The sequence below is a fragment of the Paenibacillus sp. LjRoot56 genome, assembly GCF_964253335.1.
In the GTDB taxonomy this organism is placed as follows: domain Bacteria; phylum Bacillota; class Bacilli; order Paenibacillales; family NBRC-103111; genus Paenibacillus_E; species Paenibacillus_E allorhizoplanae.
This window is the reverse complement of record NZ_CAXURV020000003.1, coordinates 115,344-480,000: the sequence shown is the minus strand read 5'-3', so window position 1 is coordinate 480,000 and position 364,657 is coordinate 115,344. Positions and strand designations below refer to the sequence as shown.

Genomic DNA, 364,657 nt, shown 5'->3' with positions numbered 1-364,657 from the left:
AGCCGCAGCGAAAGCGAGTCTGAATAGGGCGCTTTAGTACGTGGACGTAGACCCGAAACCGTGTGATCTACCCCTGTCCAGGGTGAAGGTGAGGTAACACTCACTGGAGGCCCGAACCCACGAATGTTGAAAAATTCGGGGATGAGGTGGGGGTAGCGGAGAAATTCCAATCGAACTCGGAGATAGCTGGTTCTCCCCGAAATAGCTTTAGGGCTAGCCTCGGATGTTGAGTTGTGGAGGTAAAGCACTGATTGGGTGCGGGGCCCGCCAAGGGTTACCAAGTCCAGTCAAACTCTGAATGCCACAAACTTAAGTCCGGGAGTCAGACAGTGAGTGCTAAGATCCATTGTCAAAAGGGAAACAGCCCAGACCATCAGCTAAGGTCCCCAAGTGTGTGTTAAGTGGGAAAGGATGTGGAGTTGCACAGACAACCAGGATGTTGGCTTAGAAGCAGCCACCATTGAAAGAGTGCGTAATAGCTCACTGGTCGAGTGACTCTGCGCCGAAAATGTAACGGGGCTAAACACGCCACCGAAGCTATGGCTTGCATCACCTTGGTGCATGGGTAGGGGAGCGTTGTATGTACGTTGAATTCTGACCGTAAGGACAGGTGGAGCGCATACAAGTGAGAATGCCGGTATAAGTAACGAAAAGATCAGTGAGAATCTGATCCGCCGAAAACCTAAGGGTTCCTGAGGAAGGCTCGTCCGCTCAGGGTAAGTCGGGACCTAAGGCGAGGCCGAAAGGCGTAGTCGATGGACAACAGGTGGAAATTCCTGTACCACCGTAGCCGTTATGAGCAATGGAGTGACGCAGAAGGATAGTGACGCGAGCTGATGGATGCTCGTCCAAGCAGTGAGGCTGGTGTGTAGGCAAATCCGCACATCGTAAGGCTGGGCTGTGATGGGGAGGGAAATTTAAGTACCGAAGGTCATGAGTTCACACTGCCAAGAAAAGCTTCTAGCCAGGCGAAGGTGCCCGTACCGCAAACCGACACAGGTGGGTGAGAAGAGAATTCTAAGGCGCGCGGAAGAACTCTCGTTAAGGAACTCGGCAAAATGACCCCGTAACTTCGGGAGAAGGGGTGCCTCGGTAGGGTGAATAGCCCGAGGGGGCCGCAGTGAAAAGGCCCAAGCGACTGTTTAGCAAAAACACAGGTCTGTGCGAAGCCGCAAGGCGAAGTATACGGGCTGACGCCTGCCCGGTGCTGGAAGGTTAAGAGGAGTGGTTAGGGGCAACCCGAAGCTATGAATTGAAGCCCCAGTAAACGGCGGCCGTAACTATAACGGTCCTAAGGTAGCGAAATTCCTTGTCAGGTAAATTCTGACCCGCACGAATGGCGTAACGACTTGGGCGCTGTCTCAACGAGAGATCCGGTGAAATTTTAATACCTGTGAAGATGCAGGTTACCCGCGACAAGACGGAAAGACCCCATGGAGCTTTACTGCAGCTTGATATTGGACTTTGGTACGATCTGTACAGGATAGGTGGGAGCCTTTGAAGCCTGAGCGCCAGCTTGGGTGGAGGCATCGTTGGGATACCACCCTGATCGTATCGGAGTTCTAACCTGGTACCGTGATCCGGTATGGGGACAGTGTCAGGTGGGCAGTTTGACTGGGGCGGTCGCCTCCTAAAATGTAACGGAGGCGTTTAAAGGTTCCCTCAGAATGGTTGGAAATCATTCGCAGAGTGCAAAGGCATAAGGGAGCTTGACTGCGAGACCTACAAGTCGAGCAGGGACGAAAGTCGGACTTAGTGATCCGGTGGTACCGAATGGAAGGGCCATCGCTCAACGGATAAAAGCTACCCTGGGGATAACAGGCTTATCTCCCCCAAGAGTCCACATCGACGGGGAGGTTTGGCACCTCGATGTCGGCTCATCGCATCCTGGGGCTGAAGTAGGTCCCAAGGGTTGGGCTGTTCGCCCATTAAAGCGGTACGCGAGCTGGGTTCAGAACGTCGTGAGACAGTTCGGTCCCTATCTGTCGCGGGCGTAGGAAATTTGAGAGGAGCTGTCCTTAGTACGAGAGGACCGGGATGGACGTACCGCTGGTGTACCAGTTGTCTCGCCAGAGGCATCGCTGGGTAGCTATGTACGGAGGGGATAAGCGCTGAAAGCATCTAAGCGCGAAGCCCCCCTCAAGATGAGATTTCCCAGTATGTAAGACCCCTTGTAGACGACGAGGTTGATAGGTTCGAGGTGGAAGTGCGGCAACGTATGCAGCTGACGAATACTAATCGGTCGAGGGCTTAACCTAATCCCAACCAAGTGAAGATAAGCTTTGAAGCGAATTCCGTCCGCATCGAGTTGTAAACTCGATCGGCGTCTAAACTTACCTTATAACGCGGTCTTGCTCCTTAGCATTACTTCGATAATAAGTTTAGACACTACTTGATTGGGGCCAAGAAAATCCTAAGAACGTCTAACTTTACGTTGAAGTTTCGTATCTAGTTTTAAGGGAATAATATTCCTACTGTGGCGATCGTGGCGAAGGGGTTAACGCACCGGTTTGTGGATCCGGCATTCGTGGGTTCAAGTCCCATCGGTCGCCCTTTTCCCTTTATAATGGGGATTAGCCAAGCGGTAAGGCAACGGACTTTGACTCCGTCATGCCTAGGTTCAAATCCTAGATCCCCAGTATACTTTCATAAGCGGTCGTGGTGGAACGGCAGACACACCATCTTGAGGGGGTGGCGCTCACAAGGCGTGAGGGTTCAAATCCCTCCGACCGCATCCTAGCTTTACAAGTCTGAAACCCTTGATATATAAGGGTTTTTTCTGTTTTATAACAGATGGAAAGAATGAAGTATTACAGTTTTATTATCTTGAAACCCTTACCTAGTAAGGGTTTTTATCTATTTTAGTACAGATGGAAGAATGCAGTAATAATGGATTGCCCGTTACTTGGGGCTTCGCTTAGGTAATAATACTACCTATTTATAGGAGAAGTCAGCAAATACACAAGCCATAATTAAATATAGGAATATGAATGTATGAAATTCAACAGTAGAGGAGGGGAAACCTATTCTTGGCTCGAATGAGATCATTTCAAAAGTAGAAACACAAGTTCGCCCCAAAATTTCAGTTATCGTCACTGTATTCAATACTGGGGAATTCCTCAGTAAGTGTTTGCAATCAATAATTGACCAAACCATATGGAATGTCATGGAGTTAGTTATTATCAATGATGGTTCATCAGACCATTCTTCCGAAATTATTAATGGGTTCGTGAAACAGGAACCTGAACGTATAATAAGTATTCACTTTGCTGAAAACCAAGGTGTAGGTAACTCTCGGAATGTAGGGATTGCTCAGTCTAGAGGCGACTATATCGGTTTCGTTGACTCGGACGATTGGATTGCTAACAATATGTTTGAGTTGTTGTATACGAAAGCTTTAGACGGGCATGACATGGTAATTTGTGATTATTTTAGTAGGTATGAAGATGAAGATCTGACAATTCCAGAGAAGGGATTTTCACAAGACGTCTTTACACAAAAGCAGGCTATTCTTTATGCTCAAGTGGTTCCTTGGAATAAACTCTACAAAAAGGAATTATTACAAAAAATTGAATATTTAAATATTTGGTATGAGGATGTTGCATCAACTCCAATTCTGATCAGTCTAGCGAATATACCAGCTTATTTGAATATTCCTTTATATTATTACAAAAGGTCTAGACCAGGTTCTATCGCAAATAGCAGCGGACCCAAAGTGTTAGATATTTTACGAGCCTGGGACCGTTTAATCGAACATGCACAGTTGAATAATAGTTTTAAAGAAGAAATTCTCTTTTTTGTAACCAAATGCATTAATTATTATATTGATTTCAAACCGGAGTATGCTGATCATTTCTGGGAATATGCAAGGAAGCATCGAGAACTATTAAGCGGTGGAGAGTACAATCGCAAAGCAGTTGAAACTAAAGAGATTCGTGACTTATATGGTTTATTTAATATGAGCACGCCAATGGATGCAACAAAGTATGAAACAAAATATGCAGCAAAAAATGAAACAAAATATGCAACTAAAAATAAGCGAGCCTTAAGAATCATACAAGTCATTTCACCAATCTGTAGCCCTGTATCAGCTGTTGACACAGCTGGAACAGAGAAAATGGTTTACGAAATTACACAGGAATTGGTAAAACGTGGACATAAGGTTGTTTTATACGCTCCTAAGGGAAGTAAAGTTTCAGCAAAGGTAGTACCCTTCCCCAAATATTTCGAAGATCGACACTTACCCGCATTTATCCGTAAAACAAGACCTTCGAAAGTAGATCTGATTCATGACCACACTTTTTCTTCTATTGTCAGATTAAGAAAAATGGGAATTCCCGTGTTACCCACTCATCATTTACCTACCAATATTGAATTCCATGATTCCGTTTATGTCAGTCACGCTGCTCGGATGAATGCAGGCGTCAAAGGCCTAGTTGTTCACAACGGAATTAATCCAGATGAATACGAGTACAGTGAAGAAAAAGATGACTATTTATTGTTTATTGGGAGGATACTCCCCGACAAAGGCGTCATTCATGCAATTGAAGTTGCTGAACGCAATCACCAAAAGCTAATTATAGCCGGACCTATTAAAGATGAAGAATATTTCCGAAACATTTTACAGCCCCGTATTGATAATAATGAAAACATTCACTATATAGGTGCTGTTGCAAGTAAACAAAAGCAGGAGCTCCTTAAGAGAGCTCGATGTGTCCTCTTTCCGTCTATTTGGAAGGAGCCTTTTGGACTTGTATTGATTGAGGCTATGATTTCAGGCACCCCCGTGCTAGCCTTGAACAATGGTGCAGCCTTAGAGGTACTTGAAGGCTTTCCTCAGTTAGTATGTAATAGCATAGATGAACTTGCGCACAAAGCTTTACATGAGCCATTCCCGCCACCACATGTCCTAAGAGAATATGTGCTTACCAAGTTCACGACTGCTATAATGGTGGATCAATATATCACGTTGTATGAACAGAAAATTAATGAATTTATGAAAAGACGAGTAAAGTTAAAACGGCTAAGAGGAAGAAAATTTAAATTGCTAAGAGGAAGAAAATTAAAACGGCTAAGAGGAAGAAAATTAAAACTGCTAAGAGGAAGAAAATTAAAACTGCTAAGAGGAAGAAAAAAATTAAAACTGCTTAGAAGAAGAACAAATTTAAAATTGCTAAGAAGAAGAAAAAATATAAAATTGCAAAGAAGAACAAATTTAAAAGGAAGAAAAAAATACTTCATAAAGAAAAAGATAAAAGCTAAACGAAGTGTAACAAAGCGAATAAAAGCAAGAAGTAACAGGTGACAGCAGAGCTGCTGGTCCTACTATTCAAATCCCTCTTACCGCATCCCATTTGTATAAGAAAAACCCTTTGGAATAAGGGTTTTTCTTATTTTTTCAGAAGTCTTGAGCAATCAGGGTTATTTCTCGATATGACGAAACATGATTGGAGAGGTATCCTGATATTGTCACTGTGGCGATTGGGATGGTAAACTTATAGGATTACGTAATTGTTTAATGTTGATATTTGTAAACGTTTTCATTAATGACTGTGAATGCACAACCAGAATATAAATATTCGAAAGAAGGAGATTCGCATGACGATAAGCCAATTAATGGATCAACAAAAGAAGTACTATCTCTCCGGTTCGACACGAGGACTCGCTTTTCGACTTACACAGCTCAAAAAGCTGAAACAAGCGATTGTCGATCGGGAATTAGAGATTATTCAGGCGCTGCGCACCGATTTGAATAAAGGAGAGAAGGAAGCGTACGCTTTTGAAATAGGCATCGTTTATCAAGAAATAGCTCATGTCATCAAGCATCTGAAACGTTGGATGAAGCCGAAGAAAGTGAAATCGCCGATGACGCATTCGGGGAGTCGCAGCTACATAATCCCTGAGCCACTGGGGGCGGCATTAATCATTGCTCCATGGAATTATCCGTTTATGCTGGCATTTGATCCGTTAGTAGGGGCAATTGCGGCTGGCAATACGGTTGTGTTAAAGCCGTCAGAGCTAGCGCCAGCGGTATCTGCTGTGATGACCTCGATCGTACGCGCTACCTTCGAACCGCAATATATTGCGGTTGTGGAAGGTGGTGTGGAAGAAAGTCGAGCGCTCCTGGAGCAGCCGTTTGACAAAATCTTTTTTACAGGCAGCGTAGCCGTTGGGAAAATCGTGATGGAGGCAGCAGCGAAGCATCTTACACGAGTCACGCTAGAGCTCGGCGGAAAGAGCCCATGCATCGTACATCATGACGCACATATAAAGCTGGCGGCGCAGCGTATCGCCTTTGGGAAGTTCTCTAATGCGGGACAGACTTGCGTGGCTCCAGACTATTTGCTTGTGCATCGGAGTGTGAAAGATAAGCTGCTGGCCTATTTGCAAGAGGCTATCAAATCTTTCTATGGCGACAAGCCGCTGCAAAGCCCTGATTACGGCAAAATTATCTCTCGCCGTCATTACGAACGGTTGCGTCACTTTTTGAATGATGGAAAGGTCGCTATTGGTGGGTTAGCTGACGATCAGACGCTGCAAATCGAACCGACGGTACTTGAAAATATCACATGGGATATGCCAGTCATGCAGGAGGAGATTTTCGGCCCTATACTTCCTGTTCTAACCTATGACAATCTGGATGAAGTAGTAAGCTTAATCCAAGCTAGGCCGAAGCCGCTGGCACTGTATGTATTTTCGGAGGATAAAAAAGTCCAAGATGTCATGCTCGAGCAAATTTCATTCGGCGGCGGTTGTGTCAATGATACACTGATGCATTTTGGTTCTACACATTTGCCTGTTGGCGGCGTCGGCGAGAGCGGAATGGGTAGCTATCATGGCGAAATGAGTTTTCACATATTTTCACATATGAAAAGTATATTAAAGCAGACGACGAGGTTCGATATCCCTTTTCGATATCCCTCTAGTCGTATCGGGTTGAAAATCATTCGCAGGCTGACGAAGCCTTAATTACGGCTCATTAGGAAGAGGTAATTCTCATGATTGGATCCTACGAGTACTATAAACAGATTTTCAAGGATGTACCGAAGCCATTCGCATTCGTAGATTTGGATCTACTGGATGCTAACATCAAGGCCATTGCGCAGGAAGCTGAGGGAAAGAAGATTCGGGTGGCGAGTAAGTCCATTCGCTGTCCGGATGTGATTCGCCGTATTTTGGCAGCTGATCCTACGTACCAAGGAATTATGTGTTATACGGCGGAGGAGGCTGCTTTTCTAGCCCGACAAGGGTTTGATGATCTTTTACTAGGCTATCCGCAGTGGCACGCTGAGGGGCTTACCGATGTGATTTCGTTAATAGGTGAAGGCAAGACGATTACGTTCATGGTCGATTGTATCGAGCATGTTGAACGCATAGGGCGGCTGGCGAGGGCTAAACAGGTTATTGTGCCCGTTTGTATCGACATCGACATGTCGACGGATTTTCCTGGATTGCATTTTGGGGTATGGCGATCGCCGTTGACCCGATGGGAGCAGGTTCGCCCTGTGGCAGAGCGGATACTCGGAGCGAGTTGGCTGCGGCTTGATGGCATTATGGGGTACGAGGCGCAGATTGCCGGTGTAGGCGATAATGTGCCTGGGCAAGTAGTGAAAAACGCGCTAATCCGCAGGTTGAAAAAATCCTCCATTCGCAAAGCTGCACAGTGGAGAGAGGAAGTGGCGCGTGGGCTTGAAGCGATGGGAGCTAAGCTTCGTTTCGTCAATGCGGGAGGTACGGGCAGCATGGATAGTTCACGGGCAGAGGTATCAGTGACAGAGATCACTGCAGGATCTGGGTTTTACTCCCCTGGCTTGTTCGACAACTACAAGTCGTTTCGCTATAAGCCTGCCGCTGGGTATGCGGTAGAGGTGGTACGACGCCCACAACCGAATATCGTGACCTGTATGGGCGGCGGTTATACGGCTTCGGGACCAACGGGTATAGACAAACGGCCTAAGCCTTATTTACCGGAAGGGTTGGCGTTATTTCCCTTGGAGGGTGCAGGTGAAGTACAAACGCCGCTTCGCGTGCGGAGTGAAGTCCAGTTGGAGCTGGGCGATCCGGTGTTTTTCCGTCATGCCAAAGCAGGAGAGTTATGCGAGCGATTCCTTACGCTATATGCGGTTTCGCAGGGCAGTATTGTAAGTACATATCCAACGTATCGCGGTATGGGAGCGTGTTTTCTATGATCGGCAAATCAGGGACATGGACGAATTGGTCAGGTATCGTGCAGGCAACGCCGCAGAAGGTGCTTTATCCGGACTCCATAGAAGCCGTGGTCGATGCAGTGCTGCTATGCCGACGAGAAGGACGCAGGCTGCGTGTTGTCGGAACGGGGCATTCTTTTACGCCTATTGCGGCATCGGATGATGTGCTTATCACCCTGGACCGCATGCAAGGCTTAATTGAGGTAGACGCTGAGCAGCAGACCGCAACGGTATGGGCAGGCACAAAGCTCAAGTTGCTTGGAGAGCTGCTGTTCGCTCAAGGGTTAGCACAGGAAAATCTCGGCGACATCGATGTACAGTCAATCGCTGGGGCAATCAGCACGGGGACGCATGGCACAGGTCAGCAGTTCGGCAACATCGCTACGCAAGTGGTGGGACTGACGATGGTGACTGGCGCTGGAGAGGTAATTACATGTACACCAATGACTAACCCTGATTTGTTTAAAGCTATGCAGGTATCACTTGGCGCTTTAGGGGTTATTGTGCAAGTGACGCTCAGGCTTCAACCCGCTTACATAATGAAGTACGAAAGCAAACGCATGCCGCTGAAACAATGCTTGCAGGAGCTGCCAGATATCGCGAGCGGACATCGGCATTTTGAATTTTATTGGTTTCCTTACGCTGAACCGTGTCAGCTGAAATTCATGAATCCCACGGATCACGCAGTGACGAGCCGCAAGGTACGCGATTATATCGGGGATGTCCTACTCGAAAATACAGTTTTCGGTCTGCTGTCCGAATTATGCCGTAAGGTTCCTAAACTCAGTCGAACGGTGAGTCGGATATCCGCATCGCAAGTGCCCGTGGGCAGCAAAGTGGATTACAGTCATCGCCTGTTCGCGACGCAAAGACTCGTTCGTTTTAATGAGATGGAATACAATCTTCCAGCGGAAGCCATGCCCACCGTCATTGAAGAAATGCGCGAGAAGATGACGAAGGACAAATACAACGTTCATTTTCCGATAGAGTGCCGCTTTGCTAAGGGGGACGATATCTGGTTGAGTCCAGCATTCGGGAGGGATTCTTCGTACATTGCGATTCATATGTATAAAGGAATGCCGCATGAGGACTATTTTGCGGGGATGGAGGACATTTTCCTGAAACACGGCGGCAGGCCGCACTGGGGCAAAATGCATTCACTTAACGCAGATAAGCTAAACGATAGGTATCCGATGTGGCAGCCATTTTGTCATATACGAGAGGTGTTGGATCCGGACGGTATTATGCTGAACGGGTATCTGGAAAAGATTTTCGGCGTGACCTGTTAAGGTTGACAAGAAAATGGGGAGGTGTCTGGATGATGGAGCTAAGTGCAGGTGTGACTCGGTCACGCTGGACGGTCGTTACTGCTTACGCTTTATTGGCGGCGGTGACTCAGCTGCTATGGGTCACATTTACGCCGATTACGACGGCGGCTTCCAGTGAGTGGCATGTTTCTGTCGATGCCGTAGGCTGGTTATCACTCGTATTTCCTCTTGTCTATGTATTGCTTTCAATTCCTTTTGGCATGGCTGCTGACCGTTGGTTTCGCGGATCGCTGCTCATTGGCGCTGCGTTGACTGCGGTTGGAGCACTTATTCGCATACTACCTGGCTACGAATATGCGCTCATCGGACAGATGGTGATCTCCGTAGGTCAGCCTCTCGTACTCAATGCTGTGAACAAATTAGCTGTGCTCTATGTACGTCCAGAGCAACGAGCTAACGCGATTGCGGCTGGTACGGCCAGTTTGTTCGTCGGTATCCTTATCTCAACCGTCACCGTTCCTTTTTTACTGACATGGCAAGGGATGTCAGCTGTCCTGTGGACACAAGGCGCCATTAGCGTCATTGCCGCCGTTGCTATGCTTGTGGCGCTAAGACGAGCGCCAGTGTTTGGGGTCGATGCGGCTGCTGAAACGAGCAGCACGTTAGGGTTCAGCGCGATTGCGACTCTATGGTCGCAGCGTTGGGTAAGGCTGTTCAGCCTGCTCCTGTTCGCTGGCTTCGGCATTTTTATTACACTGGCGACATGGCTTGAAGTGTTGGCCAGCGCTATTGGTTACAATGCCCAGCAAGTCGGCATTGGCATCGGTGTTATGACGGCCGCAGGTATTGTCGGCGCTTCGATTGTGCCACGATGGGCGCTGCGCGGTCAGCGCGCGCGAGTGGTTGTACGCTTTTCACTCGTGGCGAGCGTGTTACTTCTGATCGGTCTTGCAGTCGGTATGCCCCAGTGGATGTTCATCAGCTTGCTGGTGGTGTGCGGTTTTCTTTTACTGGCTGATTTACCCGTGATGCTTTCGCTGGCAGAGGCCAAATCCGATCCGCAGTCAGTCGGCGCGATCACAGGCTTGTTGCTGCTATTTGGCAACTTAGGGGGGATTGTGCTTTCCTTGATTGTTCAACTTTTGTTAGGGAATAGGATTGTAGCGATCGGGGTTTTAGCTGTTGTAGCCATACTCATTTTGCCAGCAGTTGGGCGACTGCAGACGGCACCTTCGAGGATCCAACGTGAAAGAAACGAACAGATGTAAGATCAACTTCGATCTTGTTTGATTGGGATAGAGGGGCAGGGAGCGCCAATAGGCGACAGGGTAGGGAACCTTCCATGCCTTTTCGCTGGGTTGATTGTGTGTAACTATACTGTAATGCTGGAAAAGGTATAGTGGCTTATAAATAGAAATAATAGGAAAGTATTTACTGGGGGGCCTATGAATATCATACATCGGGATGCAGATTTTACGAATGCGATGTTGTTTGGAACTTACATCCTGGTGTTGATGGATGGAAAAATGATTGGCGGCGGGCTTGTCGCGGAGTTTGATGAAACTGAGGTCAAGGTAGGGCAGGGGCGATATGTACGCAGCAGTTCAACCTTTGTAGTAGCTCCACCTCCGCAATGTTCGACGGGTATGGGATGACAGTTACATCTAATTGAAGAGGCTAGAAGATAATCTGAACATGAATTGTTGTATATAACTTCCATTTGGAGTGGGAAGACATTCACCATACGGACTTCTTCTAAGTCCATTAGTTTGTAAAAAAAGAGGGTCCCCGCCACATTCATGGCTACTGGGACACCTCTTTTTACGTTGTCTGCCTATTTGCTTGCGGCAACTGTCTCTATTTCTTTAACACTTTGATAGATGATATTGAATAGCTCTTCCAAATTGCCTTCCTCGATGCAAGAGAATGCTACACGAAGATCAGTCTCGCCAAGCGCGATTGTGCCTACACCATGCTGATTCAATAAATGTACGCGCAACGCTTCAGCGTCAACGGTTTTGAGCTTCAAGCACATGAAATAGCCGGAGTTGAAAGGGTAGTAGCCCCATGCATCGTCGAACTTGCCGCTGTCCAAAATGGACTTCGTACGGTTCGCGCGGCCTTTCATGATTTCGTATTTCTCTTGTTTCTGAGCATTGAATTCTGGTGAGTTCAAGGCGTGAAGCACGAACGTTTGGGACGGATGCGGTCCACTGGAAATTGTCGCACGGATAATCCCCATTGTTTTTTGTTCGAGCGCACTAAGAAGTGCATCACTTTGACCCGCATACGTAATGAAGCCTACACGGAAGCCCCAAACGTATTCTTCTTTGGTTGCTCCGTCAATTTTGACTGCAAGCACACGCGGATGCAGGTCAGCCAATTGACCGAACAAGGATTCATGCAAGGAATTTTCAAAGAAAAGACCGAAATAAGCATCGTCTGTCAGAACAACTACGTTAATCCCAGCTTCAGCAGCTTCTTTGATCGCGGCCGTAATGGCATTGCCATCTTCCACATCAGGCGTATAGCCTGTTGGATTGTTCGGGAAGTTCAGCACGACGATCGCTTTGCCTTTGGATTTCTGAGCGAGAAGTGCGTCGCGTAGTCCTTCGGAATTAAATCTCTCTTGTTCGTTATAGAGCGGATAGTTCACGATTTGAGCACCGCGGCGAATCTCGAAAGTAAGCTCGTAATTTTCCCAATTTTTATCAGGAATAATAACCGCATCACCAACGTCTGCAAAAAGATCAGCAGCGATACTTAGACCATGTGTCAAAGCATTCGTTACAATCGGGTTACCGATAAGCTTGCTGCCAATGCCCGGGTTTTCTTCGAGCATCTTTTTGCGCCAAGCTGTACGAAGCTCAGGCTTACCAGCCGGTGGAGCGTATTCATATATATCTTTAGGATTGTAAGTGGAGAGTGTATCTTGAATGACCTTCAGATGCATTGGTTGACCATTTTCGATCGCAATACCGATGGTAGCATTGAATTTCTTGGCTTTGGCCTTCGCTTCAGCCGATTGGCTGAGAATGCCTTCTTTCGGGAAGTAAATCGATTTACCTAATGCGGAAAGCATGTCATGTACGTGAGAATTTTCACGTTGCAGGGTCTCGTTTAACTGACTTGCCAAAGGATTCATAAGATTGGGTCATTCCTTCCAATGAGCGATTCATTTTTTCCCAGTTATTATATCACTTTCACACCTGCACGTCACTGCGCTAAACAAATTTTCTGCGAATTGATATGAAAAGAAGCAAGTGCCATGGATGAACGCTTTCCAGTCACTTGCCCATAGGTTTATTTGATTAAAAAGCCTTCTAGTCGTTGCTTGACTTGCGGCCACTCGTTGTCAAGGATACTAAACATAACTGTATCTCGTACATAACCGTCGTGAAGCACACGATGTTGACGAAGAATACCTTCTTTCTGGGCTCCTATACGGGCAATTGCTGCTTGGGAGCGTTCGTTGCGAAGATCTGTTTTGAGCTGAACACGCAGAAGATCTAGAGATTCAAAGCAGTATTGAAGCAATAAATACTTACATTCTGTATTCACACGAGTTCTCCAAACACTTGAATTGTACCAGGTGTGCCCAATCTCCAAATTCCGATGAGGGATGGAAATATCGAAGAGTCGTGTACTGCCGACGATGGTATCTGTAGCTCTATCGTAGACGCTGAAAGGGATTCCTTGTCCCGCTTCCTGGTCGTTAAGTGCTTGGTATACAAATTTGTGAACTTCGGCAGGATTAAGCAAGGGTGTCATAAAGGAGAAAATGGCAGGGTCGTTAGCAGCCTCGATCAGTCCAGGAATATGTGACTCATGCAAAGGAAGCAAGGTGACGCGAGTTCCTTCTAGGGTTGGCGGCAGTAGATTCATAGTTTGATTTCTCCTTACTCGTGAATGATTTTAATGTAATTATAGTAAGCATACTGTATGATTGGATTCATAATAAGTACCAATATGACTCAATTTATATGTACCATTTTAAAAAGAAAAGAAGTGGTTGTATGGCATTTTATTTGCCGTTTCAAACGTACTGCACACAATATCCTAGTAAATACGCCGCCTTGTATCATGCGCTTCGCGATGAAATTGTGGGAAATAAGCTGAAGCAGAATACGAAATTGCCATCTAGCCGGGACTTGGCTGATCGATTGGGCATTTCTCGGGGTACGGTAAATCAGGTGTACGATATGCTGATCGCAGAGGGATATTTGCAGGCAGATGTTGGCAGAGGTACTTTCGTCGTCTATGCGGACGGTCATGTGATGTATGAGGCTAAGGTGGGAAAGAATATAGAATTGTCGGCTTGGGGTGTCCGAGTGAGCGAAGGAGTAGATGCTGGGGGGAGTGGGAGAGAGCGAGAGGGAAAAATTGACGGTGACAAAGAGCAAGGGGAAAAGCTAGAAGGTAAGCTAGCTGGAAGAGAAATTGCGTTCGTGGTGGCGCGTCCGCAGATGGACCAGTTCCCGCGGGAGCAATGGAACCGCGGAATGTATGAACAGGTGCGGCGGATGACGGAGTCGCCGCAAGAGGACGCTCACATCGCCGAGGGGCACTATGCGCTTCGCGAAGCGATTGCGGTGCACCTGAGGCGGATGCGAGGCATCGATGCGACGCCGGAGCGCATCGTGATCGTCAATGGGTCGATGCAGGCGATAGCCCTGCTGACCCAGCTGCTCGTAAACCCGGGCGATCCCGTGGTGCTGGAGCGGCCCGGGTATCAAGGCGCCAGCCGTGCTGTGCTGGCGGCTGGCGGAGTACCCGTCCACGCGCCAGTGGACGGGCAAGGGCTTATCCCGCAGCCGTGGAACGCGCGGCTGCTGTTCGTAACGCCCAGCCGCCAATTCCCTACGGGGGCGGTGCTGGGGCTGGAGCGTCGCCAGCAGCTGCTGCGCTGGGCGGCGGAGCAAGGCGCTGTCATCGTCGAAGACGATTATGACAGCGAGTTCAGGCACCGCGGGCGGCCGATTGAGCCGCTCAAGGTGCTGGACCAAGAGGGCCGAGTGGTCTACATCGGCACCTTTTCCAAAACGATGCTGCAGGACCTGCGCATCGGCTATGTCGTGCTGCCGGAGGCGCTGCACGATGCTTTTGTAGCCGCGAAGCGGCTATACGAGCCGCACCCAACGGGGCTGCTCGAACAACGCTCGCTCGCCGCCTTCATGGCGAGCGGCGGCTACGAGCGACACCTGCGCCGCATGCGGCGGGTGTACGCGAGCAAGTTCTTGCTCCTGCAGGCGCTGCTGCAGGAGCAGCTGTCCACCCTCTTCGAGTGGGTGGACAGCGATAGCGGGCTGCATCTGTTCGGGTGGTGGCGCGGGGACCTACGCACCTATACCGCGTATGCAGCCGCATGTCGGGCAGTCGGCGTGACCTGGACGGACGCTGGCAACTACGCGCTCCCGGACGGCAGAGCGGGAGTCTGCTTCGGTTTCGCCCATCTAACAGAGGCTGAGATCAGGCAAGGCATCACCTTGCTCCGCTCAGTCTCTGTAGGATTTATCTGATTCTTTCGCTCTGGACTTTACAGCTATCTGATTCTTTCGCTCTGGACTTTACAGACTATCTTGATTTTTCCGCTCTGCCTTTTATAGGCTTTCTTGACCCTTTCGCTCTGCCCTTACCATGCTTCCTGCTCAATCTGTACCATACTTTTCCTAATCCCTGCTTGCCTACCATAAAAAGTCTCTATCACTGTGCAAGATAAGTCTTTTGGGCAATAACTTTGTTTGCAATAGGTTGTATGTTATCATCTAACATGTGTTCAATTAAATTACAAATCGTAGGAGTGATCCTTTCATGGCTGGATTAAATGGTGGGGGCACAAGTGTCATCGTGCGACTGGAAATACATAAAGAACTCGTAACCTTTGGTAGAATTGCAACGGCCATTGGTGATGCAGGCGGCGATATTGTGGCGATTGACGTCACGCGAGCTAGCAAAACGACGACTACACGTGATATTACAGTCAAAGTAAGTGATCCCGAGCATACGGAAACAATAACGAAAGCATTACAGGTTATTCCAGGTGTCCGCATCATTAACGTGTCAGATCAGACCTTCCTGCTTCATTTGGGTGGGAAAATTGAAGTCACCCCCAAAGTACCAATTAAAAACAGGGACGATTTGTCCCGCGTATATACACCCGGAGTTGCCAGGGTTTGTATGGCGATTCATGAAGACCCGAGCAAGGCACATTCGTTGACGATTAAAAGGAATACCGTTGCTGTCGTGTCAGATGGTACGGCTGTTCTAGGGCTTGGGAATATTGGGCCTGAAGCGGCAATGCCCGTGATGGAAGGGAAAGCGATGCTATTTAAACAAATGGCTGGCGTAGATGCGTTCCCCATTTGTTTGGATACCCAAGATACCGAAGAAATTATTCGTACCGTGAAGGCGATTGCGCCAGGGTTTGGCGGCATTAATTTGGAGGATATTTCTTCTCCGCGTTGTTTTGAAATCGAAGAACGCTTAATTAATGAGCTTGATATTCCCGTATTCCATGATGATCAGCACGGTACAGCGGTTGTTATTCTAGCTGGGCTGCTAAATGCGGTTAAGCTGGTTGGAAAGCAATTAGAGTCGTGTAAGGTAGTTATCACGGGGATCGGGGCTGCAGGTATTGCGTGTACCAAAATGCTGATCTCAGCAGGTGTCACCAATGTCATTGGTGTGGATCGTCAAGGGGCTATCGTGCGAGGAGACGAGTTCACGAACAAGGCTTGGGAGTGGTACGCAGAAAATACGAATCCTGGGCTAGAACGTGGTACATTATCTGATGTCATCTCAGGTGCAGATATTTTCATCGGTCTTTCAGGACCAGGCGTGCTGAAGCAAGATGATGTGAAACGTATGGCGGCAGACCCGATTGTTTTCGCAATGGCGAATCCCACACCGGAAATCACGCCAGAGGAAGCTGAGCCTTATGTTCGTGTTATGGCGACAGGACGCTCCGATTATCCGAATCAAATTAACAATGTACTTTGTTTCCCTGGTATTTTCCGCGGCGTGTTAGACTGCCGAGCTTCTAAGATCACACAAGAGATGAAGCTTGCTGCAGCCAAAGCGATTGCTGCTGTCGTAAATGAGGACGAGCTGAACGAATACTACATTATCCCGAGCGTGTTCAACCACGCTGTTGTTGAGAAAGTTAGAGAAGCCGTTATGGAAGCGGCGTTTGAATCAGGTGTTGCACGTCGTCGCAGTCAACGCGAAGTAAACGAGTCACATCACGATTAATTGAAAAAAGCAGTTCGGTACAACGCTGATCCAGCGTGCCGAACTGCTTTTTGTATTTTAGGCTTGTTCTTCTGTCCATTCTTTCAACTTACGATCGGTAGGAAGCAAGAAAGTAAGTATGCCTAGAAGCGGGAGAAATGCACATAGTTCCATAACTCGGCCTGTTCCAATGGCATCACAAAGGTTGCCTAACACGACACTCCCGATACCGCCAAGACCAAAGGCTAATCCCGTGATAAGGCCAGATACGGTCCCTACTTTGCCAGGGAAAAGCATTTGTGCATACACGACGGTAACAGAGAAGCTGGATAACAGAATAACACCGATAATAACGAGCAACACGTAGGCCCAACCGACAGACACATGCGGGAGTAATAAGGCGAATGGTGCCGATCCTAGCATGGAAAAGAAAATGACATTTCGCTTACCGAAGCGATCCGCAATCGGTCCGCCAAAGAAGGTACCAACGGCCCCTGCCGCTAGGAATAAGAAAATGAAATTCTGTGCACGATCAATGGAGATACCGTACGTATCTTGAAGGAAGAAGGCGAAATAGCCGCTCATCGCTGCGCCGTACCACGAACGAACAAACACAAGGAAAATCAATACACTGATAGCGAACATGACTTGCTTGCGACGCTGCGGACTAACAACTCGTTTTACGACGGTTTTGGCCTTCACTGGTGCGTCTTGCAGGACAACCTTGTACCAACGTGCTATGTACATTTGTACAGCGATCGCGATAGCCGCGACACCGGTAAACCAGATCGATCCGAACAATCCTAACGGAATGAAGATCCATTTGGTCATAATGGGAGCCAATGACTGACCAGCGTTGCCGCCGACTTGGAAGATCGATTGGGCGAGGCCTTTTCGATTACCAGCTGCCATATGCGAAACGCGTGAGCCTTCTGGATGGAAGGCGGCCGACCCAAGTCCGACAAAACAAACAGACAAAAGGACTACCCAATACGAATGAGCAAATGCTAGCAGCAGCATACCGATCAAGGTTGATGTCATCCCAATTGGCAGCATGTAGGGCGATGGCTTCCGGTCCGTATAGAGTCCAACTACAGGCTGCATAATGGATGCTGTAAAGTTAATCGCGAATTGCACCCAGCCGACTTGTGCGTAGCTAAGTCCCATTTCATCTTTCAGAATGGGGAAAATAGCTGGAATTACGGATTGAATGGAATCGTTGAGCAAATGAACAAGCCCAATAGCAAATAAAATCCGATAAACAGTTGGTTTGACATCTCCCGTTCCTTGCAAGCTTTTCGAGCTATGATTAGGAGATGGTGTTGAAATGGATGCCATGGTTTTCTCCTCTCAGGTTCTGATTCCCGACTAGGCTAGTTGTCCAAGAAACGCCCGAGATCTTCACCCATTTTCACTTTTGATCCAAGCTTTAGATCAGGACGTGCTTCGAACATCCCATCTTCAAATAACAGAACGACCGTGGAGCCGAACTCGAAATAGGCGAGCTCTTGACCGCGTTCAAGCGTTTTTGGAAGGGGTGTTACATATTGGATGGAGCTCACATTCAGTGCACCGACTTTGACAACGGCTACTTCTCCAGTTGCATGTTGAATAAATGTAATTAATCGCTCGTTGCGGCTAAGTACACGTTTCATATGACGCAGTCCGAATTCATTAACGGGATATACTTTCCCAAGGACGTGCTCTTTCTCCAAGATATCCCCCGAGATTGGTGAATGAATTCGGTGATAATCAGTTGGACTCAGATATAGAACGAAATAAAAGCCGTTATTATAATTCACTGTGCGCGGTGAGCGGTTAAGCAACTCGTCGATTGTATAATCTTGACCTTTGACATTGACGATCAAGCCTTCTTTGATATCGCCAATACCTGTAATCATGGCATCAACCGGACTTACAACACGTGTTGTGTCTTCGTGAATCGGGCGCAAGCCTGGCTTCAATCGGCGAGTGAAGAAATCATTCAGGGATTTATACTCCTTGATATGCTTTTCAGCATCTTCAATGCGAATGCCATAGGTTTGGGCAAAACGAGGGATAAAGAGTCGGCTTATTTTGGAACGAGCAAGGGCACCTGTCAGTTGTGAGACCCATTTGCGTGAAGACAACTCGGTCAGTAATCGGAAAAAAGGCTTAGACATAGATCATAAACTCCTGTTCATTCGTTGGTTAGGAAGGACTCTGGCCTCAGCACATCGTTTCCTATTATCGGTTCTTCGCTAATCTTGCCACAGAAAAGTAAAAGAATCAATTGCCTATTGTTCAATTCCTTGTGACTAGCCAAGTAGTTTTCTGTATTTTCGACAGCAAATTCGTCAATGCTGTTGAAGAGGTGAACGCGACAATGTCGATAATAATCGTTATTTTTGTTATTCTGATTCCGCTAGTCATGCTTGCTAGTGCTTGGTTACTACAATCCTTTAAACATGTATTCGCAGGAGCAGCGGTTCTATGTGCGTATATATTTGGTGCAATCAGTTCCATGAACGTGTATCAGATCCTTCGGGATGATACGGTTTTCATGACGAACATCCATGTTGTTTTTACGAACAAGCTGTTTCTGTTCACTGGTGGTTATTTAGGGGCATATGGGATTTATATGTTGCTGCATTGTTTTTTGAAAGGAATTCGCAGCGAGTGAAGCGGCAATTCAACGATTTCGATGCATGGTGCGTCTACTCTATGTAGTAACTGTGAAGTAAAGGCAGGTGGCAAGATGAAACGAAATTATTCCCAAATCATGCGTAGAATTGGAACCGTTGGAGGGTTAATGCTCCTAATTACGGGTTGTGCGACACGTCATGAAGCTCAGCCAAGTGGAACTCCTATCCCGAGTTCACCGTCAGCAACTGTTTCGCCAACAGTGGTGCCTACCTCTACACCTATCCCGTCGGTTGCTCCTACGCCTTCGCCAACCCCAGTAGCATCGGTTAATTTTCCTAAAATGACACTGGATGAGAAGCTAGGTCAGATGATAATCGCGGGAATCGATGATTATAGTATGAATGAAGAAGCACGTAAATTGATTGCAACCTATCATGTAGGTGGCATTATTCTGTATAAGCCGAATGTGAAAGATACAAATCAATTAGTGAGCCTAGTCAATGATTTGAAAAAGACGAATACAGTGAACAAGCTTCCACTATGGCTTGGTGTCGATGAAGAAGGCGGCAGGGTAACGCGATTACCCGATGAAATCTCGAAAACACCGACAAGTCAGACGATTGGAAAATCGGGTAAAACCGAGTTGGCTCACAGCATTGGTCAGTTGCTGGGGAAAGAACTAAATGCCTATGGGCTTAATATGGATTTTGCACCTGATTTGGACATCAACAGTAACCCCAAGAACCCGGTCATTGGCGATCGTTCTTTTGGGGCGAATGCAACGCTCGTAAGCAGCTTTGGGATTCCGATGATGAATGGCCTACAAGAGATGAAGGTCGTTCCGGTTGTGAAGCATTTTCCGGGACACGGGGATACGGCTGTTGATTCACATATTGGCTTACCCGTTGTTCAAAATGACCTCGCTCGCTTGCGGAAGCTTGAGCTGATTCCTTTTGCAGATGCTATTAAGCATCAGGCGGATGCGATTATGGTCGCTCATATTTTGCTGCCAAAAATAGATACGAAATACCCGGCTTCGATGTCGAAGACAATCATGACGGATCTTCTACGCAAGGAGCTTGGCTTCAAGGGGCTCATCATGACAGATGATATGACGATGGGAGCCATTGCGGAAAATTATGAAATGGGCGAAGCTGCCGTGAAGTCTGTGCTCGCGGGTTCCAATGTCGTGATGGTCGGGCACGATCCTCAGAAAGCGATAGCAGTTATAAACACCTTGCGTACCGCTGTTCAATCGGGGCGGATTCCCTTAGACACGATTGACCAAAGTGTGCAACAGGTCTATAAGCTGAAAATGAAGTATAAGCTTCAGGATCAACCGGTAACTGTACCGGATCCGAAGCTGCTGAATGCTGAAGTTCAGCGGGTCCTTGCTCCGCTTAGTGCGAAGTAGGGGGCGTCGTCGTGGTGGTGCTGAGATGCCATGATCTCAGTCGACCGCTGCACGGAAGAGTGCGGGGGACACACAACAAACTAGCTACTTTATAAACCTCGCCCCATCAACACAGCGTTACAATGCACCTCATTCTGCCTATGGTAAACTAGCTAGCTATTTGGGTCGGAATAACGTACATCTTTGAGATCTCGAGTAAATGATATACGAAGTAGGACCTTGGCGAGGCAGAGATGGGTCTATATGCTGTAGTTGAATTGGAATAACTGGAAAATATACAGCTATATTGAAAGATTTCAATTGATTTTTTGATTTAAATGGAAAATATGTAGCTAAATTCTCGTTTTTCTCCTTATTGAGAGGATATTGCTTGAATTAGATGTATTTTTTCCAGTTATTCCTCGCAGAGAGGAATTATCGCCGAAAATAGATGTACTTTATACAGTTACATTTCAATTCAAGTGGGTTGAGAGCGCCTCGGACATAGGTGGAGCTGCGTCTTATACACTATCACTCAACCGCGCCCCACCCCCAAAAAACCGTCCCCCCGAGTAAACTCGGAATGACGGTTTTTTGCTTCGTTCTGCTGCTTCGTTCTGCTGCTTCGCTCTTATCCTTCGCTCTTATGCTTCGCTCTTATGCTTTCGCTCTTATGCTTCGCTCTTATGCTCCAGCTCCAGCTTCTAGCACGGTGGCGTGCCACCGTCTAAGATGAATTTGGCATAGGCTATAGGATTGAAATAGGTGGCTTTCCAACATTCTTGCATATTTGCCTCGCGGAAACTGTAACGTTGGTCCTTCCCATTGCATTCGATAAACAAGGGGAAACCATCATTCGTCATAGCAATGTCGAGTCCTAAATCAGCCAAGTTCGGCAATTCTGTGCTGAGATGCTTGGCGACCAAGAGCGCGAAATTCGTCATCTGGAGACATACGGTCTCCGGGTCAAGCTGCGGATAGTGGTTATTCAAAATATCGGATAAGGAACTGACACGCCCGCCTTGCGCGACATTCGTTAAGAAATGCTTACGGGAGGCTACCTTGGCAATGATGCCAGTAACGCCCCATGATCCATCATTCCCACGCTGAACGGAAACGCGCAGGTCAAAGGGAGAACCATCTACCGTGGCAAGAGGCAGGCATTGTTGAACCATATAGCTGCTCCTTACAATCCGCCGGCGGAGAAGCAGGGGCAAGTTTTGCCGGAACTTGAGTGTTCGCCAAGTACGATTCGTAAGCTTCATGTTAACTGGATAGAGGAGTTTCCATAGGTTCCCTTGACGCTCTAATTTCATCACACCGCGTCCGATGCTAGAATTGGTTGGTTTGATAATTAATGTGTCAAACGAATCCATCATGGCCTTAACATTTTCAATTGTAGCTGGAAATGTACAGGGGAGATGCGGGCGAATGCTCTCATTTTTCATTAAGATTTCATGAATACGCATCTTGCTATAACGGTTCCAACGATTAAACAGCGTAACGCCTTGCTGAGTCCATGCTTCCAAAATGCGTGCTGATGAAGAGTCCAAATAAATGGCACGATTATGAATGACTTTAGGGAGATCAGACCATTTTCTTTTAAAATGTTGGCCATCCTTTACATAGGCATATACCTTCATTGTTTTCATATGAACATCATGAATTCGGAAATAACAAGGCGTAAGGCCATAGAGTTTGCCAGCATCCTCGTAAAAACGAATGGCTTCGTATTGTGTGTTCCCTAGAGGAATACCTGCAAACAAGGAATCGTTAACTAAAATACCCACATAGGGATTACTCATTGACTTCACTCCCTCTTTAATTGGGGCTTGAATATTTGCCGAAAACGGAATCACACTTAGTTTATGGAAAAAGAACAAGACTTGTTTGTACAAATGCCGATACTTTCTTCTAAAACAAGGACAGATGCCCATGCTTTGCCACTTTATCCGCATATGTATAGAAGAAGTAGCAAAATGGGGGGAGCTCAGCCTCATTTTATCCAGGAGGTTTAGAAGTTGAGGACTAAACGGAAGCCGCAATCGAACCGTCTTGTCATTGTCACTCCAGGCTCTTTTCCTATACCCTCAGGGACTAGTAGCTCGGTTGAGCAAGTGGTTCAGAAGACAGCGGAGCAATTGGTAAAGAGCATGCCTGTAGTCGTAATTGGACGGAAAACATCCTATCAACCTTGGAATGAAATTCGGCAGGATGTGACGTACCAGCGAGTACCTTATCAGACACAAACCACCTATATGAAACATGTAGCTAAACAGATATCCTCGTTGAGTCCTGGTATTATTCAGGTGGATAATCGGCCACGCTTCCTTCCCTATCTTCGTAAACGATACCCTCATTCCATGTTAAGTCTCGTCCTCCACTCTACGTCTTTTATTACTAGACCCTATATTTCTAATGCATCTCTAACCCTGTGTTTGCGTGCTGCTGATGTCATTATCGTGAATAGCGACTTTCTAAAGCGGTTTCTGCAAAAAAAAGTGCCTAGTGCTGCCCATAAAATAGTTACACACTATTTAGGTGTTGATGTTGCTCAATTTACTTCCAAATGGTCGGATGAAGGCATCAAATCTCGTATAGAAATGCGCAAAGGATTAGATTGTGAGCATCGCAAAATTATTTTATATGTAGGTAGATTGATTCCTAAGAAAGGTGTTCATCATCTGCTGAAAGCGATGAAAAGTGTCATAAAGAGTGAACCAAGCGCCAAGCTTGTTATCATTGGGAGTGCTTATTATGGATCTAAGAAAGAAACCAAGTATGTCAGGCAATTAGTTAAAGCAGCGAGGATGATACCCAAACATGTCCAATTTATTCCCTATGTGAAGCATCAAGAAATGCCCAAATGGGTCCGAATCGCCGATGTTTTTGTTGTCCCCTCAATTGGGAAGGAAGCTTTTGGTCTTGTCAATGTGGAGGCCATGGCTTCTGGTGTTCCCGTTGTTGCAACTAGAGTAGGCGGGATTCAAGAGGTAGTGGAAGATGGCAAAACTGGCTATTTAATAGAGCCGGGCGCCATTGATAATGAGCTCCCCGACCGTGTCATACGGTTACTGAAAGATGAAAGCCTACAACGTAAGCTGGGGGATAATGGCATCAAGCGGGTTGAAAACCTGTTCACTTGGGAGCGAGCTGCTGAGGTGAGGTCAGTATTGTACAGTCAATTGTTGAAGGAAACGGCTCTTGTCTAGGTGAGTGCACATTTTTTGGGGCTAATGTACTTATTAAGGTGAGAATGAATATGTTACCAAAGATAAATCCTGGTGAATGGAGAGGAGTCATATGAATAAGCGTAAGAGCAGCACTACCCAGAAAGCGAACGTGCACAAAGTGAACGCTAACTTGAATGAATTAAAATGGCTTGATGAAGCACCAATAAAGCAAGACAAAGTGGTAGAACAACCCAAACTAATCGCGAAAACGAATCCATCGGTGTCAGAGAAGACAGAGCCAAACAAAGTTTTGCATGTCTCCAAGGTTACAGAGCAAATCACACCTGAGTTGTTATTAACGGAGCGGAAAACAGGGAAACTCGTTGACCCTGTTGTCTATACGGACGACATTGTGGATGAAGCGGTGACTTGGGACAAAATTGCAAGCCGGGCAATCGATGATACGAAAATAAAACCTTTTAGCATTGGTGTCAAATCAATTAAGGATGGGGCCATTGAGCCTTCCAAATTAGCTCAGGGGAGCGTAACTCGTCCCAAAATTGCCAATCAAGCCATCCATGATGAACATGTTGCTCCAAACAGTATCGTGGGAGATAAAATTCAAGATAATACATTGTCTGGTGGAAAGCTGTTTGATAACTCCATCACAACTGCTAAAATCGCAGATAAGTCGGTGGATGCCACCAAATTGGCAGACGGTTCCATTTTGCCACAACATTTATCGGAACTGATCATTACAAGTGAATTGATTGATAAACAAGCGATCACATCAGATAAGATTCTTAGCGGTGCTGTTCAGACGAAGCATTTGGCTAATTATATTATTGACACGGCTAAGCTCATGGACGCTTCCATCACCTCTGCCAAAATTAGAGAAGGTGCTGTCACGGAAGATAAATTGGGGAGCGGCAGTATTAGTTCTACTCATATCCAGGGCGAGAGTATTCAGACGGAACATCTAAAAAATCATTCTATTATAAGTGACAAGCTTGCTGATCAGGTTGTAACAGGTGCTAAGATTGCTCCGCATGCCGTAGATTCGATGCATATCACGCAATCCGCGGTGAGGGGTATTCATATTGAAGGTGCTGAGGTAACTAGTTACCACATAGCCGATCAAGCTATACGAACTAAACATATCGGAGAGGGCGCCATAGAAACGAAGCTCATTCAAGATGGAGCGATTACTGTCGCAAAATTGGGCGAGAAGATCATAGCGAGCAAGCATATAACGCCGCAAGCGATTGATTCTGGCCACTTAAACGATGGCGTCATATCTAGCAGTAAATTGCAAGACGGCTCGGTCACGACAGATAAAATTGCACAAGGTGCCATCATCGCCAAACATATTGGTGCCCATATGATTAAGACTGAGCATCTGGAGGAGAATGTGGTATCTACTTCCAAAATTGCTGCTGGATCCATCATTACAGAAAAATTGGCAGAGGGAAGTGTAAGTAACACCAAACTAAAGGATGAGAGTGTCACCTCGAACAAAATTGCTTACCGTACCATCAATGCTGCCCATTTGCAGGAAGAGATTATTTCTACGAGTCACATCGCTAAAGGAGCGATTGGTGAGAAACAAATTGATCTGCATGCGATTCATCGCAACCATATTACAGACGAAGCGATCACAACTAGACATATCCAGGAAGAAAGCATTACGACGAGTAAGCTTGCAGAGGAAACCGTAACAACGGCGAAGATCGCGCCATTGTCGATTGAATCACGCCATTTGCAAGATGAAATTATCGATGGTTCTCATATTAAACCGGGGGCAATTACTTCTGAGCATTTGGCACAAGGATCCATTACGCTGGAAGTATTCGCAGATCGCAGTCTAATGGGCAGTAAACTACAGGAAAGTGCAATCTCGACTGAAATCTTAGCCGACGGCGCAGTCACGGAAGAGAAGCTCGCGAATGGAGCAGTAGGCACACAGCATCTTCAAGTGGGATCGCTGACGACGAGACTCATTGCAGATCAAGCCATTACGAACGCGAAGCTAGAGGATGGCGTGGTGACGTCCGACAAGCTGGCTGATGGCAGTGTAAATAGTGCCAAAGTCGCGAACAAAGCAGTGAATGCAGAACATATTACGGACGGTGCTATCACGGCCTCTAAATTGGCGAATGAAAGCGTACATGGCAGTAAGCTGGCACCAGCAGCGGTAGTTTCCAGGCATTTAGCTGATGGATCCGTCATTAGCTCGAAAGTGACATTTCGTGCGATCAATAGCGAGCATCTGGCAGAGGGCGCGGTCGTGAGCACCAAGCTGGCGAATCACAGTGTAGACGGCTCGAAAATCATGCCTGGCACAATCACAGACGAACATCTGTCATTAGGCGTGGTGAATGGTACGAAATTGGCGCATGGTTCCGTAAGTAATCAGCACCTCCTTGCAGGAGCTATTGACTCTGAAAAGTTAGCTGTGAACTCTGTAGATGGCAGTAAACTGATGTCGGGCGCAGTGAACAATTATCATCTTGCTGATCATGCCGTATATGGTGTGAAATTGGCACCGGAAAGCGTGGATGGAAGTAAGCTGGCTTCAGGTGCTGTAAATAGTGACCATCTGGCTGATCATGTTGTGGATGCTTCTAAGCTGGCGTCGGGAAGTGTAGATAGCAGTAAAATTATCTACGGTGCGATACAACGAGAACATTTATCGGACTTTATCATTGATGGATTGAAGCTCTCCTTGGGCTCAGTGACTAGCAGCCATCTTGCTCCTGGCTCTATTGACGGGGGGAAACTTCAAAATGCCAGCATAGATAGTTCCAAGCTAATCGAGGGAACGATCGGAAGTGAGCACCTGCAAGACGAAACCGTCACAGGTGAAAAGCTAGCTCCTAGTAGTGTGGACAGCACTAAACTCGTAATCGGTGCGGTGAATACGGAGCACCTGTCTGATGATGCTGTTACAGGAGCGAAGCTATCCGTCAACAGTATTGATGGCAGCAAAGTTATTGACGGGGCGATCGATACCGCTAAACTCGCTGATGGCAGTGTAGACAGCTATAAGCTGGCACAGGGAGCGGTAACGGATTTCCACTTAGCAACGGGCAGTATTGATGGAAGTAAGCTGCAAGCTGGGGTTATCACGAATCAACATGTTGCAGATGCCTCAATTACGGTGACGAAATTAGCAGATAGTGTTGTGCGCAGCTCCTCCGGGCAAAGAAATGTGTTGCAACAGTTCGGTCTTGAGCCATTTGTTATGAAGATTCAGGATGAGACCATAGAGCTGGTACTTCATTTTGAAGAGGAATATGCGAATACGAATTATGTGTTAACAGCGATCACGAATCATCCAGCTTGTTATGTCATTGTGAGTCAAAAGTCTACAGGCAGCGCGGTGTTGTCCATTATCCGAGCCAAGTTTTCACCCGATCAACATGGCATTGTGAATTGGATGGCCATCGGTAAGAGTCATTAATCGATGTAAGATGCGAGTCCTTCCTTCAGAAAACAAAAAAACAGTGTTTCGCACTTAAGCGAGACTACTGTTTTTTTTTTTTTGGCTATTCGATAGATAGATTGATGACCAATTTTCAATTAAGGGGTAATCGTCCAATTTCCGTCTATCACGAAAGCATATGATAGTAGAAATGGATGTGACTATGCACCATAAGAAATCATACGAACGTTCGTGAAGGGGGATGACTTGTGAAAGGTGTCGTACTTGCAGGAGGAACTGGAAGTCGTTTACGCCCTTTAACGCATATTATTAACAAACATTTACTTCCAGTTGGTGAGCTGCCCATGATTCAATATGCCATTGATAAACTAAGTCAGGCAGGCATTCAGGATGTTCTTGTCATTACTGGGAAACAATCTGCGAGCTTATATGTAGATTACTTGGGTAGTGGTGACCTGTTCGGAGTGAATCTAACCTACAAGATTCAAGAGAAAGCAGGAGGTATTGCACAAGCCTTAGCATTGGCGGAGGATTTTGTGGGGGAGGGTGAGAAATTCGTGGTCATATTGGGAGATAATTTATTCCTAGATCCACTTCAGCCCATGATTGAAACCTTTTACCAGCAGGATGAAGGGGCTATGGTCATTTTAAAAGAGGTGGAAGATCCTCGTAGATATGGCGTAGCAACGATGAAGCACAATCAAATTGAACGCATTATAGAGAAACCGGAGCATCCAGCCTCTCCATTTGCTGTGACGGGGATCTATTTATATGACTCTTCTGTCTTTGAGATTATTAAATCACAATCACCTTCAGCAAGAGGCGAGATGGAAATCACAGATGTCAATAATGTGTATGCAGCCACAGGCACGCTCGCTCATATGTTCTTGACAGGTTGGTGGATTGACGCGGGCACGCATGAATCGCTCTTTCAAGCCACGCTGTTAGTTAGAAAGGGGTACAGCTAATGCAGTCATTGCTTGTGACAGGAGGTATGGGTTTTATAGGAAGTAATTTTATTCATTACTGGAAAAAACATCATCCAGATGATCAAATAATTAATGTTGATTTACTTACGTATGCAGGGAATAGGGAAAATGCTAGGCTGTTTGATGGTCAAGTTGGCTATCAATTTGTGCAAAGTGATATTGGTGATGAGGCGCTCATGATGAAACTGATGCAAGGCATTGATGTGGTTGTTCACTTTGCCGCTGAATCCCATGTAGATCGAAGTATTCATGACCCTGGCAGTTTTGTAAGAACGAATGTGGTTGGCACTCAAATCTTGCTTGAGGCCGCACGTCAAGGTCAGGTTAAGAAGTTTATTCATATATCCACAGACGAAGTGTATGGATCACTAGGGGCTGAAGGAGCTTTCAGTGAAGTAACACCAATTGCGCCGAATTCGCCATATTCAGCTAGTAAAGCAGGCTCTGATTTGCTAGTAAGAGCTTACTATGAGACGTATGGATTTCCTGCTGTGATTACACGTTGCTCCAACAATTATGGTCCCCGCCAATTTCCAGAGAAGCTAATCCCACTTTTGATTACACGTGCACTGCGCGATGAAACGATACCCCTATATGGTGATGGGCTGAATGTACGAGACTGGTTATATGTAGACGATCATTGCTCTGCCATTGAACGTGTGATTGAAGCTGGTGTGCCGGGAGAGGTCTACAACGTTGGTGGTCAGAATGAGCGAACGAATTTGGAAGTTGTCCAGAGCATTTTGAAGCTGCTGGGCAAACCTGAATCTTTAATACGATATGTGGCGGATCGGCTTGGACATGATCGGCGATACGCCATCGATAGCTCGAAGATACGTCGCGAGTTAGGGTGGACACCGGCTTACTCATTTGAGAAGGGCCTGCAAAAGACACTAGAGTGGTATGTAAGTGAAAACGAGTGGTGCGCCCGTATTGCAGACGGTTCGTACCGTGTAGATAAAGAAGCTGATCACAGGTGAAAATCGTTATTACAGGTGCCGGGGGGCAGTTAGGATATGACCTTAAGCGAGTGCTGAGCCCGATGCATGAAGTTATCTCTTGGGGGAAATCGGAATTGGATGTTAGACAAGAACAAGAGGTTATGGAGAAGCTGTTGAACGAACGACCGGATGTTGTTGTTCATGCTGCTGCCTATACCAATGTAGATAGAGCTGAATTCGAGAAGGAGTCTGCCTATCAAGTGAACGCTTTGGGTGCTCTTCATCTTGCGCAGGCTTGTGCGATCGTTGGGGCCAAGCTCGTCTATGTCAGTACGGATTATGTATTCGATGGCACGAAGCGAAGTCCCTATAAAGAGACGGATGTACCCAATCCGCTCAATAGCTATGGACAATCCAAGCTTCTTGGGGAGAAATTCGTTGCCATGACTTGCATGAAGCATTTTATTGTACGAACCTCTTGGTTATATGGTCAGAAAGGAATGAATTTTGTAACTAAAGTACTGGAGAAGGCGCGCGAGAATCTGACTCTATCCATCGTGGATGATCAATTTGGCTCGCCGACCTATTGCTTGGATCTGGCCATTTTCATTCGTGAGATTATTGAAACGGACCGATATGGTCTCTATCATGCCTCGAATCAAGGCGTATGCTCCAGATATGAATTCGCATTGCATATCCTCCAAGCGGCTGGCATGGCGCATATTTCCCTGAATCCTGTGCCTACGCACGCTTTCCCGCCAGCACCAGCTGCAAGACCTATGTATACCGCATTTGCACACAATGCTATGCAAAGCAATGGGTTTGAGCCTTTGCGAGATTGGCGAACGGCACTGGATTTCTTTCTACAGGTAGATTATTACGATACAGCAGTTAGGGCTAAGAGGGTGAAAGATACATGGTAATTCGTAACCGCATAGCGGAAGGGCGCATTCAGGGATTTCAAGCTGGAAGAGAAAGTGGCTTTCGAATGGGGAGATGCCAATATGCTCTCGACACCTGCTATCCAGCACCCACACCGCTGAGAGATGCTAGTGTTTTATTTATTGTTCAGGGTATCTTCGATGCCATTGACAAAGGAATAATTCATGGTCTCCAACAAACAGTCCGAGTTGTATACACAGCCACGGCTGCGGATATGCTCCGATTAGCGAATGAGCTTAAACCAAATCTGGTGCTTGTCATGAATGGGCTTCATGTTTTCCCTAATGATCATGCTAATCATGTGGATCAAGTAAGACAGATGGGGATTCGAACCGCCATTTGGTTTGCGGACGATCCCTATTTTACTGATCAGACAGACGCATTAGCCCCTCACTATGATTATGTATTCACGCATGAAATGTCTTGTGTACCGTTCTATCAGGGGATAGGCTGCAGGCAAGTTCACTACTTGCCTTTGGCGGCTAACCCAACTGTGTTTAAACCTCAGCATATTAGCCCTAACTACCGAAGCGATATCTGCTTTATAGGTACGGGCTTCCCTAACCGAATTGCTCTCTTCAATGAGTTAACTCCCTTCTTGATAGGGAGAAAAGTGGTTATTGCTGGGGGATTATGGGATCGTTTAGATCGCTTCGCCTTGCTTCAACGAGGGATTAAGTTAGAGGGCGTTCCGGTCGAAGAGTCAGTGAAGTATTACAATGGTGCCAAAATCGTCCTGAATATTCACCGACTTACGTATGATGCAACCTACAATAAAAATAGCAGAAATTTACCGGGATATTCCATTAATCCGAGAACCTATGAGATCGCGGGATGTGGAACCTTGCAAATAACGGATTATCGCCATGATCTGGAGCAGCACTATCGACCTGGACATGAAATCGAAACCTTCCAACATACGGGAGAGCTTCTTCATAAACTAAGTCATTATTTAATTCATGAGGAAGATCGATTGCGTATTGCGATTAATGGGATGAGAAGAACACGGATGGAACATTCGTTCGCAAATCGTTTAGTTAAGTTGTTGGACATTGTATTTGCCTAGAAGGGAGTGAGGGGTGTGAGTTTTATCAATAGTGCGCATGCTCGGGAGCGCGGACTTGCTGATGGGAATCAATTAGGTCGCGCTAATGGAGTCAGGATGGGACAATGTGAAGCGATCATGCAAAAAGCGGCTCGTGACCGTGCGCCAAGTCCTGTCTGGGACGTACGTGTGCTGTTTGTTACATCGGGCAAAGGGTACCCTTACGAGCCATTGGATCTCGCTGTTATTAACTGCCTTCGGCCTATAGTTCGCGAGTTGATTATAGGAAACTGTGACAAGGATCTGATCCGTATCGGGAATCCAAAAGCCAATGTCGAAACGCTTGCAGCGAGGTACCGACCTGATGTGATGATTGTTTTAGAGGGGATGAATCTCTCCTTGGATGTTGTTGATCGGGTTCGCCATATGGGGATTCGGACTGCTATATGGCTAACTGATGATCCCTATTACACGGATATTACCGCTTCCTATGCGAGGCACTATGATTATTTATTTACCTTAGAAGTGAATTGTGTACAGTTATATCGGGAGATGGGATGTCAGCAGGTTCATTATTTACCTCTAGCCTTTCAACCGGAAATGTTTCGACCAAGACCAGTGCCAAAAGGTGTCCACCGCGATATTTGTTTTATTGGCTCGGCTTACTGGAACCGCGTTGGCGTGTTCAATCAGATTACACCATTTTTAGCGAGCAAACGTATCATTATCTCAGGAATTTGGTGGGAACGGTTGAAGAAATATCGCCTTCTTGCACCTCAAATTCAATTGAATACGTGGATGTCGCCAGATCAAACCGCCACGTTCTACAATGGGGCGAATATCGTTATTAATATGCATAGAGCTTTCGATGACCAATCGTATAACCACAACTCTCGTCGAATTACCGGCGCCTCTCCTAATCCGCGAACATTTGAAATTTCCGGTTGTGGGGCTTTTCAATTGACGGACATTCGGGATGATTTAGTCAATTTCTATACGCCAGACTATGATATCGTGACGTATGCCTCCACAGAAGAAATGCTTCACAAAATGAATCATTATTTAACTCATGAAGAGGAACGTAAGCAAATAGCCATGCGTGGGCTCTACCGTACGATGCGAGATCATACCTATACCAATCGACTAATTACGATGCTTTCCATCATATTTGGGCCTAGATAAAGGCTGAACAATGAAGTTAATGAAATTGACTTGAAGAGAATCATTTTAGAAAGATGAGGTGTAGAAATTGATCACGAAAAGGAAGGTTCACAAGCTGACCATAAGCAGAAAGATTCGAAAGAAGCGAGTGGGATCGCCAAGAAAGGTAGGTCTAAAAAAGCGTAACCTTATTAGAAAAAAGGGACGTGCCATTCGTCGGTTGAGGCCACTCGCAAGGCGAAAGGGAAACCGCAGATTAGTTCGTCGTCTGATCCGATTTCCTAGACGTAAGGGGAGTCGAATCATAGCTCGTCGCCGCAAAGTCCCGCGCCGTATTATCCAAAGTCCAAGAGCCAGGAGAGCCCAACTGGCCTATGACCGAGCCTTCAATGAAGCTTACAATGCGAGCTACGGTGTTGGCTTCGCAGAAGGATATACATGGGAGCTTACGAATCCAACGATTGCTTAAAGTGAAGTCATGAGGTGAGCCCAGTTGCTTAAACTTAATAGAAACAAGCGGATGAGGGGGCAGGTTTTCTTAAGGAAGGGAAGCAAACGAAAACTCCTAAAGAAACCAAAACGCCGATTCATTCCTAAGCGTAAAAGTTCTTTTGCTCGAGTAAATAGGACAAGTGTCCACCCTGTCGGTGCGATCATCCTAGCTTCCAACGCAGAAGGAACGATCGAGCATGTGTTGGAGCCATTGGGACGTTTACCATTTATGGAGATTATCGTCATTGTACATGGCTCTGTAGACCGTACGTTAGATATGGTTAGAAGTCATTCCCGTGCCATTATTATTCATAATCCTCAAAGAATCGAACCAGAGGCCGCAAGAGCTTTGGCTGCGAGGGTATCGCGGTCAGATTTCTTGCTTTTCATAGAAGGGGACAAGGTTGTAAATGCGGATGAGCTGCTTCCGTGTATTCAAAATGTAGCATTAGGAATTGAAAATGGCACCTTAGTAAGGAGGCATGAACTTGCAATTAACGAGCATCATAATTCCAACGTTTAACGGTCTACCTTTGCTGAAAGCCTGTGTCACATCTATCCGCCAGCATACATCCGTGCCTTATGAAATTATAGTTGTGGATAATGGCTCTGGGGACGGAACATCGACTTACTGCCGCAATGAAAATATCAAGTTTGTGGCACTGCCAGCCAATCTCGGTTTTCCAGCTGCATGCAATTACGGTTTGCTTTTTGCGGAAGGTGACTCGTTAATGCTCTTGAATAACGATACAATCGTCACCCCTAATTGGCTGCCCATGTTACTGAACTGCTTATACAGTCGAGAAGAGGTAGGGATGGTAGGTCCCGTCTCTAACTATGTCAATGGCAAACAAAAAATTCGTGTCCCTTTCACTGGTATTTCGAACATGGCCCACATCTATAATCATGTAAATCCTAGGAAATGGCGGGAAACGAAACGCTTGGTTGGCTTCTGTTTACTATTTAAGCGGAAGCTAGTTGAGCAGGTAGGCGTGTTGGATGAACGATTTGCACCCGGATATTATGAGGATGATGACTTCTCCTACCGTGCGCGATTAGCGGGCTTTCAGCTGCTCATAGCAGGCGATTGCTTCGTTTATCATCGTGGAAGTGTTAGTTTTCGAAAAAATAGCCGTCGATCTAAGCTCTTGCTGCTGCGACGCAATCGTAAGAAATTTATCCATAAATGGGGCGTCGATCCCTTTCAGTTTATTTAGGCACCGTTTCACTATCAGCGGCATAACGTAGAGTGAAAAAGGTTGTAGGAGGAGTAAGTGTGGAGGAGCGGGTGACGCAAATTATTTCTCATATTGCAGCTTCACATAGCCAAATGGGACGAATATTGGAAACACATCGGCATGTGTCTACGCAAATGGCGGCAATTGCAGGAGATCTGCCGGATTCTCATCCTGAGTTTGCTGGATTGGATATGCTGCAGAAGCGGGCTTTACAACTAACCAAAAATGTAACTACTTATTTAAACAGCCTCGCTGAATTGGAAGAAGCTATGGCGATGCAAACGGAATTAGTTATGAAGGAAATCCATGTAACTGATGAGGAATAGAGGGAATGACATTGGATAGAACGGATCTTTATATGCAAATGTTAGATGCGACAGCCAAGCTGCAATATGAAATAAGTCTGATGCTGGAAGCAAGAGTCGTTGAAGCGTCGAAGTCGCAAAACTGGATTTGTCAGCATATCAATACGACAAATCTGGAGGGCCATGACCATAAAATGAAAGTAACTGGCCAAATACATGAGAGTGTCATTGAACTGATAGATGGTTTAACGAAGATGGAAAATGCGCTAAATCACCAGATGAAGGCGTTACTTGGGAAACATCCTTCAGGTTCCGCATTAGGCTTAGGGTCCGACGACGCTATGGAATTCGGCAGCCTGCTTCCGTTTGGCGAGGATGGGAAGCTGTGAAGGAATGGAATCGGGAACGCGTGGAGTTGCATATGTTGATCTCGCTGGCCAGAAGCCAGCGAGCGTTATGCAGAATAATTGAATCTGTAGCGGACCACGTAGAGGGTTCTGAACAGCTCGCTGGTCATGTCGCGGATAATCTGAAGTCGATAAGTGATTATCAGCATGCGTTGATGTTGAAATTAACGAAGCAGCCTACTCGAAAGCGTGTCAATGGCAAGCCGGCTAAGCCATGGTTGAATAAAAATGTGTAGTCACACACACACACAAGTACGAACAAAGCGAATGCAAATTTACTTAACCCCAACGTACGATTAAACCTGCGTGCGTCAAACCCCCGCCAAATCCATAGAGTAACAAGTTGTCGCCAACCTTAACTTTTCCTTCTCTTATCCCCAAATCCAGCGCAAGTGGGATCGAAGCTGCGGAAGTGTTTCCGAAGTATTCAAGGCTGTACAACGCTTTGTTGATCGAGATCCCACTCTTTTCACAGATGGAGTCTATCATGCGCAGGTTTGCGCTATGAGGGATGAACCAATCAATCGCCGCGAGCGGCAAGCCGCTTTTTTGCAGCAGCACCTCGATGCCCTGTGGTACGGTAGAAACAGCGAATCGGTATACTTCACGCCCGTTCTGTACAAGCTTCCCTTCCCCTAGCAACGGATCGCCATTCAGCTCTGTCGCCAGTCCCGTCCGGTACACATGTTTAGCGCCTGTGCCATCAGATCCCATATGATAAGCGAGGAATGCCGGCTTAGCTTCTTCGCGTTCAACAACTATGGCGCCAGCGCCATCGCCGAATAGGATGCAGGTGGATCGGTCTGAGTAATCTGTGATCTTGGATAAGGCGTCGCCACCGATCACGAGTATTTTGTGATGTACGCCGGCAGCCACAAGCGCACTTGCGGTGTGAAGTGCATAAGCGAATCCAGCACACGTCGCATTGAGATCATAGGCTCCTGCAGCCTGGATACCGAAGTGGGCTTGAACCTGACACGCAACTGGTGTTGATGGTAAATCTGGTGTATGTGTGGACACGATGATAAGGTCTACATCGTCAAGGGAATTTGGGTATCGATCGACCAAATTTTGCACGGCTGCTATACATAAATGGCTGGAGAACTCATGTGCTCCAGCTATTCGGCGCGCTCGAATTCCTGTCCGCTGCACGATCCATTCATCGTTCGTATCGACCATGCGGGAAAGCTCATCGTTCGTCAAAATATGCTCAGGCACATAGGTGCCAATGGCTGAAATTCGGGCTTGCAAGGGGGTGGAGGAAGACATGCGGAACACTCCTTTGGGATTTAGTTTGAAAAAAAATTAGCACTAGATATTAGTACTTGGTACTAAGTTTAGTTTATGATATGGCTGTGTGCTTTGTCAATGGGAGGATGAAGAAGAATGTACTGAAAAATTCTCACATTTGTTAAGGTTGCGTCGTATTATTTACATGAATTGGTTTTTTAATTTAGACAAATTGTTTAATTTTTTGGAAAAAGTTAAAAATTCATAATATGGTTAATTAAAAAACATTTCTAAGTTGAGCGGCATGTGCTATTCTAAATAATAAAAATTCTTCTGGGGTGAAGAGAAATGCAAGTTACTGATGTCGAAAAAGTACCATCCTTGTTTTCCAGAACCAATCCGTTTCAAGCGAAAGTGTTGAAAAATATTAATTTAAACGGTGAAGGCTCCACAAAAGAAACACGCCATATTGAGCTTTCGCTTGAAGGCTCTGGCTTGTCCTATGTGCCTGGCGATTGCTTAGGTGTAGTACCTGACAACGATCCGGAGTTGGTCGCTGGTATCCTTGAGGTTATGAAATGGGATGCGGACACAGCGGTTGTCATTAATAAACAGAACGAAACGCTCCCTTTGAAAGAAGCGCTTTTGAAGCATTTCGAGCTTACGCTGTTGTCTAAGAAAATCGTTCAGCAAGCCGCTGAATTTTCCGATAATGAAGCGTTGAAGCAGCTTGTGGCAGATACAGAGCAGCTGAAGGCTTATACAGACGGCCGCGATTTGCTTGACTTACTAAGTGAATTTGGACCTTGGAAAGCTTCCGTACACGAAATTGTCGCTTTATTAAGAAAAATGCCGCCACGCCTATATTCCATTGCAAGCAGTTTTGCAGCCAATCCGGGGGAAGTTCACCTCACGATCGGTGCTGTTCGCTACATGGCGCACGGCCGCGAGCGCAAAGGTGTATGTTCCGTGATGTGTGCAGAGCGCCTGAACGAAGGAGCTACCGTTCCTGTCTTTGTTCAACTGAATAAACATTTTAACCTGCCGGAGTCGTCGGAGCAGGATATCATCATGGTAGGTCCTGGTACAGGAATTGCGCCATTCCGTTCCTTTATCCAAGAGCGTGCGGTGAGCAAAGCGGCAGGCAAAGCATGGCTGTTCTTTGGTGACCAGCGTTCAGCGACAGATTATCTGTATCAGAAAGAGCTGGAGCAATATCAACAGGCGGGCGCGTTGACCAAAATCGATGTAGCCTTCTCCCGTGATACGGCGCAGAAAGTGTATGTGCAGAATAAAATGCAGGAGAATAGCCACGAGCTATTCGCTTGGTTAGAAGGCGGAGCTTACTTCTATGTGTGTGGCGATAAACAAAACATGGCGAAGGATGTTCACAACACCTTAATTGACATCATTGAAAAAGAAGGTAAGTTGAGCCGCGAAGAGGCTGAAGCCTATTTGAATGGCTTGCAAGAGCAAGGGCGTTACCAACGTGACGTTTATTAATTGAAAATAGGTAAGGCGAGTAAGCTGAATATCAGCTTGCTCGCCTTTTTTGTTGACGTTAGCGCGATTATCGAACCGTTCCAAGATATCTTCTTTGACGTTTTGCTTTTCTAGCATGCAGAAGTTCATATACCGTTGGGACCATGATCAACGTGAAGATCGTTGCTGAAGTCAGACCGCCGATAACCACTACTGCTAAGCCTCGGGAAACGATGCTGCCTTCTTCGGCTTTGGCAAGAACAAGCGGCACCATCGCACAAATGGTAGCTACGGCTGTCATCAAGATCGGACGCATCCGTGTAGCCGCGGCTTCAAGCAAGGATTCACGAATAGTCATGTGTTCTTCGTTTTGCTTCACACGATCAATCAAGACGATGGCATTCGTGACGACGATACCGATCAGCATCAAGAATCCGAAGATCGACGTAACGTCGAAGGATGTTTTGGTGATCATCATCCCGACAATCGCACCGACGGCCGCAAAAGGAAGGGATACCATGCTCGCGATTGGTGCGCGGAAGGATTTAAACGTGATGACCATGATCAGCAGTACGATTCCAATGGAGATTCCCATGGTCATGAACAAGTCGGCAAAATCACTGGATTGCTCAGCAGATGCTCCGCCAACGCTCAAAGCAATATGGGCTGGAAGCTTGAGATCTTTGGTGTTTTTCGTGATCTCTGTGTTGATTTTGGATAGTTTAGTTGAGTCTACGAGTGCCGTCACACGCAAGAATTGTTGACTATCCTTATGAAGGATCGTGTTGGACTCATTTGTTTTTTCGATCTTCGCAACGGAGGTCAAGGCGGCTGGACCCGTTGCTGTCATGATTTGAATATTCGATAGGTCGGAAACCGTTGAAGGATTAATTAAAGCATCTAACACAACAGGTATTTCTTTGTTCTCCAGCTTCATCGAACCAATGGGTGTTGGGTTCATCAGAGAGCGAATTGTACCTGCAATTTCCTCAGGTTTAGCCAGAGCGGGATCAATTGTAATCGAATAGCCAGGTTTGGTTACATTTTGATTACTCGTAACTTTCTCAACACCTTCAATACCTTTAATTGCCGCAATGACATCCGCTGCAGCTTGATCTAAGCTCTTGGCGGAATCTCCCGTTAAATCAACGGTAATCGCGGAACCGCTGCTACCATCGAAGCCACCGCCGCCTGCTTGCAAGTCAGCGTCCGGATATTTGGATTTTTGAGTGAGAACCTGGTCGATAAAGTGCTGTGTATCCACATCTTTCTTCATAAATACTTGGAAGGTTGCGATTGTTGGAGGCGCGACGCTGCCCCATTTGGCATTATCTTCGGTATTTCCTTGTTGCAGAATAAGATGATCAAGCTCACTTTGTTCGAGCATGAATTTTTCTAATTCCATTGCTTTTTCGCGCACGGTAGAAATCGGAGTTTCAGGTGCGTAGGAAAGCGTGACACTCAACTGGCTTGCTGTGGAACCTGCAACTGCACCTTTTGGCATGACGAAGTATAGAGCAATCGAACCGCCAAACAGAATAAGCGAAACAAGAATGGAGATGAACTTATGATTCAAGCTCCAGGATAAGATCCTTTTCAGACCCTGCGACTCTTTATGTTCCTTTAATTTCGTATTGCGAAGTAACCAAGCGCTCATCAGAGGAACGACGGTTAATGCAACCAGCAAGGAGGAAAGCAGGGAATACGTTACGGTTAAGGCAAAAGGGAGCAGGAAGGCTTGCAAGGAGCCTTTCAAAAGTCCCAGTGGTAGGAACACTGCAACGGTTGTTAAGGTAGAAGCAGTAATCGCTCTAGCGACCTCACGCGTTGCATCAAGGATTAATTCCTTGGAGAACTCCGACTTCTGGGTTCTTCGGAAGATATTTTCGATAACAACAATACTATCATCCACGAGCCGCCCTACGGCTACTGCGACCCCGCCAAGGGTCAAGATATTCAGTGTTACACCAGATTGGGAAAGCAAGAACAAGGTTAATCCAAGTGAAAGAGGGATAGACACAATTGTAATGAACGTAGAACGAATATTTCTAAGGAAAATCAGAATTACGATGGTGGCAAATAAGGCGCCAAGCAACACTTCTCGCATCATACTATTCACGGAAGTGACGACGGATTCTGCTGTAGAGTAAATTACTTCTGCCGTTGCATTCGGGTATTTCGTTGCGATTTCTTCTGAGATTTTATCTACTTCCTTACTGATATCAACCGCATTGGAGCTAGCATCCTTGGTTACTACCAAGGTAAGGGAATCTTTGCCGTTAATACGGGTCAGTGTATCTTTGTTTGCAGCAACTTCAACAGTCGCAACATCTTTTAACTTGACGCCAGGTGCTACGGTTAAATTAGTAAGCGTATCGAGATCGTCTAGGTTCCCCACGACCTTAATGGCACTTGTTTTGCCATCGATGGGCCTTTCACCGACATTGACAGTTACGTTCTGCCCTTGAAGGACACCCATCAGCACCTGAGCAGGCAATTTGGCACTAGCCAGCTTATCTTTATCAGGGTGAATAATCACCTGGGATACGGACGTGCCGCCAAGCGCTACGCTAGCAAGTCCTCTGATTTTCTGAAACTCAGGTAATATTTTCTCTTGTGCTAGCTCAACATTTTGCTTGGTGATGCCATCTTTGAAGTTAAGGGATACCCAGGAGAGTGGAATCATTGAGGTATTTAATCGAATAACGAAAGGCTTCGACATCCCCGCAGGGAGAACAATCGAGGAGATCGCTTCTTGCACGCTAGCTTGGGCATCCTTCATTTTAATATCCGAATCAAATGTCATATCAATTTTCATGAAGCCGTCGGATGATGTGGAGAATATTTCTTTCTTACCCGGCACACTGGAGACAGCTTTCTCTATAGGTGTAGTTGCACTATCTAGCATGGATTTGGCATCGTAGCCTTGGCCGACGACCGTAACACTAATCTGTGGGAAATCTGCACTTGGGAGAAATTCCATCGGCAATTTAAAATAACTACCGATTCCCGTGCCTAAAATTAATATCACCAAAAAAATGACTGCTGCTTTGTTACTAAAAGCCCATTTCGTAAACCATGTCACACGACTCGCTCCCCTTTCATGATCTATCTCTTTATTTCTCTAGGCACAAGTATAACGGTATCAATCTTAATGCGAATATGGCTGTGGGATGGTTTCAACTCAGACTACAGTCGGAGAAATACCTAAAGTGTAGAATTCCATCTTCTGATTGATATATGTAAATAAGGGATTAGGTAGATAGAATTTTCATGATTTGGATAAAAGATCAACTTGAAGGAAATGCTACCCTTATCGTCCATCTTGTGACGAAGATACTGAAGACGACGGGAAGTGAACGTAACGCATGTTACAAGGCAAAAAGAGGTTGATCTGGATAGTCCTCATCTGTGTGGTCTTGTTCAGTGCTTCCACAACGACTGTTTTTGCGTATGGCAAAGGTGCAAAAGGCCCAGATGTATACGCGGTTCAAGGGATGTTGAAGTCTCTTGGTTACTACTCGGGACCGATTACAGGCTATTATGGCAATCAAACACAAGCTGGGGTTAAAGCGTTTCAAAGTAGATATGGTTTGCCAGTAACGGGAAATGTTGATGATCAAACCTTACAATCCATCCTGTGGGCTTATGGTAATTTGAAGATTCCCAAGAAGGCGACGCCAACGCCAACGCCAGTACCAACACCGGCGCCGGATATACCGAGTCCAACACCTGCACCACAGGTTCCCTCAACGTCAGGATTAACGGTAGAAGAGCAGCAAATGCTGGATCTTGTGAATAAAGAGCGAACGGCTATTGGTCTCGCTGCTCTTACAGCTGATCTAGAGTTGACCAAAACAGCCCGTCTAAAAAGCCAAGATATGGTGGATAACAAATATTTCTCCCATGACTCACCAACGTATGGTTCACCATTCGATATGATGGAGAAATTCGGAATTACGTATAATGCAGCAGGGGAGAACATTGCTTGTAACCAAGGCGTTCAAGCAGCTCATGAAGCTTTAATGAACTCTCCAGGACATAAAGCGAATATACTTAGCAAAGATTACACGCATATTGGTATCGGCATTGTAGATGGCGGGCCGTGCGGTAAAATGTTCACCCAACAGTTTATTGGTAAATAGACAACATAGGAAAAAGGACGTAACGAATGCGTGAGCATTCATTACGTCCTTTTTGTTTCAACGATGCTTATGTGGCAGATACAGGTTTAATTGCTTCGGTCCATTCTGTGTACTTCTGGAGTGCTGCACCTTGCTCAATCGCATGACGGGCCATATAGATGCCTTCTTCAATGGAGCCAGCTTTCTGGGAAATCCACAAACGGACAGCACTGTTGAGCAGTACCATATTTAAGTAGGGGAGTGGAGCATCGCCGCGAAGGACAGAAAGTGTAGTCTCTGCTTGCAATTCAGCCGTCCATTCCTGGGCTGGCACTTCAACCATCAGCTCATAAATTTCAGGATCTACAATGAATAACTCACTTGCCCCGTCTTGGATAAGGTAGGTTCTTGTACGTTTATCGACACCTAAGTCCTCTGAGCCCTCCATACCCTGCACCACAATACCGCGAGAAACACCTAATTCAATGAGCAAATTCGTGATTTTCTCAAAAACAGTGCCGTGAAACACACCAACAGCCATATAGGGAGCTTCTGTAAAACGCAACAGCTTCTCCGCCGTATTGAACACGGTTCTCAAACCGAGTTCTTTACGAATTTCGCGCAGCTGGCCAAGCGGTTCACACCAGCTTTCGGTCGGTGTGAATAAGAAGCCTGTTCGCGCCGCAGCAGAAACTAATGCTTCACGTGATGCTTCAAGTGCATTTACCCCCATTGCTGTAAGCACATCGGACAAGGTGATGCCCCATTTAGGAGGCATGCTAGGGCTGCCATGCAAAGTTGTTGGCAATCCGCAGGCTGCGAGTACGAATGCAGTTGGTAATGTTGCGATAAATGTGCGAGTGCGACCATCATAGGGACCGGCACAGTCGATACTTCCTGCCATGGGATAAGTGCTGATACGTTGTCGTAAGGCATGAATAAAGGCTTTGATTTCATCAGGTGATTCCATTTTAATTCGCTCAGCTACAAGAAAAGCGCCGATCTGAGCTTGGGTGGCTGCACCGGTTAGGATGAGTTCGGCTGCTTGAGCCGCTTCTTCATAGGTAAGGTCTCTGGCTCCGCGTTTACCGCGGCCTACTTCTTTTAATAAGGATATCATCGTTTGCGGCCCCCTTTGTTCTGATCCTGTAGTATCTGATATACCTTGACGATGGAGGTTGCGACGTCGACCATACGCTTACGTTCATTCATAGCTTGTTTACGGAGGAAATCATAAGCTTCAGCTTCCGAGATGCCTTTGATTTCGCATAAAATTCGCTTCGCCTGATCAACCCACTTACGTTCTTCAAGCTTGGACAGCAGTTGTTCGCGCTCCTGATGCCACTCGGTTCGTTGGAAATAATGGTTCACACCCAGTATCAACGCACAATGAATTTCTAGTGGGCTCATCGTGGGACCGATCAAGCCATCTATTCCCGCATCCATCTTACATTCATTAGAAGGAAAAGTTTGCGTATCACACCACCAGAATATGGGAAGACTCCGCTGTGCAAGCAAGCGTATACGCCAATCTGTGACTTGTTCGGGACCTACTGATAATAATACAGCATCGACCTTAGGGATGATAAAGGAAATTTCTTTCATATTAGATGAAGTATAAATGCGGAACCCCAAATCCTTCATGATTTCATCAGGTAAAAATTCTTTTCCTTGCATGTCTTCCGTTCGAACAGCATGTGAGGGCTCAGAGGAGGTAGCTGAGCGAGTTGTCATGAACTCGTCGACCAGAATGAATGATTGCAACATGGGAATACCTCCATCTTGAATAACTTTAACTCATGACAAGTACATGTTAGGTTTAGATCTTATTTGGTATTATTATACGGCAATACTATAGCATATGCACCTGAAATTTGTCGATATGCTACTCAAATTCTCTGAAATAATTTTTTGTGTTAAGTTTATTGACATAGAATTAAGTGCATCGTATAATCAAGTTAAGAAATCGGCACAATGATGTGCCACTTAACGAAGGCAACGGCGCCTATCCCCTTACAAATACGTAACTGGATAGGCTTTTTATGTTCAATGTAATGAAAAAACTACATCTATCATGCTGTTCACGAGGAAGTGGCAGCAGTGGCAATGAGGCCGATAAACATCCCGTGACTGATAGGGTATGTTTGTCGGCCTTTTCTGTCAACGTGCAGTCAAGAAAATGGATAGGACAAAAAGAAGGCGAAAAGCCTCACAAAAGGAGAGGGATTGCATGGTAGATCGGAAAAGTTTTATGCAAGTGGGGCACAAAGGGTCTTTGTTCAGTTCATTCTTGTATTTTGACATGAGCTTCATGGTCTGGGTGCTTCTTGGACCGCTAGCTGTCATCCTAGCCAAAGATTTTGGGTTGGATGCCGCACAGAAAGCCAATTTGGTTGCTTTACCAACTTTAGGGGGGGCGGTCCTACGACTAGTACTTGGCGTACTAACGGATAAAATTGGTCCTAAACTAACAGGACAGATTGGTCTTTCTCTTACCTTAATTCCATTATTCTGGGGATGGCAGTTCGCTAACACGATGGGAGATATGTATTTTGTAGCTCTAATGCTAGGTATCGCAGGAGCAAGCTTTGCTGCAGCACTACCGCTCGCTAGCAGCTGGTACCCGCCACAGTATCAAGGATTAGCAATGGGGATTGCAGGTGCAGGAAATAGCGGGACGATTTTCGCTACCTTGTTTGCAAATCGTTTAGCACAACATTATGGAGATTGGCACGTTGTTTTCGGAATTGCCATGATTCCAATTGCAATAACGCTTGTCATATTTAGTATTTTGGCAAAGGATAGTCCCAATAAACCAGCACCAAAAACGATTGCAGAGTACGGTAAAGTATTGAAACAGAAAGATTCGTGGTTGTTCTGTATTTTCTATAGTGTAACTTTCGGTGGTTTTGTAGGAATGGCATCTTATCTTACGATTTTCTTTAATACACAATATGGGCTTTCTCCTGTGCGTGCTGCAGACTTTACAACTTTATGCGTCATCGGCGGCAGCTTCTTCCGTCCCGTTGGTGGATGGCTTGCAGATAAGATTGGCGGAATTCGAATGTTAATGGTTCTATATGGCGTTGTTGGTTTAATGATGGCAGGTATCTCGACGCTTCCAGCACTTTCATTGACGACAGTCATGCTCTTCGTTGCTATGATGGCCTTCGGAATGGGAAATGGTTCGGTATTCCAACTCGTGCCACAGCGTTTCAAAGCGGAAATTGGTGTGATGACAGGAATTGTTGGAGCAGCAGGGGGATTAGGTGGTTACTTCTTGCCTAAAATCCTTGGAAACCTGAAATTATCCACGGGTTCTTTCACACCAGGCTTCCTGATTCTCAGTGGAATTGCACTTAGTTGTATCGTCATTATTGCGGTTGTTCAAGGGCAATGGAAACGTACATGGATTGGCGAAGGCGGCAAGGTGAAAGTAGCGTCTTCGAGCATGGATACGATTCAGGCTTAACATAAGCAGGGAACGCCGCTGATTCTACGTGGTCAGCGGCACATCCAGTAAGGTTTTTGCTCATGCAGCCTGCTCATCAGGCTGTATGGGCAAAGACGTTACGACTAGCGTCTTTGCAGTTCTTTCGAACAATCGAACTGCTCAAGCTCCATATCCCAAATTTGTCATTTGGGGGCCCTGCTCCTAAATGACCCTTTTTTCTCACAACTACTCAAATTCATTTGAATGCCATAGTAAATGGATGGAAGGATGATCACAATGACAGTCAAAAAAGAGAAGCTAGTCCTGGTCGGAAATGGAATGGCGGGTGTTAATGCCGTTGAACATTTACTAAAACTGGCACCCGATAAATATGAGGTTACGATTTTCGGTAGTGAACCGCATCCGAACTACAATAGAATCTTGTTGTCCTATGTGCTCTCCGGCGATTCAAAGGTTGAGGATATCGTTATCCACCCTTATGAATGGTATACGAACAATAACATTACATTATATACGAATCAAACCATCACGGGCATCGACACACTGGCTCAAACCGTCACGAGCGATAAAGGCTTGACCGTTTCTTATGATAAATTAATTTTGGCAACGGGTTCTAATCCATTCATGATTCCTATGCCAGGTGCAGACAAAGAAGGCGTTATGGCCTATAGAACGATACGCGACTGTGAAATCATGATTGAGTCGGCTAAAAAGTACAAGAAAGCGATCGTCATCGGCGGCGGTTTGCTGGGTTTAGAAGCAGCGCGTGGCTTCCTCAATCTCGGTATGAAAGTCGATGTCGTTCATATCGTCGATACGATTATGGAGCGTCAACTGGATCGGACAGCATCCAAAATGCTGCAAGCTGCTTTGGAAGAGCAAGGAATCAACTTCCTATTGGAGAAACAATCGGCAGAAATTGTGGGAGACAAACGGGTAACCGGCCTCAAGTTTAAGGATGGCACGATAGCTGAAGCGGATCTAATCGTCATGGCGGTAGGTATTCGTCCTAATGTAGCCCTTGCGAAAGAAGCTGGCGTTGAGTGTAATCCAGGCATTATTGTGAATGATTACTTGCAAACTAGCGTTCCGAATGTGTATGCCGTTGGTGAATGTGCGATGCACAGAGGCATCGCCTATGGTCTAGTTGCACCGCTCTATGAGCAAGGTGCCGTTCTGGCAAAGCATTTGGCAGGCGTAGAAACAGGCCCGTATGAAGGCTCTATTTTGTACACGAAGCTCAAAGTATCCGGTGTTGATGTATTCTCAGGCGGTCAATTCGTTGAGGCGGAAGGAACCAAAGCGATTCGAATTCACGATGAATTCTCTGGTGTCTATAAGAAAGTCGTTATTAAAGATAATAAAATTATCGGTGCCGTACTCTTTGGTGATACAGCTGATGGTACGCGACTTATGCAAATGATTCGAGAAGAAACAGATATTAGCGGTATGGGAAAAACGGCGATTCTAACGGACGGTTCGAGTGGCGGTGGTGGTGCGGCTTCCGGGGTTGCAGAGATGAAGGATGACGCGATTATCTGCGGTTGTAACGGTGTAACGAAAGGGACGATTTGTTCCGCCATTAAGGATCAGGGCTTAACGACTGTAGATGAAGTGAAGAACTGTACAACGGCATCACGTTCCTGTGGAGGCTGTAAGCCATTAGTCAGTGATCTGTTAGCTTTCACCCTTGGGGCTTCTTATGATAAAAACGCTGCGAAAGAAACAATTTGTGGCTGTACAACACACACGCGGGATGAAGTTGTGACGGCTATTCGGGAAAAAGGTTTATCCCATGTACGCGAAGTGATGAACGTTCTTGAATGGAAAAATGAAGAGGGCTGCTCCAAATGCCGTCCAGCACTCAATTATTACTTGGGTATGATTAGCCCTGAAACGTATAAAGATGACAGCACGTCCCGATTCGTCAATGAGCGTATGCATGCCAATATTCAAAAGGACGGTACGTACTCCGTTGTTCCACGTATTTATGGCGGTGTTACGAATCCGACGGAGCTTAAGCGTATCGCAGAGGTTGCTGAACAATTCAACGTACCTACAGTGAAATTTACGGGAGGACAACGACTCGACTTGCTAGGTGTGAAAAAAGAAGACTTGACCGCCATGTGGGAAGCATTGGATATGCCATCAGGATATGCTTACGGGAAAGCCTTACGGACAGTGAAAACATGTGTCGGCGAAACCTTCTGCCGTTTCGGTACAGGGGATGCGATGGGTGTTGGTATCGAGTTGGAGAAACGTTTTGAACGCTTGAATACACCAGCCAAAGTGAAACTTGCCGTATCGGGTTGCCCACGAAATTGTGCGGAATCCGGAATTAAAGATCTAGGAGTCGTATCTGTCGATGGTGGCTGGGAGCTGTATGCGGGAGGTAACGGTGGCGTAAAAGTCCGCGTAGGTGATTTGATGAGCACGGTGAAGACCGAAGAAGAGATCATCGAATATACAGAAGCTTATCTGCAATACTACCGCGAAACGGGTAAATATGGCGAGCGTACGAGTGAGTGGGTACACCGTCTAGGAATCGATCATATTCGTGATGTTGTCCAAAATGACCAAGAGCGTAAGCAATTGTGTGAACGCATGGATTTGGCGCTATCCGTGACACAAGATCCATGGAAGCAAGCCATTGATAGCAAGAAAATCCAACGCGATCTATATGAAGTTGTTGAACTGAAATAGAAATAGAGAGATATACCAGGGAGGAGCAGAGAAGATGATAACACAAAATGAGCAAATGATTTGGGTGCAAGCCGTTTCTTATGAGGATTTAGCCTTTAATACAGGGAGGACGATCCGATATCAAGGAGAAGAGGTTGCCCTATTCAAATTAAAAAGCGGTAAGCTTCAAGCGATTCAGAACCGTTGTCCGCATAAAGAGGGCGTTCTTGCCGAAGGCATCGTCTGTGATGACCACGTGTTCTGCCCTATGCATGATCGCAAGATCCATTTGCCTTCCGGACTCGTGCAAGCGCCAGATACAGGCTGCGTGAAAACGTACCTGACTAAAGTGGATGATGCCGGAAATGTTTATATCGGATTTCCAATCAATAATGAAATGGCTAGTTAGCCCTTATATAACCCTTATGTACTTATAAAGAGAGCTTAATCTGCGGGGGTGGGAGCGTTGAAAACAGCACTGGTCACATTATCGGATGAACAGCCCTCCTCCCATTGTTGCTTTTGCAGTATGCAGTGTGGATTGGAGATACTACCCAGTGATAAGACAGAAGGTTTAACGATTAAGCCGAGCGCGAATTTCCCAGTTGCAACAGGCCGATTATGTCAAAAAGGTCTGAATGCTTTGGAGCATGTCGTTCATTCGGAACGAATTCTGGAGCCGCTTCATAGGGAAGCCGCAAGAGTAGGCCAATGGCAACCGGTTTCCTGGGCTCATGCGTATTCAGATATTGCGAAGAGGATTACATCGTTGCAGGCTGAACATGGGCGTGATGCGATTGGCGTCTATGGCGGCGGATCGTTGACGAATGAAGTGAGTTACTTACTTGGTAAGTTTACGCGTGTGGCGCTTAGGTCCAAATACATCGATTATAACGGTCGTTATTGTATGTCATCAGCTGCGGCTGCTAGTAATAAAGCTTTCGGTATTGATCGTGGGATGACGATGCCTTTATCGGAAATTCCTAATGCGAAATATATCATTCTAGCGGGCACGAATATTGCGGAGTGCCAGCCTACGATGATGCCTTATCTATTAGAAGCAAAGAAAAAAGGCGCCGTGATTGTGACCATTGATCCGCGCAATACGATGACCTCCAAGACGGCAGATATCCATGTGAGACTTCAACCTGGTTTTGACTCCGTCTTCATTAATGGGCTACTTCATGTCATGATTGCCGAGAACCTCATAGATCAGAAGTTCGTTCAATCACGTACATCTGGTTTTGAACAAGTGAAAGAAGCAGTCAAATCTTTCACACCAGCTCGCGTTGAATATTTAACTGGCGTACTTGAAGCGGTGATTCGTACAATTGCACGCGGCTTTGCGAAGGCAGAGACGGGGATCGTGCTAACAGCAAGAGGTTTGGAGCAACAAGTGAATGGGGTTGAGAATACACTCAATTACATTAACCTGACACTGCTCACGGGTAAAATAGGGCGTTCTGGCTGCGGCTATGGCGCTGTGACTGGTCAAGCAAACGGCCAAGGTGGACGTGAGCATGGGCAAAAAGCCGACCAGCTGCCAGGCTACCGCTTGATCGAAGATCCTGCTGCGCGTGAACATGTGGCGAAAGTATGGGGCATCGATCCAAGTGAGCTGCCAGGCAAAGGTGTTTCCGCCTATGAATTGCTGCAGAAAATCGATGAAGGTGAAATTAAAGCATTAATCGTACTGGGCTCTAATCCACTAGTTTCTAGCCCGAATAATAAGATGGTAGAGCGTGCCTTACAAAAGCTAGAATTACTCGTGGTCGTAGATATGTTCGAGACCGAAACGGCACGGTATGCGCATTATTTGTTGCCTGGTTCATCCTTTGCTGAAGCGGAGGGGACCATGACCAACCTGGAGGGGCGAGTGTTCCATCGCAGGAAAGCCATGGAGCTTCCGGGAAATTGTAAACTCGACTATCACATTATCAGCGAACTAGCTGATGCGCTAGGACGAGGCGCCTACTTTCAATATGCGGGTATTGAAGACGTGTTTCGTGAACTAGCCGCAGCTACCGCAGGTGGCAAAGCCGATTATAGCGGCATCACCTATGAACGTTTGCAAAAAGAGAAAGGGATCTTCTGGCCATGTGGCTCAGCCGACCATCCGGGAACACCGCAATTATTCCAAGATCGTTTTCATCATGCGGATGGGAAAGCCATATTATTCGGTATACAGCCGAAAATGCCTGCAGAGCCTATTGACAGCGACTTTCCGTTCGTGCTCACAACGGGCCGTCTGGCCAACCATTATTTAAGCGGTGCGCAAACGCGCCGAACCGAAGCTCTTAATAAGAAGACACCCGTTCCGGTTGCCGAAATTCATCCGTCTTTGGCCAAGCGAATCGGCCTAAGCGTGGAACAAAAAATCCGGATCACAAGCCGGCGTGGCTCCCTTGTTTTTCAAGTCAAGGTCACCGAGGGAATTCAACCTCGCACCGTCTTCGTTCCTTTCCATTGGGGCGACGAGCATTCGATCAACGTGTTGACGAATGATGCCTTGGATCCAACGAGTCGGATGCCGGAGTTTAAGATATGCGCAGTGAAGATTGAGCGAGTGGATTGAAATAGAGTGCCCCAGTTGGATTTCAACTGGGGTGTTTGTTTGGGGTAACGACCCGCAACCCGCAACCCGTAACCCGAACCCCGAACCCCGAACCCCGAACCCCGAACCCCGAACCCCGCAACCCACTATCCACCAACCAGTTCCCAGCAACTAGCACTCAGCCACCCTCAACTTGTGATCCTGACTTACAACCTCCCACCACAAGCTTCATCTTTTACTTTAAATGGATTTTCTACAGCTATTTTGAAGGGAAATCAACGGAAATTCTAATTAGATGGAAAAGGTACTGTTAATTTATCCCATTTACCTCGATATTGCTAAAGTGAGCAAATATAACTACATAAAATCCATCTAAACTCAATTTCAGCGCGTTTTGAGTTAATTTAGATGTACAAAATCCAGTTAATTTGTATGTGGGGTCTGTGGTTGGATAATTACTTGGTAAGTTGATTGCTACATCGGCCAATATGGTTGTGGTAAGTAGAGTGCTTGAAACTCAAAACAAACATAAAAGCCCCCGTTTCCCTCCGAAGGAGGGTGGGTGGCTTGCATGGATCCCTTTGCTGACGGAATCAGATCTTTAATTCCCCAAGCTTAATCAGTTCTACAACCGCTTGTGAACGACCCTTTACGTTCAGCTTTTGCATGACGTTCGATATATGATTCCTCACAGTCTTTTCACTTATGAAAAGCTGCTGTGCGATATCCTTTGTCGTTTTGTCCTGCACTAAGAGTTCGAATACTTCGCGTTCGCGGTTCGTAAGTAAAAATTTGTTTTTGTGGTCGCTGCCCATGGATGTGTGTCACCCCTCCTTGCTCGGGTATTGGGAATTACAAGGTTAAGGGATACAGTCAAAATTAGTTTATGAAGGGCTGATGTCAATGGTGCGGTATATGTGAAAAATAGGCGGAATGTATTTTTGAGTTTCAGCGCGAGGCGTGGTAAGCTGAATTGAGGTGTATTTGAAACCGAGAGGAGCTGCTTCGGATGTTCAGGCGTGATTATTTGATGCGACAGATTGAACAATTGACGGTGGTGCTGCATCGGATTCTTTTTAACAAGGAACATATCCCGATTGAAGATGCGCAGAGACAGTTAGATGAAGCAAGTCGTCATTTATTGGGTTTGAATATCCGTTCCCTCCAGTCTTTGTCCAGTAAGGATATTCTGGAATTGCTATCCTACCAAGGGAGCATAGATACAGCGAAGGCGTTAGTCATTAGCGATATGTTTGTGGGGCAAGGTGAGCTGTTGAAGCAGCATGAGGAAGATGGGGAGTCCTATTGGGCCCACCTGAAGTCCTTAGATTTACTTCTGCATTTGTCTTTGTCGGAAGAAGTTGAGCCCGAGGATGAGGTTAATGATGAGATTGCCTCTCGGATGGTTACGAGCTTGAATCATCTCCAAGGCTGGGAGATCCCAGAGGGGATGAAGAGGCAACTTTTTTTACATTATGAGAAACAAAGCAATTATGCGAAGGTTGAAGATGTTTTGTTTCATTATATGGAGGATCACCCGGAGAAGTCAGAACTGCCAAAGCAAGGTCTGATTTTTTACGAAAAGCTGCTTCAGGTTGAGGACGAGCAGTTGAAGGCTGGGAATTTTAGCAAGGAAGAAGCGCTAGAGGGTTTGCGGATTATGAAAAAACGGCTGCTCTTATAACATTTTATCGTAGAAATTTAATCACAAAGCTGAAGGTGTTGAAAAAATGGCGTGGTACCAAGAGAGTTTTGGCGATGATTATTTACTTGTGTATAAACATAGAGATATGCAGGGTGCTTACCATGAAGTGAAGAAAATGGTGAATTGGTTGGACTTGGAGCAAGGGGCTCGTCTTTTGGATCTCTGTTGTGGAATGGGACGGCATTCGTTGGCGCTTTCGGAGCTTGGTTATACCGTAACTGGCGTTGATTTGTCGAAAGTACTGTTACAGGAAGCCGTCAAGCAGGGTGGAGAAGAGCAAGTGACATGGGTTCACGGTGATATGCGGGAGGTGCCGCTAAGTGAGCCGTTCGATGCGGTAGTGAATTTGTTTACATCTTTTGGCTATTTTGATGAAGATGAGCAGAATGAGAAAGTGCTTCATGAGATGTATCGGCTTTTAAAAAAAGAAGGTCGATTCATTATCGATTTTCTGAATCCGGTTTATGTGAAAGCGAACTTGGTCGCGCAGTCCGAACGGAAGGAAGAGGATTTGACCATTCGTGAGTCGAGAACAATCGAAGACGGTTGTGTGCGCAAACGGATTATGATTTCGCAAGCGGGTGCACCAGATCGGCATTATTTGGAGCAGGTGAAATTGTACGAGCGTCCGGTGTTTGAGGCGATGTTGGTCAAAGCTGGATTACATATTGATCATGTCTATGGTGACTATGAAGGCCAGGCTTATTCGCCAGAAACTTCGAGTCGGATGATTTTTGTTGGACATAAGGAAGGATGACTACCGGGATATGAACGTCGTGACCGTACATACAGATGAAATAACACAAGTGAAGGTGCCGTTGCCATTTCCTTTACGTTGGGTGAATGCTTACTTGATTCGTGGCAGCAAAGGTTACACTGTGATTGATCCGGGACTGCATACTCCGGAAGCAGAGGCGCTGTGGGAACAAGTGCTCAAAGAGCAAGGGATCGGGTATGAGCACGTGGAACAAATCGTGCTCACCCACCACCATCCCGACCACTACGGGATGGCTGGTTGGTTCCAGGAGCGCACGGGCGCCCCGGTTCTCCTATCGGAGACCGGATACGCGCAGGTGCAGCTCCTGTGGGGCCCGGAGCAGCCGATGTCTCCGCTGCTCCTTGAGCTGTTCGCCCGGCATGGCTTCCCTGAAGCCGGGCTGGAAGAGATGACGAAGCACATGGTGAGCTTCGTCGATCTGGTCTCCCCGCAGCCGCAGGTTACCCTGCTGCGTGAAGGGCCTGTGCACCTCGGCGACCGCGTCTATGAAGCCATCGAGACCCCCGGCCATGCCGCGGGGCATCTCGTCTTCTATGACGCTGAGGCGCAGGTGATGTTTTGCGGCGACCACGTCCTGCCGCAAATATCGCCGAACGTTTCCTTCCTCCCGCAGGTGGAAGAAAACCCGCTCGGCGCGTACCTGAGCAGCCTGCAGGAGATCAGCAGGCTGCCGGTTGTGATGGCTTACCCGGGGCACCGGGAGCCATGGCAGGGCTTTGGCGCGCGCGCAGAGGAGCTCGTGCGCCATCACCATGAGCGGCTTGCGCTCATGGAAGGGCAGCTGAGCGCGCCGCAGAGCGCTTATGAGGTGTGCCGGGCGACGTTCGGCGACCGACTGAGCGTGCACCAGCTGCGATTCGCGCTGTCGGAGACGATCGCGCACTTGATCCTGCTGGAGGCCGAGGGCCGCATCCAGCAGGTGGATCCGCAAGCAGATCGCGTGTCCTACGTCGCCATATCTAAATAAAGAAAACCCTCCAACCATGTCATAGTTGGAGGGTTTTTCTATGCTTCTATAACGTAAGTCCCAGCTTACCTTTACATAGCCTTGAAGTAAGGGAAACAAGATCCTCTATTTTGCTCCTAAACAGCCGATTTCACCCAGAAGGGGAACGTAGATCCCTTATTTCTTCCGAAATGGTGCCGAAAACCCACTCTCTTCAATTTAGCGTCCCTACGTTCCCTAACACCTGCACTTACCCCGATTTTCATCCGAATAGCGCCCGTACGTTCCCTTTTGCACTTTCAACAACCAGTCAATTGTTCCAAAGACCACACTATCGTTTCAGACTCTTACTTCAACGGCTTACTATACGTCGGCGTATGGTTATGCGCTAACCGACCACATGCTGCTGCAACAATTCCACAGACCATATCATCGATAAACGTATTGCATTTACCATCTGCGTGATCACTATCGAGCTCTTCGATAATGCCGATTTTGGCTTTATCGAGATAGCCAAAATTCGTGAGCGCAATGGTTCCGTACATGAGAGGAACGGCAGTTGCGATGCTTTCGTCGACGCCAAAAAGTCCTTCGTCCATCCCCACAATATGATTGTATTGAGGGTTGAATTCTTTGGCTTCGACAGCGGTATCAATCTTGATCGCGAGTTGGAGCGCATGAAAGGTTTGCTGTTTGCGAAGTACCGCCAGAATATGCTCTTCACAGAGACTGCGTGGCATATCAGGATTGTAAGGACGTTGCAACTGGTCAAGGATCTCGACCATATCATCCAGAAGAACACCTCGTGCCTCAAGCATTTGCAGATTGCGTTTGGAGTAATCCATCTTCACGCTATCCGAAATAATGACACTTGCGGTTGATGCGACAATTGCACAAATCCCCTTGGAGATGAAGGATTTAGGTCTTTTCGTCGGGAAAAAGAAGCGGAATTTGCAGTCGATGAAACCGAATAGTGAGATCGCACCGCTCCCGTATAATCCGCAAATGGACATCGCAATTGTGCGATGAACGTTATAGGCAGGGTCTTTCATGCTAGCTAGCAGTTCTGCATCATGTTTCACCTTTTTTTGAAGCTCCATGAGTGTAGACATGACGTTGAATGTTTCTGTTTTACTTAATACCCCGAGCAGTGTGGTTGTGATCAAATCGGTGGGGATTTTCTTGATGCCTTTTATTTCAACAAGCAATCTAGCAACAGCTTCCTCAATGACAGCTTGTGGATAATGGCTGAAAACCTCTTCTCGAAATTCATTGAAAATGAGGGTCTTTTCCTTCAAAAATGTTCTCATTACAAGACCTCCTTCATCCAATATCAGAAAGTAGTTATTGCAACTGATAGTGGTTTTTTATTTCAGTTTTTCGCTGGTATTCAGTATAGCATATGAGTTCGAATTGACGAAGATTGGTAATAATTCACTTCGTCATTGTGTTTTTTTTGTGATTCATAAAAAGGTGGACAAAAAGTAGTTATAAATCGGACAAAGCCCCGTATACATAGTAATACGAAAAAGCATCGTACAGGCCATGCGAATAGCAAAAATCGAAGGAGGAAATAAGCAAATGAAACATCAACATTGGATTCGTTCAGCCGCTTTAGCGGGGGTGATTGTTCTACTGACCACGGGATGTTCGATTTTGGGCAGTGGAAAGAAGAGTGACATCGATGCACCTCCTGGGGCGGGTACAGACGTAGATGTGAAGACGACTTCAGCAGCGGTTACAGTCGACATGTCTGAAGATATTACGTCACAAATGACGGTGTATGTCAAAGATGCCAAAGGCTTCGTGACACCGTTAAGTCTAGCGTTGCCGAAGACAGTTTCTGTTGCTAAGACGACATTAGAGTACATGGTGGACGGGGGACCAGAAACGAGTCAGCTGCCTTCAGGTTTCCAAGCGCTTCTACCGAAGGGGACTAAGGTTATTAGTTTAAATGTAAAATCAGACAAAAGTGCTACGGTTGATTTCTCCAAAGAATTCCTCAACTATGATGTGAAGGACGAGCGCAAGCTCCTTGAGGCTATCACGTGGAACTTGACGAACTTCCCTACGATCGATAAGGTTCAACTGCGTGTAGATGGCAAGGACCTGAAAGAGATGCCAAAGGGCCGAACACCACTTGATGCACCATTGGCGCGCACGATGGGGATCAATCTGGAGAAAGCAGAGGATACCGAATTTGGTCAAGCTACTCCGGTTACACTCTATTTCCTAAATCAAAATGATCAAAATTACAAATATTATGTCCCTGTGACTCGACTTATAAAGAGAACGGACGATGTTGCGAAGGCTGTTGTCGAGCAGTTAATTAAAGGGCCAGATCAGAAGAAAGGACTTGCTGCTGTCCTCAATGCAACGACAGAGTTGAAGAGCATTAAGCCAGGCGAGGGTCTCATCACCGTGGACTTCTCCAACAAGCTGCTGGGAACGGATCAGAAAGCTTCAGCGGATGCGTTGCAATCCGTCATCTTGTCTTTAACTGAGAACACAACATTTAAACAGGTACAAATTAAGGTGGATGGCGCTGTGAAAATTACGTCTACAGATAATCAAAACTACAGTAAGCCTGTCCTGAGACCCGCGCATATTAATCCTGCGATCAAGCTTTAATCGTATTGATAATCAACGTTCCACCAGGTGATTCCAACGTTCTTAACGGTGGAATCCCTGGTGGTTTTTCGGTTTTTTCCATATTGACTAGTGTTAGGATGCTTTTCCTTGATGAGTTTGTTACAATGGGGCGTAAGGATTAGAGCTTTAGATGTAGCTACAGGAGGAGAAAGACATTTATGAGAATTGGTGGAAGAACGGATCAAGAACTGCGACCTATGCAAATAACCCCTCATTATATAAAACACGCAGAAGGCTCGGTCCTCATTGAGGTCGGGGATACGAAAGTCATTTGTACAGCAACGGTTGAAGAGCGTGTTCCTCCTTTTATGAAAGGGCAAGGGAAAGGCTGGGTTACAGCGGAGTATTCGATGCTGCCGCGGGCAACACAAGTTCGTAATCAGCGTGAAGCGGCAAAAGGTAAGCTCGGTGGACGCACGATGGAAATTCAACGTCTAATCGGTCGAGCATTACGTTCGGTTGTCAGTTTGGAAGCGCTAGGCGAAAGATCCATTACGCTGGATTGCGATGTGATTCAAGCAGATGGCGGTACGCGTACAGCGTCCATTACGGGGGCTTTCGTAGCGATGGCTTTTGCAATCAACAAGCTTGCTAATGATAAAAATCTTGCCAAGTTCCCAATCAACGACTTCCTCGCTGCTGTCAGTGTTGGCGTTATTGGAGATATTCCGAAGCTCGATCTTAATTACGAAGAGGATTCCAAAGCGAAAGTGGATATGAACGTCGTGATGACAGGGCGAGGTCAATTCGTTGAGGTTCAAGGAACGGGCGAGGATGCTCCTTTTTCCCGTAAAGAGCTTGATGAATTGCTGGCGCTAGCGGAATCGGGGATTAACACCATGATCGAAGTACAATCCGGTGTGCTAGGGCCGATCGCAGATCGTATTCGAGGTGCTGGGCATGCGGCTACAAAGTAATTTTGTTGTCATTGCAACGCGGAACGAAGGTAAAGTGAAAGAGTTCGCCAAGCTTTTCGGAGCTAAAGGGTATAAGGTTCGAAGCTTAGCGGATTACTCGGATTTACCAGAAATCGTTGAGAGTGGGAAGACCTTTGCAGAGAATGCGCGGATCAAGGCTCAAATCATCTCTGCGCATCTTCATGTACCTGTACTTGCTGATGATTCCGGTTTATGCGTTACGGCTCTTGGTGGTGATCCAGGTGTATATTCGGCTCGCTACGCGGGAGAAAACGCAACGGATGCTGACAATAATGCCAGACTACTTCAAGCTTTGCATGAATTGGAAGGTCGGATCGAGCTGAGCGCAGGGGATGGCCACCCTCCATTACTTAGTGAGGCTTCCTTCGTTTGTGCACTCACTTTAATTGATCCCGTTGCGAATGAAGTGATCGAAGCGGAGGATGTCTGCCAAGGCTTTATTATTCATGAGGAGCGCGGTGAAAGCGGATTTGGTTACGATCCTTTATTCTATATTCCATCACTGGGCCGAACGATGGCTGAGTTGACGATGGAAGAGAAGAATGAAATGAGTCATCGCGCCAAAGCCTTGCGTATGTTTTTGGATCAGCTTCCTGATCAAACGAACTAAAACACAGAAAGACCTGCAACCACGTGAATGCGTGGACGCAGGTCTTTTCTATTTTCACTGCAATTTCATTTATCGGATCGAGATTTTATAAGTTCTTAGCCACATATCCACTTGAGCTAAATAAGCGAATAGCTGAGGACCTGTCATCAACTGACCGAACCAAGGGAGGTCGAAATCGTTGGACTCGGAGCTGGCGAGTGCGCGAATCTTTTTGACATCAATAAAAGGCAAGATAGGGGATGAGGGATCATCCAGAATTTCCAAAACCCATTTTCTTACCGCGGTTAAATAATTCGGGTTGTGTGTTTTCGGATATGGACTTTTCTTCCTAGTCAGCACATCTTCAGGCAATACACCTCTTAATGCTTGACGTAATATGCCTTTTTCTCTGTCTCCGGATGTTTTAATTTCCCACGGAATGTTCCAGACGTATTCAACTAGACGGTGATCACAGAAGGGGACGCGTACCTCGAGGCCAACGGCCATACTCATACGGTCTTTACGATCAAGCAACGTAGGCATGAAACGCGTGATATTCAAATAGGACATTTCTCGCATCCGATTCTGCTGCTTGGTTTCCCCAGCTAAACGAGGTACCTCGCTTAAGGCTTGCTGGTATCGATTGCTGACATATTCGACAGGTTTAATCCAGTCGACGAAGTCTGAGGCGAGCAGGTCGACCCGATTCGCTAGCTTGAGTGACCAGGGGAACGTGTTCGCTTCTAGTGCTTCTGTATTGTGGAACCAAGGGTATCCACCGAATATTTCGTCAGCCGCTTCTCCAGAGATTGCAACCGTAGCTTCTTTTTTGATTTCTCGGCAAAATAAATAGAGGGACCCGTCGACATCGGCCATGCCCGGTGTATCGCGGGCGATCACGGCTGTCTTCAGAGATTCCACAAGCTCCGGGGTATCGAACTCAATGTAATGATGCTCCGTTCCTAAATGCTCAGTCATCCTTTTTATCCAAGGTGCGTCTGAGTTCGGTTGGAACAGGTTCGCTTTGAAATGCTTATCGTTATCCTTGTAGTCCACGGAGAAGGTATGAAGCGGTCCTTGCCCGCTATTTTTGTAATGCGTCGCAGCCAGTGCGGTGAGGGCGCTAGAATCAAGTCCTCCAGAGAGGAGTGTACAGATGGGGACGTCTGAAACTAATTGGCGCTCTGCTGTATCATTAAGCAATTGCCCAACCTGCGCAGCTGTACCAGCGATATCATCAGGATGCTGATGGCTTTCGAGCTTCCAGTACGTACGAATGGATAAGCCATTCCGATCAAAAATGGCAAATTGACCTGGCTTCAGCTCTGACATGTTGCGATAAATCCCATGTCCAGGCGTTCTAGCCGGTCCGACAGCGAATATTTCTGCAAAGCCTTCGGCGCCAACCTCAGCTTTAAAATCAGGGTGAGCTAGAATGGCTTTTGGTTCTGAGCCGAATAATAATACACTATCCTGATGGGAATAAAAAAGAGGCTTAACACCGAGTCTGTCCCGTACCAGGGTCAGTGACTGCTCTTGGTCATTCCAAGCTGCGAAAGCAAAGATGCCGTTCAGACGATCTACGCAAGCTTTCCCCCATTCCATAAAAGCAACGAGTAGCACTTCGGTATCACACGTTGTTCGAAATTGATGGCCGCGAAGCTCGAGCTCTTTTTTTAACTCTGGGGCATTATAGAGTTCGCCATTATATACGATGGTATACGTATAGTCGCCTTGTTTACGGACCATGGGCTGAGCGCCATTCTCAGGATCCATAACACTTAGACGTCGATGTCCGAGGGCACAATGCTGTGAGATCCAGGTACCAGAGGCATCAGGTCCGCGCAGTTGGAGCGTTTCCGTCATATTTTCTAGAATGGACGGGTACCCGGTCAAGTCTTTCCGCCAATCTATCCAACCCGTTATTCCGCACATAGACGTTCCTTCCTTTCTTTTGAAGAGAGCATAATGATAAAGGGTATGCGAATGGAAGGTATTAAATGTCTGTCCAGAACATGACAAAAGGAAGATGAGCCCGTGCTTTTTGTGTTTTGTTGACAAGACTGTTACAATCAATCCAAGTACTGCCATTATATAAACGAAGGTGATGACAATGGGAATAAAATACTCAAGAGCTCAAGTTGATTATTTAGCATCGAAAGAGCACTTTTTGCAAATTAGCGCGCAAGCGGATATTCGAATTGAAAATGCAAAACAAGATGGCGTAGAACTGGGTCAAGCTGAAATGGAAGAAATTATTGAAAAGGTTGGCTTGCATCGCGCTTATAACGAACTCATACAAGCTGAGAATGTATTGATTAACTGGACGCAAACAGCCATTAAATCCGAGCCTGAATTTATCCAAAATCGAGCAACTTTTGAATCTTTGTACGAGAAAGCATTAACCGATGTTGAATTCAGAGGCGCAATAATAAATTTGGCAATGCGATTAAATACGGACCTTGCGTGACATTCTATTAGGGTAATGCCATTCTTTATTCAGGAGGCGAGTGCTCATGGATAGTCATTTCATTAGCAAGCTGCATGAGAAGCAGAGGAAAGCCGAGAAGAATAAAAGGACACAAGGTGACGGTCATACAGGCAAGAATTTGCCTCACAAGATGCACTAACGTCGTTTGGCATGAGCAAGCGCCTGTAGGGATATCCCTACAGGCTCTTTGTTATTCTCCAGTATATGCTTTCCTGACTTGATGCTAGAGAGAAGGAAACGATAACCAGCATAGTCTGTACAGAAACCCTCCATACTAAGGTGGCGTTCATTCTATGAATAGAAGGAGTTGCTTACCATGGGTAAAAAGAAAAGTATGATGCAGAGAACACAAAGCACGATCGATCACTCAAAGCAATCATCTCGTGTTCAGTCGAATCTCGATTCAACGGAGCCAGGTCATCATCAGCCAAATAGGCCATCCGTGTAAGCGAAGGAAACTATCAGTTATATCAGCACCTTGCTTGCACATGCAGCGGGGTGCTTTTCCATTAATTGAAGCGGTTATTGGCAAAGCTGGGTTGTGGAATGTAAATCATTTTAAATAGAGGATGCCAAATGTTCCGTGGTCGAAGCGATATGATCATATGCTTTCTTTAATTGTTCAATAGAATTGGAGTTGACGGAAATTTGCTTTGTAATATCCTCAATGCTTTGAATCATCGTGGATACCGAAGTCGATATATTAGCTAACTGATCGGATATTTCTTCAGCAGATTGTTTGCTAGAACCTGCCATTTTCCTGATTTCATTTGCAACCACCTCAAAACCTCGTCCAAGCTCGCCTGCACGAGCAGCTTCAAGTGCGGCATTCAGGCCCAATAGATGGGACTGAGAAGCAATTTCTTTAACAATCGTGGTTACGGTTTGGATACTCTTGATTTGCTTCTCAACTGTAGAAGATTCTCTGCTCATCTCTGACATATGCGTAACGATCACTTTCGAAGCTTCTAATACTTCTTCTGTGTTGGCGGTAATCTTCTCTACCATCGCTTTCAAATCGGCAGTACTCTGTTGTAGGACAGTTTCACGACTCGTAACATCTGTAGCGATCTTGATGATGGCATCCACGTGGCCTTCACTATAGACCGGCATGTAAGTTGCTTCTAAAGTAAGCCTTCCTCCACCATTTGCAACCCGGATAATTTTATCTTGAAAGGCCTTGCCCTTACGTAGTTCTCTCCAAAGATTATCATAGGCTGAACTGGACACAAACTCAGGCAAACAAAACTTGCTATGATGGAAGCCAATAATTTCTTCCACCGTATATCCCATGGCAGAAGTGAAGAGTGAATTTGCCCATGTTACATAGCCGCTCGTGTCAAACATAATCATAGCTAAATGGCTTTGTATAGATGATAAAATTTCGATTTGTTGTTTCGTTGTGGTTTGCATGCGTTTCTCTCCTCTAGATATAGAGTAACTTAGCTAAAATATGTCGTTGTTTAATACTGCTATTTCATATTTTATCCTAAAAAAAGGAGAGGATTCGACAAAATTTGCGTCGGAATTACAACATATTCCTTGCAACCCCTAGGGAGATAAAATTCTAAAGGAAAATCTAATTTGGGGAACAGAGCTAGGACAAGCGATGTGGAAGCAACAATGTGGATTCAGCAACATAAACGAAATGATAAGGATTGCATCTGATTAAAAGAAGCCGCGGGTAATATCGATGTTAGAAATTCTTTCTATAAGTCTATAACAAACAAAAGACCGCGCAATTGCGCGGTCTTTTGTTTTAAAATTGACGTCCCAGGAGGGATTCGAACCCCCGACCGCACGCTTAGAAGGCGTGTGCTCTATCCAGCTGAGCTACTGAGACCTATGACACTTCTTACCGCCTGGACGAGATCCGTTTGGCGAAGCAAGAGTTAATATATCATAACGTATAATGCGAGTCAACTTCATTTTTAAATATTTTTGCAATCATTTGGATGATGGAGTAAACTGGCACAAGCGAGACCACGAACAGAGGTGATCCCTATATCAGATCCTACGCCCAATAATGTCATCCTTTTTCCTAAAACAGAGAAGTTCTATGAAGACGAGCTAATGAAGCTGTTGCGCTCGGAGCAGTATAAAGAAGCATTGGAGATACTTACTTTTTTGCTGCAGTTTCCTAATGTAGATGCGAGTAAGTCTGATCAATGGGAAGCCCTGCGCCACTGGCTGCTCACTATGTTTCCGGAAACGATGTTCTCATCATCCGTGACAGAAGAAGAGGATTCGGAAGAAGAATCCGCCTTATTGCGCCAGTATATCCAGGATAAATCAGCTTCGGATGATGGTGCTTTTGTGTTGAAGCTTCAAACCATGCTGCAAGAAGGTTCGCTAGAGGAACAAGTAAGCGCATTGGAGCAGCTTGCTTTTATCGAGCAACCTGAGGTGAGCCAATATGTGAAGACATGGCTTTGTGAAAGGCCTAGACATCCGCATCTTCAATTCAAAGCGTTACAGACACTTAAGCAAATGGGAGAGCACGGCTTAATTGAGTTTCCTAAGAATGGCCGAACAGTTCTCGTCGAAATCGATGAGACGCCGCTTACAGCGGAGGATTTTCCATTGCGAATTCGTGATATGATTCGCAGAGTCGGGGACATTAGTGAAATAAGCCAACCTGACTTTGTTTACTTTGCGACTCAGACTTGGCAGGAGTTTCTTGCCTATGCATATGGCACCTCGATTTACACGGAGCTGCTAAGGGCAGAAGAAAGCGCGGTAGATGTATGGGCCTCAGCGCTGCATGCGATTTTGCAAGACAAATTGTTTGGTACGGTTGATCGAGATGAGTTGTTAGAGACTTATGGAATCGTGGATGCGATGACACTGCAATGGAAGCGCGCGCACAACGTGCTGACCGCTTTTGTAAAGCAATTTAGCCCGGATCCTGGCTAAGAACAAAGCTCGCTTGAAATGAAAATGTTATATGGTATAATAGAATGGTTATAATGAGCTTAACGTGAAAAATATATGTCATGGTACATTTTTGGAGGGGAAGGCATAAAATGAAAGCAAGTTGGGAAAAAATAGAGAAGAACGTTGGCGTTCTTGAAGTTGAAGTTGGGGCAGAACGTGTAGCAGATGCTTTGGATAAAGCATTTAAAAAGGTATCAGCGAAAGTAAATGTTCCAGGATTCCGTAAAGGGAAAGTGCCACGTTCAATCTTTGAAGCTAAATTCGGTGTTGAAAGCTTGTATCAAGATGCTTTAGATATCATTTTGCCAGAAGTTTACGTTGAAGCGATTGAAGAGGTTAAAATCGAGCCTGTAGATCGTCCAGAAGTAGATGTTGAGCAATTTGGTAAAGGTCAAGTCTTGAAATTCAAAGCTAAAGTAACAGTTAAGCCTGAAGTAGCGCTTGGTGACTACAAAGGTATCGAAGTAGAAGCGGTTAACGCTACTGTGTCTGAAGAAGAATTGAATGAAGAGCTTGCACGTTTGCAACAACGTCATGCTGAATTGGTTGTTCTTGAAGAAGGACAAGCTGCTAACGGCGATGTCGTTATCATTGATTTCGAAGGATTCGTTGATGAAGTAGCATTCGAAGGCGGTAAAGCGGAAAAGTATTCGCTTGAGCTTGGATCCAACTCCTTCATCCCAGGTTTCGAAGAGCAACTTGTTGGTCTTGGTAAGGACGAAGAGAAAGAAGTTAACGTTAGCTTCCCTGAAAACTACCATTCCGAAGATCTGAAAGGCAAAGCAGCTGTGTTTAAAGTGAAACTTCACGATATCAAACGCAAAAACCTGCCTGAGCTTGATGATGAGTTCGCAAAAGACGTAAGTGAGTTCGATACACTTGTTGAGTACAAAGAAGAGCTTCAAAAACGTATGCAAGAGCGCAAAGAGAAAGATTCCGAAGCTGCACTTGAAACTGCAGTTGTTGAGAAAGCTGCTGCTAACGCAGATGTTGAAATCCCAGGTTCGATGGTTGAAGCTGAGCTTGATATCATGGTAAAAGAATTCGAAAGACGTCTTCGCTCCCAAGGCATGACACTTGAGATTTACTACCAGTTCTCCGGTCAAAACGAGAGCGCATTGAAAGAACAAATGAAAGAAGATGCTGAGAAGCGTGTTCGTAACAACCTTGTTCTTGAAGCTATCGCAGCTGCAGAAAAAATCACAGTTTCCGACGAAGAAGTTGACGCGGAACTTGAGAAATATGCACCGTCTTACCAAAAATCAACAGCTGAACTTCGTGAGCTGTTTGCTTCCAACGGGTCTCTTGAAGGTCTTAGCAATGATCTAGTAATCAGAAAAACGGTTGATTTCTTGCTTCAAAATAGCAAGCATGTTTCCGCAGCCGTGTAAATAAGGTAAGTAAAGGCACGTACGCAAGCAACGTGCCTTTCTTTTACCCTAATTTACGTCTAAACGCCTTAGTACATACGCATTACCGCTTACATAGGTGATTTCAGAAAAATGACATTGTTGCCCAATCGTGTTAAACTGTAATTGAATCTCAAGTGAGAGAACATGGCGCTTGCCGCAAAAGGAGTTGGTACAATGAGTCTTATTCCTATGGTTGTAGAACAAGAGGCTCGTGGGGAGCGTTCCTACGATATCTACTCGCGTTTACTTAAGGACCGCATAATCTTCATCGGGACCGCTATTGATGACGATGTGGCTAATTTGGTCATTGCCCAGCTGCTCTTTTTATCCGCCCAGGACCCTGAAAAAGATATTCACTTATATATCAACTCACCTGGTGGGTCTGTTACGGCTGGAATGGGTATCTTTGATACCATGCAGTTTATTAAACCGGATGTATCTACGATTTGTGTAGGTATGGCCGCAAGTATGGGGTCTTTGCTGTTAACAGCAGGAGCCAAAGGTAAGCGATACGCGCTGCCGAATGCAGAAGTAATGATTCACCAACCGCTCGGCGGTGTTAGAGGTCAAGCAACCGATATCAAAATCCATGCGGATTGGATTATCAAGACCAAGCATAAACTCAACCAGATTTACGTGGACCGAACGGGACAGCCGCTTGAAAAGATCGAAAGAGACACCGACCGGGATAACTTTATGAGCGCTGAAGAAGCGAAGGCATACGGGTTAATCGACGAGGTTATCACTCGAAACGACTTGAAATAAAGGAGTGATCCCATGTTTAAATTTAACGATGAAAAAGGCCAACTCAAATGTTCCTTTTGTGGAAAATCCCAGGACCAAGTTCGTAAACTTGTTGCCGGACCGGGAGTTTACATTTGTGATGAATGTATAGAGCTTTGTACGGAGATTGTGGAAGAAGAATTAGGGCATGAAGAAGAACTGGATCTGAAAGATGTTCCGAAACCAAAGGAAATTCGTAATATCTTGGATCAATACGTTATTGGTCAAGAACAAGCGAAGAAATCCTTGGCTGTTGCCGTGTATAACCACTACAAACGGATCAACTCGCAGAACAAGCTTGAAGATGTTGAGCTTCAAAAAAGTAATATCGTCCTTCTAGGGCCTACAGGAAGTGGTAAAACACTTCTTGCGCAAACACTTGCGAAAATTTTGAATGTGCCATTTGCAATTGCGGATGCAACTTCATTGACAGAAGCTGGTTATGTAGGGGAAGATGTCGAAAACATCTTGCTCAAACTGATCCAAGCAGCTGATTACGATGTTGAAAAAGCAGAGCGCGGCATTATCTATATCGATGAGATTGATAAAGTTGCACGTAAATCCGAGAACCCATCCATTACACGCGATGTTTCCGGTGAAGGTGTACAACAAGCTCTTCTCAAAATTCTTGAAGGCACAGTAGCTTCCGTACCTCCACAAGGTGGGCGTAAGCATCCGCATCAAGAATTCATTCAAATCGACACGACGAATATTCTCTTTATTTGTGGTGGAGCATTTGATGGTTTAGAGCAAATTATCAAACGCAGAATAGGTAAAAAAGTGATTGGATTTAGCACAGATGGCATGAAAGTTGACTTGAAACCAGGTGAATACCTATCGATGGTCCTTCCTGAGGATCTGTTGAGATTCGGTTTGATTCCGGAGTTCGTAGGTCGTTTACCGGTTATCTCAACACTAGAGCCGCTTGATGAAGCAGCGCTTGTGCGTATTCTTTCCGAGCCTAAGAACGCGCTTGTGAAGCAGTACCAGAAGATGCTCGAGATGGATAATGTTTCGCTTGAATTTGATGCAGAAGCACTTGATGCGATTGCCAAAGAAGCGATTAAACGGAACACCGGTGCTCGTGGTCTAAGGGCTATCATTGAAAGCATTATGCTTGATGTGATGTTTGAAGTTCCTTCAAGAACGGATGTATCTTCTTGTGTCGTTTCCAAAGAAACGGTTCAAAACAAGATTACGCCTGTTCTGACTACCAAAGAAGGCGCACAGCCATCTGGTAAGAAGAAGGAAGAAAGTGCTTAACCTATAATTTTATAAATGAACACACAGCCTCCAATCCGATTTCCATTTCTGGGAATTGGAGCGGAGGATGTTTGGTGTCATGGGGAGAGAAACCAAAATGTTCCATAGACGAGATACCAGAGCCGTTCGGGTAGGTGATTTAACGATCGGTGGCAGCAACGAAGTAATCATGCAAAGCATGTGCACAACCAAAACCGCTGATGTCAAAGCGACAGTTGCAGAGATTCTTCGCTTAGAAGAAGCAGGTTGTCAGCTTGTGCGCGTGACGGTCAACAATAAGGAAGCCGCAGAAGCTATCAAGGAAATTAAGAAACAAATTCATATTCCGTTGGTCTCTGATATTCACTTCGATCATCGTTTGGCTCTTGCAGCGATTGAGAACGGCATTGACAAAGTCCGCATTAATCCAGGTAATATCGGTCGCCGTGAGAAGGTTGAGGCGGTTGTGAAGGCATGTAAAGAGCGTGGCATCCCGATTCGTATCGGCGTTAATGCGGGCTCCCTTGAGAATCATCTTCTTGAAAAGTACGGCTATCCAACGCCTGAAGCGATGGTAGAAAGCGCCCTGTTCCATATCAACATTTTGGAAGAACTCGATTTCCATGATATCATCGTATCCTTGAAGGCTTCTGATGTCCCTATGGCCATTGCGGCGTATTCGCAGGCTGCGAAGGCGTTTAATTATCCGCTTCATCTTGGTATTACAGAGGCAGGGACTCTCTTTACTGGTGCTGTAAAAAGCGCCGCGGGGATTGGAACTTTGCTTAATATGGGTATCGGTAACACGCTTCGTATTTCTCTGAGTGCTGACCCTGTTGAAGAGATTAAAGTTGCAAGAGAACTTCTCAAAACATTCGGTTTAATTACTAACGCCGCTACATTAGTTTCTTGTCCGACATGTGGTCGTCTGGATATTGACTTATTCTCGATCGCTAATGAAGTGGAAGATTATATTGCCAAAATCAAAGTGCCGATTAAGGTTTCTGTATTGGGTTGTGCCGTGAACGGACCTGGTGAAGCGAGAGAAGCGGATATTGGCATCGCAGGGGCTCGTGGAGAAGGTATGTTGTTCCGGTACGGAGAAATGATTCGTAAAGTGCCTGAGGCTGAACTGCTTGCTGAATTGAAAAAAGAAATTGATATTATTGTGGCTTCCTACGAACAGACTGGGGTCATCCCTGGGCGCAAGCAGCACTAAGTAGATAGTAGAACGAAATAACAAACCGTTAAAGAACTCAACGATGAGTCTTTAACGGTTTTTTTGCATACCTATGTCCAAGCGCATATTTGCCTAGGAAGTGAAGCATAATGAGTAAAACTGGAAAGCATGCTCAATTGGTAGTAAGACTTTCTGAGGAAACTTTAAGGAGGAGAAGAGGATGAAGTTATTTCCAACGTTTGCATCATATCGACAGGTAGCGCTTACCCTAATCATGGGGACTGTCTTGATCGCGAATCCAAGTTTTACACATGCCGAACCTGATGTAATCCCGCAACAGCCGGCGGGAGCGATTACGAAGAAAGTAGCCATCGTCATTGACGATTTTGGCAATAACATGGAGGGGACAGCGGAAATGCTGAAGCTGCCCATTCCATTTACAGTGGCTGTTATGCCTTTCTTGCCCTCAACGAAGCAGGACGCACAGTTAGCTCATGACAGAGGACTCGAGGTCATACTGCACCTTCCAATGGAGCCTGTGAGAGGGAAGAAGAGCTGGCTAGGTCCAGGCGCAATAACCACGGACTTGTCCAGCGAAGAAATACATAAACGAATCGTTGCGGCAATCGACGATGTTCCTTATGCCATAGGAATTAATAATCATATGGGTTCCAAAGCGACCGCGGACGAAAGAGTCATGAAGATCCTTATCGAGATTTGCAAAGAACGAAATCTAATCTTACTGGACAGCCGGACCACACCAAAGAGCTTAATTGGCAAGATTGCAGATTCACGCGGCGTACCGCATGCGGACAATCAACTTTTCTTCGACGATTTGTATACATATAGTCATATTAATAAGCAAATGGTCAGACTGAAGAAACTCATCCATGAAAAAGATGAAGTTATTGCTATTGGTCATGTTGGGCCTCCTGGGAAGAAAACAGCTCATGTCATCCATGAAGCTATTCCAAGTATTCAGAAGGAAGCAACCTTTGTTCCTATTTCACAAATGGTCAAATAATGGTCAGATTTACGATTTCGGTTGCGTCATAGAGAAATATTGATCGACAGCTTGTGTAATCGCTTTGGCAAGCTTTGCTTGATGATGACTATCGTTTAACAGCTTGCGATCCGTTTTATTGGATAAAAACCCAAGTTCAACAATGACGGAAGGGCATTTTGTAAACCGGAGTACAAAATACTTTTTGCCGAGCACAGGGAGCTCTTCCATCCCATAAACGTTATTTAATGTGTCTTGCAGCAAGCTTGCCAATAAAATACTGTCAGATTGATTTTGATAAATGACAAGGGGACCGCGTGTGTTTGATTTTTTGGACCAATTAATATGCAAGCTTAGCATGATTTTCGGTTTAATGGTATTGGCTAGACCAGAGCGTTGTGCGAGATCTTTTCTGTGTCTGCCTCCAAATGACCATCTATTATCATCACTTAATGCGTAATCTTCGGTGCGATTTATGATAACACGATAGCCTCTTTTAACTAGTGCTTTATACGTCTTTTTAGCGATAGCTAGATTCATATCTTTTTCTTCATATTTGCCTACCATGGTTCCGCTATCGATTCCGCCATGTCCTACGTCGAGAATAATGTCCGCGGATGGAAGAAGGGGATCATTACGAGCAGCTGAAACTAACTGCCAATTAGGCACGCAAAGAAATAGCGTAAGTAGGATAATCAACAAGTATTTCTTCAAATCCCGCCACATCCTTTTGCAAGAATAACTACCCTTATCCTTCTACAGCAAGGGGGCTATCATACGTGATGCAAAAGTTTGCTTGAATTGGATTAACCTTCTTTTACACGGGAATAATGGAAATTAACAAAGGCAGATAGGCAACACATTTAAACGTAACTAATCGAAGATGACGTGTTTAAGGAGGTTCAACACATGAGTTTAAGTATCATTCTAATGGTCATTCAAGTGTTTTTTGCAGTTGTAATCGGGTTGTATTTCTGGAATTTACTGCGAAATCAACAGACGAACAAGTCTGCAGTAGATAGAGAGTCTAGGAAAGAACTGGAGAAATTGCGCAAGTTGCGATCCATTTCGCTTACCAAGCCTCTGTCTGAGAAGACGAGACCTTCTTCTGTGCAGGATATCGTTGGCCAAATCGAAGGATTGAAGGCTCTGAAAGCAGCACTATGTGGTCCGAATCCTCAACATGTGCTTATTTACGGCCCTCCCGGCGTTGGGAAAACTGCTGCAGCGCGCGTCATATTAGAGGAAGCGAAGAAAAATCAAGAATCTCCTTTTCGACCTGACTCTAAGTTTACAGAGATAGATGCTACGACTGCTCGTTTTGACGAGCGTGGTATTGCTGATCCGCTGATTGGATCCGTGCATGATCCTATTTATCAAGGAGCAGGTGCAATGGGTGTTGCTGGAATACCGCAACCGAAACCAGGTGCTGTAACAAAGGCGCATGGGGGAATTTTGTTCATTGACGAAATTGGTGAATTACACCCGACGCAAATGAACAAATTATTAAAGGTGCTTGAAGATCGTAAAGTGTTCTTAGAGAGTGCTTATTACAGCTCTGAGGATGCGAATATTCCAGGCTATATTCATGATATATTTCAAAATGGGCTACCGGCAGATTTTCGTTTGGTTGGTGCGACGACCCGCACACCGAGTGAAATTCCTCCTGCCATCCGTTCACGCTGTTTGGAAATTTTCTTCCGACCACTTTTGCCTGGTGAAGTAGGAGAAATTGCAAGAAAAGCGCTTGATAAAATTGGTTTCAAGAAATGTGAAGATGCTATTGAAGTTGTAACGAAATATGCAACAAATGGCCGCGAGGCAGTCAATGTGATTCAATTAGCCGCGGGGATTGCTCTAACCGATAAGCGGGATTCGATCACAGCAGCTGACATTGAGTGGGTCGTGAATTCGTCACAAATCCCACCTAGACCAGAGCGGAAGGTGCCTGCACAGCCTCAAATAGGGTTTGTTAATGGCTTAGCTGTTTATGGACCCAATTTGGGCACTCTATTGGAGATTGAAGTTACAGCGATCCCAATTGCGGTTGCAGGTACAGGGAAATTCAATATCACAGGTGTTGTTGATGAAGAAGAAATGGGCGGGGGTTCCCGAACCATTCGTCGTAAAAGCATGGCCAGAGGCTCTGTGGAAAATGTTTTAACTGTTCTTCGTAAACTAGGTTTTAATACGTCAGATTATGATCTGCATATTAATTTCCCTGGCGGGGTGCCAATTGATGGACCATCCGCAGGTATTTCGATGGCTACAGCGATCGCTTCAGCCATACATAAAATACCTGTAGATAACAAATTAGCCATGACGGGAGAAATGAGCATTCATGGGAAAGTGAAGCCTGTTGGCGGAGTAGTAGCCAAAGTAGAGGCGGCATTCCAAGCAGGAGCTACCCGTGTTATTATTCCAAAGGAAAATTGGCAAGCTTTGTTTGCTGATTTACCTGGTGTTGAAGTTGTCGCAGCAGAAACAATTGAAGAAGTACTTGCAGCTGCACTCGGCATTGAGCTTCATGATAATGTGATTCCATTACCTTTCTCTATGGAAAGAACGATTCCAGCTACAACTTTACCCATTCTACATGCCAATTCACAGCATACAATTGACTCTTAAAGAGAGGTTTTCGCGACCTTACATGGCGCGTCAGCCCTCAATTGGTGTTTTGTTTAGAGTTTTGTTAAAATGTAAAGGGCAACGTAGGGAGATAATCCCACATAGTTAAAATAAACGGCTACACCGTCCTCTGGACGTATCACAGTGTTTATCTAAAAATAAAGCCGATTTATCATGTGAAACCTATTATTACTTTATTTCAAGGTGAGACTTTGAACGAAGGTTCAAGGATCCCTATTATTGGAGGTGCAGAGGATGGGGCCTGGAAAAATGAAGGTGCGCAGATTGCCGTTATTGCCACTTAGGGGACTGCTGGTCTATCCGAGCATGGTTCTACACCTGGATGTAGGGCGAGAGAAATCGGTGAAAGCACTCGAGCGGGCGATGGTGGATGACAGCATGATTCTCCTCTGCTCTCAATCAGAGATCAACATAGAAGAACCTACCAAAGAGGATATTTATCGCATCGGAACCATCGCGAAAGTGCGGCAAATGCTCAAATTACCGAATGGTACGATTCGCGTTTTAGTAGAGGGTGTTTTACGTGCTGAAATCGTAGAGTACTTGACGAATGACGAGTATTACGAAGTAACCGTAAAAGAATTGCCAGAGCAAGAAATTTCAGATCCTGAGATTGATGCTTTGATGAGAAGTGTGCTAAGTCAATTCGAGCATTACATCAATCTTTCCAAGAAAGTCACGCCTGAAACGCTTGCCGCGGTATCTGATATTGATGAGCCAGGCCGTTTAGCAGATGTGATTTGTAGTCATTTATCGCTTAAAATTAAAGATAAACAGGATATTCTCGAGACCGTTGACGTACGTGAACGGCTCGAGAAAATGCTTAATATTTTGAACAATGAGCGGGAAGTGCTTGAACTCGAACGCAAAATCAGCCAGCGTGTCAAGAAGCAAATGGAGAAAACACAGAAGGAATACTACCTCCGTGAGCAGATGAAGGCGATTCAGAAAGAGCTTGGGGATAAAGAAGGTCGTGCAGGTGAAGTTGATGAGTTACGTAACCAGCTAGCTGAAGCCGAGCTTCCTGATAAGGTTCGTGAGAAGGTTGAGAAAGAGATTGATCGATTGGAGAAAATGCCTGCTACTTCAGCAGAAGGCGGCATCATTCGCAATTATATTGATTGGTTGCTAGGCCTTCCCTGGCACAAATCGACCGATGACGATTTGGACCTAGATAAAGCAGAAGAGATATTGAATGAGGATCATTTTGGTCTCGAGAAGCCAAAAGAGCGAGTGTTGGAGTACTTAGCCGTACAGAAGCTAGTCAAGAAGCTCAAAGGTCCGATTCTTTGTTTAGTTGGCCCTCCTGGGGTTGGTAAAACGTCAATTGCTCGTTCAATTGCTAGATCCATGGGAAGACAGTTCATCCGTATTTCGCTAGGCGGCGTGAGGGATGAAGCTGAAATTCGCGGTCATCGTCGTACGTACGTTGGCGCCATGCCTGGACGAATTATTCAAGGTATGAAGAATGCAGGCGCGAATAATCCCGTTTTCTTATTAGATGAAATTGACAAGATGGCGATGGATTTCCGTGGAGATCCTGCCTCAGCCTTGCTTGAAGTATTGGATCCTGAACAAAACAGCACTTTTAGTGATCATTTCATTGAAGTTCCTTTTGATTTATCTAACGTGATGTTTGTGACTACGGCGAATGCTGTGCATAATATTCCTCGTCCTCTGCTAGATCGGATGGAGGTTCTATATATTCCAGGTTATACGGAGATAGAGAAGCTCCAAATTGCCAAGAAATATTTACTTCCTAAGCAGAAACGTGATCATGGTCTTGAAGAAGAGCAACTAGTCGTTGATGAGGCTGCTTTGATGAAGATTGTGCGCGAATATACGCGAGAAGCAGGCGTGCGTAATCTAGAGCAGCAAGTTGCAGGTATGAATCGCAAAGCAGCTAAGAAGATCGTTTCAGACCCGGAGACACCTGTTCATGTAACTGTAGATAACTTAAGTGACTATTTAGGTCCTGTTAAGTTCAAATATAATGTTGCAGAAGAGAAGGATCAGATCGGTGCTGTTACAGGTCTAGCATGGACGGAAGTTGGGGGAGATACACTCGTCATTGAGGTATCTGTGCTGCCTGGTACTGGCAAGTTAACCTTGACGGGTAAACTAGGTGATGTCATGAAGGAATCTGCCCAAGCAGCTTTCAGTTACACACGTTCGCGAGCAGATGTCCTGGGCATTGCCCCAGATTTCCATGAGAAGAATGATGTACACATTCATATTCCTGAAGGTGCTATTCCGAAGGATGGTCCATCAGCGGGGATTACAATGGCTACCGCATTAATCTCTGCTTTGACGAACATTCCCGTTTCACGCTTAGTGGCGATGACTGGAGAGGTCACGCTTCGCGGTCGGGTACTTCCAATCGGGGGCTTGAAGGAAAAGGCACTAGCGGCACATCGCGCGGGGATACGTACAATTCTTTTACCGCAAGACAACGAGAAAGACATTATTGAAATTCCAGAGAGTGTCCGCACAGAGATGACGTTCATCCCTGTCAGCCACATGGATCAAGTGCTGGAACACGCGCTTATCAAAAATAAACCGACGGCGAACGTCGGATCGACTTAGAAAGTAGTTGAATATTCATGAAAGTCAATCAAGCTGAATTTATTATCAGCGCGGTTGGACCTAGCCAATATCCAGAGGATGCCTTGCCAGAGATAGCGCTGGCAGGGCGTTCTAATGTTGGGAAATCGTCACTCATTAACTGTTTGATTTCTCGTAAAAACTTAGCTAGAACCAGTTCACAACCGGGCAAGACGCAAACTCTTAACTATTATAAAATTAATCAGGACTTATATTTCGTTGATCTCCCCGGCTATGGCTACGCAAAGGTATCCAAAACCAAGCGCGAGCAATGGGGCAAATTCATTGAAAGCTATTTATTGAATCGTGAGCCTTTGCGCCTTGTGATGCAGTTAGTTGACCTGAGACATCCGCCTTCCAAAGATGATCAGGCGATGTACGAATGGCTTCGCCACATGGACGTACCTGTTCTTGTTGTTGCGACCAAAGCGGACAAAATTCCTAAGAGCAGATGGGCTAAACATTTGAAGATTGTACGTGAAACATTAGGGATGGATAAAGGGGTTCAACCGCTGATGTTCTCTTCTGAGCTTGGGCTTGGCAAAGATGAACTGTGGGGAATTCTAGAGCAAGCGATTGCTTATGGCGAACCGGAGCCTCAAACCGAAGAAGTGCTAACTAGCGCCGTAAACGATCCGCAACCGTCCTAATCACAGGGCGGTTTTTTGCGTATTGTAAAGGATAACGATCAAAGATAGAGGAAATCAAAAAGAAGCATACGGGAAAGCGAGGTAATCTGGGGGAAATTTGATGGCATTCCAGTTTATCAAGCATTTTTCAGAATATTTGGCTGATTATCATGATTTGCCGGCAGGAATATTCGTGTCTCTTGTAGTATAATAATAAGCAAGGTAATAGTTAATGGCTTGAAAACAAAGAATCGAGGGATTTTTATGGCACAAAGGTTAGCGACTGAATATGTCAAAACCTGCCTCCAGTTAACAGAAGCCGATATGTTGAAGTTTTTTCAAATGTTTGTGGACCATCAAGTGACATTGCAAGTCAAAGTTTTGGAAAACGGGAATCAAGAAGTTGTTTTTCAAGATGGCGAAGGTCAAGAAATCGTCCTCTCATTTGAAAAGAAATCGGGCCTATATGAATGCACAGGATCCTGCAGATTAAGTAATACCTTATTAGCAAATTTAATGCGTAAAGCAGTATCGGAATTCAAAGGCAGCGCTAAAGTGAATCGGATTTACCCAAGCTACACGATGGTTTATTATTATGAACGCGGAACCGTTGTGAAGATCGAGGAAATCAAAGGTCAACTGTTAACAATTGTCTATGAGCACAAAGATACCATTGGCCTTATGCAGATGATGTTCCAGAAGAGAGAAGTTGAGCAAGAAATTGAAATGATTTACGATCAAATCAATCACCTTCTTGATATGCGTAACATGCTGCAGGCTAGGGATGAACACCAACAGATCGACATTCGCCTCAATGAGCTTACACATCGTTTGTTTGTTTTGGAGGCATAATCACCCATACATGCTATATTTATTGAGACCCATTTTTGGGTCTCTCTTTGTTTTCAGGCACATGCAAAGGCATTACGACATAATTTAGATATGGCGCCGATGTGACAGTTAGCCTTTAACAAAAAAAACTATTGCATTTATCGTCGATAGATGTTATTTTTATTCTCGTTGAAACAATATAGGAACCAGGATTCACTCAGGACATTGAATGTTGCGAGAGATTATACCCTCGGGAAGTGAATGACGTAGGTCCTAGCGGATGAAATTTTTTTCACACATTTTATTCCTAGGAAGGGGGAACCGAAAGATGGAAACAGAATACTCAACTTTCGGAAGACACGTTGCTGTTGATACTTGGGGGGTAGATTTTGAACTTCTGAACAATGCAGAATGGCTGCAAGCTCAGATGGTTGAAGCTGCCGAGGTATGTGGAGCAACTGTTTTATCTGTACAATCCAAGCAATTCGAACCACAAGGAGCAACAGTTCTTGTCATGTTGTCCGAGAGTCATCTCTCCATTCATACTTATCCTGAGAGAGGTTTTGCCGCACTTGATTGTTATACATGCGGTGAGACAGTCGACCCTCAATTAGCCATCGACTTTATGGTGTCCGTACTAAAACCAGAAACGTTCTATGCGAAGAAGCTTGTTCGCGGAATGGGTGAACTACAAGTAGAAACTCCTGAAATAAAGCAAGCAGAGCTTGTTAAATAAAATTCTGCAAAAGATAACGGTAACCACGGAGAAATCCGTGGTTATTTGTTTGTTCAGATACCCATACAATGATATTGGCGATACATGTCCAGTTCACTTGAGGTGGGGGAAGAAGCTTGAAGCATAAAATCATTAGGAAATTGGTGCTGTATGTCGTTGTTCTCTTTCTCATCATTTGGCCTATTTATCAACTCGTCCAAATGTTAGGTCATCAAAAGGAAGATCACGATGCTACACATTTACTGTTCCAAGTATCCTTATTTCAAATGGAAATATTGAAGAGCAGTCTAGAAGAAGCCTCTCAGAGTAAAAGTACGAATGAGCTCGATCCAGTGAGACGAGCACTGTACTCAGCGGAATACACGCATGAGCGATTAATTTTGGCAGCAGGGGGAAAAGAGGAGTTAAGCTCACTTAGCTTCATGAACCAACTAAGCCAGTACATACAGAGGTTGCAGCTCGGTGGCGTGAGAGCACTGAAAGCGGATGAGACATTAACATTGAAGGAAGCTCAAAAGCAATTTGGGCACATGTATGAGGTCTATGAGAAAATGATGGCCTCGAACGGCGATATCATTTCATCGCAGAATACTGAGTTATCGAAACTAGATCGCGAAATGACGTCCTTTTTAAGAAAAAAAGGCCTGCAATAGGGGATTCTGCTTGTATGAGGTATAGAGGAGCACGGAGCTGTTAAAACTAACGAACAGTACCAAAGCATTCATAATTTATTCAAATATTTTGTCGGAATGTCTGAAATGCTGTGCTATAATGATTCTAAATAGACGGAAAGGCAGGTGGTAACAATGCATATTATCGCAGTTGGTTTGAATTATCGGACAGCCCCGGTAGAAATTCGTGAGAAGTTTGCGTTCTCAGATCAAGACCTACCGAAGGCAATCGCCGAATTGAAAGAGACGAAAAGCATCTTGGAATGTGTCATTGTTGCCACTTGCAATCGCACCGAAATTTATGCTGTCGTGGATCGACCTCAATTGTGCAGTCATTACTTGACGCACTTCCTTGAGCGTTGGTTTCATGTGAAGAAGGATGAGTTCCAGAAGCATTTATATATGTATGAGAATGACAAGGCAAATGAGCATTTGTTCCGTGTAACAACGGGGCTTGATTCGATGGTCATTGGGGAAACTCAGATTCTCGGTCAAGTGAGGGATGCTTTTTTAGCATCTCAACAATTGAAAGCAACGGGCTCTTATTTCAACACGCTGTTTAAACAAGCGATAACACTTGCGAAGAAAGCACATTCAGAGACGGGTATCAGTAATAATCCAGTCTCCATCAGTTATGCGGCTGTAGAACTCGGTAAGCGGATCTTCGGAAGCTACATGAACAAAACCATTATGATTATTGGTGCGGGTAAGATGAGCGAGTTGACCGTGAAGCATTTGTATGCAAATGGTGCAAACAAAGTTATCGTTGTGAATCGCACGTTGGAAAGAGCTATGGATTTAGCCGGCAAATTTAGCGGTGTGGCTTGCACACTAGAGGAAATGCCGAAATATTTACCTGAGGTTGATATTATCATTAGCTCGACTGGAGCACCTGGATACGTTCTGACGAAGAAGGATATTCAAACTTATGTGCAAAAAAGAAAATCACGTCCGCTTTTCATGATGGATATCGCGGTTCCGCGGGATCTGGATCCTGAGATTAGTGGCTTGCCTAATGTGTTCCTCTACGATATTGATGATTTGGAGCATATTGTGGATAAGCATTTGCAGGAGAGAAAGAAAGAAGCGGCTAAGATTGAGGTCATGATCACGTCCGAAATCGCTGCCTTTGACCAATGGACGAAGACACTTGGCGTCAGTCCGCTGATTAGTGCTTTGCAAACGAAAGCGAATCAGATTCACGAAGAAACCATGGAGAACATGCTGAATAAGTTGACTGATTTGGATGAGCGTGAAATTAAGGTGATTCGCAAATTAACGAAGAGTATCGTGAATCAAGTGTTGCGTGATCCGATCTTACGAATCAAAGAGATGGCAGGAGAGCGCCATGGCGACGATGCTCTTGAAATTTTCACCAAGCTTTTCGCATTAGAAGATACGCTTAAACAACAAGAACAGGCAGATCAAATAGCACAAGAGCTGGAGTTAGGCTTTAACAAAGTGGAAAGTAAACAAACGTTGGATGAGAAGCTGTCCGTTCGTAGTTTGCAAAACGCGGATATTCTAGCCCCATCTTGATAAAAAGGCGCTAACCGCCTAGGAGAGGTGCCATGGTTACACGTAGCTGGTTGTTTGATGCGATGATTTATATGTATGCCCTGAGCCTACTGTTTTACTTTTCGGATTTCGCCAATGCGAGCCGGAGCGCGAAACGGATGGGGACGGGGCTGCTTTTGTTTGTATGGGTTTTGCAAACTGCTTACTTGGCTATCAGTTTATACGGTCATTTGACGGAATGGGCTTTCGTACGATCTGATGTACTTTTTATGTTTTCGTGGCTGATTGTAACGATTTCATTGATCGTCAACCGTTTTTTTCGAATTGAATTGTTCGTTTTTTTTGTGAATGTACTTGGCTTTGCGATTCTTGCACTGAATATATTTGGAAATCCGCATGTCGTGCCGATCAAATCCGATTGGGACATCAATGATGAGCTATTATTCATTCATATTTCGTTAGCGATTGGCAGCTATGCCGCCTTTTCAGTAGCCGCAATTTTTTCAGGGATGTACATATTTTTACATGCAAGGTTGAAGAGTAAAAATTTCTCTCAGGCTGTTATGAGACTGCCATCTCTTGAGAAAATTGAACATTATACGTATTTGTCGGTCATTATCGGGGGGCCGTTGCTTCTAATGGCTTTAAGTCTTGGTGTGGTGTGGGTCGTGCTTGAAGGAAATCGCAATCTTCTCTATGACCCCAAAGTAATCAATTCTTTCTTCGTTTTGGCAGCCTATGCCTTTTACTTATTTCAACATAAATCCATGCGGATTTCGGGGAATAAGCTAGCTGTTTGGAATTTGGCAGCTTTCTGTATCGTCGTATTGAATTTCGTTGTTTCGAACCTTGTTTCTGATTTTCACGGGTGGATATGGAGCTAAATGGTTGGCAGCATCCTTTTCCCGTTATGATGAATTTAGCAAGACGCCGGTGCTTGATTGTTGGCGGAGGTCCAATAGCAGAACGAAAATTACGATCGTTACTTGCGGCTGGTGCCGAGGTGACGATTGTCAGTCCAGCGTTCACGGTTGGAATTCTAGAGCTGGGGCATCAACCGAATTTGATCGTGAAGAAACAGCCCTATGATGAAGCGATATGGTTAGCCCATGGTGAGGCACAATTCGCATTAGTCATTGCGGCGACGAACGATGCACAAGTCAATAGACAGATCGCACAGGATGCGAATGTGCATGATGTGCTCGTCAATATTGTAGATAAACCAGAACTAAGCTCGTTTATCCTACCTTCCGTTGTTCGTCGTGGCAAGTTGGTCATTACAGTCTCCACTGGTGGAGCTAGTCCATCAGCAGCGCGTAAGATTGCCAAAGAGATCGACAAGACCTATGGTGATGAGTATGAAATTTATTTGGATTTTCTCAGTGAAACTCGCTTGTTCATCCAAGAACGCGTGAAGGATAAAAAAGCAAGGCAGGGTCTATTTAAAGACATGCTGGCGTGGGATCTCATGCCTTTGATCCGAGAAGGCAAGTTTGAAGACTGGAAAGAGAAGTTCAACCTAGCCTTACATGGCGAAGCTTGGATGCAATCACAAGAGCAACAGGAAGTAGAGAGTGGACGGCCTTCTTGGTCTTTCATCAATGAGATTGGGCAGCACGTATAGGAGGCGGAGACGAATGAAAACGATAATTGTAGGGACAAGACAAAGTGCTTTAGCGCTGACTCAAACAGGACAAGCTGTTGAACTTTTGAAGCAGCTTGCTGCCGAACATGGTATCGAATGTCAATTTGAAATTAAGAAAATTGTTACGAAGGGCGATCGGATTCTGGACGTCACGTTATCCAAGGTTGGAGGTAAGGGCCTGTTCGTGAAGGAAATCGAACAAGCACTGACGGACGGCGAGATTGATATCGCCGTTCATAGCATGAAGGACATGCCTTTCGAGCTGCCCGAAGGTCTCGTTGTAGGCGCGATTCCCAAGCGCGAAGATCCGCGCGATGCATTGATCACGCGCGGCGGCAAATCCCTTGACGAGCTGCCGCAGGGCGCGCTCGTCGGCACAAGCTCGCTGCGCCGTGCAAGCCAGCTGCAGCATCACCGCCCGGACCTCCGGATCGAGTCGATCCGGGGCAATATTGATTCGAGGCTGCGCAAGCTCGAAGAAGAGAATTTCGATGCGATTATGCTTGCTGCCGCCGGTCTTCACCGAATCGGCTGGCAAGATCGCATCAGTGCCTACTTGCCGCCCGAGCTCTGCCTCCCTGCCGTAGGGCAGGGAGCGCTGTGCATCGAGTGCCGCGGCAACGACGCTTTCGTGCTGGACTTGCTGGGCAAGTTCCAGCACGAGCCAACGGCGCTCGCGGTGCGAGCGGAGCGGGCTTTCCTCGGCAGACTCAACGGAGGCTGCCAGGTGCCGCTCGGCGCATACGCGAGCGTTGAGCGCAGCAGCGGAGACGACATTCCGCTGCTGACCCTAACCGGGATGGTCGGGACGCCGGACGGCGTGACCATGCTCAAGGAGACGGCTTCCGGGAACGATCCGGAAGCGTTGGGCGCGTTAGTCGCAGAGAAGCTCATCGCACGAGGAGCCGAGAAGATTCTAGCTGAGGTGAGGGAGTGATGGCTGTGAACAAAGGAAGAGTTTTTCTTGTTGGAGCGGGTCCTGGAGATCCTAAGCTCATCTCGGTACGCGGGATGGAAGCGATCCAAAGAGCTGATGTCATCGTATATGATCGACTGGCGAATCCACGCTTATTGAAGCATCGTAGACCAGAAGCAGAACTCATCTTTGTTGGCAAGCTGCCGGATAAACATATTTTAAAGCAAGAAGAAATCAATCAGTTGCTTGTGGATTTGGCTTTGCAAGGGAAGATCGTAACACGTCTTAAAGGTGGAGATCCGAGTGTATTCGGTCGCGTTGGTGAAGAAGCCGAGCTGTTGGCAGATAACGGGATAACGTATGATATTATCCCAGGAATCACCTCCTCGATTGCTGTTCCAGCTTATGCGGGTATTCCTGTCACACATCGCGATTTCACGTCGTCCGTTGCGATTGTAACGGGCCATGAGTATCCGAATAAAACGTATTCCAGCTTAAACTGGGAGCATCTGGCCAAAGCGATTGGGACGATGGTGTTCCTGATGGGCGTTGCCAATTTAGAGCAAATATGCCGTGAGTTAATTCGTTGTGGGAAGCCGCCAGAAATGCCTGTTGCCTTAGTGCGATGGGGAACATGGGCGGATCAAGCGACGATTACAGGTACACTTGCAGATATCACAGAAAAAGTAAGAGAAGCGAACTTCAAATCTCCAGCCGTCATCATCGTGGGTGAGGTAGTTAAACTTCGTGAGAAGCTGGCTTGGATGGAGAAGAAGCCGCTGTTTGGCAAGAGAGTACTTGTCACGAGAGCTCGGAGTCAAGCGAGTGAACTTGTGGATCTGATCGATGATTTGGGTGGAGAACCCGTCGAATTCCCAGTCATTCGTTTACAGCCGCCAAGTCGCCAAGAAGCTAGGCAAGCATTGGATCTCGCATTAGAGAGACTTCAGGAGTTTGACTGGATTGTGCTAACGAGTGCAAATGGTGTTGAATTCTTTTTCCGCAGACTGCGTGAATTAGGTATTGATGTTCGCAGAATGGGGAACGCACGAATTGCTGCAGTAGGTCCTAAGACCGCTGAGGCGCTCGCTGAGCGTGGTATCATCGCAGACGTCCTACCGGCTAAGTATCATGGGGAAGGTATCCTAGATGCCATTCAAGGGGATTTGAACGCAGGTCAGAAAGTGTTGCTGCCGACAGCAGATTTAGCACGTGAATATTTACCGTCTAAATTAAAGGAGCTCGGCCTCGAAGTTACTGAAGTGGATGTGTACGAGAATGTACTGACCACCGATGACGGAGAAGAGATTATTCATCTTTTGCAGAATCAAAGCATTCATATCATTACTTTTACAAGTTCATCGACCGTTACGAATTTACTTGAAGCGCTAAAGCAACTCGGTATGGAAGATCCGTTATCGTTGTTGCAAGGCGTGGAAATCGCAGTTATTGGTCCCAAAACGGCAGAGACTGTCTTACAAGCAGGACTGTCGATCACATATACGGCTGAAGAAGCAACAGTGGCTTCTTTGGTACAAAGCATGATTCAAGGAGGCGGAAATCCATCATGAGTTTTCCAATCGTTCGTAACCGCCGCTTACGCGGAAATGCAGCCATTCGTAATCTTGTTCGTGAGAATCAAGTGACAGTGAACGATGTCGTTCAACCGATCTTTGTTACTCATGGTACAAATGTAAAGTCAGAAATTGCCTCGATGCCTGGTGTGTATCATTTCTCACTCGATCGTGTGAAAGAGGAAATCGATGAAATCACGCAATTGGGTATCCAAGCGATTCTCTTGTTCGGTGTACCTGATTATAAAGATGCAACCGGAACATCCGCATTCATGGATGACGGTATCGTACAGCAAGCAACGCGCTTTATTAAAGAGCTCAACCCTAACTTGCTGATTATCGCAGATACGTGTTTATGTCAATTTACCGATACAGGTCATTGCGGCGTCATTCATCACCATCCGATTACAGGGCAAGCAGATGTCGCGAATGATCCTTCTCTGGAACTACTCGTTCGTACAGCTGTCTCCCAGGCCAAAGCAGGTGCGGATATTATCGCTCCGTCCAATATGATGGATGGTTATGTGCAAGCCATTCGTGCTGGACTTGATGAAGCTGGTTATGAGAACACGCCGATCATGGCATATTCCGTCAAATATGCTTCGGCCTACTACGGGCCGTTCCGTGATGCTGCGCATTCCACACCGCAATTCGGTGATCGGAAAACGTATCAAATGGATCCGGCTAACGGTCGTGAGGCCCTTCGTGAAGCGTCAAGCGACGTCATCGAGGGAGCAGATTTCTTAATGGTGAAGCCAGCGCTCGCTTACATGGACATTATCCGCATGCTGAAGGATAACTTCGACTTGCCAGTTGTCGCTTATAATGTGAGTGCAGAGTACGCCATGGTGAAGGCTGCTGCTCAGCAAGGTTGGGTGAATGAAGAAGCGATTGTGATGGAAACGATGACAAGCTTCAAACGTGCAGGAGCAGATATTATCCTGACCTATTTCGCTAAAGATATCGCTCGCTACTTGCAAAAGTAAGGAGATCATGAACCATTTGTCCTCTGTGATGTACAACGGAGTCCGGGTGGTTCTTTTGTCATACTTTTGTCGCAATAGGTAAGCTTACCTTGGTTGTGAGAGGGGTATAATTAGGGCATAATGGATGAGAATAGATGGAAACAAGAGGAAGGTGCCTCATGAGTTATAACGATAATTTTATTAAAGCATGCCGGAAAGAAAAGGTTGATACGCTGCCTGTGTGGTATATGCGTCAAGCGGGTCGCTACGACCCGGACTACCGTAAGATCAAGGAAAAGTACTCCTTGTTAGAAATTTGTCAGCAACCAGAACTTGCTGCTGAAGTAACGATGATGCCGATCAAAAAGCTTGGCGTAGATGCCGCGATTTTGTATTCGGATATTATGAACCCAGTGGCTTCGTTGGGTGTTGATTTTGATATTGTGAAAGATATCGGTCCTGTGATACATACGCCGGTTCGTACGGCACAAGATGTTGAACGACTTCGTCCAATTGATGTGGAGAAGGACTTGTCCCACATTCTTCAAACGATTCGTATTTTAGATAAAGAATTAGAGGTTCCGTTGATTTCGTTTGCAGGTGCGCCATTTACGATCGCCAGCTATTTGATTGAGGGCAGACCCTCCAAGAGCTATATTCGTACGAAGCAAATGATGTATTCTGAACCAGCAGTCTGGTTCGCCTTAATGGATAAGCTTGGGGATATGGTTATCACGTATCTGCGTGCACATATCGCTAATGGGGCGAAAGCTGTTCAAGTATTCGATAGCTGGGTGGGGGCACTCTCTCCAGCTGATTTCGACGTCTACGTACGTCCAACGATGATGCGGATTTTCAAAGAGTTATCGGATTTGAAAGAACCGAAGATTTATTTTCCTGGTGTAAGTTCAGGTGAATTGCTGCCGTATCTGACAACGATTCAAGCGGATGTGGTTGGTTTGGATTGGCGTGTACCGATTTCTGTTGGTCGTGAAAGATTACAGAACCGATATGCGGTGCAAGGGAACTTAGATCCCTATATTCTAACAGCGCCGATGAGTGTGATTGAAGCGCAAGCGAAAGCGATTATGGATGAAGGGATGAAGCAGCCAGGTTTTATTTTCAACCTAGGACATGGATTATTCCCAGAAGCATCGTTGGAGAAATTGAAAGAATTAACAACGTTTGTTCATTCCTATTCGCATTCCGTTTTAACCCAGCAAGCTGGAAAGAGTGGTGTTTAACATGACCAAAACACGCATTGGTGTCTTAGTGATGTCGTACGGTACGCCGGAAAGTCTAGATCAAGTTGAAGCGTACTATACGCATATCCGTCGTGGTCATCCGCCGACCCCTGAGCAATTGCATGAATTAACGACGCGTTATGAGGCTATTGTCGGTGGCTTCTTCCCGCTGCGTGAAAATACGAATAAACAAGTGAAAGGGCTCGAAGCTACGCTTCGTCAAGAGCATCCTGAGCTTGAATTTGTCTGCTACCAAGGCCTAAAGCACGCTCAGCCATACGTAGAAGATGGTGTTGAGCAAATGGTTAAAGACGGCATCACAGAGGCTGTAGGGGTCGTTCTAGCGCCTCATTACTCGACGATGAGTGTTGGTGGTTATGTGAAGAGAGCGAAGGATAAGGCGGAAGCGTTAGGTCTTAAGATGACTTTCGTTCTGGATTATCACCTCCATGGAAAGCTGCTGGATGCTCTGCAAACACGTGTAGAGAAAGCTTTGGGGAAATTTGCTGAGGCGGATCGGGATAACGTGAGAGTCATCTTTACAGCGCATAGCTTGCCTGAGAAAATTCTGGAAATGAAGGATCCGTACCCAGATCAATTGCTAGCTACCTCCAAAGCGCTTGCTGAGCGGGTTGGTCTTACGAATTGGCAGTTTGGTTGGCAAAGTGCGGGCCAGACAGCAATGACATGGTTAGGTCCAGACATTATGGATGTCATGCGTACGATTAAACAAGAAGAAGGCGTGGATAAGATACTCCTCTGTCCAATCGGTTTCGTTTCCGATCATTTAGAAGTCCTTTATGATATCGATATTGAAGCGCAAGGGCTGGCGAAAGAGCTAGGCGTTCATTTGGAACGTACAGAGTCGCTCAACACGGATCCTCTATATATGGAAACCTTAAGTGATGTTGTCTACAAGAAATGGCAAGAGGCAGCTGGTTCACAATGAGTAACAACGTGCCTCATTATATGATTATTGGCGGGGGTATTACGGGGTTAAGTGCTGCTTTTTATTTGAAAAAACTGATGACGGAAGCTGATGGTGGAGGTGCCCCCTTTCGTATTTCTGTTGTCGAGAAATCACCGTCATTTGGCGGGAAAATTCATACGATTGAGCGTGACGGCTTTGTAATTGAAAAGGGGCCAGATTCCTTCCTAGCTCGTAAACGTCCGATTATTGATTTGGCTTATGATTTAGGAATGGAAAATGAGCTGACAGGTACGAATCCGAAAGCGAAGAAAACTTACATCGTTCGCGGGAGAAAGCTGCATCGTATGCCTCCAGGCTTGGTTCTGGGAATTCCGACTCAAATGACACCATTTATGAAGACAGGCCTTATTTCACCACTCGGCAAGCTTCGCGCTGCGATGGACTTGATTAAACCGAAGCGGGATGTCACAGATGACGAGTCGCTTGGACATTTTCTGGAGCGCCGACTTGGTAAGGAAGTGCTTGAGCGTATTGTTGAGCCTCTGCTTGCAGGGATCTACGCCGGGGATACGTATAAATTGAGCTTGAAATCCACTTTCCCGCAGTTTCGGGCCATGGAGCAGAAGAACCGAAGTTTAATTCTTGGGATGATGGCAAGCCGCAAAAATGTGACCGAGGAAAGCGCGCATTTACCTGCGGCTGTTCGCAATTCAGTCTTTGTAACGTTTAAGCGAGGGCTCGAATCCTTAGTGACAGGTTTGGTTGATGCCATGCGTACTACCGTTGATTTACGTACAGGAGTTAGCGTTGTTTCGGTGTGTAGTGTGGATGGGGGACAAACAGAAGTAGTCTTTGAGGATGGTCAGCGTGAGCTCGTTGACGGGGTCATCTTGACGACGCCAACGTATCAAGTGGCGAAGCTGCTTTCGGAGCTGCCAGCTGCAAGCAAGCTAGCAAAGATTGATTATATATCGGTAGCTAATGTGATTATGGCCTTCGATCGTAAAGATATTCCATTTGAACTGGATGCCTCTGGTTTCCTCGTTCCTAAGCATGAGGGCTATACCATTACAGCGTGTACGTTAACCTCAGCGAAGTGGCTGCATGCTGCTCCAGAAGGCAAGGTGCTGCTTCGTTGTTATATTGGTCGTTCTGGTGAGCAGGAATGGCCAGCATGGTCCGATGAGCAATTAATCAGTAAAGCACGGCATGATATAGCTGATCTGCTTGATATTACAGCTGAACCTGGTTTTGTTGAAGTGACGAGGTTGATGCATTCCATGCCGCAATACCCTGTTGGCCATTTAGAGGCGATCGCGAATTTCAAAAAAGAACTAACTGCAGCCATGCCGCGAGTACTGGTCACGGGGGCAGGGTTTCATGGCGTAGGACTACCTGATTGCATACGGCAAGGAAAAGAAGCGGCAAATCAGCTTGCTGATCTTGTTCTAACACGATAATATTATCGGAGCTTAGTCAACTCCAAAGTGAATTCACTGGCTGAGATGGTCAAGATTTTCTTCTCTTCGAGATCACGTATGACTTGCATGAGCGTTGATTTCTGAACCCCAGCTAGCTGGGAGATTTCATCAAAGTTAAGGACAAGCTTAATGACGATAGTGGTGCCTTTACGCAGACCGTGCGAGTTCGCCATTTTGATCAAACTTTTAATGACGCGTGTTCTTGCATCTACGAAGGTTAAATCATAGACTTGTTGATTCGTATCGCGTAGACGATTACTAAGTTCTTGCATGATACCTAGGCTAATGTCAAAATGATTACGAAGCAGTTCAAGGAAGCTTTGGCCGGTTATTGTTAGGAGTGTGCATTCTTCTAAGGTTTGAGCTGAGGCAGAACGTGGTTTGCCATCAATGAGAGACAGCTCGCCGAAGCTTTCGCTGGTTTTGCAGATCGACAGTATTTTTTCCTCACCTGCTTGGCTTGTTGTATAAATTTTAACGGAACCGCTAAGTACCATATAGAAGACAGAACCGATTTCTTTTTCTTGAAAAAGGATCGTGCCTGCTTTATAAGTACGTCTTGTACAAATCTCAATAAGGGCGTTCAATTGATGCTCGCTAAGTTGGGCAAATAAAGGAACTTTCTTGATATGCTCTAGCATAGGTTGTACCGCCTTTATAGGTAGTTAATGGTAGGATATGACCTTATTTTATCACAAGATCACGTCATCGGGGGCTAAATAATGGTAAATTCGAGCAGAATCGACAAACTGTCAGCGGCTGCTTTCCAAGAATCAAGAAAGTTGATTCCTGGAGGAGTCAACAGTCCAGTTCGTGCTTTTAAATCGGTGGGCTTAACACCGTTATTCATGGAGAGTGGATCTGGCGCGCGAGTAACGGATATTGATGGAAATACGTTTATTGATTATGTGGGTTCATGGGGACCACTCATCGTAGGTCATGCTCATCCAAAGGTTTTGGAAGCGATCCACGCTACAGCAATTAAGGGGACAAGCTTCGGAGCACCGACGTTGCTCGAAACTGAGATGGCAAAGCTTGTTATTGAACGCGTACCGTCCATTGATATGGTTCGCATGGTCAATTCGGGGACAGAAGCTACCATGAGTGCGTTGCGCCTAGCTCGTGGATTCACGAAGCGCGACAAGATCGTGAAATTCGAAGGAAGCTATCATGGGCATGCGGATGCTTTGTTGATTAAGGCTGGGTCTGGGGTTGCTACACTTGGATTACCAGATAGTCCTGGTGTACCAAACAGCGTAGCGTCTAACACCATTACTGTGCCTTATAATGATTTGGATTCCGTGAAGCTTGTTTTTGAAAAGTTTGGAGAAGAAATTGCCGCGCTTATCGTTGAACCCATTGCAGGGAATATGGGGGTTGTTCCTCCAGCAGATGGCTTCTTGCAAGGTCTGCGTGACATTACTAAGCAGTATGGCTCCTTGTTGATTTTTGATGAGGTTATGACCGGTTTCCGCGTGCATAAGAACTGTGCACAAGGTTTATACGGCGTAACCCCTGATTTAACATGTCTAGGTAAAGTTATCGGCGGCGGGCTTCCTGTAGGTGCTTATGGCGGCCGTTTAGACATCATGGAGCAGATTGCTCCTGCGGGTCCGATTTACCAAGCAGGTACGTTATCGGGTAACCCACTTGCCATGGCAGCTGGTTTCGCAACGTTGTCCTTACTAGGCGAGCCGAATGTTTATGAGGAACTGGAACGCAAGTCAGCTAGACTAGAAGCAGGCTTTGCTGCGAATGCTGCTGAATTCGGTATTGCCAGCACGATCAATCGTGTAGGCTCCATGGTTTGTCCGTTTTTCACGGAGATGGCAGTCACCAACTACGACACAGCCAAAACATCCGACCTTGGCCGATTTAATGCCTATTTCGGTAACCTATTGGATTTAGGTGTTTCCGTTGCACCTTCGCAGTTTGAGGGGATGTTTGTGTCTACGGTGCATTCCGATGCGGATATTGAAACAACGATTGAGGCTCATCGCGAAGCCTTAAAACGTTTATAAAATTAAGAAAGAGGCAGCCCTCCGTAGAATGTTCTACGTGAGGGCTGCCCTTTTATTAAAGGTCATGTGCTCCAGGCAAATAGATGGATACTATACATTTAAATTTTGGGATTATCCGCTCAAACGCAGAATAGATGGATTTCTTCCAGTTAATTTTATCCATTTTACCCAATCGGAACAAAAGAGGCATTTTTAACTGCATATTTTACAGTTATATCGAGTTTTCGAGGAAATATATCGTAATTAGCTGTATATTTTCCAGTTAGCACAATTGTGCGACCGGTATGGATGCAGGGATGAGGGTCGCGGAAATAGGAGCGTACATGGGACGCAGAAAAGGGATGCGAACACTGAAATGCCGCTCAGACGATGTTTATCGCTTCTTGGTGGTGCTAGTGCTATGCTCCTCCTTCTCCAAGCTTTGAACGATATGTTAGCCATAACAATTCGTGTGGCAACTAGATGTACCCGCAAAAAAAACCAACTAACATCCGAAAAAATAAGATGCTAACTGGTTTTTTAACTAGGATAGAACGTTCTAGTTCGGTTTAGCTGTTGGAGAAGTAGATGTAGATGTGTTAGGTGAAGTCTCTGTTCCATTCGTTGCAGGTTTCGGTGTGGGACTCGGTGTAGGCGACGTTGTTGTGGTCGTCGTTGGCTTCGTAGTACCCGTGTTATTTCCACCTGTATTATTCCCACTACTTGGTGTTGGTGTAGGCGTTGGAGTCGGTGTAGGGTTGCCTGTATTTGTTGGTGTTGGGCTAGTTGTATTCGTCGGTGTTCCAGTTGACGGCTTATCCGTCGAGTTCGGCTTCGTCGAGTCGGTAGTTGAAGACGACCCGCCAGCTTTGCCAGATTCTGCTGTGTTTTCTGGTTTAACAGATGGTGTTGGTGTTGCTTTCGGCGTTGGTGTAGGTAATTTACCTTGCGCCTTCAGTTCTGCTTGTTCTTTCAAGAATTCGGGGTGAGTTGAAGCACCGCCTGCATCAATCGTCGTTAAGCCAGCCCAAATGTTCTTCACTTCGACTTTCTCAGGATGATCGAATACTAAGAAAGCTGAAGGTAAGCGACGCTCGCCATAACGGCTAGATGGTTTTGTAATGAGTGCATTATTATAAACCATTTCAGAAGATGCTCCGCCATCAAGGAATCCAGCGTTGATGACATCGTCTTCTAAGAAAAGATCCTGAACTTCTTTCAGTGTAGCACCAACACTTGATGTTTGACGGCCATCAATGACGATAAAGATAACCGTACCGTCAGCTTTTTGTCCAACTGCTGTACGCGGTGCACGTCCCCAGCCGCCATCACCGCTTGTAATAAGCGGTTTACCGTTCGCGATAACTCGTGGATAGAAGGAAACTGCTTCAGAGACGCCAAGTTTCAGTAATTCGTTAATCGTATATTTTCCGATAATGAGTGTTCCTTCGTTCGTGAAACCAACAATTTGTTGCGGGTTGCTTCCCTCTTGGTCGGTATAAAGAATTTCTCCACCGGACATAATAGCACCGATTGGGGCAAATCCGTTTCCAAGGCCGTCAGGATCATTGAAGCCACCGCCATTGACACCGGCAACAGCACCTGTGCGTTGAACCATGGCTGTAATTCGTTCACCCTCACCTTGTTTGGAAGGAACAACAACACGGATTGATCGTGGATCATATACATACATTCGTTTACCCTTCCACAGGGTGCCTGAAATATCTTCTACTTTGACGAGACTCTCAATGGGGCGGTTTGTATTAAACTGAACAGCCTCAATATCTTGTTTCTCGATCGAGTTAACTTCCGTTAAATTCTGCATTTCGAGAACCATTTGATCTCGACGCTGTGCACCTACAAAGATCCAGGCCCAGTCGCGGTGCTGCGTTGTTATGACGGTTTTGGCCAAATACTCACGAATGAATGTCCCTGGCGGGGTTAGAAATAGAAAGCTAGAACTTAAAAATGTACATACTGCTATAACGAGTAAAGTCCGCTTCAGCCAACTATAATTCCGAAAATGATTTGCAATTGAACTACCCAAGGTAAACCTCTCCTGCTCTATTAATAAAATGATAGAAAATGTCGAAAAAAAACAATACAAGAATAATAGTATCATATTTTTGCATGCAAATGGTAATGGTAATTGTTAAAATAAAGTGTACTTCATCCCTCTTTCTTAAGGAGCTCGTTCTAACTATGAAACGTTATTACTTTTTTGATTTCCCAATCGACCTTATGGCGATTGTTTTTGTATTTCTACTCATTCTGCTAGCAATCTTTCTATCATTTCGTAAAGGCTTGAAATCATGATTACTTGGTCGCGCAATGGAGAATGGTTGGAGTTACCGCTTCCGAATGAGCAATGGAAACCGCTTAAACCTGGCGCTGTTGAAGAATTAGCGGCTTATCTGCCGGTGCCTCGCAAATTTTTCTTGCGATTAGCTTCCCAGGGATTTATTCGCATAGACAATAATACGATTCAGCTTAAGGTTTTTCCTCAGGAAAAGGCGGCGTTTAAACCTGAATCTTACCCATTAGACGTTTTATTTGAAGATGAGTTCACTCTAGTCGTGAATAAACCAGCTGGTAAGTCTGTCCATCCATCTGAAGCTGGTCAAGGAGGGACACTTGCCAATGCGGTAGCTCACTATTATGAAGCGACAGGACAAGCATGCGGCGTTCGGCATATACATCGTCTAGATCAAGATACGACGGGCGTTGTACTTTATGCCAAAAATGAATGGGCGCATGTCCTATTAGATGAGGCCATGCGAGAAAAACAAATCGATAGACGCTATATTGCGCTAGCTCATGGAATTTTCAAAGAAAAAGAAGGATGGATTGATGAACCGATCGGCAAGGATCGTCATCAGCCAGGGAAGCGAAGAGTGGCTCCCAATGGGGATCAAGCAGTTACACATTACCGTGTCGTTCAACAAATGAAAGCAGGGGCACTCGTGGAAGTGGAGCTAGAGACGGGCAGAACACATCAAATTCGAGTCCATCTCAGCCATTTAGGGCATCCACTCGTAGGTGATACTTTATATGGAGGTTCTTCACGTTTGTTTCAACGACAAGCCCTGCATGGAGAACGACTTCTATTTAAGCATCCGATCACGCAAAATGAGGTCGTTGTACAAGCACCGTATCCACTAGATTTCAAGATGTTGTTGGATCAAATGTCAATGAATTAAAAATGTAGTCATGCCTGGCCTCATCCACCCATATACTTTTAGAGACAATCAAGTATATCACCCAACAATTCGGAGCTGCTTTATGTTTCGAATTAACGGAAGGGAGGATTCATTCGGTGTCTGAACAACAACCAGGGTTACGCTTTGATATTTATGAACGTGTGCATTTGCAGGAGAATTTGGCAGCTATACAAGAATTGAATGAGGTAGAATTGCTTCCGCATATTCAAGTAATAACGCTGGATGATCAAGCGATCTTAAAGGGGAATCTACTACTTACAGGTAACTACTTTAGTGAAGAAGGCGGCAGCCCTCGCACGCTTGAGCATTTAATTCCTGTTGAAATTACGCTACCCTTGAATCGCATTCATCGTGTAGAAGATATTCAGGTGGAGATCGAGAATTTTGATATCGACCTTTTATCGGCACGAAGTCTAAATGTAACTGGTGTACTATCCTTGCAAGGTGTAGAAATGGTTTCTGTGCCGCAAGAAAGCTGGCGAGAGGAAGAAGAGGTTACTTTTGTCCATCAAATTGAGTACCCGCGCTCCGAGCCCATCATGCCTTACGCATCAGAATCTACACCAGCACCTACACCAGAACCTACACCAGCACCGTTTGTTCAAGAACCACAGGTTCAACCAGTTCAACAAGTTCAACAAGTGATTCAACCACCACCAGCACCAACACCAACACCTGTTCTTCCTACACCTTTACCTACGCCAACACCAACGTTGATTGCAGCTGCACCAGAACCAACCGTCGTTGCGTCTCAGCCTGAATCCTTTTCGGGAGACGACACGGTAGGTGTGGAATTTGAACAAATCGAGCTGAAAGTGACTCCGCATGCTGATAGTACCGTCGTTACGGAGGAAAAAAAGGAACTGAAAGTTGCCTTTGGCAAGAAGGCAACGGACGCCGTGGAGGTTAACCCGTATGGCATCAAATCGCTATTATCTAAGGCAGGCACGTATCTTTCCGACAAGCGGCTTGCGGAAGCTGAGGCGCAAGCGGCTCTTGAGGCGGAATCGCGGATAGATGCAGTAGAGTGGCGGCGATTATTCCTTCAGAGCAGATCGGAGTCACAAGAGTTCAGGAAGCTCAAACTATGTATCGTTCAGAAGGACGACACCTTAGAATCCATCGCGAAGCGCTATCAGCTGACAACGCGTGAGCTTCAATTGATGAATCGTCTAGGCGATCAGGATATTGTTGTGGGGCAAGTTATTTATTTACCCAAATAAATAATGATACATAGGCAAGAGCTTCTGGCTGCTGATAGCGGCTGGGGGCTCTTTATGTTTGATCTCGTATAAATTCCACCGTTTCATCCAATACTAGAAAATAATCCTTATAATAGGCGTCGAAATTATTGACTATGTGTCGATAATTCGATATCATATAGTGTAACTCATTTTCAAACCAACATATGGAATTGCAAAGATAGGGAGTAGTAGTCGGAACGCCCTTCAGAGAGTGGAACTGCAGCGCTGAGAGGTTCCTCAGGATACATCCGATCGAAGTCGCCCTGGAGCAGTAAATGTGAGTGCAATCGCCGAGTTTCATTTCTCGCCTGCATTAGCATTTTCCGGTCGCAGCCGTTATCTGTTTAAGTGTCATGTTATTTGCTATTGGGGCAAGTCGCATGAAATGAAGGTGGTACCACGGAAGCTATACCTTTCGTCCTTTTTGGGGCGAAAGGTTTTTTTGTGTTTATAACAACTAACCAGATATGGAGGTACTTTTATGACCGAAACGAAGTTACAAACGGAAATGCCTACCACGTACGACCCGAAAGAAGCGGAGCGTAAATGGTACGACTACTGGATTAAGAATGAATTTTTCAAGGCAGGTAACCGTCCTGATGCGGAAACCTATACCATTGTAATACCGCCACCGAACGTAACAGGGATGCTGCACATCGGGCATGCACTAGATTTTACACTGCAAGATATTCTTATTCGTACGAAGCGGATGCAGGGCTTTGACACGCTGTGGCTGCCTGGTTCTGACCATGCTGGTATTGCTACACAAACACGTGTAGAGCAGAAGCTGCGCGAACAAGGACAAACACGTTATGATCTCGGGCGTGAGAAATTCTTAGAGAAGGTCTGGGAGTGGAAAGAATTATACGCGGATACGATTCGTGAGCAATGGGCCAAAATGGGCTTCTCGCTTGATTATTCACGTGAACGCTTCACATTGGATGAAGGGCTTTCGCAAGCGGTTCGTGAAGTTTTCGTAAGCTTGTTTGAAAAGGGTCTCATTTATCGCGGCAACTATATTATTAACTGGGATCCAGCGGCACGCACAGCACTTTCGGATATTGAAGTAGAATACAAGGAAGTTCAAGGTGCGCTGTACCATTTGAAATATGAAACAACAGACGGATCAGGTTCAATCGTTGTCGCTACAACGCGTCCTGAGACGATGCTGGGGGACACAGCGGTAGCTGTTCATCCGAAGGATGAGCGCTATAAGCATCTCATAGGGAAGTCTTTGCTGCTACCGATTGTTAACCGTGAAATTCCGATTATTGCAGACGATTATGTTGAAAAAGAATTCGGAAGCGGCGCGGTAAAAATTACGCCTGCGCATGATCCGAACGATTTCGAAGTAGGAAAGCGTCACAATCTGCCGCAAATTCTAGTTATGGACGAAACGGGAACGATGAACGCGAATGCCGGCCCATATCAGGGGCAAGACCGTTTCGAGTGCCGTAAGCAAATCGTTGCTGATTTGAAAGAGCAAGGTGTTCTAATCAAAATCGAAGAGCACGTTCATCAAGTTGGACATAGTGAGCGCAGCGGTGCTGTAATTGAGCCTTACTTGTCTACCCAATGGTTCGTGAAAATGCAGCCGCTCGCTGATCAAGCGATTGAAGCACAAAAATCAGGCAAGGGTGTTAATTTTGTACCCGATCGCTTCGAGAAAACGTATTTGAACTGGATTGAAAATGTGCGTGACTGGTGTATTTCCCGTCAACTATGGTGGGGTCACCGAATTCCTGCTTGGCACTGTGCGGATTGTGGTCAAATCACTGTAGCTCGCGAGGATGCTACTGCTTGCTCCCATTGTCAAAGTGCGAATCTTAACCAAGATAACGATGTACTGGATACATGGTTCAGCTCGGCGCTATGGCCTTTCTCCACTTTAGGGTGGCCGAATGATTCTGAGGATATGAAGCGTTTCTATCCGACGAGTGTCCTCGTTACTGGTTACGATATCATTTACTTCTGGGTCGCTCGGATGATTTTCCAAGGACTCGAATTTACGGATCAAATTCCATTTAAAGATGTGCTCATGCATGGACTTGTTCGTGATTCAGAAGGACGCAAAATGTCCAAATCGCTCGGAAACGGCGTTGATCCGTTGGAAGTGATCGAGAAATACGGCGCGGATGCGATGCGCTATATGATTTCTACGAGCAGCACGCCGGGTCAAGATTTGCGCTTCCGTTGGGAGCGAGTTGAGCAAGCTCGTAATTTTGCCAATAAGATTTGGAACGCATCTCGATTTGCTCTGATGAATTTGGAAGGCGTAAACGCAGCAGATATTGATTTGACAGGCTCATTAGGGACAGCGGATCGGTGGATATTGCATCGTTTGAATGAAACCGTTCGTGATGTGACTCGTCTAATTGATAGCTATGAGTTCGGCGAAACCGGCCGTCTACTTTATAACTTCATCTGGGATGATCTCTGTGACTGGTACATTGAGTTCAGTAAACTGAGCTTATATGGTACGGATGCAGCGGCGAAAAAGCAGACACAATCGGTTCTAGCTTATGTATTAGATCAAACGCAACGTTTGATTCATCCGTTCATGCCATTCATTTCTGAGGAAATTTGGCAGCACTTGCCGCATGTTGGGGACACGATTACACTCGCGGCTTGGCCGACTGAGAATGTCGCTTTCGAAGCGCCGGATGCGATTCGGGAGATGGAGCTTTTGATGGAAGCGATTCGTTCCGTTCGTAATATCCGTGCTGAAGTGAATGTGCCGATGAGTAAGAAAGTTGAGCTCTTGATCAAACCAGCTAGTGCAGAGACACAGGACATTCTCAGCAAAAATGAAGAATATCTGAAACGTTTCTGTAACACGTCTCTTCTTGAAATTGACCTTACAATGACAGCACCTGACAAAGCAATGACATCGATTATCACGGGGGCAGAGCTTTACTTGCCATTAGCGGGCTTGATCGATATCACGCAAGAGCTTGCACGCTTGGACAAAGAGCTGCAATCCTTACATGGTGAAGTTGAGCGCATCGAGAAGAAACTGGGTAATGAAGGTTTTGTAGCTAAGGCGCCAGCCAAAGTCATCGAAGAAGAGAAAGCCAAGCTTGCTGATTATGCAGACAAACGGGATAAAGTTATCGCTCGATTAGCGGAGTTAAAGGCATAAGGAACGTAAATTATACGATTGCCTAGGTTCGTCTACTTGGCGATTCATATAGTAAAAGAGGATGAGAACAATGAATGAAATCAAGAACACTGCGGGTGAATTCCAATCCGCACAGGAAGCCATTGATTGGATCGTTGGACGGATGGAGAAGCTCGGCATGAAGCCGGGCCTCCAACGTATGCATCTACTTATGGAGAAGTTGGGTAACCCCGAACGTAGGCTGAAGTTCATTCATGTGGCCGGAACGAATGGAAAGGGCTCAACATGCGCTTACCTTGCTTCCGTGCTTCAAGCGTGCGGTTATGATGTGGGCACGTTTACGTCACCTTACTTGGTGAGGTATACGAACCGTATACAAGTCAATGGCGCCGATATTGAGGATGATGTACTGCTTCGTTTAGTGAATGAGATGAAGCCAATTGTGGATGAGATTGCAGTCACAGAGGTAGGCCCGCCAACCATGTTTGAAATTTCAACAGCATTGGCGATACTATACTTTGGTAAAGTGGCTTATCCCGATTATGTCGTATGGGAAACCGGACTCGGGGGAAGGCTGGATAGCACGAATATCGTGAATCCAATTGTTACCGTGATTACGAATGTCGGTCATGATCACATGGATATTCTGGGGGATACCCTAGAACTTGTTGCAGCTGAAAAAGCGGGTATTATTAAGGCAGGCGTGCCCGTCATTACAGCTGTGGAGCCTGCGGCGATTTGGAGCGTTATCGAACAAACGGCAAAGGGGAAGAAAGCGACACTATATTCACTTGGCGATCAATTTAACTTGACCGAAGTGAACAGTGAGCTAGATCATCAAAGTTTTCAGTTTAACGGACCATTTCGACCTATTCCGAATCTGTCGATTACATTGAATGGTGAACATCAATTGAAGAATGCTGCCGTAGCGGTCATGACACTTGAGGTTCTTCGTCAATATTACGCCACCATCGTGGAGGACGTAGATTTGCAGAAGGGGCTTGTGGGAACCAAATGGCCAGGTAGATTGGAAATGGTTTCACAGGAGCCGCGCATCCTTATAGACGGGGCTCATAACCCTGAGGGGGCTGCGACGCTAGCTGCAGCACTTCAGAATGTGTATACCTACAAGAAGCTTCACATGATGATTGGAATGCTAGCTACGAAGAATCATACAGGCTACTTAAGGCATATACTACCATTGGTGGATACGCTCATTATTACAGAGGCAAATTTTCATAAAAAAGGGGATGCTTACCTTCTCGCTGAAATTGCAAATGGTCTGCTTCGAGAGATGAATCTCGAGATAGATGTTGTTGTAGAACGCGATTGGAAGCAAGCTCTAACCTTATTAACAAATAGAACTGAGCAGGATGATCTGGCGGTCGTATCCGGCACGCTGTATTTAATCTCTGATGTTCGTTCTTGGATAACCTATCAAACCGATTCTGAAAAAGGATGGTGAGAACGGCGTGAGTCAAGCAGAACACGTACATTTTATAGGAATCGGCGGATACGGCATGAGTGCCATTGCCAAAGTCATGCTCGAAATGGGATACCGTATTTCGGGGTCAGATCTTGCACAACAAGAGCTTACAGATAAACTGAAAGCTAAAGGTGCTAGAGTCTTTATCGGCCATGAGGCAACGAACGTATCGGGAGCCGATTTGGTTGTATACTCGACAGCATTAGCCAAAGATAATGTGGAAATGCAAGCGGCAGAGCAAATGAACATTCCGATTATTCATCGCTCACAAATGCTGGGAAGGCTGATGAATGAACGCAAAGGGATTGCCGTAGCAGGCGCCCACGGGAAGACAACAACGTCCTCCATGATTGCTTTGGTCATGGAGATTTGCGGCACGGATCCAACGTATATTATCGGTGGAGAAATTATGAATGTAGGCAGCAATGCCAAAGCTGGCAAAGGAGAGTATGTTGTTGCGGAGGCCGATGAAAGCGATGGCACCTTCTTGCAATATCACCCAACTCTTGCGTTAGTGAACAATATCGAAGCTGACCATTTGGAGAATTACAATGGCGATTTCGAAAACTTGAAGAAAGCATACAAACAATTCTTGAGCCAAGTTAGACCTGGCGGAAAAGCGATTGTATGTCAGGATGATGAATTCCTACGTGAAATGATTCCGGAAATTCAAAGTCAAGTGATTACGTACGGGATTGAGACGAAAGCGGATTATATCGCACGTGACATCTCACTAGGTGATCGCAAGGTAACCTTTACGGTTGAGTTTAATGGTTCAACACTTGGCCAAGTCAGCCTGTCAGTGCCTGGTAAACATAACGTATACAATGCACTTGCGACACTGATTACTTGCTTGGAAGCAGGACTATCTTTCGAGAACATTGCGGAAGCAATTCAGGAGTTTCGTGGTGCAAAGCGTAGATTCCAAGTACTCGGAGAAGTTGAGAACATCTTGGTCATTGATGATTACGCGCATCACCCGACAGAAATTCAAGCAACGATTTCTGCTGCGAAAGCAACAAGAAAGCGGATCATCGCTGTGTTCCAGCCGCAACGCTATACGCGAACCTACTATTTGTTCGAGCAGTTTAGCCGCTCCTTCTTAGAAGCGGATGAAGTGATCATTACGGATATTTATTCACCGGCAGGCGAACAACGGATTGAAGGTGTTGACTCTGTTAAGCTAGTTGAGTTGATACGCAGCAACAGCAACCCGAATGTTCAGCACATTGCCACACGCGAAGAAGTACTAACGTATTTGGTAGACCATGTTCAACCTGGTGACCTCGTTCTCACAATGGGCGCAGGAGACATCTGGAAAGCAGCGGATGGGTTGGCTAAATCGCTGCGCATGAAATACGAATCACATACCTAGAGAGAAGATCGCTTGAGCCGAAGGGCTGGAGGCGGTCTTTTTTTCTTGAATAAATCATAATATGGTTCTCTCTCTCATACTCTAGTAACAGAAGATTGGGACAAGATAATACGGCATTGTACCCGTTTCGGGATATATATGATGAGGAGTGAGGGAAGAGAATGAACAAAGGTAGAATCACATATCGCTTCGACCCTAAGGCAGGGGCAGAGTCCACACGCAGAGCAGCCAGGGTGCATGAACAAGAAGAGAACGTCATTCCGCTCTATCAAGAAGAGTATAAAGTTATAGAACCGAAGATAGATCGCAGCCCGAAAGAAGTAACCCCATATGATCAAGCAGAAAGAGAGCAAGTAGAGTCATTATTTGAACCGCATGCGTTGAATACGTTCACTACTGATTTTGGTAGCTGGCATAGCCAGATTGAATCAGAAGGTGAGCGTGTAGAACGCATCATTCGGGAAACCCAAATATCTCGTGAACAGCAGAATTCTCCAATTCCAACAACGGTTATTCGACAAGAGAGGGAGCCTGAGCCTGCACCTGCGGACAATCGAGAGGAATGGTCCAATTGGACTTCCAAAGAGCCTTACCGGGATCCGGGGACTGGAACTCGGTATGCGAAGTCGACCGGTGCGCCGTGGATTCGCATAGCAACATCTGTAGCGGGGGCAGTGGTAACGGGAATCGCATTCGGTTTCTTCGTGCTTTCCATGTTCTCTTCGGATCGAGATACGAGCACGAGTATAGTGACATCGAATCCTACCAAAATTACGGTGCCATCACCTAATACGCAATCCGCTGCCTCCACGACCAAAACACAAACGGGTACAGGGGATGTAGCTCTCCCAGCTACAACAGCAGCTGTTACTGCTGTGCAGATTCCCGCTAAATCATATACATTTTTGCAAAATGGAGTGTTCAGTTCGCTTCAAGGCGCTCAGGCAGTTCAGGATTCACTCAATAAAAAGGGTCTTGCTTCCGCGATGGATAATTCCGATAAGCTTACTGTGTTTGTAGGCTTTGCAAAGACGAGAGACGATGCCATTGCCTTGAGACAAGGTGTGGAGGCTACGGATAAAACGATTGAGGTTTTTATGAAAAATGTGGATTTCCCAGCGGTAACGGGCATTCGTTGGTCTGGCTCAAAGGCCGAATCCCTGCCCAATTATATTGCTGAGGGCGACAAGCTTGTGACCACAATGAGTGGATTGACGCTTGTCCATTTGGCTGAGACGAAGCCGACAGCACTTACGGATGTCTCTTTACAGTCGATTCGTACTTCGCATCAGGCACTAATCACGCTCGGTACGGGACTGACTAACGGGGCGGGTGATGATGTTAAGCCGTTGCTGACGAAGATGACAAGTGCGATCAATAGTGCCGTTCAATCGATGGAAGAATACAAGAAAACACCATCTCAGGCCTTGATGTGGCAAGCGCAGTCAGCCTTGATGCAGTACATTATTGCTCAGAAAAATCTTCTTAAGACGATTAGCGTAGCATAAGGAAAAAGCCGTGTACCCTGAACTCTACGGAGCCCGGGATACACGGCTTTCTTGTTACTTCGTGATGTAACGATCGAGCAGGGCGGCAATCTCAGCCCTTGTCATCGTTTGATCAGGCTTAAAGGAAGTGTCCGTTATGCCATTAATGATACCTTTATCCTTCAAAGTTAGGATGGCTGAAGCGCTCCACATGGACTTCGGTACATCATCGAATGCGGCTGTATACGTGGGTTGTGCAGTTGGTGATGTCATTTGTAGAAGCTGATTGAATAAATAAGCAACTTCCCCGCGCGTAATCGCCTGATTAGGTCGAATCGTCCCATCAGCATACCCTTGTAGTAAGTTTAATTTGGCCGCTTTGGCAAAAACGCCGCTTGCCCAATGGGAAGCAGATAAATCCGAATAGCTTTTCGAGGTACCAGTCCCACAGCCATACACACTGGAAGTTACACTTCCGGTCGTGCTGCAGACAGCCGGCAGCTGGCTGAAGGTAAATACGCGATCCATCAGTATAAGGAACTCTGCTCTCGTAAGCGCACGGTCTGGTTCGTAATTGTTGCCGACGCCTTCGACAATACCTTTATTCTTCATGCGAAGTACAGATGATCTGGACCAATGTACAAGCACGTCAGTAAAAAGAGGTGGTTCATAGCTGCTAATCCCATTGGCGATGCCGATGGCCATCTTTGAGCGCATAGCGCTACTAGCAAGCAAGGCAGCATCACTAGCATTCGTGAGAAAAGCTGTTTCTACTAGAATACTCGGAATGGTTCCCATTCGGGCCACGTAGACAGCGCTTGGTGTCAGCCCTAAGTCTTTGGTACCGGATTGCGCGAGTAATGCATCCTGCACACGCTGTGCCAAATCTTTACTGTAAGGCGTTAATTGCGTCATCGCACTGCTTGCTGGGTAATCTTCTTGTGGGGATGCATTGTCATAGTAGAGTACCATGGTTCCATTAGCTTTACTGCTCGAATGTGCGTTGGCATGAATGGATACGAATAAGTCAGCCTGCTGTTCATTCGTGAAGGCAACCCTTTCAGCGAGTGATAAGAAAGTGTCGTTGGTGCGTGTCATGACCACCTCGTAACCGCGTTCAAGAAGGGCTTGTCGAACCTTTAACGTGATGTCCAGATTGACATCTGTTTCACGGAGCCCACCAACACCAATTGCGCCAGGGTCACTTCCCCCATGCCCGGGATCGAGCACAACCTTGTAAGCGAATGCCTGGTAAGGGAATGAAATTGTAAGGAATAAAGTGAACAGAATAAGTCGTTTAAGTAGAGTCATAGTTGAAATTACCTCCGGTGACTATCTTACCACATTAGAATCTATCAATTTATGGTTTCCATAAACTGCTTTCTAATTGGCGATAAAACTTACCTCTAAACGCGGTCGCTCATCTTCGAATGACATCGATAGAAGTTTTCTCACTAGGATTGATCTAGGCTGTAAGCAGGTAAGAATCACCATCGGTTTATTTAACTGCCAGCCGCTTATTTTGCATGGAAAAAAGAGGGGATTCCCCGTATAATAGTGCTTGTACATACTTGGAGAGGATGACAGGAATGAAAAAAAGCACATTTACACTGATCATTTTTTTAATCGTCGGGTTAATTACTGGGATTATTATCGGCCAGCTGCTGGCGCCCGTTCCTGCTCTCGCATTTTTAACCAAATCAGTTCAAATTTCTTGGGAACCTAAAGCGGATTTACAAGTTGTGAAATATGAATTCCACCTTTTGGTAAAGCTAAACCTATGCAGTATTATTGGACTAGTAGGAGCTTATCTCCTATATCGGAAACTCTAGTGAGTTTTTGAACGTTAAAGCAGAGGGATTATTATTTTAGGAGTTGTTGAGCATGCAAACCAAAGAACATCAAAGACTAATTCTTGCTTCATCGTCGCCGCGGAGGCAGGAGCTAATCCAATCTTTCGGACTACCCTATATTATTCGTGTGAGTGACGCGGATGAGACCGTCGAACAAAAAATAACACCATCTGAGCTCGTTGAGTTACTTTCTTTACGCAAGGCTTCAACAGTCAGAGAAATGCTAGAGGTTCAAGAGCAACATGGTATTATCATTGGATCTGATACAGTTGTTGTGTATAACGAGGAAATTCTAGGTAAACCAGTCGATGAGCAAGATGCTTTCCGCATGCTCAAGGGTCTGCAAGGGAATGTGCATCAGGTTTACAGTGGTGTTGCCTGTGTGGATGCAGCAACAGGTCAACAAGTAGTCTCGCATAGCGTGACGCACGTACGGATGAAGCCGATGACAGATGAACAAATTTTGCGCTATATTGCTACTGGGGAGCCCAAAGATAAAGCCGGGTCTTACGCAATTCAAGGTATAGGCGCAACGATTATCAGCGGGATCGAGGGGGATTATTTCACCGTTGTGGGACTTCCACTTTCCTTGTTGAGTGACTTGCTGCTGACGTTCGATATTCAAGTTCTGTAGTGCCATTTCCAACTCTATCCATTCTAGTCCAAAATAGGGTAATAAGATTGACTGAGCAATCTGTAACGGTTACAATGACAGTAAGCGACATGACTTCGCATTCTTCTGGGAGGTATCTGCCATGAACAGCGAATTTACAATTGCCGTCCACAGCCTTGTTCTGTTAGCTCACTTACCTGATCATATGGCAACTAGTGAAGAAATTGCTGCTAATGTATCAACGCATTCTGCCCGTATTCGTAAAGTTATGGGCTTTCTTCGAAAAGCAGGGTACGTGTCAACGAAGGAAGGTATCGGTGGCGGTTTTATACTGAGTTGCAAGCCTGAGGAAGTCACACTCGGGGAGATTTACAGATTGACATGTCAAGGTACTTTGAAGCCGAGCTGGTGCTCTGGTGATGAGTCCAAGCCTTGTATGATATCATCCAAAATGGATAGATTGATGGGTAAAGTTTTCAACGATGCTGAGAAGCAAATGGAAAATTACTTTGAAGGTCATACAATTGGCAGTATGTTAGAACAAATAAGGGCATTTGAATGTCCGAAATCGAATACAGAATCTCTATCCTAGAAGCCCTCGGATCTCACAATCCGGGGGTTTTATGTTGTTTTTAGGGCTTGTACCCGCATGCATGGGATAGCAATAAGTAACATATCCTACATTACGGAAGAGGGGAAAACATGGAAAGCTCAAGCTTGATGCTGCGAGAAGTTCCGATCGAAGAAAGACCGCGGGAGCGAATGCTTCAACTGGGGGCAGGCGCGTTAAGTCATGCCGAACTGCTTGCTATATTATTACGGACAGGAACGGTAGCGGAATCAGCCATTCATTTGGCAAGCCGGATTCTAAGTGAAAGCGGGGGGCTGCGCAGTCTTGTAGATATGAGCAAGGATCAATTAACGCAGATCAAGGGGATTGGTGATGCCAAGGCTCTTCAAATTCTTGCGGGTATTGAGCTAGGACGCAGGCTAGCCAAAAGCTCATTTGAGGAGCGGATAACGATTCGTTCGCCCAAAGATATCGCCAATTTAATGAGCGAGGATCTTCGCTATTTACAGAAAGAGCACTTTGTTTGCTTGTTCCTTAATACTAAAAATCATGTCATTGCGCAAGAGACTTTATCTATGGGCAGCTTGAACGCCTCGATTGTCCATCCTAGGGAAGTTTTTCGTGCAGCGATTAAACGAAGCAGTGCCTCGATCATTTGTGTACATAACCATCCTAGTGGAGATCCTACCCCAAGTCCGGAAGATATTAGTCTGACAGGTCGATTAGTAGAAGCTGGAGCAATAATTGGTATTGAAGTGTTGGATCATGTTATCATTGGAGATCAGAGATTTATAAGTTTGAAGGAACAAGGCTTTATGTAATATAATAGAACACGCTAGAGGAAAGGAGCCGTTTGTATGTTTGGTGGTTTTACGAAAGATCTAGGGATTGATTTGGGTACCGCGAATACATTGGTTTATGTGAAAGGCAGAGGAATTATCGTTAGGGAGCCTTCGGTGGTCGCCCTTCGTACAGATACAAAAACAATTGAAGCAGTCGGTGAATCAGCCAAAAAGATGATTGGTCGTACACCTGGGAATATCCGTGCAGTACGTCCGATGAAGGATGGTGTTATTGCCGATTTCGACACGACCGCAACGATGATTCGATATTTTATTCGACAAGCTCAGAAGCAACGTTGGTTGTTTCCGCGTCATCCGAATGTCATGGTGTGTGTGCCATCGGGGATTACCGCTGTAGAAAAGCGTGCTGTTGAAGATGCTACGAAGCAAGCGGGAGCAAGAGAAGCTTACACGATCGAGGAGCCTTTCGCTGCTGCGATTGGAGCGGATCTTCCAGTATGGGAGCCGACAGGGAGTATGGTTGTTGATATTGGCGGAGGTACGACAGAAGTTGCTGTTATCTCACTTGGCGGTATTGTAACCAGTCGATCGATTCGTATCGCTGGTGATGAAATGGATGAGGCCATTATTCAATATATTAAACGTACCTACAACCTCATGATTGGGGAACGTACCGCGGAAACACTGAAGATTGAAATTGGCTCAGCGCTTAACACAGATAAAGCCGATTCGTTGGAAATTCGTGGTCGTGATCTTGTAAGCGGGTTACCTAAAACAATTAGTGTAACGTCCGTAGAAATTACGGAATCGTTGTCTGACACGGTAAGTGCTATTGTGGAGGCTGTAAAGGTCACGCTTGAGAAATGTCCACCAGAGCTGTCGGCGGATATTATGGATCGCGGTATTGTATTGACTGGCGGAGGCGGATTGCTTCGTAATTTGGACCGACTCCTGGCAAGAGAAACGGGTATGCCCGTTATGGTTGCCGAAAATCCGCTCGATTGCGTTGCGATTGGAACGGGACGTGCATTAGAGAATATTCACTTATTCAAAAACAAATCAGGATCTGGTTCAAGGTATAAGGGTTAATTTTCGTTAGAAGGTGCTAATTTGTTTAAATTCATGGGAAATAAACGACTTATTTTTCTTATGTCCGGTTTAGTCTGTTTCTTTATTTTAATGGGACTAACACTTGGGAATCGAGGGCCGATGACATGGCCTGAGAAATTCGTCAAAGACTCGATATCATGGACGCAAGGACTCTTGTACAAGCCCGCTGCGCAGGTAGCGGGTTTCTTCGAAGACATCAGACAACTGCGTGTCATATATGAAGAAAACAAGACGTTGAAGCTGACGCTCACACAATACGCTCGAGATACGCAAAGGTTGAATGAACTTGAATCGCAGAACAAACGACTCATGGAATCACTTGGTTTCACAGAACGTCAGCGTGAAGCTAACAATTATACGTACAGAATCGCTGAGGTCGTCACGATTGATCCCGACCCCTACAACAGCACCGTAACGATTAATTTGGGTGATAAAGATGGGATTAAGGAAAATATGGCGGTTATGTCTGTCGATGGCTTAGTGGGAAGAGTGAGTAAAGTATTTGGGTTTCACTCCAACGTGCAGCTCTTGTCGGAGACCAATGATACCGACAACAACTCCAAAGCCATTGCTGTCACAGTCAAAGGGAATGAGTCACAGCCATTCGGGATGATTGAATCTTATGATCCCAAGCTTGGGGAGCTAGTGATGAATAAGGTTGAACATGCTGACGATATGAAAATCGGCGATACGATTATTACATCAGGCTTAGGGCAGGTATTTCCAAAGGGGATTGAAGTTGGGACGATCTCTTCCATTGGACCTGGGGAATTCGGCATTACCTATAAGGTAATGGTGAAGCCCAAAGCATCCTTTAACCGAATCCGTGAAGTGTTCGTCGTTGAAGTTCCGGAAGTGAAATGAGGTGAGCCAACAAATGAATAGACATGTGTTATGGCTCATCCTGTTCGGTCTGTTTATCCTTCAAGGCAGTTTAGTCGTATGGTTACTGCCAGCCTCTTGGCAATCGATCGTCTATGTAACACCTCACTTACCTTTGGTATTCATTATGTTTATTGGACTATTTCATCATCGTCATGCGGCTCTGCTTTACGGGCTTCTGTTCGGATTATTACACGATTTCACTTACTATGGAGCGATGTTGGGCGTTTACTCTTTCAGCATGGGACTCGTAGGCTATTTGGCAGGTCTTGCGCAGCGCAAGCAGCCCAATCTAATTTTTTACAACTTGCTTATTACAAGCTTAGGATTATTAATATTTGAGTTTCTCAACTATGGGATCAACCGCTTATTCAAAGTGATTGCCATTGATTTGAATTTTGCTCTCACCCATTACATGCTCCCAAGTGTTCTATTCAATTTACTTGTGGCCTTGATTTGCTACGTCCCCATCCGCAAACTGCTTGAAGGCAAACGACTTGCAGCTTCAGCGAAGGAAGATTAATTTTCCAGGCGATAAGCAGGAGAATTTAGAACAAGGGCCGAAATGTATAGGTTGGGAGGTCGTCATGCCATTATGTCTGTAGCGAAGCACCATGTTATGATTAAAGGGGTCAAAGATGGCCTAGTTTTTTTACTAAATGACGCATGCGATTGGCAAGAGCTGTTGCAAGAGCTGCAACATAAGCTTGAGAAAACGCATCAACAAATATTAACGGGTCCGATTATTCATGTGAATGTCAAATTGGGCAACCGTGTGGCCACCGATGAGCAGAAAGAAGAGATTCGAGCTGTGATTAAGCAGAAGGGGAATCTCTTGATTCAATCCATCGAGAGTGAACCGCCTAAGGTGGAGGCTCCACCGGAGCCCAAGGTATCCATGACAACGCTAAGAGGAATGATTCGTTCAGGACAAACCCTTCACAACGAAGGCGATTTACTTTATTTAGGTGATGTTAACCCAGGCGGAATCATTACCTCCACAGGGAACATTTACATAATGGGTTCACTTCGCGGTATGGCTCACGCAGGGTCAGATGGAGACGAAAAAGCAATCATTGCTGCGTCTCATATGCGGCCTACTCAATTACGAATTGCCGGGGTCATCAGTCGTTCTCCAGATGAGTGGGGGATCGAGGAGGCTTTCATGGAATTTGCTTATGTCAAAGAAGGCAAAATGGAAATCGATAAGCTACATCAGCTTCATCGGATTTGGCCGGAAGCTCCAATTTAATAAATATTTTTAACATATAAACTGTGTCTGGGGTGAGGAATATGGGAGAGGCTATCGTTGTCACCTCAGGTAAAGGTGGCGTTGGTAAAACGACGACTTCCGCTAATCTGGGGACTGCACTTGCACTTCTGGGGAAGAAAGTATGCATGGTTGATACGGATATTGGTTTACGTAATCTGGATGTTGTGATGGGATTGGAAAATCGGATTATCTATGATCTTGTGGACGTTGCGGAAGGGCGTTGCCGATTGCCGCAAGCACTAATTAAGGATAAACGATTTGATGAGCTGTATTTATTACCAGCTGCTCAAACGAAGGACAAGCACGCCGTAACTCCGGAACAGGTGCGGACGATTATTTTGGAACTCAAAAATGATTTCGAATATGTCATTATCGACTGTCCAGCGGGGATTGAGCAGGGCTTCAAGAACGCGGTTGCAGGCGCAGATAAAGCGATTGTTGTGACGACTCCGGAAAATGCCGCTGTGCGTGATGCGGATCGGATTATTGGCCTTTTGGAAAATGAGAAAATATCTTCACCGAAGCTTGTCATTAACCGTATTCGCCCTCAAATGGTGAAAAAAGGTGAAATGCTGGATATCGATGAAATTTGCTCTGTACTTGCAATAGATTTGTTAGGAATTGTACCGGATGATGAGCACGTAATTAAGGCGGCTAATCTAGGAGAACCAACGGTGATGAACCCATCATCACGCGCAGCCATTGCATATCGGAATATTGCTAGGCGTATTGTTGGCGATACCGTGCCACTTATGCAGCTAGAGGACAAAACCGGTTGGGTAAAACGAATGAAAAAGTTTATTGGAATAGGATGATTGTTCTGTGTTTGCCAAACTGAAAAACATTGATATTCCAATTGTTGTCATTCTGTTTGCCTTCATGGTGATAAGTACAATGATGGTCTACAGCTCATCTGTCGATCACCCGACCATTAACATCAGCATTTCGAAAATTCTGATTTTATATGCGGTAGGACTCGTCGCATTTCTAGCATGTAGTTTATTCGATTATCGTGTACTTATACGAATTGCTCCATATTTGTATGGGATTGGAATTGTCTCATTGATTGCCGTCTATTTTTTTGGTAAAAAAATTCACGGTGCCCGCGGCTGGTTTGAACTTCCTGGAGGATTGACATTTCAACCAGCAGAGCTCGTCAAATTAATCTTGATTATTTGCATTACAGCTCTCCTTGCCAGACGCGGCGGGGACTTGCTTCAGGTGAAGAATGATATTATTCCTGTAGGGGTAGCTGTGTTTCTCCCATTTGCGCTTGTTCTCATACAGCCGGATCTAGGGAATGCGATTATTTTTGTTATTATTTTGATAGGGATGCTATGGATTGGGAATATCAAATACTCACAAGTGTTAATAAGTATCCTTCTCGTGGTCGGAGTAGGCTTCCTGACACTGACGTTATATAAACATTTTCATGATAGTTTGTTTGAAATGCTTAAGGGATACGGCTTCAGTCACTGGATGGATCGGATAGATACGTTCCTTTATCCGCAGGATGTGTCGGATGATGATAATTATCAGGTACGCAACGCGGTAAGGGCGATTGGTTCTGGTGGTTTGGAAGGTGAGGGTTTCTTGAAGGGGACCTCTGTGCACAGTAATTTCATTCCTTTCGCCTATTCCGATTCGATCTTCGTTGTTGTAGGGGAAGAGTTTGGATTCCGTGGTTCTGCCGTACTTTTGCTTATTTATTTCTTACTTATCTATCGTATGATTCTGATCTCTATTCAAAGTTCTCAGCTTGCTGGCGCATATATCGTTGTTGGTGTTGTATCTATGTTCGTATTCCAAATTTTTGAGAACGTTGGAATGATGATTGGCATTATGCCATTAACCGGTATTACACTCCCTTTCGTCAGTTATGGAGGGACCTCACTTCTCATCAATATGCTTTCACTAGGCCTTGTCATGAGTGTGAAGCTGCATCAAGAGCGTGCACCTGAATTGTTTTAATGGCTAAATCTATGTTAAGTCCGTGACCTTATCGAGGCCGCGGGCTTTTTCTATTTCTGCAAGCAGAACGAAGGCTGGACTTTTCACATAATCTTGTCCATCTGCTCATAGGCTGTACTAATGAAAGTCTATGAGGAGGGGATTCTATGGTTATAAAAGATAAAGTAAAGCAACGCCGGCTAGAGCGACTTCGCCATTTGCGAGAATCGTCAGAAGCAACACTTGGGAATGGAAGCTCACACAGATCCTCTCCGTCGGTTGATTTCCTAATGCCAACACGACAAAAAGAGGAAATGCCGTTATATGTTGATCCTGACTGGAGAAGACGCATGGAGGACCCTGAATTTGCCTGGAGACAGAAGCTTATGATGGATACGGCGAATGATGATGCAGAAAGAGGAATTCTTACTCCGCCATCTGCGCGGAGAATTGCCTTGAAGCTGCTCATCAGTGGTGCCCTATTTGCATCTGTTTACGGAATGTTTCACATAGACAAGCCATGGGCTAATCAAGGAAAGCTATATATAACAGCAGCACTAACGCAGTCCTATGACTTTACGGCTTTGTCCGCTTGGTATGCTGATAAGTTCGGAGGGGCTCCTTCCTTTATTCCAAGCTTTAACCGAGCAGGCAATGAAGCTGTGATTGTAAGTACCTCGAAGCGTACGCTCTTCGCACCAGCCAAAGGAAGCGTGTTAAGCAGCTACGATGGAACAATCCATAAGGGAGTCAAATTGAACACGGCTGAGTTTGCCCCGGTGTATGCGATGGACACAGGGCAGGTTATTTTCGCAGGTAAAACTACGGATACGGGATTAACGATTATGATTCGACATCCTGGAGGATTGGAATCTTTATACGGTGGACTAAGTGAGGTTACTGTAGCTGTTGGCGATTGGATGAAGGTAGGGGAGCCCATAGGTAAAGCTTCTGCCAAAGATCCAACAAAGGGGAATTTGTATTTCTCAGTCATGAAAGAAGGCGTAACGATCAATCCGGTGGATGTGATCACCTTTGATTAAATGGGCAGGGACGAAATATCGATTTCATCCATTATTCACTTTAATTATGATTGGCTGTGCGATAACGGGGTATTTCTTGGAGGCAATCACGTTATTCGGCATCGTACTCATCCATGAACTAGGGCATTTAACCGCGGCGAAAGGGTTCGGTTGGAGGGTCCAAGAAGTGCAGCTACTTCCCTTTGGTGGTGTCTTAATTGTTGATGAGCTAGGGAGTACGTCTACTCGTGAGGAGTTGATCGTTGCCATAGCGGGACCACTTCAACACGTATGGATGATACTACTGGCGTTGATATTGAAGTCACTGGATATTGGAAGTGGTAACTGGTGGGATTACTTCATTGAAGCAAATCTCATGATCGGATTATTCAATCTGATACCAGTGATGCCGCTCGATGGCGGGAAAATCATGCAAGGCTTGTTAGGCTATATCATGTCGTTTCATAATACGATTGTTTATTCGGTTTGGATCAGTATGATCATAAGCTCCTCAATCATTGTTATGGCGATTATTCAGCTCGTACAAGGGCAACTGCCAATTAATATTCTAGTGATAGGACTATTTCTACTTGTATCCAATTGGTATGCTTACCGACAGATTCCCTATCATTTTCTACGTTTCCTAATGGGGCGCGGGTTGCGAGTAGGGCAGTTGCTGGGCCGAGGTACTAGAGCGCAGCCGATTGTAATTACGAAGCAGCTAACGATGGCGGAGACATTGAAGCTTTTTATGCGCGAACGATACCACTTAATTTATGTCGTGAATGAAGCAGGGCGCATCCAAGCTGTGCTGCCCGAACAGCAAATCGTCGGCGGTTATTTAGATGGGAAAAAACCGGGGAGTGCAGTTTCCGATCTTTTCATGTAAAATAACTGGTGAGGTGAACATGTATGAAGCAACTGATAATTCACTGCGCACCAGAGCTTACACAAGCGGCATTGCTAGAGGATGGACGTCTTGTGGAGTATGATACGCAGTATCCGCTTGAATCTCAACGGGCAGGCAGCATCTACATGGGCCGCATCGTTAACGTACTTCCCGGCATGCAAGCGGCATTCGTCGATATTGGACTTGCGAAGAATGCCTTTCTTTATATAGACGATCTCCTCCCCGTTCATGTGGACAAGCAACCTAAGATTAAGCCTTCCATTACGGATATTGCTGAAGTGGGGCAAATGCTAATGGTTCAAGTGAGCAAGGATCCACAGGGGACCAAAGGGGCAAGAGTGACTACGCACGTTTCCATTCCGGGCCGTTGGATTGTTTATATGCCAGATGCGGATTATATTGCCATATCTCGTAAAATTGACCTAGAGGCTGAGCGACAGCGACTAAAGCAGCTAGCAGAGGGTAATCTTATGCCTGGTGAAGGCGTGATTATTCGAACAGGTGCAATAGGTCAAAGTGAAGAAGCTATTCGAGACGATTTGCAAAATTTACGCGATGTGTGGAGTACAATTCTAGCGAAGCGAGAAGAAACACATGTTCCCGCACAGCTTTATCAAGATCTGGATTTATTGCCCAAACTAGCGCGAGATGTGATATCGGATGAAGTTCAAGAAGTGTGGATGAGCAATAATAAGGTTTTTGAGGAAATGAGAATCTTATTACGCAAGCAGCAACCGGGTTGGCGTGGCCGCATCGCTTTCTACGACCGTAGAACACCTATGTTCGATCATTTCGGCGTCACGGAAGAGCTGAACCAGAGCTTTCGTCGTAAAATCTGGCTCCCTAGCGGAGGGTATTTAATCATCGATCAAACTGAGGCGCTGACAGTAATTGATGTCAATACGGGACGATATACGGGTTCTATTGATTTAGAGCAAACGGTTACAGATATTAATCGGGAAGCAGCTATCGAGATCCCTAGGCTTTTGCGGCTTCGAAATCTGAGGGGCATTATTATTGTCGATTTTATTGACATGCATGCAGAAGACAATCGTGCGAAGGTCATGGCGAATATGGCGGAAGCTGTACGCAAGGATCGTTCTAAGACGACAATTGTAGGTTGGACCAAGTTAGGATTGTTGGAAATGACTCGGAAACGCAAATAAAAGGTTTGCATATGAAAATATAACTGTGATATAATACTCGGAGTGTGTTGTTTAGGCATGCTGTAACCGCACGAAACAGGTCGAAGTACGCGAATGGAATTAATTCTGTTCCGTCACCTGCACAAGGCGAGTCTGAGACATGAGGAGGTAATGAAAATGTACGCAATTATTGAAACAGGTGGTAAACAGTACAAAGTTCAAGAGGGCGATGTTCTTTACATCGAAAAATTGAACGCTGCTGAGGGTGAGGTTGTTTCTTTTGATCGTGTGTTCTTGGTTTCCAAAGAGGATGGCCTAGTAGTAGGTGCTCCATTGGTTGCAGGTGCTTCAGTTTCCGCGAAAGTGGAGAAACACGGCAAAGGCGCAAAAGTCATCGTTTATAAGTACAAACCGAAAAAGAACTATCACAAAAAGCAAGGTCATCGTCAACCGTACACAAGAGTAGTAGTTGAGAAAATCCAAGCGTAAGAGACAAGCCCTATGATCTACGTGACCATAGAACGTCTTGCACCGGATTCACCTCAAATTCTTTCTTTTATAGTGGAAGGCCATGCTGAATATGACGTGCCTGGCAAAGACTTGGTCTGCGCCGCGGTATCAGCGATTTCCGTTGGTACATGTAACTCGATAGAATCCTTAACCGGTGTGATTCCCATTCACGAAATGGAGCCTGGACTGCTGGATGTAACCATCCCAGATAGTGCGCGTGCCATGCCTGAAACTTGGGGTCAAGTGCAGTTAATCATAGAATCGATGGTCGTTATGTTACAAACGATTGAACAAACTTACGGTGACTATATAACGATTGAAACAATCTATCACAAAGGAGGATAACACCATGTTTTTGAAATTGGATCTCCAATTATTCGCTTCCAAAAAAGGGGTAGGTTCCACAAAGAACGGTCGTGACTCACACTCTAAGCGCCTTGGCGCTAAACGTGCTGACGGTCAAACTGTTACTGCTGGAAGCATTCTCTACCGTCAACGCGGTACGAAAATTCACCCAGGAACGAACGTAGGCATCGGTTCGGATGATACACTTTTCGCTTTGGTACAAGGCGTAGTGAAATTCGAGCGTTTGGGCCGCGATCGCAAAAAAGTGAGCGTATACCCAGTTGATGTAGCTCCAGTAGCTGCAGCTCTAGAAGCGTAATTAGAATCCCTGGTGAGCGAGAGTTCATCCAGGGATTTTTTCTCAATATGTATGGAAAAACCTCTAACCGTGATCACTCATTTCGGATGGCCCGGGGCGGGGGTTTTCTCGTTTGTTTGGTGAAGTTTTCCAGGCAGCATGATATACTGGATGAACGGTTACAAAGCAGAGAACGGGGCGAGCGGATAATGAAGCAATTGGGCAGCGCACAGGTCTATGTATTAGCACTTGTGCTCATAGGATTGACTGGCTTGTTGGTTACAGAACCGTGGATTATTCGAGTGGCATTTCTACTAATCATTCTCATAAGTGGGTATACAGCTTGGAGATTAGAAGTAAGTAGAATGGAAGAAAAGTGGCGTTCTACGCTGAAGCAGCAAGAGCAAGAGGATCATCTGAAGCTGATTGCCGTTGTAAATCGCTTGCGGCATGATTGGATGAATGATACCCAGATTTTATTTGGTTACATTCAAATGAAGAAGTTTGATAATTTGCGGCCCTATATGGAAAAAATAAAAATGACTATGCAGCAGGAAAGCAATCTCTCCAAGCTGGGAATCCCCTCTTTTATTGCTTATTTGCTTCAATTCCGTGTGCAGTCAAAGACGTTAGAGCTGAATGTGGAAGTTGAGCAAGAAATTAATCTTGGACAACTCCCGATCCAGCACGGACTGATTGAACGATTGGTTCGGCAAATGGTGGCATGCATTCAGGAACATACGGCATTCGAAGATGGGGAAAGTGGCACTCTCAGCTTGGAGTTTGATGTTCAAGAAGATGGCTTACTGCTTGATTTTGTATATCAAGGCCCCTATAATCGGGAACAACTTGAGCAATTGGTTTTAGCGCGTTTTTCATCGAAAGGTTCACAGTATTTGCTTGAGAATGATGATTGGCATGAAGAAGAAGCAAGTGTCACGCTACGATTGCCGTTTCATATATAAAGTTGAGGTGTAGAAATGTTTGTTGATAAGGCGAAGATTTTTGTAAAAGGCGGCGACGGTGGTGACGGTTTAGTTGCTTTCCGTCGGGAGAAGTATGTACCGGAAGGTGGTCCTGCCGGTGGTGACGGTGGCAACGGTGGTGATGTTGTTTTCCGTGTGGACGAAGGCTTACGGACATTGATGGATTTCCGTTATCAGAAGCACTTTAAAGCAGAGCGCGGCGAGAAAGGCCGCAACAAATCGATGCATGGAGCTAACTCAGAGGATATGATCGTTCGTATTCCCCCTGGGACGACCATTATTGATGATGACACGCAAGAAGTGATCGCTGACTTAACGCGTCATGGGCAAGAAGTCGTCGTTGCGAAGGGTGGTAGAGGCGGAAGAGGTAATACGCGCTTTGCAACTGCTCGCGTGACAGCTCCTGAGATTGCGGAGAACGGTGAAGAAGGCGTAGAACGTTGGGTTATCTTAGAAATGAAAGTAATGGCTGACGTAGGGCTTGTAGGTTTCCCGAGCGTGGGTAAATCAACTTTATTGTCTGTCGTTTCTGCCGCGAAGCCTAAGATTGCAGCGTATCACTTCACAACGTTAACCCCCAACCTAGGCGTAGTTGATGTTGGGGATGGCAGAAGCTTCGTGATGGCAGATTTGCCAGGCTTAATCGAAGGTGCTCACGAAGGTGTAGGTTTGGGTCATGAGTTCCTACGTCACGTAGAGCGGACGCGGGTAATTGTACATGTCGTGGATATGTCGGCTGCGGACGGACGTGATCCTTATGAGGATTTCATCAAAATCAATGAAGAAATCAAGCTCTATAATGCGAAGTTAGAGCAACGTCCTCAAATCGTTGTAGCCAACAAAATGGACATGCCAGAGTCGGAAGATAACTTGGCCTTGTTCAAAGAGCAGTTGGCTGCTGATGGTAAGGATTATGCCGTTTATCCGATTTCGGCATTGACACGCGGTGGCGTTCAAGAGTTGCTGTATAAGATTTCTGACATCGTGGAAAGCATCCCGAATGCCCCTGAGGTCGAAGGAGTTGCTGGGACAGAAGAGCGTAAAGTATATCGCTTTGAGAAGCGCGAAGAGAATGACTTCACGATTCGTCGTGATAATGATGTATTCGTTATCGAGAGCCCATCGATTGAGAAATTGATCAAGCGGACGAATTTTACGACCCAAGATGGAATCGCGCGTTTTGCTCGTATTTTACGTAACATGGGCATTGATGATGAGTTGCGTAAACGTGGCGCTGTACATGGACAAACGATTCAAATTGGTGACTTTGACTTCGAGTTTGATGAAAATAATTTATAATACAAGAGCACTTATCCCAACGGGATAGGTGTTTTTTTCATTTCGACTCATTTAATGTCATAATACTTGACATGTATTAATAAAAGCATTACCATTTTAGATATAATACAAAAATTATGTAAGTTAATATAACACGAAATGAACTTAAGAAAGGAGGAGTATGATGAAGAGATGGATTCAAGCGATGGGGTCGGATCAGACGCGAATGCGAAATTTAACCTACGATGAAGCTGTAGAAGCTGCAGGTGAAATGGCGAAAGGAGATTCAACAGATGCGCAATGCGCAGCCTTTTTAATGGCGTTATGTATGAAAGGGGAAGCGGATGACGAGTTGATGGCCTTTATTGATGTCTATCGCGGCTATTCTTTGAATTATCATACTCAGCCTAACTCGCTTAATTCAATCGGGCCTACGGAAGGGAGAAAGCGATTTCCTGTTACGTTGCCCGTCAGCTTGCTGCTTGCGTCAGTGGGGTTCACTCAAGTGATGCAAGGTGGTGATGCGCTTCCGGCCCGCCAAGGGACAGCACTGAAAGAGATGGTAGAAAGCTTAGGTGTTTCCTTGCATCTTTCTGTGAAGGCTTGGCAATCCATGTTATTTCATTTGCATATCGGATTTCTACCTACAGAGCAGCTGTGTCCGCCAATTGGACGGTTGAAGCAGGTCAGGGAGCAATTAGGTATACGAACTGTCATCGATACGATAGAGAAAGTATTGAATCCTGTGCTTTCGACGAACTTAATTATTGGTGTACAACAGCGCAAAGCAATGGAATCCCTGATTCCGATTTCAATGCGTTCGGGGTTTCAACAAGCGTATATTATCAGCGGCATTGATGGCTCTGAGGATTTACCACTCTATGAGAACAGCATGATCCGGATCGTGACCCCTTGGGGGGATGAGTCTCGTAGTGTGGAACCGCAGAAATTTGGCTTTACGAGTACACCTTTACCAAATTTGGCGAAAGAAGATCAGATTACGATGGTGAAACGCATTATTGCAGGCGAGGATGGGACAGAAGTCAAACGTGAACGTGATCACGTCATTTTCAATACGGGGCTAAGATTGAAATGGTTTGATAAGGTAGATAGCTACGAAGAGGGCTTTCAGCTTGCCGAAGCTTTACTACAGCGGAAAGAAGCGCAGAAAATCATGCAGCGCTGGATTGATCAGAGTCAGTATTTGAAACTGCAAGATCTTGCCGACAGTGACGATTCCTCATCGAAAATAGGTTAAGGCCTTCCAAAAAGCTGTGAGTAGACAGCAAAATGGGGGGCTTTTTTTGAAATATAGAATATATAGTTTCACACGATAATTTGTCTATATTTTTAGATAAACGCACCTGTCCAAGTAGGATGGAGTAGCCGTTTATTTTATGGGGGTAGGAAAATTGGTAGATGTTACAGCTAAAACTTAATCAATGGATATGTTACCATTTACTAGTGTCATTAGGATTCGTAAGTACAAAACGCTAGGAGGCTTACTTCATGAAGAAACAACTACTTGCTTTTGCCCTTATCCCATCATTACTATTTGGTGCTGTCACAGTCCCATTCCCTAAAGCAGCTTCTGCTGCAACTACTGGTGAAGTCGTTAGCAGTGTGAGCTTCCGCCAAAGCCCAGACGAGAATTCACCGCGTATTCGCTATTTAAAAGCCGGAGAGCCAGTTTCTATTATCGAGAAAGTGAATGCCTACTGGTATAGAGTTCAAGTGACGAACGGTCAAATCGGTTATGTCTCAACAAGTTCGAAGTACATAAAAGCAAACGGTCAAACTACATCACCTGCAACGGGTACAGGACGTATCGTCGCAAGCGTGAGCTTCCGCACAGCGGCTAATGAGAATGCAACGCGAATCCGTTATCTGAAGGCAGGAGAAACGGTTCAAATCCTCCAGAAAGTAAATGCTTACTGGTATAAAGTCAAAGCATCAGATGGTCGTGAAGGATACATAAGCACAAGTCCTACCTACATATCAACCTCAGGTGGAAGCACATCTCCTGGTACGAACACAGGTGGGACAACAAGCGAAAAGATTCAAAAGGTGATAGCAGCAGGCAAGAAATACATGGGAACGCCATATGAATATGGGTCCAGTCGTGATAACACCTCAACGTTTGATTGTTCTGATTTTGTACGTCAATCATTCTTGGACGGAATTGGACTGAAATTACCATCTGATTCAAGAGGTCAAGGTGCGTATGTGAAGTCGCTCGGACACAATGTAACGGACTGGCATAACCTCAAGGTTGGCGATCTGATGTTCTTTATGTCTTATAAAGGGACGGCGCAATCCAACTATGCAGGAATTAATAAGTCTGCACAAACGATTACCCATGTGGCTATTTATTTAGGCAATGGTCAAATACTTTCAACGTATTCCAAAGAAAGTGGCGGTGTGCGAATTGATTCCATTGCAAATCGGCATTGGGAATATCGCTTTCTATTCGGAGGCAGTGCGTTATAAGAATGCTACAAAAAGAGCAGGCAACGAGAAATCGTTGTCTGCTCTTTTCCAAGTCAGGGGTTGGATTAAATTTGCATCGGGTCCAATAAGGGATTCCAATGTATTGTAGGTGTGTCTGTCCCTGATTGAATCCCTGCAGAGCCTATCCATGGATGAGAAGTAGGGCCCACGCTGAAATAATGTTCGAGTAAGCAGCGAAAAATATAGGGCATCGGGCGATCTAGGACGTCTGCTTTGTGAATCCAATGCAATTCACCTTCCGATGTAACGATTCGTGGATTCACATCCGTTTTACCGACATAGAAAAACTGTTGGCGTATTTCTTGGCCATTGAGCCGAAGTAAGACATATTGTAGATGTAAATCTTGAATCTCGTCTTGCTCGATACCGGTTTCTTCCCAAACCTCACGAAAGCAAGCCGTTCTTGGTTGGCTAATTTCATGCGGTTCGAGATGACCGCCAATTGCTGCCCATAAGCCGGGAGAGAGCGTGCGGTTTAATGCGCGTTTCATCATGAGGAGCTCGTCATGCTTGTTCCATAAAAGTGCGGTAGACATCATTCGTAATGTAATCATGGAGAGATCCCCACCCTTCGTTAGTTCCGTTTCAGCTTATCATAGAAAAGGAAGGGGCTGCAAAGGCGAATGCTTGGACGCATTTTGCCTATTGCTTCACGAGGCATGTTTCGATATAATGTCCTCTATAGGGAAACATTAGTCTTTTTGGAGAGGACGGTAGTTAGGTGCCGGAGAGCAAAGAGTTTCTTCCAACCATGAAGCACATCGGACCTGAGAGGTACTACTTAGTCCGCGAGGACATTCTTCCAGAAGGTGTTCTGAAGACAGCACAGGCCAAGGAGTTACTTGCACGGGGTGAAGTGAAGACGATTCACGATGCTGTCGAACAAGTTGGGCTGAGCAGAAGCGCCTTCTATAAGTATAAAGATGGCATTCATCCACTTAGCAAGCTAGAGCGCGAACGCATAATTACAATTTCAATGGATTTGGAGCATAGATCCGGGATATTGTCCCGCGTACTCGCACTCATCGCCAATTTGGATGGCAATGTGTTGACCATCCACCAAACGATTCCATTACAAGGTATGGCGAATGTCGTTATATCTTTAGAAATTTCATCCATGGGCGAGGAGATCCGGGAAATTGTGGATCGCTTAGGAGCGCAAGACGGAGTCAAGCGTGCCATGGTCATCGGTCAAGGCAGTTAAGATTAGCATACAATTCAGGAGGTAATGAAATGAAACCCATCAAGGTTGGTTTACTAGGATTAGGAACTGTAGGGACAGGTGTCGTACGTATTGTTGAAGGCCATCAAGAAGATTTGCAACGTCAAACAGGTTCAGCTATTGAAATTGCAAAAATTCTTGTACAAGATAAGTCCAAACATCGCAACATTTCTGTTGATGCAGATAAGCTTACAGAGAACGTCTGGGACGTCATTGGCGATAGCGACATCGATATCGTTGTTGAAGTGATGGGTGGCGTTGAAGCAACGAAAGCCCACATTCTAACAGCACTTGGGAACGGCAAACACATCATTACAGCGAATAAGGATCTAATGGCGATGCATGGGGCTGAAATTTTGGCCAAAGCCGCTGAAAATAATTGCGATGTCTTTTATGAAGCGAGTGTTGCAGGCGGAATTCCGATTATTCGTGCACTTGTTGAAGGTTTCTCCTCCGATCGCATCACGAAGATTATGGGGATTGTGAACGGCACGACGAACTACATTTTAACTAAAATGAGTCAAGAAGGCGCTGCTTATGCCGATGTGTTGAAAGAAGCACAGGAATTAGGCTATGCAGAAGCGGACCCTACTTCGGATGTTGAGGGCTTAGATGCGGCTCGCAAAATGACGATCTTATCGACGCTTGGTTTTCATGCCAATGTCGCTTTGAGCGATGTGGAAGCGAAAGGTATTTCCAAAGTAACGAAGGAAGATATCCAGTACGGTAAAAAGTTAGGCTATGAAGTAAAATTGCTTGGTATTGCCGAGAATCATGATGGCCATATCTCTGTCAGCGTTCAACCGACTATGGTCAAAAACTCGCATCCACTAGCTTCCGTAAATGGTGTATTCAATGCCGTTTATGTGACTGGTGAAGCGGTTGGTGAAACGATGTTCTACGGTGCGGGTGCAGGTGAGCTTCCTACAGCAACATCCGTTGTAGCTGATCTAGTGGCTGTTGTACGCAACTTGAAATTAGGTATTAATGGACGTACTGTACAAGCTCCTTACAAAGAGAAGAAACTTAAAACGGACGAACAAATTGCTTCCAAAAACTTCATCTTACTTCATGTTGAAGACAAAGCAGGCGTGCTTGCCCAAATTACACAAATTTTCGCAGAGCATGAGGTTAGCTTGGAATCAGTCTTCCAACATCCGAATAAATCGAACCCGAAAGCTGAAATCATCATTATTACACATGACGCTAATCAAGCGAGCATGAAAAATGTATTGAATCAATTCGAATCCATGGATGTTATCCATGCGATTAAGAGCGTGTATCGTGTAGAAGGCTAGCAATCGGCAGCGCACTCGTCCTAGGAGGAGTGCGTTAGACGTTTATTTTAAAATATAGGAATTCATATGTTTCACATAATTATTCGGGCTATATTTCTCCATAAAACGCTCCCGTCCCCAAAGGACGGCGTAGCCGTTTATTTTGAGTGAAGAGAGGCGCAATTTCGAAATGAGCTACAAGACAGAACAAAAGGTAAGGGTGAAAGTACCGGCAAGCACAGCGAATCTAGGTCCCGGCTTTGACTCCTTGGGGATGGCCTTGAACTTATATGCTTGGATTGATATGGCGATCTCTGATCAGACAAGAATTCAATTGATCGGCGATCAGATGAGTGGAATTCCTACGGATAAATCGAATTTAATTTATAAAGTAGCTCAAATGGTGTTTGATAAAGCTGATGTTTCGCATCCAGAACTTGAGATTTCTATGTATAGTGAAATTCCACTTACGCGTGGTTTAGGAAGCAGTGCTTCGGCAATCGTAGGGGCGCTTGCAGGTGCGAACGCGCTTATTGGGAATCGATTCTCAACCTATGAGCTGTTTCAAATCGCTTCGCGGCTAGAGAAGCACCCTGATAATGTGGGTGCAAGTCTATATGGCGGCATTGTCGTTGCGTTCTGGGACGAAGTGAGAGCAGAGTCCATTCGGATTGAGCCCCATCACAATTTGGAGGTGTTGGTGGCGATACCAGCCTTCCAGCTATCGACCGAAAAGGCGAGAGGCGTTATGCCGCAGCATGTAACGATGAAGGATGCGGTGTTCAATCTTAGTCACTCCTCGTTACTTGTTGCTGCCTTGAGCACGGGGAACCTTGAGATGATTCGTCTTGCGATGAAGGACAGATTGCATCAGCCTTATCGCGCGGCACTTATCCCTGGCATGAAGACACTATTGAATGAATGTGAAGACCATGGTGCGCTTGGTGTTGCTTTGAGCGGGGCGGGACCAACCATGTTAGCACTGGTCGATGCACGCAGTAAGAAGAAGACGGAGCTAGAGATGTTCCTTCAAGATACGTTGGCGAAGGAAGGCATTGAAGCCCAGCTTCTATGGCTGAAACCGAGCCAAGAAGGTGTGACGACGACAGTCCTTCATAGCGGAGATGAGAGTCTTCTATCCTTGGTGGAAAATGAGGTGCTGGCATGAAGAAAGTTGCGATTCTTGGACCCAGTACGTTCTCGGAAGAAGCTACACGTCACTTTCTAGGTGAGAATTTTACGTATGTCTCGTACAAGCTGATCTCTGAGGTTTTCAACGCAACGGCATCGGGTGAAACCGATTTAAGTGTGATACCGATTGAGAATACGCTAGAAGGCTCTGTCCATCTCCACGTGGATTGGCTCGTTCATGAAGTTGATCTTCCGATTCGAGCAGAATGGGTATTTCCGATCGATATGAATCTGATTGGTTACCCCAATCCCGATACAGAAGTTGACGCATTGAATCCCTATCGTCATATTCGCAAGGTACTCTCTCATCAAGTTGTACCTGCACAATGCAATCAATTTATGAAGCAATATTTACGTGAGGCCGAGTTTGAACAAGTAAGCTCTACGGCTGAAGGAGTACGCATCGTGTCTACGCTTCAGGACCCGACAATTGCTGCGATTGGGACGGCCATTGCCTCGGCGAACTATGGTGTGCCGATGTTGCAACGTGAGATTCAAGATCACAAGGATAACATGACTCGCTTCTTGCTTGTAGGTAAAGAAGCGTCGGAGTTGATGCCGTCGGAGGATATGAAGACGACGATTTTGGTTACTCTTCCAGAGGATTATCCAGGTGCATTGCACCAAGTTCTATCGGCTTTTGCTTGGCGGAGAATTAATCTTTCCAAGATTGAATCGAAACCGACGAAGAAGAAGCTTGGCAATTATTATTTCTATATCGATATTGCGGGTACGATGGACTCTGTTCTTCTGCCTTCAGCTATACAAGAGATCGAAGCAATTGGGTGTCAGGTTCGAATTTTGGGCTGTTATCCAAGCTATCCGTATATAGGATCCTAAGGAAAATCCCTTGCGTTTATGACGTGAGGGATTTTTTTTGTGCGACAGGGGCAAAAGCCTAGGAACGTGCATAAACTGTAATATCATTATTGTGAATAAGCGATGCTGACGCGGCCAAGTTTATGGCGATTGGAAGAGAAACGCGAAGGAGATGCTTACAAGCCAGTTTTCTGTAGAAAACTTTAAGGAGGTAGGGTTTTGAAAATCCATATTGTCAAAAAAGGCGATACCCTGTACGAGCTCGCAAAAAAATACAACACCACCCTAGACCAGATTATTGCACTCAATCCGCAAATAGCTGATCCAAATCAGATTGAGATTGGGATGAAAGTGAAAATTCCATCTACAGTTAAACCTGTTGAACCACCTGCATCTGATTATGTTTATAAGCATGTTGTACAACAAGGTGACAGTTTATGGAAGCTAGGAAAAGCGTGGGATGTGCCACTGCAAGCAATGATTAAAGCGAATGCACACCTTAAGAATCCAAATGTACTTATGACGGGGGATGTGGTTTTTGTCCCCAAAATGCAGCATGGACATACGCATAGTAATCAGCATGGCATGCACCACACGCACCACAATCCATCAAAGCTTAGCACAGAGCCGTTTGCTCCCGTGCCAATGACTGAGCCAATGCCACCAACAGATGCTTATCAGCAGCCAATTATTGCTAGCCCACAACAACAACCTGTCGTAGAAGCACCTCCGTTATCTACGGGGGAAACGGTTCCAGCCGTACCACAAATAACGCAGCCGGCGCCGTTTATTCCAGCTCCAGTCATGGAAGATCATGAACTCCATCAACCCTATGGGCAAGCGGTACATCCGTTCCAGCAATTTCATATTACTGCCACAGAAGTCTTTGCTTACCCTGAGCAGCAGCATGAGGCAATGACGCTTCCGGCGTATCCTCCGTATCAGGAAGAGCCGTGTGTGCAGCTTCCGTCGATGGTAGCCCCAGTCACTGTAGTCGATGAGGGATGCGGGTGTGGCGGACCTTCTATGAATGAGCACCCTTGGATGAATTATCCAGCCCATTACGGGAATGTTCCTATGGGGAACCCTTGGGACAATGCGTCACAGGAGATGCAGGTAATGCCTGCCTTTTATCCACCTCCAATGCCGTATGATCATCTTATGGCGCAACAATATGCGTTCCAACATGATCCTTATGGTATTCCTTATGCGGGTGCAGGCCAGCACGCTCCTTATGAAGAAACATCTTTGTTGCCGCAAGTTCATACCCATGAACTAAAGCAGGTTACAGATACGCAAGCGGAAATTGACATTGACATTCGCGACAAGCAAAAATCAGTTAAACCCAAAACAAGCGGAAGCCGCACAACACGAAAAGTAAAATTATCAGGAGCCTCAGCCTTGAGTGCGTTCTTACAGCAACAAGAACGGGGCATAGAGAAGCGGGAACCGAGCAAATCGAACGGACCGTGGATGAATTTTTAAGATTCAAAAAAATAAGCCACAAATCACGATGGATATCGTGGTTTGTGGCTTATTCCTATTCTGCAGGGAAATCAAGCGATCATGCCTAATGTGAAGAAGGTCATTAAACCAATAACGAAATTCATTCCCCATTTTTTGCGAAGAAGCTCACGCCCCCGGTGCAAACGAGTTTTCACCGTCGTAATCGGCAGGTTCAGACGCTCGCTAATTTCTTGAAGAGAAAGCTCCTCAAGATAGTACAGCGTAATAATACCTTTATATTTGTCTGCTAATTTGTTGATGGATGCGTGCATATGCTCTTGAATTTCGGTTTGAAGTACCGCATGCTCTGGCGATTGATCTTGACTGGCAAGCTTACTGTAATAGCTGTAATCATCATCAAAATCATTTAGCTCCGCGTCGAGGGATTGAACAGGCCTTTTTTTACGCAGCAAATCGATGGCAACGTTTTTTCCGATCCGATAAATCCAGGTTGAGAAATTCTGGCTTTCATCAAAGTGGTTTAAATTCAAATAGACGCGGATAAAGGTTTCTTGCACAATATCCTCAGAATCAGGACGGTTATGCAGCATCTTAAACGCAAGCTTTTGTATTTTGCTACGATAGAGCTCGACTAACTCCACGAAAGCGTTGCGATCGCCTCGTCTGGATAATTGAATTAATTGAAGTTCTGCCACATTCATGATGTTTCCCTCCTTAGAGTTGTCGTTTAGAAAAAGGTTTAGACCAGTCTCATTTGCTTATATCATATATATCGTCATTCCTGTATGCCTATGAGAGTTTTTATCTATCTTTGACTATATCATTTCTGTGGCTACAGTCAAATTCAAATGAGTGCGAGAGTACGATTATAACCAATTGTTACCGAAATCATGTAAGTTTCGTGACATTAGCTACGAGGACTTGGATTGGAATGGGAGACAGAGGTTGTGTTCGTATTCGAGTTGCCTGTTCCAATTTTATGGATTTCGTTCCATAAAGCTACACTTCCCCACAATATAACGACGCCGATAATGAGGAGAGTTGTGCGTTTAATTGGCTTTCTTCCGTTCATGGTAAATTCACCATCCGTCTTGATTGGTTTCATTCACTTCTATGGTAAATGATGTATAGTGCTTCTTGCAAATGGAAACAATACGAAAAAACAAGAAGAAGGGGATAACGTGATTGTACATCGGTTCTTGAAGCAATTGAAAAAGAGATTACGCTGGAAGCGAAGTTGGTTGACCTTAGGGGTATTCGTTCTGGTTGCTATGGTTACCTGGTCCGTATTTGGTGATGATGCCCCGTATAGCACGAAAGTTGCCAGTCGCGCGACCATTGCTGGTTTAACACCAGAAGAAGACGTACGTCTTCAGGAAGCAACGAAATTGTTGCAAGCCATTTCCGATCGCAGAGAAAGCTATTTGCTCAAGTCCTATGTTTGTGGAGAAGAACGCAGTCAATTGGGTTCGCATACGTCACAAGAACTACTCTCACTGCAGAAACAACACCCTAGTTGGCAGTTAAGCATTCAAGAGACAGGCGAGGTTGTTTTTACGGAAAACATTGAAGATTTATCTCCAGACTGCAAAGAAAAAGCAGTATTCGGAATAGACGGCAGCAGCAATTTGTCGTTATTCAATGGGACTCCTGCAAACAATCACATTATTCGCACCTTTTTCCAACTCAATATTCAGCAGTTAGAAAGCAGTTTACCAAGAGATACAGTGGCACAACTCCACGAAGGAATTCGAGTAACGGATATAGAGGAGTATAATAGCGTATTATCAACGTTCAGCGATTATGCCATAGAAGTTAGTGAAGGTGCAATGTCACGTCCTTAGTTCACACAATACCATAGATAAAGCCCAAGAGATAGTTTCGGGAACTCCCGAGTCTATCTCTTTTTTTTGTTATCTGCTATAATGGAAATGACTACATATGTTCGCTTTTTTTAAAAAGATGGGAGAGAAATACTTTGCGTATTCTAGGGATTGATCCAGGGATCGCGATCGTAGGCTTTGGCTTTATTGATAAAATCGGCAGTAAACTAGTTCCGGTACAATATGGTTCGATTCAAACGGAAGCACACACGGATCCAGGTATCCGATTGAAGGATGTCTATGACGCTACAGTACAATTGATAGAGAAATATAAACCAGATGTGATGTCCATTGAGAAACTATTTTTTAATCGAAATGTAACAACGGCATTCACCGTAGGCCAGGCGCGAGGTGTAATGATTCTTGCGGGCGTGCAGGCTGGGCTGCCGATTGCTGAATATACACCACTTCAAGTCAAACAAGCCGTGGTAGGTTATGGGAATGCAGAGAAGAAGCAAGTGCAGGAGATGGTTAAGATTTTGTTGAAGTTGTCCCAAATACCGAAGCCGGATGACGTCGCTGATGCGCTCGCTATCGCTATTTGTCATGCACATTCCTCCGCACTTCAATCTAGAATAAACGAGGTCAAACGATGATAGATTTCTTACGAGGTAAAGTAGCTCTGCGTGAAAGTGACTATGCGGTTCTCGATGTGAATGGCGTGGGCTATCGTGTTTTTTGCCCGAACCCTTATGCGCTTTCGCATAAAGAGAATGAAGATGTCACGATGTTCATCCATTATCATGTAAGGGAAGATGCTCATCTCCTGTTTGGCTTTATTACGCGCGATGAACAGTCTTTATTCCGCTTATTGCTGGATGTTAGTGGAATTGGTCCCAAAGTAGCGCTCGGCATTCTAGCAGCAGGTGGAAGACCTGAAGCGGTCATACTAGCGATAAGTCAAGAAAATTTGGCGTTTCTAACCAAGCTTCCTGGGATCGGGAAGAAAACAGCCCAACGGATTATTCTAGACTTGAAAGATAAGCTAGGTTCTGTGAGCTTCTCTAGTCCAGAGGCTGCTGTCGCATTAAGTGTTGTCGGATCGGCACAATTAACGGAAGGCGGACTGCCTTGGAGTGAAGCGAAGGAAGCCTTGATGACACTTGGTTATACGGAAGCAGAAGTTGATCGTGCATGGCTGCAAGTGAAGCCTAAAGCTGGGCCATCGGATTCTGTTGATGTGCTGGTAAAGCTTGCTTTGCAAGCTTTATTCACCATGTAAGCAACTGAATGTGCAAAGGAAGGAGGGGCACCATGGACAATGAGCGGATCATATCGGCTAATTTTATGATGGAAGACAATGTGGTCGAATATAGTCTGCGTCCACGTTTTTTGGCTGAATATATCGGCCAGAAACAGGCGAAGGAGAACCTCAAGATCTATATTGAAGCTGCAAAAATGAGGAAAGAAGCCCTGGATCATGTACTTCTGTACGGGCCGCCTGGACTCGGTAAAACAACGCTCTCCAACATTATCGCCAATGAACTTGGCGTGAATATTCGTACAACCTCCGGGCCTGCCATCGAGCGGCCTGGAGATCTTGCTGCCATCCTGACGAATTTACAGGAGGGGGATGTGCTCTTCATCGATGAGATCCACCGACTCCACCGGACGGTGGAAGAGGTGCTGTACCCAGCGATGGAGGATTTTGCCCTTGACATTATCATCGGCAAGGGGCCAAGCGCACGCTCTGTGCGTCTCGACCTGCCGCCATTTACCTTGATCGGCGCCACGACACGCGTTGGGCTGCTCTCTGCGCCTCTACGCGACAGATTTGGGGTCGTCAGTCGGTTAGAGTTCTACACGGTCGATGAGCTCAGCTACATCGTCAGCCGGACAGCCGACATCTTGCAGGTCGGCATCGTTGGTGATGCTGCACGCGAGATCGGCATGCGTTCGCGCGGGACTCCGCGTATCGCGAACCGATTGCTGAAGCGGGTGCGCGATTTTGCACAGGTGAGGGGCGACGGCATCATCACCATGGAGCTTGCGAAGGAGTCGCTAAGACTCCTGCAAGTGGATGATCTGGGATTGGATGAAATTGACCATAAGATGCTGCGGGCGATTATTCAGAGCTTCCAAGGGGGCCCTGTCGGGCTTGAAACGATCGCTGCAACCATCGGTGAAGAAAGCCAAACCATTGAAGACGTCTATGAGCCGTATTTGCTTCAAATTGGTTTTATGCAGCGTACGCCTAGAGGGCGGACTGTGACGCCGCAAGCTTACCACCACCTCGGGTTACCTGTACCGGAGCAACGTTAAATTAGTTAAAGATCAGCCATCATGAAATGACAATTGTAAGCTTTTGCCGCTGCTAGAAGGGCGGGCAAGAGCTTTTTTTGTCTTTTTTCAGCGAATAAACAAAACTTCTGTCTCTTGCTAGAGTCTACATTACTAGATGATAGCGTAAGAAAGGATACGATACCTTTATGTTTGGAAGACATCAGCTAGTTAACCCAAAGCGAATTGCCATCATAACGGCAGCAGCACTAACGTTTACAGCCACTTTATACGGAGGATCCGAAGCGAATGCCGATGGGATTAAGCATTTGGATCAGATTCGTGTTGCCCTTGTCATTAATGCTGCCAAATATAAAAAGATTGAACCGCTAGTTTCACTTTCATCCCCAGGTGGATTTGATATTGGCGTGCGGAGCTCAGCGAATACGGAGGCGAAGCCATGGGCTTCCATTCCGGATACAACGATTCGAATGTCATTAGATCAGTATAGTATGATGATGCTGGAAACGTCAGACTTCACTACGGCCAGGACCTTGAACGGCAAACTGGCAATAATGGCAGAGGAAAGCTTCGTGTTAAGTCGTACAAAGCTTGGTAAAATGGTGTATCAAGTGTATTACGGGAATTTGCCCACGCAGGCTGAAGCCGAAAATGCAGCAGCTGGGGCATTGAAGGACCCTACAGTTGCTGCTTTAACGAAATCGGTTGCACCTGTGGTCAGTGGTCCGCTTCATTGGAGTGCGGGGATGTATGCATCAGAAGCCGCAGCACAGCAGCAAATCGCCGTGTACTCGGGGGCTGGTGTCCAAGCTGATTTGGTTTTACAGGCGGATGTGGCCGGCAATGTGGCCTATAGTGTTTGGTTAGGAAGCGAGGCAACGGATGCCAAGCTTGAGTTAGTGAAGCAAGCTGCACTGAAAGCTGCACCCAATACGCCTCTCCAACCAGCGAATACGAAGGCAGCCTACTTGATCCGCAGGTCGGATGTAACCACCTCAAGCAATCCCGCAGCTGCTGTGGCGCATTATGTGACTGCTGTTGGTGAGCAGAAAACAGTGATTCATCCTAAGAAGCAAGGCATCGCTGTGAAAGAACGCATGGACCGCAGTTTCCGTGGCGACATGGAAATAAGCACGTATCACGATCGATTGGCATTAGTCAATGAAGTTCCTATGGAGCAATATTTATATGGCGTTATTGGTGCAGAGCTTAATTCGCAATGGCCAGCAGAAGCGCTGAAGGCTCAAGCTGTAGCTGCGCGTACTTATGCGATCGTTCAAGGAAATAAGTATGAGATTGCTCAAGTTACGGATACAACGCTTGAACAGGCTTACTATGGCTTGGATAAAGAATTTACTGCTGGCAACCTAGCGGTTGATGCAACGAAGGATGAAGTGATCTCGAATAAGCGAGGCTTGATTTCACCTGTATTTGCTTCTAATGCGGGTGGAATGACAGCAGATTCTACGGAGGCTTGGGGCAATTCGGTTGATTATTTGCGAAGCGTTGCTAGCCCGGATGAAGGCGCTGAGCAGGGCAAAGCCATTTGGTATCAGATTCAACTGACAGACGGCAGAATCGGTTTTGTACATAGCATGTATGTGAAGGATAGTGGACAGAAGGACAAGGCAGGAAAAGCTATTTACGAAGCTACAGAGGCAGATGTTAACGTACGGTTAGCACCTTATGTGGATAATGTTGCGAATCCTGCCATTGCTAAACTGGCAACCAAGGAAAAAGTTGTCATTCTTGGTCAAGAAAGAGAATCGAATGCTTACTCTTGGATAAGAGGTCCTTATAGCTTAAGTGAAATCAAGAGTAAACTTGAAGCTGCTAAGATTCCCATCAACGGTGAGTTGACTTCACTGGAAGTTTCCAAGAGAGGCCCGTCAGGCCGAGCAATCGAGTTGAAGGCTAACGGTGTTGTCGTGAAGGTGGACAATCCGGATGCTATTCGAGGTGTACTGGGTGGTTTACCGAGTACGCTGTTTGAAATAGAAGGAGCAGGCAGTTATACTGATACTAGCTCATCTGTTTCAAGCGGAACCAGCATTGCGATTTTGAGCGGCTCAGGTGTGGTTTCGAGCAGTTCACCATCAGACAGCGTCTATGTGCTATCCGGGAAACAAACACAGCCAACAGCTGTGAAGAAAACGGATTTAATGACACTAAGCAGTACGGGCATAAGTAAGCCCGTGTTGACAGGCACAGTGTCATCTAGCATCCCACCTAAGGGCTCAACTGCCCTACAAGGAAATCAAATTATTTTCCGTGGAAAAGGTTTTGGCCATGGCGTGGGCATGTCGCAGTGGGGGGCAAAAGGCTTTGCAGAGAAGGGCTACGATTACAAAAAAATACTTCAGACGTACTTTACTGGAGTCAACATAACGAAGGAATGAATAACTAACATGGAAGTACAAGCATTCGATTTTGAATTACCTGAATCTTTGATTGCCCAGACGCCGCTGCTCGAACGCACGGCGTCTAGACTGCTTACACTGAATAAAGAAACTGGCGAAACCGCTCATCGCACTTTTGAAGATTTGATATCCTATTTAGAAGCCGGGGATTTACTCGTGATGAATGATACTCGAGTCATTCCAGCACGGCTTTTTGGTATGAAGAAAGACACGGGCGCTAAAGTGGAGTTATTGCTGCTTAAGCCGCTCGGCGAGGATCGTTGGGAGGCACTGGTCAAGCCTGGGAAACGCATGCAGCTCGGCTCTGTTGCGGTATTCGGCACTGCGGCTGACGAAGGTGGCGAGCCACTACTAACTGCAGAAGTCGTTGAAGTTGGCGACATGGGAGCTCGTATTCTGCAATTCCGGTACACCGGGATTTTCAATGAAATCTTGGATCGATTAGGCGAGATGCCGCTTCCTCCTTATATCAAGGAGCAGCTATCAGAGCGGGAACGATATCAAACCGTTTATGCGAAGCATGAAGGGTCATCTGCCGCGCCAACGGCAGGCTTGCACTTTACGGCAGATTATTTGGAGAGACTGAAGGACAAAGGTGTCCGACTAGCCTTCGTGACACTGCACGTAGGTCTAGGTACTTTCCGCCCTGTGTCCGTGGATAAGATTGAAGATCACCAGATGCATGCTGAATATTACATTTTATCCGAAGAAACAGCTGCATTAATTAATCAGACTAAATCAGCGGGGAAACGTGTTGTTGCGGTAGGGACAACATCTGCACGAACGTTGGAGACAGCCGCTGGATTAAGCCGCGAGCAGTCAGGCTACCAAGAAGGCCAACCTTTACTTATTCAGGCTTCCCAAGGCTGGACGTCCATTTTCATTTATCCTGGCTACACGTTTGGTGTCGTTGATGTGTTGTTAACGAATTTTCATCTGCCGAAGTCAACATTGCTTATGCTCATTAGTGCACTGGCTGGTAAGGCCAATGTTATGCGAGCCTACGAAGAAGCTGTGAAGGAAGAGTACCGATTTTTCAGCTTCGGCGATGCCATGTTGATTTATTAATTCATCCGATTGAACAAGAAAAGCAAGCTTAGAATAGGAAGTGGATATCATGACAGCAGCAGTAACGTATGAATCGATTAAAACATGTAAACAATCTGGCGCTCGTTTAGGCCGCGTTCACACCCCGCATGGCGTTATCGAAACGCCAGCGTTCATGCCGGTAGGTACACAGGCAACTGTGAAAACAATGAGTCCGGAAGAATTGAAAACGATGGACGCTCAAATTATTTTAAGCAACACGTACCACTTATTCATTCGCCCTGGACATGAGATAGTTAAAGAAGCTGGCGGGTTGCACAAGTTCATGAATTGGGATCGACCGATTCTGACGGACAGTGGTGGGTTTCAAGTTTTTAGCTTGAGCAATATGCGTAAAATTACGGAGGAAGGCGTCACATTCAAATCCCATTTGAATGGTGATAAGTTATTCCTATCTCCAGAGAAGGCGATGGAAATTCAGAACGCTCTTGGTTCTGACATTATGATGGCCTTCGACGAGTGTCCGCCGTTTCCAGCGGAATACGAATACGTGAAGAAATCACTGGAGCGTACGACGCGGTGGGCGGAGCGCTGTCTGCAAAGTCATGCAAGACCTCAGGATCAAGGCTTGTTTGCAATCATCCAAGGTGGTATGCATGAGGATCTACGCAAGCTGAGCGCAGAGCAGTTGACTTCCATGGATTTCCCGGGGTATGCTATTGGTGGACTGAGTGTAGGTGAGCCTAAGCACTTGATGTATGAAGTGCTAGATTACACAACACCACTTATGCCTGCGAATAAGCCTCGTTACTTGATGGGTGTTGGCTCGCCGGACGCATTGATTGAAGGCGCTATCCGAGGCATTGATATGTTTGATTGTGTATTACCGACGCGGATTGCTAGAAACGGGACTTGTATGACAAGCTCAGGTCGTCTAGTTATTCGTAATGCGAAATATGCAACGGACTTCGGCCCGCTGGATGCCAAATGTTCTTGTTATACATGTACGAATTACAGTCGCGCCTATATTCGACATCTCATCAAAGCAGATGAAACATTCGGGATTCGCTTGACGACGATTCATAACCTTCACTTTCTACTACAGCTTATGCGTGAAGTAAGAGAAGCCATTAAGGAAGATCGATTACTTGATTTCCGCGATACCTTCTTTGCCGCTTACGGGCTGAATGATAATGAAAGAGGATTCTAAGAGAGGAGGATACCTATGTTTCTAGCTGAAGAAGGTACCACTGGTGCAGTAGGATATTTGTATACATACGGGCCTTTAGTGCTTATGTTCGTAGTTCTGTACTTCTTACTTATTCGTCCACAGCAAAAAAGACAGAAAACACGTAGTCAAATGCTCGGAGGATTGAAAAAAGGGGATAAGGTTGTTACGATTGGCGGTCTTCATGGCACGATTGTAGAAATCACAGATGACATTTGCGTACTTCGTGTCAACGATGCAACGAAAATGACTTTTGATCGCTCTGCCGTTAATGCGGTTGCACAAACGCCTGCTACTAAGGAATAAGTTAACAAAAAGCGAGGTCCTATAATAGGCTCTCGCTTTTTATTTGCATATATTTAATATTCGTTATTCTTTACAGGGCGTTTAAGGAGTGCGCGCTCACCAAGGATAAGACGACCTTCGGCAATGCGCAGACCCATTCGAGCAGCAACGACACCGAGTACGACACCAGCACACATATCGGACAACCAGTGAATGCCTAGATAGAAGATAGTGAAAATAATAAAGGCTGCTGAACAGGGGACGAAAATTTTCCAAAATGTGTTTCGGCTTTTTACCGCTATGACGGCCATTGAAATGGATATGGATGTATGCAAACTTGGGAAGCAATTATCGAGTCCAGATAATGGTCTGTAATCTTGCTCGAAAGTTGGGAACACATCTAAGATTAGAAGATCTACTTTAGGGTGGAAAAACCATACTTCGTTAACCGGGAAAAAAAGATAAAAAGGGATGGCAATCATATAATTGAACATGAGTGCATAACAGACCGCATAGAAAAGTTTATGATTCTTCTGATACGTGTAAATAGCAATGGAAGTAATCATAATCGATGGGAATATAATGACATAGAAATAACTACATACGATCGTAAGGATATCATTATGAAAAAGGTTCTGGATCGTTGCTACAAAGTCACCCTCAATGCCATAGATGGACTTCGTGAAATCGGCTTTGTATTGCATGCCTTTCTCGATTGCCATCTCCATCTTGTTAAACATGAGGATCATCAGCAACGCGATGAAATGAAAAAGGAACTTGCGTGAAGTAAATATTTCATGAACTAAACTACTGGCAATCGTGTATGGGCTCTTTCGCGTTGCGATAATTACAAAAGCGAAAATTGTTAGTACAATATAAACTGTCGCATGCGTCATAGATTGAAAAGGGCTCAAGTTGTATCCCCCTATATATTGGAAGTTTTGTGCGGCAATAACTATGACATTATACCACATTCAACGGGGGGGAAGTGCAATCTTCACGGAAAAGACTTATTTCTGAGTATTTACACCAAGTATGCCACCGAGCGCCCCAGATGCGAATAAAATGCCAAGTAATTGGAGGGACTGAAGATTCAACCCTGCATCGAATGCCAGAAAACCGACTAAGAAAATGAGAATGAAATAGAAGACGCCGACCATGCCCCCGTGATACCAGCCGCGGTTACCGGCACGTTTACCTGAAACCCATCCTCCAATAAATAAGGAGACCGCGTGGATGATGGTTGTTAATGTGTGTAAGGAGCTTTCTTGTGTGCTGGTTAAAAGCAAAAACAAGGAGGTCACAATGGTTCCAATGGTCATCATACTAAATGAGTAGACAAGTCCTGAAAATAATGGCGATGTTATTCGAACCTGACTGACCGTTTTCATAGGGTTCACAGGCATCATTCCTTTCCTATATTCGAGCGCTTCATTATCATCATTGTATGGCCAAGCACATAGAATTAGTACAAACTATAGATCAAAGGAGTGTGATTATTTATGACTGAATTCTCTCATGGACCGGTGATGTGGCAAGCTGTAGCGGCGCTGCTTATTTTTGCAGCTGCTTACATTTGTATATTGATTGAAAAATGGGATCGTATGTATACCGCGCTTGGTGGGGCTTGTTTGATGCTGATATTAGGCATTGTACCGCTCCAAAAAGCACTAACAACCTACGCGAGTTGGCCGATCTTAATCTATCTCGTGAGTCTTTTCATCATTTCGAGCCTTTTTCAGAAAACTGGCATTATTTCGTATGTTGTAAGTTCAATTGTTCGAAAATATCGCATGCGGGCACTTACCGTTATCATTAGTCTCTCACTGCTAGCGGCGCTGATCTCTGCGCTCTTGGATAGTTTAATGGCTGTTGTTGTTATCGTTCCTTTCATCATAATTGCGTCCAGAAAAATGAGGTTACTGCCGGCCCCATTTCTAATCTCGATGTTATTATCCGTACATATTGGCGGTGCAGCAACGATTATGGGGAATATACCTAGCCGTATGCTAGGGGCGTCAGGGCATATTTCGGCGGGGGAAATGTTCATTCAATTATTTCCTCTGATTTGCTTGCTGTTAGCCGTCGTTTATCTCATAATGTGGTTGATCTATCGAAAGCGCTTAGTAGCGGCTGAAGCACACATGCGTGAGCTGTTAAGCATTAAGCCAAGCTCCTATTTATCTCCCCATAGAGAATTCGTCTTGGGAAGCAGTATAATCACAGGGTTGACCCTAGTTGTACTAAGTCTTCATGGTTTACTAGCATGGAGTCCAGCCTACATTGCAGCCTCCGGGGCTATTGCTTTACTAGCTATGAATTACAAAGATATTTTTGAGGTAATTAGAAATAAGGATTTTGGTGCGGTATGGCATCACGTGAGAGAAACACAATGGCTCTTTTTCTTGGGACTTTTCATCATGGTTGGGGGCTTGACGTATGCAGGTTTTTCAGGATTTATTGCTAATCGAGGGCTAGAGCTAAGCCAAGGGAGCATCCCGTTCCTATCCATTCTATTGTTATGGTTGAATAGTTTTGGTACAGCGATGATGGATAATATTCCATTCATTGCTGCGATGATTCCGATTGTTGATCAAATGGAGCAGCTTGTAGAGACGTCAACTCAGCCGATGTGGTGGGCATTGATCGTCGGAAGCGGGATAGGAAGCGGTGTGACACTAGTGAGCTCAATCGCCAGCTTATACGCGGCATCTTTTACCTATCATGATGGTGTAAAGTTAAAACAAAGTGAGTATGTGGTAGTTGCTGCTCCGATTTGTTTCGTGCTGCTCTTGATTTCTACGTTATATTTCAAATTATTCTTGTTGTAATTGCCAACAATTGAATACGTAATATCTGCATGATGAGGTGCGTACGCGGTCAGAATACCAGTGAACTCCGAGAACGAGCTAGAGCTTAGATCAGGGAGGTTGCGATGGAGATTCTGACCATTTTTTTGCGTACGGTGCTTATCTATTTTGTTGTTTTTCTCATGCTTCGTATTATGGGGAAACGTGAAATTGGTAAGCTTTCGCTTTTCGATCTAGTCATTTCGATCATGATTGCGGAAATTGCTGTGTTCGTGCTTGAGGACGTGAAGAAGCCTCTTGTGTCTGGTATTTTACCGATGGGGACTCTGGTGCTTATTCAAGTTGTCATTGCCTATATTACGCTGAAAAGTCGCACCATTCGTGTGCTTTTCGACGGGAAACCGAGTGTGCTCATCAATAAAGGGATGATTAATCGAAACGAAATGAAGAAGCATCGTTATAATTTAGATGATCTGATGCTGCAATTGAGACAAAATAAAATTATGAACGTGGCCGATGTGGAATTTGCGATCTTGGAACCTTCGGGGAAGTTAAGTGTAGTTGAGAAAGATAAAAATGAAAAAGAGACAGGGCCGGAGGTAACGAAATTAAATAACAACATTCGTTACGAAGGCTTGCCGCTGCCTCTTATTATGGATGGTAAAGTACAAGACGAAAACTTAGAGAAAATTGGTCAAACGAGATTTTGGTTGAAAAATCAGCTGCAAGAACAAGGAGCTAGGGATTTTAAAGAAATCTTCTACTGTTCAATTGATCATCGCGGCAGAATGTTTCTTGATCGCAAGAGGTGAGTCGCTGGAATTCAACGTATTATTTTTTTGCCCATATTCAGAAGTCGACCGATATCTTTAAGACTGATGAGTCGAAATGCCGTGATGAGAAAGATATAGGAAAAGAGCCCTAACAATAAGGAGGACACAAATCGTATCCAGGTCGCTGACACCCATGGCGTGTACATGACGAAATAACAAACAACACCTGAGAGAAGCATGGCCGCGCCAATTTTCCCGAAACTGCTGCCTTCCATACGGAATTTGAGCAGACGAACGACACTATACCAGTGTAGCAGTGTAACCAAAACGATATTCACATTAATGGCGAATACAGCGCCGTGTATGCCCATTTCGGGCTTGCTGGCCAACCAATAGATTAAGAATAACTTGACTGTCGATCCAATTAACGTGTTGATTAGAGCAGCTCCAGGCTTGTTTAATGCTTGTAAGGCAGATTGCAGCGGAGCTTGAAAATAAATGAATATCGCGATCGGTGCCATCATCTTAAGCATGACACTGACATCTGGCTGATTGTATAGATACTTGCAAATGGGTTCAGCGAGTACAAACATCAATACAGAGAAAGGGGCACCTGTCACTAAAGCGAGTTTTAACGATTGATGCAAACGCATGTGGATAGTCTTGAGGTCTTTGCGGGCGGCAGCTTCACTTAATGAGGGAATCAGAGAAACGGATAGTGACATGGTCAGTGCACTCGGTAAAAGGATGATAGGAATGATCATACCTTGTAAGGCTCCGTACTGCGCGGTTGCAAGTGATGTGGTAATGCCGGCGATCGCTAAGCTTTGAGCAATTAAGATCGACTCCAATAAGTAGGAGCCAGCACCGATGAGTTTGCTTCCTGTGATCGGGATTGAGATACGTAAGATTCTACGCAGATTGGAGAGTCGACCTGTTGTTTTCTTCGTTCCTATTTGAGCAATTGGAGGCTTAGCTAAAGCTTTTTTATCCCATCTAAAATGAATAGCCAATACGGCTAGTCCGCCAATTTCGCCTGCCAAAACGCCAATCATCGCACCTGCTGCCGCATATTCGATGCCATAAGGGACCATCATATAGGAGCAGACGAGAACCATGACAATCCGAATCAACGTTTCCATAATTTGCGAGGTCGCGGTAGGAATCATATTTTGTCTGCCTTGAAAGTAGCCGCGATAAACAGCAGAGACGCCAATAATGGGTATCATGGGGCTCATACATAGGAAAGTATAGTAAACACGGGAATCCGTCAATAAATGAGACGTGATCCATGAAGCTCCTAGCAGGCAGACAACTGTAAAAATGAAGCTAAGTGATATCGTGATCGCTAGAGATATGCGCAAAATGCTGCGAATCCGGGTCTCATTCTTCTCAGCTTCCGCTTCTGCGATCAGCTTGGCAATGGCAATGGGAATACCTCCGGTAATGATAGTTAAAATAACGGACAGGAATGGCCAGCCCATTTGATAAATACCAATGCCTTCAGCCCCGATCACGCGCGGTAAAGTCATTCGGGGTATGAAGCCAAGTATGCGATTCAAAATGCCTGCGGCGAGCAGGATCATTGTACCTCTAATAAACGACTGCTTGGTCACTGCCATACCCTCTTCCGATAATGTCATACCTATGACTATGCGCGAGCTGTCCAAGCTCATGCTAAGATTTTATGGACAAGTGCGCATTTGGCAGGAAATTCCGAGGTGGCTATCGAACTATATAACATACAGGTAAAACGAATGCCTTAGCTTATGCTTACGTAGATAGTTTTGCTAAAGCAAAACTTTTAGGAGGATCCCCCATGAATGACGCACAGGATAACGGAAGTGAAGAAGAGCATCCAGGTATGTCGGATCAAGAACTGAATGAAATCATCGAGAGTTTGTGTTTGAGCAAGGTTGAAGAGTTTATTCTGCTAGGATACGAGCACGTTACTGGCAAGGATATATGGGATTGTGTAAGTGATAAATACCGTAAAACAGGGTTGCCCTCTCTCCATCAAATCGTAAATGACATTTTGTCCCTCAAATCTACAGCGTTTATGAACTGGATGACGATTAGTATGTATAGAGGAGCCCAATTCTAAGAATGGGCTTATTTTTTGCGTGAATCGACTTAAATTGACTCGTTTTTCAGACCTGAGTATAATAGGCATATTGAGTATTGAAGGGAGACTAGCAACAGATGCTGGATTGGAAAAGAATTTCGTTCTTTTTTCTAACGGTTGTCATTGTTCTTGGCGCAGTTGGAATAACGAGCCCTGGGCTTGTAGATCGTATTAAGCTTGGATTGGATTTAAAAGGCGGTTTTGAAATATTGTACACCGCAGAGCCATTAACGGCTGGACAACCCCTCACGAAGGAAACGCTTACGGAAGCTGCACAAAGCCTTGCTAAACGTGCGGATTCACTTGGCGTTGCTGAGCCTGAGGTGTACCCAGAAGGATCAGATCGCATCCGTGTTCGTCTTGCAGGTGTTGAGAACGAAGAAGAAGTTCGTACTTTGATGTCCAAACCGTCTGTACTTACTTTCAGAGGTCCTGATGGAACGGTATACATGAATGGAACAGACTTCGTCGAGAATGCAGCGAAATTAAGCTATGATCCGAATACGAAGCAACCGATCGTTGAGATCAAAATGAAGAGCAGAGAGAAATTCAAAGAAGTAACAACGAAGCTGGTTGGCAGTACCTTGTCTATTTACTTGGATGATGTTGTACAGTCTACGGCATCGGTTAATTTCCCAATTGACAGCGACTCCGCAATCATTACACAAACGAACGTTGCAGAAGCAACCAAAGTAGCGAAGATGATTAACCTGGGTGCAATGCCTCTTAAATTAACGGAAAAATACATACAACGTGTCGATGCGACATTAGGAAAAGCTTCCTTGCATGAAACAGCAAGAGCAGGGTTAATCGCTTCGATCTTAATCTTCTTGTTCATGGTGATTTACTACCGTGTTCCAGGTTTAGTTGCGGCTTTCACTTTAATTACGTATGTATGGGTTTTATTAGCGATCTTTGACTTTATGAATGCCACGTTGACGTTGCCTGGTATTGCCGCCCTTGTATTAGGTGCAGGGATGGCCGTTGATGCGAACATTATCACATACGAAAGAATTCGCGAAGAAATCCGTGCAGGCAAGAGTATCCTTTCTTCCTTGAAAGCAGGGACGAAGCATTCCTTCCGTACGATTATGGATGCGAACGTTACGAATTTAATCGCGGGTATCGTGCTGTATTATGTAGGTAACGGTGCTATTCGCGGATTCGCAGTTATTACGATGATGAGTATTATTATCAGTATCTTAACGAACGTTTTGTTCTCCAGATGGCTGCTACATCTTATTATCCGGGGTAATTTGCTGAAAAAGCCAAGTTATTTCGGTGTGAAGGAGGCAGACATCCGTGGACTCTAAGCAAAAGTATGATTTTGTAAAAAATCGCAATAAATTTTTCATCTTATCGGCTGCAATTCTTATCATTGGGTTAGTTGTTATGTTAACCTCAGGTATGAATTTCGGTGTCGATTTCAAAGCGGGAACGAATATCGACCTCGTTGTGGGTAAACAGCTGGACAGTGCGAAGGTTGAGGAAATCTTGCATGGCTTGAACACCAGCGGTGATGTGAAGTCGAAATATGCGGATCCTACAATTGGTGGTAACAATAGTGATCGCGTGTCTATTCGTTTCGATGACGTGCTTGACGATGCGACGGTAAACAAAATCCAAACTGCTTTTGCAACAGCTTATAGCGCAGAAGTTTCCAAGGAAATTAATACCGTGGATCCACAGCTAGCGAAAGAATTATTGATGAAAGCTGTCTATGCAGTTGCAATTTCAAGCGTACTAATTTGTTTGTACGTAAGTATCCGTTTTGAATGGCGTTTTGCTTTGGCTGCGATTATCGCTATTCTGCACGATGCGTTCATCGTTATCGCGATGTTTGCCATTTTCCGCTTCGAAGTGAATCTTCCGTTCCTTGCGGCTGTATTAACCACAATCGGTTATTCCATTAATGATAAGATCGTTATTTTTGACCGGATTCGTGAGAACCTGCGTTTTGCTAAACTGAAGACAGATGCAGATTTAGTTGCACTCGTTAACGACAGTATCTGGCAAACGATGGCACGTAACATCAACACAGTACTCGTCGTGTTAATCGCTGCAGGTTGTTTGTATCTGTTCGGAAGCGAGTCCATTAAGTTGTTCGCTTTGGCCAAGTTAATTGGTTTAACGAGCGGTGCTTACTCTTCCATCTTCATTGCATGTTCCTTATGGTACTTGTTCAAAAGAAATTCCTTATCACGTTCTAAAAAGAAAGCTGCAGCGTAATAACCATAATAACCGGCCGCGTGATTGTTGCGCGGCCTTTGTATCCGTTCAGGGGGAATGTCCACGTGAATGATGAGGGATTTCGTAAGACAGAATACGCGCTTTGGTCAGCAATACTTGTACTTACCGTGTTAACTTGTCTGATAGGGATTGTTGGCTTTCAAGTACATAGTAATTCTCTGGTCGCAGCTGCCGCGCAGTCGGGAGCAGGAATTTGTGTTGTTGCTGCTGCCATCAACCGAGTAAGGATGATGAGAGTGCAACTTGCTGGAGCTTCTTTTCGTGGATTGGATCCACAAATTTCAGTAAGTTCTATCCTATTCATTGTCTTGATCTTATTAATTGGTGCTGAATTAGGCGTTATTACGGTTAAATCCTTGATCAACCAGGTCGAATATGATGCCACCATAATGACCTTCGCTGTTCTTGTTATTTCGCTGCTTGCGAAGGAAGCGATGTTCCAATTCTTAAGTAAGCTTGGTAAACAGTTAGGGACTGAGGAATTTATTGCCAATGCACGAAGACGCCGTTCCGATATATACTCTTCTTTTGTGGTCACTGTAAGTGTTCTCTACACGATGCTGACTCAAGCAATTGGATTTACAGCATTTTCTTATGTAGACACCTTTGCAGGACTTATCGTTGCACTTTTTATAGGTAAAATGGGTTTCTCGTTAGTCAGCAAAACCATATCTACACCAACAGCAAAAGTTCTTCACCAAGAAGAGGCAGCTGATTTTGTTAAAGCTGTTCAAAAGATTCATGGTGTGATTACGGTTGATGATTTGAACGCGAGAGAACATGGGCATTATGTTGTCATCGACATGACGATCAGTGTGAACCCTAGGCTTTCAGTTTGGGAAGGACATGAGGTGTCAAAGAAGATTAAACACCAGCTGATGAAGCAATACCATCATGTATCACATGTATACATACATGTAAATCCTTACGATGCAGGTTACCCTTATAAGCAGGCAGATGTGGAAGCAAGTGAACTGCCGTCTGTTTTACACTAAATCATTGTTTTCGAAGATTACGTACCCTGAAATTTTCATAGGAAAACACCAAGGAGGAGCCACCAAGTGCTAGCACCGAAAGCAAGATGGAACATTGGAAATGCGGATGAGGCGCTTGTTGAAGAATTTGTTCGTGAGCTGCAGTTGGATCCCTTGGTAGCCCGTATTCTAGTTCTTCGAGATATTCGCAGCGTGTCTGAGGCCAAACAATTTATGCAAGGTGGCGTCGGTGATTACCATGATCCCTATTTGTTAGATGGGATGCTTCCAGCTGTGGAGCGTATTCGCAAAGCCTTACACAATAAGGAATTCATTCGTATTTACGGCGATTATGATGCAGATGGAGTAAGCAGTACATCCTTAATGGCGCATTTGTTAAAAGGGTTAGGGGCACATTTCGATACTTACATTCCACATCGGATTCGTGAAGGCTATGGATTGAATCGTGCTGCAATGGACTTGGCCAAGGAACATGGTGTCCAGTTGCTTATCACTGTAGATACGGGAATAAGTGCTGTTGAAGAAATAGCGTATTGCCATGAAATTGGTTTAGATGTGATTGTGACTGATCATCATGAACCACCAGAAGTACTGCCTGATGCCTTAGCTGTGATTAATCCTAAGAAGCCTGGTTGTCCGTATCCCTACAAGCTTTTAGCAGGTGTTGGTGTGGCATTTAAACTTGCACATGCGCTGCTAGAGCGGTTTCCAGAGGAACTTCTTGAGTTCGCAGCGCTTGGAACCGTTGCCGACCTTATGCCGCTCACAGGTGAGAATCGGTTGCTAGTGAAGATGGGCCTCGCACGTATGCAGGATTCCAGCTATGTTGGATTTCGTTCGCTGATCGGTGTGTCGGGCATTGAACGGAAAGAGATTACTGCTGGACACATCGGTTTCTCGCTCGCTCCGAAAATTAATGCGAGTGGTCGCTTAGAAGCGGCTGACATTGCCGTCAAGCTGTTGACCACAACAGATGAAAAAGAAGCGGAGCAAATTGCCTTCGAATTGGATATGCTGAATAAAGAGCGTCAACAAATTGTTGAGGATATGGTCCAAGAAGCATTTGCGATGGCTGAGGAGCAGCGAGCGAAGGGCTTGGATAAAGTCATTGTCGTAGCGAAAGAGAACTGGAATGTTGGTGTCGTTGGGATTGTAGCCTCCAAGATTGTGGAGAAATTCTATCGACCTACGCTTGTGCTAAGCATCGATCCCCATAAAGGTATGGCCAAAGGCTCTGCACGTTCGATTGCAGGCTTTGATTTGCACAAAGCGTTGACAGCTTGTAAGGACCTGTTGGACCACTACGGTGGTCATCAAGCAGCCGCAGGGATGAGCTTGGATAGCAGCCATCTGGAAGCTTTCGCAATTCGACTAAATGAGCTTGCAGCGGCAACGTTAACGGATCAGGACTTCGTACCTGTATTACGGGTAGATAATGCGTGCAACCTAGCTGATGTCCCGATTGCAAGCATTGAGGGGCTAGAATTACTGGCACCATTCGGAATGGGGAATCCATCGCCTAAGTTCATGTTCACGGATTTAGGTCTTGAAGATATTCGGACCATGGGCAAAGAAAAACAGCATTTGAAGCTGGGACTATCTCAAGCTAAGGATGAAGTTAGCTGTTCGGTAGAAGCCGTGGGCTTTGGCAAAGGTAGCTTAGCAGCATTAATTGCCCCCTCGGCCAAGATAGATATCTTAGGAGAACTTTCGATTAATGAGTGGAATGGTGTTAGAAAGCCACAGATCATCATGCAGGATCTGCGAATCCCGCACACGCAGGTATTTGATTGGCGTGGCACGGGACAATTACACCTGAAGCTTGCAGCGCTTGCGAGCAATCTCTCAGCAGGACCAGCGGCGCCACTGCGCTCACCTGGAATCGTGCTATTTGATGAAGCGGATGCACCGTTGTATCAAACAGTAGCTGCACAAGTCGGGCATGAAGTGCCGTATTGGATCGTGCAGGATACTGGCCAAGTAAGGCCAGCCAATGAGGCAGCAAACGGGGTAGCGTTCGATGAGCTGCAAGATGTCATTTTGTACACGTTGCCTCGTCGTATTGACAGCTTGAAATCAGTACTTCAGCAGGCGACAGGGATGATGCGGTGCTACCCTGTATTTGCCGAGCTAGGGCAGGACAGCGGCAATACTTTGCCTTCAAGGGATATGTTCAAGATGCTGTATGGTACCTTGCAGAAGGAGAAATCACTTCAACTGCAAGATACCAGGATGATGACATCTTTCAGTAAACGGTCAGGATTATCACTCGGAATGATTCATTTTATTTTATCTGTTTTTGAGGAATTAGAATTTGTCGTAAAACATGATAATATGGTTACATTAAGTGCCACACCTGCCAAAAGAGATTTAACAACATCACGATTGTACCAGCATCGATTGCATCGTCAAGAAGTTGAAGCCATTGTTATGTATTCTTCAGCGAAAGAGCTGGAGCAATGGATCGCTGATCACATAAAATAAACAGAGTTTACATTGGAGGAAATCATATGAATTTCAAAGATTATATCCGCGTTATCCCGGATTTTCCACAGCCAGGCATTCGTTTTAAAGATATTACGACGCTGCTGCAGAATGGCCCTGTGTATAAAGAAGCCATCGAGCAATTAAAACAACTCATTCAAGACAAGGAAATTGACGTAATTGCAGGTCCGGAAGCGCGTGGATTTGTCATTGGTGCCCCTCTGGCTACAGCACTCGGCGTGGGCTTTATTCCAATTCGCAAAAGTGGCAAATTGCCCGGCGAAACGATCGAAGCGGATTATGCGCTAGAGTACGGCAAAGATAAGTTGGCTATGCACAAGGATGCCATTAAGCCTGGACAGAAAGTGCTTATTGCGGATGACTTGCTTGCAACAGGCGGAACGATTCAAACGTCCGTTGATTTGATCAAACAGCTTGGTGGAGAAATCGTCGGAGCTGCTTTCTTAATCGAGCTTACGTACTTGGATGGCCGCAGCAAATTCGAAGGTTTTGATGTCGTTTCACTTGTTCAATATTAAGACAGGGTTGGAGAATCGAATGTTCGTTATTCGATTCTCTTTTTCATAGCATTCTAAGGAGTAAATGTGATGTGTTTGCGGCAGCTATGATGCTTTTTGTCGAAGCCTGTACGTGAATAGTTGACGAGGGGCCTGACTAGCAGGCATAATGAATAAAAATCGACTAAAGGGAATGGGTAATGCATGGGTATAGAGCAGCTGCTGGAAAAGGCCGCCACCTATCTGAAAGAGAATGATTTGCAGAGGATTCGGGAGGCCTATGAATTCGCGGATGAAGCCCATCATGGCCAAGTACGCAAATCGGGTGAGCCCTATATTCTGCATCCACTCGCTGTTGCAGATATATTGGTGAACATGCAGATGGATGTCACTTCGGTGATCGCCGCACTTCTGCATGATGTGGTTGAAGACACGACAGTTTCACTCGAAACTGTTCTAGATAAATTCGGGAAAACCTGTGCGATGCTCGTTGATGGTTTGACGAAGCTGGAGCGCATTAAGTTCAAATCCAAAGAAGAGCAGCAAAATGAGAATTACCGCAAAATGTTCGTTGCGATGGCGCAGGATATTCGGGTAATTCTGATTAAGCTCGCGGATCGTCTGCATAACATGCGGACACTCAAGTATCAATCGGAAGAAAGCCAGCGCCGCATTGCGGAAGAAACGCTGGAGATTTTCTGCCCGATTGCCCATCGACTCGGTATTTCCACAATCAAATGGGAGATGGAGGACATTGCCCTCCGTTATTTGAATCCGCAGCAATACTATCGGATTGTGAATCTCATGCAGAAGAAACGGACTGAGCGTGAGCAATACATTGAAGATGTCATTCACAGCATCAAAGAGAAGTTAGATGAGATGGGGATTCAGGGGGATATTTCGGGAAGACCGAAGCATCTCTACAGCATTTACAAAAAAATGAGCTCCCGCGGCAAGCAATTTAACGAGATCTACGATCTCATGGCTTTACGCGTCATTGTTGACGGCATTAAAGATTGCTATGCTTCTTTGGGTATCATTCATACGTTATGGAAACCGATGCCTGGCCGTTTCAAGGATTATATTGCGATGCCGAAGCCGAATATGTATCAATCCTTGCACACGACCGTTATTGGGCCGAAGGGTGAGCCGTTAGAGGTTCAGATCCGTACTTGGGAAATGCATCGTACCTCCGAGTTCGGGATCGCCGCACATTGGGCTTACAAAGAAGGCGGCACTGTTGTCCCATCGGGTACCTTCGAGGATAAAATGAGCTGGTTCCGTGAAATTCTGGAGCTTCAGCATGAAACGAACGATGCGTCTGAATTCATGGAATCCATGAAGATGGATTTCTTCTCGGATCTTGTTTTCGTATTTACGCCAAAAGGGGAAGTCATCGAGCTTCCAGCTGGCGCAGTTCCGTTGGATTTTGCTTATCGGATTCATACAGAAATCGGCAACCGTACCATTGGTGCCAAAGTCAATTCACGGATCGTCCCGCTCGATCATAAGCTCAAAACCGGTGATATTATTGAAATCCTAACTTCTAAGCATTCCTATGGGCCAAGTCAAGATTGGATCAAAATCGCTCAATCCTCCCACGCACGCAGTAAAATTAAGCAGTGGTTTAAGAAAGAAAAGCGTGAAGAGAACGTTGAAAAAGGTAAGGATATGATTGAACGAGAGCTTAAACGCTTAGCCATCGATCCTCCAACCTTAATGAGCGATGATAAAATGCTAGAAGCGGCGAAGAAGTTTAATTTTAGCGATATTGAAGACATGCTCTCAGCGGTTGGCTTTGGTGGCATAACGGCAGCACAAATATGTACCAAGCTAACAGAGAAGCTGCGTAAGGAAGCGGAAGAAGCCCAGATTATTAAGCTAAGCAGTGAAGTGAAAGAGGTCAAAGCACCTGTATCCTCGGAGCGCAAAAGCCGTCCTACAAACGGTGTACGCGTCAAAGGTGTAGATAACTTGCTTGTCCGATTTGCTCGTTGCTGCAATCCAGTTCCTGGGGATTTCATTATTGGCTATATTACTCGCGGGCGCGGCGTTTCTGTCCATCGCTCGGATTGCACGAACATTCCAACGAGTATGGGCGAGGAAGAACGGGTTATTGAAGTGGATTGGGCAGAGGCCGTTGAGTCTAATTTCAATGTGGAAATTGAGATAACAGGCCATGATCGCCGCGGTTTCTTAAACGAAGTGCTGCAAGCTGTTTCGGAGAGCAAGACGATGATTTCAGCTGTTTCTGGGCGTTCCGATAAGAACAAAATGGCGACGATTCACATGACGATTTTGATTAAAAATATCGACCACCTACAGTCCGTTGTAGAAAAAATAAAACGCGTCAAAGATATTTATTCGGTTCAACGGATTATGCAGACCTAGTTACTAAGGGGATTTAGGAACGATGAGAGTTGTTGTTCAACGTTGTAAGAATGCGGAAGTCACCGTCAATAATCAAACTATCGGTCGCATTGAGCAGGGGCTCATGCTATTGGTTGGCATAACCCATGAAGATACCGAACACGATGCGAAGTATCTTGCAGATAAAGTGGCCGGGCTTCGAATTTTTGAAGATAAAACAGGTAAAATGAATTTGTCTGTCCTTGAGACTGGCGGGGCTATCTTGTCTGTGTCACAATTTACGCTATATGGAGATTGTCGTAAAGGCAAACGGCCAAATTTCATGTCAGCAGCAAGGCCTGAACAAGCGGAACCGTTGTATCAGGAATTCAACAGATTGCTCAGAGAGCAGGGGTTACAAGTTGAAACGGGTGCATTTGGTGAAATGATGGATGTTTCCCTAACGAATTGGGGACCTGTTACCTTGATGATCGATAGTAAATAAGCTATTTGGGAGAAGGATTCAGGATAGGCAGCCTAGTCATTGGTTATACTATACATGTATAAACTAGCGGTTAGGAGCCTACAGATGCGTCAATCCATAAAAGAAAAGATGATGACTGCCCCTATACAGCAACTTTTCCATTCCTCTATGGCTGAGCGGATGAGTCAAGGAAATGCTTTTGCGGATGTTGAAATTAGTGCAGAATTCACTTCTGATCAGGAAAAAATGAAAAGTATCCCAAAGAAATCGTTCCGGTAATTCATAAAACCACGTGTGCGCTGTTCGTCAGCCTTGCGTGGTTTTATTTGTGCCGAAGGCAGAATTTCTCTCCTCCATCAAATTGTGGTAAACTAGCCTATGGAATTATTGTAAGACATGCAGGAGATAAGGTGGGTGCTTAAAGTCGTAATGGCAAATTCGAATCGCAACAAATCCACATCCAGAGGTTGGCTATGGTTAATGGTAGTATTGATTGTACTTACGCTGGTTGCTGCAACGGCCGCCATGTACTATCAATATAATCACCATAAGAACGCCAAAGGACATAGTGATCAGCAACAAGCCCTTGAAGAAGTGAAATCGGTAAAAAAGGCGAAAGAAGCCTATGATGTCATTGTAATTGGAACAGACCCGGAGGGCGTAGCAGCTGCGGTTTCATCAGCTCGAAATGGATTGAGCACACTGTTAGTCGATGGCCGGGATCGTGAGATTTTTGGCGGATTAATGACACTCGGCTGGATTAATTCCTTGGATATGAATTATTCCACAAGCAAAACCTTGCTCGGCAAGGATGATGTCTGGAATAAAGGGTATTTCTCGGAATGGTATGCCAAAACGGAAGGCGATTCCTTCGATGTGAATACAGCGGCCAATGCCTTCTACGATGCCGTAAAGAATGAAAAGAATATTGATGTCTTGATGAAAACCAAGAAGATAGACCCACTGCTTTCGCAAAATAAAAATGCGGTGCAGGGTGCGACGATAACACTTGAAAATGGCAGCACGCAAGTTGTCAAAGCTGCTTCAGTCATTGATGCGACACAAGATGGTGACTTCGCAGCAGCAGCAGGGGTTCCTTTTACAATGGGACATGAAGATATCGGAGATCCAAAATCGAAAATGGCCGTCACGCTGGCTTTTCGTTTGAAGAATGTCACACCTGAAGTATGGAAATTGATGGCCAATCGATTGAATGGGGATGACAATTCAGGTACGGGTGTTACCGATGTGAGTGTATTTGGATACAGTGAAATGAGCAATTATCCTGCACTTAACAAGGAAAGAGCCAAAATGAGAGGCCTCAATATGGGGAGGCAAAATAACAATACGGTGCTTATTAATGCCTTGCAGATTTTTGGCGTAGATACCTTTGATCCGAAATCGGTTCAAGAAGCATTCGATATTGGGAAGAAGGAACTGCCGAATATTGTTGCTTATATGCAGAAAACGTTCCCGGAATTCTCATCCGTTGAGCTCGATGGTTCAGCACCAGAGCTTTATGTGAGGGAGACTCGACATATGCAGGGCGAATACCGATTGAGTATCGTCGATGTTTGTACAAATGCAGATCAGTGGGATCGCATCGGCTTCGGGTCTTACCCCGTGGATATCCAGCGTATAGCGCCTACAGACTCAGGTAATGTCGTGTGTAAGCCGAAACAATATGCGATTCCGTTCCGCAGCATCGTTCCACAGAAGATTGATGGCTTGCTCGTTGTAGGTAGAGCGGCAAGTTACGATACACTTCCACATGGAAGTGCTCGCGTTATGCCGACGGGCATGGCAGAGGGTGAGGCGGCTGGAGCTGCGGTGAGTTTGGCAAAAGCGGAGAATATGACGTTCCGTCAGATTTCAGCATCCAAGGACATGATAGCAAAGCTGCAGGCTCAGCTTAATAAGCAAGGCATGGAAGTTCAGCCGATGACCATTAAGCCGCAGCCATTTATGGAACATAAGTCATTCGAGGGCTTGAAAACGGCGATGATGCTCGGACTAGCATCTGGTGCTTACGATAATAACTTCCGCCTTGACGACGCGGCTAATCCTAAACGAATGGTCAATGTGGTTGGTGGCGCAAGGAAGATGAAGCCGGATGCATTTGCAGGAGACGTTAACCAAGCCATAGCTAAGGTGGACAATGCGGATAAAATTCCTTTGACTCTTGAGCAAGCAAGCTATACCTTCACGCAAGCTCTTGGTATTAAGGGCACGGCTGCTGAAGCGCAAGCGAAGCTCGTAGAGGGGAAACTGCTAACAGAAGCTACGATTAATGGCATTGCAGATAAGCAAAAACTGACCAATGCAGACACGTACATGATGATTCGTGACGTTAAGATTGGTTTGACAGGTAAGCCTTAGCATACATCAATAAAGAGCCTTATTGCCGCAGTAGATGTGGCTGTAAGGCTCTTAGTTTGTAGTTGGCTATGACAGATAGGATGGTTGCGGTTACATTTCTCAGTCTTCTTCGGCAGCTTCTTCGTCCGCTTCTGCTTCAGCGGATTCCTCTGCTTCTTCGTCGTCGGCAGCTTCTGCCTCCTCGTCTGCGGATTCTTCACTTTCAGCTTCCTCTGATTCCTCAGCTTCTGCTTCTTCCTCATCAGCCGCTTCTTCTTCCGATTCTTCAGCATCCGTATCTGACTCTTCAATGGCCTCTTCTTCGGCTGCTTCTTCGTCAGCAGTTTGATCGTCAGCAGTTTCGGCTTCGGTTTCGGATTCCTCAGAGAAAAGCACCACGAGATCTTGACGTTCCTCTTGAAACTCGTTTTGTAGTGTCATTGTTACAGCCTCCAGATGTTATATTCAAGGCCATCCGCCTTGTTGTACATGTATATGTGAAAATAGGATGAATATACGGATGAAACGAAATGAAAATGCTTGAAAGTTAACGGGATTTTGGTGTAATCAAATTGTAATAAGAGCTTCATGTTCCTTTAATCTAGGAGGGATATACTAATAGTCGACCCCCTTTAAAATATAAACTTTTGAAAGCCTGCTGCCTCGTGCTGCAGGCTATTTTCTTTGTATACAAAGAAAAACCGCCACAGCCTAAGCTGGACGGTTTGCGAACTCATTTATTACATAATTGCATCTATGGAATAGTCACCAGCACCGATTAATGCAACGCCAAGCGCAATGACTAGTAAGGCTAGATTATATTCAAATCCATTTGAGGTTACCCAGTATCCGTTTTTGCCATGAACTTTAATAATAGCCATAATCATTGTAATAATAATAAGAGCCGCGCCAACTTCTGTCCATAAACCAGCGGCGAAGAGCAGACCGCCACCTAACTCTATTAAACCAGCAACGACCGCCATCATGACACCTGGTTTGATACCGATGGATTCGAAGAATCCGCCTGTACCTCTAGGTCCGTAACCACCAAACCAACCAAACAATTTCTGTGTACCATGTGCCGCCATCGTTAACCCAATCACCAAACGAATAATCAATAGTCCTAATGCCATACTAACATCTCCTCTTTAAATATATTTTGTTTAACAACTTACTTTATGTTAGTATATTATTACGAAGCACTTACTTTTGTCAAGCGACTATGATAAAATAGTTCTTACAGAAGTGTTTGATGCCGTAATCGGCAAGAACTCGAAGGAGATGATTAAGATGGAAAACGATCAACTATGTCCCAAATTCGAGCATGCATTCGAACTTCTGGGAAAACGTTGGACAGGACTTATCGTGAATGTGTTGCTATCTGGGCCTAAGCGGTTTAAAGATATCTCTGTATTAATTCCAAGTATGAGTGATCGCATGCTATCGGAAAGATTCAAGGAGCTCGAAGCTGCGGAGATTATTATTCGACATGTTTATCCAGAGACGCCAGTACGGATTGAGTATGAATTAACGCCTAAAGGGAAAGGACTTCAGCCTGTTATGGATGAGGTACAGAAATGGGCGGACTCTTTTAACTAAATATAAGTTGAGAATGCATAGTAAGTATGGTTGTCTCTTGACTTTGCCCTTACCAATGTTTACAATAACCATAATGTAATTCCATAAGAATGCGATCCATTGAAGGGACACAGTAATTCGACCCCACATGTACAGAGAAGGAAGCCTAGGCTGCAAGCTTCCCATGATGAGCGAATGAACAGACCTCCCCGAGGACCAACTGGGAACAGCCATGAGCTCATGTGCTAAGTAGTAGTTGTGCGAATAGCGGGCGTTAACCGCAAAGAGCAAAATGTGTTTGATTGCGTAAGCAGAAAACATAGCATGCTGAATGTGGGTGGTACCACGGGTGAATTTGTTAATCAAATCTCTCGTCCCTGACGTATAGTCGGGGATGGGAGATTTTTTGCTTTTAGAAAGGCGCGTAAGTAGAGAAAAAGGGAGGTTACTTCGATGAGTATTCAGAAGCCGAAAGGTACACAAGATCTGCTTCCAGGCGAGGTGGAGAAATGGCAGTACCTAGAATCCAAAGCGAGAGACTTGTGTCAACGTTTTAATTACAAAGAAATCCGTTCACCAATTTTCGAGAGTACTGAGCTTTTTTCGCGCGGGGTTGGAGAAACGACAGATATCGTCGAAAAAGAAATGTATACCTTTCTTGATAAAGGTGATCGCAGCATGACGCTTCGCCCTGAAGGTACGGCGGGGGTCGTTAGAGCGTATGTGGAAAACAAACTGTATGGTATCCCTGATCTGACAAAGTTGTTTTATGTGGGACCTATGTTCCGCTATGAACAGCCGCAAGCGGGGAGATACCGCCAGTTTCATCAGTTCGGTATTGAAGCATTCGGATCCGTGGATCCAAGTATTGATGCCGAGGTGATCGCGCTTGGCTACACGTTCTATAAAGAGATTGGACTCAAAGAGGTAACCGTGGAGGTTAACTCCGTGGGTACACCTGCGGTTAGAACGGCTTATCGTGAGCAGCTGCAGGCTTTCTTTGCCCGAGTGAAGGATCAGCTATGTAAGGATTGTCAGTCGCGCTACGACCGTAATCCAATGCGTATTCTCGATTGCAAAATCGATCAAAAGTATGGTGTAGGCGCACCTGATATCCTTGAGTTCTTGGATGAAGAGTGCAGCACTCACTTTGCACAAGTGCAAGAGCACTTAACAGCGATGGAGATTCCGTACCGTATTAACCCTCGTCTTGTGCGCGGTCTGGATTACTACACGCACACTGCGTTTGAATATAAAGCAGCAGGTATCGGTGCAATAGACACGATTGGCGGGGGCGGACGCTACAATGGTCTAGTCGAACAAATCGGTGGCCATGGTACAGATCAACCAGGTGTAGGCTTAGGTCTTGGTCTAGAGCGTATTCTGCTTGTACTGCAAGCGCAAGGGGTTGAAATTCCGAAACCCGAGCCGCTGGATGTGTACTTGATTGGTCTAGGCGAAGCCGCGGAGAAAGAAGTTACAAAACTTCTGCACCAGCTTAGAGTTCAAGGGTTAAAAGCAGAGAAGGACTATCAGGGCCGCAAAATGAAGGCTCAAATGAAGTCCGCTGATCGTTTCCAAGCAACCTATGTGGCGATTCTTGGTGACGATGAGTTGGCACGCGGCGAAATTACGCTGAAGAAGATGGAAACAGGAAATCAAATCACGCTAAGTTTAGTGGATCTTGCTTCAAACGCTGCAAAGACACTATTCGAATAGACAACTACACCAATATGGACACTACGAGGAGGAAATAACAATCATGATGCTCAAAACACATCATTGTGGGCAGCTAACAAAAGCCCATGTAGGCGAAACAGTAATACTTAATGGGTGGGTGCAAGTAAGACGCGACTTTGGCGGCCTTCTTTTCATCGATCTACGTGACCGCAGTGGCTTAATACAAACGGTGTTTAGCCCGAATTTCTCTGGCGACGCATTGGCGATTGCAGACCGTGCACGTAATGAATACGTGCTTGCAGTTAAAGGGAAAGTCGTAGAACGTGATGCTGAAACAGTGAACAATAACATCCCGACAGGTGAAATCGAAATTCAAGTTACAGAAATCGAAATCATGAACGCAGCGAAAACACCTCCGTTCTTCATTGAAGATGGCGTAGAAGTGGATGAAGCTGTTCGTTTGAAATATCGTTACCTAGACCTGCGTCGTCCAGAAATGCAACGTACCTTGATGCTGCGCTCCAAAGCATCCAACGTGTTCCGTAATTTCTTGGATTCCCAAGGCTTCATTGATGTAGAAACACCGATCTTGACGAAAAGTACACCAGAAGGCGCACGTGATTACTTGGTACCAAGCCGCGTGCATCCTGGTGAGTTCTTTGCACTTCCACAATCCCCACAAATCTTTAAACAGTTGTTGATGGTTAGTGGTCTTGAGCGTTACTACCAAATCGCTCGTTGCTTCCGCGACGAAGATCTTCGTGCAGACCGTCAACCTGAGTTTACACAAGTCGACATCGAGACGTCCTTCTTATCCCAGGATCAGCTTCTTGAGATTCTCGAAGAGCTTGTTGTGAAACTGATGAAAGAAACAGCGAATGTTGACATTCCTCGTCCGTTCCAACGGATTACACATGCGGACGCGATGGCGAAATATGGCTCAGATAAGCCTGATCTTCGTTTTGACCTTGAACTGAAGGATGTATCCGATATCGTTTCCACTTCTGGCGTTCAAGTATTTGCTAGCGTTGTAAACGGTGGTGGCCAAGTAAAAGCTCTTAACGCCAAAGGTTGTGGTACTTGGAGTCGTAAAGAAATCGACGATCTTCTTCCATTCGCAGCACGTTATGGCGCGAAAGGTCTAGCTTGGATTCAAGTGAAAGACGGCGAATTCAAAGGGCCTATCGTGAAATTCTTCAACGAAGCTGAAATCGCTGCATTGACCGAGCGTTTAGGCGCGGAAGAGGGAGATCTTCTATTATTCTCTGCCGACAAGAAGAAAGTCGTTGCTGATGTATTGGGTAACCTTCGTCTGAAAATCGGTCGTCAACTAGGACTTATCGATGATTCGGTATTCAAATATGCATGGGTTGTAGACTTCCCACTTCTTGGATATGACGAAGAAGCGAAACGTTATGTAGCGGAACACCATCCGTTCACACGTCCGAACGAAGACGACATTCATTTCTTCGATACAGATCCAGGTCAAATTCGCGCGCAAGCATACGATCTAGTCTTGAACGGCTATGAAGTAGGCGGCGGATCCATGCGGATTTACCAACGTGATGTGCAAGAGAAAATGTTCGCAGCGCTAGGCTTCTCCAAAGAAGAAGCGTATGAACAATTCGGCTTCTTGCTGGAAGCATTTGAATACGGTACGCCTCCACATGGTGGCTTTGCCTTCGGATTTGACCGTTTGGTGATGTTAATCACAGGTCGTACGAACCTAAGAGAAACGATCGCATTCCCGAAAACAGCTAGCGCAACAGACTTGTTGATGGACGCTCCGGGAACTGTTGATGATAAACAACTAGAACAACTATCGATTCGCTTAGCGCTTAAGCAGCCTGCTGCGAAAGCCTAAGAACTTTGAAGAGGAAGTGTTCCCATGCTTCACCAATTTTCGAGAACTGAACTCGCGATAGGCCCTGAGGGTCTTGAAATCATGAAAAATAGTACCGTTGTTGTACTTGGTATTGGCGGTGTCGGCTCCATCGCGGCTGAAGCTTTAGCACGATCTGGCGTTGGACGCTTAATTCTGATCGACAAGGATGTTGTCGATATCACGAATATCAACCGTCAGATCCATGCGCTTACGACAACAGTAGGTCAGCCTAAGGCTGATCTGATGCGGGACCGTATCCTTTTGATAAACCCCGAGTGTGAAGTTATTTCTCTCCGGATGTTTTACACAGAAGAAACGTATGAGCAAGTATTCGCTTATCCGATTGACTATGTGCTCGACGCAAGTGATACGATTTCCTACAAGATTCATCTGATCAAGCAATGTCTTGAGCGCAAAATCCCAATGATCTCCTGTATGGGTGCTGCGAACAAAATGGATCCAACTCAATTTAGAATTGCTGATATTTCGAAGACAAGTATGGATCCAATCGCACGCGTAATTCGCCAAAGATTACGTAAAGAGGGCATTAAGAAGGGCGTGAAGGTCGTATTCTCGATGGAAGAACCGATGAAGCCACGGGAAGACGTTACGGAACAAATCGTGCCTGCGGATGCACCAGATAGACGTAAGGCGCAGCAACCGCCTGCGAGTAATTCTTTTGTACCTCCTGTAGCGGGACTTATCATGGTGAGTGCGGCTGTGAAGGATTTGCTGGAGATTGGTGCGAAGAAGAAATCATAGAATTGAGGGATACCCGTGAAAATGGGTGTCCCTTTTTTTATCAATTAACATATATCAATAAAGTATATATTGACTCGATATATGTGATCTGATAAATTGTAAGGAGATCGAGACAGTTACCACCTAAATGGAGGATTCACAGCATGAATAGTCAAGATGTGATTTTGGGTTTATTAATGCACCATAGCTTATCCGGATATGACATCAAGCACAAGATGGAGACGGTTCTATCCTACTTTAATAACGCGAGCTTCGGCACGATTTATCCCACGCTTAGCAAAATGGAGAAGGATGGCTTGATTACCAAGGAAAGCGTGATTCAAGAAGGCAGGCCGAATAAGAATCTCTATTCCATCACGGAGGAGGGGCAGCATCAATTTAAAAAGTACATGTATAGTCCAGTGGAAGACAATGAATTCAAATCGGATGCGATGACACGATTGTTTTTTGGCGAGTTTGTAGAGGCGGATATTATGGTTGGCGTGTTAGAAGAGTACCTTAAGCGAACAAAAGTAAATTTGGAACAGTTACGCAAGCTGTACGTGGATTGCCAACCTGAGATGTCGCCAACACAGGAAATTTGCATTCAAATTGGCATCAACAATTCAGAAAGTCAGATTCACACCCTGACACAAGGAATAACACGGTTGAAAAATGTAGAACAAAAGTGAGGTAAATTCGAAATGGCGAATAAGAAAACAGGTTTGATAATTTTGGCGATGGCTCTAGGCCTTCTCATGTCCGCACTGGATAACACTGTGACATCTGCGGCAATTTCCCACATCATTAGTGATATTAATGGGTTTGATAAAATAAGCTGGGTATTCACCGCCTATATGCTTGCCTCCACGAGCACGATGCTAGTATTCGGAAAGCTGTCAGATATGTTCGGTAGAAAATTGTTTTACATGATTGGGATTTCAATCTTCCTGATTGGATCAGCATTATGTGGAATGGCACAGGATATGACTCAACTTATTGTGTTTCGGGCCATTCAAGGTATCGGATCTGGAGCGATTTTCCCGATTTCGTTTACGATCATTTACACGATATTTGCCGACCCTAAGCAGGCGGCTAAGCTTTCGGGCGTCTTTGCAGGGATATTTGGACTTTCTTCCGTTGCCGGGCCGCAAATCGGTACGCTCTTGGCTGAATCATGGGGCTGGCGCTGGTGTTTCTATGTGAATTTACCGCTAGGCGTATTGTCGTTCCTTGTCTTGTTTTTTGCTTTAAAAGAATCTCGCTCCGATCGTCGTCCGAAAATCGATTATCTGGGCACGCTGTTTCTCATTGTAACAACCGTTTCACTTATGCTGGCCCTTGAGTTCGGAGGGAAGGATTACGCATGGAGCTCATGGCAAATCATTAGTTTGTTAGCTGTCGCAGTTGTCATTGGCTTCTTGTTTATTCAAGTGGAGCGCCGAGCGCATGAACCCATTCTTCCGTTACCTTTATTCAAAAATCGGATGGTTCTGGCCACCGTCTTAGCTTGTCTATGTCAAGGTGCGATTATGTTTTCGGCTATTGCGTATTTGCCTATTTTTTCAACAGCGGTTCTGGGAAATGCGAATTCGAATAGTTTGCTGACTCCTATGATGTTTTCTTTAATGGTTGGTGCTGTTGGCTTCGGGTTCCTGCAGCGTTATTTCAGCTTCCGTGCTGTGTTCGCTTTCAGTATGACAGCGGGTATTGTTGTAAGTTACCTGCTTAGCGTAGTTAGTCATGATGCAAGTATGTTCTACATGATCGTGCTTATGGTCCTTCTTGGCGTTGGTGCGATCGGACCCTTAATGAGTGTGGCTCAAAATGCCGTTGCGCAAAGTGTAGACCGCAAATATATCGGTGTCAGCTCCTCGATCGTTGGGTTTTGGCGGAATATTGGCGGGGTTCTAGGTGCGTCAATTATGGCGACCATCGTGAACAATAACTACAGCAGTCTCATCCAGGATGGTGCTGCTGCGCATCAAATGCCGCTTGATAAACTTGCTACGTTGGGGAACCCAGAGCAATTGATACGTGCAGGTTCGGAGCTGTCTCCAGCGACATTGAACTTCCTGCGCGACTCGCTAGGAACAGCGATCAATCATGGCTTTATTCTAAGCATTGCCTTTGGTGTTGTGGGGTTAGGTGCTGCCTTTATTGCAGGCCCCTTGCGTTTCGCAGCCCCAGCACCTCGTCAGGATGCAAAAAGCGAGCCTGTTGTTTCGCATTAAATATAGCTCCTCCATGCGTAATCCAAGCGCATTGGAGGAGCTTTTGTTTGACTAGACATGACAGGCCAATCGAGGCAAGGTATAATGGACAGACCAACTTTTAGCACCAAGTAAAGGAAACTAATCATGGATTTGTTTACATATGCGTCATCCCAAGATCCAGTGGGCAAGCTGCTTGCCGACCGGATGCGACCAACGACATTGGATGAATATATCGGCCAAGAACAAATTGTTGGCAAAGGCAAGCTCCTCAGACGGGCGATTGAGGCTGATCAAGTGACGTCGATTCTTCTCTACGGACCTCCAGGGACAGGGAAGACGACGTTAGCGAATATTATTGCGAACCGAACCCAAGGCGAATTTATGAAGCTCAACGCGGTTGATGCTTCCGTGAAGGACGTCCGTGAAATCATTGAGCTGGCCAAAAGCACCAAAGCGATGTATGGTCGTAAAACGACCCTGTTTCTGGACGAAGTCCATCGCTTTAACACGTCGAGGCAGGATGCGCTGCTTCCTGCTGTGGAGCAGGGCATCCTCATCTTCATCGGGGCGACAACAGAGAACCCCTTTCACCATGTGAACGGGGCCCTCTTGTCGCGCTCGACGCTGTTTCAGCTCGAGCCGCTCACGGCGGAGCATGCGCTCATCGCCATGCGAAGAGCCATCGCCGATCCCGTGAAGGGGCTCGGCTTCATGCGCCTCCAAGTGGACGAGGAGGCGCTGCAGCACATCGGGCAGATGGCCAATGGCGACATCCGCCGATCCCTGAACGCGCTGGAGCTCGCAGCGCTGACGACTTCTCCTGAACCGGACGGCACGGTTCATATCACACGCGAGGTGGCGGAGGAGTCGATCCGCCGCCCGATCGTGAAAGCGGACGAGTCGACGCAGTATGACGTCTTGTCCGCCTTTCACAAGAGCGTGCGCGGCTCTAGCGACGCCGCGCTGTTCTGGTTCCTCTATGCCGTCGAGAAGCTCGGCATGGATCCTATGACCTTCCTGCGGCGTCTGATCGTCGCTTGCAGCGAAGATATCGGACTCGCCAATCCGCAGGCGATGGTCCAGTCAGTTACGGCGATGGATGCGTACCATAAGATCGGCTGGCCGGAATCGAAGTACATCATTTCCCAGGCAATTTTATTCGCGGTGGAAAGTCCGAAGTCCAACTCGATTCCACTTGCCATCATGCGTGCACAGGAGTTGATGGAGCGGGTGAAATCAGCCGAAGTTCCGTTGCACCTTCGCGATACACATTACAAAGGTGCGGAGAAGCTTGGTCATAAAGGCTATATGTATCCGCATAATTACCCGGGGCATTATGTGCGCCAGCAGTACTTGCCGGATGAAATTCAGCATGAAGTGATTTTCGCGGCAACGAATCAAGGCACAGAAGAGAAGATGAAGTTAAATCAGCACAAAAGAAGAGGGACGCCTACAGATTCATAGAATCCGTAGAGTCCCTCTATTTTCTTGCTCCATTAGAATGGTAAATACCTTTTCTGTAACGGGATCATAACGAATGGAGACGATGAGTGGGAATTCAGCGCCATCCTTTTTGACCCAGAAGCGGAACTGCTGTTGTACGACACCCGGTGCTACGTTGGACTTTCCAATGTATTTGTAATCAAGCAACGTATACACCTTACCGGCTTCTTGAAAAGCAAGATGGCTCCACTTGGCATAAGAGGGGTCCTGTATGGGCGCTCTTACGGTATGACCGCTTTTGCCATGTTGGTTGGTGTCTACTGCAAGTGCAGGTGAAGATCCAACCCAGCTCAAGCCAAACATGAGTAAAATAGCTATGATTTTGCTCAGTATCGCTCACACCTTTCGAGCTTAGCGTGTGCGACAGTGGGAGCTTGCATGCGTCTTGGTGCACGGTAAATAACAGTAAAAAGCATGGTTGTAAAGTAAGATCCCTCGTGGTTAACTCGTAGCTTAAGGCTGTAGCGAGGTTCACCAGTATGAAACTTCCTTTGATGAATCGCTGCATGGTGTTAAATGAGGCTACTTTGAGTTACTTGGCGCTCTTTGCAGCGATTAGATGCATTTTGTACAGCTAATTCTTGGGAATGTACTTTCAAAATCCAATTAGCTGGATTTCTTCCAGTTAATTTCGACCATTTATGCAAATATAGCCAAATGGGGCAGAATTAACTACAGATAATCCATCTAAACAAATTTTTCAGGTAGATTTCTTCGAAATAGCTGTAGATTTTACATTTAATCTATATTTCTTGTTTCTAGCCTAATCCCACCACGCCATATCCAACTCCATCCCAACAAAAAAAGGAGCACCTAAGTGCTCCTCCCCCATTACAGCTTAAAAATTTTCGTTAAATACTTGCCAGCAGCCTCGCTGTACTTTTCCTGCAGCAGCGTTCGCAGCTGAGCTTTAGCTTCAGGTGTTGGCAGTATATTCTTCTCTATGCCATGCAGCTCCATCCAATGCGAAGCGGTCATATAACAGGTGCTGTTCCAGCCGTTTTTCGTACCATTGGCGTTCAGACGCTCACTAATCCCCGCAATTACGATATCAGCTTTGCTCTGCAAGTCAATCAAGGCACGATCAAATTCATTTTTGGATTCTTTCGATTTCAAATCGGTCGCAGCGCGCAGAGCTTTCACATCAATGCCTTCATTCCCAGCAATGGCGTGATACACATCTACAGCGGCTTTGGAGAGCTCGCCATCCGAATAACGCTCGTCCACCGTGTAGGGATCTTCCAGTAAGTTTTTGATCAACGGAAATAACTCAGAAGAAATTAATAAGGGTTTCTTGGCGAAAAAACGTCCATAAGCCGCAAGACCATCACCAGGAAGGCGATCGCGCCATAACCAAGGATCTGTTTCGAGTCCAGTATGCCATTGCTCATGGACCGTTAAGGATTCAAGAGAGGGATGCTCAGGGATAAACGAAGAGAGGGGCAGAATGCCAATTTCCTTAACGAGCCTTTTCACATCTTCATACGTATCAGCTTTTATCGTTACCTCATTCATAGCCATACACATTCTCCTCCACACTAATCTTTGCATAAATTTCTTGCCCTTATGCTTGCCGTGCTCTTACTTATGAACCTTATCAATCACACCGCCGCCTAGACATATCTCACCATCATAAAAGACAACAGATTGGCCTGGCGTAACTGCTTTTTGCGGCTTATCGAAAACAACTTCGCAGCTGCCGTCGGGTTGCAAGGTAATTACGACACCTTGATCCGCTTGGCGATAGCGGAATTTCGCTGTACAGGTGTAGGGACCTTCTGGTTTTTTCGAAGATATCCAGTTCACATCAGTTGCCGTCAGACCCTTGGAGTAAAGTCCTGGATGCTGTTCACCTTGCACAACGAGCAATTCATTTTTCTCTAAATTTTTGTCCACAACGAACCATGGCTCACCAGAGCCGGATCCACCAATCCCAAGGCCTTGTCTTTGGCCTAATGTGTAATACATTAACCCGTCATGACGCCCTTTGATTTCACCATTGCGAATATCGACCATATTGCCAGGGCGAGCAGGGAGGTATTGGCTGAGGAACGTCTTGAAGTCGCGCTCGCCAATGAAACAAATCCCGGTACTATCTTTCTTCTTCGCCGTTGCAAGACCAGCTGCTTCAGCAATTTCACGTACCTTGGACTTGGGCAAGTGACCGATTGGGAACATCGCTTTGGCAAGCTGACTTTGATTAAGGACGTTAAGGAAATAAGTCTGATCCTTATTCGAATCATTTCCACGCATCAACACGAATTCGCCGTCTTGTTCCTTCACTTGTGCGTAATGTCCAGTCGCGATGTAGTCGCCGCCTAAATCGAGTACCTTTTGCAGCAATTCCCCGAATTTAATTTCACGGTTACACATGACATCTGGGTTTGGCGTGCGACCCTTGGTGTACTCGTCCAAAAAGTAGGCGAAAACTTTGTCGTAATACTGCTTCTCAAAATTTACTGTATAGAAAGGAATGTCGAGCTGGTCACAGACCCGTCTGACATCCTCTGCATCTTCTTCTGCCGTACAATGACCAAATTCGTCAGTATCATCCCAGTTTTTCATGAAAATGCCAATGACTTCATAACCTTGCTCTTTGAGCAGCAGCGCGGCGACCGAAGAATCGACACCTCCAGACATTCCTAAGATGACACGTTTTTTTGTTTCCATAGCGTAAACCTCTTTTCCATCTTGAAATAGTAGCAGGCATATGTTTCACATATACTTGGGTTCTATTTTTTGATAATCGCTCTCGTCCTTGGAGGACGGCGTAGTCGTTTATTTAACTTGACTTTGGTAGAGCTGTTCATTTTCAACACTACTATTATACATGCCAATTGCTCAAAATTAAAATATTTCATGAGAATGTCATTGTTTTTCCCCCACATTACAAGGGTTTTGTGATAACATAGATACGATATACGGATGTTTTGGAATGTTTTTGCGAAAAATGGAAACGCTGTTTACCTAGATAGGGACGACCCTGGTGTTAAAGCGTGGGTAGCAGATTTGGTAAGCATCTCAAGTTTTAGCGATATATACAGACTCCTTGATGGCATATCATGTTGAATGAGGTGTTAATTTTGAAGATTTCCACAAAAGGTCGTTATGGACTAACGATCATGATGGAATTGGCCAACCGAGTGGGTGAAGGACCGACTTCACTGAAGAGCATTGCTGAGAGACATCAGCTTTCTGAACATTATCTTGAGCAGCTTGTAGCTCCTTTACGGAATGCGGGTTTAGTCAAAAGTATCCGCGGAGCTTACGGCGGTTATATTCTTTCTAAATCTGCCGAACAGGTAACTGCAGGTGAAGTAATTCGCGTACTTGAAGGACCGATCAGCCCCGTAGATTTTACGGAAGAAGATGATCCCGCCAAACGGGACTTGTGGATTCGTATTCGTGATAGCATTGCAGATGTGCTGGACTCCACAACATTGGCGAATCTGATTTCTTTTGAGGATAAAGGTAAAAACGATAATTACATGTTTTACATTTAAGGTGACATATGGAACCTATTTATCTTGATCATGCTGCAACAACGCCCGTACATGCTGATGTATGGGAGGCCATGTTGCCTTTCTATACAACAAATTATGGTAATCCTTCCAGTACGCATAGCTTCGGCCGTGCGGCAAGAACTGCGTTGAATCGCTTCCGTGATGGTATGGCGAAATCCTTAGGCTGTTTGCCTGGTGAGCTTATCTTTACAAGCGGCGGAACAGAGAGCAATAATATGGCGATCTTTGGGATCATGCATGGGGATCAAGCTGGCAGAAAGCATATCATAACGAGTGCGATCGAGCATCACGCCGTGCTTCATCCCTGTGAACGATTGGAAAGTCTTGGATTTGAAGTTACATACGTCCCAGTAGGTTCAGATGGACTTATTCAAATAGAAGATGTGGAAGCAGCTATTCGTCCCGATACAGCTTTAATTTCTATGATGTATGTGAACAATGAAGTAGGGACTATCCAACCCATTGAGCAAATTGGTCGGCTAGCACAAAAACTTGGCATTACCTTTCATGTCGATGCGGTGCAAGCTTTAGGGAAGATTTCCCTGAATCTTGCCGAACTGCCGGTCGATCTCGTGAGCCTGTCTGCCCACAAAATTTATGGCCCCAAAGGCGCAGGTGCCCTCTACGTTTCCAAGCATACGAAGCTGCTTCCTCACGTATTCGGTGGTTCACAAGAACGCAAGCGAAGGGCTGGAACTGAAAATATCCCCGCCATTGCCGGCTTCGCCAAAGCAGTTGAAACCATTCTTCCGCTCCAAGAACGCAACTACACACAAGCAAGTAGGCTACGCGAACACATGATTTCCATCTTAGAACAGCAATTGGGCTGTGAGGGGTTTGTGATTAACGGGCATAAGGCTTGGCATGTCCCGCACATTCTGAACATTTCTTTTCCAGGTGTTTCTACAGAAACACTTTTAATGAATCTTGATTTAGAACAGGTAGCTGCTGCAAGCGGCTCCGCATGCACGTCTGGCTCACTTGAAGTTTCGCATGTCTTACAAGCCATGAAGCTTCCAGAAAATGTGACACACTCCGCTGTGCGATTTAGCTTTGGAATGGGGAATTCTAAAGAACAAATCGAAACGGCTGCCCAGAAAGTTGCAACCATTATAGAGCGGTTGCGTAATAAGTAGTACTGGGTGGTTCTAGGAGGCGTTACGCTTTGCGCAGAGCGCATGAATTAATAGGACTTCCCGTGTTAACCGTTGAGTCGGGTAAGCAAGTTGGTGAAGTAAAGGATTTATTGATTGACCCAACGTGGAACATAAGCGGCATTATACTCGAAGCGAAGACGTGGTTCTCGTCCTTACGATACATTTCATGGGAGGGAATCGTTGCTGCCGGAGAGGATGCTATAACCATACCGAACGATAGTGTCATTTGCGAATTTGGGCAGAAGAATGAGTGCCATGCTTTTCTTGAGGGAAGCGACAAGATTAAGGGACTCCCGGTCATCACAGTGGGAGGGCACGAATTAGGCGTGGTAGAAGATGTTTATTTAAACCAGAATTGGGGTAAACAAATAGTAGGTTATGAATTGTCCGAAGGGTTTATTTCTGATTTAAAAGAAGGGCGAAAGTGGCTTCCCATGCCAGAATCGGCAACCATGGGGGAAGATGCAATCATCGTGCCTGGACATTGCGCTCAGGAAGTAGAAGAACTCTTCGTATCCAAAGAAGAATAGGGTGAGCATGATGCGTTGTCCAAACTGTAATTCCAAAGATATTGGAAAGATCGGTTCCCATCAATTTTACTGTTGGGGTTGTTTCATTGAACTCAGCGTAAACGGAGATAAGATGTCCGTTTATCAAGTTGAGGAAGATGGAACGTTAAGTTCTCTGGATGATTTGTTTTTTGAGGAAGAAGTTTCTCATATCCACGAGCACGTGAACTAAAGTTAACAGTTGAAGCGTTATTGGTCAGGCGAGGAATCGCTTGAACAATAACGCTTTTTTTGTCATAAGGTGCCAAGTCAGGATTAAATTGGACAGCTAGTACACATACTGTATGAACGTTACATTGAATTCAAATGACAGAGGTGGAGGCAGCATGGAACGATTTTGGAGTAATAAATGGTTTGTGGGGTTGATATATGCCTTATTAATCTTAGTCGGGTTATATTTGCTTTTGCTGATTAAACCTATCTTGTTCCACTTTTTCACATTCATTAAAGCCATCGTGATGCCGTTTTTTATAGCGATAATCATCTCGTATATTTTAAATCCTGTTGTCACGATTCTGAACAAACGCAAAATGCCGAGAACAATTGCCGTATTGTTGATTTATAGTGTGTTTATCACATCAGTGACGGTCATTATTATGAATATGACACCAATGTTTGTGGAGCAAGCTGCTGAATTAAATGAACATATGCCACAAATGGCGATGAAAGCACAGTCCCTTGTTGATGGCTTTAATCAAAATCAACTGCTGCCTGACAGTGTTCGAAATGGCTTTAATCATTCCATAGGGAAACTGGAGACGAAGATTTCCATGGCGGTTGCGAATTACATGAATCAAATTGGGACGACGATCAATATGCTGTTTATAGCTTTCATTGTGCCGTTCCTGGCTTTCTACATCTTGAAGGATTTTCAGATTATCGAGAAAACCGCGCTAGCCATTGTACCGACGAAGCATCGCAAAAAAACCGTCTCCCTGCTCATGGACATTGATACGGCGCTTGGCAACTATATACGCGGGCAGCTCCTCGTGTGCTTGATTATTGGTGTGCTAGCGTATGTGGGCTACTGGCTAATAGGAATGCCGTACCCGTTATTGCTCGCCAGCGTTGTCGCGATCTTCAATATTATCCCGTATATGGGGCCTTTTTTGGGTGCAGCACCGGCTATTATTATGGCTTCAACTGTCTCGTTGAAAATGGTGCTGTTCGTCGCACTTGTCAATTTGACGGTGCAAATTCTCGAGGGGAATGTGATTTCGCCACAAATCGTAGGTAAAACGCTGCACATGCATCCGCTATTTATCATTTTCGCCTTGCTTGTTGGTGGAGAAGTAGCTGGCGTTGTGGGATTGATCTTGGCGGTACCCTTCTTCGCCGTAATGAAAGTCATCATCCAGCATGTGTTCATCCACTTCGTTCATAAGCAAACAACCTAGACAAATTGATCTGGAAACAAGCAAAAGACGCACAAAACCCCTTGAGCCATGACTTGCGGGATCATGGTTCAAAGGGTTTTGCACGAGGGTTGAGGAGTTAGAAAAGGTTGTGGCCCATACGTAAACCATGAAATGGACTACGGAATAAGTGAGTAATAAACAAGCTGTTAATTGTGTGTTCGATGAGAAAATTTCTATCGAAGTCATTCATTGATGAGCGACCGCGTTAAGCGGTAAATTTTATCGCCATTCAGAAAGCTGTTTTCAGGAACTGAAAACTTATACTTCCTTAAGTGGTAATGAAAATCATTATCAATAAAATTAGTATACTTCTATTGAGAATCATTGTCAACGGTGATTTTCTGATAAAATTAAACGGGATAAATGACTATTTCAGATGCTTGTCTTTATCATCCTTCCTTCTTATTATTATATTTTTTTATTATTATTTTTTTTAGAATAGCTTATTAGACGTTTTGTTTCGGAAATACTTAAAAAAACATTTTTATATAATTTAATGAATAAAGATACAAAAAGAAGCAGGCATCTGATGAGTCTCAGTTGTTGTCTGCTTCTTTTTTTGCAGCTTGAACTGGAATCTCCGCTATCAAAATATGCCGCGGCTCTGCTTATACCTTCACTAATAACCCAATCTCATTTCCATATCTCAAAAAAATGTTTACAAAAACAAAAGAGGAAACGTTGCATTGATGGCGAATGATATTTATCGATAATTAATAAATCTAAATGATTTATTAATTAAATAAACGAATGAAGCTATTTCCTGTACTTCGAAATCATTGTGAAAATTGAAAACAAGGAGATGACTAACAAGTGAACAAGAAACTGTTAACCCGCTGCTTCACCTGCCTAATGGTCACACAGCTTGTCGCCGGCTCTCTGCTGACGCTTAGCAGCTCTGCAGCTGCAGAAAGCGCAGCCGCCATCGAAGCGGGCACTGGAAGCCCCCGCATGCTCATTACTGAAATGGTCCCTGACTCCGGTGGAGACGATGCACTGGGAGAGGATCCCTACGAGTACCTAGAGGTTTATAACAACAGCGACCAGCCGATCGACTTCAAGGACTATTCTATTTTATACAGGTACCCAGGGGAGCCCGGCCAAGATTTATTCTGGCGGCCTTACACCGATAAACAGATTATCATCCAGCCTAAGCAGGCCATGGTTTTCTGGGCGGTTACGGCGTCAGGGGAGCCCAAGACGGTGGCTGACTTTAATCAGCATTTTCAAACCTCGCTCGTTGAAAATAAAGACATTGTCCGGATTCCCGGCGGTCTTAACAACCTGAGGGAAAGAACCCTCGTAGTAGCTACTAATACAGGAACCGACATTGTACGTGCGAGCTTTAATCCAGGCGTGATCGATACAGCTGCGGATATGAGTATCGAGTACGGCGTTCCAGACGCCGGCAGTCTCGATATGAAGAAGCTCAGCTCCAAGACGTTGCCGGCCTCCCCGGGAACCTTCAACCCGGCTAATGTACCCGCGGAGCCTGTCCTCACTGTGAACGACCCTGTCCCGCCGTCGGTAAAGGATCTTTCAGATCACTCCGCCATTGACCTGATCAAGCCAATTGAGCTGATGGCCGAAGCGGCAGATGATCGTCTTCTTGCGTCCGTTAATCTATACTATAAATCCAACAAGACGACGAATTATAAAATGTTAACCTCGCCTCGCGGCGCCGACGGACGCTTCCGCTACTCGTTGGAGATGATGGAATGGTTCGGGAGCCCGACACTCGACTACTATTTCCAAGCATCCGATACCTTCAACACAACGTCAACGGCTCCGAAAACGATCAGCTTGGCTGGGAATGAGAAAAGCCCTGCGCTGAATGTTCTTGATGGCGATGTTCTGTCTGGTGAGCGGGTTCTGATCGGTTCGTCTACCACCGCAGGGTCCATGTCGCTGTCGATCGACGGCCAGCCGGTCAGTCCAACGGAACGAGCCATGGAGAAAACGGCTTATTTTGTATTTGAAGCGGACGACATAAATGTAGGGCAGAACGTGACCACCATGGGCAGCGAGACGCTGTACTTGATTCCGTTCCAAACCAATGATTACAAAACCATGGTGGTGCCGGTACGGCCCGATTTGTTCAAGTACGGTCAGGCGAATCCAATTGCACTGCGAGCGGGTTCATCAACCCGACCTTATTATGAGAACCAGCCGGAGCCCGGCCTGGATGATTTCAATATCCGCAATGTCCGGCTTGTTTTGGCGGACGGTACGGTCATCCGCGACCCGAAATATGCGAATCCGGCCACCATATTGGACATGGGAGATAACGGACGCTTCCTTCCGGTTGTGTACTTCAACTTCACGATTCCCGAGCGCTATTGGGACGGGATCTCCTACCGATGGAACACCGCAGCAGCCGTTGACGGACCTCATCGGGTCGAGGTGACTCTGCCTGACGGCAGCAAGGACACAGCGAGCGTGATGGTAGACAATCAAGGTCCGGTTGTAACTGCGAATATTACGGAAGGCAGCACTTACAAAGGGGCTTTTGAGATACAAGCTTCCGCATCGGATGCGGCTTCCTCCGTCAAATCCTTCGAGGTGAGACTGGATGGCAAGCTCATTGAGGTTCCGTATTCCACCTCCTCTGCGGCTCTCACTCCGGGGGAGCATAATCTTGTGCTTAAGGCTGTAGACGCCGGGGGCAAATCGACGGAGAAAACGACCAAGTTCACAACGCCTGCAGAGCTTCCGGGTATGCCGCTCCTAGCGGCGCCGGCGGACGGTGCACAGGATACGGACACGAACGTGAGCCTGCAGGTATCGGTTTCCGATCCGACAGGCGACCCGCTGAACGTGAAGTTCTTTAAAGGGCAAAAGATCACCGCCGCGGACGCGGGAGTGACCGCTTACAAGCATGCGGCTGATGTAGAGCCTCCTTTGACCTTGACGAGTCCGGGAGAAACGCAGCTGACCGCCGAAGAACAAACAGCCGCCGGAGCCTCCGATGACCGTTACGTCACTAATGACTCTACTGAACAGTTTCCTTATCAGCGCTTTGAAGTGGAAGTGATGGCGGAAACCGGCGCCGGCGATCGTCTCGAGCTAAGTTGGGAAGGGCATTCGCTCAAGGGTCGTAAAGTAGGTTTGTACGCATGGAATCATACTGCGGCAAAGTGGGATTCCCTAGCGTCCACAGTGGCCATTTCCGAGGAAGACTTTAACCTCTCAGCGGCGGTGGACGGCGGCAATTATGCAAGAAACGGCAAAGTCCAAGTCCTGATTCAGGACGAGATTCCGCGCCGTGAGCAGTACGATTTTACCATTGCCTCTATCCCGGACACACAGATCTACGCGGAAATTCAGCCGGAGTATTTTGAGTCCCAAGTCAATTTCCTGCGCGACGCCAAAGAATCGATGAATATTCAATATGTGATGCAAGTGGGGGACATTGTAAACTCCGCAGGCATCAAAGGACAGTGGGAACGTGCGGATAAGTTTATGAAGGTGGTGGAAGACGCCCAAATTCCTTGGGGTTTAGTCGCGGGCAACCATGACGTGTTCGACGGAGGAGCGACGTCAGTGCCGGATTACTCGGAATTCTCGAAGTATTTCGGAGAGAACCGCTTTAAGGATAAGCCTTACTACGGAGAGTCGTACAAAGATAACAAAGGTCACTATGACCTGATATCGGCAAGCGGCAACGATTTTATTTTCGTCTACATGGGCTGGGGCATGAATGATGAGGATATGGACTGGATGAACAGCGTTCTGAAGCAGTATCCGGATCGTAAAGCGGTCATTGTGGTTCATGAATATTTGCAAAATAACGCAACTAGATCCGCAACCGGCAACCAGATCTATCAGAAGGTCGTAGTACCGAATCCGAACGTATGGATGGTCATGAGCGGTCATTTCACCGGAAGTTCGCTGCGTACCGACCAGCTAGACGATAATAAGGACGGACAGCCGGATCGCAAAGTGTACCAGATTCTTAATGATTACCAGGGCATTCCAAATGGCGGAAACGGATATTTGAAGCTTCTGCATTTTGATACGAAGACGGATACCGTCTATGTTAATACGTATTCGCCGTATTTGGACGATTACAATCATTACGATCCGAGCAAGGACGAGTTTAAGCTTTCGGTGGACCTGAAGCCGATGGTGAAAAGAGTGGCGACCGACGCGATGACGGTAAAAGTGTACGCTAACGATGCAATTGGATCGGCGCAGGCGGCCAGCGGTTCCACAGCCACGGTCAACTGGAACGGCCTGAAAGGCAGCACGAATTATGAATGGTACGCACTGGCGGAGGACAGCTTCGGTGGACGGACGTACTCGGATATTTGGTCCTTCCGCACCCGCCTTACCGTTGAAGCGCCGCAAGGCGTGAAGGCGGCAGACGTGACCGCGGGTTCGGCGCAGCTGAGCTGGTCCCCGATAACGGCATCCGACGGAAGCAACGTGACCTACCAGGTGTATGGTAGTCATGGGACCGTCTCCACGGTGACCGGCACGGTGTACAATTTGACGGGACTGGAGCCGGATACGGTGTATACGTTCCAGGTCAAGGCCGTACACTCGTCGGGAGCAGAATCTGTGCTCAGCGAGCCGGTAAGTTTTAAGACATCGATCGACCTGCCTGCTCTGCAGACCGGACTGCAGCGCTTTATTGCCTCCGGTAAGGTTACCCATCCTCTGGCCAAACAGCTGGAGAATACGCTGAGCCAGGCGGAGAGCCATGTGCAGAATGGACAGCAGGATCAGGCAGCCAAGAAGATCGAGGACTTTATTAAGCATCTCAACAATAAAGCACTTGAAGAACTGGCGACAGCCGACGCCAGGCAGTGGATGAATGATAAAGCTGCGGCCCTGCTTCGAGTCTGGAACCAATAACCTGCTTGGAAGACGCAAATAAACAAAAGCCCCTGGAAGATTGCTCATCTCTTCCAGGGGTTTTTCGTTGTGAAAATATCTTTCTATAACCCTGTATTTCCAGTTTACTGATGTACAACCGAGCAGTGACTGCCAGTCACAGCGACAAGCTGTCGAGCGGGATCTTGAACACGCTCTGCAGGACAAGCCCGACGGCCAGTGCAGTCTCGTCCTCGACGTCGGTGAGATGTAGGAACTCTACATTCCGGCACGTTTCCGGCACTTGGGCCATCACTCGCGCTTTGAGTTCGTCGACGAATGAGTCCCCCCATACCGGTAGCATAAACCCGGTGAGCAGAACCCGGTCCGGATTGAGCAGGGTGACGATATTGGCAACGGAGTAAACGATCGCCGTTCTCACCACCTCGCTCAGCCGAACGGTTTCGGGGTCTCCGGCGCGGACAGCTTCGTTGAACTGCTCCCAACTCCGACCGAGCGTCCGCAGCAAGCCCCTGGAGGAAGCCAATGTGGTTAGGCACCCTCTGCCGCCGCAGTAGCACTCATAATCGTAGGGCGGCATAAACGCCTTATAGTGGCCAACCTCGCCTGCTACGAAGGAGGAGCCGGTGACCAGCAGCTTCTCTACGACGATGGCGCCACCGATGCCTCTGGCTAATCTAAGCGTCACATTGTTTTTGGAGGAAATCAGACTTCCGCCCATATTTTCGTTGAGTGCAAGCAGATTGGTGTCATTCTCCAGAAAGACGGGCAGCCCGTACTCATCCTCGAGCAGCTTTGCCAGCGGTATCCGCTTCCAGCCGAGCCCCGGCGAGCGAAGCAGAATGCCTTCGGAGGAGTCAACGAGTCCATGGACGCTGAAGCCGATTCCTTTCAGGGAGGTAGGGTCAGGGATCTGGCCCATGAGTTTGTCGATCACGCTGCGGATCACCCGGAGCAAGTCCTCTTCGGTCTCGTAACGGTCTGCCTTCACTTCAGCTTCCGCCAAGCGGACGTGCTGAAAATTATATACCGCTCCCCGTGCCGATGTGCCTGACAATTCAATGCCGATCGCACTGAATCGGGAACCGTTAAGCAGCAGGGGAACGCGCTTACGGCCGCTGCCGCTCTCAAGGGATTGCGGTTCGCCTTCAACGATCACTTGATCCTCGAGAAGCCGGTTGACGATGTTGGTGACGGTTTGCTGACTAAGTCCGGTTTTTATAGCTAACTCTACACGGGAGATCGGACATTCCGAATAGATCAGATGCAGCACTTTCTGCTGATTGATGGATTTAAGCAGCGTGTGGCTTGCATGTTTCAATGTGGACATAAGTCGACCTCTTCCTTGAACTGAACACGTTTATACTCTTAGTAGAAATTAGTTTACCACGCAGGTCATTACTGGGTAAAGTCAGGGATTTTGTCGAAAGATTTCTATTGTATCAAAAAGAAAAAAGAGGTAGGATAATAATAAATAAAATTGATTTATTAATCGAGTGTAAATTGTAAGCGCGTTCAAACCTTATTAATCAGCAATTTTTAACAGATCCCTTACAAAACGATAATCATCGCCAAACAATTACACTGTATTATTGGATTTAATAAATCAATTTTCTTTATTAATTCGAGGGGGGTTTAAGTATGAGAAACAAATTTGGAAAGCTTACGGCTTTAAGCTTGGCAGTTGCTATGTCAGGTTCTCTGCTTGCAGGGTGTACAGGAAAAACGGAAAATCCTTCCGCTACTCAGCCTCAGAATCAGACTAAAGAAGATGTCTACGAAAACGGGCTGTCGAAGACGGAAAAAGTGACGCTGAAGATCGGCTTCTTCATGGGAGGCTATGGAAGGGAATGGTTCGATTATGCCGTAAAATCCTTCCAGGCCAAATACCCGAACGTTTCCTTCGACGTTACAGCATCTGCGGACATGAAGAACATGATTCAAACGAAAGTTTCCGCAGGCAACGATAACGACATGTTCGACATTTTCAACACTACGCCGCCGTCCGGAGCACAGGGAATCATTTCCCTGGCAGAAGCCGGTAAGCTCGAGCCTTTCGATGACATGTTCGACAAAAAGCTTCCGGACGTACCGGGCAAAGCAATGAAGGAACTCATGATGCCGGGCCTCGCCGAATCGTTCACCAAGGTGAACGGAAAGGTATACGAGTTTGCCACCTCGAGCTCTTACGGAGGATTGTTCTTCAATAAGACGCTGTTCGAGCAGAAGGGCTGGAACCAGAATCCGAAGACATGGGCCGAGTTTAACGACCTGCTTGCCAAAATTAAGGCGGACGGCCTTGCTCCGATTACTTTCCCGGGAGTTTACCCTAATTACTATGACTGGGCCTTTGGACCTGCAAAGCAGTTTGAGCTGGCCGATATCAAAGGAAACGCAGATAAGGTAATCGAGAACTATAAAACGTACAATGTCCCTCAATTTACCAGCGAGGAAAGCTTGGAACACTGGAACCGCCTGTATGAGCTTGGCAAGAAGGGATACTTCCCGGAAGGATTGCCGGCGTTAAACCATACCCAGTCCCAGATGCAGGTGATTCAAGGACAGGCCGCGATGGTTTCCACAGGAAGCCATGTGGAGAACGAAATGAAGAAGACCACTCCGGAAGACTTCAAATGGGGCTTTATGGCGGTGCCGTTCAGGGATAAGGTGGAACAAAAGCTTTGGATCCGAAGTGGAATCACCAACTTCCAATACATGTGGGCCGGCAAGCCTGATCTGAACAAGAAGTGGTCCAAGGAGTTCATTCTGTGGCTGATGACGCTGGATAACCAGCAGTTTGCCGCAGAAAAAGCGGGCGCCCTCCCGATGAGAAAAGACTTGATTGACGATTCAAGTAAAGTCGTTAAGCTTTCCACCTCTGCGCAGGCGATTCTGAAGTATATTAAGGATAACGATGCCCGGTCGTATAAGCCGCACAGAACCGTTAGCATCTCCGATCCGAACCTGGCCAAAGCCAATAAGATGATGGAGGAAGCCACGGTGAAGATCGTATTAGGCAAGCAGGATCCGAAGCCGATTCTCGAAGAAGCAGACGCTTTGCTCAAGAAAGCCGTAGAAGCTCAGAAGAAATAAGTTTATAGGCGGGGAGGGGATCCTCTCCGCTTTTCCATTTCCCTTGATAGGAGTTGACTTCCTTTGTCCGAACCTACTGTAGTGAAAGTTAAACCCTCTTATTCCGGCCGCATGGGACTGGATAAAGCGCGGACTCAGAAGTGGATTTTTCTCATCCTGGCTGTCGTGCCGCCGTTCGGGGGCTATCTGCTGTTCACGCTGTTTCCGAATGTTTTATCCGTTTACTATGCGTTATTGGATTGGGACGGGCTTACGGATTCCAAGTTTGTAGGGCTCAGCAACTTTGTTACCGCGATTCAGGACGAGTATGTATGGCGGGCGCTTAAACACAATCTTATTTTTATGGCGACGGTACCGGCGCTGGTCGTGCTCATTTCCTTACTGCTTGCTTATCTGGTCACATACAAGAGTTATGTGGAAAATGAGTTCCTGAAAATCCTGTTCTTTTTTCCGAACGTTTTATCGATTGTCGTCGTTGCTTTATTATGGGCGTTCATATATGACGGCACATACGGCCTGCTTAACAGCGGCCTGAAGCTGCTCGGGATCGATATGAACCATTTTTATTGGCTGGGCAACGATAGTACTGCACTGTGGGCGCTGATCCCACCATGGGTTTGGGGAGGCGTCGGGCTCTATGTCATCATTTTTGTAAATGCAATGTCGGGCATTCCCAAGTCGCTGTATGAATCGGCTATTATCGAAGGCGCAGGACATATGACGAGGTTATTCAAGATTACGCTGCCGCTCATTCTGCCCGTCGTCCGGGTCAGCGCACTGTTCCTCGTGATCAGTACGCTCAAGACTTTCGAGCTTATTCTGATTATGACTAATGGCGGCCCATCCGGCTCCACGGATGTAATCGGTCTCTATATGTTCAACCTTGCTTTCGGTAAAGAGTACATCAACTACGGTTACGCATCGGCTGTCGGTATGATTCTGTTTGTCATCTTGATCACGGCCAAACTGCTGATGGATAAGTTTCTGCCGAACCGGGGCGTAGAGTATTAGGAACATATTTTTTAAAGAGGGGAGAAGATGAAATTGAAGGAAAAAATGACGTTTATGGACGTTGTGTGGCGTTTGGTACTGTATGTGTGGGCTTTATCAATCCTGTTTCCGCTGGTGTGGGTGTTCTATGAGTCTCTGAAGTCCAATCCGGAATTTTTCAAGGACATCTGGAGCCTTCCCAAACAAGCGCAATGGTCGAATTATGTCATTGCCTGGACCGAATATGGCTTCGGTCAATCCTTGTTAAATACACTTTATTATGTGGGCGGAAGCCTTGTAGTAAGTCTCTTTTTTACTACACTTAATGCTTATGCCTTGACCCGGATGGAGTTTAAGGGACGGCAGCTGATCTGGGGCCTTATTATGCTTTCCTTGTTCCTGCCTGGGATTAACGCCCTGGTGCCGCAGTACGTGATCATGAGGGAGCTGCATTTGACGAACAGCTTAACGGGGTTAATCTTATTGTCCTCCCTGGGGGAGAGCGTGTTCTATCTAATGTTGCTCGGAGGCTTTATGAAGTCGCTGCCCAAGGACATGGAGGAAAGTGCTCATATCGACGGCGCTTCGATCTTCCAGGTGCTCTGGCGGGTGATCGTTCCCTTGTCCACTCCGGGCATTGTTACGGTTGCGATTTTTAAATTCCTTGGCTACTATAACAACTTTATGGGTCCGTTCATCTATTTGAGCGATCCGGAGAAATACACGATTGCGGTGCAGATGTACCAAGCCAATAAAATGATGGAGTTTACGGCGGATTGGGTTACGTTGTTTGCAGGGGTGATGATTGCGATGGTGCCTTCGATCATTGTGTTCATGCTGTTCCAGCGGATGATTATGCAGGGCGCCACTTTAGGTGCGGTTAAGGGCTAGGTAGAGAGAAAAGGGATAGCGATAGGAAGGAGCTGTCTTGTGCACAAATGAACGAGAACACAAGCAGTAAATGGCTGAAGTCTGTGAATCAGCAGAAGGTGCTTCGATTGATTTACGCAGAAGGGCCGATCTCCCGGGTAAATCTAGCGGAGAAAACGGGACTGACCCCGCAGACGATTACGAACATTGTAAACAGGCTGCTTAGAGAAGATATTTTGCAGGAAAATGTTCCGTTGGAAAACGGGGTGGGCCGCAAGCCCGTTCCACTTGTCGTCAAAAGCGGAAATTTATTCGCCATCGGGATCGAGGTTGCGGTCAAATACGTGCGTGGTACACTGGTGGATTTCCGGAATGTACCCATCTGCGAAGTCACGGAAACGATGTTTTCCGGTAGTAATGAAGACCATGATGAGAATAAGGTCGAGTGCATCGTTAAGGTGATCGACCATTTGCTAAAACGGGTGCCGAAGATGAACCAGCTCAAAGGCATCGGATGTAGTATCCAGGGGCTGGTCGATTCCACGGACGGCGTCGTGCTGCTTTCTTCAGGTCTGCATTGGCGGAATTTCCCGCTAAGGGAAAGGCTTGAGCAGCATTACAACCTGCCGGTCTATCTGGAGAATGACGCGAACCTGCTTGCGCTTGTGGAAAATTTGAACGGAAGCCTGGCTGCATCGAATCATAACCTGACAGTAAAATTGGATTACGGCATCGGCGGAGCTCATGTGATGAACAAGCAACTGAATTCGGGGGCCGGACATGTGGCGGGCGAGCTGGGGCATTGTAAAACGTTCTTCGGCATCGAAGCCCTGCCGTGCCACTGCGGAGCCAAGGGCTGCCTGACTACGCTGGTCTCTGGAAGCGGAATGAAGCGCAACCTGGGATTTACGCTGGAGGAGTTCGGGAATCGGATTCGGGAAGGGGATCCGGTTGCGCGGGAGTGGCTTTCAAAGATGGCAGAGGCGGTAAGCTCCGCCCTCAGTAACTTGATCACCTTCTTGAACCCAGATCATGTACTGTTTACCGGCAAGGTGCTGGACCATACGGGAAATTATCTGATGGACCCGCTTAGAAAGCATATTCTGGAGAACATTCCGGAATCCTGCCGTAAGGTCCGACTTCTTCGGCTGGAGCAGACACCGGACGATTCGGTTCTGGCGGCTGGGCTGGTCATGAACCGGTTCTTCGACGTTCCGCCGATACATTTATCAGTCATTTAACGGGGGTTAAGGCTGTTTTGCGAAAAGGAGAATCCTGTATGAAGATTGCTGTAATCGGCTGTGGTACAATGGGCCGTACCCATGGGGCTGAATGGATTAGAATGCCCGGTATTAAGCTTGTCGGTGTGTGTGATATGCAGGAAGAAGCAGCTCGGGCGCTTGCCGGGAGGTTGGAGACAAAGGCTTTTTCGGATTTCGATCAAATGGTGTCGGAGGCGTGTCCGGAGGTTTTAGATATCTGCTTACCAACGCATATGCATAAGGAATTTGTTCTCAGGGCCGCCCGTCTCGGGAAGCATATCATTTGCGAGAAGCCATTCGCCTTGTCGCTCGAGGAAGCGGATGAGATGGCTGCTGTCTGCGAGCAGCAGGGAGTAAGGCTGTTCATCGGTCATGTGGTTCGCTTCTTCCCAAGCTATACCGATATACGCCGCAAGGCTGCAGATGGAGTAGTCGGGAAGCCCGGAGTGCTGCATACAAGACGGATGGGCGGTAATCCGGGTGTTGCGAAGACTTGGTACACCAATAGTGAGATCAGCGGCGGAGTGATACTCGACCTAATGATTCACGATATTGATTTTGCTCAAAGCATCTTCGGGAAGGCCGTATCCGTGTATGCAATGAACCGTAGGCACGAGGGTCTCGACTATGCCCTGGCTACCCTGCGTTTTGAGAATGGCGGGATTGCGCATCTCGAGGGCTATTGGGGATTTCCGGGCCCTTTCACGACGAGCGTGGAACTGGCCGGCAGTGGAGGTGTCATCCGCTTTAACAGTGAGGAAGCCGTTTCGCTCAAGATGTTCAAAGTAAATAACGATTTGCCTGAGACCCCTGCTCTCCCGCTTCCCAAAAGCCCTTCTATGTATAATCCGTATTACTTGGAGCTCGCTCATTTCGTGGAATGTCTGCAGACCCGCGCCGAGCCGGACATAACGATCGCTGACGCCCGAAGTGCGCTGCAGACGGGCCTTGCCGCGATTGAATCCGCCGCCACAGGTCGTCCGGTACGTATACAGTGATGAAGTTGGACAGGAAGGGGAGAGACGTATTGACTGAGTTAACGAATGTTTTAAAGATAGGTATGATCAGTTTCGCCCATGGCCATGCTGCCGTCTTCTATCGCCAGCTCCGGATGCTACCAGGTGTGAAGGTAGCGGGCATAGCGGATGAGAACCGTGCTCGGGTGGAGCCATATTTGCAGGAGGATGCCGAAATCCGTTATTTTGCGGATTACCGTGAGCTGCTGAGCAGCGGCTGTGATGCGGTGGTCATCTGCTCGGAGAACGTTCATCATGCCGAGGTCACGATTTCCGCAGCGGAAGCGGGAAAGCATGTGCTGTGTGAGAAGCCGCTAGGCTTGAACGTGGAGGAAATGGAACAGATGGTGGCTGCCTGCGAGAAGAACGGAGTCCGGCTGATGACAGCGTTTCCCTGCCGCTTCCTTCCTGCAGTTGTGCAGGCCAAGGCAGCGATCGACAGGGGCGAGATCGGCGAGGTCGTTGCAGTGAAAGGCTCGAACCGAGGCACCATGCCAGGAGGTTGGTTCATTGATCCTGCGCTGTCGGGTGGAGGCGCCCTACTGGACCATTCCGTTCATGTCATGGATCTGCTCAACTGGATGTTGGACAGTCCTGTAACGGAGGTGTACGCTGAAGCTGCGACCCTGTTTCATGAGATTCCAGTGGATGACGCCGGGATACTGCACGTGAAGTTCGCGAACGGAGCTTTTGCTTCGATCGATACCAGCTGGTCGCGCACGAAGTCCTTCCCTTACTGGGGCGATGTTACGATGGAGATTGTAGGAACGAACGGTCTGCTTACCGTCGATGCCTTTGGCCAGAAGAGCGAGGTCTACAGCGACGAGAGAATGAAAGCCCAGTGGAGCCACTGGGGAGACGATATGAACCGCAGTCTGGTGAAGGCTTTCATCGATGCGATAAGAAACAACAGGGAAGTGCCGATTACCGGCAAGGAGGGCCTTCGGTCGGCTGCTGTCGCTGCAGCGGCTTACGAGTCGGTTCGCCGGGGTGAGCCGGTAACTTTGGATGAAAGTGGACGCGTGAAGGCTTAGCAGGAAATAAGCTGTCGCAGGAATCATTTTAGCAGAAATTATTGGATTTAGTGGGCAAGCGGGTTAAGTAGGCTTGGTGTTGAAGCGCATATTAAAGTGCCTGTCGACTGTCTGTCGTTGTAATCGGAAAGAGAGCGTGGAGGAGATCAAGGGAATGCCTGAATATAAATTGCTGGCTTTGGATATGGACGGCACGCTGCTTACCGACGATAAGCAGCTGACGGAAGAAACGAAGAAGTGGCTCCGGAAAGCTGTGGATCGTGGGGTAACCGTAATGTTCGCTACAGGGCGGGGGATGCAGACCGCAAGCTCTTTTTGGGAGGAACTGGAGCTCGATTCGCCTATGGTTATGTTGAACGGAGCGGAGATTTGGGAAGGGCCGAACCAGTTGATGACTCGCACCTATTTGCCCCGCGAAACGGTTCGACGGTTGCATGACCTGGCTCTCCGAGAAGATGCGCATTTCTGGGGCTATTCCGTGGAGAGCCTGTCCGGCCAGGGGAATTGGAGCGAAGAGCTGTTCGAAAAGGATTGGATGAAATTCGGCATGAAGCATGACGATTTGGGGGTAGTGGCGCGTATCCGTGAGGAGCTGTTCGGCTGGGGTGAACTGGAGATTACCTCTTCCGCTCCGGTCAATGTGGAGATCTCTGTCAAGGGGATCACGAAGGAAAGCGGCGTGCGGGAGGTTTGCCGGTTGCTCGGCGTCGAGATGGCGCAGGTCTTGGCGGTTGGCGACAGCGAGAATGATATTTCGATGCTGCGGGCGGCTGGGCTTGGCGTGGCGATGGGCAACGCTGAGGAGCAGGTCAAGGCGATCGCTGATGCCGTCACTGCGTCCAACAACGAGGACGGTGTCGCCAAGGTAGTGCAAAAATTTATTTTTGGTCTGGACATAACCGAGTTCTGATCAATTGTATAAGGGGCCTGAGAGCCGGGGGTTAGTGCAGGTATAAAGGTAGGGGGAAAACATAGTCGTAAACTTCACCGCTCCCCTTCAGTAATCAAAGTACAGGCAAAACTTGCATTCCTGTAAATAAGAATTGAGTCGTAAACGATTATACACCATTGTTTATGGAAGGAATGGTCATGTGGAAAAAAAAGAGAAGAATCTGATAGAGCAATACGATCCCGGAATGCGTCCCAATGAAACATTCGATGGCTTGATTCATTGGTATTCCCCTATGGAGCAGCCTTTTCAAATTTCCGGGTTAGCTTGGTTTGCGCAAGAAAAAATCTATCGCAGATTGCCGACTTTACCATCCGGGGCTACTCCTGAAGCCGTCGATCGCCTAGCCAATCATACTGCAGGAGGACAAATCCGGTTTCAGTCGGATTCCTCTTCTCTATCGGTAAGGGTGAAACTGAAAGGCAAAGCCAATATGGTCCATATGCCGGCAACCGGACAATGCGGCATCGATTGCTACGTGGGTTCTCCCGACAGTCTCCTTCCCCTAAGGTACGTCAACACAACGAAATATGATCTCACTCTCACCGAGTATGAATGTGCGTTATTTACCAATTGGAATGCCTCGATGCGTAATATCGTCCTTAACTTGCCGCTCTATCAAGGGGTGGAGGAGATATGGATCGGTTTAGATGAGGGCGCAACCGTAACCGCTCCTCCCAACTACGCTTCTGGAAAGAAAGTAGTCATCTATGGAACTTCGATTACGCAAGGCGGCTGCGCCTCGCGGCCTGGCATGGCTTATACGAACATTTTGAGCCGAAGAATTCCGCTGGAATTTATTAATCTTGGTTTCTCTGGAAGCGGCAAGGGAGAGCCGGAGCTTGCCGAAATCATTTCGCAGATAAATGACCCTGCGTGTATGGTCATTGATTATGAAGGCAATTGCGTGAGCACCGAACTTTTCCGTAAGACACTTCCGGAATTTATTAGAATTTATAGGGGAGTTCATCCGGTAACACCGATCTTGGTTGTTTCGCGAATTCGTTACGCGCGTGAGGAGCTGACCCCACACTTGTACGAGGCCAGAATGGAACGTAAGCGTTTCGAACAGTCTCTCGTTAACGAGTTGCGGGAGCAAGGGGACTTGAATATTTATTTCTTCGACGGCTCCGGATCGCTCGGTAATGAAGATTTCTTCGAATGCACAGTAGACGGCTCGCATCCAACGGATCTTGGTTTTCTGCGGATGGCAGACGCACTTGAACCAGTTCTAAAAACACTGCTTTTATAATATTTACATAGCGTACAATCAAGCCGGCAGCTATTTGCAGCCGGCTTGTCGTGATTACATACGACTTTCCAAGCTTCGCGCAGTACGCTGGTATTCCCAATTTGAGTGTCTTCCGGAATACGGCCAAAGCGGAACTCGTTATGAGAACTGGTTCTTATGTGGGGGAAAAGAATGGATCGACTTCAAGTAGACATTCTTGAACATCGTGTTGCTTCTGAATGATGATTTGTTTATGCATATTTATACAATTGGAAATGGAGCTCAGTAAATTTTTTTCTAACTAATTCTGCAAAAAACTGTTTCTTTGCCGCTTCACACAATTAATTATAATAAATTCTGCAAGAACAAAAACGGAGCAACGCGGATTCGCGGGCTCGTTTTCTAATTAATTCTGGAATATCATATCACCCTGGCTGTCATCTTCCTCTTTTTGTTCCTTTTGTTCTTGAAATTCGACATGTGATTGCCCCGTTATGTAGTCAAACGGATTGTAACGGCTGTCCGGAATTTGCTTCTTAATGACTGTTTTCACCATTATGTAAATGATTAAGACGAAGATGGGGAAAATGAGACCGAGCAAAGTAAGTGTTGAAATATCTATGTGAAGCACCTCCATATGACTATATTCTACCGTAAAATGCCCTAATATTGACAGGCAACCCCCATAAAGTTATAATTTGCCTTATCTATATGTGAATTAAAGCGTTGATGAAACTTAGTAAGCCATAGCTCATCGTCAGAGAAGAGGTTCCGCTTGGCAGCGAAAACTGCGAAGATCGGCTGGAAGAACCTTTCGGTGCTAGGATGGCCCAAAGCTCGTTTCGGAGTGTGGATGAACTCCACCGGTTGGACCCGTTACAAATCCGCACAAGGAGATTGGATTCGCTCTACGCCGTTGGCAAGGGGAGTACGAAACCAATAACCAGGGTGGTACCGCGATTATTCGTCCCTGTTAGCTGCAGGGGCGTTTTTTGTTTTTTGTAAACTTATCCTAAATATGGAGGCTCACAGAGATGAAAGCAAGTGAAATTCGTTCGAAGTGGTTGCAATTTTTCGCAAGTAAAGGGCATAAGGTTGAGCCGAGCTCCTCGTTAGTCCCGCACAACGATCCATCTTTATTGTGGATTAATGCAGGGATTGCACCGTTAAAGCCATATCTGGATGGACGTGAAATCCCAGAGAATCCACGGATTACGAATGCTCAGAAATGTATTCGTACCAATGATATTGAGAATGTAGGTAAAACACGTCGTCACCATACCTTTTTTGAAATGCTGGGCAACTTCTCTATTGGTGATTATTTCAAGAAAGAAGTTATTCCATGGGCTTGGGAGTTCCTAACAGATCCGCAATGGATCGGCTTTGATCCGAATCGGATTTCAGTAACCGTTCACGAAGATGATGAGGAAGCTTTTGACATTTGGAACAAACAAATCGGCATTCCAGAAGAGCGTATTTATAAGTTGAAAGAAGATAATTTCTGGGATATTGGTGAAGGTCCTTGTGGTCCTTGTACAGAAATTTTCTACGATCGCGGCGATAAATACGGTGACTTGTCTGATCCAGAGTGCTGGCCTGGCGGCGAGAATGAGCGTTTCCTTGAAGTGTGGAACCTTGTGTTCACACAGTTCAACCACAACTCCGATGGTAGCTACACACCGCTTCCTAATAAAAATATTGATACAGGCGCAGGATTGGAGCGTTTCGCTTCCATTCTTCAGGATGTTGACTCGAACTTCGATACCGATCTGTTCTTGCCGATCATTGAGAAAACGTGTGAGCTTACTGGTGTTACTTACCATGTAAATGAAGAGCATGATGTGGCTCTTAAAGTCATCGCTGACCATATCCGTACAGTAGCTTTCTCCGTTGGAGATGGCGTGCTTCCTTCCAATGAAGGTCGTGGCTATATCATTCGCCGTTTGCTTCGCCGGGCAGTTCGTTATGGGAAAGTACTTGGACTTGATAAACCATTCTTATTCAAGCTGGTGTCTACGGTTGGCGACATCATGGGTGTTTATTACCCAGAGGTTGTAGATAAGCGTGAGTTCATCGAGAAAGTGATCCGTACCGAAGAGGAACGTTTCCATGAGACGTTGAGCGACGGGTTGATCATTCTTGCCGAGATGGTTCAGAAAACGCAGCAAGCAGGCACGAACCAAATCAGCGGGCCGGATGCTTTCAAACTTTATGATACGTACGGCTTCCCGTTTGATTTGACGGAGGATTTTGCGTCGGAGAAGGGGTTAACCGTTGATCGTGCTGGCTTTGATGCTTCCATGAAGGAGCAGCGGGATCGCGCTCGTGCAGCTAGTAACAAAGAAGGCGGCATGAAGGTTCAAGGCGGACCACTGTCCGAATTAACGATTAAAAGCGAATTTGTTGGATATAATGAATTGGTAGTTACTGCTAATATCGAAGCGATTGTGCATGAGAATGAGCTCGTGGAGCTTGTCGGAGTTGGTGAGACTTGTCAGGTTGTTCTAGATCGTACGCCTTTCTATGCAGAGAGCGGTGGTCAAGTTAGTGATCATGGTACGATTCGTAATGGACAAGTCACTCTGCAGGTTGTTGATGTGATGAAAGCGCCGCATGGCCAACATGTACACAAGGTTATTGTTGAATCTGGCGTACTTCGCAAAGGTGACTCGGTAGAGGCGATTGTAGCGTCTGCACCACGTACGGATATCATTAAAAACCATACAGCGACTCACTTGCTGCATAAAGCCCTTAAGGAAGTGTTGGGCACGCATGTTAATCAAGCGGGGTCCCTCGTTGAACCAGATCGCTTGCGGTTTGACTTCTCTCATTTCGGCTCTATCACTAGTGAAGAGCTGCAAGACGTAGAACAACGTGTGAATCAACAAATTTGGAATAGCACGAATGTAGATATTTCCCTCAAAGCGATCGCAGAGGCGAAAGCAATGGGCGCTATGGCACTATTCGGTGAGAAGTATGGCGACATCGTTCGCGTTGTACAAGTCGGCGATTATTCCTTAGAGCTCTGTGGAGGATGTCACGTCCAAAATACAGGTCAAATCGGCTTATTCAAAATTGTAAGTGAATCAGGGATTGGCTCCGGCGTACGTCGGATTGAAGCCGTTTCTGGACGCAGTGCGTATGAGTATTTGGATGGTCAACTGCAACTGTTAAAAGAAGCAGCTGGCTTGCTGAAATCGAACATCACGGATGTTCCTAAACGCGTTGATGCTACCTTACAGCAATTGAAAGAGCTGGCGCGTGAGAATGAGTCACTTCGTGGAAAGCTTGGTCGTATTGAAGCAGGTTCGCTCACGGATCAAGTGAAACAAGTTGCAGGTGTTTCCGTTCTAGCAGCTCAAGTCAATGCGGCTGATATGGATTCTCTTCGTAACATCGTTGATGAAATGAAAGGGAAGTTGGGTTCGGCTGTTATCGTTCTCGGTGCTGCTGCAGAAGATAAAGTCAATCTAGTTGCTGCTGTAACACCTGATCTGGTTTCCAAAGGCTTCCATGCGGGTAAAATTATTAAAGAAGTCGCGGGGGCCGTTGGCGGCAGCGGTGGCGGTCGTCCAGACATGGCGCAAGCCGGTGGTAAGGATGCATCGAAATTGCAAGCGGCGTTAGCGAGTGTCGAGGGGCTACTTTCCCAATTCGTATAATTATTTTTCTAATGGACAGGAATTTTTAAAACCATAGAGAATATATCACATGTATAACGCAAGTTTTTTCAATTATTTTACAAAGGTCACAAGGAAGTGGGGTGCTCCTGATGAGTTCCATGGACAAAACGATGAAGTTCAATGTGAAGGCGGAAGAGATCGAAACTTCGCCGAAGGATGTATTGCTGGCGGTGTATGATGCTCTTCAGGAAAAAGGGTATAATCCGATTAACCAGATTGTTGGTTACTTGCTTTCGGGAGATCCTGCCTACATTCCGCGTCACAATAATGCGAGAAGCCTCATTCGTAAACGGGAACGGGATGAACTGATTGAAGAATTAGTTCGTGCTTATCTGGGTCAACACAAATAGAAGAAAAGAGAACCAGCATGAGATGGATGGGCTTGGATTATGGGGATAAAACCATTGGTGTCGCATTAAGTGATGAGCTTGGATGGACGGCCCAAGGGTTTGAAGTGATTCGACGCAATAAGCCGGGAGAAGACATTGAACGGCTTATACAGATTGTTAATGAATATGGCGTATCGCAGGTTGTAGTGGGGTTGCCCAAGAATATGAACAATACGATTGGCCCCCGCGGCGAGATTGCGATTGCCTTTTCGCAAGAATTAGAGCAAAAAATCAGTGTACCAGTACACCTATGGGATGAGCGATTAACAACCGTAGCTGCGACACGGACGCTTCTTGAAGCGGATGTAAGTCGGAAGAAACGGAAGCTAGTCATTGATAAGATGGCTGCACAGCTAATTCTACAAGGGTATATGGATGCCAATATGAAGAGGTGAATGAACATGTCCAAAGAAGAATTGCGTGAAGAAGAACCAGAAATCATTTACATCCCGGACGATGAAGGCAACGAAGAAGAGTTCGAGGTTATCATGAAATTCGAAGTGGACGGTTCAGATAAGAAATATATGATGGTTGTGCCTACAGACGGCGGAGACGAAGAATCCGACGAAGTGTATGCATTCCGTTACGAAGAAGATGACGATGGTGAGGATTTGAAGCTATTCACCATTGACGACGAAGAAGAATGGAACATTGTGGAAGAAACGTTCAACACCTTAATGGCGGAGTTCGATGAGGAAGAAGAAGCATGAGTTTGACAACACCTTCTGATGTATTGCGCAAAACTTACGGGGATGATATTCTGTTGTCTGACGACCAAAGTGAGTCGACGGTGTATCAACTTCTGAAAGAATTCGTCTATGAGAACCAAACATATGCTGTTATGCAATCGGAAGCCTTGAAGAAGGAAGAGGAAGTTGCTCTTTTTCGTGTCATTTCGGGTGCTGACGGTGAATATGAACTAGTTACCATTGACGATGACGATGAGTGGGAAACGGTTTCGGAGTTATACGACGAAATGGTTTTCCCTGAGCAAGACGATTTGTGAGAAGTAGATAACCGAGCGGATGTATCCGCTCGGTTTTGTTGTGCATATGGTTAATGCTAGTAAGGGAAGCTACAGCCAAGGCTTGATGAGGGATGTTCTTAGGAGGAATCGAAGCGTTGTGAATATGGATGATGAGCTAGAAGAATTACAGAAGCCTAAGCGTAGAGTGCTGAAATGGGTATTGATTAGCTTTAGCATCGTTGTGTTGCTTGTTCTCGGTACAGCGGGTGGCATTGGATTGTTTATTGCAAGTGCGCTGCAGCCAGTTGATGCTACTGACCAAGAGGTCCGTGTATCGATTCCGCAAGGCTCCAGCTCGATACAGATCGCAGATGAATTAGAAACCAAAGGTCTCATTAAGAATTCCTCCATTTTCACGTACTATTTAAAGTTTAAAAAGCAGGGCTCCAAATTTCAAGCTGGTGAATATGCGATGAAGCCAGGTATGACATTTGAAGCCATGATAGATATGCTCAACAAGGGAGATGTTGTGAAGGAAGAAATGATTCGCATCACGATTCCTGAGGGCTTTACAATTGAGCAGATCGCCACGAAAGTGAGCGAACAGAGTACTTGGAAGAAAGAAACGTTTCTGGGGCTTGTCGATGATCCTGCGGGTTTTAAAAATGAGTCAACGCTATCAATTCCGGACACTAAAAATATCAGACATCGACTAGAGGGATATATATTCCCTGAAACGTACGAATTTAAGAAAGGTTCTACCGAAAAGGAGTTTGTCGAACGTTCATTAGACCAACTAGACAAGATGCTCGCGACGCTTCCACCTGATTGGAAGGACAAGTTAAAGGCTCGTAATCTCTCGATACACCAGATGCTGACGATTGCTTCGTTGATTGAGCGGGAGGTTGTTGTTGATTCTGAGCGTGCTACTGTTTCCGGGGTCATCGTGAATCGTTTGAAAATGAACATGCCGCTTCAGATTGATGCGACGGTACAGTATTTATTCGATAAGTCAAAGGAGCGTTTATTGGAAAAGGATCTTCAAATCGAGAGTCCATATAACACGTATTTGAATACTGGCTTGCCACCAGGTCCGATTGCGAGTCCTAGTCTTGCCTCGATTAAGGCAGCAATCTATCCGGAGGAAACGAAATATGTTTTCTATGTGACGAAGAAGGATGGAACTATGGGTCATTTGTTTGCAGAAACCTTTGAAGAGCATAAGAAGAATATTGCCAATAGTAAGAAGGCCACGAATTAAGTTGACAGAAGGTAGGTAAGCACGTGAATAAACCAGAATTAGTTATCAGCTGTGGTTCAGTCGCTGATTTGAAACAAATGATACTTGCAGGTGCAGATGCCGTTATTATAGGGGAAGATCGCTATGGGCTTCGGCTGCCAGGCGAAGTGAAGCTGGATGAGATCGGGGAAGCCGTCGCATGGGCTCACGACCGGAACGCGAAAGTGTATGTCGCGGTCAACAATATTTTGGATAATCAAACACTCGTAGGTTTAAAAGAGTACTTAGCCGCCCTTCAGGCAAATGATGTTGACGCCATTATTTTCGGAGATCCAGCAGTCCTTATGACGGTTCGTCAATTGCCTAAGTCGCTGCCTCTTCATTGGAATGCGGAAATGACTTCAACGAATTATGCAACCGCGAATTATTGGGGCAAGCAAGGCGCAGTTCGAGTTGTTCTCGCAAGAGAGTTGAACATGGAGCAGGTGCTGGATTTTAAAGCGAAGTCAGAGATTCCCGTTGAAGTTCAAGTGCATGGAATTACGAATATTTATCACTCCAAGCGTGAGCTTGTCAAAAATTATATGGCACATCAAGGAACAACACCGGAAGAGGATCGTTCGAAAGGACGAGGGCTATTTCTCATTGAACATGAACGACGCGACCAACGGTATCCTGTCTACGAGGATTGTAACGGCACGCACATTATGAGTTCTGAAGACTTTTGTATGCTGGAAAATTTGCCAGAGCTTATCGACGGAAATGTGGATAGTTTGAAAATTGAAGGATTGCTGAAATCATCGCAGTACAATGAAACGGTCGTGAAAAGCTATCGCGCTGCGATTGATGCTTATCTTGCGAATCCCGAAGGCTATGAGTTTCAGCAAGAGTGGCTGGATGCGATTGTGGAGCTTCAGGATCCTGAACGTGAACTTAGTTTCGGATTTTTCTATAAAGAACAGGTATATTGATCGAAGAAAGAAGGTGCACTCCTAGATGACGACAGCCGTAGAAGCACGAGCCAGGGGTAAACGTGTAAGACTTGATAAGCCGGAGCTTCTAGCTCCAGCAGGTAATTTGGAAAAGCTGAAATTTGCGATTCATTATGGCGCAGATGCTGTATATATCGGTGGACAAAAGTATGGTTTGCGTTCAAACGCCGACAATTTCTCCAAAGAGGAAATGCGTGAAGGCGTCGAATTTGCGAAGCAGTATGGTGCCAAAGTATTCGTAGCAACGAATATCTACGCACATAATGAGGATATTGAAGGATTAGATGAGTATTTACGAGGACTGCAGGAGGTTGGTATTTCAGCTATCATCGCCGCAGATCCCATCATCATGGAAACGTGTCGACGCGTTGCTCCGGAGCTCGAAGTCCACGTTAGTACGCAGCAGTCGGTAATGAACTGGCAAACGGTACAGTTCTGGAAAGATCAAGGGATCGAACGCGTCGTATTGGCGCGTGAGGTTAGCATGCAGGAAATCGATGAAATCAAGGCGCATGTAGATGTCGAGATTGAAGCTTTTATTCATGGCGCCATGTGCAGTTCTTATTCGGGGCGCTGTGTGTTGTCCAATCACTTTACGGATCGTGATTCGAACCGCGGCGGATGCTCGCAATCGTGCCGTTGGAAATATGATCTATTCACCAAGGATCACCCGCTTGATGCACCGTTGGCAACGGATTTTCCTATGTTTGCTGAGGATGACGATGCATTCACCATGGGCTCCAAGGACTTAAGCATGATTGATCATATAGCGGATATGATTGAATCGGGTGTGGATAGCTTTAAGATCGAAGGCAGAATGAAGAGCATTCACTATGTGGCAACAGTCGTGAATGCCTATCGTCAGGCGATCGATGCTTATTTCGAAGATCCTGAGCATTTCAAGCTCAATCCTGTGTGGCAGGATGAGATTCATAAAGCGGCGAATCGACCTTTGAACGATGGATTCTTTTATGAAGCGCCAGGTCATGAGGACCACATTTTTGAACCAGAAGATAAGGTCGTTGGTTTTGATTTCGTTGGATTGGTTATGGGGTATAACGCAGATAATGGTATTGCTCTTATTCAGCAAAGGAATCATTTCAAGCCTGGCCAAGAAATTGAGTTTTTCGGCCCTGAAGGGACGCATTTTAAACAAACGGTTGGCGTTATCCAAGATGAAGCGGGTCAAGAATTAACCGCAGCTAGACATCCCTTACAGTTAGTTCAGATAAAAGTGGATTTTCCTGTAAAAAAATGGGATATGATGCGTAAGAAAACAGGAAAATAGTACCATGGAAGCTTTCTCCAGCGTGAGTTATATTGGAGAAAGCTTTTTTTATTCTTTTATATCGTTTTATAGAGGATATTGGAAATGAATGTCGAAATTTACGTGTAACAATGCATGTAAACCTTTTCATTTGAGTAAGCAATCAAAAGAAGGTTAATTAGAAACTAATGGTGGTGAACGAAATGACAAAAAAACTCCAAGGTATCCGCTCCATTTTAAACAAAGTAGTTCAAGCAACTGGTCAAGTTCGAAGGGGTCGAAATGTTGACACTGTAGGTGGTGGATCAGCTTCACCGAATGGTACATACGCGTTCAAAGGTCCGAGCAACATTAAGCTCGAAAATCCTGTGAAATCTGTTGGTATGAAGTTATTTCTGATGTTTTTTATTAGTATTTTGTTTTTCGTTCTTGTAGTAGGGATGATTTCGTATTCTGTCTCCAAAAGTGTAATTAAGAATAAGGTGTCCGAATCCAGTTTACAAACCGTGACACAAGCAGGTCAGAAATTAGATTTCCTATATCAGACTTTTGATGATGTATCATTACAAATTATGTTGAATAAAGAATTGCAGGATTTACTTGATAAGGTTCCTAAATTAGAGGCATCATCCTATGAAGCACTAGATGTTACACGTCAATTGACAGAGAAATTAAACGTAGTGACCTTCTCTAACAAATCAATTAAAACGCTTCATTTGTATCGTCCTGATGGTAAGTTGATTGTGATTACTGGCGCTGGTGGCTCTCCGGCAACTGAAAATTCAGCTTCGACAGAGTGGTTTAAAGCAACAGTAGAAAACGCAGGGAAAGTAACTTGGTTAGATAGTCAAGCCAAAGGATACTCAAGCAGCTCCTCGAATACGTTTGCGATCAGCCGTCTGATGCGTAATACGTTAACGAACTCGTCAACTGCTGTTCTAGTCTTAGAGCTGGGCACAGACATCTTGACGAAAGAGCTGAGCGGCATGTCTTTAGGGGATGACAGCAATGTCATCATTACGAACACGGCCAATAAGAATATCGCATTAAAAGATATGAGTCAGATTGGCAAGGAATCTTCTATCCAACTTACGAAAGAACAGATTGAACAGGAACATGGTTCCTTTATCACGAAAGATGATCACTTGGTTGCTTTCTACAAGTCAGCTGTATCGGGCTGGAACTTAGTTGGTGATATTCCGGTCAGCGCGCTAGTGAAAGACGCGAAGAAAATTTACAACTACACGCTTCTGATCGCCTTATTTGCAGCGATTGCAGCGGTCATCATCGGTATCATCGTAGCTAGAATGATTGGTAGTCCACTCATTAATCTGCGTAACCTGATGCAGCAAGGTGCCAAAGGTAAACTTACGGTTCGCGCTAATTACAAGTCCAAGGATGAGATTGGACAGCTAGGTGCAAGCTTTGACGTCATGATGCAGCAGATCACGACATTGGTACAGCAAACGAGTACGTCTGCACAAGCTGTATTTGAAACAGCGCAAGAGTTGACGAACTCTTCTAAAGTAACGGCAACAGCGGCAAGAGAAATTGCTGTAGCGACGGATGAGATTTCCAATGGCGCAGGCGGTTTGGCGACGGAGTCTGAGAAGGGTAACGAGCTGACGCACCATATCGGCATTCAAATGAAGCAAGTTATTGAAGCCAATCTTGAGATGGGAACTGCGGCGGCGGATGTACAAACGTCCAGTGAGCTTGGGACGAAGTACATGTCAGAGTTGATTGCCAAAACGAATCTGACGGAAGAAATGATCCGCTCCATGGTTGATAAAGTGGATAAACTGAAAGAAAGTACACGTTCGATCCGTAAAATTTTGGATCTGTTGAATAACATTTCGAAGCAAACGAATATCTTGTCTTTGAATGCCACAATTGAAGCGGCACGTGCAGGTACGGCGGGCAAAGGCTTCATGGTCGTTGCGGATGAAATTCGTAAGCTTGCTGATCAATCCAAACAATCTATTGATGTTGTTGGGCAAATTACGGAAACGATTCAAGGCGAGATCGATGAAACCGTTAAAGTTCTTTCAACAGCAACCCCAATCTTCCAAGAACAGATTATGGCTGTTAAAGAAGCAGATACGATTTTCAAACAAGTAACGAATCATATGGGCGGATTTATTGTTCAGTTGAGTACCGTTAGTGATTCCATTTCTACACTAGAACAATCACAAGTGGTGCTATCAGATGCCATGACGAATGTCAGTGCAGTTGCTGAGGAATCGTTGGCGACTTCCGAGGAAGTGGCTTCCCTAAGTTCCGAACAGCTGAGTATTAGTGATGGTTTGGTGAAATTGTCGGACAAGCTGGATCAACTATCCCAATCATTGACCGATACATTATCCAAATTCGAAGTGTAATAGCAAGTCGAGTCCACTCTCCATTAGGAGGGTGGATTTTTTTTGTGTTTTCGCAGTGTAGAAGCGGTTTGATGTGAAGTTAGAATGCCGATACTGATAGCAATAAGGTCAATTGAAGCATATAAAAGGGGATCGTACCATGAGTGAGAATCAATTATCATCGATGGAGAAGAGACGTATGTTTTTGATGCTCTTTTTGATTCTGCTTTTATTTCTAGGTATATTCGTTAAATTATTCTGGATCCAAATCGCCGCAACGGAAAGCTATTCATCACGAGGAATCAATTTGGTGAAAAATTCCGTGATTCAACGGCAACGCGCACTTGTCTTAGAGAGCGGAAGAGGCGAGATACTAGATCGCAATCTACAGCCATTGACTGGCAAAATTGTGAAAGCGCTGGTCGCTTTCCCGATCAATAGCGAATTTGCAATGAATGGGCAGGAGGTGAGCCAATTAGCACGTATTCTGAAGACGAATAAAGAGGGTTGGTTATCCTTTGCTCGTAATTTGAAAGAGCCGCAAGTATGGGGGACGCAAGATGGGGGGAAGGCACTCTCGTTGAGTTCCCAACAAGTGAAGGAGATAGATGGGTTAGGCTTAGCGAATATTAAGGTAGTTGAAATGGAAGACCGCTATCCTACTGGCATGACAGCACGTCAGCTAGTTGGCTTTATCGGTCAAAATCCAGATCGTGTAATGCAACTCTACGGCTCGGATTTGGAAAAAGGGCGACTTGCTCTGACTTCGAAGATTGGCGGAGCAGGCCTTGAGAAGTCGTTCGACGCATGGCTTCGCGGTGTGGGTGAAACCTCGATATCCTATTTCACGGATGCGGGGAAGAGGCCTCTAGCGGGATTGGACGCACGGATGATTGCACCGGATAACTCTTTCTACCCTGTGAAGCTAATTACGACCTTAGACAGCCATGTGCAGCAGCAAATTGAAGCTCTAATGGATAAGCTGAATATTCGCGAGGGAGCGGCAGTTGTGCAAGAGGCTGCACAAGGTGATGTTATCGCAATGGCGAGCAGGCCGAACTACAATCCTTTACAAGTAGATCTAGCCAGTAATAATTGGAGTAATTATGCAATCAAGGCGACGGCTCCTGGTTCGATTTTCAAAACAATTGTAGCCGCGGCAGCGTTGGATGAGAAGGTTGTGACACCTACGGAAACATTTGATTGTGAAGGGGCGCTCGGGAAGTATGGCTTTACTTGCTGGCGGAAAGATGGGCATGGACCTTTAACCTTAGAAGAGGGATATGCGCAATCGTGTAATATCGTGTTCGCGAATGTCATGCGGCGTCTAACTGCCGCTCAATTAGAGAAATATGCCAATAAGTTAGGTGTTTTAAATGAGGTAGGTTGGACAGGGAAAACGGATACGAGAGATGCTTTTGAACAATTTGATTCCGAAGAGAGAGGGCAATTATTTGCTGCACATACCCCTGAGAATGATGAGGGGGTACTCATGCAAACGGCGATTGGTCAAAGGGACGTCAGAATGACTCCACTGCAGGCTTCAAATATGGTTGTGACCTTGTTGAATGATGGGAAGGGTTTTACCCCTAGAGTTGTGCAAGAAATCCAATATCAAACGGGACGTGAGATGGAGGCATTTCCTGTTAAAAGCTTAGCTTCTGATGATGGAAAAATATCAGCTGCAACGAGTCGTACTTTGCTGAGTTGGATGAGGGAGGTTGTCACAGAAGGAACAGGTCAAAGTCTGCAAGGTGCGAAGTGGAAGCTGGCGGGTAAATCAGGGACAGCGCAGATTCAAAATGGTAATCAAGAGAAAGTAAATCAATGGTTCATTGGCTATGGACCTGTGGAGACTCCTCGTTATGCCGTATCTGTCGTAATCAAAAATACAGACCCAACAGAAAGTAATAAGGCGATTCCTTTATTTAAGGGGATCATGGACATTTTGGCGAGCCAAGGGTTGTCAAACAGCAAATAACAGGTATGATGGATGTTAAGCCTATTTAGCTATCCAGGCTGATGACACATACTAAACTCAGGAGACCTAACATAATGGCGACCCAACTGCCTTCAACCTTACGCTTGCTAGATCGTTCAAATGATACCGAATCTAAACCGATTTTATATGCTTTTGCTTTAGAAGAGCTCTTATGCCGTGCAATTGGGCAAGGAACATCACCCATCTTACATATTTGGCGGCACCCGCGTGCATTCGTCATGGGGTTAAGAGATAGCCGATTGCCAAGCGCAGCGAATGCAGATGAATGGCTGCGAAGTCAAGGTTATGATACGGCTGTACGTAATTCTGGCGGAGCAGCAGTACCTTTAGATAAGGGAGTCGTTAATATTTCTTTGCTGCTCCCGAAGGAAGCGGGAGATATGGAGCACCGCAAAGATTTCGATCTGATGGTTGGAGTGATTCGAGAAGTGATGGCTTCCATTACGGATCAAATTGACCAAGGGGAAATTATCGGTTCATTTTGCCCAGGAGAATTCGATCTGAGCATTGGAGGGCGTAAATTTTGCGGTATTGCACAACGTAGACAGCAGCTTGCTATTTCAGTACAAGCTTTTCTAATTGTTGAAGGGCACGGCGAGGAGAAGGCTGCATTAGCTCGTGGTTTTTATGAAAGAGCTGCCATATCAGCAACCAAACATGACTATCCGATTGTGGTTCAGGAAAGCATGTCAAGTTTAGCGGAGTGTTTGCACTTGCCATTAACAGCGGAGTTGTTTGTTGAGCAACTGCGACAGGTAATGAACAATCGTGGCATTTCGTTTGCTCAAGCTGAGGAGATCGCCGGCTATCCCGACGATTCTCAGATACATGAAATGATTACGCTAATGAAGGATCGCTATGGGATTTCACCCTAAAAAATAATGCAGCGCCGCTGGCAGTTCAATTTGCCAGAAACCCCATATATGCTTGCCAGGTTTCTCTGTATAGTGAAGCGTGGCATTTTTGTCTTGCAAAAACGTGTGCGTCAGTCTGTTTTCCCGGACGAAATCGAAGGTACCCCGCTCTGTTGTAACGTCAGTTTCGTCTGTGCCGATTAACATATAAATCTCAAGCCAAGATAAGTCATCTTCTTGTTTAATTCTTTCACGAGTTATGTCGAAAAATGCGCCTGACAAGGATATAACTCGGCAAAAAAGGCTAGGATAATCTAAGGCGAGATGCAAGGAAACTGTTCCACCAAGTGAATCTCCTGCAAGAATGCGTTCTGATCGGTCCGTACGGACGGGATAGCGGCTTTCTACATAAGGGAGAAGCTCCTCTGCGAAGAATTGACAGTAGGCATCATGACGCTCTCCTTCAGGGGCATATTCGGATGTTCGATTCGCATTATTCACATCGACACCGACGACGATGGCAGGCTCTAGATCCTCATCAAGGATTAATCGAGTAAGAGTTGTAGCAATTCTGCCGAAATTAAAGAACTGTTCACCATCTTGACAGTAAATAACGGGATAAGAGAGCAGTTCGTTATAACCAGGGGGGAGATAGATCCGCAGGGGACGATTTTCTCCGAGCAGGCTCGAGGTTAGTTCATCTTTTACAATAGTACGCTTATACAAACGGGAGTCGTCTAGCATCGTGGATCTCCTTCGCAATTGGGGTAGGTGTATTATAGCAGTTGTTGTTTCCCTATAAACTGTATTATATATTTTGTTAAACTGTACTATTCACTGACAGTAAAAAAGGTGAGATACCCCGCCACTACTGGTGTACAATTCACCAAAACAGGATTATAATAATACTATAACAGAAGTTCAGATAGTAGGCACCAAAATCATATAAGAGGTGAAATGGTATGAGTAAGCCACTTGTCAGCCAAGCAAATTATGAAGTGACCACAGAAAAGGTTGAGCCATTGCAGGTTCTTGCTCCAGATGGCACAGTCGTAAATCCCGACAAAATGCCGAAGCTTAGCGATGAACAATTAAAAGAATTAATGAGAAGAATGGTATTCACACGCGTATGGGATGAAAGAGCAGTCAATCTAGGTCGTCAAGGCCGTCTTGGTTTCTATGCACCAGTTTCTGGTCAAGAAGCATCCATGATTGGTAGTGAATTTGCCCTGAATAAAGACGATTTCATTTGCCCGGGTTACCGCGATATGCCGCAATTGGTATGGCACGGTCTTCCGCTTTATCAAGCATTCTTGTATTCCCGCGGTCATCAACACGGCGGACAAATTCCGCAAGATGTTCACGTACTTATGCCACAAATTATTATCGGCGCACAAATTCTTCACGCAACAGGCGTAGCGATGGCTTTCAAAAAGCGCAACCAACCGCGTGTAGCAATCACATACACAGGTGACGGCGGAAGCTCCGAAGGCGATTTCTATGAAGGTATGAACTTTGCAGGCGCATTTAAGTTGCCTGTCATTTACTTTGTACAAAACAATGGTTACGCAATTACAACACCATATTCGAAACAAACAGGAGCACTTTCTGTTGCACATAAATCCGTTGCTGCGGGTATCAAAGGCGTGCAAGTAGACGGCATGGACGTTCTAGCTGTTGTTCAAGCGGTTACTGAAGCTGCTGAAAGAGGACGCAGAGGCGAAGGCGCTACGTTGATCGAAGCATTGACATACCGTTTCCGTCCACATTCCTTGGCGGATGATACGACGAAATACCGTACCAAAGACGAAGAGTCCGATTGGGAACCAAGAGATCCGCTTACACGTATGCGTTTGTTCTTGACGAAAAAAGGTCTTTGGAGCGAAGAAGAGGAAGCGAAAGTAAAGGAAGAAGCGAAAGCTACTGTTGCTGAGCACATCAAAAAAGCGGAAGAAACAGAGAAAATGACAGTCGCTGGTTTGATCGACTCCATGTTCGAAGTGACACCTTCACATTTGGAAGAACAAAAAGAATTGTATAAATAGAGCAAACGTTCGAAACAAGTTTTAACTTTAGGAGGCACAGAGTAGTCATGGCACAAATGACAATGATTCAAGCGATAAAAGACGCGATGCGCGTAGAATTAGAAAGAGATCCTAATGTTATTTTGTTCGGTGAAGACGTTGGTAATGTTGGTGGCGTGTTCCGTGCAACAGAAGGATTACAAAAAGAATTCGGCGAAGAGCGCGTATTCGATACGCCTCTTGCTGAGTCCGCAATCGGCGGACTTGCGGTTGGTTTAGGCGTACAGGGCTTCCGCCCAATCGCTGAAATCCAATTCGTAGGTTTCATCTACGAAGCACTTGACCAAATTTGCGTGCAAGCAGCTCGTATGCGTTACCGTTCCGGCGGTCGTTATAACTCCCCAATCGTATTCCGTACGCCGTTTGGCGGCGGTGTAAAGGCGGCTGAGCTTCATACTGATGCACTTGAAGGTCTACTTGTTCAAACACCAGGGATTAAAGTTGTTGTTCCTTCCAATCCTTATGATGCGAAAGGACTACTAATTGCAGCTATTCGCGATAATGACCCTGTTTTCTTCATGGAGCATTTGAACTTATACCGTGCGTTCCGCGGCGAAGTACCAGAAGGCGAATATACAGTCGAACTTGGTAAAGCGAATGTTGTCAAAGAAGGATCTGACGTAACAATCATTACTTACGGCGCTATGGTTCACACTTCCATGAAGGCCGCTGAAGAAATCGAAAAAACAGAAGGCGTGAAAGTCGAAGTTATCGACCTTCGTACACTTCTTCCATTGGATATTGATACCATTGTCACTTCCATTAAGAAAACAAATCGCGCGATTATCGTTCAAGAAGCGCAAAAAACATCTGGAGTAGCTGCAGAGGTTATTGCTCAAATTAATGAAAAAGCGATTCTACATCTGGAAGCGCCAGTTCTACGTATTTCACCACCAGATACGGTGTATCCATTTGCACAGATCGAAGATGCTTGGTTGCCAAGTCCAGCAAGCGTTATTGCTGGAATTAAGAAAGTACTTGAATTCTAATTCACCCAGTCGAAGGTAACAGGAGGTCGTACACGTGGCATTGTTTGAATACAAGTTCCCAGAGCTTGGTGAAGGCATACATGAAGGCGAGATCGTGAAAATGTTAGTTAAAGCGGGTGACACCGTAACTGACGAAACGATTCTTATGGAAGTACAGAATGATAAAGCAGTCGTTGAAGTTCCTTGTCCGGTTGAAGGCAAGATCGTCAGCGTTGCAGTCAAAGATGGACAAGTCTGCACAATCGGTGAGCTTGTGATGACGATTGAAGTGACAGGCGAGATGCCTGCGGCTTCGATGCATCACGGATCCAGCCACGCGGCACCAGCCGTGGCTGTAGCAACACCACCTGCTGCGGCACCTGCGCCAGCAGCAGTAGCAGCACCAGCAGCAGCGCCTGCAGCTGCTGTACCAACAGCAGCCGCGCCAACGGGTGGCGCGGGCCGTGAAGTGCTTGCGACGCCTAGCGTGCGCAAGCTGGCAAGAGAGAAAGGCATCACACTCGCAGAGGTGACGCCTACAGGGAAGCACGGCCGAGTAACACGCGAGGACGTGCTTGGCTTCACAGGAGCTGGCACAGCCGCAGCTCCGGCAACAACAGAAGCAGCGTCATCAGTAGCTTCTGAAACGACAACAGCACCTGCGGCGTCATCAGTGCAAGTAGTAACATCTGGCGATCGCGTCGAAGAACGGATTCCGTTCAAGGGCATCCGTAAAATCATCGCGAACGCGATGGTTAAATCCGTGTACACGGCTCCGCACGTGACATTGATGGATGAGATCGACGTGTCGGCACTTGTCGCTCTTCGTAACCGTACGAAGCCTCTAGCAGAGAAAAAAGGCGTGAAACTGACATACCTTCCTTTCATCGTGAAAGCATTGGTAGCAGCTTGCCGTCAATTCCCGGTCATGAACGCGATGATCGACGAAGAGAAGCAAGAAATCGTCTACAAAAAGTACTACAACATCGGGATCGCAACAGATACAGACAACGGCTTGCTCGTTCCTGTTATCCATGATGCTGACCGTAAAAACGTATGGTCCGTCGCAGCAGCGATTAAGGATTTGGCTGTGCGCGGTCGCGAGGGCAAATTGTCTCCGAACGAAATGAAAGGCGGCACCATTTCGATCACGAACATTGGGTCTGTTGGCGGTATGTTCTTCACACCGGTAATCAACTTCCCAGAAGTTGCGATCTTGGGTGCAGGCCGTATCACGGAGAAGCCAGTTGTGAAAAACGGAGAAATCGCTGTTGGACACGTTATGGCGCTTTCTTTGAGCTTCGATCACCGTATCGTAGACGGAGCGACAGCACAAAGCTTCTTGAACTACATCAAACAGCTTCTGGCTGATCCAGAGCTTCTCGTCTTGGAGGTGTAACATCATGGTTGTAGGAGATGCTTCTTTAGATATCGATTTGTTGGTTATCGGCGCGGGTCCTGGCGGTTACGTTGCTGCGATTCGCGCAGCACAGCTTGGACAAAGTGTTCTTATTGTTGATAAAGACGCTTGGGGCGGCGTATGTTTGAACCGTGGCTGTATCCCATCCAAAGCTTTGATCTCAGCAGCTCATACGTATGAGCACGCTCAGCATGCCGATAGCATCGGAATCTCCGTAGAGAACGTAAAAGTGGACTTTGCGAAGGTACAAGCTTGGAAAAACAGCATTGTTGCTAAACAAACAGGCGGCGTTAGCGGCTTGCTAAAAGGCAACAAGATCCAAACGTTCCAAGGTGAAGCGATGTTTATCAACGAGCACGAAGCGCGTGTGTTCAATGATGCAGAAGCACCGCGTTACCGTTTTAAAAACTGTATTATCGCAACAGGTTCCCGTCCGATTGAGTTGAAAGCTTTCCCTTACGGTGGAAGAATCATCTCTTCAACAGAAGCGTTGAACTTGCCTGAAATCCCGAAAAGCATGATCGTTATCGGTGGTGGTTATATCGGGATCGAGCTTGGCCAAACGTATGCGAAATTCGGTACGAAAGTGACTGTGTTGGAAGGCTCTGATCACGTGCTTCCTGGCTTCGAGAAAGAATTAACGAAGCTGGTTGCTAAGAACTTAGAGAAAGTTGGCGTAGAGGTTCATACCGAAGCGTTAGCGCAATCCTGTACGAAAACAGACAACGATGTTACGGTTACATTCACAGTTAAAGGTGAAGAGAAACAAGTCACAGCAGATTACGTTCTTGTAACGGTTGGTCGTCGTCCGAACACAGATGGTGAACTTGGTCTAGACCTGATTAACTTGAAAATGACAGACCGCGGTTTGATCGAAGTCGATAACCAAGGTAGAACGAGCATTCCTCACATTTTCGCAATCGGTGATGTTGTTCCTGGTCTTTCCTTGGCGCACAAAGCTTCCTATGAGGCTAAAGTGGCGGCTGAAGCGATTGCTGGTCACGCAAGTATCGTTGATTACAAAGCAATGCCTGCTGTCGTATTCTCCGATCCGGAGATTGCTGGCGTTGGTCTAAGCGAAACCGAAGCGAAAGCGCAAGGAATCAATGTTACCATTGGTAAATTCCCTTATGCGGCTAACGGACGTGCGAACTCTTTGAACGCGGCTCAAGGCTTCGTGAAGCTTGTCGGCGACAAAGAAACAGGTCAATTGCTTGGTGGACAAATCGTAGGACCAGAAGCTTCGAACTTGATCGGTGAGCTAGCGCTTGCTGTAGAGATGGGCGCTAACCTGGAAGATATCGCACTTACAATTCATGCACATCCAACATTGACAGAAATGATTATGGATGCCGCTGAAGGTGCACTTGGACACCCGATTCACCAACTTGGCAAATAATTTTTTTCATACGGTTATTTCATGCCTTTAGATAAAAGTCCCGAGAGTTTGGCTGTAAGCCACTCTACGGGACTCTTTTAATTCACAGGAGGAATTCGGAACGTATTTACATACATAGCCAAGAATAAATAGACCGAAGCATACACATGCCGAGGTCTTATTTCTTTTTCCCGCATACAATGAACTATTGACAGACTGAGATACCAATAGGGGGAATTTCCATGTTCAAATGGATGTTCGTTACGCTAGTAAGGCTTTTACTTCCGTGCTTGCGTCTGTTTGTGTTGCTTGCTTTTAAGGTGAAAGTGACGGGCATGGCAAAACTCGATATGACGGGAAAAACAGTGCTCATTCCGAACCACGTATCGTTGTTGGATGCGGTGGTGCTCGCTTTGATCTTGCCTAAAGATGTGGCATTCGTAGTGAATACGAACATTGCCAAGCGATTTGCGTGGATACTTCATTTCAGAGCTCATATTACTGTAGACACCTCGAATCCTTATGCGGTACGTACCATGCTGAAAACGATTCAAAGTGGAACACCCCTTGTCATTTTTCCAGAAGGACGGATCACGACAACAGGTGGCATGATGAAAATATACAGCGGCATCGGGTACCTTGCCTTACGATCTCAGGCTCGAATTGTACCGATTTCTATTGCAGGTTTGGAGTATTCGAAGCTATCGTATTTACGTGGGAAAATAAAGCAACGCTGGTTACCGCAGGTGAACATTACGTTTGGTGAAGCTTTTCAAGTCCCCGCAGGGGATGAGCGCTTCACTAGGAAAGTTCAAAAGGAGCAAGCGACCGAGGAGATCCGCACTAAACTGTTAGATCATTTGCTGGATAGTCGCCTTCAACCCGAAGTTAACTTATTCAACGAACTGCTCGCGGCAGCTCAAAGGCACGGTCAATCGAGAGTCATTTGCGAAGATGTGATGAGTCATACTGCATTGACGTATCGGAAGCTGCAGTTGAGTAGCTATACATTGGCAGTTCGGTTGGGCAAGCTTTTGGATGGACAAAAGCGGGTTGCCTTATTGCTTCCCAATGCCGCGGGACATGTGGTGACGTTGTTTGCCCTATTCCGATTAGGCGTTACGCCAGCGATATTGAATTACTCTGCCGGTAGGCAGGCAATGCTGGAAGCTTGTGAAACGGCCGAAGTGAGTACCGTACTGACGTCTAGAGTTTTTATCGAGAAGGCGGGTTTATCCGATTTTATCCAGAGTGCTAGCAGGTTATTCACGCTTATTTATCTGGAGGATGTTAAGGAAGCGCTAACTTTACAAGATAAGTTCCATGGTTTGTTGGACTTTTTGATGCGGAAGAAGGGGCAAGTGGGTGCTGGTCTTAATGAAGCTGTGCTGTTCACTTCAGGCAGTGAGAGTAAACCGAAGGGTGTCGTCCTGACGCACCGAAATATTTGCGCGAATATTCAGCAGGCAAGGCTTGTTATTGCCTTTAATAGTTCAGATAGTGTGCTTGGCAGTATGCCGATGTTTCATTCGTTCGGCCTGACTGCGGGGACGATGCTTCCGATTCTTTCGGGGGTGAAGCTGGTTCTATATCCCAATCCCTTGCATTACAAAGTCATTCCAGAGCTCGTGTATGACCGGAATATTACGATTCTATTCGGCACGTCAACGTTTCTTGGTGCTTACGCGAGAACGGCGCATCCTTATGATTTTGCTCATTCCTTGCGTTATGTTGTGGCTGGTGCCGAAAGGCTGAAAGAGGAAGTGCGCCAAATTTGGCAGGATAAATTCGGAATTCGCATTCTAGAGGGCTATGGAACGACGGAAACGACGCCCGTTATATCACTAAATACACCGATGCATGGGAAGAAAGGTTCAGTAGGCAAATTACTGCCAGGGATTGAGGCTGTGGTGGAAGCGGTAGATGGGATTGCGACAGGTGGTCATCTGCTCGTTAGAGGCCCGAATGTGATGAAAGGGTATTTGATTCATAGTCGGGGCTTCGTTCCTGCGTCGGAGTGGTATAGCACCGGGGATATTGTGACGTTGGATGATCAAGGTTACTTGTTCATTCAAGCGCGATTGCAGTCTTTTGCTAAAATAGGTGGCGAAAAAGTATCGCTTCTCATGGTCGAAGAGCTTGTATCTAAGAGTTTGGCCGCACCTGCGGTTTGCGCTGCTGTCCATGTGCCTGATCGGCGAAAAGGCGAGCGAATCATTGTTTTTCACACCAGTAAGGTGAGCCCTCTTGAAGCGCTCCGCGAGTTGATGAGGCAGGAGGGGCAGCCCGTGATTTATATGCCTTCTGAGTTTCGCTATATCGAGAAGCTGCCACTATTGGGGAGTGGGAAGATTGATTATGTGACGATGAAGCAATGGGCACTGACAAGCGATGGTGAAGGTAAAGGTAAACCCACAGCTTAAGCTGTGGGTTTTGAACGTATGACGGTAATGGCGGCAGGTAGGAGTTCGATTTGAAGAGGAGTGGAACCGGCGAACTCTCCGTCTGCTTGGACAAGCAAGGGCTTTTCTGTCCGAATAGAGATCGATTTTCCTTTATAAAAAGTTACAGCAGGATGCTCGGTGTGCTTGCCTTGGTACACGGTGAAAAGAACGGGCAGGAGGCGAAGGCGGCTCTTGCTTTGAATAACAACAACATCGGCCATACCGTCTGTTGGACTTGCTGTCGGGCAAATTTGAATGGCGCCTCCGTAAAAAGGGATATTCGCAACGGCAGCCAGCCACATATTGGGTAATTTCGTTACGCTTCCGTCTACCTCTATCCATGCGGTGGAAGGTTGATAGGTTGCGAACACACGAAGGATAGAGATGAAATAAGATAACCTACCAAGTCCAAGGCGGTTGAGGAATTTTTTGTAGCTGGCTTCATTCGTAAGTTTGGCGACCATGCCGTCAAAGCCTGCGCCGATGCTATTAACTGCCACTTGATTAATCTGACTGGCATGAAGTAGGTCAATTTGCAATGTGTCGGCGGCATGTAGGGCAATGTGTAGTGCTTCCAATGGATGATTAGGTATACCGTAGGCTTTTGCAAAATCATTGCCTGTTCCTGCCGGGATAACCGCGAGGGAGCAGACTGGGGAGGAACCGTTGCTATTCTGATGCTGCCAAACGCCACCTGCTGCTTCATGAACGGTGCCATCTCCGCCAATGATAATAATCTGCCGAACGTGATGCTCTTGAATCAGTGTAATGGCATGTTGCGTTGCTTCACCTGCTTGGGTTGTTAATTTGGCTAAATAAGAGATTCGATTCGCTTGGAGGTAAGCTTGGATGTCTCCCCAAATGTTAGCTCCTCTGCCATTGCCTGAAAGCGGGTTCACAATAATTCCGATTGATTCCATGTGTATTTGCCCCTTATCTTTTCGTTGAGGTGGTAGTTTTTGGTAAGTGAAATGATTGCTGTACGTAGGTTTTATACGAATTTTCCTTTACATAAGGGGCACTGTTTTGTAAAATAAACCATAGGTAAATTAATTATTTTTGATGTTAGATTTTATGCCATGGAAAAGATTTCTATATGATTTACACTCGGGGGGAGAATGGGTAACTTTGAAATTGAAATCGGAATTGAACAGCATGCATAGCACAGGAAAGCTCAACGTCAACCTGTCCATCCTTCGTAATCTGAAACTTCGTTTTAAATTGCTGTTCATGAATGCGATTGCCATTTTATTTTTATTAATTGTAGGGATTACGGGCTATCATTATATGGACAAGATGTCTAGCAACTCTACTAGAATGTACGAGGAAAGTCTGCTATCTGTCAAATGGATTAATCAACTAAAAACAAATTTCAATGAAACCGAGTCTAATTTGCTAGAGATGATGCTATCCACGGATGTGAAATATAAGGCTAAGTTAAAAGCCAAGTTGGATGAGAATGCGGGTACGAATAAAGATTTAGTTACGAAAATTGCAGGGATTGCGCTCAATGAGGAAGAGGCCGGAGCCTTCAAAATCTTCGAGGAATTGAACCTGAAATATCGTGAATTCGTCACTAAAACCATGGATCAAGCGACGCAAAATAATCAAGTTGCTTATCAGGTTTACAATAATGAAGTATCCCCGCAAGGTGATAAAACGGTAGAGGCATTAGATAAGCTTGTAGGGCTCAAAGAATCGGCGGCTGAACAATTCCAGAAATCCAGTAGTTCGGATTCAGCAACCTCGCATTGGGTCATTATACTAACGATCATCATTGCAATTATTGTGATGACCTTGGGTGCATTGACGTTGGATATGATCATTTCTACACCTATTCGCAAACTCCAAGAAAACATGGAAAAGGCAGCCGGTGGAGATCTGTCCGTAAAAGGGGACTACCCTTATGGGGATGAGGTAGGTAAGTTAACGAATTCCTTTAATGTCATGACAGGGAGCTTGCGCAGCCTAGTTATGCAAATCTCGGATAATGCTTTAACACTTTCAGCGAGTTCCGAAGAGCTTCTTGCTAGCTCAGAGCAAAGCTCTTTGGCGGCAAAGCAGGTTGCAACTTCTAGTCAGCAGTTATCGGAGGATTTCGATAAGCAATTTGCTGGTGTGACGCAAGCGAATGAGGCCGTTGGTCTTATGCTGACTAGCACGAAGCAAATTGATGAGTCGGCGCAAGTGGTTGCTACGCTAGTGAATCAAGCGACACAGGCCGCTCAGCATGGTAAGCAATCGGTTGTTTCGATCGCGGGGCAGATGTCTGAGATTTCAGACGCGGTCCGTGACGTTAATGTGGTTATCGAAGCTTTGGGTAAAAATGCACACAAAATTGGTGAAATCGTCAATGTCATTAACGAGATTTCGACGCAGACGAATCTGCTTTCCTTGAATGCAGCGATTGAAGCAGCTCGTGCAGGGGAAGCTGGACGCGGCTTCGCGGTCGTTGCTGGGGAAGTGCGCAAACTTGCGGAGCAGTCGTCCACTTCGGCGCGAAACATTACGGATCTTGTCTCGACGATCCAACGACAGATCAATCAAGCTGTTAGCTCCATGCATGCAGGAGCAGGAAAAGTGCAAGAGGGATTGACGATTTCGGCAGAAGCACAGGAATCGTTCGTACATATCGAGACTTCGGTCGAGAAAGTGAATACGAAAGTGGAAGATGTGAATCGGAACATCCACCAGCTTGTAGATGCGAACTTGCGCATCGAGCAAGTGATGCGCATCGTGAGCTCCGTTTCGGAGACGGGGATTTCCGTCAGCCAAGAGACATCCGCTGCGAGTCAGCAGCAAATGTCGACCACGGAGGAAATCGAGAATTCCGCGAAGTCACTGGCAGGACTAGCGGAAGAATTGCAAATTTCGCTGCAGAAATTTAAGGTGTAAAGTGAACCCGCGGGCGTTGTGCCGCGGGTTTTTGGTTTGGTGTGCCGGAGTTAAGCGAATCGGCCGCAAAAGGTGCAGTTAGTGATGAAAAACATCACTAAAGCAGATGGAGCAGGATAAATCAGCCGCAACCCATGCTGTTAGTGATGAAAAACATCACTAAAGCAGGTGAAGCGAGGTAAATCAGCCGCAAGTCATGCTGTTAGTGATGAAAAACATCACTAAAGCAGGTGAAGCGAGGTAAATCAGCCGCAAGTCATGCCGTTAGTGATGAAAAACATCACTAACGCAGGTGGAGGTAGATGTTGTACTATCCCATCATTTGCTGAAGTATTTCAACTGTAGGGCGGTAGCATCGGATCCGTTGCGTCCCTGTTCCTGCAGGTTCAAGCATGTTTTTCTCATGCATGACCTTGAGCAGTTGGCGTGCTTTCTGAGCTTCGATAGCGAGTACTTGGCATACATCTTGAGTTGTAAGGATATTATTACTGGAAATCGCATAACGCAAAACTTCCTTCTCCACGTAGTTTATCAATTTGATTGAACCATTGTTCATACCCAGATAACGGCCCATAAATTGTTGTAAGACTTGTTGGCACATACGTGGGCGATCTTTGATATCGTCGTAAGAGAAACGGAGGATTTTCCAGCCATCGATGATGAGGTGGTTTTGACGAATGAGGTGATCCGAGAATTGGGAGCGGCTAATTTGCGAGGCGTGGGTTGTGAAACCGTCGATTTCGATAGCAAGTTTGAGTGTATGTTTGATAAAAGCAAAATCAAGGAATCGGGTTCCATCTCGGAAGTCTTTCACTTCATATTCGGGATGAAGATCGTTGAAATGTTTAAAAGCAGGCCACCAAACCTGCAAGAGAAATAGTTTTTCAGCATGACTATGGCCCTCCAGCAGTCTGCGAAGCGAGTCACCTTTTCGAGTAGACGCGTGGTAAGCGATAAATACATCATGTGCAACTTCGAATGCTTTTTTCATGTGGATACCTCCTTGAAATCAATAAAGCCGCTTCTCATGAGCAGCCAAGGCTGAACTTGAAAAGCGGCGTATGCTTTACGACCAACTATGTCAACATTGTAGCACACACACTCCGTATATCACCACCGTATTGACACTCATGTATTATTATTATATAATATTGAAGTTGATTGAAATGAAACCATATAAACACTTCATATTTAGCCTCATTTACCCCACACGAACGATTAGCGAGAAGAAAGTAACCCCCTCTCCTTGTTTGTTTTTCTCCCAATGCGCAGTCCATCAGCTCATTTATGGTAAACCCGAGGCAACGTAAGTGTTTCGGCAGTAAGTGTTTGTAACGCAATTCGCACTGGCGCGGTCATTGGAGCCGCAAGGATGAAAGAGAGGTAGGGCTTTCATTGTTTTGATATTCCAACACATGAATTACGCAATTTCATAGAGATCAATTGATGTTTAGATAATCGTTTTCGTGCTGATCAGGTGCGGGAACGATTTTTTATGTTGATTTTGGCTGGTGAATCATAGGCACTTCCTTTACAATAAAATCAAATCAACCTATGGTTTGCTGGGGTTGGAAGGTTTGGAAGGTTTGAAAAGTTTGGAAGATTTGGAATATTTAACGAAATGTTGATTGTAGGTTGTTTTAATGTAAGGTTTTGATCATACATAGAAAGAGGCACATTTCCCATGCCAGAACAAGTATTTGAACTTAAAGCAACATGGACAGGCGGTCTTCATGGGACCGGCCAACTCCAAGCTGATGGCTTCCAGACATCCATTTCCGTGCCAAGCGAATTTGACGGTCCCGGCGTGGGGACGAATCCCGAAGAAATGCTGCTCGGCGCCGCGGCAACCTGTTACATAATCACCCTAGGCACGCTGCTCGCAAGAGAAGGCATCCAATCCCTTGAACTCAGCTCTCACATCTACGTCCAGAACCGACCAACGATGAAAGTGAACGCGATCGTCCATCGTCCTCTTATTCCTGTGCCACCACATATGACGGAAGCTCAACTGGATAAAATAAGCAAAGCCGCATTCCGTGCGGAACAAACTTGCATGATTAGCAAAGCCTTACGAGGCAATGTACATATAAGTGTAGAGCCTGAGATTCGAATCTCGGGAGCGTAGCCAGGTATCCGATTCGATCTAGAAGGAGAGCAGCGCAGCGATGAATCTGAACAAAAAAGTATTTATCGGTTTTTTACTTTTCATCATCATCCCTTTATTCGTCCTAGGGTCAGCGGTGTACACAGTCTCCCAGCAGCTTATTGAGAAGAAATACGGAGACTTAACAGAAGTCACGCTGCAAGCGATCTCTCGTAATATTTACTACATGTTCAAGGAAGCGAACTATTTCTCCGATTTCTGGATGGTAAAAGATAGCATCCAAGGCATCTATCGTACGATAGATGCAACGAAACCGAATGCGGATCCCCTCTCCTCCTATGATTTGAACACATTTGATACACTGCTTCGCGGCTCGATTCTGACGTATTCACCGGTTCAATCCGTCGTCATTTACAACAATAGCGGCAAATCTTTTAGCGCAGGGCGAACGAGCGGAAGTTCAATTCCATGGCAAACGATTCAGCAAAGCATGGCCTTCCAGCATATTCAGGAACTGAATGGCAGTCCACTCTGGATTGGACCCTCCGAGTTCAAGGAGTTCGGTTCAGGCCGCGGCGAATTCTACCAAGCGCGCATGGTGAAAGATTTTTGGACAATGGATAATCTCGGCTATATGCTGTTGAAATTTAAATTTAATGAGCTGGATCAAATATTCAAATCCTTCAATACGAGCGAGCAAAGCTCCAAACGTTATCTGCTGATCAACAAAAACGGTCTTATTTTTTACGATAATAAACAAAGCTTAGAAGGGGCGAATGTCCTTCAATTAACCCAGGGTAAATTGGATCTTGGATTCAACAATTACAGTTTTAAAGCCGATTTTCAAAATGAAAAAAGTCTGATTTCCCTCTATCATTTGAATATTAATGGGATGGGGGTTCAGGATTGGAGTGTCGTGTCGATCACGTCATGGAAATATGTCGCTGGGGAAATAGAGACGATTATGAAGCTGGTGGCAGGTATTACGTTTATTTGTTTGTTCTTTGCTCTGGTCTATAACCTTGTCTTTGTAAGACGTATTATTCAACTGATTCTTCGCATGCTGTCCTCTATGAAAAAGGTGGAGCGTGGTGATCTGACTACCCGTTTGGTAGTGAGCGGAAAGGATGAAACCACAGCGCTAGCGAGAGGGTTTAATAGTCTAGTCGTAAGGATTGAGGATTTGCTAGAAGAGGTGAAGCGTCAGCAGGACCGCAAAAACAAGGCAGAGCTCATGCTGCTGCAAGCGCAGATTAAGCCTCATTTTCTTTTTAACACACTCGAGTCAATTAATGTACTCGCCATCCAAAACCAAGGAAAGAAAGTCAGCCAGATGGTGATTCGTCTAGGGAATTTGCTGAGAATCGGTATGGAAAACCGGGAAGAGATTACATTGAAACAGGAGCTTGAGCATTTGCGCAGCTATTTGGAAATTCAGGAGTTTCGCTTTGAGGATCAGTTTCAATATACGATCGAGGCGCCTTCGGAACTTCTCTATGAGGACATTCTGAAGCTAACCTTGCAGCCATTGGTCGAGAACAGCTTACAGCATGGCTTTGAACCGATTGATTACATGGGGTTAATTTCGGTAAGGGTTGTGGACGAAGGCGATCGGATTGGGTTATATGTGACGGATAATGGCGTGGGCATTAGCAACGAAAAGTTAGCGAAATTCCATTATAAAACCGAGCTGGAGACACCTTTTCATGAGATTCTGGAATCGAATGAAGAGCGCAGAGGCCTTGGTGTAAGTAATGTTGCCGATCGCGTTCGGATTCAATATGGCGAGCACTATGGGATGTTTATTTGTTCCCAAGAAGGTCAAGGTACAACGATGAAGGTTATCATTCCGAAAAGGAAGAGGGATGCAGGGTGAGGTTAAAAGCGATTTTGGCAGATGATGAGCCTAACATTTTACGTAATTTGCAAGCGGTCATTCCTTGGGAAGAGCTCGAAATTGATATTGTAGGCACAGCCAAAAATGGTCTTGAGGCCTTGGAACTCTGTATTCAGCATATCCCGGACATTGTGATGAGTGATATTCGGATGCCGCAAATGGACGGCATTACGTTTATCCATAAGCTCCGGGAAATCAATGAGGACTGCACGGTGCTGATGGTGACGGGGTATCAGGATTTCGACTATGTGCGCTCACTGTTGCGGGTGGGGGTGAGTGATTATATTCTAAAGCCGATCAATTACGAAGAGCTTGAGAAATCGATTCGTAAGCTTGCAGGCGAAATTCGTGCCAAAAAACAGAACCATCAGGAAGAACTCCTGAAGTGGGGGAAGATCAGAAGCTTGGCTTACGAGAAGATTTTGCAAGATATCATGATGGACTATGCAGATATTACAACGAATACGCAGCTCCCTATTGATCAAGGGGATTTAGAGACACTGCGCTATGTGTTCGCCATTATTGATGTAGATAATTATTCCCAGAAATCATTGCTGTGGACCGAGCAAGAACGTAAGCTTTGGAACTTCGCTGTGCGTAATGTCCTACAGGATTCCTTGGCGGACGAGATATCCAACCACACCGTTCTTCAGATGCGAGAAGGGGAATGGTCACTGCTCATGGCGTGGGAGGAAGCTGATTCTACGTCCGTAGAAATGAAATTGCTTGAGCTAGCCCCTAAGCTTCAACGAAATGTTAGTCAATCTGTGAAGCTGGGGATTAGTGTGGGCTACTTTCCAGGGCCTGTAGGATTACAACAGTTAGCGGATACGTATCGAAAGCTGCAGAGATTCATGCAGTTGAATTTAGATAAGCAGCAATCTGTGCTTCCATATAAAGAGGCCAAAGAATCTTCGGATGCGAGTAGTTCGCTTTGGTTTTTGGTAGAGGAAATTGTTACAGGCATGAAGCAGTTGAATCGTCCAAAGACCGAGGATGCGCTGAATCGTCTTAAATTATTGCTGGAAGGTTTGTCGGAGGGATCATTCTCCCGCGCCTATCAGATGCTGCACTATTTGATCCTGCATGTGCTGAGAGAGCTGCGTGAAATGAATGCGCTCGATAGTCAGGAAGAAGAACAGATTTGGCGTGAGCTGGATAAAAGCGAAAGTATCCCGCATTTGCTGCAGGTTATGGTACAACTTGTATCGAACGGGCTCGAAGGTACGAATAAGAAGAAAAATAGTGAGCTCCTCATGGCAGCTGCTAAGGATTATATTCGAACGCATTATTCAACGGATTTCGGCATTGAGGATGTAGCCAGCTCCTTAGGGATTAGTTCGAGTTATTTCAGTTTGTTATTTAAACAACACTTTGGGGAAACCTTTGTGGAGTATGTGACGAAACATCGGATGGAGCAGGCGAAATCCTTGTTGCTTCACAGTGACAAAAGCATTACGGATATCGGAAAATGTGTGGGCTACATTGAACGGCGCTATTTTACTAAGGTATTTCAGAAGTTTACTGGCGAAATTCCTTCCGAGTATCGTGATAAGCGTAAGGAAGGGAACTAGAGGAATTTGCCCCTAGATTAGGAATTTATCTGTCTTTAGTATGTACAGGGGTTCAATTATACTTAGATGGTAAGCTTAAAGGAGAACTAAGTGGATGAGGAAACGAACACTAATTTGGAGCGCAGGTGCCGTGGCTCTCACGTTCATGCTGTCGGGATGCAGTATATTTTCGGATGAATCGGATTCAGGGCGTGATGCGTCTAACGGAAAAGGTGTCCAGAATGCGCCAATCTTGCTGACCATCCGGCATACACAGGTAAAGGATACGCAGAAGAAACGCCTCGCCATGCTGCAGGATGTTGTCAAAGCGACCGAAGCCAAAGTGCCTGGCTTGACGATTACATTAGATGGTGTGGAAGATAAGGTGAATCGCTTCGAAAAGCTGCGAGCAGAAATGGCTGCTGGGAATCCGCCAGAAATATTCGACCTGTTCGGAGGTACGGATACGAAGGATTATGTGAAGGCGAATCGACTGCTGGACCTTACCCCTATCCTGCAAGAACTTGGGTTAACAGATAAGTTCTATAGCTTCGAAGAGTTCACGGTGAATGGCAAAATCTATGGGATCCCGATGGCTGGTTATGTGGAAGGCCTGTACTATAACAAAAAGATTTTGACTCAGCAGGGAATCAAGCTGCCGGAAACCTGGGACGAGCTAGTAGCCGCAGCGGCAAAGTTGAAAGCTGCCAAAATTACCCCTTTTGCCATGGCGGCTAAGGATTCCTGGGTTATTAATATGATGATTAATACGATGTGGGTGCGCACGGCGGGTGCGGATTCGATCGAGGGATTTTTGAATGGGAGCATGCATTGGACGGATCCAGAGGTATTGAAAGCTTTTGAACAGTATAGAACGCTCATTCAAAAAGACTATTTCCAAGATGGCAGTCTAGCACTTGCTTATGCCGAACAGCAAAATACATTCAGCAGTGGAAACGCAGCTTTCATGTTTGATGGCAGCTGGGCGAACACGCCACTCCTTGATCCTGAGAAATCAGTCATTGCTCGTGATGTGGGCTTCATGAACTTCCCTTCCATGGGTGGGCCTGGTGACGGGTATATCAATGGGGGCTGGTCCAATGCCTATGGCTTTTCCAAAAAAGTAACGCCAGAACAATTGCTGGCAATCAAAGAGTTTATTAAGCAAATGTATACGGAAACCATGCAGAAGAGGCAGCTCGTTGAAGAGGGAATGCCACCGGCGATGAAGCTGCAGGATACGAGTCAAGTGAACCCCTTGATTACGGAAATATTGCATGTGTTTGCGAATAGTAAAGGAACCTTCCCAGCCTTCGATTCCCGCATTCAAACGAAGGTTCGCGAAAAGCTTGAACGCGGGATGCAGGAATTGCTTGGTGGACGAACAGACCCCATCTCGCTGATGACGGAATTACAGAAGCAGCAGGAGGCTTCGAATAAAGAAGAAACCCATACCAAATAGTAGTAGGATGACATATGAACAAAATGGGAAGACATGCATGGGCATACACGCTCTTTACTTTGCCGACGCTGCTCATATTTGCGACTTTTTTCTTGTATCCAATGCTGATGTCGCTGCGTTACGGTTTTACAGAGTGGAACGGCATCTCCCCGGCGACATTTAATGGGCTGGACAATTTCGTTGCTGCTTTCCAAGATCCTTATTTCTGGATTGCCGTGCGAAATAATATGTACTTCATTAGCTTTTCCATCGGGATTCAAATTCCTATTATACTAGCCATTGCACTGCTTATGAGTCAAATAAAGCGTTGGATCGGGTTCTATAAAGCCCTGATATTCCTTCCAACGATTCTATCGACTGCAGTCGTAGGTGTACTCTGGGAATTCATTTATCATCCACAGGCGGGGCTGCTTAATCAAGTCTTAGAAGCTGTCGGTTTATCGAGCTGGCAGCATGCTTGGCTGGCAGATGGGGCGACGGCGATGCTCGCCATTTTGATTACAAATGCTTGGCAATGGATGGGATTCTATGTGGTGCTCGTTGTATCTGCGATCTATGCCATTCCGAAACATTTGGTAGAAGCCGCTCAATTGGATGGTGCAGGCAGCCTGAGACAAGCGTGGTTCGTCATTCTGCCGCTGCTAAGACCCGTCATTGTGGTTATGTTGCTTTTATCCATTACAGGCGGCATGAAAGCCATGGACATTGTAGTTGTCATGACAGGTGGGAATCCCTATGGTATTACGGAAGTTATGGCGTCCTATATGATCAAAAAAGCGTATCGTATCGGTGAGTATGGCTACGCTAACAGTATCGCGGTATTGATCCTCCTTTTTACGGCTATCTTAACGTCCGTATTCGGATGGTTCACAAGGAACCAGGAGGAGGTTCGCTTATGAGAGGAAGCCTCCTGCGCCGTGTTTTTCCACATGCGGTATTGTTGATCTACATGGGGGTGATTTTATTTCCACTTGTGTGGACGCTGAATTCATCTTTCAAAACGAATAAAGAAATCATTACTGCCCCATGGTCCTTTCCCACAGAACTTTCGTTATCGAATTATTGGAATGCGTGGAATGGTGCACATGTGGGCCATTATTTTATGAATAGTGTGATCAATTCGACGGTTTCAGCTATTGTTTCGTTAGCGCTAGGAACTGCGACCGCTTATGCGCTGACTCGGATGTCTTTTCCAAAGTTAAGTCTTGTTCTGAAAAGGATTCTGATCCTGGCTCTGCTGGTGCCTGCCGCTTCCCTACTGGTCCCGTTGTATATGCTGTTAAGGAACTTGCATCTGTATAACACACCGTTAGCATTAATTCTGCCTTATGTGACAGTAGGATTACCTTGGACCGTATTCATGGTAAGCAGCTTCCTGACCTCCATCCCGAATGAACTGGAAGAAGCGGGCATTATGGATGGGCTCTCCATATACGGGTTGTTGTGTCGGATCATCGTTCCTATTTCACTACCGTCTCTATTTACCGTATTTATGTTGAACTTTCTAACGAGCTGGAATGAATTCATCATGGCTAATTTATTTCTGACCAAAGAGAAGCTGAGGACGCTCCCTGTGAGTATGGTGGCCTTCTATGACCAATTGAATATGAACTATGGTTCGCTATGCGCGGCGATCATGATCAGCATGATTCCGGTTGTTGTGATGTATCTCCTTCTACAGAGAGGCATCATGGAAAATATCAAAGCCTAATTAAACTCTCAAGGAGCGTGTACATACATGTCATCAGCAGGAAATTCGAACTATAAGCCACTCACGTTACGTCAAAAGGTAGGCCAATTATTCGCTTGTGGGTTTGACGCACTGGAACCGAATCCTCATATAAAGCAACTAATTGAGGAGTATGGGATTGGCGGCGTTATTTATTTCCGTCGTAATGTGAAGGATGCTCATCAGCTTGCTCAGCTGTCTGCCGATTTGCAAGCGATCTCCCTCAAGAGTGGCGGCCAGCCGTTATTTATTTCCGTGGATCAAGAAGGCGGAATGGTGTCACGAGTTGAAAAGGGAGCAACATTGCTGCCGGGGAATATGGCATTAGGTGCTGCCTTTGCACCATCTGGCGTTTACGCCAGCGCGAAGGTGATGGGGAAAGAGCTTCGCCAAATGGGCGTGAACATGAACTTGGCTCCTTGTTTAGATATCAATAATAACCCGTTAAATCCCGTAATTGGGGTCCGTTCTTATGGTGAAACAGCGGCAATTGTCAGTGATATGGGCACGCACGCTGTCAAAGGGTTGCAAGATATGGGCGTAATCGCAACCGTGAAGCACTTCCCTGGGCATGGGGATACGACAGCTGATTCACATCATGATTTACCTGTGGTTCCGCATAGCATGGAGCGATTGATGGAGCTGGAGCTAGCCCCGTTCATTAAGGCCATTGAAGGCGGCGTAGATGCGATTATGTCCGCACATGTGGTCTTTGAAGCGTTGGAAGACAGCACGGTACCTTCGACGTTGTCGTACAAGATACTGACTGAATTACTGCGCGGTCAGCTTGGCTTCAAAGGGCTAATTGTCACGGATTGCTTAGAAATGAAGGCGATCTCTGAAGGGGTTGGCGTAGCGGAAGGGGCAGTTCGTGCACTCGAAGCGGGGGCGGATATTTTGCTGGTAAGCCATGAGTTGGAGCGTCAGATCGCGGCTATGGAAGCGGTCATTGCTGCTGTGGAAAGTGGTCGGGTTTCAGAAGCACGCATTGATGAGTCTGTTCTACGCATTATGACATATAAATACAAGCGTGAAATCCGTTATGATACATTAACGCCGATTCCAGATGGGCCCATCTCGACACCTGAACATCAGCTGCTGGCGAAGGAGTTAAGTCGTAAGAGCATCACAAAGGTCAAGGATGAAGTAGGTAAAAACATTCAAGTAAATGAGAAAACATGCGTGATTTGGACGGAAGTCCAATCGGGGACGGAAATCGATGAGGTTGTTGATCGTGAAGGAACTCTTGGCAGTGTATTGTCTGAGTTGACTGGGGAGCCTGTGCAAGAGATGTACTTGGGTTTATTTCCTTCCGAGGAAGAAATTGCCGAGACATTGAAGCGTTGCGCATCCTATGAGCAAGTGGTCATTGTGACCTACAATGCGACGTTCTCTGAGGGACAAACACAGCTGGTTAAGGCTTTGGCACAGAAAGAAGATGTGCATCTCATCGTCGCGGCAGGGCGTAATCCGTATGACTTGCTTGAGTTCCCTGAAGTGAAAACGTACTATGCTTGTTATGAGAATCGACCGCTGGCGATGGTTTCTCTAGCTAATGTGTTGCTTGGTCGTGAAGCAGCTATTGGGCGTTTACCTATCACGTTGTCGGAGGAATATCCGATTGGCTGGAGACAAGACTAGGGAAAAATAAATATACAAAATTTATATCTAGCAACTTGATGCATCTCTTAGTAAAATCAGAAAGGCTTGTGAAACTTTTCGTTTCCAATTACGTAGGAACAATGCGCACATTTCACGCATTTCACAAGCGATCTAATGATGAAGGGGTGTTTTTTTTCAAATGAGTCAAGCAAACGCTCAATCTGAGCCAACGATGCGATCTTTTTTTGCGAATCGATTCGTTCAAACGATTATGCTATCGGGCATTTTGCTTCAAATCGGAATTTGGATACGTAACTTTGCGATTCTGCTCTATGTCACGGACATGACGAATAATGATCCATACTCGCTTTCCTTAATCTCGGTAGCTGAGTTCGCGCCAATATTTATCTTCTCCTTTATCGGTGGGGCATTCGCCGATCGCTGGAGGCCCAAGCTGACGATGGTTTGGTGCGATTTACTTAGCGCAGCATCTGTTTTTGTTATTTTGATCACGTTGTATATGGGGTCCTGGAAAGCGATCTTCTTTGCCACGTTGGTGTCATCGATTCTTTCCCAATTCTCTCAACCTTCCAACATGAAGCTGTTTAAAGTGCATGTCCCTGCTTCGCAAATGCAACTGGGCATGTCAATGTTTCAATCGATGATGGCGATTTTCATGATTTTGGGGCCGATGCTGGGCTCATTCATCTATTATCGTTTCGGGATCGAAACGGCTGTGGCGATCATGGGAGCATGCTTCCTGTTATCAGCTCTGGTTCTTACGTTCCTACCTAAAGATATGAAAGAAGATACATCGGAGCCGCGCACTACGCATATTTTCACGGAAATGGGTCAAGGCTTTCGTTATGTGCTAAGGAACCGTATGCTAGTCATCCTTGGTGGTTGTTTTGCAGTTGCTGGTCTAGCGATTGGGTTGATAAGCCCACTTGGCATTTTTCTAGTAACTGAGCAATTAGGCTTAGAGAAGTCGAGCTTGCAGTGGTTTATGGCGGCGAATGGGGCCGCGATGATTATAGGCGGTGGTGTAACGATGGCCTTTGCCAAAAAAATATCCCCACAAGCGATGCTCACCGTCGGTATGGCGGTTAGCGCAGCCACTTTTGCCATGCTAGGTGTGACGCATTTGGTATGGTTGGCACTTCTGATGCAGTTTATCTCAGGACTTGTGATGCCAGCTATTCAGATCGGGATTAGTACATTAATTCTAGGGAATACCGAGGAATCTTTCGTTGGACGCGTGAATGGTATTCTAACACCGCTCTTTATGGGTTCGATGGTCATTACCATGAGTCTGGCAGGGACGATTAAAGCGTCTTTCTCACTTGAATCGATCTACCTCACATCGGCGTTGCTTTTTGTTATCGGTGTTGGCATTATGGTGCCGTCTTTGAAAATGAAGTCTGCTCCAATTCCACAGCCAAGCAGTGAACTGAAATAAGCATGTAAAGCGAAAAAGCGATATCTCTTGGCCTGATGGCTAGGGATATCGCTTTATTGTTTTATAGAAATGGTGTTCCCGATTCCTTGAACGCCAGCTTCATTTCAGGCGTGATGGAGGAGTCGCTAATGATGCCAACCGCTTCCTGTACCTCGCCAATAACAAACAAAGAGCTTCGGCTAAATTTGGAATGATCAGCCACTAGATAGGTTTCCATCGATTGCTTCATCATCCGGCGATTCGTTTCGGCTTCAAGCTCGTTGTAGATCATCATGCCGCGGGAGAGGGAGATACCGTCGCAGCCCATAAATGTTTTGCGGATACTGAGATTATCAAGTGTAGCATTTGCAAGCGGACCTGAAAGCTCAAAGGTTTGTGTGCGAATCACACCACCAGTTAGAATCAGCTGAAGGCCAGGCGTTCCGATGAGCTCGTAGGCAATATTCACGGCATTCGTAATGACGGTCAAGTTTTTGAATTGGTTCAGTTTTTTGGCAATGAAAGTCGTAGTCGTTCCACCTGTTAGCCCGATAATATCGCCATCCTCGATGTAACGAAGGGCTTTGTCAGCGATTTCTTTCTTTTCATCTGTGTAGAGGTCCATTTTATTAAAGAAGGGAACTTCCACTTTCAAGCTCTCAAGCACAGCTCCGCCAAAGGTGCGGATACAGCGTTTCTCTTGCTCGAGAATTTCTAGATCTCGTCGTGCAGTTGCTTCAGAGACATTAAATTGCTTCACAATATCCGTCAAGGCAATGGAGCCTTTATCTTTAATTGCATGCATGATGGCATCTCGGCGAACATCGGTCTTTCCCATGGTACCTCCTGACAGCTTTCCATCTGGAAAGCTAAGTAACGATTCTATGTTAATAGGCTTTTTGGCTAAAAATAACGCTTCCTTATATCTTATCATGGCGAAGGAAGGTCGTCTATCCGATGAAATGTTGTTTCATTTCTTCTGTTTAATTAATTTATGAAAGAAGTACAAACCGATATCCATTCCGCTTCGTTACCTTAAATAGGAAAAGCATTCCACTCAAAATTGAGTTTGCTTCACCCCATTTAAGGAGGCGTGTACGGGTATGAGGTATTTAAAGAAATTAGTCATTTCAGCTGTTGTACTTCTAGGTGTTATCATGGGTCTGACCGCTTTGACAGCGATTGCAGCTGAGCAAATGCATGTGAAATCAGAGACCGATGTGGCAGGCGATCTGGGTATTTTACAAGGAGACGGCAACGGACTTACGACGGAATATCTAAATAAGTCTACAACGAGATTTCAAGCAGCGATCATGTTTCTACGATTAAAAGGACTGGAAACTGAAGCATTAGCTTACAGTGGGATGAATAATTTCAAGGATGCGAGTCTTGTCTACAAAGAGGGCCAAGCGGTTCTTGGTTACCTCAAAGATCACCCTGAGCTAGGTTGGCAAGGCATAGGTGGAGATCAATTTGATCCCGTATCTGGCATCACAGCTCAAGCATATTACAAGGTGTTACTGGAAGCCCTCGGTTACAAGCAAGGAACAGATTTTGAGTTCGCTCAGGCACTTGCTTTTGCTGAACAAAAGGGATTATCCAAAATCGCAAGTGTAGGGCAAGTCGTCAATATGAATGTGGCAACTGCAACAGTCGAAGCCTTGCACGCGTCATTGAAAGGCAGTAACAAAACACTTGCAACTGTCTTATCAGAAAAAGGTATCCTTGCTGCGAATAAGCTGGAAGTACTTACATACAAATCACTTCAGTTAAAGAAAAACGATGCACTTGGAAGCTATTTGGCTGATTCCAAGGGAATGACACTCTACTATTTTACAAAAGATGCAGCTGATCCGAATTCTTGTGTGGATGCTTGCTTAACAAAATGGCCCGTCTATTACGATGATCAACTGATGGTGCCAGCAGGCTTTCAAGCAGCCGATTTTAGTGTGTTACTGCGTAAAGACGGTAAGCAGCAATTGATGTACAAAGGATGGCCTTTATATTATTATGCTATGGATCAAGCAGCAGGGGATACGAAAGGTGATGCGGTTGGTAAGCTCTGGTATGTCATTAAGCCGGCAGCTGGAATTGCTATAGGGACCAAAGCCGATCTTGGCAACTTTTTGACGGACACCAAGGGCATGACACTTTATTATTACGACAAAGATACGAAAGGTGTCAGCAATTGTGCTGGAAAATGTTTGGAGAAATGGCCTTTATATAATGCCGACCACATTGCTGCACCTACGGGTACGAACTCAGCTGATTTTGGAACGATCATTCGTGCGGATGGCAAGAAACAAACAACATACAAAGGCTTTCCTTTGTACTATTGGGTAGACGATAAGAAGATGGGGGATACGACGGGACAAAATGTGGGTAATGTATGGTTCGTCGTAGATCCAGCGACTTTCAGCGGAACGAAAGCTGTCAACAGTTCGGTAAAAACAAGCAAATCGGACCAACTTGGCACATATCTTGTCGATGCTAACGGCATGGCGCTGTACTTGTTTACTAAGGATAAAGCCGATGTGAACGCTTGTGTTGGTGCATGTATTGTAAATTGGCCGATTTTCTATGATGCGAATCTGACGGTGTCGAGTGATTTGAATGGGAGTGATTTCGGAGAATTCACTCGAACTGACGGAACCAAGCAAAACACCTACAAAGGTTGGCCATTGTACTATTGGATTAAAGATAAAAATCCTGGGGATACGACAGGGCAAAACGTTGGAAAAGTGTGGTTCGTTCTAGATCCTGCAAAAACTGAAATCAGGTAACAGGTAACAGAAAAGCTGTAACTGTGAACTTCAACCTTCTGCTTGATGCAGAAAGGTTGGAGTTTTTGTCTATTCGAGCTGGAAATATGGTAATGTAAGAGTTAATTAGACATCAATTTCACTCGGGGAGAGCCAAGCTATGCGAAATCGAACAGATGGGGAGCTTATGCAGCTAATTATGGCGAAAGAGCACTCTGCTTTAGAAGAGCTCTACGATCGTTATGCTAAGCTAGTGTACTCGTTTGCTATGAAATCCATGAAGAATGAGCAGGAAGCTAGAGAAATCGTACAATTGGTGTTTACGCGTCTGTGGACAACAGGCAAGGGCTATGATGCCAGCAAAGGCGTATTCGTCAATTGGATGATTACGATCACACGCAATATTACGATTGACTATGTACGCAAGAATCGTAAACTGGGCCAAGTCGTTCGATTTGAGCCTCGTGAGTGGGAACAAGCACTCGTTTCGGGGGATGCGAATCCGGAGTCGGTCATATCCCGTAAGTCGACGGTTGAACAAATTCAACAAGCCTATGTGCATTTATCAACGAATCAAATTGAATTGATCGAAATGATGTATTGGGAAGGCTATTCGTTAAGTGAGATTGCTTCTAAAAAGAATGAACCAGTAGGCACCGTAAAGAGCCGACTACATCAATGCTTAAAAATACTTCGTAAGCATTTGACATCACGAGGGGAGGATGACGTATGAAAGAACAAGAACCTATTGATTGCAGCTATCTCATCAATTATTTAACAGGCGAATGCACAGAATGGGAACGTGCTTCTTTCGAACGGCATCTGCGCACCTGTGACTCATGCAGAGAGGAATTGCCAGAATTGCGCTCTGTCTGGCTTACGCTACCTTACCACATGGAAGAGGTGGAACTTCCGCCGGATTTGAAGGGGCAAGTGATGAATTCTATTGCAACAATGGAACCAGAACGCAAGAAGCGGCGGTCATTTACATGGATCTATGGGTTAACCGCAGTAGTCGTATTCGGTATCGTTGTAGGTGTTCTGTGGAATTACATTCCGCTTTCGTCCCCTAAAGAATCGGCAAGTGTGTTACTAGATAAGCCATCGGAGGTCGTTAATACGTTCGTGTTGAAATCAGCGGACACGTCGATGCCCTCAGCTTCAGGAACGGCTTGGGTCGTGAAGCATGGGGATCTTAATAAAGTAGTGGTCAATCTATCTGGACTGAATGAAACACAAGGAAATTGGACATATCAGGTTTGGTTGAACCACAATGGCAAGAAATACAACTGCGGCACGCTTCTCGTGGATAGTAGAGGTGTAGGTGTGTTGTCCTATGATGTTCATGCAAAAGAATTGATAATTGACTCCATTGGTGTCACGTTGGAGCCGGATTCGAATGGCAGTCAACCGAGAGGGAAAAAAGTGTTAGGATCTACGTAATGAAATAGTGAAGTGAACAGCGAGTTTGTGGGCGCAAGGGGAATGTAGATACACTATTTGAAGCAAAAGTATCGATACGTTTGTCGCAGGGGAACGAGGGAGCACTATTGAGGTATGAGGCAGTGGTTATGAGCTATTTCGGAGGAAATAGGACATCTACGTTCCCTTCCAGAGTGAAAAGGAATCATTTGAGATGAAATAGCGATGCTACGATCCCCTTCGAGTTATTGGAAGTGCATTCCAGAGATATGAATAGCGTTTCCAGAGATATATAGAGTGAGTCATCGGAAGTGCATTTCCAGAGATATGAAGAGCGAGTCAAATTGCTAAAGTAGAAAAGACACCCAACTGGTGTCTTTTCTACTTTAGTTTCACATACATCACTTCATGCCCGAAAGCCAGATCGCTAACGATTCGATCTCTTCGGGCTTTAACTTGTCTTTGAAGGGCGGCATTTCGATTTTACCGTTCATGATCTGCGTGACGATCTGCTCCTTCGTTCTACGTGAACCTACTTTCGTTAGGTTCGGACCGTAATCGCCTGTCAAACCTGCGCCGTGGCAGGCCAAGCAATTGTCCTTATAGAGCAGCTCGGCCTTCGCGCTGGGGATGCTTGCCGGCGTCTCCTGCGGCTTGACAGAAGGCACAGGCGTAGGTGCTGCAGTAGGTGCGGGCGTCGCGCTAGCAGGCACTGGGGTTGGTGCCGATGTTGGCTTTGCCGATGGCGTCGCCGATGCTTGAGGTTGCGGCGTAGCACTGGCTACCGCTACTGGACTTGCTGTAGCGGCAGGCGCTGCCGTTGCCGCTGGCGTTACGGTCACCGACACCTGTGGCGTCGGCGTTGCTGTTGCCGTCGTTGTCGCTGCAGGCGACGGCGTGGCCGAAGCAGCGGCAGGTGAGACGGCCGATGGACTGGCGTCTTTACCGCTGCACCCTGAAGCAGCGAGGAGGATCATCCCACAAAGGCTTGCTTGCATCCATTTGTTCAAATCGTTCCAACTCCTTCGTATGTACTAATAGAGGTAACGAAGGATAGTTGATTTCGGTTTGCTTATTGTAAGAAAAAGTCGAGTTATATGAGGTTGGCTTGTAGCTTGCGGACGCATGGTGACTGCCAATTTGTGTTTAGATGTATAAACTACAGTTAATTCGCTCGAATCTGAAGCGTTTTCGTTATTAAATGGAAAAAATACATCTAATTTGTACCAAAATTGAAGAATCGAGCAAATGGAAGGAATTTAACTACAGGAAATACAGCTAATCCTTCGAAATCGAGAAATCTACTTCAAATAGATGGATAAAATCCAGTTAGATTGTTGGAAGCAGGTTTACACACCGGTCAATACCGAAAAAAGAGGCAGTCGCAAACAGTCAAAATTGACCCTTTGAGAAAGCCTCTTTGCCGAATATCATACCCTAGAGCTACACCGCAGCTCCAGTCAAATCAAGCCAGGCCAGCTCCTGCGCCGACAGCACGAGCTCTGCGCCATCGCGGCAGGAGACCATCTCGGCCTCGCTGCGCGGTCCGATCAGCGCGCACGCCGGAAACGGCTGGCTTAGCACGTAGGCGAGAGCAATCTGGATCGCGCTCACGCCTTTTTCCTGTGCGAGTTGCTGCGCACGCTGCAACCGCGTCCAGTTCTCGTCGCTATAGAATACGCGAACGAGATCAGCGTTATCGCGGATTTCCGGCGAGAACCGGCCCGTGAAGAAACCGCGCGCCTGCGAAGACCATGACAGCAGTGGAAACTGCTGCTCTTCGTACCAGCGCAAGGCTTCTGCGTCGGCAGAAACGCAGCCAGCCCAGAATGGCTCATTTGGCTTAGCGAGGCTAAGGTTAGGTGAGCTGAAGCTAAAGCCAACGAGGCCATGCTGCGCGGCATATTCATTCGCTTCTTGCAAACGCTGATGCGTCCAATTGGACCCACCGAAAGCACGAATACGACCAGCTTCCAGATGCTCATTCAAAGCTTCGACGATGACGCCAACAGGTGTTGCAGGGTCGTCACGGTGTAAACCGTACAAATCGATGTAATCGGTACGCATCCGATCTAAACTTGTCATTAAGTCCTGACGAATGGCTTCCGGATTCACGCGAGGGCCGTTATTATCATGATGAGCACCTTTGGTGAAGAGAACCATTTCTTCCCTTTTCCCCGTTTCGTTCAGCCAAATACCAATCGCTTGTTCGCTTTGCCCACCACAATAAATATGAGCAGTATCAATCGTGTTCCCGCCAATAGCCAAATAATGATGGAGGATTTCACTAACCTCGTGCGGGTTATCTAGTCTGAAAAAGTCAGAACCCATCACTAACTTGGATACCGGTTTATCTAATCCTTTTATTTGAATATGCTTCATTTATGTTCCCCAGCCTCTCGGTTTGAAATATTAAAGTTGAACGCGAGCGCGTTCTGTTGCGGATTTCAAGCAAGCGTCGATAACTTTCAAATTTAAAATGGCATCTTTTGCAGGGAAACGCTGCGCTTTTTCCCCCCATGCTGCATAGGCCATATCATCAACCTGCAAGGCGTATTGGTTAAGGAAAGGAACTTTTTCTTCGCGCTGTTCGTTCCCAACAAAAACTTGGAAATGACCAGATTCTTCAGTTGGTGTTACAAACGCCGATGGAATTACAATGCGTCCTTTGGAACCTAGAATCTCAAGTGTATTTCGGAACGAAGCCCACATCCCGCAATCGAACGTGAGGGCTACATTGCCACTGAATTCAACAAGTCCGGACATCATCATATCGACGTTATCATGTTCCGGAGAGAAGAATGCATGAGTGGTAACAGCTTCAGGTTCACGCTCTAGTAGAAATCTAGCCGCACTTAGCGGATAACAGCCAACATCATAGACCGAGCCGCCGCCCCATTCGCGGACGTAACGAACATTTTTGCTATCATCCGGGTTGCTGAACGTAAATGTACCGTGAATACCGCGAATATCTCCGATTTCGCCAGATTGCATGATTTCCTTCACACGCTCGTAACGTGGGTGATGGCGGTACATGAAAGCTTCAGCGAACAGCACACCAGCTTCTTCACTAACTGTAACCATTTCCCCAACTTCAGTTGCAGTCAGTGCAGCAGGTTTCTCACACAGGACATGCTTTCCTGCCTGCGCTGCGCGGATCGTCCACTCTTTATGTAAATGGTTCGGAAGGGGGATGTAGATCGCATCAATATCCGGATCCGCAATCAATTCTTCATAGCTGCCATAAGCTTTCGGGATATCAAGTCGTGCGGCAACCTCTTGAGATTTCTCCAGATTGCGACTAGCGATTGCGCTTACAACACCGGTTTCGGACTGCTTAATTCCTGGGATACAGGCACGGATGGCAATACCCGCGCAACCTAGAATTCCCCAACGAAGTTTAGTCATGACAGCATTTCTCCTTTTTTGAAGCGGAATGTGTAACGTTATATTGCTATTATAAAATGAGTTATTTAAAATGAATATAACAATATATTGAATCGACTATCGTAATATTGTCATTAGAAATGAGGTCTTATTCGATGCGCCGACAAGCTATGTTACCTACTCTACAGCAATCCATGTATTTCATATTCCCAGAATCCGTAGGCTGGTATCGCGAAGAGCCCCAACATGAAGTCGAGCGGCCGGAGGGTTTATGGTCAACGTATAGTTTGCATTTTGTCATCTCAGGAAAAGGTTATGTGGAGATCGAGGGGCAGCCATACACCTTGCAAAAAGGGGATGCCTTCCTATTTCCGCCCTATCAAGAGCAGCGTTATTCCAGTTCAAAAGATGATCCGTGGGATGTTCGGTGGGTGCATTTTTATGGGGATCAGATCAAGGAGTTCCTGTTGGAGAAGGGATTTCTGCGGAATTTATGGACGTTAAAAAGAAATGCAGAGCTTGAGAAAGCTTTCAATGAGCTGCTTTTAGAAGCGGAGGCCCATCAAATACTTCGCCCCACGCAGTTGAGCACGTTGATGTATATGATTTTGTGCGAATTCATGAGCTATGCCTCGCCGTTAACCGTCAATCGAGGGACGGAATCGGTGGATCGGATTCTAGCCTTGCTTCCAGAGATGCAGCGTAGAGCTTGCGAACCATTTAATCTCGAGGAGTGGGCGGAGCTTACAGGCGTCAGTACGTATTATTTTTGCAAAATATTTCGAAAAGCCACTTCGATGACGCCGCTGTCGTTCATTACACTTTGCCGAATCCAATTCGCTAAGCAGCGCTTAATTGAGAAAGAAAATTGGCCGATCAAAGACATCGCTTGTGAAGCGGGGTATACGTCTGCGAGCTATTTCAATCAGCGATTTCATGAACATGAAGGGATGACACCGAGTGAATTCCGCAGCCTATATATGAAAGGCTCATTTAGCTGATAGATGGGACTGGACTTGGGTGCGGTACTAGAAAAAGTTAGTACTTTTGGAAGGCATGCTAGCACGGTACTCTTAGTCTGTAGAGACAATAAGGGGGCTGAGCAGATGCAAAGTCAAGCGAATAAGAAACCTTTTCAAACCAATTGGATATTGCATATGATCCTGGTTGTGTGGCTTGGTGTGTGGGGATGGTTGGCGATTGCGCCGCATAGTCGTGGTGATTGGGTGTTAGAAAATCTTTTGACATGGGCAGCATTACTTGGATTGATCGCAACATATAGGGTTTTTACATTTTCAAATCTAACGTATGGTTTATTGGCGAGTTTCCTGTTGTTGCATAGCGTAGGGGCTCACTTTTCGTACAACGGGACGTGGTTTGATCCCTGGTTGCGGCATATATTCGGGTCTGAGCGGGATCACTTCGATCGGCTTGTTCATTTGAGTTTCGGGTTGCTTTGCGCCTATCCTATCTATGAAGGTTTGAGGGTCTGGACAACACTTGGGAGAAGATGGATTTATGTGATGACGTGTGTTATCGTTTTGGCTATGGGTGCTTTCTATGAGCTTATCGAAATGTGGGTTGCCATGATCGTAGCTCCTGAGATCGGTACGTTATTCGTTGGTGCGCAAGGGGATCCTTGGGATGCTCAGCATGATATGGAACTCGCCTTGTACGGAGCGGTTATCGCGATGTGTGTGACGGCTTTTGGGAAACGAAGGCGTGTGGAAGATAACTTATAGGGGAAAATGGGAGGCAGCGTTGGGTATGGGAAATGAGCGTGAGAATGGAAATGGTAGTGTAAGTGCAAATGCAAGAGCAGATGAAAGTGCATTTGCAAAAGCTAATGAAAATACAACGGCATATGTGTATGTTGGTTCCTACACGGATGATCAGCATCCAGTAGGCATTTCTTTATATAGCTTTAATGGGCAAAATGGTGAATTGACGCTGGTTGAAACGTACAGCGATTTGCCGAATACTTCGTTTCTAGCGGTGAACAAGGATAAAACCGTCTTGTACGCTGTGAGTGAAACGGTGACATATGAGGGACGGTTCGGAGGCTCGGCAGCAGCCTATGCGATTGAAGCGGGCACGGGAAGATTGAGCAAAATCAACCAACAGCCAGCTGATGGCTCTGCGCCTTGCTACGTTAGCTTGGATGCCAACGGCCGTAGGGTGTATGTGGCGAATTACTTAAGCGGTGATGTAACCGTATTTCCGGTAGAAGCGGGCGGCGGTTTGGGTGAACACACGCAGCTGATCAAGCATGAAGGGGAGCTTGGACCGCATGCGGATCGCCAAGAAGCGCCGCATGCGCACGCGATTGTCCCGTCACCGGACAATCGATTTGCTGTATCGGCCGATCTGGGACTTGATCGGCTGGTTGTTAGCCGCATTGACGCGGAGAGCGGCGACCTGCTGCCGCATGGCGGAGCAGGGGGCAAGCCGGGCGCGGGCCCGCGGCATGTGGTGTTTAACGCGGACAGCACATATGTGTACGCGATCAATGAGCTGGACAACACGGTGACCGTGTTGTCCTATGAGGCGGACGCGGGCCGCATGGCCGCGGTCCAGAACTTGTCGACACTGCCGGAGGACTTCGGCGGTGTCAGCTATTGCGCGGACATCCACCTCTCAGAGGATGGCCGTTTCTTGTACGCATCGAACCGCGGACACGATAGTATCGCGGTTTATGAAGTCGACCGAGACAGCGGCACGCTGTCGGTCGTGGGTTGGCAGTCGACGCGGGGACAATGGCCGCGGAACTTCGCGCTTTCGCCGCAGGATGCATTCCTGCTCGCGGCGAATCAGAACTCGAACAGCATCGTTGTCTTCCGCAGGGATGCGGAGACAGGGATGCTGCAAGAAACGGAGCAAACCGTAGCGGTATCGCGACCGGTTTGCGTGAGGTTTCTATAAGAAGCGCTGAACACGCAGCGTTTGGCGCTATTTCTGAAAAAGGGGGGGCAAGTTTCGACTTGCGCCTCTTTTTTTTGTGTGGCGTGAGCTTTAACGTTGAAAAACGCGCTTCAGAGGTTGGAGGTGGATGAATCCGCCGAAAGTCATGCCATAGTGATGAAAAACATCACTACAGAAGCAAAATACGGCAGAACCGCCTGCTCTGCTACGCCATAGTGATGAAAAACATCACTACAGAAGCAAAATACGGCAGAACCGCCTGCTCTGCTACGCCATAGTGATGAAAAACATCACTATAGAAGCAAAATGCGGCAGAACCGCCTGCTCTGCTACGCCATAGTGATGAAAAACATCACTATAGAAGCAAAATGCGTCAGAACCGCCTACCCCGCTACGCCATAGTGATGAAAAACATCACTACAGCAGCAAAATACGGCGGAACCGCCTGCCCCGCAACGCCATAGTGATGAAAAACATCACTACAGAAGCAAAATACGGCAGAACCGCCTGCTCTGCTACGCCATAGTGATGAAAAACATCACTATAGAAGCAAAATGCGTCAGAACCGCCTGCCCCGCAACGCCATAGTGATGATAAACATCACTACACTCATGAAATATGCCCCCACCCCAACGCGATACGAGGGCTAAAAAATCCGCCAAAAATTAGTTGCACATGCAACGTATTCGGCGTACACTAAATTAGTGGCAAGTGCAACGATTCGGTAGGTAAGTGTATGTTAGTTGTACAATCAGAAACTAGGAGGGGTTGTTGCAATGATTGAAACGAGGAATTCGATTCCAAGGTGGGTCTCGCTGATTTACCGTTACGGACAGATGTATATTGGTGACCATTTGAAGCAATTCGAGATTGGTAGAGGTCAGCATATTTTCCTCAATGCGTTATATAAAGAGGACGGTTTAACGCAAGAGGAGCTGTCCGCCTATTTGAAAATCGATAAAGGAACCACGGCAAAAGCGCTGAAAAAGCTAGAAGAGCAAGGCTACATAACGCGCACTGTCAGTGAAAAAGATAAGCGATGCTACGAGGTTTTATTGACGGATAAAGCTCGAGGAATTAAAGAAGATGTGCGGAAAGTTCTCACGGATTGGCGGGAGCGGTTGACGTTCGGCTTGTCGGATGAGGAGAAGCAGATGGCCCTTACGATTTTAGAGAAAATGGGTCACAATGCGGCTCACTTTGCTGAGGAAGAGGTAGACCGATGAATATGAGAGCTGCGGGAGCTGTGTTCATTGATCGGCATTTCCATGCGTTGACACACAAAAATTATCGCTATATGTGGTTAGGGCAATGTGTATCGCTGATCGGTACATGGATGCAAAATATCGGGCAGTCCTGGCTCGTTCTCACACTGACGGGATCGTCTCTCAAACTTGGGGTTGTGGCTGCTTGTCAGTTTCTACCGATTCTTTTGTTTTCGCTGTTTGCAGGCATTATTGTGGATAAATTTCCGAAGAAGAAGATTCTTATACTAACTCAAACAGTATCAATGATTCTTGCCTTCGCGTTGGCCGCATTGGTACTAACGGATACGGTCCGATATGAATATATTCTTGTCTTAGCATTGCTTCTAGGCTTAAATAATACGTTGGATATGCCTACAAGGCAGGCTTTTAATGTAGAAATTGTGGGTAAAGAAGATTTGATGAATGCGATTGCACTCAACTCAACGACGTTTAATATGGCAAGAATTGTTGGTCCTTCGATTGGTGCAGTCATGATGGCCTGGTTAGGTGCAGGTTGGTGCTTTTTGTTAAATGGTGTCAGCTTTATAGCTGTTCTATATGGACTGATTCATATTGAGGCAGCGCCCTACGTACGGAAGATGAGAGCGAAGGAAGGTATTCTGAAGGAAATTAAGGATGGTATCGTCTATATTGCCAAAGATCCGATTCTCTCACCAACTGTGTTGCTAGTCACCGTTATTGGTACGCTTGCTTTTAACTTTAATATTCTAATTCCTGTGTTCACCAAAAATGTCCTGCACATGGGAGAGACGACATATGGTACGTTGATGTCTTGTTTGGGTGTGGGTTCTCTTGCAGGGGCACTGACGATGTCGTTTCGCAGTAAGCGAGGGCCGAAGCTCAAGTTGAGTATGGCAGCAAGCTGCATGGTTGCCATTTGCTTAATTCTTAATGGTCTAAGCGGTTCCGTTTGGGTTTGTGGTATGCTACTTGCGTTCACGGGTTTTTTTAATATTTTATTCGCGACAAATAGTAATTCGGCACTTCAAATGTATGCGAAGGATGAGTATCGTGCACGTGTCATGAGTGTGTATTCCCTTGTATTTGCGGGTTCTACACCGATTGGTAGTCTGTTCTCAGGGTTCATTGCGGATCGATTTGGGGCGAATGGCGCATTTGTTGCTTGTGGAGTTCTAACGGGGTTGCTTTGCTTGTTTATTACTTGGAAATATAAGTCGTCGCTCTCAACACAATCTCTTAAAGAGCAGGAAATGGCTTAAAAAGAGTAAATTCGACTTTTTATATTATAAAGATTCTATCATTTGGGTTGTCAATTAACTAGGGATTCGCTACAATATGAGGATAAGTTCATGTGTGAGGAGGGATCTTGTGCTGGGGATATTGAAGAAATGGATGCAGAAGCCAATGCAGGAACCGAAGCACACTGTGGATTACAAAACGATGGAAATCGACGTTGTCATTAAATGTTTTGTTTCGGATAAGGAGAAGCCTTTTCGAGTCATCTTTAAAGTAGAGAAACAAGGCTCCTTCTTTTCGAAAGATATTTTTGTGAAAAATGTGGATTCGAAAACATCCTATGAGCTCATTCATAACTTTTCCACGCTTGGCATGAACAATGAAGAGTTGAACAAGTATGAAAGCACAGATTTTGCTGAATACAGCTTCGCTACGTTGGAAGAAGCCAAAAAAGTGAAAGATACAACCGTCGATTACATACGCTTTCTGATCCGCGAGCATCAGCAAGAGACACTAGCTAAAATATCATAATGGTTTAAAAACAAGGAAGGAGCTGGCGATCAATTCGCTCGGCTCCTTTTTTGGCGCTTATATTTGATTGTGTTTATGCTTCAGCCTTTTGTTGTAAAACAATTTCTTTCAGTTTATGTTGGCGAAGCTTCGTAATCGACGTGTATTTGGATTCGGATCCTCTAACCTCGAAGAATACTTTACCGTCCCCAATATGTTGAATTTTACGAGTGTTTACATAACTATCTGTGTTTACTTTGAAAAAGTTACTATCTGAGGTTATATTCTGGATCTCTTCCGTATTAAGACGTTTCTTGACATGATAGTTCTTCCCATGAAAGGAGACTAGGCCATGCTCACCAACGCGGAAATACATGATGTCCTTTTCTAAAATAAAATCCTCATACGTATTTTTTACTTCGAGCTCGAGCGCTACATTCATTTTATTTGCCCCCTTCTTAAAATGATAACGCTTACATTACTTGAGACGGTTTTATCTTACCATAATCTGTGAGGCATGGGAAGACTTTTTTCATCGCAAAAAACCAACATTATTCTCCTTTCAAGGTCGAATATGTTGGTTTTATTGCTGATTTTGACGAACGAACAATTATTTCCTCGGAAATAATTTAAAGTGGAATGTTACGTGCAACCCATACGCCAGCAGCACCTGCTTGTGCTAGTCCTCGAGTAATACCTGCCCCGTCACCACCACAGAAGAGACCTTTGATTTCCGTTTCAAAGCTCTCACTCAGCTTAGGTCGAGCCGAGTAAAATTTCGCTTCAACACCGTAGAAAAGCGTATGTTCGGATGCGATACCTGGTGTTACTTTTTCAAGAGCATGAATCATTTCGATTAAGCTTTTCATCGTATTGTAGGGAAGGACAAGTCCGAGATCCCCTGGCACTGCTTCCGAAAGCGTGGGTTCTAAGAAGCCTTCACGTATTCGTTCAGCAGTGGATCGACGTCCTCGCATAATATCGCCGAATTTCTGAACGATGACGCCACCGCTTGATAAGTCATTCGCGTGCTTACATATTTCTCTCGCATATTCATTTGGTTTATCGAAAGGCTCCGTAAACTTATGAGAAACTAGTAACGCGAAATTTGTGTTGTTGGATCCAAGTGCAGGATCCTTGTAAGAATGGCCATTTGCTGCCATGATGCCGCTGTGATTTTCAACAACGACATGTCCAGAAGGGTTGCTGCAGAAGGTCCTAACTCGTGTACCAACTGAAGTGTTATACACAAATTTACCTTCATACAGATGTTCGTTAATTTCACGCATGACGACATCAGAGGTTTCAACACGGACACCAACATCGACTTGATTGTTGGACATTTTGAGTCGGCGCTTCTTGAGCACCTGCGTTAACCAAGCCGAACCATCTCGTCCTGGAGCTAGCATGACATAATTGCTTATGAGCTCAGTGCCATCTTTCAAACGAATGCCTTGAATGACATTTTTATCTTCCTTTTTCATTGTGATGATATCATCGACTTCGGTTTTGAACTGCATCTCGATGCGTGTTTTCAGATATTCATAAATGGATTTGAGAATCATAAGGTTTTGCTCTGTGCCCAAATGACGAACCTGAGCGCGAAGCAGCTTTAAGCCCGCCGCGTAGGAGCGTTGCTCTATATCTTTCACTGCTTCGGTTGTAGGATCCGTAATGTTTTCTGTAGCTCCATGCTGGAGATTGATACTATCCACATATCGGATCAGCTCCATAACTTTACTAGGTGCCAAATAATCTGTCATCCAGCCACCGAACTCGGTTGTGATATTGAATTTGCCATCACTGTAAGCACCTGCTCCGCCAAACCCGGAGGTGATAGAACAGGCAGGGAGGCAACCAGAGAAATCCTTCTTACCCGCTGGAGGTGGGCAAAGTTTGATTTTATTTTCAAGAATCGGACAACTGCGTTTGTAAATATCGTGGCCTTTGTCAACGAGTAAAATGTTCGCGTTAGGGTGAAGTAATGTCATCTCATAACAAGCAAAAATACCGGCAGGTCCTGCACCAACAACGATAAAATCATAAGTTTTCATAGCAGTAATCTCCTTTGGAACAGCTGTTTTTGGACGCAAAAAAACCTAGCCACACGGGTATGCGAAAAAGAGCACCCGTCGTAGCTAGGAAGTTATGGCTTCCTCTAGAGACCCCCAAGCCAATCCTCGAGGATATACGAACGATTCATAGTTATGTGGCTGAATGTCATTGCCTTGACTATCATAATACGAACATTATTTGTTGTCAATGTATTAATGTTCGTGAAATTGAATGTGGAGCTGGAGAGCAAAAACAGCCGCATGCATCATGCACACGACTGTTTGTTTGTTCTTATCACAAGGGTAAATGTGTAATTGTAACGACGGCGGAGCGTGGTTTTTTGTCTCCAAACTTATGCTGCCATTGACTAGTAGGCTTGTCTGTTCCTGCACCAGTTGAGCCAGGATGGTTAACGGATAAGAATACAGTATCCTGCAATTCGGTGAAGGAAACGCCACTAAGCGCAGCTTCCGTTGGGGCAGAAGCGAATTGTTTCGTTTTATTAGCGACACCTGATCGGTGGATGAGATACATCCCGTTATTTTTAAATTCGGACCAAGCACCGGAATTTAATTGGTCAGGAGCAACGTCCGAACCGACCCATAGGTTACTATTTTTATCAAAGGCTAAACTCGCAGGTGAACTAAAACCGCTTTGTCGTCCGCCTGTAAGAAACGTTTCAAATTCAAAGTTTGTGTTGCCATTTTCTTTTAGACGGATAATCTGACCATGAAGGTTGCCGCGGCTAGTATTCTGTGTATAGGCTATATAAACAGATTTATCTACGGGATGAAGGGTAAGCTCAGAAGGCCGATCACATGGAGTAGCTCCTATAATTTGTGCTGCTTCATTGGCATAGGTAAGTATATCGCTTTGGGATGTAAATTGCGCTTGCAGGACTTCTTTGGATTTATACATAGACTCAGGGACTTGATAGGTAAAGCTTTTCAGCATTTTGCTGACATTCGATAGGGAAAGTTCTATCCAACGGCCCTGTATGAAGTCTGCAGCATATAAATTACCTTCAGTTAAAAGATTTTCGTTATCTTGATCTTCGTTCCATTGGTCCTTACTTACAAATTTGTATACAAATCCGTTTGGCGAGTCTTCACCCATGTAAACAACGACTTGATTGTTCGTGTTCAAGGACATAGCTGCACTGCCGTGATGAAATCTACCAAGAGCTGTATGTTTAACAGGTTTTTTCTGTTCATTGAAAGGGTCAATCTCGACGATCCAGCCGTAATGAGACAGTGCTAGACCGGCATCACGACAAGTGGTTTCAATATGATTTTCGCAAGCAAGCTGCGTGTTCCATAAGGTTTTGGAGCCTCCACGGTTACCGAATATTCCTTGGACGCGCGTTGCACCATGAACAGATGAGGTTCCTCGAACGGGTCCTGTTAACTCGATCGGAGATAAGCCTGAGATCCGTCGTGCAAGGGAGGAATCGTCAACAAGTTTCCACGAACCGAAGGTATCTTTCTTGAGATGTAACAAGGAGCCACCTTGCTCGTAAAGCAGCTGTTTCTGTTGTTCCCATACGATAGGTTTAGAACGATCTATTTGCCAAGGATACGGACCTGATTCATGATTGACCCATAGCAAGGCTTCATTATTTGAATGAGGCAGTGGGTAAAAGGAGGTGTAGCAGCTGTTAAAGCCAAAGGTATCACCATTTTTGTTGATTTTATCCCCGTATGCCGCTATGACCTGATAGGAGTATCCATTACTTAATAGAAGTTGATCCGCATCAGCTGCTGTATGTAAGGTAGGGTTGAATACTTCTGGCAACTGCTCGTAGGCATCATTGTCCTCTGAAGCACTTGCTTTCTGAGTGAATGCTGCGAGACCTGTATAGGTGGAAGCAACTGAAACTGCACTTAAGCCTAAATACTGCAAAAAATGTCGCCGCGAAAATGTTTTTTTCGAGTCCATGACTGTCCTCCCGACTTGAATGAGCTTATTATAGTAATAACATACCATAAAATAAAAAATATGCATGTATTATTACCTAAATTTTGCTAGAATAATAGAGAATATTGTCGAAATTTTCTGGTTGGAAGATTGGTATGGAAGATTATCGAATTTATATATTTTTACGTTTAATTTGCATGCAACCGTCTATTCAAAATTAGGAGGATACATTTAATGGCCTATGTTGGTGAAATTCGTATGTTTGGAGGCAATTTTGCTCCTGTTGGATGGATGTTTTGTAGTGGGCAGATACTTCCTATTTCACAATATGAGAGTTTGTTTTCTTTACTAGGAACGACTTATGGCGGAGATGGAGTTAGTACATTTGCATTGCCCAATTTGCAGAGCAGGGTACCGCTACATGTAGGGGATGAGGCAACATTTGGTGAACAAGGTGGTGTGGAAGAGGTTACGCTAACCGTAAATCAAATTCCTGCTCATTCACATGCTTTTGGTGTATCGTCCAAATTTGGAAGTACGAACACACCTGAGGGGACTGTCCTAGCGAGATCAACGCTCAATCAATTCACGGATAGCGTTGGGACGGCGCAAACTACAGGGATCCTCGGAAGTACTGGTGGAAGTGGGGCGCATTCTAATATTCAGCCATATTTGGCTATCAATTATATTATTTGTGTGGAGGGGGACTATCCTAGCATAGAAGGAGGCATGTATGATGAGGAGTATTTGGCTGAAATACGTTGGGTTGCGTTTAATTTTGTGCCACGTGGCTGGGCACTATGTAACGGTCAAACACTTCCCATTGCTCAGAATCAAGCACTTTTCGCTTTAATGGGGACAACTTATGGCGGAAATGGACAATCGACATTTGCTTTACCTAATTTACAGAATAGAATCCCCATTCATATGGGGGAGGGGTTTACAATTGGTGAGTCGGGCGGAGAGAAAATCCATACATTAACTACAAATGAAATGCCGGCCCACATGCATTCACTTAGGGCAAGTTTAAACACAGCGGATTCCAAAAATCTCGCAAATCATACATTTGGTATGACCACTACGAGCTCGTATGGGTATATCGCGGATAATACATCTAACAGCTCCATGGTTGCTTATATAGGCGGGGGGCAACCACATGAGAATAGACAGCCGTTCCTTTGTCTGAATGCAATTATCGCAACTGAGGGGATTTTCCCTAGTAGAAATTAAGGAGAGATTTTATGGATCAATTTCTTGGAGAAATTCGCATTTTCCCGTTTAATTTCGCTCCTACAGGGTGGGTGCAGTGCAACGGCCAAATACTACCTATTCAGCAATATGCAGCATTATTTTCACTGTTAGGCACTATGTATGGAGGAAACGGTTCTACTAACTTCGCGCTTCCGGATTTACAAGGAAGAGTTCCCTTACACCCTGGACAAGGAGCTGGTTTATCACAGTACGATATCGGTCAGTCAGCTGGTGAGAAAACAGTCACATTACTACCTTCGGAAATACCAGCTCACACTCATGCGATTCAATATGGCACATCTGGTTTCGCACAGGAATCACCTACTGGCCAACTATTGATGGATATTCAAGGTAGACGTGGGGCAGCAGCGTATACAGAAATGACTAACTTGAAGCCAATGGGAGCACAAGCCGTTGCTCCAACTGGAAATAGCCAGCCTCATAATAATATGCAACCGTATCTGACTCTTAATTTTTGTATTGCTACGCAAGGAATATTTCCATCACGATATTAAATAGCTTGTTTTATTGTTTTTTAAATGAGGGAGAGGGGGCGAGGAAGTGGCGTTCGGTCGCAAGGAACCACTGGCTTTTAAGAAATTTAATAGGAGTATGTTAGTTTTTTTTCTAATGTTGGTTGCCATTGTTGGCGTTTGGTTTAGCTTTGTTGGGTCAGCTAAAGCTGCTACCACATTTACAGTAAATACAACGATGGACGTTGTAGATGCTAATCCTGGAAACGGGATTTGTAATGATGGCAATGGAGACTGCTCGATCAGAGCAGCTTTAATGGAAGCAAATGCGTTGGCAGGTACTGATACGATCACGATACCGCCTGGCACATATACGTTGAATTCAACGCTCGGGCAGTTGGTGATAAATAGCGACGTCATTTTAGATGGGAATCTAGGTAATCCTGCTAATACGATTATTCAAGCAGCAAGCAATGCTGCGTCTGCAACGAATCGTGTATTGTCCATTAATCCAAATGTCAGTACTCCTGGATATGATGTCAAGATTCAAGGACTCACGATTCGTTATGGAAAGGCCCCGATTGGATACGGAGGGGGCGGAATAGATGGAGACGCGGGAACCCGTACGATTGAGATAGCTCATTCGATCATTGAGGATAACCACACGTCTGGAGTTGGTTTCGGAGGTGGCGCTTATTTATCGGGTGCAGCAGGTGGGACAGTTAAACTAAATGATGTTATTTTTCGGAATAACGAAGCTGGAGTTTCTAGTTCTTCGTCCTATAGTTCGCAAGGCGGAGGAGTATTTTTGCAGGGGGATATGAACCTGGATCTGGTTAATGTTACCGTTACAAACAATACCTCTTATGGACTTGGGGGTGGTATGGCGATAACTCCGGAGACTACAACCTCGCGGATAGTTACTATCACGAATGGTTCGTTCACTGGGAATAGGGCAGCCAGTAAAGCATCCGGAGCAGGCTCTGAGGGGCAAGCTGGAGGTATATATCTCGGTGTACCAGTAAACATTTCCAATACAATGATTTCGAATAATACCGCTGGCGGGGACGGTGGAGGACTGGTACTTGATCATTATTTTGGAAAAGTAAACTTGAGTAACGTGACGCTTACAGATAATACGGCCGTTCGTGGCGGAGCTATTTATGTAAGTGGTTCATCAATTCCTAGTATGCTTAATGATGTTGTGATGAGTGGAAATACTGGCGGAAATCTTACGATTAATCCAGACAAACAAGATTTGCAAGTAGCCATAGCGCCAGCGTCTGGGTCAAACGGAACTTTTTCACCAGGGAAAACGGGAGCACATTATACGGTTACGGTTTATAATTCCGGGACGCCACCCGTGAGTGGTCCAGTGACTACGGTAGTTACGTTGCCAACAGGATTGACACCAACAGCAATGAGTGGGATTGGATGGTCTTGTACTTATACTACAGGGACTTGTTCACGATCCGATATTCCGCAAGGTCAATCTGCGTATCCACCAATTGATTTGACTGTGAATGTTGCAGCAAATGCAGCCCGCACATTAACAAGTTCGGTAACAGTATCTGGTGGCACGGAGATGTATACTTCAAATAATAGTGCGTCATATGCTACAACCGTTGTGAGTAATGATTCCCTGTTAAGTAATTTAACAGTTTCTAAAGGCATATTAGCACCAGCTTTCGACGCAGGTAAAAGGGCATACACAGTAAGCCTTCCTTATGTGGACGACACTTTGAAAGTTATGCCAACTGTTCATGAGTCACATGCAACAGTGACAGTTAACAATAGTTCAGTTGAAAGTGGAACTTTGAGCGAATCTATTTCTCTTCTGGTAGGTAATACAGACATTAATATTACTGTGAGAGCAGAAGATGGAACAACTACTACGACTGTAATTACCGTGAATCGTGCTTTACCTAATGTTAGTAGTATTGCAGTGTCAGGTGCTAACGATGCAACATCTGTTATCATTGGAAGCACGTTGCAAATGAGTGCCTTTGTTTCACCAGGGAACGCTGGTGACAAATCAATATCCTGGAGTATTGACGCTAGTACAGGCAATGCGAGTATTAGTTCTGAAGGATTATTGACTGGAACAGCGTTAGGTGAAGTGCTTGTCAAGGCGACAGCCAATGATGGTTCTGGCATAGTGGGGACGAAGAGTATTACGATTGCACCTAAAAAAGTTACAAGTATAGATGTAATGAGTCAAGGAGAGGCATCAAGCGTTCAAAATGGAGAACAGCTGCAATTGAGTGCGTTGGTATATCCTACGGATGCAACGAATCGTACCGTAGTATGGAGCGTTGTGCCAGGTACAGGTGATGCAGAGATAGACGAGTCGACCGGTTTATTGACAGGAACAGCGGTAGGAGAAGTGCTAGTCAAAGCTGCTGCTACGGATGAATCAGGTATCGTTGGTACCATGAACATTGAGATTACAAAGATTCCTGTTATTAGCATAGAGGTAATAAGTGAAAGCGAAACAACAAACGTGCGAAATGGAAAAACGCTGCAATTGAGAGCGATGGTATCACCGGATAATGCGACGGATGCTTCTGTAACTTGGAGTGTAGAACGAGAAGGTACAGGTGATGCAAGTATAGACTCATCTGGCGTACTTACGGGGACAGCGGTAGGTACAGTCATAGCTATCGCAACGGCGAATGATAACCCTGAAATTATTGGGACGTTGGAAGTTACAATTGAAGCGATACCTGTCACAGAGATTATTGTGACAAGTGCAAATAATGTAACAAGCATTTCAAACGGAAGCCTACTACAGATGAGTGCATCTGTTTTACCCGAAAACGCAACGAATAAATCTGTAACTTGGAGCGTGGAACAGGGTTCAGAGTATGCAACAATAGACGAGTCGACCGGTTTATTGACAGGAACAGCGGTAGGAGAAGTGCTAGTCAAGGCTGCTGCTACGGATGAATCAGGTATCGTAGGTACCATGAACATTGAGATTACAAAGATTCCTGTTATTAGCATAGAGGTAATAAGTGAAAGCGAAACAACAAACGTGCGAAATGGAAAAACGCTGCAATTGAGAGCGTTGGTATCACCGAATAATGCGACGAATCGTACCGTAGAGTGGAGCGTTGTGCCAGGTACAGGTGATGCAAGTATAGACTCATCAGGCGTACTTACGGGGGCAGCGGTAGGTACAGTCACCGTTACAGCAACGGCGAATGATAACCCAGAAGTTGTAGGAACGTTGGAAGTTACAATTGAAGCGATACCTGTCACGGGTATCGTGGTAACGAGTGAAAGAGAGTCAGCAAGCGTATCAAATGGAAAAACACTTCAAATGTTTGCGTTGGTATCGCCGGATGATGCGACAGATCGTACTGTAGAGTGGAGCGTTGTGCCAGGTACAGGTAATGCAAGTATAGACTCATCAGGCGTACTTCTGGGGGCAGCGGTAGGTACAGTCACCGTTACAGCAACGGCGAATGATAACCCAGATATCATTGGGACGATGGAAGTTACAATCGCACCAATACTGGTTACAAGCATCGACGTGAGTAGCGCAAACAATATTACTAGCGTTCCAAATGGAAGCACACTTCAAATGAGTGCAAAAGTGTTACCAGGAAATGCAACAAATGATTCCGTAACATGGAGTGTTGAAGCAGGCACAGGAACAGCAACGATCAGTCCGTTTGGTTTATTGACGGGAACAGCGGTAGGAGATGTCGTCGTCAAGGCAACAGCAAATGATCTATCCGGCGTAGTAGGAACGAAGACTATTACGATCGCTGCGATCCCAGTCACAAGTATCGTCGTGACAGGCGCAGATGGAGCTGCAAGTGTTTCGAACGGAAGCTCATTACAAATGAGTGCAGCGGTACTACCTGAGAATGCAACGAACACTTCCGTAACATGGAGCGTAGAAGCAGGTACAGGAACAGCAACGATCAGTTCGTCAGGTTTATTGACGGGAACAGCGGTAGGAGATGTCGTCGTCAAGGCAACAGCAAATGATCTATCCGGCGTAGTAGGAAGGAAGACTATTACGATCGCTGCGATCCCAGTCACAAGTATCGTCGTGACAGGCGCAGATGGAGCTGCAAGTGTTTCGAACGGAAGCTCATTGCAAATGAGTGCAGCGGTTCTACCTGAGAACGCGACGGACACTTCCGTAACTTGGAGCGTTGAAGCAGGCACAGGAACAGCAACGATCAGTTCGTCAGGTTTATTGACGGGAACAGCGGTAGGAGATGTCGTCGTCAAGGCAACAGCAAATGATCTATCCGGCGTAGTAGGAACGAAGACTATTACGATCGCTGCGATCCCAGTCACAAGTATCGTCGTGACAGGCGCAGATGGAGCTGCAAGTGTTTCGAACGGAAGCTCATTACAAATGAGTGCAGCGGTACTACCTGAGAATGCAACGAACACTTCCGTAACATGGAGCGTAGAAGCAGGTACAGGAACAGCAACGATCAGTTCGTCAGGTTTATTGACGGGAACAGCGGTAGGAGATGTCGTCGTCAAGGCAACAGCAAATGATCTATCCGGCGTAGTAGGAAGGAAGACTATTACGATCGCTGCGATCCCAGTCACAAGTATCGTCGTGACAGGCGCAGATGGAGCTGCAAGTGTTTCGAACGGAAGCTCATTGCAAATGAGTGCAGCGGTTCTACCTGAGAACGCGACGGACACTTCCGTAACTTGGAGCGTTGAAGCAGGCACAGGAACAGCAACGATCAGTTCGTCAGGTTTATTGACAGGAACAGCCGTAGGAGATGTCGTCGTCAAGGCAACAGCAAATGATCTATCCGGCGTAGTAGGAACGAAGACTATTACGATCGCTGCGATCCCAGTCACAAGTATCGTCGTGACAGGCGCAGATGGAGCTGCAAGTGTTTCGAACGGAAGCTCATTACAAATGAGTGCAGCGGTACTACCTGAGAATGCAACGAACACTTCCGTAACATGGAGCGTAGAAGCAGGTACAGGAACAGCAACGATCAGTTCGTCAGGTTTATTGACGGGAACAGCGGTAGGAGATGTCGTCGTCAAGGCAACAGCAAATGATCTATCCGGCGTAGTAGGAAGGAAGACTATTACGATCGCTGCGATCCCAGTCACAAGTATCGTCGTGACAGGCGCAGATGGAGCTGCAAGTGTTTCGAACGGAAGCTCATTGCAAATGAGTGCAGCGGTACTACCTGAGAACGCAACGAACACTTCCGTAACATGGAGCGTAGAAGCAGGCACAGGAACAGCAACGATCAGTTCGTCAGGTTTATTGACGGGAACAGCGGTAGGAGATGTCGTCGTCAAGGCAACAGCAAATGATCTATCCGGCGTAGTAGGAAGGAAGACTATTACGATCGCTGCGATCCCAGTCACAAGTATCGTCGTGACAGGCGCAGATGGAGCTGCAAGTGTTTCGAACGGAAGCTCATTGCAAATGAGTGCAGCGGTTCTACCTGAGAACGCGACGGACACTTCCGTAACTTGGAGCGTTGAAGCAGGCACAGGAACAGCAACGATCAGTTCGTCAGGTTTATTGACAGGAACAGCCGTAGGAGATGTCGTCGTCAAGGCAACAGCAAATGATCTATCCGGCGTAGTAGGAACGAAGACTATTACGATCGCTGCGATCCCAGTCACAAGTATCGTCGTGACAGGCGCAGATGGAGCTGCAAGTGTTTCGAACGGAAGCTCATTACAAATGAGTGCAGCGGTACTACCTGAGAATGCAACGAACACTTCCGTAACATGGAGCGTAGAAGCAGGTACAGGAACAGCAACGATCAGTTCGTCAGGTTTATTGACGGGAACAGCGGTAGGAGATGTCGTCGTCAAGGCAACAGCAAATGATCTATCCGGCGTAGTAGGAAGGAAGACTATTACGATCGCTGCGATCCCAGTCACAAGTATCGTCGTGACAGGCGCAGATGGAGCTGCAAGTGTTTCGAACGGAAGCTCATTGCAAATGAGTGCAGCGGTTCTACCTGAGAACGCGACGGACACTTCCGTAACTTGGAGCGTTGAAGCAGGCACAGGAACAGCAACGATCAGTTCGTCAGGTTTATTGACAGGAACAGCCGTAGGAGATGTCGTCGTCAAGGCAACAGCAAATGATCTATCCGGCGTAGTAGGAACGAAGACTATTACGATCGCTGCGATCCCAGTCACAAGTATCGTCGTGACAGGCGCAGATGGAGCTGCAAGTGTTTCGAACGGAAGCTCATTACAAATGAGTGCAGCGGTACTACCTGAGAATGCAACGAACACTTCCGTAACATGGAGCGTAGAAGCAGGTACAGGAACAGCAACGATCAGTTCGTCAGGTTTATTGACGGGAACAGCGGTAGGAGATGTCGTCGTCAAGGCAACAGCAAATGATCTATCCGGCGTAGTAGGAAGGAAGACTATTACGATCGCTGCGATCCCAGTCACAAGTATCGTCGTGACAGGCGCAGATGGAGCTGCAAGTGTTTCGAACGGAAGCTCATTGCAAATGAGTGCAGCGGTACTACCTGAGAACGCAACGAACACTTCCGTAACATGGAGCGTAGAAGCAGGCACAGGAACAGCAACGATCAGTTCGTCAGGTTTATTGACGGGAACAGCGGTAGGAGATGTCGTCGTCAAGGCAACAGCAAATGATCTATCCGGCGTAGTAGGAAGGAAGACTATTACGATCGCTGCGATCCCAGTCACAAGTATCGTCGTGACAGGCGCAGATGGAGCTGCAACTGTTTCGAACGGAAGCTCATTGCAAATGAGTGCAGCGGTACTACCTGAGAACGCGACGGACACTTCCGTAACTTGGAGCGTTGAAGCAGGCACAGGAACAGCAACGATCAGTCCATCTGGTTTATTGACGGGAACAGCGGTAGGAGATATCGTCGTCAAGGCAACAGCAAATGATCTATCCGGCGTAGTGGGAAGGAAGACTATTACGATCGCTGCAATCCCAGTTACAAGTATCGTCGTGACAGGCGCAGATGGAGCTGCAAGTGTTTCGAACGGAAGCTCTTTGCAAATGAGTGCAGCGGTACTACCTGAGAACGCAACGGACACTTCCGTAACTTGGAGCGTTGAAGCAGGCACAGGAACAGCAACGATCAGTCCGTTTGGTTTATTGACGGGAACAGCGGTAGGAGATGTTGTCGTCAAGGCAACAGCAAATGATCTATCCGGCGCAGTAGGAAGGAAGACTATTACGATTGCATCGATCCCAGTCACAAGTATCGTCGTGACAGGCGCAGATGGAGCTGCAAGTGTTTCGAACGGAAGCTCATTGCAAATGAATGCAGCGGTATTACCTGAGAATGCAACGAATACTTCCGTAACATGGAGCGTAGAAGCAGGTACAGGAACAGCAACGATCAGTCCATCTGGTTTATTGACGGGAACAGCGGTAGGAGATGTCGTCGTCAAGGTAACAGCAAATGATCTATCCGGCGTAGTAGGAACGAAGACTATTACGATTGCATCGATCCCAGTCACAAGTATCGTCGTGACAGGCGCAGATGGAGCTGCAAGTGTTTCGAACGGAAGCTCATTGCAAATGAGTGCAGCGGTACTACCTGAGAACGCGACGGACACTTCCGTAACTTGGAGCGTTGAAGCAGGCACAGGAACAGCAACGATCAGTCCATCTGGTTTATTGACGGGAACAGCGGTAGGAGATGTTGTCGTCAAGGCAACAGCAAATGATCTATCCGGCGCAGTAGGAAGGAAGACTATTACGATTGCAGCGATCCCAGTTGCAAGTATTGTCGTGACAGGCGCAGATGGAGCTGGAAACGTTTCGAACGGAAGCTCATTGCAAATGAGTGCAGCGGTTCTACCTGAGAACGCAACGAACACTTCCGTAACATGGAGCGTAGAAGCAGGCACAGGAACAGCAACGATCAGTTCGTCAGGTTTATTGACAGGAACAGCGGTAGGAGATGTCGTCGTCAAGGCAACAGCAAATGATCTATCCGGCGTAGTAGGAACGAAGACTGTTACGATCGCTGCGATCCCAGTCACAAGTATCGTCGTGACAGGCGCAGATGGAGCTGGAAACGTTTCGAACGGAAGCTCATTGCAAATGAGTGCAGCGGTTCTACCTGAGAACGCGACGGACACTTCCGTAACATGGAGTGTTGAAGCAGGCACAGGAACTGCAACGATCAGTTCGTCTGGAGTATTGACAGGAACAGCCGTAGGTACGGTGACGGTCAAAGCTACCGCCAAAGATGGTTCGAATATTGTTGGTAGCAAAAGTATTACGATTGCAGCGGTACCAGTCACAGAGATCATCGTCTCAGGTGCAAATAGTGTGACAAGTATTACATATGGTAGCCCGTTGCAAATGAATGCGACGGTATTACCACAAAATGCAACGAATCAATCCGTAACATGGAGCGTTGAAGCAGGCACAGGAAATGCAGCAATTGACGAGACAACCGGCATACTTAGGGGAACAGAAGTAGGTACTGTCACAGTCAAAGCCACAGCCAAAGATACTTCCGGCATTGTGGGAACGAAGAACATCACGATTGCTGCTTTACTTGTCAATAGTATAGTTGTGACTGGAGCCGACGATGCCACGACGGTAACCAATGGAAACTCTTTGCAGATGAGCGCAGCTGTATGGCCAGAGAATGCATCAAATACCGATGTAGCTTGGAGTGTGGTCGCAAATACAGGTAAAGCGACGATCAACGCAACGGGGTTATTGACTGCTACACAAGTAGGTACAGTTACGGTAATTGCAACAGCAGTGGATGGATCAGGGACTAGAGGAAGTAAGACAATCACAATTGCTGCAATTCCTATTAGTCAAATTGAAGTTAAAGGAGCAGGCAACCTAACTTCAGTAGTTGCAGGGAATACGCTGCAAATGATTGCAAATGTACTACCTGAAAACGCGACTAACGCATCAGTAACATGGAGTGTATATGGGAATTCAGGAGCATCAACCATCAGTGATTTAGGTGTGTTATATGCTATTGAACCAGGTATTGTTACGGTTACAGCGACAGCAACTGACGGTTCAGGTATCAAAGGTAGCACAGCTATCTCAATAACGCCGGTACCAGAAGTACCTGTTATGACGATTAGTATCTCTGTAAAAGAAACCTCCAATAGAGATGCGGTAGTTATAGGTGGAACACTACAGTTGGAAGCATCCGTCTTACCTTTGAACGTAACGAATTCTTCAGTGACCTGGCATGTTTATGGGAACGGAAATGGGAATACGGGAAATGCCTTAATTAGTCAAAGTGGCTTGTTAACAGCAACTGGCATTGGGACGGTTACGGTTGAGGCAAGAGCAAATGACGGGTCTGGCATTGTTGGGAAAAAAGTTATCACGATCACGTCAGATGCGCCTCAGATTAAACTAAGCCCAATTTCAACCAAAGTACAAGGTGAAGTAGTTGAATTAAGAGGGATGACCAATCTGAATGGATTGACAATTACAATCCTGGCCCCTAACGACAGTGTTTTAACTAGCTTCAATGATGTATCTGTAACTAATGGTACCTTCTTTGATTCAAGGTTCATTTTGCCTCAAAATGCTGAACCAGGGATGTATACAGTCATCGCTAATAATGGAATAATTTCCACAGAAATGAGTTTTGCAGTTATTCCTATTTCTACTTTCGAGTTACTGGATCATGATCACGATGGTCGTATTCAAATTGATGATCTTGTTATTTTTATTAGTTCCAATAGTCCAACGCGAGATTTCAATCTGGATGGTAGAATCGATCGGAATGATATTACGTTCATACTGAGTCTGATTTCTTCAATGATAGATTAGATTTGGATAAGCCCCGAAAAGGGGCTTATTTTTTTGCGTAGAGATCTGACAAATGATATCGATAATTAGTGGTTTATTTTGACAAACTATTTACTTTATTAATAGGGGGATGTGATATGATAGTAGGTATAAAGTCGCATATTTGCACCGGGGGGTCTAGTACTGGCTTTATTTTAGAAATAAGTATGTCAGAGAGTTTTAATAGCTTTGGAGGGGAAATAATCATGCGTTCCACGTTAAAAAAAGGAATGGTTATCCTATTTGTATGGATGATGGTATTGGTTGGAACGATCGGGATATTTGGTGGGAGCAGTAATGTAGCCGCGGCGGGTAACGATTGGGTATACTGTGCTGGTGAAGGGGCAGAATGTCACTTTACAGGAGAGAAATTAGTGCGATACGGGGTTAATGCCAATTTTGTATATGCTAGATTCATCGATGGAGTGGCATGTAACACGGGGACTTTTAGGCAAGGTGATCCTGCACCAGGGGTAGTTAAACTATGTGAGTATCTGGATGAATTTGCAGGAGGAAACGGAACGCAGCAACAACCTTATGAAATTTCAACTGCTGAGCAACTTGATAAAGTAAGGAATAATTTGCAGCCGGGTCTATATTTTAAACTGAGCAATGATATTAATTTAAATGTTAGTCCATACAACGAGGGGGACGGTTGGCTGCCGATAGGCAGTGATGGCTCAGCTTTTCGAGGAAATATAGACGGCAATGGTCACATAATCAGGGGACTTACCATTAATAGGTCAGGTGATAGTTTTGTTGGTTTATTTGGTCAACTAGAATCAGGTAGTACGGTTACGAATATGAGATTGGAAAATGTAAATATAACGGGTAATTGGGTTGTTGGTGGTTTGGCTGGACACAATAGGTTCGGCTCCATTAGCAACAGCTATGTTACTGGATCTATAAATGGCAATCATGCTATTGGCGGATTGGTTGGATTTAATGATGGAACGATCACCACTAGCTACGCGGCTGCTGATGTAAATGGAAATTATGAGATTGGCGGTTTGGTTGGCGTTAATATGAATGGAACAATCACTACTTGCTACACCACAGGGACTGTGAGTGGAACTAATCAAGCAGGTGGTTTGGTGGGTGTGAACAATAGGATTATCGCCAACAGCTATTACAACAATGGTTCTACGCACCAAGATGATACAGGGAAAGGCACTGGTTTAACGGATAGTGAAATGAGAGTGAGAGCTAACTTTATGGGTTGGGATTTTGCATCAGATTGGTATCAACTTCCGAATGAATATCCTCAACTATGGGCTTTCACAAAGCTGACCAAGGGTACGAACCCAGGAACGGCGAAGCTGTATAATACCGAAAACGGTATGGCGTATGCGATTAATGGTTTGAATTATGTTCCAATAACGGGTACATCGGTCGATAATATTAACGTAAATGTAGGGGATACGATTAGTATCCGTATTGCAAATGTTGTAGGAAACATTAAAACTATTCAGGTAAAGCTAACAGACATTAATTCACCATCTAGCAATGCCCTGTTGTCTAATCTAACTATAACTCAAGGTACGTTAACACCAGGGTTTGAGTCATCGCAAGTGGACTATGTAGTAGAAGTGCCCAATGAGGTTGTAACACTTCAAATCGTGCTCGCCCCGGCAGATTCCTACCAAACGATTACGATAACGGGTGCAGTATATAATATGCTTGCAGATCAAGCTTACACCTATGATGTAGCGAAACTAGTTGAAGGAATGAATACGATTCAAATTACGGTAACCGCACAGGATGGCAGCACACAAAATTACCAAGTATTCGTAAATCGTATGCCCATCGTGTTGGCAGATTTAAATAATGACGAAGTATGCGATATGGTTGATGTCCTTTTGACAATGCAACAAAGAACTGATTTAAGTAGAGGACAAATTGAACAGTTACTGCAACAGATAGATCCTTATTTTATCGTGTGGGATTAATATAATAGTACTTTTGTAGGAAGAGACATCCAGTGGGGTGTCTCTTTTTCCATGCCAAAAACCCACCAAAATAGTTTAGATTAACCGGGGGTTTTTCTAAGTCTATTTTAGGGGGCATAGGTTTTATTAGCTATGGCTTTATATTAAGCATTCGAACAATGGCTGTAACGGCTTCCGCTCTAGTAGCAAGCATAGATGAGGCGAAGTTATTGCCTATGGTGCCGCCAAGTAGATTGTTTTTGCTAGAAATGACTGCTGCTGGCTTAGCCCAATCTGGAATGTCGGCATCATCGGAATAGCCTGTTGGGATACCTGCCATTAGGGGGAGACCCAAGGCTTTGACGACCATGGAAATCATTTCTGCATGGGTAATGTTGGCTGTCGGTCGGAATGTGCCATCGGGATAGCCACTGATCAGGCCAAGCTGAACGGCTTGTTTGACTGATTTTACCGCCCAATCTTCTACCAGGTTCGTATCCGTAAAAGTGAGCGGTACACCGTCTGAATTAGGTTTCAAACCATTCATTAACATAACAGTAAACTCAGAACGTGTAACGCTAGCATTCGGTTTGAATGAGAAGTCCGGATAACCGCTTGCAATTTTTCGTTCGTAGGCTGTATTAATTTCAGGACTTGCCCAATGTCCTTTCGTGTCTGTAAAGGGACTTGTATCTGCGGTTGTAGTCGTTGCAGGGCCTGTTACTTCTGTGACAGTAATTTTGCTCTGCGTAGATAAGCCATCTCCGGAAGTTGCAGTAATTGTTACTGTACCGGGGATGAGTGCACTGACTTGCCCGTTGCTGTCCACTGCTGCAATGTTTGGATTACTGCTCTTCCAAGTTGTTTTGAGATTGGATGCATAACTGGGTGAAATCGCGGCGCTGAGTGAGACTCGTTCTCCAGCTCGAAGGTTGAGTGTGGTTTTATTTAACGTTATGGCTGTTACAGGAACTTTGAGCGCGTACATGTACAAAACAAACAGGTCTAATAAGCCCTCGGACTTAATTTCATCCGGATCGGCAAATATCGTAGATACTTCGTAGAGGGTCCCATCATGTCCAATGAATAACGGTAAAATTTCGTTTGTGGCAATCTTGTATTGCCATTGGATGGTACCGGCTGGGTTAAGCGCGTAAATGGCTTTATTTGCCGATGAGTTGGTATAAATAAGTCCATTAGGCCCGATAAGTGGTGGGGTGATCGTGCCGCCTGCAGCGAATTGCCATTTTATCGTTCCACTAGGTAATAGTGCGTTGAGCTTTCCATCTTCTGATCCGAAATAAACACTTCCGTCTTGACCGACAGATGGCGCATATATGATGCTGCCTTGATCGAATTCCCATTGTTTAGTCCCGTTAGGTGAAACGGCATAAAGCTTATGATCATCAGATCCAACATAAATGGTACCATCTAACCCGATAGTAGGTGTTGATGTTGCTAGCCCGCCTATTGGAAATGTCCATTTCTTTGTCCCATTTGGCTTGAGCGCGTAAAGTGATTTGGTACCCATGGTTGCATAAATGGTGCCATCAGGGCCAAGATCCAGCTTCGCTTGGTCTTTAACCTCCAGATCGAACCACCAGATTTCTGTGCCATCTACAGGATTTAGAGCATGTAGAATGCCATCTTTAGATGCGACATAAATCGTTCCGTCCACCCCAAAAATCGGTACAGATGCGACTTGATCGCCTGTTGTGAAAGTCCATTTCAATGAACCATCTGCTCGAAATGCCATCAGCTTGCCTGGCTCGTTGGCTCGGCCAGTACCGACATAGATGGTGCCATCCTTATCAATGGCAGGTGATGTTAAGATCTGTTCATTGATTGCAATTCGCCATTTTTTCGTCCCGTCAGGCGAATGTGCCGCAATCCCGTTTCCAGCCAGTATTGTAAAAGTGAAATAAATGGTATCGTCAGCACCAACGGTGGGAGTACCGATATACGATAATGCGATTGTCGGAGCTTTCCATTTTAATTGTACGAAGCTAGAATTCTGAAAAATTATGAGGTCCTTGATGTTAGGATTAAGGTTCGTAATCGGCGTAATCGTCTGCACAGGATCTATCGTGAGTTGAGCTGAAACAGGTAAGGCAGTCGACCCGAAACTCATGAAAAATACGAGTAAACCGCCTATGAAACGTACATTCTTCAAGTGGACACTCTCCCTTTATTTTACAAATATTAAATTGATTATTTCATGTCGATGAGGATTATTCAATATGAACATATTCAAGGAAGTTATTCCGTACAGGCACTTCTAGGCTCTAACCCACATAGACTAATACTAATCTAAACAGCGGAGGCTACCGAAGCCAACATGCTCCGCAATACGCTCAAGGGGGTAGCTGGAATGCCAGGATTGTTTGGTACGATTGCCATGTTGATTAAGCAGCTTACATTGCTTGTGTCCTACGTCAAGAACAACGCGTTTCCACAACCACTTACCGAGGCAGAAGAAGAATTACATTTGCGTCAAATGGCAGAAGGTAATGAGCACTCCAGAAATAAGCTGATTGAGCATAACTTAAGACTTGTGGCACATATAGTGAAAAAATTCGACAATACGGGGGAAGATTTGGAAGATTTGATCTCCATCGGGACGATTGGGCTAATCAAAGCCATCGAGTCTTTCTCGCCGAATAAGGGCACAAAGCTGGCGACTTTTGCAGCACGTTGTATTGAAAATGAGATCTTAATGCATCTGCGCTCCTTGAAGAAAACGCGGAAAGATGTATCCTTGCATGATCCCATCGGAACGGATAAAGAGGGGAATGAAATTACGCTGATTGATATCCTTGGCAGCGAGGCTGACGACGTGGTGGATGCAGTACAGTTAAAGATCGAGAAGTCGAAAATTTATCGCAATTTGGAAATTTTGGACGACCGCGAGAAGGAAGTTGTCGTTGGTCGGTTTGGTTTGGAGCTTGGCGGTGAAGAGCGGACGCAGCGGGAGATTGCTAAGGAACTGGGGATTTCGCGTTCGTATGTATCGCGGATTGAGAAGCGGGCGTTAATGAAGCTTTATCATGAATTTTATAAGGCGAAGCGGTAAAAGAATTGATTTCATTTGAATTAGTACACATTGATTTAAATCGCATTCTTCATTCATTTGGCATCAAATAATGGAGGCGAAGACAATGACAGCCTTAATTCAAATTGAGCATGTAAGCAAATTTTATCATATGGGCGGGGAGACAATCCGCGCCCTAGACGATATTTCTTTAGACATCGCGCAGGGCGAATTTGTTGCTATTATGGGGCCTTCGGGCTCAGGAAAGTCCACGCTGATGAACATCATCGGCTGTTTGGACGTTTCGGATGAAGGTCTGTATGTGCTCGATGGGAAGCAGATTCACTCGCTGAAGGATTCACAATTGGCCGAGATTCGGAATCGGAAGATCGGGTTTGTTTTTCAGAGCTTTAACCTGCTGCCGAGGTTAAGTGCGTATGAGAATGTGGAGTTACCGTTGATTTATCGGGGGTTGTCGAGGAAACAGCGAGAGCCTCTGGTGCTTCAAGCATTGGAAGCGGTTGATCTGCTGGATCGTCGGAAGCATTTTCCGTCGGAGTTATCTGGTGGTCAACAGCAACGTGTAGCAATTGCACGGACGTTGGCGGGCAATCCGCCGATTATTTTGGCGGATGAGCCGACGGGGGCGTTGGACTCGAAGACAGGTGTGGAGATCATGGATATTTTCAGGCTGCTGAATGAGCAGGGGCGGACGATTATTGTGATTACGCATGATCGGCAGGTTGCGGAGCAGGCGAGACGGGTTGTGAGGTTTAGGGATGGGCATTTGTTGTAAGAAACATACAGGAATAAAGAAATGGATTGCTCATTTTAAAGCAGTCCATTTTTTTGTTGATACAAGCTTATGCCAGCAGTTTATTTAGTTTATTTGAATGTACACCTTGTCTGTTACCACTTGTACAGGATAGGTAGTCAATCGCTCACATGCTGGCCTCTTTTTGGCCTGACCAGTCGTATAGTCGAATCGGCCATTGTGCTTCGGACACTCAATCCAATGACCAATGACGAGTCCATTAGCGAGATGCACCTTCTCGTGTGTGCAAAAGCCATCAGTCGCATAATAGCCATTGTCCTGTGAGCGATAAATGGCAAAGGTTCGGTTCTCGTAATCGAACCGAATCACATCCTCTTGCTCAATGTCATTCACTGTACATGCTTCAATCCAACCTTCTAATTGCATGTTAATTCCCTCCCGATAATTTCCGCCTCTGTTGGAGTAGACTTCGCTAATCCATACTTGTAAGGCTGCGCTGTGACTGGAAGAATACGCTGAATTGTATACCCAGGATCTTTGCCTTGACGAATCAAGGCATCCGTTACTTCCTTGACTGCCTCCCACACACTTCGATTCGGCAGAGGAAAGTCTTTCTTGAGTTCTTCGTGCAGCAGAGGCAGTGCATGATAAGGCACCATAGGAAACATGTGGTGTTCAATATGGTAATTCATATTCCAATACAGAAATCTGAAAATGGGATTCATATAGATTGTCCGTGAATTCAAGCGGTGGTCTAAAACATCTTCATGTAAACCGAGGTGTTGTAATAGACCGAAAGTCAGCATTAATGCAGCACCGTAAAAAGAAGGAAGGACAATGAACATTGCAGGTAAAATACTTCCAGTGAAGATACAAAGTCCAATGACAATTAAGAATATGAGGACATAGACACGAGCTTCCCAGAACGTTTTACGAAATTCAGATGGTGGTAAATAAGTTCGTTGTTCCTCATCCACAATCCCAAAGCAATGAAAGAACATGCGCTTCATATCCTTGGGTCCGCCGTATAAATGTAGAAATTCCATGCCAATAATACGCCACACAGGTGGACGTGGTTGAGCGATCTCTGGATCTAGACCAACAATGTATGTGTCGGTGTGATGCCGCGTGTGACTCCAACGCCAAGGCGTAGCGGGACGCAGTACCATGAAGGATGCGAGTTGATAGATAAGCTCATTCATCCATGAAGTTTTGAATGCTGTTCCGTGACCACATTCGTGCCACCGCGAATCACCTGGAGAGGAGTAGAGGATGCCATATAGGAAAAATGCAGGGAGTGCCCACCAGGTGCCCCACGAATGATAGGCTAATATTCCCATAGCAGTCAGGAGAGCGAACCAGATGAGTGTATCCCGAATCGCAGGTCCATCTCGGCGCTGCATAAGTTCCTTGAGTCGTTTGCGAGGGATGGGACTGCTGTACCATTCTGCTGAAGATAGTCCTTTTTCAATGGCACGTTCTCGTTCTGGTCCTGTAAGACGGTAATCTCTTGGGTAACTTGTCTGAATACTCATGATAATCTCCTCCACTATAAGGTGGTTGCCATAATCGTGTGCGAAGAACGTCGCTCAACAAACCGGGTATCGACCCTGATTTTGGATGTTATTTCTAGCCCTACTTCGATAGATTCAATAACTAAATCTACGGCTAATTGAGCCATTCGCTGTTTCTCAACATGGATAGTTGTTAACTCAGGTGAAATGATTTGTGATTCTGTAATGTTATCAAATCCAATAACGGAAACTTCCTCAGGTATCCGAATACCAAGCTCAGTTAACGTCTTCATTGCACTAATAGCGATATAATCACATTCGCAAAAAAGAGCAGTCGGCAGGTTACGACCTGTATCCAAGTAAGATTTGATTTGGGCTTTCAGATTATCCTGTGATGAAAGCATTGTCGGTGCCACAGAAAAGTAGTGTTCTGGATTGATCTGCCTATCATATGCCTTCAGTGCTTCTTGAAAACCTTCTTTTCGCTCCTCGAAGTTATGGATATGAACATTCGAAGCTATATATCCGATTTCACGATGCCCCAATTTGCATAAGTGAGCCCCCGCTTGATAAGCACCCATCCTATTATTGATCCCGACAAAATGAACAGGTAATGTATCAAAACAGTTGTCAAGTACGACAAGTCGAGGGCTTAGCCGATTTGCGATTTCCAATATATCAACTGAGGTTAGGTTTGTACCAAGAACAATGACACCATCACTTTGATTATCCTCAGAAAACGTCCGAATTTCTTGTTCAAAGTTGGCCATATTGATTGTTGAAAAAAGTAAGGAGTAACCTTTGGCGCGACATCGTTCTTCGATGAAATGAATCAACTCTCGAAAGAAAGGTTGTTGGTAGTACGCTTCGAGGACGATCCCTGAATTCGTAAACACTAAAAATGTTAAGGATTTCACAGAGCCTTCATTTGCTGATAATCTCGGCTTGGGTGCATAGCCGTTTTCTCGAGCGATTTCAAGAACACGCTCTCGAGTTTCATTGCTAATTCCAGGTTTCCCACTAAGAGCAAACGAAACAGCTGATTTGGACACGCCTGCTAGTTTAGCGATGTCTTCCATTTTCATATTAATTAATCCCCATTCGCTAAAGTTGTTTAGTTAGTTTAGTTTATAACAGATTGAAATTTTGTACAATAGGTGAATAGCATGTAACTAAAAATTATATAAAAATAAACTAAAATTAAACTAAAATTGTGATTGACGCGTTAAAAACGCCGTGTTAGATTTGTTTTACATCATATTTAATTAAATATTCACTAAACAAATTAAGGTGATTTTTTAGTTTTGTTTACTGGATAAAACTAAATTTACAACTAAACAAAATGGAGGCATACAATTTGAAAAAGTTAAAACTTGGCTACACACCTACAAGACGCTTTGTCTTTAGTGCAGAAGACGCTTTTAAGTACAAAGTCCTTATTAAGGAGAAGATCCAAAGCTTCGGGCTCGATATCGACATCGTGGATCTTGAGGGAATTAATTCAGAAGGTCTTCTATACGACGACAATATTAACGCTGATCTCATTATCGATCGATTTCGTCAGGAGAATGTTGATGCTGTTTTCTTCCCGCATTGTAACTTTGGAACGGAGGATACCGTTGCGCGTGTAGGTAAAGCGCTAGGAAAACCTGTGCTCTTGTGGGGCCCTCGTGATGAGGCACCGCTCGAAGACGGGATGAGGCTTCGCGATACGCAGTGTGGATTATTTGCTACAGGTAAGGTACTAAGGCGTTTTAATGTGCCATTTTCCTATGTAACGAATACACGTGTGAACGACCCTGTGTTTGAAAGAGGGTTTTCGAATTTTATTTCAGCAGCTAATGTTGTTCGTCAGTTCCGCGCACTTCGCATTCTGCAAATTGGTCCAAGGCCCTCTTCATTTTGGACAATGATGTGTAACGAAGGCGAGTTGCTGGAACGGTTTGGCATTGAGCTATTTCCAATTACACTCGTAGATATTCAGCGAGCAACTAAACGTGTTGAGAACGGAAATTCCTCTGAATTAGCTCAAGCTATCGATTACATTAAAGCAAAACTGGATTGGACAGAAGTGTCGGAAGCGGATGTAAAGCGGATCGCTGCACTGAAGGTAGCGATGAAACAATACGCCTTGCAAACAGGTAGTACAGCTATTGCCATTCAATGCTGGTCTTCTTTACAAGAAGCCATGGGTATCATGCCTTGCTTAGCCAATGCGATTCTGACAGATGAACAAATTCCAGTAACTTGCGAGACAGACATACATGGCGCGATTACATCGGCAATGGTGCAAGCTGCTGCTATGAATCAAGCTCCAACTTTCTTCGCTGATTTGACGGTCCGGCATCCGGAGAATGCCAATGGTGAATTGCTCTTCCATTGTGGTAACTTCCCAGTATCACTTTCTGTAGAAGAGAAACCTAAACTACGCAAGCACTTTTTGTTCGATGATCATGCACCTGGAACACATGAAGGAGAAATTAAAGGCGGCGGTATGACGCTGGCTAGGTTCGATGGAGATCATGGCGATTATCAACTGTTTCTTGGGCGTGCTCAAGGCATACAAGGGCCGTATACACGAGGCTCATATGTATGGGTAGAAGTCAATGATTGGCCACTTTGGGAAGAAAAATTAGTCAAAGGACCTTATGTGCATCATTCTGTTGGGATTCATGCGAACGTGATTCCATCACTATATGAGGCATGTCAATATATTCCTGGGCTGACACCGGATCCTGTAGATCCAACAGAAAGTGAAATTCAAGCATGGCTACGAGGCAAGGGCTTGTAAGGAGGAGGAAGTAAATATGGAAATCAAAGCGCTGCAAGCCAAAGCAACACAAATACGAATGGATTTACTTCAAATGATTGCGACTGCCAAAACAGGCCATACCGGCGGCTCACTTAGCAATACAGACATATTGACTGCCTTATATTATCGCATTATGAACATAGATCCTATGAATCCAAAAGCTGAAGATAGGGATCGGTTTATCTTGAGCAAAGGTCATTCCGTAGAATCCCTTTGGTCCATACTTGCGGATAGAGGCTTTTTCCTAAAAGAAGACCTAGCCACATTCAGCCAATTTGGCACAAAGCTTATTGGTCACCCGAATAACAAAGTGCCTGGTATCGAGATGAACACGGGAGCACTTGGCCATGGTTTGGCAGTCGCGGTAGGAATGGCCCTTGCTGCTAAACGTGATTGTGCGTCCTATCGGACTTTTTGTCTTATGGGAGATGGTGAGCAAGCAGAAGGCTCGGTTTGGGAAGCAGCTATGGCAGGCGCTCATTATAAATTGGATAATTTAATTGCTATTATTGACCGGAATCGGTTGCAAATTAGTGGGTCAACAGAAGAGGTTATGGGGCTGGACCCACTTGAAGATAAATGGGTAGCATTCGGGTGGAACGTTGTTTCAATCGATGGCAATGATATGAAAGATTTAGTTGAAACATTTGCAGCAGTTCCAGCAGTAGCAGGTAAGCCAACATTAGTCATGGCGAATACCGTGAAAGGCAAGGGCGTTTCCTTTGCGGAGAATGTCCCTCACTGGCATCATCATGTACCGAATGAGTTAGAGTTAGGGAGAGCGCTAGCAGAGTTAACTGCAGCTTTGGAGTTATATGAACAGAAGGGGGAGATACGTTAAATGAATACAATCCCTAACCGCCAAGTCATTTGTGAAACACTGCTCGAGCTTGCTAAAGATGATCGTGACATTATGGTGCTTGCTAGTGATTCAAGGGGATCCGCAGCGATGGCACCTTTCGCTAAAGCATTCCCAGATCAATTCGTTGAAGTCGGTATCGCAGAGCAAAATATCGTGGGGATATCCGCAGGACTTGCTCATAGCGGTAAAAAGCCCTTCGTGACTTCACCAGCTTGCTTTCTGAGTATGAGAAGTATTGAGCAGATCAAAGTGGACGTTGCCTATTCGGGAACTAATGTAAAGCTGGTTGGTATTAGCGGTGGAGTTAGTTATGGCGCATTGGGAATGTCTCACCATTCTGTGCAGGATATTGCAGTTGCACGTGCAATTCCAGGACTATCGGTTATCCTGCCTGCTGATCGACATGAAACAAAACGTATGACAGAAGCGCTCGTAAATCATAACGGCGGAGTTTACATTCGCATAGGCCGTAATGCCGTCGATGATGTGTATGAATCTCACGATTACGAATTTATTATCGGAAAGTCAGTAAGGATGCGAGCAGGTACAGATATCACAATAATTGCCACTGGAGAAACTGTTCGTGTAGCGCTTGATGCACATGAAGCGTTAAAGCAGGTTGGCGTGTCATGCAGGGTCATTAATATGCACACCATTAAACCGCTGGATGAACAATCAATTATACAAGCTGCCATAGAAACAGGACATATTATCACGGTAGAAGAACACAGCGTTCTTGGTGGACTAGGTGCAGCTGTAGCTGAAGTCGTTGTTCAAAACCATCCGGTTCCTATGCGTATTATCGGAATTCCAGATGAACCAGCGATTGCTGGCAAAAGTGCGGAAGTATTCGAGCATTATGGAATAAGCAAAAGTAATCTTAAGCAAATCGCATTAAAAATGCTTGGTAAACAGGAGTAAGTATGATGAATAAATCATATTTGTTGGCTATTGATCAAAGTACATCTGGAACGAAGGCACTTATCGTTGATCGTGAGGGTGCCATAATAACGCGTAGTACGGTTTCACATACAACATTCTATCCACGACCTGGCTGGGTTGAACAAGATCCGATGGAGATTTATAACAATGTAAAACACTCAACACATGAAGCTATACGTTCCGCTGGGATAGGTTATGAGGCTATTGCCGCCATGACGATTACGAATCAGCGAGAAACAGCTGTCATTTGGGACCTTATGACTGGTCTTCCCGTCTATCATGCCATTGTATGGCAGTGCCAACGGACAGCAGATCTGTGTGCAGCCTATAAGGCGGCAGGTGCTGAGGATAGGGTACGATCCCAAACCGGCTTAATGCTGGATCCGTATTTCTCGGCTGCAAAATGGCGATGGATTCTTGGGCATGTGGAGGGAATCCAGGATAAGCTGGTTGCAGGACATCTTCGTGCTGGAACCATGGACAGCTGGTTAATATGGAAGTTGACTGAAGGTAACGTACATGCAACGGATTACACCAATGCAAGCCGTACATCACTATTTAATATTCATACACTAGAATGGGATGAAGAGCTTTGCAACCTATTCGAGGTTCCAATCACCTTGCTTCCTGAGGTTAAATCATCAGATGATATATTCGGGTACACAGAAGACCCAACTATATTTGGCGAAAATCGTGTACCAATTACGGGTGTCATTGGAGACTCTCAAGCAGCCCTGTTCGGAAATCAATGCCTCGATATCGGGATGGCTAAAGCAACCTATGGCACGGGGACGTCCGTGTTAATGAATGTGGGTAATAAGCCGGTTCAAGCTGAGAACGGATTAGTAAGTGCAATCGCTTGGGGGATAGGAGGAAAAGTAACGTATGCCGTTGAAGCTGTTATTCGCACCTCTGGGGATTGCTTGTCATGGGTACGTGATAATCTTGAACTATTCCGTACTTTCGACGAAATGGAGGAATTGCTTCAAGAAGCTCCAGATAGTGAAGGCGTTTACTTAGTTCCGGCCTTCGTTGGACTCGGAGCACCCTATTGGGATTCTTACGCTAGGGCTTCAATTACTGGGATGAATCGAGGAACAACCAAAGCCCATATCATTCGGGCAGCTCTTGAAAGTATAGCTTATCAGGTCAATGATGCTGTTAATCTGATAGAGAATGAAACAGGTGTTGAACTTCAAGAATTGCGTGCCGATGGTGGAGCATCTGAGAATGTAGGTTTGATGCAATTCCAATCCAATCTGCTTGGCAAGAAAGTCGTTAAATCAGAAGTTGCTGAATTATCGCCTATGGGTTCCGCGTATATTGGTGGTGTCGGCATCGGATTCTGGCCCTCTTGGGAAGAAGTAAAGACTGAGAAATCAATTAATCAGACCTATTTGCCATTGATAGATCCGGAATTGCGGGATGTGTACAGGGCAGGTTGGAACAGAGCTGTAGTTTCTGTATTGAGAAAGAATGAGACTTGAGCGTTGCAATGCCGAATCTAATGATTGCGCTTACATATATCCATACATCTTAAAAAATGTTCGTTGATTTTACCTGAGGCATGACGATTTCTGAATAAGTCCGCTTATATGTAAGCAGGAGGAATGGTATGGATAATACTAGGAACAGCATTGCCAGTTTGCCCGATTTTGAAAATTTAAACATATTGCAGCTAAACGCAGAGCGTCCCAGGGCCGCATCAATCCCGTTCGCAAATGCCCAAGCGGCTTTAGTGGACGATCGAACGGCCTCCCCTTATTATCGATGTTTGAATGGAGAATGGAAATTTTATTACGCTGAGAACCCGTTCGAAACCCCGGAACGGTTTTATGAACAAACGTTTTCCTGCGAGGCGTGGGATACACTCCCGGTTCCGTCGAATTGGCAGTTACACGGCTATGGTGTCCCCTTATACAGCAGTAGCAAGTATCCGTTTCCGGTTGACCCGCCGTTCATTCCGAAGATGAATCCGACGGGCTGCTATGCTCGGATGTTTATCATCCCTGACAGTTGGATCGACAGATCTGTCATTCTCGCGTTCGACGGTGTGGATGCGGCCTTTCATTTGTGGGTGAACGGCGAGGAAGTCGGCTTCGGTCAAGGCAGCCATAATCGGATGGAATTTGATATTACACCTTTTATCCGCTCTGGGGAGAACAAGCTAGCGGTACGCGTCTATCAATGGTCGACAGGCAGCTATCTCGAGGATCAAGATAAATGGCGGCTGAGCGGGATATTTCGGGACGTATATCTGCTATCCGTCCCCATCGTGCATATGTTCGACGTCCGCATTCGGACTCGGCTCAACGAGACGTACCGGGAAGGTTTGTTGGAGCTTGCCATCACCTTAACGAATCGATCTGACCGATTGGGAGAGTCTTGCGGCATTCATGCGGTTCTGCTCGGACCGGCGCTTGAACTGGCAAGCGTAACGCTTGCCACCACTGCGCTTGCTCCTCGTGGGGAAGCTGTCGTCCATGCTGAGATTCCAATAAGTGACCCTGAGCTGTGGTCGGCTGAGCAGCCTGCTCTCTATAAGCTCCTGCTGACTTTGACCAATGCGGAAGGTAAGGTGGCTGAAGCACATCGCTATACAGTTGGATTTAGGGAAGTGAAAGTGAAGGGAGGACGGCTGCTCGTCAACGACATGCCGGTCATCCTTCGTGGAGTGAACCGTAATGAATTCGATCCAAATCTCGGTCATGTGACAACGATGGAGGCGATGGTTCGTGACATTACGCTGATGAAGCAGCATAACATTAATACCGTTCGTTGCTCTCATTATCCGAACGACGAGCGATGGCTCGATCTGTGCGATCAATACGGGCTGTACGTCATCGACGAAGCGGATTTGGAGACGCACGGTTGTGTATTTCTCGGAGAGATCAGTCGTTGGATCAACAATCCCGACGAGAAGACTGCTTATGAAAGCCGGTTGGCTGAGGATCCTGAGTGGTGGGAGGCATTCATGGATCGGATGGCTCGTCTAGTAGAGCGGGACAAGAACCATCCTTCCGTCATTGTCTGGTCCCTCGGGAATGAGTCAGGCTATGGTGACAATCACGACGCCATGGCTGCATGGACGAGAGAAGCGGATCCGACGCGTCCTATTCATTACGAACGTGCTAAGGATGCACCGATCGTCGACATCATCAGCTCCATGTATCCTTCGGTAGACATGCTGATCGCCGAGGGGGAGAAGGAGGAGACACGACCTTATCTGATGGTTGAATTCGGGCATGCGATGGGCAACGCACTGGGCAATCAGAAGGAATATTGGGACACCGTCTACCGATACCCCCGTCTTTGTGGTGGTTTGATTTGGGAGTGGACAGATCTCGCGATTCGCCGCCGTGCAAGCGACGGAAGCCTCCAATACGCCTATGGTGGCGATTTCGGTGATGAGCCTCATAGCGGCAATTTCTGTATTGACGGATTGCTGTTCCCCGACCGCAGCCCCAAGCCCGCTTTAATCGAATTCAAGAAGGCGATTGAACCGGTCACCGTCCATCCGGTACTACCGGAGCAAGGTGTCTTACGGATAGGCAATCGTTATGATATTGTTTCGCTGAAGCATCTTGCCATCCATTGGCGTGTGTATCGTGACGGCATCCTTCTAGAGGAAGGGAAGCTTGCGTCGCTGGATATTCCGGCAGGAGGAGAGGAACTCGTCACGATTCCTTTCTGCACGAGCCCGGCGGATGGGTGCAGTGAATATTGGCTGCATGTCAGCTTCGTCCTGCGCGATTCCACGGAATGGGCGCAGGCAGGCCACGAGGTGGCATGGGCGGACGTGCCACTGAACAATTCGACTAGTTCGGAATCTGCCGCCGATACGGAGGTGTTGGCCGGAGTCTCAGCTGCGGAGTACGATCGAATCATTCGCATCGATGGCGACGTCTTCACATTGATGTTCGATAAGCTGAACGGAGAAATTACTGCCTGGGATTATAAAGGTGTATCTTTGCTTACGCAAGGACCTCGCATCAATTTGTGGCGGGCACCGGTCGACAATGATGTCCATCTGGCGAAGCGGTGGCGTGATGCAGGCTATCATGAACTTGACGCCTACGTTCGCAGTGTCGAGTTATGTACGCAGAAGGAGGACTCCGCCATTCAGATCAAGACGGCTTCCGTGCTCAGCGTAAAGGGCTCTCGGCCAATATTCCAAGTTGAGCAACTATACACGATTTACGGCAGCGGGGAAGTGAAGCTGGAGAACCGACTTGAACCATTGAAGGAAGGACTACCTCCTCTTCCCAGAGCTGGTATTCGGTTCACGATGCCTAATCGATTCGATCGCTTCTCATGGTTCGGCCGGGGTCCACACGAATGTTACGCCGATCGTAAAGTCAGCGGGAAGCTTGGCGTGTACAAAGGGACAGTCGATGAGCAATTCGTGCCATATATCAAGCCACAAGAGAGTGGAAGCAAAGCGGACGTACGCTGGGCCTTTGTCGCGGACGTAGACGGCGTTGGACTGCTTATTGCTGGAGCGGGGACACCACTCGGGCAAGTTGGTGCAAGCCGATATTCAACCCAGTCTTTGAGCGAAGCCAAGCATCATTATGATCTGATCCAACTCGGCGAAGTGGAAATCAATGCCGATTGGAGACAATCGGGTCTTGGTAATCATAGCTGCGGCTATGCCCCTACCTTGCCGTCTTATCTGATTGCCCCAGAATCGACAGAATTTACGGTTCGACTGAAGCCATTCTCAGGCAATGAGTTGCAAGCGGACGGGAATCCTATTTCGTGTAACAGACAATAGGAATAATATAAATAATAGTTGTTCGGAGGTATCGTACAATAATTCGAGGTATCATCATTTCGATGATGCTTTTTTTATTCCCATAATAGCAAAGTGCGAGTTATTTTCGAAGTAAGCGGAGGCGACATGACAGAGTTCGTAGACCTGATGAACTATTCATGATATTCTTTTTGTGGGTATTTTTGGAAACGATTCACCTATAGATATGTCATGAATACCACCCAATCTAACAACGAAAATGATGTAAAGTGAGAATAACAAATCCATTTTTTGGGTGTGTTTATCAATGACTGAGATTATAGGATACTTGTAAGCGATGTTATTAAATTAGTTTGTAAGTGATTTATAAGAGGATGGTAAAAGCAATGAGAAGAACGAGAACAGCGCTAAGCATATCAGCGGCATGTCTGTTTAATTTATCTGTCGCGGGATGCGGTAATAGTATGAGTAATACAGACAAGTCGCCAACTGCGGCGAGTGGTACATCCGTACTAGTCAAAGCGAAAAATCCCGTTACACTTACTTTTGTAATCGCTAACACGGTAGATGCAACTCCTTTCAACAAAATCTTTAAATTGTATGAAGCCAAATCGGGGAATAAAGTTGAACTGCAAGCTTTGCCGGGCGGGGAGTTCGATAATATGATTAAGACACGATTCTCAACGGGCGATTTTCCTGATCTCTTTCTGATGCAACCGGGCACTAAGCAAAACGTAAAGCTAAGAGCGGAAGAAACACTTCGTGAATGGTCCGAAGATTAAAGGAGCAGGTGTAACTCCTTTTTATGAAGGTGTGAAAGATGGCTGGCCTGCTCAAATTTTTTATCTCACAGTGTGGGTAACCAATGTTGACCCCGTCGTGAAAGAGGAGGGTATTAAGAAATTAGAGACCAATGAATTGAAGCTTGCTAACATTCCAGAAGTGAAAGATTTATTTGAGAAACATAAAGAATTGAAGGACCTTGGCTTGTATCAAGAAGATGTACTTGCCGGTACCTATGACGACATGCAGAATAAATTGGGCGAAGGGAAAGTCGCCATGTCATTCATGATCGATGGCCTAATTCCACAGCTAGAGAAGAAATTTGGCAAACCGTTTGTAACAGATCACATCGGCTTCTTCCCATTCCCCTCGGCAACGGATGTAGGGACAGCGATGCTTTGTTGATGCGAAGAGTGAACTTTATCCCGCGCAGCAGACGGTAAAAAACATGATCGATGCCGGGAAGGCAAAGATCAATGTGCAAAACCGTCTGACGCCAACATTTGCAGATTTCCAAAAACTACTGCAAAATTTCTTCATCAGCGGCGATGTGGATAAGACGATACAAGAACTCTCTGAGAACTATGAGAAAGACGGTAAATCCAAATTGCTCCCAGGATTTGAAAAGTAGGGAATTCATTAGGCCTGAAATTCGTTTCGGTCGCCAGAGAATCACATTAGAGAGGAGAATTCTTCATGAAAAAGTTAACAACTGACTGTGTTCCCCTATGCCACTTTCCTACAGATCTTGCGGAGCTGACAGGGATACATGACGAAGAACGGTGGGAGGTGGGCCGAGTTCATGGATAAAATATGGTTTCAGCAGCCGGCTTCCGAGTGGAACGAAGCACTGCCGATTGGGAACGGCAGGCTCGGGGGGATGGTTTTTGGCAAGGCTGCCAAGGAAAAGATTCAACTGAACGAGGATTCGGTCTGGTATGGAGGACCGAAGGAACGCAACAATCCGGATGCTCTTGAGCATCTTCCGCAAATTCGCCAATGGATTACGGAAGGGCGAATTCGCGATGCCGAGCAGCTTGCGGTGATGGCACTTTCCGGCGTCCCAGAGGGGCAGCGCCATTATATGCCGCTTGCCGATTTGACGTTGGCCTTCGAAGGGCACTCCGGAGTGATCGAAGAGTACCACCGTGAACTTGACTTAAGTACGGGGATCGCCTCCGTAACCTACCAGACGGGCGGAATTCGTTATAATCGCGAGATGCTGTCCAGTCACGTCGATCAGGTATTGACGGTTCGGCTGGATACAGATACGCCCGGGGCATTATCCTTGACCGCGCGTCTTATGCGGGGCGAGAAAAATAAGTATGCAGAACAAATTGGCAAGCTGTCCGATCAAGCTATTGCGATTCGCGGCAATTGCGGCGGTGGCGGCTCCGAATTTTGTGCAGTGCTGCACGCGGAAGCTCATGGAGGTGTCGTCCGTGTGATCGGTGAGCATTTGATTATTGATCGAGCTGACAGTGTGACACTTTACTTGGCGGCAGCGACCTCATTTCGTTACGAGGATCCGAAGGCGCAATGCGTAAGACAGGTGGAGGAAGCATCGGGGAAAACGTACGCGCAGTTGAAAGTTGATCATCTAGAAGACTTCGGACGTCTGTATGACCGAGTTTCATTCAAGCTGCAATCCGGAGTGGGAGAGGCAGTAGATTTACCGACAGACAAGAGGTTGGAGCGAATTCGGGAAGGCAGCGAAGATTTCGGGATCATTCCGCTCTATTTTCAATATGGCCGGTATTTGCTCATTTCCAGCAGCCGCCCCGGCTCCTTGCCCGCTAATTTACAGGGGATATGGAATGATAAAATAGAGCCGCCATGGGACAGCAAATATACGATAAATATAAATGCACAGATGAACTATTGGCCTGCAGAAACGTGTAATTTGTCGGAGTGCCACGAGCCGCTGTTCGATCTTATTGAACGAATGCGGGAGCGCGGAAGGAAAACTGCGCAAACCATGTATGGCTGCAGAGGGTTCGTCGCACATCACAATACAGATATTTGGGGAGATACCGCTCCGCAGGACATCTATATTCCAGCAACGTACTGGCCGATGGGAGCCGCATGGCTATGTTTGCACCTGTGGGAGCATTTCGAATTTAACGGTGACCGCGAATTCTTGAAGCGCGCTTATGAAACGATGAAAGAATCGGCGTTGTTCTTCCTCGACTACTTAATGGAAACGCCAGACGGCAAGCTGGTGACCTGTCCATCTGCTTCTCCGGAAAATACCTACGTGATGCCGGGTGGGGAAAGAGGCTGTCTCACGATGGGACCGTCTATGGATAATCAAATTCTGCATGCTTTATTCTCAGCTTGTATTCGGGCAAGCGAATTGTTGGAAACAGAAGATTCCCTGCGGGATGAATGGATACATGTCCGTAGCCGGCTTCCAGAACCGAAAATTGGCCGTTACGGTCAACTTCAAGAATGGCTGGAGGACTACGAAGAGAAGAAGGCTGGGCATCGGCATATCTCTCATTTGTTCGCCCTTCATCCTGGCAATCAAGTGACTGTCAGGGGGACACCTGATCTGGCTGAGGCTGCGCGTAAAACACTGGAACGCCGACTTGCGAACGGAGGCGGGCATACCGGTTGGAGTCGAGCGTGGATCATTAATTTCTGGGCACGTTTGGAAGACGGCGAAGCAGCCTACAAGAACATCATGTCGCTGTTAAGCAAATCGACGCTGCCGAACCTGCTGGATAACCACCCGCCGTTTCAAATTGACGGCAACTTCGGGGGGACTGCCGGCATCGTGGAAATGCTAATGCAAAGTCATACGGGTGAGCTTCACTTGCTGCCGGCGCTGCCGGTGTCATGGTCTGACGGAGAAGTGAGGGGACTGAGGGCACGAGGGGGCTTTGAGGTAGATATCAAGTGGAAAAGCGGAAAACTTGAAAGTGCAGCGGTACGTTCGATGCTTGGAGGTATTTGCCGTCTTAGGACCAGTGACGAAGTTCGTATAGTTGGGATTGAACCCTTGAAAGATGTATCGATAGACGATCAAGTGGTCGTGTTTAACACAACTTCGGGTATGGCCTATGTGATCGAGTCGCTCCATCCTTAAATACGTATAGAAAAAGAGCTGCTCACCATGTAGTCAATACATGTTACAACAGCTCTTTTTTGTTGGACTAATTTTGCTCAAAGGGTAAGTCTGCGACTTCGCTTACAAATTGATAATGTCCGGAAGTAACGCGAAGTACGGCATATCCAGCTTCATAACCGATGATTTCGATGCTTGAGGGTGCTTCAATCCTTGAACCGCTTTCTGTAATCCTATCCATGGCTAATGCAGGGATGTAGACATCGGCCGTACAGTTTGCAGGAATACTCACGTTTAACGTCAACTGATATTGATTATAGCGTTTCCATTCAACACCCATAGATCCGACAGGCAACCGGTGCTCAACCTTGACTTCTTCCAAGCCACCAGGTAACGACGGTTTAATCGTCAACTTAAAGCTTTGAAAATCTGGGTCATATCGATAATCGATACCGGCTAAGCCGGCGTATAACCATTCTTCCAAATGACCGAGCATAAAATGGTTTTGTGATTTGCCAACAGTTGGACCATCCCAGGCTTCTGTCAATGTCGTTGCTCCATGTGCGATTTGATAACCGTAGCTTGGATGATCAGTTTGTCGGGTCATTTCGTAAATGATGTCCGAACGGCCGTTCAGTGCGAGTGCGAGCAGCACATACCGATGCCCCACATCGCCAGCAGTTGTATGATAACCTTGCAGTCGTATGTCTTCGATTAAATGAGAGAGCACGGTTTCCTTAAAGGGATCATCCACAAGTCCCAATGAAAGAGGCATGGCGTTGGAGGTTTGACTGCCAGTGGCATATCGGGAAGTTTCCCGGTTGTAAAATGAGTTATTAAACGCCGATTTGATCTTATCCCTTAAGTTCATGTAGTTGATGACGTCCTGCTTGTTGTTTAACAAGTTTGCTATTTGCACAAAAACATCAACGATATGGTAATACATCGCTGTTTCCGTGTGGGGGACAGGTGTGTTTTGGGCGAACCCAGGTCCATTTTCCCCAACATCATACCAATCTCCAAGTCCTTGATGGACGATCAAATGATCGGAGCTCTCCGTCACATAATCGATGTACGCTTTCATACCGTCATAATGCTCGGTTAAGATCCGAGTATTGCCGTACAATCGAAACAGGTTCCAGCCTGTCAACACGTAAGCACCGCCCCAAGAAACAGCATCGCGGAAGCAGCGCCATTTATCGGAAAATACAACATATTCAGGTGCCGTCGTCGGTACCATTCCGTTCGGCAGTTGGGCATCTCTGATATCTTCCATTACTTTCGTTAACAAGGCTTCTACCTGATAATTGAATGCCACAGAGGGACCCATCAAATGGATTTGCTCCAGCCATCCGAGCTTTTCTCGATGCGGACAATCCGTAAAAAGACTTTTCATATTGCTCAGAATCGCTTGATTAATCATTTCGTGCGTTTGGTTCAACATAACATCCGAGCATTCGAAATGCCCTGATAATCTCGTATCCGGATAGATCATTTGTCCCTCCAAGCGGATCAGTGAAGGAATCTCTGCAAGGGGAGTGGACGAATCGACAGGAATAGCGCCTTCGATTTGTACATAACGAAAACCGTAATAGCTGAAACGAGGCGCCCAGATTTCCTCTCCCTCTCCATTTAGGATATAGGAAAACCTGTAAGGGGATCCAGTCCACTTTTGATTGGCGGTACCGTCTTCCTTCAACAGTTCTGCAGGAGATAGAGTTATCTTAGAATCTTTCTGGCCACTGATTGATATTTCAACCCATCCTGCAAAGTTTTGCCCGAAATCCGCCACGTATACGCCTGGACTAGGTTGCGTTATGCGCAATGGTTTAAAGGACTGCATTACTTTCATTGGAGAAAGTGCTTCCGATTTAAGTTTTCCAAGTGGGGAAATAACTTCAGCTGCGTATCTCCAATCATCGCTTTCCGTGTAACTGGACAGATCCCAACCCGATTGATTACGGCGAGCATCATAGTCCTCACCCCCATAGATACATGAAAAGGTGATAGGTCCTTCAGCGATACGCCAGTCCTGATTACTGGCAATTGCAACCGTCGTACCGTCGGTATAGATGATTTCAAGCTGTACCAAACATTTAGGGGTACCGAAGGAACGTTTGAATTTCGTGTAACGGCCACCCGTGACGTTGAAAAATCCGTTCCCGAGCATCACACCCACCACATTGGCGCCTGTATTCATTTCGTCCGTCACATCGTAGACGTTGTAAAGGCAGGTATTGTCAAAGTTTGTCCACCCCGGCGTTAGCACATGATCGCTGACTTTGTTTCCGTTTAAGCGAAGCTCGTATTGTCCCAAACCGCAGATGTAAGCTCTTGCTCTTTTCACCTTTTTCACTAGTTTGAATTCATATCGGAACAGTGGAAGCGCCATACGTTCGAGCGACTCTCCATCAGGTTCTCCGATCCAGCGAGCTGCCCAATCAGACTCATGAATAAGTCCCATTTCCCAAAACGAAGCCGGGCTTTCTTCCATCTGATCGTCTTGATTCCAAAATTGAAGCTTCCAATAATAGCGAATGCGAGATTGAAGCGGAGGACCTTCATATAAAATATGTACGTTTTTCCTGCTTGCTATTTTACCGCTGTCCCATACGATGTGCTGAACATTTTCTTCAGCGGTTGACACTGTGATCCGGTAGGCAGTTTGCATTTGCGAGCGAGTAGGACTGGATTTGTAACTCCAGCCGAAAGCAGGGCGTGTCACATCGATCCCGATAGGACATCTTTTGCCTTCCACAAACATTTCATCCAGTTGCATGGGTAGGGTCTCCTTTGAAAACATCATGCGAGGCAGCCACACTGATCGTACGGAACTCTTTTCCCCAGTTTTTTGTCGCATCGCCTTCCTTATAAGGTCGGCAGGAGCAATAGAAGTGATAAAGCACGCCATGATGCGTAATGACAGACGGCTTATGCGCAAAAATAGAGTCAATCGTTCCTTCTTCGCCTACTCGAATGATCGGCTCCGGATATTTCTCCCAATGTAAAAGATCTTTCGATAAGGCGATTCCTTCTTGTGCTTGCTTGTAATTATAGCCAAAGAAATACATGATCCATTGATCTTTATCCAGTAAAACACAAGGGTCGCTGACAAAACCGGAGTCCCATCTATCCGGAGAGACACGTAGAATCGGGTTATGCTCGTATCGCTGCCACGCGATGAGATCAGTTGAGAAAGCAACGCCCGTTTGTTCGAGCCATTTTCCCTTATTAGTATTTTTGGCATTATAAAATAGGTAGAATGTGCCTTCATGTTCAACAAGACATTCCTTGTATAAACCTCCTTTTTCCCAATCTGCGCCTTCTTCGGGGGTTAGAATTGGATCAACGTATCTGTGCCACTCCAGTAGTTGTTCATCTTCCGACCATGCGATTCCGATTTTCGCCGAACCTTCTTCGTACCCGAAATCAGGGTAGGCGTGATAGAGCAGCCAGTATTTGTTGTTCCATTTCTTAAGCACCGGAGGAGCATCAATCTTATTTTCCTTCAAAATCCATGTGCCTGCTATATTTTTCGAGTCCCAGACTGAACCTTCATTTCGCCGTAAAATGACACTAAGGTGCTCCCAGTCTAACAAGTCTTTGCTAGTGGCCAAGGCTGTTTGATAACCCGTACCGTCAAATCCTACGTACATCATGTAAAACTTTTCATTATGTTGAAAGACGAAGGGGCAATCAACGGCACTTTCATCAAAGTGACCGGGGATTCCGGATCCGATAAGCACCGGTTTACCCAATTTATAAGGCGTTACATAGGGCTCAATATTCATGGTTTTCAATCTCCTCATCGGTTTGTAGAACTTACGACAGATGCCACATATTGTAAGATTACTATCACACCTATTCCTACTGAGGGGGGGATTGAATCCGATATATAGGTCGATTGCATCTTCAAACTACAGCTGCATTGACATCGATTGTAAGCGGGCGTAGGATGAGGGGAAATTGTGGGAATTTTGTTCGGAAGGGGGACTCTTATGAAAGACGGTTATGCATCCAATCCGTTCATGTTTCAGACGTCCGGCAGCATTGTCGTCGGTCGTAATGTCATTGATCAGTTGATTCCGCGAATCAAGTTGCTCGGCGAATTTCGGCACGCCGTGATCGTTACACAACCTTCAATCGTAGCGCTCGGGGTAATTGAACAAGTTGCAGGTGAGCTAAAACAAGCCGGTATATCCAGTCGTTATATAACAGAAGTGAAACCGGAACCGACGGTTGACAATATTCGCTCCGTATTCAGCAGCATTTCTTCCGAACCTGTAGATTTGCTGATTGGTATAGGTGGGGGAAGTGTTCTCGACGCTGCAAAAATATTTTCCGTTTTGCTGACGAATCCAGTTGACGTGAAGAGTCTGATTGGGACCGATCTTGTTTCGCAATCAGGCATTCCAACAGTTCTTGTACCGACGACTTCAGGAACAGGTTCCGAAGTAACGCCAAATGCCATTGTAAGCGTTCCGGAAGAAGAGTTAAAAGTTGGTATTATCAGCAGGCACTTGCTGCCCAAGCTGGTCATTATTGACCCTGTTTTGACGATAAGCTTGCCGAAATCGATCACGGCTGCAACGGGAATGGATGCGTTTACGCATGCCTTGGAATCCTATATATCCAACAAGGCTAATCCGATAAGTGATATGTTTGCCTTGGAATCAATCCGCTTGATTGCAGAAAGTCTGGTTCTTGCTTATCATAACGGTTCGGATCTTGAAGCGAGGGAGAAAATGCTGCTCGGGTCCATGTATGGCGGTATGGCTTTGAGCGCAGCCGGAACAGCGGCCGTTCATGCGCTTGCATATCCACTCGGAGGCAAATTCAATATTTCGCACGGAGTTGCCAATTCGATGCTACTGCCTCATGTTATGGCGTTTAATCAGGATGCCATAGCAGATCGGCTTAGAAAAGTTGCTGGGGCCATGGGTCTGCAGGTTGGGAAGATGGGAGGGACGGAGTCCTCCGATATGGTGATCAAGCAGATTTTCGAATGGACTTCAGAGATGCGTATCCCGCAAAACTTGCGCGAATTTGGCATTTCGGAAGGAGATGTGGATGATCTGGCGATCGCTGCATCCAAGGTTACCAGGCTTTTAACTAATAATCCGAAGCCGATGGACTTGGCGTCGATTAAAACAGTGTATCGGAAACTGTTCCCTTGATAAAGAGAGTGTGTCTGCCAGGATTAGGCGTGTTCGAAGCACGTGTGACTAATCAAATCGCTAAGGAGGTTACCGCAATTGAAAATTGCCGTTATTGCCGATGATCTTACGGGAGCGGGGGATACAGGCGTACAGTTTGCCAAACATGGGTTGCATGTAACTGTACTTTTACAGTTCAAGGCAGGAATGGAAGCGGTGTCAGAGCAGGATGTGCTCGTACTGGATACCGACAGCCGATCCCTGTATGCCGAAGCCGCTTACCAGAGAGCTGTTGAGGCATCGAGGTGTGCTCAAGCTTTCGAAGCGGATGTTGTATTCAAAAAAATTGATTCCACCTTGCGTGGAAATCTGGGGTCGGAAATTGATGCCGTTTACGACACCTATCGACCCGATTTCGTAGTCATCGCTCCTGCTTATCCCGAAGCTGGACGTCTGGTTCGCGAGGGCAGATTGTATGTTCATGGAACGCCGCTGCATGAAACTGAGTTCGCAAGCGATCCGAAAACACCGATAACCGAATCCTATATCCCAGAATTATTGCGTCATCAGACGAAGCAACCTGTCGAGGTCATCCCTTCCGAGATATTAGCGGAGGGGAGAAGCGCGTTGGAGCTCGTATTGCAAAATTGTCTATTCCGAGGTATTTGTTATTTGCTTGTAGATTCTGACAATGATGATGATTTGAAGCGTATCGTTTCCCTGTTCGGGGAGACATCGTATTCGGTTGTTTGGGTTGGTTCAGCAGGTTTGGCACAACAACTGGCAGTTCATTATGAATCCTTAACGCAGCCATCGCCAAAGAAATTATATCAACCAAACGGTCCGATACTTGCTGTGATTGGCAGTGTCAGTTCTCGGTCACGCCGTCAATTGGACTTCCTTCTCAGCCAACCGAATGTGCGGGGCATCCGGATGGAGGCTTATCGCCTCGTATCTGGTAAAGTCGAAACAGAGCACGAAGTGGTGAGTGCAGTGGAAGAAGCAATACAGGCCATACATGCAAACTTTCATACGGTGTTATATTCGTCAGGTGACGTGGAAGCTATACGACTCGCCCAGAATACCGGCGCACTAAATGGTATGACTGCGCAAGATGTTAGCGATACGATATCTCGTGCTTTGGGAGAATCCGTGTTCCGATTGATGAATCGTAGCAGGGTTGGAGGCATCATATTGACCGGTGGCGATACAGCAAGACAAGTATGTTCATTTCTGAAAGTAAACGAATTTCGAGTGCTTGACGAGGTGGAAAGCGGTGTGCCGATTGGATGCCTTGTTTCAGATGAACATCTTCCGGCGGTAACCAAAGCAGGGGGATTCGGATCTGATCAAGTACTGCTGCTAGCATTGGAATTGTTGAATGGAGGATTGAGTACGAGATGAAACCAATAATAGGAATCACAATGGGCGATGCATCAGGTATCGGGCCTGAAATCATCGTGAAAGCTCTGCACCATTCTCAAGTATACGAAAGCTGCCGTCCGCTAGTGATTGGAGACCCGGTCATGTTAGAACGTGCACTTCAAATCGTGAAAGGTACAGCTTCCATTCATATCATATCGAGTCCTCAGCACGGGCGTTACGAATACGGCAGCATTGATTGTTTGGATTTGCGCATGCTCGGTCCTGACCTTTCATTCGGTAAAGTATCCGACGAAGCGGGACACGCCGCTTACGTGTTTGTTGAGAAAGCAGTGGAATTGGCTTTGGCTAGGCAAATTGACGCCATATGCACCGCCCCTTTAAATAAAGAGGCTCTGCATAAGGGAGGCCACATTTATCCGGGTCATACGGAAATATTAGCCGGACTCACACATACCGAAGATTATAGCATGATGCTCACAGCTCCAAAGCTGAAGGTCATACATTTAACCACACATGTCGGACTGATTCAGGCCATTGAGTTGATCAATCCGGAGCGGACGTACAAGGTAATCAAGCTGGCATATGAAACGTTACGGAGGGCCGGAAACGACAAACCTCGTATTGCTGTTTGCGGGATTAATCCGCATGCCGGAGAGAATGGTCTGTTCGGCAACGGAGAGGAAGAACAAAAACTGATTCCAGGTATCAGATTAGCTGCTGAAGAAGGTATCAACGTTACCGGTCCTTATCCAGCTGATACGCTGTTTTATCGAGCTGTAAAGGGTGACTTTGACATTGTGGTCGCTTGTTATCATGACCAAGGACATATACCGATCAAAGTGCTTGGTATTGAAGCCGGCGTGAATATCACGATCGGTTTGAATGGAGGAATCATTCGCACCTCTGTCGATCATGGGACGGCCTTCGATATTGCAGGTAGAGGAATAGCGGATGAAAGAAGTATGTTGGCCGCGATCCGCGCTGCGGTTGAGCTTGCTCCTAAACCGATAGATAACCTTTCCTAAGGCAGATCATGTGGTAATTTAAAATCCGTTCCATACAAGGAGAGATACGATGTTAAAGCCAGCAGGCATTATCCCCGCTATGATTACGCCATTTGATGACAATCAAAACATCAACGAATCGGCATTGCGATTATTCGTTCGCAGGTTCATCGCCGCTAACGTCCATGGTCTGTTTTGCCTCGGTACCAATGGAGAGTTCTTTACGTTGACAATGGAGGAAAAGTTACGAGTTGCCGAAATTGTCATCGAGGAGGCGCAGGGACGCGTTCCAATTTATGTAGGCGCCGGGTGCGTAGGAACGCAGGAAACGGCTCAGTTAGCTGCACGACTTGAACAAATGGGGGCAGACGCTTTATCCATCATTACACCGTATTTTTTAACATTTACACAGCAAGAGCTGATTGGACATTTCCGAACGGTTTCGGAAGCGACGAAACTGCCTATTCTCCTGTATAACATTCCGGCGCGCACCGGCAATACCCTCTTACCCAAGACGGTCATGGAGTTAAGCAAAGTACCTAACATTGTCGGCATTAAGGACAGCAGCGGAAGCTTTGATAACATCTTGCAAGTTCTGGAGCAGTGTGATCCAGATTTCGCCGTACTGGCAGGGACAGACTCACTCATATTGCCGACGCTGATGGCAGGCGGTCATGGGGCTATCGCAGCTACGGCCAACGTATTCCCGGAAGTCGTCAGGTCCATTTACGATTTATGGCTGCAAGGTAAACCGGAAGAAGCCGAATTGTCGCAGCGTAAGCTGCGTACGCTGCGCAGTGCCTTCTCGTTGGGAACACTGCCTTCCGTTTTGAAGGAGGTTTTGAACATGCTTGGTTTGCCTGCCGGAGACCCGCGACTGCCGGTTCAACCTCTCTCTCCGACTGCTAAATCGGAGCTGAAAATCGTGATGGGTCCATATGTGAGCGAAGGTGTCATTAAATGATCAGGAAGAGGTGTTGATGATAATGGATATAAACATTCCTAATGGTGTATGGCCAACGATGCTGACCCCTTTCACGACTTCCAACGAGGTGGATTACGAAGCTTTGGGTCAGCTAGTTGAATGGTATACTGCACAAGGTGTTCACGGCCTATTTGCGGTCTGTCAATCGAGTGAAATGTTCTACTTAACTTTAGAGGAGAGAGTGCGAATCGCACAGTTCGTCAAAGAAAAGTCAAACGGCCGTGTACCCGTCATCGCTTCCGGCCATATTTCAGACGAATTTGAAGAGCAAGTGAATGAGCTTAAGCGGATGGCTGACACCGGGGTTGATGCTGTCGTGCTGGTTAGCAATCGATTTGCCGGTCCGGAAGAATCGGACGAGGTATGGTTGAACCGTGCAGAACAGCTGCTCAATCGAGTGCCGGATGTGCTGTTTGGTATTTACGAATGCCCTTATCCGTATAAAAGGCTGATGAGCCCGAAACTGCTTAAATGGTGTGCGGATACAGGCAGGTTTGGGTTTCTCAAGGACACGAGCTGCGATATTAAACAGATTGCTCAGAAGATCGATGCTGTAAAAGGAAGTCCGTTGAAAATATTCAATGCGAATTCCGCTACCTTACTAGCATCGTTACGTTTAGGGGTGGCCGGCTTTAGCGGCGTGATGGCCAATTTTCACCCTGACTTGTATGTGCGTCTTTCGGAGTGCGGGGACTTTCAGTCTGAAACCGCAGAAATGATTCAGGCATTTATCGGACCGGCGTCATTAATCGAACTTCAGATGTATCCTGTTAATGCGAAATATCATCTGCAAAGAATAGGTTTATCCCTAGCGATGCACTGCCGCACCAGAGATGCAGGTACTTTCAGAGAAAACCAGAAATCGGAAGTAATGCAGCTCGATCGGCTGTATCAACTTTTCAAGCAGCGGTTAATGACAAAACAGAATGTAAATGTTTGATCAAAAAGAGGAGATGCTACAGTGCCATTTAAAACGAAGGACAAAATCGTATTTATAGGTGACAGCATAACGGACAAAGGCAGAAAAAAAGACCCCTTAAAACTAGGCTCTGGCTATGTTCGGCTGCTGCATGACTATCTCACAGCGTTATACCCTAAGTTGTCGTTAAAGATAATCAATGAAGGCGTATCAGGAAACCGAGTGATTGATTTAGAAAAAAGATGGACAATGGATGTCATGGATCATCAGCCGCAGTGGATTTCAGTTTCTATCGGCATCAATGATGTTTGGCGGCAGTTGGATTCGCCGGATGCGGAGCAAGTATACCCTGACAAGTTCGAGGCCGTGTATCGCAGCCTATTAGAGCAAACGAAACAATTACCTAATTGTCGTGTGATTCTCATGCAGCCTACAGTCATCAAGGAGTATCCTGATTCTACAGGAACCCGTTTACTTAAGCCTTATGTTGATATTGTCAATCGACTGACAGAAGAATTCAATGGCATCCTTGTGCCGACACATGAAGCCTTTCTGAATTTCTTGCAATGTGAAACAGGTCAGGATTTAACGACAGACGGCGTTCATATGAACACGCTTGGGGATATGTTGATGGCTACAACTTGGTTGAAGGCGGTTACTGGCATTCCTAATAGGAATTAGGCAAACGATCATTTCATTCAAACTTCAGACTGCATGCCATTCATCATGGTTGCAGTCTTTTTCATGACATTTTTTCAAGAAAACAGCGGTGAGGTGGAGGGCGTCGCCTATAAAATAGGTGAATTCGCCCTATAACCGAAAGAAGAATTTTAGATACACTTGATTCAAGTATCCCGGTGAAGGGAATCTGTCCATAGGAGATGAGGTTTTTGAAAGTTTCTGATCTGAAAACGGAATACTCCGAAAATCCGCTAGGCATAGTAACGACCGTTCCACGTTTAAGCTGGATCCTAAAATCGGAAGAAAACAGTCAGTTCCAATCAGCCTTCCAAGTATTGGTTGCATCGAGTATGGAGCTATTGGATGAAAATAAAGGCGATCTGTGGGACAGCGGTAAGGTTAAGTCGGACCAATCGATCCATATTGCTTATGGAGGAAAACTGTTAGAAGCAAGACGGGTTTATTATTGGCAGGTCAGGGTGTGGGATAAAAATGATATCGTGTCTGACTGGAGTGGCCCAGCTCACTGGTCGATGGGTCATCTAAACAAGAACGAATGGCAAGCACGTTGGGTCGGCAGAACAAAACCGCAAAATACGGAGCTTTTACCCTCTCCCTATCTGAGGAAAACATTTCAAATTGATAAGCCGATACATCAGGCTTTCATTTATGCAAGCGCATTAGGTCTGTACGAATTGCACATCAACGGTGAAAGGGTAGGCAGAGATTATTTTGCCCCCGGATGGACGGATTACAAGATCAGAGTACAAGTTCAGACCTACGATGTAACATCGTATCTGGGTAACGGAACTATGGCTCTAGGTGCAATCCTAGGTACCGGATGGTACGCCGGCAACGTAGGTATGTTTGGACCAAACAGATATGGCGATAATCCCTATTTACTCCTTGAACTGCATATCGAATATGAAGACGGTTCCTCTCAAATCGTTGTGACCGACGAGTCATGGAAGACAATGGCAGGTCCAATCTTGTATTCGGATTTACTTAAAGGCGAAAGCTTTGATGCTCGTTTGGAGCCAAAGGGATGGAGCTTGCCAAGCTTTGACGATGATGCTTGGGAGTCGCCTAGTATCTTAGAAAGATATGATGGGGTTCTGACCGCACAAGTAGATCCTCCTGTTCAAGTCATGAAGGAGCTGCTGCCGGTCAGCATGAAGAAAACACCGAGAGGCTCTTACCTGTTTGATATGGGACAAAATATGGTCGGCTGGGCGCGTCTTCAGATTGAAGACGGACAAGAAGGTCAACTCGTTACTGTCAGCTGCGCAGAAATGTTGAATGAAGACAATACCTTATACACGATAAACCTTCGTGAAGCCGTTCAGCAGGAGACCTACATCTTGAGAGGCGATAGCGTAGAATGTTTGGAGCCTCATTTTACTTTTCATGGTTTCAGATATGTGGAAGTAACGGGATTGACGAGTTCACCGACGCTTCAAACAGTCATTGGCAGAGTGGTGCATTCCGCAACACCACAAACGGGTTGGTTAGAAACATCAAACGTCATGTTGAATAAACTTCTAAGCAATATCGAGTGGGGGCAACGCGGTAATTTTCTCAGCGTGCCGACGGACTGCCCGCAGCGTGATGAACGGCTTGGATGGACGGGTGACGCACAAATCTTTGCTCGGACAGCCAGTTACAATATGGATGTCGGACGCTTTTTCAATAAGTATATGATCGATGTTATCGATGCTCAGCGTCCTTCAGGAGCTTTTCCTGATGTCGCGCCCGATTCCGGATGGGAAGAGTTTAAGATCAACCAAACGGAATTGAACTGGCATGCTCCGGATAACGGCGGTTGGGGCGATGCAGGGGTTATTATTCCTTGGACCGTTTACCAGGTTTATGGCGATCTCAGAAATTTGGAAGCATGTTATCCGGCGATGGTCAGATGGGTGAATTATTTACAAGCGAACACGGTGAACTTGATTCGACCGGGTTATTCGAATTATGGCGATTGGCTGTCTATCCATGCGGATACGCCAAAGGACGTGCTTGATACCGCTTACTTTGCATACAGTACCTCATTGCTTTCCAAATCAGCGAAGGCGCTCGGCCATGAAGAAGATGCGCGTAAATACGCGGATTTGTTTGACAGGATCAAACAAGCATTTTCAGAAGCATTTGTGGATCAGTCAGGACGAATTAAAGGTGACACCCAGACCGTTTACGTGCTTGCCCTTAAGATGAACCTGCTGACAGATGAGCAACGCAAACTTGCGGTTCACTATTTGGCGGAAAATATTCAGCTCCACGGCAATCATTTGACGACAGGATTTCTCGGTGTTGGGTATCTGCTTCCCGCATTAACCGAAGGGGGAAGAGAAGATCTTGCTTACACTTTACTCAATCAAGACACGTTCCCTTCCTGGCTGTATTCCATCAAACATGGAGCTACGACAATCTGGGAACGATGGGATGCCTGGACTGAAACGGATGGATTCCAAAATCCGGGTATGAATTCGTTTAATCACTACTCATTGGGTTCAGTCGGTGAGTGGATGTATCAGCATATTTTGGGGATCAACTCCGACGAGGATAGACCGGGATATAAGCATATCGTGATCCATCCCCGTCCTGGCGGCGGGCTACGTTTCGCTAAAGGTGAATTTCATTCTGTCTATGGCAGGATTGGCGTAGAGTGGACATGGGAACGGTCTGTGTTCGTTATGAAAGTCCAAATTCCAGTGAACACAACTGCCACGATCTATGTGCCGGGTACCGTCATGAATAAGGATGGGCACGTAACAAATGGACTGCAAGAAATAGGAACATCAACCAATCAATCCGTTTACAGCGCCGGTTCAGGAAGCTATACATTCATTTCCCGGTGGACGGTTATTCCGAATAAAGGAGAGAGACGATGATATTTGAAGTTGAGAAAACCACAGGAGACAGTGAATGGTTCACCCATGACCGTTTCGGCATGTTTATTCATTGGGGATTATATTCATTAGCAGCAAGACATGAATGGCTGCAATCCCGCGAAAAATTGAGCGGGGAACAGTACAGTAATAAATATTTCAAACGATTTGATCCGGATTTATACGATCCCGAGCTTTGGGCTCAGCTTGCATCCGATGCGGGCATGAAGTACTTCGTGGCGACAACAAAGCATCATGAGGGCTTTTGCTTATGGGACAGTAAGCTTACCGATTATAAAGCAACAAATTCTCCCGCAGGGCGTGATGTGCTAAGACCTATGGTAGATGCGTTTCGTAAACGTAATATGAAGGTAGGTTTATATTATTCCTTGCTCGACTGGCATCATCCTCATTATTCGGTTGATCCTAAACATCCGCTTCGCTTTGATTCTAATCATATCGCTTGGAATAACCAAATAGACTTTACCAACTATCGAAACTATTTGTATGGACAAACGAAGGAATTACTGACGGATTTTGGTCAAGTAGATCTGTTATTTTATGATTTCTCGTTCCCAGAAGAAAACGGTTTGGCGGGCAAAGGCAAGGACGATTGGGGGAGTGAAGAGCTGGTCAAAATGATCCGCACCTTACAGCCGAACATTTTATTGAACGACCGCTTGCAGGTGGGGGGCGATATCACAACCCCTGAACAATATATGCCGACCAAATGGGTACAGGTAAACGGAAAGCGTGTCGTATGGGAAACGTGTCACACCTTTAGCGGTTCGTGGGGCTATCACCGGGAAGAAGAGTCATGGAAGAGTGTCGAATTGCTGATCAAAATGATGATTGATACTGTCAGCAAGGGTGGCAATCTATTATTGAATGTCGGCCCAACTGGTCGCGGTGAATTCGATGAGCGTGCCGTAGATCGGTTGAAGGGAATGGGGGAATGGATGAAGCGGCACAACCGCTCCATCTACGGATGTACACAAGCGCCGGAAACATTCGTTTGCCCCGATGATTGTCGGTTAACCTACAATCCACAGTTGAATCGCATGTATGTTCATGTGTACAGCTGGCCTTTCAAAAATATCCATCTTCACGGATTCGCAGGTAAAGTGGAGTATGCGCAATTCCTGAACGATGCGTCGGAAATCAGATTTAAGCAAGGCTTTGTGCAAAGCGGTATTGAAAACGGAGCCTTCAAAGAAGGTCGAGATGAGCATACCGTGACGCTATCGCTGCCTGTCAAGAAACCGAATGTGACCGTTCCGGTCATTGAACTATTTTTGAAATAAGCTAATAGAATGGAGGTTGGGTTAAAACGATGAAAGTTATTACTCTTGGATATGCGCCTAATCCTGCTCCGCGGGTGGAAAATGGCATAAGGTTGCTAATACAAGCACTGCTGGATTGTGGCTATGAGGTGAATGCGGAGGAAGTGTCCTGGTCGTGGGACAGCTACCGATCCGTACAGGGAAGAAAAATCTTTGTGGGAAATCGCAAAGAATCCGAATTGCTGCAGCAGCTGGAAGAACGAGATGTCCTGCTGTATCACACGGAAGCTCCGGAGGGAGAAGGATTTTATATAGCTACTGGTCCTGGGAACCTGACGTCAGTTTCCGGGGGCAGTGATTCCGGCGTACTTTACGGTTGCTTGGAGCTCGCTGGGCGGATTCGCGCTGCAGGGCTTCTGCCCGAAGATATCGCCTATGGGGACGCTCCCCGCTTTTCGCTGAGGGGACCGGCGATCGGACTGCAGAAAACAACCGTCGAACCGCCTCGTCAAACGTATGAATATCCGATTACCCCAACACGCTTCCCTTGGTTTTACGACCGGACATTGTGGCAGGAATTTCTAGATATGCTGCTGGAACAGCGGTGCAATATCGTCTACTTGTGGTCTGGGCATCCCTTTTCCTCTTTAGTGAAATTGGCGGATTACCCGGAGGCGCTTGAAGTTACAGAAGAAGAGTTCGCGCTGAACGTTGAAACGTTCAGCTGGGTGGCACAAGAAGCGGATCGTCGAGGCATATGGCTCGTATTGAAGTTTTACAACATTCATATTCCGCTGCCATTTGCAGAGAAGCACGGATTGAAGCTGCATCAACCGAAACCACTTCCGTTAACCAGTGATTACTATAAGAAGTCGATTGCCTCCTTTGTACGTTCATTCCCTAACGTGGGGTTGATGGTCTGCCTTGGGGAAGCGCTACAGGGACAAATATACGGCGTGGAATGGTTTAACGAAACGATTCTAGCGGGCTTGCTCGAAGGGCTTAAGGATTCAAATGTGAAGGAAAAGCCGCCAATCATTCTGAGATCCCATGCGATTGAACCGCAAAAGGTCATTGAGGCGGCGCTGCCACTATATCCAAATTTGTATACAGAGGCCAAATATAACGGAGAATCATTAACCACGTATACACCACGAGGCAAATGGCTGGACATTCACAACCGTCTCGGCTCACTAAAGACGATTCATATCGTCAATGTACATATTCTTGCTAACCTGGAGCCTTTCCGTTTCGGGGCGCCTTCGTTTATCCAAAAATGCATGCAGGCCGCCAAATATCGGCTGAAAGCGAACGGGCTTCATCTGTATCCGTTGTTTTTCTGGGATTGGCCATTTTCCCCGGATTTGGCTGAGCCAAGACTTAAACAACTGGACCGCGATTGGATATGGTTCGCAGCTTGGTTCCGTTACGCTTGGAATCCGGACCGCGATCCGGCCGCAGAACGGAATTACTGGATCGATGTGCTTGGCCAAAGGTTCGGCAGTCCAGAAGCAGGTGAAGCGATATTGGATGCGTACGAGGCGTCCGGCGAATGTGCGCCCAAATTGCTGCGACGTTTCGGCATTACCGAAGGCAATCGTCAAACGATGAGCCTGGGCATGACGATGAGTCAATTGACGAATCCGGATCGACACATGCCGTGGCCTGATTTATGGGAATCCCAATCTCCTCAGGGGGAAAGGCTGGAGGACTACGTGATCCGCGAGTTGAAAGGCGAACCGCACGTCGGAGAAACGCCTCCGGAAATTATCGCAGATGTCAGTCGGCATGCGGCAGACGCGGTGGATGCGATCGAGAAGGCGCGCAAATTGGTGAAACGAAACTGGGATGAATTTGATCGCTTGTTCGATGACATGCAGGCCATTCGTCTTATGGTCAATGTCTTTGCGCATAAAGTTCAAGCGGCATTGCTCATTTTGACCTACAAAGGCAGGGCTCAAGGGGAGTATTTCACACAGTTGGAATTGTTGGAAGAGGCCGTCGGGCAGCTTCAGAGCAGCTTGAAAAGCTACCGCGCATTGACGTCTTTGACGGAAAAGACCTATTTATTCGCCAACAGTATGCAAACGCCGCAGCGGAAAGTGCCGATTCGAAACGGTCTTGAATACAAGCATTGGACGGCCTGTTTGCCAGTTTACGAGTTAGAGTTGGAACGTTTTCAGTTCCATCTTAATGAGTTAAAGTCAGGTACATTGCCTGAGGCGCTGAAGAATATGAAAGATCCCATTGTTCCATACGGAGAAGTACCGTTCACTTTACTGTCCGGAAACGCGGAAACATACCGAGTTGAGAAGGAAGCGCAAGTGTTTGTGGATGGGGATATTCACATCGTCGGATGCGCGGAGGAACTCGATGGTTTGACCGGTATCCGATTCAGTCAAATGGAAGCGGGTCTAAGCGGAGTAACGATCGATATTGAATTGCATCACCCCTCCAAAGTGTTAATTGGCTATTTCAATTCGAAAGATGAGCAGTGGCTTCAAGTCCCGAGCTTGGAAGAGAATACACATGCAGATGACTTGGGCGGATATGCGCCAGTATTGCAAAAAGGATTACGTCTGTATGCGTATCCATCTGTCAATGTTCATACGTTTCGATATGATGCAGGGCGGCATTCGCTTGATTTGGGCAAGGGAGCTTACTTGATTTTGGGCGTCATACCTGCTGATCACGAAATTCGGCCAAGAAATGTCGAGCACAAAAATGATGGCATCAACACATTGGATTGGCTGTACGAGTAAACAAGCGACAGATGGGGAGAGAGTCTATGTCTGATAAGAAATCCACACTCTGGTATGCCCAACCGGCCAAAAATTGGTTTGAAGCGCTTCCCATTGGCAACGGCCGATTTGGAGGGATGGTGTATGGCGGTACAAACAGAGAGCATATTCAATTAAACGAAGACACACTTTGGTCGGGGGAACCCCGGGAAACAGTCCGCTATGATGCGGAGCGGTATCTCGGACCCGTGCGTGAATTGATATTTTCGAAGAAATATGCGGAAGCCGAGCAGATGATCGAGCAGTACATGGAAGGTCCGGATATAGAGTCCTTCCTACCGCTTGGGGATTTGGAGCTTATCTACGACGAAGAGGGCGAAGTATCGGATTATTGCAGGGAATTGGATCTCGAAGCAGGTGTTGTAAGGGTGCGTTACAATCAAAATGGCGCTGTTTACACCCGTGAAGTGTTCGTATCCGCAGTTGATCAAGTGATGGCGATCCGTTTGAATAGCGAGAGGAAATCTAGTTTTACCGCCACTCTTCAAAGTCCACTGCAGTTTTCCGTACGCAAAACAGGTGCAGACCGGATAACGCTTACTGGCCGCTGCCCGTATCATGTTTTGCCTAATACAGTCAAATCCGTTGATCCTGTTCACTATGCCGAGGGGAAAGGAATAGGCTTTGAAATCCACCTTCAAGCGACTGCAGAAAGCGGTAAAGTGGAAGTCAGCGGTGGGCGCATTCGCGTAAGCGGGAAAGGGGCGGTAACCTTACTGCTGACCGCTGCTACAAGCTATAACGGTTTCGAAAAAGATCCGGCTGTACTAGGTAAAAATCCAACAGACATGTGTGTGGCATGGCTTTCGAATGCCATTCGGCTGGGCTACGATCATGTGAGAGAGCGGCATATGAGTGATTACGCCGCACTGTTCAACAGAGTTTCGATTGACATTGGCGGTAGAGGTGAAGACCAAAGCATTCTGCCTACGGATGTCCGCATTCAGGCAGTTAAAAATGGATCTGTCGATACTGGTCTTGCTGCATTGTTCTTTCAGTACGGGAGATATTTACTGATATCCAGCTCTCGTCCAGGTACACAGCCAGCCAACTTGCAGGGCATTTGGAATGACAAAACCCAACCTCCTTGGTGCAGCAGCTGGACGACAAACATTAATATTGAAATGAACTATTGGCCTGCGGAGGTGGGCAATCTTGCGGATTGCCACCGACCGATGTTTGATTTGATCGAAGATTTACGAATTACAGGCCGTAAAGTAGCCAGTGTCCATTATCGAAGCAGGGGGTGGACCGCTCATCACAACATCGATTTGTGGCGTACCGCGACGCCTGTCGGCGGCTCGCCAAGTTGGGCCTTTTGGCCAATGGCCGGCGCTTGGTTATGCCAACATATATGGGAGCATTACGCGTTTAGCCAAGATGAACAATTTCTCAAACAAGCATATCCTGCATTGAAAGAGGCAGCGCTGTTTTGTTTGGATTGGCTTATCGAGGATCCTGACGGATATTTGGTTACTTGCCCGTCCACTTCCCCTGAAAATTTTTTCATTACCCCTGAGGGGAAGCCAAGCAGTGTAACCAAAGGAACGACGATGGATTTGGCGTTGATCAAAAGTTTGTTTGCCCACTGTATAGAAGCTAGCCGCATTATAAACCAAGATGACACGTTTAGGGGTCATCTGGAAACGGCATTAAGTCACATCCCCCCGTTCCGTATTGGGAAATACGGTCAGCTGCAGGAATGGGACGAAGACTTCGAGGAGTTGGAACCGGGCCACCGACACATTGGGCATTTAGTTGCTCTTCATCCGTTGGACCTAGTGACACGTCATGGACAGCCCGAACTGTTTGAAGCCTGTAAAAAAACACTCGAACGCCGTCTTGCTCACGGTGGGGCGCACACGGGCTGGAGCTGCGCTTGGACAGTTAACTTTTGGGCAAGGCTAGAAAACCCAATAGAAGCCACTAGATTCTTAAATGACTTGCTGGCAGGTCTGCACCCCAACATGATGAATGCTCACCGGCATCCAAAGGTGAAGATGAATATTTTTCAAATTGACGGTAATTTTGCCGGCTTGTCAGGCATTGCGGAAATGCTGCTGCAGAGTCACGCTGGAATGATCCAACTTCTACCGTCTTTACCGCCTGAATGGGAGCGCGGAAGCTTGAAGGGATTGAGAGCTCGTGGCGGATTTGAAATCGATATGGACTGGAACGAAGGTAAACTTACACGCGCCTGGATCAGGTCAAGTGCCGGAAAGAAGTGCCGGTTATTGAGCGCTCAGCCGGTTCAAGTTCTCCTGAATGGACAACTCATTTGTTCAACAGGAGTCGATTCTGCATTTAAAACTGACGTGGGATTCTGTTACGAAATTGTTCCTGTATCGGAGGTTTGAGATGAAATACGTTAATACGATGAAGGAATTTATTTTTGAGGATGATAGACCGTTCCTTAGCTGTCACGCATCCACCTTGGCATTGCTGCCGAGCGGCGAAGTTATAGCCGCATGGTTTGGCGGAACACGTGAGAAAGCCGGAGATGTTGCTATTTGGCTATCACGGAGGGAAGTCACGGGGTGGACGCCGCCCCTTAAAGTAGCAGATCAAGCGGATATTCCGCATTGGAATCCTGTCCTTTTCCGTACCACTGGCGGTAATCTATTTCTTTATTACAAAGTCGGAACCACGATTGCCGAATGGGAAACGATGGTTATTCGCTCGGCGGATGATGGACACACATGGACGACTCCGCTTCCCTTGGTTAAGGGGGATAAGGGAGGAAGGGGTCCTGTCAAAAACAAACCTATAGTTCTGTGTGACGGTACGATAGCAGCACCTGCCTCATTGGAACCAGCCTGGGATGTATTTGTTGACCTCTCGAGCGACGGAGGTGAGACCTGGACTCGCAGTGAAATCGTTCCATTGGACCGCAGCGTAATGAAAGGTTCAGGCATTATCCAGCCTTCCTTATGGGAATCTACCCCTGGAAATGTGCACATGCTCACTCGAAGCAGCGAAGGGCATATATATCGAAGCGACTCAAAGGATGGGGGGAAATCGTGGTGTACAGCATATCCCACTGATTTACCCAACAATAATAGCGGAATCGATCTGGTGAAGCTGGATAACGGCACAATTGCACTTATTTATAATCCCACACGTCCGGAAGAAGGGAAGAAAAAGGGACCGAGAACGCCGCTTGTCATTCGACTTTCGCAGGACAACGGAATTACTTGGGAAAATGAATTTCTGTTAGATGAAGGAGAAAAGCAATATTCCTACCCTGCTATTGTTGCAGGTGGACTAAACCTATATGTGACCTATACCTGGAAGCGCGAACGCATTGCCTTCTGGAAAATAACGCTTTCCGATTTAGCATGATTGACCTATAGATTGAGACGATAACCACCATTCATGTATCAAATGAATTCGATATAATAATTATGGTAATATTATACACCCATAAGTATATATGGGATGGGAGGTCATCCATGCCTGCTGGCAGCCGATTGGACGAAACATTGCGCGCGGGAAAGAAAGCACTTCGCACGCTCCCCGGTGCACTCTTGCTCGGTTCGACCGGAGCGCGGTTGTGGGCCGATTATTTGGATCCCGTACCTGGTTTTTCTGGAAGGTTCGATTTTATTCACAAAGTGAATATTCCTTTGTTGTTTAAGATAACGAACAATTTGGCAGAAAGCTTAGAGCCATGTCAGACGGAATGGTTTCCAAGTCACTTGCTCATGGCCTATACAGGCAACCGTCTTTCATTGGAAGAACGCAAATTCATAACTTGGAATGATTGTGCGGTTTCGTGTCAAACTTGGACGAATCGCAGCGATGAGGAACTAATCCTTCGTTTGGAGACTTATGGCGATTCGTTCTCAGAGCGCATAGAGAATTATCTGTATGGATTGTTCAATATCGAGCATTACAGCTTTAATGTCACAGGTGCTATTGCCGTAAGTGATCCCACTGTATTCGAAGAGCTACGGTTGAAACCAGGTGAAACCAAAGCAATTATTGTCGCTGCAGCATTTGGAATTTCCGCTCAGGATGATATCGCCTTGCTGAAGGAACGGGCATCGAGCTATGCGGAAAGCGGTTACACGGTTGATCAGCTCGTAGTAAATCAGAGTAATGAGTATCAAATCTGGTTTGAGAAAACACCTACATTCGCCAGCAGCGACCCTGTGTTAAACAAGACTTGGACCTATCGTTGGTTTCTGCTTCGGCACAATTTGGCCGATCCGCAGTACGGTCACTTGTCCTATCCATTGTTTTACGAGGGTAGATCTCATAAAAAAAGTAAAAAGCCCTTTAGTAAAGGGGGATGGGAGTTCAGCAAGCTAATTAATCTGTCCGTTCCTTTACATATTATGGATGCTAGATGGTATCACGATCCAGTATATAGTGAGGGGCCGCTTCGAAACATGAAGAGCGCTCCCGGCGAAGACGGTATGTTTAGCTGTTTGACGGTAGATTCCATCCTGCATTCCTTTGCCAACTTCTCTTGCTGGGCCGCATATAAGCTCTTTCTTGTGCATCGAAACACCGAAATGATAGTTGACTTACTGCCTGCCATGAAATCGAATATTTCGGCATGGAAACGTGTGAACGGTAATGATCAGGATCATTTGATGATCGAACATAAACATACACGGACGGGAAAAGAATATCAGCCAAGTTATTGGTATTTTCACCAATTTCCGAAAAATCCGAAGGACAAAGCTACCTATACCCATCTTAAGAGGGTGGATCGCGCTGTTTATCACTACTTGAACACGCTAGGCGTTGCTAAGCTTTGCGAGGCAACGGGCGATCCGGAAGCGAAAGATTTTTTTTGGCAAGCTGAAGAAATCAAGCAGGACATACTTGGGAAAATGTGGAATGAAGATACAAAGTTCTTCTATGATTTACATTATCAAACAGATGAAAAGGCGTTTGTCAAAAATATTGTCGGTATCTATCCCGGGTGGGCAGAAATCCTGGATGATCAATTCAATGGGATGATCGAGCATCTGTTCAATGAACAGGAATTTCGCACGAAATGCCCGTTCCCGTCTGTTTCCGCCGATTGCCCTGCCTATTCGCAAGAAGGCGGTTGGATGGGACACTTTGTCAAAGGTCGGAACGGCTGCGTTTGGGATGGTCCAACCTGGCCCTATACTAATTCGATCGCGCTTGATGCGCTTGCCAAGGAAAGCAAGCGGAGAAATCATCAATTTGATCGTCAATTTGCCTATTATCTGCGCGAGTATTCGTTTCTCCATTTTATGCAAAGAGATTTAAACCAACCCGGACTAGTTGAGCATTACAACAGCGCAACAGGAGAACCGTTAAGCGACGAACAGGAATATAATCATTCATACTATATCGATTTGTTAATTTCACATGTGGCAGGATTATCGATTGAAAAAGAGGGGATTGTTCTGGATCCTTTGAATGTGGATTTAGATTATTTTTGTCTGGATCGCGTGAAGGTGGCGGGTATGGAAATACGAATCTCATATCGGAAACCGAGTGTGTCATCGGAAATTCCCTTTAGCGAAGATGGCTACCGTTTATATGTAAATGACAAACTTATTTTCTCCAATCCAACACTTTGTCGAACAGAGTTAACTTGGAAAGAGTTGACCATCTAGTAAATTGATAACCCAATCGGACAAGGAGTGTGTTTTAATGAAACGTTTCAACGGAGTTGTTGTACAGTCGGAAACGGATTCGCAATTACGGGAGGCATACCTTCCTATTCCGTACCCGAATGACAACCATGCCGCTAATTTACTGGAATTAGACAATGGCGATCTTCTCTGTGTCTGGTTTTCGGGCAGCGGGGAAGGCAATCCAGATACCAACGTTCTGATGTCGAGATTATCTGCCGGATCCAATGAATGGACTGCACCAATGCAGCTGTCAGGTGATAGCGAACGATCCGAACAAAATCCGATCCTTCACCAGGGGCCCGATGGAAAACTTTGGCTATTCCATACGTCCAACGAGCCCCACAATCAAAAAACATCAAGAATTGTTTACCGTATATCGGATGACAATGGCTTTACTTGGGGTCCGACTGAAGTGTTGTTTGACGGTTTGGGCATATTTCTGAGGCATCCGCTGCTTGTGCTCAAAAATGGCGATTGGCTGCTTCCGACGTATTATTGTAAACTTGACGGGCACTACAGCGTTGTGCAAATCAGCTCAGATCAAGGGAAAACATGGAAGGAATACGAAGTGCAGGGCAGCACGCACCGGGTTCAAATGAATGTTGTTGAACGAAATGATGGTACACTTTATGCCATGTTTCGAAGCCGCCAGGCAGATCGCATTTATACAAGTATCTCTCAAGATAACGGAAGAAATTGGACGGTTCCAGTCAAGAGTGAATTGCCCAACAATAATTCCTCGATGCAGTTCACCAAGCTGCAGAACGGTCATCTGGCCTTGATTTATAACAATTCCTCCATGGAACGGGACCAATTCAGGTGGGTTCAAAGGAAGGGCGAATTCCGCAAAAAACCGCTTCGTACACCACTTACCTTAGCCATTTCGGAAGACGAAGGAAAAACATGGCCATACTACAGGAATATACAGATGGCCGATTTGGAATACAAAGATAGCGAGATCGGGTATTCCTACCCATCGATTATCTCTACGCGTGATGGTAAGATACATATTGCTTTTTCTTATTTGCGTAAAGGTATCAAACATGTTTGTCTAACGGAAGAATGGGTTAGTGAGGGTTAATATCATGCGCCGGAGGTGATGCACATGAATGGTAGAATTGGACATTTAAGCGGGGATATGTTTTTTGATGGAAAGATGAATATTTTTATTAATCGCGAATTGGAATCGTTTACAACTACCCAACATACCCATGATTTTGTTGAAATCAGCTATGTGGGTGAAGGAAGCGGTTATCATTACATTGAAGATCAAGTAATTCCCATTAAACAAGGAGATTTGTTTGTGATTCCGATTGGAACATCACATGTGTTCCGTCCGTCCTCTCCGACGCAGGATAAAATGCTCGTTATTTATAACTGTATTTTTAGAGTAGAGCTATTAGAAAACTGGATGCATTTGCTTCAGGAAGAATGCCTCACTTATAATTCCATCACGCTTCCCGGCAAGTGCCCTGAGCGCTGGCTGCATTTTCAAGATAAACATGATACGTTTTCAACGATTGTTAACTCTATGTATAGAGAATATTTGAAACGAAGCAATGGTTTTGAGACTATTTTGACAGCATTACTGATTCAAATGTTGGTGATGCTGCAGCGTTTTGAATTGAAAAATGAAACGGAAGCGGTTCCGTTTCGAATGCTGGAGGAAGTTGTTCATTTCATTAAAGCCCATTACACCGATAATCTTACGGTTCAGCATGTGGCGGATTACTTTTTTTTAAGTGCCAGCCATTTTCAACGGTTGTTTAAAAAATCAACGGGCTTATCATTCACACAATACTTACAGAACGTGCGTATTCAAAAATGCTGTGAACTGCTGAAATCATCAGATATTCCGATCTACCAAATTGCCAATCAGGTGGGATATCAGGACATGAAATTTTTCCATGCGCTATTTCGTAAAAAAACAGGCGTAACCCCGCGACAATATCGACAAAACTTCCAAGAATTCGAAGATAAGGCATTAACATACTAAGAGGTTTACGGCTGACCATCGCAATATCGCAATGGAGCAGCTTTTTTTTATTCATTAAAAGGGAGGGATACTGAATGTTAAATCCGGATGAGTATTTAGTACAGCTATACAGCGATTTGAATAAGACGTCTGATCATGCCCGAACACAACCATGGAGAGATCGGAAAGCGGATGTGCGGACTAAGCTGCTAGCAAGTTTGGGGGATTTCCCCAGGGAGTCAAGTGAATTGAACGCAGTTGTAGGCGAGAGGATCGATCAGGGGGATCATTATTTAGAGCGTGTTATTTACACAACAGATGAAAACCTTCAGATAGCTGCCTTCGTTTTGATTCCAAAAGGGCTCACGGGCAAGGCGCCAGCCGTACTTGCTTGGCACGGACACGGTTATGGGAGTAGGGAAATTGTCGGTTTGCGGCCAGACGGAACCACGGATGACGACCCTCCCGGTATTCATCAACATTTTGCATTGCATCTTGTACGAAGAGGGATGATTGTCATAGCGCCTGAAATCATTGGGTTTGGTGATCGTAGGCTGTCAGTTGACAGGGGGAAGGATCCTAAGAGAAACAGTTCCTGTGTAGCGCTAACTTCTCGCTTGCTGCTTTATGGTAAAACTTTAGCCGGGCTGAGGATTTATGAAGCAATAAGATCGGTAGATTATGTATTAACTCGTGCGGATGTTGATTCTAATCGGATCGGAAGTATGGGTTTTTCCGGTGGCGGTCTGATAGCTTCGCTTTCTTCCGCTTTGGACGAACGCATTCAGGCTACTGTTCTTTGTGCGTTTACAAGCACGTTTAGCGGAAGCCTATTAGCCATGAATCATTGCATTGACAATTACTTGCCTTCGATTCTTCCTTTTGCGGAGCTTCCAGAACTTATTGGATTGATCGCACCGCGGGCATTATTTGTCGAATCAGGCAGGGAAGACCTGCTATTCCCAGTTGCTTCCGTTCAAGAAGCTGTAGCTAAACTTAAAGAGATATATCGTTCTGAAGGATTGGCTTCAAATTTAGAAGTTGATCTTTTTCCAGGGAAACATGAAGTATCTGGGCGACTGTCTTACGATTGGTTAGCTAGGCAGTTGAAAGCATGATTCACCTATAGAGTAAGCCATCATCACCTATATGTGAAAAAGTTGATGGATGTATAATGAACTGAAACCGTTATCATCGGGATGATTGAAACAGACTATAGGAGGTGCCGCAATGGGGCGCATTCTTTTGAATCACGTAGAAAAACGTTATGGCAAAGATGGCGGATATGCAGTTAAAGATTTCCATTTGGAAATACACGATGGAGAATTTCTTGTCATGGTAGGTCCGTCTGGCTGCGGGAAATCAACAACACTTAGGATGATTGCTGGCTTAGAGGATATCACATCAGGAGAGCTTTATATTGGAGATCAGCTTGTCAATGATTTGCCGCCGAAGGATCGGGATATTGCGATGGTTTTTCAAAATTACGCTTTATATCCGAACATGAGCGTGTATGAAAATATTGCATTCGGGTTGCGCTTGCGGAAGATGCCCAAACATGAGATCGACCTAGCGGTCAAGAAATCATCAAGAATACTGGAAATTGAACCATTTCTCGATAGGAAGCCTAAGCAACTCTCTGGCGGTCAGCGTCAAAGGGTAGCTTTAGGCAGAGCCATTGTCCGTGATCCCCAGGTTTTTCTAATGGATGAGCCGCTGTCAAATTTGGATGCCAAACTGAGAGTTCAAATGCGAACAGAGATTATTAAGCTTCACAAGCAGCTCGGCGTAACAATGGTTTACGTGACACATGATCAAGTAGAAGCCATGACCATGGGGCATCGCATTGTTGTCATGAAAGACGGCGTTATCCAGCAAGTAGATACACCGCAACAGATTTACAATAATCCCAGAAATATGTTCGTCGCCGGATTTATCGGGACGCCGCCGATCAATCTAATTGAGGGGAAAATTATGGAAGGCACGGACGGCAAACTAGAGTTTCATACCAATCGATATTATTTAGAAATCCCCTCACAGCAGGCGAACATTTTGAAAAAGAAAAACAAAGTAAATAGATCCGTTTTTCTAGGAATTCGTTGCGAGAATATACATGTAAATCATACAGCGGCAGATGTTGGCCAGCACGCACAAATTAACGGGGTTCAAAAGATCAATGAATTGATGGGGGCGGATATGTACCTGTATATGGACATTGGTGTGCCCAATTTACTGATCGTTCGAACTCGTGCTGATCACAACTTTGTGGAAGATGAAAAACTTGTTCTATCTCTTGATATGCAGAAAGTACTTTTTTTCGATAAAGATTCAAAGGAAAATCTCATGTATTAAATAGACAGCGGAGGGATGAAATTGAAGGTTTCTTTTCGAACCCGGGTATGGATTTCAACGATGCTGACGCTCTTCTGTTTACTCAGTCAAATGCATCCCGGTTTTGCGGATACAGGTACTTCATTGGGAACAGAATCAAAGACAACGAATATGGAAGAGCAAGTGAATACATCCAAGCAGTTGGATCCATCTTATTCTGAGAAGTTGGAACAGTGGAAAAAGGAAGGTGCTTCGATCGATCATAATGGGAGTTTGACTATCCCTGGGTCGAAGCTGGCTAGCCAGTCGGCTAACGCCAATACTTCTATCGGGACCTATAATAAAAAAAATGACGTTTTGATCTGGAGCGCTTCAAAGGACGAATGGATTGAATATGAGGTGGATGTAGCGCAAGGTGGATTGTATACCATTGAAATGACCTATAATCCTTTCGTCGGTACGAAATACCGAAAGCCGATTGCGATGAATCTGACCATTGATGGTTCAAGCCCTTATTTGGAATCGAAATCAGTCGAGTTGTACAGACAATGGAAGGATAAGTTTCCGATTCGTCAAGACGACAAAGGCGATGAGATTCGACCATCAGCGGAGGACAAATCCGGCTGGTTAACATGGGAACTTCGCGATATTTCAGGCGCATACGAGGATCCGCTGACGTGGTATTTAAAACCCGGGAAGCACAGAATCCGATTGGCGGGGAGCGATCCTTTTGCGCTCGAGTCTATTACGTTAAAAGCGCCTCATCAACCAGGCGAGTATAAAAACGTGAGAAGTGAGTGGCCAACCGGTACTCCTCCTGTAAAGTCGGACCCGATCAAGATCGAAGCGGAGCAGATGCAATGGAAAAACGATTCAGCTATCTCATTGGCCTTCGATAACGATATTGCGTCAACGCCCGGTGTACGCGGACATATTACTTACAATGTGATAGACGGAGCTCGGTGGTCCTCGAATAACCAAGAGATTAGCTGGGACTTTGACGTACCGGAAACTGGGTACTACAAAATTGCGATGCGCGCGGAACAGTCTTATGTATCTAACCGTTCGTCATTCCGGCAGATTATGATTAACGGCAAAATACCTTTTAATGAGCTGAAAGCCTATCGGTTTATGTACGCAACCGGTTGGAAAAGTATTACACTGGCCGATGAACACAACAATCCGTACGAATTTTACTTGGAAAAAGGAAGCAATACGATCTCGATGCGTGCCACTTGGGCTCCGTTGAGTTCAGTTTCATCGGATTTGGAACAGACGATTAGTGAATTATCTAAGTTATCCGAGGATTTGAGAACATTAACAGGCAATGTGGACGACAAAAACCGGACTTGGGATCTCAAGAATGACCTTCCTACATTTATTGAACAAATGCAAGGTGTGCATGATGATTTGAATGGTGTGCGAGAACGGATGGCAGCTATTAATGGCCGACCAGATGCCGTTACGCAAGCGCTTGCCACCGTGCAGAAAGATTTGGAAGGCTTGCTGAAAGATCCAGATGAAATTCCTTATAATGCAAGTATATTGAACAGGCTTCAAGGCAAGGTGGCGGAACAGATTAAGCAGCTCACCTATCAGCCTCTTCAGTTGGATCGCATTTATGTCGTGCCAGTTGAGCAGCCGCTTCCGAAAATGCTCCCGACCTTTTATGAGAAATTGGAAGGCGGGATCATCAACTTTATCGATTCCTTTAAATCAAAAAGAAAAACCAATAATGAAGACATGGTGCTTGATGTTTGGATGCTGCGTGGAAGAGATTACGTCAACATGCTGCAAGGTTTGGCAGATGAGATGTTTACACCGCAAACCGGCATTAAAGTTAGGGTAAATCTACTAAAAGATGAGAAACTGCTTGTTATGATGAACGCAGCAGGAATTGCGCCTGACGTTGCATTAGGCTTGCAGCAGTCGATTCCTTTCGATTACGCGATTCGGGGCGGCGTCTATAATCTGAAGCAATTTCCGGATTTCGATGAGTACGCTAAGCAATTTTCTCCAGGTACGTGGCCAGCTTTTTATTATAATGGCGGTTATTACGCGGTGCCAGAAACACAAGAGTTCCGTGTCATGTACTATCGGAAAGATCTTTTAAAAAGACTAGACTTGAAAGTGCCTAACACATGGGACGATCTTTACAAGATGCTTCCAGTACTGCAGCAGAACGGAATGAACTTCACGCCGGTTAACGACCACGGTATATTCCTGCAGATGCATGGGGCGGAATACTATTTGCAAGACGGTTCAAAGACGGGGCTGTCCTCGGAGAAAAGCTTGAATGCGTTCAAACAATGGACCGAACTGCAAAACAAATATGCCATTGATCAACAGATGGACAGCTTCTATCAACATTTCAAAGATGGGTCGTATCCCATTGGTATTGCAGATTTGAATACGTATCTGCAATTAAATGTAGCAGCTCCTGAATTGAATGGTTTGTGGGGTGTTGCTCCGGTTCCAGGTGAACGTCAGGAAGATGGTTCGGTAGCTCGTTGGATGGGTGGAAACATGTACTCTTCGATGATTATGAAAAATGCCAAACATCCGAATGAGAGCTGGGAGTTTTTGAAATGGTGGACATCAGCAGACGTGCAGAGCAGGTTTGGTACTGAGCTAGAAACGCTCTACGGCGTTACATTCCGATGGTTCACGTCCAATATGGAAGCGTTCACGCAGCTTCCGTGGAAGGAAGATGATCTGCAAGCGATTTTGGAGCAATGGAAATGGTACAGGGAAGTGCCGAACGTACCTGGCGGCAGCTATTTAATGGAGCGCGAAATGAAAAATGCATGGAATCGAACCGTCATAGACGGGATGAACTACAGGACATCACTTGAACTGGCCGCGAAAGAAGTGGACCGCGAAGTGAAGAGAAAACTACAGGAATTTAAATTTATCGACGAAAATGGAAAATTGGTCCGTTCGTTGGATTTACCGGTTATTACAAAACCTTGGGAAGGGGTGGATAAGTATGTTAAAAAGTGAGCCGATTACGCTCCCTAGTTCGTATATGTCCACAAACCGAGTGAAGAAAAAGGATCGTAGCTTGCTGCAAACAATTTGGTCATACCGTGTATCCTATTTGTTTATAGCGCCATTTATGATCTGTTTCATTCTGTTTATCTTCCTTCCCGTGCTATCTGCGATCGTACTTAGTTTTACGTATTACGATTCCATCGGACCTCCCCGCTTCGCAGGTTGGGACAATTTCCGTTACATGGTGTCGGAAGATTTGATCCTGCTCAAATATGCGCTGCCGAACACAATAACATTCGCATTACTAGTAGGTCCAGGTGGATATATAGCCGCTTTCTTACTAGCGTGGTTAATTTCGATCTTACCTAGTGTATATCGCAAATGGTTTACACTCGCTATGTATACGCCATCCTTGGCAGGCACGATAGCTATTGGTATTATATGGGTTCCTATGTTATCAAGCGATCGAATAGGTTATTTGAATAGTGTTCTTCTTAAATTCGGGTTCATTACCGAACCAATATTGTGGGCTACCAGCAAAGAGTATTTGATGAGTTCTATGGTTTTTGTTACGCTTTGGAAAAGTATGGGAATCGGTTTCCTGGCTATGTTGGCTGGTATTCTGAATGTCAATCCGGAGCTATACGAAGCAGGTAGGATAGACGGCATTCGAAGCAGGCTGGAAGAAATCTGGTACATTACCATCCCTTCCACAAAACCGCAAATGTTGTTTGGAGCTGTTATGGCAATTGTCGGAGCGATTCAATCCGGAGAAATAGGTCAGACGTTATCGGGGATGAATCCAACGCCGCAATATTCGGGTCATGTTCTCTTGACACACATGCATGACTATGGCTACACCCGTTTTGAACTCGGTTACTCGACGGCGTTATCCGTACTTCTCCTTATTTTTATTTACTTTGCTAATAAGCTATGCGAGAAGCTGTTTGGCACGAAGGAGGGCGAGTAAATGAATGTCGCTGGAACTCTTCGGAAATTCGATTCATGGCGTTTGCGCAAACGGCTGCGCAGATTCAGTTTTATGGAAAAAGTATCGATTATTATTCTTATTTTGATGAGTATTTTTTTGATGCTGCCTCTAATCTATATATTTAATCATGCTTTTAAACCTTATGAGGAGCTGTTCATTTATCCGCCGAATATCTTCGTGAGACATCCTACGATTCAAAGCTTTTTAGAATTAGCATCCATCACGAAGGGAACGGCTGTCCCGATCACGCGGTACTTGTTTAACAGCGTGATTGCCACAACTCTAGGTGTTATAGCCATCGTCATTGCAAGTGCAATGTGCGCGTATCCGATATCCAAGCATAAATTTCCAGGTCACAAGTTTATATTCGCGACGATTTTGCTAACTCTGCTGTTCGTCCCTGAAACTGTTTCGATTCCGAGATATTTGATCATCAGCCAATTGGGCATATTCAATACCTATTGGGCGCATGTTCTTCCGCTTGTAGCCGTACCTACAGGTGTTTTTCTAATGAAACAGTTCATTGATCAACTCCCAGATGAATTACTCGATTCCGCTCGGATGGATGGAGCCAAAGAGTTTACACTTTTTTTAAGAATTGTCATTCCTGTCGTACTGCCTGCGATCATGACGGTTAGTATCATTGCATTTAACTCGACATGGCTCAGCACAGAAGCATCGGAAAATTTTATTCAAGATGAAGAACTGAAAACATTTCAGTTCTATGTCCAAACATTAACTTCCGGGTTAGCGAACAGTGTATCCAGACAAGGAGCTGTAGCAGCAGCTGCATTGATCTTGTTTTTGCCGAATTTCATCATGTTCTTAGCTTTCCAAAGTAAGGTTATTGCGACGATGGCGCATTCGGGCATCAAGTAGGGTTCAAACCGGATGAAGGGGGCGTAACATAATGATGGGCATTCAACAAAACAGCCAAGAAATAGAGAAATGGGGACGGTTTGAGCTGACGATGCAGGGACCGTCGGAAGGGAATCCGTTTCAGGAAGTTCAGCTATCTGCCCGATTTCAGTACAAAAACTACATTGTTCAACCAGATGGCTTTTACGATGGAAACGGTACATACCGGATCCGCTTCATGCCTGACCGAGTCGGTGTTTGGACTTATGTTACGCACAGCAATCACATTGATCTTGATGGTCAACACGGTGAATTCGTGTGTGTGGAGGCTTCGCGTGAAAACCATGGACCTGTAAGGGTAAAGGATCAGTATGTATTCGCTTTTGAGGACGGTACGCCGTATATGCCGTTCGGCACTACCTGCTATCACTGGACACATCACGGAAATGAGCTGCTTGAGGAGCTTACTCTTCAATCCTTGAAAGCATCTCCGTTTAATAAAGTAAGGATGTGTCTTCTACCAACAAGGGATATGAAAGCACCTCTTCGATTGGTTTTCGAGGGTTCGAGTCCGGAGGATGTGGATAGAACGAGGTTTAATCCCGGATTTTTCACCCATTTAGAAAAGCGGATCGCTGATTTGATGGATCTCGGCATAGAAGCCGATTTGGTCTTATTTCATCCGTATGATAAAGGATTTTGGGGCGTCGATAATATGGATGCCGAAGCCGATACATTTTACTTGCGCTACTTGATCGCACGACTCTCCTCATTCCGAAATGTCTGGTGGTCGCTTTGCAATGAGTACGATTTTAACACATTCAAAACGGTTGAGGATTGGGATCGACTGATCCAATTCGTACAGCATCATGACCCGTATCAACATCTTCGTTCGATCCATAACGGTACAAAGATGTATAAGTCCTCCTGGGTGTACGACTTTTCAAAACCATGGATCACTCATCAAAGCATACAGCACTGGGATGCAGAGCTGACGACAAGCTGGCGGGAAGCGAACTCAAAACCAGTCGTCATTGACGAAATTTCTTATGAAGGCAACAGCTCCAGACGTTGGGGTAATATTTCGGGCGAGGAAATGACCCACCGATTCTGGGAGGCTATGTCTCGAGGCGGGTTTGTCGGGCATGGGGAATCGTTTATCGACAAGGAGACAAGGGCCTGGATTTCTTCTGGGGGCAAACTGTATGGAGAGAGTACAGAGAGAATCGCATTTTTACGTAAATTGATGGAGGAAGGTCCTTCAGATTGGATAAAGGCTTGGCAGCGAGGAGAGTATGGGCTTCAATATTTCGGCCATCATCAGCATGCGTATACTTTCGTTGATCTCCCGGATAATGCTTCCTACCGCCTAGAAATTATTGATACTTGGGACATGACCGTAACGCCTGTTAAAGGCACGTATTGCGGACGCATCAAGGTTGACCTCCCCGGAAAACCTAATCTTGCATTGCGAATTTGGAAGCTTTGAAGCATGAATGGGAAGGAGGAGGTCTCTCTGAGAGTAACCAAAGAAGTGGAGCGTTGGGGTGTGTTTGAATTGACACTCGAAGGTCCCAGCCATGGAAACCCGTTCACAGACATACGTCTCTGCGCTGTTTTCAAGAAAGAACGAACCTATGCGGAAGCTGAAGGATTTTACGACGGTAACGGGAACTATCGGATCCGGTTTATGCCAGAAGAAGAAGGTGTGTGGACATATTCAACGTCAAGCAATTGTTCGAAGCTAGATGGAATAACAGGAGAGTTCGCGTGTACCAGACCAACATCAGGAAATAACGGACCGGTTCGGGTAAAGGGTACTGTTCATTTTCAATACGCGGATGGAAAGCGATTCACTCCAATTGGCACAACTTCTTATGGGTGGCATTTGCAAAGCGAGGAACTTCAGGAGCAAACGCTGCTTATGCTGCAGCATTCGCCATTTAACAAAATCCGTATGAGTGTGTTTCCGACAAACGATGAATTTCGTGACGCGGAGCCAACTATTTATCCGTTTGAAGGTACGCCAGTTCAGGGATTCGATTATAGCCGTCTACGTCCGGAATATTTTTCTCATTTAGAGAAAAGGGTGAAGGATTTAGCAGAACTCGGCGTACAAGCAGAGCTCATTTTGTGGCATCCATATGACAATGGCCGTTGGGGCTTCGATGATATGTCTTCGGATGAGGATGACCGTTATCTGCGATATGTCATCGCACGGCTTGGAGCACAACACAATGTATGGTGGTCACTCGCGAATGACTATGATTTCATGACACATAAAAGTAGTGAGGATTGGAAGCGCTTATTTCGACTTATTCAGGAATGCGATTATGGAAGACATTTGCGCTCCATTCATAATGGTCGGGTTTGGTACGATTTCGGCGTCCCGTGGGTGACTCATGCGAGTATCAAATCTACGGACGTAAGAGTTGTATCGGAATGCACCAAACAATTCGGAAAGCCGGTTATCATTGATGAATGTGGATTTGAAGGGAATCTGAATACAAGGTGGGGCAGTTTGACGCCTGAAGAATTACTTTGCCGAATGTGGGAAGGGAATTGTCGTGGAGGCTATGTGACACACGGAGAAACGTATTTGAATGCGGAGCATGTACTCTGGTTGTCTCATGGAGGGGAACTACAAGGACGAAGCGTTCGGAGAATCGAGTTTATGCGCGAAATACTAGAGAAAGCACCTGCTCATATGATATACAGCAGCGATCGACTTGATGCTGCAACGTTGGAGGTGCGGGGCGAATATTATTTACAGTACTTTGGCCCACATCGATTTGCCTATCGCGAATTTTCACTGCCAGATGGTAAATATGAAGTAGATCTGATCGATACATGGAACATGACCATCACACCTCTTACCGGGACATTTGAAGGTCGATTCCGAATCGATTTGCCTGCAAAGCTTTATTATGCGTTGCGTATTCGCAAGATGACCGAAACGTCTTACAAATAGATTCATAAGGGAGAGATGTCATTGGAACCATTACGGAAATCAACGGGAACTTCAAAGACTTCAAAACTATGGTATGAAAAACCGGCAAAAACATGGAATGATGCATTGCCTATTGGAAATGGGCGTCTGGGTGCAATGATATTCGGGAAAGTGAATCAAGAACGGCTGCAGCTGAACGAAGACTCCGTTTGGTATGGCGGACCGGTTAACGGAGATAATCCTGACGGTCGAAAATATTTCCCGGAAGTACGCCGTTTGTTATTAAAAGGGAAACAAATAGAAGCAGAAGAACTGGCACAAATGGGACTCATGTCCAATCCCAAGTCCTTGCGTCCGTATCAACCGTTAGGTGATTTGCACTTCTATCACGACGGGGAGAAAAAGATGATTTCCAACTATTATAGGGATCTGGATATTGAGCAGGGGATCGCCCATGTAAACTATTGTTTAAATGATGTTTTGCATGAAAGGGAATTGTTCAGCAGTGCGGTCGATCAGGTGTTGGTGCTCAGAATCACCTGCAATCGGCCTGCAACCTTAAATCTCAGAATGCATTTGAGTCGCAGACCTTTTGACGAAGGTACGCATAGGGTCGACAACGATACTTTGGTGATGAGTGGAGAAAGCGGTAAAAACGGTGTGACATACTGCACGGCAGTGAAAGCCGTACCAGAAGGCGGAACGGTGGAAGTAATCGGTGATTTCCTCACTGTTCAACAGGCGGAAGCTGTTACCATTTATCTTTCGGCTGCAACAACCTTCCGTCATGAGGACCCACAAGCCGAGTGTATTCAACAGTTGGTCCATGCAGCAAGTAAGGGATACGAACGGGTCAAACAGGATCACATTTCGGATCATACGTCCAAATTTGGTCGAGTAAAGCTGGAGTTGGGACGTCCTAAAGATGCAAGTGAAATCGAAGTACTGCCAACGGATGTCAGACTTCAACGGTACAAAGACGGTGGCGAAGATCCGGGGCTTATTTCTCTATTTTTCCAATATGGCCGTTATTTGCTTATGGCTAGTTCCCGCCCTGGTTCAAATCCTGCGAATTTACAGGGCATATGGAATGAAAGTTTTACACCGCCATGGGAATCAAAATATACAATCAATATTAACACGGAGATGAATTACTGGCCTGCTGAGGTTTGTAATTTGTCCGAATGCCATGAGCCGTTGTTTGATTTGATCGATCGTATGCGGCCACATGGCAGGAAAACAGCACAGAAGGTATACGGTTGCAATGGATTTGTCGCTCACCATAATACCGATATGTGGGGATCCACGCAAATTGAAGGGAATCATATTCCAGGTTCAATTTGGCCAATGGGTGCCGCTTGGTTATCCCTGCATCTCTGGGAGCATTACCGATTTGGTTTGGATGAACAATTTCTTCGTGAGCGGGCGTATCCGGTGATGAAGGAAGCGGCTGAATTCTTCCTGGACTATTTGTTTGAAGACGAGAAGGGGCGTCTCGTTACAGGGCCTTCCACTTCTCCTGAAAATAAATTTATCGGTCCTGACGGAAGCGTAGGGTGTCTAAGTATAGGTCCTTCCATGGATACCCAAATCATCTATACATTGCTCAGTTCGTGTATGGAAGCTGCAGGCATACTTGGAACGGACGAGACGATTTGGCAGAAATGGGAACTTACGCTACGCAAGCTACCGCAGCCGCAAATCGGCAAGCACGGACAACTGCAGGAGTGGGTGGAGGATTGGAATGAAGTTCATCCGGGCCATCGCCACATATCTCATTTGTTCGCGCTCCATCCAGGAGAAATCATTCATCCAAGGCACACGCCGGAGTGGGCGCAAGCGGCCAAACGGACACTGGAGCGCCGGTTGGAGAATGGGGGCGGACAAACAGGATGGAGCCGAGCTTGGATCATTAATTTCTTTGCTCGTTTGGAGGATGGGGAACAAGCCTATGAGCATCTTCGCTTACTGCTTTCCCTCTCGACACTGCCGAATTTATTTGACAATCATCCGCCGTTTCAGATTGATGGAAATTTCGGTGCAACAGCGGGAATTGCCGAGATGCTCCTGCAATCCCACCGTGGGGAGATTGCGCTGCTACCATCATTGCCAAAGGCTTGGCAGCGCGGTAGAATCAGTGGTTTTCGCGCCCGTGGAGGCTTCGAGATCGAGATGGAGTGGGAGGATGGCGAACTAACCCACTGCGTCATTAAAGCGACGAAAAGCCAATTATGCACAGTAACGTGCAGACGTCCGCAATCGGCTCTTATTGTGGAAACGGATGGAAAACCGGTTGAAACCATTACGTCGGAGTTCCTAACAAAGTTTAACGCGGTAGCGGGGAAGACATACTTGCTGATTGCGGAGAAGCAAAGCAAAGCGCAAATAGGGAAATTGGTTCGTCATTCATGATTTTAAACGCAGTTGCAAGGTTGATGTTCCCTCCAATTAATTAAAATGAGTAGACCACCTACCGCATAGCGTTCGGTGGTTTTTTCCTGCCTACGCCTTTATCGATGTGGTCGAATGCTCCCTAAAGAAAGCATGAACAGCCTATAAATGTTTTTTCGTTGTGATGTAATGTAGTAATTAAGAGGTGATACCATGGAATTCATTAGACCAGAGGATTATTTGCCAAGAAAGCAGCATATTCCAGACTTGAAGAAATACGGAATCGGCTTGATCGGCTGCGGTACCATAGCGAATACAGCGCATTTACCCGCCTATCGTAAATATGGCTTACATATTGCGGCTGTCTGCGACGTCAATGAAGAAGCGGCTCGCATGACGGCGCAAAAATTTGATATTCCGTATTGGACGACTGATGTTAATGAATTATTGCAAAATGATGAAGTTGGTCTCATAGATTTAGCGATCCATCCAGAACCAAGACTTGAAGTGCTGAAACTGATCGGCAAGGCTCCTCGGCCTGTGCTATGCCAAAAGCCATTAGCCCTGAATTTAGAGCACGCTCAAGTGCTAAGTCAAGAAGTAAACCGACTTGGTATCGTACTAGGCGTGAACCAGCAGGCTCGTTGGGCTCCGGCTCACAAAGCGCTGAAAATGGTTCTTGAGCAGGATCTCATCGGTGATGTATACAGCATCCACCATGAGATGCGTTCGTTCCAAGATCAAGCCGGTAAGTGGTGGACGAAAATGCAAAATTTCAATATTGTCGATCACGGTGTCCACTATGTGGATTTATGCCGATATTTCAACCCAAATCCGGAAGAAGAGTGGTCTCGAGTACACTGCACAACAGCTCAATTGAAGCAGCAAAACGCGATTGACCCGCTGATCTATTCAGCTAATGTCGAGTTTGGACCAAAAGGGGGACGAAACCCACTCATGGCTTCGCTGCTTTTTAACAATATTGCCAAAGCAAACCGTTCTCATAGCAACACATGGTGGATTGACGGGACGGAAGGCAGCCTTTGGTGTACGCAAGAAACGCTCTATATGGCGCTAAATAAGCACAAAAACGTTGTGCATGAGATTAAGCTGAAAGGAACCTGGTTCCCGGACGCCTTTGCAGGCTCCATGCTTGCATTCATGACTGCCATAGAGGAAGGTAAGCGTCCACCGGTTACTCCGGAAGATAACTTACAAACGGTTGCTATGACAACATCCATGGTTATTTCCAGTCAAGAAGGCTGTGTAGTGGAAAGAAGTGACGTGTTGAAAGGAAGCGATGGATCATGAACAAACTCGGTTTTATGAGTTACATATACCTAGGCTGGAGTGCGGAAGCAATCGCCGAAGACGCTTGCAAACATGGGTTGACTTATGTGCAAATCGACCCCAAGCAGGCTATGCAGGTTATGGATGATGAACCATTTTCTCTGAGACGTGCTGAAAAAATTCGAGCCATCTTTGAGAAAAAAGGGATTTCCATCGTAGGGTTGTCGGGATATACCAATCTAATGAATCCGAACCTTCAGAAACGGGAAGCTAAGCAAAAACAGCTTGAGAAGATGATCGACCTATGTTCGGCTTATGGAACACGGTATATTGCGACGGAAACGGGAAGTCTTCACCCTACGAATGCTTGGCGTGATTTTGAAGGTAATCGGACACCTGAAGCCTGGGATGAGCTGCTGAAAATTATTGACCTTTTACGGAATAGGGCAGTGAAGAAAGATGCTGTCTTACTCATCGAAGGATTTGCGCTTAATGTGCTGGCGAGTCCTGAGCAGGGTGTCCGATTGATGGAACAGCTCGGGACCGAAGGGTTGGCGCTCATTATGGATCCTTTCAATTATTTGACGCAAGAAGATTTGAGCAGACAGGAAGCGGCTATGTCGAATATTTTTGACTGCATTGCTCCCTATTCACCGATTGCGCATGCCAAAGACACGCTTTACCATGACGGCGTATTTACGACTCCTCGGGTAGGGACGGGGCAAGCGGACTGGCATGTGTATGCAGCGTTGCTTGCCACTCGATTGCCGGATGTCCCGTTGATTCTGGAGCATGCAAAGCCGGAAGAAGTAGCGGAATGTTTGGATTTGATCCGCAAATCCTTTGAGAGTGTAGTTAGGACGTGAAGAATGTCTATGACGCATAAACCGAAATTAGGCATACAGGGCCCAGTTGTTGCATGGCAGGATTCATGGGCAGGAGATGCTTCTGAGCTTATTATGAGGACTGGAACGGGGAGTGTCTGTCCGTCTCAAGATCCAAAGCCTGCGCCTGATCAATTTCTCCAAGCCCTAAAAGAGTTAGACGCGGACTTTTATGTTCATCATGTGATTCCAGAAATGAAAGGGTATTCAGAACTCTTGAAGGATATCGCGGACGCGGGATTAGACATCTGCCTCGGTAATGAATACGGAAATATAAACGGGCCTTGGACGGAAGGAACGAACCGGTACGACCTGCCCGATAAGGCGATTGAGCAGGCCGCAAGTTCGGGACGGTGTATCGGACTTCTGTATGATGAACCTGAACATTTGCAAATAAACGCCGGACAATATCGGCATGACGGCTGGTTCCCGCATTGGGGCAGTACCGATGACAGGAATTTGGCAGAGTCGCGCGCCAAGGTTGAGCTGTCGGTTCAGTCACATGTCCAGCATGTACAGAACGTCTTAGAGCAAAGCGGAGCATCCCGTACATCCATGCCATTGATTGCGGAGCATGTATTTCCAACTATGTTTCATACGTTTGCTAGAGCGGGAATGGACATTTGCCCTAAGATCATGAAGGAATCGTTTCAATCCTTGCAGCTGTCCACCGCATTGGGAGCGGCCAAACAATATGGCAGAGCGCTATGGATATGTGCTGATTTGTGGGGGCCGGATACGGGAGAGTGGTTTACCCGCTTTCATGGATTCCCTGGACATTCTCCGCAGGAATTCGCATCAGCATTAAGGTTGGGCTACTTGATGGGACCATCCCATCTGTTCGTGGAAAATATCGATGTTTTAATGAAACATCGTCAAACAGGATTTGAAACTACTGAATTCGGTGATGTATGGAAAGAGTTCGTTCATACATTCATACCTGAACATACCTTGTCTTGGCACCATTCACAAGCAAATCCTGATATCGTAATCATTCATTCAGATGACAGCAATTACGGTCAAAATGAAAGATTGTTCGGCAATCGGACACTCACTGATATGGGTGGTTCCCAGAGTGTTTTTCACATCTGGCATTTACTAAGCCGAGGTGCAATACCTGCTCACGGCAGCTGCATGCATATCCCAGGCTACGACTTTCCGAGACACGAATTGAAAAGTAACGTCGCATACGAACAATTTCCATTAGAACATGGGTATGTTTCCAGCGATGGAAGAAGGGTTCATCCGTTATTTTATCCTGTTCAAAATGTTATTGTATTTGACGAACAAGTGAGCTCAGAGCAGCTGGGAAGTCCGAAATTGATTATGGTGGGAGGCTCATCTCTCTCCAATGCAACATTGCAGGCGGTAGTCAAAAGGGCTGAAAATGGAGGCGTCGTTGTGATCGCCGATTGGTTGCTGCCATCTGATTGTCCGGTAGAACTAAGATCGAGCGGGAAAATGGGCTTCGGAACATGGAACGTCACGAACAATTTTTTAGATGAACGCATACAAGAGATCGTCGAACCGTTCTTGGGCGAAGAACGCTGCTGGATACAGCGCTTTGGCACGACAGAAGTAAGAATGTACCCTAAGGACAAGGATGGGTACACACTCGATTATGAAATAACAGCTCTATGAGTTGAATCTAAGCGGGTACGTGTTCCGCAGAAGGGGAGATAAGTTTGGAGCCAATCAAACATCAGGATCCGTTTGCGGAGATTGCGTTCCGCGAACATCCCGGAAATAAAGACGGATTGCGGGAGATTCCTCCCGTGGCTTATGAGAGAAAATATTTCACGCCGGGTACGGAAAAAGCGAAGAACGCTACTGTTCTCTCCTATGAGGAACAAATCGCGATTTTCAATGAGGGTTTGAAGCTGCTGCGTGAGAAGTACAGCCCTTTTATGAGAAACTTGGCTCCATCCTCCACAATGAAACGCAAACGGCAACTATGTAAGGAATTTCAATTTCGGTATCAAGCAACGGAGGATGCTAATTTTACGAATGTGCTGGAAGGGACTGGGGATTGGGAGAATGTAAGGGTTCCTGATTTCCGCGGGCCGACGGGTGAAAATGGTAAATGGACGGGGTTTTACCGCAGTGAGTTTTCCTATTCAGCCGTTCCTGATGGGAAGAGAGTCTACCTTGTATTCAAAGGGGTTGACTATAAAGCGACCGTATATCTCAATCGTAAGTGTATAGGCAGCCATGAGGGACTCTTTGCACCTTTTGAATTCGACGTGACGGACTTGCTGCAGGACCTTAACACATTGGTCGTTGAAGTAGTAAACGACTTTCCAATGATGGGGGTAGGCGGCACGAAACTGGACGGAGATAAAATGTACGCAGCAACTGGGCCCGGGTGGGATGATTCATCCAGCGGATGGAGCCATTGTCCGTCAGGTGCCGGTATTTATAACTCGGTGTATTTGGAAGAGCGGTCAATGCTGTTTATTCAGGACATTTTTGTTCGACCTAACATTGATGACAGCTTCGTGGAAGTATGGATTGATGTCGTTAATACAACGAATAAGCTTAAGGAAAACTTCGAATTGATTCTTGAAATCTTACCGAAAAATTTTAACGGTGAAGGATTAGGGCCGATCTCTTTTCAAGCTTCTTACGCCGGTCCGGGTCTTAATTATTATCGCTACAAAGTGGATTTTCCGTCATTTAGGATGTGGGAACCGGAAACACCATTTCTATATATGGCTCGTGTACAAGTAAAGAACAGTACAGCATGTTTGGATACCCAAGACCGCACCTTCGGGATGCGCAAATTTCATATGGATGAAACGGACACACCAAAAGGAACTTTGTATCTCAATAACCAGCCGATTATGTTAAGAGGCGCCAATGAGATGGGGCACTTGCAGCAATGTGTCATGAACAACGATTTCGAACAGCTCATTGATGATATTTTAATCGCAAAATATGCGAATTTGAACTTTTACCGAATAACACAACGTCCTGTTCAGGAAGAAATATATGACTATTTCGATATGCTCGGCATGATGCATCAATGTGATCTTCCAACATTTGGATTTATTCGCCGCAACCAATTTGTAGAAGGGGTCCGACAAGCAGCGGAAATGGAGAGACTGATCCGCAGTCATCCATCGTCGGTCATGGTTTCATTGATTAATGAACCATCGCGAACGGAGAAGAGGCGTAAAGGCCACCGTCACCTCCATCGGAACGAACTGGAAGCATTCTTCGTTGCCGCTAGACAGGCAATTTTTATTGAAAATCCAGATCGTGTAGTCAAAAACGCGGATGGGGATTACAATCCTCCCACCCATGAAGGACTGCCCGATTTTCATTGTTATAACATGTGGTATACGAACAATACGATATCTGTAGGTAAAATGTATAAAGGTTTTCTTCCTTCGATTCGGACGGGATGGAAAGCCGGCTGTGGAGAATATGGCACGGAAGGATTGGATCATGTCCAATTGATGATGAACCGTTACCCGAAAGAATGGCTTCCCTCCTCAGAGAAGGAGCATTGGCTGCCAAACAAAATCACTGGAGCCCAAACCTATGGTCTGCATGGAGATTGGTATGCTGAACAGTCTACGATTCATGAATGGGTCGAGGCGAGTCAGAGGCACCAATGTCTGGCAACGAAGCTGATGACAGACGCCTGGCGAAGAAGGGCCGATTTAGTGGTCTCAACCGCCATTCATCTGCTCATTGACGCATGGCCTGCAGGCTGGATGAAAGCCCTCGTTGGTGTCGACCGTATTCCGAAACCAGCGTACTTCACCTATAAGGAAAGTTTGGAACCGGTAAGGATCCATCTAAGGTGCGACCGTTGGAAGGTGTATGAAGGGGAAACACTGGATATCGAAGCCTGGTTATTGAATGATACAGCCAAAGATTACGACCGGTGCCGTTTCATTGCTACACTACGGGACGATAATCGGGATTATGGCAATTACGAGATGACAGGCTCTGTACCTATGGCCATTTCCAAATACGCCGGAACGATAAGTTTTTCAGTACCAGCGGTACCAGATCGGCAGAACTTATTCTTGGACATCGTATTGCTGGATGACAACGGGGATTTGATTAATCAAGAAAGATTCTCCTTTGAGGCGTTTGCAAAAACGAAAAATCCGAATTCGCAGCAGATCGCTTTTCTAGATGCTGAATCCGAACTGATTTGCTCCCTGCTAAACATAGAAGGCAAATCGTATGACGGAGATACAAAGAAAGAGGGCTCGCTTATTCTTTCTTCCAAGGCAGCATTTCACCGTCATCAGGCATCCATCCTCGAGAAGGTCCGTCAAGGAGCCACTGCCGTTTTGCTGCTGCGCGGTCCGGACAGTGACGCTTGGGAGATCGAAAACACGATTGTTCGAACACATAAATTACGGGGATTGTACACGTTAGCCGTTCAAACAGAGAATCCGCATTTACAGTGGATGAAAAGGGACGATTTCTCTTATTTTTATCATTTGACGAACGACAGGATAGATGGACTTACCAATTGTTATTTGCAAGGAGAAGGTTTTGATCCAATTGCATTCGCCTATGAGTCTCATGGAGAACCGAACGGCAAACAAAAGCTGCCAGTAATTGGAGTGAAACAGCTTGGTAAAGGGCAGTTCTACTTCGTTTGTTTGCCGCTTACGGGTAGAGTCGGTTTCAACCCAACACTGGATCGATTCTTGATTTCCATATTGAACGAGAGAGGAGGGGACGACACATGTATACCATTGTTAGTCGAGATAAGCAAAAACGGGCAGCTATAACGCGTACGCCTAAAGGCATTCAGCTTATTTTGCAAAACAAGGGTGAACAGTCCCCTCATTTCTCAGGATATTTGAATGAGATGCTGAGCTTTTCCACTGGAAGACCCTGGCGTTCAGATTTTGTAGGGTTAGAAGGCGTACAAATCACTGCCGGACCCGACTTGATTCGGTTCCGCGGAACATTGAAAGCGTTAACGTTCACGATGGAATTAGCCTTCGATGAGCATCATTTACTGAAAATGAAAGCGACTTGGGAAAATCAGATGCATGTGATCCTGCGTGATGTCGCGATAGGACTTCAATTCACACTGCCAAAGATGAGCAATGAAATGGTGACAATTCCTCATATCATTTACAACAACAATCCTTCCGCAGATCCGAGCCGTGTTGTTCCGCGACTTGGATTAGGTAAGGATAAAGGTTTGATATGCGAGGAACATCGATTACCGATCCCTTGTGTGAATGTGGCGTGGAATGAAGATGTAGAAGCTCGCTTTTTCTCCTTGTTTTCGTTGCCAGCTTACAAGGAAACAGCGGATGGAGTCGTGCACTACGGTTCACTAGGAGCGATTCAAGAGGAACAGAGGACGATTCTGGCTGCCATGAGCGGTGTTCTGATGTTTAATGGTGAGAAAGATATGAATTATGTCGGTAAAAACAAAACGGCACCTTACCTCGGCGGTTATTTGGACTTCATTTCCGGGTATTCATTAACGAAAGAATACGCGCTTGATTGGGGATCTGTCGGACATCCTGGTCAAGCTTTCCGTGAAATTGTTCGCAAAGGCTTGGAGCTGTATGCGCCGAAAGGGGCAAATCCGCACTCGCTCGAAGAGATGATCCAGCTGAAAAAGAATGCTATGGACGATAGATGGCGGACAAATGAATTTGGCGCCGCGGGATACGTGAAATTTACGGATTCGAACGAGTTCGGTAACGTTTCTAAACGTCCGCTTCACTATATGTACGGGTGGACTGGACAATGCTTGAAGCTGGCATGGTGTGACGCCAAGCTAGGGTTTATGCACAAAGAGGAAGAACGAATCTCCCATTGTGAACAGGCCATCCATTTTTATTTGCGCGAAAGCCGGACTGAGGTTTCGGGAATAAGGCACAGTTCTTACCGTCTAGTGGATGGGCAATGGGATGACTTCAGCTGGAATAAGCAGGCTGTTATCTCCAGCCGAGCTCTTGGGGAAAGCATAGCCGATTTGGCGGAAATCATCCTTCTGTTCCGGGAAATGGGCAGGAAAGTGCCGGATTCCTGGGTGGAGGCTCTTGAAGAGTCGAGTGTTTTCTTCATTACCGCTGCCCTGTCGTCGGGCATTTATCCGGCAGCCTGGCTGCCCGATGGCCGTTCGGCAGAAGATACGATTACAGCAGCCGGACTGCCTTGCCTGATCGCAGTTGTGAAGGCTTACCGGGTCACAGGTAAATTAAAGTATTTGGAAGCAGCGGAGAAGATGATGCAGCGTTATTATGAGCAGCACGCCATGACATTTGAACGGCCATTTGCTCGTTCTACGCTCGATGCGAGTTGTGAGGATAAAGAGGCTGGCATGTATTTCTTTCTGGCTGCTTATGAATTGTTTGTGATTACCAATCATGAGCGTTATTGTGAATGGGCCGAAATATCGGCGGATTGGCTCCTTACTTTTGTATATATGTGGAACCCGGTGTTTGATCGGGGATCACAGTTCAGGAACATGGGATTTACTGCCACAGGCTGGCCGGGAGTCAGTGTGCAAAATCATCATCTTGATGTTTTTTTTCCGACCTTCGAATTTTGGCGTTTCGGTCAGTTAACCGGGAAAACCCAATATGAGCAATTAGGACGAATGGTATTCAATGCAATGGGGCAGGGAATATGTACAAAACCCGGAGAATGGAATTTTACCATTGTTGGTGAGCAGGGAGAAGGGTTATTCCAAACCTACTGGCATCACCGGGGTCACAGTAATAAATGGAACCCATCCTGGGTGACTGCTCTTGTCCTGCATAATGGCTTGCGGTTCCAAGATGCGGAAGCCCTTGAACAGTCTGTGCCGATTTAGAAACTGGAGGTTAACCTATGATCAGCCGCAAGTTCCGGAAAATAGTATTCGGTGGTGATTATAACCCCGAACAGTTTCCAAAGAAAATATGGGAGGAAGATATGCGGCTGTTTCAATTAGCCGGTATCGACATCGCAACACTCAATGTTTTTTCTTGGTCCTTGAATCAGCAGGATGAGGAGACTTACCAATTCGATTGGCTGGATGAAGTGATGGATATGCTGCATGCAAATGGCGTTCAAGTATGCATGGGAACAAGTACGGCTGCACATCCGGCTTGGATGGCGAAGAAATATCCGGATGTTCTAACCGTGACCTCTGATGGAAAAAAGAGGAACTACGGCAGAAGACATAATTCTTGTCCGCACAGCCCGACCTTCCGTCATTTTGCCGGAATCATGGCACGGAAGCTGGCCGAACGTTACAAAAATCATCCGGCTTTGCTGCTGTGGCACGTAAACAATGAAATTGGCAATCGCTGTTACTGCAATAATTGTGAGAAGGCGTTTCGAGATTGGTTGAAAAAACGTTACGGTACTTTGGAACTGTTAAACGAGGCATGGTATACCCGTTTCTGGGGACATTCATTTTTCGATTGGGATGAAATTGTACTTCCCAGCGCGTTAAGCGAAGGTTTGTCGGGCGGAAATTCCGATCAGACGGCTTTTCAAGGCATTACGCTTGATTATTACCGATTTAACTCCGATAGTTGGCTAGATTGTTATCTGATCGAATACAACGCCATCAAAGCTGAAATACCCGATGCGATCGTGACGACCAACTTCCAAGGAAACGGGACTTACAAGCCGCTGGATTATTTCAAATGGGCGCCACACTTAGACATTGCGGCGCTGGACATCTATACCGAGAATCATACACCGGAAAGCTATATGGCACTCCGATACGATCTCATGCGCGGATTGAAAGACGGAGCACCCTTTATGTTAATGGAGCAAAGTCCAAGTGTGATTAACTGGAAAACCGTGAATCCCGTCAAACGCCCCGACGTTATGCGGCTTAGGAGCTATCAGGCGGTTGCCCGGGGCGCGGAATCTATTATGTTCTTTCAATTGCGACGCTCGCTTGGCGCCTATGAGAAATTCCACGGAGCTGTCATTGATCACGCGGGTCACGAGCACACGCGAGTTTTCAAGGAATGTGCGGAGCTCGGGCAGGAATTGCAGCAATTGGGCGATCGTTTATTGGATTCTCGCTTGAAGAGCAGAATTGCTATCTTATTTGATTGGGATAATTGGTGGGCTGTTGAGCTTGGTGGTGGACCATCTGCTCATATCAAGTACTTAGATCAAATTCAAAAATATTATGATGCGTTTTACGAGAATCATATTCAAGTAGATTTCATCCATGTAGATACGGAATTAAGTAAATACGATCTGGTATTAGCCCCATTGCTCTATATGGTAAAACCCGGGTACGCGCAAAAGCTGGAACATTTTGTAGCGAACGGCGGGACGTTTGTGACCTCGTTTTACAGCGGGATCGTGAATGAAAACGATTTGGTTACACCTGGTGGTTATCCAGGTGAGCTGCGTAAGCTTCTGGGCATCTGGGTAGAAGAAATCGATCCTCTTTTTCCGGACCAAAGAAATGGTATGGTCATGAAACAGGGGTTTGGAAAGCTTCAAGCATCGTATGAATGCGGTTTAGTTTGCGAAATTGTTCATCTCGAAGGAGCGGAAACGCTCGCAGAATTCGACCGTGATTTCTACCGTGGATCACCGTGCGTGACCTATCATCACTTCGGGAAGGGCGAGGCATGGTATGCAGCTACAGACCCAAGTCGAGAATTTATGCAGCAATGGATCAAGGCTTTATGCGAACGGAAAGGGATTTCACAATTGTACGAAGCACCGCCGGGAGTTGAGGTCACGCAGCGCGAGAAAGACGGAGATCGCTTTACTTTTGTTATGAACCACACCGAACAAATTCAAAAAATGAATGTAGGCCGCAGCGTTCAGAAGGAGCTGCTGAGCGGTCTAAGCATCAGCGGTGATATTGAGCTAGAGCCCAAGAGTATCCTGATCCTGCAGGCGTAAAATGGCTAGAAGCAGACCATGATACAGAAGTGGTTTCAGAGAAGGAGGCGGATGCCGATGGAAGTAAGCGAACAGTTACGCCATAAATTCGACCATCCATCGGTCGAATGCAGGTCGGTGCCATTCTGGGCTTGGAATGATGACTTACAAGAAGATGAGCTGGTTCGTCAAGTAAATCAGATGAAGGAACAGGGTATGGGCGGATTTTTCATCCATTCCCGCGATGGATTAGAAACCGTTTACATGGGTCGCGAGTGGATGGCACTCGCCCGGAAGACCGTGGAAACAGCCGATGATCTCGGCATGCAGGTGTGGTTGTACGACGAGGACCGCTGGCCATCCGGGTTTGCTGGCGGTCTTGTGCAAGGCAGAGGCGGGGACGCTTTCCGTGCCAAAGGTTTGACATTGGAGATATGCATGCAGATTGGTCCGCACGATTTGACAGACAGTCTGGCGCTGTTTAGGGCTGTCATCGACGAAAGAAACTTGGTTCACTGCAAAAGACTGCATGATGGCGAATATATCGCATTGAATAAGGATGAAGTCCTCCTAGTATTTCGCGTAGAAATTTCTGAGCGCAGTGCTTGGTTCAACAACGAAGCGCCGCCTGATAACTTGAATCCAGAGACAGTTCAGGCCTTTATTGACATCACTTATGAAGCCTACAAGAAAGAGGTAGGGGACCATTTTGGCAAAACTATTCGCGGCGTATTTACGGATGAACCTAGCGTGCATGACAGCCACTGTAAGTTTACTCCTGGCCGCGGTTGGCTCCCGTGGAGCCTAACATTTCCTGACTTTTTTCGAGAAAGACGGGGTTATGATCTCTTGGATGTAATCCCCTACATGTACTTCAATGGCGAGTATTCCTCGCAAGCCCGTCATGATTACTGGTGGACGCTCACCGAACGATTCAGCGAGTCGTACTCCAAGCAACTGGGTGAATGGTGCGAGAATAACGGTATCGACTTCACTGGCCATTTTCTCTGGGAAAATAATATGGGTACTGCCACCCGCGTCTGTGGAGCCATTATGCCTAACTACAGGTATCAGCATGTTCCGGGAATCGATATGTTAAACGAGCAGACGAACGAATACATCACGGTTAAGCAATGCACAAGCGTAGCGAATCAATACGGTAGAAAGTTCGTTCTCTCCGAAACGTATGGATGCACCGGTTGGGCGTTCACCTTCGAGGGACAAAAATGGGTGGGAGATTTTCAATATGTGCTCGGTGTCAATATGAGGTCGCAGCATTTGGCGCTTTATTCGATCAAAGGGTGCAGGAAGAGGGATTATCCTCCCGTATTCAACTACAATACGAGCTGGTGGAAATACAATCATGTGATGGAAAATTATTTTGCCAGATTGGCTTCAGTTTTGACGGAAGGCAGGCCAATTCGCGATGTGCTTGTCCTGCATCCTTCTTCCACCGCTTGGAGTATGGTTGGGACAGGTCCTTACGGCTTCCCTGCCCGCGGGAAAGATAGGGATGTCTCCGCAACGAATACATTTGGTCATGAATTTAACACTTTTCTAGGCAAACTACTCAGTGCACACTATGATTTCGATCTCGGCGATGAGACGATTTTGGCTGAAACAGGGGAAATACACGGGGATAAACTAGCTGTGAATCTAGTGACCTATCGTATCGTCGTCATTCCAGTTATACGGACGATGTTAAGCAGCACTTTTCGGCTTCTGTCAGCGTTCCTGGAGGCAGGGGGAAAAGTGATTGCCGTCGGATCACCTCCGACGATGATCGAGGGCAGACAAACAGACCTGCTCTCTGGGCTATACGATCATGTGAATATGACCGTCGTAGGTGACGTTGAAGATACAGTTTCGGCCCTGGAGGGCATTCTGCCACGGCGAGTCAGCTTGACGAACAGGCAATCGAAAGAAGCGCCTGAAATGTTATATATGTTAAGGGACATAAGCGATTGCCGAGCCTTGTTTGTCGTGAATAACGACCGTGCGGGCACACATCGAATAACTATTCGCATGGAAGGCGAAGGAAGCGTGGAAGAATGGGATGCGCTGACAGGTGGAGTGAAGGATGTTGAGATCCTCGTCCTTAATGGGTACGCCCAATTTGATGCAGTGTTTGGACCAGCAGATTCCAAGCTGTTCATCATGAATACTACTAAATCTGCAGTTGTTCTACTAACGGAAGAATCTCGGTGCAGGGCGGATGAGACTTCCTCGACGGCTCTTGAGCTTGGATCGATTTGCCGTTTTACACGCACGATGCCTAACGTATTGACGCTGGACACCTGCTCATATCGATTAAGGGATGGCGATTGGTCGGAAGAAACCGGTGTATGGCAAGCTCAAAGGGCAATTCGTGAAGCTTTGGATATGAGACAGATTTATTATAACGGCCTTGAGCAAAGGTATAAATGGATTGACGATCCTCATCCACAGAACGGGACATCGGCAGCATTCCGATTCACCTTTCAAGTGTCGGACGTGCCGACTCATGATGTGTTTCTCGTTATAGAATCTGCTGCTTATTACGATATTGCGCTCAATGGTGAAACGGTTTCCAATCTTCCTGTAGGCTGGTTTCTCGACCGAACGTTTGATAAGGTGCTTCTTCCTGGACTGAAGCAAGGTGAGAATGAACTGCTAATATCCTGTAAGTACCATAACCGTATGGAAGTGGAGGATATATACCTGATCGGTGATTTCGGTGTTGATGCCGACAGGAAAGTTGTGGCAGAGCCTGAAACGATAATTTTCGGAGATTGGTGCAAGCAAGGATATGCTCATTATTGCGGCAGCATCATCTACCATTTCGATGTCACCTTGGATAATCATTCAATGACACGGTCAGTGTTGGAGCTTGGTGAGTACTCCGCGGTAACGATTGAAGTTCGGGTAAACGGGCAAACGGCGGGGCACGTGCCTTGGCGGGCTGCCAACCGAGTTGACTTGACGGCGTATCTCAACGATGGAGACAACCAAATCGAAATCGAAGTAATGGGAAGCCCGCGTAACATGCTCGGCCCATTTCACCAAATATCCGGTGATACATCGACGACCAATTGGGCCTCTTTCCGCAAAGAAGGCGAAGGTTATACACCAGAATATAAGCTGCGTTCATACGGTTTGTTTGGACAGATAAAGCTGTACCGTATCTAATGGAAGGAAGAGACAGAAATGGAGGTTTGAGCATGAAAATAAGATGCCACAGGTGGAGGCTATTCCTTTCCTTGATCATCTTGTGCACGGCGCTGTTGCCAACAACTACACATGCCGAAGTGAAATATAAGACCTATACGAAGGACAGTTACAATAATCAAATATGGCTACAACCGGCCTACTTTCCGCTCGATGTAATCGGAGAAGATTTGTATACAACAGATCCTAAGCAGCCAACCGTTAAAATCCCTTCACCGCTTAGTAATCCGAAGGACATCTTTATCGATGCGAAGAACGAAGTCTACATTGTAGATACAGGCAATAACCGGATCGTTCATTTGACGGAAACAGGGAAACTGATTCGTTATTTAACGCTTAATGAAAGTCCTCTGAATAAGCCAGAAGGCATATTTGTCACCAAGGAAGGCGATATCTACATTGCAGACACGGGAAACAAAAGGGTCGTAAAGCTGGATAAAACTGGTAAGCTGCAAACGGAATTTAAACGCCCAGAATCCAAATACATCCCGGCGACATTCGTCTACGATCCAGCCAAAGTGATGGTAGACGAAAGGGGATTCCTGTATATCGCGGTACATGGCGGCTACGAGGGGATTGTCCTGCTTGATCCAAAGGGCAAATTTCAGGGCTTTTTCGGAGCAAACAAAACGGCACTCTCCCCGCTAGACGCTCTCAAGCGCATGTTGTACACCAAAAAAATGTACGCCAATGAAGTCGCAAAGAGACCAGAGACGATTAACAGTGTCGCAACGGATAAAAATGGCTATATCTATACGGTCACTGGCGGTATGGCCAAGAGCGACCAATTAAAGAAATTAAATATTAAAGGAAACAATTTACTTCGCAGCGGCAATAGAAATTTCGGCGAAGTCGTTCCCGGGGATGTGCCGATAGGGCCGGTAACTTCAGGTCCGCAGCTGATTGATGTAGCCGTTGACCAAAGCGGCAACATGATCGTAGTTGATCAGCAATTTAAATATATTAGCCATTATGATGCGTCAGGCCGTCTGTTGTACTTTTGGGGCGGTGCTTCAGCAGTCGGATCGTCTCAAGTCGGCCTCTTGAAAAGTCCTGTTGCGCTTGATGTGAACAGTAGGAATGAATTATACGTATTGGACGACCAGGAGAATATCGTTCAAGTGTTTCGCTTATCGGAATTTGGTCAAAAGGTAGATCAAGCGAACCAGCAGACGCTTGCCGGTCTATATGAAGATAGTGAAAATTCTTGGCAGGAAGTCCTTCGAATGAATGCGCAATTTACACCCGCCATCATGGGATTAGCCCAAGCGGCATTTACAAAGGAACAGTATCCTGATGCGTTAAGACTATTTAAGGAGGCAGGGAATCAGGAAGGGTACTCGGACGCCTTTTGGCAAATTAGAATGAGTTGGCTGCAACAAAACTTCTCTTGGATTGCCAGCTTATTTTTTTTCAGCGGACTATTATACGTACTGCTTAGTAAATGGACCTATGCGAGCAGGCTTCGTGATAAATGGCGCAATAGGCAACGGATACAAACTAGCTTTCTTATGAATTTTAAGCATGTATTTTACATGATGAAACATCCGATTGATGGTTTTATCGCGATAAGGTATGAAGGAAAAGGAAGCTATTTGAGTGCGATTATCATCTTAGCTTGCGTATATGCGTCTCTAGTGATCAAGCGACTTGTCACCAGTTTTTCATTTAACGCTACGACTCATGTTGATATTTACTCGATATTTACACAATTTTTCACAGTATGGATTGCGTGGGTCATTTCGAACTACCTTGTTAGCTCCATATATCGGGGAGAGGGAAGGTTTAGAGATATCTTTATCGCCAGCGCATATGCACTCATACCGTACATCATTATTGGCATCCCCCTTGCCTTTATTTCGAACGTCATGACGATGTCGGAGTCCACCATTTATCATTATGTCGAACAAGGGATGATTGTATGGATAGGTTTATTGATCTTTTGGAAAATCCAATGGATTCATAATTACAGTGTAGGAGAAACGCTATTAAACATCCTGTTTACGCTTTGCACCATGCTGGTCATTGGCGTTCTCCTCTTTCTTACAGCAGGACTAACCAATGATTTGGTATCGTTAATCTTTGAAATGTATCAGGAGGCGATCTTGAGATGATAGGGATAATCAAACGTGGTAAAAACGCAGCAGTCATAACCATCCTGCTCTTGGTCGCCATTTATTTGGCAGTGACGAATATCAAAGTAACCTTCAAAGTAACTGAAAATCGCGTTGTTGTGCCGGCAGAGACGGGAAGTAGTGTTTCTGCGGTGAAGAGCGCCGCCTCTCAATTGCCAAAGGAGAGCGACTTTAAACAAGTTGCCGAAACCGATCTTCTGCGTTTAAAAATGGATGGAAAAACCGGTCATTTTGTTGTGGAAGATAAACGGAACGCAAATGTTTACCGATCTTTTCCAAACCCAGATTCTTGGGATAAGGAGAAGATTTCCGAGACCTGGAAAAAGCATCTGGCTTCACCATTGATGGTCCAATACGTCGATTTCTCGAAAAATATCCTGCAAGCGAAGGAAACAAACTTGGCAGCGGATGGGGGACGAGTCAAAGAGGTTAAGATGATTCCCGGCGGGTTCTCATTGGTGTATGAACTGCCTGCAACCGGATTCACGATCCCGATCGAGGTGAGAATCGAAAACGATTATGTAGAGACGAAGATTATACGCGAAGGCGTTAAGGAAACGAGCATGGGTCTCGTCTGGGCTAGATTGTTTCCCTTCTTCGGTGCCGAATATACGGCTGCTGGGCAGGACAGTTATCTATTCATACCGGACGGCGCTGGAGCATTGGTGCGGTTTAAAGATAATCAACTGAATGTCAATAAAATATATGATGAGTCTGTATACGGTCAAGACAACACATTCGCAGGACTTAGTAATAACCGCAACAAAATAGTGATGCCAGTATTCGGTATGAAGACGGGTTCCAAAGGCTTTGTGGCGATCGTTCACGACGGAGATGAATATGCCAACATCGTTGCAGCCCCTGCCGGAGTTCTCAGCAACTATAACTGGGTGACGACTCAAATGAATTTCCGATCAAGCTTCCTGCAGTTTACTTCGAGAAATACGAATGTCCCCGATTCATGGGGTTATATCGATTACAACAGAGATGAAGTGTTCGGCAGTGATCGAATTGTGCGTTACTATCTGCTGGACAGCCAAAAGTCAGATTATGTTGGTATGGCTCAAACGTACCGGAATTATCTGATAAAAGAAAAGGGAGCGAAGCCCGTCACTGTCACTAATCCTAATATACCTATGCATGTAGACTTTATCGGGGGGGATCAAGAAGACGGCTTAGTCACCTCGCGATATCTCAATTTGACCACGACAGATGATGCCACACATATGGTAAATACATTGCATGAAAAAGGCATAGCCAATATGTCCCTAACATTTAAGGGTTGGCAAAAGGGGGGCTACAGCGCCTTTGGAAACACGTTTCCCGTTGATTCCCGTATCGGCGGCGATAAAGGAATGAAAGCATTTATCGACAATGCGCACAGTTACGGAATACCGGTTTATCTGGAGGCCGAATATGCATTGAACAATACGGGGGCATCAGGCTTCGATGAGAAATATCATGCCATCGTCAATTTGGCCGGGCGCAATCAATCGGTAAGTGCGCTATATAACAGAGAACAAACACCAGCGGTAAGTTATAAATTTGCAGAAGAAATGGTCAAGAAAGACTTGACACACTATAAAACCATGGGTGTGGACGGAATTGCAGTCAATATACTCGGACAAAGTCTGTTCAGTGATTATAATTCGGGGTTCGGTTCGACCAGAGATAATGCTCGGGATGTTCAGGAACGAATTTTAAAAACGATCAAAGATTCATTAGGCAGCGTAGAAGGGAAATCTGCTAATTTGTATGCCCTGCCCCAAATGAAGTATATTCAATCGCTGGTGTATGATCATTCTTATGATTTATTTACCGATGAGGCGGTTCCCTTTGTTCAGATTGCTACTCATGGACTAGTTGGCTATTCTTCGGAATATGTGAATAACCGACAAGAGGATGTGCACGACTTTTTACGTGATATCGAATATGGCGCAGAGCCATCTTTTGTATTCACACAGGCGGAATCGAAAAAATATGTGAATTCGTTCGGTATTCGGTACTACAATACCTATTTTCCTTACTGGGAAACTTTCGCCGTGGATCAGTATAAGCGATACAACGAAGCTCTTGGAAACGTACAAGATCAATTTATTGTTAATCACAAGACGATAGCCCCCAATGTGAAGGAAACAACCTATGAGAATGGTACTCGGATTATCGTGAACTATAATTTGGAGCCGTACCGCATCGGCGATCTAGATGTACCAGCACAAAACTTCGTTGTGATTCGAGGAGGGGAAAAACGATGAAACGAAAGCTCAGATTAAATTCATCCCTTGTCGAATATTTGGAAGGCGCGATCTTTATTGCTCCTTGGTTTATTGGCTTTCTCATTTTCATGGCGTTCCCAATCGGTTTTTCCTTGTATATGAGCTTTCAAAAAGTGACGATAACGGCAACGAAAACGACAACTGAGTATATTGCTTGGACGAATTACCGGTATATTCTTTTCGAGAACGGACAATTATTGTACAACGATTTATTGCCGTTTCTCCGGCAAGCTTTGTTTATGATTCCAATTATTGTCCTATTCGCCTTGTTGATTGCCATCATTCTGAATCAAAAATTTGCAGGTCGAACATTTTTTCGCGCGATATTCTTTCTTCCCGTCATCTTGGCAACAGGTCAAGTTGTAGCAGAATTCCTGACGCAAGGCGAGGGTGACTTGGGCTTTATGTCCAAGTACAACGTTTCCGGTCTCATTGCTGCTAATCTATCGTCAACTTGGTCCGGGCCTCTAATTAAGATTCTCGACTCATTTGTGTTAATTCTCTGGTATTCAGGGGTACAAATCCTGATCTTCCTCGGAGGCAGGCAGACAATATCAAACTCTGCTTATGAAGCAGCTCGAATAGACGGCGCCGGTCCGTGGGAGACGTTTTGGAAAATTACGCTTCCAGCGATGACACCATTTATTTTCCTTAATCTGATCTATACGGTCGTTGATTTGTTTACGTTTCCGACAAATCCGATTTTAGGAAAAGTAAGAGAAAGTGAATATGGGTCGTACAGCGCATTGATCTGGATTTATTTCTTGATCATCAGCTTCTTCCTTGCAATTATATTCATCATTTTCAACAGAGTAACAAAGTCGCAAAGAGAGACGGTTTAACATGCAACCCAAAAATCTTAGGCAGGGGTGAGGCTATGCTCGGATTAAAAATCAAGAAAGAACAGTCACAATCGTTTCTGCTTTGGTTAAATAAAGCTCGTTACATGATCATTGGCAGAGAAGCGGATAAAGGATTGCTGTTTAAATTTTTTATCTATTTGATCTTGCTGGATACGGCTTATATTTATCTAAAGCCTATCCTGCACATGATCACCACGATGGTCAAAGATGCGGATGACTTACTAGATCCTTCTGTTAACTGGTTTCCGCGGACACTTTATCTTGGAAATCTTCAGGAAGCCTGGGATTGGTTGAAATATCCCAAAGCTTTCAGCATCAGCTTGACACTCTCTCTATCTGTGGCCATCTTGCAAACGTTGTCCTGTGCGGTGACTGGATATGCCTTCGCAAGATTGAAAGTCCCTTTTAAGGGATTGATGTTTTTCCTATTACTGTTGACCTTTATTGTTCCGATGCAAGTAACGATCCTGCCGAACATCATATATGCGAGAGAATTGGGGCTACTCAATACGATTTATCCCATTATTGTTCCCGCGTTTTTCGGTCTTGGCTTAAAAGGAGCGCTATTTGTCATCATTTATCGTCAATTTTTCTCGACACAACCGAAGGAATTGGAGGAAGCAGCCCGAATTGACGGTGCGAATGTGTTTAAGATCTTTTATAAGGTCATGATGCCGCTCGCCAAGCCTGCCATTCTGGTTGTATTTCTATTTTCCTTTGTTTGGACCTGGAATGATTTCTATTTACCGAGCATGTATTTGTCAGATATTGAAACCGCGCCGCTGTCCATGGGTATTTCACGCATAGCCTCAGCACTCCGGCAGCAAGCCGAACAATACGGGCCTTCCGTTAATGATGAAGCGATTCGAATGGCTACCACATTCATGATGATTATTCCGCCGATGCTTCTGTATACTTTCACGCAGCGCTGGTTTGTAGAAGGCGTAGAAAGAACTGGATTAGTGGAATAGGGTCTAGTAAGAATTGGAGGAGAATGGAAATGAAACGGTTTCTTGCACTTTGCATCACTACGGGAGTTGTGGTTTCTTTGATGGCGTGTTCATCAACAGAGACGGTATCTGCGCCAACAAATGCGAAAAAATTGCTTTATGTTAAAAAAAATGAAGGCACCAACGATCCCGTTATCATGAGTCATTTGAAGAAGCTGGGCTATCAAGTTATGGATACAACAGATAGCGTCTTTAAAGTGGACGCAGCGAAAGGGTATGGCGTGGTATTTATCAGCGATACAGTGAACTCCTCGAAGTTAGATCCCCAGTTGAAAAATTCCGATGTACCTGTTGTCTATGCCAAAACGCAGTCGGTTAGCATCGCCGGTATGACGGGAATTCTGGATTATGGACAACTGAATGATGTGAAAACTATACAAATGAAAGACAGTAAACATCCACTTGCAGCCGGATTGAAGGATCAGGTAACGGTTTATAACAGCACTGGTATTATGGGGTACGCGATTCCAGGAAAAGAAGCGGTCATCATAGCGACGGCTCAAGGCGACGATAAGAAAGCAGTCATTTTCGGTTATGAAAAGGGAACGAAAAACATAAAAAATGAGCTCATTCCGGCTCGTCAGGTGTTTTTCTATTTACCGTCCGGGCAAGAAATGAATCAGACGGATGACGGTTGGAAGCTTTTCGACGCCTCGATCCAATGGGCTGCGCAAAATGGGAAAAAGTAATTTCAGCTTTTACTACTAATTGAGTAAAGGGGATTTGATTCATGAAACGTATACTGAACATGATGACCGTTTTACTGCTGTTTATGGTACTGATGGCTTGTACAGCTACACCGGTCCAATTGGATGGCGTGACCAATCAACCTACAGCTCAGAGTAAGACACAAAGTAATGGGAAAAAAGTTCTTTTTGTCGGAAGAGACAGCGGCGGAGATGCGATTGTGACTAAACGGCTAAAGGAAGTACATGGGTTTGAAGTCACAATAATTACAGACAAAGAAGTAAGTCCCGAGAAAGCAAAGGGGTATACGCTAATTTATGTAAGCGAATCCGTCAATTCCGGTAAAATTCGAGATAATTTCTTGAAAACTGGGGTACCCGTTATTTATGCAGAGCCGCAATCAACCTCGGATACAGGCATGACGGTTAACGAGGGATACGGGAAATTGGATGCAGGGAACGTGGCAAAAACGATTCAAATGAAAGACAGTAAGCATCAACTTGCAGCTGGGCTGCAGAATCTGGTGGATGTCTATAAAGCCGAGGGGAAAATGGGTTACGCTACCCCAGGTGCCGAAGCTATCGTTGTGGCTACGGTTCCGAACGAAGAGGAAAAAGCAACTATTTTCGCTTATGAGAAGGGCGTGAAAAACGCAAAGGGTGATCCTGTACTCGTACGCGAAGTGTTTTTCTATTTGTTCAATGGTGAAGAGATAAACCAAACCGACGATGGCTGGAAGCTCTTTGATGCTGCAATTAAATGGGCAACAGGTAATAAGTAGCTTTTACTGTTAGGAAGGAGATTTCATGAAGCGATTATTGAGCCTGCTCATTATTGCCTTTACCCTGATTCTCACTACTGCATGCACAGCAACAACTCAGGTAAATCCTGATGTAAGTCAGGGGGGAAATGCTCCGGAGTTGTCCGGAAAAGTCAAGAAGGCACTCTTTGTAGGCAGGGAGAGCGGTGGTGATGGCATTTCAATTAAGCATCTGAAAACACTTGGATTTGAGGTCTCAGTGATGACAGATAAAGAACTTACCGCCGCCGAAGCATTGAAATATTCTTTGGTATTTGTCAGCTCTACGGTAAACTCCGGCCGAGTTAGCAACAAATTGATTGCTTCACCGATTCCCGTCATTTATGCCGAATCTCAAAATATAGGTGATGTGGCTTTGTCGGGCAAAGAAACGGATACAGATAACGGTGATTTCACCGGGAAGACGATAACGATCAAAAACTCCGGTCATCCGATGGCTGCTGGGTTAAATGGCAATGTGGACATCTATAATCTGGACGGGAAGATCGGTTTTGTTGTGCCAAGTAAGGAGGCTGTCATTGTTGCTTCAGCTCCTGATGATGACCAAAGAGCCGTTATTTGTGCGTTTGAAAAAGGTATGAAAAACTTAAATAACGAGCCTGTACTGGCACGCCAAGTATACTTTTATTTGGTAAGCGGAGAAGAAATAAACCAAACCGACGAGGGATGGAAGCTCTTCGATGCAGCCGTAAAATGGGCGATCGGAAGCAAGTGATCCTCCATTTATTAAGATAAATTGATAGGCCACTCCGTTTTGGAGGGCCTTTTTTTGTTTTCAACAAACGGAAAGATGCAACAAACAACCTATAAAATAGAACTCCTCCCCTAATGTAAGCGCATTTAATTCGTAATAAAGTAAAGATATAAAGGAGTGCCAAATGTATCCGATGGGAATTAACAACAATTAAGGGGGAATTAGTTAAAATGAAGCGTTTTCTCGTACTGCTTATTATCTCTTTGATGACGATAACCGTAATCGCCTGCTCTTCATCGGAAACAAAACCGGAGACGAGTGTCTCGCCTAAAGTCACCGAATCCGCAGCACCTGTTGTATCGCCAGCACCTACGATGTCAGTAGCGCCAACGGAATCTTCCACGGCTTCACCGTCACCTGCCCCAAGTGCTTCTACAGTTGTTTCTGCAACGGTTGCACCAACGGAATCTTCAACAGCTACAGTAACTCCTGCATCTACAGATTCAACCAAGGCTTCTGCAACGACTGTACCTAAGGATTCTCCTAAGGCTGTCGTGTCGTCAGAACCGGCTGTTGCGAAGCCCGAGACGAAACCCGAACCAACGCCTCAACCTGACATTTCACCAAAAGGGAAAAAAGTGCTCTTTGTTGGACGGGAACAAGTTCCTGTTCCTGCGGAAGATGTTGTTATAGCTGATCGTTTAAAGGGCATGGGCTTCGTTGTTACAAGGCTTGGAGATAAAGATTTCACCGCCGATGAAACGAAAGGGTATGATTTGCTCTATTTCAGTCAAACCGTAAACTCAAAGTTCCTGAAAGATGGCGTCATGAAAGATGTGGCAATTCCCACCGTCTATGTGAAAAGTCACGGCATGTTTTATCTAGGCTTATCCTCGCTTGAGGAAGGAGCAACGGTTAAAAAAATTAAATCAATCGAAATCGTAGACAGCAAGCATAAGATAGCTGGCGGATTATCAGGCACCATTGATGTGTATAAAGAAGCCGATACCGGTTATGGAGTTAGTTATGGTGTTGTTGGCAAAGAAGCGAAAGTGATTGCAACGATCCCAGGAGATAAGTCGAAGGCTGCGCTATATTATTACGATAAAGGCTCGAAAGCTGATAACGGATACACGGTTAAAGCACGGTTATCCTTCTATTATTGGAGCAACGGCATGCAGGATAATTCCACGGATGAGGGCTGGAAGCTTTGGGATAATATCGTTCTATGGACTTTGCAAAACGGCTAATGCATATTAGCGCATTCAGATTGGGCAATTATTCTTCGAAGGAGTTGCTTAAAACCATGAAAAAATATGCAAAGAGTACCTTTGTAATCGTATCCTTGCTCACCCTTTTGACAGGCTGTGAAGGCAGTCTAGATGCAGGTGCTGTCGCTACTACGAACAAACCAGTGAATTCAAATCCAGAAAATGAATTGTTCATTTACACAGTCTGGCCTTCCTTTTATGCAAAAGAAGAAAATTTCGACAAACAGATCGGTCAATTTCTGAAAAAGAAGTTTCCAGATTTGACGATTAAGCATGTGCACTGGGATAATCCAGGCAGACAATATCAGGACTTGATTGCGGCGGGCACCATACCGGACATTATCCTCGATAATACCCGAATGAATGCACAAAGATACATTATTGATAATGATCTTCAGTATGACATCAGCGATTTGATCAAGAAGTACAACTTTGATACTAACCAATTGAATCCAGCCCATATGGCCCAGATGAGAAATATGACCCCCGATGGGAAGCTCTATGGTCTACCGTTCAACAATAATGATTTTGTGCTCTTTTATAACAAGGACATTTTCGACAAATTCGGCGTCGACTATCCGAAGGATGGTATGACTTATGATGAAGTTTATGAAATGGCTAAAAGGCTGACCCGCGTGGAGGGTGAAATCACGTATAAAGGATTTTCTCAAAACCCAGGTCATTACATGAACTACAATCAGCTTTCACTTTCGCCGCTTAGTCTAGCGGAAGACAAGGCGAGCTTGAACACACCGGAATGGAAAAAGGCAGTGGACAACTTAAGACGTTTCTATGATATTCCGGCCAATCAATTCGACACTGTTGAAACTTTCGCAACGAAAGGGAATATCGCTATGGCTGTGGCGACAGTGGACCATATCGTTTCGTTTCATGAGCAAAACAAAAACTTGAACTTCGACGTTGTTTCGGTCCCTTCTTTTAGCGATGTTCCAGATACGAGGTATCAACCGAACCTTTACGCTATGTATATCTCGAAACAATCCACCAAAAAGGATAAAGCTTTTCAAGTCATGGCTGCTATTCTCTCTGAAGAACATCAAGTCGATTTGGCAAAAGAAGGCGTCATTGTACCGTTGGAAACCAAAGCCGTCCAGGAAGTATTCGGACAAAACTTGCCGCAAATGAAAGGGAAGAACACGAAGGCTATTTTCCACGGCAAAACAGCTATGCCACCTGCAGCGCGGGCAACAGGCTTAACTTATATCGATGTCCCGATGCAGAATGTGTTCGAACCTTTGATTTTTAAAGAGTCCAAAGATTCGGTTACCGCACTGCGCATGATAGAAGAACAATCGACAAAAGCAATAGAAACGAGAAAGGCTGAAAAATCTACTGTTGATAAAGCTGCTAAGAAGTAATCAACCTCTTAAAGACCTATAAACATGAGTAAAAGCCCCTATAATAGATTCATAAATTCATATTAAGGTAGGGATAGTGCTTTAATGCCATTGTAAGGGAGGTGTAACTGTATTCGTCGATTGTTTCATCCTGGTACTTACTAACTGACATATGCTTGTTTCTTTGAGAATCTAAAATTAAAGGAGATCTCTATGAAAAAACTTATATCTTCGTTATTAATCGTCTTTCTGTTATCTTTCTCTTTGCTTCCATTGGCTTTTGCAGAAGGTACGGATTCGGCTTCCGCAAAATCCGCTGATGATTTTACAGATTTGAAGGATCTTCCACAGGATGTAAAAGACAAATTGAATTCACTGATTCAAAGCGGCGTATTTAATGGATTAACGGACGATACATTCGGTTTGGATGCCCAAATGAATCGTGCGCAGTTCGCCAAAGTCGCTGGCATCATTTTTAAGTTGACAATCGATGAAACGCTTACAAGCTCTAGTTTTACAGATGTTCGTTCTGATGATCCAGCAAATTCCTATGCACTTCCCTATATTGAGGCGCTGAAGAAGGCAGGACTAACAAACGGATATGACGCAGAGGGGAAAACGTACAAACCGTCTGGTGCAGTGTCCAGACAAGAACTCGCAGCGTTTCTGATCAGAGGGTTAGGCTTAGAGGAAGCTGCTAAAAACGTAACACCAGTCTCTGATAGTTCCGTAGACGTTTGGGCGAAAGGTTATGTCGCGCTTGCGCTCGAAAAGAATCTGATGACCAATCAAGAGGACGGAACGTTTGGCGGTTCGAAATCTGCTACTCGTAAAATGTTAGCGCTCGCAAGCTATGAAGCGAAGAATCTGATTGAGGCAAACGGAACAGCTGTTGAGCCGGGAACGCCAGCAACTCAGCCGGACACACCAGCTGCACCTACGGGTGACATTTCCGCTCAAGGTAAAAAAGTGCTATATGTAGGAAGGGATGCATCCAGTATCCCTGCAGAGGATGTTTCTGTTCAAGATCGTTTGAAGGCGCTTGGTTTTAGGGTTACCAATATTGTCGATAGAAAATTCACGGTTGAGAAAACGGAAGGATATGATTTGATCTATATCAGTCCAACTGTTAACTCCAAGTATCTGAAAGGCGGAGTCATGAAAGATGTCGCGATTCCGACCGTATACGGAAAAAACCACGGCATGTACTATCTCGGACTATCTTCTATTGAAGATAACGCTGAATATGCAAATGGAAAATCGATTAGCATTGTTGATAATAAGCATATTGTTGCCAGCGGACTCTCTGGTAACGTAGATGTATTTAAAGAAGCTGACCCAAAAAGGTCATATGGTTACGGTATTATGGGCAAAGAAGCAAAGGTAATTGCAACCGTTCCCGGCGACAAAACGAAAGGTACCATTTATTACTATGATAAAGGTACGAAAGCTGATAACGGATATGCCGTTAAAGCACGTATTTCCTACTTTTTCTACTCAGGGGACCCAACTGAGGTCACAGATGATGCTTGGAAGATGATGGACGCACTATTTTTATGGACATTGCAAAACGGTTAATCTCATATGTTTAAACTCCAGTTTGCGGACTGGAGTTTTTTTCTAAACCAAATATACGTTTTATGGCGTAAGCAGCACTTATGGGAGTGTGAATTTTCCGTGATCATTGAACAACAACGACAGAATACCGAAGTTCTTATTAGAGCAGAGGGCATAACCAGGGTATTCGGACGCGGCTCTACGGCCGTTCACGCTCTTAAAGGAGCTGATCTGGCGATTGCGCCACATCAATTAGTTGCTCTCAAAGGGCGTTCAGGTTCAGGCAAAACGACGTTAATGAATATGCTTGGTGCTCTTGACAGGCCAACGGAAGGCAAAGTGTATTTTCAAAATAACGAAATCAGTGAATTCTCAGAAAAGAAACGCAATGAGTTGAGACGAGTACACATGGGATTAATATTCCAATCCTTTGCGCTAATTCCCCTGATGACGGCTTACGAGAATGTGGAGTTCGGATTACGAATTGCCGGCATTCCGTCAGTACATTATAAAGACTATGCGGAAAGGGCGCTTGATTTCGTAGGGTTGAAAACGAGAATGAAACATCGACCCTATGAGTTGTCCGGTGGAGAGCAGCAGCGCGTAGCGATAGCCAGAGCGATTGCTCATAAGCCTTCATTGATTCTGGCAGACGAGCCGACAGCAGAACTGGACAGTAAGATGGGCCTTCAGGTGATGAAAGTATTCAAAGATTTGGTTCAACAGGAGGGGATGACCATCATAATGACGACTCATGATCCCTCAATCATGCGCGTTGCCGATCATGTATACACATTGGAGGATGGTCAAATTGTCAAATAAGATTAGCAAAATTTTGTTTCCGATGTTAGGCGTATGTTGCTTAGTAGGAACCTTGACAGGATGCTCTTTGCTCCCAATGGAAGAACCAGAATTGAAACCGCCGCTTGTACAACCTCTCACAGAATCATTAACACTTTTTGAAGCGAAGAAAGCTAATATAGCTAAGCAAATTACGGGAGTTGCGACGTTTGCATCCGATAAAATGGATTACTTATTTTATAAAGAATCCAGCGGTAGATTGACATCATTCAATGTGAAATTGGGAGACAAAGTCCATGCCGGCGATGTCGTAGCTTCAACGGAGACGGGCGACTTGGAAATGAAAATTCGTCTGCAGGAAATAGCGATCGAAAAAATCAAAATTTCAATGGCGCAAGTAATAGCTGATAAGGGCGGTGATGATCCTGATGTTCGTTTGAAGATGCTCGATTATGAAAGCGCCCAAATCCAGTTAAAGTCGCTGCGGAGCCAATTGGAGAGATCGACGCTTGTTGCAACAGTTGACGGCATCATAACTTACATTGAACCGATGAAACTGGGCGATCAAGTATCGGCTTACAAACAGCTAGTGACGATCTCAGACCCGAATAGTATGAAACTTGTGTATACAGCTTCCAGTCAGAATGATTTGGTCGGCGTAGAGATCAACATGGATGTCAACGTCAAAATAAAAGACAAGTCGTATGTAGGGAAAGTTGTTCAAACGCCAATGACCGCTCCGATTAGCGATAATAAAACGGTTCAAGATAAAAATTCAAAGTCTCTTTTTATTAATGTTCCGAAACTTCCAGCAGAAGTGTCGGTCGGTTCCCAAGCAGATATTACCATTGTGACGGAACAGAGAGAGAATGTGCTGGTTATTCCTAGATCGGGGCTTCGAAGCTACATGGGGCGGGACTACGTTCAGGTCATGGAAGGTGAAAGCAGGAAAGAAATAGATGTGGAGAAAGGGATTGTTGCAGCAAGAGAAGTGGAAATACGCAAAGGTATAACGGAAGGGCAGAAGATTATTCTAAATAATTAGGAGGTTAAGAGATTGGCATTATTTATCATGATCCTGCGCAAAATGATCAATAATAAATGGCTGGAGCTTAGCCTGCTATTCGGATTGGTGTTATCTGTGGCTCTTGCTAGTACAATGCCGATATATACGAATGCTATCTTGCAAAGATTATTGATTAAAGAGCTGCAGCAATTGCAAACTACCAGCAGTCAGTATCCCGGCATCTACTGGCTGTCAGCAACGATGGCGCCTGAAGATCAGAAAAAGAACGAAAAAATCTCTGAAACTGATATATTTCTGAACAAAGCAAGCAAGAACTTTGGTATCCCTGTTCAGCAACTTGTACGTGAAAGGTCAACGCAGCGATATGGTCTTACTCCGGCCGAGCCAGACAAAGTCGATGTTAACAGACAACGGTCGGCGGATCTCTCTGCGATTGATGGCATGGAGGAACACATTCGGTTGTTAGACGGACGACTACCAGAGAAAGAACCGGTGAATGGGGTTTATGAAGCGCTTGTTGTAAAGGAAGCTTTGACCGAGCTCGGCATGGTGATTAATACTGTTTTTACAATCCAAGATGAGAAGCTGAAACAACCCGTTTTCATAAAGCCTGTAGGTGTATTTGATCGTAAGGATTACGAGGATTTATTCTGGTATAACATCTCAAGTAGCTATAAGAACAGCTTTCTGATTGATTTTAATTTATTTGAAAAAGAGTTCACAGCAGGCAGCAAACTTAATCTTCAATCTAGCTATTGGTACTTGGCACTTGATTATAGCAAAATGTCGTTGGCATCCACGAACACTTTCATTAATGCCCATCGAACAATTACGACCCATATGGATCAACGTTACGAAACGCACAATATGAATGCGCCAGCCTTACAAACACTTGCTGCCTATTACGTAAAAGAAACCAATCTAAGGCTCATGCTCTGGTCATTGAATGTTCCTGTTATGCTCATGCTCGCCTTTTACTTGTATATGGTTGCAAACTTGATCACGGATCGTCAGAAAACAGAGATCGCTGTATTGCGCAGTCGCGGTGCCAGTCGATTGCAGATCATTCTCAGTTATGTTGTGGAGGGATTAGTCCTAGGTGCGATTGCGTTCTTGATTGGTCCGTATTTTGGCGCCCTTTTGACTAAATTATTAGGGGCTTCCAGCGGATTTCTGGAATTCGTACAAAGGGCCAAGCTTGAAGTTGAGGTGAATAGAGATGCTTTCTTATATGGGTTGATTGCTGTCGCAAGCTCACTTGTGATGACGTTGATTCCGGTATTCCTTGCCATGCGAGTTACGATTGTTGGGCAAAAACAGCAGTCGGCCAGGCAGGAGAAAAGATCCTTTTGGCATACGTATTTCATTGATGTCTTGTTGATTGGGGTAGCTCTTTATGGCTTGAATAATTATAAAACGCGAATAAAGGAGCTGCTGTCACTCGGCTTAAAATCCGGCGACTTGAAGGTTGATCCACTGCTTTTTCTCATTCCCGCATTGTTTATATTAGGGATGGGTCTGCTCATTCTGCGAATCTATCCTTGGTTTATGCGATTGGTATTTCAGGTTGGCAAACGATGGTGGCCTCCTTCGCTATACAGCACATTTATACAAGTTAGCCGTTCAACCATCCAATATCAATTTATTATGGTTTTTCTAATTATCACGATTGCCACAGGTTTATTCAGTGCCAGTGCAACACGCACAATCAACAAGAATACTGCGGATAAAATCCTTTATTCCGCGGGCGCCGATATTACGATGCAAATTCGTTGGGAGAATGACGCCCCTCCGGCTATTTTAACTGGGTTAATAGAAGAGTCGGAAGAGGAGGTGTCCAATTCTAAGGCGGGATCCGAAGCTCCAATAAAGACACAGTATACGGAGCCCTCATTCTTACCATTTACACAGCTAAATGGTGTGGAACACGCCGCAAAGGTTTTTAATAAAAAAGATGCGACTTTTTTGCATGGAAAGACAACAGAGAAGATTCAGCTTATGGGAATCGAAAGCAAACAATTTGGTGAAACCGCTTGGCTGCGAGATCGATTACTTGATCATCATTTCAATGACTATTTAAACTTGATCGCTCGCAACCCTTCTGCTGTTCTAATTTCGAAATCAATGGCTGAAGAATATAGCCTGAAAGCCGGCGACACCCTAACTTTAGGTTGGGATGGTGTGGAAGGAGCCCAATTTACTGTGTATGGTGTAATCGATTATTGGCCGTCGTGGAATCCAAATCCAGGGGTTAATGATACGTTAACAACTACGACAAAGACGGGCACCACCACGAAAGTTAATAAACCAAAGCTTGTAATCGGCCAACTGCCGTATATTCAGAACAATCTGGCACTAGAGCCCTATGAGGTTTGGCTGAAGCTGAAGCCAGGGGCAAGCAGCCAAACGGTTTATCAAGCCATCGTTGATCACGGCTATGAGATCGAATCTCTAAGAGATGCCAACCAGGAGCAGATCAAGTCGATCAAAGATCCTTTCCAAATGGCCATTAATGGTGTGATGACGCTTGGGTTTCTGATTTCGATTTTCATTTGTTTTTTTGGGTTCTTGTTATATTGGGTACTATCCTTATTCGCACGGACGCTGCAGTTTGGTATTTTAAGAGCGATGGGCATTTCCTTATATCAGTTAATAGGGATGCTTGCTGGCGAGCAAATCTTGGTTTCGGGTGCTGCGATCATTATCGGCATTCTGACCGGTAACGTAGCGAGTCATTTGTTCGTTCCTTTATTTGAGTTATCGTTCGATCCGAAAACGCAGGTTCCGCCATTCGAAGTTACCTTTGACCCTCGTGATCAAGTCCGGCTGTACTGGATTGTCACGGTGATGATCTCGATAGGGTTGGGCGTGCTCGGATCTTTCGTATCCCGAATTCGCATTCATCAAGCGGTTAAACTGGGGGAGGACTAATATGATTCATTGTGAAAATTTGGTTAAAATTTATAAAATGGCTGATTTGGAGGTAGTTGCTTTACAAGGTTTAGATTTGCACGTAGAGGCCGGTGAATTAATGGCGATTATCGGCAACAGCGGAAGCGGCAAATCAACCTTGTTGAATATGCTTGGGGGGCTTGATCGCCCCTCCGCAGGCAAATTAAGTGTGAATGGTAAAGATTTATTAAGCATGTCGGAGAAAGACATTGTGAGTTACAAACGAGAGACCGTTGGCTTCGTTTGGCAGAACAATGCGCGGAATTTAATTCCTTATTTGACCGCACAGGAAAATGTGGAATTGCCCATTTTACTACAGGGCAAGCGCAAGCAAGAACGGGCTAAGGAACTTCTGGAAGCAGTAGGCCTTAGCCATCGGCTAAAAAACAAATTGAATCAGCTTTCGGGTGGTGAGCAGCAGCGGGTTGCTATCGCGATAGCGCTGGCAAATCATCCGAAGCTTTTGCTTGCAGATGAGCCAACAGGCTCCGTCGATACGAATATGGCCAACCAAATTCTGGATTTGTTCCGGCATCTGACCCGGAGTCTAGGACTTACAATCGTTATTGTCACGCACGATCCGATGATTGCCAAAAAAGTGGATCGCGTAGTTGCCATTCGAGACGGGAAAACGTCGTCGGAAATCTTGAGGCGCAAATCGTTCGACCAAGAACTACTAGATGCTGAAAACGGGTTCGAAGACCAGGAAGAAGAGTCCCATGTCGAATATGCCGTGTTGGACCAAGCAGGTCGGCTGCAAATTCCTCCTGCTTACTTGGATTCTATCGGGGTGAAGAACACGAATAAAGTTCAGGTAACGTTGGAAGAGGGGAGAATCGTCCTTCTACCTCCAGCAGCAGGATGAAATAAACAACCTATAAAGATGCATAAAGGCCCCTATGGATAGTTCTCATTTTTGCCATATAGTTAGGTTATGCAACTAAATTTGAGATTGGAGAGTGGGTTGATGTGTCTAGAGATAATTCCGTGTTTTATCAAAAATGTAAGCGTTTTAGTTTTGTGAGAGGTTTTATTAATCGGGAGGTGCATGTATCGAATGAATAAACAACTTGCACTATTCTTATCTCTTTTACTCTTCTGTTACTGCTTAACGCCATTGGCTTATGCGGAGGAGGCAACATCGCAAAATGCAACAACTGCGGCGCCATCTACAGCGACTACACCTGCGAAATCGAATGCAGCAACATCTCCTTCAGCGACAGTTACTTCTGATACGTATATGGCTGACCAGCTCGTAGACTTGAAAAGCAGCTCGAAGGATGACAAGAAAAAGATTACTTCTTTGTTGAAAATGAAAGCAATCGAAACAGCATCTGAAGACTCATTCGGCTCAGAGCAAAAAATTACGCGTGCTCAACTGGCGAAAACCGTCGCCATCGTTTTAGGATTACGTATGGATACCATGATCAAAACTTCGAGTTTTACTGATATAAAATGGAACGATCCTGCGCTTCTTTATATCGAAGCTTTGAAGAACTCCGCTCTTACTTATGATGTAAAAGATACGTATAATCCTGCCGGGCAAGTGACCCGACAAGAACTCGCCATGCTGCTGATCAAGGGACTCGGTTTGGATGAGAAGGCCAAGGTTGAGACGCCTAGTAAAGACGAATCTGTTGACACTGCGTATAAGAGCTATGTTACTTATGCAATTAAACAAAAAATCATGACGAATCTGGCAGATGGTAAATTCGGCGGAAATACCCCAGTTACTAAAAAAGCATTTGCATTAGCAGCTTATGAAGCTCTGCAGCTTCACACGACAACAGCGAAGCCCGCAAAAGTTTCCATTGCTGAAGTCAAAATAATGGGGACAGGCCAAATATCCGTCAGACTTAATCGCGATGTCGATACCAACAAGGCCATCTTGAACATTACGAAATATGGTTCAGATACGGCGATGCCATCGAGTACGGAATGGGCGGATGACAATAGTAACGCCACACTCGAAATGGATACATTAACGTATGGCAAATATATAGTTGAATTATCCGGGTTGGACGCCGGCAGTATGGATAACAATAAAATCGAGTTCATCTCGGAAGTTGGATCTATCCAAAATCTAGAAATTGTTACTTCTACGGAAAAGCTGCCTAAATCAAAGGTAAGGCTCGAATTCAAAGCTACAAATCAGTATGGTGAGGAAGTTATCTTACCAGCAAGCGAATTGAATATCGCAATTGCAGGTCAGAGTCGAAAAGTTGATTTTTATCCTGGTAAAAATGCATTTTCTATTGATTTAAGTAATGAATTACTAGATAGCAAAGTAATAGTTATGCTATTAGAAAAACGCAGCTTCAAGTCAACCAGCAGAACGTTTACCGTTAGTGACTTTCCAATTGTATCGAAGATTGAGGTCGGAGATTTGAAGATCCCCGGTGGACAATTGATTTTTAAAGCTGGTGTTAGAGCTTACCTTCAATTGAAAGCTTTTGATCAAAATGGTTTTCCCGTTACAGACCCCGCTATTTTAAACATGGGAATTCAAAAGACTTTTACAGCAACAGGGAATGTAATTGTTCAATCAGGGGGGAATGATTTCGTCGACTTTGACAATGACGGTTTCCCGGAAATGCAGCTGGAAGCAAGTACGGATTTGGACGGGGACAAGGAAGTCATCGTCAATTTATACAGTGCTGGTGAGCAGGTATCTACAACGATTGCTGTAACTGCATTACGGACACCTGCATCTGTGGTAATAAAGCCTTTAGTAGAACCGGCGGCGGAAGGTGACGGCGAGAAGCTTTTCGGTTTGACCATCAAAGATTCAACGGGTTACGAGTTTACTAACGCTGAAATCGTGGAAGCTGAAACAATGGGCAGGATTTCGGTTTATGCTACAGGCGGCATCGTGTTGGAAGCAGATACACTGACACGTAAAGATCCTGTAACGGGTATAGAAAGACATGTTGCAATTAGATCGACAGACGCACAAATTCGCGTCAAAGAGGTAAAGGCTGCGGGTCCAGTCACCATTAATGTTCGATTGAATGCGCTCAATGAAGTAGTAACGCTTCCCGTCAATATTGAAATGCGCCGCAAGCCCAACTCGCTTAAACTTGATGCTGAGAGTCCCGTGAGCGTTACATTATTTAATGGGATAAAGCCCTCAACGCTAATCAGAATTTATGATCAATACGATATTGAATACAATTCGACCCTAGCTGGTTACAAAATTGAGATGAAACTCGAAAAAATCAGCGGCGATACAGGCGCGATCTCCGGAACGAGTTCTTCAGGAGGCGTGGCACTCTCTGATGCGAATCCGAAATTACTGAGAGAAATTAATCAAATAGCCAATAGAGCTATCACTGTCACTCCTGATGCAACACGGAAGGGAAGTTACCGATTGACTGCTTCATTGGTTCAAGTTGACGATAGTCAGCAAATCATAGAAACGTTGGACTCCCTTTCAGTATCACTGAATGTGGTCGACATCAAAAAAGCGGATCTGGTGTATTCGCTAGACATTGGCGATGGCTTGAGTGCGGCTGGAAAGTTACTCTATGATTGGGGAAACACAAAGAGCGTTACGGATGCAACCTACTTATTCAGCAACCCTAGCTATAATATTCCTGGCAAAGATGTCGTCGTAGTAGCCAAAGATAGCTCAGGTTACAAGGTCTCTTATAACCCCAAGGTTAAGTGGGTAGCCGTTAGCGATCCGACGATTATCGCTTTTAACAAAGATAACTTTAACAAAGGCGCGACACCCAGGTTCATCGGTATAAACGGGGGAAAAACGACTTTGAAGGTTTTCTTCGACACTCCGCTCGGACAGAAAGATCTTAGCATGGAGTACCCGATCGCTGCTGATCCATTGGACGTGTCTGATCTGAAATTTGCTAATGCCACACCTAGAGAAGTCGCAGGTGGCGCCGCATTGGCATTGAACGGTCTCTTTGTATGGGACACGAAGCTGATGGGACAAATTCAAGCCATTACCAATTACGGCAGTTTCGTGAATCAAAATTGCACGGTTAATACGACTACTTGTCTTACAGGGTATCAAGATCAGATCACACCAGTAAATAATATTCTCCAAACCAATATGTGGATCAGCGACATCGTTTACACAGAAACTGATGTGAATAAGCAGGATACGATCTCTATTGGCTCTGATTTCAGAATTTCATATGAGCGAAAAGGTGTTTCGACAAGTAATAACATTAAGCAATTTACAATAAATTTTGCTTCACAGGACCAATACAAAACATACATAATAAGCCTTAAATCTTAAAATAGCGGTCCTGTTGTCCTTGCTGGTTCATACCAGCAGGGACTTCTTTTTTTACATGACTCCTGATGTGCGGCATTTCTCCAACACGCCTTCGACAGGATTGACCTATAATCAAGATCGTATTAACTAATTCTTTGATCTTCGCATCTTTGTATACTTAACCTAAGATTGGAGGGCGAATACTTTGGCAAGAAAAAGATATGTCATCTGCGGCGTCAGTACAAGAGCGAACGGTATGTTCATCAAACACATGCTAGAAACCTTTCAGTCGCATTGTGAAGTTGTTGGATTACTGGACGCAGACCCCGGACGATTTACGAATTGTTTTAAGAAATTCCCAACGTTGAACGGATTGCCGGTTTACCTGCCCGATCAATTCGAACAAATGATCCTGGCAACGAGCCCTGATGTCGTTATTGTCGCAGGCGCGGACCATACCCACGCGGATTACATTGTGAAAGGATTGGAACACCATCTTGATGTCATTTCGGAAAAACCGATGGTCACAAGTGGGGCGGATTGCAAGCGTGTTCTTGATGCGCAGAACAATAGCAGGGGAAAGCTGTATGTGACATTTAATTACCGCTACGCTCCGATTCACACGAGAATTAAGGAGTTGATTCTTGAAGGTAGAGTCGGGAGAGTCACTTCGGTCGATTTAAATTGGTATCTTGATACGTATCATGGTGCCAGTTATTTTAAAAGATGGAATCGTAAACGAGGTAATTCCGGTGGATTATCAGTACATAAAAGCACCCACCATATTGATCTTGTCAATTGGTGGATTGATCAAAAGCCCGTGGAGGCCTTTGCCTACGGAGCATTGAATTATTTCGGTCCAGAGGGCGAGCTCAACCCACGCAAAGAAGATGGCAGGTATTGCGGTACATGCCAAGTCAAACAGAATTGCGCTTATTTCATGCGATGGTCTACTCGGAGCAAAGAGGTTGTGCCTGAAGATGATCATTTGACAAATATGGTTGTTGAACCAGGCAGTAACATAGGCTACCGTGCGGACAGCTGTATATTCGATTCGGACATCGATATTGAGGATACTTATGTCGCAGCCATTAAGTATAACAAGGGTGCTATGATGAGCTATTCCGTTAACTTTTCGCTGCCTTATGAAGGATATCGACTGGCTATTAACGGAACAAAGGGGAGAATTGAAACGCAAGATATCCTCTCCAAGCGGGCAACGAATCAGGTGCCTGAACAAACCATTGATTATTTTCCACTCTTTGGTGGGAAAGAAACGATCCATGTGGTACCTCGGCAAGGCGGGCATGGAGGCGGGGATCCTCTCATTTTGGAAGATTTGTTCTTAGGAGCAGATCCTCTCCGTCCCTATGAGATTATGGCAGGAGCGGAAGCGGGAGCTGCTTCTGTGTTGACAGGCGAAGCCATATGGAAGTCCGTACAAACAGGCATGCCTGTACGTATTGCCGATCTGTTAACTTCATCGAATTAGGTAGTAGGAAAAGGGGGAGCTTAATGCTGTGTATGAGAAATTAGAGAATGTGGGAATCGCCCATTTTGATGTAAAAAGCCAGCTTCCTCGCTGGGTTTACGAATCCGCAATGAGGGCAGCAGAGAAGGGTGTAGAGGCGCGCTCGGCCATTACGAATAAGACAGAACTTAAGCTGAGGCAGCAAGACATCCGTATTGGTATTGAACGCTGCATCGGCGGTATGCCTCCCTCAGATACTCCGTTAAATCCGAAAATTACTGGAACGGTAATAGGGAACGGTTTCCGTGTTGAAAAGATCATTTTCGAACCAAGGCCACATGTCTATGCGACTGCCAATTTATATATACCTGATGGGGTAACAGACCCTCGTGGAGCAGTGCTTCTTCTATGTGGTCATCGCGAACAAGCTAAACATTGTGACGAATATCAAACGGTTTGCCATTATATGGTTCATGCGGGTCTTGTCGTCATGTCGTTAGATCCCGTTGGTCAGGGAGAGCGGTTCGGATTTTATGATCCTGAAACGAAATTGGCCCCGATGACCAGCGTTACTGAGCATGAAAATGTCGGACGGCAGTGTATGCCGTTAGGGGATAGCTTAGCCCGTTACATGCTACATGACGCCGTGAGGGCGATCGATTATTTATGCACCCGGCCGGAGGTTGATCCGAATCGTATAGGTGTGACAGGGCATTCAGGTGGCGGAACGCAGACTTCGCTTGTTATGATGTACGATCATCGTATTGCCGCAGCGGCACCAGGCGGATTTATTATGAACCGACACTACTTTCTGCTGACTGGCAAAGCCCAGGATGCTGAACAGAAATGGCCTGGTTTCTCAGCACTCGGTTTTGACCATGAAGACATTGTTTTGGCGATGGCACCAAAGCCTGTGCGTATTCTTGCTACGACGTATGACTCCGTCCCTATAGAAGGTCCAAGGCATACTGTAGCTATCAACCGGAGATTTTGGGAGATGTACGGCAGAAGTGAAGATCTTGACATTTTCGAGGATGAGAATGTTCATCGTTTTACGATTCCTTTGGCACGTGCGGCGGCACAGTTTTTCTCCAAACATTTGCTTGGACGCACAGTTGAAAATAGTACAGAAGACATTAAATTAATTCCTTCTCAGCAGCTATGGTGCACACAAAGCGGGCAGGTCATCGGTGAGCTTACGCATGCTCAAAGTACACACGGTGAAAATATAGGGCGGCTAGCGATATTTGAGCGATCACGTGAGGCATTGAAGGAAGACGAGCGCAAAAAGCAAGCGATCGAATGGCTTCGAAAACGTGTGTTTTCGGGAAGAGAGCAGTGCGAGCTGAACCCACGTCCTTCTGGTGGAGGAGAAGTAGCGAATATGTGGATAATCCGCAAAATCTGGTGGAGTCAGACAGGATTATTAAATCATGGTTTGCAATTTTTTGATTCGAAGCTTGCGGGTACTAAACTCCCGGTAACTATCGCCATTTGGGATGGCGGATCAAGTCAACTCCAAACGCATGCCAAGTGGATTGAACAAACGACCGCTTCCGGCCGACTGGCGATGGTACTCAATCCAACAGGGATTGGGCCGCTTCTTCCGCATCTGAATTCACCGACGGATAAACCGTTCAAACGATTCGGGATGATGGACAGATATACTGACGAATTGATGTGGTTGGGCGATAGCATGGCCGCACTGCGAACTTATGATGTGTTGCGAGCCGTGGAGCTTGCTTGTGAATCTACCAATATCGATCCTTCGGACATTCGATTGTATGGAAATGGCCGATATGCGATTTACGCCGGATTGGCTGCTTTGCTTGATGAACGAATCCGCCATGTTAGCATGGAAAACCGAATGTCTAGCATCTCTGATTGGATCAAGGAACCTTTTTACGATGAAACGGATTCCTTAAGCTTTATTTTACCCGGCATGCTCCGATACTTTGATCTCTCTGATATGGATAATTGGCTTAACAAAGAAGGCAAACTTACCATCCCTGAACTGAAAGTATGATGAGCCTATATAAATCAAATACCACCCAATGAAAGCGCTGTAATTTTCCATTAAAGTAAGATTAATGAAAGTTACACGCAAGCACAACTCTAAGGAGGTTCAAAGAAGTATGAAAAAGTATCTTAAAGCATCCTTGTTGATCGTGACAGCAATCACTGTAATTGCAGGCTGTGAATCGGAGCCTACAGCACAACAATCTCCGAGTGTAGACACCGCAAAGAAAGCACCAGATAACGAAATTTTCATTTATACGGTGTACCCAGCTTTCTACGCAAAAGAAGAAAATTACGAGAAGCAAATCGGGCAGTACCTGAAGAAAAAGTTTCCTGATCTCTCCTTTAAACATGTTCATTGGGATAATCCTGGCAGACAGTATAAGGATCTGATCGCAGCTGGCACGATTCCCGACATTATTATCGAAAATTCGAGCGGCAACTTTGAAAAGAGCATTATTCAGAATGATCTCCAATACGATATGACTGACTTGATCAAAAAATATAATTTTGATACGACCAAATTAAACCCAGCGGCCATGGCGAAAATGAAAAATAAGACGCCAGAAGGAAAAATATACGGGTTGCCATATCAATTAAGCGATTTCGTGCTTTTCTACAACAAGGATATTTTTGATAAATTCGGAGTTGATTATCCCAAAGATGGCATGACCTATGATGAAGTTTACGAATTGGCTAAAAAACTGACACGTGTAGAAGGCGAAAATACGTATAAGGGCTATCAGCAGCATCCCGGTTTGTATATGACGTATAATCAACTAGGGTTATCACCGTTTAGTTTGACGGAGGACAAGGCCGTACTGGCAACAGATGGATGGAAGAAGGAAGTTGACAACCTAAGACGCTTCTACGAAATTCCAGCCAATCAATTTACTTCCGTTGACGATTTCCCTAAAGGGAAAATGGCGATGAGTGTGCACGTTTCCGAGAAAATTGTGCAGTGGTATGAGCAAAATAAAAACCTGAATTTTGATATCGCCGCCATGCCGTCTTTCTCCGATGCTCCTAATACGAAAGCGCAGCCTAATATGTATGCGGCATTTATTACGAAGCAATCCACGAAGAAGGACCAGGCGTTCCAAGTTATCCAATACATGCTTTCCGAAGAGATGCAGGTCAATTTAGCCAAAGAAGGCATTATCGGCTCGCTGCAAACCCCAGCGGTTCAAGAAGCGTTTGGGAAAAACCTGCCGCAAATGCAGGGTAAACATGTTCAGTCGATCTTCTATGGTCAAAATGCGATGCCTCCAGCAGCACGTGCGAGCGGCTTAACCTATGTTGATGTGCCGCTCCATAATGTATTCTCTCCTTTGATTTTTGGAGAATCCAAAGATTCGATGACCGCGCTGCGGATGATTGAAGAACAAACAACCAAAGGTATTCAAACAGAGAAAGCTAGCAAATAAATGAAGATTGTTGAAACTCCAGTTTGAGGACTGGAGTTTTTTCTTGAAGCTGCGAGGAGGAAGAATCACGAATGATGAACGTATCCCAATTGCAACAAAGATTTACTCAGGCGGATCCGCGTTTCGGACCGGTCCCCTTCTGGTGGTGGAGTGCGGAAGAAGTAACGCCAGAGCGGATTCGCTGGCAGATGAAAAAGTTTCGCGACGGAGGGCTGCGCAACATCGGCATTATTAATTTAGCACCTACAGGACCCCAGTACGGTTCGGTGAGCGATCTTCCAGTGTATGCTAGCGAAGAATGGTGGTCCATGTTCGAAGTAGCCTTGCGTGAAGCGGAGCGATTGGGCATGTTCCTGTGGTTTTACGATCAAATTGGATTCTCTGGATCCAACATGCCGTCTCGTATCGTTACGGAGCAGCCGGATAAGGCTGGATATCAATTATGTCGTTTCACCCCTGGCGAGGAGATGCCCAAATTATCGGAAGTTCTGTACGAGACCAATGAGTATGTTTATGCTGCAGTACGTCAAGGCTTCAATTGGCTCGACCCTCTTGCAACTGGACAATTAATTGACAGGATTCACGGTGAAATGGAGCGACGTTTCCCCAAAGATCTCGGCAGGACGATAGTGGGAAGCTTCCAGGATGAACTTCCCCCGCTTCCACTGTGGACACCTGAGTTGACGTCTCGTTACAAGGAAAGATTTAAGGAAGATTTAACGCCTCTATTACCGGCATTGTTCGACCAACTACCTGGATATGAACAAGTGCGTCGCCGTGTATACCGTCTTGCTGCTGAACTTGCGGAACAATCCTTCTTTATTCCACTCGGCGAATGGCACCGACAGCGCGGAATGCTGATTTGCTGCGATCAGGCAGGACCAGCGAGAAGAGCCGATCCGCATGGGGCACAGCGGCTTTATTTGGATTATTTCAGGACACATCGATGGTATAACGCTTCGGGAAGCGACATGGATGGGGAGATTAAGCCGCATTCGTCAATGACGCATTTGCATGGCGGTTCACGCGTATTCTTAGAAGCCTTCCATTCCAGTGGATGGGGAGGAACATTGGAAGAAACCATGCATTGGTTGATACCCTGGTTTCAAGCGGGAGCAACGGTCTATAGTCCTCATGCCGTATATTATAGCACCAGGGGCGGTTGGTGGGAGTGGGCTCCGCCCGATACCGGATGGCGTCAGCCTTATTTCGAGCATTATCCGGTTTTTGCCGATACAATCAGCCGTGTTTGTTATTTATTGAGCGAGGGTACGCATATCTGCGATGTAGCTGTGCACTATCCGTCTTATGCCATATGTGGACATTTGTCTTTGGCGGATGGGAAACCAAATGAGCATCCGATGGGTGTATCGAACCGTGATCCAAACCCCTCTGTAGCCCATATCCAAAACGTCTATAAGAAATTAACAGGCAGCTGGAGCCGCAGAGATCATAAACAGCCAGGTGCGCTAAGAAAAGCTCAAATGGATTTCGATATTGCGGATGATAGCGCCTTGCAGAAAGCATCATCAGAAAATGGCAAACTTAAAATCGCGGATGAGCGTTTTTCTGTTTTGCTTTTGTGCGGAACAACCGTCATGGAAGAAGAAGCACGCATCCGAACCGAAGCTTGGTTGGACAATGGCGGTTTCGTGATTGCTGTAGCTGTACCCGAAGATGAGCAGGATCTGACTGGCGCTATCTATGTTGATTCAGCAGAAGATGCTGTTGCACTCATGGAAACACGTATTCCGAAAAGGGTGGTGGGTCCGGGTGAATCCTTGCATCGTAGAATCAATGATGCCGATATCTTCTTATTGCTCCCAGAGAACGGCGCTTTGTTAAACATGCATCAACCTGCTTGTCCAGATACCGTTTTACCAGGCACTGCCGTTTACCGATTAAAGACGGATCATGAGCCCCAGCTTTGGGATCCGGTTAATGGATCGATGGAATCGATTCCGTATAAACGAGAAGGCGAATGGATTGAAGTTCACGCACCATTTACTTCATGGCCTGCTGCATTGATCGTATGCACAAAGACGTTAGCAGCTGTTGCAACTACGATAAGTACACCTGAAAACTCCCTAGTTCATCCTTTTCCTGCACGAATCGGTCCGTTGAAAATGTGGGGGAGCAGGTTAAAGTTAGCATCCAACGATTGGCGTATTCAAGTGGTGCCAACCTTAGACAATCGATATGGAGACTTTGATTTGCACGGGGAAAATAAAGGGCTTCTGTCAATCGAACGTCGCATGATGAATGTGCGCGTAGAGACGGAAGAAACAGAGGGGGAACAGGCTGATTGGCATAAACCGGGGTTAGATGAATCCAATTGGCTGCCGAGATTATGGAGCGAGTCCGCTTATTGGCAGGTTTGCTATGGAGAAGTGTACGACGAACTACGTTCAGTTCAGAAGGTATACAGCAACGTGTTTGGCGATCTATCCATGCGTTCTTGGGCGGGGAGAATGGGGCGGGTTCCTCGGCGATTTCTGAATCTAGGTGTATTGAAAAAAAGAGAGTATGTTTGGGCAAAGACATGTGTGATCGCGCCATCGGAAGGACGCTATTGGATTCGATCGGAAAGTAACTCCAACATCACGGGACGTGTCAATGATATAGAGATTATTTGGAGCGGGGGGCCCGAGGAGCAGACGGCATGGATTGAATTGAAGGAAGGGAGCAATGAGCTGCTTCTAAGGGCTCAAGCTATTGGCAACGGTGTCATAAGGGCAAGCATTGAAGTTAACACGATCGCGCGTCAGCCGCTTCCGAAATGGCTATTTACCCAGAATCCTAACTTACAATCTAGTTTGATAAATTGCATCGAAAGTAGGCATGATCAATCCTTCCGGCGGGTTCGAATCGTGTTTGCAGCTCGAGGGAGAGCTGTGCTTTATGTGAACGGAGTCAATGTGACAGAGCACGGGGATTTCAATCCTTATATCAGACAAGGTCAGGAAGAAGTCGATGTAACGGCTCTGTGGCAATTGGGCAGGAATGAAATCAGAGTTGCTTTGCCCGAAGGGAAAGGAGAAGTGTTTGTTGACGGTGTCATCGAACTGCAGAATGGTGAATTAGTCTCTTTCTTTACCGGGGATCATTGGGCCGACGAACAAGGTGGTGTTCCGGGTATCCATCATTTCTCTGTTCTTCAATTTGCTGAAACGGAGTCACTATGGATTTCCCCGAGACCTCATCCGCTTCCGATGGTAGGCTGGCTTATGCCTGAATCCGTTCCTGAGCAGATACCGCTTCCTTTCTCTTCGGATCCCTCAAGTAACGGAAAGCCTGTTTGGCTGCGTTTTCCGCTGCCCGTAGGAGCGAATAGCATGCGGATCGAATGCGTAGGGGAGAAGCGTGTCTGGATTAACGGTTCAGAAGTCGAAGTAAACGGAAGCCATATAGCGTTTAAGGCACAGCAAGCTGGTTCCTTGGCAGCAGTTAGAATAAACCCTGATGGACCATTCACGGAAGCTGCCGTTCTTCTGGCGCCAATCCGCTTCGAGACTGAACCTGTGCAAGGAATTTTAGGTGATTGGCGAACTTCGCTTTGTCTGCCACATCATAGCGGAGCAGTGGAATACGAAACGGAAATTGAGAGTTCCGCTCTCGTCGATGCCGAACTTGATTTAGGACATGTCAGAGGAACCGCAGAAGTTTGGGCGGACGACGTGCCATTAGGCGTAAGGCTATGGAGGCCATATCGGTTCAAACTGCCAATCCAACCTGCTGGCAAACATCGGCTGAGAATCAGAGTGACGAACACACTTGGTACTCACTACGAAATCGGAAAGCCAACAAGTCTGGTAGGAGGGAATCCTGACATCACCTACTGGAACCGAGAGCGGAGCGAGGAAGAAGCAGGTTGGCAGGAATGGTTCCCTACGGGGGGATTATATGGGCCTGTCGAGATCATCTTCGCAGACGAATAGGCCAGATTGACTTGGATATTTGATGATTTATGGTAAAGACAATAAAGCCGGTATTACGTAAGTTAACGTGTACCGGCTTATTTGTAAAAGAGTAAACAACCTATAATCATGGAATTAATGCCCTATGAAGGTGGTGTTATTTTAGGATACATTTTAGACAAAACATCGAAAAAATTGCCATAGGAATCTTTCACTTACATGAAAATGCAAGCGCTACCAAAAATGCTGTCGAGAAAGGGGGAATTATTGGAATTCATATATCGTGCAACTCACTTGAAGGTTTGACTAAAACCTATTTTTTCACATTCGGAGGTGTATAAATTTGCGTAATCAGTTACAACGAATCCTTTGCTTAACACTGTTATTGATCGTGCTTATAGGAGGCGGAATGCCAGGGTACTCCGTTCCTACAGTTGCAGCAGACTCAGTAGTTGCTCCTACAACTTTATTGGACAAAGATTTCTCAAACGCGGCAGAAGGACAATCGGCGGCGCAGCTTGGGTTCGATTATTCCACACTTCCTTCTGGTGCCACGAGCAGCGCAGTCGTTGAGGTTGAGCCCGTAACCAGCCAAAAAGCGATGCATCTTAAGGTAAACGGTGCAGGTACTAGCCAGTTCCTGATCAATAAAACGTTTAGCGAATCCAAAAACGGTACCGTTACAGCAGAAATAACTTTTCTGCAGCCAGGTACTTCCAAAGCCAAAGATCAACTTATTTACCTCACGAATGGGGCAGGCACTAAATCGCTGGTCATTGCGGGATTGGACCCTTCGAAAGGTGTGGTTTACTGGCCTGATACAGCGCCAGTCGATCTGAAAACAGCCTATCAATTAAATACCTGGCACACCATTAAAGTTGAACTTAATACATTGACGAAGCGATTTAACATGTGGTTTGACGGGACGCTTATTTCAGCTAGAAAAAATACAAACGATGCCATTGATGTTAAAAAGATATCCATCGGCACCCCGGCAGGCAATGGCGAGCTTTATGTACGAAGCATCAAAGTAACGCATACAGTCCCGAATTATTTACCTGCAAAGCCTACAATCGCTTATTGGGTTGGGCGGGATAAATCCATTGCGATGTGGATTGAACCGGATGCTTGGGCTTCTAAGTATAGTATTAAAATAAAGGAGAAAGCGGAAGATCCGTGGTATACGACAGCCACTTACACGTCTATTCCAACGTCAATTCCACCTTATGCGTCTCCTTCAGCGAGTAAAATTTGGGATCCTGTGACCAATACGGCTGTTGCTTTAACCAATGGTATGACATACATCGTAGGTGTAGCGGTTATTACCAGAGATGAAACAGCAAAAATTGATTATGAGGGTGAGATTTCCGAATTTACGGCAACCCCCTATGCGGTCACACCGATCGAAACACCTGACACGAACGTGATTGGTACCGTTACGGCATACAACAATTATAACGCGAACAGGTGGTCGATCAATTCCGGACTTCATGTGGGTGAAGAGCCTTTTGCAGACCGAACGGCTGTCCTCAAGATAACCACGATTCCCGATAAATACATCAACATGGACTGGATCAAAACGCATGCAGACACTATGAAATATACGGGAGCAGCAACGGGGATGCAGATTGCTACTTTCCCTGTTCGCGATAGAGCATCGGTTTTCGTGGCTATGGACCAAAGAGAAACACCGCCAGAATGGCTATCGTCTTCATCAGGATGGATAGATACCGGCGATACCATACAATTAGCCGATACAGCACTGACGTATTCATTTAAAATTTACGAAAAGAAATTTGCCTCCGGTGAAACGGTTACGATGGGCCTCAATCAGGCAACCGATTATAATGCAGGCAAAAACGCAGGTTACTTCGTAATGGCTGAGCGGGTTCCGACCGGATTGAAAGCGGATCCATTTGTAAATTGGACGAATAGTTCCACTTACACATTGAACGGTTCTTTAAAAGAAGCTGGTGTTACTTTGGCAGTCTATAACAATCAATCGCTTGTTCAGGAAAGTGTGATTGCACAAACGGAATTTTCTTTGGATGTTGCGCTGACCCCTGGTGTTAATCACATTGAATTAATCGCAAGAAGAGCTGGCAGTTCTTACTCTGATCACATTTCTGGAATTGTTCATCTAGATTCGGATGCTCCTGATCTACAAATGGTTGTTCCACCAACAAGTGTCAAAGACTTTCTGTTCAATGTGCAAGGAAGTGTTGATGAGGAATCGCAAATAACGATCAAGAACAATGGAACTTCCGTTGCAGATTCCGTCTACACGCCAAGTAACACGCCATTTACCTATCCAGTGCAGTTGGCAGAAGGATTGAACCAGATTGAGATCTCCGCAATGGACGCTGCCGGTAATGAGAGTAAGAAAAGTTTCGCGATCGAATACACGTTCTGGGCAGGGAAGCCTGAATTTTACAATTTAAACGAAATTCAGATCACAACGTTAGTCTCATCAACAGATATGATTGCGCAGAAGCAAATCACAAATACTACGCAGAATCCGAAGTCAATTACCCTGTTTGTCGTAATGCTTGATTCGAACAAGAAAATGGTGGATTTTTCGACACTAATTGAAGAATTGGGTCCTGGGGAAACGAAAACGTTGAGCACCGGTTTTTTACTTCCTACAAATGTGAGCGGCTACAGTTTAAAAGCATTTATATGGGACAGCTTGGATGGGATGAAGCCGTTATCGGATGAATCGATCATTCAATAGCATACGGAGCATTGCGGTGAAGCAAGCTTTGTAAAAAGTAAAACTCTAAGGAGGTTAAACCATGAAGAAAGCCCTAAGCATAGGGATGTGTCTTTTGCTTGGATTAAACGTATTCCCGCTCATCATACATGCTGAATCTTCAACGACAGCTTCATCGGCACAATTAACACCGGTACTTTCGAATCCAACCGGATTAACGGCTGTTTCAGGCGATAATCGAGTTGGTTTATCTTGGAATTCAGTAACAGGAGCTATTTCGTACAAGATAAAACGGAGTTCGGTAAACGGTGGACCTTATGAAACAATCGCAAGCAATGTTTCGAATATAACCTATACGGATACTACAGCTATGAACGGCACGGTTTACTATTATGTCGTGACAGCAGTCGGTTCAACGCTAGAGAGTATGATCTCGAATCAGACTAAAGCTCTTCCGTATATTTCCATTCCGGGTGCACCTGCGGTGCCGGCGGATTTCTCAGCCACAGCAAACGACGGAAGTGTAGAATTATCATGGTCGTCAGTGCTAGGAGCGGGTTCTTACAACATAAAAAGAAGTGAAACGAGCGGCGGACCCTATACGATTGTAAACAGTAATCAAACTTCAACAACGTACAGGGATTCTAGCGTTACTAACGGAAAGCAATATTATTATGTCGTGTCTGCTGTCAATACGAACGGTGAGAGTCAAAATACGGAAGAAATGATTGTAGCGCCAGCTAGAGTTGTTACGGTAGCACAGGATGGCAGCGGTGATTTCACCAACATTACGGACGCGCTTGCAACTATACCAGCTAACAATAATGCTCGTACGGTCATTTATGTCAAAAAGGGGACCTATCGGGAACGATCAATTGTAACTGCTCCTTATGTAAGCCTTGTAGGGGCTGGGCAGGATGAGACGAAAATTGTTTACGACCTTTCAAACGCAGATATGCCTAATCAAGCTGTCAATGGAGCAACGGTAGCTGTAAGCGGCGACAATTTTACTGCTGCTAATCTGACGATTGAAAATGATTCCAAGCCGAGCGATGGTCAGGCATTGGCCTTATCCGTTAATGCGGACAAAGCTGTGTTTGAGAACGTTAAGCTTGTCGGTTATCAGGATACATTGTACGCGGGTATCCGGACGGCTAGTCCAAGACTTGGAAGACAGTATTATCACAACAGTGAGATTAGGGGACGTACAGACTTTATTTATGGTCCAGCCAGCGCAGCCGTGTTCGATCATGTCGATGCGGTCAGTATCAATGCAGGGGACTCGGGCGGTTATGTAACGGCTGCTGCAACAAAAAATGAAACCGACCCTGGCCTAGTGTTCATTAATTCAAGGCTGTTGAGAGATAGCTCCACAAATGGCCTTCACTATCTAGGCCGTCCGTGGCAGGATAAACCGTCGACGCGTTACATTAACACCTGGATGGATAGTCATATCCATACGGAAGGCTGGACACCTATGCAAGTTCCGCCTTACTTCTACGGCGAATATAACAGCAGTGGTCCAGGTGCAAGTCCAGAAACTCGGATCATGGGAACTCAAATGACAGCGGAGGAATCCAGCGCATTGACGATTCCACGTATGTTTGACGGATGGGATCCGAGTAAAGCAGTAATTATTCCCAAAATGTTCCCCTCCATTACACCTGCAGTTGCTCCTGCGCTGCCGGACGGACTTAACGGTGCTTATACGAAACCGGTTGTCGTTTATATGGAAGAAGACGGTGGGCTTCCAGAAGAAAATCGGGTTGAGTATCGTATCAACGGTGGAAATTGGACGGCATATACGGCTGAATTCGAAGTCGGTCAAACCGGAAAGAATCTAATCGAATATCGGTATGTTGACAAAGGAGGTAATGCAAGTGCAGTTAAGAATGTAAACGTTGAAATCGATCCAACAGCTGCAACGAGAGTACCTGCTTTCCCCGGGGCTGAAGGAGCGGCCATGTATGCCAAAGGTGGCCGTGGTGGACAGGTTTATGAGGTAACGAATCTATTGGATTATGACACGACGAAGGGCGAAGCCGCAATACCGGGATCTTTGCGCGACGCCGTGAGCATGGGAAATCGGACGGTTGTGTTTCGAATATCCGGTACAATTAATCTAAAGAGAGGATTGGATATTACGTCTGGGAATCTGACGATTGCAGGACAAACAGCGCCTGGAGACGGGATTGCGATTAGCGGATATATGGTCAAGTTTGGAAATAACGATGTAGGAACAGATTTGATTATTCGCTATCTTCGTTTTCGAAATGGCATTAACGTGTTAAGTGATTCGGCTGATATTGCGGGCAACAATATTATTGTCGACCACTGCTCCTTCAGCTGGAGCTCAGATGAGACGTTCACTGTGAAAAATCGTAAAAATTTTACAGTCCAGTGGAGCATCATTAGTGACAGCCTGAATCAATCGATTCACGGTAAGGGGGCACATGGCTACGGGGGAATATGGGGAGGAACGAATGCAACCTACCATCATAATCTGATTGCCAATCATAACAGCAGAAACCCGCGTTTCGACCGGCAAACCGATCCGGACAATTATCCGACGAAAATAGACTATCGGAATAATGTTGTTTATAACTGGGGGGCTAACTCTGCGTACGGCGGCGAGCAGGCAACGGGCATCAACATGATCAACAATTACTACAAACCGGGCCCAAGTACGTTTGATAACGTAAAAAGCCGAATTGTCGCCCCGTCCGGCGCAAGCTTTAGCGGTACCTGGTATATTGACGGCAACTTCATTGAAGGCGCAGCCGATGTTTCAGCCAATAACTGGGTGACGAACAGCAAGGGTTCATGGAAAGCCATCCATCCAGAAGGACCTTTGCTCCGCAAGTATGAGCCAATGGTGATACCGGACGCAGCGGATCCTATCGGCGGTCCCGTAACGACTGACACTGCACAAGTCGCCTATGAGAAGGTACTGCAAGGCGCTGGTGCCTCATTGCCTAAAAGGGATTCTTTGGATGCTCGTATTCTAAATGATGTCAGAAATGGGTCCGGTAGAATTACCAATACGATCCAAAGCGATGGAGGACTGCCTGAATTATATTCAGCATCTGCTCCGCAGGACAACGATCACGACGGGATACCGGATGCTTGGGAAACAGCCAATGCACTAAATCCGAATGATCAATCAGACGGAAAAGGCATCGCTGCCAACGGGTACACCTATTTGGAAAACTATATCAATTCCCTCGTGGTTTCGGTTTCCGATAACCCAACAATTACGACAACAAGCCCTATGCACCAAGCATCGTTTCAAGTTGGAACTCCAATTTCAATTACCGCCAATGCAACGGATAATGAGGGAATTGCGAAGGTTAAGTTTTATACCGGTGATCAGGAGCTTGGTGAAGACCTAACAGCGCCTTATTCCTTCAACTGGGAAAATGCACCGAAAGGTGAGCATTACATTTACTCAAAAGCCATTGACAACGCAGGTTATATGACTTTATCCGCAGTAAGCATCATTTATGTAAATGGACCTACTAACGTTGCTCCTTGGACATCACAAGATATTGGCCCAGTAGCAATCGCAGGTAGCGCGAGCTTGGAAGGAACGACATACACAGTGAAAGGTTCCGGTGAAGTGAGAAATGGTTCGGATTCTTTCCATTATGTGTACCAGCCTGTTCACGGAAACTTTGAGATGCTCGCCTATGTCAACTTTGATTCTGAAATCGATGATGCGGCTAAGGCTGGTTTGATGATACGCGGTAGTTTAGCAGCTAATTCACCCGCAGCAGCTGTTGTCTTAGCGCCAGAATCGGATGAAACCATTGATACGAGCGGAAGAAAAGCACTCTTTATGAATCGTACCAATACGGGAGGAAGCTATAGCACCAATAGTGTGACATCAAGCACGCTCAAAGCACCTTTCTGGTTGAAAATTGTAAGAAATGAAAATGTTGTTTCCGGTTTTGTGTCTACGGACAAAAATAGTTGGGCGCTGGTAGACTCTGCAGATGTCACATTACCGGATGAAGTCTTCGTCGGTATGGCAGTTGACGCAGGGAAAGCAACGAGCAATTCTGATTATTTAACAGCTGCAACATTCTCAGATGTGAGTTTTCAGCGATCACCCGGATTTACTGTGAAAAACCCAGTAAGTGAAACCGTTAATATTCCTGCTTACACCGTTGAGGGAACGATGATCGATGGAGCCAAATTGACGATAACGAATAATGGCTCAACCGTCGTAGACGCTGTAAATACAGATGCCGGAACGGACTTTGAGCACAAGATTCAGCTTAGCGATGGTGTTAACATCATCACAATCTCAGCAAGTAGCGACACCCTGGGTGATGTAATAAATACCAAAACAATCACAGTAACTTACAACAAATCCGCGGTAGTCATTGTAAGTGAAATGCCTGCGACGGTCAATGCTCCTAATTTTAACTTATTGGCGAGCATAAGCAGAAACGCCAGTGTTACGGTCAAAATGAATGGAACTACGGTGTTGGAACAAGCTGCTACACCGGCAAACGAACCATTCAACGTTCCGTTAATCTTACAGGAGGGTTCGAACGAAATCGTCATTTATGCTGTTGATGAGTATGGGATAGATGCGACAAATACGTACGCTATAACCTATGTTCAAGATTGGGGCAGCGGACTGTTCGATTTCTCCGGATTGGCATTTCATGATTTGAGCGGAAACGCGCTTTCCAGTTTAGAAGGTTCTCAGGATACGATGGTGACTGTAAACATCCATAACAATTCCAAAGTAGCCCAAAACGGTGTATTTGTCATCGCGCTATATGATCCACTAGACCGGAAGGTAAAATACGCTTTCGTCAAACAGCTGGTTCCCGGAGAAGGGGATAAACAAATCAAGGCGATAGTGAATATGCCAAAGGATGTCACTGGTTACAAAGTAAAGGTATTTGCACTAAATAAAATATCCGATAGCACGCCAATTTCCAACACCATCATAAGTCCTTAAAAGGGGGGGAAACGATTGAGAAGATGGTCAATAATCATACTGTCGTTCCTGTTGTGCTTTGGAATGATGGCTCCACTCGCGATGGCTTCATCTTTGACGGTAAGCGCATCGTTTGACAACGTCACCCGAACCGCAACGATTTCAGGCCAATTAGGCTCAGAAGAAGGGCGCATCATAAGTGTTCAAGTAAGAAACCCATTGAATCAAATTGATTATTTGAATCAAAGCATTAGCGGTCTAGACGGAACTTACCAGTTTATCTATAAAATCAGTCAAGAAGTTACGGGAACGTATCAAGTAAACGTAGGCGGCCAGAATGCCGACTCGCTTGCTACTGCCACATTTACGGTTGAACCGTCTATCGTGGAGCTTGAGACAAAAGTGTCGCCCGAGCAGCCTGACGGCAAAGAGGGTTGGTACTTACATCCTGTGACAGTTACCATCGAGGCTACGAACGGAATGCCAGAAAACAATGTGATCCAATACCGCATTAATCAAGGGCAGTGGAAAACATACACTACAGCGATTGATGTGAAGACAGATGGAATGCATACGATTGAATATCGAAGCGTTGATCAGCAAGGAATTCCTGGCAACGTAAAATCAACGATTATTAAATTGGATTCTAAAGCACCGGTTACCACCGCAAAAGCAAGTCCGATTGATGGAATGAACGGTTGGTATACGTCGAACCCGACAGTGAACCTCATGGCATCGGATAACATTTCCGTTACACAAATAGTGTATCGTATCGATGGTTCTGAGTGGTCATCTTACTCTCAGCCAGTTACATTGTCCGTATATGGCATCCATACGCTTGAGTACAAGAGTATGGATCAAGCAGGAAATGAAGAAGCCGTAAAATCATTGTCGCTGAAATTAGATAATGTGGCTCCAAAACTAAGTGTCGCGTTGGATAAAACTACGTTATGGCCAGCGAATAAAAAGCTGGTTACCGTTACAGCCAATGTTTATGCAGGGGATGATATTTCCCAAATCAGCAGCATCGTACTGACCTCAATAACAAGCAATGAGAAGCTACAGAATGACGATATTCAGGATGCGCGTTTCGGCATGTTCGATACGTCCTTTAGTCTTCGAGCAGAGAGAAATGGGGGAGGCTCAGGGAGGGTTTATACCATAACGTACACAGCTATAGACCTAGCAGGGAATAGAACAATACAAACAGCAATAGTTAAAGTGCCTCACGATCAAGGACACACTAGCGATGAACTGTTAACGGAAAGCGAGAACGGAAAGTAATCATTCAATATCATGTACTGGAAGGCTGCCGGATATTGAGGCAGCCTTTCTTCCGTTAACAGTCTGAATAATATCCGAAAATAGGAATCACGACTTGTTATAACGGATTTAATAACATAACAAGTCGGATTCTTGAATGTTCATGCTTCCTAGTCGTCAACTATGCTAAATAGGATGGATGATGGAGGCGAATAACAACGGCAAGAGGAATGGAAGAATCGCCATAGCTATCTTTTTTTTGAAGAGGTGCATTCTAAATGGACAATTTGTTGGCTACAGCCAAGGGAGCCATTTTCATTCAGCGTTTTATGTAAGCCCTTACTTACGGCGACTATCTCACATTCAATAACATAAATTGGAGGGATACCTAATGACGACGATACGAGTTGTAACCTGTAAAACCGAATATAGGATAAACCCGATTGGTCTCGATGTTCGGAAGCCCCGTCTTTTCTGGCAAATGCGCTCCGATCATGAGGGGGGCGTACAGAGCGCCTATCAGATTAGGGTTGCATCATCACGTGATAAGCTAGAGCATGACCAAGCGGATATGTGGGATAGCGGTAAAGTTTGTTCAAATACTTCAACACATGTACCTTATGACGGTAAACCACTTCAATCTGAAGGGGAGTATTACTGGAAGGTGCGCATCTGGGACGGCTCGGATATGCAGTCTGCATGGAGTGAAACGGCATATTGGATGATGGGGATTTTATCGCGCGGAGAGTGGAACGCGCAGTGGATCGGTCGTAAGACCGAGCCGGGAGCCCTCATGCAACCCTCACCATTTTTGCGTAAACCGTTCGAAGTCAAGAAAAAAGTACTGCGTGCCATTGCATATGCAACGGCATTAGGTGTTTATGATTTGAATCTCAATGGCGAACGGATTGGTGAACGTCTTGCCCCAGGATGGACGGACTATAACACCCGCGTACAAGTTCAGGCTGTAGATATCACAGATAGGTTAGAGGTAGGCGAGCATGTGTTAGGCGCTATCCTGGGAGATGGCTGGTATGCGGGAACCGTAGGGTTCCTCGGCAATAAGGTTTACGGAGAAAGACCCTTTTTCCTTATGCAGGTTAGTATAAATTATGAAGATGGAACGAGAGATAACATTATCACGGATAGCTCATGGAGAACGAGTAAGGGACCGATCCACTATTCCGATATGATCAAAGGGGAAACGTACGATGCGCGGGAGGAATTGACGGGATGGCTTCTCCACGGGTATGATGATTCGTCTTGGGAAGCGCCGGATGTTCGTTCAGGCTATAACGGTCTACTTGTAGCTGAAGTAGAGCCACCGATCCGCATTACGCAAACGAGGAAACCGGTTAGCATGAAGAAGACAGAAGCTGGTACTTACATTTATGATATGGGTCAAAACATGGTGGGCTGGACGGAAGTAAAGGTTCACGGTGAACGTGGGACGCGAATTACGCTAAGCCATGCGGAAATGCTGAATCCTGACGGCACCTTGTATGTGGCTAACTTGCGAGAAGCCTGCCAGCAGGATCACTATATCCTGAAAGGTGAGGGGCAAGAGTGCTATGAGCCGCGCTTTACGTTCCACGGTTTTCGATATGTCGAGTTGATAGGTTACCCTAGTGAGCCAGATTTGGAGACGATCGTAGGCAAAGTCGTTCATTCCGACATGCCCGTCACGGGGCAGCTGGAGACTTCTGATGCGATGGTGAATCAACTGTATTCCAACATTACATGGGGTCAGCGTGGCAACTTCTTGTCTGTGCCGACAGACTGTCCGCAAAGGGATGAGCGGCTTGGCTGGACTGGAGATGCGCAAATTTTTGCCCGAACAGCCGCTTACAATATGGATGTATCCCGATTTTTCAGTAAATATGTTTGGGATATGGTGGATTGCCAGCAGCCTTCGGGTGCTTTTACGGATGTTGCCCCGGATGCAGGCTGGATTCGGCACAAAAACTGGAACACGAGGCTGAACTGGTTCGCTCCAGACAACTCCGGTTGGGGAGATGCCGGTGTCATCATTCCATGGACGATCTATTTGATGTACGGGGATGTACGCATCCTCGAAACGCATTACGAAGCTATGGTGAAATGGGTGAACTATTTAAAAAACACGACGAACGAGCTGGTTCGTCCGGGTTATGCCAATTACGCCGACTGGCTATCGATAGGGGCTGACACGCCAAACGAAGTGTTGGCGACCGCTTATTTTGCCTATAGTACGAAGCTGCTTGCGCTCATTGCCGGTGTATTAGGAAAATCAGAGAATGAGATTACGTACCAGGCTTTATTCAGCGATATCGCTGCAGCGTTTCGTAAGGCGTTTGTCGCTAATGATGGTCGAATTCACGGCGATACACAAACGGTTTACGTCTTAGCGCTGCAATTTGGACTCCTGACTGAAGAACAGCGCAAACAAGCACAGCATCATCTTGTAGCGGACATTCATGAGCGTGGAGATCGATTGTCGACTGGATTTCTCGGTGTTGGCTACTTATTGCCGGCACTGACGGACAATGGAAGCTTGGATGTTGCCTATAAATTGCTGAAGCAAGAAGCATTCCCTTCTTGGATGTATTCGATCAAGCATGGAGCAACCACAATCTGGGAGCGTTGGGACGGATGGACAGAGGAGCAAGGCTTTCAAACGCCTTCAATGAATTCATTTAATCACTATTCCCTTGGCTCTGTCGGTGAGTGGATGTTCCGGTATATGGCCGGCATTGAAGCAGATCCAAAGGCGCCTGGCTTTAAGCATGTGATCATAAGCCCGAAACCGGGTGGGGACCTGAGTTGGGTGAAGGCAAGCTATGAATCACTGTACGGCCGTATTGCGGTAGCATGGAGCCAAACGGAGGAAGGCGATTTCCGTCTTGAAGTGGAGGTTCCGGCCAATACGACAGCAACCATCCATTTGCCAGATCTGGCGGCATCTGTACACAAAGTCGGATCAGGAAGGTATGTGTTTGAAAGCATTTCTATGCTAAACTAAAGGCAAGTTCCTTTGGGATAAACTGGAATCGGATAGAGGGTAAAGCGTACATGCCTACCCACTAACCGGTTTCGGTTGTTTTTGCATAGAAAGAGAGGCGGGTCATCAGGATGCGTTGGATAGATAACATAAAGAAAAAGCTAGAGGCCCTATTTCCGAGATTTCGTACGATGCTATTATTGAGTTATTTTATTATCATTCTCATCTGCATCTCGTTGATTGGTACCGCTTCATTTTATATTTCCTACAACTCCATGGCAGAACGAGTGGAAACCGCTAGCGCTCAAATTGTCAGGCAGATCGAGTTTAACATGGATAACGATTTTCATAATAAACGAAATTTATTACTCGCTCCTTATTATAACCAGGAATATATTGACAACATTAATGCATACCCGACTATGGACAACCAGAATAAATTTCTGTTTGGCCAGAAACTTGGTGATTTATTTTCAAAAAGCTTTAACATAACGCCGATTCCGGATTTCATCCGATTTCAGATTTATTATAGCAATGGAGAGCTGCTTAATTCGTCGGACAACACCTCTTACGGTAACGCAAGCCAGGTGCTGAACGCCGAATGGTTTCGACAAACGATGGCCAAGGATGGGTTAGTTAACTTCTTTAGCTCTCCACCAGTAAGTGGTCAGGATGAGGGGAAAACCGCTTTCTCCACCTCGATGCTCATTCGCGATTTTTCCAATCCTATCGGGTTTATCGTCGTACGTGCTGATTACAATTTCGGTCTATTTAAAGGAATGGGACAGCGTGCGGATTTGACGGCAAACAGCCGCTTTCTCATTTTGAATGAGATTAATAATCCAATATTCTCTTCGGATGGACTTGCAACCAACATCGATGAACAAACATTAGCCCAGATCAAAGGGGCTAGTGGAAAGTTCTGGACGGGTAGCGGAGATAAGACCATGCTTGTTTCGTACACGCGTTCCCAATACTCCAACTGGAAAACCGTCTTGATTATGCCGAAAAAAGAAATTTTTGCTTCTCTTAATCAAATCAAAACAACAGCAATCTGGACGGCTTTGATCGCCTTTTTCGTGTCTGGAATCTTATCACTGCTGTTCGGAAGGAGTATTACCAATCCCATTCTTAATCTCTACAAAACCGTTAACCATATAAAACGTGGCGATTTCTCAGTCAGGATAGATATGAAGCGCAAAGATGAAATCGGGCGAATTGCCATGAATTTCAATGCCATGCAGGATGAGCTGCAGGAGCAGATAGAAACAAAGTATGTGTATCAAATTAAGCTGCAGCAGATGGAATTGGCGATGCTCTACTCTCAGATTAACCCCCATTTCTTATACAACACGCTGGATAGTATTAAAG

At 45.8% G+C, this 364,657-nt stretch carries 279 protein-coding genes, 4 tRNA genes, 1 rRNA gene, 1 riboswitch and 1 other annotated feature (2 of these 286 only partly in view); of the genes, 237 read left to right on the top strand and 47 right to left on the bottom strand.

All coding sequences use genetic code 11. The features are described 5' to 3' along the window. The 10 genes from ACSQ8O_RS21130 to ACSQ8O_RS21085 form a co-directional block, all read left to right on the top strand. Nucleotides 1-2,258: ribosomal RNA gene (locus ACSQ8O_RS21130) — 23S ribosomal RNA — on the top strand; it begins 660 nt to the left of the window's first position. Between the two features lie 221 nt (nt 2,259-2,479). Then, nucleotides 2,480-2,552 (top strand) — tRNA-His (locus tag ACSQ8O_RS21125). 15 nt (nt 2,553-2,567) lie between these two features. After that, nucleotides 2,568-2,639 (top strand) — tRNA-Gln (locus ACSQ8O_RS21120). A gap of 13 nt (nt 2,640-2,652) precedes the next feature. Next, nucleotides 2,653-2,734, top strand: a tRNA-Leu gene (locus tag ACSQ8O_RS21115). A 291-nt stretch (nt 2,735-3,025) separates the two neighbouring features. Next, nucleotides 3,026-5,305 carry a glycosyltransferase gene (locus tag ACSQ8O_RS21110; protein WP_436243924.1) on the top strand — a complete coding sequence of 760 codons (2,280 nt, stop codon included), beginning with the start codon at nt 3,026-3,028 and terminating at the stop codon, nt 5,303-5,305. 293 nt (nt 5,306-5,598) lie between these two features. Further along, nucleotides 5,599-6,969, top strand: coding sequence for an aldehyde dehydrogenase (locus tag ACSQ8O_RS21105; RefSeq protein WP_436243241.1), 1,371 nt, complete (start codon nt 5,599-5,601; stop codon nt 6,967-6,969). A 32-nt stretch (nt 6,970-7,001) separates the two neighbouring features. Beyond that, nucleotides 7,002-8,189 (top strand): amino acid deaminase/aldolase, encoded by a 1,188-nt coding sequence (locus tag ACSQ8O_RS21100; RefSeq protein ID WP_436243923.1) that lies wholly within the window; start codon nt 7,002-7,004, stop codon nt 8,187-8,189. Next, nucleotides 8,186-9,496, top strand: coding sequence for a D-arabinono-1,4-lactone oxidase (locus tag ACSQ8O_RS21095; RefSeq protein ID WP_436243240.1), 1,311 nt, complete (start codon nt 8,186-8,188; stop codon nt 9,494-9,496). Before ACSQ8O_RS21100 ends, ACSQ8O_RS21095 begins: the two co-directional genes overlap by 4 nt. Nucleotides 9,497-9,525: 29 nt before the next feature. Then, complete coding sequence (locus tag ACSQ8O_RS21090; protein WP_436243239.1) at nt 9,526-10,743, top strand: MFS transporter; 1,218 nt, start codon at nt 9,526-9,528, stop codon at nt 10,741-10,743. 177 nt (nt 10,744-10,920) lie between these two features. Beyond that, nucleotides 10,921-11,130: a hypothetical protein gene (locus ACSQ8O_RS21085; protein ID WP_056610201.1), complete on the top strand. Its 210-nt coding sequence runs from the start codon at nt 10,921-10,923 to the stop codon at nt 11,128-11,130. Nucleotides 11,131-11,309: 179 nt separating this feature from the next. On the opposite strand, the gene ACSQ8O_RS21080 is transcribed toward ACSQ8O_RS21085, so the two are convergent. Together ACSQ8O_RS21080 and ACSQ8O_RS21075 are read right to left on the bottom strand one after the other, a co-directional pair. Then, nucleotides 11,310-12,620 (bottom strand): aminotransferase class I/II-fold pyridoxal phosphate-dependent enzyme, encoded by a 1,311-nt coding sequence (locus ACSQ8O_RS21080; RefSeq protein ID WP_436243238.1) that lies wholly within the window; start codon nt 12,618-12,620, stop codon nt 11,310-11,312. Nucleotides 12,621-12,778: 158 nt separating this feature from the next. Next, a complete protein-coding gene (locus ACSQ8O_RS21075; RefSeq protein WP_436243237.1) occupies nt 12,779-13,360 on the bottom strand; it encodes a GNAT family N-acetyltransferase in 582 nt (193 codons plus the stop codon). A 20-nt stretch (nt 13,361-13,380) separates the two neighbouring features. Here ACSQ8O_RS21075 and ACSQ8O_RS21070 point away from each other — a divergent pair, with 20 nt between their 5' ends. Next, a complete protein-coding gene (locus ACSQ8O_RS21070; protein WP_436243236.1) occupies nt 13,381-14,994 on the top strand; it encodes a PLP-dependent aminotransferase family protein in 1,614 nt (537 codons plus the stop codon). Nucleotides 14,995-15,286: 292 nt separating this feature from the next. Then, a complete protein-coding gene (locus ACSQ8O_RS21065; protein ID WP_436243235.1) occupies nt 15,287-16,726 on the top strand; it encodes an NAD-dependent malic enzyme in 1,440 nt (479 codons plus the stop codon). A 57-nt stretch (nt 16,727-16,783) separates the two neighbouring features. Here ACSQ8O_RS21065 and ACSQ8O_RS21060 read toward each other — a convergent pair whose 3' ends face one another. Then, a complete protein-coding gene (locus ACSQ8O_RS21060; protein WP_436243234.1) occupies nt 16,784-18,043 on the bottom strand; it encodes an MFS transporter in 1,260 nt (419 codons plus the stop codon). Between the two features lie 35 nt (nt 18,044-18,078). Further along, nucleotides 18,079-18,867, bottom strand: coding sequence for an archaetidylserine decarboxylase (asd, locus tag ACSQ8O_RS21055; protein ID WP_056610213.1), 789 nt, complete (start codon nt 18,865-18,867; stop codon nt 18,079-18,081). Nucleotides 18,868-19,070: 203 nt separating this feature from the next. Here asd and ACSQ8O_RS21050 point away from each other — a divergent pair, with 203 nt between their 5' ends. Beyond that, nucleotides 19,071-19,367, top strand: a complete 297-nt coding sequence (locus ACSQ8O_RS21050) for a transposase (protein WP_236292932.1) — start codon at nt 19,071-19,073, stop codon at nt 19,365-19,367. A gap of 99 nt (nt 19,368-19,466) precedes the next feature. After that, on the top strand, nt 19,467-20,744 hold the full coding sequence (gene nagZ / locus ACSQ8O_RS21045; protein ID WP_436243233.1) for a beta-N-acetylhexosaminidase: 1,278 nt from the start codon (nt 19,467-19,469) through the stop codon (nt 20,742-20,744). A 683-nt stretch (nt 20,745-21,427) separates the two neighbouring features. Here nagZ (ACSQ8O_RS21045) and ACSQ8O_RS21040 read toward each other — a convergent pair. Beyond that, on the bottom strand, nt 21,428-22,528 hold the full coding sequence (locus ACSQ8O_RS21040) for a YheC/YheD family protein (RefSeq protein WP_436243232.1): 1,101 nt from the start codon (nt 22,526-22,528) through the stop codon (nt 21,428-21,430). A gap of 216 nt (nt 22,529-22,744) precedes the next feature. Between ACSQ8O_RS21040 and ACSQ8O_RS21035 the strand changes: the two genes are divergently transcribed. The 13 genes from ACSQ8O_RS21035 to ACSQ8O_RS20975 all read left to right on the top strand — a co-directional run bounded on the left by ACSQ8O_RS21035 (nt 22,745) and on the right by ACSQ8O_RS20975 (nt 35,097). Continuing rightward, nucleotides 22,745-23,935, top strand: a complete 1,191-nt coding sequence (locus ACSQ8O_RS21035; protein ID WP_436243231.1) for a glycosyltransferase family 4 protein — start codon at nt 22,745-22,747, stop codon at nt 23,933-23,935. 91 nt (nt 23,936-24,026) lie between these two features. Then, a complete protein-coding gene (locus tag ACSQ8O_RS21030; RefSeq protein WP_436243230.1) occupies nt 24,027-27,359 on the top strand; it encodes a WIAG-tail domain in 3,333 nt (1,110 codons plus the stop codon). A gap of 230 nt (nt 27,360-27,589) precedes the next feature. Next, entirely contained in the window at nt 27,590-28,309 is a 720-nt protein-coding gene (locus tag ACSQ8O_RS21025) for a sugar phosphate nucleotidyltransferase (RefSeq protein WP_436243229.1), read from the top strand. Further along, nucleotides 28,309-29,310 carry a dTDP-glucose 4,6-dehydratase gene (rfbB, locus tag ACSQ8O_RS21020; RefSeq protein WP_436243228.1) on the top strand — a complete coding sequence of 334 codons (1,002 nt, stop codon included), beginning with the start codon at nt 28,309-28,311 and terminating at the stop codon, nt 29,308-29,310. Before ACSQ8O_RS21025 ends, rfbB begins: the two co-directional genes overlap by 1 nt. Then, nucleotides 29,307-30,194: a dTDP-4-dehydrorhamnose reductase gene (gene rfbD / locus ACSQ8O_RS21015; protein ID WP_436243227.1), complete on the top strand. Its 888-nt coding sequence runs from the start codon at nt 29,307-29,309 to the stop codon at nt 30,192-30,194. The genes rfbB and rfbD overlap by 4 nt, the downstream gene beginning before the upstream one ends. Beyond that, on the top strand, nt 30,188-31,279 hold the full coding sequence (locus ACSQ8O_RS21010) for a CgeB family protein (RefSeq protein ID WP_436243226.1): 1,092 nt from the start codon (nt 30,188-30,190) through the stop codon (nt 31,277-31,279). Before rfbD ends, ACSQ8O_RS21010 begins: the two co-directional genes overlap by 7 nt. A 15-nt stretch (nt 31,280-31,294) precedes the next feature. Beyond that, nucleotides 31,295-32,440: a CgeB family protein gene (locus ACSQ8O_RS21005; protein ID WP_436243225.1), complete on the top strand. Its 1,146-nt coding sequence runs from the start codon at nt 31,295-31,297 to the stop codon at nt 32,438-32,440. Nucleotides 32,441-32,507: 67 nt separating this feature from the next. After that, nucleotides 32,508-32,888, top strand: a complete 381-nt coding sequence (locus ACSQ8O_RS21000) for a hypothetical protein (protein ID WP_056610244.1) — start codon at nt 32,508-32,510, stop codon at nt 32,886-32,888. 24 nt (nt 32,889-32,912) lie between these two features. Next, nucleotides 32,913-33,434 (top strand): glycosyltransferase, encoded by a 522-nt coding sequence (locus tag ACSQ8O_RS20995; RefSeq protein ID WP_436243224.1) that lies wholly within the window; start codon nt 32,913-32,915, stop codon nt 33,432-33,434. After that, a complete protein-coding gene (locus ACSQ8O_RS20990; RefSeq protein WP_436243223.1) occupies nt 33,400-34,128 on the top strand; it encodes a glycosyltransferase family 2 protein in 729 nt (242 codons plus the stop codon). The genes ACSQ8O_RS20995 and ACSQ8O_RS20990 overlap by 35 nt, the downstream gene beginning before the upstream one ends. 59 nt (nt 34,129-34,187) lie before the next feature. After that, the gene (locus ACSQ8O_RS20985) at nt 34,188-34,475 is read left to right on the top strand and encodes a hypothetical protein (protein ID WP_056610251.1); all 288 of its coding nucleotides are present in this window, start codon (nt 34,188-34,190) and stop codon (nt 34,473-34,475) included. A gap of 5 nt (nt 34,476-34,480) precedes the next feature. Further along, nucleotides 34,481-34,843, top strand: a complete 363-nt coding sequence (locus ACSQ8O_RS20980; RefSeq protein ID WP_436243222.1) for a hypothetical protein — start codon at nt 34,481-34,483, stop codon at nt 34,841-34,843. After that, nucleotides 34,840-35,097 (top strand): hypothetical protein, encoded by a 258-nt coding sequence (locus ACSQ8O_RS20975; protein WP_082595251.1) that lies wholly within the window; start codon nt 34,840-34,842, stop codon nt 35,095-35,097. Before ACSQ8O_RS20980 ends, ACSQ8O_RS20975 begins: the two co-directional genes overlap by 4 nt. A gap of 43 nt (nt 35,098-35,140) precedes the next feature. Here the strand turns inward: ACSQ8O_RS20975 and ACSQ8O_RS20970 are convergent, their stop codons facing one another. Beyond that, nucleotides 35,141-36,130 carry a ketoacyl-ACP synthase III gene (locus tag ACSQ8O_RS20970; protein WP_436243221.1) on the bottom strand — a complete coding sequence of 330 codons (990 nt, stop codon included), beginning with the start codon at nt 36,128-36,130 and terminating at the stop codon, nt 35,141-35,143. Between the two features lie 309 nt (nt 36,131-36,439). On the opposite strand from ACSQ8O_RS20970, the gene ACSQ8O_RS20965 reads away from it, so the two are divergent. Continuing rightward, on the top strand, nt 36,440-37,594 hold the full coding sequence (locus tag ACSQ8O_RS20965; protein WP_436243220.1) for a sulfite reductase subunit alpha: 1,155 nt from the start codon (nt 36,440-36,442) through the stop codon (nt 37,592-37,594). 67 nt (nt 37,595-37,661) lie between these two features. Here ACSQ8O_RS20965 and ACSQ8O_RS20960 read toward each other — a convergent pair whose 3' ends face one another. Continuing rightward, entirely contained in the window at nt 37,662-40,658 is a 2,997-nt protein-coding gene (locus ACSQ8O_RS20960) for an efflux RND transporter permease subunit (protein WP_436243219.1), read from the bottom strand. Between the two features lie 283 nt (nt 40,659-40,941). Between ACSQ8O_RS20960 and ACSQ8O_RS20955 the strand changes: the two genes are divergently transcribed. Then, the gene (locus ACSQ8O_RS20955; RefSeq protein WP_436243218.1) at nt 40,942-41,718 is read left to right on the top strand and encodes a peptidoglycan-binding protein; all 777 of its coding nucleotides are present in this window, start codon (nt 40,942-40,944) and stop codon (nt 41,716-41,718) included. A gap of 67 nt (nt 41,719-41,785) precedes the next feature. Here ACSQ8O_RS20955 and ACSQ8O_RS20950 read toward each other — a convergent pair whose 3' ends face one another. Together ACSQ8O_RS20950 and ACSQ8O_RS20945 are read right to left on the bottom strand one after the other, a co-directional pair. Next, a complete protein-coding gene (locus ACSQ8O_RS20950) occupies nt 41,786-42,817 on the bottom strand; it encodes an anthranilate phosphoribosyltransferase (protein WP_436243217.1) in 1,032 nt (343 codons plus the stop codon). Then, complete coding sequence (locus ACSQ8O_RS20945; protein ID WP_236292897.1) at nt 42,814-43,464, bottom strand: ANTAR domain-containing response regulator; 651 nt, start codon at nt 43,462-43,464, stop codon at nt 42,814-42,816. Before ACSQ8O_RS20945 ends, ACSQ8O_RS20950 begins: the two co-directional genes overlap by 4 nt. A gap of 463 nt (nt 43,465-43,927) precedes the next feature. On the opposite strand from ACSQ8O_RS20945, the gene ACSQ8O_RS20940 reads away from it, so the two are divergent. From ACSQ8O_RS20940 to ACSQ8O_RS20925, 4 genes are all read left to right on the top strand, one after another. Next, nucleotides 43,928-45,169, top strand: coding sequence for a nitrate/nitrite transporter (locus ACSQ8O_RS20940; protein ID WP_236292896.1), 1,242 nt, complete (start codon nt 43,928-43,930; stop codon nt 45,167-45,169). 258 nt (nt 45,170-45,427) lie between these two features. Beyond that, the gene (gene nirB / locus ACSQ8O_RS20935) at nt 45,428-47,854 is read left to right on the top strand and encodes a nitrite reductase large subunit NirB (RefSeq protein WP_056610266.1); all 2,427 of its coding nucleotides are present in this window, start codon (nt 45,428-45,430) and stop codon (nt 47,852-47,854) included. A gap of 34 nt (nt 47,855-47,888) precedes the next feature. Then, on the top strand, nt 47,889-48,242 hold the full coding sequence (gene nirD / locus ACSQ8O_RS20930; RefSeq protein WP_436243216.1) for a nitrite reductase small subunit NirD: 354 nt from the start codon (nt 47,889-47,891) through the stop codon (nt 48,240-48,242). Between the two features lie 57 nt (nt 48,243-48,299). Next, nucleotides 48,300-50,408: a molybdopterin oxidoreductase family protein gene (locus ACSQ8O_RS20925; RefSeq protein WP_436243215.1), complete on the top strand. Its 2,109-nt coding sequence runs from the start codon at nt 48,300-48,302 to the stop codon at nt 50,406-50,408. Between the two features lie 572 nt (nt 50,409-50,980). On the opposite strand, the gene ACSQ8O_RS20920 is transcribed toward ACSQ8O_RS20925, so the two are convergent. Next, nucleotides 50,981-51,202, bottom strand: a complete 222-nt coding sequence (locus tag ACSQ8O_RS20920) for a helix-turn-helix domain-containing protein (RefSeq protein WP_028556998.1) — start codon at nt 51,200-51,202, stop codon at nt 50,981-50,983. Nucleotides 51,203-51,396: 194 nt separating this feature from the next. On the opposite strand from ACSQ8O_RS20920, the gene ACSQ8O_RS20915 reads away from it, so the two are divergent. The 3 genes from ACSQ8O_RS20915 to ACSQ8O_RS20905 are packed head-to-tail and all read left to right on the top strand — an operon-like array spanning nt 51,397 to nt 53,837. Further along, nucleotides 51,397-52,071 (top strand): DUF6483 family protein, encoded by a 675-nt coding sequence (locus ACSQ8O_RS20915; RefSeq protein ID WP_436243214.1) that lies wholly within the window; start codon nt 51,397-51,399, stop codon nt 52,069-52,071. A 46-nt stretch (nt 52,072-52,117) separates the two neighbouring features. Next, the gene (locus tag ACSQ8O_RS20910) at nt 52,118-52,849 is read left to right on the top strand and encodes a class I SAM-dependent methyltransferase (protein ID WP_436243213.1); all 732 of its coding nucleotides are present in this window, start codon (nt 52,118-52,120) and stop codon (nt 52,847-52,849) included. 10 nt (nt 52,850-52,859) lie between these two features. Then, nucleotides 52,860-53,837: an MBL fold metallo-hydrolase gene (locus ACSQ8O_RS20905; protein ID WP_436243212.1), complete on the top strand. Its 978-nt coding sequence runs from the start codon at nt 52,860-52,862 to the stop codon at nt 53,835-53,837. Nucleotides 53,838-54,163: 326 nt separating this feature from the next. Here the strand turns inward: ACSQ8O_RS20905 and ACSQ8O_RS20900 are convergent, their stop codons facing one another. Beyond that, a complete protein-coding gene (locus ACSQ8O_RS20900; protein ID WP_056610274.1) occupies nt 54,164-55,126 on the bottom strand; it encodes a phosphatidylglycerophosphatase A family protein in 963 nt (320 codons plus the stop codon). A 271-nt stretch (nt 55,127-55,397) separates the two neighbouring features. Here ACSQ8O_RS20900 and ACSQ8O_RS20895 point away from each other — a divergent pair, with 271 nt between their 5' ends. The 3 genes from ACSQ8O_RS20895 (at nt 55,398) to ACSQ8O_RS20885 (ending at nt 58,016) form a co-directional block, all read left to right on the top strand. Continuing rightward, a complete protein-coding gene (locus ACSQ8O_RS20895; protein ID WP_171630426.1) occupies nt 55,398-56,447 on the top strand; it encodes a GerMN domain-containing protein in 1,050 nt (349 codons plus the stop codon). Between the two features lie 179 nt (nt 56,448-56,626). Then, nucleotides 56,627-57,385 carry a ribonuclease PH gene (rph, locus tag ACSQ8O_RS20890; protein ID WP_056610279.1) on the top strand — a complete coding sequence of 253 codons (759 nt, stop codon included), beginning with the start codon at nt 56,627-56,629 and terminating at the stop codon, nt 57,383-57,385. Then, entirely contained in the window at nt 57,369-58,016 is a 648-nt protein-coding gene (locus tag ACSQ8O_RS20885) for an XTP/dITP diphosphatase (RefSeq protein WP_436243211.1), read from the top strand. Before rph ends, ACSQ8O_RS20885 begins: the two co-directional genes overlap by 17 nt. A gap of 69 nt (nt 58,017-58,085) precedes the next feature. Here the strand turns inward: ACSQ8O_RS20885 and asnB are convergent, their stop codons facing one another. Further along, entirely contained in the window at nt 58,086-59,930 is a 1,845-nt protein-coding gene (gene asnB / locus ACSQ8O_RS20880) for an asparagine synthase (glutamine-hydrolyzing) (RefSeq protein ID WP_056610283.1), read from the bottom strand. A 178-nt stretch (nt 59,931-60,108) separates the two neighbouring features. Between asnB and ACSQ8O_RS20875 the strand changes: the two genes are divergently transcribed. Both ACSQ8O_RS20875 and ACSQ8O_RS20870 read left to right on the top strand, forming a co-directional pair. After that, the gene (locus ACSQ8O_RS20875; RefSeq protein ID WP_056610285.1) at nt 60,109-60,465 is read left to right on the top strand and encodes a hypothetical protein; all 357 of its coding nucleotides are present in this window, start codon (nt 60,109-60,111) and stop codon (nt 60,463-60,465) included. 46 nt (nt 60,466-60,511) lie between these two features. Further along, nucleotides 60,512-60,625 (top strand): DUF4023 family protein, encoded by a 114-nt coding sequence (locus ACSQ8O_RS20870; protein ID WP_082595252.1) that lies wholly within the window; start codon nt 60,512-60,514, stop codon nt 60,623-60,625. Between the two features lie 419 nt (nt 60,626-61,044). Here ACSQ8O_RS20870 and ACSQ8O_RS20865 read toward each other — a convergent pair whose 3' ends face one another. Together ACSQ8O_RS20865 and ACSQ8O_RS20860 are read right to left on the bottom strand one after the other, a co-directional pair. Further along, complete coding sequence (locus tag ACSQ8O_RS20865) at nt 61,045-61,899, bottom strand: methyl-accepting chemotaxis protein (protein WP_436243210.1); 855 nt, start codon at nt 61,897-61,899, stop codon at nt 61,045-61,047. 356 nt (nt 61,900-62,255) lie between these two features. After that, nucleotides 62,256-62,329 (bottom strand) — tRNA-Arg (locus ACSQ8O_RS20860). Nucleotides 62,330-62,481: 152 nt separating this feature from the next. On the opposite strand from ACSQ8O_RS20860, the gene ACSQ8O_RS20855 reads away from it, so the two are divergent. The 6 genes from ACSQ8O_RS20855 (at nt 62,482) to ACSQ8O_RS20830 (ending at nt 69,064) form a co-directional block, all read left to right on the top strand. Beyond that, nucleotides 62,482-63,402 carry a hypothetical protein gene (locus tag ACSQ8O_RS20855; RefSeq protein ID WP_436243209.1) on the top strand — a complete coding sequence of 307 codons (921 nt, stop codon included), beginning with the start codon at nt 62,482-62,484 and terminating at the stop codon, nt 63,400-63,402. A 110-nt stretch (nt 63,403-63,512) separates the two neighbouring features. Beyond that, the gene (gene tig / locus ACSQ8O_RS20850; protein WP_436243208.1) at nt 63,513-64,814 is read left to right on the top strand and encodes a trigger factor; all 1,302 of its coding nucleotides are present in this window, start codon (nt 63,513-63,515) and stop codon (nt 64,812-64,814) included. Nucleotides 64,815-65,009: 195 nt separating this feature from the next. After that, nucleotides 65,010-65,600 carry an ATP-dependent Clp endopeptidase proteolytic subunit ClpP gene (gene clpP, locus ACSQ8O_RS20845; RefSeq protein WP_068665411.1) on the top strand — a complete coding sequence of 197 codons (591 nt, stop codon included), beginning with the start codon at nt 65,010-65,012 and terminating at the stop codon, nt 65,598-65,600. A gap of 12 nt (nt 65,601-65,612) precedes the next feature. Beyond that, on the top strand, nt 65,613-66,881 hold the full coding sequence (clpX, locus tag ACSQ8O_RS20840) for an ATP-dependent protease ATP-binding subunit ClpX (RefSeq protein ID WP_056610294.1): 1,269 nt from the start codon (nt 65,613-65,615) through the stop codon (nt 66,879-66,881). 97 nt (nt 66,882-66,978) lie between these two features. After that, nucleotides 66,979-68,079: a flavodoxin-dependent (E)-4-hydroxy-3-methylbut-2-enyl-diphosphate synthase gene (ispG, locus tag ACSQ8O_RS20835; RefSeq protein WP_056610296.1), complete on the top strand. Its 1,101-nt coding sequence runs from the start codon at nt 66,979-66,981 to the stop codon at nt 68,077-68,079. Nucleotides 68,080-68,260: 181 nt separating this feature from the next. Further along, on the top strand, nt 68,261-69,064 hold the full coding sequence (locus tag ACSQ8O_RS20830) for a divergent polysaccharide deacetylase family protein (RefSeq protein WP_436243207.1): 804 nt from the start codon (nt 68,261-68,263) through the stop codon (nt 69,062-69,064). Between the two features lie 9 nt (nt 69,065-69,073). On the opposite strand, the gene ACSQ8O_RS20825 is transcribed toward ACSQ8O_RS20830, so the two are convergent. Continuing rightward, complete coding sequence (locus ACSQ8O_RS20825) at nt 69,074-69,757, bottom strand: N-acetylmuramoyl-L-alanine amidase family protein (RefSeq protein ID WP_436243206.1); 684 nt, start codon at nt 69,755-69,757, stop codon at nt 69,074-69,076. A 195-nt stretch (nt 69,758-69,952) separates the two neighbouring features. Between ACSQ8O_RS20825 and lonB the strand changes: the two genes are divergently transcribed. From lonB to hemG, 15 genes are all read left to right on the top strand, one after another. Further along, complete coding sequence (lonB, locus tag ACSQ8O_RS20820) at nt 69,953-71,671, top strand: ATP-dependent protease LonB (protein ID WP_436243205.1); 1,719 nt, start codon at nt 69,953-69,955, stop codon at nt 71,669-71,671. A gap of 255 nt (nt 71,672-71,926) precedes the next feature. After that, nucleotides 71,927-74,278: an endopeptidase La gene (gene lon, locus ACSQ8O_RS20815; RefSeq protein ID WP_056610304.1), complete on the top strand. Its 2,352-nt coding sequence runs from the start codon at nt 71,927-71,929 to the stop codon at nt 74,276-74,278. A gap of 17 nt (nt 74,279-74,295) precedes the next feature. Next, a complete protein-coding gene (gene yihA, locus ACSQ8O_RS20810) occupies nt 74,296-74,946 on the top strand; it encodes a ribosome biogenesis GTP-binding protein YihA/YsxC (RefSeq protein WP_056610306.1) in 651 nt (216 codons plus the stop codon). Nucleotides 74,947-75,189: 243 nt separating this feature from the next. Next, on the top strand, nt 75,190-75,777 hold the full coding sequence (locus tag ACSQ8O_RS20805; RefSeq protein WP_056610308.1) for a hypothetical protein: 588 nt from the start codon (nt 75,190-75,192) through the stop codon (nt 75,775-75,777). A gap of 307 nt (nt 75,778-76,084) precedes the next feature. Further along, nucleotides 76,085-76,492, top strand: a complete 408-nt coding sequence (speD, locus tag ACSQ8O_RS20800; RefSeq protein WP_056610310.1) for an adenosylmethionine decarboxylase — start codon at nt 76,085-76,087, stop codon at nt 76,490-76,492. A gap of 116 nt (nt 76,493-76,608) precedes the next feature. Further along, entirely contained in the window at nt 76,609-77,145 is a 537-nt protein-coding gene (locus ACSQ8O_RS20795; RefSeq protein ID WP_236290203.1) for a hypothetical protein, read from the top strand. 153 nt (nt 77,146-77,298) lie between these two features. Next, complete coding sequence (gene hemA / locus ACSQ8O_RS20790) at nt 77,299-78,702, top strand: glutamyl-tRNA reductase (protein ID WP_436243204.1); 1,404 nt, start codon at nt 77,299-77,301, stop codon at nt 78,700-78,702. Nucleotides 78,703-78,734: 32 nt separating this feature from the next. After that, nucleotides 78,735-79,565, top strand: a complete 831-nt coding sequence (locus ACSQ8O_RS20785) for a cytochrome C assembly family protein (protein WP_436243203.1) — start codon at nt 78,735-78,737, stop codon at nt 79,563-79,565. A gap of 26 nt (nt 79,566-79,591) precedes the next feature. After that, the gene (locus ACSQ8O_RS20780; protein WP_436243202.1) at nt 79,592-80,305 is read left to right on the top strand and encodes a precorrin-2 dehydrogenase/sirohydrochlorin ferrochelatase family protein; all 714 of its coding nucleotides are present in this window, start codon (nt 79,592-79,594) and stop codon (nt 80,303-80,305) included. A gap of 13 nt (nt 80,306-80,318) precedes the next feature. Next, the gene (gene hemC, locus ACSQ8O_RS20775; RefSeq protein ID WP_436243201.1) at nt 80,319-81,263 is read left to right on the top strand and encodes a hydroxymethylbilane synthase; all 945 of its coding nucleotides are present in this window, start codon (nt 80,319-80,321) and stop codon (nt 81,261-81,263) included. Next, a complete protein-coding gene (gene cobA / locus ACSQ8O_RS20770; protein WP_436243200.1) occupies nt 81,263-82,813 on the top strand; it encodes a uroporphyrinogen-III C-methyltransferase in 1,551 nt (516 codons plus the stop codon). Before hemC ends, cobA begins: the two co-directional genes overlap by 1 nt. Further along, a complete protein-coding gene (gene hemB / locus ACSQ8O_RS20765) occupies nt 82,810-83,802 on the top strand; it encodes a porphobilinogen synthase (RefSeq protein ID WP_171630405.1) in 993 nt (330 codons plus the stop codon). Before cobA ends, hemB begins: the two co-directional genes overlap by 4 nt. A 158-nt stretch (nt 83,803-83,960) precedes the next feature. Next, nucleotides 83,961-85,025, top strand: coding sequence for a uroporphyrinogen decarboxylase (gene hemE / locus ACSQ8O_RS20760; RefSeq protein ID WP_436243199.1), 1,065 nt, complete (start codon nt 83,961-83,963; stop codon nt 85,023-85,025). A 1-nt stretch (nt 85,026) separates the two neighbouring features. After that, on the top strand, nt 85,027-85,974 hold the full coding sequence (gene hemH, locus ACSQ8O_RS20755; protein ID WP_436243198.1) for a ferrochelatase: 948 nt from the start codon (nt 85,027-85,029) through the stop codon (nt 85,972-85,974). Next, a complete protein-coding gene (hemG, locus tag ACSQ8O_RS20750; protein ID WP_436243197.1) occupies nt 85,971-87,416 on the top strand; it encodes a protoporphyrinogen oxidase in 1,446 nt (481 codons plus the stop codon). The genes hemH and hemG overlap by 4 nt, the downstream gene beginning before the upstream one ends. A 2-nt stretch (nt 87,417-87,418) precedes the next feature. Here the strand turns inward: hemG and ACSQ8O_RS20745 are convergent, their stop codons facing one another. Further along, on the bottom strand, nt 87,419-88,078 hold the full coding sequence (locus tag ACSQ8O_RS20745; protein ID WP_056610330.1) for a Crp/Fnr family transcriptional regulator: 660 nt from the start codon (nt 88,076-88,078) through the stop codon (nt 87,419-87,421). A gap of 81 nt (nt 88,079-88,159) precedes the next feature. Between ACSQ8O_RS20745 and hemL the strand changes: the two genes are divergently transcribed. Beyond that, the gene (hemL, locus tag ACSQ8O_RS20740) at nt 88,160-89,458 is read left to right on the top strand and encodes a glutamate-1-semialdehyde 2,1-aminomutase (RefSeq protein WP_436243196.1); all 1,299 of its coding nucleotides are present in this window, start codon (nt 88,160-88,162) and stop codon (nt 89,456-89,458) included. Between the two features lie 538 nt (nt 89,459-89,996). Here the strand turns inward: hemL and ACSQ8O_RS20735 are convergent. Continuing rightward, nucleotides 89,997-91,484, bottom strand: coding sequence for a phosphodiester glycosidase family protein (locus ACSQ8O_RS20735; RefSeq protein WP_436243195.1), 1,488 nt, complete (start codon nt 91,482-91,484; stop codon nt 89,997-89,999). Between the two features lie 265 nt (nt 91,485-91,749). Between ACSQ8O_RS20735 and ACSQ8O_RS20730 the strand changes: the two genes are divergently transcribed. From ACSQ8O_RS20730 to ACSQ8O_RS20705, 6 genes are all read left to right on the top strand, one after another. Then, a complete protein-coding gene (locus ACSQ8O_RS20730; RefSeq protein ID WP_436243194.1) occupies nt 91,750-92,637 on the top strand; it encodes an RluA family pseudouridine synthase in 888 nt (295 codons plus the stop codon). Nucleotides 92,638-92,753: 116 nt separating this feature from the next. Then, complete coding sequence (locus ACSQ8O_RS20725) at nt 92,754-93,881, top strand: LysM peptidoglycan-binding domain-containing protein (RefSeq protein ID WP_436243193.1); 1,128 nt, start codon at nt 92,754-92,756, stop codon at nt 93,879-93,881. Nucleotides 93,882-94,068: 187 nt separating this feature from the next. Continuing rightward, nucleotides 94,069-94,328: a binding site (T-box leader), on the top strand. A gap of 55 nt (nt 94,329-94,383) precedes the next feature. Beyond that, nucleotides 94,384-97,044 carry a valine--tRNA ligase gene (locus ACSQ8O_RS20720; protein ID WP_436243192.1) on the top strand — a complete coding sequence of 887 codons (2,661 nt, stop codon included), beginning with the start codon at nt 94,384-94,386 and terminating at the stop codon, nt 97,042-97,044. Between the two features lie 70 nt (nt 97,045-97,114). Beyond that, entirely contained in the window at nt 97,115-98,488 is a 1,374-nt protein-coding gene (locus ACSQ8O_RS20715; protein ID WP_436243191.1) for a bifunctional folylpolyglutamate synthase/dihydrofolate synthase, read from the top strand. 7 nt (nt 98,489-98,495) lie between these two features. Then, the gene (gene murC, locus ACSQ8O_RS20710; protein ID WP_436243190.1) at nt 98,496-99,884 is read left to right on the top strand and encodes a UDP-N-acetylmuramate--L-alanine ligase; all 1,389 of its coding nucleotides are present in this window, start codon (nt 98,496-98,498) and stop codon (nt 99,882-99,884) included. Nucleotides 99,885-100,045: 161 nt separating this feature from the next. Next, nucleotides 100,046-101,392 (top strand): hypothetical protein, encoded by a 1,347-nt coding sequence (locus ACSQ8O_RS20705; protein ID WP_436243189.1) that lies wholly within the window; start codon nt 100,046-100,048, stop codon nt 101,390-101,392. 54 nt (nt 101,393-101,446) lie between these two features. Here the strand turns inward: ACSQ8O_RS20705 and ACSQ8O_RS20700 are convergent, their stop codons facing one another. Further along, a complete protein-coding gene (locus ACSQ8O_RS20700) occupies nt 101,447-102,682 on the bottom strand; it encodes an N-acetylmuramoyl-L-alanine amidase (protein WP_436243188.1) in 1,236 nt (411 codons plus the stop codon). 278 nt (nt 102,683-102,960) lie between these two features. Between ACSQ8O_RS20700 and ACSQ8O_RS20695 the strand changes: the two genes are divergently transcribed. From ACSQ8O_RS20695 to ACSQ8O_RS20600, 20 genes are all read left to right on the top strand, one after another. Further along, nucleotides 102,961-103,203 (top strand): DUF4321 domain-containing protein, encoded by a 243-nt coding sequence (locus ACSQ8O_RS20695; RefSeq protein WP_056610348.1) that lies wholly within the window; start codon nt 102,961-102,963, stop codon nt 103,201-103,203. 52 nt (nt 103,204-103,255) lie between these two features. Beyond that, nucleotides 103,256-103,858 carry a Maf family protein gene (locus ACSQ8O_RS20690; RefSeq protein ID WP_056610350.1) on the top strand — a complete coding sequence of 201 codons (603 nt, stop codon included), beginning with the start codon at nt 103,256-103,258 and terminating at the stop codon, nt 103,856-103,858. 121 nt (nt 103,859-103,979) lie between these two features. After that, a complete protein-coding gene (locus ACSQ8O_RS20685) occupies nt 103,980-104,429 on the top strand; it encodes an RrF2 family transcriptional regulator (protein WP_056610353.1) in 450 nt (149 codons plus the stop codon). A 110-nt stretch (nt 104,430-104,539) separates the two neighbouring features. Continuing rightward, complete coding sequence (gene radC, locus ACSQ8O_RS20680; RefSeq protein WP_436243187.1) at nt 104,540-105,229, top strand: RadC family protein; 690 nt, start codon at nt 104,540-104,542, stop codon at nt 105,227-105,229. Nucleotides 105,230-105,265: 36 nt separating this feature from the next. Then, nucleotides 105,266-106,300 (top strand): rod shape-determining protein, encoded by a 1,035-nt coding sequence (locus tag ACSQ8O_RS20675; RefSeq protein WP_436243186.1) that lies wholly within the window; start codon nt 105,266-105,268, stop codon nt 106,298-106,300. Nucleotides 106,301-106,333: 33 nt separating this feature from the next. Then, nucleotides 106,334-107,185 (top strand): rod shape-determining protein MreC, encoded by an 852-nt coding sequence (mreC, locus tag ACSQ8O_RS20670; RefSeq protein WP_082595265.1) that lies wholly within the window; start codon nt 106,334-106,336, stop codon nt 107,183-107,185. Nucleotides 107,186-107,198: 13 nt separating this feature from the next. Next, the gene (gene mreD / locus ACSQ8O_RS20665) at nt 107,199-107,726 is read left to right on the top strand and encodes a rod shape-determining protein MreD (protein WP_436243185.1); all 528 of its coding nucleotides are present in this window, start codon (nt 107,199-107,201) and stop codon (nt 107,724-107,726) included. 72 nt (nt 107,727-107,798) lie between these two features. Then, nucleotides 107,799-108,455, top strand: coding sequence for a septum site-determining protein MinC (minC, locus tag ACSQ8O_RS20660; protein ID WP_436243184.1), 657 nt, complete (start codon nt 107,799-107,801; stop codon nt 108,453-108,455). 41 nt (nt 108,456-108,496) lie between these two features. After that, nucleotides 108,497-109,291 (top strand): septum site-determining protein MinD, encoded by a 795-nt coding sequence (minD, locus tag ACSQ8O_RS20655; RefSeq protein WP_056610363.1) that lies wholly within the window; start codon nt 108,497-108,499, stop codon nt 109,289-109,291. 7 nt (nt 109,292-109,298) lie between these two features. Next, nucleotides 109,299-110,447, top strand: a complete 1,149-nt coding sequence (locus ACSQ8O_RS20650; protein ID WP_436243183.1) for an FtsW/RodA/SpoVE family cell cycle protein — start codon at nt 109,299-109,301, stop codon at nt 110,445-110,447. 146 nt (nt 110,448-110,593) lie between these two features. Further along, the gene (locus ACSQ8O_RS20645; protein WP_436243182.1) at nt 110,594-111,469 is read left to right on the top strand and encodes a peptidoglycan DD-metalloendopeptidase family protein; all 876 of its coding nucleotides are present in this window, start codon (nt 110,594-110,596) and stop codon (nt 111,467-111,469) included. Beyond that, nucleotides 111,462-112,337 (top strand): site-2 protease family protein, encoded by an 876-nt coding sequence (locus ACSQ8O_RS20640; RefSeq protein WP_436243181.1) that lies wholly within the window; start codon nt 111,462-111,464, stop codon nt 112,335-112,337. The genes ACSQ8O_RS20645 and ACSQ8O_RS20640 overlap by 8 nt, the downstream gene beginning before the upstream one ends. Nucleotides 112,338-112,360: 23 nt before the next feature. Beyond that, nucleotides 112,361-113,524: an Rne/Rng family ribonuclease gene (locus tag ACSQ8O_RS20635; RefSeq protein ID WP_436243180.1), complete on the top strand. Its 1,164-nt coding sequence runs from the start codon at nt 112,361-112,363 to the stop codon at nt 113,522-113,524. Between the two features lie 156 nt (nt 113,525-113,680). Further along, nucleotides 113,681-113,992: a 50S ribosomal protein L21 gene (gene rplU / locus ACSQ8O_RS20630; RefSeq protein WP_028555793.1), complete on the top strand. Its 312-nt coding sequence runs from the start codon at nt 113,681-113,683 to the stop codon at nt 113,990-113,992. Nucleotides 113,993-114,004: 12 nt separating this feature from the next. Next, the gene (locus ACSQ8O_RS20625; protein ID WP_436243179.1) at nt 114,005-114,358 is read left to right on the top strand and encodes a ribosomal-processing cysteine protease Prp; all 354 of its coding nucleotides are present in this window, start codon (nt 114,005-114,007) and stop codon (nt 114,356-114,358) included. Between the two features lie 4 nt (nt 114,359-114,362). Beyond that, on the top strand, nt 114,363-114,677 hold the full coding sequence (gene rpmA / locus ACSQ8O_RS20620) for a 50S ribosomal protein L27 (RefSeq protein ID WP_036742986.1): 315 nt from the start codon (nt 114,363-114,365) through the stop codon (nt 114,675-114,677). Nucleotides 114,678-114,865: 188 nt separating this feature from the next. Then, nucleotides 114,866-115,621 carry a Spo0B domain-containing protein gene (locus ACSQ8O_RS20615; protein ID WP_436243178.1) on the top strand — a complete coding sequence of 252 codons (756 nt, stop codon included), beginning with the start codon at nt 114,866-114,868 and terminating at the stop codon, nt 115,619-115,621. A gap of 15 nt (nt 115,622-115,636) precedes the next feature. Then, entirely contained in the window at nt 115,637-116,941 is a 1,305-nt protein-coding gene (gene obgE, locus ACSQ8O_RS20610) for a GTPase ObgE (RefSeq protein ID WP_056610376.1), read from the top strand. A gap of 163 nt (nt 116,942-117,104) precedes the next feature. Further along, a complete protein-coding gene (locus tag ACSQ8O_RS20605; protein WP_436243177.1) occupies nt 117,105-118,178 on the top strand; it encodes an anthranilate phosphoribosyltransferase in 1,074 nt (357 codons plus the stop codon). A 251-nt stretch (nt 118,179-118,429) separates the two neighbouring features. Next, nucleotides 118,430-119,410, top strand: coding sequence for a C40 family peptidase (locus ACSQ8O_RS20600; protein ID WP_056610381.1), 981 nt, complete (start codon nt 118,430-118,432; stop codon nt 119,408-119,410). A 65-nt stretch (nt 119,411-119,475) separates the two neighbouring features. Here ACSQ8O_RS20600 and ACSQ8O_RS20595 read toward each other — a convergent pair whose 3' ends face one another. After that, a complete protein-coding gene (locus ACSQ8O_RS20595) occupies nt 119,476-119,985 on the bottom strand; it encodes an NUDIX domain-containing protein (protein ID WP_436243176.1) in 510 nt (169 codons plus the stop codon). A 197-nt stretch (nt 119,986-120,182) separates the two neighbouring features. Between ACSQ8O_RS20595 and ACSQ8O_RS20590 the strand changes: the two genes are divergently transcribed. From ACSQ8O_RS20590 to ACSQ8O_RS20570, 5 genes are all read left to right on the top strand, one after another. After that, the gene (locus ACSQ8O_RS20590) at nt 120,183-120,635 is read left to right on the top strand and encodes an ACT domain-containing protein (RefSeq protein ID WP_056610603.1); all 453 of its coding nucleotides are present in this window, start codon (nt 120,183-120,185) and stop codon (nt 120,633-120,635) included. 29 nt (nt 120,636-120,664) lie between these two features. After that, nucleotides 120,665-121,951, top strand: coding sequence for a homoserine dehydrogenase (locus ACSQ8O_RS20585; protein ID WP_056610385.1), 1,287 nt, complete (start codon nt 120,665-120,667; stop codon nt 121,949-121,951). A gap of 169 nt (nt 121,952-122,120) precedes the next feature. Then, nucleotides 122,121-123,098: a homoserine kinase gene (gene thrB, locus ACSQ8O_RS20580; protein WP_436243175.1), complete on the top strand. Its 978-nt coding sequence runs from the start codon at nt 122,121-122,123 to the stop codon at nt 123,096-123,098. Beyond that, nucleotides 123,095-123,961 (top strand): prephenate dehydratase, encoded by an 867-nt coding sequence (pheA, locus tag ACSQ8O_RS20575; protein WP_436243174.1) that lies wholly within the window; start codon nt 123,095-123,097, stop codon nt 123,959-123,961. Before thrB ends, pheA begins: the two co-directional genes overlap by 4 nt. Before the next feature lie 198 nt (nt 123,962-124,159). Beyond that, nucleotides 124,160-125,425, top strand: coding sequence for a LysM peptidoglycan-binding domain-containing protein (locus ACSQ8O_RS20570; protein ID WP_436243173.1), 1,266 nt, complete (start codon nt 124,160-124,162; stop codon nt 125,423-125,425). A gap of 71 nt (nt 125,426-125,496) precedes the next feature. Here the strand turns inward: ACSQ8O_RS20570 and sigW are convergent, their stop codons facing one another. Then, the gene (gene sigW, locus ACSQ8O_RS20565; RefSeq protein ID WP_056610392.1) at nt 125,497-126,108 is read right to left on the bottom strand and encodes an RNA polymerase sigma factor SigW; all 612 of its coding nucleotides are present in this window, start codon (nt 126,106-126,108) and stop codon (nt 125,497-125,499) included. A 206-nt stretch (nt 126,109-126,314) separates the two neighbouring features. Next, nucleotides 126,315-126,512, bottom strand: coding sequence for a hypothetical protein (locus ACSQ8O_RS20560; RefSeq protein ID WP_436243172.1), 198 nt, complete (start codon nt 126,510-126,512; stop codon nt 126,315-126,317). Between the two features lie 76 nt (nt 126,513-126,588). Between ACSQ8O_RS20560 and ACSQ8O_RS20555 the strand changes: the two genes are divergently transcribed. The 8 genes from ACSQ8O_RS20555 to yajC all read left to right on the top strand — a co-directional run bounded on the left by ACSQ8O_RS20555 (nt 126,589) and on the right by yajC (nt 134,532). Then, nucleotides 126,589-127,251, top strand: coding sequence for a BofC C-terminal domain-containing protein (locus ACSQ8O_RS20555; RefSeq protein ID WP_436243171.1), 663 nt, complete (start codon nt 126,589-126,591; stop codon nt 127,249-127,251). Between the two features lie 134 nt (nt 127,252-127,385). Beyond that, the gene (ruvC, locus tag ACSQ8O_RS20550; protein ID WP_056610396.1) at nt 127,386-127,886 is read left to right on the top strand and encodes a crossover junction endodeoxyribonuclease RuvC; all 501 of its coding nucleotides are present in this window, start codon (nt 127,386-127,388) and stop codon (nt 127,884-127,886) included. Further along, nucleotides 127,883-128,512: a Holliday junction branch migration protein RuvA gene (gene ruvA, locus ACSQ8O_RS20545; protein WP_056610398.1), complete on the top strand. Its 630-nt coding sequence runs from the start codon at nt 127,883-127,885 to the stop codon at nt 128,510-128,512. The genes ruvC and ruvA overlap by 4 nt, the downstream gene beginning before the upstream one ends. Before the next feature lie 32 nt (nt 128,513-128,544). Then, on the top strand, nt 128,545-129,552 hold the full coding sequence (ruvB, locus tag ACSQ8O_RS20540; protein ID WP_056610400.1) for a Holliday junction branch migration DNA helicase RuvB: 1,008 nt from the start codon (nt 128,545-128,547) through the stop codon (nt 129,550-129,552). Nucleotides 129,553-129,719: 167 nt separating this feature from the next. Further along, nucleotides 129,720-131,930, top strand: coding sequence for a SpoIID/LytB domain-containing protein (locus ACSQ8O_RS20535; protein ID WP_436243170.1), 2,211 nt, complete (start codon nt 129,720-129,722; stop codon nt 131,928-131,930). Nucleotides 131,931-131,939: 9 nt separating this feature from the next. Next, nucleotides 131,940-133,019: a tRNA preQ1(34) S-adenosylmethionine ribosyltransferase-isomerase QueA gene (gene queA, locus ACSQ8O_RS20530; protein WP_436243169.1), complete on the top strand. Its 1,080-nt coding sequence runs from the start codon at nt 131,940-131,942 to the stop codon at nt 133,017-133,019. A 49-nt stretch (nt 133,020-133,068) separates the two neighbouring features. After that, on the top strand, nt 133,069-134,208 hold the full coding sequence (tgt, locus tag ACSQ8O_RS20525) for a tRNA guanosine(34) transglycosylase Tgt (protein WP_173115401.1): 1,140 nt from the start codon (nt 133,069-133,071) through the stop codon (nt 134,206-134,208). Between the two features lie 15 nt (nt 134,209-134,223). Then, entirely contained in the window at nt 134,224-134,532 is a 309-nt protein-coding gene (yajC, locus tag ACSQ8O_RS20520) for a preprotein translocase subunit YajC (RefSeq protein WP_056610408.1), read from the top strand. 53 nt (nt 134,533-134,585) lie between these two features. Here yajC and ACSQ8O_RS20515 read toward each other — a convergent pair whose 3' ends face one another. Both ACSQ8O_RS20515 and ACSQ8O_RS20510 read right to left on the bottom strand, forming a co-directional pair. Beyond that, nucleotides 134,586-135,425 carry a phosphatase PAP2 family protein gene (locus ACSQ8O_RS20515; protein ID WP_056610410.1) on the bottom strand — a complete coding sequence of 280 codons (840 nt, stop codon included), beginning with the start codon at nt 135,423-135,425 and terminating at the stop codon, nt 134,586-134,588. 96 nt (nt 135,426-135,521) lie between these two features. Next, nucleotides 135,522-135,902: a TIGR04086 family membrane protein gene (locus tag ACSQ8O_RS20510; protein WP_235549783.1), complete on the bottom strand. Its 381-nt coding sequence runs from the start codon at nt 135,900-135,902 to the stop codon at nt 135,522-135,524. A gap of 111 nt (nt 135,903-136,013) precedes the next feature. Between ACSQ8O_RS20510 and ACSQ8O_RS20505 the strand changes: the two genes are divergently transcribed. Together ACSQ8O_RS20505 and ACSQ8O_RS20500 are read left to right on the top strand one after the other, a co-directional pair. After that, complete coding sequence (locus tag ACSQ8O_RS20505) at nt 136,014-137,342, top strand: SLC13 family permease (protein WP_436243168.1); 1,329 nt, start codon at nt 136,014-136,016, stop codon at nt 137,340-137,342. A gap of 104 nt (nt 137,343-137,446) precedes the next feature. After that, on the top strand, nt 137,447-138,133 hold the full coding sequence (locus ACSQ8O_RS20500) for a DUF421 domain-containing protein (protein ID WP_436243167.1): 687 nt from the start codon (nt 137,447-137,449) through the stop codon (nt 138,131-138,133). 11 nt (nt 138,134-138,144) lie between these two features. On the opposite strand, the gene spoVB is transcribed toward ACSQ8O_RS20500, so the two are convergent. Continuing rightward, the gene (gene spoVB, locus ACSQ8O_RS20495) at nt 138,145-139,737 is read right to left on the bottom strand and encodes a stage V sporulation protein B (RefSeq protein ID WP_436243166.1); all 1,593 of its coding nucleotides are present in this window, start codon (nt 139,735-139,737) and stop codon (nt 138,145-138,147) included. 176 nt (nt 139,738-139,913) lie between these two features. Here spoVB and ACSQ8O_RS20490 point away from each other — a divergent pair, with 176 nt between their 5' ends. The 10 genes from ACSQ8O_RS20490 to ACSQ8O_RS20445 all read left to right on the top strand — a co-directional run bounded on the left by ACSQ8O_RS20490 (nt 139,914) and on the right by ACSQ8O_RS20445 (nt 151,678). Then, nucleotides 139,914-140,198 (top strand): post-transcriptional regulator, encoded by a 285-nt coding sequence (locus ACSQ8O_RS20490; RefSeq protein ID WP_235550377.1) that lies wholly within the window; start codon nt 139,914-139,916, stop codon nt 140,196-140,198. Nucleotides 140,199-140,299: 101 nt separating this feature from the next. Then, on the top strand, nt 140,300-141,532 hold the full coding sequence (gene secD, locus ACSQ8O_RS20485; protein WP_082595266.1) for a protein translocase subunit SecD: 1,233 nt from the start codon (nt 140,300-140,302) through the stop codon (nt 141,530-141,532). After that, on the top strand, nt 141,522-142,448 hold the full coding sequence (gene secF, locus ACSQ8O_RS20480; RefSeq protein ID WP_436243165.1) for a protein translocase subunit SecF: 927 nt from the start codon (nt 141,522-141,524) through the stop codon (nt 142,446-142,448). The genes secD and secF overlap by 11 nt, the downstream gene beginning before the upstream one ends. A 65-nt stretch (nt 142,449-142,513) precedes the next feature. Continuing rightward, nucleotides 142,514-143,464 carry a cation diffusion facilitator family transporter gene (locus ACSQ8O_RS20475; protein WP_436243164.1) on the top strand — a complete coding sequence of 317 codons (951 nt, stop codon included), beginning with the start codon at nt 142,514-142,516 and terminating at the stop codon, nt 143,462-143,464. A gap of 66 nt (nt 143,465-143,530) precedes the next feature. Further along, on the top strand, nt 143,531-145,948 hold the full coding sequence (recJ, locus tag ACSQ8O_RS20470) for a single-stranded-DNA-specific exonuclease RecJ (RefSeq protein ID WP_436243163.1): 2,418 nt from the start codon (nt 143,531-143,533) through the stop codon (nt 145,946-145,948). A 26-nt stretch (nt 145,949-145,974) separates the two neighbouring features. Beyond that, nucleotides 145,975-146,487, top strand: a complete 513-nt coding sequence (locus ACSQ8O_RS20465; protein WP_057311658.1) for an adenine phosphoribosyltransferase — start codon at nt 145,975-145,977, stop codon at nt 146,485-146,487. Nucleotides 146,488-146,670: 183 nt separating this feature from the next. After that, on the top strand, nt 146,671-148,857 hold the full coding sequence (locus ACSQ8O_RS20460; RefSeq protein WP_056610433.1) for a RelA/SpoT family protein: 2,187 nt from the start codon (nt 146,671-146,673) through the stop codon (nt 148,855-148,857). Between the two features lie 22 nt (nt 148,858-148,879). After that, a complete protein-coding gene (dtd, locus tag ACSQ8O_RS20455; RefSeq protein WP_436243162.1) occupies nt 148,880-149,320 on the top strand; it encodes a D-aminoacyl-tRNA deacylase in 441 nt (146 codons plus the stop codon). Nucleotides 149,321-149,404: 84 nt separating this feature from the next. Next, nucleotides 149,405-149,578 (top strand): hypothetical protein, encoded by a 174-nt coding sequence (locus ACSQ8O_RS20450; protein WP_157256822.1) that lies wholly within the window; start codon nt 149,405-149,407, stop codon nt 149,576-149,578. Between the two features lie 135 nt (nt 149,579-149,713). Continuing rightward, nucleotides 149,714-151,678: an FAD-dependent oxidoreductase gene (locus ACSQ8O_RS20445; protein WP_235550378.1), complete on the top strand. Its 1,965-nt coding sequence runs from the start codon at nt 149,714-149,716 to the stop codon at nt 151,676-151,678. Nucleotides 151,679-151,777: 99 nt separating this feature from the next. Here ACSQ8O_RS20445 and ACSQ8O_RS20440 read toward each other — a convergent pair whose 3' ends face one another. Next, a complete protein-coding gene (locus tag ACSQ8O_RS20440) occupies nt 151,778-152,098 on the bottom strand; it encodes a hypothetical protein (protein WP_436243161.1) in 321 nt (106 codons plus the stop codon). Nucleotides 152,099-152,397: 299 nt separating this feature from the next. Next, a complete protein-coding gene (locus ACSQ8O_RS20435; RefSeq protein ID WP_436243160.1) occupies nt 152,398-152,790 on the bottom strand; it encodes a DoxX family protein in 393 nt (130 codons plus the stop codon). A 157-nt stretch (nt 152,791-152,947) separates the two neighbouring features. On the opposite strand from ACSQ8O_RS20435, the gene ACSQ8O_RS20430 reads away from it, so the two are divergent. From ACSQ8O_RS20430 to ACSQ8O_RS20400, 7 genes are all read left to right on the top strand, one after another. Next, the gene (locus ACSQ8O_RS20430) at nt 152,948-153,256 is read left to right on the top strand and encodes a winged helix-turn-helix transcriptional regulator (protein WP_236290102.1); all 309 of its coding nucleotides are present in this window, start codon (nt 152,948-152,950) and stop codon (nt 153,254-153,256) included. Nucleotides 153,257-153,688: 432 nt separating this feature from the next. Next, nucleotides 153,689-154,954, top strand: a complete 1,266-nt coding sequence (gene hisS / locus ACSQ8O_RS20425) for a histidine--tRNA ligase (RefSeq protein WP_436243159.1) — start codon at nt 153,689-153,691, stop codon at nt 154,952-154,954. Between the two features lie 43 nt (nt 154,955-154,997). Continuing rightward, entirely contained in the window at nt 154,998-156,779 is a 1,782-nt protein-coding gene (aspS, locus tag ACSQ8O_RS20420) for an aspartate--tRNA ligase (RefSeq protein WP_436243158.1), read from the top strand. 24 nt (nt 156,780-156,803) lie between these two features. Continuing rightward, nucleotides 156,804-157,562 (top strand): tRNA threonylcarbamoyladenosine dehydratase, encoded by a 759-nt coding sequence (locus ACSQ8O_RS20415; protein ID WP_436243157.1) that lies wholly within the window; start codon nt 156,804-156,806, stop codon nt 157,560-157,562. Between the two features lie 143 nt (nt 157,563-157,705). Further along, the gene (locus tag ACSQ8O_RS20410; protein WP_436243156.1) at nt 157,706-158,233 is read left to right on the top strand and encodes a PadR family transcriptional regulator; all 528 of its coding nucleotides are present in this window, start codon (nt 157,706-157,708) and stop codon (nt 158,231-158,233) included. A 12-nt stretch (nt 158,234-158,245) separates the two neighbouring features. Next, nucleotides 158,246-159,775 carry an MFS transporter gene (locus tag ACSQ8O_RS20405; RefSeq protein ID WP_436243155.1) on the top strand — a complete coding sequence of 510 codons (1,530 nt, stop codon included), beginning with the start codon at nt 158,246-158,248 and terminating at the stop codon, nt 159,773-159,775. 126 nt (nt 159,776-159,901) lie between these two features. Further along, nucleotides 159,902-161,221, top strand: coding sequence for a replication-associated recombination protein A (locus ACSQ8O_RS20400; RefSeq protein ID WP_436243154.1), 1,320 nt, complete (start codon nt 159,902-159,904; stop codon nt 161,219-161,221). On the opposite strand, the gene ACSQ8O_RS20395 is transcribed toward ACSQ8O_RS20400, so the two are convergent. The 3 genes from ACSQ8O_RS20395 to mnmA form a co-directional block, all read right to left on the bottom strand. Further along, nucleotides 161,216-161,563, bottom strand: coding sequence for a DUF3889 domain-containing protein (locus ACSQ8O_RS20395; protein ID WP_436243153.1), 348 nt, complete (start codon nt 161,561-161,563; stop codon nt 161,216-161,218). The two genes, ACSQ8O_RS20400 and ACSQ8O_RS20395, sit on opposite strands and share 6 nt — an antisense overlap. 528 nt (nt 161,564-162,091) lie before the next feature. Next, complete coding sequence (locus ACSQ8O_RS20390) at nt 162,092-162,781, bottom strand: AlkZ-related protein (protein WP_436243152.1); 690 nt, start codon at nt 162,779-162,781, stop codon at nt 162,092-162,094. A gap of 60 nt (nt 162,782-162,841) precedes the next feature. Next, complete coding sequence (gene mnmA, locus ACSQ8O_RS20385) at nt 162,842-163,930, bottom strand: tRNA 2-thiouridine(34) synthase MnmA (RefSeq protein WP_436243151.1); 1,089 nt, start codon at nt 163,928-163,930, stop codon at nt 162,842-162,844. Nucleotides 163,931-164,343: 413 nt separating this feature from the next. Between mnmA and cymR the strand changes: the two genes are divergently transcribed. The 6 genes from cymR (at nt 164,344) to ACSQ8O_RS20355 (ending at nt 172,788) form a co-directional block, all read left to right on the top strand. After that, nucleotides 164,344-164,763 (top strand): cysteine metabolism transcriptional regulator CymR, encoded by a 420-nt coding sequence (gene cymR, locus ACSQ8O_RS20380; protein ID WP_056610615.1) that lies wholly within the window; start codon nt 164,344-164,346, stop codon nt 164,761-164,763. 8 nt (nt 164,764-164,771) lie between these two features. Beyond that, nucleotides 164,772-165,920, top strand: a complete 1,149-nt coding sequence (locus tag ACSQ8O_RS20375; protein WP_436243150.1) for a cysteine desulfurase family protein — start codon at nt 164,772-164,774, stop codon at nt 165,918-165,920. A 29-nt stretch (nt 165,921-165,949) separates the two neighbouring features. After that, nucleotides 165,950-166,471, top strand: a complete 522-nt coding sequence (locus ACSQ8O_RS20370; protein WP_056610460.1) for a PRC-barrel domain-containing protein — start codon at nt 165,950-165,952, stop codon at nt 166,469-166,471. A 7-nt stretch (nt 166,472-166,478) separates the two neighbouring features. Continuing rightward, entirely contained in the window at nt 166,479-166,682 is a 204-nt protein-coding gene (locus ACSQ8O_RS20365) for a hypothetical protein (RefSeq protein WP_028555750.1), read from the top strand. 154 nt (nt 166,683-166,836) lie between these two features. Further along, nucleotides 166,837-167,907, top strand: coding sequence for an AI-2E family transporter (locus ACSQ8O_RS20360; RefSeq protein ID WP_436243149.1), 1,071 nt, complete (start codon nt 166,837-166,839; stop codon nt 167,905-167,907). Between the two features lie 834 nt (nt 167,908-168,741). Then, nucleotides 168,742-172,788 (top strand): FIMAH domain-containing protein, encoded by a 4,047-nt coding sequence (locus ACSQ8O_RS20355; RefSeq protein WP_436243148.1) that lies wholly within the window; start codon nt 168,742-168,744, stop codon nt 172,786-172,788. 136 nt (nt 172,789-172,924) lie between these two features. On the opposite strand, the gene ACSQ8O_RS20350 is transcribed toward ACSQ8O_RS20355, so the two are convergent. Next, on the bottom strand, nt 172,925-174,097 hold the full coding sequence (locus tag ACSQ8O_RS20350; RefSeq protein ID WP_436243147.1) for an ROK family transcriptional regulator: 1,173 nt from the start codon (nt 174,095-174,097) through the stop codon (nt 172,925-172,927). A gap of 311 nt (nt 174,098-174,408) precedes the next feature. On the opposite strand from ACSQ8O_RS20350, the gene ACSQ8O_RS20345 reads away from it, so the two are divergent. The 8 genes from ACSQ8O_RS20345 (at nt 174,409) to ACSQ8O_RS20310 (ending at nt 183,233) form a co-directional block, all read left to right on the top strand. After that, on the top strand, nt 174,409-175,860 hold the full coding sequence (locus tag ACSQ8O_RS20345) for an ABC transporter substrate-binding protein (protein ID WP_436243146.1): 1,452 nt from the start codon (nt 174,409-174,411) through the stop codon (nt 175,858-175,860). Between the two features lie 63 nt (nt 175,861-175,923). After that, nucleotides 175,924-176,871: a carbohydrate ABC transporter permease gene (locus tag ACSQ8O_RS20340; protein ID WP_056610470.1), complete on the top strand. Its 948-nt coding sequence runs from the start codon at nt 175,924-175,926 to the stop codon at nt 176,869-176,871. Nucleotides 176,872-176,898: 27 nt separating this feature from the next. Beyond that, complete coding sequence (locus ACSQ8O_RS20335) at nt 176,899-177,741, top strand: carbohydrate ABC transporter permease (RefSeq protein WP_436243145.1); 843 nt, start codon at nt 176,899-176,901, stop codon at nt 177,739-177,741. 47 nt (nt 177,742-177,788) lie between these two features. Beyond that, nucleotides 177,789-178,961 (top strand): ROK family transcriptional regulator, encoded by a 1,173-nt coding sequence (locus ACSQ8O_RS20330; protein WP_436243144.1) that lies wholly within the window; start codon nt 177,789-177,791, stop codon nt 178,959-178,961. A gap of 17 nt (nt 178,962-178,978) precedes the next feature. Continuing rightward, nucleotides 178,979-179,980, top strand: coding sequence for a Gfo/Idh/MocA family protein (locus ACSQ8O_RS20325; protein WP_436243143.1), 1,002 nt, complete (start codon nt 178,979-178,981; stop codon nt 179,978-179,980). 62 nt (nt 179,981-180,042) lie between these two features. After that, nucleotides 180,043-181,032 (top strand): Gfo/Idh/MocA family protein, encoded by a 990-nt coding sequence (locus tag ACSQ8O_RS20320; protein ID WP_436243922.1) that lies wholly within the window; start codon nt 180,043-180,045, stop codon nt 181,030-181,032. A gap of 154 nt (nt 181,033-181,186) precedes the next feature. After that, complete coding sequence (locus ACSQ8O_RS20315; protein ID WP_436243142.1) at nt 181,187-181,942, top strand: Cof-type HAD-IIB family hydrolase; 756 nt, start codon at nt 181,187-181,189, stop codon at nt 181,940-181,942. Nucleotides 181,943-182,123: 181 nt separating this feature from the next. After that, nucleotides 182,124-183,233, top strand: a complete 1,110-nt coding sequence (locus ACSQ8O_RS20310; protein ID WP_436243141.1) for an SGNH/GDSL hydrolase family protein — start codon at nt 182,124-182,126, stop codon at nt 183,231-183,233. A 385-nt stretch (nt 183,234-183,618) separates the two neighbouring features. On the opposite strand, the gene ACSQ8O_RS20305 is transcribed toward ACSQ8O_RS20310, so the two are convergent. Next, complete coding sequence (locus tag ACSQ8O_RS20305) at nt 183,619-183,849, bottom strand: DUF3951 domain-containing protein (protein ID WP_436243140.1); 231 nt, start codon at nt 183,847-183,849, stop codon at nt 183,619-183,621. A gap of 397 nt (nt 183,850-184,246) precedes the next feature. On the opposite strand from ACSQ8O_RS20305, the gene alaS reads away from it, so the two are divergent. From alaS to ACSQ8O_RS20250, 11 genes are all read left to right on the top strand, one after another. Then, on the top strand, nt 184,247-186,874 hold the full coding sequence (alaS, locus tag ACSQ8O_RS20300; protein ID WP_436243139.1) for an alanine--tRNA ligase: 2,628 nt from the start codon (nt 184,247-184,249) through the stop codon (nt 186,872-186,874). Between the two features lie 110 nt (nt 186,875-186,984). Beyond that, nucleotides 186,985-187,245, top strand: coding sequence for an IreB family regulatory phosphoprotein (locus ACSQ8O_RS20295; RefSeq protein ID WP_028555746.1), 261 nt, complete (start codon nt 186,985-186,987; stop codon nt 187,243-187,245). Between the two features lie 17 nt (nt 187,246-187,262). Then, complete coding sequence (gene ruvX, locus ACSQ8O_RS20290; RefSeq protein ID WP_436243138.1) at nt 187,263-187,679, top strand: Holliday junction resolvase RuvX; 417 nt, start codon at nt 187,263-187,265, stop codon at nt 187,677-187,679. A gap of 6 nt (nt 187,680-187,685) precedes the next feature. Then, nucleotides 187,686-187,994, top strand: a complete 309-nt coding sequence (locus ACSQ8O_RS20285; RefSeq protein WP_056610485.1) for a DUF1292 domain-containing protein — start codon at nt 187,686-187,688, stop codon at nt 187,992-187,994. Further along, nucleotides 187,991-188,290 (top strand): DUF1292 domain-containing protein, encoded by a 300-nt coding sequence (locus tag ACSQ8O_RS20280; RefSeq protein WP_056610487.1) that lies wholly within the window; start codon nt 187,991-187,993, stop codon nt 188,288-188,290. The genes ACSQ8O_RS20285 and ACSQ8O_RS20280 overlap by 4 nt, the downstream gene beginning before the upstream one ends. Nucleotides 188,291-188,414: 124 nt before the next feature. Next, a complete protein-coding gene (gene mltG, locus ACSQ8O_RS20275; RefSeq protein WP_436243921.1) occupies nt 188,415-189,512 on the top strand; it encodes an endolytic transglycosylase MltG in 1,098 nt (365 codons plus the stop codon). A 23-nt stretch (nt 189,513-189,535) separates the two neighbouring features. Continuing rightward, nucleotides 189,536-190,462 (top strand): peptidase U32 family protein, encoded by a 927-nt coding sequence (locus ACSQ8O_RS20270; protein ID WP_436243137.1) that lies wholly within the window; start codon nt 189,536-189,538, stop codon nt 190,460-190,462. A gap of 25 nt (nt 190,463-190,487) precedes the next feature. After that, nucleotides 190,488-191,771, top strand: a complete 1,284-nt coding sequence (locus ACSQ8O_RS20265; protein WP_436243136.1) for a peptidase U32 family protein — start codon at nt 190,488-190,490, stop codon at nt 191,769-191,771. A gap of 182 nt (nt 191,772-191,953) precedes the next feature. Then, nucleotides 191,954-194,131 carry a methyl-accepting chemotaxis protein gene (locus ACSQ8O_RS20260; protein WP_436243135.1) on the top strand — a complete coding sequence of 726 codons (2,178 nt, stop codon included), beginning with the start codon at nt 191,954-191,956 and terminating at the stop codon, nt 194,129-194,131. A gap of 139 nt (nt 194,132-194,270) precedes the next feature. Then, the gene (locus ACSQ8O_RS20255) at nt 194,271-196,091 is read left to right on the top strand and encodes a peptidoglycan D,D-transpeptidase FtsI family protein (protein ID WP_436243134.1); all 1,821 of its coding nucleotides are present in this window, start codon (nt 194,271-194,273) and stop codon (nt 196,089-196,091) included. A gap of 74 nt (nt 196,092-196,165) precedes the next feature. Continuing rightward, complete coding sequence (locus ACSQ8O_RS20250; RefSeq protein WP_436243133.1) at nt 196,166-196,987, top strand: lipoate--protein ligase family protein; 822 nt, start codon at nt 196,166-196,168, stop codon at nt 196,985-196,987. Here ACSQ8O_RS20250 and ACSQ8O_RS20245 read toward each other — a convergent pair. Then, a complete protein-coding gene (locus ACSQ8O_RS20245) occupies nt 196,979-197,710 on the bottom strand; it encodes an alpha/beta hydrolase (protein WP_436243132.1) in 732 nt (243 codons plus the stop codon). The two genes, ACSQ8O_RS20250 and ACSQ8O_RS20245, sit on opposite strands and share 9 nt — an antisense overlap. A 218-nt stretch (nt 197,711-197,928) precedes the next feature. Here ACSQ8O_RS20245 and pdhA point away from each other — a divergent pair, with 218 nt between their 5' ends. The 5 genes from pdhA (at nt 197,929) to ACSQ8O_RS20220 (ending at nt 205,239) form a co-directional block, all read left to right on the top strand. After that, entirely contained in the window at nt 197,929-199,011 is a 1,083-nt protein-coding gene (gene pdhA / locus ACSQ8O_RS20240; protein WP_068665588.1) for a pyruvate dehydrogenase (acetyl-transferring) E1 component subunit alpha, read from the top strand. A 47-nt stretch (nt 199,012-199,058) separates the two neighbouring features. Beyond that, a complete protein-coding gene (locus tag ACSQ8O_RS20235; protein WP_057311951.1) occupies nt 199,059-200,039 on the top strand; it encodes an alpha-ketoacid dehydrogenase subunit beta in 981 nt (326 codons plus the stop codon). A gap of 34 nt (nt 200,040-200,073) precedes the next feature. Beyond that, entirely contained in the window at nt 200,074-201,417 is a 1,344-nt protein-coding gene (locus ACSQ8O_RS20230; protein ID WP_436243131.1) for a dihydrolipoamide acetyltransferase family protein, read from the top strand. A gap of 4 nt (nt 201,418-201,421) precedes the next feature. Further along, nucleotides 201,422-202,837, top strand: coding sequence for a dihydrolipoyl dehydrogenase (lpdA, locus tag ACSQ8O_RS20225; RefSeq protein ID WP_056610503.1), 1,416 nt, complete (start codon nt 201,422-201,424; stop codon nt 202,835-202,837). Between the two features lie 221 nt (nt 202,838-203,058). Then, nucleotides 203,059-205,239 carry an AMP-binding protein gene (locus ACSQ8O_RS20220; RefSeq protein ID WP_436243130.1) on the top strand — a complete coding sequence of 727 codons (2,181 nt, stop codon included), beginning with the start codon at nt 203,059-203,061 and terminating at the stop codon, nt 205,237-205,239. Here ACSQ8O_RS20220 and ACSQ8O_RS20215 read toward each other — a convergent pair. Next, nucleotides 205,236-206,180 carry a diacylglycerol/lipid kinase family protein gene (locus ACSQ8O_RS20215; protein WP_436243129.1) on the bottom strand — a complete coding sequence of 315 codons (945 nt, stop codon included), beginning with the start codon at nt 206,178-206,180 and terminating at the stop codon, nt 205,236-205,238. The genes ACSQ8O_RS20220 and ACSQ8O_RS20215 overlap by 4 nt on opposite strands. Before the next feature lie 208 nt (nt 206,181-206,388). Between ACSQ8O_RS20215 and ACSQ8O_RS20210 the strand changes: the two genes are divergently transcribed. After that, entirely contained in the window at nt 206,389-208,155 is a 1,767-nt protein-coding gene (locus ACSQ8O_RS20210) for a methyl-accepting chemotaxis protein (RefSeq protein ID WP_436243128.1), read from the top strand. Nucleotides 208,156-208,465: 310 nt separating this feature from the next. Here the strand turns inward: ACSQ8O_RS20210 and ACSQ8O_RS20205 are convergent, their stop codons facing one another. Continuing rightward, nucleotides 208,466-209,146 carry a DUF559 domain-containing protein gene (locus ACSQ8O_RS20205; RefSeq protein WP_436243127.1) on the bottom strand — a complete coding sequence of 227 codons (681 nt, stop codon included), beginning with the start codon at nt 209,144-209,146 and terminating at the stop codon, nt 208,466-208,468. A gap of 693 nt (nt 209,147-209,839) precedes the next feature. On the opposite strand from ACSQ8O_RS20205, the gene ACSQ8O_RS20200 reads away from it, so the two are divergent. The 8 genes from ACSQ8O_RS20200 to ACSQ8O_RS20165 all read left to right on the top strand — a co-directional run bounded on the left by ACSQ8O_RS20200 (nt 209,840) and on the right by ACSQ8O_RS20165 (nt 219,964). Then, a complete protein-coding gene (locus ACSQ8O_RS20200) occupies nt 209,840-210,283 on the top strand; it encodes an OsmC family protein (RefSeq protein WP_436243126.1) in 444 nt (147 codons plus the stop codon). Between the two features lie 40 nt (nt 210,284-210,323). Continuing rightward, nucleotides 210,324-212,138: a sensor histidine kinase gene (locus tag ACSQ8O_RS20195; protein ID WP_436243125.1), complete on the top strand. Its 1,815-nt coding sequence runs from the start codon at nt 210,324-210,326 to the stop codon at nt 212,136-212,138. Next, nucleotides 212,135-213,733: a response regulator transcription factor gene (locus ACSQ8O_RS20190; RefSeq protein ID WP_436243124.1), complete on the top strand. Its 1,599-nt coding sequence runs from the start codon at nt 212,135-212,137 to the stop codon at nt 213,731-213,733. Before ACSQ8O_RS20195 ends, ACSQ8O_RS20190 begins: the two co-directional genes overlap by 4 nt. A gap of 94 nt (nt 213,734-213,827) precedes the next feature. Then, nucleotides 213,828-215,174 (top strand): extracellular solute-binding protein, encoded by a 1,347-nt coding sequence (locus ACSQ8O_RS20185; protein ID WP_436243123.1) that lies wholly within the window; start codon nt 213,828-213,830, stop codon nt 215,172-215,174. Nucleotides 215,175-215,188: 14 nt separating this feature from the next. Next, a complete protein-coding gene (locus ACSQ8O_RS20180; protein ID WP_436243122.1) occupies nt 215,189-216,073 on the top strand; it encodes a carbohydrate ABC transporter permease in 885 nt (294 codons plus the stop codon). Beyond that, nucleotides 216,070-216,885: a carbohydrate ABC transporter permease gene (locus ACSQ8O_RS20175; protein WP_436243121.1), complete on the top strand. Its 816-nt coding sequence runs from the start codon at nt 216,070-216,072 to the stop codon at nt 216,883-216,885. Before ACSQ8O_RS20180 ends, ACSQ8O_RS20175 begins: the two co-directional genes overlap by 4 nt. Nucleotides 216,886-216,912: 27 nt before the next feature. Continuing rightward, nucleotides 216,913-218,544 (top strand): beta-N-acetylhexosaminidase, encoded by a 1,632-nt coding sequence (nagZ, locus tag ACSQ8O_RS20170; protein ID WP_436243120.1) that lies wholly within the window; start codon nt 216,913-216,915, stop codon nt 218,542-218,544. A 160-nt stretch (nt 218,545-218,704) separates the two neighbouring features. After that, the gene (locus ACSQ8O_RS20165; RefSeq protein WP_436243119.1) at nt 218,705-219,964 is read left to right on the top strand and encodes an MFS transporter; all 1,260 of its coding nucleotides are present in this window, start codon (nt 218,705-218,707) and stop codon (nt 219,962-219,964) included. Nucleotides 219,965-220,025: 61 nt separating this feature from the next. Here the strand turns inward: ACSQ8O_RS20165 and ACSQ8O_RS20160 are convergent, their stop codons facing one another. Continuing rightward, nucleotides 220,026-220,781, bottom strand: a complete 756-nt coding sequence (locus ACSQ8O_RS20160) for a DeoR/GlpR family DNA-binding transcription regulator (RefSeq protein ID WP_056610561.1) — start codon at nt 220,779-220,781, stop codon at nt 220,026-220,028. A 265-nt stretch (nt 220,782-221,046) separates the two neighbouring features. Between ACSQ8O_RS20160 and ACSQ8O_RS20155 the strand changes: the two genes are divergently transcribed. The 3 genes from ACSQ8O_RS20155 to ACSQ8O_RS20145 all read left to right on the top strand — a co-directional run bounded on the left by ACSQ8O_RS20155 (nt 221,047) and on the right by ACSQ8O_RS20145 (nt 224,148). Continuing rightward, the gene (locus tag ACSQ8O_RS20155; RefSeq protein WP_436243118.1) at nt 221,047-222,726 is read left to right on the top strand and encodes a hypothetical protein; all 1,680 of its coding nucleotides are present in this window, start codon (nt 221,047-221,049) and stop codon (nt 222,724-222,726) included. Nucleotides 222,727-222,865: 139 nt separating this feature from the next. Continuing rightward, entirely contained in the window at nt 222,866-223,438 is a 573-nt protein-coding gene (locus ACSQ8O_RS20150) for an RNA polymerase sigma factor (RefSeq protein WP_056610566.1), read from the top strand. After that, nucleotides 223,435-224,148 (top strand): anti-sigma factor domain-containing protein, encoded by a 714-nt coding sequence (locus tag ACSQ8O_RS20145; protein WP_436243117.1) that lies wholly within the window; start codon nt 223,435-223,437, stop codon nt 224,146-224,148. The genes ACSQ8O_RS20150 and ACSQ8O_RS20145 overlap by 4 nt, the downstream gene beginning before the upstream one ends. 380 nt (nt 224,149-224,528) lie before the next feature. On the opposite strand, the gene ACSQ8O_RS20140 is transcribed toward ACSQ8O_RS20145, so the two are convergent. From ACSQ8O_RS20140 to ACSQ8O_RS20130, 3 genes are all read right to left on the bottom strand, one after another. Then, the gene (locus ACSQ8O_RS20140) at nt 224,529-225,137 is read right to left on the bottom strand and encodes a c-type cytochrome (RefSeq protein WP_436243116.1); all 609 of its coding nucleotides are present in this window, start codon (nt 225,135-225,137) and stop codon (nt 224,529-224,531) included. A 433-nt stretch (nt 225,138-225,570) separates the two neighbouring features. Next, nucleotides 225,571-226,509, bottom strand: a complete 939-nt coding sequence (locus ACSQ8O_RS20135; protein ID WP_436243115.1) for an aldo/keto reductase — start codon at nt 226,507-226,509, stop codon at nt 225,571-225,573. Nucleotides 226,510-226,539: 30 nt separating this feature from the next. After that, entirely contained in the window at nt 226,540-227,535 is a 996-nt protein-coding gene (locus ACSQ8O_RS20130; RefSeq protein WP_436243114.1) for a Gfo/Idh/MocA family protein, read from the bottom strand. Nucleotides 227,536-227,669: 134 nt separating this feature from the next. Here ACSQ8O_RS20130 and ACSQ8O_RS20125 point away from each other — a divergent pair, with 134 nt between their 5' ends. The 6 genes from ACSQ8O_RS20125 (at nt 227,670) to ACSQ8O_RS20100 (ending at nt 233,432) form a co-directional block, all read left to right on the top strand. Next, nucleotides 227,670-228,515: an AraC family transcriptional regulator gene (locus ACSQ8O_RS20125; RefSeq protein ID WP_436243113.1), complete on the top strand. Its 846-nt coding sequence runs from the start codon at nt 227,670-227,672 to the stop codon at nt 228,513-228,515. Nucleotides 228,516-228,620: 105 nt separating this feature from the next. Further along, nucleotides 228,621-229,256: a DUF2238 domain-containing protein gene (locus ACSQ8O_RS20120; RefSeq protein ID WP_436243112.1), complete on the top strand. Its 636-nt coding sequence runs from the start codon at nt 228,621-228,623 to the stop codon at nt 229,254-229,256. Nucleotides 229,257-229,281: 25 nt separating this feature from the next. Further along, nucleotides 229,282-230,436 carry a lactonase family protein gene (locus ACSQ8O_RS20115; protein ID WP_436243111.1) on the top strand — a complete coding sequence of 385 codons (1,155 nt, stop codon included), beginning with the start codon at nt 229,282-229,284 and terminating at the stop codon, nt 230,434-230,436. A gap of 776 nt (nt 230,437-231,212) precedes the next feature. Then, complete coding sequence (locus tag ACSQ8O_RS20110; RefSeq protein WP_436243110.1) at nt 231,213-231,662, top strand: MarR family winged helix-turn-helix transcriptional regulator; 450 nt, start codon at nt 231,213-231,215, stop codon at nt 231,660-231,662. Then, nucleotides 231,659-232,924: an MFS transporter gene (locus tag ACSQ8O_RS20105; RefSeq protein WP_436243109.1), complete on the top strand. Its 1,266-nt coding sequence runs from the start codon at nt 231,659-231,661 to the stop codon at nt 232,922-232,924. The genes ACSQ8O_RS20110 and ACSQ8O_RS20105 overlap by 4 nt, the downstream gene beginning before the upstream one ends. Nucleotides 232,925-233,033: 109 nt before the next feature. Further along, nucleotides 233,034-233,432, top strand: coding sequence for a hypothetical protein (locus tag ACSQ8O_RS20100; RefSeq protein ID WP_056620738.1), 399 nt, complete (start codon nt 233,034-233,036; stop codon nt 233,430-233,432). Nucleotides 233,433-233,505: 73 nt separating this feature from the next. Here the strand turns inward: ACSQ8O_RS20100 and ACSQ8O_RS20095 are convergent, their stop codons facing one another. The 3 genes from ACSQ8O_RS20095 to ACSQ8O_RS20085 form a co-directional block, all read right to left on the bottom strand. Beyond that, nucleotides 233,506-233,853, bottom strand: a complete 348-nt coding sequence (locus tag ACSQ8O_RS20095; protein ID WP_436243108.1) for a LytTR family transcriptional regulator DNA-binding domain-containing protein — start codon at nt 233,851-233,853, stop codon at nt 233,506-233,508. 187 nt (nt 233,854-234,040) lie between these two features. Then, nucleotides 234,041-235,465 (bottom strand): NAD(P)/FAD-dependent oxidoreductase, encoded by a 1,425-nt coding sequence (locus tag ACSQ8O_RS20090; protein WP_436243107.1) that lies wholly within the window; start codon nt 235,463-235,465, stop codon nt 234,041-234,043. Between the two features lie 61 nt (nt 235,466-235,526). Beyond that, a riboswitch (purine riboswitch) is annotated at nt 235,527-235,625 on the bottom strand. A gap of 135 nt (nt 235,626-235,760) precedes the next feature. Continuing rightward, nucleotides 235,761-237,404: a PhoX family protein gene (locus ACSQ8O_RS20085; RefSeq protein ID WP_436243106.1), complete on the bottom strand. Its 1,644-nt coding sequence runs from the start codon at nt 237,402-237,404 to the stop codon at nt 235,761-235,763. Between the two features lie 213 nt (nt 237,405-237,617). Here ACSQ8O_RS20085 and ACSQ8O_RS20080 point away from each other — a divergent pair, with 213 nt between their 5' ends. The 4 genes from ACSQ8O_RS20080 (at nt 237,618) to ACSQ8O_RS20065 (ending at nt 250,870) form a co-directional block, all read left to right on the top strand. After that, nucleotides 237,618-238,613, top strand: coding sequence for a phage tail protein (locus ACSQ8O_RS20080; protein WP_436243105.1), 996 nt, complete (start codon nt 237,618-237,620; stop codon nt 238,611-238,613). Between the two features lie 11 nt (nt 238,614-238,624). Further along, on the top strand, nt 238,625-239,149 hold the full coding sequence (locus ACSQ8O_RS20075) for a phage tail protein (protein WP_056620745.1): 525 nt from the start codon (nt 238,625-238,627) through the stop codon (nt 239,147-239,149). 46 nt (nt 239,150-239,195) lie between these two features. Continuing rightward, nucleotides 239,196-248,903 carry an Ig-like domain-containing protein gene (locus ACSQ8O_RS20070; RefSeq protein WP_436243104.1) on the top strand — a complete coding sequence of 3,236 codons (9,708 nt, stop codon included), beginning with the start codon at nt 239,196-239,198 and terminating at the stop codon, nt 248,901-248,903. A gap of 224 nt (nt 248,904-249,127) precedes the next feature. Then, nucleotides 249,128-250,870: a cadherin-like beta sandwich domain-containing protein gene (locus ACSQ8O_RS20065; RefSeq protein WP_436243103.1), complete on the top strand. Its 1,743-nt coding sequence runs from the start codon at nt 249,128-249,130 to the stop codon at nt 250,868-250,870. Nucleotides 250,871-251,000: 130 nt separating this feature from the next. Here the strand turns inward: ACSQ8O_RS20065 and ACSQ8O_RS20060 are convergent, their stop codons facing one another. Further along, a complete protein-coding gene (locus ACSQ8O_RS20060) occupies nt 251,001-253,022 on the bottom strand; it encodes an S-layer homology domain-containing protein (protein ID WP_436243102.1) in 2,022 nt (673 codons plus the stop codon). 198 nt (nt 253,023-253,220) lie between these two features. On the opposite strand from ACSQ8O_RS20060, the gene sigK reads away from it, so the two are divergent. After that, entirely contained in the window at nt 253,221-253,922 is a 702-nt protein-coding gene (gene sigK / locus ACSQ8O_RS20055; protein WP_436243101.1) for an RNA polymerase sporulation sigma factor SigK, read from the top strand. A gap of 85 nt (nt 253,923-254,007) precedes the next feature. Next, the gene (locus ACSQ8O_RS20050; RefSeq protein WP_436243100.1) at nt 254,008-254,676 is read left to right on the top strand and encodes an ABC transporter ATP-binding protein; all 669 of its coding nucleotides are present in this window, start codon (nt 254,008-254,010) and stop codon (nt 254,674-254,676) included. A gap of 84 nt (nt 254,677-254,760) precedes the next feature. Here the strand turns inward: ACSQ8O_RS20050 and ACSQ8O_RS20045 are convergent, their stop codons facing one another. From ACSQ8O_RS20045 to ACSQ8O_RS20035, 3 genes are read right to left on the bottom strand one after another with little or no spacing between them, the layout of a single operon-like run. After that, a complete protein-coding gene (locus ACSQ8O_RS20045) occupies nt 254,761-255,081 on the bottom strand; it encodes a MocE family 2Fe-2S type ferredoxin (protein WP_436243099.1) in 321 nt (106 codons plus the stop codon). Further along, nucleotides 255,072-256,190: a fatty acid desaturase family protein gene (locus ACSQ8O_RS20040; protein ID WP_436243098.1), complete on the bottom strand. Its 1,119-nt coding sequence runs from the start codon at nt 256,188-256,190 to the stop codon at nt 255,072-255,074. The genes ACSQ8O_RS20045 and ACSQ8O_RS20040 overlap by 10 nt, the downstream gene beginning before the upstream one ends. 14 nt (nt 256,191-256,204) lie before the next feature. Then, nucleotides 256,205-257,254 (bottom strand): LacI family DNA-binding transcriptional regulator, encoded by a 1,050-nt coding sequence (locus ACSQ8O_RS20035; protein ID WP_436243097.1) that lies wholly within the window; start codon nt 257,252-257,254, stop codon nt 256,205-256,207. A gap of 272 nt (nt 257,255-257,526) precedes the next feature. Here ACSQ8O_RS20035 and ACSQ8O_RS20030 point away from each other — a divergent pair, with 272 nt between their 5' ends. From ACSQ8O_RS20030 to ACSQ8O_RS19990, 9 genes are all read left to right on the top strand, one after another. Continuing rightward, nucleotides 257,527-258,960 (top strand): L-fucose/L-arabinose isomerase family protein, encoded by a 1,434-nt coding sequence (locus ACSQ8O_RS20030; protein WP_436243096.1) that lies wholly within the window; start codon nt 257,527-257,529, stop codon nt 258,958-258,960. Between the two features lie 16 nt (nt 258,961-258,976). Next, entirely contained in the window at nt 258,977-259,822 is an 846-nt protein-coding gene (locus ACSQ8O_RS20025) for a transketolase (RefSeq protein WP_436243095.1), read from the top strand. Beyond that, complete coding sequence (locus ACSQ8O_RS20020; RefSeq protein ID WP_436243094.1) at nt 259,823-260,764, top strand: transketolase family protein; 942 nt, start codon at nt 259,823-259,825, stop codon at nt 260,762-260,764. Nucleotides 260,765-260,766: 2 nt separating this feature from the next. Next, nucleotides 260,767-262,272, top strand: a complete 1,506-nt coding sequence (glpK, locus tag ACSQ8O_RS20015; protein ID WP_436243093.1) for a glycerol kinase GlpK — start codon at nt 260,767-260,769, stop codon at nt 262,270-262,272. A 128-nt stretch (nt 262,273-262,400) separates the two neighbouring features. Beyond that, on the top strand, nt 262,401-265,562 hold the full coding sequence (locus ACSQ8O_RS20010) for a glycoside hydrolase family 2 TIM barrel-domain containing protein (protein ID WP_436243092.1): 3,162 nt from the start codon (nt 262,401-262,403) through the stop codon (nt 265,560-265,562). A 365-nt stretch (nt 265,563-265,927) separates the two neighbouring features. Continuing rightward, complete coding sequence (locus ACSQ8O_RS20005) at nt 265,928-266,323, top strand: hypothetical protein (protein ID WP_436243091.1); 396 nt, start codon at nt 265,928-265,930, stop codon at nt 266,321-266,323. After that, entirely contained in the window at nt 266,304-266,729 is a 426-nt protein-coding gene (locus tag ACSQ8O_RS20000) for a hypothetical protein (protein WP_436243090.1), read from the top strand. The genes ACSQ8O_RS20005 and ACSQ8O_RS20000 overlap by 20 nt, the downstream gene beginning before the upstream one ends. Nucleotides 266,730-266,772: 43 nt before the next feature. Beyond that, nucleotides 266,773-266,955 (top strand): hypothetical protein, encoded by a 183-nt coding sequence (locus ACSQ8O_RS19995; RefSeq protein WP_436243089.1) that lies wholly within the window; start codon nt 266,773-266,775, stop codon nt 266,953-266,955. 171 nt (nt 266,956-267,126) lie between these two features. Next, the gene (locus ACSQ8O_RS19990) at nt 267,127-269,415 is read left to right on the top strand and encodes a glycosyl hydrolase family 95 catalytic domain-containing protein (protein ID WP_436243088.1); all 2,289 of its coding nucleotides are present in this window, start codon (nt 267,127-267,129) and stop codon (nt 269,413-269,415) included. A 67-nt stretch (nt 269,416-269,482) separates the two neighbouring features. On the opposite strand, the gene ACSQ8O_RS19985 is transcribed toward ACSQ8O_RS19990, so the two are convergent. Then, nucleotides 269,483-272,173, bottom strand: a complete 2,691-nt coding sequence (locus tag ACSQ8O_RS19985) for a family 78 glycoside hydrolase catalytic domain (protein ID WP_436243087.1) — start codon at nt 272,171-272,173, stop codon at nt 269,483-269,485. Beyond that, nucleotides 272,160-273,185: a family 43 glycosylhydrolase gene (locus ACSQ8O_RS19980; protein ID WP_436243086.1), complete on the bottom strand. Its 1,026-nt coding sequence runs from the start codon at nt 273,183-273,185 to the stop codon at nt 272,160-272,162. The genes ACSQ8O_RS19985 and ACSQ8O_RS19980 overlap by 14 nt, the downstream gene beginning before the upstream one ends. A 207-nt stretch (nt 273,186-273,392) precedes the next feature. Here ACSQ8O_RS19980 and ACSQ8O_RS19975 point away from each other — a divergent pair, with 207 nt between their 5' ends. From ACSQ8O_RS19975 to ACSQ8O_RS19715, 53 genes are all read left to right on the top strand, one after another. Further along, on the top strand, nt 273,393-274,571 hold the full coding sequence (locus ACSQ8O_RS19975; RefSeq protein ID WP_436243085.1) for an iron-containing alcohol dehydrogenase: 1,179 nt from the start codon (nt 273,393-273,395) through the stop codon (nt 274,569-274,571). A gap of 78 nt (nt 274,572-274,649) precedes the next feature. Continuing rightward, nucleotides 274,650-275,954 (top strand): four-carbon acid sugar kinase family protein, encoded by a 1,305-nt coding sequence (locus ACSQ8O_RS19970; protein WP_436243084.1) that lies wholly within the window; start codon nt 274,650-274,652, stop codon nt 275,952-275,954. Further along, nucleotides 275,951-276,961 carry a 4-hydroxythreonine-4-phosphate dehydrogenase PdxA gene (gene pdxA, locus ACSQ8O_RS19965; RefSeq protein ID WP_436243083.1) on the top strand — a complete coding sequence of 337 codons (1,011 nt, stop codon included), beginning with the start codon at nt 275,951-275,953 and terminating at the stop codon, nt 276,959-276,961. Before ACSQ8O_RS19970 ends, pdxA begins: the two co-directional genes overlap by 4 nt. A 49-nt stretch (nt 276,962-277,010) precedes the next feature. Continuing rightward, entirely contained in the window at nt 277,011-277,904 is an 894-nt protein-coding gene (gene dapA / locus ACSQ8O_RS19960; RefSeq protein WP_436243082.1) for a 4-hydroxy-tetrahydrodipicolinate synthase, read from the top strand. A 22-nt stretch (nt 277,905-277,926) separates the two neighbouring features. Further along, a complete protein-coding gene (locus ACSQ8O_RS19955) occupies nt 277,927-278,865 on the top strand; it encodes a dihydrodipicolinate synthase family protein (RefSeq protein ID WP_436243081.1) in 939 nt (312 codons plus the stop codon). A 21-nt stretch (nt 278,866-278,886) separates the two neighbouring features. Then, the gene (locus tag ACSQ8O_RS19950) at nt 278,887-279,525 is read left to right on the top strand and encodes an SGNH/GDSL hydrolase family protein (protein WP_436243080.1); all 639 of its coding nucleotides are present in this window, start codon (nt 278,887-278,889) and stop codon (nt 279,523-279,525) included. A 209-nt stretch (nt 279,526-279,734) separates the two neighbouring features. Beyond that, on the top strand, nt 279,735-282,416 hold the full coding sequence (locus ACSQ8O_RS19945; protein ID WP_436243079.1) for a family 78 glycoside hydrolase catalytic domain: 2,682 nt from the start codon (nt 279,735-279,737) through the stop codon (nt 282,414-282,416). After that, nucleotides 282,413-283,717 (top strand): alpha-L-fucosidase, encoded by a 1,305-nt coding sequence (locus ACSQ8O_RS19940; protein WP_436243078.1) that lies wholly within the window; start codon nt 282,413-282,415, stop codon nt 283,715-283,717. Before ACSQ8O_RS19945 ends, ACSQ8O_RS19940 begins: the two co-directional genes overlap by 4 nt. A 29-nt stretch (nt 283,718-283,746) precedes the next feature. Continuing rightward, entirely contained in the window at nt 283,747-286,458 is a 2,712-nt protein-coding gene (locus ACSQ8O_RS19935; protein ID WP_436243077.1) for a hypothetical protein, read from the top strand. 26 nt (nt 286,459-286,484) lie between these two features. Continuing rightward, nucleotides 286,485-288,854, top strand: coding sequence for a glycoside hydrolase family 95 protein (locus ACSQ8O_RS19930; RefSeq protein WP_436243076.1), 2,370 nt, complete (start codon nt 286,485-286,487; stop codon nt 288,852-288,854). 1 nt (nt 288,855) lies between these two features. Then, entirely contained in the window at nt 288,856-289,839 is a 984-nt protein-coding gene (locus tag ACSQ8O_RS19925; protein ID WP_436243075.1) for a sialidase family protein, read from the top strand. Between the two features lie 110 nt (nt 289,840-289,949). Further along, nucleotides 289,950-292,103 (top strand): MGH1-like glycoside hydrolase domain-containing protein, encoded by a 2,154-nt coding sequence (locus tag ACSQ8O_RS19920; RefSeq protein WP_436243074.1) that lies wholly within the window; start codon nt 289,950-289,952, stop codon nt 292,101-292,103. Between the two features lie 37 nt (nt 292,104-292,140). Then, nucleotides 292,141-293,205: a sialidase family protein gene (locus tag ACSQ8O_RS19915; protein WP_436243073.1), complete on the top strand. Its 1,065-nt coding sequence runs from the start codon at nt 292,141-292,143 to the stop codon at nt 293,203-293,205. 24 nt (nt 293,206-293,229) lie between these two features. Next, the gene (locus tag ACSQ8O_RS19910; RefSeq protein ID WP_436243072.1) at nt 293,230-294,120 is read left to right on the top strand and encodes a helix-turn-helix domain-containing protein; all 891 of its coding nucleotides are present in this window, start codon (nt 293,230-293,232) and stop codon (nt 294,118-294,120) included. 74 nt (nt 294,121-294,194) lie between these two features. Further along, nucleotides 294,195-295,217: a dienelactone hydrolase family protein gene (locus ACSQ8O_RS19905; RefSeq protein ID WP_436243071.1), complete on the top strand. Its 1,023-nt coding sequence runs from the start codon at nt 294,195-294,197 to the stop codon at nt 295,215-295,217. 112 nt (nt 295,218-295,329) lie between these two features. Further along, complete coding sequence (locus ACSQ8O_RS19900; protein WP_436243070.1) at nt 295,330-296,451, top strand: ABC transporter ATP-binding protein; 1,122 nt, start codon at nt 295,330-295,332, stop codon at nt 296,449-296,451. Nucleotides 296,452-296,466: 15 nt separating this feature from the next. Then, a complete protein-coding gene (locus tag ACSQ8O_RS19895) occupies nt 296,467-299,433 on the top strand; it encodes an extracellular solute-binding protein (RefSeq protein ID WP_436243069.1) in 2,967 nt (988 codons plus the stop codon). Next, nucleotides 299,420-300,394 carry a carbohydrate ABC transporter permease gene (locus ACSQ8O_RS19890; RefSeq protein ID WP_436243068.1) on the top strand — a complete coding sequence of 325 codons (975 nt, stop codon included), beginning with the start codon at nt 299,420-299,422 and terminating at the stop codon, nt 300,392-300,394. Before ACSQ8O_RS19895 ends, ACSQ8O_RS19890 begins: the two co-directional genes overlap by 14 nt. Next, nucleotides 300,395-301,294: a carbohydrate ABC transporter permease gene (locus ACSQ8O_RS19885; protein WP_436243067.1), complete on the top strand. Its 900-nt coding sequence runs from the start codon at nt 300,395-300,397 to the stop codon at nt 301,292-301,294. It begins immediately after the preceding gene. Between the two features lie 31 nt (nt 301,295-301,325). Further along, nucleotides 301,326-302,762, top strand: a complete 1,437-nt coding sequence (locus tag ACSQ8O_RS19880; protein ID WP_436243066.1) for a DUF5060 domain-containing protein — start codon at nt 301,326-301,328, stop codon at nt 302,760-302,762. 3 nt (nt 302,763-302,765) lie between these two features. Continuing rightward, nucleotides 302,766-304,244, top strand: a complete 1,479-nt coding sequence (locus ACSQ8O_RS19875) for a DUF5060 domain-containing protein (protein WP_436243065.1) — start codon at nt 302,766-302,768, stop codon at nt 304,242-304,244. A gap of 15 nt (nt 304,245-304,259) precedes the next feature. Beyond that, entirely contained in the window at nt 304,260-306,635 is a 2,376-nt protein-coding gene (locus ACSQ8O_RS19870) for a glycoside hydrolase family 95 protein (protein WP_436243064.1), read from the top strand. Between the two features lie 192 nt (nt 306,636-306,827). After that, nucleotides 306,828-307,925 carry a Gfo/Idh/MocA family protein gene (locus tag ACSQ8O_RS19865; protein WP_436243063.1) on the top strand — a complete coding sequence of 366 codons (1,098 nt, stop codon included), beginning with the start codon at nt 306,828-306,830 and terminating at the stop codon, nt 307,923-307,925. Further along, nucleotides 307,922-308,770, top strand: a complete 849-nt coding sequence (locus ACSQ8O_RS19860; RefSeq protein ID WP_436243062.1) for a sugar phosphate isomerase/epimerase family protein — start codon at nt 307,922-307,924, stop codon at nt 308,768-308,770. Before ACSQ8O_RS19865 ends, ACSQ8O_RS19860 begins: the two co-directional genes overlap by 4 nt. Nucleotides 308,771-308,773: 3 nt before the next feature. After that, a complete protein-coding gene (locus ACSQ8O_RS19855) occupies nt 308,774-310,429 on the top strand; it encodes a hypothetical protein (RefSeq protein WP_436243061.1) in 1,656 nt (551 codons plus the stop codon). A gap of 44 nt (nt 310,430-310,473) precedes the next feature. Continuing rightward, entirely contained in the window at nt 310,474-313,551 is a 3,078-nt protein-coding gene (locus tag ACSQ8O_RS19850; RefSeq protein WP_436243060.1) for a glycosyl hydrolase 2 galactose-binding domain-containing protein, read from the top strand. Further along, nucleotides 313,506-315,605 (top strand): hypothetical protein, encoded by a 2,100-nt coding sequence (locus ACSQ8O_RS19845; protein ID WP_436243059.1) that lies wholly within the window; start codon nt 313,506-313,508, stop codon nt 315,603-315,605. Before ACSQ8O_RS19850 ends, ACSQ8O_RS19845 begins: the two co-directional genes overlap by 46 nt. 17 nt (nt 315,606-315,622) lie before the next feature. Next, on the top strand, nt 315,623-317,662 hold the full coding sequence (locus tag ACSQ8O_RS19840) for a beta-galactosidase (protein ID WP_436243058.1): 2,040 nt from the start codon (nt 315,623-315,625) through the stop codon (nt 317,660-317,662). Nucleotides 317,663-317,719: 57 nt separating this feature from the next. After that, nucleotides 317,720-320,809 (top strand): glycosyl hydrolase, encoded by a 3,090-nt coding sequence (locus ACSQ8O_RS19835; RefSeq protein ID WP_436243057.1) that lies wholly within the window; start codon nt 317,720-317,722, stop codon nt 320,807-320,809. A 32-nt stretch (nt 320,810-320,841) separates the two neighbouring features. Further along, complete coding sequence (locus tag ACSQ8O_RS19830) at nt 320,842-322,962, top strand: YIP1 family protein (RefSeq protein WP_436243056.1); 2,121 nt, start codon at nt 320,842-320,844, stop codon at nt 322,960-322,962. Then, on the top strand, nt 322,959-325,238 hold the full coding sequence (locus ACSQ8O_RS19825) for a DUF5696 domain-containing protein (RefSeq protein WP_436243055.1): 2,280 nt from the start codon (nt 322,959-322,961) through the stop codon (nt 325,236-325,238). Before ACSQ8O_RS19830 ends, ACSQ8O_RS19825 begins: the two co-directional genes overlap by 4 nt. Continuing rightward, nucleotides 325,235-326,101 carry a carbohydrate ABC transporter permease gene (locus tag ACSQ8O_RS19820; protein WP_436243054.1) on the top strand — a complete coding sequence of 289 codons (867 nt, stop codon included), beginning with the start codon at nt 325,235-325,237 and terminating at the stop codon, nt 326,099-326,101. Before ACSQ8O_RS19825 ends, ACSQ8O_RS19820 begins: the two co-directional genes overlap by 4 nt. 35 nt (nt 326,102-326,136) lie before the next feature. Continuing rightward, nucleotides 326,137-327,093, top strand: coding sequence for a carbohydrate ABC transporter permease (locus ACSQ8O_RS19815; protein WP_436243053.1), 957 nt, complete (start codon nt 326,137-326,139; stop codon nt 327,091-327,093). 29 nt (nt 327,094-327,122) lie between these two features. After that, entirely contained in the window at nt 327,123-327,821 is a 699-nt protein-coding gene (locus ACSQ8O_RS19810) for a hypothetical protein (protein WP_436243052.1), read from the top strand. A gap of 41 nt (nt 327,822-327,862) precedes the next feature. Next, nucleotides 327,863-328,600: a hypothetical protein gene (locus tag ACSQ8O_RS19805; protein WP_436243051.1), complete on the top strand. Its 738-nt coding sequence runs from the start codon at nt 327,863-327,865 to the stop codon at nt 328,598-328,600. Between the two features lie 25 nt (nt 328,601-328,625). Beyond that, nucleotides 328,626-329,354: a hypothetical protein gene (locus ACSQ8O_RS19800; RefSeq protein ID WP_436243050.1), complete on the top strand. Its 729-nt coding sequence runs from the start codon at nt 328,626-328,628 to the stop codon at nt 329,352-329,354. A 209-nt stretch (nt 329,355-329,563) separates the two neighbouring features. Continuing rightward, entirely contained in the window at nt 329,564-330,583 is a 1,020-nt protein-coding gene (locus ACSQ8O_RS19795; RefSeq protein WP_436243049.1) for a hypothetical protein, read from the top strand. A 56-nt stretch (nt 330,584-330,639) separates the two neighbouring features. Further along, complete coding sequence (locus ACSQ8O_RS19790) at nt 330,640-331,983, top strand: ABC transporter substrate-binding protein (RefSeq protein WP_436243048.1); 1,344 nt, start codon at nt 330,640-330,642, stop codon at nt 331,981-331,983. Nucleotides 331,984-332,175: 192 nt separating this feature from the next. Beyond that, nucleotides 332,176-333,540 carry an S-layer homology domain-containing protein gene (locus tag ACSQ8O_RS19785; RefSeq protein ID WP_436243047.1) on the top strand — a complete coding sequence of 455 codons (1,365 nt, stop codon included), beginning with the start codon at nt 332,176-332,178 and terminating at the stop codon, nt 333,538-333,540. A gap of 99 nt (nt 333,541-333,639) precedes the next feature. Next, a complete protein-coding gene (locus ACSQ8O_RS19780) occupies nt 333,640-334,341 on the top strand; it encodes an ABC transporter ATP-binding protein (RefSeq protein ID WP_436243046.1) in 702 nt (233 codons plus the stop codon). After that, a complete protein-coding gene (locus tag ACSQ8O_RS19775; protein WP_436243045.1) occupies nt 334,331-335,365 on the top strand; it encodes an efflux RND transporter periplasmic adaptor subunit in 1,035 nt (344 codons plus the stop codon). The genes ACSQ8O_RS19780 and ACSQ8O_RS19775 overlap by 11 nt, the downstream gene beginning before the upstream one ends. Before the next feature lie 12 nt (nt 335,366-335,377). Beyond that, entirely contained in the window at nt 335,378-338,278 is a 2,901-nt protein-coding gene (locus tag ACSQ8O_RS19770) for an FtsX-like permease family protein (RefSeq protein WP_436243044.1), read from the top strand. 1 nt (nt 338,279) lies between these two features. Continuing rightward, nucleotides 338,280-339,164: an ABC transporter ATP-binding protein gene (locus ACSQ8O_RS19765; protein WP_436243043.1), complete on the top strand. Its 885-nt coding sequence runs from the start codon at nt 338,280-338,282 to the stop codon at nt 339,162-339,164. 192 nt (nt 339,165-339,356) lie between these two features. Beyond that, a complete protein-coding gene (locus ACSQ8O_RS19760) occupies nt 339,357-342,560 on the top strand; it encodes an S-layer homology domain-containing protein (protein WP_436243042.1) in 3,204 nt (1,067 codons plus the stop codon). A 184-nt stretch (nt 342,561-342,744) separates the two neighbouring features. Then, nucleotides 342,745-344,031: a Gfo/Idh/MocA family oxidoreductase gene (locus ACSQ8O_RS19755; protein WP_436243041.1), complete on the top strand. Its 1,287-nt coding sequence runs from the start codon at nt 342,745-342,747 to the stop codon at nt 344,029-344,031. 28 nt (nt 344,032-344,059) lie between these two features. Then, nucleotides 344,060-346,036: an alpha/beta hydrolase family protein gene (locus ACSQ8O_RS19750; protein WP_436243040.1), complete on the top strand. Its 1,977-nt coding sequence runs from the start codon at nt 344,060-344,062 to the stop codon at nt 346,034-346,036. A gap of 109 nt (nt 346,037-346,145) precedes the next feature. Then, the gene (locus ACSQ8O_RS19745; protein ID WP_436243039.1) at nt 346,146-347,456 is read left to right on the top strand and encodes an ABC transporter substrate-binding protein; all 1,311 of its coding nucleotides are present in this window, start codon (nt 346,146-346,148) and stop codon (nt 347,454-347,456) included. 71 nt (nt 347,457-347,527) lie between these two features. Further along, nucleotides 347,528-351,394, top strand: a complete 3,867-nt coding sequence (locus tag ACSQ8O_RS19740; protein ID WP_436243038.1) for a hypothetical protein — start codon at nt 347,528-347,530, stop codon at nt 351,392-351,394. A gap of 322 nt (nt 351,395-351,716) precedes the next feature. After that, complete coding sequence (locus tag ACSQ8O_RS19735) at nt 351,717-354,107, top strand: hypothetical protein (protein ID WP_436243037.1); 2,391 nt, start codon at nt 351,717-351,719, stop codon at nt 354,105-354,107. Between the two features lie 61 nt (nt 354,108-354,168). Beyond that, nucleotides 354,169-359,064 carry a pectinesterase family protein gene (locus ACSQ8O_RS19730; protein WP_436243036.1) on the top strand — a complete coding sequence of 1,632 codons (4,896 nt, stop codon included), beginning with the start codon at nt 354,169-354,171 and terminating at the stop codon, nt 359,062-359,064. Between the two features lie 15 nt (nt 359,065-359,079). Further along, the gene (locus ACSQ8O_RS19725; RefSeq protein ID WP_436243035.1) at nt 359,080-360,327 is read left to right on the top strand and encodes an OmpL47-type beta-barrel domain-containing protein; all 1,248 of its coding nucleotides are present in this window, start codon (nt 359,080-359,082) and stop codon (nt 360,325-360,327) included. 370 nt (nt 360,328-360,697) lie between these two features. Beyond that, on the top strand, nt 360,698-363,307 hold the full coding sequence (locus tag ACSQ8O_RS19720) for a family 78 glycoside hydrolase catalytic domain (RefSeq protein ID WP_436243034.1): 2,610 nt from the start codon (nt 360,698-360,700) through the stop codon (nt 363,305-363,307). Nucleotides 363,308-363,417: 110 nt separating this feature from the next. After that, on the top strand, nt 363,418-364,657 hold the 5' portion of the coding sequence (locus tag ACSQ8O_RS19715) for a cache domain-containing sensor histidine kinase (protein WP_436243033.1). 572 nt of this gene lie beyond the right edge of the window; 1,240 of the gene's 1,812 nt are visible here — the first part of the coding sequence; its start codon is at nt 363,418-363,420; the stop codon falls past the right edge of the window.

What these genes read in the sequence shown, in the direction of transcription:
- ACSQ8O_RS19855 (WP_436243061.1), top strand. Translation starts at nt 308,774, where the DNA reads ATGTCTATGACGCATAAACCGAAATTAGGCATACAGGGCCCAGTTGTT.
- ACSQ8O_RS20260 (WP_436243135.1), top strand. Translation starts at nt 191,954, where the DNA reads ATGACAAAAAAACTCCAAGGTATCCGCTCCATTTTAAACAAAGTAGTT.
- ACSQ8O_RS20900 (WP_056610274.1), bottom strand. Translation starts at nt 55,126, where the DNA reads ATGAGAACATTTTTGAAGGAAAAGACCCTCATTTTCAATGAATTTCGA.
- ACSQ8O_RS19885 (WP_436243067.1), top strand. Translation starts at nt 300,395, where the DNA reads ATGAATGTCGCTGGAACTCTTCGGAAATTCGATTCATGGCGTTTGCGC.
- ACSQ8O_RS20350 (WP_436243147.1), bottom strand. Translation starts at nt 174,097, where the DNA reads ATGTCCACATTGAAACATGCAAGCCACACGCTGCTTAAATCCATCAAT.
- ruvB (WP_056610400.1), top strand. Translation starts at nt 128,545, where the DNA reads ATGGACAATGAGCGGATCATATCGGCTAATTTTATGATGGAAGACAAT.
- ACSQ8O_RS20745 (WP_056610330.1), bottom strand. Translation starts at nt 88,078, where the DNA reads ATGCTAGAGCATATCAAGAAAGTTCCTTTATTTGCCCAACTTAGCGAG.
- ACSQ8O_RS19900 (WP_436243070.1), top strand. Translation starts at nt 295,330, where the DNA reads ATGGGGCGCATTCTTTTGAATCACGTAGAAAAACGTTATGGCAAAGAT.
- ACSQ8O_RS20110 (WP_436243110.1), top strand. Translation starts at nt 231,213, where the DNA reads ATGATTGAAACGAGGAATTCGATTCCAAGGTGGGTCTCGCTGATTTAC.
- rpmA (WP_036742986.1), top strand. Translation starts at nt 114,363, where the DNA reads ATGTTTTTGAAATTGGATCTCCAATTATTCGCTTCCAAAAAAGGGGTA.
- ACSQ8O_RS19985 (WP_436243087.1), bottom strand. Translation starts at nt 272,173, where the DNA reads ATGCAACTGGATGAAATGTTTGTGGAAGGCAAAAGATGTCCTATCGGG.
- nirD (WP_436243216.1), top strand. Translation starts at nt 47,889, where the DNA reads ATGATAACACAAAATGAGCAAATGATTTGGGTGCAAGCCGTTTCTTAT.
- spoVB (WP_436243166.1), bottom strand. Translation starts at nt 139,737, where the DNA reads ATGACATTATCGGAAGAGGGTATGGCAGTGACCAAGCAGTCGTTTATT.
- ACSQ8O_RS19740 (WP_436243038.1), top strand. Translation starts at nt 347,528, where the DNA reads ATGATGAACGTATCCCAATTGCAACAAAGATTTACTCAGGCGGATCCG.
- ACSQ8O_RS20095 (WP_436243108.1), bottom strand. Translation starts at nt 233,853, where the DNA reads ATGAATGTAGCGCTCGAGCTCGAAGTAAAAAATACGTATGAGGATTTT.
- hemB (WP_171630405.1), top strand. Translation starts at nt 82,810, where the DNA reads ATGAGTTTTCCAATCGTTCGTAACCGCCGCTTACGCGGAAATGCAGCC.
- ACSQ8O_RS19785 (WP_436243047.1), top strand. Translation starts at nt 332,176, where the DNA reads ATGAAAAAACTTATATCTTCGTTATTAATCGTCTTTCTGTTATCTTTC.
- minD (WP_056610363.1), top strand. Translation starts at nt 108,497, where the DNA reads ATGGGAGAGGCTATCGTTGTCACCTCAGGTAAAGGTGGCGTTGGTAAA.
- ACSQ8O_RS20155 (WP_436243118.1), top strand. Translation starts at nt 221,047, where the DNA reads ATGAGGTATTTAAAGAAATTAGTCATTTCAGCTGTTGTACTTCTAGGT.
- ACSQ8O_RS20150 (WP_056610566.1), top strand. Translation starts at nt 222,866, where the DNA reads ATGCGAAATCGAACAGATGGGGAGCTTATGCAGCTAATTATGGCGAAA.
- ACSQ8O_RS20730 (WP_436243194.1), top strand. Translation starts at nt 91,750, where the DNA reads ATGATTACTTGGTCGCGCAATGGAGAATGGTTGGAGTTACCGCTTCCG.
- ACSQ8O_RS20245 (WP_436243132.1), bottom strand. Translation starts at nt 197,710, where the DNA reads ATGCTAGACGACTCCCGTTTGTATAAGCGTACTATTGTAAAAGATGAA.
- ACSQ8O_RS19760 (WP_436243042.1), top strand. Translation starts at nt 339,357, where the DNA reads ATGAATAAACAACTTGCACTATTCTTATCTCTTTTACTCTTCTGTTAC.
- yihA (WP_056610306.1), top strand. Translation starts at nt 74,296, where the DNA reads ATGAAAGTCAATCAAGCTGAATTTATTATCAGCGCGGTTGGACCTAGC.
- ACSQ8O_RS20025 (WP_436243095.1), top strand. Translation starts at nt 258,977, where the DNA reads ATGGAAATCAAAGCGCTGCAAGCCAAAGCAACACAAATACGAATGGAT.
- sigK (WP_436243101.1), top strand. Translation starts at nt 253,221, where the DNA reads ATGCCAGGATTGTTTGGTACGATTGCCATGTTGATTAAGCAGCTTACA.
- ACSQ8O_RS20045 (WP_436243099.1), bottom strand. Translation starts at nt 255,081, where the DNA reads ATGCAATTAGAAGGTTGGATTGAAGCATGTACAGTGAATGACATTGAG.
- ACSQ8O_RS19905 (WP_436243071.1), top strand. Translation starts at nt 294,195, where the DNA reads ATGTTAAATCCGGATGAGTATTTAGTACAGCTATACAGCGATTTGAAT.
- ACSQ8O_RS20345 (WP_436243146.1), top strand. Translation starts at nt 174,409, where the DNA reads ATGAGAAACAAATTTGGAAAGCTTACGGCTTTAAGCTTGGCAGTTGCT.
- ACSQ8O_RS21040 (WP_436243232.1), bottom strand. Translation starts at nt 22,528, where the DNA reads ATGAGTAATCCCTATGTGGGTATTTTAGTTAACGATTCCTTGTTTGCA.
- sigW (WP_056610392.1), bottom strand. Translation starts at nt 126,108, where the DNA reads ATGAATGTGGCAGAACTTCAATTAATTCAATTATCCAGACGAGGCGAT.
- ACSQ8O_RS20250 (WP_436243133.1), top strand. Translation starts at nt 196,166, where the DNA reads ATGGCGACCCAACTGCCTTCAACCTTACGCTTGCTAGATCGTTCAAAT.
- ACSQ8O_RS20625 (WP_436243179.1), top strand. Translation starts at nt 114,005, where the DNA reads ATGATCTACGTGACCATAGAACGTCTTGCACCGGATTCACCTCAAATT.
- queA (WP_436243169.1), top strand. Translation starts at nt 131,940, where the DNA reads ATGGAAGTACAAGCATTCGATTTTGAATTACCTGAATCTTTGATTGCC.
- ACSQ8O_RS20490 (WP_235550377.1), top strand. Translation starts at nt 139,914, where the DNA reads ATGAATGACGCACAGGATAACGGAAGTGAAGAAGAGCATCCAGGTATG.
- ruvX (WP_436243138.1), top strand. Translation starts at nt 187,263, where the DNA reads ATGAGATGGATGGGCTTGGATTATGGGGATAAAACCATTGGTGTCGCA.
- asnB (WP_056610283.1), bottom strand. Translation starts at nt 59,930, where the DNA reads ATGTGCGGAATAACGGGTTGGATAGATTGGCGGAAAGACTTGACCGGG.
- ACSQ8O_RS20920 (WP_028556998.1), bottom strand. Translation starts at nt 51,202, where the DNA reads ATGGGCAGCGACCACAAAAACAAATTTTTACTTACGAACCGCGAACGC.
- ACSQ8O_RS20235 (WP_057311951.1), top strand. Translation starts at nt 199,059, where the DNA reads ATGGCACAAATGACAATGATTCAAGCGATAAAAGACGCGATGCGCGTA.
- ACSQ8O_RS20085 (WP_436243106.1), bottom strand. Translation starts at nt 237,404, where the DNA reads ATGGACTCGAAAAAAACATTTTCGCGGCGACATTTTTTGCAGTATTTA.
- tgt (WP_173115401.1), top strand. Translation starts at nt 133,069, where the DNA reads ATGACAGCAGCAGTAACGTATGAATCGATTAAAACATGTAAACAATCT.
- ACSQ8O_RS20195 (WP_436243125.1), top strand. Translation starts at nt 210,324, where the DNA reads ATGAATCTGAACAAAAAAGTATTTATCGGTTTTTTACTTTTCATCATC.
- rfbB (WP_436243228.1), top strand. Translation starts at nt 28,309, where the DNA reads ATGCAGTCATTGCTTGTGACAGGAGGTATGGGTTTTATAGGAAGTAAT.
- ACSQ8O_RS20715 (WP_436243191.1), top strand. Translation starts at nt 97,115, where the DNA reads ATGAATGAAATCAAGAACACTGCGGGTGAATTCCAATCCGCACAGGAA.
- ACSQ8O_RS20165 (WP_436243119.1), top strand. Translation starts at nt 218,705, where the DNA reads ATGAGTCAAGCAAACGCTCAATCTGAGCCAACGATGCGATCTTTTTTT.
- asd (WP_056610213.1), bottom strand. Translation starts at nt 18,867, where the DNA reads ATGTCTAAGCCTTTTTTCCGATTACTGACCGAGTTGTCTTCACGCAAA.
- ACSQ8O_RS19980 (WP_436243086.1), bottom strand. Translation starts at nt 273,185, where the DNA reads ATGAATATTGAGCCCTATGTAACGCCTTATAAATTGGGTAAACCGGTG.
- ACSQ8O_RS20065 (WP_436243103.1), top strand. Translation starts at nt 249,128, where the DNA reads ATGCGTTCCACGTTAAAAAAAGGAATGGTTATCCTATTTGTATGGATG.
- hemE (WP_436243199.1), top strand. Translation starts at nt 83,961, where the DNA reads ATGAGTTATAACGATAATTTTATTAAAGCATGCCGGAAAGAAAAGGTT.
- ACSQ8O_RS19745 (WP_436243039.1), top strand. Translation starts at nt 346,146, where the DNA reads ATGAAAAAGTATCTTAAAGCATCCTTGTTGATCGTGACAGCAATCACT.
- ACSQ8O_RS19975 (WP_436243085.1), top strand. Translation starts at nt 273,393, where the DNA reads ATGAAAGACGGTTATGCATCCAATCCGTTCATGTTTCAGACGTCCGGC.
- ACSQ8O_RS20135 (WP_436243115.1), bottom strand. Translation starts at nt 226,509, where the DNA reads ATGAAGCATATTCAAATAAAAGGATTAGATAAACCGGTATCCAAGTTA.
- ACSQ8O_RS20705 (WP_436243189.1), top strand. Translation starts at nt 100,046, where the DNA reads ATGAACAAAGGTAGAATCACATATCGCTTCGACCCTAAGGCAGGGGCA.
- ACSQ8O_RS20220 (WP_436243130.1), top strand. Translation starts at nt 203,059, where the DNA reads ATGTTCAAATGGATGTTCGTTACGCTAGTAAGGCTTTTACTTCCGTGC.
- minC (WP_436243184.1), top strand. Translation starts at nt 107,799, where the DNA reads ATGTCTGTAGCGAAGCACCATGTTATGATTAAAGGGGTCAAAGATGGC.
- hemG (WP_436243197.1), top strand. Translation starts at nt 85,971, where the DNA reads ATGAGTAACAACGTGCCTCATTATATGATTATTGGCGGGGGTATTACG.
- ACSQ8O_RS19925 (WP_436243075.1), top strand. Translation starts at nt 288,856, where the DNA reads ATGAAATACGTTAATACGATGAAGGAATTTATTTTTGAGGATGATAGA.
- ACSQ8O_RS19830 (WP_436243056.1), top strand. Translation starts at nt 320,842, where the DNA reads ATGAAAATAAGATGCCACAGGTGGAGGCTATTCCTTTCCTTGATCATC.
- ACSQ8O_RS20780 (WP_436243202.1), top strand. Translation starts at nt 79,592, where the DNA reads ATGATGAATTTAGCAAGACGCCGGTGCTTGATTGTTGGCGGAGGTCCA.
- ACSQ8O_RS20175 (WP_436243121.1), top strand. Translation starts at nt 216,070, where the DNA reads ATGAGAGGAAGCCTCCTGCGCCGTGTTTTTCCACATGCGGTATTGTTG.
- ACSQ8O_RS20010 (WP_436243092.1), top strand. Translation starts at nt 262,401, where the DNA reads ATGGATAATACTAGGAACAGCATTGCCAGTTTGCCCGATTTTGAAAAT.
- ACSQ8O_RS19935 (WP_436243077.1), top strand. Translation starts at nt 283,747, where the DNA reads ATGAAAGTTATTACTCTTGGATATGCGCCTAATCCTGCTCCGCGGGTG.
- ACSQ8O_RS20285 (WP_056610485.1), top strand. Translation starts at nt 187,686, where the DNA reads ATGTCCAAAGAAGAATTGCGTGAAGAAGAACCAGAAATCATTTACATC.
- ACSQ8O_RS20330 (WP_436243144.1), top strand. Translation starts at nt 177,789, where the DNA reads ATGAACGAGAACACAAGCAGTAAATGGCTGAAGTCTGTGAATCAGCAG.
- ACSQ8O_RS19955 (WP_436243081.1), top strand. Translation starts at nt 277,927, where the DNA reads ATGGATATAAACATTCCTAATGGTGTATGGCCAACGATGCTGACCCCT.
- ACSQ8O_RS20590 (WP_056610603.1), top strand. Translation starts at nt 120,183, where the DNA reads ATGAAGCACATCGGACCTGAGAGGTACTACTTAGTCCGCGAGGACATT.
- glpK (WP_436243093.1), top strand. Translation starts at nt 260,767, where the DNA reads ATGATGAATAAATCATATTTGTTGGCTATTGATCAAAGTACATCTGGA.
- ACSQ8O_RS20335 (WP_436243145.1), top strand. Translation starts at nt 176,899, where the DNA reads ATGAAATTGAAGGAAAAAATGACGTTTATGGACGTTGTGTGGCGTTTG.
- ACSQ8O_RS20050 (WP_436243100.1), top strand. Translation starts at nt 254,008, where the DNA reads ATGACAGCCTTAATTCAAATTGAGCATGTAAGCAAATTTTATCATATG.
- ACSQ8O_RS20910 (WP_436243213.1), top strand. Translation starts at nt 52,118, where the DNA reads ATGGCGTGGTACCAAGAGAGTTTTGGCGATGATTATTTACTTGTGTAT.
- ACSQ8O_RS20080 (WP_436243105.1), top strand. Translation starts at nt 237,618, where the DNA reads ATGGCCTATGTTGGTGAAATTCGTATGTTTGGAGGCAATTTTGCTCCT.
- ACSQ8O_RS19860 (WP_436243062.1), top strand. Translation starts at nt 307,922, where the DNA reads ATGAACAAACTCGGTTTTATGAGTTACATATACCTAGGCTGGAGTGCG.
- ACSQ8O_RS20405 (WP_436243155.1), top strand. Translation starts at nt 158,246, where the DNA reads ATGGCGAATAAGAAAACAGGTTTGATAATTTTGGCGATGGCTCTAGGC.
- rph (WP_056610279.1), top strand. Translation starts at nt 56,627, where the DNA reads ATGAGAATTGGTGGAAGAACGGATCAAGAACTGCGACCTATGCAAATA.
- hemH (WP_436243198.1), top strand. Translation starts at nt 85,027, where the DNA reads ATGACCAAAACACGCATTGGTGTCTTAGTGATGTCGTACGGTACGCCG.
- ACSQ8O_RS20805 (WP_056610308.1), top strand. Translation starts at nt 75,190, where the DNA reads ATGGCACAAAGGTTAGCGACTGAATATGTCAAAACCTGCCTCCAGTTA.
- ACSQ8O_RS20645 (WP_436243182.1), top strand. Translation starts at nt 110,594, where the DNA reads ATGGTTATAAAAGATAAAGTAAAGCAACGCCGGCTAGAGCGACTTCGC.
- ACSQ8O_RS19895 (WP_436243069.1), top strand. Translation starts at nt 296,467, where the DNA reads ATGAAATTGAAGGTTTCTTTTCGAACCCGGGTATGGATTTCAACGATG.
- mnmA (WP_436243151.1), bottom strand. Translation starts at nt 163,930, where the DNA reads ATGGAAACAAAAAAACGTGTCATCTTAGGAATGTCTGGAGGTGTCGAT.
- ACSQ8O_RS20675 (WP_436243186.1), top strand. Translation starts at nt 105,266, where the DNA reads ATGTTTGGTGGTTTTACGAAAGATCTAGGGATTGATTTGGGTACCGCG.
- ACSQ8O_RS19875 (WP_436243065.1), top strand. Translation starts at nt 302,766, where the DNA reads ATGAATGGGAAGGAGGAGGTCTCTCTGAGAGTAACCAAAGAAGTGGAG.
- ACSQ8O_RS20120 (WP_436243112.1), top strand. Translation starts at nt 228,621, where the DNA reads ATGCAAAGTCAAGCGAATAAGAAACCTTTTCAAACCAATTGGATATTG.
- ACSQ8O_RS19990 (WP_436243088.1), top strand. Translation starts at nt 267,127, where the DNA reads ATGGATAAAATATGGTTTCAGCAGCCGGCTTCCGAGTGGAACGAAGCA.
- clpP (WP_068665411.1), top strand. Translation starts at nt 65,010, where the DNA reads ATGAGTCTTATTCCTATGGTTGTAGAACAAGAGGCTCGTGGGGAGCGT.
- ACSQ8O_RS21065 (WP_436243235.1), top strand. Translation starts at nt 15,287, where the DNA reads ATGGCTGGATTAAATGGTGGGGGCACAAGTGTCATCGTGCGACTGGAA.
- ACSQ8O_RS20040 (WP_436243098.1), bottom strand. Translation starts at nt 256,190, where the DNA reads ATGAGTATTCAGACAAGTTACCCAAGAGATTACCGTCTTACAGGACCA.
- ACSQ8O_RS20615 (WP_436243178.1), top strand. Translation starts at nt 114,866, where the DNA reads ATGAAGCAATTGGGCAGCGCACAGGTCTATGTATTAGCACTTGTGCTC.
- ACSQ8O_RS20410 (WP_436243156.1), top strand. Translation starts at nt 157,706, where the DNA reads ATGAATAGTCAAGATGTGATTTTGGGTTTATTAATGCACCATAGCTTA.
- ACSQ8O_RS20440 (WP_436243161.1), bottom strand. Translation starts at nt 152,098, where the DNA reads ATGACACTACAAAACGAGTTTCAAGAGGAACGTCAAGATCTCGTGGTG.
- ACSQ8O_RS20145 (WP_436243117.1), top strand. Translation starts at nt 223,435, where the DNA reads ATGAAAGAACAAGAACCTATTGATTGCAGCTATCTCATCAATTATTTA.
- ACSQ8O_RS20685 (WP_056610353.1), top strand. Translation starts at nt 103,980, where the DNA reads ATGAACAGCGAATTTACAATTGCCGTCCACAGCCTTGTTCTGTTAGCT.
- cobA (WP_436243200.1), top strand. Translation starts at nt 81,263, where the DNA reads ATGGCTGTGAACAAAGGAAGAGTTTTTCTTGTTGGAGCGGGTCCTGGA.
- ACSQ8O_RS19870 (WP_436243064.1), top strand. Translation starts at nt 304,260, where the DNA reads ATGTCATTGGAACCATTACGGAAATCAACGGGAACTTCAAAGACTTCA.
- alaS (WP_436243139.1), top strand. Translation starts at nt 184,247, where the DNA reads ATGAAAGCAAGTGAAATTCGTTCGAAGTGGTTGCAATTTTTCGCAAGT.
- ACSQ8O_RS20215 (WP_436243129.1), bottom strand. Translation starts at nt 206,180, where the DNA reads ATGGAATCAATCGGAATTATTGTGAACCCGCTTTCAGGCAATGGCAGA.
- clpX (WP_056610294.1), top strand. Translation starts at nt 65,613, where the DNA reads ATGTTTAAATTTAACGATGAAAAAGGCCAACTCAAATGTTCCTTTTGT.
- ACSQ8O_RS20205 (WP_436243127.1), bottom strand. Translation starts at nt 209,146, where the DNA reads ATGAAAAAAGCATTCGAAGTTGCACATGATGTATTTATCGCTTACCAC.
- ACSQ8O_RS20105 (WP_436243109.1), top strand. Translation starts at nt 231,659, where the DNA reads ATGAATATGAGAGCTGCGGGAGCTGTGTTCATTGATCGGCATTTCCAT.
- ispG (WP_056610296.1), top strand. Translation starts at nt 66,979, where the DNA reads ATGTTCCATAGACGAGATACCAGAGCCGTTCGGGTAGGTGATTTAACG.
- ACSQ8O_RS20395 (WP_436243153.1), bottom strand. Translation starts at nt 161,563, where the DNA reads ATGTTTGGCTTGAGCTGGGTTGGATCTTCACCTGCACTTGCAGTAGAC.
- nagZ (WP_436243233.1), top strand. Translation starts at nt 19,467, where the DNA reads ATGCGTAGAATTGGAACCGTTGGAGGGTTAATGCTCCTAATTACGGGT.
- ACSQ8O_RS19930 (WP_436243076.1), top strand. Translation starts at nt 286,485, where the DNA reads ATGTCTGATAAGAAATCCACACTCTGGTATGCCCAACCGGCCAAAAAT.
- ACSQ8O_RS20510 (WP_235549783.1), bottom strand. Translation starts at nt 135,902, where the DNA reads ATGAAAACGGTCAGTCAGGTTCGAATAACATCGCCATTATTTTCAGGA.
- ACSQ8O_RS20430 (WP_236290102.1), top strand. Translation starts at nt 152,948, where the DNA reads ATGGAAAACGATCAACTATGTCCCAAATTCGAGCATGCATTCGAACTT.
- ACSQ8O_RS19730 (WP_436243036.1), top strand. Translation starts at nt 354,169, where the DNA reads ATGAAGAAAGCCCTAAGCATAGGGATGTGTCTTTTGCTTGGATTAAAC.
- mltG (WP_436243921.1), top strand. Translation starts at nt 188,415, where the DNA reads ATGGATGATGAGCTAGAAGAATTACAGAAGCCTAAGCGTAGAGTGCTG.
- ACSQ8O_RS19915 (WP_436243073.1), top strand. Translation starts at nt 292,141, where the DNA reads ATGAAACGTTTCAACGGAGTTGTTGTACAGTCGGAAACGGATTCGCAA.
- ACSQ8O_RS20905 (WP_436243212.1), top strand. Translation starts at nt 52,860, where the DNA reads ATGAACGTCGTGACCGTACATACAGATGAAATAACACAAGTGAAGGTG.
- ACSQ8O_RS19940 (WP_436243078.1), top strand. Translation starts at nt 282,413, where the DNA reads ATGATATTTGAAGTTGAGAAAACCACAGGAGACAGTGAATGGTTCACC.
- ACSQ8O_RS20560 (WP_436243172.1), bottom strand. Translation starts at nt 126,512, where the DNA reads ATGAAACCAATCAAGACGGATGGTGAATTTACCATGAACGGAAGAAAG.
- nagZ (WP_436243120.1), top strand. Translation starts at nt 216,913, where the DNA reads ATGTCATCAGCAGGAAATTCGAACTATAAGCCACTCACGTTACGTCAA.
- ACSQ8O_RS19825 (WP_436243055.1), top strand. Translation starts at nt 322,959, where the DNA reads ATGATAGGGATAATCAAACGTGGTAAAAACGCAGCAGTCATAACCATC.
- ACSQ8O_RS20185 (WP_436243123.1), top strand. Translation starts at nt 213,828, where the DNA reads ATGAGGAAACGAACACTAATTTGGAGCGCAGGTGCCGTGGCTCTCACG.
- ACSQ8O_RS20435 (WP_436243160.1), bottom strand. Translation starts at nt 152,790, where the DNA reads ATGGCATTAGGACTATTGATTATTCGTTTGGTGATTGGGTTAACGATG.
- ACSQ8O_RS20875 (WP_056610285.1), top strand. Translation starts at nt 60,109, where the DNA reads ATGGGAATAAAATACTCAAGAGCTCAAGTTGATTATTTAGCATCGAAA.
- pdhA (WP_068665588.1), top strand. Translation starts at nt 197,929, where the DNA reads ATGAGTAAGCCACTTGTCAGCCAAGCAAATTATGAAGTGACCACAGAA.
- ACSQ8O_RS19845 (WP_436243059.1), top strand. Translation starts at nt 313,506, where the DNA reads ATGTATACCATTGTTAGTCGAGATAAGCAAAAACGGGCAGCTATAACG.
- ACSQ8O_RS20090 (WP_436243107.1), bottom strand. Translation starts at nt 235,465, where the DNA reads ATGAAAACTTATGATTTTATCGTTGTTGGTGCAGGACCTGCCGGTATT.
- lon (WP_056610304.1), top strand. Translation starts at nt 71,927, where the DNA reads ATGGGGCCTGGAAAAATGAAGGTGCGCAGATTGCCGTTATTGCCACTT.
- ACSQ8O_RS20180 (WP_436243122.1), top strand. Translation starts at nt 215,189, where the DNA reads ATGAACAAAATGGGAAGACATGCATGGGCATACACGCTCTTTACTTTG.
- ACSQ8O_RS20915 (WP_436243214.1), top strand. Translation starts at nt 51,397, where the DNA reads ATGTTCAGGCGTGATTATTTGATGCGACAGATTGAACAATTGACGGTG.
- ACSQ8O_RS19795 (WP_436243049.1), top strand. Translation starts at nt 329,564, where the DNA reads ATGAAGCGTTTTCTCGTACTGCTTATTATCTCTTTGATGACGATAACC.
- ACSQ8O_RS20390 (WP_436243152.1), bottom strand. Translation starts at nt 162,781, where the DNA reads ATGGCTATGAATGAGGTAACGATAAAAGCTGATACGTATGAAGATGTG.
- ACSQ8O_RS21080 (WP_436243238.1), bottom strand. Translation starts at nt 12,620, where the DNA reads ATGAATCCTTTGGCAAGTCAGTTAAACGAGACCCTGCAACGTGAAAAT.
- ACSQ8O_RS20360 (WP_436243149.1), top strand. Translation starts at nt 166,837, where the DNA reads ATGGAACGATTTTGGAGTAATAAATGGTTTGTGGGGTTGATATATGCC.
- ACSQ8O_RS19840 (WP_436243058.1), top strand. Translation starts at nt 315,623, where the DNA reads ATGATCAGCCGCAAGTTCCGGAAAATAGTATTCGGTGGTGATTATAAC.
- ACSQ8O_RS20635 (WP_436243180.1), top strand. Translation starts at nt 112,361, where the DNA reads ATGAAGCAACTGATAATTCACTGCGCACCAGAGCTTACACAAGCGGCA.
- ACSQ8O_RS20365 (WP_028555750.1), top strand. Translation starts at nt 166,479, where the DNA reads ATGATGCGTTGTCCAAACTGTAATTCCAAAGATATTGGAAAGATCGGT.
- ACSQ8O_RS20460 (WP_056610433.1), top strand. Translation starts at nt 146,671, where the DNA reads ATGGGTATAGAGCAGCTGCTGGAAAAGGCCGCCACCTATCTGAAAGAG.
- ACSQ8O_RS20940 (WP_236292896.1), top strand. Translation starts at nt 43,928, where the DNA reads ATGGTAGATCGGAAAAGTTTTATGCAAGTGGGGCACAAAGGGTCTTTG.
- tig (WP_436243208.1), top strand. Translation starts at nt 63,513, where the DNA reads ATGAAAGCAAGTTGGGAAAAAATAGAGAAGAACGTTGGCGTTCTTGAA.
- ruvA (WP_056610398.1), top strand. Translation starts at nt 127,883, where the DNA reads ATGATAGATTTCTTACGAGGTAAAGTAGCTCTGCGTGAAAGTGACTAT.
- hemC (WP_436243201.1), top strand. Translation starts at nt 80,319, where the DNA reads ATGAAAACGATAATTGTAGGGACAAGACAAAGTGCTTTAGCGCTGACT.
- ACSQ8O_RS20885 (WP_436243211.1), top strand. Translation starts at nt 57,369, where the DNA reads ATGCGGCTACAAAGTAATTTTGTTGTCATTGCAACGCGGAACGAAGGT.
- ACSQ8O_RS20415 (WP_436243157.1), top strand. Translation starts at nt 156,804, where the DNA reads ATGCTTCACCAATTTTCGAGAACTGAACTCGCGATAGGCCCTGAGGGT.
- ACSQ8O_RS20980 (WP_436243222.1), top strand. Translation starts at nt 34,481, where the DNA reads ATGACATTGGATAGAACGGATCTTTATATGCAAATGTTAGATGCGACA.
- speD (WP_056610310.1), top strand. Translation starts at nt 76,085, where the DNA reads ATGGAAACAGAATACTCAACTTTCGGAAGACACGTTGCTGTTGATACT.
- ACSQ8O_RS20465 (WP_057311658.1), top strand. Translation starts at nt 145,975, where the DNA reads ATGAATTTCAAAGATTATATCCGCGTTATCCCGGATTTTCCACAGCCA.
- ACSQ8O_RS19790 (WP_436243048.1), top strand. Translation starts at nt 330,640, where the DNA reads ATGAAAAAATATGCAAAGAGTACCTTTGTAATCGTATCCTTGCTCACC.
- ACSQ8O_RS19815 (WP_436243053.1), top strand. Translation starts at nt 326,137, where the DNA reads ATGCTCGGATTAAAAATCAAGAAAGAACAGTCACAATCGTTTCTGCTT.
- ACSQ8O_RS20005 (WP_436243091.1), top strand. Translation starts at nt 265,928, where the DNA reads ATGAGAAGAACGAGAACAGCGCTAAGCATATCAGCGGCATGTCTGTTT.
- ACSQ8O_RS19810 (WP_436243052.1), top strand. Translation starts at nt 327,123, where the DNA reads ATGAAACGGTTTCTTGCACTTTGCATCACTACGGGAGTTGTGGTTTCT.
- ACSQ8O_RS19805 (WP_436243051.1), top strand. Translation starts at nt 327,863, where the DNA reads ATGAAACGTATACTGAACATGATGACCGTTTTACTGCTGTTTATGGTA.
- ACSQ8O_RS20255 (WP_436243134.1), top strand. Translation starts at nt 194,271, where the DNA reads ATGAGTGAGAATCAATTATCATCGATGGAGAAGAGACGTATGTTTTTG.
- mreD (WP_436243185.1), top strand. Translation starts at nt 107,199, where the DNA reads ATGAATAGACATGTGTTATGGCTCATCCTGTTCGGTCTGTTTATCCTT.
- ACSQ8O_RS20965 (WP_436243220.1), top strand. Translation starts at nt 36,440, where the DNA reads ATGCAAGTTACTGATGTCGAAAAAGTACCATCCTTGTTTTCCAGAACC.
- ACSQ8O_RS20585 (WP_056610385.1), top strand. Translation starts at nt 120,665, where the DNA reads ATGAAACCCATCAAGGTTGGTTTACTAGGATTAGGAACTGTAGGGACA.
- pheA (WP_436243174.1), top strand. Translation starts at nt 123,095, where the DNA reads ATGAAGAAAGTTGCGATTCTTGGACCCAGTACGTTCTCGGAAGAAGCT.
- ACSQ8O_RS20075 (WP_056620745.1), top strand. Translation starts at nt 238,625, where the DNA reads ATGGATCAATTTCTTGGAGAAATTCGCATTTTCCCGTTTAATTTCGCT.
- pdxA (WP_436243083.1), top strand. Translation starts at nt 275,951, where the DNA reads ATGAAACCAATAATAGGAATCACAATGGGCGATGCATCAGGTATCGGG.
- ACSQ8O_RS20700 (WP_436243188.1), bottom strand. Translation starts at nt 102,682, where the DNA reads ATGACTCTACTTAAACGACTTATTCTGTTCACTTTATTCCTTACAATT.
- ACSQ8O_RS20500 (WP_436243167.1), top strand. Translation starts at nt 137,447, where the DNA reads ATGGAGATTCTGACCATTTTTTTGCGTACGGTGCTTATCTATTTTGTT.
- ACSQ8O_RS20695 (WP_056610348.1), top strand. Translation starts at nt 102,961, where the DNA reads ATGAAAAAAAGCACATTTACACTGATCATTTTTTTAATCGTCGGGTTA.
- ACSQ8O_RS19720 (WP_436243034.1), top strand. Translation starts at nt 360,698, where the DNA reads ATGACGACGATACGAGTTGTAACCTGTAAAACCGAATATAGGATAAAC.
- ACSQ8O_RS20450 (WP_157256822.1), top strand. Translation starts at nt 149,405, where the DNA reads ATGCGTCAATCCATAAAAGAAAAGATGATGACTGCCCCTATACAGCAA.
- ACSQ8O_RS20375 (WP_436243150.1), top strand. Translation starts at nt 164,772, where the DNA reads ATGGAACCTATTTATCTTGATCATGCTGCAACAACGCCCGTACATGCT.
- rplU (WP_028555793.1), top strand. Translation starts at nt 113,681, where the DNA reads ATGTACGCAATTATTGAAACAGGTGGTAAACAGTACAAAGTTCAAGAG.
- ACSQ8O_RS20125 (WP_436243113.1), top strand. Translation starts at nt 227,670, where the DNA reads ATGCGCCGACAAGCTATGTTACCTACTCTACAGCAATCCATGTATTTC.
- dtd (WP_436243162.1), top strand. Translation starts at nt 148,880, where the DNA reads ATGAGAGTTGTTGTTCAACGTTGTAAGAATGCGGAAGTCACCGTCAAT.
- ACSQ8O_RS19820 (WP_436243054.1), top strand. Translation starts at nt 325,235, where the DNA reads ATGAAACGAAAGCTCAGATTAAATTCATCCCTTGTCGAATATTTGGAA.
- yajC (WP_056610408.1), top strand. Translation starts at nt 134,224, where the DNA reads ATGTTTCTAGCTGAAGAAGGTACCACTGGTGCAGTAGGATATTTGTAT.
- ACSQ8O_RS20595 (WP_436243176.1), bottom strand. Translation starts at nt 119,985, where the DNA reads ATGATTACATTACGAATGATGTCTACCGCACTTTTATGGAACAAGCAT.
- ACSQ8O_RS21050 (WP_236292932.1), top strand. Translation starts at nt 19,071, where the DNA reads ATGTCGATAATAATCGTTATTTTTGTTATTCTGATTCCGCTAGTCATG.
- nirB (WP_056610266.1), top strand. Translation starts at nt 45,428, where the DNA reads ATGACAGTCAAAAAAGAGAAGCTAGTCCTGGTCGGAAATGGAATGGCG.
- ACSQ8O_RS20690 (WP_056610350.1), top strand. Translation starts at nt 103,256, where the DNA reads ATGCAAACCAAAGAACATCAAAGACTAATTCTTGCTTCATCGTCGCCG.
- aspS (WP_436243158.1), top strand. Translation starts at nt 154,998, where the DNA reads ATGATGCTCAAAACACATCATTGTGGGCAGCTAACAAAAGCCCATGTA.
- radC (WP_436243187.1), top strand. Translation starts at nt 104,540, where the DNA reads ATGGAAAGCTCAAGCTTGATGCTGCGAGAAGTTCCGATCGAAGAAAGA.
- ACSQ8O_RS19910 (WP_436243072.1), top strand. Translation starts at nt 293,230, where the DNA reads ATGAATGGTAGAATTGGACATTTAAGCGGGGATATGTTTTTTGATGGA.
- ACSQ8O_RS21075 (WP_436243237.1), bottom strand. Translation starts at nt 13,360, where the DNA reads ATGAATCTACTGCCGCCAACCCTAGAAGGAACTCGCGTCACCTTGCTT.
- ACSQ8O_RS20295 (WP_028555746.1), top strand. Translation starts at nt 186,985, where the DNA reads ATGAGTTCCATGGACAAAACGATGAAGTTCAATGTGAAGGCGGAAGAG.
- ACSQ8O_RS20035 (WP_436243097.1), bottom strand. Translation starts at nt 257,254, where the DNA reads ATGAAAATGGAAGACATCGCTAAACTAGCAGGCGTGTCCAAATCAGCT.
- ACSQ8O_RS20200 (WP_436243126.1), top strand. Translation starts at nt 209,840, where the DNA reads ATGCCAGAACAAGTATTTGAACTTAAAGCAACATGGACAGGCGGTCTT.
- ACSQ8O_RS20955 (WP_436243218.1), top strand. Translation starts at nt 40,942, where the DNA reads ATGTTACAAGGCAAAAAGAGGTTGATCTGGATAGTCCTCATCTGTGTG.
- ACSQ8O_RS20305 (WP_436243140.1), bottom strand. Translation starts at nt 183,849, where the DNA reads ATGGAGGTGCTTCACATAGATATTTCAACACTTACTTTGCTCGGTCTC.
- obgE (WP_056610376.1), top strand. Translation starts at nt 115,637, where the DNA reads ATGTTTGTTGATAAGGCGAAGATTTTTGTAAAAGGCGGCGACGGTGGT.
- ACSQ8O_RS20320 (WP_436243922.1), top strand. Translation starts at nt 180,043, where the DNA reads ATGATCAGTTTCGCCCATGGCCATGCTGCCGTCTTCTATCGCCAGCTC.
- ACSQ8O_RS19765 (WP_436243043.1), top strand. Translation starts at nt 338,280, where the DNA reads ATGATTCATTGTGAAAATTTGGTTAAAATTTATAAAATGGCTGATTTG.
- dapA (WP_436243082.1), top strand. Translation starts at nt 277,011, where the DNA reads ATGTTAAAGCCAGCAGGCATTATCCCCGCTATGATTACGCCATTTGAT.
- ACSQ8O_RS21090 (WP_436243239.1), top strand. Translation starts at nt 9,526, where the DNA reads ATGATGGAGCTAAGTGCAGGTGTGACTCGGTCACGCTGGACGGTCGTT.
- ACSQ8O_RS19865 (WP_436243063.1), top strand. Translation starts at nt 306,828, where the DNA reads ATGGAATTCATTAGACCAGAGGATTATTTGCCAAGAAAGCAGCATATT.
- ACSQ8O_RS19880 (WP_436243066.1), top strand. Translation starts at nt 301,326, where the DNA reads ATGATGGGCATTCAACAAAACAGCCAAGAAATAGAGAAATGGGGACGG.
- ACSQ8O_RS20970 (WP_436243221.1), bottom strand. Translation starts at nt 36,130, where the DNA reads ATGTCTTCCTCCACCCCCTTGCAAGCCCGAATTTCAGCCATTGGCACC.
- ACSQ8O_RS19800 (WP_436243050.1), top strand. Translation starts at nt 328,626, where the DNA reads ATGAAGCGATTATTGAGCCTGCTCATTATTGCCTTTACCCTGATTCTC.
- ACSQ8O_RS20115 (WP_436243111.1), top strand. Translation starts at nt 229,282, where the DNA reads ATGGGAAATGAGCGTGAGAATGGAAATGGTAGTGTAAGTGCAAATGCA.
- ACSQ8O_RS19920 (WP_436243074.1), top strand. Translation starts at nt 289,950, where the DNA reads ATGCCTGCTGGCAGCCGATTGGACGAAACATTGCGCGCGGGAAAGAAA.
- ACSQ8O_RS20315 (WP_436243142.1), top strand. Translation starts at nt 181,187, where the DNA reads ATGCCTGAATATAAATTGCTGGCTTTGGATATGGACGGCACGCTGCTT.
- ACSQ8O_RS20280 (WP_056610487.1), top strand. Translation starts at nt 187,991, where the DNA reads ATGAGTTTGACAACACCTTCTGATGTATTGCGCAAAACTTACGGGGAT.
- ACSQ8O_RS20020 (WP_436243094.1), top strand. Translation starts at nt 259,823, where the DNA reads ATGAATACAATCCCTAACCGCCAAGTCATTTGTGAAACACTGCTCGAG.
- ACSQ8O_RS20605 (WP_436243177.1), top strand. Translation starts at nt 117,105, where the DNA reads ATGAAGAGATGGATTCAAGCGATGGGGTCGGATCAGACGCGAATGCGA.
- ACSQ8O_RS21095 (WP_436243240.1), top strand. Translation starts at nt 8,186, where the DNA reads ATGATCGGCAAATCAGGGACATGGACGAATTGGTCAGGTATCGTGCAG.
- ACSQ8O_RS20160 (WP_056610561.1), bottom strand. Translation starts at nt 220,781, where the DNA reads ATGGGAAAGACCGATGTTCGCCGAGATGCCATCATGCATGCAATTAAA.
- ACSQ8O_RS21105 (WP_436243241.1), top strand. Translation starts at nt 5,599, where the DNA reads ATGACGATAAGCCAATTAATGGATCAACAAAAGAAGTACTATCTCTCC.
- lonB (WP_436243205.1), top strand. Translation starts at nt 69,953, where the DNA reads ATGAGTTTAAGTATCATTCTAATGGTCATTCAAGTGTTTTTTGCAGTT.
- ACSQ8O_RS20400 (WP_436243154.1), top strand. Translation starts at nt 159,902, where the DNA reads ATGGATTTGTTTACATATGCGTCATCCCAAGATCCAGTGGGCAAGCTG.
- hemA (WP_436243204.1), top strand. Translation starts at nt 77,299, where the DNA reads ATGCATATTATCGCAGTTGGTTTGAATTATCGGACAGCCCCGGTAGAA.
- ACSQ8O_RS21060 (WP_436243234.1), bottom strand. Translation starts at nt 18,043, where the DNA reads ATGGCATCCATTTCAACACCATCTCCTAATCATAGCTCGAAAAGCTTG.
- ACSQ8O_RS20130 (WP_436243114.1), bottom strand. Translation starts at nt 227,535, where the DNA reads ATGACTAAACTTCGTTGGGGAATTCTAGGTTGCGCGGGTATTGCCATC.
- ACSQ8O_RS20265 (WP_436243136.1), top strand. Translation starts at nt 190,488, where the DNA reads ATGACGACAGCCGTAGAAGCACGAGCCAGGGGTAAACGTGTAAGACTT.
- ACSQ8O_RS20830 (WP_436243207.1), top strand. Translation starts at nt 68,261, where the DNA reads ATGAAGTTATTTCCAACGTTTGCATCATATCGACAGGTAGCGCTTACC.
- ACSQ8O_RS20535 (WP_436243170.1), top strand. Translation starts at nt 129,720, where the DNA reads ATGTTTGGAAGACATCAGCTAGTTAACCCAAAGCGAATTGCCATCATA.
- ACSQ8O_RS19995 (WP_436243089.1), top strand. Translation starts at nt 266,773, where the DNA reads ATGATCGATGCCGGGAAGGCAAAGATCAATGTGCAAAACCGTCTGACG.
- ACSQ8O_RS21085 (WP_056610201.1), top strand. Translation starts at nt 10,921, where the DNA reads ATGAATATCATACATCGGGATGCAGATTTTACGAATGCGATGTTGTTT.
- ACSQ8O_RS20865 (WP_436243210.1), bottom strand. Translation starts at nt 61,899, where the DNA reads ATGCAAACCACAACGAAACAACAAATCGAAATTTTATCATCTATACAA.
- ACSQ8O_RS19835 (WP_436243057.1), top strand. Translation starts at nt 317,720, where the DNA reads ATGGAAGTAAGCGAACAGTTACGCCATAAATTCGACCATCCATCGGTC.
- ACSQ8O_RS20870 (WP_082595252.1), top strand. Translation starts at nt 60,512, where the DNA reads ATGGATAGTCATTTCATTAGCAAGCTGCATGAGAAGCAGAGGAAAGCC.
- mreC (WP_082595265.1), top strand. Translation starts at nt 106,334, where the DNA reads ATGGGAAATAAACGACTTATTTTTCTTATGTCCGGTTTAGTCTGTTTC.
- ACSQ8O_RS21030 (WP_436243230.1), top strand. Translation starts at nt 24,027, where the DNA reads ATGAATAAGCGTAAGAGCAGCACTACCCAGAAAGCGAACGTGCACAAA.
- ACSQ8O_RS19890 (WP_436243068.1), top strand. Translation starts at nt 299,420, where the DNA reads ATGTTAAAAAGTGAGCCGATTACGCTCCCTAGTTCGTATATGTCCACA.
- ACSQ8O_RS20945 (WP_236292897.1), bottom strand. Translation starts at nt 43,464, where the DNA reads ATGTTGCAATCATTCATTCTGGTCGACGAGTTCATGACAACTCGCTCA.
- ACSQ8O_RS21010 (WP_436243226.1), top strand. Translation starts at nt 30,188, where the DNA reads ATGGTAATTCGTAACCGCATAGCGGAAGGGCGCATTCAGGGATTTCAA.
- ACSQ8O_RS20720 (WP_436243192.1), top strand. Translation starts at nt 94,384, where the DNA reads ATGACCGAAACGAAGTTACAAACGGAAATGCCTACCACGTACGACCCG.
- ACSQ8O_RS20950 (WP_436243217.1), bottom strand. Translation starts at nt 42,817, where the DNA reads ATGATATCCTTATTAAAAGAAGTAGGCCGCGGTAAACGCGGAGCCAGA.
- ACSQ8O_RS20505 (WP_436243168.1), top strand. Translation starts at nt 136,014, where the DNA reads ATGACTGAATTCTCTCATGGACCGGTGATGTGGCAAGCTGTAGCGGCG.
- ACSQ8O_RS20600 (WP_056610381.1), top strand. Translation starts at nt 118,430, where the DNA reads ATGAAGAAACAACTACTTGCTTTTGCCCTTATCCCATCATTACTATTT.
- hisS (WP_436243159.1), top strand. Translation starts at nt 153,689, where the DNA reads ATGAGTATTCAGAAGCCGAAAGGTACACAAGATCTGCTTCCAGGCGAG.
- lpdA (WP_056610503.1), top strand. Translation starts at nt 201,422, where the DNA reads ATGGTTGTAGGAGATGCTTCTTTAGATATCGATTTGTTGGTTATCGGC.
- ACSQ8O_RS20785 (WP_436243203.1), top strand. Translation starts at nt 78,735, where the DNA reads ATGGTTACACGTAGCTGGTTGTTTGATGCGATGATTTATATGTATGCC.
- ACSQ8O_RS20895 (WP_171630426.1), top strand. Translation starts at nt 55,398, where the DNA reads ATGAAACATCAACATTGGATTCGTTCAGCCGCTTTAGCGGGGGTGATT.
- thrB (WP_436243175.1), top strand. Translation starts at nt 122,121, where the DNA reads ATGAGCTACAAGACAGAACAAAAGGTAAGGGTGAAAGTACCGGCAAGC.
- hemL (WP_436243196.1), top strand. Translation starts at nt 88,160, where the DNA reads ATGGTAAATTCGAGCAGAATCGACAAACTGTCAGCGGCTGCTTTCCAA.